Source organism: Allobosea sp. P2_B12 (assembly GCF_056404835.1).
In genome coordinates this window covers 333,086-781,552 of sequence record NZ_JBFUDG010000001.1, presented here as the reverse complement: position 1 = coordinate 781,552, position 448,467 = coordinate 333,086, and the positions used below count along the sequence as shown (strand labels likewise).

Annotated in this window: 413 protein-coding genes, 7 tRNA genes and 6 pseudogenes (1 of these 426 running past the window's edge); 194 read left to right on the top strand and 232 right to left on the bottom strand. The window is 66.4% G+C overall.

Annotated features, from left to right (window positions below; translation table 11 throughout):
• From AC1DYU_RS03780 to AC1DYU_RS03770, 3 genes are all read left to right on the top strand, one after another.
• Positions 1–1,427, top strand: the 3' portion of a protein-coding gene (locus AC1DYU_RS03780; protein ID WP_476790466.1) for a benzoate-CoA ligase family protein. It extends 211 nt beyond the left edge of the window; only the last 1,427 of its 1,638 coding nucleotides appear in the window; its start codon lies beyond the left edge, outside the window; its stop codon occupies positions 1,425–1,427.
• A 173-nt stretch (positions 1,428–1,600) separates the two neighbouring features.
• Positions 1,601–2,008 (top strand): RidA family protein, encoded by a 408-nt coding sequence (locus AC1DYU_RS03775; protein ID WP_476790465.1) that lies wholly within the window; start codon positions 1,601–1,603, stop codon positions 2,006–2,008.
• Positions 2,009–2,178: 170 nt separating this feature from the next.
• On the top strand, positions 2,179–2,829 hold the full coding sequence (locus AC1DYU_RS03770; protein ID WP_476790464.1) for an EF-hand domain-containing protein: 651 nt from the start codon (positions 2,179–2,181) through the stop codon (positions 2,827–2,829).
• Between the two features lie 78 nt (positions 2,830–2,907).
• On the opposite strand, the gene AC1DYU_RS03765 is transcribed toward AC1DYU_RS03770, so the two are convergent.
• Positions 2,908–3,693, bottom strand: a complete 786-nt coding sequence (locus tag AC1DYU_RS03765) for an SDR family oxidoreductase (RefSeq protein WP_158482580.1) — start codon at positions 3,691–3,693, stop codon at positions 2,908–2,910.
• Between the two features lie 210 nt (positions 3,694–3,903).
• Between AC1DYU_RS03765 and AC1DYU_RS03760 the strand changes: the two genes are divergently transcribed.
• The 6 genes from AC1DYU_RS03760 to AC1DYU_RS03735 all read left to right on the top strand — a co-directional run bounded on the left by AC1DYU_RS03760 (position 3,904) and on the right by AC1DYU_RS03735 (position 9,808).
• The gene (locus tag AC1DYU_RS03760; RefSeq protein WP_476790463.1) at positions 3,904–5,091 is read left to right on the top strand and encodes an ABC transporter substrate-binding protein; all 1,188 of its coding nucleotides are present in this window, start codon (positions 3,904–3,906) and stop codon (positions 5,089–5,091) included.
• Positions 5,092–5,259: 168 nt separating this feature from the next.
• Positions 5,260–6,114: a branched-chain amino acid ABC transporter permease gene (locus AC1DYU_RS03755; protein ID WP_476790462.1), complete on the top strand. Its 855-nt coding sequence runs from the start codon at positions 5,260–5,262 to the stop codon at positions 6,112–6,114.
• A gap of 2 nt (positions 6,115–6,116) precedes the next feature.
• Positions 6,117–7,163 carry a branched-chain amino acid ABC transporter permease gene (locus tag AC1DYU_RS03750; RefSeq protein ID WP_476790461.1) on the top strand — a complete coding sequence of 349 codons (1,047 nt, stop codon included), beginning with the start codon at positions 6,117–6,119 and terminating at the stop codon, positions 7,161–7,163.
• Positions 7,160–7,927: an ABC transporter ATP-binding protein gene (locus tag AC1DYU_RS03745; protein WP_476790460.1), complete on the top strand. Its 768-nt coding sequence runs from the start codon at positions 7,160–7,162 to the stop codon at positions 7,925–7,927. Before AC1DYU_RS03750 ends, AC1DYU_RS03745 begins: the two co-directional genes overlap by 4 nt.
• The gene (locus AC1DYU_RS03740; RefSeq protein WP_476790459.1) at positions 7,920–8,705 is read left to right on the top strand and encodes an ABC transporter ATP-binding protein; all 786 of its coding nucleotides are present in this window, start codon (positions 7,920–7,922) and stop codon (positions 8,703–8,705) included. Before AC1DYU_RS03745 ends, AC1DYU_RS03740 begins: the two co-directional genes overlap by 8 nt.
• Positions 8,702–9,808, top strand: coding sequence for a 5-methyltetrahydropteroyltriglutamate--homocysteine S-methyltransferase (locus AC1DYU_RS03735; RefSeq protein ID WP_476790458.1), 1,107 nt, complete (start codon positions 8,702–8,704; stop codon positions 9,806–9,808). The genes AC1DYU_RS03740 and AC1DYU_RS03735 overlap by 4 nt, the downstream gene beginning before the upstream one ends.
• Positions 9,809–9,970: 162 nt before the next feature.
• Here AC1DYU_RS03735 and AC1DYU_RS03730 read toward each other — a convergent pair whose 3' ends face one another.
• From AC1DYU_RS03730 to AC1DYU_RS03690, 9 genes are all read right to left on the bottom strand, one after another.
• Positions 9,971–10,963, bottom strand: a complete 993-nt coding sequence (locus AC1DYU_RS03730; RefSeq protein ID WP_476790457.1) for an ABC transporter ATP-binding protein — start codon at positions 10,961–10,963, stop codon at positions 9,971–9,973.
• On the bottom strand, positions 10,960–11,994 hold the full coding sequence (locus AC1DYU_RS03725) for an ABC transporter ATP-binding protein (protein ID WP_476790456.1): 1,035 nt from the start codon (positions 11,992–11,994) through the stop codon (positions 10,960–10,962). Before AC1DYU_RS03725 ends, AC1DYU_RS03730 begins: the two co-directional genes overlap by 4 nt.
• A gap of 1 nt (position 11,995) precedes the next feature.
• A complete protein-coding gene (locus tag AC1DYU_RS03720; protein WP_476790455.1) occupies positions 11,996–12,889 on the bottom strand; it encodes an ABC transporter permease in 894 nt (297 codons plus the stop codon).
• Between the two features lies 1 nt (position 12,890).
• On the bottom strand, positions 12,891–13,844 hold the full coding sequence (locus AC1DYU_RS03715; RefSeq protein ID WP_476790454.1) for an ABC transporter permease: 954 nt from the start codon (positions 13,842–13,844) through the stop codon (positions 12,891–12,893).
• A 174-nt stretch (positions 13,845–14,018) separates the two neighbouring features.
• A complete protein-coding gene (locus AC1DYU_RS03710) occupies positions 14,019–15,617 on the bottom strand; it encodes an ABC transporter substrate-binding protein (RefSeq protein WP_476790453.1) in 1,599 nt (532 codons plus the stop codon).
• Between the two features lie 165 nt (positions 15,618–15,782).
• Positions 15,783–17,435, bottom strand: a complete 1,653-nt coding sequence (locus AC1DYU_RS03705) for an ABC transporter substrate-binding protein (protein WP_476790452.1) — start codon at positions 17,433–17,435, stop codon at positions 15,783–15,785.
• 220 nt (positions 17,436–17,655) lie between these two features.
• The gene (locus tag AC1DYU_RS03700; protein WP_476790451.1) at positions 17,656–21,201 is read right to left on the bottom strand and encodes an error-prone DNA polymerase; all 3,546 of its coding nucleotides are present in this window, start codon (positions 21,199–21,201) and stop codon (positions 17,656–17,658) included.
• Positions 21,198–22,745, bottom strand: a complete 1,548-nt coding sequence (locus AC1DYU_RS03695; RefSeq protein ID WP_476790450.1) for a Y-family DNA polymerase — start codon at positions 22,743–22,745, stop codon at positions 21,198–21,200. The genes AC1DYU_RS03700 and AC1DYU_RS03695 overlap by 4 nt, the downstream gene beginning before the upstream one ends.
• Positions 22,651–23,526, bottom strand: a complete 876-nt coding sequence (locus AC1DYU_RS03690; protein WP_476790449.1) for an ImuA family protein — start codon at positions 23,524–23,526, stop codon at positions 22,651–22,653. The genes AC1DYU_RS03695 and AC1DYU_RS03690 overlap by 95 nt, the downstream gene beginning before the upstream one ends.
• 131 nt (positions 23,527–23,657) lie before the next feature.
• Here AC1DYU_RS03690 and AC1DYU_RS03685 point away from each other — a divergent pair, with 131 nt between their 5' ends.
• Positions 23,658–23,936, top strand: a complete 279-nt coding sequence (locus AC1DYU_RS03685) for a type II toxin-antitoxin system TacA family antitoxin (protein WP_476790448.1) — start codon at positions 23,658–23,660, stop codon at positions 23,934–23,936.
• A complete protein-coding gene (locus tag AC1DYU_RS03680) occupies positions 23,936–24,418 on the top strand; it encodes a GNAT family N-acetyltransferase (protein ID WP_158486205.1) in 483 nt (160 codons plus the stop codon). The genes AC1DYU_RS03685 and AC1DYU_RS03680 overlap by 1 nt, the downstream gene beginning before the upstream one ends.
• A gap of 6 nt (positions 24,419–24,424) precedes the next feature.
• Here AC1DYU_RS03680 and AC1DYU_RS03675 read toward each other — a convergent pair whose 3' ends face one another.
• The 3 genes from AC1DYU_RS03675 to AC1DYU_RS03665 are packed head-to-tail and all read right to left on the bottom strand — an operon-like array spanning position 24,425 to position 27,154.
• On the bottom strand, positions 24,425–25,465 hold the full coding sequence (locus tag AC1DYU_RS03675) for an ABC transporter substrate-binding protein (protein ID WP_476790447.1): 1,041 nt from the start codon (positions 25,463–25,465) through the stop codon (positions 24,425–24,427).
• 32 nt (positions 25,466–25,497) lie between these two features.
• A complete protein-coding gene (locus AC1DYU_RS03670; RefSeq protein ID WP_476790446.1) occupies positions 25,498–26,274 on the bottom strand; it encodes an ABC transporter permease in 777 nt (258 codons plus the stop codon).
• Between the two features lies 1 nt (position 26,275).
• Positions 26,276–27,154, bottom strand: a complete 879-nt coding sequence (locus AC1DYU_RS03665) for an ABC transporter ATP-binding protein (RefSeq protein WP_476790445.1) — start codon at positions 27,152–27,154, stop codon at positions 26,276–26,278.
• A gap of 167 nt (positions 27,155–27,321) precedes the next feature.
• On the opposite strand from AC1DYU_RS03665, the gene AC1DYU_RS03660 reads away from it, so the two are divergent.
• Entirely contained in the window at positions 27,322–28,092 is a 771-nt protein-coding gene (locus AC1DYU_RS03660) for a GntR family transcriptional regulator (protein ID WP_476790444.1), read from the top strand.
• A 171-nt stretch (positions 28,093–28,263) separates the two neighbouring features.
• The gene (locus AC1DYU_RS03655) at positions 28,264–29,541 is read left to right on the top strand and encodes an amidohydrolase family protein (protein WP_476790443.1); all 1,278 of its coding nucleotides are present in this window, start codon (positions 28,264–28,266) and stop codon (positions 29,539–29,541) included.
• Positions 29,542–29,720: 179 nt separating this feature from the next.
• Here the strand turns inward: AC1DYU_RS03655 and AC1DYU_RS03650 are convergent, their stop codons facing one another.
• The 3 genes from AC1DYU_RS03650 to AC1DYU_RS03640 all read right to left on the bottom strand — a co-directional run bounded on the left by AC1DYU_RS03650 (position 29,721) and on the right by AC1DYU_RS03640 (position 33,018).
• Positions 29,721–31,466, bottom strand: a complete 1,746-nt coding sequence (locus AC1DYU_RS03650) for an ABC transporter ATP-binding protein (RefSeq protein ID WP_476790442.1) — start codon at positions 31,464–31,466, stop codon at positions 29,721–29,723.
• A 150-nt stretch (positions 31,467–31,616) separates the two neighbouring features.
• The gene (locus AC1DYU_RS03645; RefSeq protein WP_476790441.1) at positions 31,617–32,276 is read right to left on the bottom strand and encodes an aspartate/glutamate racemase family protein; all 660 of its coding nucleotides are present in this window, start codon (positions 32,274–32,276) and stop codon (positions 31,617–31,619) included.
• A gap of 76 nt (positions 32,277–32,352) precedes the next feature.
• A complete protein-coding gene (locus AC1DYU_RS03640) occupies positions 32,353–33,018 on the bottom strand; it encodes a ceramidase domain-containing protein (RefSeq protein WP_476790440.1) in 666 nt (221 codons plus the stop codon).
• Between the two features lie 146 nt (positions 33,019–33,164).
• Here AC1DYU_RS03640 and AC1DYU_RS03635 point away from each other — a divergent pair, with 146 nt between their 5' ends.
• Entirely contained in the window at positions 33,165–33,449 is a 285-nt protein-coding gene (locus AC1DYU_RS03635) for a YARHG domain-containing protein (RefSeq protein WP_476790439.1), read from the top strand.
• 18 nt (positions 33,450–33,467) lie between these two features.
• Here the strand turns inward: AC1DYU_RS03635 and AC1DYU_RS03630 are convergent, their stop codons facing one another.
• On the bottom strand, positions 33,468–34,346 hold the full coding sequence (locus tag AC1DYU_RS03630) for a methyltransferase domain-containing protein (RefSeq protein WP_158486197.1): 879 nt from the start codon (positions 34,344–34,346) through the stop codon (positions 33,468–33,470).
• 273 nt (positions 34,347–34,619) lie between these two features.
• Between AC1DYU_RS03630 and AC1DYU_RS03625 the strand changes: the two genes are divergently transcribed.
• The 7 genes from AC1DYU_RS03625 to lexA all read left to right on the top strand — a co-directional run bounded on the left by AC1DYU_RS03625 (position 34,620) and on the right by lexA (position 41,332).
• Entirely contained in the window at positions 34,620–36,128 is a 1,509-nt protein-coding gene (locus AC1DYU_RS03625; RefSeq protein WP_476790438.1) for a helicase HerA domain-containing protein, read from the top strand.
• Positions 36,129–36,277: 149 nt separating this feature from the next.
• The gene (locus tag AC1DYU_RS03620; protein WP_476790437.1) at positions 36,278–36,907 is read left to right on the top strand and encodes an anthranilate synthase component II; all 630 of its coding nucleotides are present in this window, start codon (positions 36,278–36,280) and stop codon (positions 36,905–36,907) included.
• Positions 36,908–36,940: 33 nt separating this feature from the next.
• Entirely contained in the window at positions 36,941–37,954 is a 1,014-nt protein-coding gene (gene trpD, locus AC1DYU_RS03615; protein WP_476790436.1) for an anthranilate phosphoribosyltransferase, read from the top strand.
• 7 nt (positions 37,955–37,961) lie between these two features.
• The gene (trpC, locus tag AC1DYU_RS03610) at positions 37,962–38,771 is read left to right on the top strand and encodes an indole-3-glycerol phosphate synthase TrpC (RefSeq protein ID WP_476790435.1); all 810 of its coding nucleotides are present in this window, start codon (positions 37,962–37,964) and stop codon (positions 38,769–38,771) included.
• Positions 38,768–39,265: a cyclic pyranopterin monophosphate synthase MoaC gene (gene moaC, locus AC1DYU_RS03605; RefSeq protein ID WP_476790434.1), complete on the top strand. Its 498-nt coding sequence runs from the start codon at positions 38,768–38,770 to the stop codon at positions 39,263–39,265. Before trpC ends, moaC begins: the two co-directional genes overlap by 4 nt.
• Complete coding sequence (locus tag AC1DYU_RS03600) at positions 39,265–40,476, top strand: molybdopterin molybdotransferase MoeA (protein ID WP_476790433.1); 1,212 nt, start codon at positions 39,265–39,267, stop codon at positions 40,474–40,476. The genes moaC and AC1DYU_RS03600 overlap by 1 nt, the downstream gene beginning before the upstream one ends.
• A gap of 112 nt (positions 40,477–40,588) precedes the next feature.
• Positions 40,589–41,332, top strand: a complete 744-nt coding sequence (gene lexA, locus AC1DYU_RS03595) for a transcriptional repressor LexA (protein WP_476790432.1) — start codon at positions 40,589–40,591, stop codon at positions 41,330–41,332.
• A gap of 10 nt (positions 41,333–41,342) precedes the next feature.
• Here the strand turns inward: lexA and AC1DYU_RS03590 are convergent, their stop codons facing one another.
• Positions 41,343–43,613: a ComEC/Rec2 family competence protein gene (locus AC1DYU_RS03590; protein ID WP_476790431.1), complete on the bottom strand. Its 2,271-nt coding sequence runs from the start codon at positions 43,611–43,613 to the stop codon at positions 41,343–41,345.
• A 228-nt stretch (positions 43,614–43,841) separates the two neighbouring features.
• Between AC1DYU_RS03590 and gltX the strand changes: the two genes are divergently transcribed.
• From gltX to AC1DYU_RS03575, 3 genes are all read left to right on the top strand, one after another.
• The gene (gene gltX / locus AC1DYU_RS03585; RefSeq protein WP_476790430.1) at positions 43,842–45,260 is read left to right on the top strand and encodes a glutamate--tRNA ligase; all 1,419 of its coding nucleotides are present in this window, start codon (positions 43,842–43,844) and stop codon (positions 45,258–45,260) included.
• Positions 45,261–45,538: 278 nt separating this feature from the next.
• A complete protein-coding gene (gene gltA, locus AC1DYU_RS03580; RefSeq protein ID WP_158486187.1) occupies positions 45,539–46,828 on the top strand; it encodes a citrate synthase in 1,290 nt (429 codons plus the stop codon).
• A gap of 143 nt (positions 46,829–46,971) precedes the next feature.
• Entirely contained in the window at positions 46,972–47,961 is a 990-nt protein-coding gene (locus AC1DYU_RS03575) for a tripartite tricarboxylate transporter substrate binding protein (protein WP_158486186.1), read from the top strand.
• Positions 47,962–47,986: 25 nt separating this feature from the next.
• Here the strand turns inward: AC1DYU_RS03575 and lpxB are convergent, their stop codons facing one another.
• The 24 genes from lpxB to AC1DYU_RS03455 all read right to left on the bottom strand — a co-directional run bounded on the left by lpxB (position 47,987) and on the right by AC1DYU_RS03455 (position 75,889).
• Entirely contained in the window at positions 47,987–49,159 is a 1,173-nt protein-coding gene (gene lpxB, locus AC1DYU_RS03570; RefSeq protein ID WP_476790429.1) for a lipid-A-disaccharide synthase, read from the bottom strand.
• A complete protein-coding gene (locus AC1DYU_RS03565) occupies positions 49,156–50,007 on the bottom strand; it encodes a UDP-2,3-diacylglucosamine diphosphatase LpxI domain-containing protein (protein WP_158486184.1) in 852 nt (283 codons plus the stop codon). Before AC1DYU_RS03565 ends, lpxB begins: the two co-directional genes overlap by 4 nt.
• A gap of 26 nt (positions 50,008–50,033) precedes the next feature.
• Positions 50,034–50,843, bottom strand: a complete 810-nt coding sequence (gene lpxA, locus AC1DYU_RS03560; protein WP_476790428.1) for an acyl-ACP--UDP-N-acetylglucosamine O-acyltransferase — start codon at positions 50,841–50,843, stop codon at positions 50,034–50,036.
• A 56-nt stretch (positions 50,844–50,899) separates the two neighbouring features.
• Positions 50,900–51,358, bottom strand: a complete 459-nt coding sequence (gene fabZ, locus AC1DYU_RS03555) for a 3-hydroxyacyl-ACP dehydratase FabZ (RefSeq protein ID WP_054207949.1) — start codon at positions 51,356–51,358, stop codon at positions 50,900–50,902.
• A gap of 186 nt (positions 51,359–51,544) precedes the next feature.
• On the bottom strand, positions 51,545–52,600 hold the full coding sequence (gene lpxD / locus AC1DYU_RS03550) for a UDP-3-O-(3-hydroxymyristoyl)glucosamine N-acyltransferase (RefSeq protein ID WP_476790427.1): 1,056 nt from the start codon (positions 52,598–52,600) through the stop codon (positions 51,545–51,547).
• A gap of 41 nt (positions 52,601–52,641) precedes the next feature.
• Complete coding sequence (gene bamA / locus AC1DYU_RS03545; protein WP_476790426.1) at positions 52,642–55,161, bottom strand: outer membrane protein assembly factor BamA; 2,520 nt, start codon at positions 55,159–55,161, stop codon at positions 52,642–52,644.
• A gap of 349 nt (positions 55,162–55,510) precedes the next feature.
• Positions 55,511–56,662: an RIP metalloprotease RseP gene (rseP, locus tag AC1DYU_RS03540; RefSeq protein WP_158486289.1), complete on the bottom strand. Its 1,152-nt coding sequence runs from the start codon at positions 56,660–56,662 to the stop codon at positions 55,511–55,513.
• Between the two features lie 23 nt (positions 56,663–56,685).
• Positions 56,686–57,864: a 1-deoxy-D-xylulose-5-phosphate reductoisomerase gene (gene dxr, locus AC1DYU_RS03535; RefSeq protein WP_476790425.1), complete on the bottom strand. Its 1,179-nt coding sequence runs from the start codon at positions 57,862–57,864 to the stop codon at positions 56,686–56,688.
• A gap of 7 nt (positions 57,865–57,871) precedes the next feature.
• Positions 57,872–58,720 (bottom strand): phosphatidate cytidylyltransferase, encoded by an 849-nt coding sequence (locus AC1DYU_RS03530; protein ID WP_476790424.1) that lies wholly within the window; start codon positions 58,718–58,720, stop codon positions 57,872–57,874.
• Positions 58,717–59,475, bottom strand: coding sequence for an isoprenyl transferase (locus tag AC1DYU_RS03525; RefSeq protein WP_476790423.1), 759 nt, complete (start codon positions 59,473–59,475; stop codon positions 58,717–58,719). Before AC1DYU_RS03525 ends, AC1DYU_RS03530 begins: the two co-directional genes overlap by 4 nt.
• A gap of 64 nt (positions 59,476–59,539) precedes the next feature.
• On the bottom strand, positions 59,540–60,103 hold the full coding sequence (gene frr, locus AC1DYU_RS03520) for a ribosome recycling factor (protein ID WP_158486178.1): 564 nt from the start codon (positions 60,101–60,103) through the stop codon (positions 59,540–59,542).
• Between the two features lie 163 nt (positions 60,104–60,266).
• A complete protein-coding gene (gene pyrH / locus AC1DYU_RS03515) occupies positions 60,267–60,974 on the bottom strand; it encodes a UMP kinase (protein WP_158486177.1) in 708 nt (235 codons plus the stop codon).
• A gap of 107 nt (positions 60,975–61,081) precedes the next feature.
• On the bottom strand, positions 61,082–62,005 hold the full coding sequence (gene tsf / locus AC1DYU_RS03510; RefSeq protein WP_476790422.1) for a translation elongation factor Ts: 924 nt from the start codon (positions 62,003–62,005) through the stop codon (positions 61,082–61,084).
• Positions 62,006–62,193: 188 nt separating this feature from the next.
• A complete protein-coding gene (locus tag AC1DYU_RS03505) occupies positions 62,194–63,228 on the bottom strand; it encodes a 30S ribosomal protein S2 (RefSeq protein WP_158486175.1) in 1,035 nt (344 codons plus the stop codon).
• Positions 63,229–63,528: 300 nt separating this feature from the next.
• On the bottom strand, positions 63,529–63,927 hold the full coding sequence (locus tag AC1DYU_RS03500) for a pore-forming ESAT-6 family protein (RefSeq protein WP_476790421.1): 399 nt from the start codon (positions 63,925–63,927) through the stop codon (positions 63,529–63,531).
• A 108-nt stretch (positions 63,928–64,035) separates the two neighbouring features.
• A complete protein-coding gene (pncA, locus tag AC1DYU_RS03495) occupies positions 64,036–64,764 on the bottom strand; it encodes a bifunctional nicotinamidase/pyrazinamidase (RefSeq protein ID WP_476790420.1) in 729 nt (242 codons plus the stop codon).
• Between the two features lie 99 nt (positions 64,765–64,863).
• On the bottom strand, positions 64,864–65,586 hold the full coding sequence (locus AC1DYU_RS03490) for an FkbM family methyltransferase (protein ID WP_476790419.1): 723 nt from the start codon (positions 65,584–65,586) through the stop codon (positions 64,864–64,866).
• A gap of 106 nt (positions 65,587–65,692) precedes the next feature.
• Positions 65,693–69,166, bottom strand: a complete 3,474-nt coding sequence (gene dnaE / locus AC1DYU_RS03485) for a DNA polymerase III subunit alpha (RefSeq protein ID WP_476790418.1) — start codon at positions 69,164–69,166, stop codon at positions 65,693–65,695.
• A 358-nt stretch (positions 69,167–69,524) separates the two neighbouring features.
• Entirely contained in the window at positions 69,525–70,223 is a 699-nt protein-coding gene (locus tag AC1DYU_RS03480; protein ID WP_476790417.1) for an ABC transporter ATP-binding protein, read from the bottom strand.
• Between the two features lie 5 nt (positions 70,224–70,228).
• A complete protein-coding gene (locus AC1DYU_RS03475; RefSeq protein WP_476790416.1) occupies positions 70,229–71,527 on the bottom strand; it encodes a lipoprotein-releasing ABC transporter permease subunit in 1,299 nt (432 codons plus the stop codon).
• Complete coding sequence (gene proS, locus AC1DYU_RS03470; RefSeq protein ID WP_476790415.1) at positions 71,524–72,855, bottom strand: proline--tRNA ligase; 1,332 nt, start codon at positions 72,853–72,855, stop codon at positions 71,524–71,526. The genes AC1DYU_RS03475 and proS overlap by 4 nt, the downstream gene beginning before the upstream one ends.
• A 132-nt stretch (positions 72,856–72,987) precedes the next feature.
• A complete protein-coding gene (gene coaD, locus AC1DYU_RS03465; protein WP_158486168.1) occupies positions 72,988–73,488 on the bottom strand; it encodes a pantetheine-phosphate adenylyltransferase in 501 nt (166 codons plus the stop codon).
• Between the two features lie 68 nt (positions 73,489–73,556).
• On the bottom strand, positions 73,557–75,683 hold the full coding sequence (locus AC1DYU_RS03460) for a methyl-accepting chemotaxis protein (RefSeq protein WP_476790414.1): 2,127 nt from the start codon (positions 75,681–75,683) through the stop codon (positions 73,557–73,559).
• A gap of 83 nt (positions 75,684–75,766) precedes the next feature.
• Positions 75,767–75,889 carry a hypothetical protein gene (locus AC1DYU_RS03455; protein ID WP_476790413.1) on the bottom strand — a complete coding sequence of 41 codons (123 nt, stop codon included), beginning with the start codon at positions 75,887–75,889 and terminating at the stop codon, positions 75,767–75,769.
• 151 nt (positions 75,890–76,040) lie between these two features.
• Between AC1DYU_RS03455 and AC1DYU_RS03450 the strand changes: the two genes are divergently transcribed.
• Positions 76,041–77,924 (top strand): ABC-F family ATP-binding cassette domain-containing protein, encoded by a 1,884-nt coding sequence (locus tag AC1DYU_RS03450; RefSeq protein ID WP_476790412.1) that lies wholly within the window; start codon positions 76,041–76,043, stop codon positions 77,922–77,924.
• A 6-nt stretch (positions 77,925–77,930) separates the two neighbouring features.
• Here the strand turns inward: AC1DYU_RS03450 and AC1DYU_RS03445 are convergent, their stop codons facing one another.
• From AC1DYU_RS03445 to AC1DYU_RS03420, 6 genes are read right to left on the bottom strand one after another with little or no spacing between them, the layout of a single operon-like run.
• Positions 77,931–78,542: a DUF2314 domain-containing protein gene (locus tag AC1DYU_RS03445; RefSeq protein WP_476790411.1), complete on the bottom strand. Its 612-nt coding sequence runs from the start codon at positions 78,540–78,542 to the stop codon at positions 77,931–77,933.
• A complete protein-coding gene (locus AC1DYU_RS03440) occupies positions 78,520–78,786 on the bottom strand; it encodes a hypothetical protein (protein ID WP_476790410.1) in 267 nt (88 codons plus the stop codon). The genes AC1DYU_RS03445 and AC1DYU_RS03440 overlap by 23 nt, the downstream gene beginning before the upstream one ends.
• Positions 78,783–79,196 carry a hypothetical protein gene (locus AC1DYU_RS03435; RefSeq protein WP_476790409.1) on the bottom strand — a complete coding sequence of 138 codons (414 nt, stop codon included), beginning with the start codon at positions 79,194–79,196 and terminating at the stop codon, positions 78,783–78,785. The genes AC1DYU_RS03440 and AC1DYU_RS03435 overlap by 4 nt, the downstream gene beginning before the upstream one ends.
• Positions 79,193–79,645 carry a DNA polymerase III subunit chi gene (locus AC1DYU_RS03430; RefSeq protein WP_476790408.1) on the bottom strand — a complete coding sequence of 151 codons (453 nt, stop codon included), beginning with the start codon at positions 79,643–79,645 and terminating at the stop codon, positions 79,193–79,195. The genes AC1DYU_RS03435 and AC1DYU_RS03430 overlap by 4 nt, the downstream gene beginning before the upstream one ends.
• Positions 79,638–80,399: a hypothetical protein gene (locus AC1DYU_RS03425; protein WP_476790407.1), complete on the bottom strand. Its 762-nt coding sequence runs from the start codon at positions 80,397–80,399 to the stop codon at positions 79,638–79,640. Before AC1DYU_RS03425 ends, AC1DYU_RS03430 begins: the two co-directional genes overlap by 8 nt.
• Positions 80,400–80,404: 5 nt before the next feature.
• The gene (locus AC1DYU_RS03420) at positions 80,405–81,898 is read right to left on the bottom strand and encodes a leucyl aminopeptidase (RefSeq protein WP_476790406.1); all 1,494 of its coding nucleotides are present in this window, start codon (positions 81,896–81,898) and stop codon (positions 80,405–80,407) included.
• 160 nt (positions 81,899–82,058) lie between these two features.
• Here AC1DYU_RS03420 and lptF point away from each other — a divergent pair, with 160 nt between their 5' ends.
• The 6 genes from lptF (at position 82,059) to AC1DYU_RS03390 (ending at position 89,923) form a co-directional block, all read left to right on the top strand.
• Positions 82,059–83,252, top strand: a complete 1,194-nt coding sequence (gene lptF / locus AC1DYU_RS03415) for an LPS export ABC transporter permease LptF (protein WP_476790405.1) — start codon at positions 82,059–82,061, stop codon at positions 83,250–83,252.
• Entirely contained in the window at positions 83,252–84,340 is a 1,089-nt protein-coding gene (gene lptG / locus AC1DYU_RS03410) for an LPS export ABC transporter permease LptG (protein WP_476790404.1), read from the top strand. Before lptF ends, lptG begins: the two co-directional genes overlap by 1 nt.
• A 57-nt stretch (positions 84,341–84,397) precedes the next feature.
• On the top strand, positions 84,398–86,938 hold the full coding sequence (locus tag AC1DYU_RS03405) for an LPS-assembly protein LptD (protein WP_476790403.1): 2,541 nt from the start codon (positions 84,398–84,400) through the stop codon (positions 86,936–86,938).
• Between the two features lie 61 nt (positions 86,939–86,999).
• The gene (pdxA, locus tag AC1DYU_RS03400; RefSeq protein WP_476790402.1) at positions 87,000–88,031 is read left to right on the top strand and encodes a 4-hydroxythreonine-4-phosphate dehydrogenase PdxA; all 1,032 of its coding nucleotides are present in this window, start codon (positions 87,000–87,002) and stop codon (positions 88,029–88,031) included.
• A complete protein-coding gene (rsmA, locus tag AC1DYU_RS03395) occupies positions 88,028–88,876 on the top strand; it encodes a 16S rRNA (adenine(1518)-N(6)/adenine(1519)-N(6))-dimethyltransferase RsmA (protein WP_476790401.1) in 849 nt (282 codons plus the stop codon). Before pdxA ends, rsmA begins: the two co-directional genes overlap by 4 nt.
• A 57-nt stretch (positions 88,877–88,933) precedes the next feature.
• Positions 88,934–89,923, top strand: coding sequence for a Bug family tripartite tricarboxylate transporter substrate binding protein (locus AC1DYU_RS03390; RefSeq protein WP_476790400.1), 990 nt, complete (start codon positions 88,934–88,936; stop codon positions 89,921–89,923).
• A 14-nt stretch (positions 89,924–89,937) separates the two neighbouring features.
• On the opposite strand, the gene gmk is transcribed toward AC1DYU_RS03390, so the two are convergent.
• The 7 genes from gmk to fabD form a co-directional block, all read right to left on the bottom strand.
• Positions 89,938–90,591, bottom strand: coding sequence for a guanylate kinase (gmk, locus tag AC1DYU_RS03385; protein ID WP_158486156.1), 654 nt, complete (start codon positions 90,589–90,591; stop codon positions 89,938–89,940).
• Between the two features lie 6 nt (positions 90,592–90,597).
• Entirely contained in the window at positions 90,598–91,479 is an 882-nt protein-coding gene (locus AC1DYU_RS03380) for a YicC/YloC family endoribonuclease (protein ID WP_476790399.1), read from the bottom strand.
• A 120-nt stretch (positions 91,480–91,599) separates the two neighbouring features.
• A complete protein-coding gene (gene mltG, locus AC1DYU_RS03375; RefSeq protein WP_476790398.1) occupies positions 91,600–92,982 on the bottom strand; it encodes an endolytic transglycosylase MltG in 1,383 nt (460 codons plus the stop codon).
• 201 nt (positions 92,983–93,183) lie between these two features.
• Positions 93,184–94,455: a beta-ketoacyl-ACP synthase II gene (gene fabF, locus AC1DYU_RS03370; protein ID WP_158486286.1), complete on the bottom strand. Its 1,272-nt coding sequence runs from the start codon at positions 94,453–94,455 to the stop codon at positions 93,184–93,186.
• 57 nt (positions 94,456–94,512) lie between these two features.
• Positions 94,513–94,746 carry an acyl carrier protein gene (locus tag AC1DYU_RS03365; protein ID WP_054207921.1) on the bottom strand — a complete coding sequence of 78 codons (234 nt, stop codon included), beginning with the start codon at positions 94,744–94,746 and terminating at the stop codon, positions 94,513–94,515.
• Positions 94,747–95,003: 257 nt separating this feature from the next.
• On the bottom strand, positions 95,004–95,741 hold the full coding sequence (gene fabG, locus AC1DYU_RS03360; RefSeq protein ID WP_158486153.1) for a 3-oxoacyl-[acyl-carrier-protein] reductase: 738 nt from the start codon (positions 95,739–95,741) through the stop codon (positions 95,004–95,006).
• Positions 95,742–95,787: 46 nt separating this feature from the next.
• Positions 95,788–96,750, bottom strand: a complete 963-nt coding sequence (gene fabD / locus AC1DYU_RS03355; RefSeq protein ID WP_476790397.1) for an ACP S-malonyltransferase — start codon at positions 96,748–96,750, stop codon at positions 95,788–95,790.
• Positions 96,751–97,096: 346 nt separating this feature from the next.
• Between fabD and rpsF the strand changes: the two genes are divergently transcribed.
• From rpsF to rplI, 4 genes are all read left to right on the top strand, one after another.
• Positions 97,097–97,567 carry a 30S ribosomal protein S6 gene (gene rpsF, locus AC1DYU_RS03350; RefSeq protein WP_476790396.1) on the top strand — a complete coding sequence of 157 codons (471 nt, stop codon included), beginning with the start codon at positions 97,097–97,099 and terminating at the stop codon, positions 97,565–97,567.
• Positions 97,568–97,570: 3 nt separating this feature from the next.
• Positions 97,571–97,816, top strand: coding sequence for a 30S ribosomal protein S18 (gene rpsR, locus AC1DYU_RS03345; RefSeq protein ID WP_038367644.1), 246 nt, complete (start codon positions 97,571–97,573; stop codon positions 97,814–97,816).
• Positions 97,817–97,988: 172 nt separating this feature from the next.
• Positions 97,989–98,945, top strand: coding sequence for a DUF2232 domain-containing protein (locus AC1DYU_RS03340; RefSeq protein WP_476790395.1), 957 nt, complete (start codon positions 97,989–97,991; stop codon positions 98,943–98,945).
• A 90-nt stretch (positions 98,946–99,035) separates the two neighbouring features.
• A complete protein-coding gene (gene rplI / locus AC1DYU_RS03335) occupies positions 99,036–99,599 on the top strand; it encodes a 50S ribosomal protein L9 (RefSeq protein ID WP_476790394.1) in 564 nt (187 codons plus the stop codon).
• 65 nt (positions 99,600–99,664) lie between these two features.
• Here the strand turns inward: rplI and AC1DYU_RS03330 are convergent, their stop codons facing one another.
• On the bottom strand, positions 99,665–100,078 hold the full coding sequence (locus AC1DYU_RS03330; protein ID WP_158486148.1) for a type II toxin-antitoxin system VapC family toxin: 414 nt from the start codon (positions 100,076–100,078) through the stop codon (positions 99,665–99,667).
• On the bottom strand, positions 100,075–100,323 hold the full coding sequence (locus AC1DYU_RS03325; RefSeq protein WP_158486147.1) for a plasmid stabilization protein: 249 nt from the start codon (positions 100,321–100,323) through the stop codon (positions 100,075–100,077). The genes AC1DYU_RS03330 and AC1DYU_RS03325 overlap by 4 nt, the downstream gene beginning before the upstream one ends.
• Before the next feature lie 204 nt (positions 100,324–100,527).
• Here AC1DYU_RS03325 and AC1DYU_RS03320 point away from each other — a divergent pair, with 204 nt between their 5' ends.
• The 7 genes from AC1DYU_RS03320 (at position 100,528) to AC1DYU_RS03290 (ending at position 108,077) form a co-directional block, all read left to right on the top strand.
• Complete coding sequence (locus AC1DYU_RS03320) at positions 100,528–102,015, top strand: replicative DNA helicase (protein WP_158486146.1); 1,488 nt, start codon at positions 100,528–100,530, stop codon at positions 102,013–102,015.
• A complete protein-coding gene (gene alr / locus AC1DYU_RS03315) occupies positions 102,012–103,142 on the top strand; it encodes an alanine racemase (RefSeq protein WP_476790393.1) in 1,131 nt (376 codons plus the stop codon). The genes AC1DYU_RS03320 and alr overlap by 4 nt, the downstream gene beginning before the upstream one ends.
• Positions 103,143–103,241: 99 nt before the next feature.
• Positions 103,242–104,636 carry a DNA repair protein RadA gene (gene radA / locus AC1DYU_RS03310; RefSeq protein WP_476790392.1) on the top strand — a complete coding sequence of 465 codons (1,395 nt, stop codon included), beginning with the start codon at positions 103,242–103,244 and terminating at the stop codon, positions 104,634–104,636.
• 106 nt (positions 104,637–104,742) lie between these two features.
• Positions 104,743–105,426, top strand: coding sequence for a CvpA family protein (locus AC1DYU_RS03305; RefSeq protein ID WP_158486143.1), 684 nt, complete (start codon positions 104,743–104,745; stop codon positions 105,424–105,426).
• Positions 105,427–105,505: 79 nt separating this feature from the next.
• Positions 105,506–106,993, top strand: a complete 1,488-nt coding sequence (purF, locus tag AC1DYU_RS03300) for an amidophosphoribosyltransferase (RefSeq protein ID WP_476790391.1) — start codon at positions 105,506–105,508, stop codon at positions 106,991–106,993.
• 15 nt (positions 106,994–107,008) lie between these two features.
• On the top strand, positions 107,009–107,749 hold the full coding sequence (locus AC1DYU_RS03295; RefSeq protein ID WP_476790390.1) for an SDR family NAD(P)-dependent oxidoreductase: 741 nt from the start codon (positions 107,009–107,011) through the stop codon (positions 107,747–107,749).
• Positions 107,750–107,807: 58 nt separating this feature from the next.
• Complete coding sequence (locus tag AC1DYU_RS03290; RefSeq protein WP_476790389.1) at positions 107,808–108,077, top strand: hypothetical protein; 270 nt, start codon at positions 107,808–107,810, stop codon at positions 108,075–108,077.
• A gap of 18 nt (positions 108,078–108,095) precedes the next feature.
• On the opposite strand, the gene der is transcribed toward AC1DYU_RS03290, so the two are convergent.
• The 28 genes from der to AC1DYU_RS03150 all read right to left on the bottom strand — a co-directional run bounded on the left by der (position 108,096) and on the right by AC1DYU_RS03150 (position 134,571).
• A complete protein-coding gene (gene der, locus AC1DYU_RS03285) occupies positions 108,096–109,517 on the bottom strand; it encodes a ribosome biogenesis GTPase Der (RefSeq protein WP_158486139.1) in 1,422 nt (473 codons plus the stop codon).
• 160 nt (positions 109,518–109,677) lie between these two features.
• Entirely contained in the window at positions 109,678–110,343 is a 666-nt protein-coding gene (locus tag AC1DYU_RS03280) for a tetratricopeptide repeat protein (protein ID WP_476790388.1), read from the bottom strand.
• Positions 110,344–110,521: 178 nt separating this feature from the next.
• Positions 110,522–111,619, bottom strand: a complete 1,098-nt coding sequence (gene queA / locus AC1DYU_RS03275; RefSeq protein ID WP_476790387.1) for a tRNA preQ1(34) S-adenosylmethionine ribosyltransferase-isomerase QueA — start codon at positions 111,617–111,619, stop codon at positions 110,522–110,524.
• A 25-nt stretch (positions 111,620–111,644) separates the two neighbouring features.
• Positions 111,645–112,115: a peptidylprolyl isomerase gene (locus tag AC1DYU_RS03270; protein WP_476790386.1), complete on the bottom strand. Its 471-nt coding sequence runs from the start codon at positions 112,113–112,115 to the stop codon at positions 111,645–111,647.
• Positions 112,115–112,612: a hypothetical protein gene (locus AC1DYU_RS03265; RefSeq protein WP_476790385.1), complete on the bottom strand. Its 498-nt coding sequence runs from the start codon at positions 112,610–112,612 to the stop codon at positions 112,115–112,117. The genes AC1DYU_RS03270 and AC1DYU_RS03265 overlap by 1 nt, the downstream gene beginning before the upstream one ends.
• Positions 112,613–112,796: 184 nt before the next feature.
• Positions 112,797–113,357 (bottom strand): peptidylprolyl isomerase, encoded by a 561-nt coding sequence (locus AC1DYU_RS03260; RefSeq protein WP_476790384.1) that lies wholly within the window; start codon positions 113,355–113,357, stop codon positions 112,797–112,799.
• Between the two features lie 426 nt (positions 113,358–113,783).
• The gene (locus AC1DYU_RS03255; RefSeq protein WP_158486134.1) at positions 113,784–114,014 is read right to left on the bottom strand and encodes a DUF1467 family protein; all 231 of its coding nucleotides are present in this window, start codon (positions 114,012–114,014) and stop codon (positions 113,784–113,786) included.
• Positions 114,011–114,421 (bottom strand): RidA family protein, encoded by a 411-nt coding sequence (locus tag AC1DYU_RS03250; RefSeq protein WP_158486133.1) that lies wholly within the window; start codon positions 114,419–114,421, stop codon positions 114,011–114,013. The genes AC1DYU_RS03255 and AC1DYU_RS03250 overlap by 4 nt, the downstream gene beginning before the upstream one ends.
• A gap of 5 nt (positions 114,422–114,426) precedes the next feature.
• Complete coding sequence (mce, locus tag AC1DYU_RS03245; RefSeq protein WP_476790383.1) at positions 114,427–114,831, bottom strand: methylmalonyl-CoA epimerase; 405 nt, start codon at positions 114,829–114,831, stop codon at positions 114,427–114,429.
• Between the two features lie 31 nt (positions 114,832–114,862).
• Positions 114,863–116,533, bottom strand: a complete 1,671-nt coding sequence (locus tag AC1DYU_RS03240) for a ribonuclease J (RefSeq protein WP_476790382.1) — start codon at positions 116,531–116,533, stop codon at positions 114,863–114,865.
• Between the two features lie 116 nt (positions 116,534–116,649).
• Positions 116,650–117,405, bottom strand: a complete 756-nt coding sequence (locus AC1DYU_RS03235) for a biotin--[acetyl-CoA-carboxylase] ligase (protein WP_476790381.1) — start codon at positions 117,403–117,405, stop codon at positions 116,650–116,652.
• Between the two features lie 171 nt (positions 117,406–117,576).
• On the bottom strand, positions 117,577–119,004 hold the full coding sequence (nuoN, locus tag AC1DYU_RS03230) for an NADH-quinone oxidoreductase subunit NuoN (RefSeq protein WP_476790380.1): 1,428 nt from the start codon (positions 119,002–119,004) through the stop codon (positions 117,577–117,579).
• Positions 119,005–119,015: 11 nt separating this feature from the next.
• Positions 119,016–120,533: an NADH-quinone oxidoreductase subunit M gene (locus tag AC1DYU_RS03225; RefSeq protein WP_476790379.1), complete on the bottom strand. Its 1,518-nt coding sequence runs from the start codon at positions 120,531–120,533 to the stop codon at positions 119,016–119,018.
• Between the two features lies 1 nt (position 120,534).
• Positions 120,535–122,556: an NADH-quinone oxidoreductase subunit L gene (gene nuoL / locus AC1DYU_RS03220; protein WP_476790378.1), complete on the bottom strand. Its 2,022-nt coding sequence runs from the start codon at positions 122,554–122,556 to the stop codon at positions 120,535–120,537.
• Positions 122,557–122,582: 26 nt separating this feature from the next.
• On the bottom strand, positions 122,583–122,891 hold the full coding sequence (gene nuoK, locus AC1DYU_RS03215; RefSeq protein ID WP_054208012.1) for an NADH-quinone oxidoreductase subunit NuoK: 309 nt from the start codon (positions 122,889–122,891) through the stop codon (positions 122,583–122,585).
• On the bottom strand, positions 122,888–123,511 hold the full coding sequence (locus tag AC1DYU_RS03210) for an NADH-quinone oxidoreductase subunit J (RefSeq protein WP_476790377.1): 624 nt from the start codon (positions 123,509–123,511) through the stop codon (positions 122,888–122,890). Before AC1DYU_RS03210 ends, nuoK begins: the two co-directional genes overlap by 4 nt.
• Before the next feature lie 134 nt (positions 123,512–123,645).
• Positions 123,646–124,134, bottom strand: coding sequence for an NADH-quinone oxidoreductase subunit NuoI (gene nuoI, locus AC1DYU_RS03205; protein WP_476790376.1), 489 nt, complete (start codon positions 124,132–124,134; stop codon positions 123,646–123,648).
• 19 nt (positions 124,135–124,153) lie between these two features.
• A complete protein-coding gene (locus tag AC1DYU_RS03200) occupies positions 124,154–124,393 on the bottom strand; it encodes a hypothetical protein (RefSeq protein ID WP_476790375.1) in 240 nt (79 codons plus the stop codon).
• Positions 124,393–125,412, bottom strand: coding sequence for an NADH-quinone oxidoreductase subunit NuoH (nuoH, locus tag AC1DYU_RS03195; protein WP_476790374.1), 1,020 nt, complete (start codon positions 125,410–125,412; stop codon positions 124,393–124,395). Before nuoH ends, AC1DYU_RS03200 begins: the two co-directional genes overlap by 1 nt.
• Before the next feature lie 6 nt (positions 125,413–125,418).
• The gene (gene nuoG, locus AC1DYU_RS03190; RefSeq protein ID WP_476790373.1) at positions 125,419–127,482 is read right to left on the bottom strand and encodes an NADH-quinone oxidoreductase subunit NuoG; all 2,064 of its coding nucleotides are present in this window, start codon (positions 127,480–127,482) and stop codon (positions 125,419–125,421) included.
• Positions 127,483–127,511: 29 nt separating this feature from the next.
• Positions 127,512–128,276, bottom strand: a complete 765-nt coding sequence (locus AC1DYU_RS03185; RefSeq protein WP_476790372.1) for a hypothetical protein — start codon at positions 128,274–128,276, stop codon at positions 127,512–127,514.
• Between the two features lie 5 nt (positions 128,277–128,281).
• On the bottom strand, positions 128,282–129,586 hold the full coding sequence (gene nuoF / locus AC1DYU_RS03180) for an NADH-quinone oxidoreductase subunit NuoF (protein WP_476790371.1): 1,305 nt from the start codon (positions 129,584–129,586) through the stop codon (positions 128,282–128,284).
• 10 nt (positions 129,587–129,596) lie between these two features.
• Positions 129,597–130,832: an NADH-quinone oxidoreductase subunit NuoE gene (nuoE, locus tag AC1DYU_RS03175; protein WP_476790370.1), complete on the bottom strand. Its 1,236-nt coding sequence runs from the start codon at positions 130,830–130,832 to the stop codon at positions 129,597–129,599.
• A gap of 314 nt (positions 130,833–131,146) precedes the next feature.
• Positions 131,147–132,337 carry an NADH-quinone oxidoreductase subunit D gene (locus AC1DYU_RS03170; RefSeq protein ID WP_476790369.1) on the bottom strand — a complete coding sequence of 397 codons (1,191 nt, stop codon included), beginning with the start codon at positions 132,335–132,337 and terminating at the stop codon, positions 131,147–131,149.
• On the bottom strand, positions 132,330–132,791 hold the full coding sequence (locus tag AC1DYU_RS03165; RefSeq protein WP_476790368.1) for a GFA family protein: 462 nt from the start codon (positions 132,789–132,791) through the stop codon (positions 132,330–132,332). The genes AC1DYU_RS03170 and AC1DYU_RS03165 overlap by 8 nt, the downstream gene beginning before the upstream one ends.
• Before the next feature lie 5 nt (positions 132,792–132,796).
• Positions 132,797–133,402 carry an NADH-quinone oxidoreductase subunit C gene (locus AC1DYU_RS03160; RefSeq protein WP_476790367.1) on the bottom strand — a complete coding sequence of 202 codons (606 nt, stop codon included), beginning with the start codon at positions 133,400–133,402 and terminating at the stop codon, positions 132,797–132,799.
• Positions 133,403–133,539: 137 nt separating this feature from the next.
• The gene (locus tag AC1DYU_RS03155) at positions 133,540–134,124 is read right to left on the bottom strand and encodes a NuoB/complex I 20 kDa subunit family protein (RefSeq protein ID WP_158486119.1); all 585 of its coding nucleotides are present in this window, start codon (positions 134,122–134,124) and stop codon (positions 133,540–133,542) included.
• Between the two features lie 66 nt (positions 134,125–134,190).
• Positions 134,191–134,571, bottom strand: a complete 381-nt coding sequence (locus tag AC1DYU_RS03150) for an NADH-quinone oxidoreductase subunit A (RefSeq protein WP_476790366.1) — start codon at positions 134,569–134,571, stop codon at positions 134,191–134,193.
• A gap of 283 nt (positions 134,572–134,854) precedes the next feature.
• Here AC1DYU_RS03150 and AC1DYU_RS03145 point away from each other — a divergent pair, with 283 nt between their 5' ends.
• Both AC1DYU_RS03145 and AC1DYU_RS03140 read left to right on the top strand, forming a co-directional pair.
• Positions 134,855–135,199 carry an HdeA/HdeB family chaperone gene (locus tag AC1DYU_RS03145; RefSeq protein WP_476790365.1) on the top strand — a complete coding sequence of 115 codons (345 nt, stop codon included), beginning with the start codon at positions 134,855–134,857 and terminating at the stop codon, positions 135,197–135,199.
• Between the two features lie 89 nt (positions 135,200–135,288).
• Positions 135,289–135,843, top strand: a complete 555-nt coding sequence (locus AC1DYU_RS03140; protein WP_476790364.1) for a YcbK family protein — start codon at positions 135,289–135,291, stop codon at positions 135,841–135,843.
• Positions 135,844–135,862: 19 nt separating this feature from the next.
• Here AC1DYU_RS03140 and AC1DYU_RS03135 read toward each other — a convergent pair whose 3' ends face one another.
• The 9 genes from AC1DYU_RS03135 to AC1DYU_RS03095 form a co-directional block, all read right to left on the bottom strand.
• Complete coding sequence (locus AC1DYU_RS03135; RefSeq protein ID WP_158486116.1) at positions 135,863–136,633, bottom strand: substrate-binding domain-containing protein; 771 nt, start codon at positions 136,631–136,633, stop codon at positions 135,863–135,865.
• 148 nt (positions 136,634–136,781) lie between these two features.
• Positions 136,782–136,858 (bottom strand) — tRNA-Asp (locus AC1DYU_RS03130).
• A 140-nt stretch (positions 136,859–136,998) separates the two neighbouring features.
• A complete protein-coding gene (locus tag AC1DYU_RS03125; protein WP_476790363.1) occupies positions 136,999–137,433 on the bottom strand; it encodes a hypothetical protein in 435 nt (144 codons plus the stop codon).
• A gap of 125 nt (positions 137,434–137,558) precedes the next feature.
• A tRNA-Val gene (locus AC1DYU_RS03120) sits at positions 137,559–137,634 on the bottom strand.
• A 147-nt stretch (positions 137,635–137,781) separates the two neighbouring features.
• Positions 137,782–140,208, bottom strand: coding sequence for an endopeptidase La (lon, locus tag AC1DYU_RS03115; RefSeq protein ID WP_158486114.1), 2,427 nt, complete (start codon positions 140,206–140,208; stop codon positions 137,782–137,784).
• A gap of 405 nt (positions 140,209–140,613) precedes the next feature.
• The gene (gene clpX / locus AC1DYU_RS03110) at positions 140,614–141,882 is read right to left on the bottom strand and encodes an ATP-dependent Clp protease ATP-binding subunit ClpX (protein ID WP_158486113.1); all 1,269 of its coding nucleotides are present in this window, start codon (positions 141,880–141,882) and stop codon (positions 140,614–140,616) included.
• Positions 141,883–142,167: 285 nt separating this feature from the next.
• Positions 142,168–142,794 carry an ATP-dependent Clp protease proteolytic subunit gene (locus AC1DYU_RS03105; protein WP_476790362.1) on the bottom strand — a complete coding sequence of 209 codons (627 nt, stop codon included), beginning with the start codon at positions 142,792–142,794 and terminating at the stop codon, positions 142,168–142,170.
• A 161-nt stretch (positions 142,795–142,955) separates the two neighbouring features.
• A complete protein-coding gene (tig, locus tag AC1DYU_RS03100; RefSeq protein ID WP_476790361.1) occupies positions 142,956–144,398 on the bottom strand; it encodes a trigger factor in 1,443 nt (480 codons plus the stop codon).
• A gap of 142 nt (positions 144,399–144,540) precedes the next feature.
• Positions 144,541–144,625: transfer RNA gene (locus AC1DYU_RS03095), tRNA-Leu, on the bottom strand.
• Between the two features lie 190 nt (positions 144,626–144,815).
• Here AC1DYU_RS03095 and AC1DYU_RS03090 point away from each other — a divergent pair.
• Both AC1DYU_RS03090 and AC1DYU_RS03085 read left to right on the top strand, forming a co-directional pair.
• Positions 144,816–146,270, top strand: a complete 1,455-nt coding sequence (locus AC1DYU_RS03090) for a multicopper oxidase family protein (protein WP_476790360.1) — start codon at positions 144,816–144,818, stop codon at positions 146,268–146,270.
• Positions 146,271–146,296: 26 nt separating this feature from the next.
• A complete protein-coding gene (locus AC1DYU_RS03085; RefSeq protein WP_476790701.1) occupies positions 146,297–146,668 on the top strand; it encodes a DoxX family protein in 372 nt (123 codons plus the stop codon).
• Between the two features lie 5 nt (positions 146,669–146,673).
• Here AC1DYU_RS03085 and AC1DYU_RS03080 read toward each other — a convergent pair whose 3' ends face one another.
• The 3 genes from AC1DYU_RS03080 to AC1DYU_RS03070 all read right to left on the bottom strand — a co-directional run bounded on the left by AC1DYU_RS03080 (position 146,674) and on the right by AC1DYU_RS03070 (position 149,193).
• Positions 146,674–147,201, bottom strand: coding sequence for a gluconokinase (locus AC1DYU_RS03080; protein ID WP_476790359.1), 528 nt, complete (start codon positions 147,199–147,201; stop codon positions 146,674–146,676).
• Between the two features lie 6 nt (positions 147,202–147,207).
• Positions 147,208–148,194, bottom strand: a complete 987-nt coding sequence (gene gnd, locus AC1DYU_RS03075) for a phosphogluconate dehydrogenase (NAD(+)-dependent, decarboxylating) (protein WP_158486110.1) — start codon at positions 148,192–148,194, stop codon at positions 147,208–147,210.
• Between the two features lie 132 nt (positions 148,195–148,326).
• On the bottom strand, positions 148,327–149,193 hold the full coding sequence (locus AC1DYU_RS03070) for a helix-turn-helix domain-containing protein (protein WP_476790358.1): 867 nt from the start codon (positions 149,191–149,193) through the stop codon (positions 148,327–148,329).
• On the opposite strand from AC1DYU_RS03070, the gene AC1DYU_RS03065 reads away from it, so the two are divergent.
• Complete coding sequence (locus AC1DYU_RS03065; RefSeq protein ID WP_476790357.1) at positions 149,192–149,602, top strand: DUF2000 family protein; 411 nt, start codon at positions 149,192–149,194, stop codon at positions 149,600–149,602. The two genes, AC1DYU_RS03070 and AC1DYU_RS03065, sit on opposite strands and share 2 nt — an antisense overlap.
• Before the next feature lie 22 nt (positions 149,603–149,624).
• Here the strand turns inward: AC1DYU_RS03065 and AC1DYU_RS03060 are convergent, their stop codons facing one another.
• Together AC1DYU_RS03060 and AC1DYU_RS03055 are read right to left on the bottom strand one after the other, a co-directional pair.
• Positions 149,625–149,930, bottom strand: a complete 306-nt coding sequence (locus AC1DYU_RS03060) for a hypothetical protein (protein WP_476790356.1) — start codon at positions 149,928–149,930, stop codon at positions 149,625–149,627.
• Positions 149,931–149,935: 5 nt separating this feature from the next.
• Positions 149,936–150,946, bottom strand: a complete 1,011-nt coding sequence (locus tag AC1DYU_RS03055; protein WP_158486106.1) for a 1-aminocyclopropane-1-carboxylate deaminase — start codon at positions 150,944–150,946, stop codon at positions 149,936–149,938.
• Positions 150,947–151,106: 160 nt separating this feature from the next.
• Between AC1DYU_RS03055 and AC1DYU_RS03050 the strand changes: the two genes are divergently transcribed.
• The gene (locus tag AC1DYU_RS03050) at positions 151,107–151,571 is read left to right on the top strand and encodes an Lrp/AsnC family transcriptional regulator (protein WP_476790355.1); all 465 of its coding nucleotides are present in this window, start codon (positions 151,107–151,109) and stop codon (positions 151,569–151,571) included.
• Positions 151,572–151,680: 109 nt separating this feature from the next.
• On the opposite strand, the gene urtE is transcribed toward AC1DYU_RS03050, so the two are convergent.
• The 5 genes from urtE to urtA form a co-directional block, all read right to left on the bottom strand.
• The gene (gene urtE, locus AC1DYU_RS03045; protein ID WP_476790354.1) at positions 151,681–152,376 is read right to left on the bottom strand and encodes an urea ABC transporter ATP-binding subunit UrtE; all 696 of its coding nucleotides are present in this window, start codon (positions 152,374–152,376) and stop codon (positions 151,681–151,683) included.
• Between the two features lie 2 nt (positions 152,377–152,378).
• Positions 152,379–153,143, bottom strand: a complete 765-nt coding sequence (gene urtD, locus AC1DYU_RS03040; protein WP_476790353.1) for an urea ABC transporter ATP-binding protein UrtD — start codon at positions 153,141–153,143, stop codon at positions 152,379–152,381.
• A gap of 5 nt (positions 153,144–153,148) precedes the next feature.
• Complete coding sequence (gene urtC / locus AC1DYU_RS03035) at positions 153,149–154,288, bottom strand: urea ABC transporter permease subunit UrtC (protein WP_476790352.1); 1,140 nt, start codon at positions 154,286–154,288, stop codon at positions 153,149–153,151.
• A complete protein-coding gene (gene urtB / locus AC1DYU_RS03030; RefSeq protein ID WP_476790351.1) occupies positions 154,285–155,886 on the bottom strand; it encodes an urea ABC transporter permease subunit UrtB in 1,602 nt (533 codons plus the stop codon). The genes urtC and urtB overlap by 4 nt, the downstream gene beginning before the upstream one ends.
• A 139-nt stretch (positions 155,887–156,025) precedes the next feature.
• The gene (urtA, locus tag AC1DYU_RS03025; protein ID WP_476790700.1) at positions 156,026–157,282 is read right to left on the bottom strand and encodes an urea ABC transporter substrate-binding protein; all 1,257 of its coding nucleotides are present in this window, start codon (positions 157,280–157,282) and stop codon (positions 156,026–156,028) included.
• A gap of 681 nt (positions 157,283–157,963) precedes the next feature.
• Between urtA and rnr the strand changes: the two genes are divergently transcribed.
• The 5 genes from rnr (at position 157,964) to AC1DYU_RS03000 (ending at position 162,189) form a co-directional block, all read left to right on the top strand.
• The gene (gene rnr, locus AC1DYU_RS03020) at positions 157,964–160,351 is read left to right on the top strand and encodes a ribonuclease R (RefSeq protein WP_476790350.1); all 2,388 of its coding nucleotides are present in this window, start codon (positions 157,964–157,966) and stop codon (positions 160,349–160,351) included.
• Positions 160,351–160,797 (top strand): DUF983 domain-containing protein, encoded by a 447-nt coding sequence (locus AC1DYU_RS03015; protein ID WP_476790349.1) that lies wholly within the window; start codon positions 160,351–160,353, stop codon positions 160,795–160,797. Before rnr ends, AC1DYU_RS03015 begins: the two co-directional genes overlap by 1 nt.
• Positions 160,794–161,528 (top strand): NUDIX hydrolase, encoded by a 735-nt coding sequence (locus AC1DYU_RS03010; protein ID WP_476790348.1) that lies wholly within the window; start codon positions 160,794–160,796, stop codon positions 161,526–161,528. Before AC1DYU_RS03015 ends, AC1DYU_RS03010 begins: the two co-directional genes overlap by 4 nt.
• Positions 161,529–161,696: 168 nt before the next feature.
• Complete coding sequence (gene rpmG, locus AC1DYU_RS03005; RefSeq protein ID WP_054141277.1) at positions 161,697–161,864, top strand: 50S ribosomal protein L33; 168 nt, start codon at positions 161,697–161,699, stop codon at positions 161,862–161,864.
• A 91-nt stretch (positions 161,865–161,955) separates the two neighbouring features.
• Positions 161,956–162,189, top strand: a complete 234-nt coding sequence (locus AC1DYU_RS03000; protein ID WP_158486096.1) for a BrnA antitoxin family protein — start codon at positions 161,956–161,958, stop codon at positions 162,187–162,189.
• A 38-nt stretch (positions 162,190–162,227) separates the two neighbouring features.
• On the opposite strand, the gene AC1DYU_RS02995 is transcribed toward AC1DYU_RS03000, so the two are convergent.
• Positions 162,228–162,554: a hypothetical protein gene (locus AC1DYU_RS02995; protein ID WP_476790347.1), complete on the bottom strand. Its 327-nt coding sequence runs from the start codon at positions 162,552–162,554 to the stop codon at positions 162,228–162,230.
• A gap of 428 nt (positions 162,555–162,982) precedes the next feature.
• On the opposite strand from AC1DYU_RS02995, the gene AC1DYU_RS02990 reads away from it, so the two are divergent.
• A complete protein-coding gene (locus AC1DYU_RS02990) occupies positions 162,983–163,129 on the top strand; it encodes a hypothetical protein (RefSeq protein ID WP_476790346.1) in 147 nt (48 codons plus the stop codon).
• Positions 163,130–163,433: 304 nt separating this feature from the next.
• Here the strand turns inward: AC1DYU_RS02990 and AC1DYU_RS02985 are convergent, their stop codons facing one another.
• Positions 163,434–164,810, bottom strand: a complete 1,377-nt coding sequence (locus AC1DYU_RS02985) for a PleD family two-component system response regulator (protein ID WP_158486094.1) — start codon at positions 164,808–164,810, stop codon at positions 163,434–163,436.
• 18 nt (positions 164,811–164,828) lie between these two features.
• Positions 164,829–165,200 carry a response regulator gene (locus tag AC1DYU_RS02980; protein ID WP_054208871.1) on the bottom strand — a complete coding sequence of 124 codons (372 nt, stop codon included), beginning with the start codon at positions 165,198–165,200 and terminating at the stop codon, positions 164,829–164,831.
• Between the two features lie 154 nt (positions 165,201–165,354).
• On the opposite strand from AC1DYU_RS02980, the gene AC1DYU_RS02975 reads away from it, so the two are divergent.
• A complete protein-coding gene (locus AC1DYU_RS02975) occupies positions 165,355–165,645 on the top strand; it encodes a DUF3572 domain-containing protein (RefSeq protein ID WP_158486093.1) in 291 nt (96 codons plus the stop codon).
• On the top strand, positions 165,642–167,015 hold the full coding sequence (locus AC1DYU_RS02970) for a DNA polymerase IV (RefSeq protein WP_476790345.1): 1,374 nt from the start codon (positions 165,642–165,644) through the stop codon (positions 167,013–167,015). The genes AC1DYU_RS02975 and AC1DYU_RS02970 overlap by 4 nt, the downstream gene beginning before the upstream one ends.
• Here AC1DYU_RS02970 and AC1DYU_RS02965 read toward each other — a convergent pair.
• The gene (locus AC1DYU_RS02965; protein ID WP_476790344.1) at positions 166,972–167,826 is read right to left on the bottom strand and encodes a cell envelope integrity EipB family protein; all 855 of its coding nucleotides are present in this window, start codon (positions 167,824–167,826) and stop codon (positions 166,972–166,974) included. The two genes, AC1DYU_RS02970 and AC1DYU_RS02965, sit on opposite strands and share 44 nt — an antisense overlap.
• Positions 167,827–168,047: 221 nt before the next feature.
• Between AC1DYU_RS02965 and AC1DYU_RS02960 the strand changes: the two genes are divergently transcribed.
• From AC1DYU_RS02960 to AC1DYU_RS02940, 5 genes are all read left to right on the top strand, one after another.
• Positions 168,048–168,521 (top strand): RidA family protein, encoded by a 474-nt coding sequence (locus tag AC1DYU_RS02960; protein ID WP_476790343.1) that lies wholly within the window; start codon positions 168,048–168,050, stop codon positions 168,519–168,521.
• 14 nt (positions 168,522–168,535) lie between these two features.
• The gene (locus tag AC1DYU_RS02955; protein WP_476790342.1) at positions 168,536–169,303 is read left to right on the top strand and encodes a glycerophosphodiester phosphodiesterase family protein; all 768 of its coding nucleotides are present in this window, start codon (positions 168,536–168,538) and stop codon (positions 169,301–169,303) included.
• Complete coding sequence (locus tag AC1DYU_RS02950) at positions 169,300–170,535, top strand: GNAT family N-acetyltransferase (RefSeq protein ID WP_476790341.1); 1,236 nt, start codon at positions 169,300–169,302, stop codon at positions 170,533–170,535. The genes AC1DYU_RS02955 and AC1DYU_RS02950 overlap by 4 nt, the downstream gene beginning before the upstream one ends.
• On the top strand, positions 170,528–171,343 hold the full coding sequence (locus tag AC1DYU_RS02945) for a hypothetical protein (protein WP_476790340.1): 816 nt from the start codon (positions 170,528–170,530) through the stop codon (positions 171,341–171,343). Before AC1DYU_RS02950 ends, AC1DYU_RS02945 begins: the two co-directional genes overlap by 8 nt.
• Positions 171,344–171,421: 78 nt before the next feature.
• Entirely contained in the window at positions 171,422–171,850 is a 429-nt protein-coding gene (locus tag AC1DYU_RS02940) for an HIT family protein (protein ID WP_476790339.1), read from the top strand.
• Positions 171,851–171,859: 9 nt separating this feature from the next.
• Here AC1DYU_RS02940 and AC1DYU_RS02935 read toward each other — a convergent pair whose 3' ends face one another.
• Together AC1DYU_RS02935 and AC1DYU_RS02930 are read right to left on the bottom strand one after the other, a co-directional pair.
• The gene (locus AC1DYU_RS02935) at positions 171,860–172,222 is read right to left on the bottom strand and encodes an AzlD domain-containing protein (protein ID WP_476790338.1); all 363 of its coding nucleotides are present in this window, start codon (positions 172,220–172,222) and stop codon (positions 171,860–171,862) included.
• Positions 172,219–172,953 (bottom strand): AzlC family ABC transporter permease, encoded by a 735-nt coding sequence (locus AC1DYU_RS02930; RefSeq protein WP_476790337.1) that lies wholly within the window; start codon positions 172,951–172,953, stop codon positions 172,219–172,221. The genes AC1DYU_RS02935 and AC1DYU_RS02930 overlap by 4 nt, the downstream gene beginning before the upstream one ends.
• Before the next feature lie 350 nt (positions 172,954–173,303).
• Between AC1DYU_RS02930 and AC1DYU_RS02925 the strand changes: the two genes are divergently transcribed.
• Positions 173,304–174,293, top strand: a complete 990-nt coding sequence (locus tag AC1DYU_RS02925) for a dienelactone hydrolase family protein (protein WP_476790336.1) — start codon at positions 173,304–173,306, stop codon at positions 174,291–174,293.
• A 51-nt stretch (positions 174,294–174,344) separates the two neighbouring features.
• Here the strand turns inward: AC1DYU_RS02925 and AC1DYU_RS02920 are convergent, their stop codons facing one another.
• The 3 genes from AC1DYU_RS02920 to clpS are packed head-to-tail and all read right to left on the bottom strand — an operon-like array spanning position 174,345 to position 177,567.
• Positions 174,345–174,623, bottom strand: a complete 279-nt coding sequence (locus AC1DYU_RS02920; RefSeq protein WP_476790335.1) for a hypothetical protein — start codon at positions 174,621–174,623, stop codon at positions 174,345–174,347.
• Between the two features lie 4 nt (positions 174,624–174,627).
• The gene (gene clpA / locus AC1DYU_RS02915) at positions 174,628–177,177 is read right to left on the bottom strand and encodes an ATP-dependent Clp protease ATP-binding subunit ClpA (protein ID WP_476790334.1); all 2,550 of its coding nucleotides are present in this window, start codon (positions 177,175–177,177) and stop codon (positions 174,628–174,630) included.
• Positions 177,178–177,225: 48 nt separating this feature from the next.
• A complete protein-coding gene (clpS, locus tag AC1DYU_RS02910) occupies positions 177,226–177,567 on the bottom strand; it encodes an ATP-dependent Clp protease adapter ClpS (protein WP_158486274.1) in 342 nt (113 codons plus the stop codon).
• Between the two features lie 281 nt (positions 177,568–177,848).
• On the opposite strand from clpS, the gene kdsA reads away from it, so the two are divergent.
• Together kdsA and AC1DYU_RS02900 are read left to right on the top strand one after the other, a co-directional pair.
• A complete protein-coding gene (kdsA, locus tag AC1DYU_RS02905; RefSeq protein ID WP_476790333.1) occupies positions 177,849–178,721 on the top strand; it encodes a 3-deoxy-8-phosphooctulonate synthase in 873 nt (290 codons plus the stop codon).
• A complete protein-coding gene (locus AC1DYU_RS02900; protein ID WP_476790332.1) occupies positions 178,714–179,928 on the top strand; it encodes an MFS transporter in 1,215 nt (404 codons plus the stop codon). Before kdsA ends, AC1DYU_RS02900 begins: the two co-directional genes overlap by 8 nt.
• Before the next feature lie 164 nt (positions 179,929–180,092).
• On the opposite strand, the gene queF is transcribed toward AC1DYU_RS02900, so the two are convergent.
• Positions 180,093–180,548 carry a preQ(1) synthase gene (gene queF, locus AC1DYU_RS02895; protein WP_476790331.1) on the bottom strand — a complete coding sequence of 152 codons (456 nt, stop codon included), beginning with the start codon at positions 180,546–180,548 and terminating at the stop codon, positions 180,093–180,095.
• 276 nt (positions 180,549–180,824) lie between these two features.
• On the opposite strand from queF, the gene AC1DYU_RS02890 reads away from it, so the two are divergent.
• Both AC1DYU_RS02890 and eno read left to right on the top strand, forming a co-directional pair.
• Positions 180,825–181,034: a hypothetical protein gene (locus AC1DYU_RS02890; protein ID WP_476790330.1), complete on the top strand. Its 210-nt coding sequence runs from the start codon at positions 180,825–180,827 to the stop codon at positions 181,032–181,034.
• Positions 181,035–181,382: 348 nt separating this feature from the next.
• The gene (eno, locus tag AC1DYU_RS02885) at positions 181,383–182,666 is read left to right on the top strand and encodes a phosphopyruvate hydratase (protein WP_476790329.1); all 1,284 of its coding nucleotides are present in this window, start codon (positions 181,383–181,385) and stop codon (positions 182,664–182,666) included.
• Between the two features lie 63 nt (positions 182,667–182,729).
• Here eno and AC1DYU_RS02880 read toward each other — a convergent pair whose 3' ends face one another.
• Complete coding sequence (locus tag AC1DYU_RS02880) at positions 182,730–183,416, bottom strand: hypothetical protein (protein WP_476790328.1); 687 nt, start codon at positions 183,414–183,416, stop codon at positions 182,730–182,732.
• Between the two features lie 221 nt (positions 183,417–183,637).
• On the opposite strand from AC1DYU_RS02880, the gene AC1DYU_RS02875 reads away from it, so the two are divergent.
• Complete coding sequence (locus AC1DYU_RS02875) at positions 183,638–184,552, top strand: DMT family transporter (RefSeq protein ID WP_476790327.1); 915 nt, start codon at positions 183,638–183,640, stop codon at positions 184,550–184,552.
• Here AC1DYU_RS02875 and AC1DYU_RS02870 read toward each other — a convergent pair.
• The 3 genes from AC1DYU_RS02870 to AC1DYU_RS02860 form a co-directional block, all read right to left on the bottom strand.
• On the bottom strand, positions 184,532–185,317 hold the full coding sequence (locus AC1DYU_RS02870) for a hypothetical protein (RefSeq protein WP_476790326.1): 786 nt from the start codon (positions 185,315–185,317) through the stop codon (positions 184,532–184,534). The two genes, AC1DYU_RS02875 and AC1DYU_RS02870, sit on opposite strands and share 21 nt — an antisense overlap.
• On the bottom strand, positions 185,314–186,495 hold the full coding sequence (tgt, locus tag AC1DYU_RS02865; protein WP_476790325.1) for a tRNA guanosine(34) transglycosylase Tgt: 1,182 nt from the start codon (positions 186,493–186,495) through the stop codon (positions 185,314–185,316). Before tgt ends, AC1DYU_RS02870 begins: the two co-directional genes overlap by 4 nt.
• Before the next feature lie 75 nt (positions 186,496–186,570).
• Positions 186,571–187,428 (bottom strand): LysR family transcriptional regulator, encoded by an 858-nt coding sequence (locus AC1DYU_RS02860; RefSeq protein WP_476790324.1) that lies wholly within the window; start codon positions 187,426–187,428, stop codon positions 186,571–186,573.
• Positions 187,429–187,521: 93 nt separating this feature from the next.
• Here AC1DYU_RS02860 and AC1DYU_RS02855 point away from each other — a divergent pair, with 93 nt between their 5' ends.
• The gene (locus tag AC1DYU_RS02855) at positions 187,522–188,403 is read left to right on the top strand and encodes a DMT family transporter (RefSeq protein ID WP_476790323.1); all 882 of its coding nucleotides are present in this window, start codon (positions 187,522–187,524) and stop codon (positions 188,401–188,403) included.
• A gap of 143 nt (positions 188,404–188,546) precedes the next feature.
• On the top strand, positions 188,547–189,590 hold the full coding sequence (pstS, locus tag AC1DYU_RS02850; protein ID WP_476790322.1) for a phosphate ABC transporter substrate-binding protein PstS: 1,044 nt from the start codon (positions 188,547–188,549) through the stop codon (positions 189,588–189,590).
• Here pstS and AC1DYU_RS02845 read toward each other — a convergent pair.
• The 4 genes from AC1DYU_RS02845 to AC1DYU_RS02830 form a co-directional block, all read right to left on the bottom strand.
• Positions 189,574–189,930, bottom strand: coding sequence for an ArsC family reductase (locus tag AC1DYU_RS02845; protein ID WP_476790321.1), 357 nt, complete (start codon positions 189,928–189,930; stop codon positions 189,574–189,576). The genes pstS and AC1DYU_RS02845 overlap by 17 nt on opposite strands.
• An 11-nt stretch (positions 189,931–189,941) precedes the next feature.
• On the bottom strand, positions 189,942–190,649 hold the full coding sequence (locus AC1DYU_RS02840; RefSeq protein ID WP_476790320.1) for a glutathione S-transferase N-terminal domain-containing protein: 708 nt from the start codon (positions 190,647–190,649) through the stop codon (positions 189,942–189,944).
• Positions 190,650–190,769: 120 nt separating this feature from the next.
• Positions 190,770–191,363, bottom strand: coding sequence for a hypothetical protein (locus AC1DYU_RS02835; protein WP_476790319.1), 594 nt, complete (start codon positions 191,361–191,363; stop codon positions 190,770–190,772).
• Between the two features lie 84 nt (positions 191,364–191,447).
• Positions 191,448–192,182 carry a GntR family transcriptional regulator gene (locus AC1DYU_RS02830; protein WP_476790318.1) on the bottom strand — a complete coding sequence of 245 codons (735 nt, stop codon included), beginning with the start codon at positions 192,180–192,182 and terminating at the stop codon, positions 191,448–191,450.
• A 319-nt stretch (positions 192,183–192,501) separates the two neighbouring features.
• On the opposite strand from AC1DYU_RS02830, the gene AC1DYU_RS02825 reads away from it, so the two are divergent.
• The 7 genes from AC1DYU_RS02825 to AC1DYU_RS02795 are packed head-to-tail and all read left to right on the top strand — an operon-like array spanning position 192,502 to position 198,769.
• Positions 192,502–193,551, top strand: coding sequence for an ABC transporter substrate-binding protein (locus tag AC1DYU_RS02825; RefSeq protein WP_476790317.1), 1,050 nt, complete (start codon positions 192,502–192,504; stop codon positions 193,549–193,551).
• Positions 193,552–193,553: 2 nt separating this feature from the next.
• Positions 193,554–194,621, top strand: a complete 1,068-nt coding sequence (locus tag AC1DYU_RS02820) for an ABC transporter ATP-binding protein (RefSeq protein ID WP_476790316.1) — start codon at positions 193,554–193,556, stop codon at positions 194,619–194,621.
• On the top strand, positions 194,621–195,457 hold the full coding sequence (locus tag AC1DYU_RS02815) for an ABC transporter permease (protein ID WP_476790315.1): 837 nt from the start codon (positions 194,621–194,623) through the stop codon (positions 195,455–195,457). The genes AC1DYU_RS02820 and AC1DYU_RS02815 overlap by 1 nt, the downstream gene beginning before the upstream one ends.
• Positions 195,454–196,254 (top strand): ABC transporter permease, encoded by an 801-nt coding sequence (locus AC1DYU_RS02810; RefSeq protein WP_476790314.1) that lies wholly within the window; start codon positions 195,454–195,456, stop codon positions 196,252–196,254. Before AC1DYU_RS02815 ends, AC1DYU_RS02810 begins: the two co-directional genes overlap by 4 nt.
• Positions 196,254–197,162 carry a polysaccharide deacetylase family protein gene (locus AC1DYU_RS02805; protein ID WP_476790313.1) on the top strand — a complete coding sequence of 303 codons (909 nt, stop codon included), beginning with the start codon at positions 196,254–196,256 and terminating at the stop codon, positions 197,160–197,162. Before AC1DYU_RS02810 ends, AC1DYU_RS02805 begins: the two co-directional genes overlap by 1 nt.
• Positions 197,163–197,204: 42 nt before the next feature.
• A complete protein-coding gene (locus tag AC1DYU_RS02800; RefSeq protein ID WP_476790312.1) occupies positions 197,205–198,113 on the top strand; it encodes a polysaccharide deacetylase family protein in 909 nt (302 codons plus the stop codon).
• A complete protein-coding gene (locus AC1DYU_RS02795) occupies positions 198,113–198,769 on the top strand; it encodes an aspartate/glutamate racemase family protein (protein ID WP_476790311.1) in 657 nt (218 codons plus the stop codon). The genes AC1DYU_RS02800 and AC1DYU_RS02795 overlap by 1 nt, the downstream gene beginning before the upstream one ends.
• 13 nt (positions 198,770–198,782) lie before the next feature.
• Here the strand turns inward: AC1DYU_RS02795 and AC1DYU_RS02790 are convergent, their stop codons facing one another.
• The 7 genes from AC1DYU_RS02790 to AC1DYU_RS02760 form a co-directional block, all read right to left on the bottom strand.
• Positions 198,783–200,321: an amidohydrolase family protein gene (locus AC1DYU_RS02790; RefSeq protein ID WP_476790310.1), complete on the bottom strand. Its 1,539-nt coding sequence runs from the start codon at positions 200,319–200,321 to the stop codon at positions 198,783–198,785.
• Positions 200,322–200,481: 160 nt separating this feature from the next.
• A complete protein-coding gene (locus AC1DYU_RS02785) occupies positions 200,482–201,336 on the bottom strand; it encodes an NHL repeat-containing protein (protein ID WP_476790309.1) in 855 nt (284 codons plus the stop codon).
• Between the two features lie 152 nt (positions 201,337–201,488).
• On the bottom strand, positions 201,489–202,403 hold the full coding sequence (locus AC1DYU_RS02780; protein WP_476790308.1) for an allantoinase PuuE: 915 nt from the start codon (positions 202,401–202,403) through the stop codon (positions 201,489–201,491).
• Between the two features lie 156 nt (positions 202,404–202,559).
• Positions 202,560–203,378 (bottom strand): ABC transporter permease, encoded by an 819-nt coding sequence (locus AC1DYU_RS02775; protein WP_476790307.1) that lies wholly within the window; start codon positions 203,376–203,378, stop codon positions 202,560–202,562.
• A 9-nt stretch (positions 203,379–203,387) separates the two neighbouring features.
• Positions 203,388–204,254: an ABC transporter permease gene (locus tag AC1DYU_RS02770; protein ID WP_476790306.1), complete on the bottom strand. Its 867-nt coding sequence runs from the start codon at positions 204,252–204,254 to the stop codon at positions 203,388–203,390.
• A gap of 25 nt (positions 204,255–204,279) precedes the next feature.
• A complete protein-coding gene (locus AC1DYU_RS02765; RefSeq protein ID WP_476790305.1) occupies positions 204,280–205,308 on the bottom strand; it encodes an extracellular solute-binding protein in 1,029 nt (342 codons plus the stop codon).
• Positions 205,305–206,432: an ABC transporter ATP-binding protein gene (locus tag AC1DYU_RS02760; protein ID WP_476790304.1), complete on the bottom strand. Its 1,128-nt coding sequence runs from the start codon at positions 206,430–206,432 to the stop codon at positions 205,305–205,307. The genes AC1DYU_RS02765 and AC1DYU_RS02760 overlap by 4 nt, the downstream gene beginning before the upstream one ends.
• Positions 206,433–206,689: 257 nt before the next feature.
• Between AC1DYU_RS02760 and AC1DYU_RS02755 the strand changes: the two genes are divergently transcribed.
• The 10 genes from AC1DYU_RS02755 (at position 206,690) to AC1DYU_RS02710 (ending at position 217,258) form a co-directional block, all read left to right on the top strand.
• A complete protein-coding gene (locus tag AC1DYU_RS02755) occupies positions 206,690–207,721 on the top strand; it encodes an LLM class flavin-dependent oxidoreductase (protein ID WP_476790303.1) in 1,032 nt (343 codons plus the stop codon).
• A 153-nt stretch (positions 207,722–207,874) separates the two neighbouring features.
• On the top strand, positions 207,875–208,663 hold the full coding sequence (locus AC1DYU_RS02750; protein ID WP_476790302.1) for an IclR family transcriptional regulator: 789 nt from the start codon (positions 207,875–207,877) through the stop codon (positions 208,661–208,663).
• A 4-nt stretch (positions 208,664–208,667) separates the two neighbouring features.
• Positions 208,668–210,731 carry a hydantoinase/oxoprolinase family protein gene (locus AC1DYU_RS02745; protein ID WP_476790301.1) on the top strand — a complete coding sequence of 688 codons (2,064 nt, stop codon included), beginning with the start codon at positions 208,668–208,670 and terminating at the stop codon, positions 210,729–210,731.
• A 6-nt stretch (positions 210,732–210,737) separates the two neighbouring features.
• The gene (locus tag AC1DYU_RS02740) at positions 210,738–212,306 is read left to right on the top strand and encodes a hydantoinase B/oxoprolinase family protein (protein ID WP_476790300.1); all 1,569 of its coding nucleotides are present in this window, start codon (positions 210,738–210,740) and stop codon (positions 212,304–212,306) included.
• 78 nt (positions 212,307–212,384) lie between these two features.
• On the top strand, positions 212,385–213,527 hold the full coding sequence (locus AC1DYU_RS02735) for an ABC transporter substrate-binding protein (RefSeq protein WP_476790299.1): 1,143 nt from the start codon (positions 212,385–212,387) through the stop codon (positions 213,525–213,527).
• Entirely contained in the window at positions 213,524–214,270 is a 747-nt protein-coding gene (locus tag AC1DYU_RS02730) for an ABC transporter ATP-binding protein (RefSeq protein WP_476790298.1), read from the top strand. The genes AC1DYU_RS02735 and AC1DYU_RS02730 overlap by 4 nt, the downstream gene beginning before the upstream one ends.
• Positions 214,239–215,210 carry a branched-chain amino acid ABC transporter permease gene (locus AC1DYU_RS02725; protein WP_476790297.1) on the top strand — a complete coding sequence of 324 codons (972 nt, stop codon included), beginning with the start codon at positions 214,239–214,241 and terminating at the stop codon, positions 215,208–215,210. The genes AC1DYU_RS02730 and AC1DYU_RS02725 overlap by 32 nt, the downstream gene beginning before the upstream one ends.
• Positions 215,207–216,010 (top strand): ABC transporter ATP-binding protein, encoded by an 804-nt coding sequence (locus AC1DYU_RS02720; RefSeq protein WP_476790296.1) that lies wholly within the window; start codon positions 215,207–215,209, stop codon positions 216,008–216,010. Before AC1DYU_RS02725 ends, AC1DYU_RS02720 begins: the two co-directional genes overlap by 4 nt.
• Positions 216,003–216,881, top strand: a complete 879-nt coding sequence (locus AC1DYU_RS02715; RefSeq protein WP_158486050.1) for a branched-chain amino acid ABC transporter permease — start codon at positions 216,003–216,005, stop codon at positions 216,879–216,881. The genes AC1DYU_RS02720 and AC1DYU_RS02715 overlap by 8 nt, the downstream gene beginning before the upstream one ends.
• Before the next feature lie 44 nt (positions 216,882–216,925).
• Positions 216,926–217,258 carry a cupin domain-containing protein gene (locus AC1DYU_RS02710; RefSeq protein WP_476790295.1) on the top strand — a complete coding sequence of 111 codons (333 nt, stop codon included), beginning with the start codon at positions 216,926–216,928 and terminating at the stop codon, positions 217,256–217,258.
• Positions 217,259–217,321: 63 nt separating this feature from the next.
• Here AC1DYU_RS02710 and AC1DYU_RS02705 read toward each other — a convergent pair whose 3' ends face one another.
• Positions 217,322–218,305, bottom strand: coding sequence for a GlxA family transcriptional regulator (locus AC1DYU_RS02705; protein WP_476790294.1), 984 nt, complete (start codon positions 218,303–218,305; stop codon positions 217,322–217,324).
• A gap of 122 nt (positions 218,306–218,427) precedes the next feature.
• Here AC1DYU_RS02705 and AC1DYU_RS02700 point away from each other — a divergent pair, with 122 nt between their 5' ends.
• The 12 genes from AC1DYU_RS02700 (at position 218,428) to AC1DYU_RS02645 (ending at position 233,342) form a co-directional block, all read left to right on the top strand.
• A complete protein-coding gene (locus tag AC1DYU_RS02700; protein ID WP_476790293.1) occupies positions 218,428–219,258 on the top strand; it encodes an alpha/beta fold hydrolase in 831 nt (276 codons plus the stop codon).
• A gap of 174 nt (positions 219,259–219,432) precedes the next feature.
• Positions 219,433–220,308: a polysaccharide deacetylase family protein gene (locus tag AC1DYU_RS02695; RefSeq protein WP_476790292.1), complete on the top strand. Its 876-nt coding sequence runs from the start codon at positions 219,433–219,435 to the stop codon at positions 220,306–220,308.
• 47 nt (positions 220,309–220,355) lie between these two features.
• Entirely contained in the window at positions 220,356–221,750 is a 1,395-nt protein-coding gene (locus tag AC1DYU_RS02690) for an amidohydrolase family protein (RefSeq protein WP_476790291.1), read from the top strand.
• 116 nt (positions 221,751–221,866) lie between these two features.
• On the top strand, positions 221,867–222,760 hold the full coding sequence (locus AC1DYU_RS02685) for a LysR family transcriptional regulator (protein ID WP_476790290.1): 894 nt from the start codon (positions 221,867–221,869) through the stop codon (positions 222,758–222,760).
• Between the two features lie 138 nt (positions 222,761–222,898).
• Positions 222,899–224,476 (top strand): ABC transporter substrate-binding protein, encoded by a 1,578-nt coding sequence (locus tag AC1DYU_RS02680; RefSeq protein ID WP_476790289.1) that lies wholly within the window; start codon positions 222,899–222,901, stop codon positions 224,474–224,476.
• A 99-nt stretch (positions 224,477–224,575) separates the two neighbouring features.
• Positions 224,576–225,916 carry a hydantoinase/carbamoylase family amidase gene (locus AC1DYU_RS02675; protein WP_476790288.1) on the top strand — a complete coding sequence of 447 codons (1,341 nt, stop codon included), beginning with the start codon at positions 224,576–224,578 and terminating at the stop codon, positions 225,914–225,916.
• Between the two features lie 226 nt (positions 225,917–226,142).
• Entirely contained in the window at positions 226,143–227,378 is a 1,236-nt protein-coding gene (locus AC1DYU_RS02670; RefSeq protein WP_476790287.1) for a RidA family protein, read from the top strand.
• Positions 227,375–228,046: a DUF1028 domain-containing protein gene (locus AC1DYU_RS02665; protein WP_476790286.1), complete on the top strand. Its 672-nt coding sequence runs from the start codon at positions 227,375–227,377 to the stop codon at positions 228,044–228,046. Before AC1DYU_RS02670 ends, AC1DYU_RS02665 begins: the two co-directional genes overlap by 4 nt.
• A gap of 25 nt (positions 228,047–228,071) precedes the next feature.
• Positions 228,072–229,574, top strand: coding sequence for an ABC transporter substrate-binding protein (locus AC1DYU_RS02660; RefSeq protein WP_476790285.1), 1,503 nt, complete (start codon positions 228,072–228,074; stop codon positions 229,572–229,574).
• 78 nt (positions 229,575–229,652) lie between these two features.
• A complete protein-coding gene (locus tag AC1DYU_RS02655; protein ID WP_476790284.1) occupies positions 229,653–230,609 on the top strand; it encodes an ABC transporter permease in 957 nt (318 codons plus the stop codon).
• Entirely contained in the window at positions 230,599–231,465 is an 867-nt protein-coding gene (locus AC1DYU_RS02650) for an ABC transporter permease (RefSeq protein ID WP_476790283.1), read from the top strand. Before AC1DYU_RS02655 ends, AC1DYU_RS02650 begins: the two co-directional genes overlap by 11 nt.
• A gap of 5 nt (positions 231,466–231,470) precedes the next feature.
• The gene (locus AC1DYU_RS02645; protein ID WP_476790282.1) at positions 231,471–233,342 is read left to right on the top strand and encodes a dipeptide ABC transporter ATP-binding protein; all 1,872 of its coding nucleotides are present in this window, start codon (positions 231,471–231,473) and stop codon (positions 233,340–233,342) included.
• A 162-nt stretch (positions 233,343–233,504) separates the two neighbouring features.
• Here AC1DYU_RS02645 and AC1DYU_RS02640 read toward each other — a convergent pair whose 3' ends face one another.
• Both AC1DYU_RS02640 and AC1DYU_RS02635 read right to left on the bottom strand, forming a co-directional pair.
• Positions 233,505–234,281 carry an SDR family oxidoreductase gene (locus AC1DYU_RS02640; RefSeq protein WP_476790281.1) on the bottom strand — a complete coding sequence of 259 codons (777 nt, stop codon included), beginning with the start codon at positions 234,279–234,281 and terminating at the stop codon, positions 233,505–233,507.
• Between the two features lie 27 nt (positions 234,282–234,308).
• Positions 234,309–235,064, bottom strand: a complete 756-nt coding sequence (locus tag AC1DYU_RS02635; RefSeq protein WP_158486035.1) for a GntR family transcriptional regulator — start codon at positions 235,062–235,064, stop codon at positions 234,309–234,311.
• Positions 235,065–235,171: 107 nt separating this feature from the next.
• Here AC1DYU_RS02635 and AC1DYU_RS02630 point away from each other — a divergent pair, with 107 nt between their 5' ends.
• The 5 genes from AC1DYU_RS02630 to kce all read left to right on the top strand — a co-directional run bounded on the left by AC1DYU_RS02630 (position 235,172) and on the right by kce (position 242,108).
• A complete protein-coding gene (locus AC1DYU_RS02630) occupies positions 235,172–236,434 on the top strand; it encodes an ABC transporter substrate-binding protein (protein ID WP_476790280.1) in 1,263 nt (420 codons plus the stop codon).
• Between the two features lie 164 nt (positions 236,435–236,598).
• Entirely contained in the window at positions 236,599–237,474 is an 876-nt protein-coding gene (locus tag AC1DYU_RS02625) for a branched-chain amino acid ABC transporter permease (protein ID WP_476790279.1), read from the top strand.
• A 7-nt stretch (positions 237,475–237,481) separates the two neighbouring features.
• Positions 237,482–240,007, top strand: coding sequence for a branched-chain amino acid ABC transporter ATP-binding protein/permease (locus tag AC1DYU_RS02620; protein ID WP_476790278.1), 2,526 nt, complete (start codon positions 237,482–237,484; stop codon positions 240,005–240,007).
• A gap of 184 nt (positions 240,008–240,191) precedes the next feature.
• Positions 240,192–241,130 carry a 3-hydroxyacyl-CoA dehydrogenase gene (locus AC1DYU_RS02615; RefSeq protein WP_476790277.1) on the top strand — a complete coding sequence of 313 codons (939 nt, stop codon included), beginning with the start codon at positions 240,192–240,194 and terminating at the stop codon, positions 241,128–241,130.
• A gap of 45 nt (positions 241,131–241,175) precedes the next feature.
• Entirely contained in the window at positions 241,176–242,108 is a 933-nt protein-coding gene (gene kce / locus AC1DYU_RS02610; RefSeq protein ID WP_476790276.1) for a 3,5-dioxohexanoate:acetyl-CoA acetone transferase, read from the top strand.
• Here the strand turns inward: kce and AC1DYU_RS02605 are convergent.
• The 11 genes from AC1DYU_RS02605 to AC1DYU_RS02555 form a co-directional block, all read right to left on the bottom strand.
• Positions 242,105–243,424, bottom strand: a complete 1,320-nt coding sequence (locus AC1DYU_RS02605; protein WP_476790275.1) for a peptidoglycan DD-metalloendopeptidase family protein — start codon at positions 243,422–243,424, stop codon at positions 242,105–242,107. The two genes, kce and AC1DYU_RS02605, sit on opposite strands and share 4 nt — an antisense overlap.
• 147 nt (positions 243,425–243,571) lie before the next feature.
• Positions 243,572–244,465 (bottom strand): peptidoglycan-binding domain-containing protein, encoded by an 894-nt coding sequence (locus AC1DYU_RS02600; protein ID WP_158486027.1) that lies wholly within the window; start codon positions 244,463–244,465, stop codon positions 243,572–243,574.
• An 84-nt stretch (positions 244,466–244,549) separates the two neighbouring features.
• Positions 244,550–247,297 carry a type VI secretion system ATPase TssH gene (gene tssH, locus AC1DYU_RS02595; protein WP_476790274.1) on the bottom strand — a complete coding sequence of 916 codons (2,748 nt, stop codon included), beginning with the start codon at positions 247,295–247,297 and terminating at the stop codon, positions 244,550–244,552.
• A 40-nt stretch (positions 247,298–247,337) separates the two neighbouring features.
• On the bottom strand, positions 247,338–248,402 hold the full coding sequence (tssG, locus tag AC1DYU_RS02590; protein WP_476790273.1) for a type VI secretion system baseplate subunit TssG: 1,065 nt from the start codon (positions 248,400–248,402) through the stop codon (positions 247,338–247,340).
• The gene (gene tssF / locus AC1DYU_RS02585) at positions 248,399–250,360 is read right to left on the bottom strand and encodes a type VI secretion system baseplate subunit TssF (protein ID WP_476790272.1); all 1,962 of its coding nucleotides are present in this window, start codon (positions 250,358–250,360) and stop codon (positions 248,399–248,401) included. The genes tssG and tssF overlap by 4 nt, the downstream gene beginning before the upstream one ends.
• Positions 250,361–250,365: 5 nt before the next feature.
• Positions 250,366–250,872 carry a GPW/gp25 family protein gene (locus AC1DYU_RS02580; protein WP_158486022.1) on the bottom strand — a complete coding sequence of 169 codons (507 nt, stop codon included), beginning with the start codon at positions 250,870–250,872 and terminating at the stop codon, positions 250,366–250,368.
• A gap of 204 nt (positions 250,873–251,076) precedes the next feature.
• Entirely contained in the window at positions 251,077–251,559 is a 483-nt protein-coding gene (locus tag AC1DYU_RS02575; RefSeq protein ID WP_158486020.1) for an Hcp family type VI secretion system effector, read from the bottom strand.
• A 142-nt stretch (positions 251,560–251,701) separates the two neighbouring features.
• A complete protein-coding gene (tssC, locus tag AC1DYU_RS02570) occupies positions 251,702–253,207 on the bottom strand; it encodes a type VI secretion system contractile sheath large subunit (protein WP_158486019.1) in 1,506 nt (501 codons plus the stop codon).
• A gap of 15 nt (positions 253,208–253,222) precedes the next feature.
• Positions 253,223–253,756 (bottom strand): type VI secretion system contractile sheath small subunit, encoded by a 534-nt coding sequence (tssB, locus tag AC1DYU_RS02565; protein WP_476790271.1) that lies wholly within the window; start codon positions 253,754–253,756, stop codon positions 253,223–253,225.
• Between the two features lie 122 nt (positions 253,757–253,878).
• Positions 253,879–255,312: a type VI secretion system protein TssA gene (locus tag AC1DYU_RS02560; RefSeq protein ID WP_476790270.1), complete on the bottom strand. Its 1,434-nt coding sequence runs from the start codon at positions 255,310–255,312 to the stop codon at positions 253,879–253,881.
• 76 nt (positions 255,313–255,388) lie between these two features.
• Positions 255,389–255,946: an OmpA family protein gene (locus AC1DYU_RS02555; protein ID WP_158486016.1), complete on the bottom strand. Its 558-nt coding sequence runs from the start codon at positions 255,944–255,946 to the stop codon at positions 255,389–255,391.
• 116 nt (positions 255,947–256,062) lie between these two features.
• On the opposite strand from AC1DYU_RS02555, the gene AC1DYU_RS02550 reads away from it, so the two are divergent.
• The 3 genes from AC1DYU_RS02550 (at position 256,063) to tagH (ending at position 259,976) form a co-directional block, all read left to right on the top strand.
• On the top strand, positions 256,063–257,916 hold the full coding sequence (locus AC1DYU_RS02550) for a type VI secretion system Vgr family protein (RefSeq protein WP_476790269.1): 1,854 nt from the start codon (positions 256,063–256,065) through the stop codon (positions 257,914–257,916).
• A gap of 8 nt (positions 257,917–257,924) precedes the next feature.
• Entirely contained in the window at positions 257,925–258,482 is a 558-nt protein-coding gene (locus AC1DYU_RS02545) for a DUF6931 family protein (RefSeq protein WP_476790268.1), read from the top strand.
• Between the two features lie 81 nt (positions 258,483–258,563).
• Positions 258,564–259,976 (top strand): type VI secretion system-associated FHA domain protein TagH, encoded by a 1,413-nt coding sequence (gene tagH / locus AC1DYU_RS02540; protein ID WP_476790267.1) that lies wholly within the window; start codon positions 258,564–258,566, stop codon positions 259,974–259,976.
• A 136-nt stretch (positions 259,977–260,112) separates the two neighbouring features.
• Here the strand turns inward: tagH and AC1DYU_RS02535 are convergent, their stop codons facing one another.
• Entirely contained in the window at positions 260,113–260,472 is a 360-nt protein-coding gene (locus tag AC1DYU_RS02535; RefSeq protein ID WP_476790266.1) for a RidA family protein, read from the bottom strand.
• Positions 260,473–260,549: 77 nt separating this feature from the next.
• Positions 260,550–261,092: a PAAR domain-containing protein gene (locus AC1DYU_RS02530; protein WP_476790265.1), complete on the bottom strand. Its 543-nt coding sequence runs from the start codon at positions 261,090–261,092 to the stop codon at positions 260,550–260,552.
• 153 nt (positions 261,093–261,245) lie between these two features.
• On the opposite strand from AC1DYU_RS02530, the gene tssK reads away from it, so the two are divergent.
• The 6 genes from tssK to AC1DYU_RS02500 are packed head-to-tail and all read left to right on the top strand — an operon-like array spanning position 261,246 to position 271,056.
• Positions 261,246–262,583, top strand: a complete 1,338-nt coding sequence (gene tssK / locus AC1DYU_RS02525) for a type VI secretion system baseplate subunit TssK (RefSeq protein ID WP_158486009.1) — start codon at positions 261,246–261,248, stop codon at positions 262,581–262,583.
• The gene (tssL, locus tag AC1DYU_RS02520) at positions 262,580–264,004 is read left to right on the top strand and encodes a type VI secretion system protein TssL, long form (RefSeq protein ID WP_476790264.1); all 1,425 of its coding nucleotides are present in this window, start codon (positions 262,580–262,582) and stop codon (positions 264,002–264,004) included. Before tssK ends, tssL begins: the two co-directional genes overlap by 4 nt.
• Positions 264,005–264,019: 15 nt before the next feature.
• Positions 264,020–267,631 carry a type VI secretion system membrane subunit TssM gene (tssM, locus tag AC1DYU_RS02515; protein WP_476790263.1) on the top strand — a complete coding sequence of 1,204 codons (3,612 nt, stop codon included), beginning with the start codon at positions 264,020–264,022 and terminating at the stop codon, positions 267,629–267,631.
• Positions 267,632–267,635: 4 nt separating this feature from the next.
• Positions 267,636–268,343, top strand: a complete 708-nt coding sequence (gene tagF / locus AC1DYU_RS02510) for a type VI secretion system-associated protein TagF (RefSeq protein ID WP_476790262.1) — start codon at positions 267,636–267,638, stop codon at positions 268,341–268,343.
• Positions 268,340–269,137, top strand: a complete 798-nt coding sequence (locus tag AC1DYU_RS02505) for a PP2C family protein-serine/threonine phosphatase (protein ID WP_158486005.1) — start codon at positions 268,340–268,342, stop codon at positions 269,135–269,137. Before tagF ends, AC1DYU_RS02505 begins: the two co-directional genes overlap by 4 nt.
• Positions 269,134–271,056 (top strand): serine/threonine-protein kinase, encoded by a 1,923-nt coding sequence (locus AC1DYU_RS02500; RefSeq protein ID WP_476790261.1) that lies wholly within the window; start codon positions 269,134–269,136, stop codon positions 271,054–271,056. The genes AC1DYU_RS02505 and AC1DYU_RS02500 overlap by 4 nt, the downstream gene beginning before the upstream one ends.
• Before the next feature lie 25 nt (positions 271,057–271,081).
• Here the strand turns inward: AC1DYU_RS02500 and AC1DYU_RS02495 are convergent, their stop codons facing one another.
• The 5 genes from AC1DYU_RS02495 to AC1DYU_RS02475 form a co-directional block, all read right to left on the bottom strand.
• Positions 271,082–271,363, bottom strand: coding sequence for a hypothetical protein (locus tag AC1DYU_RS02495; protein ID WP_476790260.1), 282 nt, complete (start codon positions 271,361–271,363; stop codon positions 271,082–271,084).
• Between the two features lie 77 nt (positions 271,364–271,440).
• The gene (locus tag AC1DYU_RS02490) at positions 271,441–273,096 is read right to left on the bottom strand and encodes a transglycosylase SLT domain-containing protein (protein ID WP_476790259.1); all 1,656 of its coding nucleotides are present in this window, start codon (positions 273,094–273,096) and stop codon (positions 271,441–271,443) included.
• Between the two features lie 127 nt (positions 273,097–273,223).
• Positions 273,224–274,780, bottom strand: coding sequence for a class I SAM-dependent methyltransferase (locus tag AC1DYU_RS02485; protein ID WP_158486003.1), 1,557 nt, complete (start codon positions 274,778–274,780; stop codon positions 273,224–273,226).
• A 134-nt stretch (positions 274,781–274,914) separates the two neighbouring features.
• Positions 274,915–276,057, bottom strand: coding sequence for an OmpA family protein (locus AC1DYU_RS02480; protein WP_476790258.1), 1,143 nt, complete (start codon positions 276,055–276,057; stop codon positions 274,915–274,917).
• Positions 276,058–276,194: 137 nt separating this feature from the next.
• Positions 276,195–277,736 carry a caspase family protein gene (locus tag AC1DYU_RS02475; protein ID WP_476790257.1) on the bottom strand — a complete coding sequence of 514 codons (1,542 nt, stop codon included), beginning with the start codon at positions 277,734–277,736 and terminating at the stop codon, positions 276,195–276,197.
• A 166-nt stretch (positions 277,737–277,902) separates the two neighbouring features.
• Between AC1DYU_RS02475 and AC1DYU_RS02470 the strand changes: the two genes are divergently transcribed.
• Genes AC1DYU_RS02470 through AC1DYU_RS02460 form a run of 3 tightly spaced genes read left to right on the top strand, consistent with a single transcriptional unit; the run spans position 277,903 to position 281,594 of the window.
• Positions 277,903–279,189: a DUF4399 domain-containing protein gene (locus tag AC1DYU_RS02470; RefSeq protein WP_476790256.1), complete on the top strand. Its 1,287-nt coding sequence runs from the start codon at positions 277,903–277,905 to the stop codon at positions 279,187–279,189.
• Positions 279,186–279,674 carry a DUF4399 domain-containing protein gene (locus AC1DYU_RS02465; RefSeq protein WP_476790255.1) on the top strand — a complete coding sequence of 163 codons (489 nt, stop codon included), beginning with the start codon at positions 279,186–279,188 and terminating at the stop codon, positions 279,672–279,674. The genes AC1DYU_RS02470 and AC1DYU_RS02465 overlap by 4 nt, the downstream gene beginning before the upstream one ends.
• A 36-nt stretch (positions 279,675–279,710) precedes the next feature.
• Complete coding sequence (locus AC1DYU_RS02460; protein ID WP_476790254.1) at positions 279,711–281,594, top strand: SUMF1/EgtB/PvdO family nonheme iron enzyme; 1,884 nt, start codon at positions 279,711–279,713, stop codon at positions 281,592–281,594.
• A 30-nt stretch (positions 281,595–281,624) separates the two neighbouring features.
• On the opposite strand, the gene AC1DYU_RS02455 is transcribed toward AC1DYU_RS02460, so the two are convergent.
• The 5 genes from AC1DYU_RS02455 to AC1DYU_RS02435 all read right to left on the bottom strand — a co-directional run bounded on the left by AC1DYU_RS02455 (position 281,625) and on the right by AC1DYU_RS02435 (position 288,504).
• Complete coding sequence (locus AC1DYU_RS02455) at positions 281,625–282,005, bottom strand: hypothetical protein (RefSeq protein WP_158486000.1); 381 nt, start codon at positions 282,003–282,005, stop codon at positions 281,625–281,627.
• 82 nt (positions 282,006–282,087) lie between these two features.
• Positions 282,088–284,637: an autotransporter outer membrane beta-barrel domain-containing protein gene (locus AC1DYU_RS02450; RefSeq protein WP_476790253.1), complete on the bottom strand. Its 2,550-nt coding sequence runs from the start codon at positions 284,635–284,637 to the stop codon at positions 282,088–282,090.
• Positions 284,638–284,905: 268 nt separating this feature from the next.
• A tRNA-Gly gene (locus AC1DYU_RS02445) sits at positions 284,906–284,979 on the bottom strand.
• 79 nt (positions 284,980–285,058) lie between these two features.
• Complete coding sequence (locus AC1DYU_RS02440) at positions 285,059–287,590, bottom strand: heavy metal translocating P-type ATPase (protein ID WP_476790252.1); 2,532 nt, start codon at positions 287,588–287,590, stop codon at positions 285,059–285,061.
• 86 nt (positions 287,591–287,676) lie between these two features.
• Entirely contained in the window at positions 287,677–288,504 is an 828-nt protein-coding gene (locus AC1DYU_RS02435; RefSeq protein ID WP_476790251.1) for a phosphogluconate dehydrogenase C-terminal domain-containing protein, read from the bottom strand.
• An 81-nt stretch (positions 288,505–288,585) separates the two neighbouring features.
• On the opposite strand from AC1DYU_RS02435, the gene AC1DYU_RS02430 reads away from it, so the two are divergent.
• The 3 genes from AC1DYU_RS02430 to nanR are packed head-to-tail and all read left to right on the top strand — an operon-like array spanning position 288,586 to position 291,990.
• Entirely contained in the window at positions 288,586–289,872 is a 1,287-nt protein-coding gene (locus AC1DYU_RS02430) for a ribulose-bisphosphate carboxylase large subunit family protein (RefSeq protein WP_476790250.1), read from the top strand.
• On the top strand, positions 289,869–291,245 hold the full coding sequence (locus AC1DYU_RS02425; protein ID WP_476790249.1) for a four-carbon acid sugar kinase family protein: 1,377 nt from the start codon (positions 289,869–289,871) through the stop codon (positions 291,243–291,245). The genes AC1DYU_RS02430 and AC1DYU_RS02425 overlap by 4 nt, the downstream gene beginning before the upstream one ends.
• 19 nt (positions 291,246–291,264) lie before the next feature.
• Positions 291,265–291,990 carry a transcriptional regulator NanR gene (gene nanR, locus AC1DYU_RS02420; protein ID WP_476790248.1) on the top strand — a complete coding sequence of 242 codons (726 nt, stop codon included), beginning with the start codon at positions 291,265–291,267 and terminating at the stop codon, positions 291,988–291,990.
• Positions 291,991–292,207: 217 nt separating this feature from the next.
• Here the strand turns inward: nanR and AC1DYU_RS02415 are convergent, their stop codons facing one another.
• The 5 genes from AC1DYU_RS02415 to AC1DYU_RS02395 all read right to left on the bottom strand — a co-directional run bounded on the left by AC1DYU_RS02415 (position 292,208) and on the right by AC1DYU_RS02395 (position 299,982).
• Entirely contained in the window at positions 292,208–295,369 is a 3,162-nt protein-coding gene (locus AC1DYU_RS02415; RefSeq protein ID WP_476790247.1) for an efflux RND transporter permease subunit, read from the bottom strand.
• Positions 295,366–296,517 (bottom strand): efflux RND transporter periplasmic adaptor subunit, encoded by a 1,152-nt coding sequence (locus AC1DYU_RS02410; protein WP_476790246.1) that lies wholly within the window; start codon positions 296,515–296,517, stop codon positions 295,366–295,368. The genes AC1DYU_RS02415 and AC1DYU_RS02410 overlap by 4 nt, the downstream gene beginning before the upstream one ends.
• The gene (locus tag AC1DYU_RS02405) at positions 296,517–297,647 is read right to left on the bottom strand and encodes an alpha/beta hydrolase (RefSeq protein ID WP_476790245.1); all 1,131 of its coding nucleotides are present in this window, start codon (positions 297,645–297,647) and stop codon (positions 296,517–296,519) included. The genes AC1DYU_RS02410 and AC1DYU_RS02405 overlap by 1 nt, the downstream gene beginning before the upstream one ends.
• 44 nt (positions 297,648–297,691) lie before the next feature.
• Entirely contained in the window at positions 297,692–297,919 is a 228-nt protein-coding gene (locus AC1DYU_RS02400; protein ID WP_476790244.1) for a hypothetical protein, read from the bottom strand.
• Between the two features lie 95 nt (positions 297,920–298,014).
• A complete protein-coding gene (locus tag AC1DYU_RS02395; protein WP_476790243.1) occupies positions 298,015–299,982 on the bottom strand; it encodes a mechanosensitive ion channel family protein in 1,968 nt (655 codons plus the stop codon).
• A 195-nt stretch (positions 299,983–300,177) separates the two neighbouring features.
• Here AC1DYU_RS02395 and AC1DYU_RS02390 point away from each other — a divergent pair, with 195 nt between their 5' ends.
• A complete protein-coding gene (locus AC1DYU_RS02390) occupies positions 300,178–300,492 on the top strand; it encodes a hypothetical protein (RefSeq protein WP_476790242.1) in 315 nt (104 codons plus the stop codon).
• Between the two features lie 9 nt (positions 300,493–300,501).
• Here the strand turns inward: AC1DYU_RS02390 and AC1DYU_RS02385 are convergent, their stop codons facing one another.
• From AC1DYU_RS02385 to AC1DYU_RS02375, 3 genes are all read right to left on the bottom strand, one after another.
• The gene (locus AC1DYU_RS02385) at positions 300,502–302,463 is read right to left on the bottom strand and encodes a sensor histidine kinase (protein ID WP_476790241.1); all 1,962 of its coding nucleotides are present in this window, start codon (positions 302,461–302,463) and stop codon (positions 300,502–300,504) included.
• Complete coding sequence (locus AC1DYU_RS02380; protein ID WP_476790240.1) at positions 302,460–303,107, bottom strand: response regulator; 648 nt, start codon at positions 303,105–303,107, stop codon at positions 302,460–302,462. Before AC1DYU_RS02380 ends, AC1DYU_RS02385 begins: the two co-directional genes overlap by 4 nt.
• Positions 303,108–303,458: 351 nt before the next feature.
• Positions 303,459–303,543 (bottom strand) — tRNA-Tyr (locus AC1DYU_RS02375).
• Positions 303,544–303,771: 228 nt separating this feature from the next.
• Between AC1DYU_RS02375 and rlmB the strand changes: the two genes are divergently transcribed.
• Entirely contained in the window at positions 303,772–304,575 is an 804-nt protein-coding gene (gene rlmB, locus AC1DYU_RS02370) for a 23S rRNA (guanosine(2251)-2'-O)-methyltransferase RlmB (RefSeq protein WP_476790239.1), read from the top strand.
• A gap of 21 nt (positions 304,576–304,596) precedes the next feature.
• On the opposite strand, the gene AC1DYU_RS02365 is transcribed toward rlmB, so the two are convergent.
• Positions 304,597–305,178: a hypothetical protein gene (locus tag AC1DYU_RS02365; protein WP_476790238.1), complete on the bottom strand. Its 582-nt coding sequence runs from the start codon at positions 305,176–305,178 to the stop codon at positions 304,597–304,599.
• Between the two features lie 390 nt (positions 305,179–305,568).
• Here AC1DYU_RS02365 and AC1DYU_RS02360 point away from each other — a divergent pair, with 390 nt between their 5' ends.
• Both AC1DYU_RS02360 and AC1DYU_RS02355 read left to right on the top strand, forming a co-directional pair.
• Complete coding sequence (locus AC1DYU_RS02360; protein ID WP_476790237.1) at positions 305,569–307,242, top strand: MFS transporter; 1,674 nt, start codon at positions 305,569–305,571, stop codon at positions 307,240–307,242.
• Between the two features lie 203 nt (positions 307,243–307,445).
• Positions 307,446–307,520 (top strand) — tRNA-Thr (locus AC1DYU_RS02355).
• Between the two features lie 184 nt (positions 307,521–307,704).
• Here the strand turns inward: AC1DYU_RS02355 and AC1DYU_RS02350 are convergent.
• The gene (locus AC1DYU_RS02350) at positions 307,705–308,397 is read right to left on the bottom strand and encodes a hypothetical protein (RefSeq protein WP_476790236.1); all 693 of its coding nucleotides are present in this window, start codon (positions 308,395–308,397) and stop codon (positions 307,705–307,707) included.
• Positions 308,398–308,647: 250 nt separating this feature from the next.
• Here AC1DYU_RS02350 and AC1DYU_RS02345 point away from each other — a divergent pair, with 250 nt between their 5' ends.
• The 4 genes from AC1DYU_RS02345 (at position 308,648) to AC1DYU_RS02330 (ending at position 312,094) form a co-directional block, all read left to right on the top strand.
• Positions 308,648–309,076: a hypothetical protein gene (locus AC1DYU_RS02345; protein ID WP_158485802.1), complete on the top strand. Its 429-nt coding sequence runs from the start codon at positions 308,648–308,650 to the stop codon at positions 309,074–309,076.
• 135 nt (positions 309,077–309,211) lie between these two features.
• Positions 309,212–310,195, top strand: coding sequence for an MBL fold metallo-hydrolase (locus tag AC1DYU_RS02340; RefSeq protein WP_158485803.1), 984 nt, complete (start codon positions 309,212–309,214; stop codon positions 310,193–310,195).
• Between the two features lie 147 nt (positions 310,196–310,342).
• Positions 310,343–311,116: an NAD kinase gene (locus tag AC1DYU_RS02335; protein ID WP_158485804.1), complete on the top strand. Its 774-nt coding sequence runs from the start codon at positions 310,343–310,345 to the stop codon at positions 311,114–311,116.
• 396 nt (positions 311,117–311,512) lie between these two features.
• Positions 311,513–312,094 (top strand): hypothetical protein, encoded by a 582-nt coding sequence (locus AC1DYU_RS02330; protein WP_476790235.1) that lies wholly within the window; start codon positions 311,513–311,515, stop codon positions 312,092–312,094.
• Between the two features lie 203 nt (positions 312,095–312,297).
• On the opposite strand, the gene AC1DYU_RS02325 is transcribed toward AC1DYU_RS02330, so the two are convergent.
• Both AC1DYU_RS02325 and AC1DYU_RS02320 read right to left on the bottom strand, forming a co-directional pair.
• Positions 312,298–313,512, bottom strand: coding sequence for a DUF2336 domain-containing protein (locus tag AC1DYU_RS02325; RefSeq protein WP_476790234.1), 1,215 nt, complete (start codon positions 313,510–313,512; stop codon positions 312,298–312,300).
• A complete protein-coding gene (locus tag AC1DYU_RS02320; protein WP_476790233.1) occupies positions 313,509–314,591 on the bottom strand; it encodes a lytic transglycosylase domain-containing protein in 1,083 nt (360 codons plus the stop codon). Before AC1DYU_RS02320 ends, AC1DYU_RS02325 begins: the two co-directional genes overlap by 4 nt.
• A 149-nt stretch (positions 314,592–314,740) precedes the next feature.
• On the opposite strand from AC1DYU_RS02320, the gene AC1DYU_RS02315 reads away from it, so the two are divergent.
• The 5 genes from AC1DYU_RS02315 (at position 314,741) to AC1DYU_RS02295 (ending at position 317,146) form a co-directional block, all read left to right on the top strand.
• Positions 314,741–315,238: a MaoC family dehydratase gene (locus AC1DYU_RS02315; protein ID WP_158485809.1), complete on the top strand. Its 498-nt coding sequence runs from the start codon at positions 314,741–314,743 to the stop codon at positions 315,236–315,238.
• A 5-nt stretch (positions 315,239–315,243) separates the two neighbouring features.
• Positions 315,244–316,122 (top strand): HpcH/HpaI aldolase/citrate lyase family protein, encoded by an 879-nt coding sequence (locus tag AC1DYU_RS02310; protein WP_476790232.1) that lies wholly within the window; start codon positions 315,244–315,246, stop codon positions 316,120–316,122.
• 72 nt (positions 316,123–316,194) lie between these two features.
• Positions 316,195–316,446, top strand: a complete 252-nt coding sequence (locus AC1DYU_RS02305) for an AbrB/MazE/SpoVT family DNA-binding domain-containing protein (protein ID WP_476790231.1) — start codon at positions 316,195–316,197, stop codon at positions 316,444–316,446.
• On the top strand, positions 316,443–316,841 hold the full coding sequence (locus AC1DYU_RS02300) for a type II toxin-antitoxin system VapC family toxin (protein WP_476790230.1): 399 nt from the start codon (positions 316,443–316,445) through the stop codon (positions 316,839–316,841). Before AC1DYU_RS02305 ends, AC1DYU_RS02300 begins: the two co-directional genes overlap by 4 nt.
• A 95-nt stretch (positions 316,842–316,936) precedes the next feature.
• A complete protein-coding gene (locus tag AC1DYU_RS02295; protein ID WP_476790229.1) occupies positions 316,937–317,146 on the top strand; it encodes a heavy-metal-associated domain-containing protein in 210 nt (69 codons plus the stop codon).
• A 15-nt stretch (positions 317,147–317,161) separates the two neighbouring features.
• Here the strand turns inward: AC1DYU_RS02295 and AC1DYU_RS02290 are convergent, their stop codons facing one another.
• Positions 317,162–317,767 (bottom strand): flavin reductase family protein, encoded by a 606-nt coding sequence (locus AC1DYU_RS02290; RefSeq protein ID WP_476790228.1) that lies wholly within the window; start codon positions 317,765–317,767, stop codon positions 317,162–317,164.
• Between the two features lie 3 nt (positions 317,768–317,770).
• Positions 317,771–318,340, bottom strand: coding sequence for a nitroreductase family protein (locus AC1DYU_RS02285; RefSeq protein ID WP_476790227.1), 570 nt, complete (start codon positions 318,338–318,340; stop codon positions 317,771–317,773).
• 104 nt (positions 318,341–318,444) lie between these two features.
• Between AC1DYU_RS02285 and AC1DYU_RS02280 the strand changes: the two genes are divergently transcribed.
• Positions 318,445–319,371 (top strand): hypothetical protein, encoded by a 927-nt coding sequence (locus AC1DYU_RS02280; protein WP_158485816.1) that lies wholly within the window; start codon positions 318,445–318,447, stop codon positions 319,369–319,371.
• Between the two features lie 203 nt (positions 319,372–319,574).
• Here the strand turns inward: AC1DYU_RS02280 and AC1DYU_RS02275 are convergent, their stop codons facing one another.
• The 5 genes from AC1DYU_RS02275 to AC1DYU_RS02255 all read right to left on the bottom strand — a co-directional run bounded on the left by AC1DYU_RS02275 (position 319,575) and on the right by AC1DYU_RS02255 (position 324,777).
• Positions 319,575–320,303 carry an SGNH/GDSL hydrolase family protein gene (locus AC1DYU_RS02275; protein WP_476790226.1) on the bottom strand — a complete coding sequence of 243 codons (729 nt, stop codon included), beginning with the start codon at positions 320,301–320,303 and terminating at the stop codon, positions 319,575–319,577.
• Positions 320,304–320,341: 38 nt separating this feature from the next.
• The gene (locus AC1DYU_RS02270; RefSeq protein WP_476790225.1) at positions 320,342–321,490 is read right to left on the bottom strand and encodes an OpgC family protein; all 1,149 of its coding nucleotides are present in this window, start codon (positions 321,488–321,490) and stop codon (positions 320,342–320,344) included.
• A 303-nt stretch (positions 321,491–321,793) separates the two neighbouring features.
• Positions 321,794–322,399, bottom strand: a complete 606-nt coding sequence (locus tag AC1DYU_RS02265) for a GDYXXLXY domain-containing protein (protein ID WP_476790224.1) — start codon at positions 322,397–322,399, stop codon at positions 321,794–321,796.
• Positions 322,399–323,685, bottom strand: coding sequence for a DUF2157 domain-containing protein (locus tag AC1DYU_RS02260; protein WP_476790223.1), 1,287 nt, complete (start codon positions 323,683–323,685; stop codon positions 322,399–322,401). The genes AC1DYU_RS02265 and AC1DYU_RS02260 overlap by 1 nt, the downstream gene beginning before the upstream one ends.
• 69 nt (positions 323,686–323,754) lie before the next feature.
• Complete coding sequence (locus AC1DYU_RS02255; protein WP_476790222.1) at positions 323,755–324,777, bottom strand: saccharopine dehydrogenase family protein; 1,023 nt, start codon at positions 324,775–324,777, stop codon at positions 323,755–323,757.
• A gap of 148 nt (positions 324,778–324,925) precedes the next feature.
• Here AC1DYU_RS02255 and AC1DYU_RS02250 point away from each other — a divergent pair, with 148 nt between their 5' ends.
• Positions 324,926–325,519, top strand: coding sequence for a TetR/AcrR family transcriptional regulator (locus AC1DYU_RS02250; RefSeq protein WP_476790221.1), 594 nt, complete (start codon positions 324,926–324,928; stop codon positions 325,517–325,519).
• Between the two features lie 57 nt (positions 325,520–325,576).
• Here the strand turns inward: AC1DYU_RS02250 and thrS are convergent, their stop codons facing one another.
• A complete protein-coding gene (gene thrS, locus AC1DYU_RS02245) occupies positions 325,577–327,577 on the bottom strand; it encodes a threonine--tRNA ligase (protein WP_476790220.1) in 2,001 nt (666 codons plus the stop codon).
• A gap of 277 nt (positions 327,578–327,854) precedes the next feature.
• On the opposite strand from thrS, the gene AC1DYU_RS02240 reads away from it, so the two are divergent.
• Positions 327,855–328,091 carry a cysteine rich repeat-containing protein gene (locus tag AC1DYU_RS02240; RefSeq protein WP_476790219.1) on the top strand — a complete coding sequence of 79 codons (237 nt, stop codon included), beginning with the start codon at positions 327,855–327,857 and terminating at the stop codon, positions 328,089–328,091.
• Here AC1DYU_RS02240 and yidD read toward each other — a convergent pair.
• The gene (yidD, locus tag AC1DYU_RS02235; protein WP_476790699.1) at positions 328,088–328,438 is read right to left on the bottom strand and encodes a membrane protein insertion efficiency factor YidD; all 351 of its coding nucleotides are present in this window, start codon (positions 328,436–328,438) and stop codon (positions 328,088–328,090) included. The two genes, AC1DYU_RS02240 and yidD, sit on opposite strands and share 4 nt — an antisense overlap.
• 34 nt (positions 328,439–328,472) lie before the next feature.
• Between yidD and AC1DYU_RS02230 the strand changes: the two genes are divergently transcribed.
• Positions 328,473–329,219: a phosphatase PAP2 family protein gene (locus tag AC1DYU_RS02230; protein ID WP_476790218.1), complete on the top strand. Its 747-nt coding sequence runs from the start codon at positions 328,473–328,475 to the stop codon at positions 329,217–329,219.
• Between the two features lie 31 nt (positions 329,220–329,250).
• On the opposite strand, the gene AC1DYU_RS02225 is transcribed toward AC1DYU_RS02230, so the two are convergent.
• Positions 329,251–329,700 (bottom strand): iron-sulfur cluster assembly scaffold protein, encoded by a 450-nt coding sequence (locus AC1DYU_RS02225; RefSeq protein WP_476790217.1) that lies wholly within the window; start codon positions 329,698–329,700, stop codon positions 329,251–329,253.
• A 172-nt stretch (positions 329,701–329,872) separates the two neighbouring features.
• Between AC1DYU_RS02225 and folE the strand changes: the two genes are divergently transcribed.
• The 3 genes from folE to AC1DYU_RS02210 all read left to right on the top strand — a co-directional run bounded on the left by folE (position 329,873) and on the right by AC1DYU_RS02210 (position 332,182).
• Entirely contained in the window at positions 329,873–330,514 is a 642-nt protein-coding gene (gene folE, locus AC1DYU_RS02220; RefSeq protein ID WP_476790216.1) for a GTP cyclohydrolase I FolE, read from the top strand.
• An 88-nt stretch (positions 330,515–330,602) separates the two neighbouring features.
• Positions 330,603–331,007 carry a phosphoribosyl-AMP cyclohydrolase gene (gene hisI / locus AC1DYU_RS02215; protein ID WP_158485826.1) on the top strand — a complete coding sequence of 135 codons (405 nt, stop codon included), beginning with the start codon at positions 330,603–330,605 and terminating at the stop codon, positions 331,005–331,007.
• Between the two features lie 203 nt (positions 331,008–331,210).
• Complete coding sequence (locus AC1DYU_RS02210) at positions 331,211–332,182, top strand: patatin-like phospholipase family protein (protein ID WP_158485827.1); 972 nt, start codon at positions 331,211–331,213, stop codon at positions 332,180–332,182.
• A gap of 27 nt (positions 332,183–332,209) precedes the next feature.
• On the opposite strand, the gene AC1DYU_RS02205 is transcribed toward AC1DYU_RS02210, so the two are convergent.
• Both AC1DYU_RS02205 and AC1DYU_RS02200 read right to left on the bottom strand, forming a co-directional pair.
• Positions 332,210–332,641, bottom strand: a complete 432-nt coding sequence (locus AC1DYU_RS02205) for a CBS domain-containing protein (RefSeq protein ID WP_158485828.1) — start codon at positions 332,639–332,641, stop codon at positions 332,210–332,212.
• 191 nt (positions 332,642–332,832) lie between these two features.
• Positions 332,833–333,654: a rhomboid family intramembrane serine protease gene (locus tag AC1DYU_RS02200; RefSeq protein ID WP_476790215.1), complete on the bottom strand. Its 822-nt coding sequence runs from the start codon at positions 333,652–333,654 to the stop codon at positions 332,833–332,835.
• Positions 333,655–334,070: 416 nt separating this feature from the next.
• Between AC1DYU_RS02200 and AC1DYU_RS02195 the strand changes: the two genes are divergently transcribed.
• From AC1DYU_RS02195 to AC1DYU_RS02180, 4 genes are all read left to right on the top strand, one after another.
• A complete protein-coding gene (locus AC1DYU_RS02195) occupies positions 334,071–334,643 on the top strand; it encodes a PAS domain-containing protein (protein WP_476790214.1) in 573 nt (190 codons plus the stop codon).
• Between the two features lie 62 nt (positions 334,644–334,705).
• Complete coding sequence (locus AC1DYU_RS02190; RefSeq protein ID WP_158485830.1) at positions 334,706–335,320, top strand: PilZ domain-containing protein; 615 nt, start codon at positions 334,706–334,708, stop codon at positions 335,318–335,320.
• A gap of 72 nt (positions 335,321–335,392) precedes the next feature.
• Positions 335,393–336,073 carry an HAD-IA family hydrolase gene (locus AC1DYU_RS02185; RefSeq protein ID WP_476790698.1) on the top strand — a complete coding sequence of 227 codons (681 nt, stop codon included), beginning with the start codon at positions 335,393–335,395 and terminating at the stop codon, positions 336,071–336,073.
• Between the two features lie 260 nt (positions 336,074–336,333).
• The gene (locus tag AC1DYU_RS02180; RefSeq protein ID WP_158485832.1) at positions 336,334–336,969 is read left to right on the top strand and encodes a transglutaminase-like cysteine peptidase; all 636 of its coding nucleotides are present in this window, start codon (positions 336,334–336,336) and stop codon (positions 336,967–336,969) included.
• A gap of 179 nt (positions 336,970–337,148) precedes the next feature.
• Here the strand turns inward: AC1DYU_RS02180 and AC1DYU_RS02175 are convergent, their stop codons facing one another.
• Both AC1DYU_RS02175 and AC1DYU_RS02170 read right to left on the bottom strand, forming a co-directional pair.
• Entirely contained in the window at positions 337,149–337,679 is a 531-nt protein-coding gene (locus AC1DYU_RS02175) for a gamma carbonic anhydrase family protein (RefSeq protein ID WP_476790213.1), read from the bottom strand.
• A 57-nt stretch (positions 337,680–337,736) separates the two neighbouring features.
• The gene (locus tag AC1DYU_RS02170) at positions 337,737–338,063 is read right to left on the bottom strand and encodes a DUF6949 family protein (RefSeq protein WP_158487128.1); all 327 of its coding nucleotides are present in this window, start codon (positions 338,061–338,063) and stop codon (positions 337,737–337,739) included.
• A gap of 181 nt (positions 338,064–338,244) precedes the next feature.
• Between AC1DYU_RS02170 and AC1DYU_RS02165 the strand changes: the two genes are divergently transcribed.
• Positions 338,245–339,030, top strand: coding sequence for a hypothetical protein (locus AC1DYU_RS02165; RefSeq protein ID WP_476790212.1), 786 nt, complete (start codon positions 338,245–338,247; stop codon positions 339,028–339,030).
• A 183-nt stretch (positions 339,031–339,213) separates the two neighbouring features.
• On the opposite strand, the gene AC1DYU_RS02160 is transcribed toward AC1DYU_RS02165, so the two are convergent.
• Positions 339,214–339,426 carry a DUF3126 family protein gene (locus tag AC1DYU_RS02160; RefSeq protein ID WP_054141925.1) on the bottom strand — a complete coding sequence of 71 codons (213 nt, stop codon included), beginning with the start codon at positions 339,424–339,426 and terminating at the stop codon, positions 339,214–339,216.
• A 1,060-nt stretch (positions 339,427–340,486) separates the two neighbouring features.
• On the opposite strand from AC1DYU_RS02160, the gene AC1DYU_RS02155 reads away from it, so the two are divergent.
• Both AC1DYU_RS02155 and AC1DYU_RS02150 read left to right on the top strand, forming a co-directional pair.
• A complete protein-coding gene (locus AC1DYU_RS02155; protein ID WP_476790211.1) occupies positions 340,487–341,680 on the top strand; it encodes a methyl-accepting chemotaxis protein in 1,194 nt (397 codons plus the stop codon).
• Between the two features lie 676 nt (positions 341,681–342,356).
• Positions 342,357–342,818 (top strand): GNAT family N-acetyltransferase, encoded by a 462-nt coding sequence (locus AC1DYU_RS02150; RefSeq protein WP_158487131.1) that lies wholly within the window; start codon positions 342,357–342,359, stop codon positions 342,816–342,818.
• 295 nt (positions 342,819–343,113) lie between these two features.
• Here the strand turns inward: AC1DYU_RS02150 and AC1DYU_RS02145 are convergent.
• Positions 343,114–343,314: pseudogene (locus AC1DYU_RS02145) on the bottom strand (ATP-binding protein); the annotation flags it as partial.
• Between the two features lie 8 nt (positions 343,315–343,322).
• A complete protein-coding gene (locus AC1DYU_RS02140; protein WP_476790210.1) occupies positions 343,323–344,645 on the bottom strand; it encodes an aminotransferase class I/II-fold pyridoxal phosphate-dependent enzyme in 1,323 nt (440 codons plus the stop codon).
• Between the two features lie 127 nt (positions 344,646–344,772).
• Here AC1DYU_RS02140 and AC1DYU_RS02135 point away from each other — a divergent pair, with 127 nt between their 5' ends.
• Entirely contained in the window at positions 344,773–345,675 is a 903-nt protein-coding gene (locus AC1DYU_RS02135) for a LysR substrate-binding domain-containing protein (protein ID WP_476790209.1), read from the top strand.
• On the opposite strand, the gene cysE is transcribed toward AC1DYU_RS02135, so the two are convergent.
• A complete protein-coding gene (gene cysE, locus AC1DYU_RS02130) occupies positions 345,666–346,514 on the bottom strand; it encodes a serine O-acetyltransferase (protein WP_476790208.1) in 849 nt (282 codons plus the stop codon). The genes AC1DYU_RS02135 and cysE overlap by 10 nt on opposite strands.
• A gap of 188 nt (positions 346,515–346,702) precedes the next feature.
• Positions 346,703–347,470 (bottom strand): alpha/beta fold hydrolase, encoded by a 768-nt coding sequence (locus AC1DYU_RS02125; RefSeq protein WP_476790207.1) that lies wholly within the window; start codon positions 347,468–347,470, stop codon positions 346,703–346,705.
• 97 nt (positions 347,471–347,567) lie between these two features.
• Between AC1DYU_RS02125 and AC1DYU_RS02120 the strand changes: the two genes are divergently transcribed.
• The 4 genes from AC1DYU_RS02120 to AC1DYU_RS02105 all read left to right on the top strand — a co-directional run bounded on the left by AC1DYU_RS02120 (position 347,568) and on the right by AC1DYU_RS02105 (position 350,583).
• A complete protein-coding gene (locus AC1DYU_RS02120) occupies positions 347,568–348,566 on the top strand; it encodes a heparan-alpha-glucosaminide N-acetyltransferase (RefSeq protein WP_476790206.1) in 999 nt (332 codons plus the stop codon).
• Positions 348,567–348,649: 83 nt separating this feature from the next.
• The gene (locus AC1DYU_RS02115) at positions 348,650–348,901 is read left to right on the top strand and encodes a zinc-finger domain-containing protein (protein ID WP_476790205.1); all 252 of its coding nucleotides are present in this window, start codon (positions 348,650–348,652) and stop codon (positions 348,899–348,901) included.
• A 101-nt stretch (positions 348,902–349,002) separates the two neighbouring features.
• Positions 349,003–350,181: an FAD-dependent monooxygenase gene (locus AC1DYU_RS02110; protein ID WP_476790204.1), complete on the top strand. Its 1,179-nt coding sequence runs from the start codon at positions 349,003–349,005 to the stop codon at positions 350,179–350,181.
• Between the two features lie 84 nt (positions 350,182–350,265).
• Positions 350,266–350,583 (top strand): hypothetical protein, encoded by a 318-nt coding sequence (locus tag AC1DYU_RS02105; protein ID WP_476790203.1) that lies wholly within the window; start codon positions 350,266–350,268, stop codon positions 350,581–350,583.
• 9 nt (positions 350,584–350,592) lie between these two features.
• Here AC1DYU_RS02105 and chrA read toward each other — a convergent pair whose 3' ends face one another.
• The 3 genes from chrA to AC1DYU_RS02090 form a co-directional block, all read right to left on the bottom strand.
• Positions 350,593–351,984 (bottom strand): chromate efflux transporter, encoded by a 1,392-nt coding sequence (chrA, locus tag AC1DYU_RS02100; RefSeq protein ID WP_476790202.1) that lies wholly within the window; start codon positions 351,982–351,984, stop codon positions 350,593–350,595.
• Positions 351,985–351,994: 10 nt separating this feature from the next.
• Positions 351,995–352,813: a chromate resistance protein ChrB domain-containing protein gene (locus tag AC1DYU_RS02095; RefSeq protein ID WP_476790201.1), complete on the bottom strand. Its 819-nt coding sequence runs from the start codon at positions 352,811–352,813 to the stop codon at positions 351,995–351,997.
• Positions 352,814–352,938: 125 nt separating this feature from the next.
• Positions 352,939–354,201 carry a hemolysin family protein gene (locus AC1DYU_RS02090; protein WP_476790200.1) on the bottom strand — a complete coding sequence of 421 codons (1,263 nt, stop codon included), beginning with the start codon at positions 354,199–354,201 and terminating at the stop codon, positions 352,939–352,941.
• A gap of 180 nt (positions 354,202–354,381) precedes the next feature.
• On the opposite strand from AC1DYU_RS02090, the gene AC1DYU_RS02085 reads away from it, so the two are divergent.
• The 3 genes from AC1DYU_RS02085 to AC1DYU_RS02075 all read left to right on the top strand — a co-directional run bounded on the left by AC1DYU_RS02085 (position 354,382) and on the right by AC1DYU_RS02075 (position 355,994).
• Positions 354,382–355,044: a DUF938 domain-containing protein gene (locus AC1DYU_RS02085; RefSeq protein WP_476790199.1), complete on the top strand. Its 663-nt coding sequence runs from the start codon at positions 354,382–354,384 to the stop codon at positions 355,042–355,044.
• A 111-nt stretch (positions 355,045–355,155) separates the two neighbouring features.
• Entirely contained in the window at positions 355,156–355,641 is a 486-nt protein-coding gene (locus tag AC1DYU_RS02080) for a type VI secretion system amidase effector protein Tae4 (RefSeq protein WP_476790198.1), read from the top strand.
• A complete protein-coding gene (locus tag AC1DYU_RS02075) occupies positions 355,626–355,994 on the top strand; it encodes a T6SS amidase immunity protein Tai4 family protein (protein ID WP_476790197.1) in 369 nt (122 codons plus the stop codon). The genes AC1DYU_RS02080 and AC1DYU_RS02075 overlap by 16 nt, the downstream gene beginning before the upstream one ends.
• A gap of 1 nt (position 355,995) precedes the next feature.
• Here the strand turns inward: AC1DYU_RS02075 and AC1DYU_RS02070 are convergent.
• The 3 genes from AC1DYU_RS02070 to AC1DYU_RS02060 all read right to left on the bottom strand — a co-directional run bounded on the left by AC1DYU_RS02070 (position 355,996) and on the right by AC1DYU_RS02060 (position 358,445).
• A tRNA-Leu gene (locus AC1DYU_RS02070) sits at positions 355,996–356,082 on the bottom strand.
• Positions 356,083–356,179: 97 nt separating this feature from the next.
• The gene (locus AC1DYU_RS02065; protein WP_476790196.1) at positions 356,180–356,836 is read right to left on the bottom strand and encodes a DUF1190 domain-containing protein; all 657 of its coding nucleotides are present in this window, start codon (positions 356,834–356,836) and stop codon (positions 356,180–356,182) included.
• A 28-nt stretch (positions 356,837–356,864) separates the two neighbouring features.
• Positions 356,865–358,445: an AMP-binding protein gene (locus AC1DYU_RS02060; protein ID WP_476790195.1), complete on the bottom strand. Its 1,581-nt coding sequence runs from the start codon at positions 358,443–358,445 to the stop codon at positions 356,865–356,867.
• A gap of 212 nt (positions 358,446–358,657) precedes the next feature.
• Here AC1DYU_RS02060 and AC1DYU_RS02055 point away from each other — a divergent pair, with 212 nt between their 5' ends.
• Positions 358,658–359,842, top strand: a complete 1,185-nt coding sequence (locus AC1DYU_RS02055) for an MFS transporter (RefSeq protein WP_476790194.1) — start codon at positions 358,658–358,660, stop codon at positions 359,840–359,842.
• Positions 359,843–359,989: 147 nt separating this feature from the next.
• Here AC1DYU_RS02055 and AC1DYU_RS02050 read toward each other — a convergent pair whose 3' ends face one another.
• On the bottom strand, positions 359,990–362,821 hold the full coding sequence (locus tag AC1DYU_RS02050; RefSeq protein ID WP_476790193.1) for a phosphoenolpyruvate carboxylase: 2,832 nt from the start codon (positions 362,819–362,821) through the stop codon (positions 359,990–359,992).
• A 193-nt stretch (positions 362,822–363,014) separates the two neighbouring features.
• Here AC1DYU_RS02050 and AC1DYU_RS02045 point away from each other — a divergent pair, with 193 nt between their 5' ends.
• A complete protein-coding gene (locus tag AC1DYU_RS02045; protein WP_476790192.1) occupies positions 363,015–364,217 on the top strand; it encodes a hydantoinase/carbamoylase family amidase in 1,203 nt (400 codons plus the stop codon).
• Between the two features lie 182 nt (positions 364,218–364,399).
• Here the strand turns inward: AC1DYU_RS02045 and AC1DYU_RS02040 are convergent, their stop codons facing one another.
• Complete coding sequence (locus AC1DYU_RS02040; protein WP_476790191.1) at positions 364,400–364,588, bottom strand: hypothetical protein; 189 nt, start codon at positions 364,586–364,588, stop codon at positions 364,400–364,402.
• 68 nt (positions 364,589–364,656) lie between these two features.
• On the opposite strand from AC1DYU_RS02040, the gene AC1DYU_RS02035 reads away from it, so the two are divergent.
• The 4 genes from AC1DYU_RS02035 (at position 364,657) to AC1DYU_RS02020 (ending at position 367,938) form a co-directional block, all read left to right on the top strand.
• Positions 364,657–365,721, top strand: a complete 1,065-nt coding sequence (locus AC1DYU_RS02035; RefSeq protein WP_476790190.1) for an HWE histidine kinase domain-containing protein — start codon at positions 364,657–364,659, stop codon at positions 365,719–365,721.
• Positions 365,714–366,076 carry a response regulator gene (locus AC1DYU_RS02030; RefSeq protein WP_476790189.1) on the top strand — a complete coding sequence of 121 codons (363 nt, stop codon included), beginning with the start codon at positions 365,714–365,716 and terminating at the stop codon, positions 366,074–366,076. Before AC1DYU_RS02035 ends, AC1DYU_RS02030 begins: the two co-directional genes overlap by 8 nt.
• A 263-nt stretch (positions 366,077–366,339) precedes the next feature.
• Complete coding sequence (locus AC1DYU_RS02025) at positions 366,340–366,750, top strand: hypothetical protein (protein WP_476790188.1); 411 nt, start codon at positions 366,340–366,342, stop codon at positions 366,748–366,750.
• Between the two features lie 228 nt (positions 366,751–366,978).
• Positions 366,979–367,938 (top strand): DMT family transporter, encoded by a 960-nt coding sequence (locus tag AC1DYU_RS02020; protein ID WP_476790187.1) that lies wholly within the window; start codon positions 366,979–366,981, stop codon positions 367,936–367,938.
• A gap of 32 nt (positions 367,939–367,970) precedes the next feature.
• On the opposite strand, the gene gpt is transcribed toward AC1DYU_RS02020, so the two are convergent.
• The 3 genes from gpt to AC1DYU_RS02005 all read right to left on the bottom strand — a co-directional run bounded on the left by gpt (position 367,971) and on the right by AC1DYU_RS02005 (position 370,393).
• A complete protein-coding gene (gene gpt / locus AC1DYU_RS02015) occupies positions 367,971–368,480 on the bottom strand; it encodes a xanthine phosphoribosyltransferase (RefSeq protein ID WP_158487152.1) in 510 nt (169 codons plus the stop codon).
• A gap of 153 nt (positions 368,481–368,633) precedes the next feature.
• Positions 368,634–369,398: a competence/damage-inducible protein A gene (locus tag AC1DYU_RS02010; protein WP_476790186.1), complete on the bottom strand. Its 765-nt coding sequence runs from the start codon at positions 369,396–369,398 to the stop codon at positions 368,634–368,636.
• Positions 369,399–369,544: 146 nt separating this feature from the next.
• The gene (locus AC1DYU_RS02005; protein ID WP_476790185.1) at positions 369,545–370,393 is read right to left on the bottom strand and encodes an FkbM family methyltransferase; all 849 of its coding nucleotides are present in this window, start codon (positions 370,391–370,393) and stop codon (positions 369,545–369,547) included.
• A gap of 182 nt (positions 370,394–370,575) precedes the next feature.
• On the opposite strand from AC1DYU_RS02005, the gene map reads away from it, so the two are divergent.
• Positions 370,576–371,400 (top strand): type I methionyl aminopeptidase, encoded by an 825-nt coding sequence (gene map / locus AC1DYU_RS02000; protein WP_158487156.1) that lies wholly within the window; start codon positions 370,576–370,578, stop codon positions 371,398–371,400.
• The gene (gene radC, locus AC1DYU_RS01995) at positions 371,397–372,146 is read left to right on the top strand and encodes a RadC family protein (protein ID WP_158487157.1); all 750 of its coding nucleotides are present in this window, start codon (positions 371,397–371,399) and stop codon (positions 372,144–372,146) included. Before map ends, radC begins: the two co-directional genes overlap by 4 nt.
• A gap of 392 nt (positions 372,147–372,538) precedes the next feature.
• On the opposite strand, the gene AC1DYU_RS01990 is transcribed toward radC, so the two are convergent.
• The 3 genes from AC1DYU_RS01990 to AC1DYU_RS01980 form a co-directional block, all read right to left on the bottom strand.
• Positions 372,539–373,360: an ATP-binding cassette domain-containing protein gene (locus AC1DYU_RS01990; protein WP_476790184.1), complete on the bottom strand. Its 822-nt coding sequence runs from the start codon at positions 373,358–373,360 to the stop codon at positions 372,539–372,541.
• Positions 373,336–374,418: an ABC transporter permease gene (locus AC1DYU_RS01985; protein ID WP_158487165.1), complete on the bottom strand. Its 1,083-nt coding sequence runs from the start codon at positions 374,416–374,418 to the stop codon at positions 373,336–373,338. Before AC1DYU_RS01985 ends, AC1DYU_RS01990 begins: the two co-directional genes overlap by 25 nt.
• A 127-nt stretch (positions 374,419–374,545) precedes the next feature.
• The gene (locus AC1DYU_RS01980) at positions 374,546–375,571 is read right to left on the bottom strand and encodes a substrate-binding domain-containing protein (RefSeq protein WP_476790183.1); all 1,026 of its coding nucleotides are present in this window, start codon (positions 375,569–375,571) and stop codon (positions 374,546–374,548) included.
• Positions 375,572–375,833: 262 nt separating this feature from the next.
• Here AC1DYU_RS01980 and AC1DYU_RS01975 point away from each other — a divergent pair, with 262 nt between their 5' ends.
• The 4 genes from AC1DYU_RS01975 to edd all read left to right on the top strand — a co-directional run bounded on the left by AC1DYU_RS01975 (position 375,834) and on the right by edd (position 380,406).
• On the top strand, positions 375,834–377,039 hold the full coding sequence (locus AC1DYU_RS01975) for an ROK family transcriptional regulator (RefSeq protein WP_476790182.1): 1,206 nt from the start codon (positions 375,834–375,836) through the stop codon (positions 377,037–377,039).
• 3 nt (positions 377,040–377,042) lie between these two features.
• Positions 377,043–377,486, top strand: coding sequence for an RbsD/FucU family protein (locus AC1DYU_RS01970; RefSeq protein WP_476790181.1), 444 nt, complete (start codon positions 377,043–377,045; stop codon positions 377,484–377,486).
• Entirely contained in the window at positions 377,483–378,442 is a 960-nt protein-coding gene (locus AC1DYU_RS01965; protein WP_476790180.1) for a carbohydrate kinase family protein, read from the top strand. The genes AC1DYU_RS01970 and AC1DYU_RS01965 overlap by 4 nt, the downstream gene beginning before the upstream one ends.
• A 119-nt stretch (positions 378,443–378,561) precedes the next feature.
• Complete coding sequence (gene edd / locus AC1DYU_RS01960; protein WP_476790179.1) at positions 378,562–380,406, top strand: phosphogluconate dehydratase; 1,845 nt, start codon at positions 378,562–378,564, stop codon at positions 380,404–380,406.
• Positions 380,407–380,658: 252 nt separating this feature from the next.
• Here edd and AC1DYU_RS01955 read toward each other — a convergent pair whose 3' ends face one another.
• The 18 genes from AC1DYU_RS01955 to AC1DYU_RS01870 form a co-directional block, all read right to left on the bottom strand.
• Positions 380,659–381,075, bottom strand: coding sequence for a Rieske (2Fe-2S) protein (locus AC1DYU_RS01955; protein WP_476790178.1), 417 nt, complete (start codon positions 381,073–381,075; stop codon positions 380,659–380,661).
• Positions 381,075–382,181: an amidohydrolase family protein gene (locus tag AC1DYU_RS01950; protein ID WP_476790177.1), complete on the bottom strand. Its 1,107-nt coding sequence runs from the start codon at positions 382,179–382,181 to the stop codon at positions 381,075–381,077. Before AC1DYU_RS01950 ends, AC1DYU_RS01955 begins: the two co-directional genes overlap by 1 nt.
• Positions 382,178–383,248 carry an amidohydrolase family protein gene (locus AC1DYU_RS01945; protein ID WP_476790176.1) on the bottom strand — a complete coding sequence of 357 codons (1,071 nt, stop codon included), beginning with the start codon at positions 383,246–383,248 and terminating at the stop codon, positions 382,178–382,180. The genes AC1DYU_RS01950 and AC1DYU_RS01945 overlap by 4 nt, the downstream gene beginning before the upstream one ends.
• Positions 383,245–384,501: an MGH1-like glycoside hydrolase domain-containing protein gene (locus tag AC1DYU_RS01940; protein ID WP_476790175.1), complete on the bottom strand. Its 1,257-nt coding sequence runs from the start codon at positions 384,499–384,501 to the stop codon at positions 383,245–383,247. The genes AC1DYU_RS01945 and AC1DYU_RS01940 overlap by 4 nt, the downstream gene beginning before the upstream one ends.
• Positions 384,498–385,565 (bottom strand): ABC transporter ATP-binding protein, encoded by a 1,068-nt coding sequence (locus AC1DYU_RS01935; protein ID WP_476790174.1) that lies wholly within the window; start codon positions 385,563–385,565, stop codon positions 384,498–384,500. The genes AC1DYU_RS01940 and AC1DYU_RS01935 overlap by 4 nt, the downstream gene beginning before the upstream one ends.
• Before the next feature lie 6 nt (positions 385,566–385,571).
• The gene (locus AC1DYU_RS01930; protein WP_158483028.1) at positions 385,572–386,390 is read right to left on the bottom strand and encodes a carbohydrate ABC transporter permease; all 819 of its coding nucleotides are present in this window, start codon (positions 386,388–386,390) and stop codon (positions 385,572–385,574) included.
• Entirely contained in the window at positions 386,387–387,235 is an 849-nt protein-coding gene (locus AC1DYU_RS01925) for a carbohydrate ABC transporter permease (protein ID WP_476790173.1), read from the bottom strand. Before AC1DYU_RS01925 ends, AC1DYU_RS01930 begins: the two co-directional genes overlap by 4 nt.
• Before the next feature lie 9 nt (positions 387,236–387,244).
• On the bottom strand, positions 387,245–388,534 hold the full coding sequence (locus AC1DYU_RS01920; RefSeq protein WP_158483030.1) for an ABC transporter substrate-binding protein: 1,290 nt from the start codon (positions 388,532–388,534) through the stop codon (positions 387,245–387,247).
• Positions 388,509–389,585 carry a substrate-binding domain-containing protein gene (locus AC1DYU_RS01915; RefSeq protein WP_158483031.1) on the bottom strand — a complete coding sequence of 359 codons (1,077 nt, stop codon included), beginning with the start codon at positions 389,583–389,585 and terminating at the stop codon, positions 388,509–388,511. The genes AC1DYU_RS01920 and AC1DYU_RS01915 overlap by 26 nt, the downstream gene beginning before the upstream one ends.
• 266 nt (positions 389,586–389,851) lie before the next feature.
• Positions 389,852–390,829 carry an ABC transporter ATP-binding protein gene (locus AC1DYU_RS01910; protein ID WP_476790172.1) on the bottom strand — a complete coding sequence of 326 codons (978 nt, stop codon included), beginning with the start codon at positions 390,827–390,829 and terminating at the stop codon, positions 389,852–389,854.
• Positions 390,826–391,806 carry an ABC transporter ATP-binding protein gene (locus tag AC1DYU_RS01905; protein WP_476790171.1) on the bottom strand — a complete coding sequence of 327 codons (981 nt, stop codon included), beginning with the start codon at positions 391,804–391,806 and terminating at the stop codon, positions 390,826–390,828. The genes AC1DYU_RS01910 and AC1DYU_RS01905 overlap by 4 nt, the downstream gene beginning before the upstream one ends.
• Entirely contained in the window at positions 391,803–393,317 is a 1,515-nt protein-coding gene (locus AC1DYU_RS01900; RefSeq protein WP_476790170.1) for a gamma-glutamyltransferase, read from the bottom strand. Before AC1DYU_RS01900 ends, AC1DYU_RS01905 begins: the two co-directional genes overlap by 4 nt.
• A gap of 29 nt (positions 393,318–393,346) precedes the next feature.
• A complete protein-coding gene (locus AC1DYU_RS01895; RefSeq protein WP_476790169.1) occupies positions 393,347–394,258 on the bottom strand; it encodes a polysaccharide deacetylase family protein in 912 nt (303 codons plus the stop codon).
• 10 nt (positions 394,259–394,268) lie between these two features.
• Positions 394,269–395,054 carry an SDR family NAD(P)-dependent oxidoreductase gene (locus AC1DYU_RS01890; RefSeq protein ID WP_476790168.1) on the bottom strand — a complete coding sequence of 262 codons (786 nt, stop codon included), beginning with the start codon at positions 395,052–395,054 and terminating at the stop codon, positions 394,269–394,271.
• Positions 395,055–395,065: 11 nt separating this feature from the next.
• Positions 395,066–395,917, bottom strand: coding sequence for an ABC transporter permease (locus tag AC1DYU_RS01885; protein WP_476790167.1), 852 nt, complete (start codon positions 395,915–395,917; stop codon positions 395,066–395,068).
• Entirely contained in the window at positions 395,914–396,840 is a 927-nt protein-coding gene (locus AC1DYU_RS01880; RefSeq protein WP_476790166.1) for an ABC transporter permease, read from the bottom strand. Before AC1DYU_RS01880 ends, AC1DYU_RS01885 begins: the two co-directional genes overlap by 4 nt.
• A gap of 7 nt (positions 396,841–396,847) precedes the next feature.
• Positions 396,848–398,359 carry an ABC transporter substrate-binding protein gene (locus AC1DYU_RS01875; RefSeq protein ID WP_476790165.1) on the bottom strand — a complete coding sequence of 504 codons (1,512 nt, stop codon included), beginning with the start codon at positions 398,357–398,359 and terminating at the stop codon, positions 396,848–396,850.
• Positions 398,356–399,144 (bottom strand): GntR family transcriptional regulator, encoded by a 789-nt coding sequence (locus AC1DYU_RS01870; protein ID WP_476790164.1) that lies wholly within the window; start codon positions 399,142–399,144, stop codon positions 398,356–398,358. The genes AC1DYU_RS01875 and AC1DYU_RS01870 overlap by 4 nt, the downstream gene beginning before the upstream one ends.
• Positions 399,145–399,521: 377 nt before the next feature.
• Here AC1DYU_RS01870 and AC1DYU_RS01865 point away from each other — a divergent pair, with 377 nt between their 5' ends.
• The 4 genes from AC1DYU_RS01865 (at position 399,522) to AC1DYU_RS01850 (ending at position 404,331) form a co-directional block, all read left to right on the top strand.
• Complete coding sequence (locus tag AC1DYU_RS01865; protein WP_476790163.1) at positions 399,522–399,938, top strand: DUF1236 domain-containing protein; 417 nt, start codon at positions 399,522–399,524, stop codon at positions 399,936–399,938.
• Positions 399,939–400,164: 226 nt separating this feature from the next.
• Positions 400,165–402,450 carry a glycosyltransferase family 4 protein gene (locus AC1DYU_RS01860; protein WP_476790162.1) on the top strand — a complete coding sequence of 762 codons (2,286 nt, stop codon included), beginning with the start codon at positions 400,165–400,167 and terminating at the stop codon, positions 402,448–402,450.
• A gap of 37 nt (positions 402,451–402,487) precedes the next feature.
• Positions 402,488–403,810 (top strand): glycoside hydrolase family 130 protein, encoded by a 1,323-nt coding sequence (locus AC1DYU_RS01855; protein WP_476790161.1) that lies wholly within the window; start codon positions 402,488–402,490, stop codon positions 403,808–403,810.
• Between the two features lie 311 nt (positions 403,811–404,121).
• Positions 404,122–404,331 carry a cold-shock protein gene (locus AC1DYU_RS01850; protein ID WP_476790160.1) on the top strand — a complete coding sequence of 70 codons (210 nt, stop codon included), beginning with the start codon at positions 404,122–404,124 and terminating at the stop codon, positions 404,329–404,331.
• 371 nt (positions 404,332–404,702) lie between these two features.
• Here AC1DYU_RS01850 and AC1DYU_RS01845 read toward each other — a convergent pair whose 3' ends face one another.
• On the bottom strand, positions 404,703–404,999 hold the full coding sequence (locus AC1DYU_RS01845; protein WP_476790159.1) for a hypothetical protein: 297 nt from the start codon (positions 404,997–404,999) through the stop codon (positions 404,703–404,705).
• A gap of 233 nt (positions 405,000–405,232) precedes the next feature.
• Here AC1DYU_RS01845 and AC1DYU_RS01840 point away from each other — a divergent pair, with 233 nt between their 5' ends.
• Together AC1DYU_RS01840 and AC1DYU_RS01835 are read left to right on the top strand one after the other, a co-directional pair.
• Positions 405,233–406,831: an alpha-amylase family glycosyl hydrolase gene (locus AC1DYU_RS01840; RefSeq protein ID WP_476790158.1), complete on the top strand. Its 1,599-nt coding sequence runs from the start codon at positions 405,233–405,235 to the stop codon at positions 406,829–406,831.
• Between the two features lie 25 nt (positions 406,832–406,856).
• Positions 406,857–407,864 (top strand): glycosyltransferase family 4 protein, encoded by a 1,008-nt coding sequence (locus tag AC1DYU_RS01835; RefSeq protein WP_476790157.1) that lies wholly within the window; start codon positions 406,857–406,859, stop codon positions 407,862–407,864.
• A 438-nt stretch (positions 407,865–408,302) separates the two neighbouring features.
• Here AC1DYU_RS01835 and AC1DYU_RS01830 read toward each other — a convergent pair.
• Positions 408,303–409,017, bottom strand: a pseudogene (locus tag AC1DYU_RS01830) (IS5 family transposase).
• A 498-nt stretch (positions 409,018–409,515) separates the two neighbouring features.
• Between AC1DYU_RS01830 and AC1DYU_RS01825 the strand changes: the two are divergent.
• The 5 genes from AC1DYU_RS01825 to AC1DYU_RS01805 all read left to right on the top strand — a co-directional run bounded on the left by AC1DYU_RS01825 (position 409,516) and on the right by AC1DYU_RS01805 (position 414,638).
• Complete coding sequence (locus AC1DYU_RS01825) at positions 409,516–410,919, top strand: FAD-binding oxidoreductase (protein WP_476790156.1); 1,404 nt, start codon at positions 409,516–409,518, stop codon at positions 410,917–410,919.
• The gene (locus AC1DYU_RS01820; RefSeq protein ID WP_476790155.1) at positions 410,919–411,452 is read left to right on the top strand and encodes a TRAP transporter small permease; all 534 of its coding nucleotides are present in this window, start codon (positions 410,919–410,921) and stop codon (positions 411,450–411,452) included. Before AC1DYU_RS01825 ends, AC1DYU_RS01820 begins: the two co-directional genes overlap by 1 nt.
• Positions 411,449–412,732, top strand: a complete 1,284-nt coding sequence (locus tag AC1DYU_RS01815; protein ID WP_476790154.1) for a TRAP transporter large permease — start codon at positions 411,449–411,451, stop codon at positions 412,730–412,732. Before AC1DYU_RS01820 ends, AC1DYU_RS01815 begins: the two co-directional genes overlap by 4 nt.
• A 53-nt stretch (positions 412,733–412,785) precedes the next feature.
• The gene (locus AC1DYU_RS01810) at positions 412,786–413,826 is read left to right on the top strand and encodes a TRAP transporter substrate-binding protein (protein WP_476790153.1); all 1,041 of its coding nucleotides are present in this window, start codon (positions 412,786–412,788) and stop codon (positions 413,824–413,826) included.
• A gap of 149 nt (positions 413,827–413,975) precedes the next feature.
• Complete coding sequence (locus tag AC1DYU_RS01805) at positions 413,976–414,638, top strand: GntR family transcriptional regulator (RefSeq protein ID WP_476790152.1); 663 nt, start codon at positions 413,976–413,978, stop codon at positions 414,636–414,638.
• A 276-nt stretch (positions 414,639–414,914) separates the two neighbouring features.
• On the opposite strand, the pseudogene AC1DYU_RS01800 reads toward AC1DYU_RS01805, so the two are convergent.
• The 4 genes and pseudogenes from AC1DYU_RS01800 to aroQ all read right to left on the bottom strand — a co-directional run.
• Positions 414,915–415,277 (bottom strand): annotated as a pseudogene (locus tag AC1DYU_RS01800) (shikimate dehydrogenase family protein); the annotation flags it as partial.
• Positions 415,278–415,317: 40 nt separating this feature from the next.
• The gene (locus AC1DYU_RS01795) at positions 415,318–416,340 is read right to left on the bottom strand and encodes a Gfo/Idh/MocA family protein (RefSeq protein ID WP_476790151.1); all 1,023 of its coding nucleotides are present in this window, start codon (positions 416,338–416,340) and stop codon (positions 415,318–415,320) included.
• A 12-nt stretch (positions 416,341–416,352) separates the two neighbouring features.
• Positions 416,353–417,387, bottom strand: a complete 1,035-nt coding sequence (locus AC1DYU_RS01790) for a Gfo/Idh/MocA family protein (protein WP_476790150.1) — start codon at positions 417,385–417,387, stop codon at positions 416,353–416,355.
• Between the two features lie 44 nt (positions 417,388–417,431).
• Entirely contained in the window at positions 417,432–417,881 is a 450-nt protein-coding gene (gene aroQ, locus AC1DYU_RS01785; protein ID WP_476790697.1) for a type II 3-dehydroquinate dehydratase, read from the bottom strand.
• Between the two features lie 85 nt (positions 417,882–417,966).
• Here aroQ and AC1DYU_RS01780 point away from each other — a divergent pair.
• Positions 417,967–418,380 (top strand): annotated as a pseudogene (locus AC1DYU_RS01780) (aldolase/citrate lyase family protein); the annotation flags it as partial.
• A 32-nt stretch (positions 418,381–418,412) separates the two neighbouring features.
• Here the strand turns inward: AC1DYU_RS01780 and AC1DYU_RS01775 are convergent.
• A pseudogene (locus AC1DYU_RS01775) lies at positions 418,413–418,850 on the bottom strand (aldo/keto reductase).
• Positions 418,851–419,360: 510 nt separating this feature from the next.
• On the opposite strand from AC1DYU_RS01775, the gene AC1DYU_RS01770 reads away from it, so the two are divergent.
• From AC1DYU_RS01770 to AC1DYU_RS01740, 7 genes are all read left to right on the top strand, one after another.
• Positions 419,361–421,262: an ABC transporter substrate-binding protein gene (locus AC1DYU_RS01770; protein WP_476790149.1), complete on the top strand. Its 1,902-nt coding sequence runs from the start codon at positions 419,361–419,363 to the stop codon at positions 421,260–421,262.
• Between the two features lie 100 nt (positions 421,263–421,362).
• The gene (locus AC1DYU_RS01765) at positions 421,363–422,367 is read left to right on the top strand and encodes an ABC transporter permease (protein WP_476790148.1); all 1,005 of its coding nucleotides are present in this window, start codon (positions 421,363–421,365) and stop codon (positions 422,365–422,367) included.
• The gene (locus tag AC1DYU_RS01760) at positions 422,367–423,230 is read left to right on the top strand and encodes an ABC transporter permease (protein WP_158483047.1); all 864 of its coding nucleotides are present in this window, start codon (positions 422,367–422,369) and stop codon (positions 423,228–423,230) included. Before AC1DYU_RS01765 ends, AC1DYU_RS01760 begins: the two co-directional genes overlap by 1 nt.
• Positions 423,227–424,237: an ABC transporter ATP-binding protein gene (locus tag AC1DYU_RS01755; RefSeq protein ID WP_476790147.1), complete on the top strand. Its 1,011-nt coding sequence runs from the start codon at positions 423,227–423,229 to the stop codon at positions 424,235–424,237. The genes AC1DYU_RS01760 and AC1DYU_RS01755 overlap by 4 nt, the downstream gene beginning before the upstream one ends.
• Entirely contained in the window at positions 424,234–425,079 is an 846-nt protein-coding gene (locus tag AC1DYU_RS01750; RefSeq protein WP_476790146.1) for an ABC transporter ATP-binding protein, read from the top strand. Before AC1DYU_RS01755 ends, AC1DYU_RS01750 begins: the two co-directional genes overlap by 4 nt.
• Positions 425,076–426,611, top strand: a complete 1,536-nt coding sequence (arfA, locus tag AC1DYU_RS01745; RefSeq protein ID WP_476790145.1) for an arabinosylfuranosidase ArfA — start codon at positions 425,076–425,078, stop codon at positions 426,609–426,611. The genes AC1DYU_RS01750 and arfA overlap by 4 nt, the downstream gene beginning before the upstream one ends.
• 19 nt (positions 426,612–426,630) lie before the next feature.
• Entirely contained in the window at positions 426,631–427,662 is a 1,032-nt protein-coding gene (locus AC1DYU_RS01740) for a helix-turn-helix domain-containing protein (protein ID WP_158483051.1), read from the top strand.
• Positions 427,663–428,115: 453 nt separating this feature from the next.
• On the opposite strand, the gene AC1DYU_RS01735 is transcribed toward AC1DYU_RS01740, so the two are convergent.
• Positions 428,116–428,811: a FadR/GntR family transcriptional regulator gene (locus AC1DYU_RS01735; protein ID WP_158483053.1), complete on the bottom strand. Its 696-nt coding sequence runs from the start codon at positions 428,809–428,811 to the stop codon at positions 428,116–428,118.
• A gap of 212 nt (positions 428,812–429,023) precedes the next feature.
• Here AC1DYU_RS01735 and AC1DYU_RS01730 point away from each other — a divergent pair, with 212 nt between their 5' ends.
• The 6 genes and pseudogenes from AC1DYU_RS01730 to AC1DYU_RS01705 all read left to right on the top strand — a co-directional run.
• Positions 429,024–430,583, top strand: coding sequence for a sugar ABC transporter ATP-binding protein (locus AC1DYU_RS01730; protein WP_476790144.1), 1,560 nt, complete (start codon positions 429,024–429,026; stop codon positions 430,581–430,583).
• A gap of 7 nt (positions 430,584–430,590) precedes the next feature.
• Complete coding sequence (locus AC1DYU_RS01725) at positions 430,591–431,616, top strand: ABC transporter permease (protein ID WP_476790143.1); 1,026 nt, start codon at positions 430,591–430,593, stop codon at positions 431,614–431,616.
• Positions 431,617–431,710: 94 nt separating this feature from the next.
• On the top strand, positions 431,711–432,652 hold the full coding sequence (locus AC1DYU_RS01720; protein ID WP_476790142.1) for a substrate-binding domain-containing protein: 942 nt from the start codon (positions 431,711–431,713) through the stop codon (positions 432,650–432,652).
• 108 nt (positions 432,653–432,760) lie between these two features.
• Positions 432,761–433,771: a zinc-binding alcohol dehydrogenase family protein gene (locus tag AC1DYU_RS01715; protein WP_476790141.1), complete on the top strand. Its 1,011-nt coding sequence runs from the start codon at positions 432,761–432,763 to the stop codon at positions 433,769–433,771.
• Positions 433,772–434,292: 521 nt separating this feature from the next.
• Positions 434,293–434,526 (top strand): helix-turn-helix transcriptional regulator, encoded by a 234-nt coding sequence (locus AC1DYU_RS01710; RefSeq protein WP_476790140.1) that lies wholly within the window; start codon positions 434,293–434,295, stop codon positions 434,524–434,526.
• A gap of 216 nt (positions 434,527–434,742) precedes the next feature.
• A pseudogene (locus AC1DYU_RS01705) lies at positions 434,743–434,919 on the top strand (JAB domain-containing protein); the annotation flags it as partial.
• 8 nt (positions 434,920–434,927) lie between these two features.
• On the opposite strand, the gene AC1DYU_RS01700 reads toward AC1DYU_RS01705, so the two are convergent.
• The 6 genes from AC1DYU_RS01700 to AC1DYU_RS01675 all read right to left on the bottom strand — a co-directional run bounded on the left by AC1DYU_RS01700 (position 434,928) and on the right by AC1DYU_RS01675 (position 443,357).
• Positions 434,928–436,262, bottom strand: a complete 1,335-nt coding sequence (locus tag AC1DYU_RS01700) for a beta-propeller fold lactonase family protein (RefSeq protein ID WP_476790139.1) — start codon at positions 436,260–436,262, stop codon at positions 434,928–434,930.
• A gap of 69 nt (positions 436,263–436,331) precedes the next feature.
• Positions 436,332–439,265, bottom strand: coding sequence for an FAD-binding and (Fe-S)-binding domain-containing protein (locus AC1DYU_RS01695; protein WP_476790138.1), 2,934 nt, complete (start codon positions 439,263–439,265; stop codon positions 436,332–436,334).
• 4 nt (positions 439,266–439,269) lie between these two features.
• Positions 439,270–440,796, bottom strand: coding sequence for a tripartite tricarboxylate transporter permease (locus tag AC1DYU_RS01690; protein WP_476790137.1), 1,527 nt, complete (start codon positions 440,794–440,796; stop codon positions 439,270–439,272).
• A gap of 9 nt (positions 440,797–440,805) precedes the next feature.
• Complete coding sequence (locus AC1DYU_RS01685) at positions 440,806–441,312, bottom strand: tripartite tricarboxylate transporter TctB family protein (RefSeq protein WP_476790136.1); 507 nt, start codon at positions 441,310–441,312, stop codon at positions 440,806–440,808.
• Between the two features lie 164 nt (positions 441,313–441,476).
• On the bottom strand, positions 441,477–442,460 hold the full coding sequence (locus tag AC1DYU_RS01680; RefSeq protein WP_476790135.1) for a Bug family tripartite tricarboxylate transporter substrate binding protein: 984 nt from the start codon (positions 442,458–442,460) through the stop codon (positions 441,477–441,479).
• 225 nt (positions 442,461–442,685) lie between these two features.
• Positions 442,686–443,357, bottom strand: a complete 672-nt coding sequence (locus AC1DYU_RS01675; protein ID WP_476790696.1) for a GntR family transcriptional regulator — start codon at positions 443,355–443,357, stop codon at positions 442,686–442,688.
• A 222-nt stretch (positions 443,358–443,579) separates the two neighbouring features.
• On the opposite strand from AC1DYU_RS01675, the gene AC1DYU_RS01670 reads away from it, so the two are divergent.
• The 4 genes from AC1DYU_RS01670 to AC1DYU_RS01655 all read left to right on the top strand — a co-directional run bounded on the left by AC1DYU_RS01670 (position 443,580) and on the right by AC1DYU_RS01655 (position 448,376).
• Positions 443,580–444,779, top strand: a complete 1,200-nt coding sequence (locus AC1DYU_RS01670) for a pyridoxal-phosphate-dependent aminotransferase family protein (protein WP_476790134.1) — start codon at positions 443,580–443,582, stop codon at positions 444,777–444,779.
• A gap of 235 nt (positions 444,780–445,014) precedes the next feature.
• Entirely contained in the window at positions 445,015–446,430 is a 1,416-nt protein-coding gene (locus AC1DYU_RS01665) for a circularly permuted type 2 ATP-grasp protein (protein WP_476790133.1), read from the top strand.
• A gap of 73 nt (positions 446,431–446,503) precedes the next feature.
• Complete coding sequence (locus tag AC1DYU_RS01660; protein WP_476790132.1) at positions 446,504–447,445, top strand: alpha-E domain-containing protein; 942 nt, start codon at positions 446,504–446,506, stop codon at positions 447,443–447,445.
• 88 nt (positions 447,446–447,533) lie between these two features.
• Positions 447,534–448,376: a transglutaminase family protein gene (locus tag AC1DYU_RS01655; protein ID WP_476790131.1), complete on the top strand. Its 843-nt coding sequence runs from the start codon at positions 447,534–447,536 to the stop codon at positions 448,374–448,376.
• Positions 448,377–448,467 lie beyond the last annotated feature (91 nt).

The following is a 448,467-nucleotide window of genomic DNA, read 5'->3' as shown; positions in this document are numbered from 1 at the left end:
ACCTCGCCGAGCGCATCAACCGCATCGCCAATGTGCTGACGCGCGATCTCGGCATGGTGGCCGGCAACCGCGTGCTGCTGCGCGCTGCCAACACGCCGATGATGGTCGCGGCCTATCTGGCTGTGATCAAGGCCGGCGGCGTCGTGGTCGCGACCATGCCGATGCTGCGCGCGGTCGAGCTGGTCTATCCGATCCGCAAGGCCAGGATCGCGCTGGCGTTGTGCGATCATCGCCTGCTGGCAGAGCTCGAGACGGCGCAGGTGCAGGCGCCCGAGCTGGCACGGATCGTCGGCTTCGGCGAGGCCGATTGCGAGCTCGAGGCGCTGATGGCGCAGCCGGGCTACGAACATTTCGAGCCGGCCGATACGGCCAGCGACGATGTCTGCCTGATCGGCTTCACCTCGGGCACCACCGGCGAGCCCAAAGGCACGATGCATTTCCAGCGCGACCTGCTGGTGATCTGCGACGCCTATGGCGCCAAGGTGCTGAAGGCCGCGCCCGAGGATCGCTTCATCGGCTCGGCGCCGCTCGCCTTCACCTTCGGGCTCGGCGGCATGGTGCTGTTCCCGTTCCGGATCGGCGCGGCGGCCGTGCTGCCGGACAGGACCGGCCCCCTCGACCTGATCGAGGCCATCGAGCGGCATAAGGCCAGCGTGATCTTCACCGCACCGACCGCCTATCGCGCCATGCTCGACAAGCTGGAGGGGCGCGACATCTCCTCGCTGCGCATCTGCGTCTCGGCTGGCGAGACACTGCCGAAGCCGGTCTTCGACGCCTGGCTGGCGAAGACCGGCCTGCCGCTGATGGACGGCATCGGCGCGACCGAATTGCTGCACATCTTCATCGCGGCGCCACGCGAGGCGATCCGCCCCGGTTCGACCGGCCTTCCGGTGCCGGGCTACGAGGCGAAGATCGTCGATGACGAGGGAGCCGACGTTCCCGACGGAACGCCCGGGCGGCTCGCCGTGCGCGGGCCGATCGGCTGCCGCTATCTCGCCGACCCCCGCCAGTTCAACTACGTCCAGAATGGCTGGAACGTCACCGGCGATACCTATATCCGCGATACCGACGGCTATTTCTGGTACCAGGCCCGCTCGGACGACATGATCATCTCGTCGGGCTACAACATCGCCGGTCCCGAGGTCGAAGCCTGCCTGCTGGCGCATCCCGACGTGCTGGAATGCGGCGTGGTCGGCGCCCCCTGCCCCGAGCGCGGCAGCATCGTGAAGGCCTATGTCGTGCTGCGCGAGGGCGTATCGGGCGATGCCGCGATGCTCAAGGCCTTGCAGGACCATGTGAAGGCCGGTATCGCGCCCTATAAATACCCCCGCGCGATCGACTTCGTCGGCGCGCTGCCCAAGACCGCGAGCGGCAAGCTGCAACGCTTCACCCTGCGCAAGATGGCGCAAGAGGGCTCCGCATCGTGATCCGTCATGGATAGAAGCCAAAACGCGCCGTCATCCCGGGCGACCGCAGGGAGACCCGGGATCCATTCCGGAACGGTTCAGGCATGGATCCCGGATCTCCGCTTCACTGCGTCCGGGATGACGATGCGCCCCTTTTTAAAGAGCCGGAACGGCCCCGAACCGAGGCGACGCCCATGTCGAACGAGACCCTGACCCGCGCCATCCTGCCCGAAGGCTGGCCGGTTCCGCGCGGCTATGCCAACGGCATGGTGGCGGAAGGCCGCGTGCTGGTGACCGGCGGCCTGGTCGGCTGGGACAGCGCCGGCGTCTTCGCCACAGGCTTCCTGCCGCAACTCCGCCAGACGCTGGCCAACGTCAAGGCCGTGGTCGAGGCCGGCGGCGGGCGCATCGAGGACATCGTCCGGCTGACCTGGTACGTCACCGACATCGCGGCTTACCGCGCCAGCCTGAAGGAGATGGGCCCGGTCTACCGCGAGGTTCTCGGCCGGCATTTCCCGGCGATGGCGGTGGTGCAGGTCGTCGCGCTGGTCGAGCCCGAGGCGATGATCGAGATCGAGGCGACGGCGGTGATCGGCGGCTGACGCCACATCGGCGTGACGATTGTGTTTCCGGCTGTTTCCAGGCCTGAAACACGAAACCTGCCGTAACCAAGATGTTGGCACTCGGGGCGGCCATTTTATCCTTCGGGCATGGACTCAAGGTCGAAACTCTCCACGCCGCCATCCGGCGGTGACGCGATGGAGACGTGACCATGTCCAGCATCAGCGGCGTCGGCGGCGGACACCGCCCGCCACCGCCCAAACCACCGAGCTTCGACACGCTCGACAGCGACGCCAGCGGTGCGCTCAGCCTCGACGAGTTCAAGGCCGGCGCCCCGAAGGGCACCGATAGCGCCAAGGCCAGCACCAGGAACGAGGAGCTCTTCAAGGCGATCGATTCCGACAGCGACGGCTCGGTCACCAAGGAGGAGTCGGACGCCTTCAAGGCCAAGGCCGAAAAGGCCCAGCAGACGCTGCAATCCTTCCTGTTCGGGCTGCAGAGCGAAGGCACCAGCCAGACCGAAAAAGCGAGCGACAGCAGCGACAGCGAAGACGCCTTCGCCCAGCTCGATGCCAACTCCGACGGCAGCATCGCCAAGGACGAGTTCCTCTCGGCGCTCTCCTCGGGCACGCAAAGCTCGAGCGACATGCTGAGCAAGCTGTTCGAGGCGATCGATTCCGACAAGGACGGCTCGGTCTCGAAGCAAGAGCAGAGCACGTTCCAGCAGACGCTCGAAAAACGCGGCCGGCCGCCCGGTCCGCCGCCTGGCCCACCGCCGTCCAGCGCCTCGCAGGCCTATGACAGCACCTACCAGCTCGGCGCGTCGAACGCGTCCGGCACGGCCTATTCGCAGGCGGCCTGAGCCAGCCCGCCCTATGAACGCCGGTCAGCAGAAGGCTGGCCGGCGCTCCCTAGACCTTGCCTGGCTTCGAAGTTTTCGTCAGATGCCGCGCGTCGCGCCGCCGTCGATGCGGATCTTGGCGCCCGTGACATAGCTCGCCTTCTCGCTGGCGAGGAAGGTCACGACATCGGCGAATTCCTGCGCGGTGCCGTAGCGGCCGGCCGGAATCGTCGCCTGCGAGGTCTTGGCTGCCTGCTCGGGCGTGGTGCCGGCACGATCGGCGGCGGCTTTGTCGAGCTGGTCGACCCGCTCGGTGTGGATGCGGCCGGGAAGTACGACATTGACCGTGACGCCCTGACCGGCAACCTCTGCGGCCAGCGTCTTGGACCAGCCGACCACGGCGGCACGGATGCCGTTCGACAGTGCGAGCCGCGGGATCGGCTGCTCGACGCCCGACGAGGCGATGGTGATGATCCGGCCGAAGCCGCGTTCGACCATGCCCGGCAGCACGCCCTGCGCCAGATGGAAGAGATTGGCGGCCATCGCCTCGAAATGTTTCAGCCAGTCGTCGCGGCCGGCCTCGCGTGCCTCGGCCGGCGGTGGGCCGCCCGAATTGCCGATCAGGATATCGACGCCACCGGCATCCCTGAGCACGCCGACCAGAGAATCGACCGAGGCCAGATCGGAGAGATCGAGGCTGGCTGCGAAGATGCGGCCGCGCACCTCCTCGGGGCACTGGCTGACCCAGGCGTCGGTCGCGGCGACATTGCGCGCGGCGGCGATCACCGAGGCGCCCTCGGCTGCGAGCGTGCGGGCGATGGCTGCACCGAGACCGCGGCTCGCACCCAGCACCAGGGCGCGCTTGTCGTGAAGGCCGAGATCCATGGTTTTCTCCGTCGCATTGGCGCAGCGCGATCGCAGCGCATCATGCCACGCTGATAGCCGTTGAAACTCCGCGAGGGAATGCCCGCCCAAAGGGAATGCCCGCTCGCCTTCGATGTGGTCTATCGTCCGATTGACAGCGACGTGTCGGCCGTCGAAAGTTGTGCGAAATCAGAATAATAGTGCGATAATCGCACATATTGGGAGGTTAAGATGATACTATCATCCCGGTTCTCGCGCCGCGCCTTGATCGCGCTGGGTAGCGCTGCGGCCTTGCTGGCGCCTGCGCTGGTGCAGGCCCAGGCTCAGACCGTCAAGATCGGGCTGATCCTGCCGATGACCGGGCCCTTCGCCTCGACGGGACGGCAGATCGAGGCCGCCGCCAAACTCTACATGGCCCAGAAGGGCGCGACCGTCGCCGGCAAGACGATCGAGTTGATCGTCAAGGACGACACCGGCACGCCCGACGTGACGCGCCGCATCGCGCAGGAGCTTCTGGTCAACGACAAGGTCAGCTTTCTCGCCGGTTTCGGGCTGACTCCGCTCGCCTTTGCCGTCGCGCCGCTCGCGACGCAGTCGAAGACGCCGCTGATCGTGATGGCGGCGGCGACCTCCTCGATCACCGAGCAGTCGCCCTTCGTGGTGCGCACCTCCTTCACCCTGCCGCAGGTGACGATCGGCATCGCCGACTGGGCCGCGAAGAACGGCGTCAAGAAGGCGATGACGCTGGTTTCCGACTATGGCCCCGGCATCGATGCCGAGAAGGCCTTCAAGGACCGGCTTACCGCCGCTGGCGGCGAGGTCGTCGGCGAAGTTCGCATCCCCCTGCGCAATCCCGATTTCTCGCCCTTCCTGCAGCGCGTCGCCGACACCAAGCCTGACGCACTCTTCGTCTTCGTGCCCTCGGGCGCGGGCTCGCAGTTCATGAAGCAGTTCGTCGAGCGCGGGCTCGATAAGTCGGGCGTGCGGCTGATCGCAACCGGCGACGTCACCGATGACGATATCGTCGACAGCATGGGCGACGTCGCGCTCGGCACCATCACCACACATCACTATTCGGCGGCGCATCCGTCCGCGGAGAACAAGGCCTTCGTCGAGGCCTTCCGCAAGGCGGCCAATACGCGGCCGAACTTCATGGCGGTGGGCGGCTGGGACGGCATGCACCTGATCTACGAGGCGCTGAAGAAGACCAATGGCGCGACCGACGGCACCGCTCTCGTCGAGGCGATGAAGGGCATGGCCTGGGTGAGCCCGCGCGGGCCGATCTCGATCGACGCCAAGACCCGCGACATCGTCCAGAACGTCTATGTCCGCAAGGTCGAGAAGGTCGATGGGCAGCTCTACAATGTCGAGTTTTCGACCTTTGACGCCGTGCCGGACCCGGTGAAGGCCGCGAAGTGACGACCTGACGGCGTTTCCCAAAATGCCGTCATCCCGGACAAGCCGCGTCAGCGGCGCCGATCCGGGATCCATGCCTGAACCGTTCAGGAATGGATCCCGGGTCTCCGCTTCGCTGCGCCCGGGATGACGGCGCCATGATTTAAGTCCGCAGTTCCGGAGCCCCTGCCTTTGCTGACCATCCTGTTCGACGGCGTCGCCTATGGCATGCTGCTCTTCGTGCTGGCGGCGGGGCTTGCGGTCACGCTGGGGCTGATGAACTTCGTCAACCTGGCGCATGGCGCCTTCGCCATGGCCGGCGGCTATGCCACCGTCGTGCTGATGAACCGGTTCGGGCTGCCCTTCCTCGCCTGCCTGCCGCTGGCCTTTCTGTTCAGCGCAGCGCTCGGGCTCGTCGCCGAACGCCTGCTCTACCGCCACATGTATGAGCGCAGCCATCTCGACCAGGTGCTGTTCTCGATCGGTCTCGTCTTCATGGCGATCGCGGCGACGGACTGGCTGATGGGCTCGCAGCAGCAGAGCGTGCGCCTGCCGGCCTGGCTGCAGGGCCGCATCATGGTCGGCGAACTCGGCATCGGCATCTACCGGCTCTTCATCGTGGTGATCTGCGGGTTGATGGCGCTGGGCCTGCAATGGGTGCTGGCGAAGACGCGCTTCGGCAGCCAGTTGCGCGCCGCCGTCGACGACCGGCGCGTCGCGCGCGGCCTGGGCATTCCGGTCGGCAAGGTCTTCGCGATCACCTTCGCCTTCGGCTCGGGGCTGGCGGGGCTCGGCGGCGCGCTCGGGGCCGAGATCGTCGGGCTCGACCCCACCTTCCCGCTCAAATTCATGCTCTACTTCCTGATCGTCGTCACGGTCGGCGGCACGTCGAGCCTGACCGGGCCGCTGCTGGCGGCCCTGCTGCTCGGCGTCGCCGACGTAATGGGCAAATATCTCGTGCCGCAGCTCGGCGCCTTCATCATCTATGCGATGATGCTCGCCGTGCTGATGATCAGGCCGCAGGGCCTGTTCGCGCGGGGACGCTAACGATGGAGAAGATGCTTCCCGCAACGACGCTCTCCGCTACCCAGGCGACGGCGGTCGAGCCACTTTCGCCGGCCGCCTTCCTGGCTGCGAAATCCGCCTGGCGCTGGCCCGAAATCCTGTTCTGGCTCAGCGCCTTCGGGCTCATTCTTGCGCTGCCCAGTCGCCATCTGCTGCTGAACGAGATCGCGATCCTCGGACTGTTTGCGCTCTCGCTCGACCTGATCCTCGGCTACGCCGGCATCGTCTCACTCGGCCATGCCGCCTTCTTCGGCGTCGGCGCCTATGCGGCGGGTCTGCTCGCCAAGCACGGTATTTCGGAGCCGGTGACCGGGCTCGTGCTGTCGGGCACGATCGCAGGCGTCGTCGGGCTTCTGGCGAGTTTCATGATCCTGCGCGGCACGGACCTGACCCGGCTGATGGTGACGCTCGGCGTTGCCCTCATCCTGCACGAACTCGCCAACCGGCTCGACTGGATCACCGGCGGCGCCGACGGCCTGCTCGGGGTCTCGGTCGGGCGGATCCTGGGGCGTTTCGACTTCGATTTCACCGGAACCACGGCCTATGTCTACAGCCTGACGACGGCCTTCCTGCTGTTCCTGCTGGCGCGGCGGATCGTGCATTCGCCCTTCGGCTTGTCGCTCAAAGCGCTGAAGGACAACCGCCTGCGCGCCGCGACGATCGGCATCGCGCCCAACCGTCGGATCATCGCGGTGTATACGCTGGCGGCGGTCTATGCCGGGATGGCCGGGGCGCTGCTCACCCAGACGACGCAATTCGTCTCGCTGGAGGTGCTCGATTTTGCCCGCTCGGCGGATGCGCTGCTCGTGCTGGTCATCGGCGGCTCGGGCTATCTCTATGGCGGGCTGATCGGCGCGATCGCCTTCAAGCTGATGAAGGACACGCTGTCGGCGATGACACCGGCCTACTGGATCTTCTGGATGGGCTTCATCCTGGTGATCCTCGTGCTGATCGGCCGCGACCGGCTGATGGCCGCGCTGGCGCGTCCCTTCGCGCCGCTGCTGCGCCGGCTCGGAGCGCGCCGATCATGATCGCCCTAGCAAGCGTACCCGCTTTGCAGACGCTCGGCCTGAGCAAATCCTTCGGCGGCTTCAAGGCCAATTCCGACATCTCGCTCAGCGTCGCGCGCGGCGCCCGCCATGCGCTGATCGGCCCCAACGGCGCCGGCAAGACCACCTTCATCAACCTGCTGACCGGCGTGCTGCCGGTCAGCGCCGGGACGATCGCGCTGATGGGCGAGGACGTCACCGGCGTCAGCCAGCAGGGCCGGGTCAGGCGCGGCATGGCGCGGACCTATCAGATCAACCAGCTCTTTTCCGACCTCTCGCCCATCGAGACGGTCGGCCTCGCCATCGCCGAGCGGCAGGGTGCCGGTGCGCGCTGGTGGAGCCGTGTCGGCCAGAACAGCGCCGTGATCGACGAGGCCGAGGCCCTGCTCCTGCGCATGAAGCTCGGCGGCCTGATGACGCGGCGGACCGCGACCTTGCCCTATGGCAAGCAGCGCCTGCTCGAAATCGCGCTCGCCATGGCCTGCAGGCCGTCGCTGCTGCTGCTCGACGAGCCGGCCGCCGGCGTGCCCGAGGATGAGCGCCACGACGTGCTCGACAGCGTCGAGGCGCTGCCCGAGGACGTCACCGTGCTCTTGATCGAGCACGACATGGAGCTGGTGTTCTCATTCGCCGACCGCATCTCGGTGCTGGTTCAGGGGCAGCTTTTCGCGGAGGGCAGCGTGGCGGAGATTTCGACCGATCCAAGGGTCAGGTCCGTCTATCTCGGGGAGGACACGCATGTCTGATCTCCCCACATCCGCTCCCCTGCTCGAGATCGATGGGCTGGTCGCCGGCTATCGCGACGCGATCGTGATCAACGGCCTGTCGCTGGCGCTGGCCGAGGGCGCGGCGCTGGCGCTGCTCGGCCGCAACGGCACCGGCAAGACCACGCTGATCGACACCATCATGGGGCTGACGCGCCATGTCGCGGGCAGCATCCGCTTCAACGGCGAGGATATCACGCGCCTGCCGCCGGAGAAGCGTGCCGCGATTGGCGTCGGCTGGGTGCCGCAGGAGCGCAACATCTTCCGCTCGCTGAGCGTCGAGGAGAACCTGACCGCCGTGCAGCGCGGCAGCGGCTGGAGCGTGGCACGCGCCTATAGCCTGTTCCCGCGCCTCGAGGAGCGCAGGCGCAATCTCGGCAACCAGCTTTCGGGCGGCGAGCAGCAGATGCTGGCGGTCGCGCGGGCGCTGATGCTCGACCCGAAGCTGCTCCTGCTCGACGAGCCGCTGGAGGGTCTGGCGCCGATCATCGTCGACGAGCTGCTGGCGACGATCGCAAGGCTGAACCGCGAGGACGGGCTGACCACGATCCTGGTCGAGCAGAAGGCGCGCAAGATCCTGCCCTTCACCGATGAGGCGATCATTCTTGACCGGGGCGCGATCGTTTACGCCGCTCGCTCCGACGTACTGCTGGCAGACGAAGCGGCGATGGCCGCGCATCTCTCCGTTGCCGAAAAACCCGCCCGCATCAAACGCGTGATGCGCGCCGAGACCACGATCGAACCGAGGACAAATCCATGACCAGAACCACCCCTCCCTTCCGCGCCGACATGGTCGGCAGCCTGCTGCGCAGCGCACCGCTCAAGGATGCCCGCGAGAAGCATGCAGCTGGTACCCTCGACGATGCCGCCTTCAAGGCGATCGAGGATGCCGAGATCGTCAAGCTGATCGGAAAGCAGGAGGCGATCGGCCTGCAGGGCATCACCGATGGCGAGTTCCGCCGGGCCTACTGGCATTTCGACTTCATGGAGGAGCTCGACGGCGTCGAGGCCATCACCGCCGATTCCGGCATGAACTTCAAGGGCGGTGTCGGCATCGCCAAGTCGCTGCGGATCGTCGGCAAGGTCGGCTTCAGCGGCCATCCGATGATCGAGCACTTCAAATTCCTGAAGGACAATGTCGCGGCGGGCTCGACCCCCAAAATGACGATTCCCGGCCCCAGCATGCTGCACTACCGGGGCGGGCGGAAGATGATCAACATGGGCGTCTATCCGCAGATGGAGGTGTTCTATGCCGATGTCGGCGCGGCGTATAACGGCGCGGTGCATGCCTTCTACGATGCCGGCTGCCGCTACCTGCAGCTCGACGACATCTCATTCGCCTATCTTTGCGACCCGGCCCAGCGCGAGATGCTGCGCGAGCGCGGCGACGATCCGGAACATCAGCCCGAGATCTATGCCGGCATGGTCCAGGCCGCTTTGAAGGACAAGCCGGCCGATCTTTCCATCACCATGCATCTCTGCCGCGGCAATTTCCGCTCGACCTTCATCGCCTCGGGCGGTTACGAGCCGATCGCCGATGTGCTGTTCAACACCATGCCGGTCGACGGCTATTTCATGGAATGGGACAATGACCGCTCGGGCGGCTTCGAGCCGCTGCGCTTCCTGCCCAAGGGCAAGCATGTCGTGCTCGGGCTCGTCACCTCGAAGACCGGTGTGCTGGAGAGCAAGGATGATCTCAAGCGGCGCATCGACGAGGCGTCGAAATTCGTCTCGCTCGACCAGCTCTGCCTGTCGCCGCAATGCGGCTTCGCCTCGACCGAGGAAGGCAACACGCTGGCCGAGGACGAGCAGTGGCGCAAGCTCGAACTGATCGTCGAGACGGCCAGGGAGGTCTGGGGCTGATCATCGTCCATCCCGCCTGGAACCACTGCGTCATCCTGGGCGACCGCAGGTCGTCCCGGGATCCATCATAGCGCGCGATGGTGCCCTATGATGGATCCCGGAGCTGCGCGGCTTCGCCGCTTGTCCAGGATGACGCCGTGGGTGATTTGAACGGATTTGGCCTCACGCCGCCGCCAGCGCGTCCTCGGCGAGCACGCAGCGTACCACCCTGCCCTCGCCGAGCTGAACCGCCGGTGGCAGCGCCGCCCGGCAGCGCTCCTGAACGAATTTGCAGCGCGGCGCGAAGGAGCAGGCGTTGGGCGGCTCGTTCAGCGCCGGCGGCGCGCCGGGGATCGCCTCCAGCCGCTCGCCTTTCCTGGCGCCGTGCAGGTTCGCGGCGAGCAGGCCCTTGGTGTAGGGGTGCTGCGGATCGCGGATCAGTTCGCGCACCGTGCCGGTCTCGACGATCTGGCCGGCATACATCACCGCCAGCCGGTCCGAGACCTCGACCGAGACGCCGATGTCGTGGGTGACGAAGAGCATGCCCATGTTGAGGTCGCGCTGAAGCTGGCGCAGCAGCAGCAGGATCTGGATCTGCACGGTGGCGTCGAGCGCCGTCGTCGGCTCGTCGGCGAGCAGCAGCTTGGGCCGGGCGGCGAGCGCGAGCGCGATCATGGCACGCTGGCGCATGCCGCCCGACATCTCGTGGGGATAAGCCTTGAGCCGGCGCGCAGGCGAGGGAATGCGAACGAGTTCGAGCAGTTCGAGCGCGCGCGCCATCGCCGCCTTCCGCGACAGCTTCTCGTGCCGGACGATCGCCTCGGCGATCTGCTCGCCGACGGTGTAGACCGGGTCGAGCGCCAGTGCCGGGTCCTGGAAGATCATCGAGGTGACGGCGCCGCGATAATCCGAGAGATCCTGCGGGTTCAGCGCCAGCACGTCGCGGCCATCGACGCGGACCGAACCGCCGATATCGGTGCGGCTCTCGGGCAGAAGGCGCAGCAGCGTCTTCAGCGTGACGCTCTTGCCCGAGCCGGATTCGCCGAGGATGCCGAGCACCTTGCCCGGCTCCAGCGCCAGCGAGACGCCGTTGACGGCATGGACCGTCTGGGCGCCGCGAAAGCGCACGGTCAGGTTCTCGATCGCGACGAGAGGCTGGGCGACGAGAGTGCTCACGCGGCGGCCTCCAGGCTGGGCGCGCGGCTATGGCCGGAGCCGGGAATCTCCATATGGCAGGCGGCGCGGCGCGTGCCGTCCTCGCTGGCGGTCACGACGAGCGCCGGCTTCACCTTGGAGCAGACGGTCTGGGCCTGCGGGCAGCGCGGATGGAAGCGGCAGCCCTCGGGCGGGTTGATCGGGTTGGGCGGATCGCCGGTGAGCGGCGCCTCCATGGTGCGGTTGTCCGGGTCCATCGACGGCATCGCCGAGAGCAGCGCCTTGGTATAGGGGTGGCGCGGATCGTTGTAGAGCTCCTCGACCGGGCCGATCTCCACGACCTCGCCGAGATACATCACCATGACGCGGTCGCTGATGAAGCGGACGACGTTGAGATCGTGGCTGATGAAGATGTAGGTCAGGCCGAACTCCTCGCGCAGATCGGCGAGGAGATTCAGCACCTGCGCCTCGACCGATTTGTCGAGAGCCGAGACCGCCTCGTCGAGGATGACGAGGCGTGGACCCAAAGCGAGCGCGCGGGCGATGTTGACGCGCTGGCGCTGGCCGCCGGACAGCTCATGCGGGTAGCGCGCGGCGAAACGCGCCGGATCGAGGCCGACGCGCTGGAGCAGGTCGCGCGCCTTGAGGATCGCGGCCGCCTTCGAGACGCCATGGACGGTCGGGCCGAAGGCGATCGAATCCTCGATGGTCAGGCGCGGATTGAGCGAGGCGTATGAGTCCTGGAAGACCATCTGCGCCTGGCGGCGGTATTCCTTCAGCGTCAAGGCCTGGCCGCCGACGATCTCGCCGTCGAACAGCATCTCGCCCTTGTCCTGCGGAATGAGCTGCATGACGACACGCGCCGTGGTCGACTTGCCGCAGCCGGATTCGCCGACGACGCCGAGCGTCTCGCCCTTCATCACCGCGAAATCGACACCATCGACGGCGCGCACCACCGCGCCGCCGCCGAGCGGGAAATGCTTGGTCAGGGTTTTCGCCTGCAGCAGCGGCGTCCCGGGGCCGCCGCGATCGGGATGAGTTTCGAGTGCCATGTCAGCCCTTCACGTCCATCGCCGAGCGCAGACCGTCGGAGAGCAGGTTGAACGAGATCGAGGTGATGAAGATCGCAGCGCCCGGCAGCGCCGCGACCCAGGGCTGCACATAGATGGCGGTGCGCAGCGTGTTCAGCATCAGGCCCCATTCCGGCGTCGGCGGCTTGGTGCCGAGACCGAGAAAGGAGAGGCCCGAGGCCAGGATCATCGAGACCGAGATCAGGCTGGTCGCATAGACGAAGATCGGCCCGAGCACATTGCCGAGCACATGCACGCGGATGATCGTCAGGGCGTTGGCGCCGCTGGCGCGGGCGGCCTCGACATAGTCCATGCCGCGTACCTGCGTCGTCACGCTTTCGGCGATGCGGGCGATCGGCGGGATGAAGACGATGGTCAGCGAAAGCAAGGAGTTGGCGATGCCGGCGCCCATCGCGCCCGACAGCGCGATCGCGAGCAAGACCGAGGGGAAGGCGTAGAAGACATCGACCGTGCGCATGGTGATGGTGTTGAACTTGCCGCCGAAGAAGCCGGCCGCGACGCCGATCACCGAGCCGAAGACGAAGGCGATGAAGACCGGCACCACACCCATGAACAGCGACAGCCTGGCGCCATGGATCAGGCGCGAGAGCATGTCGCGACCGAGTTCGTCGGCGCCCAGCGGATAGCCCGGCGTACCGATCGGACGCAGGCGCCGCAGCATCGAGGAGCGGGTCGGGTCGGCCGGCGCGACATAATCGGCGAAGACAGCCATCAGGATGATCGCCAGCACGACGAGACCGGCGAAGACCGCGACCTTGTCTTTCTTGAAGCGCCTGAAGACGCCGGCCCAGTAGCCCGGCGACTTCGCCAGCGGCGGCACGACGATCGGGGCGGCGGCTTCGGTGATCGCGGTCATCTCAGCGCCTCCTGACGCGCGGGTCGAGCAGACCCTGCAGGATGTCCACGAGGACGTTCAGGCCGACGAAGAACATCGCCAGGACCAGGATCGTGCCCTGCAGCAGCGGCAAGTCGCGCTGGAAGATGGCGTTGCCGAGCAGGAAGCCGGTGCCGGGCCAGGAGAACACCGTCTCGATCAGGATCGAGCCGCCAAGCAGATAGCCGAGCTGGAGGCCCATCACGGCGAGCGCTGTCGGTGCGGCATTCTTGACGACATGCTTGAACACGCCGAAATCCATCAGGCCCTTGGCCCGCAGCGCCGGCACGAACTCCTGGTTGAGGATGTCGGCGACCAGCGCCCGCACCGTGCGGGCGATGATGCCCATCGGGATCACCGACATCGTGATCGCCGGCAGGATCATGTAGCTGACATGCTCCCAGTTCCAGATCCAGGCAGCCGAGCCGCCCGGCCCCGCGCCGCCCGGCGGCAGCCAGCCGAGCTGCACCGAGAACACGATCACCATCACCATGCCGAGCCAGTAATGCGGCACGGAGACGCCGAGCACCGCCAGCATCGAGGCGAATTTGTCGAGGTAGGAGCCGCGGAAATAGCCGGCCACGAAGCCGAAGAACGAGCCGAGCAGGAAGCCGATCACCGTCGCCAGCAGCGCGATCAGCAGCGTATTGCCCACGGCCCGCCAGACCTCGGCCGCGACGGGACGCCCCGTGGCGATCGAGGTGCCGAGATCGCCCTGCAGCGCCTTCAGGAGCCAGAGGCCGAACTGCACCGGCAGCGGCCGGTCGAAGCCGTAGATCTTGCGCAATTCATCCTGCATCGCCTGCGAGGCATCGGGCGGCAGCACCGAGGTCAGCGGGTCGCCCGGCGCGATGTGGACGAGCAGGAAGCAAAACACGCTCACGCCGAAGGCGACCGGCAGGACGTAGAGGATGCGCTTGGCGAGATAGCTCAGCATGGAAGATCCCGCCTGTCATTCCGGGGCGCGGCGCAGCCGCGAACCCGGAACCCACGACCAGGCGCTCCGTTCGAGCGAGGCAACGGAAGCAGGGCTCGCCCGGTCGTGGGTTCCGGGTTCATCGCTGCGCGATGCCCCGGAATGACAGCGTAGCGTCGCCCGCGCATCATCCCCTCACTTCGCCATGGTGATCGACGAGAAGTCCTGGAACCAGTTCTGCGCCTGGACGAAGCCCTGCACCTTCGGGCTCATCGCGCGGGGATTGACGTCATGCGTCACCATCAGGAACAGCGCCTCGTCGACATATTTCTCGTGGATCTTCTGAAGCACCTTGGTCTGCGCCGCAGGGTCGAAGGTGTTGCGGACCTGCTCGAACAGCTTGTCCATCTCGGGATCGCAATACATGCCCCAATTGGTGCCGGCCGGCGGCTGGAGGTTGCACTGGAGGTGGCGAATCAGGCCGGTGAAGGGATCCTGGATGAAATATGTGTAGTTCATCCCTGTCGCCTTGCGCGACGATTCATGGTTGGCGCCGGCCCGCCAGATGTTGATCAGCGTGTTCCACTCGACGACCTCGAAGTCGATCTTGATTCCGACCTCGGCGAGGTTCTGCTGGACAAACTCGTTCATCGGCAGCGGCTGCATCTGGCCCGAGCCCGACGGCGCGATCAGGATCTTGGTCGTCACGGGCTTGGCGGGCGAGAAGCCGGCCTCGGCGAGGAGCTTCTTGGCCCCGGCCGGATCGTATTTCAGCTTGAAGCCCGGATTGCCGAACCACTGGTGGCCAGGTGGATAGAAGCCCTCGGCCGGGATCATCAGGCCGCTGAGCAGTTCCTTCAGGCCCTGGCGGTCGACGGCGAGGTTGGCGGCCTTGCGGACGCGAATGTCGTTCCAGGGCGAGCCCTCGGCCCGCGAGAGGTGCCAGGTCCAGTTATGCGGATAGGCGTTGGTGACGATCTTGAAGCCGGCGCTGGTCAGCGAGGGCACCATGTCGGGCGACGGCGCCTCGATCCAGTCGACCTGCCCGGCCCGCAGCGCGGCGGCGCGGGCATTGGCTTCGGGCAACGGCAGCAGCACCATCTTGTCGAGCTTGGGCACGCGCGCCTTGTCCCAATAGCCGGGGAACGGCGAAAGTTCGGCGCGCTCGCGCGGCTGGAAGGCGGTGAGCTGCCAGGGCCCAGTGCCCGACGGCGTCTTGGCGAAGGCCTCCCAGCTCTTGCCGAGCTTCTCCCACTGCGCCGGCGAGGACATCATCACCCAGGCGAGCTGGTAGGGCAGCGTCGCATCGGGCGTCTTGGTGGTGATCTCGACCTTGTACTTGTCGATGACCTTGTAGCTGCCGACCGCCGGGATGCGGGAGCGGCCCTGCGCCGCCTGGCGCTGATCGAACTGCGGGGCATCGTTCTTCAAGAGCTTGTCAAGGTTCCAGACCACGGCATCGGCGGTGAACTCCGAACCGTCATGGAACTTCGCGCCCTCGCGCAGGACGAAGGTCCATTTGGTCTTGTCGGTCGCATCGATCGACCAGCTCGTCGCGAGGCCGGGCACGAGATCGGAGGCCTTGTCGGCCTTGCTGAGGTCCCAGTTGATGAGCCCGTCATAGACCGTATAGCCCATGAAGCGCATGCCCTCGCCGCCCTGGTCGGTCTGGCCGGTGGTCAGCGGGATATCGGAGGCCGTCATGCCGATGCGCAGCGTGCCCTGGGCCGATGCCGACGCCGCAAACAGAGAGACGCCGGCAGCAAGCGTCAGGGCGAGAACGGAACGGATCATCGACGAACTCCGGAATTGGACGGTTTCAAAGCTGGCTCGCAAGGGCTGTGCCAGCAGATGGCGCCGCCGCGAGCGCAGACGTCATGCTCGGGCTTGACCCGAGCATCTTCGGCAGGAGCTTCTCGGGTCGGTGCTTCGCACCGCCCGAGAATGACGCCCGGCTCGTCACTCCATCGACATCGGAGCCAGGTCGATGAACCAGCTCTTCGGTTGGACCACGCCCTTGACCTTGGTGCTCATCGCACGCGGGCCGACGTCATGGGCAACCCAGACGAAGGGCGCTTCCTCGACGATGCGGGCATGGAGCTTGGCCAGCGCCGCGTCGCGGGCCGTGCCCTCGAAGGTGGTGCGGGCGTCGGCGATCAGCTTGTCGAACTCGTCATTGCCGAAATAACCCCAGTTGTTGGAGACCGGCGGAAACGTCTTGGTCGAGGTGAAGCGGACCATGGCGAAGAACGGGTCCATCGCCGCGAAGGTGACGTTGGTGGCGTTGGCGCCGCGCGCATTGGCGTGCTTGGCGCCTTCGCGCCAGTTGGTGAAGACGGCGTTCCACTCGCCGACCTCGAGCGCGACGTCGAAGAAGCAGTCCTTCAGCGCCTGCTGCATGAACTCGTTCATCGGCAAGGGCTGCATCTGGCCGGAGCCCGAGGCCGAGGTCAGCACCTTCACCTTTGCCGGCTTGGATGCCGAATAGCCGGCTTCCGTCATCAGCTTCTTGGCCGCGGCGAGATCATATTTGATGTCGAACTTCGGATTGCCCCACCAGGGATGGCCGGGCGGCACGGTGCCCTTGGGGATCTCCATCAGCCCTCCGAGCAGCGTCTTCAGCTCCTCGCGATTGACGCAGAGATTGGCGGCGTGACGCACCTTGATGTCGACCCAGGGCGAGCCCTCGGCGAAGGAGAGCTGCCAGGGCCAGACATGCGGCTGGGCGTTGGTGTAGACGGTGAAGCCGCGCTGCTTGATCTGCGGCACGGCATCCGGCGAAGGCGACTCGATCCAGTCGACCTGGCCCGATAGCAGGGCTGCGGTGCGGGCATTGGCCTCCGGCAGCGGCACCAGCACGACGCGGTCGATCTTCGGCACGCGCTTGGGGTCCCAATAGGTCTTGTTGGCGACCATCTCGAAGCGCTCGCGCGGCGACAGCTTGACGCCCTTGAACGGGCCGGTGCCGGACGGATCGGCCGAGAAGGCGGCCCAGGCCTGCTTGGCGCGCTCGGCCGGATCGGTGACCGAGGCCGGCACCGCGGCAAGCTTGGCGGCCCAATGCGTCGGGGAGACGATGAAGAGGTTGGTCAGGTTGATCGGCAGGAAGGCGTCGGGCTCGCTCGTCGTCAGCTCGACCGTCAGCGGATCGATGGCCTTGGCGGTCTTCAGCGTCGGCATGCGCGAGACGGTGACGCCGATCTGATCGGGCGCGAAATGGGCGGCTTCCTTGTTCAGGACCTTGTCGACGTTCCAGACGACGGCGGCGGCATCGAAGGCCGAACCGTCCTGGAACTTGACGCCCGGACGCAGCTTGAAGGTCCATTTGGTCTTGTCTGTCGCATCGACCGCCCATTCCGTGGCGAGGCCGGGAATGACGACGCTGGCCTTCTCCGCCGAGGACAGGTCCCAATGGGTGAGCGCGTCATACATCGGGATGCCGGTGAAGCGATTGCCCTCGAAGCCCTGGTCCGGCTGGCCATGGGTGCGCGGAATGTCCGCCGCCGTCATGCCGATGCGCAGGACCTTCTCCTGGGCGAGCGCAGCCGTCGCGAGCGCGGTCGAAAGGCCCAGGCCGAGAAGGACGGAGCGGGTGAAATGGGATGCGGACACGGTTGTTCTCCCTATGATTGGCCGGCGGCCTCTGCTTGGAGGTTTGGCCGCGGCAGCGCGGAGGTTAGCAACGCGCATGCCAGACCAAGGTCGTACGACTAGCACTTTGGGATGACGCAACGCCGCCTGCTGCCCGGCATATGGCCGCACAGGCGCGCTGCGTATGCGACGCGCCTCTTTGTGCTTATAATTCAGGCAAACTGACTACGTGCACGGCAGATCAGTGGAAATCGCGCGACTTCGGCAGGATACGGACATTGCGGGGATGCCGTCCGCGCGGCGGCGGCGGGTTGCGGATCTCGTCGGCCCGCGCCAGCGCGATCTCTGTGCGATGCGTGTCGGAGAGACCGGCAAGATCGGCCGTGCGATCGACGACGCGCTGCCCCATCAAATGCACCACGCCTTCCGGGCTCTTCTGCACGCGGCCTTCGATCTGCAGCAGCCGCCCGCTCATCACCTCGCGCCGGAAGCGCTCGAACAGCCGCGCCCAGAGCAGGATGTTGGCGATGCCGGTCTCGTCCTCCAGCGTGATGAAGATCGCCTTGCCGTTGCCCGGCCGCTGGCGCACCAGCACGACGCCGGCCGTCCGGGCCCAGCTCGCATCGGGCCGGCCGTCGAGCTCGGCGCAGCTCAGCACGCCGTCGCGTCGGAAGATCGGCCGCAGCATGCCCATCGGGTGCCCCTTCAGGGAGAGCCGCACCGTCTGGTAGTCGGCGACGATCTGCTGCGGCAGCGGCATGACGGGCAACGCCATGGCCGGCTCCTCGCCGAGCTCGCGCGCCTGCGCAGCGGAAAACAACGGCAGCGCCTCGTCATCCGGCAGCCGGCGCACCGCCCAGAGCGCCTCGCGGCGGTCGAGCCCCATCGAACGGAAGGCGTCGGCATCGGCCAGCAGCCGCATGGCGCGGCCCGGAAGTGCGGCACGGCGCATCAGCTCCTCGACATCGCGGTACCCCGCGCCACGGGCGGCTTCGAGTCGCTTGCCCCACTCCTCCTGGAAGCCGTCGATCTGGCGGAAGCCGAGACGAAGCGCGAAGGGGGAGGTTTCCTTGCTCCCCCCTCCGCTTCTAATGGCAGCATCAAAAACCGCGCGGTCATCCCGGGCGACCGAAGGGAGACCCGGGATCCATTCCGGAACCTCACCTGCAAATGCTCCGGAATGGATCCCGGATCTCCGCTTCGCTGCGTCCGGGATGACGGCGCCTTTTCTTTCAAAGTCGTCGACTCTCTCCAACGCATTGTCCCACCCACTGAAATTCACATCGACCACGCGCGGCTCAACGCCACCGTTCTCCTGCGCCTCACGGACGATCTGGGCCGGGGCGTAGAAACCCATCGGCTGCGAATTTAGCAGCGCGCAGGCGAACGCAGCCGGATGGTGCTTCTTCAGATACGAAGAGACATAGACCAGCTTGGCGAAGGAGGCGGCGTGGCTTTCGGGGAAGCCGTAGCTGCCGAAGCCCTTGATCTGGTCGAAGCAGCGCTGGGCGAAATCGCGCTCATAGCCGCGCGCCACCATCCTCTCGACCATCTTCGTCTCGAACAGGCCGATGGTGCCGACATTGCGGAAGGTCGCCATGGCGCGGCGCAGGCCATTCGCCTCGATGTCGGAGAATTTCGCCGCGACCATGGCGAGGCGCATAGCCTGCTCCTGGAAAAGCGGCACCCCTTCCGTCTTGTTCAGAACCTCAAAGAGTTCGTTCTCGTCTCCATGCTCCGGTGAGGGAGCCGGATAGGTCACCTCCTCCAGCCCGGCCCGGCGCTTCAGATAGGGATGGACCATGTTGCCCTGGATCGGACCGGGTCTGACGATGGCGACCTGAATGACGAGGTCGTAAAGCTTTCTCGGTTTTAGGCGCGGCAGCATATTCATCTGCGCGCGGCTCTCCACCTGGAAGACGCCGAGCGACTTGCCCTCGCAGAGCATATCGTAGGTCGCGGCATCATCCTTGGGCACATCGGCAAGGCCGAGATCCTTGCCCTCGTGCTCGCGCAGCAGATCGAAGGCCTTGCGGATGCAGGTCAGCATGCCGAGCGCGAGCACGTCGACCTTCATCAGCTTGAGCTCGTCGATGTCGTCCTTGTCCCATTCGATGAAGGTGCGGTCGGCCATCGCGGCATTGCCGATCGGCACCATCTCGTCGAGGCGTCCGCGTGCCAGCACGAAGCCGCCGACATGCTGCGAGAGATGGCGGGGGAAGCCGAGCAGGCGAATGGCGAAATCGACGGCGCGGCGCACTGTCGGATTGGTCGGATCGAGCCCGGCCTGACGCACCCGGTCGTCGCCGATCTCGGTGCCCCAACTGCCCCATTGCGTATCGGCGATGCGGGCGGTGACGTCCTCGGTCAAACCCAGCGCCTTGCCGACATCGCGGATGGCGCTGCGCGGCCGGTAGCGGATCACGGTCGCGGCGATGCCGGCGCGGTGGCGACCATATTTCTCATAGATCCACTGGATCACCTCCTCGCGCCGCTCATGCTCGAAATCGACGTCGATATCGGGCGGCTCCTTGCGCTCGGTGGAGAGGAAGCGCTCGAACAGCACGTCACTCTCGGCCGGATCGACGGCGGTGATGCCGAGCACATAGCAGACGGCGGAATTGGCGGCCGAGCCCCGACCCTGGCAAAGGATGCCTTCCTTCTGGGCGAATTCGACGATCTGGCGGATGGTGAGGAAATAGCGGGCGTAGTTCAGTTTCGCGATCAACTCGAACTCCTTCCGCAGCAGATCGCGCACCTTCGGCGGCACACCGTCTGGATAACGGATCTCGCTGCAGCGGCGGACCAGTTCCTCGAGCCAGGCCTGATCGTTCCAGCCGGGCGGGACAGGCTCGTCGGGATATTCGTATTCGAGCTGTTCGAGATCGAACTCGATGCGACTCATCAAATGCTGCGTCTCGGCGATGGCTTCGGGCGCATCGCGGAACAGTCGCGCCATCTCCTGCGCCATTTTGAGATGGCGCTCGGCATTGGCCTCGAGCAGGCGCCCTGCCCGCTCGATCGAGACGCCCTCGCGAATGCAGGTCAGCACATCCTGCAGGTCGCGCTGCTCGGGTGCGTCGTAGAGGACGTCATTGGTCGCCAGCAGCGGCGTGCGGGTCGCAGCCGCGATCGCCTTCAGGCGCGCAAGGCGGCGGCGGTCGTCGCCGCGGCGATGCATGCTGGCGCCCAGCCAGATCGCGCCCGGCGCGGCATCGTCGAGCCGGGCGAGCAGCGCCGGCAGGGCGTCGAGGCTGCGCCCCGGCATCAGGATCAGCAGGAGGTCGCGCGCATCGGCGAGCAGATCGTCGAGGACAAGGCGGCATTCGCCCTTCTTCACCCCTTCCTTGAGATTGCCATGGCTGAGCAGCCGGCAAAGCCTGCCCCAGCCGTCACGGTTAGCCGGATAGGCGACGATGTCGGGCGTGCCGTCGGCGAAGACGAGGCGGCTGCCGACCGCGAGCTTGAAGGCCTTCGCCATGCCCTGCACATGCTCACGCGTCAGAGACAGTTCGGCAAAAGCCGGGTTCTCGATCCAGATATATTCGCCGGGGCTGCCGCCTTCCCTGATCCTCTCGGGAGTTGGCTGGCCGTCCTCACGCAGACTTCTCAAAGCGCTCCAGGCCCGCACGACGCCGGCCACCGTGTTGCGGTCGGCAATGCCGAGGCCGGCATGGCCGAGCAGCAGCGCCGTCAGCACCAGATTGGGGCCGGGCGAAGCGCCGCGCAGGAATGAAAAATTCGTCGCGGCAACAAGTTCGGAAAAGGGGCTCTGATTCTGGATCATGCGAAGAGCCCGTGCAGGAACCAGCGCGGCGGGGCCTGTTCCGGCTCGTGGAAGCCGATGCGGAAGAGCCAGAAGCGGCGCCCTTGCGCATCTTCGACGCGGTAATAGTCGCGCATCGGCTCGGGCGAACCGTCGCGCCACCATTCCGGCGCGATGCGTTCGGGCCCCTCGGCACGGGCGACGTCATGGATCAGGCGCCGCCAGCGGAAGCGGATCGGCGGGCCGTCCGGCACTTCGGCGATCGCTTCCACCGGCTGGGGCGGCTCGAACAGCTGGAGCGGCCGTGTCGGCGGTTCATGCGGCTCCGGTGCCGGCCAGGCGATCGTCGAAGCCGGGAGCGCCGCCGATATCGCCTTCGCCGCGCGCACGGGGTGGTGCGTATCCTGCGCCACGAAACGCAACACCCGGTCGCGACCGAAGCGGGCGACCAGCCGGTCGACGAGATCGGCCACCGCCTCGTCCTCGACGGCGCGCCTGTCGAGGCTTGGCTGATGGGTGTCGAGCGGCTCGCAGACCGGCACGGCGAGCCTGACCGCATCGAAGCCGAAGCCAGGATCGAGCGGATCGGCCAGCGTATCGACGCGCTCGCGCCAGAGCCGCAGGATCGCCTTCGCATCGCGCGAGGGCCGCCCGGTCTCGACAATCAATCGCCGGACCGCGCCGTCACTGCGAAAGAAGCTGACCTCGAAGGCCCGCCCGCCCTCGCCGCGCTGTTCGAGCACGCGTCCGGCCTCGGCGATCAGCCGCGCGATCACATCCTCAAGACCCTCCTTGTCGAGCATGGGTTCGGCGAAATGGCGCTCGACGACGCAGGCCGGCGGCGGGCGCAAGGGTGTGATGCGCGCATCCTCCCGCCCCAGCGTGCGCCGCAGCTTGACAGTCAGTTCAGCGCCGAAACGCGCGGACAGGGCGACGGATGGGCGATCGTCAAGGTCGGCCAGCGTCTTCAGCCCGGCCCGCGACAGCGCGATCACCGTCTCGGCCGTCAGTTCCAGCGCCGCGACCGGCAGCGGGCGCAGCATGGCCTCGTCCTGCCCCACCGGGACGATGCCGCCGGCTCCGAAGCGCGACAGCGCATGGGCCGCTTCGGGCGTCCCCGCGATGGCGGCGCGGATCGCGAGCCCCCCTACCCGCATCCATCTGGCAATGACGCCATGCAGCGCCGCCTCGCCGCCGAAGAGATGGGCGCAGCCGGTGATGTCGAGCATCAGCCCGCAGGGCCAATCGAGCGCGACCAGCGGCGTGAAGCGGTCGCAAAAGGCCGCGAGCCGATCCAGCAGCGCCGCGTCGGCCTCGGGCTGCGCCTCGATCGCGATCAGCGACGGAATCCGGGCGCGCGCATCGGCCAGCGTCAGGTCCCGCGTCAGGCCGAGCGCCAGCGCGCGCTGGTCGCAATCGACAAGACGGAGCGCATTGCGCTGTATTCCGAAGACGACGACCGGCGGGGCGTCAGCCGGTGCGCCGGATGTCGGTATCCTCCCCTCCCGCCGCAGCCGGTCTGTCGGCAGGAAAGGAAACCACATTGCGAGATAGCGGCGCGGCATCGGGGCTGGCCCTGTCCTGATTTGCGCTGGGTGGACGGCCTGTTGCGGCCTCTTCCTCTCGGAACTCGCTGTCCTGGAAAGATTGTCGGTCACGGCACCACTCCACACGCCACTCACGTTCGCCCAGGCCGCCGCGATGGCGCAGCAGCGTGATCCTGAAAGCCGGGTCGCCCGGCGCATTCGCCTCCTGTGCCCGCGACGGCAGGGCCGCGACCTGCCAGCGGGTCGAAGCGGCGCTGGGTTGCGGGGACACGGCGGTCCGAAGCAGCAGCGTCGTCGCGCCCGAGCCCTCGGCTGCCAGCGACAGGCGACGGCTCGCGGTCAGATCAAGCCGACGCGGCTGCCCCCAGGGCTCGATCAGCACCGCCCCCAGCGCCGAACAACGCGCGGCTTCCGAACCGGCTCGAAGCACCCCTTCGGCATCGCGCGCCCGCACGAGCAGGATGCGTCCGGGATCGAGCCCGAGTTCGGTCAGACCCGGCGGATACAAACGGCCGGTCTCGGCATCGACGACATCCTGCCGCACCCAGAGAATCGGACGCAGGCCGGCCGCCCGGATAGCCAGCCCCACGGCAAAGCCCGTCGCCGCAGCGAGGTCGGCGGTCGCGGGCGCATAGACCTCATGCAGCGCCGCCCGCGCGATGCCGCCGCCCAGCGCCCCGTCGAGACCGGGCGCGCCGAAGCTGACCTGCCCGACCGCCGCCGGCGCGGAGCGCAGGGCCGCCTCCGCCAGATGGCGGCGCAGATCGGCCAGGGCGAAAGGGTCCGGTTGGGGCTGCATGGAAGCTCGTGTTCCGTATTTGTTCTTTTATAGAACGAGCCTTGGCGGAAGGCGAGTCGGCATCTTGGGAAGCAGGAGATTTGGAGATTCAGATACACATCGTGTATGCTGACGACAAAGGAGATTGTCCCATGCAGCCTGCCTCCAAATCCGTGACTCGCGCCGTGAACCTGCGGATCAGGGAAGATGTTCGGGACCTCATCGACCATGCAGCCCGCGCTCACAGCAAGACGCGATCAGAATTCATGATCGACGCGGCCCGGCGAGCAGCTGAGGACACGATTCTCGATCAGGCGCTCATTCGCGTCGACCCGGCAACCTACGCTCACTTTCTGACGATGCTGGATCAGCCACCCGGCGGCGATGGTTTCGAGCGCCTCATGGCCGCACACAAGCCCTGGAAAGGCTGATGCTGCGAGCGCCTGCACCCCTGGCAGACGCCCATCTGCTCGACGCCTTCAACTCAGGCGTTCCCCTCCTCGACGATTGGCTCAAGCGTCGTGCTCGCACCAATCAGGCCAGCGGCGCTTCGCGAACCTATGTCGTCGCTGACGAGAAAAGCCAGGTTTTTGCCTATTATGCGCTCGCTTCCGGCGCTCTCGCCTCGATCGAGGCACCGGGACCGCTGAAACGCAATATGCCCGATCCCATTCCCATGGCGATCATCGGACGGCTTGCCGTCGATCTCAGCGTCCAGGGACGCGGCCTCGGTGTGGCCATCCTCCAGGACGCGGTGCTGCGAACCCATCAGGCCGCCGCGATCCTCGGCATCAGGGGCATTCTCGTCCATGCGCTCTCCGACGATGCCAAGCGCTTCTACGAGCGCTACGGCTTCACGGCGGGATCGGCGAACCCGATGACACTGGTCATGAGTATCGCCGGCCGGGCGTGAGCGTCGTCAATTCGCCGTATAGACCAGCTCGCGCTCGGCCTTGGGCGGCAGGAAGGCGCGCGAGAAGATTTCGGCCGGCGCAGGCGTACGAGCGAGCTGGTAGCCCTCGACGATGATGCCGATGGCGCGGGCCATGCGGTCGTCCTTGGTGTCGCCGACGCCGATCTCCTTCATCTCCGGCGAGACCATCAGCTCGGTGAAGGAGTATTGCAGGCGGCGCTTCTCCACGCCTTCGTTGACGAGATTGTCGAAAGCCATCACCGCCTTCATGCCGAGCGCCTGGTCCCTGGCGATCTCGATCATCGCCTTGTTGGTGGCGCGCACCAGCCCGGCGACGGCCTTCGGATTCTCCTTGATCAGCTTCTGCGAGACCATTAGGCCGTTGGAATAGAGATCCAGCCCGTAATCGCCGAACGTCAGCCAGTTGAAGTCCTTGTCGGGATCCTGGCGGTTGAGCACGAGGTTGAAATAGCTGGTGATATTGAAGACCAGCGCGCCGTCGATATCGCCCTTGATCAGCAGCGGCTCCTGCAGGTTGGGCGCCATGTTCGAGAGCTTGATCTTGGCCATGTCGAGCCCGTTCTTGCGGGCGAAGACCTCGAGCAGGCGGGTCGTCGGCGTGCCCTGCGCACCGCCCAGCGTCTTGCCCTCGAGATCCCCGGGCTTGGTGATGCCGGTCGCCTTCTTGCTGGAGATCGCGAAGGGCGGGCGGTTCCAGATCATATAGACCATCACCGGCGCCTCGCCCGGCTTGGCGGCAGCGTTCTGGATGATGGCGTTGACGTCGCCGAAGCCGGCGTCATAGGCGCCGCCCATGATGCGGGTGACCGTCGCGCCCGAGCCCTCGCCCTGGTCGATGACGACGTTGAGGCCTTCGGCCTTGTAGTAGCCCTTGTCCCTGGCGACAAAGAAGGCCGCGTCCGAGCCTTGCGTCTTCCAGCCCAAGGTGAACTTGACCGTGGTCTCCTGCGACTGGGCGAGGCCGGTGAAGGCGAGTCCTGTGAAGGTCATGCCGGCAATGAGCGTGACTGCGAGTCTTTTCAGCATCTTGGTCCCTCTGGTGAGATGATGGTTCAGCTTCAGGCGGCGATGAGATCGTTCTTGCGTGTGGCCCAGCCGGTGACGCGGCCCTCGATCAGCGAGAAGGCGGCATAGAGCGCGACGCCAAGCCCCGCGAGAATGAACAGCCCTGCGAAGACCAGCGGTACATTGAAGTTGGACGAGGCCGACATCATCACATTGCCGATGCCGCGATTGGAGGCGACGGTCTCGGCCAGCACCGTGCCGACGAAGGCATAGGTGATCGCGACCTTCAGCGAGGCGAAGAAGAACGGCATCGTGCGCGGCAGGCCGACATTCCAGAGGATGTCGAACTTGCTGGCCCCGAGCGCCTTCAGCACGTCCTCCATCTCCGGCTCGGTGGTGGCGAGCCCCGTCGCGATGTTCACGACGATCGGGAAGAAGCAGATCGAGAGCGAGGTCAGCACGGCCGGCACCGTGCCGGAGCCGAACCAGAGCACGAAGATCGGCACGACCGCGACCTTGGGGATCGAGGAAAAGCCGATCAGCAGCGGGTAGACCGTGTCATAGGCCGTGCGCGAGACGCCGATGACGGCGCCCAGCACGACACCGAGCCCGACCCCGAGCACGAAGCCCGTCATCGTCGTGCCCAGCGTCTGCAGGATATGCGGCCAGAGGATCGGCATGCGCTGCCAGAGTGTAACGAAGACCTGGCTCGGGCGCGGCAGAATCAAATCCGACATGCCGGAGATGAGACAGAAGGCCTCCCAGCCGGCGAAAAACAGGACGATCAGCCCGGCCGACCAGAGCTTCTGCCTCAAGGCGAGATTGGTCATCTCAGGCGCTCTCCTCTGCGGGCGGGATGGCGCGGGCGTCGACGATGAGTTCGCGCAGGCGCTGGTTCAGCGCGACGAAATCCGGCTCGAAGGTCATGGCGATGCTGCGCGGGCGGGCGAAATCCACCGCCGCGTCATCGATGATGCGGCCGGGCCGCGCGCTCATCACGCAGATGCGGCTCGCCAGGAAGCCGGCCTCACGCAGATCGTGGGTCACCAGCAGCACGGTCGGCCGATGCGCCAGCCAGAGCTCCTGCATGATCGCCCAGAGCTCCTCGCGGGTGAACTGGTCGAGCGCGCCGAAGGGCTCGTCGAGCAGCAGCAGGCTCGGCTCATGGATCAAGGCGCGGCAGAGATTGGCGCGCTGGAGCATGCCGCCCGAGAGCTGCCAGGGGTATTTGCCCGCGAAGCCCTTGAGGCCGACCTGCGCCAGCAAAGCATGCGCCTTGTCGCGGAAGGCGCCCTTCTTCTCCCGCGCGTACTGCGAGCGAAATGGCTGCACGATCTTCAGCGGCAGCATGATGTTCCGCTCGACCGTCAACCAGGGCAGCATGGTCGGATTCTGGAAGGCCATGCCGATTCTCAGCGCCTTGGCTGCAACCTCGCGGCCACCGACGACGACGACGCCGGCAGTCGGCTTCACCAGCCCGCTGGCGAGGCGCAGGATGGTCGACTTGCCGCAGCCCGAGGGGCCGACGAGCGCCACGAACTCGCCCTCGGCGATGCGCAGGCTCGTCTGCGCCAGGGCCGGTACCGAATTTGCTCCACGTCCGAAGGTGACGCAGGCCTGCGACAGCTCCACCGCCGGCGCAAACGGCTCGCCCCTCGCGGGCGGGGTGGCACCCGGCGCAGCATCGGAGAAAGCGTGTTGCTGGTGCATGCTCATCATCATAAAAGTGCATGCAAAGCTGATGCCAGATTGCATTCGATCCGGCATAGACGCTGCCCCGCCCCCGATGTCGTCCGATTGCGCCTCCAGCGACCGCCGGATTGCCGCGGCACCTGTGAAAGCGCTAAGACGAGGCGTCAGCAGTTCGGATTTCAACAATGGCGCGTGAGGAGAACCGGGGCCGCGTTGCGACGGACCGGGTCGGAACGATCTGCCGGGCGCTGCGCCGCGCGATCATCGAGCAGGCGCTGGAGCCGGGCGCCAAGCTGCCCGAGGATGCGCTGGGCGAGCGTTTCGGCGTCAGCCGCACGATCGCGCGCCACGCGCTCGGGCAACTCGCCGCCGAGGGGCTGGTCGAGCTTCGCCGCAACCGCATCGCCGTCGTCGCCACGCCGAGCTGGCAGGAAGCGCGCGACGCCTTCGACATCCGCATCGAGCTGGAGCGGCTGGTGGTGCGGCAGCTCGCCGGACGCCTGACAAAGGCGCAGATCGCGCAGCTCCATGCCCATGTCGATGCCGAGGATGAGGCCCGCAACGGCCTCGATGCGATCTCGATCCGGCTTGCGACCGAGTTCCACATCCTGCTCGCGAGCATGACGCAGAGCCCGATCCTGATCCGCTATGTCAGCGAGATCGCCTATCGCTGCTGCCTGACGCTGTCGCTGTTCAGCAGGCCGCACTCGTCGGAATGCGCCATCAACGAGCATCGTTTGCTGATTGACGCGCTGGCGAGCGGCGATGCGGAGACGGTGATGTCGCTGATGCATCATCACCTCGATTCCGTCGCGAGCCGGGCGCTGGTGGCGCAATCCAAGCCGCGCGGGCGGGACATCATGGATATCCTGGCGCCCTATGCCGATGCGCCGCGGGCGTTGTCGCCGACAAAGCCGAAGACGCCCGCATTGAGCCGGCAGAAAGCCGCCGAGTAACGATCCTCGCCGACCGTTTCGGTTCGAAGGCCTGAGCCTGCACCGCGCGACCGCACCGGCGGCACGCAAAGTGCATGCACATTTTTCGCTCGATTGCCCTCTGGCGTGCACGCAACCACGCGCCATTCCTGGGCGAACCCACCTTGCCCAACCCATGACTGCCTCACGCCGATGCCAAGCGACACCGCCTTCGACCTGATCTTCCGCCAGGCCCATCTCCCGGGCCATGAGCGTCCGGTCGATATCGGCGTCCGGCGTGGCCGCTTCGCGGCGATCGCGCCGGCCCTCGTGGCCGATGCGCCCGAGATCGTCATCGGGGGCCGCGCCGTGCTGCCCGGCTTCGTCGACAGCCATGTCCATCTCGACAAGGCCTGCCTGCTCGGGCGCTGCGGCCATCTGCATGGCGGGCTGAAAGAAGCCATCACCGCCGTCTCAGCCATGAAGCACGATTTCACCGTGGCGGATGTGTATGAGCGCGGCGCGCAGGTGCTGGAGCGGGCAATCGGCAAGGGCACGACACGGATGCGCAGCCACGTCGAAGTCGATCCGCGCGCTGGCTCGCGCAGCTACGAGGCGTTGAAGACCCTGAAGCGCGATTACGCCTGGGGCATCGACTTGTCGATCTGCGTCTTTCCGCAGGAGGGGCTGACCAACGATCCCGGCACCGAGGAGCTGCTGGTTCGCGCGCTGCGCGACGGCGCCAACGCACTCGGCGGCTGTCCTTATACTGACACCGATCCGCATGGGCAGATCGAGCGGCTGTTCGCACTGGCTACACGTTTCGACGTCGATCTCGACTTCCATCTGGATTTCGATCTCGACGCGAGCTGGATGCATCTCGACGAGGTCTGCAGGCAGACGAAGGTTCATGGCTTCGGCGGGCGCGTCGCGATCGGCCATGTCACCAAGCTGTCGGCGCTGCCGCCCGACGCCTTCGCGCGTGCCGCCGAACGGCTGGCGCAGGCCGGCGTCGCTGTGACGGTGCTGCCCGCGACCGATCTCTATCTGATGGGGCGCGAGGCGACGCATGACGTGCCGCGCGGGCTGACCCCGGCGCATCGGCTGCTGAAGCATGGCGTGGTCTGCTCGGTCGCGACCAACAATGTGCTGAACCCGTTCACGCCCTTTGGCGATGCCTCGCTGCTGCGGATGGCGAATTTCTACGCCAATGTCGCGCAGGTCGGCTCGGAGGGCTTTTCGGCCTGCATCGATCTGGTGACGACGCTGCCGGCGCGGTTGATGAACCTGACCGATTACGGCATCGTGATCGGCAACCCGGCCGACCTGATCTTGCTGGATGCGCCGACGCCGGCCGAGGCGCTGGCCGGCATCGCCGAACCGGTGTTGGGCTTCAAGCGGGGGCGGCAGAGCTTCTCGCGGCCGGCGGCGCAACTTCATGCGCCGGCGCGCGAGGTCGCTCAGCCTCGGACCGTTTCGTTTCGGGCGTAGTCTTTGCAGAGAATGACGCGGTCATCCCGGACAAGCCGCGAAGCGGTGCCGATCCGGGATCCATGCAGGAACCCTGATCGGAGATGTTCCGGAATGGATCCCGGGTCTCCGCTACGCTCCGCCCGGGACGACCCGGCGGTCTTCGCAGCAAGACCGTACCTCACGGAGAACCCGCCGGATCACTCGGCCGCGTCACCCATCGCCAGCCGCAGCGGCGCGACCTGCGCTTCGTGGAGCGCCTGATAGGGCCCGCCGGCCCGCACCAGATCATCATGCCGGCCCTGCTCGGCGATGCCGGCCTGGGTCACCACGACGATGCGGTCGGCGTGCCGGATGGTGGCTAGGCGATGGGCGATGACGAGCGTTGTGCGGCCTTGCGCCAGTTCGGTCAGGGATTGCTGGATCGCGGCCTCGGTCTCGGTGTCGAGCGCCGAGGTCGCCTCGTCGAGGATCAGGATCGGCGGGTTCTTCAGAAAGATGCGGGCGATGGCGAGGCGCTGCTTCTGGCCACCGGAGAGCTTGACGCCGCGCTCGCCGATCAGCGTGTCGAGACCGGCCGGGAGGTCGGCGATCATCGTCTCCAGCCGGGCGCGCCTCGCGGCTTCCGTGATCTCGTCCTCGCTCGCGTCGAGACGGCCATAAGCGATGTTCTCGCGGATCGTGCCGGCGAAAAGGAAGACATCCTGCTGGACGATCCCGATCTGGCGGCGCAGCGAGGCCAGCGTCAGCCTGCGGATGTCGTGGCCGTCGACGCTGATGCGGCCCGCATCGATCTCGTAGAAGCGCGGCAGCAGCGAGAGCAGCGTCGTCTTGCCGGCGCCCGAGGGACCGACAAAGGCCACCGTCTCCCCGGCGGCCATGGCGAGGTCGATGCCGGCCAGCACCGGCCTGCCCGGGGCATAGCCGAAATCGACCCTCTCGAAGCGGATGTCGCCTTTCAGCGCAGGTGCCTCGATGGCGTCCGGCGCGTCCGCAATGTCGGGCTCCGTCGCCAGCAGCTCTTGATAGCGGCGGAAGCCGACGATGCCTTTGGGATAGGTCTCGATGACGTTGGAGATCTTGTCGAGCGGGCGGTAGAACACGCCGACCAGCAAGAGGAAGCCGACGAAGCCACCCACGCTCAGGCTGCCCTGCACGACATACCAGGTCCCCGCCAGCATCACCGCGAGCTGGACCATCCGCATGCCGAGATAGTTCACCGCCTGGCTCGCGGCCATGATGCGGTAGGCTTCGAGCTTGGTCGTGCGGTAGCGCTGGTTGTCGCCGGCGAAGAGCGCGCGCTCATGGGCCTCGTTGGCGAAGGCCTGGACCACACGCATGCCGCCGATGTTCTCCTCCAGCCGGGCGTTGAAGGCGCCGACCCGGCCGAATTGGGTGCGCCAGTTGTTCGCCATGCGAGCGCCGTAACGCGCCACGATGAAGCCGGCGAGCGGCACGATCAGCGCGGTCATCAGAGCAAGCTGAGGATGCACGCTCAGCATCAGCAGGAAGGCGCCGATGAAGGTCATGATCGCGATGAACAGGTCTTCGGGGCCGTGATGGGCGACCTCGCCGATCTCTTCCAGATCCTTGGTGACGCGGGCGACGAGATGGCCGGTCTTCTGCTCGTCATAGAAGCGGAAGGAGAGCTTCTGGAGATGATCGAAGGCGCGCCTGCGCATCTCCGTCTCGATGTTGATGCCGAGCCGGTGACCCCAATAAGTCACCACCGCCATCAGGCCGGAGTTGACCGCGTAGACCACCAGCAGCGCCGTGCCCGCCATCAGGATCAGCGGCCAGTCGCCGCGCGGCAGCAAGAGGTCGACGAAGGCCTTCACCGCCATCGGGAAGCCGAGTTCGAGCAGCCCCGAGACGACGGCGCAGCCGAAATCGACCAGGAACAGCGTCCGGTGCGGGCGATAATAGGCGAAGAAGTCTTTCAGCATGGCGGCTTCTTAGAGCATGCATAGCTCGCACGGAACCACTGCGTCATTCCGGACAAGCCGCGTCAGCGGCGCCGATCCGGGATCCATCGTAGGGCTCCGGAGCTTTACGATGGATCCCGGGGCAAGCCCGGGATGACGTCGTGGTATGCTTTACCTGACGGCGATGGTGCCGATCGCCATCGCGACCGCGGCCTGCGTCGGGTCGATGACGGGGATGCCGAGCTCCTGCTCCAGCGGCCGGCGATGACGGGCCATGCCAGCGCAGCCCATGACGATGGCGCCGGCGCCGTCGATCTCCTTGAGCTCGCGCCCGATCGCGATCATGCGCTCCAGCGTGCGGTCGCCCGAGGCGGTCTCGGCGACCGACATTTCCAGCGGCCGCTCGCCGGCAAGCCGGTCCATCAGCCCCATCTGGCGGAGATAGCGGATATGGCGCGGGATCGAGCGGGTCTTGATCGCGATGACGCCGAAGCGGTCGGCCCGGGCCAGCGCCGTCAGCACGCCGCTCTCGGCGATGCCGAAGACCGGGCTCGAGGTGCCCTCGCGCGCGACGTGGAGGCCGGGATCGGAATAGCAGGCGATGACGAAGGCATCGACGTCGTTGGCTGCCTCGACCTTGCGGCGCAGGGGGATCGTGACGCTCTCGGCATGCTCCTGCGTCTCGACGCCGAACGGGCCTTCGGTCAGCGTCTCGCAGATGATCTCGGGCCCCTCCGCATAGGAGAGCGGCAGCACCGCCTGACGCAGCCCTTCCGTCACCGCCTCGTTGGAATTGGGATTGATCACGAGGATGCGGGCGCGGCGGGTCATGAGATCTGGTCCGTTGTGGCAGTGCGCGGTTGTTTCGGTGGTCATCGTAGTCCCGCCCGATCGTGGCCGCTACCGTCTAGCGATCGGCCGCCCTGCCCGGTCCATGCATGATCGCGGCCCTGAGCAGCAGATACAGAACGGTCGCGTTCAGCAGATGCCAGAGCCAGTGCGTTCCCAGCGGGACGCTTGCACAGAGCGGGCCGTCGAGCGTCCGGAATGTCAGGGACAGGGCGAAGACGAGCCCGGCCAGGCCGATAAGCTGCGCCGTCCCAGCCTGGCATGGCCGCCGCCGCAGCGCTGCGGCCATGCCGACGAGCCCGAGCAGGAAGGCACCATACCCTGCCGAACCGCGTAGCTCCGGTGCGAGCAAGGGCGCGAGCCCCCATGACAGCGACAAGGCAAAAGCGACGAAGGCCAGCGTGCCGAGCCCCGTCGCCACGGGTCGCAGGCCGACGAAACGCGCCAGTGCCAGACCGAAATAGGAGAAGGCGAAGAGCTGGATCGGCACGACATCGGCAGCCAGCGTCCAGGGCTGCGGCATGGTGTGGAACAGGAAGGAGCCGATGCCGATGGCGAAGACGAGCAGCAGCATGACCAGCGCCGGCCGGTCTTGACCGCCGGCGCGGCGCCACAACAGCAGGGCGGCGCATGCGGCCAGAAGAAAGGCGCCGTTGGTCAGCGCATTCCAGGGCTCGGCCCAGAGTTCGGCGCCGAGCCGTTCGCAATAGCCATATGCGCGCATGATCCGCTCCTCCCGCGCCAGCCTAGCGGCCCCAGACGACGTCCGCGCGACGCGCTCTGGAGCAATCGGGAAAGCGGGCGGGTTGCCGCGTTCCGCCGCTTCGCGCAGATTGCCGCGCATCTGTGCGCGGAGACGGAGAATCGGCCATGCGGCGAACGTTGACGACGAGCATGGCAGCGCTCGGGCTTCTGCTCGGCCTTGCAGTGCTGCCCGCTCCTGCCCGCGCCGAGACATGTGACGATCTCTGGTATGCGCGCAACGAGATCTACAAGGCGCAGGGCTACTGCTTCCGCACGCGTCGCGGCATCGAGGCTTTCGGCAATGCCGGCTGCCAGTACGACAACGCCGAGGAATTGCCGCTGTCGAATAGCCAGCGCCGCAGCATCGCCGAGATCCAGCGCGAGGAACGCACGCGCCGCTGCCCGCGCTGACGGGGACGTCGAGTGGGTTTAAAGCCCAACGCGGCGGCGCACGCCGGCGGTTGCCCGCCGCAGCCAGAGCGCGCTGAGGTCGCGGAACGGCAGCCCTTCGGCGCCCGCGCCATAGGCGACGAGAAAGCCCGGCGCCATCATCACGGCATCGTCGGCCTGGACATCGCTCAAGCCGGGATCGACCGAGAGCGAGGTGCTGATCTCCATCGGCACCTTGAAGACCTCGGCGCTGGTGCGCCGCAGGATCGCCTCGATGCCGATATCGATCACGGTCGCGTCCGGATAGCCCATGGTGCGGACATCGAGGGGAACCGGCTTCTCGGCGCCCTTGGTGATTTCCTGCAGCAGGACCTCATAGCTGTTCGCCTTGACGATCTCGCGGAAAAACAGCGGATCGTAGCGGAACAGGGCATGATCGAAATAACCGGCGAACGGGAGGTCGTGATAGACGACGCCGCCCGGCTTCGTCAGCTCATGAATGGTCTGGAAGGCTCGAAGCTGGCTGAAAACATGCTCGGTCGTGCCGAGATTCATCACCAGGTCGAACTTGCCATAGAGCCTGGGCCCCGGCGCATGGACGTTGAGATCGAACAGGATGGTGTTGCGGGCGTGGAAGATATCGAGCGCGGTGTATTCGAAGCCTGCCAGGGCCAACAGATCGCCGAGAAAGCCGCCATGTCCGAGCTTGGCGAGCACGCCCTCGGCAAGCTCGGAGGGCTTCTTGGCCGCGGGCGTCAGCGACGCATAGAATTCGAGGAATTGACGCGCGCCGTCGGAAGCCAGATCGCCGCCGAAAAGCTGGGTCGCGCCGATGTCGCAGATCGCCCCGCCCGGCGGCAAATCTCCCGCGCGCGTCAACGTCATCAAGCGCTGCAGCGTCTTCAGACTCGAGCCCATGATCCGCCCCCCGGCATGTATCTGGATTTGGCGGAATGTCACCAAATGTTTCTGTGGCGTACCCGGCACAAGCCTCGACTTCAAGTCCTTGACCACCGTGATTCCCGAAGAGTTCGATCCCCGAAGAACTTCCGGTCCGAAATACTTCCTCGCCATAGCCGCACGCGCCCCCGTGCTCGCATCTTGCTGTGGAAGGGGTGACGGGAGAACGGCATCGGGCTCGCGCGCGTGCTAGAGAGGCCACCCGAATTTCTGGAGCAATGCGATCACGGCATGACGACAGCCATCGACATGGGCTTGGGCCAGGGCGGTCAACCCGCCTTGCTCGATCTCGCGGAATTGCTGGCGACGCGGCTTCTGGTCCAGGGTAACTCCGGCTCCGGCAAATCGCATCTGCTGCGGCGCCTGCTCGAACAGAGCGCGCCGCTGGTGCAGCAGGCCGTGATCGACCCGGAAGGCGACTTCGTCTCGCTCGCCGACCAGTTCGGCCATGTCGTCGTTGACGCGCAATGCGGCGAGGCCGAGCTGCAGCGCGTCGCGCTGCGGGTGCGCCAGCACCGCGTCTCGGTCGTGCTCAACCTCGAAAACCTCGAAGCCGACGAGCAGTTGCGCGCGGTCGCGGCCTTTCTCGGAGGGTTGTTCGACGTCGATCGTTCGCTGTGGTTCCCGATGCTGATCGTCGTCGACGAGGCGCAGCTCTTCGCGCCGGTGATGGCGGGCGAGGTTTCGGACGAAGCGCGGCGGCTTTCGCTTGGCGCGATGACCAATCTGATGTGCCGGGGCCGCAAGCGCGGGCTGGCGGGCGTGATCGCGACGCAGCGCCTGGCTAAGCTCGCCAAGAATGTCGCCGCCGAGGCCTCGAACTTCCTGATGGGGCGCACCTTCCTCGACATCGACATGGCCCGTGCCGCCGATCTCCTCGGCATGGACCGCAAGCAGGCCGAGATGTTCCGCGACCTCGAGCGCGGCCAGTTCGTCGCGCTGGGACCGGCTTTATCGAAGCGGCCGCTGCCTTTGCGGATCGGCCCTGCGACCTCCGTCGATCGCGGCGGCGCGCCGGGACTGATGCCGCTGCCAGAACAGGCTCCGGAAGAAGCCGGCAAGCTGATCTTCACGGCCGGCGCCGACGAGGTGATCCCCCTGGCCCGGCCGCCGCGTCCGGCTCCTCGGCCGCGCCCGGCAGTGCATGAAACGATGCGCCAGATCGAGAGCTATCGCCCGGCCGTGCCCGAACCCGAGCCGGAGGTTCCGATGGAGCCGGCCGAGCGCGAGGCAATCATGGCCGAGATCCTGCGCGAGCTGATGGCCGATCCCGAGGCGCGCTCGCGCCAGGTCGCCGTGCTCTACCAGGATTTCACCGTGCGCTGCCGGATGCGCCGGCTCGGCCGCAGCCATCTCAGCCTCGACGAGTTCCGCCGGCGGCTGGCCGTGGCCAAGGCCGGTGCCAGCGACGAGATCGTCGAGTCGCATGGCTGGCGGGCTGCCGTCGCGGCCTCGTTGGCCTTGCCCGACGATCTGCACGGGCTGTTCCTGTTCATCGCGCGCGCCGCGCTGGAAGGCGCCCCCTGCCCCAGCGATGCGGAGCTGGCGAGCGTCTATGGCAGCCATTCGCCCAGCCGGGCGCGGCGGTTGATCGCCTATATCGAGGAGCGCGGGCTGCTGGTCTGCCATGTCGATTTTCGCGGCCAGCGCACGCTCGCCTTGCCGACCCTCGGCATCGAGACCGCGCCGGGCCAGGGCACGATCCGCACGGCGGGCATGCCGCGCGGGGCGCGGGGCTGATCAGGCTCGGGCTCGACCCGAGCATCTCGTCGAGGAGATTCTCGGGTCTGCGCTGCGCTCCGCCCGAGAATGACGGTCGAGAGCCGCGTTCGCGGGCCCCGAACTTGACCTCCCCGCCCTCGACCGTGCATGACCGGAACCCAAAATCCATGGGCGGGCCGATGCGCATCCTGCTGATCGACAATTACGACAGCTTCACCTGGAACCTGGTCCACCTGATCGGCGGACTGGGCGCGCAGGTCGATGTGCGCCGGAACGACGCGCTGAGCGTTGCCGAAGCGCTCAGTGACGAGCATGACGCGATCGTGCTGTCGCCGGGCCCCTGCACCCCCAACGAAGCCGGCATCTGCCTCGATCTCGTGCGCGAGGGCGCCAGCGCCAAGCCGATCTTCGGCGTCTGCCTTGGGCTTCAGGCGATCGGCCAGGCTTTCGGCGGCGACGTCGTGCGCGCGCCGCTGCCGATGCACGGCAAGGTCTCAGTGATCGAGCACAAGGCGCGCGGCCTGTTTCGCGGCATCAACGGGCCGCTGCAGGCGACGCGCTATCATTCGCTGGTGGTGGCGCGCGAGACCTGTCCGACCAATCTCGAAATCGAGGCCACGAGCGGCGACGGGCTGATCATGGCGCTGTCGCATCGCAGCCTGCCGGTGCATGGCGTGCAGTTCCATCCTGAAAGCATCGCCTCCGAGCACGGCGCCACGATCCTGCGGAATTTCCTCGATCTCGCCGAGCGATGGCAGCGCGAACACGCGACTGCCGCGCTTGCCGGCACTGCCTGACCCGATCCTAGCCGACTGCTTCACAGAGTTCCCATGGACGATTTCAAGCCCTTCATCGCCAAGGTCGCGACCGGCGCCTCGCTGTCGCGCGACGAGGCGCGCGATGCCTTCGACACGATCCTCTCGGGCGGTGTGACAAATGCCCAGGCGGCCGCTTTCCTGATGGCGCTGCGCGTGCGCGGCGAAACCGTCGAGGAGATCACCGGCGCGGTCGGCGCGATGCGCGGCAAGATGCTGACGGTTAAGGCGCCGGCCGACGCGATGGACATCGTCGGCACCGGCGGCGATTCGTCAGGCTCCTACAACGTCTCGACGCTGGCCTCGATCATCACCGCCGCCTGCGGCGTGCCGATCGCCAAGCACGGAAACCGGGCGGCCTCCTCCAAGACCGGCACAGCCGACGTCCTGATGGCGCTGGGCGTCAAGGTCGGGCTCGATCCGGAGGCGACCGAACGCTGCATCGCACAGGCCGGCGTCGGCTTCATGTTCGCGCCGACGCATCATGCCTCGATGCGCCATGTCGCGCCGGTGCGCGTCGAGCTCGGTACGCGCACGATCTTCAACCTGCTCGGGCCGCTCTCCAACCCGGCCGGCGTCAGGAAGCAGCTCATCGGCGCCTTCTCCGAGACCTGGCTGGAGCCGATGGTCAAGGTGCTGGCGACCCTCGGCTCGACGCGGATCTGGGCCGTGCACGGCTCCGATGGGCTCGACGAGATCACCACCACCGGGCCGACCCGCGTCGTCTCCCTCCAGGACGGCAAGGTCGAGAGCTTCACGATCAGCCCCGACGATGTCGGTCTGCCGCGCGCCAGGCCCGAAGATCTGCGCGGCGGCGAGCCGGCCCAGAACGCGGCTGCGCTGCGGGCGGTTCTCGACGGCGAGAAGACGGCATTCCGCGATATCGCGGCCTTCAACGCCGCGGCAGCGCTCGTGGTCGCGGGCAAGGCCGCCGATCTCAGCGACGGGCTGGCGCAGGCGCAGGCCGCGCTCGATTCCGGCAAGGCCAAGGCGACGCTGGCTTCGCTCGTCGCCTCCTCGAACGCGTGAGGCGGCCATGACCGACATCCTCGCGAAGATCGAGGCCTATAAGCGCCGGGAAATCGCAGCCGCCAAGCAGGCCGTGCCCATCGGCCAGATCGAAAGCCGGGCGCGCTCCGCCCCCAAGCCACGCGGTTTCGCCAAAGCGCTCTCGGCGAAGCTCGCGGAGGGGCGCCCGGCACTGATCGCGGAGATCAAGAAGGCCAGCCCGTCCAAGGGCCTAATCCGCGCCGATTTCGACCCGCCGGCGTTGGGGCGAGCCTATGCGGCGGGCGGGGCAGCCTGCATTTCCGTGCTGACCGACGGCCCCTCCTTCCAGGGCCAGCCGGAGTTCCTGATGCAGGCGCGCTCGGCCTCGGGCCTGCCGGCGCTGCGCAAGGATTTCCTCTACGATCCCTACCAGGTCTTCGAGGCGCGGGCCTGGGGCGCCGACTGCATCCTGATCATCATGGCCGGCGTCGACGACGCCACCGCGCGCGATCTCGAGGCTACGGCCTTCGAGCTCGGCATGGACGTTCTGGTCGAGGTCCATGACGAAGCCGAGCTCGACCGCGCGCTTGCCCTGAAGAGCCCGTTGCTCGGCATCAACAACCGCGATCTGCGCGATTTCAAGGTCGATCTTGCGGTCACCGAAAGGCTGGCGCCGCGCGTGCCGGTGGACCGCATCGTCGTCAGCGAGAGCGGCATCTTTAGCCATGCAGACATCCTCAGGCTGAACCGGATCGGCGTCGGCACCTTTCTCGTCGGCGAAAGCCTGATGCGGCAGGCCGATGTCGCGGCTGCGACGCGCGAACTCCTCACCGGGATGCAGGACAGCGCAGCGTGAGCCAGCTCAGCCATCTCGATGCGCGCGGACAGGCCCATATGGTCGATGTCGGCGAAAAGGCGGAGACCTCGCGGACCGCCATCGCGGAAGGCTGCGTCGTGATGCAGCCGCAGACTCTGGCGATCGTGCGCGACGGCGATGCCAAGAAGGGCGACGTGCTGGGTACCGCCCGGCTCGCCGGCATCATGGCCGCCAAGAAGACGCATGAGCTGATCCCGCTCTGCCACCCGCTGCTGATCAGTAAGGTTACGGTCGATCTGGAGCTGGACGAGGCGCTGCCGGGCGTGCGCGTGCGCGCCGAGGTCAGGATGAAGGGCCAGACCGGCGTCGAGATGGAGGCGCTGACCGCCGTCAGCGTCGCCTGCCTGACGGTCTACGACATGGTCAAGGCGGCCGACCGGGCCATGCGGATCGAGGGCATCCGGCTCCTGCACAAATCGGGCGGCAAGTCCGGCACCTTCGAGGCCGGCGGCGCCGAGGCGGAGACCATCTGATGGCCCTGACCCCGGTCCCGGTCGCGCTGAAGGCGCTGCTCGACAGCGTGCCGGCAGCGACCCCGGCCGAGACCCTGCCGCTGGTGCAATGCGCCTGGCGCGTGCTGGCCGCGGACGTTGTCGCGCTGCGGACGCAACCGCCCTTCGCCAATTCGGCGATGGATGGCTATGCCGTGCGGGCGGACGATCTGGCGCTGGGCAGTACCTTGCGCGTCATCGGCGAATCCGCTGCCGGTCGCTCCTTTGCGGGCTCACTTGCGGCCGGCGAGGCCGTGCGCATCTTCACCGGCGCGCCGATCCCTGAAGGTGCCGATACCATCCTGATCCAGGAGAATGCCGACGGCGTCGGCACCGATACGATCCGCATTCGGGAGGGCGCGGCCAAGGGCAAGTTCATCCGAGCAGCCGGGCTCGACTTCACCACGGGCGACGTGCTGCTCAAGGCAGGGCGCAGGCTCGACAGCGCCGCGTTGGGCCTCGCTGCCGCGGCAGGACATCCGGCCCTGCCGGTGCGCGCTAAGCCGCTGGTCGCGATCCTCGCCACCGGCGACGAACTCGTCTCGCCCGGAGAAATCGTCGGACCCGACCAGATCGTCGCCTCGAACAGCTTCTCGCTGGCTGCGCTGGTCGAGCAGGCCGGCGCGACCGCGCTCGATCTCGGCATCGCGCGCGACAATTATCCCGATCTCGCCGCTCGGATCGAGCGCGCCCGCTCGGCCGGCGCCGATGTGCTGATCACGCTGGGCGGCGCCTCGGTCGGCGCGCACGACCTCGTGCAGGAGGCGCTGACGCGGGGCGGCATGGCTCTCGGCTTCTGGAAGATCGCGATGCGCCCGGGCAAGCCGATGATGACCGGCCGGCTCGGCGAGATGGTCGCGGTCGGCCTGCCCGGCAACCCGGTCTCCTCGATCGTCTGTGGCCATCTCTTCGTCGTGCCGCTGATCGAGGCGCTGCTGGGCATGCCCGATCCCGAGCGCGATCGCAGCGAACCCGGCATCCTCGGCCGCGACATGCCGGCCAATGACGAGCGCGAGGATTACCTGCGCTCCGACCTCGCTTTGACAGAAGCCGGCTGGGAAGCGACGCCGTTCGACCGGCAGGATTCCTCGATGCTCGGCCTGCTGGCACGCGCGCAGGCGCTGGCAATCCGCCCCGCCTTTGCAGCGCCCGCCAGAAAAGGCGATCCCTGCCGCATCATCAGGCTGCGCTGAACGCTGGTCCCGCGCGCGTTTTGCTTGCAGAACACAACACGAACGAGTATGGTGTTCGTGATTTGTTTCGAATCCGAACCCAGATTCAATCATCATCGCGCCGGCGGGGACCATGCTGACACGCAAACAGTTCGAACTGCTTCGCTTCATCCAGGAACGCCTGCGCGAAAGCGGCGTGCCGCCCTCCTTCGACGAGATGAAGGACGCGCTCGATCTGAAGTCCAAATCCGGCATCCACCGCCTGATCATGGCGCTGGAGGAGCGCGGCTTCATCCGCCGCCTGCCGAACCGGGCCCGGGCGCTCGAGATCATCAAGCTGCCCGAGGGCGTCGGTGCCGGCGGCCAGCCAGCCGCACGCGGCCGTTTCAATCCGTCGATCGTCCAGGGCGGACTCGGCAAGGATGGCGGGCTCGGCCGGGATGGCGGGCTCGGCAAGGTCAGGCCGGTCGAGACCGTGCCCGAGGATGCGCGGGGAACCATCTCGATCCCGGTGATGGGTCGCATCGCGGCCGGCACGCCGATCTCCGCGATCCAGAGCCGCAGCCATAGCGTCGCCCTGCCGGCCGACATGCTCGGCACGGGCGAGCATTACGCGCTCGAGGTTCGCGGCGATTCCATGGTCGATGCCGGCATCCTCGACGGCGACACGGTGGTGATCCGGCGCCAGGACAGCGCCAATACCGGCGACATCATCGTCGCCCTGATCGACGACGAGGAAGCAACGCTGAAGCGGCTGCGCAAGCGCGGCTCCTCGATCGCGCTCGAAGCCGCCAATCCGGCCTATGAAACGCGCGTGCTCGGCCCGGACCGGGTCAAGATCCAGGGCCGGCTGGTCAATCTGATGCGGCGCTACTGAAGCCGCGGCCTTACGGAAGCCGCTCGGGCTCGGCGTCGTCCACGGGCGGCGCTGCGGCTTGCGCTGCCGGTGCGGTCTGCCGTGCCTGCGCTGACGGCGGGGTCTCGGCCTTGCGGCTCCAGGGGCGGTCGCCGCCCTGCTCGGAAGCGTGGCTGCGCCAGCCGCCGAGCCGGCGCACCAGCGCGGTCGCGCCATCACGGTTCAAGGCCGTGCGGTCGACGAGTTTCGCGGCGCAGGGCGCGGTCCAGGGGATTGGTGTGACGACGAGGTCGGCGCGCCGGCAATCCTCGATGATAGCGAGCCGGTCGCGGGCATAGGCGATGCTGCGACCATCCTTCGTCGCGATCACGCAGCCGAGCGCATCGCAGGCCGCGCCCTGGCGCAAGGCGAAGTCATCGGGGTTGCGGCCGTCGCCATCGGCGGTGAGCCATTGCTGCAGGACGAAGCGGCTCGGCTTGCCGGCCAGGATCAACCGGTCGTCCTTGCCGCGCACGGCGATGCCGGAGCCGTCGCGCTCGATCAGGATGTCGGGCCGCTCGGGCTTCGCGGCGACGGCGACGCCTCCAATCAGCGGCAGGATGGCGAGCAGGCGCAGCTTCGTCGTCCAGAGCGTGATCCAGAGCAGCGATGCGGCGAAGCAGGCGAGCGCCGCCGGACCGAAGGCAGCGATGACGAGCGTCGAATGGTCGATGGTCGCGACCCAATGCGCCAGCTTCAGCACGACGTCCGAGGCAAAGCCCATCAGCCACCAGGCCGGTGCATCGAGCCCGAAGGGATAGGCCAGCACGCCGAAGACCGCCGCCGGCATGACGCAGAGAGACACGAAAGGCAGCGCCAGCGCGTTGCCGAGCAGGCCGAAGGGATTGAAGGTCTGGAAGTGATAGGCGCCGAAGGGCGCGGTCGCGGCCGTCGCCAGCAGCGTCGTGATCACGATGCCGGTCGCCGCGATCCAGAGCGGCCGGATTGGCCAGGGCAGGACAGAGGGCGGCTGAGGGCGGCCGCGGTTCTCCCAGCGCTCGGCGAAGGCGATGAGCGCCGCGACCGCGCCGAAGGACATCTGGAAGCTCGGCCCCAGCAGGGCCTCGGGTTCGCGCAGCAGCACGATCATCGCCGCCAGCGCGAGATTGCGCATGCTCAGCGCCGGACGGTCGACCAGGATCGCGCCGAGCATGACGAGCGTCATGATCAGCGAGCGCACCGTCGCGACCTCGGCGCCCGAAAAGACGCAGTAGCCGATCGCGCCGATCATGGCCGCGACGGCGGCGAACTTCTTGACCGGCCATCGCAGCGCCAGCGTCTGCGACAAAGCGAGCAGCGCCCGCACCAGCCAGAAGATCGTGCCAGCGGCCAGCACCATATGCAGGCCCGAGATCGAAACGATGTGGTAGATGCCGGCCGCGCGCAGATCGGTATTGGTGGTCTCGGTGATCAGGCCGCGCTTGCCGGTGACGAGAGCGGCCGCCATGGCGCCGGCCTGGCCGCCGCCGATCTCGGCGATGCGACGGGTCAGGGCGTTGCGCGCACGGTCGATTCCCGCCGCCAGCATCAACTCGCTCGGCGGCGGACGCGGTGGCGGCGTCAGACTGATCTTGCCAGGAATGCTGCCAACGGCGCCAAGCCCGCGAAAGAAGGCATCGCGGCCGAAATCATAGCCGCCCGGCCGTGCCGGACCCGGCGGCGGCAGCAGGCGCGCCACGGCCGCGATATGATCGCCCGGCGAGACCGTGCCGGCGCGGACATTGACGCGGACACGCCTGGGCCAGCGCTCGGGCTCCACGCCGGCAAGCCCGGTCACCAGGATGACGAGGCGGGCGCCGGCATCGCGCGCCTCGACCGATTCCACGAAACCCGTGACCTGGCCGATGCGCGGACGATCCAGCATCGGCGCGGCGACCGTCGCAGTTCGCCAGGCCGCCGCTGCAAAGCCCGCGAAGGCGGCAGCGCAGCCAAGGCAGATGAACGGTGCGAGACGGCGCTGCCTGAGCACAAGCGCTCCGGCACAGGCCCCGGAGAAGCCGGTCAGCGGTGCCCAGAGCGCCGGCTCGCGGTCGGCGGCGAAGTAGAGCAGGATGCCTGCTCCCATCATCACCGGCAGCCAGAGGAAGAGCCGGCGGCGCTCGGCCTCCTGCGACAACGCGGCGACAAGACCATCCCGCCATGCGGACAGCGTCAGATGAAGGCCGGGTCCGCCGAGCACGAAGGCGGGCGGGCGCAGCGACAGCACGCCGACCCGCGCACCGCGCGGTCCCGCTGAACGCCCCTGCCCCGGCGCCGGCTGCATCGGCCGCTCCCCGCCTTATGCCAATACGATCCTGCCGCTTGCGATTTTGCCAGCTGCGATGTTGCGCTTAACGCAGGCGGCCGGAGCATGTTACAGGGGCGGCGCCGGTTGTCATCATACGCCCGGCACGATCCTGCGTCGGGATCACCTGCGTTCGTCTTCTCCCCGTTTGGCCGTGTTTTTTCGATCGCTGGGCCATCCCTCTTTGCCCAGCCGGAGCTTGTCTTCATGAGCGATGCCGTCGTCACCCGCTTTGCGCCCTCGCCCACCGGCTTCCTGCATATCGGCGGCGGGCGCACGGCGCTGTTCAACTGGCTCTATGCCCGCCGGCATGGCGGCAAGATGCTGCTGCGCATCGAGGACACCGACCGCGAACGTTCGACCGATGCGGCGATCACCGCGATCCTCGACGGGCTGAAATGGCTCGGTCTCGATTGGGATGGCGACACCGTCTACCAGTTCCAGCGCGCGGCGCGGCATCGCGAGGTCGCCGAGCAGATGCTCGCCAGCGGCAACGCCTATCGCTGCTATGCGACGCCGGCCGAACTGGACGAGATGCGCGAGCAGGCCAAGGCCGCCGGCAAGCCGATGCGCTATGACGGGCGCTGGCGCGACCGCGATCCCGCGACTGCGCCTGAGGGCGTCAAGCCGGTCATCCGCCTGCGTGCGCCCCAGACCGGCGAGACCGTGGTCGAGGACGAGGTCCAGGGCCGTGTCGTCTGGCAAAACGAGAACCTCGACGATCTCGTGCTGCTGCGCTCGGACGGCAACCCGACCTATATGCTGGCCGTGGTGGTCGACGACCATGACATGGGCGTGACCCATGTCATCCGCGGCGACGACCACCTGACCAATGCCGCGCGCCAGACCCAGATCTACCAGGCGATGGGCTGGACCGTGCCGAGTATGTCGCACATCCCGCTGATCCACGGCGCCGACGGCGCCAAACTGTCGAAGCGCCATGGCGCACTCGGCGTCGATGCCTATCGCGCCATGGGCTATCTGCCGGCAGCCCTGCGCAACTACCTGCTGCGCCTCGGCTGGAGCCATGGCGACCAGGAGGTCTTCTCGACGCAGGAGATGATCAAACTGTTCAACCTGAACGCGATCGGGCGCTCGGCAGCCCGCTTCGACTTCGCCAAGCTGGAGAGCCTGAACGGCCTCTACATGCGCCAGTCCGACGATCGCGACCTGCTCGACGCGCTGAAGGTGATCCTGCCCGAGATCGGGCCGGCGCGCGGCGTGCCTGCGACCCTGTCGCCGGAGCTTGAGGCGCGCTTCCTCGCGGCCATGCCGGGCCTGAAGGACCGCGCCAAAACGCTGATCGAACTGCTCGACAGCGCCTATTATCTCTATGCGACGCGCCCGCTCCAGCTCGACGCCAAGGCCACGGCCCTGCTCGACGATGCGGCCAGGCAGCGCCTGCCCGGCTTGGCGGCGAAGCTTTCCGCCGTGAACGACTGGTCGGTCGCGGCCCTGGAGGCGGCCGTGCGCGGCTATGCGGAAGAGCAAGGCCTCAAGCTCGGCCAGGCGGCACAGCCACTGCGTGCGGCTCTGACTGGCCGGGCCATGTCGCCCGGGCTGTTCGACGTGATGGCCGTGCTCGGACGCGAAGAGACGCTGGCACGGCTCTCCGACCAGACATGAGCGGCGGTCTTTGCAGACCGTCTTTCAGCTCGGTTGAACAGCCTCTGCAAATGGTCTAGTGACGCGACGTGTGGCCTGCTCCGGCACCTGCCGTATCGGGCACAAATATTGCTTGAAAATCAGTCGGATGAACCGCTCCTTCGACCTGCCCGCCTCAGCCCCGACACGCCCCTGTCATGTCGGGCATGTCTGACGACGGACTGGTCTCCATGGACAACCCGGGACGAAATCGAGCGGGACGGCGACTGACAGCAGCGAGCCTGAAAGGATCGGTATCGATGAGCGGAACCACCAGCCAGCTTCAGGTCGACGGCAAGACCGTCGACATGGCGATCAAGACGGGCTCGATCGGCCCGTCCGTCATCGACATCGGCAAGCTCTACGCCCAGACGGGCATGTTCACCTATGATCCGGGCTTCACCTCGACGGCGAGCTGCGAGTCGCAGATCACCTATATCGACGGCGACGAGGGCGTCCTGCTCTATCGCGGCTACCCGATCGAACAGCTCGCCGAGCATGGCGACTTCCTCGAGACCTGCTACCTGCTGCTGGAAGGCGAACTGCCGACGGCCTCGCAGAAGGCCGATTTCGACTATCGCGTGACGCGCCACACCATGGTGCACGAGCAGATGGCCCGCTTCTTCCAGGGCTTCCGCCGCGACGCGCATCCGATGGCGGTCATGGTCGGCTCGATCGGCGCGATGTCGGCCTTCTACCACGACTCGACCGACATCTCGGATCCGCATCAGCGCATGGTCGCCTCGATGCGCATGATCGCGAAGATGCCGACGCTGGCGGCGATGGCCTACAAGTACACGGTCGGCCAGCCCTTCGTGTATCCGCTGAACTCGCTCGACTACACCTCGAACTTCCTGCGCATGTGCTTCGCGGTGCCCGCCGAGGAGTACAAGGTCAACCCGGTGCTGTCGCGCGCGCTCGACCGGATCTTCATCCTGCACGCCGACCATGAGCAGAATGCCTCGACCTCGACGGTCAGGCTCGCGGGCTCGTCGGGCGCCAACCCCTTCGCCTGCATCGCGGCCGGTGCGGCCTGCCTCTGGGGCCCGGCCCATGGCGGCGCCAACGAGGCGGCACTGAAGATGCTCGAGGAGATAGGCTCCGTCGAGAACATTCCGAAATACATTGCCAAGGCGAAGGACAAGAACGATCCCTTCCGCCTGATGGGCTTCGGCCACCGCGTCTACAAGAACTACGATCCGCGCGCCAAGATCATGCAGAAGACCACGCATGAGGTGCTGAACGAACTCGGGATCAAGGACGACCCGCTGCTCGACGTGGCGATCGAGCTCGAGCGCATCGCGCTCTCGGACAGCTACTTCATCGAGAAGAAGCTCTATCCGAACATCGACTTCTATTCGGGCATCACCCTGAAGGCGATGGGCTTCCCGACCTCGATGTTCACTGCGCTGTTCGCGCTGGCGCGCACCGTCGGCTGGATCGCGCAGTGGAAGGAGATGATCGAGGATCCGTCCCAGCGCATCGGCCGCCCGCGCCAGCTCTACACCGGCGCACCGCTGCGCGAGTACAATCCGATCGGCCGCCGCTGAGCGACAGCCGCAGATTTTCCGGATGTCGGGGCGCGACGGCTTGCCGTCGCGCCCCGATCGTTTGGAGCGATCGATACGAAGTGGGATGGTGACGCTTGGTTCGATCCCGCTACAGTCCTGAAAACAGTTTGGAGGATGAACGCATGTCCCAGTCCCATGATCTCAACCGACGCGGCTTTCTGACGGGCGCATCGGCCCTGACCCTGGCGGGGGGACAAGCGTCGGCCCAGGTCCCCTTCCCGACCCGACCGATCAACCTGATCGTTCCGTTCGCCGCTGGCGGCTCGACCGACATCGTGGCCCGCCTCGTCGGCCAGAAGATGACCGAGCTGCTCGGCCAGTCGATCGTGATCGAGAACCGCGCCGGCGCCGGCGGCAATGTCGGCTCGACCGCGGTGGCCCGGGCCACGCCCGACGGCTACACCATCCTGATGGGCACGATCTCGACCCATGCGCTGAATCCGGCGATCCTCAAGACCGTGACCTTCGATCCGGTCAAGGACTTCACGCCGATCTCGCTGCTGGCGCTCGTGCCCAACGTCATGGTGGTGCATCCGAGCTTCCCGGCCAAGACGGTTCAGGAGGTCATCGCGGTGCTGAAGGCCGATCCCGGCAAATACTCATACGCCTCGTCGGGCGTCGGCACGCCGCTGCATCTCTCGGGCGAGCTGTTCAAGTCGATCGGCGGCGTCAGCATGAACCATGTGCCCTATCGCGGCGCCGGTCCGGCCTTGAACGACGTCGTCGCCGGCGCGGTGCCGATCATGTTCGACAACCTGCCCTCGTCCGCGCAGTTCATTCGCGGCGGCCAGCTGCGCGCCATTGGCGTCACCACGAAGGAGCGCGTCTCGTCCTTCCCGGAGCTGCCGACGATCGCCGAGGGCGGCCTTGCCGGCTACGAGACCTATACCTGGAATGCGCTGTTCGGACCGGCCAAGATGCCGGCGGACATCGTCGCCAGGCTCAACAAGGCGGCCAACGACGCGCTCAAGGACGAGGGCGTGAAGAAGCGCCTCGAAGACGTCAGCGCAGTGATTGTCGGCTCGACGCCGGAAGCGCTCGGCGAGCACGTCAAGATCGAAGTGGCAAAGTGGTTCCCGATCGCCAAGGCTTCCGGCGCCGCGCTGGAGTGAGCCAGCCTGCTTTCAGTCCAACAGGCTAGACCGGTCTGGCCTGGACCAGCGCCAGCGCGGCCTCGACTGCGTTGGCGGCCGGGCTCGCCCCCGCCGATTTCATGATGGTTTCGACCTCGACGAAGCCGTCGAGCTGCTGCTGGCGCTCCGGCCCATCCACCAGGGCCGCGAGAACATGCCGGCTCAGCGCTTCGGGGGTCGCATCGTCCTGGATGAACTCCGGCACGACGCTGCGGCCCAGGATCAGATTGGGCAGGATCACGCTCGGCAGCTTGATCAGGCGCCGCGCAATGGCGGCCTCCCAGCCGGCGCCGCGATAGGCCGCGACCGTCGGCACCTGCGCCAGCGCCAGTTCGAGCGTCACCGTGCCTGACGCCGCCAACGCGGCCCGGGCGACGCGGAAGGCGGCGAGCTTTTCGGCCTCGCCGACAACGATCTCCGGCTGGACAGCCCAGGCCGCGGCCGCCTGCGCGATCTCGTCGCGCAGATGCGGGACCGCCGGCAGCAGAAAGCGCGCGGCCGGATTGGCAGCGGCGATCCGCGCCACGGCCTCGCCGAAAACCGGCATCAGGTGGCGGATCTCCGAACGGCGGCTGCCGGGCAGGATCAACACCACGGGAGCCGTAGCATCGGCCCGGATCGCCGCCTCACGCTCGTCAGGCCGAAGGGTTGCCAGGCGCTCGATCAGGGGATGGCCGACATAGATCGTCCTGGGACCGTGCAGGCGCTCCAGCGCCTCCGGCTCGAAGGGCAGCAGCGCCAGGATGCGATCGACATGCGGCGCCATCCGGCGCGCCCGGCCGGAGCGCCAGGCCCAAACGCTCGGGCAGACCCAGTGAGCGATCGGGACCGACGGCGCACGCGCGCGAACCTTCTTGGCCACGCGCAGGCAGAAATCCGGCGCGTCAATCGTCAGCAGCAGGTCGGGCGCGAAGGCGACGATGCCACGGGCGGCATCCTCCATGCGGCGCAGCAACAGCGGCAGGCGCGCGACCACGGGGCCGAAGCCCATCACCGCGATATCGGCCTGCGGAAACAGCGGGACCATGCCGGCAGCAATCAGCTCCTCGCCGCCGATACCTGTGATGATCAGTTCGCGGTCTCCGAGCCGTTCCCGGAGGCTTGCGAGAAAGCGCAGCCCCAGCGCATCGCCCGAGGCCTCGCCCGCCACGACGGCGAGGCGGAAGGGCGGGCTCACGCCTTGCCCCCAGCCATGGCGACGCCTTCGATGAACAGCCCGGCCTTGTCGGCCAGCTTGGCGAGCACCGCAGCATCGCCGACCAGCACCCGCCCTGCCCGCAATCCGATGCCGGACAGGCCGGCCGCAGCGACATGGCGCAAGGTCTCGGGGCCGATCGCCGGCATGTCGACCCGCAGATCCTGGCCGTCCTTGGGCGCCTTCACCAGCACGCCGTCACCCTTGGCAATGCGAAGACGCCCCGAGGCGACGAGGTCGCCGACGCGTCGGATCATGGCATCCGTCCCCTCGGCGGCCTCGATCGCGATGACGCGATGGTCAGCCAAGATCGCGGCCTGCCCGACATCGAAGGGCGAGAGGGCAGCCAGAAGCTCGAAGCCCCGTGCCACGAGCTCCTTTTGCGCGGGCGAGGCCGCCTTGCGGCCAAGTGGGCCGAGCGGCGCCGTCATCTCCGGCCCGATATCGGCAGGACCATGGACGGTGAAGCCCTGCCCCTCGAAGAACTCCACGACGCCGCGCAGCAGATGATCGTCCCCGCCGCGGAAGGCGCGGGCGAAATGCGGCAGGTATTTCAGCGTCGACGCTTCGGGACGCAAGCCGGCGAAACTCGGTCGTGGCAGGCTGCCGATGAGGACGAGGTCGACGATCTGCCGCCGGCGCAGTTCCTCCAGCAGACGGCCGAGCTGTCCCAGCCGATAGCTGCACAGATCGGCCTGGCCGAAGGCCGACGGATCGGCAGCGCCGTCAAGCGCCGCGATGAAGACCGGCCGGCCGCTCGCAGCGGCCAGGCCTGCAAGGCGCGGCGGAAAATCCCCGGCGCCCGCGACGATCGCGAGAGGACCACGCATGGTGGCCGCCGCTGCCGGATCAGTGCTCACCGATCCGGCGCATTGACGTCATGCGGCACGCAGATCGCGCGCTCGCCGCCGACGCGGATGAAGTCGAGGATCTCATGGATCAGCGGATGCGACGCGAATTCGCTGGCGACGTCCTCGACGCGCTCCGACAAAGTGCCCTCATCGGCAAAGAGCAGCCGATAGGCACGGCGCAGCTCATGGATCTGCTCGCGCGAAAACTCCCGGCGCCGCAGGCCGACGAGATTGAGCCCGGCCAGATGGGCCGGGTTGTCGCGAACAAGGCCGAACGGGATCACGTCGTTCAGCACGCCGGCCCCGCCGCCGATGAAGGCATGGTCGCCAACGCGGATGAATTGCTGCAGGCCCGTGCCACCGCCGACGATCACGAAATTGCCGACCGTGACATGGCCCGCACACATGACGTTGTTTGAGAAAATGACGTTGTTGCCGATATGGCTGTCATGCCCGACATGCGAATTCGCCAGAAAAAAGCAGCGATCACCGATGGTGGTTTTCATGCCCCCGCCTTCGGTGCCGGGGTTCATCGTCACGCCTTCGCGGATTTTGCAGTCGACGCCGATCGTCAGGGTCGAGGGCTCGCCCTTGTACTTCACGTCCTGCGGCGGATGGCCGATTGAGGCGAACGGGTAGATGCTCGTCCTGGCACCGATCGTGGTGCGCCCCGCAACCGCGACATGGCTGATGAGTTCGACGCCATCGGCCAGCACGACGTCAGGACCGACGGTGCAGAACGGGCCGATCGTCACGCCGTCGCCGATGCGCGCAGCCGGATCGACGACCGACATCGGGTGAATGCTGGAACTCATAGAAGTGAACTCATGGCAATAAACTCATGGAATCATGAAACATTTGGGTCGTCAGCTCAGACGACCATGGCCGAGAGATCGGCCTCGGCGACGAGCACGCCCTCGACGCGGGCTTCACCCCGGTAGAACCAGATGTTGCGCTTGCGCGCGACCTTGGTGAGGTGGAAGCGCAGCGTGTCGCCCGGCACGACCGGCTTGCGGAACTTGGCCTTGTCGATGGTCGTGAACAGCACAGTGCTGACCGCAGGATCGGCCTCGCCGCGCGAGCTGACGACGAGGACGCCAGCCGTCTGCGCCATCGCCTCGATCATCAGCACCCCCGGAAACACCGGCCGTCCCGGAAAATGGCCGGTGAATTGCGGCTCGTTGACCGTAACGTTCTTGATGCCGATACCGGATTCATCGCCGTTCATCTCGACGACGCGATCGACGAGGAGAAAGGGATAGCGGTGCGGAATACAGGCCATGATCTTCTGGATGTCGGCCACACCCAGTGCCGTCGTCGCCTCGGTCATCGTGTCTTCTCTCCCGTGCGAACCGTCCGAGCGGCTGCATCATTGATCCGTTCTAGCCGCGTCACCGCGGGACGCCAACACTCCAGGCCGGCCGATTGACGCGCTCCTCGCATCGGTACGACCGCAGACGCAATCGAAGCGATGAGCGGGTCATCGGACCGCGCCAGTAGCAGGCAGGCTGAGGGTTCAACCTTCGGTCCGGCCCTTGCCGCGATTTGCCACCAGCGACTTCAGCAGCGCCGTCTCGCGCGCCCAGGTCAGTGCCGGCTGAGCCGGCGTGCCACCATAGCGTGCGCCGCGGGGAATATCGCCGGCCACGCCGCTCTGGGCCGCGACCTGCGCGCCCATGCCGACCGTCAAATGGCCGGCCAGGCCGACCTGGCCGCCGAGCACGACGAAATCCTCCAGCGTCGTCGAGCCGGCGATGCCGACCTGCGAGACGATGACGCAATGGCGTCCGATGACGACATTGTGGCCGATCTGGACCAGGTTATCGATCTTGGTACCCTCGCCGATCACGGTATCGCGGCTGGCGCCCCGGTCGATGCAGGTGTTGGCGCCGATCTCGACATCGTCCTGGATGATGACGCGCCCGATCTGCGGCACCTTCATATGGCCGCGAGGGCTCATGGCAAAACCGAAGCCATCCTGCCCGATGCGAACGCCAGGGTGGATGATGACGCGGTTGCCCACCAACGCGGCCTGCAGCGTGGAGCCTGAGCCGATCGAACAGTCGCGGCCGATACGGACCTGCGGGCCGATGACGGCATGCGATGCGATGACGGTCCCGGAGCCGATCTCGGCGCCCGGCCCGATGACGGCGCCCGGATCAACCGTGACGCCGGCCTCCAGAACGGCCGTGGCATGAACGAAGGCGCCCGGCGCCACACCCTGCGAGCCGAAGACCGAACCGGGCTTCAGAGCAGAGGGGAAGAAGCGGGCCAGCACCTTGGCGAAGGCGTGATAGGGCGTGGGCGACACCAGCGCCGTCGTGCCGGCCGGGACCCGCTCAGCAAAGCGGGCTGAGACCAGGCACAGCCCCGCCGAGGTCGCGGCGAGCGCCTCGGTGTATTTCGGGTTGTCCATATAGGCGATGTCGCCGGGGCCGGCGTTCTCAAGCGCCGCGGCGCCAGTGATCGCGCGCGCCGGATCCACGCCTTCAGGCAACGTCGCGCCCGAAATGGCAGCGACCTCGCCGAAGTCGAGCGAGGTCGCGATAGGGAAGAAGTGCGGTTCTGACATCGAGAAGGTCCGGAGCGGGACGCTGACAGCGCCCCGCCTCGTCAGAAGCGGGTGCCGCCGGAGAAGCGGAAGGCCTGGGTCCGGTCGCCGCCGTACTTGCCGGCGATGCCGTTGAACGTGCCGTACTGGCCGTCATCCTTCGACAAGGCATACGCATAGTCGAAGCGGATCGGGCCGAGCGGCGACTGCCAGAGCAGGCTGACGCCGACCGAGGAGCGGATGATGTTCTTGTCACGCACGCAGGCCACGTTGGACTGGGCAAGCTGTCCGTTACCATTCAAACCGCTCGTCGCGACATTGAACTGCCGGGCGGACGCGCCAGCCGGGCAACCGCCAAACGCAGACGCATTGCCGCCGTCATAGTTGAACAGCGTACCGGCATCGGCGAAGATCGCGCCGCGCAGGCCGAGATCACGCGGCAGGCCCCAGATCGGGAACTGCACCTCGAGCGAGCCACCGAAATAAGTGGTGCCGCCGAGTGCGTTGGCCGTCGGATCGTTCGACACATCGCGCGGGCCGATGCCCGACGGCGCGAAACCGCGCACCAGGGTCGGTCCGAGGAAGTAGTGGTCGATCATGCGCAGGTCGCCGCTGGTGGCCTGGACGTGACCACCCTGGATACGCGCGAAACCAACGACGTCGTCGAAGATTTCCTTGTAATAGCGCGCATCGGCCGAGACGCGCAGGAACTTCGAATCGCCACCCAGACCAGCGAATTCCGGCTTGATCTCGGCAATGAAGCCGTTGCGCGGGCTCTGGAAGTTGTCGAGCGAGTTATAGTTGAAGCCGAGGCCGACCAGCGAGGTCAGCGTCGTGCCGGCCGCTTCCTTGACCGCGATTGTCGCTTCGCCGTTACTCAAGCAGTTAAAGACATTCGTGGGAGCGGGCGTACCAAAACCAGGAGTGACTCCCGGGACCGGCACCGAGCAATCGTTATACGGGCGCTCGGCATCGTTCCGGATCTCGATCTCCGTGCTGTAGATCGAGTAGCGCGGCGTGATCGAGAACTCTTCGGTGATCGGGAAGGTCAGGCGGACCGTGCCGCCATTGACGCGGCTTTCGAAGCGGCCGGTGTTGTAGTTGTCGCTGAACTTCGAGAACAGGTCGAAGCCCGCCGCGATGCGGCGACCGAGGAAATAGGGCTCGGTGAAGGAGAAATCGACGCCCTGGGTACGCTGGCCGAGCGTGCCCGCGATACGGACGAACTGGCCGCGGCCGAGGAAGTTCGATTCCGACAGCGAGACCTCGCCGATGATGCCGTCGGAGGTCGAATAGCCGCCGGCGATCGAGAACGAGCCCGTTGCCTTGTCCTCGACATCGATGTTGACCACGACGCGATCAGGCGCGGAGCCCGGCTCGTTGGTGATGCGGACCTTGTTGAAGAAGCCGAGATTGTTCAGGCGGCGTTCGGCGCGATCGACGAAGACCTTGTTGTAGGCATCGCCTTCGCCGAGATCGAGCTCGCGACGCACGACATAGTCGCGGGTGCGGGTGTTGCCACGCACATTGATGCGCTCGACATAGACCCGCGGGCCTTCGTCGACGACATAGGTGATGCCGATCAGGCGGCCGGCAGAATCCCGATCGCCGCGCGGGCGGACCTGGGCAAAGGCATGACCGCGACGCGACACTTCAGTCGTCAGATTGACGAGCGACTTCTCGACGGCTTCGGCATTATAGGTGTCGCCAGCCGAGGTCACGACGTAGCTCTGAAGCAGCGCAGGATCGATGTCGCGCAAGGTCGTATCGACCGCGACATTGCCGACCCGGTATTGCGGACCCTCGTCGACGGTGACGTCGATGACCCAGCCGCCGGCGGCCTCGTCGAAGCGGGCGGTGTTGCCGACGATCTGGAAGTCGGCGTAGCCGTTCTTGAGGTAGAAGCGGCGGACCAGCTCGAGATCAGCAGTGATGCGATCGGGGTCGTAGACGTCGGAGGTCTTGATCCAGCTCAGGAAATTCGATTCGGTCGAGCTCATCAGCCCGCGCAGGCGGCCCGACGAATAGACGCCGTTGCCGGCAAAATTGATCGACTTGATGCCGGTCTTGCCGCTCTCGTTGACCGTGAAGACCACGTCCGAACGGCCGTTCGGGAGCGGCGCAATGCGGCCGCTGACCGAGGACAGGCCATAGCCGGCCCGGCGATAAACTTCCTTCAGGCGGGCAACGTCGGCATCGATCAGCGCCTGGCTCATCGGGCCGCCGGCCTTGGACTGAACCTGCTGCAGCAGGACGTCGCTCTTCAGGCGGCGATTGCCCTCGAAGGCGACACGATTGATGGAGTCGTTCTCCTGAACGGAGATGACGGTCTGCGCGCCACGGCGGCTGACCTGCACATTGGTGAACAGGCCGGTCGCGAGAAGATTCTGACGAATCTCCTGCGGCGCGTTCTGCCCTGCGGCGTAGGAGCGGATCGTCTCCGCATCGACGCGCCTGTTGCCCTGGACAATCACGGCCTGCGCGAACGCTACGCCACCGCTAACGGCCAGCATGAAGGCCGAAAGTCCGACTGATCGAGAGAGCCGCATTCTGAAGGACCGGCTCTTTTGGGTCGACGTCATCGGGTCGCCTATTCCATTTTCTCAGGTCACCACCCCAAAAAGGGGGCCACCACCTGGAGGCGGAGGCACGGAGACATTGCAGTCCATTCGCTTCTACAAAGTTTCCCGCAGGGTGCAAACCGGCATTGTCGTTAACAAAATATTTTTAGCCCCTTCGTTGCCATGAGGCCACGCGTCATGCCGCGATTTTGCCGCAAAGTGGCACGGATTCCCCGTGAAAAAGATGTTGGCCGCTCACGCGCGCAAACTCCGCCACATTCGCCCGCGTCGGCAGCTTCGCTAAAATTGCGCGCAATCCGTTAATGCCGCGCTCTGTCGGGCGGCCGCCCAGAAGCCGTCTGGAAGGCTCTTAGAGCAGCGAGCGGACGTGAATGATGTCGTTCCAGGTAACGAACAGCATCAGCATCAGCACGAGGCCGAGGCCGACACGGAAGCCGATTTCCTGCGCGCGCTCGCTCAGAGGCCGGCCGCGGACCGCCTCGACGGCATAAAACATCAGATGTCCGCCATCGAGCATCGGAACCGGGAACAGATTCATCAGCCCGATCGAGACCGAGAGGATCGCAGCAAGATTGATCAGGCCGAGGAGGCCGGAATTCGTCGCGACCAGACCAGAGACCTGTGCAATCCGAATCGGACCGGAGAGCTGATCGACCGATTCCCGGCCGCTGACCAGCTTCGCGATGTAATCATAGGTGCGCTCAACGACGTACCAAGTCTCGCTGACGCCGACCTTCGCCGATTCGAGCAGGCCGAACTGCTGGGTCTTCCAGTCGCTGGCCTGGCGCGACGCATGGATGCCAAGCACGCCGATGCGCTGCTTGCCCAGGGGGGAGCTCTGCTCGACGAGGGCTGGCGTGACCGGCAGCGTCACCGTGCCGGTCGCCCGCTCGACCACCATCGACAGCGTCTCATTGGGTCGCACCGAGATCGCCCGCTGCATGTCGGCGAAGCTGCCGATCGGATGGCCGTCGATCGACAGCACGAGATCGCCCGCGAGGAGCCCGCCACGTTCGGCGGCGCTGCCGGCCACGACCTGATCGACGCGCGGGGCCAGGACCGGCTTGCCGAAGACATAGACCGTGGCGGCGAAGATGAGGATCGCGAGCAGGAAATTGGCGATCGGGCCGGCGGCGACGATGGCGGCGCGCTCGCCGATCGATTGCGCCGGAAAGGAACGCTCGCGCTGGCGCGCGGTCATGGCCTGGAGTTCGTCGGAGTCGGGTACGGCAGAGGAGGCATCGGAATCGCCGGAGAACTTCACGTAGCCGCCAAGCGGAATCGCCGCGAATCTCCAGCGGGTTCCGTGCCTGTCGTTGAAGCCGAAGAGTTCACGGCCGAAGCCGATCGAGAACACCTTCACATCGACGCCGCACCAGCGGGCGACGAGGAAATGCCCGAGCTCGTGGACGAAGACCACGACGGTCAGGACGAAGAGAAAGGGCACGAGGTAGCCAAGCAGGAACGAGCCGGCGTTCCAGAGTGTCGCCACGAAATCCATCATCGTCTCCCGATCCGTCTGCCTTAGGTGACAGCGAAGGGCGCCCGCGACAAGAGCGCCCGCGCGCGGTTTCTCGCCTCATGGTCAATGGCGAGCGCCGCAGCGACATCGGCGGGCGCCGCAAGGTCCCGCCCGGTGCTGGCGCAGACAGCCTCGACCAGCGCCGCGATGCCGGGAAAGGCGATGGCCCCTTCGAGATAGGCCGCGACCGCGACCTCATTGGCTGCATTCAGGATGGCGGGCATGGCGCCGCCAGCCGCGAGTGCCGCGATCGCGAGGCCGAGCGCCGGGAAGCGGACGAGGTCGGGACGCTCGAAGGTCAGCGGGGCGGTCAGCGCCAGATCGAGGAAGCGCGCCGCCGGCGCATCCAGCCTGCCATCGACGCCGAGGCAATGGGCGGCGGCGACGCGCATGTCGGGCAAGGCCATGCCAGCGCTGACCGAGCCGTCGCGGAAGGTGACGAGGCCATGGACCAGCTGCTGCGGATGTACCAGCACCTCGAGCTGACCATGCTCCAGCCCGAACAGGAAGCAGGCCTCGATCAGTTCCAGCCCCTTGTTCATCATGCTGGCCGAGTCGATCGAGATCTTGGCGCCCATCGCGTAATTCGGATGGGCCAGAGCCTGTTCCGGCCGGGCCGCGGCGATCTGCGCTACGCTCCAGGTCCTGAATGGCCCGCCCGACGCCGTCAGCGTCATGCTGCGGATCGCGGAGATCGGCTCGGCACCAAGAACCTGGAACAGCGCATTATGCTCGGAATCGAGCGGCAGGATGCGTGCGCCGACCGCCTTCGCCCGCGCCATCACGGCTGCGCCGGCGCAGACGAGGCTCTCCTTGTTGGCGAGCGCGACGACCCGGCCGGGCGTCAGCGCCGCAAATGTCGCCTCCAGCCCGGCAGCGCCCGCGATCGCGCTGACGACGATGTCGCTGTCCATCGCGACCGCGTCGAGCACGGCCTGGCGCCCTGCCCCCGATGCGATGCCCGTACCTGCCAGAGCCTGCGCCAGCGCCGGCCCCGAACCGGCATCGGCAAGGGCTGCGAAGGAGGCGCCGGTCTCGATCGCGACCCGCGCCAGCGCGAACGCATTGCGACCGGCGACGACCGCACCGATCCGCAGCCGCTCCGGATTCTCGGCCACGACCTCGCGCGTCGATTTGCCGATGGAGCCGGTCGCTCCCAGAATCGTGACGGTGCGCAGCATGGGCGGTTCAGAGTTCGAGACGGGTCAGAAACAGCACCGCGCCGGCGAAGACGAGCACTGCCCAGTAGCCGTCGAGCCGATCGAGAAAGCCGCCATGGCCCGGAATGAGCCTGCTCGAATCCTTGACGCCGAAGCGGCGCTTCAGGCTCGACTCGAACAGATCGCCCATCTGGCTGAAGACGGAAGCTGCCAGCGACCCGGCAACGACGAGCGCCGGACCGACAATCGACGCCGCCGCCGGCGTCAGCGCCCAGACGGCATAGCCGCCGAGCGTGCCTGCAATCGTTCCACCGACCGCGCCTGACCAGGTCTTGCCCGGGCTGACGCTCGGCATGAGCTTGGGGCCGCCGAGGCGGCGACCGGTGAAATAGGCCGCGATGTCCGTGAACCAGACGACCGCGAAGCTCCAGATGATGATGGCCAGACCAAGCTCGGGAAGCGAGCGCAGCGCGGGCGCGATCAGCGCGAAAGCCAGCGCGTAGGCCATGCCACACGCTTCGAGGGCGAGCCGGCCCCTGACGAAGGGCGTGACGACGGCGCCGGCCAACGCGGCGGCCGCCGCGACGCCAGCCAGCGCCGCCTGGCTCACCGGCGAGACGCCGAGGAGGAAACCCGCCACGACCACGCCGATCCCGGCGGCGACGGCGCTGCCGCGATGGACCATCGTCAGCCATTCATAGGCGACGAACCCGGCGACCAGCACCCAGACGATCCGGAACGGCCAGCCACCCCAGGCGGTCGCGAGCAGAATCGCGACAGCGAGCACAAGTGCCGAGATGATCCTGAGCCGCAGTTCGCTCGCCGGCCCCGCCTTGTCCGGATCGGCATCGGGCCCGCCGGGGGCCTGTTCGGTCACGCCGCGCCTGCTGCGCGATCGACCGGCTCCGACAGGCCGCCGAAGCGCCGTTCGCGGCGGCCATACTCGGCCAGCGCCTCCTCGAAGGCGGCGCGGTCGAAATCGGGCCAGAGCACGGGTGTGAAGACGAATTCGGCATAGGCCGCCTGCCAGAGCAGGAAATTCGAGATGCGGGTCTCGCCGGAGGTGCGGATCACCAGCTCGGGATCGGGCAAATCGGCGGTATCGAGACGCGACGCCAACATCGCTTCGTCGATCGCGGCGGCATCGATCCGGCCGGCGGCGGCGTCGGTCGCAAGCTGCCGCGCCGCCCGGACGATCTCGTCGCGCGAGCCGTAATTGAAGGCGACCACCAGCGTCATGCGAGTGTTGTCGCGCGTCACCGTCTCGGCATGCTCGACCAACCGGCGAATATCTGCGGCAAGATCATCGCGCCCGCCGATGACGCGCACACGCACACCCGCGGCATGAAGTTGGCTGAGATCTTTCTCGACGAAACGCTTCAGCAGGCCGAGCAGGAACGAGACCTCGGTCGCCGGCCGGCGCCAGTTCTCGGTCGAGAATGAGTACAGCGTCAAGATGCTGACGCCGAGTTCGCCGGCATTCCTGACCGCGCCACGCAGCGCTTCGAGCCCGCGCCGGTGGCCTTCCTGGCGCGGCAGGCCGCGCATCTGCGCCCAGCGACCATTGCCGTCCATGATGATGGCGACATGGCCGGGATGAGCGGCTTGTCCCGGGCGCTGGCCTGCTGACATTCTCTGTATGCCTTGTTCGGCCTGGTGCCGGATCATCCTTGCGCGGAGGACCGCGCCGACGACGTCAGACGCTCAGGATTTCCTTTTCCTTGGTCGCCAGCGCCTGGTCGATGTCGGAGATATGCTGGTCGGTGGCCTTCTGGACGAGATCGGACTGGCGCGTCACGTCATCCTTGGTGAAGGCCCCCTCCTTCTCGACCTTCTTGATGATGTCGATGGCGTCGCGGCGAACATGGCGCACCGCGATCTTGGATTCCTCGGCATATTTATGCGCGACCTTGACCATCTCCTTGCGGCGCTGCTCGTTCAGCTCGGGGATGCGGATGCGCAGGACCTGACCTTCTGTCTGCGGGTTCAGGCCGAGATCGGATTCGCGGATCGCCTTCTCGACGGGTCCGACCATGCTGCGGTCCCAGACCTGCACGCTGAGCAGGCGGGCTTCAGGCACGCTGACGGTGGCGAGCTGGGCGAGCGGCTGACGCGCGCCATAAGCCTCGACCTGGATCGGATCGAGCATATTGGCCGAGGCGCGACCCGAGCGCAGGGAGGCCAAATCGCCCTTGAAGGACTGGAGAGCGCCCTGCATGCGGCGCTTCACGTCGTCGAGATCGAATGTCGTCTGGGCCATCGTCTTCAAGACCTTGAACTGGTGCATCGCGCGAAAAGCGGAAACCCGGCTTTCCGCCTGCAACGATGCGACTTCGGTGTTGCATAACCGGGGTGTTTGCGTAACCGGGCGCGACCATGGCGGGGGGGCAAGCCAGGGTCAAGAACATCATAACGCGAAGGCCTTACGGCGTCACATAGGTCGCCCTGCCCTCGCCGCGCAGCACGGCCGCGAGCATGCCGGCTTCGGCGATCGAGAACACCACGATCGTCAGCCCGGCGTCGCGCGCCAGAGCGAAGGCGGCGGTGTCCATGACCTTGAGGTCGCGCTTGATGGCGTCCTCATGGGTGAGCGTGTCGTAGCGGGTGGCGGCCGGGTCCTTCTTGGGATCGGCGGAATAGACGCCGTCGACCTGCGTCGCCTTGAGCAGATGGCTGCAGCCGAGCTCAGCGGCGCGCAGGGCCGCGCCCGTATCGGTGGTGAAATAGGGGTTGCCGGTGCCGCCGCCGAGCACCACGACCTTGCCGTTGGTGAGATGGTCGAGCGCGCGCTTGCGGGCATAGCTTTCGCAGAGCGAAGGCATCGGCACGGCCGACATGGCGCGTGCCGGGGCGCCGGCGCTCTCGATCGCATGCTCCAGCGCCAACGCGTTCATCACCGTGCCGAGCATGCCGATCGAATCGGCGCTGGTGCGGTCGAGCCCCTTGGTCAGGCCCTGGACGCCACGGAAGAAATTGCCGCCACCAACGACGATGGCGATCTCGACGCCCTCGCGCGAGGCATTCGAAATATCGGCGGCGAGCGCGGTCAGCGTGCCGCCGTCGAGGCCCGATCCTGCTTGTCCCGCAAGGGCTTCGCCGGAGAGCTTCACAAGGACGCGTTTGGGTCTCACCGGCTTTTCTCCATGCTTGTAACAGGCACGATTCGACACCCGCACCGCCTTCTTACAAAAAAGGCCGCGCACGGCGCGGCCTTTTTCTTAGTTGCGTCGCTTCAGGCTCAGCCCGTGGTGCCGCCGGCAGCGGCGACCTCGGCGGCGAAATCGGTCTCTTCCTTCTCGATGCCCTCGCCGAGCGCATAGCGGGCGAAGCCGGTGAGCTTCACGGGAGCGCCGACCTTGCCCTCGATGTCCTTGAGCACCTGACCGACCGACTTCGAGCCGTCATGGATATAGGACTGCTCAAGCAGGCAGTATTCCTTGGCGTAGCTCTTCAGGCCGCTCTCGGTGATCTTTTCGAGCACATGGGCGGGCTTGCCGGCGTTCTTCTCAGCCAGGATCGCCTTTTCGCGAGCCAGAACCTCGGGGTCCATGGACGCCAGGTCGAGCGCAACCGGGTTGGTCGCGGCGACATGCATGGCGAGCTGGCGGCCAAGCGTGGCGAGCTCATCGGTGTTGCCGGTCGATTCCAGCGCGACGATGACGCCGATCTTGCCGAGGCCGTCGGCGACAGCGCCATGGACATAAGAACCGATCAGGCCGGCCGAGACCTTGAGCGAGGCGACGCGACGCAGCGTCATGTTCTCGCCGATCGTCGAGATCGCATTGGCGATCGCGTCCTGCACGGTGCCGCCGCCCGGATAGTGATGGGCGAGGACGGCCTCCGCGTCGCCGCCACGCTCCAGCGCGACATTGGCGATGCCATGGGCCAGGCCCTGGAATTCGAGGTTGCGGGCGACGAAGTCGGTCTCGGAGTTGAGCTCGATCACGACCCCGCTATGGCCCTTGATCGCGACCGCGACGAGGCCCTCGGCAGCGACGCGGCCGGCCTTCTTGGCGGCCTTGGCGAGGCCCTTGGTGCGCAGCCAGTCGATCGCCGCCTCGATGTCGCCGTCGACGGCCGTGAGCGCGGTCTTGCAGTCCATCATGCCCGCGCCGGTCTTGTCGCGGAGTTCCTTCACCATCGCGGCGGTGATCGCAGCCATCTTTATCGTCCTTGTCTGTCGTGCGGCGCCAGGCCCGGGGCCGGCCGCGTCATCCCGTCGACCGATCCCCTATCGGGAAACGCCGACGTTCCGTTTCCGGCCGTCGGCGCTGGTCGCATTCATAGAAGTCGAATTCCAGCAGCCGGATTGCGACGCGCCGATGACGCGCCGCGCTCCGTCTGAAATCGTCAGGCGTCGGCGAGTTCGCGCGACTGGGCAACCCAGCCGTCACGCTCGATGCGGCCGGCGAGCTTCAGGTCCTGATCGACCTTGGCGATGTCGGCCGGGGTCATCGAGGCGAACTGCCAGAAGTGGAACAGGCCGCCATCATTGAGCTTCTGCACGAGCTCGGGGCCCATGCCCTGAAGCTTCATCAGGTCGTCCGGCGCGCCGCGCGGCGCAGTCAGCAACTCGAAGGCAGGGCCGGCATCGGCAGCGGCCTGCTCGGCAGGCGCATCCGCGACCGGCGGGAGAAGAGCTTCCTCGATGATCACCGGGGCCTCGGCGGCGCCGAGATCGACGCCATGGTCGCCCGAGGCACGCGAGATGCCGTCGATGGCCGAGCGCGCGACGAGGTCGCAATAGAGCTGGATGGCGCGGCCGGCGTCGTCATTGGCCGGGACCGGGAAGGTGATGCCATCCGGATCCGAGTTCGAGTCGATGATCGCGGCGACCGGGATGCCGAGGCGCTGGGCCTCCTTGATCGCAAGCGCTTCCTTGTTGGTGTCGATCACGAAGATCATGTCGGGCGTGCCGCCCATGTCCTTGATGCCGCCGAGCGCCTTTTCGAGCTTGTCGCGCTCGCGGGCGAGCATCAGGCGCTCCTTCTTGGTCAGACCGGAGCCGCCGCCGGCAAGCAACTCATCGACCTTGCGCAGGCGCTGGATCGAGGCGGAGATGGTCTTCCAGTTGGTCAGCATGCCGCCGAGCCAACGCGAATTCACATAATACTGGGCCGAGCGCTTGGCCGCATCGGCGATGGCGTCCTGCGCCTGGCGCTTGGTGCCGACGAAGAGGACGCGGCCGCCGCGGGCGACGGTGTCCGACACGGCCTGCAGGGCGCGCGAGAGCATCGGCACCGACTGCGACAGGTCGAGGATGTGGATGTTGTTGCGCGTGCCGAAGATGTAGGGCGACATCTTCGGGTTCCAGCGATGCGACTGGTGGCCGAAATGCGCACCCGCTTCGAGGAGCTGGCGCATGGAGAAATCTGGCAGTGCCATCGTCTTTTAGTCCTTACCGGTTGAGCCTCTGGGGTGCGAATAACCGAGCATGAGCTGCAAGGTCACCGGAACGCCTCAGGATATGAGACGGTGCTCCCCATGTGGGATGGGCTGCGCCATACAGGGGATGGCGGGGGAATGCAAGGCGTTCGGCCGGGTGATCCGGTGCCGTCCCACCGTTTGGCGCGAATTATCTCACAGACTCTTATAAGACAGGCGTGCTTATAGACAGGCGTGCAGGCCCTGGCCGGACGGCGACCGCTCCCGACCAGGACCTTCGAATATCGTCTCGTGGTGGCGCTACTTCGGCAGCGCCGCGCCGGCCTGCTTCAAGGCATCGCCGATCTGCTTGCAGAACGCGGCAGGCGTGCCGTTTTGCATCTTGGCAAGCGCCTCGATGTCCTGAGTCATGCCCATCGCCGAGATCACGCCCTTTTTGCCCTGGGCTTCGGCTTCGTCGCCGCCGCTCTTGTCGGCAGGCGCTGGAATCAGGCCGAGCATCTTCTTCTGAATCTCGACGACCTCACCACCGACATACCCCTTGTCGCTGCAATAGGTCATGACGCCGAGCTGGTTGCGGCCGGCCTGATAGGCGACCTTGAGCTGGTCGGCCTGGCTTTGCGCCAGGGACGCCGAGCCCGATGCCAGGAACGTCGTGAACGCCGCAGCAACGCAAAGCGATTTCGTGGAGAAAACCATGTCAGCTCATCCTTCGTTGGCAATTCAGGCATGATGCTCATGCCTGCCCGTCCCCAAGGCGACTGACTAGCTTTGCGGGTCCCGCATGACAACTCTTCGGCGCAGTGCTCAACCCGCCAACTCGGTCGCCTTCACCCGCTTCACGCCAAGTGCCGTTATGTCCGTCCAGGCCTTCGCCAGCGATCCGTTCAAGTCGATGGCGCGGCAGGCTTCCTCGACGACGAGCGTCTCCAGCCCGGCCTTCGCCGCGTCCTGCGCCGTCCAGCTCACGCAGAAATCGGTGGCCAGCCCGACGACAACGGCGCGGGTCACACCGCGCTCCCTGAAATAGCCGCCGAGGCCTGTCGGCGTCTTGCGGTCGGCCTCGGTGAAGCCGGAATAGCTGTCGATCTGTGGGCGGTAGCCCTTGCGGATGATGGTCTGGGCCGTGGGGAGATCGAGATCGGCGCGGAACTCGGCGCCTCTGGTGCCCTGGATGCAGTGGTCGGGCCAGAGCACCTGCGGGCCATAGGGCATCTGGACCAGCTCGAAGGGCTTCTTGCCGGGGTGGCTGCTGGCGAAGGACGAATGCCCGGCCGGATGCCAGTCCTGCGTCAGGACGATGCTGGCAAAGCGCTTGCCCAGCGCATTGATCACCGCGACCACCTCGTCGCCCTTGTTCACGGCAAGACTGCCGCCGGGGCAGAAATCATTCTGCACGTCGACGACGATGAGCGCGGTCCTTGCGTCGATCATCGGTTTTTCCTGTGCTTGAAGCGGCCGGAGCGCTGCCACGACGCTCAGCACCGTAGCGCCCGCAATCAGGCTGCGGCGATCGACAACAATCGTGTTCGACATCGATATGCTTCCTCTGCTTGTCACCGTCGCTGCGTGATCAGTCTCCCGTCGATAGAAACGAGCCCTGCGATCGGCGCCCGGCCGGCCACCCTCCGTCTCTCACCTCTCGGCCGCGCGGGTCATCCGCGTCGTGCCCTTGCGGGCCGCGAACATGCGGCCATAGACGTCGCCGGCGAGATCGGGACGGTAGCAGCGCTGTTCGAGCAGCGGATCCCAGATATGCTCGACGGTGTCGATCAGGTCGAAATCGGCCAAAAGGCGCGCGGCGAGTTGATCGCGATTTCTGCGGTTCTGATATTCCAGCAGCACCAGCGAGGTCTTCGACAGGTCGATTGAGTCGAGCACGTCGCCCTCGCCGCCTTCGATGTCGATCTTGACGATGTCGGCCGATGGCAGGCTCGCCGGATCCACGACCGCGACCTCGTAGCGCTCGACCATGGCACCATCCACAAAGGTATCGCCAGCGTAGGATGCAAGGCCGGATTCGCCATCACCGGCGAAGCGGCTGACGAAGCTCGCGGTCTTCGCGCCGCCGGGGAACAGCGCGGCATTGACCGCGACGATGTCGCGGCGCTGATGCGTATTCCGTTTCAGAAGTTCGAAGGTGCCGGGATGCGGCTCATAGGAGGTGACCAGGCTGCCCGGCCAGCGCGCCGTCGCCCAGAGCGCGAAGGAGCCGACATTGGCGCCGATGTCGAGGATGTCGAGGCCGACGCCATCGAAGCCGGTCTCGTACTCGCCCTCCAGCACGTCCTTGATGGCCCAATACATGGCCTCGGGCACGGCGAGGCTCATCGGGATATGCGCGACATAGTGCTTCACGGCTGCCCCCCGGCATGGACGTTGCGGCCCGCCATTGTGGAGGCGCGGTCGTCTCTTCGCCAGAATGCATTGCCGGCTGGCCTGCACAAGGCCGCAGAGCACGATTTCAGCGCAACTCGACGCTGACCACGCCTGGCGCCGCCCTGACCGCATTGGCGATCTGCTGGTTGACGGGATAGCGCCCCGGCAGTTCGATCTCGACCTCCTGGGCGCCGTCGTTCAGGATCATCACCAGCGCGATCTTGCCGTCGGCCTTGAGGCCGTCGCCGCGCGGGCGGACGCGCTCGGCGATCGAAGCCAGCGCCTTGTCGTCCCGCAGATAGACCAGAAGGTCCTGCTTCTGCCGCGCCGCGAGATCGTCGAGCACCTCGACATCCTCAATGCGCGGGCGAACATCGTCGCCGTCGAGCACGGCCGAGAGACGAAGCACCAGCGCCCTGCCCGGCTCCAGCAGGTCGCGATAGCGCTGCAAGCCTTCCGAGAACAGGATCGCCTCGAACTGGCCGCTGGGATCGGACAGGTTGACGATGCCCATCTTGGAGCCGGATTTGGTCCGGCGCTCCGATTTATCGATAACGGAGACCGCGACCTTGGCGACGCCGGTACCGTTGGCGCGCACCATCTGGGCGAAATCGGCGAAGCGCTGCACGCGCAGCCGCTTCAGCACATGCTCGTAATCGTCGAGCGGATGGCCCGAGAGGAAAAAGCCGACGGCGTCATGCTCGCGCCTGAGCCGCTCGGCCGGCGCCCAGGGCTCGACGGGCGGAATGCGGAAGGCCTCCTGCACCGAACCGCCACCGAACAGCTCCGACTGGCCGCCCAGGGCAGCATCGCGAGTGCGGTTCGAGAGCGCCAGCATGCCGTCGATCGCGGCCATGGCGCGCGCGCGCTCGGGCTCCAGCACATCCATTGCACCGGCCGCGATCAGCGCCTCGATGGTGCGGCGGTTGACCAGCTTCGTGTCGATCCGACGGGCGAAATCGGCGAGGTCGCGGAAATCGCCGCCCGCGCGCCGCGCGGCGACGATCGATTCGACCGCCGCGGTACCGACGCCCTTGATCGCGCCCAGCGCGTAGTGGATCGCGCCCTCATGCACGTCGAACTCGACGCCGGAGCGGTTGATCGCGGGGGGAAGCACCTTGATGCCGATGCGCTCGGCATCGCGGCGGAATTCCGAGAGCTTGTCGGTGTTGCCCATGTCGAGCGTCATCGAGGCTGCGAGGAACTCGACCGGGAAGTTCGCCTTGAGATAGGCCGTCTGGAAGGCGACGACGGCATAGGCGGCCGCATGGCTCTTGTTGAAGCCGTAATCGGCGAATTTCGCCAGCAGGTCGAAGATCTCGGAGGCGATGTCCTTGGTCATGCCGCCGGCAATGGCGCCCTTCACGAAGCGGTCGCGCTGGGCGTCCATCTCGGACTTGATCTTCTTGCCCATGGCGCGGCGCAGCAAATCCGCCTCGCCGAGCGAATAGCCCGAGAGCGCCTGGGCCACCTGCATCACCTGCTCCTGGTAGACGATGATGCCATGCGTCTCCGACAGGATCGGTTCCATCTTGGGATGGAGATAGGTCGGCGCTTCCTGGCCGAGCTTGCGGCGGCAATAGCTCGGGATGTTGTCCATCGGGCCTGGCCGATAGAGCGCGACGAGCGCGATCAGATCCTCGATCCGGTCGGCCTTCATTTCGACCAGTGCCCGGCGCATGCCGGCGCTTTCCACCTGGAACACGCCGACGACCTCGCCGCGCGCCAGCATCTCGTAGCTCTTGGGATCGTCGAAGGGCAGACTCGCCAGATCGATCGCGATGCCGCGCTGCGCGATCAGCTTCACCGCGGTCGCCAGCGTCGTCAGGGTCTTGAGGCCGAGGAAGTCGAACTTCACCAGCCCCGCCTGCTCGACCCATTTCATGTTGAACTGGGTGACGCGCATGCCGGTGCGCGGATCGACCGAGAGCGCTACGAGCTCTTCCAGCGGCCTGTCGCCGATGACCACGCCCGCCGCATGGGTCGAGGCGTGGCGGTGCAGCCCTTCGAGCTTCTGGCCGATCTCGAGCAGGCGCGCGACGACGGGCTCCTCCTCGGCCGCCGCCTGCAGCTTGGGCTCGCCCTCGATAGCATCCTTCAGCGAGATCGGCTTGGCCGGGTTCTGCGGCACGAGCTTGGTCAGCCGGTCGACCTGGCCATAGGGCATTTCGAGCACGCGGCCGACGTCACGCAGCACGCCGCGCGCGAGCAGCGTGCCGAAGGTGATGATTTGCGCCACCCGCTCCTTGCCATAGCGCTGCTGGACGTAGTCGATCACCTCTTCACGCCGGTTCTGGCAGAAGTCGATGTCGAAGTCCGGCATCGAGACGCGGTCAGGATTGAGGAAGCGCTCGAACAGCAGGCCGAAACGCAGCGGATCGACGTCGGTGATCGTCAGCGCATAGGCGACGAGCGAGCCCGCGCCCGAACCGCGACCCGGACCGACCGGGATGTCGTGGTCCTTGGCCCATTTGATGAAGTCCGCGACAATCAGGAAGTAGCCCGGGAACTTCATCCGGGTGATGATCGAGAGCTCGAAATCGAGGCGTTTCTCGTAGACATCGACCGTGTAGCCATCCGCCGGACCGTGCTTGGCGAGCCGCGCCGCGAGACCGGCCTTCGCCTGCGTCTCCAGCTCCTCCGCCTCGTCGCGGCCCTCCTCGCCGAAGCGCGGCAGGATCGGTTTGCGCAGGCCCACGCGCCAGGTGCAGCGCATCGCAATCTCGACCGTGGCGGCGAGCGCCTCCGGGAGATCGGCGAAGCGTCGCTTCATCTCGGCCCGGCTGGCGAAATAATGCTCCGGAGTCACCCGGCGGCGCTCTCCATCCGAGACCAGACGTCCCGCCGCGACCGCCAGCAGCGCGTCATGGGCGTCGTAATCGGCCGGCTTGGCGAAGAAGGGCTCGTTGGTCGCGACGATGGCGAGGTCGGCCTCATAGGCCAAACCCAGCAGATGCGCCTCGACGGCTGCATCGCCGTCGCCGCCATGGCGCTGGATTTCGACATAGAGCCGGTCGCCGAAGATGCGCGACAGCGTCGCCAGCCGGCTGCGCGCCTGCGGCAACTGGCCGTTGCGCAAGGCCAGATCGACCGGGCCGCCATGGCCGCCGGTGAGTGCGATCAGTCCCTCGTGATGCGAGGCGAGCCGATCCAGATTGGAGATCGGCTGGCCCGAGCCGCCGCTGGCGAGCGCAGCCTCGGTGACGAGCTTCATCAGATTGACGTAGCCGGCCTCGTTCATCGCGAGCAGGACGAGATGCGGCGGCACCTGCTGCAGCGACTTGCGGCTGCCCTCGGCCTCGTCGGCGAAATCGACCGAGAGCTGGACGCCGACGATCGGCTGGACGCCGACGCCGACCAGCTTCTCCGAGAATTCGAGCGCGCCGAACAGGTTGTTGGTGTCGGTCAGCGCCAGGGCCGGCTGGCCGTCGGCCGCCGCCATCTTGGCGAGCGTCCCGATCATCAGCGCGCCTTCGAGCAGCGAATAGCTCGAATGGACATGGAGATGGACGAAGCCGACCTCGGCGAGGATGCGCGTGTCGTCCGATTGCCGTGCCATCATCCGCCCTGCGCTGCGCATCGCGACTCAAGCGTCGCCTCCACAGCCTTTATGGCGCCACGTTCGCATCGGCGTCCACGGCGCCGATCGCGACGCTGTGGATGGTCAGACGTTGGGCGCAGAGAGCAGCGCCGCCCAGACCCAGATCATGCCGAGGAACATCCCGAGCGATGCAATCTCCGCGATTCCGGCGGCCAATTTACGCGCTACGATCATGGCTAACTCCCGTGTTTTTGATATGTTCACGTTAGTTTATGTTTTGTTCTCGTCAATGCCTTTGCGTCAATTGCATGGGAGACATGTCGAAAGTGGTTAACAGCTGGTAAATCGCGATGGCAGCAGCGGTAGATGGCCGCCTTTAGAGCGGCACGACCAGCCCGTCGCGGATCGTCACCTGGCGGTCCATCCGGCGCGCCAGTTCGAGGTTGTGGGTCGCGATCAGCGCAGCCAGCCCCGACGCCCGCGCCAGCGCGACCAAGGTCGAGAAGACGTGCAGCGAGGTGTGCGGATCGAGGTTCCCGGTCGGCTCGTCGGCCAGCAGCAGGCGCGGCGTGTTGGCCACAGCGCGGCCGATGGCGACACGCTGCTGTTCGCCGCCTGACAATTCGCCCGGCAGATGATCGAGCCGCTCGCCCAGGCCGAGGAAGGTCAGGAGTTCGGCGGCCCGCTCCTCAGCCAGCCCCTTGGCGAGGCCGCGGATGCGTTGCGGCAGGACGACGTTCTCCAGCGCGGTGAATTCCGGCAGCAGATGATGGGCCTGGTAGACGAAGCCGATCTCGGTCCGGCGCAGACGCGTGCGGCCCTTGTCGTCGAGCCTGGCCGTCGGCAGGCCGCCGATGAAGACTTCGCCGGCATCGGGCTTCTCGAGCAGGCCGGCGACATGCAGAAGAGTCGACTTGCCGGTGCCTGATGGCGCGACGAGCGCGACGAGTTCTCCCGGCCACAGGGCGAAATCCGCCTTGCGCAGGATTTCCAGCGGCGCGTCGGTCTGGGGGTAATAGCGCTCGACCTGGGAGAGGAAGAGCGCCGGCGTCTCGCGGGGCGCGGCATCCGACATGAACCTCACCCCATCCTCAGAGCCTGGACGGGGTCGAGCCGCGCCGCCTTCCAGGCCGGGTAGAGAGTTGCCAGCAGCGACAGGATCAGCGCCATCATGACGACGGTTACGACCTCGCTCCAGTCGATGACGGAGGGGATGTCGCTGAGGAAGCGCACCGTCGGGTCCCAGAGATTGGCGCCGGTGACCCAGTTCAGCGCGGCCATGATCACCTTGATGTTCTTGGCGAAGACGACGCCGAGCCCCAGCCCGGCAAGCGTCCCGAAGACGCCGATCGCCGCGCCCGTGATCAGGAAGACGCGCAGCACCGTGCCGCTGGTCGCGCCCATGGTGCGCATGATCGCGATGTCGGCGGTCTTGTCCTTCACCAGCATGATCAGCCCGGAGACGATGTTCAACGCCGCCACCAGCACGATCAGGGTCAGGATGATGAACATGACGTTGCGCTCGACCTCCAGCGCATTGAAGAAGCTGCGATTGCGCTGGCGCCAGTCGGAGAGCACCAGCGGACGCGGCGCATCGGCCTCGATCGAGTCGCGCACGGTTTGGGTCTTGTCGGGATCGTCGACGAAAATCTCGATGACGTTCACATCGCCGTCACGGTTGAAATAGGCCTGGGCCTCGACCAGCGGCATGTAGACGAAGCTACCGTCGAACTCGGTCATGCCGATCTCGAAGATCGCCTTGACCGGATAGGCCTTGATGCGCGGCGCCGTGCCGAACGGGGTCGCGGCGCCCTGCGGCGACACCAGCGTCATCGAATCGCCGGCCTGGATGCCCAGCGAGTTGGCAAGCCTGCGACCGATGGCGACGCCGGGCGTTCCGTCGAAGCCGTCGAGCGTGCCGGACTTGATGTTGCCGCCGATGAAGGGGATCGCCTTGATGTCGGCCTCGCGGATGCCACGCACCAGCACGCCGCCATTGCCGGTCTGCGAGGAGGCCAGCGCCTGCCCTTCCACCAGCGGAATGGCGAGCCTGATGCCGGGGATCGAGCGCAGCCGCTGCGAGACGACATCGTAATCGTCGAGCGGACGATCGATCGGGGTCGCGAAGATGTGGCCGTTCACGCCGACGATCTTCTCCAGCAGTTCTTTGCGGAAGCCGTTCATCACCGACATCACGATGATCAGCGTAGCAACGCCGAGCAGGATGCCGAGGAAGGAAAAGCCGGCGATGACCGAGACGAAGCCCTCGCGCCGGCGGGTGCGCAAATAGCGCCCCGCGAGCAGCCATTCGAAGCCTGCGAAGGGGCGCGTCCCCGTCGGGGCCTTGCTCTGCGGCTCCGTACCGGTTGCGACGCTCACGCCGCCTTGCCCTTGAAGCGGTCCAGCGCAGCCTCGAGCGAGACCAGCTCGCGCTCGCCACCGGCCCGGCGCTTGATCTCGACCTTGCCCTCACCCAGCCCCTTGGGGCCGACGATGATCTGCCAGGGCACGCCGATCAGGTCGGCGGTGGCGAACTTGCCGCCCGGCCGTGCGTCGGTGTCGTCGTAGAGCGCGTCATAGCCCTTCGCCAGTAGCGAGGCGTAGAGCTGTTCGCAGGCGCCGTCGGTGGCGGCGTCGCCGGCCTTGAGGTTGAGCACCGCGACGTCGAAGGGCGCGATCTCGTCGGGCCAGACGATGCCGGCGTCGTCATGGCCGGCCTCGATCAGAGCGGCGACGAGGCGGCTCGGACCGATGCCGTAGGAGCCCATATGCACGGGTGCATTCTGGCCGTCGGGGCCCTGCACGGTCGCGCCCATCGGCTCGGAGTATTTGGTGCCGAAATAGAAGATGTGGCCGACCTCGATGCCGCGCGCCGACAACTGCTTGCCTTCGGGAATGGCCTCATAAGCGGCCTTGTCGTGCATCTCCTCGGTGGCGGCATAGAGGCTCGTCCACTTGTCGACGATCCCCTTCAGCCCCTCGACGCTGTCGAAATCGGTGTCGATCGCGGGCGTCTCGAAATCGAGATAGTCCTTGTGGCAGAAGACCTCGCTCTCGCCGGTGGAAGCCAGCACGATGAATTCATGGCTGAGGTCGCCGCCGATCGGGCCGGTGTCGGCGCGCATCGGAATCGCCTTCAGGCCAAGCCTGGCGAAAGTGCGCAGATAGGCCGTGAACATGCGATTATAGGCATGGCGGGCCGCGTCCTGATCGATGTCAAAGGAATAGGCGTCCTTCATCAGGAATTCGCGGCCGCGCATCACGCCGAAGCGGGGTCGGACCTCGTCGCGGAACTTCCACTGGATGTGATAGAGATTGAGCGGCAAGTCCTTGTAGGACTTCACATAGGAGCGGAAGATGTCGGTGACCATCTCCTCATTGGTCGGGCCGTACAGCATCTCGCGGTCATGCCGGTCCTTGATGCGCAGCATCTCCTTGCCATAGGCGTCGTAGCGCCCGCTCTCGCGCCAGAGATCGGCTGACTGGACCGTCGGCATCAGAATCTCGATCGCGCCCGAGCGGTTCTGCTCCTCGCGCACGACATTGCTGATCTTGTTGAGCACCCGCAGGCCCAGCGGCAGCCAGGAATAGATGCCGGCCGATTGCTGGCGGATCATGCCGGCGCGCAACATCAGCCGGTGCGAGACGATCTCGGCTTCCTTGGGCGTGTCGCGCAGGATCGGCAGGAAATAGCGGGAGAGGCGCATCGGACAAACTCAATGGGGGGCGATACGCAGCGGATGGCGCACCGAGTCACTTCGTCCCAGAGACACCATCGCTCCGGATAAAATGCAAACCAAAATCCGTAAGGCGTGAACGAGGCCGGGGCAGAAGTGGCCTCAGCGCTGCGCGAATCGGGCCTTCAGCGCCGGGAGCACGGCCGCGGGGACGAAGGGCGCGACATCGCCGCCCATCGCGGCGATCTGGCGCACCAGCGTTGCGGTGATGTGGCGGACAGCCGGGGATGCCGGCAGGAACACCGTCTGGAGTTCCGGCGCCATCACCGCATTCATGCCGGCCATCTGCATCTCGTAGTCGAGATCGGAGCCGTCGCGCAGACCGCGGACGATGATGGTGGCGCCCGCCCGGCGCGCCGCATCGACGGCGAGATCGTCGAAGGTCACGACGTCGAGCGTGGCGCCCGTGGCCGCCAGCAACGGCGTGGCGACCTCGCGCAGGAGCGCCGCGCGCTGCTCCGCGCCGAGCAGCGGCGCCTTGCCAGGATGGACCCCGATCGCGAGCACGAGCCGGTCGCAGAGCCTCGCGGCACCGGCGATGACGTCGGCATGGCCGTTCGTGACGGGGTCGAAGGAGCCGGTGTAGAAAGCGGTGCGTGTCATCGTTCCAGCGTTAAACGCTGGCCCGGCGCCCGACAAGCGAGCAAGCGCCTAGGCTGCATGCACTCAGCCTAGGCTGCGCGTACCTGCACGATGAAATCCGCGACGCGCGATTTGAGCGAGTGGGCGAGTTCGGTGAGTTCGCCGGACGCTCGCGATACGGCGGCCGCGGCATCCGAGGTCTGCCGCGACGCTGCGGACACGAGGCTCGTCGCTTCGCCGATGCGGCTGAACTCGCTCGTCGCCATGCCGACATCGGCGACGATGGCGTGGGTCACGCCGTGCTGGCGCCGCATCGTCTCGGCCGAGCGCCGGACCGCCTCGCTCAGGCCGCCGATCATGTCGCGGATGCCGGTGATCGCCTCGACGGTCGCCGTGGTCGCCTGGTTCATCGTGGCGATCTGGCGCGAGATGTCGTCGATCGCGCGGGCGGTCTGGCCGGACAGGCCCTTCACCTCGGAGGCGACCACGGCGAAGCCGCGCCCGGCCTCGCCGGCGCGAGCCGCCTCGATCGTGGCGTTCAGGGCAAGCAGATTGGTCTGGGCGGCGATGTCGGAGATCAGTCCGATGACATCCGACACGCGCGCCGCCCCCGCGCCAAGCTGATCGACCACGGCGCCCATCTGGTCGGCATGGTCCTTGGCGGAGCGGGCCGAACGATCGGAGGACTGGACGTCGTCGTCGAGCTGATCGATGGCAAGCCGCAGTTCCTGCGCCGCATTCTCGATCGACCGGATGCTCGCGACTGCGCGTGAGGTCGAGCTGTGAACCGTATCGGCATTGGACTGGGTCTGGTTTGCGCCACCCGAAAGCTCCTTTGCCGTGACGCTGAGCTGCTCGGCGGCGGCCGAGACCGCTGCGGTGACACCCAGCACGGATCGTTCAAGGTCGACGGCGAGATCCGCAAGCAGTGTCCCGCGCTGGATGCCGGCCTCCCTCTCGCGTTCCTCCCGCTCGTGTAGGCGCGAGGCCTCGTCCCGCAGCAGGTTCTCCCGGATGCGGCGCACCGCGGCGGCGATCGCGCCGATCTCGTCGCGCCTCTTCTCGCCCGGGATGCGCTGATCGGTACGGCCGGCCGCAATGCCGGCAAGCGCTTCGGCAAGACCCGCAATCGGCCTTGCCACCGACAGCCCCAGGAACAGGGCCACCAGAAGCATCGGACCAAGCACGCTGAGCCCGCCAATGAGGATGGCCCTGTCGAGCTTGTCGACGACCGCGAAAGCAGAGCGCTCCGGTTCGGACAGCCAGAGTAGCCAGCTGCCGTCGCCGACCTTGATCTCACGGCCGGCTGCAACCAGCGGCTCGCCGTCGCGGCTGGTCAATTTCAGCAGCGCACCGCCGGACTCCGCCAACCGGTTCCGGTCGAGCGTTACGCCGGGTGCGGTTCCCGCGCGGCGAGCGGCAGCGTCGGAGCGCATGAACCCGTCCACACCCACAACATAGGTCATGATGCCGTGGGAGGTGCCTGCGATTGAGGCCAGGGTGTTGTCGATGAAAGCGGTGCTGACCGAGATCACCATCGTGCCGACGGGCTCGCGCGAGGCCGGATTATAGAAGCGCTGCGCCAGGAAGGCACGCGGCTCGCCGCCGACCACGTCATAGGGCGCAAAATCAAGGATGGCGGGCTCGTCGTCATCCATCATGCTGGCCGCGGCGACGACCTTGGCGAGCGCGGTTCCCACCAGATCCGGCTCGCTCAGCAGATGGCCGAACTCCGGGCCCTTGGTGACGCTGTAGACCACCCGCCCCTTCGGCGAGATCAGGTAGATGTCGGCATAGTCGAACTGCTGCAGCGCGGCGAGATAGGTATCGTGGACCGCCTCGTGGCGCTGTAGATAGCCATGGCGCTCCCCTGCGCCGGTGCGCTGCATGCGCTCGGCACGATCGGATACGCCATCCCCCTGGAAATGCTTCAAGATCAGGTTGCGCTCGTCCGGCAACTCCATCCAGCCCCTGATCTCGTCGAGCGAGGATACGAGATAGGCGCTGCGGGCCTGCACAGACAGTTCGGCGCCGAGCCGCTGCCAGCGACGCTCCAGCGCCCTGGCCCGCCCGTCCGCGAGGACGTCGAGACGCTCCCGGACGGCCTCCTCGGCCCAGATCGTCACCGCCCGATACCCCGACAGCCCGACCGCGAACACGGCCAGGCAGGCCAGCAAAAGCATGGCGGCGGGAAGTCTGACTCTCAGACTGAACAAGGTCCGGAACTCCGGATGCGGCGGCGGATCAGACGAGAGCCGAATAGAACGCACCAGAGTTAAATTTGATTGAAGCTCTCAGATCAGGACAAGGGCACCACGACAGCCAGCGCGGCGACACTTGCGACGGCGACCGAGAGCAGGACCAGCATCGAAGCCGCCATCGAGCGGCGGCGCCGGCCAGATGCATTCAGATCAAACAGCATGACGTCCCCGTCGAATCAGGAAGTTCTTGTCTTACTCTGCGTGAGCGCGCCTCCCGGCCGCGAAAAGGCGGGATCGTGTCCAAAACATGGCCCGTGTTTCCAGCGGTTTTCGCGATTGCGTTCGGCCCGGCTTCAAGCCAAAACCCCGGCCATGCTCACGATCAACGATATCACCTACCGTCTCGGCGACCGATTGCTGCTCGACCACGCCAGCGCCTCGCTGCCGGACGGGTCGCGCGTCGGCCTCGTCGGCCGCAACGGCACCGGCAAGACGACGCTGTTCCGGATGATCACCGGCGATCTCTCGCCCGAGGGCGGCACGATCAGCCTGCCCAAGGGGCGGCGCATCGGCGGCGTGGCGCAGGAGGCTCCGGGCGGGCCGGAGACGCTGATCGAGGTCGTGCTCGCTGCCGATACCGAGCGCGCCGCGCTGATCGCGGAATCGGAGACCGCGACCGACCCGCACCGCATCGCCGAGATCGAGACAAGGCTCGCCGACATCAACGCCCATTCCGCCCCGGCGCGGGCCGCAACGGTGCTGCATGGGCTCGGCTTCGACGAGGCGGCGCAGCAGCGCCCCTGCTCGGACTTCTCCGGCGGCTGGCGCATGCGCGTCGCGCTGGCAGCCGTGCTGTTCTCCGAGCCCGACCTGCTGCTGCTCGACGAGCCGACCAACTATCTCGATCTCGAAGGCACGCTCTGGCTCTACGATTATCTCGAGCGCTATCCGCATACCGTGCTTGTGGTCAGCCATGATCGCGAACTGCTCGACACCTGCGTCGACCACATCCTGCATCTGGATGGCGGCAAGCTGACGATCTATCGCGGCGGCTACACCTCCTTCGCCCGGCAGCGCGCCGAGAAGCAGATGCAGCTCTCCAAGGCGAAGGAAAAGCAGGACGCCGAGCGCAAGCACCTCCAGGCCTTCGTCGACCGCTTCAAGGCCAAGGCCTCGAAGGCGCGCCAGGCGCAGTCGCGCGTCAAGCGGCTGGAGAAGATGGAATCGATCGCGAGCATCGTCGACCGCGACGTGCAGCCCTTCAGCCTACCCGGCCCCGAGCGGCCGCTGGCACCACCGATGATCGTGCTCGACAACGCCAGCGCCGGCTATGGCGACCGCACGGTTTTGTCGAAGCTGAACCTGACGCTTCTGCCCGACGACCGGATCGCCCTGCTCGGCTCGAACGGCAACGGCAAATCGACCTTCTGCAAGCTGATCGGCGGGCGCATGGCGCCGCTGACGGGGACGATGCGGAAATCCTCGAAGCTGGAGACCGCCTATTTTGCCCAGCACCAGCTCGACGAATTGCGGCTGGAGGATACGCCGGTGGCGCATCTGCGCGACCTGATGCCCGACGCGCCCGAGGCCAAGGTGCGCTCCAAGGCGGCGCAGATCGGCTTCCCCGCGGCCAAGGCCGAGACGCCGGTCAAGAACCTCTCGGGCGGCGAAAAGGCCCGGCTCATGCTAGGGCTGGCCGCGTTCGGCGGGCCGCATCTGCTGATCCTCGACGAACCGACGAACCATCTCGACATCGACAGCCGCACGGCGCTGGTTAACGCGATCAACGATTATCCCGGCGCCGTCATCCTGGTCAGCCATGACCGCTTCCTGATCGAATCCTGCGCCGACCGGCTCTGGATCGTCGGCGACGGCACGGTGAAGAACTTCGACGGCGACATGGAAGATTATCGCAGCCTCGTGCTCGGCGGTGCCAAGGCAGCCAGGCGCGAGAAGGCAGCGGCTGCGGCTGAAACGGCTGCCCCTGCGGGCAAGGCGGAAGAGCGCAAGGGCGCCGCAGTCAAGCGCAGCGCGCAGGGCCCGCTACGTCAGAAGCTCAACCTGGCGGAGGCCAAGATCGCCAAGCTGACCGGGTTGATCGAGAAGGTCGATGGCGTGCTCGGCAACGGCTCGGCCTTCGCCCGCGATCCCAACAAGGCGCGCGAGTTGTCGAAGCAGCGCGCCGTGCTGGCGAAGACGCTGGAGGCGGCGGAGGAGGAGTGGCTGGAGCTGAGTTCGGAGCTGGAGAGCGCTTGACGCCCTTCAGGGCAGCGGCGCCAGCGCGGCCCGGAGAATATCGGCTTGGTCTTGGGGTAGATATTTCAGCCCCACGCGCGTCGTATAGCTGCCATGGATCGTCTGTCCGATGTTATAGGACCAGTCGTTCACGATGCCGCGTTTCGCCCGATATGGGCTGCCGAGACGCAGATGCGGCAGGTTAGCGGGCGTGTTACCGATCGTGCCGGTGAAGGTGTCGCCCTCGATGGTATCGACATCCATCCAGATGTTTTCGACCAAACCCCGCGAATCCCGTATCGGAATCCTGACGCCGTAGCTGCTGCCCCGCCGGTTGCGGTACGCCGCCAGAAAGACGGGCAGTGTGCGCCGTGCAGCCGCGACGGCAGCCTTCATGTCAGGATCGGAAGCCCGCAGCGTGACGACCTGTGCCTGCGCCGGCATCGGCGCCAGCGGCGACGCGAGACCTAGCAGCACGATAAAGGCAAACGATCTGCCGCAAACCATCCATCGTCTCCGCTCCAGCTGAACGATCAGCCTCGGCTGCTCGTCCTTCAACACGTGGATAGCGCAGCCGCTCAGCCACGAGAAGCCGGCGCGAACATGAACGCGCCGACTACCGCGGCCATTGCCCGCCATTCTTGGCACGAAGTCTGCCGCGCGCAGCCTCAAGGAGCGGGACGTAGCTGCTTTCGAACGGCGCCGCGAGAAGCCGCTCAAGTTCGCCGTTCAAGGTATTGAGCGCCCATAACTCGGCGTCGTCGATGATGGCGGCACGGATCGACGCGCCGCGTTCCTCACCAATCCAACGCTGCAGCAACTCGAACAGGACGAGTTGTTCGTCGGGCTCGAGCAGTGCTTCCGAATGCGGCTCGACGCTCACCCCTGCCCCGGCTTCACGATCCGGCTCAGCCGGTTGTCGGTGAACATGTAGATCTCGCGGCCGCCGGGCTCGGCGTAGAGCACCTGCGTCTCGCGCTGGCCCTTGCCGCTCTCGCCGATCAGCACATCGGTGGGCTTAGCTCCCTTGAGCTTCACCAGTTCGCATTCGGTGATGCCCTCCGCGATCGAGGGCGGCAGCGGGCGGCCAGCGGGCGCTTCCGCGCTGCATTCGCCCTCGGCCGTCAGGCTTTCCTGCGGCGCGGCGCGGGCGACGATGGTCCCTGTCGTGACCGCTGCCGTCGACGAGGCCGGCTTGTCGTCGCGGCGGTCGGAGGTGAAGGAGAATCCGCCCATATCGACGGCGCACCCGCCGAGCGTGGCGGCGCAGAGCAGCAAAACAGACAATCTCACGCTTTTTTCTCCCAGCGGCCGGTCTCGTCCTGCTGCCAATAGCTGGCGGCAAGGCCCGAGGCCCTGGCCTTCTTCCAATCCTCGCGCGCGGCGGTCAGCGCGTCGGGGTCGTCACCGTCGAATATCAGAACGACGCGCTCGTAATCGGCCATTGCGTCGGGAATGCGGACACCCTCGGCGCAGATGCGGACCTGCGCTGCGTTGGGGTTATGGGCATGCGTCGTCAGAACCACAGGATTGGTCGCCGCATCGGCTTCCATCGCCGTGACATGGGGCAGGAAGCTCTCGTCCGAATAGCTCCAGAGATGGTCGTCGACAGCGCTCAGCCGCTCCTGGCTCGACACCTCCACCACGACCTTCTGGCCGCGCGACAGGGCGCGGTCGAGGATCGTCGGCAGCACCTGTTCGAGCGGGCGCGACTGGAGGTGGAAGAAGAGGATTTCAGTCATAGTTAAGAAATTTAACTTTAAGAGTCATACCCGATTTTATTCCGATTTCCGACAGTATTCGACTATCACCTGATGGGGCACCCTTCGAAAGCAACTTTCTCTCTAGAGGGAAAATTCGCTTTTCATTCGAAGCATCACATAGAATCCAATCAATTCCATAGGTGTATGCTTGAATTGGCCGATGATTGGCGACAGCATAATAAATCTCATCAAGAAAATATTGAAACTGACCGCTATCCTTATAAATAATCACTTCCTCTGCCAAAGATCCGTCCGCCAAGGGAATCTGAAGATTAAATCCATTATCCGAAATTGAATCTTTGATAATACTTCCCATCAAAATCTTCAATGAAGCGACATCTAAATTTTTATTACCATCTGCATTGTTGATTTTATCGTCGATCTTACGTTCGACATCAACTTTGATTCGATTAAAAGCCTCGGTAACAGTGCCGCGCCGCGTTGTCATAAGCTCGTGAAACGCTCTCATAGTATCCGCATCTCGGTATTCGCTCGGCCCATAAAATGCAGTCGGCTTAAATACCAAAATAGAGAAGAATGCCAATGCTATCAAACAGGGGAATAATACAATAAAACGCGATAAATTTAACTGAACGTCACCGCTAGTTCCAATAAGACCAACGGTTACAACAACCTCAACGAGAACGATAAAACCTAACACCACAACTAATGGCGTAACCGCTGCCGTGGGTTTAACAAGCGATGATACCTTTGATCGGAAATCTTCGCTCATTTGATTCAACCCTCGTAATGTTCCGCGACCAGCCGGTCGAGCAGGCGCACGCCCCAGCCCGAGCCCCAGGACCGATTGGTCTCGGAATTCGGCGAGCCCATGCCGGTTCCGGCGATGTCGAGATGCACCCAGGGCGTGTCGTTGACATGGCGCTGCAGGAACTGGGCCGCGGTGATCGAGCCGCCATGGCGGCCGGCGGCGTTCTTCATGTCGGCGAACTTCGAATCGATCATCTTGTCGTAGGCCTTGCCGAGCGGCATGCGCCAGACGGTCTCGCCGGTCGCCTTACCGGCAGCCGACAGCCGTTCGGCGAGTTCGTCGCTGTTGGAGAACAGGCCGGCATGTTCCTGCGCCAGCGCGACCAAGATCGCGCCGGTCAGCGTCGCCAGGTTGATCATGAACTGCGGCTTGAACTGCTCCTGCGTGTACCAGAGCACGTCGGCCAGAACGAGCCGCCCTTCCGCGTCGGTGTTGATGATCTCGATGGTCTGGCCCGATAGCGAGGTGACGATGTCGCCCGGTCGCTGGGCGTTGCCGTCGGGCATGTTCTCGACGAGGCCGATGATGCCGATGGCGTTGACCTTGGCCTTGCGGGCCGCGAGCGCATGCATCAGGCCGACGACGCAGGCCGCGCCCGCCATGTCGCCCTTCATGTCCTCCATGCCGCCGCCGGGCTTCAGCGAGATGCCGCCCGAGTCGAAGGTCACGCCCTTACCGACGAAAGCGACCGGCTGGACGCTGCCCTTGGCACCGTTCCAGCGCATGATCGCGACGCGGCTTTCGCGACGCGAGCCCTGGCCGACGGCGAGAAGCGCGCGCATGCCGATCTTCCTAAGCTGCTTCTCGTCGAGAATCTCGACCTCGACGCCGAGCTTCTCGAGCTTTGCGGCCCGGTCGGCGAACTCCTCCGGAAAGAGGACGTTGGGCGGTTCGTTGACGAGGTTGCGCGCGAGTTCGACGCCGGCCGCCACCGCGTCGCGCGCCTTCAGCGCCTTCTTGACGAGCGAAGGATCGCCAGCGCGCAGCGTCACCGTGATCGGCTCGGCCTCCTCCGGCTTTTTGCTCTTGGTCTTGTACTGGTCGAAGACATAGGCCCGCAGCCGCATGCCGAGCGCGATCTCGGCGGCATGGTCGGCACTGAGCGGTCCCTCCGGCAACGCCAGGATCACATCGACGCTGCGGCCATGACCAAGGCGGCCCGCGATGGCGCCGCCGAGCTTGGCGAAATCGAGCGTGCCGCGCTCGTCCTCGGGACCGACGCCGACAGCGATCAGGCGCTCATAGCCGGCGCCGTCAGGCGCCAGCAGCGCCAGACCCGACAGCGCCTTGCCCTTGAAGCGCTCGGCCGCAGCCGCGCGTGCGAGCAGGCCGTGAGCGCCCTCGCCGAGCCAGTCCTCGGCGGCCTTGGGCGGCGCCAGCGTATCGGACACCAGGATCACGAGATCCTGCCCCCCTATGGCGTTGAGGGCTTTGATCTCGAGCTTCAGGCGCTGCGACATGATCGGCTCACGATGTTGCGAAATGGGCTTTGGACGGGGCGAAACGAGACGGCCGCAAACGATTCCCGTTTGCGCCTTGATTGCGCCTATACCATAGGGTCATTTCCGCGAACCACCAGCGCAGGGCCTATCCTCCGCTGCCCATACGGAAGCCTCTAGCGTGCTGCTGCAGCGTCTCGACCGCTATATCCTGAAGATGGCGACGATCGCGTCGATCGTCCTGCTGATCGGACTGACGAGCGTGATCTGGGTCACGCAGGCGCTGCGCGAGGTCGATCTGATCACCGGCAAGGGCCAGACGGTGGCGATCTTCTTCACCGTGACGCTGCTCTCTTTGCCGGCGCTGATTGCCGGCATCGCGCCGGTCGCGCTGTTCATGGCGACGCTCTACACGCTGAATCGCCTGAACGGCGATTCCGAGCTGATCGTGATGAACGCGGCCGGCGTGGCGCCGCATCGCATCACCAGGCCGTTCATCGTGCTGACGATCGCGGTCTCGCTCCTGGTGGGCTGGATGTCGCTGTCGGTGATGCCGAGCGGATTCCGGATGCTGCGCGACCTGATCACGCTGATCCGTGCCGACTTCGTCGCCAATGTCGTCAAGGAGGGCCAGTTCGTCTCACTCGATTCCGGCATCACCTTCCATTACCGGGAGCGTTCCGGCGATGCGCTGGTTGGCATCTTCATGCAGGACCGGCGCGACCCGAACCAGCCCTCGATCTACATCGCCGAACGCGGCCGCACCGTCGACGTCGACGGCAACAGCTTCCTGATGCTGGAGAAGGGTACGATCCAGCGCGAAACCAAGAACACGGAGACGACCTCGATCATCTCGTTCGAGCGCTATGCGCTGAACCTCTCGGCGCTGTCGGGCGACCCGACAGGCGGGGCTGGAGAAGGCGATGGCGACAAGGTCGTCTACAAGCCTCGGGAACGCTCGACCTGGCAGCTTCTCAACCAGGATCCGAACGAAAACTACTACAAATATCAGGAAGGCCGGTTCCGGGCGGAGCTGCACAACCGCCTCTCGGCGCCGCTCTATCCGATGGCCTTCATGCTGATCGCGTTTGCCTGCATCGGCGAGGCGCGCACCACCCGCCAGGGCCGTGCCTTCGCGATCCAGGCTGCGATCCTGATCGTCGCCACGACCCGAATCGGCGCCTATATGGCCTGGACGGCGAGCGTCCGGTCGCCCTTTGCCGCGGTGCTGCTCTATATCCTGCCGGTCGTCGCCATCTTCTGCGCCACCGCTGTCATCCTGTACGGCCAGCGCCTGAGGCCGTTCCTGTCGCGGATCACGGCGCCGCTGCTCGTGCCCTTCGCCGGGCTCACGGCGCGGTTCAGGCGCGCCTGATGCTGCTGACCTCGACCTTCGGACGCTATCTGACGAAGCAGTTCGCGCGCTCGATCCTGGGCGTGTTCGGCACCTTCTTCTTCCTGATCGGGACGCTCGATTTCGTCGAGCTGATGCGGCGGGCTGGCGATTCGCCGGCGGCGACGACACCGCTGATCGTGCAGCTCGCGCTGTTTCGCGTGCCAAGCGTGGCCGAGCAGATCTTCCCCTTCGCCGTGCTGTTTGGCGGCATGTTCGCTTTGCTGACGCTGAGCCGGAAGCTCGAACTGGTCGTCGCCCGCTCCGTCGGCGTCTCGGCCTGGCAGTTTCTGCAGCCGGCGGCGTTGGTCGCCGGCGTGATCGGCCTGATCTCGATCCTGGTCTACAACCCCGTCGCAGCCGAGCTGAAGCGCAAGGCGACCGCGCTCGAGACAAGGCTGTTCGTGCGCGCCGCCCAGTCGAGCGCAGCCCCCGACATCTGGCTGCGGCAGCGCAGCGTCGACGGGCAGGCGATCATCCGGGCGGCCGGATCGCTGCCCGACGGCAACGGTCTGTCGCAGGTCGCGATCTTCAGCTTCTCGGCGGGCGGCGGCTTCAGCGAACGAATCGATGCCAGGCAGGCCGTGCTCCATCGCGGCTACTGGGAGCTGGCGGATGCCCGTGTCGTCTCCGCCATGGAAGAGCCACAGACCTACAAGAGCTATCTGTTCGCAACGACGCTGGAGCCCGAACAGGTGCGGCAGAGCTTCACACCGCCCGAGGCCGTCGGGTTCTGGGCGATGCCGGCCGTGATCGACCGGACCCAGCGCGCCGGCCTCGATACCACCCGATACGAATTGCGCTACCAGTCGCTCATGGCGCGGCCGCTTCTGCTCGTCGCCATGGTGCTCGTGGCAGCATCCGTTTCCTTAAGATTTTTCAGGTTTGGTGGGGTGACCAAACTGGTGATAGGTGGTGTCGCTGCAGGCTTCATGCTCTATGTTGCGACGCAGCTGTCGGAGGAGCTCGGCTCATCTGGCATCGTTAATCCAATGATCGCGGCGTGGCTGCCGGCAACCATTGGAGCGATGCTGGGTGCTCTGGCCCTCCTCCATCAGGAAGACGGGTAATCGTACTGTGCCTATGGTTAATTTAGGATTGAGCGTATGCTTCCGGGCGTGACACGCATGGCTCGTTTTGCCGCGGCGACCGCCCTCGCCTCGAGCCTTGCCTATGTCCTGGCTTTCGCCGGGACCGCTTCCGCACAGACGCCTTCCGCAACTCCCGCCGCCAAGCCGCAGGAGCGGATGGTCGTCGATGCCCGCGAACTCGTCTACGACAACGACAAGAAGACCGTGTCGGCGGTCGGCGACGTGCAGATTCTCTATCAGGGCCGCACGATCGAGGCCGACAAGGTCACCTACGACCAGGCCGGCAAGCGCGTCGTCGCCACCGGCAATGCCCGCATCACCGAGTCGAACGGCACCGTCATCACCGGCGACCGCTTCAACCTGACCGATGATTTCCGCGACGGCTTCATCGATTCGCTGCGCGTCGTGAACCCGGACAAGACGCGCTTCAGCGCACCGCGCGCCGAGCGCACGGATGGCGAGACCTTCATCTTCGAGAAGGGCATCTACACGGCCTGCGAGCCCTGCAAGGATAACCCCGAGAGGCCGCCGCTCTGGCAGGTCCGCTCGGCGCGGATCATCCACAAGAAGGCCGAGCAGACGATCTATTACGAGGAGGCGCGCCTCGAATTCCTGGGCGTGCCGATGGCCTATATCCCCTACATGTCCGGGCCGGATTCGACGGTGAAGCGGAAGTCTGGCTTCCTGTCGCCGAAGTTCATCAATACCGGGCCGCTCGGCTTCGGCGTCGGCGTGCCCTATTTCATCAATCTGGCGCCGAACTACGACGTGACGGTCACGCCGACCTATCTGACCCGGCAGGGCGTGCTCGGCCAGGTCGAATGGCGCCACCGCCTGATGAACGGCTCCTACACGGTCCGCGCCTCGGGCATCTTCCAGCAGGAGAAGGAAGCGTTCCTGGCGGCACCGCTCGGCGCCGGAGACGATGACTTCCGCGGCTCGCTGGAGACCAACGGCAAGTTCTTCATCAATCCGCGCTGGTCGTTCGGCTGGAACGCGTCGATGTCGACGGATCGCTGGTTCTACAAGAACTACCGCATCCTCAACGAGAGCCTGAGCGCGACGACCTATCTTCAGGAGTCGATCTCGACCGCCTATCTGAACGGCCAGAGCGCGACCGCCTGGTTCGACATGCGCGGTTACTACTTCCAGCCGCTGACGTCGGTGGACTGGCAGAAGCAGCAGCCGGTCGTTCTGCCGGTGATCGACTACAACAAGCGCATTCACAAGCCGAGCTTCCTCGGCGGCGAACTGACCTTCAACGCCAACGTCACCTATCTGACGCGCGACGCGGCGGCGTTCCAGCAACTGCCGCAGCAATCCGCCTATCTGATCAACAACCTGAGCACGACGCCGACCTATCAGCTCTATGACGGCTGCGCGGTCTACCAGAAGAGCACCTGCCTGATCCGCGGGCTTGCCGGCAATGTCGCGCGAGCCACTGCCGAGGTCTCCTGGCGGCGCAACTTCATCGATCCGATCGGCCAGGTCTGGACGCCTTACGCCTCGGTGCGTGCCGACATCTTCTCGGTCAATCCGGACACGACGGGCTATCCGAACGCCAATGTCCGGACGATCGCGGACACCTCCGACGAGGTCTTCGGCCGCGCGATGCCGGCGATCGGCCTGATGTATCGCTACCCCTTCGTCGCCAAGACATCATGGGGCACGCATATCATCGAGCCGGTGGCGCAGATCGTGGCGCGCCCCAACGAGACCAACAGCCTTCGCGTTGCCAACGAGGATGCGCAAAGCCTTGTCTTCGACGCCAACAACCTGTTCGAGTGGAGCGGCAAGTTCTCCGGCTATGACCGCGTGGAAGGCGGCACGCGTGCCAATGTCGGCGCGCTCTATACCGGGCGTTTCGGCGCAAATGCCTTCGCCAACATGCTGCTCGGCCAGTCCTATCAACTCGGCGGACGCAATTCGTTCGCAACCGGCGATCTCGTCAACACCGGGCTCGATTCGGGGCTGGAGACGGACAAGTCGGACATCGTCGCCCGGGCGCAGATTTCGCCTTTCACAGGGCTGTTCTTCACCGGCGCTACACGGCTGAACTCGACCACCTTCGAGACGCAGCGCATCGATGCGGCTGCGACCTATGCGACGAGCGTCCTGACGACCTCGATTGGCTATGGGCGCTATGAGCCTCAGCCCAACCTCGGAATCTTCCGCCGCCGTGAAGGTCTTTCGCTGAACGGCTCGGTCGGCGTGACCAGCAACTGGCGCCTGCGCGCGGGCGTGCTGTTCGACCTCGACAAGTACAAATATGATCGCGAGGTGTTCCGTACCCAGTACACCGCCTGGATGGCATCGCCATCGACGATCGCGATGCCGAAATACGCCAATGGCGGCCTGTTCCAGACGGCTTCGACCTCGTTTGGAATCAACTACACGGATGAGTGCACGGTCTTCGACGTCAGCTACTCGCAGAGCTACGCTGACCGGCAGTCGGGCACGACCAAGGACACGCGCACGGTGATGCTACGCCTTGAATTGCGGACGCTTGGCGAGCTCAGCTATTCGCAGAATCTCGACACCTCGTCCGTTGGCGACGGCGTGACCTCCAGCCGCTGATCCGAAGAACGGCAGCCGCGCGATGGGTGACAGGAACAGCCCCATGCGCGCGGAGGCGGGAATGCCCTTAGCTCCAAAGGCTCTAGCGCCGCTCGCCCTGACGCAGGGCGATCCGGCCGGCATCGGGCCCGAACTCGCGCTGCTCGCCTGGCAGCGCCGGCAGGCGCTCGATCTGCCCATATTCGCCTGCATCGCCGATATCGACCATCTGGCAAGGCTGTCACAGCGGCTTGGTCTCAACGTGCCGCTGGTCGCCTGCGACTGGGACGAGGTCGGCAGCCACTTCCCCGGTGCCCTGCCGGTGATCCCACTCGATGAGGCGGTCGCCACCGAGCCCGGACGGCCCGACCCGGCCACGGCGGCCGGGACCATCGCGTCGATTTCGCGCGCTGTTACCGCTGTGCGACAGGGCAAGGCGGGCGCTGTCGTTACCAATCCGATCGCAAAGTCCGTGCTCTATGCGGCGGGCTTTGCCCATCCCGGCCACACCGAATATCTCGCTTATCTCGCCGCCGATGGCGGCACGCCGCCGCTCCCGGTGATGATGCTGTGGTGTGCCGAACTCGCCGTCGTGCCGGTGACGATCCATGTGCCGCTGCGCAGCGTACCGGATTTGCTGACGACGGAACTGATCGTCGAGACCGGCGCGATCGTGGCCCGGGCACTGACGCGCAGCTTCGGCATCGCGGCGCCGCGCCTCGCGCTCAGCGGGCTCAATCCGCATGCCGGCGAGAGCGGCGCGCTGGGACAAGAGGATGCAGACGTGGTTGCACCCGCGGTCGAGGCTTTGCGTGCACTCGGCATCGATGCCAGCGGGCCCTATCCGGCCGATACGATGTTTCACGCGCGGGCAAGGTCCGGCTATGACGCGGCACTCGCGATGTATCACGACCAGGCGCTGATCCCGATCAAGACGATCGCCTTCGACGAGGGCGTCAACGTCACGCTGGGCCTGCCCTTCATCCGCACCTCGCCGGACCACGGCACAGCCTTCGATATTGCAGGCAAGGGCATCGCTAGGCCAGACAGCCTGATCGCCGCCCTGAAGCTCGCGGCGCGGATGGTGGCGCAGCACGAACAGACAGCCTCATGAGCCAGATCGATTCGCTCCCGCCTCTGCGCGAGGTCGTCGAGCATCATGGGCTGATGGCGCAGAAGTCGCTGGGCCAGAACTTCCTCTACGACCTCAACCTGACCTCCCGGATCGCGCGCTCCGCTGGGGCGCTTGAAGGCGAGACCGTCGTCGAGATCGGTCCTGGACCGGGCGGACTGACGCGAGCGCTGCTGGCGAATGGCGCCGCCCGTGTCATCGCGATCGAGCGCGACCGGCGCTGCCTGCCGGCGCTGGAGGAGATCGCGGCGCATTATCCCGGCCGTCTCGATATCGTCGATGGCGACGCGTTGGCGGTCGATCTGTCGAGCCGTCTCGACGGCGGCAAGGCCCGGATCATCGCCAACCTGCCCTATAATATTGGGACGCCGCTGCTGGTCGGCTGGCTCAACCTCGATCCCTGGCCGCCGTGGTGGACGTCGCTAACCCTGATGTTCCAGCGCGAGGTCGCCGAGCGGATCGTGGCGACGCCGGAGCAGCGGGCCGATTACGGCCGGCTCGCGGTTCTCTGCAACTGGCGCTGCGAGACGAAGATCCTGTTCGACGTTCCCCGCACCGCCTTCGTGCCGCCGCCCAAGATCACCTCGGCTGTGGTACAGCTCCTGCCGCGCCAGAACCCCGAGCCTTGCGACCGGCGCCTGCTCGAACGCATTACGCTCGCGGCCTTCGGCCAGCGCCGCAAGATGCTGCGGCAGAGCTTGAAGGCCGTGCTGGCGGAGCCTGGCGCATGGATCGAGGCTGCCGGGCTGGTGCCGACCGCACGCGCGGAAGAGATCCCCGTGGCAGGCTTTGTGCGTCTGGCGAACACCCTGTCGGAACATACCTGAGCGGCTCGCGATTGCGCCCGCGCGGGCGCGCCGCCGACATTCGAAGAGAGCTGCCCCATGCTGCGCATCACGACGCTGCTGCTGAATGCCTGCCTCTGCATCGCCGTAGCGGCAATGGTCTCGCCTGCCACAGGGCAGAACGCCGATTTCCCGAGCAAGCCGATCAGGATCATCGTCGGTTTCGCGGCTGGCGGCGCTCCCGACGCGCTCGCCCGGATCGTGGCGGAAAAGCTCACGCAGCGCTGGGGCCAGGGCGTGACCGTCGAAAACCGCGTTGGAGCGCAGGGCAATACGGCGATGGCAGCCGTCGCCAGGGCCGAGCCCGACGGCCATACGCTGGCGCTGATGCCGGTCGGCAATGCCGCCGTGAACCCGGCGCTCTTTGCCAACCTGCCCTATGATCCGGTCAAGGACTTCGCGCCGGTGACACAGATCGCGAGCGTCGAGAACGTGCTCGTCGTCTCGGCCTCGTCGCCGATCTCCTCGCTGCAGGACCTCGTCGCACGCGGGCGCGCCGGCAAGGACACGCTGACCTATGCGTCGCCGGGGGCCGGCAGCCTCGCCCATCTCGCGGCGGAACTGCTCGCGCGCTCGGCCGGCTTCGGCATGACGCATGTGCCCTATCGGGGCGTGGCGCCGGCGCTGACCGATGTCATGCGTGGCGATGTCGATCTGATCGTGGCGCAGCTCTCGACCGCCAAGCCCCTGATCGACGGAGGGCAGCTGCGCGCGCTGGGCTTGGCCAGCAGCGAGCGCAGCGCGGTGATGCCGGATCTGCCCACAATTGCGGAGGCGCTCGCCCTGCCCGGTTTCGAGGCGGTATCCTGGTATGCGCTGATGGCGCCTGCAGGGACGCCCGCGCCGATCGTCGCCCGGCTCAACGAGGCCGTGGCGCAGGCTGTCCGAGCGTACGACGTCGCGGCGGCGATGGCAGCGCAGGGAGCCACACCGATCGGCAATTCACCATCCGAACTGGCCGCCGTCATTGCGACCGATACGGCACGCTGGTCGAAGCTCGTGCGGGATGCCGGTATCCAGCCGAACTGAGGCGCGATACGCCGTTACGGGAGCGTCTCGGTCAGCAGCCGCTCGACGAATTCGTTGAGGCCGACCGCACGGCTGCGCTTGAGCCGCTCCGCCGCCAGAATCGAGCGGACGGCCTCATAGGCCTTCTCCAGATCGTCATTGACGATGACGTAGTCATAGACCGTCCAGCGCGCGATCTCCTCGCGGGCATTGGCGAGGCGCTTGGCGATGACATCGGGCGCATCCTCGGCGCGGCGCACCAGACGCGAGCGCAGCTCCGCCATCGAGGGCGGCAGGATGAAGATCGTGACCACGTCCTCGCGGGCACGCTCCAGAATCTGCTGCGTGCCCTGCCAGTCGATGTCGAAGAGCACGTCGCGGCCCGCCTTCAACGACGCCTCGACGGGCTTGCGCGGCGTGCCGTAACCATTGCCATGGACCTCAGCCCATTCGAGCAGTTCGTCGCGCTCGCGCATCTCGTCGAAGCTGGCGCGATCGATGAAATGGTAATGCACGCCCTCGATTTCGGAGGGGCGCTTGGCGCGCGTCGTCACGGAAATCGACAGGTCGAGATTGGTCTCGCTCGCCGACTTCGACAGCGTCCGCGTCAGCGTCGATTTCCCCGCGCCCGAGGGCGAGGACATGATCATGATCAGCCCGCGACGGGCCGGGCGCAGGACATCGGCCATCAGCACTCACTCCACATTCTGGACCTGTTCGCGCATCTGGTCGACGACGGTCCGCAATTCGAGCCCGATCCGGGACAGGCCGGCATCGCCGGCCTTGGCACAGAGCGTCGAGGCCTCGCGGCCGAATTCCTGCGACAGGAAATCGAGTTTGCGACCGATCGGCCCGCCCTGCTCCAGCAGCAGGCGCAGCGCAGCGACATGAGCGTGCAGCCGGTCGATCTCCTCGCGGATGTCGGCCTTCACCGCCAGTAGCGCCGCCTCCTGATGCAGGCGCTGCGGATCCAGCGCCTGGCTTGCCTCCAGCAGCGCTCCGACCTGTGCGGCGATGCGCTCGCGGATGGCATCGACGCTGCGGGCCGGATGCTGCTCGGCCTGCGTCGTCAGCCGGGCGATGGCCTCCAGATGGCCGGAGAGGACAGTCTCGAGCGCACGACCCTCGCTGCCGCGGGCCTCTTTCAATCCAAGCACGACCGCCTCGAGCCCGGCCAGCACCGGCGCCTCGATTACGGTCAGGGCGTCCTCGCTTTCCTCGGCGAGTTCGATCACGCCGCGAATGCCGAGCAGCCCGTCATAGGAGGGCGGACGCACGCTGTCGGAGGCCGGCAGGCGGGCGATCGCCTGCAGCAGCCCCGCCAGCGCGGTCTCGTTGATGCGCGGGCGCGGGGGCCCGGCGTCGCTGGTGATCTGGAGATTGACGTGGAGCGTGCCGCGCGCGAAGGCGCCGGTCAGGCGCTTGCGCGCGGCCTCGGCCAGGACCTCGAAACCCGGCGGCACGCGCACGCGGATATCGAGCCCGCGGCCGTTGACGCTACGAATCTCCCAAGCCCAGGCGTGGATGCCCACGGTCCCGGCCGCACGGGCGAAGCCCGTCATGCTCTCGATGGCCATGGTGTCCTAGTCTCCGCCTCAACGCGGCGGGACCGTAGTGGCGGGGGCATCGGGGAGCAAGCGCACGAGCCCGCGCTGCCGCAGGAAGATGGGGATGGCAGACCGCCAGCGTCAGGATCGTCAGGGCCGAAGCGCGGGAATCTGCTTGGGGGAGTTCAAATCGAAGGTCTTGTTCAGCAGCGGGTCGCGCGCCGTCCCCTCCGAGGCATCGAAGGCGCGCGCGCGGGTGCCGGCGCCGCCGGCCAGACTTGCTCCCTGCTGGGTTGCGGGCGCGCCGGCACGGCGATTGCCCGGAGTCGGCCAGGTCTCGATGGCCTCGCCCTCAGCAGGCTGCTGGGCCGGAGCCTCGCTGCGCGTGTCGGGAGCCGGCGGCGGCTCGACCTTGTCAACGGAGGCTTCCGACGGCGGCTTGCCAGGCTCGCGCCGAACCGCCTCGATCTGGCGCCAGCGGCCGACATTGCGGTTGTGCTGTTCAAGCGTCTCGGCGAAGGCATGGCCGCCGCTGCCGTCGGCGACGAAATAGAGGTCCTTCGTGCGCGAATGGTTGACCACCGCCTCCATGGCCGCGCGGCCTGGATTGGCGATCGGGCCCGGCGGCAGGCCGTCGATGACATAGGTGTTGTAGGGCGTCGCCTGGGTGATCTCGGTGCGCTGGATCGAGCGGCCAAGCGTGCCCTTGCCGCCAACGATGCCGTAGACGATCGTCGGATCGGACTGGAGCTTCATCTTGCGATTCAGCCGGTTGATGAAGACACCCGCGACACGCGGCCGCTCGTCGGCGCGGCCGGTCTCCTTCTCGACGATGGAAGCCAGCACGACCAGTTCCTGGGGTGTCTTGATCGGCAGGTCGGCGGGCTTGCGCTCCCAGACACGGGCCAGCACGGCGCGCTGGTCCCGCGCCATGCGATCGATGATCGCCTGCCGGCTGAAGCCACGCGGGATGCGATAGGTGTCCGGCAGGATCGAGCCCTCACGCGGCACCTGGATAATATCGCCGGTCAGCAGTTCGTTCTCGCGCAGACGCGCCACGATCTGTTCGCTGGTCAGCCCCTCGGGCACCGTGATCGAATGCTCGACCACCTTGCCGTCTGCGATGATGTCGAGGATGTCGGCCTGGCTGACGCGCGCCTTGAACAAATATTCGCCGGCCTTGAGCTTGGTCCAGTTGCCGCTGACCAGAGCCGAAATCCGGAACGCCCAGGGATGCTCGATCATGCCCTCGCGCTGCAGCAGATCGGCGATCTCGGTCAGTCCGCTGTCCTTGGGAATGATCAGGACGCGATCGGCCGTCAGCGGGCCAGGCGCGCGGCTCTGGCTGCCGACCATGGCGATGCCCGCGCCGGCCAGCCCTGCGACAACCAGCACGGCCGTGAACAACCCGCTCATCATCGCGATGAAAGGACTGCGCCTGCGGCGGCGCGCCTTGGGCGGCGGCGCCGGCGGCGCGACCGGCTTCAACGCCTCGCTGGGGCTTTTGGGGGCGACGCGGGGCGAATGGTTCACAGCTATAGCGCTCGCACTTCGGACATCATCACGGCACGCAACGACGGGGCCAGACGGACAGAACCGTGAACCGGGGGCACTCGGCAGATGGTCGAGGCATTAGAACCGGATTCACGCCGCCTGTGAAAGCGAAATTCGCGCTGCCGCAGGAGCAGCGCACTCTAATGAACATTATGGCGAAAGCGCGCTGCCTTGAGCTGTTTAGGCGCCGTCGGCATAGCGCCGCATCACCAGCGAGGCGTTCGTGCCGCCGAAGCCGAAGGAGTTCGACAGGACGACGTCGATCTTCCGCTTGCGCGCGACATGCGGCACGAGATCGAGATCGGTCTCGACAGAGGGGTTGTCGAGATTGATCGTCGGCGGCGCGATCTGGTCGCGCATCGCGAGAATCGCGAAGATCGCCTCGACCGCACCGGCGGCTCCGAGCAGATGGCCGGTCGCCGATTTGGTCGACGACATCGCAGGCTTTCTCGGTGCATTGGCGAGCAGCCGCTCGGCGGCACGCAGTTCGATCTCGTCGCCGAGCTGCGTCGAGGTGCCGTGCGCGTTGATGTAATCGAGCTCGGACGCAGCGATGCCGGCCCGGTTCAGAGCCATCGACATGCAGCGATAGGCGCCGTCGCCATCCTCGGCCGGCGAGGTGATGTGATAGGCATCGCCCGACATGCCATAGCCGACGACCTCGGCATAGATGCGTGCTCCGCGCGCCAGAGCGTGTTCGAGCTCCTCGAGAACGACGACGCCGGCGCCCTCGCCCATGACGAAGCCGTCGCGGTCCTTGTCATAGGGGCGCGAGGCCTTCTCGGGCGTGTCGTTGAAATCCGTGGACAAGGCGCGGCAGGCGCAGAAGCCGGCGATGCCGAGCCGGTTGATCGCCGATTCGGCGCCGCCTGCCAGCATGACGTCGGCATCGCCCAGCGCGATCATGCGCGAGGCGTCGCCTATCGCGTGCGCGCCGGTCGAGCAGGCTGTCACCACCGAATGATTGGGGCCCTTCAGGCCATGCTCGATCGAGACATAACCCGCCGCGAGGTTGCTCAGCCGGCCCGGAATGAAGAAGGGCGAGAGGCGGCGCGGGCCGCGTTCCTTCAGCAGGATCGAGGCCTCGTAGATACCGCCGAGGCCGCCGATGCCGGAACCGATGGCGACACCGGTCGCGATCTGGTCCTCGTAGCTTTCGGGTTTCCAGTTGGCGTCAGTCAGAGCCTGCCGGGCGGCGGCCATCGCGAAGACGATGAAGTCATCGACCTTGCGCTGCTCCTTCGGCTCCATCCAGTCGTCCGGATTGAAGGTGCCGTCGCTGCCGTCACCACGCGCGATGTTGCAGGCGATGCGCGCCGGCAGATCACTGCAGTCGAAGCTGGTGATGGGGCCGGCGCCACTGGCGCCGGCAAGAATACGCGACCAGGTCTGTTCGACGCCGCAGGCGAGCGGAGTCACCATGCCCAGACCGGTCACGACGACGCGTCGCATCGGGAGACTATGTGAAGCCATGGCGCTCTGCTGCGGCCAACCGACCCAAAAGGTCGATCAGGCGGTCTTCGACAGGAACTTGACGGCGTCGCCGACGGTCACGATCGTCTCAGCGGCGTCGTCGGGGATCTCGACGCCGAACTCTTCCTCGAACGCCATCACGAGCTCGACCGTATCGAGGCTGTCCGCCCCGAGATCCTCGATGAAATTGGCGCCATCCACGACCTTCTCAGGCTCGACGCCGAGATGCTCGACCACGATCTTCTTCACGCGCTCGGCGACATCGCTCATGGGTCTTTTCCTTGCAGATTGAAAACACGCAACGCTGGATCGCGTCGCATATGGGGACGTTCACTCCTGAATCCCACCTCACCGAAACGGTGTCGACGGGTCGGAACTCGAAGCCTGCACAAACGCAACAACCGGGTTCGCGTCAAGTCCCCCGAACCCTGCATCGCTGCGCGACGGCGCTAGTTAACACACCCGATGGTGGCTGGCGAGAGCGTCGCGCGGTCGATAAACTTTGTTTAGAAACGCTCTCAACTCCTTCAGATCATTGTCATTCCGCCGTTGACGTGAAGGGTCTGCCCCGTCACATAAGCGGCCTCCGTGCTGGCGAGGTAGGCAACCGCGGCCGCAACGTCGGCGCCGACGCCGAGACGCCCCATCGGCACGTCGGAGAGAATGCCCTCGCGCTGCTTGTCGTTCAGCGCCTGAGTCATCGGTGACTCGATGAAGCCCGGCGCAACCACATTCACCGTGATGTTGCGGCTGGCGACTTCGGCGGCGAGCGCCTTCGACATGCCGATCAGCCCGGCTTTCGAGGCGGCATAGTTGCCCTGCCCGGGATTGCCGGTGGTGCCGACCACGGAGCCGATCGAGATGATGCGGCCATAGCGCCGGCGCATCATCGACTTCACCGCAGCACGCGACAGCCGGAAGGCCGCCGTCAAATTGACCGCGATGACGGCGTCCCAGTCCTCGTCCTTCAGACGCAGGAAGAGATTGTCCTTGGTCACACCGGCATTGTTCACAAGAATATCGAGACCGCCGAGCTTCTCCTCGGCTGCGGGCACGAGCGCTTCGACCGAATCCTTGTCTGCGAGATTGCAGGGCGCGATCACCACCCGTTCGCCGAGTTCAGCAGCCAATGCCTCCAGGGCCTCGGCACGGGTACCGGAGAGAGCGACGGTTGCGCCCTGCCCGTGGAGCATGCGCGCGATCGCGCCGCCGAGGCCGCCGGTCGCACCGGTGACCAGGGCCTTCTTGCCCGTCAAATCAAGCATCGTCTCTCCCTTTCGGCATTCGCCGTCTTTGACCCGTTCCGGGTTCTTACCTGTCCAAGGCCGTGTAACCTGCCGAGGCTTTGTAACCCGCAATGTCGTCGGCCGTTCCGACCGAGATCGGCGTGGCGCCAGCCGCGATGCGCTTGACCAGTCCGGCCAGCACCTTGCCGCTGCCGGCCTCGACGAAGCGGGTCACGCCGGCCGCAGCCATCGCCTCGACGCATTCGCGCCAGCGCACCGTGCCCGTCACCTGCGCCACCAGCGAGGCGCGGATGGCGTCGGGATCGCTAAGCGGGGCTGCGCCGACATTGGCCATCACCGCCACGACGGGCGCCCGCATCGCGACCTGCGCCAGCGCGGCCTGCATGGCCTCCGCCGCCGGCTGCATCAGCGTGCAATGGAAAGGCGCCGAAACCGGCAGAAGCATGGCGCGCCTGACGCCGCGCTCGCCCGCTAGTAAGATGGCGCGGTCGATAGCGGCCTTGGCGCCCGACAGCACCACCTGCCCGCCGCCATTGTCGTTGGCCACCTCGCAGACCTGGCCCTGCGCCGCGTCGGCCGCGATCGCGCGCGCCAGATCGAGTTCCGCCCCGAGCAGGGCCGCCATGGCGCCCTCGCCTGCCGGCACAGCCTTCTGCATGGCGTCGCCGCGGATGCGCAGCAGCCGAGCGGCGTCCGTGATGCTGAAGGTGCCGGCAGCGGCGAGCGCCGAATATTCGCCGAGCGAATGCCCGGCAACAAAGGCCACATCACGCTTCAGGTCGAGCCCGGCTTCCGATTCGAGCACGCGGATCACCGCGAGACTGACCGCCATCAGGGCCGGCTGGGCATTGCTGGTCAGCGTCAGCTCCTCGCCCGGCCCCTGCCACATCACGGTGGAGAGCTTCTGCGACAGCGCCGCATCGACCTCGTCGAAGACGGCCTTGGCGGCCGGGAAGCTCTCGGCCAGGGCCTTGCCCATGCCGACGGCCTGGGAGCCCTGGCCGGGAAAGAGGAACGCGGTCGTCATTCGGCAAGCCTCGAATTCAAACGTTTTGAGCGAATTCACGGGGCTGTCACACTGCCTTGGACATCAAGTCAAGCGTCGAGGCGAGATTTCAGCGGCCGAAACGGCGCGCCTTTACGGATTTTGGTTGCATGGCCGACCCTTAGCCTGTAACGACCGGCTCCTGTTTGTTCGGCCGGAGGCTGAACGGATGGCAGTGCGTCCTCACCCTCTTCGAGATCGCTCCGCAGGCTCCTTTACATGGAGCCGTCATCCCGTGTCTCCGCCTTCGATGAAATCCTGTCGGGCCTATCCAGGGCTCGGAGGGCTCCGCGCCGAGCGAAACAGGGTGAAACAAGGAAGGCCAACCATGGCATTGTACGAGCATGTTCTGCTCGCGCGACAAGACGTCAGCGCGCAGCAGGTCGAGACTCTTGTCGAGACGTTCAAGGGCATCATCGAGGCGAATGGCGGCTCGGTCCCCAAGGTCGAGTACTGGGGCGTCAAGTCGCTGGGCTATCGCATCAAGAAGAACCGCAAGGCGCATTATTCGCTGCTGAACATCAACGCCCCCTCCGCCGCCGTGCTGGAGATGGAGCGCCAGATGCGCATCAACGAGGACGTGCTGCGCTTCCTCACCATCCGCGTCGAAGAGCTTGAGGAAGGCCAGTCGGCCATGCTCCAGAAGCGCGACCGCGATGATCGTGGCGATCGGGGCGACCGCTTCGACCGGCCCGGCGGCGGTGACCGCTTCGACCGTGGCGGCGATCGTGGCCCGCGCCGCGACCGCCCGCGTCGCGACGACGAAGGCACCGAAACCACAACCGGCGCGGAGGCCTGATCCATGTCGACTGCATCTGCTGGCGCACGCCGCCCCTTCTTCCGCCGCCGCAAGTCCTGCCCCTTCTCGGGTGAGGGCGCTCCGAAGATCGACTACAAGGATGTGCGCCTGCTCTCGCGCTACATCTCCGAGCGCGGCAAGATCGTGCCGTCGCGCATCACGGCGGTCTCCGCCAAGAAGCAGCGCGAGCTCGCCCAGGCGATCAAGCGCGCCCGCTTCCTCGGCCTGCTGCCCTACGTCATCCGCTGAGCGGATTCGAAAGTCCCCGGCGGCGAGCGATCGCCGCCGGGGACTTGCCTAAATTCTACCGCCTGAATTCCACCAGTCGCCCTGTGGTGAAACTCCATCGGGTTCGTTGAGGCCCAAGCCTCTCACCCTGCCCGGCCATCAGGCCCGGGAGCAGCGGGACAGCAGGACGAAGATGATACCGATTGTCGGCATCGGCGCGGGCCTCGTTGCGGCCCTGCTCTTCTCAGTGGTGATCACCGGATCGCCGCTGGCCGTGCTGTTGTATTCAGCCGCTCCCCTGCCGATCTTCATCGCCGCGCTGGGCTGGAACCACCGCGCCGGGCTGTTTGCCGTGGGTGCCGGCGCGATCGCCGTGGCCATCGCGCTCAGCCTGCCGGCCGGGATCGCCTTTGCCCTCATCATCGCGCTGCCGGCTTGGTGGATCGCCTATCTCGCACTGCTGGCGCGGACCGACGGCACGGGAAATGCCGAGTGGTATCCGCTCGGCAACCTGATGGTCTGGATCGCCGCGACCGCTGCGATGGCGACAGTCGCCAGCGCGCTGGTGATGACCACCGATTACGAGGCCTATCGCTCGGTCATCGCCCGGATCGTCGAGAACCTGCTGGCCGAAATGGTCCGCAGCAGGATGATCAGCTTGCCCCCGGGCACGACGCAGGCCGAACTCGCGGCGAATGTGACACCGTTGCTGGTGCGGGCCGTTCCGCTTGGCATCGGGGCATCGATCGTCACCACCATCACCGCCAATCTCTGGCTCGCCGCGAAGACCGTGCGGTTGTCGGGCCGCCTGCCGCGCCCCTGGCCTTTCATCCCGTCGACGGCATTGCCACGCCAGGCGGTTGTGCTGCTGGTGGCGGGCCTCGCGACCGCCGCGCTCGACGGTTTCGTCGGGCTGGCAGGCGTCGCCCTGGTCGGCGCCCTGCTCGCCACCTTCATGTTCACCGGTCTTGCCATGCTGCACGACCTCTCGCGCGGCCAGGCCTGGCGCACGCCGATGCTGGTCAGCGTCTATGTCGCGCTCGTCGTGATGCAGGCCGTGCTGACGCCGCTGCTGGCGCTCGCCGGCATCCTCGACAGCCTTTTCGGCCTGCGCAAGCGGGCCGGGCCGCCGCCACCGCCTTCCACCTGATTTCGAACACCCACCGACTTCGACCACCAAGACCTTTCGACCACCAAGACCTGAAGACACACCAACCGATCTCAAAAGGAGAAGAAGACCATGGAAGTGATCCTGCTTGAACGCGTCGCCAAGCTCGGCCAGATGGGCGAAGTTGTCCGCGTCCGCGACGGTTTCGGCCGCAACTACCTGCTCGCCCGCGGCAAGGCGCTGCGCGCCACCGAGGAAAACAAGAAGCGCTTCGAGGGCCAGAAGATCGAGCTCGAGACCCGCAATCTTGAGCTGAGGTCCGAGGCCGAGTCGGTCGCCGAGACGCTCAACGGCCACTCGATCGTGATCCTGCGCCAGTCGGGCGAATCCGGTGTGCTCTACGGCTCGGTCTCGACCCGTGACATCGCCGAATCCCTGACCACAGACGGCTTCAACGTCGCCCGCAGCCAGGTCACGCTGAACGCCCCGATCAAGACCCTCGGCCTGCACACCGTTCCGGTCGTGCTGCATCCGGAAGTCTCGGTCACGGTGACGGTCAACGTCGCCCGCTCGGCCCAGGAAGCCGAGCGCCAGGTGCGCGGCGAGAACGTCACGGCCCGCGAGGAGTTCGACCTCGACGATCTCGGCCTCGAGATCGGCGCGGCGCTGGCGGACGCCGGCGAGGACGATCGCTGAGACCAGGCTTAAGCCCGTCACAGCCAAAGGCGTCGCGAGCGATCGCGGCGCCTTTTTTCATGGGCTCAAATGGCCCAAGGATCGATCAGTTCGAGGCCAGTCGATCTAAAATCCTTGATGTTTCGCGTGGCGAGACGCCCGCCATTGACCCGCGCAATCGCCGCGATCATGCCGTCGGCGATCGAGATGACGATGCCCTCACGCATCGCTCGCCCCATGAGTTCGCCATAGGCAAGCGCCGCGTCGTCGTTCAGCGTGAAGAAGCGACCAGCGAACCGCCGCCTCAACTCCTGCAATTTCTGTTCGAAGCGGTTTGCGCGCTGTTCCGGGCGTATGCGTTCGATGCCAAACGCGATCTCGGCCAAGACGACGGTCGAAAGGGCGAGTTCGCGATCATGCCGTTGGAGCCAAGCATTCACATGCGGATTCGGCTCGCTGCGCATGGTCTCCGACACGACATTGGTGTCGATGAAAATCACAGATCGATACCGGTGTGCGGTTTGCGCGCCTCGTTGATGACTTCCATCAGATCGATGTCGTCGCCGGGATCCGCCCGCATCCGCGCATAGAATTCAGCCGCTGGCTCCCGCGCGGCCTCGCTCGCCTCATAACGCTCAAGCGCCCGCTCGACGATCTGGGCGACCGTACGCTTCTCGCGTTGGGCAAGTCGATGCGCAATGTCGCGGGCTCGCGCGCTGCGGACGGATAATTGCGGTTCGGCCATGCGCGGTACCTCCAGAGGCATTCAAAATACGCCTTCGAACTGCTGCCATCAAGATGGCTGCTGATGGCAAGCTGGCAGCAAATCCAGTCAACCCAAATCGCCTTCGCAGGAGAGTCTGTGGACAGCGGGCAGAGTTCGGTCTAATTGTTGTGTTCACCGTCTGTTCGGGTTCCGCCCACGGCCGGTTTTGACCTATCGAGAGCTATGGCCACAGCAACCGCCCTCGTCACCCGCCTCGAAACCCGTGAGGCCGAATACCGCGTTCAGCCTCACAACATCGAGGCCGAGCAGGCCCTGCTGGGCGCGATCCTGGTCAACAACGATGCGTTCTACCGCGTCTCCGACTTCCTGCTGCCGGACCATTTCTTCGAGCCGATCCACCAGCGCGTCTTCGAGCTGACCTCGAGCCTGATCCGGGCCGGCAAGATCGCGACGCCGATCACGCTGAAGACCTTCGTCGGTGAGATGGATCTCGGCGGCATCACCGCCTCGCAATATCTCGCCCGCCTCGCTGCCGAGGCGACGACCGTGATCAATGCCGGCGATTACGGCCGCACCGTCTACGACCTCGCGATCCGCCGCCAGCTGATCGGAGTCGGCGAGGATCTCGTCAACGTCGCTTATGACGCGCCCGTCGAAATGGCTCCGCGAGAGCAGATCGAGGAGGCCGAACGCAAGCTCTACGAACTTGCCGAAAAGGGCCGCTACGAGGGCGGTTTCCAGAAGTTCGACGGGGCGCTGTTCACCGCGATCGAAATGGCCGCCAACGCCTATCAGCGCGCCGGCGGCCTGTCGGGCCTGTCGACGGGCCTGCGCGACCTCGACCAGCGCATGGGCGGCCTGCAGTCTTCTGACCTGATCGTGCTCGCCGGCCGCCCGGCCATGGGCAAGACGTCGCTCGCCACCAACATCGCCTTCAACATCGCCAAGGCCTGGCGCGGCGAACGCCAGACCGACGGCACGATCAAGACGGTCGATGGCGGCATCGTCGCCTTCTTCTCGCTCGAAATGTCGGCCGACCAGCTGGCGACGCGTATCGTCGCCGAACAATCGGGCATCTCCTCCTACAAGATCAGGCAGGGCCGCATCACCGAGGGCGATTTCGCCAAGCTGACCGATGTCGCCGCGCAGATCGAGAAGCTGCCGCTCTATATCGACCAAACCGGCGGTATCTCGATTGCCCAGCTCGTCGCCCGCGCCCGCCGGCTGAAACGCCAGAAGGGCCTCGACGTCCTGTTCATCGACTACCTGCAGCTGCTCTCGGGCTCGGCCAAGAATAATCAGAACCGCGTGCAGGAACTGACCGAGATCACGACCAGCCTGAAAGCCCTGGCCAAGGAACTGGCCGTGCCGATCGTCGCGCTCTCGCAGCTCTCGCGTCAGGTCGAAAGCCGCGACGACAAGCGTCCGCAGCTTTCGGATCTGCGTGAATCGGGTTCGATCGAGCAGGACGCCGACGTCGTGATGTTCGTCTACCGCGAGGAATACTACCTCAAGGGCAAGGAGCCGCGCCCCGGCACCGAAGACCACAACAAATGGCAGATCGAGATGGAGGCCGCCCATGGCGTGGCCGAGCTCATCATCGGCAAGCAGCGCCATGGCCCCACCGGCGCGATCGCCCTGCAGTTTGATGCCGAGGTGACGCGCTTCTCCGACCGTGCCGACGAAATGCGACTTCCGGACCGCGAATGAACGCCTTCGACACACCAGACGCCGAAACCTGCGGCACCACGCTGACGATCGATCTCGGCGCGCTGATCGCCAACTGGCGGGCGCTCGGCGAACGCGCCGGAACCGAAGCCGCCGCCGTCGTCAAGGCCAATGCCTATGGCATCGGCATCGAGCCAGCGGTGACGGCGCTGTCGCGGGCCGGCTGCCGGAGTTTCTTCGTCGCCCATGTCTCCGAAGGCATCCGCGCCCGCGGTGTCGATCGCGAGGCGGCGATCTACGTCCTGAACGGACTCTTGCCCGGCCAATGCGATGTGTATGCCCAGCATGAGCTTTCACCCGTTCTGGGCTCGCACCAAGAGCTGCTCGAATGGGCGGCGTTCCGGCAAGGCGGAGCCAATGCGCGGCCGGCAGCGCTGCATGTCGATACGGCGATGAACCGGCTTGGCCTGTGGCCCGGCGAAGGGCTGAATCTGGCGCGCGAGAAGGCCGGCGCCATCACCGCCGCCGGGATCGGGCTGGTGATGAGCCATTTCGCCTCCTCCGAGGACGAGGCCGATCCGGCCAATGACCGCCAGATCGCAGCCTTCGCCGAGATCGCGGCCGCCTTTCCCGGACTGCCGGCCTCGCTCAAGAACTCCTCGGGGCATTTCCTCAAGGACTGCCCGTCCTATCAGCTCACCCGGCCGGGCTACGGCCTCTATGGCGGCAATCCGACACCCGGCAAGCCCAACCCGATGCGTCCCGTCATCAGGCTGGAGGCGCGCATTCTTCAGCTCCGCGACGTCGATGCCGGCACACAAGTCGGCTATAATGGCCGCTGGACCGCCAAGCGCCGCAGCCGGTTGGCCACGATCTGCCTCGGCTATGCCGACGGCTATCCGCGCAATGCGAGCTGGACGGACACCAGCACCGGCGGCTCGGCGGTCGTCGGCGGCATTATCTGCCCCTTCGTCGGCACGGTCTCGATGGATCTGACCATCGTCGATGTCACGGATGTGCCGGCCGCGGAGGTCCAGCGCGGCGCGTCCGTCACGCTGATCGGTGGGCCGCTCGACCTCGAGACGGTCGGCGCAGGGGCCAAGACGATCGGCTACGAGATCCTGACCAGCCTGGGCCGGCGCCATGCGCGCCGCTATGTCGGGCTGTGAGATGAGCGGCCACGCGCGCGTCATGCTCGGGATTGACCCGAGCATCTCCTGCAAGAGATTCTCGGGTCTGCGCTTCGCTTCGCCCGAGAATGACGGCTGATGGCCAAGCGTGGTCCGACCTATACCTGCCAGGCCTGCGGCGCGGTCTATCATCGCTGGCAGGGCAAATGCGACGCCTGCGGGACCTGGTCCTCGCTCTCCGAGGAGGCGCAGGCTGCACCCGTGCCCGGCGCGCGCAGCTCCGGCGGCAAGCCGAGAGGCCGCGTCTTCGCGCTGGAGAGCCTCAAGGGCGACACGCAGGACGCGCCGCGCATCGTCTCAGGGATCGGCGAGCTCGACCGCGTCACCGGCGGCGGCTTCGTGCCGGGCTCGGTGCTGCTGATCGGCGGCAATCCGGGCATCGGCAAGTCGACCCTGCTGATGCAGGCCTGCGCCGCGCTGGCGCTCTCAGGACGGCGCGTCGTCTATGTCTCGGGCGAGGAATCGACCGGGCAGGTGCGGCTGCGGGCCGAGCGCATGGGGCTGGCGGATGCGCCCGTCGATCTCGCGGCGGAAACCAATGTCGAGGACATCATCGCGACTTTGGGCCAAGGCACCCGCCCTGCCCTCGTGGTGATCGATTCGATCCAGACGATGTGGTCGGGCGAGGTCGAGAGCGCGCCCGGCACCGTGACGCAGGTGCGCGGTTCGGCGCAGGCGTTGATCCGCTACGCCAAGACCAGCGGCGCCTGCATGATCCTGGTCGGCCATGTCACCAAGGACGGCCAGATCGCAGGCCCGCGCGTGGTCGAGCACATGGTCGACGCCGTGCTCTCCTTCGAGGGCGAAGGCGCCCATGCGTTCCGTATCCTGCGCGGCCAGAAGAACCGCTTCGGCGCGACCGACGAGATCGGCGTCTTCGAGATGACCGGCATGGGTCTGTCCGAAGTCACCAATCCGTCGGCGCTCTTTCTTGCGGGGCGCGACCAGGCGGCGCCGGGGGCGGCCGTCTTCGCCGGCATCGAGGGCACGCGGCCGGTTCTGGTCGAGATCCAGGCGCTGGTCGCGCCGACCTCGCTGGGCACGCCGCGCCGCGCCGTCGTCGGCTGGGAGAACAGCCGGCTCGCCATGGTGCTCGCCGTGCTGGAAACGCATGGCGGCTTGAGACTGGGGCAACACGACGTCTATCTCAACGTCGCCGGCGGCTTGCGCGTCAACGAGCCAGCCGCCGACCTCGCCGTGGCGGCCGCGCTGGTGTCCTCGCTGACGGGCGCAATCCTGCCGCCCGAATCGGTCTATTTCGGCGAAATCGCCCTATCAGGGGCGATCCGGCCGGTTTCGGTCGCCGGAGCGCGGCTGCGCGAGGCCTCCAAACTCGGCTTCGAGGCAGCCCTGATGCCGTCAGGTGGTGCCGATGCCGGGGACGGCGGCGGGTTGGAGTTGAGGCGTTTCGGCCATGTCACGGAACTCGTTGCGGATATCGCGTCCCGGGCACCTCGCAGAGATGTGAAATGACGGTTTCGCAATAGTGACGCAGAGGCCCTGAACGCGTATAGCAAAGCCGATACGGCCAACCCATCTCCGGCTGGCCATTCCGAGACCATAAAGAAGCGGCTCATCCATGCCCGTCACCATTCTCGATCTCGTCGTCGTCGGCGTGGTTCTGATCTCGGCATTGCTGGCCGCCGTGCGCGGATTGACGCGCGAGGTGCTCGCGATTGCCTCCTGGGCGGCGGCGGCGGCGGTCGCCTGGGTGTTCCACCCGCAGATGCTGCCGATCCTGAAGCAGTACATCCCCAACGACACGATCGCCCTGATCGCCGCGATTGCCTCGCTCTTCCTGGTGACGCTGATCGTGGTTTCGCTGGTGACGGCGCGGATCTCGGACTTCGTGCTCGATTCGCGCATCGGCGCACTCGACCGCACGCTCGGCTTCGTCTTCGGCGCCGCCCGCGGCGTCCTTCTCGCAGTGATCGGCTATCTCTTCTTCGCGGCGCTGATGGGCGACAAGAACATGCCGACCTGGGCCAGGGATGCCAAGGCCAAGCCGATGCTCGAAGAGACGGGCCGATCGCTGATCACAATGCTCCCGCAGGACGTCAACGCCGACTTCATCAAGAATTTGCTGAAGCCCAAGACCGGTACAGAGCCGACAGAGGCGCCCGCCGAAGAACCTCGCGCGCCGGCAAACCCGACCGCCGACCCGCAGCGCCGCACCCAGGTGCCCAACGCCGCCGACCGCCAGGCGCTGCAGCGCGCCATCGACGCCACCCGCCCGACGACGCCCGCCCCGACGCGCCCATAATCTTCGCCTAACCACCTGTTCTTCGAGCCGCTTTATCCTTCGAGCCGCGGTCTTCTTTCGAGCCGCATGGAGCCTTGAGATGATCTCGCAATTCGAGACGAGGGCCGCCGAGACCGAGACCCCTTTCGATCCCAATGCCGATCGGCTGCGGGAGGAATGCGGCGTGTTCGGCATCTTCGGCCATGCCGATGCCGCGGCGCTGACAGCGCTCGGCCTGCATGCGCTCCAGCATCGCGGCCAGGAGGCGGCGGGTATCGTCACCTTCGACGGCACGCGCTTCCATTCCGAGCGCCGGCTCGGCCTCGTCGGCGACGCCTTCTCGGAAGTCTCCGTGATCGAGAAGCTCAAGGGCAAGCAGGCTATCGGCCATGTCCGCTACTCGACCACCGGCGAGACCATCCTGCGCAACGTCCAGCCGCTGTTCGCCGAACTGCATGGTGGCGGCTTCGCGGTCGCCCATAACGGCAATTTGACGAACGGGTTGACGCTGCGGCGCAACCTCGTGCGCGACGGCGCGATCTATCAGTCGACCTCGGACACCGAGGTGCTGTTGCATCTCGTCGCGCGCAGCCGCAAGCCGCATTTCATCGAACGCTTCGTCGAGGCGATCCGCCAGATCGAGGGCGCCTATGCCTTCGTCGGCATCACCAACAAGAAGCTGATCGGCGCCCGCGACCCGCTCGGCATCCGTCCGCTGGTGCTGGGCGAACTCGACGGCTGCCCGATCCTGACCTCGGAGACCTGTGCGCTCGACATCATCGGCGCAAAGTTCGTCCGCGAGGTCGAGAACGGCGAGGTCGTCGTGATCTCCGAGAGCGGCATCGAGAGTCACAAGCCCTTCCCGCCGGTCGCCGAGCGGCCCTGCATCTTCGAGTACATCTATTTCGCCCGTCCCGATTCGATCGTGAAGGGCCAGAGCATCTATGAGCGCCGCAAGCGCATGGGCGCGCAGCTCTCGCTGGAGGCTCCGGCCAACGCCGACGTCATCGTGCCCGTGCCGGATTCCGGCGTGCCGGCCGCGCTCGGCTTCTCGCAGGCCAGCGGCATCCCCTTCGAGCTCGGCATCATCCGCAACCATTATGTCGGCCGCACCTTCATCGAGCCGACGCAGAAGGTCCGCGAACTCGGCGTGCGCCTGAAGCATTCGGCCAACCGCTCGGTCGTCGAGGGCAAGAGCATCGTGCTGGTCGACGATTCGATCGTGCGCGGCACGACCTCGTTCAAGATCGTCAAGATGATGCGCGAGGCCGGCGCCAAGGAGGTGCATTTCCGCATCTCCTCGCCGCCGATCACCCATCCCGACTATTACGGCATCGATACGCCCGACCGGGAGAAGCTGCTCGCCGCGACCCATACGCTGGAGGAGATGCGCCAGTTCGTCGGTGCCGATTCGCTGGCCTTCCTTTCGGTAGAAGGGCTCTATCGCGCCATGGGCCATGAGCGGCGCGATCCCGTCCGGCCGCAGTTCACCGACCACTGCTTCACCGGCGATTATCCGACCTCGCTGACCGACGTCGTCGGCGAGAGCGCCAAGCAGCGGATTTCGCTCTTGGCCGAAGCCGGCTGAGCTGCAAGGGTTTTCATGTCCAAGCCTCTGGAAGGGCGCGTCGCGCTGGTTACTGGCGCCTCGCGCGGCATCGGCCGTGCGGCGGCGCTCGCTTTCGCGCAGGCCGGCGCACATGTCGTCGCGCTTGCACGCACCAGCGGTGCGCTCGAGGAACTCGACGATGAAATCCGTGCCATCGGTGGTACCGCGACACTGGCCCCGCTCGATCTCAGCGATGCGCCGGCGATCGAGAAGCTCGGGCCTGCGCTCATGCAGCGCTGGGGCAAGCTGGATGTCCTGCTGGCCAATGCCGGCATCCTCGGCCCGCTCTCGCCGCTGACCCATGCCTCGCCAAAGGAATGGGCGAATGTCTTCGACACCAACGTCACCGCGAACTGGCGGCTGCTGAAGTCGGTCGAGCCGGCGCTGCAGGCGTCGGACGCTGCCCGCGTGATCCTGATGTCTTCCGGCGCGGCGCATAAATGCCTGGCCTATTGGGGGCCGTATTCGATCTCCAAGGCCGCCGTCGAGGCGATGGGGCGCACCTACGCCGCCGAGACCGCAACGACCCCGCTCAAGCTGATGATGGTCAATCCCGGACCGCTGCGCACACGCATGCGCGCCGAGGCGATGCCGGGCGAGGACCCGCTGACGCTGAAGACGCCGGAGGATCTGGCGCCGCATCTGGTCGCGATCGCCTCGCCGGACTGGGCGCAGAGCGGCAAGATCTTCGACTTCCCGCAGGGCAAGGTGCTCAGCCCGCAGATGCCGGCCTAGCCATCCCGGACAGCGAACCAATTTCCTCCTGCCTCGTTTCCGCAGGCAGGAGGCGAGCATGGACGATGATCTCCCGCAGCTCTCGCGAAACCAGCTTCTCGATGAGGTGAAGCGGCTGCGGGCTGGCATCAGGGCACATCGCGACGCGACCGGCCATGACCTGTGCTGGCACCATCCCCAGCTCTGGGACCTGCTGCCGGAGGCGGTCGATCCCGAGATCGCCGTGCCGCCCTGGCCCAAATTCCTGCGCGGCTGCCTGCGCTATCGCGAAAGCCTCGATCGACAGCGCCCGGACGCGCCGGTCATGGACCGCGAGTTCGAGGGCTGACGATCGCGCGCGGGATCGTCAGCCCGCGCGCTTGTTCTTGTCGTAGGGGTTCTCGCCGCCGCGCGTGTGCAGGCGGATCGGCGTTCCCGGCAGCTCGAAGGCCTCGCGCAGATTGTTGACCAGATAGCGGGTGTAGGACACCGGCAGATGGTCAAGCTGGTTGCCGAACAGCGCGAAGGTCGGCGGGCGGGCCTTGGCCTGCGTCATGTAGCGGATCTTGATGCGCCGGCCGGCGACAGCTGGCGGCGGATGGGCCGAGAGCACGCCTTCGAGCCAGCGGTTGATCTTGGCCGTCGAAATGCGACGGTTCCAGACATCGTAGCTCTGGAACACCGCCTGCATCAGCCGGTCGATGCCCTCACCAGCGAGACCCGACAGCGGCACGATCGGCACGCCGCGCACCTGCGCCAGAAGATGCGTCGCCTTCTCCTTGAGCTCGGCCAGCAGGCCGTTCTTGTCGGCGACGAGATCCCATTTGTTCAGGCCGATGACGACGGTGCGGCCCTCGCGCTCGGTGAAGTCGACCAGCGTGAGGTCCTGCTTCTCGAAGGGGATGGTGGCGTCCAGCAGGACGACGACGACCTCGGCGAAGCGGATGGCGCGCAGCGCATCCTGCACCGACATCTTCTCGAGCTTCTCCTCGATGCGGGCGCGCTTGCGCATGCCGGCGGTGTCGAACAGCTTCACCGGCCGGCCGCGCCACTCATAGTCGACCGAGATGGTGTCGCGCGTGATGCCGGCCTCGGGGCCGGTCAGCAGCCGCTCCTCGCCGATCATGCGGTTGACCAGGGTCGACTTGCCCGCATTGGGACGGCCGATGATGGTGACGCGCAGCGGCTTGTTGGGGTCGTTGTACTCCGCCTCCTCGTCGACGAAGGCGGCGGGGGCCTCGACCCAGCGCTTGTCGCCATAGCTTTCGTCGAAGGGCTCCTCTTCCTCCGGCTCGACATCGACATAGGGCGCGAGGGCCTCGAGCAGGTCGGAGGTGCCCTCGCCGTGCTCGGCCGAGAACGGCACGGGGTCGCCGAGGCCCAGCGCATAGGATTCGAAGATGCCGTCGAGCCCCTTCTTCCCCTCGGCCTTGTTGGCGAGCAGGATGACGGGCTTGCCAGATTTGCGCACGAGATCGGCGAAGGGCTGGTCCATCGGCGTCAGGCCGAGCCTGGCGTCGATCATGAACAGGATCACGTCGGCCTGGTCGATGGCGGTTTGGGTCTGTGCCCGCATGCGGCCGGCGAGCGAGCCCGGATCGGCGTCTTCCAACCCGGCCGTATCGACGATGTTGAAGCGCAGATGGCCGAGCGAGGCTTCGCCCTCACGCCGGTCGCGCGTCACGCCCGGCAGGTCGTCGACCAGCGCGAGCTTCTTGCCGACGAGCCGGTTGAACAGCGTCGACTTGCCGACATTGGGGCGGCCGATGATGGCGACGGTGGCGGTCATGGCAGTTCAGATAATCCTGTTTCGCCTGCGGTCCAACGGCGTTGGAATGCTCGCAGCCGACAAAAAACGCACGGTCATCCCGGACAAGCCGCAAAAGCGGCGCTGATCCGGGATGACCAGCGCTACAAATGAAATTCCAGCAAACCTGGTCCGTAGGAACTCAGTTCTTGGTCTCGACCGGCCCACCGCGCACCAGTGCGAGGTAGAGTTCGGTGCGCTGGCGCAGCACCGACGGCGATTGCGGGTCAGTAATGATGGCGTCGAACCAGCGGCCGGCATCCTCGAAAAGATTGGCCTTGAGCGCGGCGATGCCGAGGAATTCGCGGGCCGAATGGCGCCAGATCCCCTGCGGCGTCGCCAGCGGCTCCAGCGCTGCCTTAAGTTCGGCATAGGGCACGAGATCGACACGCAGCATGCCGGCACGCAGGCGGGCAAGGTCGCGGTAGAGCTGCGCCAAGGAGCCGTCATTGGCGAGCGCGTCGAACGCGGTGGCTCCCTCGGCCGCGTCGCGCTTGGCCGTCTCGGCGGCAAGGCGGAAGCGCGCGATCTGGCGATAGCCGGCGGGCGTGCTGCTGGCGGCCAGTTCGCCCAGGATCGTCTCGGCTTCCGTGCCGTTGCCGTCGCGCGACGCCTTCAGGGCCGCTTCCAGCCGGGCGCCGACGACCTGCGAGGCCTGCTGCTCGCGATGGAGCCAGAACTGCCAGGCGGCCACGGCCAGGACGGCCGCGACCGCGAGCCCGATGAAGACAATGCCGTATTTGTTCCAGAGCGCTGCCGCCTTGTCGCGGCGCACCTCCTCGTCGATTTCGCGGAAAATATCGGCCATGGTCGCTCAGAATTCCTGTGTGGTGGTGCCGGGTAGCATTTTCGCCGGGCCATGGCGAGCCGGAACACGATTTTACCGAGCCCTCATCCTGAGGAGCCGCGAAGCGGCGTCTCGAAGGATGCTTCAAGAGGTGCCGGAGATCGCTGGAGCATCCTTCGAGACGCGCCTGTCGCGCTCCTCAGGATGAGGGCCGAGAAGCGCGATGCAGCAGGCTGGCATCGCCATAGGAGTAGAAGCGATAGCCCTGCGCGATGGCGTGCGCGTAGGCGCGCTGCATCAGCTCAAGGCCGCAGAAGGCCGAGACCAGCATGAACAGCGTCGAGCGCGGCAGGTGGAAGTTCGTCAGCAGCAGATCCACGGCGCGAAAGCGGTAGCCCGGCGTGATGAAGATTGCGGTATCTCCCGAGAACGGGGCGATGACGCCATCCTCGCCCGTGGCGCTTTCGAGCAGGCGCAGCGAGGTCGTGCCGACCGCGACGATGCGCCCGCCCCGCTGCTTCACGGCATTGAGCACGGACGCTGTTTCGGCGGACACACTGCCCCATTCGGCATGCATGCGATGTTCGTCGGTATCGTCGGCCTTGACCGGTAGGAAGGTGCCGGCGCCGACATGCAGCGTGACGAAATGGCGTGAGACGCCACGCGCCTCCAGCGCGGCGACGAGTTCGGGCGTGAAGTGCAGCCCTGCCGTGGGTGCTGCGACCGCGCCGTCTTCCCGCGCATGCATGGTCTGGTAGTCGCTGGCGTCCGCCTGATCGGTCGGGCGCTTGCCGGCGATATAGGGCGGCAGCGGCAATTCTCCCAGCCGGGCAATAGCTTCGTCGAGATAGCTGCCGGCCAGCGTGAAGCGCAGCTCGACCTCGCCGGCCTCGCCCTTCTCGACGATTTCAGCCTGAAGCCGACCGAGTTCGCAGGCGCTGCCCTCGGCATCGTCGCCGAAGGTGACGGTCTCGCCGAGCGCCAGCTTCTTGGCCGGGCGGGCGAAGGCGCGCCAGCGATCGGCGGCTTCGCGCTTGTGCAGCATGATCTCGACACGGGCGACGGCGTCGCCGCGCCGGCGGCGGCCGCGAAGCCGCGAGGGAATGACGCGCGTGTCGTTGAGCACGAGCGCATCGCCGGGCCGCAGGAGCGAGACGAGGTCGCGAATGCCGCGATCCTCAAGAGGTGGATCCGCCTCGGGCCTGACGACGAGCAGACGCGCCGCATCGCGCGGGCTGGCTGGCCTCAGCGCGATGCGGTCTTCGGGGAGGTCGAAATCGAAAAGCCCGATTTTCATTTGCAATCAGGCCGCACGATGTCGCTCAGGCGACGTCGGCCATCACCTTCATCGAGACGATCGAGTCGGGGTCGCGCACGGGCTCGCCGCGCTTGATGGTGTCGACCACCTCCATGCCTTCGACCACCTGGCCCCAGGCAGTGTACTGCTTGTCGAGGAAGCGGGCATCCTCGAAGACGATGAAGAACTGGCTGTTGGCCGAGTTCGGGTTCTGCGAGCGGGCCATCGAGCAGACGCCACGGACATGCGGTTCGGCGTTGAACTCCTGCGCCAGGTCCGGATGCTTCGAGCCGCCGGTGCCGGTGCCATGCGGGCAGCCGACCTGGGCCATGAAGCCGTCGATGACGCGGTGGAAGACGATGCCGTCATAGAAGCCCTCGCGGGCGAGCAGCTTGAGGCGCTCGACATGGTTCGGGGCGAGATCGGGACGCAGCTTGATCACCACCTTGCCCTTGGTGGTTTCCATGACGAGGGTGTTCTCGGGATCGAGGGACATCAGATCGGCCTTTCTTGGGTCGGCGCGCGGCCGTGGAAGCGAATGGACAAAGGTCGCCCCGCGATAGCCGCTCCGAGCGGCCGGGACAACCTCATAGGTGTGCAGGTGCGAACGGCGGCGACGACCGAGTCGGTGAAGCGCCGGCGCAGATCGGGGTCGGTTCTCCTGGTTTCCCAGGTCACGCGGGGCTGGCCAAAGAGCGAGCCGTCGCGGCGCAGGCTGAACCGGACGGTCGCCATCACGCCCGTGTCGGCGCCGTCGATCGCGGGTGGCGTCCAGCAGCGTCGCAACGCCGGCGCGATCTCGGCAAGCGTATTGAGCGCCCCGTCGTCGAACGCCTTCGTGTCAGGCTCGATCGTGCCGATGACGCCGATCTCGCCGCTGCCGGAGCGCGGCGGCGCAGGAAGTCTGCGTTCGCCGCTGCCGGGCAGGTCGCTGCCGCCGAAGCGCCCGCCGACGCCCGGGAGATATCGCTGCCCCGAAGGCGGCGGCAGCACCGGGTTCTGCGAGCCCGAGGGCGGCGGCAGGACAGGGTTCTGCGAACCGGAAGCCGGCGGCAGGCCGAAATCGGTCGTCCCCTGAGCCTGAGCGCCGGCAAGGGTCGCAAGGAGCAAGGCCAACACGATCGGAGGCACCAACGCCTGCATGATCCGGCCCTGCCTTGGCGCCCTACACGGAGGCTTACTTCGCGTCGGCCTGCAGGCGCAGACGGACGATCTTGTCGGGGCCGGAGACCTGGCCGCTGCCGGCAGCGCCCTTCTTGATCTTGCGCACGGCGTCCATGCCCGAGACGACCTCGCCGAAGAGCGTGTACTGGCCGGTCAGCGAGCTGCAGCCCTCATAGCAGATGAAGAACTGCGAATTGGCGGAATCGGGCGATTGCGAGCGCGCCATGCCGACCGAACCGACCTTGTAGGGCGTCGGGGTGAACTCGGCCTTGATATTGGGCAGGTCGGAGCCGCCGGTGCCGGTGCCGGTCGGATCGCCGGTCTGCGCCATGAAGCCGTCGATGACGCGGTGGAAGACGATGCCGTCGTAGAAGCCGCGTTTGGTCAGCGCCTTGATCTGCTCGACATGCTTGGGGGCCAGATCGGGCCGCAGCCGGATCGTCACCGGGCCGTCTTTGGTTTCCAGGATCAGCGTGTTGTTCGGGTCCGGCGCCTGGGCCTGGGCAGGCATCTGGGCGAAGCCGAGCGACGCCAGGACGGCGAGGGTAGCAAGCGAGCTGCGCAGCATTGTCATCTCCATGTCCACCGACGATCCGGCGGGAGTCCTATCTAGGCGGGTCGTAGCGGCATCCTTTGGCCGGAACAAGGCGCCAAAGCTACGCGAATCGCACGATGTTGCACTGCACAAGTGCAGCGGAGAATAATTTTGCAAAAAGATCAGGCTTCGCATGCCTAAAGTGATGACAGAGCTGTCACGATCGGTTATCAAACTCTTGCTGGACACGCTTTGTTGATCGAAGCGCCGCGGACCAGGTCTCGGGAGGACAAACGCCCGCCTAGTATACGAGTCGCACGCGAACAGACGCGCGCCGTTACTGCGGTAAAAACAGACTAGAGAAGGCAAGGCATCGGCCTTGCCTTTTTCTTTGTCTGCTGTCCGGATTGCCGCGATTGCCTTCTGTGCCGTCAGCCAGACTGGCCGATAGCCGGATCGCCTGTCCTACAGGTCGAAATTCGCCCAGACATACCAGACGATGACGAAGACGACTGCGGCGATGATCGAGGTGATCACCGCCTTTCGCAGCAGGCCCGGCAGCGCCGGCGCTCCGGGCTCTGTGCCTTGCGTGACCTCTCCCGTCTCCGCCTGGCTGCGGACGCCGAAGGGCAGCACGGCGAAGAGCACCGTCCACCAGATGACGAAATAGACGGCAAGTGCGCTGGCGATGGTCATGGCTGCTTCCCCGCGGCGTCGCCCGCCAGCGCAATGCAGGAGAAGGCGACGCGCGCCTGCGTCGGCACGCCGAAGCGCGCGGTGTGCCGCGCCGGGAGACCGCCGTGGAAATGCTTCACATATTCGGCGTTGCAGGCGGCGTAGTCGGCCGGGTCGGTGATCAGCATCGTCATCTGCACGACTCGCTCCAGCGAGGAGCCCGCCTCCGCGAGAATGCTCGCGATATGGGCCAGCGCGTTGCGGACCTCATCGGCCGGTGTCTCGCCACGATGGATGCCGCGCGCGGGATCATGCGGCGCCGAATGGCCGGACACGAAGACGAGGCCGCCGGCGCGCGTCGCGGCGCTGAAGGGGCGGGTCGAGCCTGGCTCGGGCTCGCCGAAGAACGTGATCGGGGATGCGTCCATCGGCTTCAGGCCTGCTCGAGTTCGACCAGCGTGCCGGTGAAGTCCTTCGGATGCAGGAAGATCACCGGCTTGCCATGGGCGCCGATGCGCGGCTCGCCGGTGCCGAGCACGCGGGCACCTGTCGCTTTCAGGCGATCGCGGGCGGCGATGATGTCGTCGACCTCGTAGCAGATGTGGTGGATGCCGCCGTCGGGATTGCGCTCGATGAACTTGCCGACCGGCGAATCGGCGCCCAGCGGCTCAAGCAGCTCGACCTTCGTGTTGGGCAGTTCGACGAAGACGACAGTGACGCCATGCTCCGGCTGCGGCAGAGGCTGCGAGACCTGAGCGCCCAGCGTGTCGCGATAGAGCGCGGTCGCCGCCGCGAGATCCTTCACGGCGATGGCGACGTGGTTCAGGCGTCCGATCATGCTTGCGCTCCCCTGCGGCTGCCGGCTGATCCTAGACCTCGATGACCAGCGCGTGCACCAGCGGCTTCTTGCCCCACTCCTCGTTGACGGCGCTGCGCAGGCCGCGCTCCAGCGCGTTGCGAAGCGCCTCGGGGTCGCGCCGGCGCGCCTTGGGGATGCCGTCGATCAGCTCGGAGACCGCCTCGGCGACATATTCGTCGAAGCCGGTGCCGTCGCGGGTATAGGGCGGCAGGCCGAGCACCGCGATCTCGGGATCGCCGGCAAGCCCGCCCTTCTCGTCGATCGCGACCGCGACCGAGATCATCCCGACGAAGGACAGGCGGCGGCGCTCGGGGATCGTCTTCTCGAGCGCATTCACCAGCAGGTTGCCGTCCTGATAGAGCCGGCCATGCGTGACCTCGTCGACCTTGCTGGCGCCCTCGGCCGTGATCGCGACGACGTCGCCATTGCCGGCCTTCACCACGATCTTGACGCCGAGGCTGCGCGCGAAGATCGCGTGCTCGGAGAGATGCAGATCCTCGCCATGGGCGGGAATGACGATCTTCGGCTTCAGCCAGCCGTAGAGCCTGGCCATCTCCTCTCGGCGCGGATGGCCCGAGACATGGACGAGGTGCGTGCGGTCGGTGATGATCTCGATATTGTCGCGGGCGAGCGCGTTCTGGATCGCGCCGACCGCCTTCTCGTTGCCCGGAATGGTGCGCGAGGAAAAGATCACGCGGTCGCCCGCCGTCAGGGTGATCTCGGGGTGGTCGTCCGAGGCGATGCGCGACAGCGCTGCGCGCGGCTCGCCCTGGCTGCCGGTCAGCAGGCAGACGACCTTGTCGCGCGGCAGGTAGCCATAGGTGTCGGCCGAGCGGAAGGCCGGGATGCCGTCGAGATAGCCGCATTCGCGCGCGACATCGATGACGCGATCCATGGCACGGCCGACGACGACGACCTCGCGCTGGTCGGCCATCGCCGCCTCGGCGACGGCGCGCAGGCGCGCGACATTCGAGGCGAAGGTGGTGACGGCGACACGACCCGTCGCCGAATGGACCAGTTCCTTGATCTTGGCGGCGACGTCGGCCTCGCTCGGCGAGGTACCGTCGCGCATGACGTTGGTGGAGTCGCAGACCAGCGCCAGCACGCCCTCGTCGCCGAGTTCGCGCAGGCGCGCCTCATCGGTGGGCAGGCCGACCTGCGGGGTGGGGTCGATCTTCCAGTCGCCGGTATGGACGACGAGGCCGACCGGCGTGCGGATGGCGAGCGCATTCGATTCGGGGATCGAATGGGCGACCGGCACGAATTCGATATCAAAGGGGCCGAGCTTGAAGCTGCCGCCCTGCGCGATGATGTGCATCGGCACCTTGGGCGCGCCCGGCTCCGAGAGACGGCGCGTCGCCAGCAGGCCGGCGGCGAACTTGGTGCAATAGACCGGCGCACGCAGGGACGGCCAGAGCGCGGCAAGCGCGCCGATATGGTCCTCATGGGCGTGGGTGATGACGATGCCCAGAAGGTTAGCACGTTCCTCGATGATGTAGCGCAGATCGGGGAAGACGATATCGACGCCGGGTACTTCCGGCCCCGCGAAGGACAGGCCGCAATCGACCAGGATCCATTTCCGCCGTCCCTCGGGCCCGAAGCCGTAGAGAGCGGCATTCATGCCGATCTCGCCGAGGCCGCCGAGAGGAACGAAAACGAGCTGATCTTGGGAACGGGTCACGGGTCATCCTGACTGGGTCGATGGGCGGCGCTCACGGGCGCAGCACGATGTTGAGGAGCCCTAGCACGCTCGCCACGCGGTCTCCAGACCGGCGCGAACGCTATTGTCGCTCGCGCTCAGGTTGGCGTTCCGAAATAAAGGTCGCCGGCATCGATGACGCGCAAGCCGGCGCTGGTCTCGAGTTCGAGGCGCCCGCTCGGGTCGAGGCCGGCGAAGCGGCCGGTCAGCGGCCCTTCCGTCAGCCGGATCGTGATCTCCTCGCCGAGAAAGGCGGCCCGCTCCAGCCAGGCGGCCCGGATCGGACCGAAGCCGCCGGGGCGCGACCAGGTCTCGAAGCGGGTAAGCCAAGCATCGCTCAGGGCGGCCAGAACGGACTCAACCGTCACTTGAGGCTGGTGCTGCTTGAGGAAGGTCGCGGGATAGGGCGTGTCGGTCGGACAGGAGGCGATGTTGACGCCGAGCCCGATGACGACATCGAGCCGCCCTGCCCGGCTCTCGCCTTCCAGCAGCAGGCCCGAGACCTTGGCGCGGTCGATCAGCAAGTCGTTGGGCCATTTCAACTTCAGCCCCGGCAGGCCGCCGCTGACGCGCGTCGCGGCATCATGCAAGGCAAGCCCGGCGACAAAACCGAGCTGCGGCGCCAGCGCCGGCTCGCAAGGTGCGACGAGCAGCAGGCTCGCATAGAGATTGCCCGGCGGCGAACCCCATTGCCGGCCATGGCGGCCTCGCCCGGCATTCTGGCTGCGCGCGACGATCCAGAGCAGGCCGGGATCGCCTTGGGCCAAGGCGCGCCGCGCCTCCTCCATGGTCGAGCCGACATCGTCGCGGACGATCAGCCGGTAGCCGGCGGCGCGGGCAGCTTCACCGAGCATGAGACGGATCCGGCCACCTCGCCGTCATCCCGGGCGTAGCGAAACGGAGACCCGGGATCCATTCCGGAACCTGTCCGATCGGCGCTCCGGAATGGATCCCGGATCGGCGCGGCTTCGCCGCTTGTCCGGGATGACGGTGGTGGTTCAGGAAGCAGTGTAAAAGCGCCAAGCTCAGAACAGCGACTTCGCCGCAGCGGCCGCCGAGTTGAGCAGCGGGGCCGGCAGCAGCGAGAGCGCCAGCACGAAGATCGCCGAGACCAGCAGCACGGCGCGCACGCCGAGGTCGCCCTTTTCGAAGGCGGGTTTGGCGTCGTCGAAATACATTACCTTGACCAGGCGCAGATAGTAGTAGGCGCCCACCACGCTGGTGACGACGCCGATGACGGCGAGCACATAGAGCTTGGCGTCGATGGCGGCGAGGAAGACGTAGAACTTCGCCCAGAAGCCGGCGAGCGGCGGAATGCCGGCCAGCGAGAACATCATCATCGACAGCGCAAACGCCATCCAGGGATTGGTGCGCGAGAGGCCCGCGAGCTCCGAGATGTCCTCGACCGCCTTGCCGTCGCGGCGCATCAGCAGCACGCAGGCGAAGGCCCCCAGCGTCGTGGCGAGATAGATCGCCATATAGACCATCACGCCCTGGACACCGGCCGCAGTGCCGGCGGCGAGGCCGACCAGCGCGTAGCCCATGTTGGCGATCGATGAGTACGCAAGCAGGCGCTTGATGTTGCTCTGGCCGATCGCGGCGAAGGCGCCGAGCGCCATCGACGCGATCGAGATGAAGATGATGATCTGCTGCCATTCATGCAGCGCGCCCGGGAAGGCGCCGATGAAGATGCGCACCACCATCGCCATCGCCGCCATCTTGGGCGCTGATGCGAAGAAGGCAGCGACCGGGGTCGGGGCGCCCTCATAGACGTCGGGCGTCCACATGTGGAACGGCACGGCCGAGATCTTGAAGGCGACACCGGCGGCGATGAAGACGATGCCGAAGATCAGGCCGATACCGGGATGGCCGTGCTGCACGGCCGCCGCGATGCCGGGATACGTCACCGTGCCGGTGAAGCCGTAGGTCAGCGAGGCGCCGTAGAGCAGCATGCCCGAGGAGAGCGCGCCGAGGACGAAGTATTTCAGGCCGGCCTCGGTCGACTTGGCGTTGTCGCGGTCGAAGGCAGCGACGACGTAGAGCGCCAGCGACTGCAATTCGAGGCCGACATAGAGGCTGATCAGATCATTGGCCGAGATCATCATCATCATGCCGATGGTCGACAGCACGATCAGGATCGGGAACTCGAAGCGCATCGAACCGTCGCGGCGAAGCGAGTCCGAGGAAAGCAGGATCGCGGCTGCGGCGCCGAACAGCGTCAGGACCTTGAAGAAGCGGGCAAAGCCATCGGCGATGAAGCCGTCATTGAAGGTCAGCACCTTGCCCTCGGCGGAGAGCACCAGCACCAGCGTCAGGGCAAACAGCGCGATCGCGATGCCTTCGAGCAGGCGCGTGGCGCGCTCGCCCTGGATCGCGCCGATCAGCACCATCGCGATGGCGCCGATGGCGAGGATGATTTCCGGAAGCGCCGGGCCGAGAGCGGGCAGAGCCATCCTGCGAGACCTTACTGAACAGCCAGCATCGCCGTTTTCGCGGCGGTGAGTGCGGCCTGATAGTTCTTGATGAGCGCTTCCGTCGGCGCGGCGAAGGCGTCGAGGATCGTGCCCGGACGGATGCCGTACCAGATCGTCAGCAGCACCAGCGGGGCAAGGATGACCATCTCGCGGCGGTCGAGATCCATGATGTCCTTGAGCTCGGGCTTGACCAGTTCGCCGAATACGACGCGGCGATAGAGCCAGAGCGCATAGGCAGCCGAGAGGATGACGCCGGAGGAGGCGATGAAGGCGACCCAGGGGTTGGCCTTGAAGGCGCCCATCAGCGTCAGGAATTCGCCGACGAAGCCGGCCGTACCCGGCAGGCCGACATTGGCCATGGTGAAGATCATGAACACCACGGCGTAGATCGGCATTCGGTTGACCAGCCCGCCATAGGCCGCGATCTCGCGGGTGTGCATCCGGTCATAGATCACGCCGACGCAGAGGAAGAGCGCGCCCGAGACCAGCCCGTGGCTGACCATCTGGAACATGGCGCCCTGGATGCCCTGCGTCGTCAGCGTGAACAGGCCCATCGTGACGAAGCCCATATGGGCGACCGACGAGTAGGCGATGAGCTTCTTGATGTCCTCCTGCATCAGCGCCACCAGCGAGGTGTAGACGATGGCGATGACGGAGAGCGCGAAGACGAAGGAGGCGAAGTAAGCGGACGCCTCGGGGAACATCGGGATCGAGAAGCGGATGAAGCCATAGCCGCCCATCTTCAGCATGATCGCGGCGAGCACGACCGAGCCGGCGGTCGGCGCCTCGACATGGGCGTCGGGCAGCCAGGTGTGGACCGGCCACATCGGCATCTTCACCGCGAAGGAGGCGAAGAAGGCGAGCCAGAGCCAGGTCTGCATGCCGGCCGGGAATTTATGCGCCAGCAGCGTCGGAATGTCGGTGGTGCCGGCGTTCCAGTACATCGCCATCAACGCCAGCAGCAGCAGGACCGAGCCGAGCAGCGTGTAGAGGAAGAACTTGTAGGAGGCGTAGACGCGACGCTTGCCGCCCCAGATGCCGATGATCAGGAACATCGGGATCAGGCCGCCCTCGAAGAAGAGGTAGAACAGCACGAGGTCGAGCGCCACGAAGACGCCGATCATCAGCGTCTCCAGGATCAGGAACGCGACCATGTATTCGCGCACCCGCTTCGTGATCGAGTGCCAGGACGCCAGGATGCAGAACGGCATCAGGAAGGCGGTCAGCACCACGAAGGGGAAGGAGAAGCCGTCGACGCCGAGCTTGAACTTGATGGCATCGGAAACCCAGGCGTGGGTTTCGACCATCTGGAAGCCGGGATTGGCCGGGTCGAACTGGCTCCAAGCATAGCAGGCGAGCACGAAGGTCGCGACGGTGGCCGCGAGCGCCGCATAGCGCGCATTGGAGTCGACCGCGGCCTGATCACCGCGCTGCGTCAGGATGAAGGCTGCGCCGACCAGCGGCAGGACGAGAAGACCGGTGAGAATGCCGAAGCCGAAATCCATCATCTCACCCGCGCGCCAAGAGATACCAGGTCACGAAGCCTGCGACGCCGATCAGCATGGCAAAGGCGTAGTGATAGACATAGCCGGTCTGGAGCCGGACGACCCGGTTGGTCACGTCCACGACCCGGGCCGAGATGCCATCGGGACCCATGCCGTCGATGACGAAGCCATCGCCCTTCTTCCAGAGAAATTTTCCCATCCACATCGCCGGCTTCACGAACAGGAAGTCGTAGATCTCGTCGAAATACCACTTGTTCAGCAGGAACTTGTAGAGGACCGGGTTGGCCGCGGCGAGCTTGCCCGGCACGTCCGGCCGCAGCACATACATGTAGAGCGAGATCAGGAAGCCCAGCACCATCGCGATGAAGGGCGAGGCCACGACCCAGCCGGGAACCTCGTGCATCTCGTGCAGGATGTGGTTGTCCTTGCCCATGAAGAGCGCGCTCTTCCAGAAATGCTCGAACTCGTGGCCGACGAAGGCCTCCTTGAAGGCAAAGCCGGCCGCGACCGCGCCGAGCGAGAGCACGGCGAGCGGGATCAGCATCACGAGCGGGCTCTCATGGGGCGTGTGATCATGGCCGTGGCCGTGATCGTCATGGGCGTGCGAGGCATGCGCGTGGACGTCATGGCCGTGCGCATCGTGGCCGTGCGCGGCGTGAGCGTCCGCACCCCAGCGCGGCTTGCCCTCGAAGGTCATGAAGTAGAGGCGCCAGGAGTAGAACGAGGTCATCAGCGCGGCGACCACCAGCAGCACGAAGGCATAGGAGGCGGCAAAGCCCTTATGCGCCACGGCGGCATAGGCGCTCTCGATGATCGCGTCCTTGGAGAAGTAGCCGGCGAAGAGCGGGAAACCGGTCAGCGCCAGCGTGCCGATCGTCATGGCGGCTGCGGTCATGGGGATGTGCTTGCGCAGGCCACCCATGTTCCGCATGTCCTGCTCATGGTGCATCGCATGGATGACCGAGCCGGCACCGAGGAACAGCAGCGCCTTGAAGAAGGCATGGGTGAAGAGGTGGAAGATGCCGGCGCCGTAATTGCCGACGCCGAGCGCCACGAACATGTAGCCGAGCTGCGAGCAGGTCGAATAGGCGATGACGCGTTTGATGTCGTTCTGGACGAGACCGACGGTGGCGGCGAAGAAGGCCGTCGTCGCACCGATGACGATCACCACCGTCAGTGCGTTCGGCGCGTATTCGAAGATCGGCGAAAGCCGCGCGACCATGAAGACGCCGGCGGTGACCATGGTCGCGGCATGGATCAGCGCCGAGACCGGGGTCGGCCCCTCCATCGCGTCCGGCAGCCAGGTGTGGAGCAGGAACTGCGCCGATTTGCCCATCGCGCCCATGAACAGCAGCAGCGCGGTCAGCGTCAGCGCGTTCCAGTCATAGCCGAGGAAGCGGAAGCTGCGCTCGGTCAGCCCGGCGATCTGCGGGAAGATGCTCTCGAACGCGACCGAACCCGTCAGCACGAAGACCATGAAGATGCCGAGCAGGAAGCCGAAATCGCCGACGCGGTTGACGATGAAGGCCTTCATCGCGGCGGCGCAGGCCGAGGGCTTCTGGTACCAGAAGCCGATCAGGAGGTAGGAGGCAAGACCGACGCCCTCCCAGCCGAAGAACATCTGCACCAGGTTGTCGGCGGTCACCAGCATCAGCATGGCGAAGGTGAACAGCGACAGATAGGCGAAGAAGCGCGGCCGGTGCGGATCCTCGTGCATGTAGCCGATCGAGTAGACATGCACGAGCGAGGAGACGGTGTTGACGACGACGAGCATCACCACGGTCAGCGTGTCGATGCGGAAGGCCCAGTCTACCTGAAGGCCACCCGACGCCATCCAGGTTGCTACCTGGATACGGGTCGTGCCCGAGCCGAACCCGACATTGAAGAAGGCGATCCAGGACAGGACGGCCGAGACGACCAGCAGCGAGGTGGTGACGATCTCCGAGCCGCGCGCGCCGATCAGACGGCCGAAGAGGCCGGCGATCAGGAAGCCGATCAGGGGGAGGAAGACGATCGCGTGATACATGGGGCGGTTCCGGGCGTTGCTACGCCTCAGCCTTTCATCATGTTGATGTCTTCCACCGCGATCGTGCCGCGGTTGCGGAAGTAGACGACGAGAATGGCGAGCCCGATGGCGGCTTCGGCGGCCGCGACCGTCAGCACCAGCAGGGCAAAGACCTGCCCGACGATGTCGCCCAGGAAGCTCGAGAAGGCGACGAAGTTCAGGTTGACGGCGAGCAGGATGAGCTCAACCGACATCAGGATGACGATGACGTTCTTGCGGTTCAGGAAGATGCCAAGCACGCCGAGCGTGAACAGGATCGCGCCGACGGCGAGGTAATGGCCAAGTCCGATCATCAGACCGTCTCCTCCGGCAGCGCGGCGCCGGACGGCACCTTCTTCACGTCCATCGCGGTCGCCTTGGTGCGGGCGTTCTGCACCACGACGTCCTGGCGCTTGATGCCGACGCGCTCGCGCAAAGTCAGCACGATGGCGCCGATCATGGCGACCAGCAGCACGAGTCCGGCCGCCTGGAAGTAGTAGACATATTGGGTGTAGAGCACCCGCCCGAGCGCCTCGGTGTTGGTGATGCCGGCGGGGATCGCCGCGACCGGCGCCTTGACGATCTGCGGATCGATGACCCAGCCGCCGACGACCAGCAACAATTCGACCGCGAAGATCAGCCCGATCAGCGCCCCGATCGGCAGGTAGTTCAGGAAGCCCTGGCGGAACTCGGCGAAATCGACGTCGAGCATCATCACCACGAAGAGGAAGAGCACCGCGACCGCGCCGACATAGACGACGATCAGCAGCATCGCCAGGAACTCGGCCCCGAGCAGCATGAACAGCCCCGCCGCATTGACGAAGGCCAGGATCAGGAAGAGCACCGAGTGAACGGGGTTGCGCGAGGTCACCACCATGAACGCCGAAGCGACGGTGACGCCTGCGAACAGATAGAAGAAAGCCGCTGCGGCATTCATCTCGGTCAGCCTTTCCGCCCTTCGGGCGGCTCTCGTTTTCAATCACGCCCGACTCTCGTCGAGGCGCAGTTTGGAGCGTCTATAGTCAGGCCCACCGGCTGCGACAACCGCACGACGGGCCTGCCCGAGCCGTCCTAGCGATACGGCGCATCCATCGCGATGTTGCGCGCGATCTCGCGCTCCCAGCGAGCGCCGTTCTCGAGCAGCTTGTCCTTGTCGTAGAACAGTTCCTCGCGGGTCTCGGTGGCGAATTCGAAATTCGGCCCCTCGACGATGGCATCGACTGGGCAGGCCTCCTGGCAGAAGCCGCAATAGATGCATTTGGTCATGTCGATGTCGTAGCGCGTCGTGCGGCGGGTGCCGTCGTTGCGGCGCGGGCCGGCCTCGATGGTGATGGCCTGGGCGGGGCAGATCGCCTCGCAGAGCTTGCAGGCGATGCAGCGTTCCTCGCCATTGGGATAGCGACGCAGCGCGTGCTCGCCGCGGAAGCGCGGCGAGAGCATGCCCTTCTCGAAGGGGTAGTTCAGCGTCGCCTTCGGCTTGAAGAAATAGCGCATCGACAGCACGAAAGCGCCGACGAACTCCTTCAGCAGCAGGCCCTTGGCGGCTTGTGCGAGCGACATGCCTTCTCGTCCTTCCAACTCAGCCAAACACCGTCTGGCCGATCACATAACCCAGCACGGGCGTGACGCCGATCATCAAGACGACCAGCGCGACCCTGACGTAAGTGATGCGACGTTCGTAATCGTCGCGCTCGGCTTGCGTCTTCGACGGATCGGTCCGGCGCAAGGCCCCGATGACCAGCCCCGACACGATCCTGTATTCAACCAGCCCCACCACGAACCCGATCAGCGCACCGATCAGGCCAGGCGAGACACCCATCAGCGCACCGGCCCCCAGCCGGTGACCTGCAGCACGAAGGCGACAACCACCACGGAGACCAGCGACAGCGGCAGGAAGACCTTCCAGCCCAGCCGCATCAACTGGTCGTAGCGGTAGCGCGGCACGAAGGCCTTCACCATCGCGAACATGAAGAAGACCATGCAGACCTTGAGCGCGAACCAGAACACGCCCGGCAGCCAGGTGAAGGGCGCGATCGGGAACGGCGGCAGCCAGCCACCCATGAACAGGATCACGGTCAGCGCGCACATGGTCATGATCGCCACGTATTCGCCGAGCATGAACAGCAGGTAGGGCGTCGAGGAATATTCGACCATGAAGCCGGCGACGAGCTCGGACTCGGCTTCGGGAAGGTCGAAGGGCGGCCGGTTCGTCTCGGCCAGCGCCGAGATGAAGAAGACCACGAACATCGGGAACAGCGGCAGCCAGTACCAGCCGAACAGGCCGAAGCGGCCGTTCTGTGCCTCGACGATGGCGGTGAGGTTGAGCGAGCCGACGCAAAGCAGCACGGTGATGATGACGAAGCCGATCGAGACCTCATAGGAGACCATCTGCGCCGCCGAGCGCAGCGCGCCCATGAAGGGGTATTTCGAGTTGGAGGCCCAGCCGGCCATGATCACGCCGTAGACGCCCAGCGACGAGATCGCGAGGATGTAGAGCACGCCGACATTGATGTTGGCGATCGCCCAGCCTTCCGCCACCGGAATCACCGCCCAGGCGCCCAGCGAGAGCAGGCAGGAGATGAAGGGCGCCAGCAGGAAGACGCCCTTGTTGGCGCCTGACGGGATGATCGGCTCCTTGAAGGCGAATTTCAGCAGGTCGGCGAAGCTCTGGAACAGGCCGAAGGGCCCGACCACGTTGGGGCCGCGGCGAAGCTGCACCGCCGCCCAGATCTTGCGGTCGGCGAGCAGGATATAGGCGATGAAGACCAGAAGGCAGACCAGCAGCAGCAGGCTCTTGCCGAGCATGATCGCGAGGGTGAGGACGAGGTCCCAGTTCATGGCCGCTTACTCCGCCGCCTGCTGCAGCCGGCCCGAGGCCAGCGCCGAACATTCGGCCATCACGGCGGAAGCGCGCGCGATCGGGTTGGTCTGGTAGAAATCCGCCACGGGCGAGACGAAGCCCGCCTTGTCGGCGCTGCCGCCGAGATCGGCGAGCGGGCCGAGCCCGGCCGGGTCGGCGGCCTGCAGCACATCGAGCGCAGCGAAATGCGGATGCGCCTCGTAGAGCGCCTTGCGCAGGCCGGCCAGCGAGTCGAAGGGCAGCGTCTTGCCGAGCGCGGCAGAGAGCGCCCGCATGATCGCCCAATCCTCGCGGGCGTCGCCCGGCGGGAAGGTGGCGCGGTCGGTCATCTGCACGCGGCCTTCGGTGTTGACGTAGGTGCCGGACTTCTCGGTATAGGCCGAGCCCGGCAGGATGACGTCGGCGCGATGGGCGCCCTTGTCGCCATGCGTGCCCTGATAGACCACGAAGGCGCCCGCCGGCACGTCGATCTCGTCGGCGCCGAGCAGGAAGAGCACGTCGAGCGCGCCCGGCGCGATCATGCCGGCGACATCGAGACCGCCCTCACTTGGCACGAAGCCGAGATCGAGACCGCCGACGCGGGCGGCAGCGGTGTGCAGCACGCCGAAGCCGTTCCAGCCATCCTTGACGACACCGAGCGAGCGCGCCGCCTTGGCGGCCATCGCCAGGATGGCCTCGCCATCGGGACGGGCCAGAGCGCCCTGCCCGATCAGCAGCATCGGCTTTTGCCTGTTGGCCGGGGCATGGTCGACGAAGCCAGCGAGCGTGTCGGGACCGGCGCCGAGATAGGCGTAGTCATAGGTCAGATCGGCCTTCTCGCCGATCAGGCCGAGCGTGAAATCGCCGCGCAGCCAGCGCTTGCGGATGCGCGCGTTCAGGATCGGCGCTTCCTTGCGGGGATTGGCGCCGATGACCATCAGCGCATCGGCCTCCTCGATCCCGGCGATGCCGGCATTGAGGATGTAGCTGGCGCGGCCGAACTTCGGATGCAGCTTGCTGCCATCCTGCCGGCAATCGAGATTGGCCGATCCGAGCGAGGCGATCAGGCTTTTCAGCGCGAACATCTCCTCGACAGCGGCGAGATCGCCGGCGATGGCGCCGATCTTCGCAGGGCTGGCCGCCTTCACCTTCTCGGCGATGACAGCGAAGGCCTCGGCCCATGAGGCCGGGCGCAGCGCGCCGTTCTGGCGGATATAGGGCCGATCGAGACGCTGCGTGCGCAGGCCATCGACGATGTGGCGGGTCTTGTCGGAGATCCACTCCTCGTTCACCGCCTCGTTGAGGCGGGGCAGGATGCGCATCACTTCCTTGCCACGGGAATCGACGCGGATGGCCGAGCCGACCGCGTCCATCACGTCGATGGACTGGGTCTTGGTCAGTTCCCAGGGGCGCGCCTTGTTCTGGTAGGGCTTCGAGGTCAGCGCGCCGACCGGGCAGAGATCGACGACATTGCCCTGCAGCTCCGAGGTCATCGCCTGCTCGAGATAGGTGGTGATCTCCATGTCCTCGCCGCGGCCGATGGCGCCGAGATCCTGGCCGCCGGCGACTTCGGTGGTGAAGCGGACACAGCGCGTGCACTGGATGCAGCGCGTCATCGAGGTCTTGACCAGCGGGCCGATATACTTGTCCTCGACCGCGCGCTTGTTCTCGGCATAGCGGGAGTTGTCCACGCCATAGGCCATGGCCTGGTCCTGCAGGTCGCACTCGCCGCCCTGGTCGCAGATCGGGCAATCCAGCGGGTGGTTGATCAGGAGGAACTCCATCACCCCCTCGCGCGCCTTCTTGACCATAGGCGACTTGGTCGAGACGACAGGCGGCTCGCCATTGGGGCCGGGGCGCAGATCGCGCACGCCGATGGCACACGACGCCTGCGGCTTCGGGGGGCCCCCCTTCACCTCGACGAGGCACATGCGGCAATTGCCGGCGATCGAGAGGCGCTCATGGAAGCAGAAGCGCGGCACCTCGGCGCCCGCGGCCTCGCAGGCCTGGAGCACGGTGTACTCCGGGGGAACGTCGACCTCGATGCCGTCAATGATGAGTTTGGTCATCGCTCAGTAGGCCCTAATCGATTCAAAGGTCATGCGGCGAGCCTTCCTGCGTTCAAAGCTTCGATTCCACGCAAGCGCGCCAAATTCCTCGCCAACGTCGACAGCCGCCAAAACCCCGTGCCGCCGATCAAAGCGAGGAAGGGGAAGATCACAAACATCGCGCCATCCCCCATGCGCATTCCCGGAACGAATCGGCCGGCCAACACCGCGGCGAACAAGCCCACGGGCAGGGCAACCGAAACGACGATCCAGTATTCATGGCCAATCGCACGCACCATCCGATGAACAGACCAGACAATCAGCACACACCCCGCGACAGCAAGTCCAACAAGAACATAATGGGCAAGAGCAATCACAGAACTCGGAAGAGCGACCAGCGTGTTGCTCGCCGCCACCATCACGAGTCCTAATGCAGCAAGCGCATAGCCATAAATCGAAGGATTCAGTTCATCGCCGGACAAGGGCTCTTGCATTGCCCAGCCCGCAATGCCGCACGCGATGACCGCCACGGATCCGACCACCGCCATGTAGCGCATTATCGCCCATTCGCCCCGCAGAGTGCCAAGCAAACCGATCAGCCAAGCAGCACAGATCAAGGTAATGATGACGGCCGGCCAAATCGTTGCGCCGGAGGACAAGACAATACGCCACGCTGCAGCTGTAACCAAGAGAGCGCCGACGATCCTAAACACCCAATAGATCAAGAAGATCGAATAGCCCATCGTCACGGCCATTGACGCGATAGCGCCGCCGATAGCAACCACAATCCAGAGTATGTAGCTGGCGGGCGGCATCAATCTCACTCCGCCGCCATCAGCCGCACGGGCTCTGAATGCGGGTTGGCGGCATAGTCGTCGATGCGCTTCTCGATCTCGTGACGGAAATGCGCGATCAGGCCCTGGATCGGCCAGGCGGCGGCATCGCCGAGCGCGCAGATGGTGTGGCCCTCGATCTGCTTGGTGACGTCGAGCAGCATGTCGATCTCGCGCTTCTGCGCCCTGCCCTCGGCCATGCGGTTGAGCACGCGCCACATCCAGCCCGTGCCCTCGCGGCAGGGCGTGCACTGGCCACAGCTCTCATGCTTGTAGAAATAGCTGATGCGGGCGATGGCGCGGACGATGTCGGTCGACTTGTCCATGACGATCACGGCGGCCGTACCGAGGCCCGACTTCAGTTTCGAGAGCGAGTCGAAATCCATCGGCGTGTCGATGATCTGCTCGGCCGGCACCATGCGCACCGACGAACCGCCTGGGATGACCGCCATCAGGTTGTCCCAGCCGCCGCGCACGCCGCCGCAATGGCGGTCGATCAGCTCGCGGAAGGGGATGCCCATCACCTCTTCGACATTGCAGGGCTTGTTCACATGGCCCGAGACGCAGAAGAGCTTGGTGCCGACATTGTTGGGGTTGCCGAGCGACGAAAACCAGCTCGCGCCGCGACGCAGGATGGTCGGCGCCACCGCGATCGATTCGACGTTGTTGACGGTGGTCGGGCAGCCATACAGGCCGACATTGGCCGGGAATGGCGGCTTCATCCGCGGCATGCCCTTCTTGCCCTCGAGGCTTTCGAGCAGGGCCGTCTCCTCGCCGCAGATATAGGCGCCGGCGCCGTGATGCACATAAAGATCAAACGGATAGCCGTGGATGTTGTCCTTGCCGATAAGACGGGCCTCATAGGCTTCGTCGACGGCCCGCTGCAGCGCCTCGCGCTCACGGATGTATTCGCCGCGAATGTAGATGTAGGCGGCGTTGGCGTTCATCGCGAAGGAGGCGATCAGGCAGCCCTCGACCAGCGTATGCGGGTCGTTGCGCATGATCTCGCGATCCTTGCAGGTGCCCGGCTCCGACTCGTCGGCATTGACGACGAGATAGGAGGGGCGCCCGTCGCTCTTCTTGGGCATGAACGACCATTTCAGCCCGGTCGGAAAGCCGGCGCCGCCGCGCCCGCGCAGGCCGGACTTCTTCATCTCGTCGATGATCCAGTCCTGGCCCTGCTCGAGTAGAAACCTGGTGCCGTCCCAGGCGCCGCGCGCCATGGCGCCCTTCAGCGACAGGTCGTGAAGGCCGTAGAGATTGGTGAAAATCCGGTCGCGATCAGCAAGCATCGTTTTCGCCTCACTTCACCGGCTTGTCGCCGACGGCCGAATCCGGCCGCCAGCCTGTCGCGAGCTTCTTGGCCTGCGAGACCCAGTCGTCGCGCGTGGCCCGGCCCTTGAAGCCGGTCAGCCGCGCATCGACCCAGGCCAGTTCCTCGGCCTTCCAGCTCGCGACCTGGTCGAAATGCCAGACGCCCATCTCGTTGAGCATCTTTGCAAGCTTGGGGCCGACGCCCCAGATCAGGCCGAGATCATCACCCTTGCCATCGCGCGCGGCGGTCAGAAGCTCGGGCTTGCTCTCCGGCCCAGCGGGCGCGCCGGTAGCCTCAGGCGCCTTGGCCGCAACCGGCTCGGCAGGCTTGTTGTCGGCAGGTTTGGCGGATTCCTTGACGGCCTCGGGGCTCGGCTTGCCGCCGGCGGCGGGCGTATCGTTGGCCGCGCCCGAAGGCTGTGCCGTTCCGGAGGGTTTGGGCCTGCCGGCAGCGGCGGTCTCGCTCGCCGGCTTCTCGGCCACCGCGGCGGGAGTTGCCTCGGCCTTCTTGGCCTCGGCTTCCGCGGCAGCCTTTGCAGCGGCGGCTTCAGCCGCAACCTTGCGCTGCTCGGCGACGCGCTTCTGCCAGTCGCCGGCGCCGATCACCGTGCCGTCATAGAGCGCTGGATCCTTCAGCGTCTCGCCGCCGCCCAGCGGCTCCGAGCCGGAGCGGCCGATCTGCGAGCCGGTCTTGACCGGGCGGCCATGGCGCAGATCGTCGAGCAGCGCCGTGAAATTCTCGGGCGTCAGATCCTCGTAATAGTCGAAATTGATCTGCACCATCGGAGCGTTGCAGCAGGCGCCCAAGCACTCGACCTCGAGCCAGGAGAGCTTGCCGTCGGCGCTCACCGTCGATTGCGGCCCGATGACGTCCTCGCAGACCTTCCTGATCGCCTCGGCGCCGCGCAGCGCGCAGGGCGTCGTGCCGCAGAGCTGGATGAAGTGCTCCCCGACCGGCTGCAGGTTGAACATCGTGTAGAAGGTCGCGATCTCCATGACGCGCATCGGCGCCATGCCGAGCTTGCGCGCGACCGCCTCGATCGCGGCGCGCGGCACCCAGCCGTCATGCTGCTCCTGCGCCTTCCACAGGAGCGGGATCACGGCCGAGGCCTGGCGGCCTTCCGGATACTTGGCGATCTGCTGGTCAGCCCAGTTCTCATTCGACGCATCGAAGGCGAAGGAGGCGGGCTGGACGTGATCGGGGGCGAGACGACGGACGGACATCTACTTAGCCCCTACAGAATACCGGAAAACGGCGAGTGAAGAAGTCCACACAACACTGGTTATCGCTAAGAGAACACTAAATAATGCGCCAGCCTTCATGCAAGGAAAGATCGCAAAATAATAGTATATCCAAATTTCTTGCGCCTGATTTTTGAATACATCCGCCGCCCAGAGCGCCCCTGGAAGGAAAATCCACATACTTAGCGAAAAAAAAGCCGCCCCATAGATGTATGCCCAAAGAATTCGCCGCCACAATCGGGCCTCAATCCAACCCACAGCCGTCGCGGGCAAGAATCCGGTTTCGAAACGCAACGTCACCGATCGACCTCCCCGAACACGATATCCAGCGAGCCCAGGATCGCGGAAACGTCCGCCAGCATGTGCTTGCGGCACATGAAATCCATGGCCTGGAGATGGGCGAAACCCGGCGCCTTGATCTTGCAGCGATAGGGCTTGTTGGTGCCGTCGGAGACGAGATAGACGCCGAATTCGCCCTTGGGCGCCTCGACGGCCGCATAGACCTCGCCCTCGGGCACTTTGTAGCCCTCGGTGTAGAGCTTGAAGTGATGGATCAGCGCTTCCATCGAGCGCTTCATCTCGCCGCGCTTGGGCGGCACCATCTTGCCGTCGAGCGAGGAGATCGGCCCGCCGCCTTCCGGCGCCAGCAGCTTCTCGCAGCACTGCTTCATGATGCGCACGGACTGGCGCATCTCCTCCATGCGGATGTGATAGCGGTCGTAGCAATCGCCGTTCCGGCCGATAGGGATGTCGAAATCCATCTCCTCGTAGCACTCATAGGGCTGCGACTTGCGCAGGTCCCAGGCAGCGCCCGAGCCGCGCACCATCACGCCCGAAAAACCCCATTTCCAGCAGGTTTCGAGATCGACCACGCCGATATCGACATTGCGCTGCTTGAAGATGCGGTTGTCGGTCAGCAGCGTCTCGAGATCGTCGCAGACCTTCAGGAACGGATCGCACCACTCGGCGATGTCGTGGATCAGCGAGGTCGGCAGGTCCTGATGCACGCCGCCGGGCCGGATATAAGCCGCATGCATGCGCGACCCGCTGGCCCGCTCGTAGAAGATCATCAGCTTCTCGCGTTCCTCGAAGCCCCAGAGCGGAGGCGTCAGCGCGCCAACGTCCATCGCCTGCGTGGTAACGTTGAGGATGTGCGAGAGGATGCGGCCGATCTCGGAATAGAGCACGCGGATGAGCTGGCCGCGGCGCGGAACCGTGACGCCCATCAGCTTCTCGACCGCCAGCGAATAGGCATGCTCCTGGTTCATCGGCGCGACATAGTCGAGCCGGTCGAAATAGGGCAGCGCCTGCAGATAGGTCTTGGCCTCGATCAGCTTCTCGGTGCCGCGATGCAGCAGGCCGATATGCGGATCGACCCGCTCGACGATCTCGCCGTCAAGCTCCAGCACGAGGCGCAGCACGCCATGGGCCGCCGGGTGCTGCGGGCCGAAATTGATCGAGAAGTTCCGGATGTTGTGTTCACTCATGTCCGGATTCCTGCTGTGCCTCGAACCGCTCCATCACCTCTTTGCCGGTCAGGCGCGGGCGCTCGCCGGCGAAGTCGTAAAGCGGCGGCTTTTCGTCGATGAAGATTTCCGCGACGAAGGTGAAGGAACTGGTGTCGTCGAAGCTCTGGAACGAGACAGCGACGTGGCCGCTCTTGTCATTCGGCATACGCCAGAACAGGCTGCTGCCACAGTTCTTGCAGAACAGGCGCTCGGCCCAATCGGACGAAGCGTAGCGGCCAAGCACGGTCTCGTTCTCGACATCGAGTTCGTTGCACGGCACCGACATGAAGACACCACCGCTCCAGCGCCGGCACATGCCGCAATGGCAGACATCCATTTCGGGCTTGTCCGGCACGGCCGTGTAACGAACCGCGCCGCACAGACATCCGCCCGACAACCGCTTACTCTCGGCCATGCGCTTGCTCTCAGCCATGGCGATCAGCTCGCTTTCGCCTTCTCGTCGCCCGGCAGCACGTAGTCCGTGCCTTCCCAGGGCGAGAGGAAGTCGAAGTTGCGGAATTCCTGGTTCAGTTTCACCGGCTCGTAGACGACACGCTTCTGCTCATCGTCGTAGCGGACCTCGACGAAGCCCGTCAGCGGGAAGTCCTTGCGCAGCGGATAGCCCTCGAAACCGTAATCGGTGAGGATGCGGCGCAGATCGGGATGGCCCGAGAACAGGATGCCGTAGAAGTCGTAGGCCTCGCGCTCATACCAGTTCGCCGCCGGGAAGACCTCGATGATGGAGGGAACGGGCGTCGCCTCGTCGGTCTGGACCTTCACGCGGATGCGACGGTTCGAATAGGGCGCGAGCAGGTGGTAGACGACGTCGAAACGCTTCTCGCGGCCGGGATAATCGGCGCCGGCGATATCGGTGAAATTGACGAAGCGAAAGCGCGGATCGGCATAGAGCGTCCGCATGACGTCGACGATCGATGCCGCCTCGGCATGGACCGTCAGCTCGCCGAAGGTGATGACGGCATCCGTCACGGCGCCGGGCAGCGCCGCCTTGATCTCTTCGCCGAGTGCTACGAGCGCTTCGCTCATCGTCTAAACCTTCGTTGCTCAACCGCGTCATGCTCGGGCTTGCCCCGAGCATCTCATGCAGGATTGAGCCCAATCCCGTCTTAATCCCACGCCTCTCCGTCAGGAGATGCTCGGGTCAAGCCCGAGCATGACGCAAACTAGCGCTCGATCGTGCCCGTACGCCGGATCTTCTTCTGCAGCAGCAGCACGCCGTAGAGCAGAGCCTCCGCCGTGGGCGGGCAGCCCGGCACATAGATGTCGATCGGCACGATGCGGTCGCAGCCGCGCACCACCGAATAGCTGTAGTGGTAATAGCCGCCGCCATTGGCGCAGGAGCCCATCGAGATGACATAGCGCGGCTCGGGCATCTGATCGTAGACCTTGCGCAGCGCCGGGGCCATCTTGTTGGTCAGCGTGCCCGCGACGATCATCACGTCGGACTGACGCGGCGAGGCGCGCGGCGCGAAACCGAAACGCTCGACGTCGTAGCGCGGCATCGAAAGCTGCATCATCTCGACGGCGCAGCAGGCGAGCCCGAAGGTCATCCACATCAGCGAGCCGGTGCGCGACCAGTTGATCAGGTCGTCAGTGGCGGTGACGAGGAAGCCCTTGTCGGCCAGTTCGCTGTTGATCGAGGTGAAGAAGGGGTCGCGCTGGCCCACCGGCAGGCCGTCGGGCCCAAGCAGGCCTTTCGGCGCGGGCGCGACGAGCGGATCGCCGCGGTCGATCGCTGTTGTTGCCATGAAACGAACCCTTGTGAACCCGTAACCGTCAGATAAGTCGCGACACTCGTGCTTGCGATGAGACGATCAGTCCCACTCCAGCGCGCCCTTGCGCCACTCATAGACGAAGCCGACCGTCAGCACGCCGAGGAAGATCATCATCGAGACGAAACCATACCAGCCGAGCCCCCCGAACGCGACCGCCCAGGGAAACAGGAAGGCGACCTCGAGATCGAAGATGATGAACAGGATCGCCACCAGGTAGAACCGGACGTCGAACTTCATGCGGGCATCGTCGAAGGCGTTGAAGCCGCACTCATAGGCCGAAAGCTTCTCGGGATCGGGCTTGGAATAGGCGATCGCGAAGGGCGCTATCAGCAGGGCCAGGCCAATGACCGCGGCGACGCCGATGAAAATGACCAGCGGCAGATAGTCGTTCAGCAGCGATGGAACTGGGAGAGCTTGCATGGACGATCCCGCTTCAAACGGCCGAGAACGGCGCGCCGTTTCTGTCGATTAGCCCTTGCATTAGAATGAAGCAAGACTTCGCCGCGCCGCAGCATCGCACAGGCGGGTTGAATTGGGCGCAGGCGCGGCCATTTTCGACCCCTGCCCCGGCCCGGTTGTCGAACGCACCGGATTTTTGCCGCATAGCGCCGGCTTCCAGCTAGCGGATGCCGGCTTGACGCGACACACTCGCGGCGAATCGATTTCCTCGCGGCGCCGGCCGTGTCTTCGAGAAAGGCGCCCCATGCGCGCGCGTTCCAGGCTCCTCCAGACGGCGGCAACGCCGGTCCTCGCAGCCGCGACCCTGTTCCTGGCGTCCGTGTCCGCCCCGTCCCGCGTCCGGGCCGAGGGCGTCGATCTGACTCGCGCGAGCTGCGCCGATTTCACCGCGATGAGCGAGAACGACCAGACCCAGCTCTCGCTGTGGCTGGCGGGCTACTTTGCCGGAAGCGCGATGCGCCCGCTGCTCGACCTCGAGAAGATCACGGCCGCTCCGGCGGGGCTCGCGGCGCTCTGCTCCAAATCCCCTCAGCTGCCTCTCGTCGGCCCTGAAGCGCGGGGCGTCTTCATTCCGGCCCCGGCTCCCTGAACGCCGTGAGGCCGTCGCTTCGAGTCGCATTGGGGCTGGCGCTCATCAGCGCCCTGCCATCTGCCGTCGCGTCCGCGCAGGACGGGCAGATGATGCGCGCGCCGCTGCCGCCGCAACGCCCCTTCGATCTCGAATTGCTGAGCAACCCGACACTGCCCTTGATCGTCGTGCCGCCGCCGGCGCCCGAGGCGCAGGCGGCCTCCTCCAACTCAACCCCGCCCGACCCGACCTCGCCGATGACCGCCGAGCCCGATGAAGGCGAGGGCCCGGAATGGCCGCAGTTGACGCCCGGCCAGAAGGCCGGCGCCGAGCCGGACTTCGATCCGAACGAGAAGCCAGACAGGCCGGGCATCTCGACCGATCCGGGGACCTCCACGGTCTGCCTGCCGCAACGGCTGAAGCTCATCCTGGCCAAGATTTCCGACAGGTACGGTGCGGTGAAGGTGACCTCGACCTGGCGGCCGCCCTGGCGGGCGCGGCGCGGTTCCTATCACAAGCGCTGCGAGGCGATGGATTTCCGCGTGCCGGGCGTGCGCCCGCGCAGCGTCATCGAATGGGTGCGTGCCCTGCCCGAGGTCGGCGGGCACAAGGTCTACTGGAACGGCATTCTCCACGTCGACACCGGACCGCGCCGGCCCTGGTGAAAGAGCCGGAGGAGCGCGCTCACTCGGGCGCCGGCTCCATGCCCTTCTCGGCGAGGATGCGCCGGGCGACATCGCCGGCGAGGAACGCCAGGAACGCTTTGGCGGCCTCCGGTCGCGTGCCTGCCGCAGCCAGCCCACCCGTGTAGACCGTATAGCTCTGGATCTCCGCCGGCAGCGGCCCGACCAGCGTCGCCCCCTTCACCGCAAGGATCTCGCTGATCTGGTGGATGGCGAGATCGGCCTCGCCCGTGACCAGCCGCTGCGCGACGAGCCCGCCCGGAACCAGCACCGCCTTGGCCTTGACCTGATCGGCGATTCCCATCGTCTCGAGCAGCTTGGCGAAATAGATGCCGCTTGAGCCGCCGGCGGCAGGGTCAATATAGGCGACCTTGGTCGCGGCCAGCAGCGCCGCCTTGAAGGCAGCCGTTGTCGAGATATCGGGGCGCGGAGCGCCATCCTTGACCGCGACGCCAACCGAGGTGCGCGCCAGGTTGACCGGCGTGCCGGCTACGATCTTGCCGGCAGTGACAAGGTCCTTCACGGCTGCCGGCGTCAGCACCGCAACATCGAAGGCCTCGCCGCTGCCAATGCGGCGCAGCAACGCGCCGGCAGTATCGTTGTCGATGACGAGCTTGTGGCCGCTGCCCTTCTCGAACTCGGCCGCCACCGCCAGCACGATCGGCTTGAAGGCGCCCGCGGTCAGGACCTTGACCTCGTCGGCAAAGGCCGTGGCAGAGGTCCAGGAAAACAGACTGGCGATCGCCAGGAGAGCGACTGACCTGCGGTGCATCGATATCTCCGGGGCAAAGCCGATCCAAGGCGGATCGCGACCGCAGCAGACTAGACAGGACTTCCGCAAGGGCAAGGGAACGACGCCCCAATCGGGGCGGATCACGTTTCACACAACTGTGAGCAGGAGCACACTGTGAGGAGGGACGTGGCGCGGGCGACGGGGCTCGAACCCGCGACCTCCGGCGTGACAGGCCGGCACTCTAACCAACTGAGCTACGCCCGCGCAGGGCGGCTGCGACGCGGTGGCCGTCAGCGAGGTGTGGATTATGGCGATGGGCCGGAAGTGTCAAGCGCGTGACGGCAGCAAAGCCGATCGGTGGAAAAATATCTCGGGACCCTGCGCGATATCGCGTTGGCGCAGGCCTATTCCGCCGACACCAGACACGGGTCGAGCATCACATGACGGCTGCCTTGGCGGCTGTAGCCGCCGCGCAGCACGACTCGGTCGCCAAGCTTCAGATCGTTGGCGCTGTAGGTGACGCAGAGCACACGCACGCCGGGATCGGAGCAAACCGCGACATACCAGAGCGCGCCATCGGTCTGGATCAGCGTGACGGCGCCAATGATGGCCATGTCGACGCGCGAATCGCGCGGAACGGAATCGGGAAGCTGGGAGGCGATATCGCCGCAACTCGCCGGGCTGGCAGGTTGCTCGGCGTGGGAGAAGGCTGGCCGGCCGGCGAAGAAGGAATCGGGCAGGACCGTTTGGCCAGCCGCATTCGTCGCGGCGACCATGCTCGCGACGGCTGCTGCCAGAATTTGCGCTGTCGGCAACGTCGGTCGGGCTCGATTCGTCATGACCGCAGCCTCGCGCCGAAACGGGCGAAAATTGCGGCCGCGCGTTCGGGCTCGTAAGGCCGGGATCATGCGGAAGATCCAGGGCTCGCGCGGATCGCAGCGAGGCTTCCGTCCGACGTGACGGCTGGTGGGCGGTGACGGGCTCGAACCGCCGACCCTCTCCGTGTAAAGGAGACGCTCTACCAACTGAGCTAACCGCCCCTGCCGCGCCCGTTTAAGGCCTGCGGGCCGCCTCTTCAAGCGGACAAAGGCCGGCCATGGCCGGCGCTCCGCCAAAACTGCTCTATCGCAAAAGAAAGCCGCCGGCGACGAGCGCCGGCGGCCATGGATTTCCCGCTGTGACGCGGCTCAGTGGGCGACGAGACCCGAAGCGTCGTCCTCGACCGGCTTGGCGGGGATCGCCTTCAGATCCTCTTCCCAGACGATCGGCAGCGGCACGCGCGTCAGAGCGTGCTGGAGCACCTGCTCCATGCGCGAGACCGGGATGATCTCCATGCCCTCGCGGACCGACTTGGGCAGGTCGATCAGATCCTTGGCGTTGTCCTCGGGGATCAGCACCTTCTTGATGCCACCGCGAAGCGCCGCCAGGAGCTTTTCCTTGAGCCCGCCGATGGGCAGCACCCTGCCCCGCAGCGTGACCTCGCCGGTCATGGCGACGTCGCGGTTGGTCGGGATGCCGGTCAGCACCGAGATGATCGACGTCGCCATCGCGATGCCGGCAGACGGCCCGTCCTTCGGGGTTGCCCCCTCGGGAACGTGGACGTGGATGTCGCGCCGGTCGAACAAGGGCGGCTCGATGCCGAAATCGAGGGCGCGGGAGCGGACATAGGATGCCGCCGCCGAGATCGATTCCTTCATGACCTCCTTGAGGTTGCCCGTGACGGTCATCTTACCCTTGCCGGGCATCATGACGCCTTCGATCGTCAGCAACTCGCCGCCGACCTCGGTCCAGGCCAGGCCGGTGACGATACCGACCTGATCCTCGGTCTCGGCCATGCCATAGCGATAGCGCGGCGGGCCGAGATACTCCTCAAGCAGTTCGTTGTTGACCGTGACCTTCTTCTTCTTGGTCAGCACGATGTCCTTCACCGCCTTGCGGACGGTGTTGGAGAGCTCGCGCTCGAGATTTCGGACGCCCGCCTCCCGCGTATAGCGGCGGACCAGCGTCTGCAGCGCATCGTTCTCGATCGACCATTCCTTGGATTCGAGGCCGTGCTTCTTGATCGCGTTCGGGATCAGGTGACGCCGGGCGATCTCGGTCTTCTCATCCTCGGTGTAGCCGGCGATGCGGATCACCTCCATGCGGTCCAGAAGGGCCGGCGGGATGTTCAGCGTGTTGGCCGTGGTCACGAACATCACGTTCGAGAGGTCGTAGTCGACCTCCAGGTAATGGTCGTTGAAGGTGCCGTTCTGCTCGGGATCGAGCACCTCCAGCAGGGCCGCCGACGGATCGCCACGGAAGTCCTGTCCCATCTTGTCGATCTCGTCGAGCAGGATGAGCGGGTTGGCGGTCTTGGCCTTCTTCATCGACTGGATGATCTTGCCGGGCATCGAACCGATATAGGTGCGGCGGTGACCGCGGATCTCGGCCTCGTCACGCACGCCGCCGAGCGACATGCGCACGAACTCACGGCCGGTCGCCTTGGCGATCGACTTGCCGAGCGAGGTCTTGCCGACGCCCGGAGGGCCGACGAGGCACAGGATCGGGCCGGCGAGCCGGTTGGTCCGCTGCTGCACCGCAAGGTACTCGACGATTCGGTCCTTGACCTTGTCGAGGCCGAAGTGATCGTCGTCCAGTACCGCCTGCGCGGCCGCCAGATCCTTCTTGATCTTCGACTTCTTGCCCCAGGGTATGCCGAGCATCCAGTCGAGGTAGTTGCGCACCACCGTCGCCTCGGCCGACATCGGCGACATCTGCCGCAGCTTCTTCATCTCCGCGACAGCCTTGTCACGGGCTTCCTTGGAGAGCTTGGTGCGGGCGATGCGCTCTTCCAGTTCGGCCAGCTCGTCGCGGCCTTCCTCGCCGTCGCCGAGCTCCTTCTGGATCGCCTTCATCTGCTCGTTGAGGTAGTACTCGCGCTGGGTCTTCTCCATCTGGCGCTTGACGCGCGAGCGGATGCGCTTCTCGACCTGGAGCACCGACATCTCGCTTTCCATCAGCGAGAGGACCTTCTCCAGCCGATGCGCGACATGGGTGATCTCGAGCACGGCCTGCCGGTCGGCGATCTTGACCGCCAGATGCGACGCCACGGTGTCGGCGAGCTTGGAGGGCTCGTCGAGCTGCGAGACAGCGGCGACGATCTCGGGCGAGATCTTCTTGTTCAGCTTCACATAGCTCTCGAACTCGCTGACGACCGAACGGCCCAGCGCCTCGACCTCGACCTTCTTGCCCTCTTCCTCGGCCAGGCCGATGGCCTCGGCCTGATAGAAGGCCTCGTCGGCGACATAGGCCGTGGCCTTGGCACGGCCGACACCCTCGACCAGCACCTTCACGGTGGAATCGGGCAGCTTCAGCAGTTGCAGCACGCGGGCGAGCGTGCCGATCTCATAGATGTCCTTGGTCTCCGGATCGTCGTCTCCGGCGTTCTTCTGCGTCGCGAGCAGGATCAGCCCATCGGTCTTGACGACCTCCTCGAGGGCACGGATCGACTTCTCGCGGCCGACGAAGAGCGGCACGATCATATGGGGGAAAACGACGATGTCGCGCAGGGGGAGAACCGGATAGGTGCCGGTCTCACCGGAAACGAAAGGAGCGCGGGGCGCCGAGCCAGTCATGACTTTTCCTTTGTGGTTGCGCCCGGCGCATCCCCGAGATGGGCGATGCGATCGAACGTAAGCGTGCGGAGCGACCATTCACTCCGTCCGCCCCCGCGCATCGCACCCTCAACAGGCATGCGACTCTCGCGAGTGATGCTAAAGTGGAGACTTCCTCGCCGGCTTTCAAGCGAGCCTGCGTACCCTGCCCCCAGAAGTTTCGTCTGCGTCGATTTGCTCCGACCCAGTTGAGGCCATGATGTCGCACCATAGCCGTGCGCTGGATCGAGATTCTGTCCGAATCCGATGGCTGAACGGTTAAGCAAAACCCAAGCCGTCCTGCCCGGATACGCAAAACGCGCGCCAATCGGCGCGCGCTTGCTGTTTCGAACACTGCCGGCACGCGAATCGGCCAAGGCCCGATTCTCACGCGGAGGCAGATTTGGCCTCGTCCTCGCGCTCCGAATAGATGAAGAGCGGGCGCGATTTGGACTCGACGGCTTCGGGGCCAATCACGACCTGCTCGACACCTTCGAGGCCAGGCAGCTCGTACATCGTCTCGAGCAGGATGCTCTCCATGATCGAGCGCAGGCCGCGCGCACCGGTCTTGCGGTCGATCGCCTTGCGGGCGATCAGGGCGACCGCCTCGTCGGTGAAGGTCAGCTCGGTGTCCTCCATCTCGAAGAGGCGCTGATACTGCTTGACCAGGGCGTTCTTCGGCTCGGTCAGGATGGTCTTCAGCGCCGCCTCGTCGAGATCCTCGAGCGTCGCCAGGACCGGCAGACGGCCGACGAATTCCGGGATCAGGCCGAACTTGAGCAGATCCTCGGGCTCGACCTCGCGGAAGATCGCGCCTGCGCGGCGATCGTCGGGACCCTTGACGGTCGCGCCGAAACCGATCGAGGTGCCCTTGCCGCGACCCGAGATGATCTTGTCGAGGCCGGCGAAGGCGCCGCCGCAGATGAAGAGGATGTTGGTGGTGTCGACCTGCAGGAATTCCTGCTGCGGATGCTTACGCCCGCCCTGGGGCGGCACGGAGGCGACCGTGCCTTCCATGATCTTCAGCAGCGCCTGCTGCACGCCCTCGCCCGAGACATCCCGCGTGATCGACGGGTTGTCGGATTTACGGCTGATCTTGTCGATCTCGTCGATATAGACGATGCCGCGCTGCGCCCGCTCGACATTGTAGTCGGAGGCCTGGAGCAGCTTGAGGATGATGTTCTCGACGTCCTCGCCGACATAGCCGGCCTCGGTCAGCGTCGTCGCATCCGCCATGGTGAACGGCACGTCGAGGATGCGGGCGAGCGTCTGCGCGAGCAGCGTCTTGCCCGAGCCGGTCGGCCCGATCAGCAGGATGTTCGACTTCGCCAGCTCGACGTCGTTGTGCTTCGTCGCATGCGACAGCCGCTTGTAGTGGTTGTGGACCGCGACGGAGAGGACCTTCTTCGCATGCTCCTGGCCGATGACGTAGTCATCCAGGACCTTGCGAATCTCCTTCGGGGTCGGCACGCCGTCCTTGGACTTGACCAGCGCGGATTTGGATTCCTCGCGGATGATGTCCATGCAGAGCTCGACGCACTCGTCGCAGATGAACACGGTCGGGCCCGCAATCAGCTTGCGAACCTCGTGCTGGCTCTTGCCGCAGAAGGAGCAGTAGAGCGTGCTCTTCGAATCGCCGCCGCTGACCTTACTCATCGTCCATCTCCATTCTCGGAGCCGGAGACCACATCAGCCTTAGCGGATGCAACCGTCGTCTCTCCGTCATAATAGGCGCCCAGTTCACGCTCATCTGGTTAACGCGCCGTTCCGGCACGCCCGAATTCGCGGTTGATCCACAACAGGATCAGGCTGGAACACCTTCGGGATCATCCCGGGGCTTGTCCGATTCCCCATGCAAACACGGGGCCGGTTCCCATGCAATATGGGCTCGGGACGCAGCCGCGCCAACCCACAGGCGGCGCGCCCGCTGGTCGCAGTCAATCAGGCCGTGGCCTCCTCGGGCCGCTTGTCGATAACCTTGTCGATCAGGCCGAAGTCGCGGGCCTGCTCGGCGGTCATGAAATTATCGCGCTCCAGCGCCGCCTCGATCTCGGCATAGGAGCGGCCAGTGTGCTTCTCGTAGATCTCGTTGAGCCGGCGCTTGAGGCTCTCGACCTCACGGGCGTGGATCAGGATGTCGGTGACTTGGCCCTGGAAACCGCCCGAGGGCTGGTGGACCATGATGCGGGCGTTGGGCAGCGCGAAGCGCATGTCCTTGGCGCCAGCGGTCAGCAGGAGCGAACCCATCGAGGCGGCCTGTCCGACGCACAAGGTCGTGACCGGGCAGCGGATGAACTGCATCGTGTCGTAGATCGACATGCCCGAGGTCACCACGCCGCCGGGCGAGTTGATGTAGAAGGAGATTTCCTTCTTCGGGTTCTCCGCCTCGAGGAAGAGGAGCTGCGCCACGATCAGCGACGCCGAATAATCCTCGACCGGACCGGTCAGGAAGATGATGCGCTCGCGCAGCAGGCGCGAATAGATGTCGAAGGCGCGCTCGCCGCGGCTCGACTGCTCGACCACCATCGGGACGAGATTGTTGTAGGTCTCGATCGGATCGCGCAGCATTGACATGTCCTTGGATGGTGAGGCCGGAAACCGGCATTCGGTCGAATCGCGGCTGTCTTGAGAAGACACCACATAAGCACGGCAAAGGCGGCTGAAAAGAGAAGCGCCGCCCGGCACGGGGCCGAGCGGCGGAATGTTCGGAATTAAGGTTTCCGGCCCGCTCAGGCGGAAGCGTCGTCGGCCGCCGTCGCCTCGGCCTTGTCGGCCTTCTTCGCCTTCTTGGCGGCAGCCTTCTTCGGCTTGGCGTCGGTCGCCTCATCAGCGTCCTCGTCGGCATAGAGCGCCTCGCGGGACACGGTCTGGTCCTCGACCTTCACCTGGCCCAGCAGATGATCGACGACCTTCTCCTCGAAGATCGGGGCGCGGATCTCGGCCAGCGCCTGCGGGTTCTTGCGGTAGAACTCCCAGACCTGCTTCTCCTGGCCGGGGAACTGGCGGGCGCGCTCGACCAGAGCCTGGGTGACCTCGTCATCCGAGATCTCGACCTTGGCCTGCTCGCCGATCTCGGCCAGCACGAGACCCAGACGGACGCGGCGCTCGGCGATCTTGCGGTAATCGGCCTTGGCCGTCTCCTCGGTCGTGCCCTCGTCCGCGAACGACTTCTTGGCTTCCTTCATGTCCGCCTCGACCTGGCTCCAGACGCTGGCGAACTCCTGTTCGACCAGGGTCGGGGGCAGCTCGAAGGTGTACTTGCCGTCGAGCGCATCGAGCAGGCTCTTCTTGAGCTTGCGGCGCGACTGGGCGCCGAAATCGCGGCCGATCTGCTCGCGGATGGCGGACTTCAGCGCATCGAGCGACTCCATGCCGAAAGCCTTGGCGAGCTCGTCGTCGATCTTGACGGCTTCCGGGGCCTGGACCTCGGTCACGGTGACCTCGAACTCGGCCGGCTTACCGGCGAGCTGCTCGGCGGTGTAGTTCTCCGGGAAGGTGACCTTGACCGTGCGGGTCTCGCCGGCCTTGGCGCCTTCAAGCTGCTCCTCGAAGCCGGGAATGAACTGGCCGGCGCCGAGATCGAGCGGAATGCCCTCGCCCGTGCCGCCGTCGAAGGGCTTGCCCTCGAGCGTGCCGACGAAGGAGATCAACAGGCGATCGCCATTCGCGGCCTTGGCCTTCTCGCCCTTGTTGGCGAAGGTGCGGTTCGACGAGGCCATGCGCTCCAGCGAGGAATCGACATCGGCATCGGGAACCTCGGCGACCGGCTTGACCAGCGCGACGTCCGACAGATCAGCAAGCTCGATCTTCGGCAGAACCTCGAGCGCGACCGTGAAGGCGAGATCGCCCTTGGCCTCCATCGCGGCCTCGATCTCGTCCTTGTTCTCGGGGAACTTGATCTGCGGCTCGAAGGCGAGCTTCAGGCCGTTATCGGCGACGATCTTCTGGTTGGCCTCGTTGACCGCGTTCTGCAGCACATCGGCCATGACCGAGCGGCCATAGAGCCGGCGCAGATGGCCGACCGGCACCTTGCCGGGACGGAAGCCGTTGATCTTGGCCTTGCCCTGAAGGCCCTGAAGGCCGTCATCGAGCCGCGTCTTGAGGTCGGCGGCGTTCAGCACCACCTGAAATTCGCGCTTGAGGCCCTGCGAGAGGGTTTCGGTCACGTTCATCTTTTTCGATCCGCCAACAGCTCTAACTTCAATGTCCAAAGCGCGACGTCGGAGACCGCCGCCGCGCTCGCGAAAATCCATATCCCGGCAGCGAACGATTCACGCATCATCGCCATAAAGCACGATGCGATCGCACGCTTGATGGTGCGGGCGGAGGGACTCGAACCCCCACGACTTTCGCCGCTGGTACCTAAAACCAGTGCGTCTACCAGTTCCGCCACGCCCGCCGGCCCGATGGCGCCAGCGCGCGAGAAAACGCAGCGCGGCCATCGTTGGGCGCCGGTGCTATACGCATTTCAGCCGCGCCATGCAGCAAAAAAATGACGGTTCTGCAAAACACGCCGAGCCATGCCGGCCCTGGCGTTCCGCGCTGCGACCCTCTCGCCATCCGCCGCGGCGGCAATTATGCCGGTGGCCATGAACAAAGCGCACGAACGGAACGAAGCACACGAGCGCCCTGCCCGCCCGACGCGCCGTGTGGCACTCGCCGGCCTTGGCGCCGCGACGACGCTGGCGTTGACTGGGCAGGCACCGGCACAGACGCCGCCCGCAGCACCGCCGGCCGCGCCCGAAGCTGCGCCACGCATTCTGACTGCCGCGCCGGCCAGGGTCCGGCTGAGGCCGTCGCCCCCCACCGAAACCGAGATCTGGGCCTTCGATGGCGTCACACCGGGTCCGCCCTTGCGAATCAAGCTGGGTGAGACGCTGCGGCTGACGCTGGCGAACAAGACGGCAAGCCCGCTGTCGCTGCATTGGCAGGGCCTGCGCGGCGATGCGGCGATGGACGGCGTCGGGGGCTTCAGCCAGCCGCCGATCGCGCCCGGCGAAAGCTTCGAATACCGGCTGAAGCCGCCCGACTCCGGCACGATCCTGTATCGTCCGCTCGTCATCGGCGGTTCCTCCGAGCCGGCCGGGCGCGGCCTGAGCGGCCTGCTGGTGGTCGAGGAGTCGGAGCCGCCGCCGGTCGATCTCGATCTGCCGGTGCTCGTGACCGACTGGCTGCTCGGAGACGACCAGGCGCTGCAGGCCTTCTCCGGCAGCAGCCCCGACGGGGCCGCCGCCGGGCGGCTGGGAAGCTGGATTACGGTCAATGGCGGCTCGCCGCCGCAGCGTGTCGCGGTCGCGCCCGGTGCGCGGGTGCGGCTGCGCCTCGCCAATGCCTGCAATGCCCGGATCATGCGGTTGCGCTTCGACGGCATCAAGGCGGTCGTCGTCGCCGTCGACGGCCAGCCGACCGAATCCTTCGAACCTGTGCGCGCGCAACTGCCCTTCGCACCGGGCACGCGCTACGACCTGCTGGTCGACATGCCCGGTGAGACCGGCGCCACCGCGATGGTGACGGCCCTCGTCGGCTCAGGCGTGCCCCTCGTCCGGCTCGTGACGGAAGGCACCGCCAAGCCGCCCTCGACGGCCCCAATGGCCTTGAAGGCCAACCCGACCCTGCCGGCGGCCGTCCGCCTCCAGGACGCGGTTCGACCCGCCATCGTGATCGAGGGCGGGGCCAGGGTCTCAGCCGACTTCAAGCTCGACCTTGCCGGTATCGACCCGGCCCGGCCCTGGCGCATCAATGGCGGCGTCGGCGATGCCGGCGCCAAGCCGCTGTTCAGCGTCAAGCGCGGCACGCCGATCGTGCTCGCCATCGAGAACAGGACGGCGTTCTTCCAGCCGATCCACGTCCATGGCCATACGTTCCGCCTGCTGCATCCGCTCGACGATGGCTGGGAGCCCTATTTCCTCGACACGGTCCAGATCCCAGAGGGCAAGCGGCTGCACATCGCCTTCATCGCCGAAAATCCCGGCCGCTGGCTGATCTCCTCGACCGTACTCGAACGCTTCGACCGGGGCCTCTGGAGCTGGTTCGAGGTGACGTGACGCTTCTGCCGCACCATCGCGTCGCGATGCTCTGGCTGATGGCGGCGTTTTATCTCGGCGCCGGGCTGCTGCATCTCCGCTCGCCCGAGGCGTTCTTGCCGATCGTGCCGGACTGGGTGCCGGCGCCGCGAACCGTCGTGCTGCTGACGGGCATCGCGGAAATCCTCGGCGCTATCGGCCTGTTCGTGCCGCGTTTGCGCCGGGCGGCCGGGATCGGCCTGGCGCTCTACGCGTTCTGCGTCTTCCCGGCCAACATCAAGCATGCCGTCGAAGGCATTGTGCTGGCAGGCCTTCCCTCGACATGGTGGTATCACGCGCCGCGTCTGGCGCTGCAGCCGGTGCTGATCTGGTGGGCGCTCTGTGTCGGCGGCGTCATTGACTGGCCATGGCGACGCTGAGCGCCTCAGGCCAACCCGAGCCGCGTCAGCACCTCCGATTCGATCGCATCCTTCGACAGCTCGACCGAGACGACCAGCGGCCGCTCGTCGTCTCCCGGCTCCTCCAGCGCCGCGAACTGGCTGTCCAGCAGTGCCGGCGGCATGAAGTGATGCTGGCGCTGCGTCATGCGGGCGCCGATCAGTTCGCGCGAGCCCCTGAGATAGACCAGCGCGACATCGGGCCGGTCGCCGATGATGACGCGCCGATAGGCCCGCTTCAGCGCCGAACATGTGACGATGCCATTGCGTCCCGAAGCGCGCAGATCGTCGATCCAGGCCGCGATCGCCGCCAGCCAGGGCTTGCGATCCTCGTCGTTCAGCGGCGTTCCGCCCGCCATCTTGGCAACGTTCTCGGGCGGATGGAACGAATCGGCGTCGCGGAAGGGCCAGCCGAGTTGCCCGGCCAGGCGCTCGCCGAGCGAGGTCTTGCCCGAGCTTGCGACGCCCATGACGACGATGACGGCCGGCTTCACGACCGTTTGCGAGGAAGCCATTCTGCGTCAGCCCTGCTTCTTGGCTTCGACATGGCCGCCGAAGCCAGCGCGCATGGCGGAGAGGATCTTCTCGCCGAAGGTGTGGTCGACGCGCGAGCGGAAGCGGGCAAACAGCGCCGAGGTTAGCACCTCAGCCGGCGTCGCGGTCTCGACGGCGGCATCGACCGTCCAGCGGCCTTCGCCCGAATCCGAGACGTTGCCGGAATAGGCCGAGAGATCCGCGTCGGCGGCCAGCGCCTCGGCGGTGAGATCGAGCAGCCAGGAGGTCACGACCGAGCCCCGGCGCCAGACCTCGGAGATTTCGGCGGTGTCGAAATCGAAGCCGTATTCGGGCGGCAGGCCGTCCTTGGCGGAGGCATTGCGCAGCAGGTCGAAGCCCTCGGCGAAGGCCTGCATCATGCCGTATTCGATGCCGTTATGGACCATCTTGACGAAGTGGCCGGCCCCGACCGGGCCGCAATGCAGATAGCCCTGTTCGCTCGTCGGATTGCGGCCTTCGCGATGCCTGGTCGGCTCGATCTCGCCCTTGCCGGGCGCCAGCGTGCTGAAGATCGGCTCCAGCCTGTCGAAGGCTTCCTTGTCGCCGCCGATCATCAGGCAATAGCCGCGATCGAGCCCATGGACGCCGCCAGACGTGCCGACATCCATGTAGTGGATGCCCTTGGCCGCCATCTCCTGGCCGCGCCGGACGTCGTCCTTCCAGAAGGCATTGCCGCCGTCGATCAGCGTGTCGCCGGGCGACATCAATCCCGCCAACTCGGCAATGGTCGCCTCGGTGATCTTGCCGGCCGGCAGCATGACCCAGATCGCGCGCGGCGCCTTGAGCTTCGCGACCATGTCCTTCAGGTCGCTGGCGACGACAGCGCCATCGGCGGCAAGCGCCGCGCCGGGCTTCGGATCGCGGTCATAGACCACGCTGTCATGCCCCGCGCGCATCAGACGGCGCACGATGTTGCCACCCATCCGGCCGAGGCCGATCACTCCAAGCTGCATCGTCTCAATCCTTCAGGACCGGCGGCATGGTCAGCCTTGCCGGCTTCATCTCAGCGCTTCTTGCATCCCTGCCGCCTTGGCGACAAGCCGGTCGCACGGGAACGTCAGAGCCGGATCGGGCGTCTCGGGCCATCACCGGGCGCGCTGCAAGGCGCGCCAGCGGCCGGGCGTGACGCCGAACGCCTTACGGAATTGCCGGGTCAGATGGCTCTGATCGGCAAAGCCGCAGGCAAAGGCGATGTCCGCGAGCGCTCCCTCGCCGCGCAGCAGCGTCCGGGCCCGGTCAAGCCGGCGCATCACAAGGTAATTGTAGGGGCTGGTGCCGAAATTCCTGCGGAAATGGCGCGCCAGCGTGAAGCGATCGAGGCCGGAGACCGCCTCCAGCTCGCAGGACGAGACGCTGCGGCCGATATGCGCGTCGAGAAACTGCCGGACACGCTCGGACGCGGCGAGCGCCGTCGCGCCGCCGGCCTTGCGGGCGATGGCGGGGTCGAGCGCCAGCATGGCGTTGGCGAGGTCGAGCACACGCTCATCGGCCTCGATTTGCGCCAGCGGGCGCTCAAGGTCGGACAAGGCGCGCGCGACAGCATCGACAAGCGCCGGATCCGAGGAGACCGCCGCCGAAACGAAGGGCAGCGTCGCCGCCCGCTCGCCGAGCGCAGCGCGCACCAGCTTCGGCTCGAGATAGAGCATGCGATAGCGGAAACCGGTTTCCATCCCTGAGCGGCCGTTATGGATCTCGTCGGGATGCAGCACGATGGCGTTCCCGGCGGCGCTGTCCTGCCGCGCGCCGCGATAGTCGAAGCATTGCATGCCGCTCAGCGTCAGGCCGAGCGCATAGGTGTCGTGGCGGTGGGGATCATAGGCATGGCCGCTGAAGAAGGCCTCGATCCGCTCGATGCCGGGGGCGCCGGCGCCGGCACGCACCCAATCGCCATGCGAGGGGCCGCACGATCGTTCAAGACGGCCTTCGTCCGGCCCGGCTAGCGACAGCGCCATGCGTTACGACACCAAGATCGCCATCGTGGTCGACGAGCAACTCGCGACCTGGCAGAAACTCAACGCCGCCAGCTTTCTCGCCGGCGGACTCGTGGCAGCCTATCCCGAACTCGGGGGCGAACACTACAGCGACGCGTCGGGGCGGTTCTACGGCCCGCTGATCCGCCAGCCGATCCTGATCTTCCAGGCGACGCCGGAGCAGTTGCGGCTCACCCTCAGTCGAGCGCAGGAGCGCGGCGTCAGGCCCTCGCTTTACACCCGCGCGCTGTTTTCAACCGGCAACGACACGGACAACCGCGCCGCCGTCGCCGCTGTCGCAACTGCCGACCTCGACCTCGTCGGGCTTGCGCTCCACGCCGACCGCAAGCAGATCGACAAGATCGTCAAGGGCCTGCCGCTTCACGGCTGAGGCGGCCGAGGCGGCTGCTGGTTCAGGGAAACATCATGGCCAGGGGCTCGATCGACCAGATCGGCTCGATCCGCATCAGTCGCGTCGCTACCGCTGTCGGAAAGGTCGGGTCGCCGCGCCAGCGCAGCATGACCGCGTCGGCCACTTGTTCCCTGGCGAAAGCGACCGCGACGATCTCGGTCGCCGGCTTGTCCTCATCACCGCTCCCGGTCGCCACAAAACTGAGGCGACCTTCGCCCGAGAGTGAAAGCGGCGCGATGCGGTCGAGAAGCCCCGCACGCACGCCGATCTCTCCCGAAGCGAACTCGCAGAGAATGACCGCTTTCATCGCGATCAGCCGTTGCGGAAGGTGTAGCTGTAGCCGTTGATCGCCGGCACGCCGCCGAGATGGGCGTAGAGCACCTTCGAGCCCGCCGGGAAGAAGCCCTTCTTCACCAGGTCGATCATGCCCTGCATCGATTTCCCCTCATAGACGGGGTCGGTCATCATGCCCTCGAGCCGGGCGGAAAGGCGGATCGCCTCGATCGTCTCCTGCGAGGGCACGCCATAGACCGGATAGGCATAGTCCTCGTTCAGGACGATGTCGTCGTTGGTGATGTCCTTGCCGCCGACCAGCGCTGAGGTTTTCTGCGCGATATCGAGCACCTGGGCGCGCGTCTGGGCGGGCGTGAACGAGGCGTCGATGCCGATGACGTTGCGCTGGCGGCCGTCCTTGGCGAAGCCGACGACCATGCCGGCATGGGTCGAGCCAGTGACGGTGCAGACGATGATGTAGTCGAACTTGAAGCCGAGTTCGGCCTCCTGCGCCCGAACCTCCTCGGCGAAGCCGACATAACCGAGACCGCCGAATTTGTGGACCGAGGCGCCGGCCGGAATCGCATAGGGCTTGCCGCCCTTGGCCTTTACATCGGCCAGCGCCTTTTCCCAGCTCTCGCGGATGCCGATGTCAAAGCCTTCATCGACGAGCTGCACCTCGGCGCCCATGACGCGCGACATCAGGATGTTGCCGACGCGGTCATAGACGGCGTCCTCATGCGGCACCCAGCTTTCCTGGATTAGCCGGCATTTCATGCCGATCTTGGCGGCAGTCGCCGCGACCATGCGGGTGTGGTTCGACTGCACGCCGCCGATCGAGACCAGCGTGTCGGCATTGCTCGCGATCGCGTCGGGCACGATGTATTCGAGCTTGCGCAGCTTGTTGCCACCGAAGGCCAGGCCCGAATTGCAGTCCTCGCGCTTGGCGAAGATCTCGACGGCGCCACCGAGATGGGCCGACAGGCGCGGTAGTGGCTCGATCGGCGTGGGGCCGAAAGTCAGGGGATAACGCTCGAATTTGCTCAGCATGGCGACCGGTTCTCCATCGGGTGCGATGGCCGGAAATCTACTGAAAACGAGCTGGAACGTCCTTCCGAAGTGAGGCATCATTCTGCGTGATGAACGCCACAATATACGCGATATTGCGGCTACTACGGCATAATTCAGGTCAGATCTGGAAGATCCTTTCATGGCGTCGAATCTCGACCGGACCGACCTTAAAATCCTGCGCCTGCTGCAGTCCGACGGGCGCCTCGGCAATGCCGAAATCGCCAAGCGCGTGAACACCAGCGCCGCAACCTGCCACCGCCGCATCCAGCGCCTGTTCGCCGAGGGCTACGTTACCTCGGTTCGGGCGCAGGTCTCGCCGAGACATGTCGAGATGGGCACGCTCGCCTTCGTCGGCGTGGTGCTCGACCGCTCGACGCCCGAGAGCTTCGGCGACTTCGAGGCCGCCATCCGGAACATGCCCGCGGTGCTCGATTGCCACATCGTCGCCGGCGATTTCGATTACATCCTCAAGATCCGGGTCCGCGACATGGCGGATTTCAACAAGCTCCACGCCGACAAGCTGATCGCGCTGCCCGGCGTGCGGCAGACGCGGACCTTCTTCGTGATGAAGGAGGTCGTCGACAACGCGCCGCTGGCGTTTTGAGCGATACCCTCCCCGTCATGGCCGGGCTTGTCCCGACCATCCACGTCTTCCTTGTCGAGTGCCCGTGTTCGAGACGTGGATGGTCGCCACAAGGGCGAGCATGACGCTGCTACACTTGGATCAGACGCTGCACCTGGCCAGCGTCGAGGTCCTTCATCGGGCCCGACAGCACGACCTCGCCGCGGTCCATCACGAACATCGTGTCGGCAAGGTCGCGGGCGAAGTCGAAATACTGCTCGACCAGCACGATCGCCATGTCGCCCTTCGAGCGCAGATAATCGATCGCGCGGCCGATATCCTTGATGATCGAGGGCTGGATGCCCTCGGTCGGCTCGTCCAGCACCAGCAGTTTGGGCCGGGTGACCAGCGCCCGCGCAATGGCGAGTTGCTGCTGCTGGCCACCCGAGAGGTCTCCGCCGCGTCGGCCCAGCATGGACTTGAGCACGGGGAAAAGGTCGAAGAGTTCATCGGGAACGTAGCGCTCCTTGCGCGCTAAAGGCGCGAAGCCGGTCTCGAGGTTTTCCTTCACGCTCAGCAGCGGGAAGACCTCGCGGCCCTGCGGCACGAAGCCGATGCCGGCACGCGCGCGATCCTCGGTGCGCAAGGTCGAGATGTCTTGCCCACCGAAGGAGATCCTGCCGGCGCTGATCGCCTGCTGGCCAACGATGGCGCGCATCAGCGTAGTCTTGCCGACCCCGTTGCGACCCATCACGCAGGTGACCTTACCGGCCTCAGCGGTGACCGAGACGCGGCGCAGCGCCTGGGCTGCGCCGTAGTGGAGATCGATGGCGTCGACGGTCAGCATGCTCATCGCCCCAGATAGACTTCGACGACGCGCTCATTGGCGCTGACGACATCGAGCGGGCCTTCGGCCAACACCGAGCCCTCATGCAGCACCGTGACCTTCACGCCGAGTTCGCGGATGAAGCCCATATCGTGCTCGACGACGATCACGGAATGATCCTTGGCGATCGCCTTCAGGAGCACCGCCGTCTCGGCCGTCTCGCCATCGGTCATGCCGGCAGCGGGCTCGTCGACGAGCAGGAGCTTCGGATCCTGCGCCAGCAGCATGCCGATCTCGAGCCACTGCTTTTGGCCGTGCGAGAGCGAGCCGGCGAGCCGGTCGCGGGCATCGCCGAGCTTGATGATGCCGAGGATGTCGTCGATGCGCTTCGCTTGGGCGGCGGCTGTTTGCCAGAACAGCGTGCGGGCGACGGAGCGCGGCGCCTTCAGCGCCAGCAGGATGTTGTCCTCGATGGTGTGGAAATCGAACACCGTCGGCTTCTGGAACTTGCGGCCGATGCCGAGATTGGCGATCGCGGCCTCGTCGAGCTTGGTGAGATCGACAGAGCCACCGAACATCACCGTGCCGACATCCGGCTTGGTCTTGCCGGTGATGATGTCCATCATCGTGGTCTTGCCGGCGCCGTTGGGGCCGATGATGGCGCGCATCTCGCCGGGCTCGATCGTCAGCGACAGCCCGCGAATGGCCTTGAAGCCGTCAAAGGAGACGCTGACGCCGTCGAGATAGAGCAATGAGGATGTCAGCGCGCCGGGGTTGGAAGCGTTCATCACAGTCACTCCGCCGGGGCCGGTTCGGGGGGCGCTGCCGGAGCGGGCTTGCGGCGCTTCTCCCAAAGCTCCCGCGCGGTGCCGATGATGCCCTTGGGCATGAAGATCGTGACGAAGACGAAAAGCGCGCCGAGCGCGAACAGCCAGTACGGCGCCATGAAGCCAGAGGTGAACACCGTCTTGGCGTAGTTGACGACGACGGCGCCGAGCGCAGCCCCAACCAGCGTGCCGCGTCCGCCAACAGCAACCCAGATCACCGTCTCGATCGAGTTGGCCGGGGCGAATTCGCTGGGATTGATGATGCCGACCTGCGGGACATAGAGCGCGCCGGCAACGCCGGCCATGCAGGCCGAAACCGTGAAGACGAAAAGCTTGAAGCGATCGACCCGGTAGCCGAGGAAGCGCGTCCGCGACTCCGCGTCGCGGATCGCGATCACCACCTTGCCGAGCTTCGAGACGACGATGCCGCGCGCGATCAGGAAGCCGGTGATCAGCATGACGCAGGTCATCGAAAACAGAGCAGCGCGAGTCGTCTGCGCCTGGACGTTGAAGCCAAGGATGTCCTTGAAATCGGTCAGGCCGTTATTGCCGCCGAAACCCATGTCGTTGCGGAAAAAGGCGAGCAGCAGCGCATAGGTCAGTGCCTGGGTGATAATCGACAGATAGACGCCGGTGACTCTGCTGCGGAAGGCGAACCAGCCGAAGACGAAGGCGAGCAGGCCGGGCGCGAGCAGCACCATCAGCATGGCGAAGGGGAAGGAGGAGAAGCCGTACCAGTACCAGGGCAATTCCTGCCAGTTCAGGAAGACCATGAAGTCCGGCAGGATCGGGTTGCCATAGGTGCCGCGCGAGCCGATCTGGCGCATCAGATACATGCCCATCGCGTAGCCGCCGAGCGCGAAGAAGGCGCCGTGGCCGAGCGAGAGGATGCCGCAATAGCCCCAGACCAGATCGAGCGAGATCGCCAGCAGCGCGTAGCAGAGATATTTGCCCCAGAGCGACATGGTCGAGGTCGGGATGTGGAACAGCGAGCCTGCCGGCATCAGCAGGTTGAGCAGCGGCACCATGATGCCGATGCCTGCGACGATGGCGAGGAAGACATATCCCCGCTTGTCCATGTTCTGGAGGAGGAAGCGAGAGATCATGCTTCCACCGCCCTGCCCTTGAGCGCGAACAGGCCGCGCGGGCGCTTCTGGATGAACAGGATGATGAAGACGAGCAGCGCGATCTTGCCCAGCACCGCCCCGGCATAGGGTTCGAGCAGCTTGTTGGCGACGCCCAGCGTCATCGCGCTGATCAGCGTGCCCCAGAGATTGCCGACGCCGCCGAAGACCACGACCATGAAGCTGTCGATGATGTAGCTCTGACCGAGATTGGGGCTGACATTGTCGATCTGTGAGAGCGCGACGCCAGCCAACCCCGCAACACCGGAGCCGAGCCCGAAGGTCAGGGCATCGACGCGGCCGGTGCGGATGCCCATGGCCGAGGCCATGCGGCGGTTCTGGGTGACGGCGCGCATCTGCAGGCCGATCGGCGTCAACTTCAGGATCGCCAGCAGCGCCGCGAAGACGAGACCGGCGAAGACGATGATCCAGAGCCGGTTCCAGGTGATGGCGAGCTGGCCGATCTCGAAGGCGCCGGACATGAAGTTCGGCGCGCCGACCTCGCGGTTGGTGGGCCCGAATGCCGTGCGCACCGCCTGCTGCAGGATCAGGCTGATGCCCCAGGTGGCGAGCAGCGTCTCCAGCGGCCGGCCATAGAGGAAGCGGATGACGCCGCGCTCGATGGCGATGCCGACGAGGCCGGCCACGATGAAGGCGAGCGGCACGGCGATCAGCAGAGAATAATCGAACAGGCCGGGGAACCTCGTGCGGATGACCTCCTGCACGATGAAGGTGGTGTAGGCCCCAAGCATCACCATCTCGCCATGGGCCATGTTGATCACGCCCATCACGCCGAAGGTGATCGCCAGCCCGATCGCCGCCAGCAGCAGCACGGAGCCGAGCGAGAGGCCGTACCAGAGGTTCTGGCCGGCCCGCCAGACGGCGAGCTTGCCCTCGATGGCCGAGACGGCGCGGGACTGGGCCTCCTTCAACGCGGGGGAGGAGTCGGCGGGCAGCGAGCGCAGGGTGGCGAGCGCATCCTGGTCGCCGCGCTCGCGCAGCACGTCGATGGCGGCGATCCGGTCGAAGGGCGGGGCGTCGGGTTTGGCGACGAGGATCGCAGCCTGGGCCTGGCGCAGCGCAGCCTTGGCCTTGGCGTCGGTCTCCTTGGCGATCGCGCCTTCCAGCACCGGCAGCAGCGCAACGTCGCGCGACTTGAAGACGGCCTCGGCCGCGGCGATGCGCTTGCCGGCGTCGGGATTGAGCAGGCCGAGACCGCCGAGCGCGGCCTGAATGTTGCGGCGGACACCGTTGTTCAGGCGAACCGGAGCGAGCCCAGGGGACTCGGCGGGCAGGGCAGCGCCTGTCCTGGCGTCGAGAAATTTGCCGTCTGTCGTCTTGATGACGACCGCGCCGCCGCCCGCCAGCAGCCGGCCAGCGGCCAGGGCTTCGATGATCGGTGCGGCCTGCGGATGAGCGTTCGCGATCAGCAGTTCGATCGCCCGGTTGGTATCGGAGAAACTGTCGGCACCGAGCCTGGTGAAGGCTTCATCGGCACTCTGGGCGGCTGCCGCGCCCGGCTGGAGCGCAAGCAGCGTCGCGAGCGCAATCATGCGCAGAAGGCAGGACACAATCCGCATGGGCTCGTTTCGGGTTTGCAGGTCGGCGGCTTCGTAGATCGGCGGTGTCGAACGCCCCCGGCACAGGGCCGGGGGCGTCGTCGGAATTCGAGGGACGGCCGGGTTTTATGAGCCCGTGTCGTCCCTCCCCCTCAAATCCTCACGCGCCGCCGCACTTACCGGTCTTGATGTTGAAGTTGCCGCACTTCTTCTCGACCCAATCGCCGATCAGGTCCTTGGAACCGTCGAGCTCCTTGGACCAGGCGTCGCCGGCGACGAGACCGGTCTTGGAGACCACGTCGAACTGGCCGTCGGCCTTGATCTCGCCGATCAGGACGGGCTTGGTGATGTGGTGGTTCGGAAGCATCTTCGAGATGCCGCCGGTCAGGTTCGGCGCCTCGATGCCCGGCAGGGCGTCGATGACCTTGTCGGGATCGAAGCTCTTGGCCTTCTCGACGGCCTTCACCCACATGGCGAAGCCGATGACATGGGCCTCCATCGGGTCGTTGGTGACGGCCTTGTCGTTCTTCTTGTAGGCCTTCCACTGCTTGATGAAGGCCTCGTTCTCGGGCGTCTTGACCGACTGGAAGTAGTTCCACGCGGCGAGATGGCCGAGCAGCGGCTTTGTGTCGATGCCGGCGAGCTCTTCCTCGCCGACCGAGAACGCCACGACCGGGATGTCGGTCGCCTTGACGCCCTGGTTGCCGAGTTCCTTGTAGAACGGCACGTTGGCGTCACCGTTGATGGTCGAGACCACGGCGGTCTTCTTGCCGGCGGTGCCGAACTTCTTGATGTCGGAGACGATCGTCTGCCAGTCGGAATGACCGAACGGCGTGTAGTTGATCATGATGTCCTCGGACTTGACGCCCTTGGACTTCAGATAGGCCTCGAGGACCTTGTTGGTCGTGCGCGGATAGACGTAGTCGGTGCCGGCGAGGACCCAGCGCTGGACCTTCTCCTCCTTGGCGAGATAGTCGACCGCGGGAATGGCCTGCTGGTTCGGGGCTGCGCCGGTGTAGAACACGTTGCGCTCGCTCTCCTCGCCCTCGTACTGGACGGGGTAGAACAGGATCGAGTTCAGCTCCTTGAAGACCGGCAGGACCGACTTGCGCGAGACCGATGTCCAGCAGCCGAACACGGCCGAGACCTTGTCCTTGGTGATCAGCTCGCGGGCCTTCTCGGCGAAGAGCGGCCAGTTGGAAGCGGGATCGACCACGACGGCCTCGAGCTTCTTGCCGAGCACGCCGCCCTTCTTGTTCTGCTCGTCGATGAGCATGAGCATGACGTCCTTCAACGTCGTCTCGGAAATCGCCATCGTGCCCGAGAGCGAGTGGAGGATGCCGACCTTGATGGTCTCCTGCGCCGCTGCCGGCAGGTAGGAGCCCAGAACAGTGGCGCCCGCGAGAGCGGCGCCCAAAATAACGCGACGTGTGGTGTTCACGGACATATCCCCCGAACCATCCCTGGTTTGCCGCGCCCTTGAGTGGGCGGCGGCGGGCCTCCCCGGCCCGAGGCAGGCGGCTCGCAAGCGACGTGCCAACGGCACAACCAGACGTTACGGAACGACAAGTCTGTGCCGGATGACGCTTTCTAACGGCATTTCCTGCGGCGAGAGACCGGGGACACGCAAAAATCATGCGACGCACTGAGATATGATGAAATTATAGGCAGTCATGCCGGCGTTAAAATGAGCAGTGCCGCGCAATGTACCGTTTCCGGCGTTCCCGCCGCCTGTTGCAGCCTAGCCGGCAGCGCGTTTTTTGACATTTACGCGGGGCCGAGAATCGCCCTAGCCTGATCTTGTCGGTAACAACTGAAAGGAGGTGATCCAGTGTCTCATTGTCATCAGCCGCTGGTTCAAAGCGGGTGGACCTGGACTCTTTCCAAGTGGGGGTCTTGTTCCGCGTGAGCTTTTGAATCTTCAGGCCCGGTTACCGGGGCTGCGGTTCGACAATGGAAGGGCTGCCCGAAAGGGCGGCCCTTCTTTCTTTTCCGATGCTGCAGGGGAGCCATTCGACGCAGCTTCTGGTATCGCGGCGATGCGCATGCCACATCAGGAGCATGATCATGACTCCAAGCATTATCGAGAGCCGCAGCGTTGTCCGCGCCTGAACCAAGCCGCGAGGCGATCCTCGACTTCATCGAATCCGAGCGGCAGGCCGGGCGCGAGGTCGGCCGCCGCGAGATCGCCAAGGCTTTCGGTCTGTCGGGCGGCGGCAAGATCTGGCTGAAGCGCCTCCTCAAGGAACTCGAGGAAGAAGGCGAGACCGGCGGCGACGGCGTCGAACGGCCGGTGCATCCGCGCGGCGTGCTGCCGCCCGTGCTGCTCTGCGAGATCAAGGGCAAGGACCGCGACGGCGACCTTTATGCCGCGCCGCTGGAGTGGAACGAGGCCGATCAGGGCACGCCGCCGAAGATATTGATCGAGCGGCAGCGCGAGTTCCGGGCCAAGCGCCACGCCGCACCGGCGCCGGGCGTGGGTGACCAGGTCCTGCTCAAGCTGACGCGCCTTAAGGGCGTCGACGGTTATTCCTATTCCGGCCGCGTGCTGAAGGTGATGGGCAAGGGCAAGGCGCAGGTGCTCGGTATCTTTCGCGCCCTGCCCGACGGCTCCGGTCGGCTGATCCCGATCGACAAGAAGGCGCAGGGGCGCGAAGCGCTGATCCCCAAGGGCCAGACCGGCGATGCTGAGGATGGCGACCTCGTCTCGGTGGCGCTGCGCAGCGAGAGCCGCTTCGGCCCGCCCGAGGCGCAGGTGCGCGAGCGGCTGGGCTCGATCAAGTCGGAGCGCGCCGTCAGCCTGATCGCGATCCATGCCCATGGCATCCCGAACATCTTCCAGCCGGCGACGATTGCCGAGGCGGAGGCCGTCAAGCCCGCCGGCACGGCTGGACGCGATGACTGGCGCGACCTGGCCTTGATCACGATCGACCCGGCCGACGCCAAGGACCATGACGACGCGGTCCATGCCGCGCCCGACGCCGATCCGGACAACGCCGGCGGCCATGTCGTCACCGTGGCGATCGCCGATGTCGCGGCCTATGTCCTGCCGGGGTCATCGCTGGACAGGGAAGCGCTGGAGCGCGGCAACTCGGTCTATTTCCCCGATCGCGTCGTGCCGATGCTGCCCGAGCGCATCTCCAACGATCTCTGTTCGCTGCGCGAGGGCGAGGACCGGCCGGCGCTGGCGGTCAGGCTCGTGCTGAAGGCCGACGGCTCGAAGAAGAGCCACTCTTTCCACCGCATCCTGATGCGCTCGGCCGCGAAGTTGTCCTACCAGCAGGCGCAGGCCGCGATCGATGGCCAGGGCGACGAGAAGGCGATGGCGGTTCGCGAGACCATCCTGATGCCACTCTGGGCGGCCTATGGCGTCGCGTCGCGGGCCCGCGATGCGCGCCAGCCGCTTGATCTCGACCTGCCGGAGCGCAAGCTGATCCTCAAAGCCGACGGTTCGGTCGATCGCGTCATCGTTCCCGAGCGGCTGGCAGCCCACAAGCTGATCGAGGAGTTCATGATCCTCGCCAACGTCGCCGCTGCCGAGACGCTGGAGAAAGCCGGCAGCCAGCTGATCTACCGCTGCCATGACGAGCCCTCTGTCGAGAAGATGCGGGCGCTCGGCGAGGTGCTGGCCTCGATCGGCATCAAACTGCCGAAGGATGGCGCGCTGCGGCCGGTGCTGTTCAACCGCATCCTGGGGATGATCAAGGGCTCGGAGAACGAGACCTTCATCAATGAGGTCGTGCTGCGAACTCAGGCCCAGGCCGAATATGTCGCCGAAAATTACGGCCATTTCGGCCTGAACCTGCGCCGCTACGCCCATTTCACCTCGCCGATCCGGCGCTATGCTGATCTCATCGTCCATCGCGCCCTGATCTCGTCCCAGAAATTCGGCGATGACGGCCTACCCAAAGGCACGACGCTCGAGGCGCTTCGCGAGGTCTCGACCCGGATCTCGGCGGCCGAGCGCCGCGCCATGGCCGCCGAGCGCGAGACCACCGACCGGCTGATCGCGCATTTCCTCGCCGACCAGATCGGCTCCTCCTTCGACGGGCGCATCGGCGGCGTCCATCGCGCCGGGCTCTTCATCAAGCTCGATGGCACCGGCGCCGACGGCTTCATTCCGGCCTCGACGCTGGGCGCCGACTATTACCGCTATGACGAGGCCGTCCATGCCCTGATCGGCGAGCGCACCGGCGAGAGCTTTCGGCTCGGCGACCGGGTCCATATCAAGCTGGTCGAGGCAGCACCGGTCGCGGGAGCGCTGCGCTTCGAGCTGCTCTCGGAGGGGCGCCAGGGCGCTGTGCGCTCCGCTGTCCGGGCCAGCCGCGGTGCCTTGTCGGGAGCAGGCCGGCCGGCCTCGCCCTTCGGGCCGGGCAGGACTGGCGCAGGGAAAAGTGGTGCGGGGAAAAGCGGACCCGGCCGGCCCGGCGCCGGCAAGCCGGGACGCGGCAAATCCGGCAAACCGAAGACGGGCAAGAGGCGCTGATGGCGGTCCAGATCCATACCTCCGCCGGCGCTCCACCAGAGCGGGACTGGCGCAGCGCAATCGGCAACGGCCTGAAGGGTCGATGCCCAGCTTGCGGCCAGGGCCGCCTGTTCAGGGGCTTCCTGAAGCCGGTCGATACCTGCGCCGCCTGCGGCGAACCGATGCACTATCAACGCGCCGACGATTTGCCGCCCTATGTCGTGATCACCATCGTCGGCCACATCATCGTGGGCGGCATCCTGCTCGCCGAGAAATATGCCGACTGGTCGATGGGACTGCATATGGCGATCTGGCCCGCGCTGACCGTGGTGCTGTCGCTGCTGCTGATGCAGCCGGTCAAGGGCGGCGTCATCGGCCTGCAATGGGCGATGCGGATGCATGGCTTCGGCGGTGTATCCGACGCGGCCGAGCGCCAGCCCCTTCCTCCAACGGTCCGTCCATCATGAACGATCACGCCGTCACCCTGACCCAGGCCGAACGCGTCCGTGTCGCCAGCAACATCCGCCCCAGGGATGCCGCGACGATGATGATCCTGGATCGCAGCGCCGCCAAGCCGCGCATCCTGATGGGTAAGCGCCATCCCGGCCACAAGTTCATGCCGGGCAAATACGTCTTCCCCGGCGGCCGCGTCGATCCGGGCGACCGCCGGATGATGGCGACCGGCGCACTCGCGCAGATCTGCGAGGACAGGCTCTGCGCGCGCACCGTGCGACCGACCTCTTCCAAGGCGCGGGCGCTGGCCTTGGCCGCGATCCGCGAGACCTTCGAGGAGACCGGTCTGCTCTTCGGTTCGCCCGACTATGGGGCGCCGGAGAGGCCCCCTGCCGGAAGCTGGAGCGAGTTTGCCGGCCACGGCATCTACCCGGATCTCTCCGCCGTCTCCTTCGTGGCCCGCGCCATCACGCCTCCGCGCCGGCCGAAGCGCTTCGACACGCGCTTCTTCACGGTCGACGCCTCTGCCAGCACCAAGCGAATCGAGAATGTCGTCGGCCCCGATTCGGAGCTGATCGATCTGGTCTGGGTGGATTTCGAGGAAGCCAAGCTGCTCGACCTGCCGACCATCACCAAGGTGATCATCCAGGAGGTCGAGGTCCGCATCGCCGGGGGCTTCGCGCCCTACCTGCCGGTCCCCTTCTTCTGGGAGAAGAAGGGGAGCTTCGTGCGCGAGGAACTCTGACGGCGGGCTGTACTGCGCCAAGCTGCGAAACCGCAGCGCGCCGCGCCATTCTTTCTTGACTTCGACGGGCCTTTGCGGCATTCCGACGCCCGACGGTTTGCCGGGCTCGCCCGGCCTTTATCATTTCCCGTGGGCCTCACCAGCCCCACATGGTTCGAGGATATCCCCATGGCCAAGGCCGTGACCATCAAGATCAAGCTGCTTTCGACCGCCGACACCGGCTACTTCTACGTGACGAAGAAGAACTCGCGCACGATGACGGAGAAGATGTCGATGAAGAAGTACGACCCCGTCGCGCGCAAGCACGTCGAGTTCAAGGAAACCAAGATCAAGTAAGGCGATTTCGCCTGTTGATTTGGCTCGCCATTCAAAACCGCCCTCTCCCGGGCGGTTTTTTGTTGTCCATCCTCGGAAAGACCGCGACGACATGAGCATCGACCGGACCCGCCGCCCCGTCAGCGCCCGCGACAAGGCCGAAGCGCTGTTCTCCGCAGCCACGCCGAAGGTGGCGCCTCCCGCCGTGAAGCGGCCGGCGGTGCCCGGCGCGCGGGAACTCGTGTCGCTGCGCATCGACAGCGACGTTCTCGAACACTTCCAGAGCGAAGGCCCCGGCTGGCAGGATCGCGTCAACGATGCCCTTCGGCGCGCGGCCGGTCTCTAGGCCCGCCTCGCGCTTCCGACAGCCTTTGGCCGGCGGCCTTAGTAGGACGGCTTCGGCACGAACAGGCAGAACGGTCTCTGCGACGGCGCGATCACCGTGCCGGTCAGCGTTCCCCCGCTGCGGCAGATGTGAAAACGCCCGTCCCTGGAGACGCGCGTCGCCTTTTCGGGGACGAAATGTCCGTCATGGGTCAGGTAGCCGCCGGGCACGATGCGCGGATCAGGCTCTCTTGCGTCGACGTCCAGCCCCATGGGCCAGCAATCGCGGTCGCTGCAGCAGTCATAGGGGTACCAACTATGCGCGTAGACAAGCCCTCCACCCCACGGTGATGCCGTGAGGCAGAGCGCCAATGCGAAAATACGCATGGGTCGCTCCAGTGATTGAGGATGTCAGGCCAGCATCTTCGCATCCACAAGGAGGGTGCGAATCGTCATCAGGATATCATGCAATACCGGGGGGCGGGGATAGACATGCTGCATCGCAACATGGAACGACGCCGCCGGCTCGTGCCAGGCCGGCGGATTTTCCGGCGAATGCGGCGAATATGTCACTCTCGCGCGCGGATATCGATGCCAAACTTGAATTACGAGCCGGTCCTGACCAGTTGTGACCAGTTGCGCGGAAGTATGGTCGCCTCGTTGCATTGCCAGAACGCTCGCGCGCCGGCCCATGCCTTGACCTACCCCTCGTCTTAACCGCCCTCCTCGGCCCAACACCTTCGGAACCCATCGCAGTGACCATCGGCGACCGGAAGCCCACCCATCATAGCGGCTCACATGGGCCGCTGAGGCGCATGCTGAAGCTGATCGTCGAGATCGACTCGTCGCGCTTCCTGGGCAATCGCGTCGGCGCTGCCCTGCTGCTGGTTGGAATTCTGGCGGTCTTCGGCGCCATCGGTTACGGGCTGCCGGCCCTGCTCTCGCGCTATTTCCAAGGCTGAGAAGTGGGCACGTGACACGTAGCATGTGAGAGGTGGCCGGCCGGCGGCGGTTCTGAGGAGGCCAGACTATCCGCAACCGACCGGCCGAGCCCTCCGGTTTCCCAGGAGATGCGGCGGACCTGAGCACCCGAGGGGCGTCGCGAGGCAGCGGAAATATCGCTGCGTCACAAAGACCCTTGCAGCCGGGCGCAGCCGAATCAATCGAATACCATCGATTCACCAATGTTCATCGATGCTTAACCTTACCGCGTAACCAGTCGATGCTTGCGCGCGAGCAGAACTCGGGTTTGAGCAGCGTTCGGCGTCAGGCCGCGTTGGCAGCGATGACGCGGTTGCGGCCGCTCGCCTTGGCCCGGTACAGCGCGTCATCGGCACGCTTCATGATCTCGGCGGGCGAGACGTCGCCGGCGCGGCGGCTCGAGACGCCGATGGAAACCGTCACGGGGATCGTGCGCGCATTGCCCTGGATGCCGAAGGGATCGGCCTCGACGCGTTCGCGGATGCGTTCGGCGACGGCATAGGCGGCATCGAGCGCCGTATCGGGCAGCACCACGACGATCTCCTCGCCGCCCATCCGGGCGACGAGATCGATGCCGCGCGTGCAGGCGCGGACCCGGTCGGCGAATTCGCGCAGGACCTCGTCGCCGGCATCGTGGCCCCAGCTGTCGTTGACGGATTTGAAGCGGTCGATGTCGAGGACGAGCAAGGCCAGAGACCGCGCCCGCAGCGCCGATTCATCGAACATCGACGCCATGCGGGTATCCATGTAGCGGCGATTATGCAGACCGGTGAGCTGGTCCATCACGGCCATCTCCATCGAGGACTGCACGCTGTCGCGCAGCTTCTCGGTAAAGCGCTTGCGGCGGACCTGCGTGCGGACGCGGGCCACCAGTTCGTTGCGATCGATCGGCCGGATCAGGAAATCATGCGCGCCGATCTCGAGACCGCGCAGGATGCGGGTGCGATCCTCGGCCTCGCCCATCATCAGGACGGAGACATTGCGGGTGCGCTCCAGCGAGCGGAGCTGGCTGCACAGGCGCAGCCCGTCGTATCCGTTGAGATCGAGGCTCACGACGACGCTGTCGAATTCGCCCTCGACGGCGCGCAAAAGCGCCTGCTGCGGGTCAGGCTCGATCTCGACCACATGGAAGGCCGACAGCGCGGTTTCCAGGCGTTCGCTCACCCTCGGCCGGTCCTCGACCAGCAGGATGCGGCCGTTCAGCCCGGTTTCCAGGGCCGCAGCGGCCAGCGGATCGGCGATGCCGAGCCGACGCGAGGCCAGCGCGCGGTTGCGCAGCTCGTCGGTCATCGATTTCAGCCGGACCAGGCTGCGCACGCGGGCAAACAGCGCAGTGTCGTCGAGCGGCTTGGTCAGGAAATCGTCGGCGCCGGCGTCGAGCCCTTTCAGCCGGTCGCCCGGCTGGTCGAGCGCGGTCACCATCACGACCGGAATATGTGCGGTCGTCGCCGCGTTCTTGAGGCGGCGGCAGACCTCGAAGCCGTTCATGCCAGGCATCATCACGTCGAGCAGGACGATGTCGGTCTCGCCGCGCTCGCAGATCGCCAGGGCATCGGGCCCGTTGAGCGCGGTCTCGACGTCGAAATACTCAGCCGAAAGCTTCGCTTCCAGAAGCTTTACGTTGGTGACGATGTCGTCGACGACAAGAACGCGCGCTGACATGGGTTTACTTTCAGAGGCTCAGGCTGTGCCGGCATAGGCGCGGACGGTCTCCAGGAACTTCGCGACCGAGATCGGCTTCGAGAGATAGGCCTCGCAGCCGCCCTCGCGAATCCGCTCCTCGTCGCCCTTCATCGCGAAGGCCGTGACCGCGATGACGGGAATCGACTTGAGCGTATCGTCCTCCTTGATCCATTTGGTGACCTCGAGCCCCGAAACCTCGGGCAACTGGATGTCCATCAGGATCAGATCGGGATGATGCGCGCGCGCCAGCTCGATCGCCTCGATGCCGTCGGCAGTCTTCAGCGTGGCGTAGCCATGCGCTTCGAGCAGGTCGTTGAAGAGCTTCATGTTGAGCTCGTTATCCTCGACGATCAGAACCGTCTTCATGATGCCGCCCTTCATTTGCGCCACGGACATCCCGGATCGATCCGGATTGTCCAAGCTGGCGGCCTCGTTCAATGATGCTCTAGCATGCGAGCCGTTGACGAAACGCAAACCTGATACGCGACTCGCCCAATACGCGAACGATGGAGCACCCGACGCCATGGCTCGACCGCCCAGCATGGAGGACGCCGAAACGCTGGCTTTGCGGGCGCTGGGCTTCCTCGCGGCTGAGCCGGAGCGGCTCGAGCCGTTCCTGGCGACGACAGGGCTCGGCCCCGCGACGCTGCGGGCCGCAGCGAGCGACCCGGGCTTCCTCGCCGCAGTTCTCGACCATATCAGCGGCAGCGATTCGCTTCTGCTGGAGTTTGCCGGAAATCTGGGCGTGAGTCCGGAGGCGGTGGCGCAGGCCCGCGAGCGGCTCAGCGGGCAGCCCCCCGGCGAGCCGTCTTGAGCGACCTTGTCCCCGCGACAGCTCTACCCGCCGTGGTGCGGCGGGTCCTGTGCCGCGACTGCCTGAGCGACCATGACGGCAGCGCCTCCGAACCACGGCGTTGCCCGGCCTGCGGCTCGCCACGCCTGCTGCGCCACTCCGAGCGCGACGCGTTGAGCCTGGCCCATATCGATTGCGACGCCTTCTATGCGGCGATCGAGAAGCGGGACGATCCGTCCCTGCTCGACAAGCCGGTGATCATCGGCGGCGGCAAGCGCGGCGTCGTCTCGACCGCCTGCTACATCGCCCGGACCTATGGCGTGCGCTCGGCCATGCCGATGTTCAAGGCGCTCAAGGCCTGCCCGGAGGCGATCGTGGTCAAGCCCGACATGGCGAAATATGTCGCGGTCGGCCGGCAGGTGCGCCGATTGATGCAGGAGCTGACGCCGCTGGTCGAGCCGATCTCGATCGACGAGGCCTTCCTCGACCTCGCCGGCACGGAATTGCTGCACCATGCCAGCCCGGCCGTGACGCTGGCGCGCTTCGCCAGGCGGATCGAGACGGAAATCGGAATCACGGTGTCAGTGGGCCTGTCCTATGCCAAGTTTCTGGCGAAGGTCGCGTCCGACATGGACAAGCCGCGCGGCTTCTCCGTCATCGGCCGGGCGGAGGCCGTGGCGTTTCTGGCGGGAAAGCCGGTCGGGCTGATTCCCGGCATCGGACAGGCGAGCGCCGCGAAGCTCGCCGAGGCCGGCTTCCGGCTGATCGGCGACCTGCGCGAGGCTGATGTCGACAAGCTGTTCCGGCTGGCCGGCAAGGATGGTCCGCGGCTGAAGAACCTCGCCAACGGCATCGACACGCGTCGGGTCACTCCCGACCGTGAGACCAAGAGCGTATCCAGCGAGACCACGCTCGACGTCGATCTGTCGCGCTTCGACGAACTCGAACCAGTACTCTGGCGACTCTGCGAGAAGACCTCGAAACGGCTGAAACACCAGGAGCTTGCGGGGCGAACCATCACCCTGAAGCTGAAGACAGCGGATTTCCACTCGATCACCCGCGCCAGCCGCCTGCCGGAGCCGACGCAGCTTGCAGCGCGCCTGTTCGCGGCCGGGCGCGAATTGCTCAAGCGCGAATGCAACGGGCCGCGCTACCGGCTGATCGGCATCGGCGCGAGCGACCTCACCGGACCCGAGGACGCCGACCATGGCGACCTTGCCGATGTCGCGACGCCGCGGCTCAAGGCGATGGAGGGCGCGCTCGACAGCTTGCGCGCCCGCTTCGGCGATGCCGCGATCGGCAAGGGGCTCAGCTTGCGCCTGCCCCAGCGGGCCGGCAGCGGCTCGGCTACTTCCCGCACTCGGCCTGAGGCAGAAGATCCAGACGCGTGAGCGTGCCGAGCAGGGCGAAGCTGCCATAGTCAAGCCTGACGGCGCCGGTGACGCCATTCTCGTAGAGCTCGAAGGAGATGGTGTAGGACGGCGTCGACTCACCCGATCCGACCTTGAAATACGACATCGTCACCGGCCAGCGCGCCAGATTCTCGAATTCGGGCCGCTGCAGGGGGGACTCGGCCGGCTTGGCCTCGACCTTCCGGCCGATCACGGAGAGCGTCTCGTAGAGGTCCTTGCCGCCATTGGCGCCGTCATAGAGCCTGACGTTCAGCGTGTTCTGGCCGGCGCGGGCGGCCTGGATCACCGCCTTCATCTGGGCGTTGGGAAACAGCGCCGCGAGCGGTTCGCGATGGGTCTCGGCCTTCGGCGTGCTCAACTTGACCTCGTAGCCATCGCCGCTCTTGCTGGCGAGGCCATCGACCGTCTCGGTCGGTGCGCCGCTGGCCGAGCTTTCGGTCTTGAAGCGGTAGCTCGCGCCATCGCCGGCCTCGAAGCTGGTCGTGCGCGCATCGATGGTACGCGGCCCGCTCTCGCCGCTCTGGAGCTGCGTGACCTGCCGGAACGACAGGGCGTAGCCCTCGCAGGCATCGCCGGTGAAGTCATAGGCGATGCGGCCGCGGGCCGACTCGACATTCTTGGCGGCCTTGCCGCCGTCGAGCACCAGGTCATAGACGGCGCGGTGCGGCACAAGCACGACGCGGCCCGTGGCTTGCGGCTGGGCCATGGCCGGGCCGATCGCCGACACCGCCGCAACGGCAAGGAGTCCCGCAAGGCCAAATCCTGTCACGCCCAGCCCGTTCATGTTCATGACGACCGCCGCTTTCGTTTCCTGAGGCACCTGAATCTAGGTGCAATGCCGCAATGGCGCAAACAAGGCAGTCCGACACAGCACGGCCCGGCAACCGTCCCTGCCTTGCAAGCATGGCGCCGGTGCTTGCGGCCCGGCCGGGCATCGGCCATGAAAGACATGCGCCTTTGGGCCTGGCTTCGCGCCTCCGAAAGGCTCCTGCCCCCGGTGGAGTTCCCCTGATGAATGCCGTCGACGCCAAGCTTGCCGAACTCGGCATCACCCTGCCCTCGCCCGCCGCTCCGGTGGCGAACTACGTGCCCTATGTCATCACCGGCAATCTGCTGGTGATCTCGGGCCAGATCTGCTTCGGGCTCGACGGCAAGCTCTCCGATGTCCACAAGGGCAAGCTCGGCGCGGAGATCTTCAACGAGGCTGGCCTGGAGGCCGCGCGGCTCTGCGCGATCAACGTGCTCGCCCAGGCCAAGGCCGCGCTCGGCGGCGATCTCAGCCGGATCACGCGTTGCGTCCGCCTCGGCGGCTTCATCAACGCCGCGCCACATTTCGCCGCCCTGCCCGCGATCATGAACGGCGCCTCGGACCTGATGGTCGAGGTGCTCGGCGACAAGGGACGCCATGCCCGCTCGACCATCGGCGTCGCCGAACTTCCGGCCGACGCGGCCGTCGAGGTCGAGGCGATGTTCGAGATCGCCTGATGCGCGACCGGTCCATGAGCGAACATTCGCAGTCCGGGCTGGGCTGGCTGATCGCCCGGCCGATCGCCCATCGCGGCCTGCATGACGCGGCCGCCGGCGTGATCGAGAACAGCATTCCGGCCGCCGAGGCTGCCATCGCCGGGCGCTTCGGTATCGAATGCGACGTTCAGCTCAGCGCCGATGGCGAGGCCATGGTGTTCCATGATTTCGTGCTCGACCGGCTGACGGCGCAGACCGGCAAGGTCGCGTCGCTGAAGGCGGACGCGCTGGCTGCGATGACGCTGAAAGGTAGCGAGGCCAAAATCCCGACGCTGGCGGGTTTTCTCGACCTCATCGCCGGGCGGGTGCCGCTGGTGATCGAGATCAAGAGCCGCTTCGATGGCGACCTCGCGCTGACGCGGCGGGCCGCCGAGATCGTCTCGGGCCGCGCCGGTCAGCCGATCGTCTTCAAGTCGTTCGATCCCGATATCGTGACGGCATTGCGCGATCTGGCGCCTGCGATCCCGCGCGGCATCGTCGCGATGAACGACTATTCCATCTATGACGACTACGCCCATCTCGACGATGCCAAGCGCCACGCCATGGCCAATCTGCTGCATTTCGGCGAGAGCCGGCCGGACTTCCTGTCCTGGAAGGTCGTCGATCTCGAAAGCGCGGCGCCCTATCTCTGCCGCAACGCGCTAGGTATGCCGCTGATGACCTGGACGGTACGCACGCCAGCCGATCGCGAGAAGGCGGCCCGCCACGCCGACCAGATGGTGTTCGAGGGCTTCACGCCTTGAGCACCGGCGAGGGAGGCGACCTTCGGGTCCGCGTCACGACCTCGCTGAAGACCGTGCCGGCCGGGGCCTGGAACGCCTGCGCCAATCCGGGCGCGCTGGGCGAAGCGCTGGGCCTGTCCTGCCAGCCAGTCGCGGCAGGGCTCGACCGCGACAATCCCTTCGTGTCGCATGAATTCCTGCGCGCGCTGGAGGACAGCAAATGCGTCGGCGGGCGCTCGGGCTGGTCGCCGGCCTATCTCCTGGTCGAGGATGGCTCGGGCACGTTGCTGGCCGCCGCGCCGAGCTTTCTCAAGAGCCACAGCCAGGGCGAATACGTCTTCGACCATAGCTGGGCCGACGCCTATGAGCGCGCCGGCGGGCGCTATTATCCCAAGCTACAGGTCGCAGCCCCCTTCACGCCGGCGACGGGGCCGCGCCTGCTGGTCGCCGACGGCCCCAGGTCGGAAGAGGCCCGGGCCGGGCTGATCGCGGGGCTGGAGGCGCTGCGCGACCAGGCCGAAGCCTCGTCGGTCCATGTCACCTTCGCGCAGGAGCCCGACATCGCGGCGCTGCGCGAGGCCGGCTATCTCGAACGGCACGATCTGCAATTCCACTGGAGCAATGAGGGCTTCGCCACTTACGACGATTTCCTCGCGACGCTGGCCTCGCGCAAGCGCAAGGCGCTCAAGCGCGAGCGTCGCGAGGCGCTGTCGGCCGGGATCACGGTGGAGGCCCTGTCGGGCAGCGACCTGACCGAGGCCGTCTGGGACGATTTCCACTCCTTCTACGAGGATACAGGCGCGCGCAAATGGGGCCGCCCCTATCTCAACCGTGCCTTCTTTTCGGCAGTCGGGGCGGCGATGAGCGAGCGCATCGTGCTGGTGATGGCGCGGCGCGCCGGACGTTACATTGCCGGCGCGATCAATTTCCGTGGCGCCAATACGCTCTATGGCCGGAACTGGGGCTGCATCGAGGATCATCCCTTTCTGCATTTCGAGCTCTGCTACCATCAGGCGATCGACTATGCGATCGCGCACAAGCTCGCCCGCGTCGAAGCCGGCGCGCAGGGCGAGCACAAGCTGGCGCGCGGCTACCGGCCCGTGGTGACCCGCTCCTTCCATCATCTTGCCGATCCGGGACTTCGGCGCGCGGTGGCGCATTATCTCGGCGGGGAACGCCAGCAGATCGCGCAAGCACAAGACGCGCTCGCGGCCGAGAGTCCGTTTCGCAAGACGGGGGACACGCATGACTAATGGAACGGCAGCCGCATCACAGGGCAACCCGGCCTCGTTCTGCGGCGATGCGGAACTCGGCTATCTACGCAGCCGCACCGTTTTTGTGCCCGGTGAGGGCCTGAAGCTCGACGAGCCCTATCGTCTCGCCCATCTGCCGCTGGTCGCCCCCCAGCACCCCGGCGTGATCGCCCGGCAGGAGGGCCGCTCCTACGAGATGGGCCGGCATCCGAGGGTGTTTTCAGCCGTTCTGCCGATCGACGAGGCCGCGCTGGCCGCGTCCGAGCCGCTCGCGCGGCTCGATGATGAGATGCGGCGCGCGCCGTTCGCGCGGAAGATTGCCTGGGACATTGTGCCACGACGAGCCGACCGGCTGCATGCGACGCTGTGCGGCACGCTCTCGACCGGGGACGCTCCGGCGATCGACCGGGCCGTGCGCGAGGCGCTTTTCCGTACGGGTCCGTTCCGGGTCGAGCTGCGCGGATTGTTCTCGGGCAACGTCAACCGGGGCCGGCTTTATCTGCGGGCTTATCCCGAGATGCGCGGCGGGGCCAATCCGTTCCAGTCCATCCAGTCGGCATTCGGGCGACAGCCCGGCGATCTCTATCTGGTCGGGCTCTACAACCTGACCGACGACCTCGACGTCGCGGAGACCGAGGCCCTTGCGGCCTTGATCGAGCGCTGGTGGGACGTATCGGTGCTGCGCTTCGGGGCGACAGCGCTCTGGGTGCTCGGCGCCTGCGACGATCTCGTGCTGGATGCCGAATTGGCCGAGGTTCTGCCGCTGCATGGAAGGCCGGCAGGCCCACTGCCGACGCTGCGGCGCTGATACGAGACCTTGACGCGACCGGCCCGGCCGCGACAGGCTGGTGTGCGCCACCACCCCCTCGCCTGCCCCGGATCTCGCATGACCGCCTATGATGACGCCAATGTCTTCGCCAAGATCCTGCGCGGTGAGTTGCCGTCGCACACCGTCTATGAGGACGCCGAGACGCTGGCGATCATGGACATCATGCCGCGCGCCAACGGCCATGTGCTGGTGATCCCGAAGGTCGCCTGCCGGAATGTTTTCGATGCGCCGCCGGATGCGCTGAAGGCGGTCGCGCTGACGACGCAAAAGCTCGCTCGCGCGGTAAAGGCCGCCTTCGATGCCGATGGCGTCACCATCCAGCAGTTCAACGAGGCAGCCGGCGGACAGGTGGTGTTTCACATGCATGTGCATGTCATGCCGCGCCATGAGGGCGTGGCGCTGAGGCCCCATACGGGGTCGATGGAGAAGCTGCATGTGCTGATGGCGAATGCCGACAAGATCAGGGATGCGCTCGACAATCTCTGATCGCTGAAGTCAGCCCGGCAGGAGCCACCACGCCCCGCCGATCAGCGTCGCCTCGCCGGCCAGCACGGCGAGCATCACCCGCCTTCGATCGAACAGCATGACGCCGAGCGTGACCGCCAGTGCCGCGATCCGCAGCGGCAGCGGCACGGCCGCGAGCGCGCCTGGCGGCGTCACGATCAGCTTGGCGACGATGCCGGCCAGCAAGGCGGTCGCCACCGCCCTGACCCAATCGAGCGCCGGTGAATCGGCGTCGATGCGCCGCGAGAAGATGACCGCGAGCCAGCGCCAGATTTCGGTCGGCAACACCGCGAAGAGCAGCAAGGCGAGATAGGGCCAAAGCGGCCCATCAAGCCAGGGAATCGGCTGGGTCATGATTGCTCGGGCCTTGCCCGCTTTCGCGGCCGCAGCGCGAAGGCGACGCTGCCAGCGATCAGGCCGGCCACGATCAGGTCGAAGCCGCCGCCGATGAAGCGGTCGCAGATCGGCGCGAGCGCAAGCCCGAGCACTATCGCCGCGGCATCGCCGCGATGGCGCAGGCCGGCCGAGAGCGAGGCCAAAAAGAAGATCGGCGTCAGGCACATCAGGCCGGCGGCGAACGGAATCGGCAAGGCGCCGATTAGATAGTAGCCGAGAAAGGTTCCGATCGAACTCGTCGCCATGCAGGTGTTGGCGAAGCCCAGGAAGTACACCACCCGCTGCTGCGGCGGCACGTCCGGCAGGCGCCGAAGCCCCTCCGTCCAGGACGTCACGGCGACGTAATGCGCCAGGAGGAGTTGCACCCCGATACCTTGTCCCGGCCGCCGCAGCAGCGGCAGGATCGCGACCGTCATCGGCAGGAAGCGCAGCGAGGCGAAGCCGACCGCGATTGCGATCGCGCTCCAGGCAGCCCCGGCCGCGATCGAGGCGAAGAAGATCACTTGCGACGGGCCGGCCCAGACCAGCATGGTCGACAGCACCGCGACCTCGACGGGATAGCCGACATCGCTGGCGAGCGAGCCGACCCCGATCAGCCCGAAGCCGACGACCCAGGCCGGCAGGGACAGCGCATCGCGCATGCCGGCCAGCGCAACGCGCTTCCAGTCCCGGTCTGGCGGTGGATTCATCATGACTTTCGCGCGGCTGGGGTGTGGGGGCGGTTCGAGGTCCGGTCGGACGAATGGACGACGGTCACCGTTCTAGCTCAGCCCAACGGCATCGCGGGCGCGCCGGTAGCCGAGCGGCCCCGCGCTCCATGCAGGGCATGATTGGTGAAACCTGGCGCTGCAAGCCGGGCCCGAGCGGCAGATCGCGATGCGCGAAGCTCCTTCCTCCCCCACCCTTCGAACAGGAGACGAGATGGGAAGCCTCGATAATCACCGCCTTGACGCGTGAACCAACCGGTACAATTCTTCGCCTGCCATGGGCGTGAACTCGATTCACCGAATAAAGCCCAGGTACCAGTCGGGAGGACATTATGGGATCGTATTCGCGTATCAGCGCCATGGCCCTCGCGACCTTTGTGTCAGCAGGGGCGGTGTCCGCGCAGGAGGCCGCTCCGAAGGACCTGCCGGCCAGGGTCGAGCTCTTTTCCATCCCCACGCTGACTTTGAGCGATAGCCAATTTCTATCTGGTGACCAGAATGCGAAGGCTGCCGTCGTCACGGGCGAGCTGGCCATCGCCCAAGGCAACGGGCGACTGCCCGTCGCCGTCCTGATGCATGGCTCCGGCGGCATCGGAGGGAATGTTCAGTACTGGAAGAGGCTCTTCAACGCGGCCGGCATCTCGACATTCGTCATCGATGGCGTCACGGGACGCGGCTTCACCGGCGTCGGCGACAAGCAGGCGTCGCTCGGGCGTCTGAACTTCATTCTCGATATCTACAAATCCCTTGAAATTCTCGGCAAACATCCACGCGTCGCCCCCGACAAGATCGTCATGGTGGGCTTCTCGCGCGGCGGGCAAGCGGCGCTCTACTCCAGCGTCGAACGCTTCCAGAAACTCTGGAACAAGAGCGGCGTGAATTTCGCGTCCTATGTGGTCTTCTATCCCGACTGCGGAACGACGTACCGGGACGACGACAAGGTCTCAGGCAAGCCGATCCGGATCTTTCACGGCTCACCCGACAACTACAACCCGGTTTCCGCCTGCAAAACCTACATCGCACGCCTGAAACAGGCCGGCGCGGATGTGCAGTTGACGGAGTATCCGAACGCCGAACACGGGTTCGACAATCCCCTGGGCGCCAATCCGCCTGTGCCGACCAAAGCCGATCAGTCGGTGCGGGCGTGCAAAATCCGGGAAAACGAAGGCGCCGTCCTGATCAACGAGGCGACGCAGAAGCCGTTCGCCTATACCGACGACTGCGTCAGCATCGGGCCGACCGTCGGCTTCGATCCCGAGGCGACCAAAGCGGCGACCGCTGCAGTGGCTGAATTCGTGCGCTCGACGGTCAGTACGAAGTAGAGAGCCCGCAAGCCCTCCCCCCGACATCGTCTCGTCAGGCCAAGGCGCCCTCTAGCGCCCGCCCTTGAAGAGGATGCCGATCAGCTCGTTGCCGAAATCGACGAGCTCCTTGGGGATGCCGCCAACGGCCTTCACCGCGAGGTAGATCCCATAGATGAAGGCGGGGACGAGGATCCAGCCGAGGACCTCCTCGAACGCCTTGCGCCGCCGGCGTCGCCGGTCGCGCTTTTCGAACCAGCTCAGCTTTTCCTTGCGCACCGGAGCGGTCCGCTCCGGTGCGGGCTCCGCCGCCTGAGCGAGCAGAGTGTCGGTCTTGCGCCTGAAGAACACGCTCTCAAGCCTTCGTCAGGGGGACCTTGGGGACGGTGCGGACCGAACGCTGCGCCTTGGGCGCCTCGACGGGCGGCTTGCCGCCGCCATCCCCCTTCCCGGCCTTGCCTCCCGCCCCGCCATCGCCTCGGCGGGGACCGGTCGAGGCCGGTTTTGACGTCGATGACGCCTTGGCGCGCGGCTTGCGGGCACGCTGCTCGGCGGCTGCGGCGACATCCTTCTCCGGCTTGGGCTTGACCGGGCCATCGGGGAATTCGAGACCCAGCACCTTGATGCCGGTCTCCGACTGCACCACCACGACCTTGACCGCGCCGCCGTTCTTGAGGCGCCCGAACAGGACCTCGTCGGCCAGCGGCGTCTTGATCGTCTGCTGGATCAAGCGGGCCATCGGCCTTGCGCCCATTGCTTCGTCATAGCCGTTCTCGACCAGCCATTCGCGCGCCTCGTCCGAAAGCTCGATCGTGACGTTGCGATCGGCGAGCTGCGCCTCGAGCTGCAGCACGAACTTGTCGACGACGCGGGCGACGACCGTCTTCGGCAGATGGCCGAAGGAGATCACTGAATCGAGCCGGTTGCGGAATTCCGGCGCGAACAGCTTGTTGATCGCGTCGGTGTCGTCACCCTCGCGCTTCTGGCGCGTGAAGCCATAAGCGTTGCGGGCCATGTCGGCGGCGCCGGCATTGGTGGTCATGATCAGGATGACGTTCCTGAAATCGACCTGCTTGCCGTTGTTGTCGGTCAGCTTGCCATGGTCCATCACCTGCAACAGGATGTTGAACAGGTCCGGATGGGCCTTCTCGATCTCGTCGAGCAGCAGCACGCAATGCGGGTGCTGGTCGATCTGGTCGGTCAGAAGGCCGCCCTGATCGAAGCCGACATAGCCCGGAGGCGCGCCGATCAGCCGCGAAACCGTGTGCCGCTCCATGTATTCGGACATGTCGAAGCGCACCGTCTCGACACCGAGCGACGCCGCGAGCTGGCGGGCGACCTCGGTCTTGCCGACGCCGGTGGGACCCGCGAAGAGATAGCAGCCGATCGGCTTCTCGCCGTCGCGCAGGCCGGCCCGCGCCAGCTTGATCGACGAGGACAACGCCTCGATCGCCTTTTCCTGGCCGTAGACCGTGCGCTTCAGCGTAGTTTCGAGGTTGCGGAGAACCTCGGCGTCATCCTTCGAGACCGTCTTGGCCGGGATGCGCGCCATGGTCGCGATCGCGGCCTCGATCTCCTTCACGCCGATGACCTTCTTGCGCTTGCTCTCGGTCACCAGCATCTGCGAGGCGCCGGTCTCGTCGATCACGTCGATCGCCTTGTCCGGCAACTTGCGGTCATGGATGTAGCGCGCCGAGAGTTCCACCGCTGCCTTGATGGCGTCGTTGGTGTAGCGCAGCTTGTGGAACTCCTCGAAATAGGGCTTCAGCCCCTTGAGGATCTCGATCGCGTCGGGGATCGACGGCTCATTGACGTCGATCTTCTGGAAGCGGCGGACAAGCGCGCGGTCCTTCTCGAAATACTGGCGGTATTCCTTGTAGGTGGTCGAGCCGATGCAGCGCAGCCCGCCGGAGGCGAGCGCGGGCTTGAGCAGGTTGGAGGCATCCATCGCCCCGCCCGAGGTCGCGCCAGCGCCGATCACCGTGTGGATCTCGTCGATGAACATGATCGCCTTGGGATGGGCCTCGATCTCCTTCATCACCTGCTTGAGGCGTTCCTCGAAATCGCCGCGATAGCGCGTGCCGGCCAGCAGTGTGCCCATGTCCAGCGAGAACACGGTCGCGTCCTCCAGCACCTCGGGCACCTCGCCGCGGATGATCTTGAGGGCGAGGCCTTCGGCGATTGCGGTCTTGCCGACGCCGGGCTCGCCGACCAGCAGCGGGTTGTTCTTCTGCCGGCGGCAGAGGATCTGGATGGTGCGCTGAACCTCGGCCTCGCGGCCGATCAGTGGGTCGATGCGGCCGTCGCGCGCCTTGCGGTTGAGGTTGACGCAATAGGCGTCGAGCGCGCTCTCCTTCTTCTTCTTGTCCTTGTCGGCGTCGTTGCCCTGATCGGCGGCACGCGAATCGCGCTGCTGCTCGGGCTCCTCCTCGACGCCGCGGATCGGCCGCGGCTCGCTGGCGCCCGGGCGTTTGGCGATGCCGTGGCTGATGTAGTTGACCGCGTCGTAGCGGGTCATGTCCTGCTCCTGCAGGAAATAGGCGGCGTGGCTCTCGCGCTCGGCGAACATGGCGACGAGCACGTTGGCGCCGGTCACCTCTTCGCGACCCGACGACTGGACATGGATGACGGCGCGCTGGATCACGCGCTGGAAGCCGGCGGTCGGCTTCGAATCGTCGCGCCCGTCGGTAACGAGATTGGCCAGTTCCGCGTCGATGTAATCGACGAGGTTGCGCCTGAGCGTATCGAGATCGACGCTGCAGGCCCGCATCACTGCGGCTGCGTCCTGGTCATCGACCAAGGCGAGCAGCAGATGCTCCAGCGTGGCGTATTCGTGGTGACGTTCGTTGGCGAGCGCCAGGGCGCGGTGAAGCGCCTGTTCGAGACTGCGCGAGAAACTCGGCACGGATTGCGCTCCTATTCCGATTTCGATTGGGTGAGCGAACTCAAAACTCTACTTCTTCTCCATCACGCATTGGAGCGGATGCATGTGCTTGCGCGCAAGATCCATGACGAGCGTGACCTTCGTCTCGGCGACCTCATAGGTAAAGACACCACATTCGCCGACGCCGTTTTGATGCACATGCATCATGATCTGGGTGGCAGCGGCACGGTCCTTCTGGAAGAAGCGTTCGAGAACGTGAACGACGAATTCCATCGGGGTGTAGTCGTCGTTCAGCAGCAGGACACGATAGAGGTTCGGCTTGCGGGTTCGGGTCCGGGTCAGGACAGCCGTGCCGGTCCCGTCACGGCCGCCATCGGTCGGTGGCGGCGGCCGCTTGGGGCGATCGGCCATTCCCCTCGGTTCGACCAGGGCAGCCGGCGGCGGCACCACGGCATCGCCCGACGCCCCGGTGTTCCCTGCCTGCCTGGTCATGGCTGCCATTGTTCTCAAGATCGGTCCCTGGCGTTCCCACCCGACATAATGCCTCGCCGATGAATTTACAGACCTCGCCGCTGCTTCGCCAGTCCGTTCGACGCAATGTCGCAGCTTATCCGCATTGCAGGCGGTTTGGCTTGACCCACCGGCCCCGCCGGACATAAGCCCGGCGCCTGACCGCAAAGGGGACGCCGCCCATGACCGCCAACGCCATCGTCTCCATCGGCGCCGATCTGCCGTCTCCGGTTCGCTTCGGCAACAGCCTGCCGCTCTCCGTGATCGCCGGCCCGTGCCAGATGGAAAGCCGGGACCATGCGCTCGAGATGGCCTTCGCGCTGAAGGAGATCGCCGATCGGCTCGGCATCGGCCTCGTGTTCAAGACCTCCTTCGACAAGGCCAACCGGACCAGCGTGCGGGCCGAGCGCGGCATGGGGCTCAAGGCCGCCCTGCCCGTCTTCGCCGAAATCCGCGAAGCGACCGGACTGCCCGTCCTGACCGATGTGCACGAAGCAGGCCAATGCGCCGCCGTGGCGGAATGCGTCGATGTGCTGCAGATCCCGGCCTATCTCTGCCGGCAGACCGACCTGCTGGTCGCGGCGGCGCAGACCGGGCGTGTCGTGAATGTGAAGAAGGGTCAGTTCCTGGCGCCCTGGGACATGGTCAATGTCGCCGCGAAAATCACCGAGAGCGGCAACCCCAACGTCATGCTGACCGAACGGGGCGCGTCCTTCGGCTACAACACGCTGGTCTCCGACATGCGCGCGCTCCCGATCATGGCGCAGACGATCGGCGCGCCGGTGATCTTCGATGCCACGCATTCGGTGCAGCAGCCGGGCGGCAAGGGCTCGTCCTCCGGCGGCCAGCGCGAATTCGTGGGTGTTCTGGCGCGGGCTGCAGTCGCGGTCGGCGTCGCGGGCGTGTTCATCGAGACGCATGAAGACCCCGACAACGCACCCAGCGACGGCCCCAACATGGTGCCGCTGAGCGCCTTCCCTGCGCTGATCGCAGAGCTGCAAAGCTTTGATCGACTTGCCAAGGCCAAGGCCAAGCCTACGCTGGCTTATGTCTGACACGCCCGCACCGGCGCCGCCCTCCGCGCCGGCGCCCATCTCCCTGACCCCGCTCATCCTGGTCCTCGGCGCCTGTGGCTTCGCCTCGACCTTCACCATGCGGATCATCGATCCGCTGATCCCGACGCTCGCCGGTGAGTTCGGCCGCAGCGTCCCTCACATCGTCATGATGGTGACGGCCTTCTCGCTGTCCTATGCGCTGGGCCAGCCGTTCCTAGGCCCGCTCGCCGACGCGATTGGCAAGGTCCGCACGATCCTGATCTGCCTGCTGGCCCTGGCGCTGTTCTCGTCGGTCGCCGCCCTGTCCGGCAGCTTCGAAGTGATGGCCGTGGTGCGGGCCGTCACCGGCGTCGCGTCGGGCGGGATCATCCCGATCGCAATGGCAGCGATCGGAGATCGGGCGCCGATGCAGGAGCGCCAGATCGCGCTCGGCCGGTTCACCGTGCTGATGATCATCGGGCAGATGTCGGGCTCGGCCTGCTCAGGGCTGATCGCGACGCATATCGGCTGGCGCGCCGCCTTCCTCTCGGCGGCGCTCATCGCGACGCTGGCGGCCATCCTCGTTGCGGTGGTGCTGAAACCCCGCCGCAACGTCACGCGCCAGAAACTCAGCCTCTCCGGCGCGCTCGCCAATTATCGCACCGTCTTCTCCAACCCGAGGACCAAGCTGCTCTACGGCCTGGTGATCATCGAGGGAATCCTGCTGTTCGGCATCCCGGCCTATGTCGCTGCGATCCTGTTCGAGCGCTCGGACGTCGGCCCGGCACAGGCGGGTCTCGTCATCGCCGGCATGGGATTCGGCTGCCTGGTGTACGGCCTGTCGACCCGCATCCTCGTCGAGCGGCTCGGGCCGAAGCTGATGACCCGCACCGGCGGCGTGATCTGCGCCATCGGGCTCGCCCTCTTCGCCTTCGACTGGCCCTGGTGGAGCGCGATCCCGCTCTTCGGTCTGCAGGGCTTCGGCTTCTTCCTGCTGCACGGCACCTTCCAGGCACAGGCGACCGAGCTTGCGCCAAGCGCGCGCGGCTCGGCGATGGCGCTGTTCGCCTGCTGTTTCTTCCTCGGTCAGGCGACGGGCCCGCTGGTGATGGGATCGGCGATGCACCTGATCGGGACCGGTGCGGCGATCCTGCTGTTCTCCGTTGCGATCGTGGTGTTCGGCTACGTCACGCCGCGCATCATGCCGCTGGCCGGCAGCCGCACCTGAGCCGTATCGGCTTTCGCGCCCGGACATCGTCACATTTCGGCAGCAGCCGGAACGGAATCTCGTCTCCGCGTATAGGCATGCTCTCATGAGCAATGCGCCTGCCGAGCAAAGGACACTGCGCCGGTGGCAATGATCGCGGCAAACGGCTCGCTCGGGCCGGACGCCTAGCGCCCGCGATAGGGCGCGACGCCCTGGTCGGGAAGCCAGAGGCCCTTCGGCGGCTCGCCCGTCTGCCAGAACACGTCGATTGGGATGCCGCCACGCGGATACCAGTAGCCGCCGATCCGGAACCACTCCGGCTCGAGCAGTTCGACGAGGCGCTTGCCGATCCCCACGGTGCAGTCCTCGTGGAAGGCGCCATGGTTGCGGAAGGCGCCGAGATAGAGCTTCAGCGACTTCGATTCGACCAGCCACTGATCCGGCAGGTAGTCGATGACGAGGATGCCGAAATCGGGCTGACCGGTGACGGGACAGATCGAGGTGAATTCGGGACAGGTGAAGCGCGCGAGATAGGACGTGCCCTGGTGCGGATTGGGCACGCGGTCGAGGCGCGCCTGGTCGGGCGAAGCAGGCAGCTCGGCATGCTGCCCGAGTTGCAGGGTCGAGGCGTCGATCGACATCGGAGGCTCCTGAGGTTTGCCGCCTTCTAGAGCATTGCGCGAGGCCGTGGGAACCGGTTTTCGCAGTCAGGGTTCCGCCGGCGGGACGTCGACGCAGCGCTTCGGCCGGATGCAACGGGTACGAACCCGCTACGTGCCATCAATTTGATTCAAATCGCGCCGCGGCCGTAAACAGGATCGGAGCGGTCACCCCGCTACGACGCTTCTCCAGCCGGCAGATGTCACTGCGGCCTCCTGGACAAGCGATTCAGCCGACCGATGATTATTGCCGGTATCTTGTTTCTCATCGGGATTTTGATCGGCCTGTCCTATAATTACCTCGCGATCATCGCCGCGAGCCTGGCCATGACGCTCGTCATGATCCCGCTCTGGCTGGTGCGCGACGAATTCGGCTTCTTCAGCATCCTGGTCTGGGTCGGCTATCTCTTCGCGCTCCAGAGCGGGTTCCTCGTCGGCGGCTATGTCCGCACCGAGGATGATTCCTGATCACCAGAACCAGACGGCCCGGCCAGCGAACGCACACAGTCCCGCCCACCACGCCAGGGTGACGGCGACCGAGGCGAGGACGACCGCCAGGGACGGGCGGGGGCTATTGGGCATGATCCGGAACATTCTCGTCTCCCGATGAAACAGTCGGCTGTCAACATCGGCAGAACCGCAAGACGCGGGCCGGAGCCTGGCGAGAACAAGGCGAACGTCCTAGCTGTCGCGCGGCAGGTCTCGCTGGATTCCGCCGCCGTGGCCTGCTGGCGCGCGGATTGAGGCTTCCCGAGCGCCGGGACGTTGGCTAGAAGCGCGGCAGACACCCCTTCCCGCGCCCGCCACGGAGCTCCCATGACCGCGATCATCGACATCATCGGCCGTCAGATTCTCGACTCGCGCGGCAACCCCACCGTCGAGGTCGATGTGGTGCTGGAAGACGGCTCGATGGGCCGCGCCGCCGTCCCGTCAGGTGCCTCGACCGGCGCACATGAGGCGGTCGAGCTGCGTGACGGCGATAAGAGCCGCTATCTCGGCAAGGGCGTCCTGAAGGCGGTCGAGGCGGTCAATGTCGCCATCGCCGAGCAGCTCGTCGCCATGGACGCCGAGGATCAGGTCGCGATCGACCAGGCGATGATCGAGCTCGACGGCACGCCCAACAAGAGCAAGCTCGGCGCCAACGCGATCCTCGGCGTCTCACTCGCCGTCGCCAAGGCCGCTGCAGAAGCTGCCGGCCTGCCGCTCTACCGCTATGTCGGCGGCACGCAGGCGCGCGTCCTGCCCGTGCCGATGATGAACATCGTCAATGGCGGCGCGCATGCCGACAACCCGATCGACTTCCAGGAATTCATGATCATGCCGATCGGCGCACCGTCCTTCTTGGAGGGGCTGCGCATGGGCTCGGAGATCTTCCACACGCTCAAGAAGAAGCTCCACGACGCCGGCCACAACACCAATGTCGGCGACGAGGGCGGCTTCGCGCCCAACATCAAGTCGGCTGAAGCGGCGCTGGACTTCGTCATGCAGGCGATCGAGGCAGCCGGCTACAAGCCCGGCGAGGACATTGCGCTCGCGCTGGACTGCGCCGCGACCGAGTTCTTCAAGGACGGTGCTTACGTCTATGAGGGCGAGCGCAAGACGCGCGATCCCAAGGCGCAGGCGAAATACCTCGCCAAGCTCGTCGGCAGCTATCCGATCGTCTCGATCGAGGACGGCATGTCCGAGGACGACTGGGAGGGCTGGAAGGCGCTGACCGATCTCGTCGGAGCCAAGTGCCAGCTCGTCGGCGACGACCTGTTCGTCACAAACGTCACCCGCCTGTCGCGCGGCATCAAGGAGAAGACGGCGAACTCGATCCTGGTGAAGGTCAACCAGATCGGCTCGCTGACCGAGACGCTCGCCGCCGTCGAGATGGCGCAGCGTGCCGGCTACACCGCCGTGATGTCGCATCGCTCGGGCGAGACCGAGGATTCCACCATCGCCGACCTCTCGGTCGCGACGAATTGCGGACAGATCAAGACCGGCTCGCTCGCCCGTTCCGACCGGACGGCGAAGTACAACCAGCTCCTGCGCATCGAGGAAGAGCTCGGCGCGCAGGCGGTCTATGCCGGTCGCGCCGCGCTGAAGGCGCTGGCCTAGGGCCAGAGCATAGCTGACGCGTTTTCTTCATGCGAACCGGTATCCACTTCGCTTGAAAACGCTCTAGAGACGCGGCAGCAGGTCCGACGCGCGCGACAGCGTCCAGGTCCCCGCCGCGCCGACCAGGCCGACCGCGCCGGAGACCGCATCGCCGACGCGGGACACCGGTGCGGGCATGGTCACGCCCAGCACGCTGCGCTGCGGTGGTCTTGCCACCTCACTCGTCGCGGGAGCATTCGCCGCGACCTGCACTGAGGCCGGTGCGATCTGAAGCGGCGCCGTATCGGATACCGCCACGGCGCGTTCGATCGCGGGCCGGCGGGGCGGAAGCGCCTGCGCCTGCGCCTGGACGAGACGGGCGCGTGGTTCGGTTGCGGCAGTGGACCGGGCTTGCGGCAGGGCTGCGATCTCGACGACCGGCTGAGTCCATTCGAGCATCATCGGCATCACGATCGCGGCCGGGCTGAGCAGGCCCGGCAGATCCGATGCCCGCAGCGGCGCATCGCCGCCCGCCGCGTCCTGATGGCGCGCACGGATCTTGCCGTCGGACGCAACCGGCGAGACCCAGCCATCGGAGCTGCCCCGGCCGATATCGCTCTGCTCGGCAGCCGAGCCCGTGAACGGCAGCGAAATCCCGCCCGGAAGCGCAAGAAGCACCGCGGCAAGGGCGGACGCCGCGACAGAGATCGCCGCCTGGTTGCCGACGCCGCGCAGGAATCCCGCCGCTCCCGTGAAGATCGAACCCGACATGTCGATAAATCCCTCCATGAACCTGCACAGGAAGCACGGGAGGCCCGGCGCGAGAGCGGCCGAAGCGGGGAGCAATTGCGGTGCTTCGTCTCCAATTGTTTCTGCCGCAGCGCCATAGTCATGCTGCGCCCGCGAAGATGGCGCGCAGGCGCCATGCACCCGCAGCGCTAACGCCGCGCCGGCATTCGCGCGATACCGGCGGGATGGATCAGACGGCGCCGTTGTCCGAAGCGAACCAGAGCCGCGAGAAGCGGCGCTGGCGGCTGGCCTTTGCCGGCATGATGCTGGCCATGCTGATCTTCGGCTCCAATTTCGTCATCAGTCGCCATGCCGTCCTCAACGGCCTGACGTCGCATGATCTTCTCGCTCTGCGCTTCGGCGTCGCCGGCCTGCTGCTGCTGCCGGGCTTTCTCGCGCGCGGCGTCACGACATGCGGCGGCGTCGGCTGGGGACGCGGCATCACGCTGGCGCTGATGAGCGGCTTCCCGATGAGCTTCCTGCTGCTGACCGGCGTCACCTATGCACCGGCGGCCCACGGCGCGACGATCGGACCGGGCCTGGTGACGGTGATCAGCATCATCGGCAGCGTCGCGCTGTTCGGGGCCCTGATCACGCGACAGCTGGTACTCGGCATCATCGGTGTTCTGCTCGGCCTGGTCTGCCTCGGTATCGCCGGCACGACCCATACGAATCCGTCGATCCTGTTCGGTGATCTCTGCTTCGTCGGCGTCGGCCTGATCTGGGGCATGTATCCGCTGCTGGTCCAGCTCTGGCGGCTCGATGCGCTGAAGGTGACGAGCGTCGTCGCGGTGCTGTCGATGGCCTATCTGCCGTTCTACGCGCTGTTCTTCTTCCGCGGCTTCGATGTCGCGCCATGGTGGGTCATCGTGTTGCATGGGCTGAACCAGGGCGTGCTCAATGTCGTGCTCGGCCTGTGGCTGTGGAGCTTGGCGGCCCGCGCGCTCGGGCCGTCCGTGGCAGGGCGTTTCCCGCCGATGATCCCCGTCATCGGCACGCTCCTGGGCATCCCGGTCCTCGGCGAGATCCCGACCGGGCTGCAGGTCGCCGGCATCGGGCTGATCATCGGTGGGCTGTTCATCGCGTCCTGGCGGCGCTCAGCGCCCGCCTCGGCTTAGGCGCATCAGCCCGAGATTCCAGGCTACGCTGATGGCGAGCCCGAGCGTCAGCGCCAGGGCTGAGCCGAGCGGCACGGCGGCCAGGTAAACCGAGCCGATCGCCATGCCGAAGCCGATCAGGGGGAGCGCGCTGTTGGCGAGGACGGCGGCCATCGCCGGCCCGCCGATCCGGGGCTGAAGCATCGCGATCATGCTGGTCAGCACCACCGGCAGCGCCGCCAGCACGCCGGACCAGGCCGGGCCAACCTGCGCGCTGAGCGTCGTCACCACGGCGGCGAGCGTCGCGACGAAGCCGGCCCGCATCGGAATCAAATACCAGGGCCGGCTCTCCTGATGGTTCGGCCTGGCCGCGCGATAGCGCCGGAAGTGCCCGTGCAGGCTGCCATAGACCAGGGTCGTCGTGATCAGCAGAACCGGGAAGGACGGCTCCAAAGCACGCAGCAGGAGCAGCGCCGCGAGCCAGGCCAGCACGGCCGCGCTCAGGCAGACGAGCGTGCCAAAACGCTGCGCAAGGGGGACATAGACGAAACAGAGAGCCGCATTGGCGAGGTTTGCGCTCATGCTGCCGAGCGCGCCCTGCGCAATGAAGGCTGCGTCGTGGTCGAGGGCTAGGAAGATGTAGACCGGGCCGATCGAGATCGGCAGGGTCGCGATCATCGCGGCGATCATCGGGCCGCTGCGCTCGGCCAGCAGCGAGCAACCGACGACGACCGCCGCCGCGGTCGCCATCTTCAGGGCCAGCAGCAGAAACCAGGGGTCGATCACGCCGGCTCGCCGGCGGTGTCGCCCTTCGCCCAGTCTTCCTTCGTCTGCGCCACGAAATCCGCCAGCCGTCCGGCTGCGATCGCCGCGCGAAGCCCCGCCATCAACTCCTGATAATAGGCCAGGTTGACCCAGGTCAGCAGCATCTTGCCGAGCATTTCCTCGGATTTGACGAGATGGTGGAGATAGGCGCGCGACCAGCTGTTCGCGGCCGGGCAGGACGAGGCCGCGTCGATGGGGCGCGGATCGTCGGCATGTTTGGCGTTCTTGAGGTTCATCCGCCCGAAGCGGGTGAAGATCTGGCCGTGACGGCCGGCCCGCGTCGGCATCACGCAGTCGAACATGTCGATGCCGCGGCAGACCGCCTGGACGATGTCGTCGGGCGTGCCGACGCCCATCAGGTAGCGCGGCTTTTCCTGCGGCAGATGCGGCTCGACCGTCTCGATCATCGCCAGCATGATGTCCTGCGGCTCGCCGACCGCGAGCCCGCCGATGGCGTAGCCCTTGAGGTCCATGGCGACGAGTTCGCGGGCGCTCTCGACGCGCAGCGCCGGCACCGAACCGCCCTGGACGATGCCGAAGAGCGCCCTGCCCGCCGGATTGCCGAAAGCCTCCTTGCAGCGTTCCGCCCAACGCAACGACAGCCGCATCGCCTTCTCCGCGACCTTGTCCTCGCAGGGCAGCGAGACGCATTCGTCCAGCTGCATGACGATGTCGGACCCGAGCAGGTTCTGGATCTCGACGGAGCGCTCCGGGCTGAGCATGTGCTTGGAGCCGTCGATATGCGACTGGAAGGTGACGCCCTCCTCCGTCAGCTTGCGCAGATTGGCCAGCGACATCACCTGGAAGCCGCCGGAATCGGTCAGGATCGGGTGCGGCCAGTTCATGAAGCGGTGCAGGCCGCCGAGCTTGGCGACCCGCTCGGCACCGGGGCGCAGCATCAGATGGTAGGTGTTGCCGAGCACGACATCGGCGCCAAGCGCCCTGACCTGGTCGGGGTACATGCCCTTGACCGTCGCGGCCGTACCGACAGGCATGAAGGCCGGCGTCCGGATCACGCCACGCGGCATGCGGATCTCGCCGGTGCGGGCCGCGCCATCACGCGCGTGCAGATGGAAGGTGAAGTCGGCCGCGCTGGCTTCGGCTGCCGTGGTGTCAGTTGTGCTGGCGTCGGTTGTCATGATGTCAGTCTTCATGGACTGCGCGTTAAAGCAGTGCGGTCCGCGAAGGAAGTGCCGCCCGCGCTCGTCACCCGTTCACGGCACGCGAGCCAGGTCCGCGACGAGGTGCGCGGCGAGAAGCGTCGTCGCCTGCGGCGGGCTGGTGGCGCAGTGCAGCCGGATGTCGGCCTTCGGTAAGGGCGGCAGACCGTCTTCCGGCTTCAGCATGCGCAGGGTTGGCGGACAGGTCCCTGCCTTGACCACGGTGACGGCCAAGCCCTGGGCCGCCACGGCCTCGACCGCGCCGAGGCTGTGGCTTACGAAGGCAAGCCGCCAGCGCAAACCGGCGCGATCGAGTTCGGTCGTCGCCCATTGCCTGAACAGGCAGCCTTGCGGATAGAGCGCGACCGGCAGCGGCTGCTGCGCCAGCGCCGAGCGCGTCGCGCCAACGGCCCAGACCGCCTGCTCGTGCCGAAGGAAGGTCCCGCCGCCCTGCCCCTGCGGGTGCATCGCGATGACGAGATCGAACGCTTCGCCCAAGCGCTCCGTCATGGTCCCGGTCAGGCCGGTCTGCATCTCGACCTGGATGCAGGGATAGAGCGCGGCAAAACTCGCCAGCAATGGCGGTATGACGAGCGTACCGTAGTCATCCATCACGCCGAGCCGGACCTGGCCTTCCAGCCGATGCTCGGTCAGCCGCGCCACGGCTTCCGCATTGATGGCCAGGATCTGCCGGGCATAGCCGATCAGCGCTTCGCCGGGAGGGCTCAGTTCGACATGGACCGTGCTGCGGACGAGGAGTTCCGACCCGAGCCGATCCTCCAGCCGCCTGACCTGCATGCTGACCGCCGACTGGGTGCGGTTGAGCTGGGCTGCGGCACGCGTGAACGAACGCAGTTCGGCGACCGCGACGAAGGCCTGCAGCAGATCGGGGTCGAGCCTTGCGACGCTCATCACGTTTCCTGATCAGGCTTATGTCAGAAATTCCATTCCCTGATTGATCTCTTGTCCCGCAGAACCGGCGCAACGACAATGCGGAGACGGGCGATGAGCGAGTTTCTGGGTGTTCTGGCGGCGATGCTGTCGAGTGCGATCGGGGGCACGTCGATCGCGGCGACGCGCTTCGTCGTCGGCCGGACCGACCCGATGACGCTCGGCGCGCTTCGCTTCGGCATCGGCTTCCTCGGGCTTCTGCCGCTGGCACTGCTTCAAGCCGAAGCCTGGCCCGCCCGTCGCGACTGGCTGCTGGTTGCCGGATTGGGGGCGCTGTTCTTCGGGGTGTTTCCAATCCTGTTCAACGCCTCGCTGATCTTCACGACCGCCGCGCGCGGCGCGCTGGCGCTCTCGACCCTGCCGCTGCTGACGATGGTCGTCGCTGCGGCGCTTCGGGTCGAGCCGCTGACCTGGCGGAAAAGCATCGGCGTCCTGATCGCGATGGCCGGCGTGGCGCTGGCGCTGGCGACCGGTCTTTCCAGCTCGCCGGCGCAGGCCTGGCAGGGCGACCTGCTGATGATGGCGGCGGCGCTGTGCATGGCGTTCCACAGCGTCTGGTCGAAGCCGCTGATCGCGCGGTCAGGTCCGACGACCTTCACGACCATGGCGATGGGCGTCGGGGCGATCGGCCTGATCGGACTTTCCGCTGTGACCGGCGGCCTGCATCGGCTGGCCGACACCGGACCGGTGCAGTGGCTCGCCTTCGGCTATGTCGGGCTGGTCGGCAGCGCGCTCGCCTTCTTCCTCTGGTCCTTCGCGCTCGGGCGCACCACGCCGACGCGCGTCGCGGTCTCCGTCACGGTCAATCCGGTCAGCGCCGCCATCACCGGTGCCTTGCTTCTCGGCGAACCGGTCGGCTGGCACGTCATCATCGGACTGATAGCGGTGCTGTCGGGCATTGCGATCGCATCAGGGGCACAGCGAAAGAAGGCCTGATTCCGGAACGGCCAGTCTTGCGCGCCGATCCCCTCACGCATGCCGGCGGCGTCACGGCTCCGTCATCGCCGCGGCCTAGCAATGGCATCGTGGGCTGGGCCGGGATCGGCCTTTCGCCCGCGTTCGGTCGCAGGGAGTTCGCGATGAAGCCTCTGGTCCTTCTTGCTTTCGCTGGCGCGCTGCTGGCGTCCTCGGTCTCGCCCGGCCAGGCGGAGCCCCTGACCGGCGCGGGCTCGACCTTCGCCTTCCCGGTCATCGGGAAATGGGCGCAGAACTACCGGATCGCCAAATCGGACGGAGCCGAGATGGTGCCGCTCGACATCGGCGTCGATTACGAGCCGGTCGGCTCGCTCGGCGGCGAGGTCCGCGTGACGCAGCGCGCTACCGATTTCGGCACGAGCGACCGGCCTCTCTCGCCCGAGGAATTGATCCGGACGGCCCTGGTCCAGTTCCCGATCGTGATGGGCGGCATCGTCCCCGTCGTGAACATCGACGGCGTCGCCCCCGGCCAGATGAAATTCACCGGAGCGCTACTCGCTGACATCTATCTCGGCAAGATCAAGCGCTGGTCCGATCCCGCGATCGCCGCGGTCAATCCCGAGCTCAAGCTGCCCGACGCCGCGATCAACGTGATCTACCGCTCGGACGGCTCGGGCACGACCTTCAACTGGACCGATTATCTCGCCAAGGTCAGCCCCGAATGGCGCGACCGGATCGGCGCCAACACGCAGGTCGCATGGCCGACCGGCGCTGGTGCGGAACGGACGCAGGGCGTCGCGGGCGCCATCGGGCGGATCAAGAATTCGATCGGCTATATCGAGCTCGGCCAGGTCCTGCGCGCCGGCCTGACCTACGGGCTGGTGCAGAACAAGTCCGGCAACTTCATCAAGGCCGATGCCGCGAGCCTGCAGGCAGCTGCCGCCAGCGCCGAATGGGGCTCGACCCGGGATTTCGCGCTGATGCTGACCGACGCGCCCGGCGCCCAAGCCTACCCGATCGTCGCGACCACCTTCGCGCTCGTTCCCAAGCCGCTAACGAGGCGCACCCGCGACGTTCTGAACTTCTTCCGGCTCTCGCTCGATACCGGCGGCGCTGATGCGACCGCTCTCGGCTATGTGCCCTTGCCAGACGCGCTGGTGAACCAGGTCAAGGACTACTGGGCGGCAAACCTCAAGCCCGCGAGCTGAGCGCCGCCTCATAGATCGCGGGCTTGAAGCCGACGAGGGTCCGGCCACCGAGATCGAGCATCGGGCGCTTGATCATCGACGGCTGCGCCAGCATCAGGGCGATGGCCTTGCCCGCATCGAGCCCCTGCTTGTCCGCATCCGGCAAGGCCCGGAAGGTGGTGCCGGCGCGGTTCAGCACGGTCTCCCAGCCATGCTCGGCGACCCAGCGCTCCAAGGAGGCGCGGTCGATGCCTTCCGCCTTGTAGTCGTGGAAGGCATGGCTGATCCCCTGCGTCTCCAGCCAGGAGCGCGCCTTCTTCATCGTGTCGCAGTTCTTGATGCCGTAAATCGTCATCGCCATGCCGACGGTCCTCAACCCGGCCGCTTGGGGCTGTCCAGCCCGCGCTGCACGGCCGGCCTCGCCAAGCCGCGCTCCAGCCAGGCCGGCACGGCTTTCAGGCTGGCATAGTCGACCAGCTCGCCCGCACCATAGAAGCCGATGAGGTTGCGGACCCAGCCGAGCAGCGCGATGTCGGCGATGCTGTAGTCGGCACCCATGATCCAGTCGCGGCCCGTGAGCCTGGTTTCGAGCACGCCGAGCAGGCGCTTGCTCTCGGCGGCGTAGCGATCGCGCGGGCGCTTGTCCTCATAGTCCTTGCCGGCGAATTTGTGGAAGAAGCCGAGCTGGCCGAACATCGGCCCGACCGCCGCCATCTGGAACATCACCCACTGGATCGTCTCGTAGCGCGTCGCCGGATCGGCCGAGAGCAGCTTGCCGGTCTTCTCGGCGAGATAGATCAGGATCGCGCCCGACTCGAACAGGCCGAAAGGCTTTCCGCCCGGTCCGTGGGGATCGATGATCGCAGGAATCTTGCCATTGGGATTGAGCGAGAGGAATTCCGGCCCCCAGGTCTCGTTCTTGCCGATGTCGATGGTGTGGGGCTCGTAGGGAAGGCCCAGTTCCTCCAGCGCGATCGAGACCTTCACGCCATTGGGCGTCGGCAGCGAGTAGAGCTGGATGCGGTCGGGGTGTTCAGCCGGCCAGCGCGCCGTGATCGGAAAAGCGGACAGATCGGTCATCGAGGGCTCCACGGAATCGGATGATGTCGCGCCGGACGATAACCGCGCCGCAGCGACCTGTAACGTCGCGTCCGCGTGATGGCGGCTGCCCGCGGGAGGACTGGCGCAAGGCTTCCGACCTCAGTCCGCGATCGGCGCGAGCAGGCGCTGGGCCCATTCGGTTGCGGTTCCCGCAACAGCAGGGCGATCCTTGCCGCAGGTGAAGGCCGGGGCGCGATCGGCCATGGCCCGCGCCAGTTCATAGGCGTTCCGGTTCGCCCGGATGTCGACCGCGCCGACCAGGCAGGCCTCGCCACGGGCGACACGCATCACGGCGAGCACCTGCTGGCCGACCTGCGGGCTGTCCTCCTTGGGGAACAGCATCCGCACCGTCGCCGCATAGGGCGCAAAGCCGGCCGCGGGGCCAGTGCCACGCCATTCGACTTTGCTTCCGGCACTCCAGGCCTCGACCACGGCCGGAACCGGCTTCACCGCCGGGGCGCCCCGCCAGGCGAAGCCGATCCCGACGCGGGTGCCGAAGGCGCGCACCAGGACCTGCGCCTCGCCGAGGCCGGGGCAGGTCTTCGACTGATCGTCGTCGTCGCCGACCTGCTTGCCGATCGGCTGGAACTTGCAGGCCTTGTTCTCGATCGAGCTGTAGCGGCTTAGGGGTTCAGCGGCGAAGGCCGCCTGGCAGCACAGAGCCAGGCCAAGGGAGAGCAGGAAGGCACGCATCGGACGGCTCCTTGACCAGGCAGCCGACCATCGGACGCCTTGACGCAAGGTGCAACGACAATCCCGCCGGATGCGCCGGGACGCTCAGGCGACGGCGCCGGCGTCCGGGCCGATCCGCGGCTGGGGCAGGTGCGGTTCTGCGCCATATGCTGCGATCTCCTGGGCCAGCATCGCCTCGATTGGCGGGCTAGCATCGTCGCAGACGATCGGCCGCAGCCGCGTCTCGACCAGCGACAGGTGGCTGCTCATCGCCTTGACGGCCTTGTTGCGCTCGCCCGCCGCCAGCGCCTTGAAGATGTCGCGATGCTCCTCGCAGCCGCAGGCCGAGCCGGCCGTCGTCTCATAACGCCTCACCAGCATCATCGTCCGGCTGATCAGTTCATTGGCCTGGCGCTGGACGATCGGGTTGCCGATCATGTCCGCCAGCAGAAAATGGAAATCGCCCGAAAGCCTGAGCCAGGTCGGCTGGTCGCCGCGTCGCATCGCATCGGCTTCCGCCTCGACATGCTCGCGCAAGCGGGCGATCTGCGCCTCGGTCAGATTGTCAGCGAGATGAGCGACCATGCCGCTCTCCAGAATGCGCCGTGCCTCGTAGACGACGCGCCCCTCGCGTAGATCCGGCTCGATGGTGAAGGCGCCCCGGTTTTTGACGATCTCCAGCAGGCGCTCATGGCCGAGCCGGTGAAGCACCTTGCGGATGCGCTCGCGGCTGACGCCGAAGATCTCGGCCAGACGATGCTCGCCGAGCTTCATCCCGCCCGGCAGGCTGCCGGCGAGGAGGAATCGGGACAGGATCGCGTGAATCGTCGCTTCGTTCATGTCATCCGTCATAACGCACATTCGTGCCCGCAGACGATTTGGGCTTTCCCAAGAGCGGGGCCAGGGCAGCCGCCATCATATCATCGGGGCGCCGATCTTTATGCACATTTCGTTAGCGATTGTGCACAAAACTGACGCGTTGGCCTGTCACTTGCCTGTTCATTCGCCGAGATACGGAATGCGGATCGTGGCCTAAGCGCCTGATCCAAAATCCACTTTCCTGATTCTCTTTGAATGGCACCCGCTTGGCACGGCGGTTGCTGAAGCATTTCGGATGTCCGCGCCGCCTGGGAGCGCGTCGAAGCTGAAAGGCCAGACCATGATGAAGCTTTTCGAGGGCCAGCCGACCCGCCGCGGACTGCTCAAGGCCGCAACCGGCGCCGCGACGCTGATCGCCGCTCCGTCCGTGCTGCGGGCACAAACAAAGGAGCTGGTCGTCGGCGGCGCGGCCGGCCACAAGCCCTGGGTTGAGCAGATCGTCGTTCCCGCCTTCGAGAAAAAGTACAACTGCAAAATCCTGTTCGAGGGCACGCGCTCGCTCGTCAATCTCGAAAAGATGCAGAAGAACAAGGGCAGCCAGTACATGTCCGTCGTCCAGATGGACGATCCGGTGATGATCCTTGCCGTAAAGGAAGGCTTGCTCGACCCGCTCACACCGGCCAAGGCGCCCAACCTCGCAGATCTCCTGCCCGGCTCCACCCATATGGACGGAATGTGGGCGAACTACCTGCAGCCCTGGCTCGGCGTCGCCTACAGCAAAAGCGCGATGAAGACCCCGCCCTCCTCCTGGTCCGAGATGTTCGACCCGAAATACAAGGGCAGGATCGTCATCCCCTCGCTCCAGAACACCGAAGGCCTGCCGTCGCTGTTCGTGGCCGGGCTGCTCACTGGCGGCACGATGGAGAGCGTGCAGAAGGACACCGATGCCGGCTTCAAGAAGCTGGCTACGCTGAAGTCCAACCTGCTGACGATCTACACGCAGCAACCGCAGGCCTTCAATCTGCTCGAACAAAGCGAGGCCTGGATGATCGGGCCGGCAATGTCGTCCTATGTACTGGAGCGCAAGACGGCGGGCGCGCCGATCGACCTCGCAGCGCCCAAGGAAGGCGTCTTCGCCATGCCGTCGGGCATCGCGGTGATCAAGGGCGCCCCGCAATCCGAACTCGCCTTCGCCTATGTCAACGAGTTGCTCGGCGCCGAGCTGCAGAACAAGCTTGCCGGCCCGACGTTCTCGCTCGCCACCAACAAGGCGGTGCCGAAGCCCGAGGGCCTGGGCGCCGACGTCAAGATCCATCAAATCGACTGGGCCAATGTCGCCGCCCAGCGCAATGACTGGGTCAAGCGCTGGGACCGCGAGATGGCGATCTGAGCATGGCGGACGGGTTCCTCTCCGTCGCCGGGGCGGCGAAGACGTTCGGCGCGGCAACGGTGCTGGACGGCGTCGATCTCTCGATGAGCCGGGGCGAGTTCATCTCGCTGCTCGGTCCCTCGGGCTGCGGCAAGACCACGTTGCTGCGCATCGTGGCCGGGCTGATGCGACCCGACCAGGGCAAGGTCGCCCTCGATGGAGAGGACATCACGCGTCGCCCGCCGCATAAGCGCGACGTCAGCGTGGTGTTCCAAAGCTATGCGCTGTTCCCGCATCTCACAGTGGCGGAGAACGTCGCCTTCGGTTTGAATGCGCGCGGGGCGCCCGCCGCCGAGATCGCGCCGGCGGTCGGGCGCTTCCTCGCGCTCGTCCAGATGAGCGCCTATGCCGACCGCTCGATCAAGGCGCTCTCGGGCGGGCAGCAGCAGCGCGTCGCTGTGGCGCGAGCACTCGTCGTCGGGCCGAAGCTGCTGCTGCTCGACGAGCCCTTCTCGGCGCTCGACCGCAAGCTGCGCGAGACCATGCAGATCGATCTCAAGCGCCTGCTGCGCGAGGTCGGCACGACCGCGATCTTCGTCACGCACGACCAGGACGAGGCGTTGACGATGTCGGACCGGATCGCGGTGATGTACAAGGGCCGCATCGAGCAGCTCGATACGCCGGCCGAGATCTACCGGCAGCCGGCCACGCCCTTCGCGCTCGAATTCGTCGGCCTATCGACGCGCCTGCCGGGCAAGGTCACGGAGGCGGCGGACGGGTTCGTCACGGTCGCGACCGAATCCGGGCCGGTCCGCGCCAAAGGCAATTTCCTGCCGGGCAGCCCGGTGCTGATCGGCGTCAGGCCTGAGCGCATCGTGCTCGACCACAGCCATGCCAACCGGATCGAGGCGCGCCTAGTCGACGCGGCTTTCCAGGGCGCGCGGGTGCAACTGCACTTCCAGTCGCCACAAGGCGGGCAGATCCTCGTCGAGGCGCCGGTCCTGCCGGCGGCGGCCGGACCCGGCACGCCGCTCAAGATGTCCTGGGCCGTCGAGGACACGCTGCTTTATCCGGCGCCGGAGGCAGCGTGATGAATTCGGCTCGCCGCATCGACCCGGTCATCCTGCTCGCACTGCCCGCCGTGATCTATCTCACGGTCGTCTATGGCGTACCGCTGATCGTCCTGCTCGGGCGCAGCGTCATGGTCGGCGGCATGCCGTCGCTCGCGCCTTTCGTCAGCTTCCTGTCTGATCCGTTCAGTTGGACGGTGATCTGGAACACGGTTCGCATCGCCGTGCTGGTGACGCTGGTCTGCCTCTTCATCGGCTATCCCACGGCGCTGGCGCTGGCGCGCGCCGGCGGCCTGGCGCAGGCGCTCATCCTGGTCGCGATCATCCTGCCGCTGTCGGTCGGCGTCGTGGTCAAGGCCTTCGCCTGGCAGATCGTGCTGCGGCGCGATGGCGTCGTCTCGCAGTTCATGACGGGCCTGGGCCTGTGGAGCGAGCCGCAGCGACTGCTCTTCACCGAAGCCGGGCTGGTGATCGGCGCCGCCAATGTCTTCGTGCCCTTCATGATCCTGCCGATCTATTCGGTGCTGAAGCTGGTCGATCCGCGCCTCGGCGAGGCGGCCGCAACGCTGGGCGCCTCGCCGCTCTATCGCTTCTTCAAGGTGGCGCTGCCTTTGTCGCTGCCGGGCATCGTCACGGGCATCGCCTTCGTCTTTTCGATGGCGGCCTCGATGTATGTGATCCCCAACCTGCTGATCGGCGACCGTTTCCAGACGCTGGCGACGCTGACCGGCCGCTCCTTCCTGTTCATGCGCAACGAGCAACTGGGCTCGACGACCGCCGTGGTGCTGCTGGTGCTGACGCTGGCCGTGGTGATCGGCAGCGCGGCATTGTCGAAGCGGCTGGGAGGCGCCTCATGACCGCGATCGAACGCATCGCCTCGGCCGTCGTCTGGGCGCTGGCTGCCTTCACGGTCGTCTTCCTGCTGACGCCGCTGGTCGTGACCGTGCTGGTCTCGTTCGGGTCGAGCGCCGTCTTCACCCTGCCGGCGCCGAGCTGGTCGCTGCGCTGGTATCAGGCGCTCGGCCGCTCGCGCGAGCTCTGGCCGGTGGTCTGGGCCTCGGTCCAGCTCGCGGCGCTCTCGACGGCGGTTGCGCTGGTGCTGGGCACGCTCTGCGCCATCGGCCTGCTGCGCAGCCAGTTCAAGGCGCGCGATGCGATCGTCACCTTCCTGGTCTCGCCGCTGATGCTGCCGGGCCTCGTCATCGGCATCGCCATGCTGGAGACCTTCCGCGCCGCCGGCTTGCGCGATGTGTGGGCGAGCCTGATCCTGGCCCATGTCGTGATCACGCTGCCCTATGTGGTGCGCACCGTCTATGCGGCCTTGTCGCTGTTCGACTTCACCCTGATCGATGCTGCCCGCACGCTCGGCCTGCCCTACCCCAAGGCGGTGATGAAGGTGCTGGTGCCAGCACTGGCGCCGGCCTTCCTGACCTCGGGCATGTTCGCCTTCCTCGCCTCGATGGACAATTATCCGATCTCGATTTTCTTCACCAACGCCTGGACCAAGACCTTGCCGATCCAGATGCTGCAATATGTCGAGGAAAGCCCCGATCCGACGATCGCGGCGATCTCGGCCCTGCTGATCCTGCTCGCCGCCGCCGTGCTCGTCATCGGCGACCGTTTGGTGGGCCTGCGCCGCATGGCCGATCTCTGATGCTGCCTGCCCCCACGACCGACCGCGATTTCCGCGGCTATAGCGGCCAGCCGCCGGCGATCCGCTGGCCTGGCGACGCGCGTCTCGCCGTCTCCGTCGTCGTCAATGTCGAAGAGGGAGCGGAGCTCTCGATCGGCCAGGGCGACGAGCGCAATGAGGGCGTCTACGAGGTCGTCGAGGAGATCACCGGCGTCCGCGACCTCTGCATGGAGTCGCATTTTGAGTACGGCCCGCGCGCCGGCTGGCCCCGCATTCGCGCCTTGCTGAAGCAATACGGCGTCAGCGCGACGCTCAACGCCAATGGCCGGTGCCTGGCCCTTTCGCCGTGGCTGGCGCGCGAGGGCGTCGAGGACGGGCATGAGGTCGCCGCCCATGGCTGGCGCTGGGAGCGCCATGCCGACATGAGCGAGGCCCAGGAACGCGAGGCAATCGCGCGCACGGTCGCTGCGATCACCGAGGCCGCTGGGACCCCCCCAGTCGGCTGGCACACGCGCTCGGCCACCTCGGTCAACACCCGCCGGCTCTTGCGCGAGCATGGCGGATTCCTCTACGATTCCAACGCCTACAATGACGACCTTCCCTATCTGGTAGATGTCGAGGGCGCCGAGCACCTCGTCCTTCCCTATGCCTTCGACACCAACGACATGCGCTTCCAGCGCGGCGGCGGCTTCGTCTTCGGCGATGATTTCGCGCGCTACTGCATCGACGCCTTCGACCGGCTCTATGAGGAAGGCGGCGAGGCGCCACGGATGCTGTCGGTGGGGCTGCACTTACGCATCATCGGTCGGCCGGGGCGCATCGGCGGGCTCGAACGTTTCCTGGCGCATGCGGCGAGCAAGCCCGGCGTCTGGTTCGCGCGCCGCGATGCCATCGCGCGTCATTGGCTAGCGGCGCTCGGCAAGGGCTGAGCCGGTTCCCAACCCTGCCGCACCTGATCTAGAGTTCCCGGCATGACCCTGCGCGACCTCGAAGGCTATGCCGGCGCCTGGCCCGACATCACCTGGCCCAATGGCGGCAAGCTCGCCGTCTCCGTCGTGATCAATTTCGAGGAGGGCGCCGAGCTTCAGGTCGGCGACGGCGATCCGCGTTCGGAGAGCATGGGCGAGGTCATCAGCGTCGTGCCGGCCGGCAAGCGCGACCAGGGCCAGGAGCAGATCTTCGGCTATGGCATGCGCGCCGGGCTCTGGCGGATGCTCGACGCGCTCGACGAGACCGGCATCACCGCGACGATCTTCTTCTGCGGACGCGCCGTCGAGCGGGTGCCTGCGCTGGCGCGCACGGTCGTGGCGCGGGGTCACGAGCCCGCGGTGCATGGCTGGCGCTGGCGGCCGCATGCCGATTACGAAACGATCGAGGCCGAAGCCGCCGATATCGACACTTGCGTCGCGACCATCACGAACGCGACCGGCGTCGCCCCGGTCGGCTTTTTCTGCCGCGGCGGCGAAAGCCCGTGGACGCGGTCGCTGCTGGCACAGCGCGGCTTCCTCTACACCTCGAATGGCTTCGACGACGACCTGCCCTATTGGGACCGGACTTTGCCGGGGCAGCCGCTGCTGGTTGTGCCCTATTCGCTCGACAGCAACGACATGAAATTCTTCCACCCCAACGGCTTCGTGCGGGCAAGCGAGATGGTGGAGTACGTCACCGACGCGCTCGACGTGCTGGAGGCGGAGGCCGCGCGTGGCATGCCCCGCCTGCTCAATCTCGGCTTCCACCTGCGCATCGTCGGGCGGCCCGCGCGCTTCGCGGCCTTCCGCGATATCCTGAACCTGCTGGCGGCGCGGCGCGACAGACTCTGGATCGCGGGCCGTGCAGAGATCGCGCGCGCCTTCATCGCCGCCGTGCCGGAGAGCCCCTGATGCGCCTGCTCCTGGTCAACCCGAACACCAACGCCGCCACGACCGGCATGATGCGCGCCATCGCCCAGGCTGCGGCGCCGCGCAGCACGCTGATCGACGCGATGAGCGCGCCCTATGGCGTGCCGCTGATCACCAACGAGGAGGCCCTGGTGCAGGCGGCGAAGGCCGTGCAGGCGCTGGCCGGCGCAATCGCATCTGTCCCCCCGGACGGCGTCATCATCTCGGCCTTCGGCGACCCCGGACTGGCGGGACTGCGGCATCGGCTGTCATGCCCCGTCACGGGCATTGCCGAGGCCGGCATGGCGGAGGCCGGCTCCGGCAAGCGGCCCTTCGCCGTGGTGACCACGACGCCCGACCTCGTTGATTCGATCACGGCGCTGGCGCAGGCTTACGGCCATGGCGCCGCGATGCGCGGCGTCGCGCTGACCGAAGGCGACGTCCATGCCGTCATGGCCGATCACGAAACGCTGGTCGAAGCCCTCGCCAAGGCCTGCGCCCATGCCATCGAAACGATGGGCGCCGAGGCGATCGTCATCGGCGGCGGCCCACTGGGACAGGCGGCGCAATCGCTCAATCTGCGCTTTCCCGTGCCGATCATCGCGCCGATCCCCGCTGCCGTTCGGCTGGCGCAGAAGCGCTTCATGCGGGGGTTCTGAGGGATCGGCGAAGCTAGAAGCGCCCACTCGGGCGGTAGTGCGGCTCGTCGCCGAGCCCGTCGAGATAGCCGTCATAGAAGCGGCGGACATGCGGCAGCAGCGCCTGCGAGAGCGCCATGCGGTCGGTCTCGGCCAAAGTCTTCGGCCTAGCCAACGCCTCGGCGAGGCCGGCCAGTACGGCGTCGCGGTCGAGCTTCGTGAAGCGGCGTTCGCGATAGACCCACTCGCCTGAAATCATGACGCTGTGCACTGCCTTGATCTTGGCGCGCTGGACCAGCACCTCCACGAAGCCGAGCGCCTCATCCTGATAGGGCCAGGTCACGGCCGGCCAGTCGAACATCACGAGATCGGCGGCCATGCCGGGCTCGAGCCGGCCGATCCTGCCGGCAAAAGGCGTGGTGCCGGCACCGCCCTCGGTCGCCATCTTCAGCACCTGCGCCGGCGACGGATGGGGCGCATCGATGCCGGGCTCACGATGAGCGCGGAGCACCAGCCGCATCTCCTGCAGCATGTCGCGGTCGTCGTTGATGCCGGCCTCGTCGATGCCGATGGCGACGGGGATGCCGCGCGCCAGGAAGCGGTTGACCGGCGCGACGCCGCTCTTCAGGCGAAAATTGGACGAGCAGTTGTGGCAGACGCAGACCCCGCGCTCGGCCGCCAGCTCGATATCCGCCTCGCTCATCCAGACGCCATGTCCGATGGTGAAATGCGGCCCGAGCAGGCCGAGCCTGTCGAGATGGGCCAGCGCCGAGCCGCCTGTTCGCTTGCGGGCATAGGCCTTCTGGTAAGGCGTCTCCAGCACATGCATATGCACCGGCAGGCCCGTGCGTCGTTGCAACTCGCCGGTCGTCTCGAGTGCTTTTTCCGACAGCCAGTGCAGATTGGCCGGGGCGATCTGGACGCGGATGCGCTTGCCTTCGCCGTGGCGAGCGACGAGTTCGTCGAAGACCGCGACCTGATCTGAAAGCGGCACGGTGAAGCGCTGGAAGAAGGCGCTCGCGGCGGGCCGAAGTTCCTCCGGCAGGCGCGCGACGAAATCCTGGTCGGCCTCGTAGACCAGCCGGTTCTGGTCGCGCAGCGCCATCGAATAGGAGGCGCGCATGCCGATATCGCGATAGGCGGCGATGACCTTCTCGGCCGCGGCGAGGATGTCGGTCGGCGTGCCCGGCGCGCGGCTGTGCAGGTGCTGCACAGTGGTGATGCCGCTCTCGATCATCTCGAAGGCCGAGAACAGTGTGTCGGCATAAAGATCGACATCGCGCAGCGCGATCCGGCTGGCGAACCAGAGCTCCAGCGGATGATCGGGCGAGCCGAGCTGCAGCGGCGTCAGCCCGACATGATGGTGGGAATTGACGAACCCCGGCGTGATCGCGAAATCGCGCCCGCCGGTCACCTCGGCGTCCGGGTAGCGCGTCTTCAGCTCCGCCACCGGGCCGGTCGCGACGACGATTCCGGCTTCGCAGACCACGCCGGCATCGCCCAGGATGATGGGTTCGCCCGCAGGATCGAAGCCGGTGAGAAGCGTGGAGCCCCAGATGATCTGCGTGGTCATTGCGCTCCCAAAACCATCATCGCATATCCTCATCGTCATTCCGGGCAAGCGAAGCGCAGACCCGGAATCCATGCCAGAACGCTGGTCCGAAAGGTTCAGGCATGGATTCCGGATCGGCGCCGCTTCGCGGCTTGTCCGGAATGACGTCGCGGTTCCATCGCTATTGGTCCAGCAGCCGCAGCCGCGTCAGCCGGCTCGGGTTGGTCTCCGCCAGCAGGATGTCGCCGCCCGGCATACCGAAGATGCCGTGGGCGCCATTCAGGAAGGGGCGGCAGCGGCCGAGCTTTTCGCCGGCCGGGCCGATCTTCTGCAGGCTCGGGATCATGTCGGTCACGTAGGTGTTGCCGTCGGCGTCACCCCAGATCGCGACGGGCTGGTAGAAATGGGTCCAGCTCGCGAGATGGCCGCCATTATGGTCGAAGACCTGGACGCGGTTATGGGTGCGGTCGACGACGACGACGCGGCCATCGGCATGGGTCCAGATCGCATGCGGCCAGCCGAACTGGCCGTCGCCGCTGCCCTGCGAGCCCCAGCTCTGGATGTGCACGCCATAGGCCGAGAAGCGGTGGACGCGGCTCGCGGCATAGCCATCGGCGACGTAGATGTCGCCCCAGGACGAGACATGCACGTCGGTGGGATGATTGAATGGGGCCGCGGGCTCGCCGCGCTGGCCAAGCGCGCCGAGCTTCTCGCCCTTCACCGAGCAGATGATGACCTCGTGCATGTCGCGATCGACACAGAGGATGCGGTCCTGTGCATCGGCGGTCAGCATATGCGAATCCGCGATCAAGTCGCCGCCCCAGCCGCCGATATACTCGCCATCGGGCGAGAGCTCGATCACGCGCGGATCGTTCGGCTGGGTGAGCGGATCGTGGCGCAGCATGACGAAGACATGCCCGCGGGAATCGACCGTGACATCGGTGACGAAGCCGGCATTCTGCGGCCAGGAACCGAAGGGCCGCTCGACGAGGTAGCGCGTGTCGCCGAGGGCGACGATGAGTTCGGGTTTGGGCAAAGGGAGTCCTCGTTCGATCGATCAGGATGCGCCGTCATTCCGGGCCAGCGAAGCGCAGACCCGGAATTCCTCATAGGGCAGCACCTTACGATGGATTCCGGATCGGCGCCGCTTTCCCGGCTTGTCCGGAATGACGGTGGACGTGGGAGAGCTTAGGCGCGTTCTCCCGCAAACGGATGCGTCTTCGCCCAATGCCTGGCGATGTCGAGCCGGCCCGTCACCCAGACGCCCTGATGACCTTGCACGTAGTCGAGGAAGCGGGCGAGGCCCGCCGCGCGGGCCGGATGGCCGATCAGGCGCATGTGGAGGCCGACCGACATCATCTTGGGCTGGGTGGCACCTTCCGCATAGAGCATGTCGAAGGCGTCCTTGTGCCAGTCGAAATAATCGTTCGAGGTGCCAAAGAAACCCGAGCCGAACTTGCCGTCATTGTTGACCAGCGAATACGGCACGACCAGATGCGGCTTGCCGTCCACGACCTTCCAATAGGGCAATTCGTCGTCGTAAGCGTCTGAATCATAGAGAAAACCGCCCTCCTCCACGATCAGCTTGCGGGTGTTGACGCTGGGCCCATAGCGGCAATACCAGCCGAGCGGGCGCTCGCCGACGGTGGCCTTGAGCGAGACGATCGCCTTGGCGATGTGCTCGCGCTCCTCCGCTTCGGTGAGGTCGTAATGCTTGATCCAGCGCCAGCCATGGCAGCAGACGTCGAAGCCCGACGCCTTGATCGCGGCCGCGGCTTGCGGATTGCGCTCGATCGCCAGCGCGCAGCCGAACACCGTCAGCGGCAGGCCGCGCTCCTGGAACAGCCGCATCAGCCGCCAGAAACCGACGCGGCTGCCATAGGCGAACATGCCCTCGCCCGCGAGATCGCGACCCTTGACACCGGTCGGCAGGCCGTTCGCCTCGGTCAGGCCAAGTTCGGTATAACCCTCGCCGTCCTGGATCGAGGGCTCGGAGCCCTCCTCGTAGTTCATCACGAAATTGATCGCGATGCGGGCACCATTCGGCCATTGCGGGTCTGGCGGATTGGCGCCGTAGCCGATCAGGTCGCGGTCGTAGGTCATAAAGGTCTCCATCGTACATTCTCATCCGAGGTCGTCCCGGGCGACCGCAGGGGAGACCCGGGACCCATTCCGGAACGCTTCAGGAATGGATCCCGGATCTCCGCTTCGCTGCGTCCGGGATGACGGCGAGGCTGAATCAAACGAGCGGCTCGGCAATCACCCGCTCACCCGCCTGGTCAGGCCGGTCAGGCGGTCCATCACGATCATCAGCACGAGCGTCGCCAGGATCAGCACGCCGGCGATGGCGGCGATGCGGACGTCGAGCGTCGATTCCATCATGCCCCACATCCGAATCGGCAGCATCGAGGTGCGCGCGTTGGAGAGGAAGAGCGAGACCGGGACATTGTCCATCGAGGAGATGAAGGCGAGGAAGCAGCCGGCCGCGATGCTGGGCGCGATCAGCGGCAAGGTGATGCGGCGAAAGCCATAGACGCGGCTGGCACCGAGATTGGCGGAGGCCTCCAGCAGCACGGGGTCAAGCTGCGTCAGGCTCGCCAGCGTCGTGCGGAAGATGAAGGGCGCGATCACCACGAGATGGCCGGCGATCAGCAGGTTGAGCGAGGGTCTGATGCCGAGGACGGAAAAGAACATCAGCGCGGCCAGCCCGTAGGAAAGCGTCGGCAGGATCAGTGGCGACAGGAAGCTCGCCTCCAGGAAGCGGGCCGAGGGCTGTGCAACCCGCGTGATCGCAAGCGCCGCCAGCACCGAGAGAACGGCACCGATCAGCGTGGCAAGGCCCGCAACCCAGACGCTGTTCAGCGCCGCTATGTGGATCTGGGCCGAGCGGACGGGGTCGAAGAGTTCGCCGTACCAGCGCAGCGACAATTCCGGCGGCGGGAAGCGCAGGGTCTGGGAGGTGGTGAAAGAGGTCGCAATCACGATCAGGACCGGCCCGATCAGGATCAGGACGGCGAGGCCTGCAAGACAGCCGATGACCCAGTTATAGGTGACGTCGCCGAGGGTTGAGCGCTGCATGGTCTGACCTCAGCTCGTCCTGGCGAAGCGGCCGAGCCAGCCCAGCGCCATGATGCCGGCCAGCACGGTGAAGAGCAGCGTCAGCGAGGCCACCGCCGCGAAGGGCCAGTTATAGACCACCGTGACCTGCTGGTAGATCAGCGCCGGGAGATAAACGAGGCGCGCGCCGCCGATCACCGATTGCGAGATGAAGGCCGTCGTCGCCGAGGCGAAGACCAGCGTGGCGCCGGCGATCCAGCCCGGCAGGGTCAGCGGCAGCACGACCCGAAAGAAGGTCCGCCATTTCGAGGCGCCGAGCGCGCGCGAGGCGTCGATCAGGTTCTGGTCCATCTGGTTCATGATCGTCAGCAAGGGCAGCAGCATCAGCGGCATCTCGATCTGCGTCAGCGCGATGACGAGGCCGAGTTCGGTCTGCAGCAGGTTGAGCGGCGTCGCGGTGACGCCGAGCCCGATCAGCGTCTGGTTGATCACGCCCTCGCGCGCCAGGATGACGATCCAGGCGAAGGTGCGGATCACCACCGAGGTCAGCAGCGGCATCAGGATGATGAAGATCAACACGCGCTGGGCGCGGGCGCTCGCAGCGCGGAACACCAGCGCCAGCGGATAGGCCAGCAGCGTCGTCGCGACGACGGCGAAGACGCCGAGCTTGAGCGTGTCGAGGATGACCTTGCGATAGAAGGCGTCGCCGTAGAACTTCGTCCAGGACTCGAACCCCAGCCGCGTCTGCTCGGAATCGGCATAGAAGCTGACACCGAGCAGGATCGCGAAGGGCGCGGCGAAGAAGACGAGATAGGTCAGGCCGAGCGGCGCCGCGAGGCGCCAGTCGACCTTTTCGCCATCGGCCGGCGGCGATGCTATCGCGGCAGCACCCGCCATCGATTTAGCCCCTCGATCCGCCGCCTTACTTCGTGATCTCCTTGTTGAAGCGCTCGATCCAGGCGGCCCGCTGCGGATTGATCTTGGTCCAGTCGTGAGTGACCATCTTCGAGAGCTCGTCGAGCGAGGTGATGCCGAGGGAAGGGTCGAGCGGCGTCTCGGTGTTGATCGGCACCATGTTGTAGGGCGCCTTTTGCAGCGCGTTCTGGATGTCCGGCGAGATCGCGGTGTCGATGTATTTATAGGCCGCGTCGACGTTCTCGGCGCCCTTCACGATGTGCAGCGTGGTCTGGAAGGTGATCGAGCCCGATTCCGGCGCGATATAGGCGATGTCGACACCGCGGCCCTTGAGGATCGCGACCGTGTTGGTGTTGCCGTACATGATGTCGACCTGGCCCTGCTGGAACAGGCCGGGGAGCGCAGCCGGCGTCGCGATGGCGGCGACCTTCGGCACTGCCTCCTTCAGCACCTTGAAGACCGGGTCCATATTCGCCTCCGAGCCGCCGAAGGCCTTGGCGATCTCGATCAGCGACACGGTGCCGAAGGTGGTCTGGAAGCCGGTCAGGCCGAGCCGCTCGACATAAGGCGACTTGAACAGGTCGGCCCAGGTCTTGGGCGGGTTGGGAAACTTCTTCGGGTTGTAGGCGATGCCGACGACCTGAGCATTGCAGGTCACGGCATGCGAGGTGATCAGGCCCTTGGGCACCTTGTCGGCGTTGCTCAGCTTCTTGACGTCGATCGGCTCGAACAGGCCGGCCTGCATCGCCGCCGCCGCAGGGCCGGGATCGAGCACGAAGCAGTCGAAGGGCGGCACGCCGCGCGCGGCACGGACCTTGGCGACCTGATCGACGGCGAAGAGCGCGTCGAAGGCGACGTCGACAGCGTATTTCTTCTTGAGCTCGGGCGCGACGACGCCGCGATAGGCCTCTTCCCAGGTGCCGGGATAGATCGCGGCGGTGAGGCTGCCGGCGGCGCTGGCGCGGCCCGGCAGCATGCCAGCCAGGCCCAGCGCGGCAGCGCCAGCCATCAGGTCTCGGCGGGTCATGACGGTCATGAAAGGTCTCCGGGTAAGGGGTTGGAAGCGGGGAAAAGCGCGGGGCGGGCGTGGCCGGCGAGGCCGACATGAGCCGTTCCGGTGCCGCCAGAGGCCATCCCCGGCCGGCGCGCGATGGCGACCTTGAGCGACTCGCGGGCGTCGCTGACGACGTCGTGGATCAGTTCGCCGCCGATCGGCAGGCTGAGCTTCAGCGTGACCGGAATGCGATCGGGCGCCGACTCGTCGGCGAGCAGCATCTGCTCCGGCCGGACCGAGACGACGACCGGCTGGCCGGCCTCGAAACGGGTTTTCGAGCCGACGGTCCAGATCGCACCATTGGCGAGCGCGACACGATAGCCACCCTCGACGATCGCCTCGACCGTGCCGTTCAGAAGGTTGCTGGAGCCGATGAAGTTGTTGACGAACAGCGTCGCCGGCTCGTCATAGACCTGCACCGGCGTGCCGAGCTGCTCGATGCGGCCCTGGCTCATCACCGCAATGCGGTCGGCGATCGCCATGGCCTCGTCCTGGTCATGGGTGACCATGATCGCGGTCAGCGCGAACTGGCGCTGCAGACGCTTAATCTCGATCTGCATGTCGAGCCGCAAATTCTTGTCGAGCGCGGCGAAAGGCTCGTCGAGCAGCAGGATGCGCGGCCGCATCGCGAGCGCACGCGCCAGCGCGACGCGCTGCTGCTGCCCGCCGGAGAGCTGCTTGGGCTTGCGGTCAGCGAATTTCGCCATCTGGACGGTGGCCAGCATCTCCTCGACGCGCTGCGCCTGGACGTCCCTGCTCTCGCCTCGCGCGGCGAGCCCATAGGCGATATTCTGCGCCACGGTCATATGCGGGAACAGCGCGTAATTCTGGAAAACGATGCCGATCTCACGGCGGTTGGGCGGCAGCGTGTCGATCGGCCGGCCGTCGATCGTGACCTTGCCGTTGCCCTGCTGGATGAAGCCGGCGACGATGCGCAGCAGCGTGGTCTTGCCGCAGCCGGAGGGACCGAGCAGCGCGACGAGCTCGCCGCCCTTGACCTCGAGCGTGACGTTGTCGACCGCGAGCCCGCCGCCATAGCTGTGCGTGATGCCGTCCAGCGTCAGCGGCTGGGCGGTCATCGCGGCGGGTGCGGCAAGCGTAGGCATCGGACTGGCGACGATCCTGGGAGGAGTCTGCAGCGAAGAAGCCAGCAACTGCCGTGCCAACGCTGGCTGCATGGCCCTGCCGCCACCGCGCGCCTGACGGTCGCGCCTCCGCCCTGCTATGAGTGTCGGCCCAGGCGCCGTCGCGAAATCGGGTTGGCGGAGTCGCGAGTTCTGCCTGCTTCATCATCAGCCGCATAAGCACGCGGCAGGATCGCCCGGCCGCGACGGCGATCACCCCTCCCTCTTCCGGACATGCCATGGCTGACACTCTCGAACTCGGGCTCGACACCTTCGGCGACGTCACCGCAGGGGCGGATGGCGCGCTGCTGCCGCATGCGCAGGTGATCCGCAACCTGATCGACGAGGCGGTGCTCGCCGACGAACTCGGCATCGATTTCTTCGGCCTCGGCGAGCATCACCGCGCCGATTTCGCGATCTCGACACCGGAGACCGTGCTGGCGGCCATCGCGGCACGGACGAGTCGCATCCGGCTGGGCTCGGCGGTCACGGTGCTGAGTTCTGATGATCCGATCCGGGTGTTCCAGCGCTTCTCGACGGTCGATGCGATCTCGAACGGGCGGGCCGAGGTCATTCTCGGCCGCGGCTCCTTCACCGAATCCTTCCCGCTGTTCGGTTATGATCTCAGCCAGTACGAGACGCTGTTTGCCGAGAAGCTCGATCTGTTTGCCGCGCTGATCAGCCAGCAGGCCGTGACCTGGCAGGGCACGATCCGCCCAGCCCTGACGAACCAGCGGGTCTTCCCACCGATCGAGACCGGCCGGCTCAAGACCTGGATCGGCGTTGGCGGCAGCCCGGAATCCGTCGTCCGCGCGGCGCGTTACGGCCTGCCATTGATGCTTGCCATCATCGGCGGCGATCCCGCCCGCTTCACGCCTTACGCCGATCTTTACCGCCGCGCCTTCTCGCAGCTTGGCGAGCCCGTGCAGCCGATCGGCGTACATTCGCCAGGCCATGTCGGCGAGACCGACGCCCAGGCGCGCGAGGAGATGTTTGCCGACTACAAGCGCATGCGCGACCGCATCGGCGCCGAGCGTGGCTGGCCGCCGATGGGCCGGGACGAGTTCGAGCGCGAGGTCGATCACGGCTCGCTTTATGTGGGCTCGCCCGAAACCGTCGCGCGCAAGATCGCCGCCACCGTCAAAACGCTGGGGCTCACGCGCTTTCAGATGAAATACAGCGCCGGCCCGCTGCCGCATGAGAAAATGATGCGCAGCATCGCTCTCTATGGCGAAAAGGTCGTCCCGCTAGTCCGCGACATGCTCGCCTAAAGCGCGCTGACGCGCACCCTCCCCTAGCCCCAATACAATAGCTCTTGCCCGCCCTCACAAGGCGGTTGACGAGCCATGCCTTTGTGCTAGCGTATCAAATAACAAAATGATGTTTCATTATATGAAATGAAACACAGAGGAACGCTCTCGTTGATGGATCCTGACAAAGCTCCGGGGAAACCTGCGCCTGCCGGCACCAGCACGCTCGATCTCGCGCTTCGCGCGGTCGAGTATCTGGTGCAGCAGAGCCGTCCGGCTGCGCTCGCGCAGATCGCGGACGCCCTCGGCGCCTCCAAAGCAACAATCTACCGGCATCTGGTCACGCTGCAGAAGCACGGCTTCGTGCGGCAGGACGCCGAGACCGGCCGCTACGATGCCGGCATCAAGCTGATGGTGCTGGGCGAGTCGCTGCGGCAGCGCTTCGATATCGTCGCCGCGGCGCGCGAGGAGCTGATGACCCTGCGCGACCACACCGGGCAGGCGGTGACGCTCTGCTCCGTGATCGACGACGAGGTGATCGTCCTCGAACTGATCCAGGGCCGGACGCTGGTCGAATTCGCGACACGGCGTGGCACCCCGATGGCCTATCACGCCAGCGCCCATGGCAAGATCTGGCTCGCCTTCGGACCACAGGAGCGCCTGCGCCGGATCGCGGCCGGCCCGCTCAAGGCGTGGACGCCGACAAGCATCGTCTCCGGCGAAACGCTGCTGACAGAGATCGCGACCGTGCACGAGCGCGGCTGGGCGACCGCTCCCGATCAGGTCATCACCGGCGTCAACGCGCTGGCCGCACCCGTCTTCGACCACCGCAAGATTCTCGTCGGCTCGATCGCCATCGTCGGCTCGACCCAGTTCATTCCTGCCATTCCCGACCCCGAACAGATCCGTGAGGTCGTCGGCAGCGCCGCACGCATCTCGCGCGGCCTGAATTGGAAAGACTGAAGCCATGACCTATTCGCTGGCCGTCGATATCGGCGGGACCTTCACCGACATCGTGCTGCGCGACTCGCGTGGCGGCCTGAGCGTCGACAAGACGCTGACGACCCATCACGACCTGCTGGAAGGCTTCTTCCGGGGCGTCGATTCCGTGATGGGCAAGGCCGGGATCGACGCCGACGCCATCGACGGCGTCGTCGTCCACGCCACCACGGTCGTCACCAACGCGCTGATCGAGCGCAAGGGGCTGCCCACCGCACTCGTTGTCACCGAAGGCTTCCGCGACGTGCTCTCGATCCGCAACGAGCACCGCTACGACATGTACGACCCGCAGATCGAGTTCCCCGAGCCGTTGGTGACGCGCGATCTGACTTTCGGCATCAGGGAGCGCGTGCTGGCGGACGGGACCGTCGCTCTTGCGCCCAGCCCTGCGGACATCACGAAGCTCGCCGCCGATCTGCGCGCCAGCGGCGCGCGCGCCATCGCGATCTGCTTCCTCAACAGCTTCGCCAATCCCCAAAACGAGGCGATCGTCGCAGCGGCGCTCTCGCGCGAACTGAACGACGTCTTCATCTGCACCTCGGCGGAGGTCGCGCCGCAGATCCGCGAATACCAACGGGCCTCGACCGCGACGGTCAACGCCTATGCGATGCCGATCTCGCAACCCTATCTCAAGCGCCTGAGCGACCGGCTGCGCGTCGAGGGCTTCGCCAACACGCCCCTGATCATGCTGTCCTCGGGCGGCGTCGTCGGGGCGGAGACTGCCGGAAAGAACCCCGTGCGGATGATCGAAAGCGGCCCCGCGGCCGGCGCGCTCGCCGCCTGCCATTATGCGGAGCTGCTCGGCATCGACCGGCTGATGTCCTTCGACATGGGCGGCACCACCGCCAAGGCCTGCCTGATCGAGAACCGCACCCCGCTGATCACCGGGCTGTTCGAGGTCGACCGGCGCTACCGTTTCCGCGAAGGCAGCGGCCTGCCCGTCACCGTGCCCTCGATCGACCTGATCGAGATCGGCGCCGGTGGCGGCAGCATCGCCCATGTCGACGATCTCGGCCTGCTCAAGGTCGGGCCCGAAAGCGCCGGCTCCAATCCGGGCCCGGCCTGCTACGGCCGCGGCGGCCAAAGTGCGACCGTCACCGATGCCGACCTCGTGCTCGGGCTGATCGATGCCGAGAACTTCCTCGGCGGCGACATGTCGCTCGACAAGGCCGCCTGCGACGCTGCGCTCGCACGACTCGGCGAGGCGCTTGGCCTCAACCCCGTGCAGGCGGCGCGCGGCATCTACCGCATCGTGACGGAGGCGATGGCCTCGGCGGCGCGCACCCATGCCACCGATCGCGGCGTCGATTATCGCGGCCTGCCGCTCTTCGCCTTCGGCGGCGCCGGCCCCTTGCATGCCTGCGGCGTCGCCGACCTCTTGCAGAGCACTTCGGTGATCGTGCCGCCGCAGTCGAGCGTGCTGTCGGCCTTCGGCACGCTGGTGACGCCGGTCCGGCTCGATCTCGTCCGCAGCGACCTGACACGCGTCGATCATCTCGACTGGGAGCGTGTCGATCGCGTTCTCGGCGATCTCGAAAGCGAGGGCCTGACGGCGCTGGGCGAATCCGGCTGCGCAGCCTCCGACGTCACCATCCTGGTCGGTGCCGACATGCGCTATGTCGGCCAGCAGCACGAGGTCACGATCATCTTCGAGACCGATCCGCGCAAGACCCGCGACACGGCCGCGCTGACGGGGCAGTTCGAAGCCGCCTATCGCACGCTTTACGGCGTCAATCCCTCGCATGTTCCGATCGAGCTGGTGACCTGGCGCGTCGTCGCGCGCGGCCCGCTGCCGCATTTCGACGGGCAAGAGCGGCCGCAGATCGCAGCCGGCGCCCCCAAGCGCCATCGCCCGGTCCACGCCTGGGAGGACGGCCAGTCCGTGCCCGTCTACGAGCGCGCGTCGCTCGCAACCGGCCAGACCATCGCCGGGCCCGCCATCATCGAGGAGCGCGAGACCACGACCGCGCTGCCCCCCGGCTGGAGCGCGACGATCGACGCGCTCGGCTGCATCGTCGCCACGAAAGGCTGAACCCCGATGGCAAAGACACTTCCGATGGACGGCGTCGAGCTCGAAATCCTCTGGTCGAACCTGATCGGCATCGTCAACGAGCGCGCCAAGGCCCTGCAGCGCATCGCCTTCAGCCCGATCGTGCGCGAAGCCGGCGACCTCGCCTGCGCGCTGTTCGACAAGCGCGGGCGCATGGTGGCGCAGGCCAATACCGGCACGCCCGGCCATATCAACTCGCTCGCCATCGCCGGCGCGCATCTGGTGCGCCTGTTCGAAGGGCGCTGTGAGCCCGGCGACGTGCTGATTACCAACGACCCCTGGCTCTCGGCCGGACACTTCTTCGACATCACCATCCTGACGCCGATCTATGACGGGGAGAAGCTGCTCGCCTATATCGGCTCGACCATCCACCACACCGATATCGGCGGCTACGGCATCGGAGCCGGTGCCCGCGACGTGCATGAGGAGGGTCTCTGGATCCCGCCGCTCAAGCTCTATGAGCGCGGCAAGCCCAGCGAGATGCTGCACGACATCATCCGCCGCAACGTCCGCACGCCCGACGCCGTCTTCGGCGATCTGTCGGCGCAGGTCTCGTCCGGCGAGGCCGCCGCCGAGCATCTGATCACCCTGTGCGAGCGCTACGGCATCGACGACATCGAGGCCTTGTCGGATGAGATCATCAACCGTTCCGAGGAGGCGACGCGCAACGCCATCCGCAAGCTCAAGCCCGGCACCTATCACGGCGAGAGCAGCTTCGACGTGCCGGGCGGCGAGGTCATCACGCTGAAGACCGCCGTCACGGTCGATGTCGAGGCCGGCGCGATCATCATCGATTTCGAAGGCTCGTCGCCGCAGACGACGACCGGCATCAACGTCGTGCTGAACTATACCCACGCCTATTCGACATTCGCCGTGCGCTCCTGCCTTAACCCGGACCTGCCCAACAACACCGGGTCGCTGGCGCCGATCGAGGTGCGCGCTCCCGTGGGCTCGATCATCAACTGCGCCTATCCGGCGCCCGTGAATGCGCGCCATGTCGTGGGCATGTATGTGCCGATGCCGATCCTGAAGGCGCTGCATCAGGTCATGCCGGAGCGCGTGCTGGCCGAGGGGTCAGGGGCGGTCTGGACGATCCAGATTCAGGGCCGCAAGCCCAATGGCGAGCCTTTCACCTCGTCGATGTTCAACTATTCCGGCGGCATGGGCGCGCGCGCCGGCAAGCCGGGCCCGAGCGCGACCTGCTATCCGACCGGCGTCGCGGCTGTACCGATCGAAATCCTGGAAGCGGCGATGCCGATCGTCTTCGACCGCAAGGAATTGCGGACGGGTTCGGGCGGCAAGGGCCGGATGCAGGGCGGCGACGGCCAGATCATCCAGTTCCATATGCGCACCGACCATGCCTGGCTGCTCAACGCCGTGCCGAGCCGGCTCGAGCGCGGCCCCGACGGCATCGATGGCGGTCTCCCCGGCATGCCCGGCCGCTTCCTCGTCAACGGGAAGTCGGTGAGCGAGGCGAAGAAGCTGACCATGCAGGCCGGCGACGTCGTCCTGCTCGAAACGCCGGGTGGCGGCGGCTACGGCAAGCCGGCGGCCTGACGACTGCGCAACAAGACCAAAAAAAAGGCGGGGCCCCGACGGGGCCACCAGCCACACCAGAGGAAACCGGGAGGACAGATGATGAAGCAGACATTCTTTGCGGCCGGACTTGCCGCCAGTATCGCGATCGCCGGCGGACAGACCGCCAGCGCGCAGGAGCCCTACAAGATCGGTGTCTCGGCCGGCCTGACCGGCTACGCCGCGACCGTCGACCGCGCCTGGCGCGACGGCGTCGAGCTCGCGGCCGCGGCGGTCAACGCCAAGGGTGGGGTGATGGGCCGCAAGATCCAGGTCGTGGTCGAGGACAACCGCTCCGAGCCGCAAGAAGCCGTGACCGTCTACCGGAAGATGCTGAGCTCGGACAAGGTCGATGTCTTCGTCAGCGGCTGCGTCTCGGCAGGCAATTTCGCTGCCGCCGGCCTGCTGCTGCGCGCCAAGGTGCCGATGATGCTGTGCTCGATCCTGCCACAGCAGGCCGAGCATCTGCCCTGGGCCTTCACCACGCTGCCGCCCGCCGGCTTCGAGGTCGACAAGCGGCTGGAATACCTCAAGGAGAAGACCCAAATCCGCAAGATCGCGGTGCTGCACGACCCGACGCCTTACGCGAACCTCCAGAAGGGCGTGGCCGAGCGAAACGCCGCCAAATACGGCCTCGAGGTTGTCTCGGTCGACCAGTACAAGCAGGACGATGCCGATCTCAGCGTCCAGATCAGCAAGGCCCGCTCGGCCGGCGCGGGCGCGATCCTGAAGATCGGGCTGGGCGGCACGACGCTCACCGCCGCCAAGAACATCAAGCAGCTCGGCGCCGACATGCTGCTGCTCACCAGTCTCGAGGATCTGGCCGTGTTCGGCCCCGTCTCCGAGGTGCTGGGCGACAAGTTCTTCTTCGTCGCCTCGCCATCGCAGGTCTACGAGGCACTGCCGGAGGGCGCACTCAAGACTGGCATCAAGGCCTTCCTTGATCCCTGGCGCGAAAAGTTTAGGGATCGCGACCCGAACTGGGCCTCGCGCGGCTGGGACGGCGTCATGCTCACCGTCGCGGCGATCGAGAAGGCCAAGTCCTTCGAGGGCGAGAAGGTCCGCGCCGCCTATGAGGAGGTGACCGGCTTCCAGGGCACGACCGGCATCTACAACTTCAGGCCCGACCTGCATCAGGGCATCACCGAGAACCCGTTTGTGCTGGCGACGATCGCGGCCGGCAAGGTCAAGGTGGTGCAATGAGCCTTCCGGTCGCGGCGCAGACCAACGCGAGCGCTGCTGCGCCGATCCTGGCCGCGACCGGGCTGTCCGCTCGCTATGGCCATATCCACGCGTTGCATGGCGTGGATATCCGGATCGGCGAAGGCGAGCTCGTCGCCGTGCTCGGCCCCAACGGCGCCGGCAAATCGACCCTGCTGCGCGCGATCATGGGGCTCTCGGCCAATAGCGGCGAGGTCCGGTTCCGTGGCGATGTCCTGCCACGCAGCGACGCCGTCGCGGTCGCCTCACGCGGCATCGTGCTGGTGCCGGAGGGGCGCGGTCTCTTCGCCCCGATGAGCGTCGCCGACAATCTCGAACTCGGCGCCTATCGCCTGCACGACAAGGCCGAGTTCAACCGCAGGCGCGAGCGTGTGCTGACGCTGTTCCCACGCCTGAAGGAACGGCTCGGCCAAGCCGCCGGCTCGATGTCGGGCGGCGAGCAGCAGATGCTCGCGCTCGGGCGGGCGCTGATGGCAGGGCCAAAGCTCCTGCTGCTGGACGAGCCCTCGCTCGGCCTCGCGCCGCGCGTCACCGGAGAAATCCTGGAGACGCTCGGCCTCCTGAACCGCGAAGGCCTGGCGATCGTGCTGATCGAGCAGAAGGCGCCGCTGGCGCTGGAACTCGCCAATCGCGTCTACCTGCTTTCGCTCGGGCGCATCGTCGCCGAACTCGATCCGCGTGACATCACATCCCATGACGATCTCGCCCAGCATTACTTCGCCTGAACGGCGCCCGATCGGGCTGCGACTTGCGGGGCTGCTGCCCTGGCTCTTCGCCGCGGTCGTCGTCGGTTACGCCATGGTCGTCGGCGGCTATGCCGCAACGGTCGTCTCCTTCGCGCTGATCTATGCGGTCTTCGTGACGGGCCTGAACCTGTTCATGGGCTTCGCCGCGCAGGTCTCCTTCGGCCAGAACGCCTTCGCCGCGATCGGCGGCTACGGCTCGGCCGTGCTGACCGCGACCTATGGCTGGGCGCCTGTGCCCGCCATGGCGCTCGGCATCGCCGCCGCCGTCCTCGCCGCGGCAATCATCGGTTTTCCGACGCTGCGGCTGAAGGGCCACTACCTCGCCATGGGCACGCTGGCGATCGGCCTGATCACCTATGAGATCACCGTCGAATGGCAGTCGGTGACGCAGGGCTATATGGGCATTTCCGGCATCCCGCCCTTCGGCATCGGCCCCTATGAGGTCACCTCCGATCGCGGCCAGCTCATCATGCTTTCGCTGGTCGTCGCGGCTTGCGCCTTTGCCGCCGCGCGCATCCGTCGCTCGCGCTTCGGCCGCGCACTTTCGGCGGTGGCCGGCAGCGAGGAGGCCGCGACCGCGCTCGGCATCGACGTCTCCCGCTACAAGCTGATGGCCTTCCTGCTCTCGGCCGGCTTCGCGGCGCTCGCCGGCTCGCTCTTCGTGCATGTCGTCGGCTATGTCAGCCCCGAAGTCTTCGGGCTGCACATGGTCATCGTCACCTTCACGATGCTCTATGTCGGCGGCATCGGCACGGTCGCGGGGCCGCTCGTTGGGGCGCTGATCGTCAGCCTGCTGCCGGAGACCTTCCGCGCCTTCAAGGACTATCAGGACCTGGCTTATGGCGCCGCGCTGATCCTGCTGCTGATCTACGCGCCGCGTGGTCTTGCCAGCCTGTTTGCCCCGCGAGGCCGCTCATGAGCCGGCTCAAACTGGAAGGCGTGACGCGCCGCTTCGGCGGGCTGGTCGCCGTCGACGACGTCTCTTTCGAGGTGCCCGCCGAAGGCGTCACCGCCGTGATCGGCCCCAACGGCGCCGGCAAGACGACGCTGTTCAACCTGATCTCGGGTGCGCTGCCCCCGAGCGCGGGCCGCATCCTGTTCGAAGGGCAGGACATCACAGGCTTGCCCGCCCATAAGGTCGCCACTGCCGGGCTGGTTCGGACCTTCCAGCTCGTCAAGCTGTTCGAGGATCTGAGCGTGCTCGACAACGTCAAGGTCGGCTGCCACCTGCAGGGCAGGGCCGGGCTGTTCGCCGCGCTGCTGCGGCCGGCCTCGGCGCGGCGCGAGGAGGCCGCCGTCGATGCGAGGGCCCGCGAACTGCTCGACTTCGCGGGGCTCTCGGCCTTCGCGGACGAGCCGGCATCGGGCCTGCCCTATGGCCGTCAGCGCATGCTCGAACTGGCGCGCGCCATGGCGGCCGGTCCCCGGCTCATCCTGCTCGACGAGCCGGCGGCCGGCCTCAACACCGAGGAATCGGCGGCCTTGTCTCGCATCATCCGCCGCATCGCCGATGACGGGACGAGCGTGCTCCTCATCGAGCACGACATGACGCTGGTGATGAACACGGCCGACCGGGTCGTCGTGGTCGATTTCGGCCGCAAGATCGCACAAGGCACACCCGCCGAGGTCCGTGCCGACCCGGCCGTGATCGCGGCCTATCTCGGCACCGGCAAGCCGTCGCCGGACCCCGCAGCCACGCAGGAGGCGGCCCATGGCTGACTGGTCCTATATTCCGCAGGTTCTGGTCAGCGGGCTCGGCATCGGCTGCGTCTACGGGCTGATCGGCATCGGCTTCTGCGTGATCTACAACGCCAGCGGCATCGTGAACTTCGCGCAAGGCGCGTTCGTGATGCTCGGCGGCATGATCACCCAGGTGCTGTTTTCGCGGAGCGGCGTGCCGCTGCCTGTGGCAGCGCTGATCGCGATCGCGGCGGTCGCCGTGCTCGGCGTCGCGATCGAGCGCGTCGTCGTCCGGCCCTTGTGGAATCGCAAGGCGACGATGTTCGTGATGATCCTGGCGACGCTCGCCGCCCAGATCGTGATCGAGCGGCTGACCCTGATCGCGGTCGGCGACCAGCCCAAGACCCTGCCGGTCTTCACCGACCGGCCGCCGCTGATGTTCGGCTCCGTCGCCGTCGGCTACCAGCTGATCTGGATCGTCGGCGGCTCGCTGGCGATCGTCGGACTGCTCGCCGCTTTCTTCGGCCTCACCAGGACCGGCAAGGCGATGCGGGCCTGCTCGATCAACCGCGAGGCGGCTGCGCTGCAGGGCATTCCGGTCTCGCGCATGCTGGCGCTGGCCTTCGCTCTGAGCGCGGCCTTGGGCGCGATCGCCGGCATCCTGATCACGCCCACCCAGTACACCGCCTTCAATGTCGGCGTGCCCTTCGCGATCAGCGGCTTCATCGCCGCGATCGTCGGCGGTTTCGGCCGACCCTTCGGCGCCTTTCTCGGCGGGCTTCTGCTCGGGCTGCTGCAGGCGCTCGCCATCGTCGGCTTCGGCGCAGGCCTCAAGAACGTCGCGGCACTTTCGGTGCTGCTGCTGTTCCTGTTCATCAGGCCGTCGGGCATCCTCGGCGCGGCCAAGTAAGCGACCGCCCGGACGGCCGCCATTCCTGAATCGGGAGATCCGCCATGGACATTCACAAGATCGACTGGAGCAGCATTCCGTGGACGCCGGTGCGTCCGGGCGTCGATCGCAAGGGCTTCTCCGGCAATGCTGCGACGGTGGCGCTGCACCGGCTGATGCCGGGCCATGAGCCCAAGCCCCACAGCCATCCCCATGAACAGATCGCCTATATCATCAGCGGCACGATCCGCTTCTTCATCGGCGGCGAGGAGCATCTGATCGGCCCCGGCGGGCTCGTGCTGATCCCGTCCGGTGTCGAGCATTGGGGCGAGGTCGTCGGCGACGAGCCGGTGATCAATCTCGACGTGTTCACGCCGTGCCGGCCGGAATACTCCTGATCAAAGCTAAGATCGCGTCAGCCTTCCCGAAAACCGGATTCCACTTTTCGGGCCGACGCTTTGTCAGGCCGCGACGCCGAAGCGATTGCGATACTCGGCCGGCGACAGGCCGGTGACGCGCTGGAACAGCTTGCGAAAGGCGGCGGCGTCGCCATAGCCGACCTCCCAGGCGATCTGCGCAACCGGGCGCCGGCTCAGTTCCAGCGCCTCGCGCGCCTTGGCGATGCGGATCTGTTGGGCGTACTCGGTCGGGCGCAAGCTCGTCGCCTTGCGGAAGCGGCGCAGGAAGGTGCGCTCCTCCAGCCCTGCCCGCTTCGCCAGCGCCGGCACCGCATGATCCTTCGCGCCCGTCGCCTGGAGCCAGTGCTGCACCTTCAGGATCGCGGCGTCGCCATGGTCGAGGCGCGGCACGAAGCCACCATAGGGGCGCTGCGTCCGCCCGGGCGGATCGACGAGCAGGAAGCGCGCCGTCGCCAGCATGACGCTGGGCCCCAAGAGCCGCTCGACCAGCGTCAGGCCGAGATCGGCCCAGGCCAGGATGCCGCCCGCCGTGATGATGTCGCCATCGTCGATGACCATGCGGTCGGTCTCGACCCGGATGGTCGGAAAGCGCTCGGCCAGCGCCTCGGCGAAGGCCCAATGCGTCGTGGCGGGGCGGCCTCCGAGCAGGCCGGTTTCGCCGAGCACGAACGCCCCGGCACAGACCGAGCAGAGCGTCGCCCCCTCCGCATGGCGGGCCGACAGCCACGCAGCGAAGCCGTCCATCGGCTGCATTTTCCCGGGCAGGACGAGGCTTGGCGGCGCGATCAGATGGCCCGGATTGTGCAATGATCCCGGATGGCTGTCGAAGGCGCATTCGATGTTGGCGCCTTTATCGGCCTGCCGCCAGTGGCTGACCCGGATCGCCGGCGCGGCAGGACCGCCCCGGGCCAGACTCATCTCGCCGGCGATCCGGAACAGGTCCGTCAGCCCGTAGACCGCTGCTAGCTGAACGTCGGGGTACAGGATGATGCCGATTTCGGCGATGATGGTCGGGCCTGTCGTCATCTTGTCAGTTTTACCGCTGCACATTGTCGGTTCCGCCAAGCGGCACCATGCAGCCGGAAGCCTATAACGTCCACATCGAAGGGCGGCGCTCCTGCCGCCCGGACAAGCCGAGGACCGCGACGATGAGCACGATCACAACCAAGGACGGCACCGAGATCTTCTACAAGGATTGGGGTTCCAAGACCGCGCAGCCGATCGTCTTCCATCACGGCTGGCCGCTGAGCGCCGACGACTGGGACAACCAGATGCTCTATTTCCTCGACAAGGGATTCCGGGTGATCGCCCATGACCGCCGCGGCCATGGCCGCTCGTCGCAGACCGCGACCGGCAACGAGATGGACACCTACGCCGCCGACGTCGCCGAACTCGCCGCCGCGCTCGACCTGAAGAATGCCGTCCATATCGGCCACTCCACCGGCGGCGGCGAGGTCGCTCACTATGTCGCCCGCGCCGAGAAGGGCCGCGTCGCCAAGGCCGTGCTGATCGGCGCCGTGCCGCCGGTCATGGTCAAGTCGGACAAGAACCCCGGCGGCCTGCCGATCGAGGTGTTCGACGGCTTCCGTTCGGCGCTCGTCGCCAACCGGGCGCAGTTCTACATCGATGTGCCGGCCGGGCCGTTCTATGGCTTCAACCGCGACGGCGCCAAGGTCTCGCAGGGCCTCATCGACAACTGGTGGCGGCAGGGCATGATGGGCGGCGCCAAGGCGCATTACGACTGCATCAAGGCCTTCTCGGAGACGGACTTCACCGAAGACCTGAAGGCGATCGAGGTGCCGGTTCTGGTCATGCATGGCACGGACGACCAGATTGTCCCGATCGCCGACTCGGCGCCGCTGGCCGCCAGGCTTCTGAAGAATGGCACGCTGAAGACCTATGAGGGCCTGCCGCACGGCATGTGCTCCACCCATCCCGAGGTCGTGAACCCGGACCTGCTCGCCTTCATCCAGGCCTGACACGCAGCCTCCGGCCTCCCTCGCCCACTATAAACGCGGCGAATAGACCGGCGGAATAAATGATAGCGCTGCCCCGGCCGGCCACCTCGTGGCCGGCCGTTTGTTTGCTATCGTTGAGCCCGCGGGCGGGCCCAATTCTTCGAAGCCGCTTCCGCTCCGAAGCGAGAACACGCGATGATCCCCGTCTTTCCGCTGCGCATCGCCAACCCCGCCGATCCGGCGCCCGAATTTCCCTGGCCCGCCGGCAAGCGCTGCGCGCTCTTCCCGGCCTTCGACGTCGATGCCGAGACCGCCTGGCTGCAGCACGACGCCGCCAATACCGACCGGCTGGTGACGCTCTCCTTCGGCGGCTACGAGGAGCGTGTCGGCGTGCCCAAGATCCTCGAATATCTCCGCTCGGTCGAGGTCAAGGCGACCTTCTTCATTCCCGGCTGGGTCGTCGACGTGCATCCGAAGATGTGCGAGGCGATCGTCAAGGACGGCCACGAGGTCGGCCATCACGGCTACCAGCACAAGCGGCCCGACCCTGCCGAATTCGCCGATGACAAGGAGGAGATCGACAAGGGGCTGGACTCGCTCAAGCGCGTGCTCGGCGTCGTGCCCGTCGGCTATCGCGCACCGTCGGGCGAAAATTACGACCAGTTGCTCGGCTATCTCAGCGAGCGCGGCATCGTTTATTCCTCGTCCTTCCGCGACGACATCCGGCCCTATCGCCACAAGCTGCGCGACGGCTCGAAGGGGCTGGTCGAGCTGCCGGTCAACATGTCGTTCGACGACTGGCTCTACGGGCTCTCGCAGCGCTACAGCTCGCGCCCGATGTTCCCCAAGGAGCATGTGCTCTCGATCTGGAACGGCGAGCTCGACCAGACCCGCGAATGGGGCGGCCTCGTCACCATGGTGATGCACCCCCAGGTCACCGGCCGGCCGATGCGGATCGGCATCCTGCGCGACTTCCTGGCGCGGGCGCGCGGCTTCGGCGATGTCTGGGTCGCGACCGGCAAGGAGATCGCCGAGCACTACCTCGCCCATGAGAAGGCTGCAGGTCTTTAGACCGCGGCAGGCGCCGTCATCCCGGAACCGAGCGAGCGACGAGAACCATGGACCTGCTGATCACCGGCGCGACGATCGTCACCTGCGACGACGAGCGCCGCATCCTGGATGACACCACCATCGCCATCTCGGGCAACCGGATCGCCGCCATCGGCGGCGCCGCGACGCTGGAGCAGGACTATCCCGGCCATGAGCGCATTGACGGGCGCGGCGTTGCCGTCCTGCCCGGCTTCATCAACGCCCATACCCATACCGTCCTGACGGCGCTGCGCGGCACGGTCGAGGACTGGGATGGCGAGATCATCTATCGCTACATGTCGCCGGTCTCCTACACGATGAGCGACCATGAGCGCGCGGTGATGGCCGCGCTCGGCTGCCTGGAGGCGATCCGCAGCGGCACGACGACGCTGGTCGACCCCTTCCGTCATGTTCCCTCCTATGCCGGCGCGATGGCCGATACCGGCGTGCGACTATGGCTCTCGGAAAGCTGCGCCGACATTGACACGCGCAAGATCCGCTTCGGCGAATACGGCATCGACGAGGCCTTCGGGCGCATCTTCCTCGAGCGCACGCAGGAGCTGATCGAGACCTGGCATGGCGCGCGCGACGGCCGGGTCAGCTGCCAGGTCGCGGCGCATGCTCCCGACAATTGCTCGCCTTCGATGCTCGGAAAGATCATGGAACTGGCGCAGCGCCATGGCCTGACCCGGACCTGCCATCTCGCCCAGAGCACCGGCGAGATCGCGGCGGTGAAGGCCGCCCATGGCCTGACGCCGGCCGGCTATCTCGACCGCGAAGGCTTCCTCGGTCCCGACCTGACCTGCGCGCATTGGACCTTCTGCACGAAGGACGACATCGCGCTGCTGGCCGAGCGCGGCGTCCACATGGCGCACAATCCGGCGCCCTCCTCGCGCAAGGGGCCACATCGTGTTCTGATCGGCCCGATCCGGGATGCCGGCGTCAATATCGCGCTCGGCACCGACAACATGACCGAGGACATGTTCCAGGCGATGAAGATCGGTATGATCGTGCATCGCGCCGGATATGGACGCGCACAGGAGGGCGGGCTCGATCCGCAGCCGCAGGGCGTGCTCGACATGGTCACCCGCAACGGCGCGCTGACCGTCGGGGCGCAATCCGAGATCGGCACGATCGAGGTCGGCAAGAAGGCCGACATCACCCTGCTCGACCTCAACCAGCCGGCGATGCGCCCGATCCTGCGGCTGACCTCTAACATCGTGAACTATGCCCATCCCGGCATCGTCCAGTCCGTCATCGTCGACGGCGAGTTCGTGATGCGCGACCGCAAGGTGCTGACGATCGACGAACCGGCTTTGCTGGCCGAGGCGCAGGCGGTGACGGAAGCGGTCTGGCGCCGGATGCTCGCGGCCAATGGCGACATCGCCCCGCCGAAGGGCGAGATGCCGTTCCTCGATGCCTGACCGGCACAGCTTCTCGCCGGGCGGCGCCCTTCCATAGTCTGCTTGCGCCCGGCGTGGCGCTGGCACATGATTTGCTGGCGAAATAGAGTTGAGCCAACTCTATTCAGAGCCAGAATATGAACCTGCGTCAGATCGAGCTTCTGCGAGCAGTCGTCCGCTGCGAGACCACGGTGCGGGCGGCCCATGAGCTGGGCCTGTCACAACCCGCCGTCAGCAATGCGATCAAGCATCTCGAGAGCCAGATCGGCTTCCCGCTGTTCGAGCGGGTCAACAACCGGCTGTTCCCAACGGCGGAGGCGCGTGAGCTCTGCCTCGACTCCGATCCGATCTTCAACATGCACGCGGCTTTCGAGGCCAAGGTGCAGGATCTGAAGGAAAACCGCACCGGGCATGTCCGCATCATCGCGACGCCGCCACTCGGCTACAGCGTCATTCCGATCGCCCTGCGGAATTTCCTGGCCAAGAGCCCCAACACCCGGGTCTCCTTCGACATCCGCCGCTTCGAGAACGTCATCGAAAGCGTCGACAACGGCCTAGCCGAACTCGGCTTCGTGCTCGGCCTGAACGACTATCGCGGGCTGGAAGGCGAGTCCTTCTTCACCGAGCGGATGGTCTGCGTGATGCAGCCGGATCATCCCCTCGCCGCCAGGGAGACGATCACCCCCGACGACCTGCGATCGACCGCCTTCATCGCGCTGGAGCGCGGCACCAAGATGGGCACGATTGTACGGCAGGCCTTCGCCGAGGTCGGCGTGCCGTTCCGCTCGGCGGTCGAGGTGCGCTACTGCAACACCGCCTGCATCCTCGCCGAGACCGGCGTCGGCGTCGCGGTGGTCGACCCGCTCTCGCCGCTCTCGGCGAAGAACCTCGCGATCAGGCGGTTCGAGCCGGCCTCGCCGGTGTCGGCCTCCGTGGTGCGCTCGCGCAAGCGGCCCTTGTCGCGCGCCGCCGAGGCGTTCCTGCGCGAGGTCCGGATTATCGCCAGCGAAACAGTGTCCCGCCTGTCCTGATACCCTGAGTATTCGCTGCGCGAATGCCACCCCCGGATTCTTCATAAGGCAGTGCATTGCCTTGTGCCCCAGGGCTGACCCAGTGTCGGCGGCGTCGAAACCTGACGATGCGGCCGCTGGCGCCGCCGGGGCCCCATCATGCTGAATCGTCGCCATCTGCTCGCTGGAACCGCCGCTGCGCTGATCTCGCGCCCAGCACTGGTGCGTGCCGCCACGGCTACGACGCTGCGCTTCGTGCCGGTGATCGACCTCGCCTTCCCCGACCCGATCTACGCCACCGCGCAGGTCTCTCGCACCCATGGCTTCATGGTATTCGACACGCTCTACGGCATGAACACGAAGCTCGAGATCTCGCCCCAGATGGTCGAGGGCCACAGCGTCGAGAACGACGGCAAGCTCTGGAACCTGACCCTGCGCGACGGTCTGCTGTGGCATGACGGCGAGAAGGTCACGGCGCGCGACTGCGTCGCCAGCATCCGGCGCTGGGCCAAGCGGGATGCTGCCGGCGATGCCCTGATGCAGGCGACCGACGAGCTTTCGGCGCCCGACGACCGTACCATTCGTTTTCGCCTGAAGGCGCCCTTCCCTTACCTGCCCTACGCGCTCGGCAAGGTCTCGGCCCCGGTCGCCTTCATGATGCCGGAGCGGCTCGCCAACACCGATCCCTTCAAGGTCATCCCCGAGGTGATCGGCTCGGGCCCGTTCCGCTACAAGGCCGATGAGCGGGTGCCGGGCGCCCGCAATGTCTATGAGCGCTTCGAGCGCTATAAGCCGCGCGATGGCGGCACGCCGGACTGGACCTCGGGGCCCAAGATCGTGAATTTCGACCGCGTCGAGTGGACGACGATGCCGGACGCTGCCACCGGCACCTCCGCCGTGCAGGCCGGCGAGCAGGACTGGCAGGAGGCGATGCCGCATGACCTGCTGCCGCTGATCGCGCGCAACACATCGGTGAAGACGGCGGTGCTCGATCCGCTCGGCTTTACCTGCCAGATGCGGGTCAACCATCTGCTGCCGCCGTTCAACAATCCGGCGATCCGCCGCGCCATGCTCGGCGCGATCGACCAGGAGGCCTTCATGATCGCGGTGGCCGGCGATGATCCGGCCTTCCGCCACAGCCCGCTCGGCTATTTCACGCCGGGCACGCCGATGGGCAGCGAGGCCGGGCTCGACATCTTCCGCGGCCCGCGTGACTACGACAAGGTCAAGCGCGAGCTGAAGGCCGCCGGCTATGCCGGCGAGAAGGTCGTGCTGCTCGTGCCGGCGGATTCGCTCGCCCAGAAGCCGCTCGGCGACATCGCGGCCGACGTGATGAAGCTCGCGGGCATGAATGTCGAATACACCGCGCTGGATTTCGGCTCCGTCCTCAAGCGCCGGACCAACAAGGGCCCGGCCGACCAGGGCGGCTGGAACGCCTTTGTCGGCAACTGGCAGGGCATCGACTGGCTCAACCCGCTGGTGCATTCGACGCTGCGCGGCGACGGCACCTTCCCTGGCTGGGTGCAGAGCCCGAAGATCGAGGCGCTGCGCACGCAATGGCTGGCGACAGGCGATCTCGCGACGCAGAAGCGCCTCTGCGACGAGATCCAGGCGACCGCCTTCGACGAGGTGCCCTACTACCCGATCGGCCAGTACAAGCAGCCGACGCTGTTCCGCAGCGATCTCTCCGGCATGATGAGCGGCACGCCGGTGTTCTGGAACCTGAAGCGCGGCTGATCGAGGCAACGACAACGACGAGAGACCGATGAGGAACGGCCCCCGCATGACGCCGACGACCCATTCCCGCAGGGCTCGCGACAGCGAGACGTGCGCCTCATGAGCGCCGCTTCGAGCCGACCGCATAATGTCGCGGATGTCATCCCGACGCCCGAGGCGATCCGCGCCGCCGTGGCCGCCCAGCGCGGCATGGTCGAGCGGCTGTTTTCGACGCTGGCGGCGGGCAGCCAGGGCAACCCCGGCATCATGCGCGACACCTATGGTGCCGGCGAAAATTTCGGCCACGCCGTGATGGTGGAAGCGGCCACCGCCGCAGGCCTCGCGGTCAGGACGGATGCCGCTGCGAACACCTATGCGACCTGGCGCGGGGCGGATGCCGCCGCGCCGGCGATCCTGATGGGCTCGCATCTCGACAGTGTGCCCCATGGCGGCAATTTCGACGGCGCGGCCGGCGTGATCGCCGGCCTCGTGACGATCGCGGCCTTGCGCGAACTCGGCTTGCAGCCGCGTTGCGACGTCACCGTGATGGGCGTTCGGGCCGAGGAGAGCGTCTGGTTCCAGGTCTCCTATATCGGCAGCCGCTCGGCGCTCGGCACGCTTCCCGAGGGAGCGCTGGAGGCGACCCGCATCGACACCGGGCGCAGCCTGGCCGACCATATGCGCGATTGCGGCGGCGATCCCGAAGCCTTGCGCCGGGGCGTTCGCGCGCTCGACCCCAGGCAGGTCCGCGCCTTTCTCGAGGTCCATATCGAGCAGGCGCCGAGCCTGTTCGAGGCCGGCTTTCCGATCGCCATCTGCACCGGCATTCCCGGTAATTTCCGCTACCCGGACGCCCGCATCGTCGGGCGGCACGACCATGTCGGCACGCCGCGCCGCTTCCGCCGCGATGCGGCGATGGCCGGCATGGCGCTCGCCCACGCCATGGACGAGATCTGGGCCGCGCAGGAGGCGGCAGGCACGCAGATCGCCATCACCTTCGGCCGGTTCCATACCGACGCCGAGATGCATGGGCTGACGACGGTGCCGGGCGAGTTCCATTTCAGCCTGGACGTACGCGCTTATGACGAGGCGGTGCTGGCCGGGCTGGAGGCGCAGATGCACCAGGCGATCGGCAGGATCGAGGCGCAGCGCAATGTCAGGTTCGAACTCGGTCAGCGCGCCTCTGCCGCCGTTGGGCCGGTCGATGCCGGCATCAAGACCGCGCTGACGGACGCCTCCGATCGCCTCGGCATCCGCTCCATGCCGCTCGGCAGCCCGGCCTCGCATGATTCCGCCGCTTTCGCGGCCGCCGGCGTACCCGTCGCCATGCTGTTCGTGCGCAACGAGCATGGCAGCCACAACCCGAAGGAAGCGATGGAGATCGACGACTTCATGGATGCCGCTGCCGTCATGGCAGTTTGGGTCGCAGACAACATCGGAGTCGCTGACGGGACGCGCTGAGCGCGGCCCCGCTCATTCGAAACCGGAAGCCTATAAGCCGCCTGAATAATGGCGGCTGGATTTTAATTCGATCACCGGCCGGGTTCTGGCCTAGCCTTTCGATCGTATCGTCGATGCTCCCCGCCCATGGCCACTCTTTCGGCCGGCAGGTGCCGTTCTTGCATCGGAGACCTGGCCTGAAGCGCCTCCTCGCCTGACGTCCGAGGCGCGACCTGCGGAGACTGAGTTGAAACGCCTTGCCGTCGCCTCTTCCGCCCTTCCGGGCATCGCCGACATGCCGATCGCGGGCGCCGTTCGCGCCGGCGAGCGCGTCTTCCTCAGCGGTGCATCCGCACTGAAGCCCGACGGCAGCATCGCGGGCGTCGGCGACGCCACGGCCCAGACCCATGCCGCGCTCGACCAGTTCGAAGCCGCGCTGACCGCAGCCGGCGGTTCGCTTGCCAGCCTGACCAAGCTCACCACCTGCATCGTCGACCGCGACTACCGCGCCGCCGTCTATGCCGTGATCGCTCAGCGCCTGCCCGAGGTTCGTGCCGTGAGCACCGGCCTCGTGGTGGCGGGGCTGGCGCTGCCGGAACTGATCGTCCAGATCGATGCCGAGGCCGCGATCCCCAGCGCACCGCCGCGCCATACCCGGCCCTACACTTTCGAGAGCTGGCACGGTCAGGGCTTTCCCTGGCAGGGCGCGATGGTGCTTGCCACCGACGAGGAGTTCTTCCTGCGTGGCCAGACCGGCGCCGGCCTCGATCATACCGGCATCAAGGCCAAAGGACGCGGCGTCGCGGACGCCGCCGCCCAGGCCGATCTCGGCATGGCCAATCTGAAGACGCTACTTGAGGAGGCCGGCGCATCGGTCGAGGATATCTGCAAGATCACGGTCTACATCTCCGACCGCGCCTATCGGCCGGCGGTCTATCCGATGATCGGCAAGCACCTCGCCGGCATCCGCCCGGTCTCGACGGGCATCGTCACCACCGGCTTTGCGCGCGGCGACATCCTGTTCGAGATCGACGTCACGGTCGTGCGCAAGCAGGACGGCAAGCCGCATCAGCGCCTGCGAACCTATCATTCCAGCGCGGCGCGCTACGGCACGGAGCAGCAGCCGCTCGATTGCGAGTTCTGCATGGCCGTGGTCTCGGGCGATCGCATCACCCTGCGCGGCCAGACCGGTATGGGGCTCGACGAGGTGCTCTATGGCCTCAGTGACGCCCGGGTGCAGGCCGAGCAGGCGATGGAGAATGTCGAGACCTTGCTGGCGGAAGCCGGCGCGGCGCTGTCCGATGTCGCCAAGGCGACCGTCTATGTCACCGACCGGGCCTATCTGGCCGAGGTCAACGCGGTCGTTCGTCAGCGTCTGGGCGACAACGCCTGCGCCTTCACCACCGTCATCATGAAGGGCCTCGCCAGCCCCGAATTGCTGATGGAAGTCGACATCGTCGCGATCAAGGCAGGCTCTCGATGACGTTTTCTCTGGCAGGGCGCTGCGCCCGAACCGGCATGCTGGGCGCCGTGGTGACGACCTCGTCGATCGCAGTCGGCTCGCGCTGCCAGCATGCCGCAGCCGGCGTCGGCGCCGCGCTGACCCAGCACATGACTGACCCTCGGCTCGGCCCGCTGATGCTGGACCTGCTCCGGCGCGGCTACAGCGCCCAGCAGGCACTGGACGCAGCGGCGGCCACGACGCCGCGCAGCGACTGGCGCCAGCTTGGCGTGATCGACAAGGCCGGGCGCACCGCCAGCTTCGGCGGCGCCAGCATCAAGCCGGAATTCGCCGAGGTTCACGGCCGCGACTGCGTGGCGCTGGCCAACATCGTGCGTTCCAAAGAGGTGCCGGCCGCGATGGCGCGGGCCTTCGAGGCCGATCCTGCGGCACCTTTGGCGGCGCGCCTGATCGCGGCGCTCAAGGCCGGCGACGAGGCGGGCGGCGAGTTCAAGCCGCTGGTCTCGACCGCGCTCATCGTCGCCCATGAGCAGGCCTTCCCTTATGTCGATCTGCGCGTCGACAGCGATCCAGACCCGATCGCCACGCTCGCCCGGCTCTGGCGCGAATACGAGCCGGTGGCGGAGCCCTATGTCACACGGGCGATAGACCCGGACACGGCGATTGCGAACCGGCAGGCCGACTACTGATCAACCAAAAAACGAGGGGATATCCATGCGACGACTTTTATCCACACTGGCCGTCACAATCGGCCTCTCGACCGCAATTTCGGTCTCGCCCGCCGCCGCACAAGGCACCGTCCGCGTCGCGCTCGGCACGACGCTGAGCCAGCTCGACCCGGCCAAGACCACGATCGGCGACGAGTACGTCTACGTCCACCTCGTCTTCAACGGCCTGTCGCGCATCGACGCCGACATGACGGTGAAGCCCGACCTCGCCGAGAGCTGGACGGCCTCCGCCGACCTCAAGACCTGGACCTTCAAACTGCGCTCCGGCGTCAAGTTCCACCATGGCCGGGTGATGGACGCCGACGACGTCGTCGCCACCATGAAGCGCATTCTCGACCCGGCCACGGGCTCGCGCTCCCGCACCAGCCTGTCGATGGTCGAGGGCGTCGCCGCGACCGACCCGATGACGGTCAAGTTCGACCTCAACATCCCTTATGCCGGCTTCGCCGACATCTTCGCCGACCGCAATCTGCGCATCGTGCCCAAGGACAAGCTCGCCGAACTCTCGACGCAGCCGATCGGCACGGGGCCGTTCATGTTCAAATCCTGGTCGCCCGGCGACCGGCTCGAGCTGGTCAAGAACCCCGATTATTTCGAGGCCGGCTTGCCCAAGCTCGACGGCGTGACGCTGCGCATCGTGCCGGAATCATCGGCGCGCATCGCCGCGCTCGAATCCGGCGCGATCGATATCGTCTGGAGCATGCCCTACGAGTCGGTCGACAAGCTCAAGACCAGCGCCACCGCGCGCGCCGACAGCGTCTCGACCCCGACCTGGGACGGCGTCATCCTGAACAACGACCGGCCGCCCTTCAATGATGTGCGCGTGCGCAAGGCGCTGGCCCTCACGATCGACAAGGAAGCGATCGTCGAGCTGGCGCTGTTTGGCCAGGGCGACCCGACCTTCAGTCCGATCCCTCCCAGCCACCCCTATTTCAACAAGGCGCTGAAATTCGCCCCGCCTGACATCGCGCAGGCCAAGAAGCTGCTGGCCGAGGCCGGCTTCCCCAACGGCTTCGACGTGCCGATGCAGGTTCCCCAGGAGCGCGAGCAGCGCGTGCGCGTCGGCGTCGCGATCCGCGACATGGCCAAGGCCGCTGGCATCCGCATCAATGTCGAGCGGGTGCCCTTCGCCTCCTATTCGGCGAATGTCGCAGGCAAGGCGCAGATGTATGTCGACGGCTACTTCGCCCGGCCGACGATCGATACGGCGATCTACCCATTTTACCATTCGAGCGGCAGCTGGAACAAGCAGCTCTGGCTCTACAAGGACGCCCGCGTCGACCAGCTTCTCGACGACGCCCGCAAGACCAACGACGAGGCCGCCCGCAAGGCGATCTTCGAGAAGTTCCAGGCACTGGTCGAGGAGACCGTGCCGGGAATCATCGCCTACTCGGCCGCCCATGTGAACGGCGTCAGCAAGAAGGTCGAGGGCTTCAAGTCGACCCCGATGCAGTGGCTCGAACTGAAGAGCGTCTCGCTCAAGCCCTGATGCCACGCGTCCGCCCTGCTCGCGTAGCAGGGCGGACACAGGCGGCACACGCTCTCTCGACAGGGGAACCCGGCACCGATGGCCGCTTATATCGCAAGGCGCCTCGTCTTCGTCGTGCTCGTCCTCGTGGCGGTGTCGATGCTGGTCTTCGGCGTCACCACGCTTCTGCCTGCCAACGTCGCCTATCTGATCCTGGGGTCGTTCGCGACGCCCGAGCAGGTGCATGCGCTTGAGCTCAAGCTCGGCCTGACCGACCCGGTCTGGCAGCAATATCTGCGCTGGGCCGGCGGTTTCATCACCGGCAATCTCGGTGAATCCACCCTGATGAACCGCCCCGTCGGGCCGATGCTGCTGGAGGCGATCCAGCGCTCGCTGATGCTGACCGGCGTCTCCTTCGTGCTGATCGCGCTGATCGGCGTGGGCTTAGGGATCGCCGCCGCGCTGCGCCATGGCCGGCCGCTCGACCACAGCATTTCGGTCGCGACCTATCTCGGCATCGCCGTGCCCGAGTTCTTCTGGGCGATCGTCGTCATCATCGTCTTCGCCGCCTGGCTCGGCTGGCTGCCAGCCTCGGGCTATGAGCCGATCTCGGCCGGCGTCTGGGAATGGGCCAAGCACCTGATCGCGCCGACGCTGACGCTGGTCTTCGGCCATCTCGCCCATGTCTCGCGCCTGACGCGCTCCAGCATGATCGAGGTGATGCAGAGCCCCTACATCACCGCCGCCCGCGCCAAGGGCCTGCCCGAGCGCGTCATCGTCCTGCACCACGCCCTGCGCAACGCGCTGCTGCCGACGATCACGGTGCTGGCGCTGGATTTCGGCCGGCTGATGGGCGGCATCGTCGTGATCGAGACCGTCTTCGCCTATCCGGGGCTGGGGCGCCTCGTCGTGTTCTCGATCCAGAACCGCGACCTGCCGACGTTGCAGGCGGCGATCCTCGTGGTGGCGGCGATCTACGCGCTCGCCAACCTGCTGGCAGATTTGCTCTATGCCCGCTTCAACCCCAAGATCAGGTTCGGTCGCAATGTCGCCTGAGCCCACCTCCGCTCCCGCAAGGCCGCCGCGCAAGCCGATGCCGCTCCAGCTCAAGGCGGGGCTCGCCATCACCGGCACCATCCTGCTGCTCGGCCTGCTCGCGCCCTGGATCGCGCCGCATCCCTGGGACACGATCTCGATGCGCACCCGCTTCCTGGCGCCCAACGCGACCTACTGGCTCGGCACCGACGAATATGGCCGCGACGTGCTCAGCCGGCTGCTGATGGGCGCGCGGCTCTCGATCGGCATGGGCGTCGCCGCGACGCTGTTCAGCCTCGCCATCGGCGTGCCGATGGGGCTGGCCGCCGGCTATTTCCGCGGCTGGATCGACGAGGCGCTGATGCGGCTGGCCGATGTGCTGATGGCGATCCCGCCGATCATGCTCGGCCTGCTGGTGCTGGCCGTGACGCCGCCGGCGCTGTGGAAGACGGCACTCGCCGTCGGCTTCGTCTACATCCCGCCGATCGCCCGTCTGGCGCGCAGCGTCACGCTGACGCTCGCCAATGAGGAGTTCATCCAGGCGGCGAAGGCGCGCGCCGAAAGCACCTCCTACATTCTGTTCCGCGAGATCCTGCCCAATGCCTGGCCGCCGCTGATCGTCGAGGCCAGCCTGCGCGTCACCTATGCCATCCTGCTCGGCTCGGCTTTGTCCTTCCTCGGCCTCGGCGCGCAGCCGCCGAGCTCCGACTGGGGGCTGATGATCTCCGAGGCGCGCTCCTTCCTCGACCGCGCGCCCTGGATCGCGCTCGCGCCGGGCTTTGCCATGTGCCTGCTCGTCATCGGCATCAACCTGCTGGGCGACGGCGCCCGCGAACGGCTCGATCCGCGCCTCAAGGCGCGGCTGGGAAAGGCTTGAAAGCCATGCTCGCGATCGACGACCTCACGGTCCGCTACCGAACCGCCGGCGGCGAGATCGAGGCCCTGTCCTCGGTCAGCTTGAAGGCGCGCAAGGGCTCGACGCTGGCGCTCGTCGGCGAATCCGGTTCCGGCAAGAGCACGATCGCGCTCGCCGCCATGGGGCTGCTGCCGGCCGAGGCGATGGTGCCGTCGGGGCGCATCCTGTTCGACGGCGCCGACATCCTGACCATGAACGCCGAGGCGCGCCGGCAATTGCGCGGCTCGCGCATCGGCCTCGTCTTCCAGGACCCGTTCTCGGTGCTGAACCCGTCGTTGCGGATCGGCGACCAGGTCGGCGAGGGTCTTGTCCATCATCGCGGATATACGCCGGAGCGCGCCTTCACGCGGGCGATCGAACTGCTCGACGAGGTCGGCATCGTCAAGCCGGAGGCCGTCGCCAAGGCCTATCCGCATGAATTGTCGGGCGGCATGCGCCAGCGCGCGCTGATCGCGGGTGCGCTCGCCTCCGAGCCCGAACTCCTGATCCTCGATGAGCCGACGACGGCGCTCGACGTCACCATCGAGGCGCAGATCCTCGATTTGCTCGAGGATCTCAGGGTCCGGCGCGGGCTGACGATGGTGTTCATCAGCCATAATCTCGGCGTGGTCCGGCGGATCGCCGACGAGGTCGCGGTGCTCTACGCCGGGCAGATCGTCGAACAGGGTGCGACGGAGGAGGTGCTGCAGCGCCCGGTGCACCCCTATACCAAGGGGCTGCTGGCCGCGATTCCGCGCATCGGCCGCAGGATGGGCCGGCTCGCCGCGATCTCCGGGCGCCTGCCCGATCTGCGCAATCCGCCCACCGGCTGCCGCTTCGCGCCGCGCTGCCCGTTCGCAACTGATGACAGCGTCAATCCGCAGAGCCTGCTTGCGGTGGGCGATCGGATGGTCCGCTGCAGTTCGGCGGCGGCGCTGCGCGACACGTCATGGCCTGTGCAGGAGGAGGCGGTCGTCGCCGCGACGGCCGACCGCTCCGCGTCTGAACCCGTCGTCGAAGTCGAGGACCTGACCAAGAGCTTCGTGCTCAGCCGGGGTGCACTGCGCTGGGAGGGCTGGCGTCCGGTGCGGGACGCGGTCAGCATCACGCCGGTCGACGCGATCTCGCTGACGGTCGCGCCAGGAGAGGTCGTCGGTCTGGTTGGGGAATCCGGCTCGGGCAAAACCACGCTCGGGCGGACCATCCTGCGGCTAATCGAGGCCGATTCCGGCTTGATCCGCATCGCCGGTGAGACCGTCTCGGACAAGCCGCAAAGCGCGCTGGAGGCGATGCGGCGCACGGCGCAGATCGTCTTCCAGAACCCGGATTCTTCGCTCAACCCGCGCAAGACCATCCGCGAGCTGCTCGGACGGCCGATCGCGCGCTTCGGGCTGTCGCCCAAGGCCGAGATCCCCGCGCAGGTCGATGCCCTGCTCGACCTGGTCCGCCTGCCAGCCCATTACGCCGACCGCTACGCTCACCAGATGAGCGGCGGCGAGAAGCAGCGCGTCGGCATCGCCCGCGCGCTGGCGACGCAGCCGAAATTCATCGTCTGCGACGAGCCGGTCTCGGCGCTCGACGTCTCCGTGCAGGCGGCGATCGTCAACCTGCTCGCCGATCTGCGCGACCGGCTCGGCGTCGCCTATCTCTTCATCTCGCACGATATCTCGGTGGTCGCGCATCTCGCCGACCGGGTCGCCGTGATGCATCACGGCAAGATGGTCGAGATCGGCCCGGCCGAGCAGATCATGAACGCGCCCAGCCATCCCTATACGATCAAGCTGCTTTCGGCCGTGCCAAGGGTCGATGGCCCGGCGCTGGCACGGCGCGAGGTTGTCGCCGCCGATGGTCTGGCCTGAGCCGGATTGACTGATGGACTTCGGACATTCCCTTGAGCCCTCATCCTGAGGAGCGATCCGCTAGGATCGCGTCTCGAAGGATGGTCCAGTGGTCTCCAGAGCCTCCTGAAGCATCCTTCGAGACGCCGCTGCGCGGCTCCTCAGGATGAGGGCTGAATTATCTCACGCCAGCATGCGCGTGTCGCCGCAGACCGAGATCTCCTGGCCCGAGATCGTCTTGGCGAAGGGCGAGGCGAGGAAGACGATCTGCCTGGCGATGTCGGCTGGATCGACGAACTGCTTGATCGAGACGCCGGCGAACAGGCGCGCCGTCATCTCCTCATGCGAGACGTTGAAGCTGCGCGCCTTGTTGGCGATGACGCTCTGGATGCGCGGCCCCTCGACGAGGCCGGGGCAGATCGCGTTGGCACGGATGCCAAATTCGCCGAGTTCGGCCGAAAGCGCCTTGGTGAAGCCGATCACGCCCCATTTTGCTGCCGCATAGGGCGAGCGCAGCGGAAAGCCGTGCTTGCCGGCCTGGCTCGACAGATTGATGATCGAGGCGTTCTGCGACTGCTTGAGATGCTGCACGGCAAGCCGCGCGCAGTTGAACTGCCCGGTCAGGTCGATGGCGACGCAGGAATCCCAGTCGGCCGGATCGATCTCGTCGACGCGTCCGGTCGGGCCGGCGATGCCGGCATTGTTGACCAGGCAATCGAGCCCGCCAAGGGCGGCTAGCGCTTCGTCTATCAAGCGGCCGACCGCGGCACGATCGGAGACGTCGCAGACCGACTGAGTCATCGCCGGATCGCTTTGCGCCATCTCCGCCAGCGCGGCGCGGTCGACGTCGCAGATATGGACCTTCGCCCCCTCCGCCGCGAAGGCGCGCGCCGTGGCGCGGCCGATGCCGTTGGCGCCGGCCGTCACCAGCACGCGCAAGCCCTTGATCTGCAAATCCATCCTGACGTCTCCCTGTCGCGATTATCTTCAGGCGCTGAGCTGGCCCGTATCCTCGATATGCGCGGCCGCTGCCGTGATGTCGTCTTCGAGCGCGGCGCGCGCGGCGGCGGCGTCCTGTCGTCGCAAGGCTTCCAGCAGGCGTCCATGCGCCTGCATGGCACTGCCGCCCTCTAGGCGGCGCGGCTCGTGACGCATGTCGAGATTGAGAATTGGACCGGCCTTGAGCCAAAGCCGCTCGATCATCTCGATCAGGCTCGGCATGCCGGCGGCCTCATAAAGCGCAAAATGCAGGTCGCGATTAGCCGCCACCGCCCCGGCGCTGTCAGGCGGATCGGCACTCGCCGCCTTGCGGAAGGCCGCGTCATGGGCGGCGATCCGCGCGACATCCTGAGGCGTCGCCTTGCGCGCTGCCTCTTCGGCGGCAAAGCCCTCGACGACCAGCCGCAGCCGGGTCAACTCGCGGAACTGCTCCAGCGAGAGCACGGGGACGCGCACCGCCCTGCCCGGCAGCACCTCGAGCGCACGGTCGGCGGCGAGTCGGCTGACGGCCTCCCGCACCGGCATCATCGAGACGCCCAGCGCCTCGGCCACGCGGCGCAGCGAGAGCTTCTCGCCCGGCGCGAGACGGCCCGCCACCAGCAGGGCCCGCAGCTCGCCGGTAACCCGTTCGCCGAGCGTCTCGCGCTGAAGCGCACCAATCTCGTCGAGGGCCGAGCCGTCATGGTCCGCTGCGACGGCGGGCTTCTCGAAGGCTGCCGGCAAGGGCTGGACAGGGGCGATCATGTCTGCCAACCTAACTGTGATCACAGATCACGACAAGCGGCTTCAGACCGCAGACCACAATCAGCCGACGCGGAAACGGCGCGGCACTCGTTCTGGGAGGAACGTCCATGTCAGACCTGTTGAAGACGACCCGACTCTCGCGCCGGCAGGCGCTCGTCGGGCTCGGTGCCGGTGCCACGACCGGGCTCATCGCAAGTCCCTCGCTGATCCTGGCGCAGACGCAAGACGCGATCCGCTTCGGCCATTTGACGCCGCGGACCGGCTTCCTCGGCCCGCTGGGCGAATATGGCGTGATGGCAGTCGATCTCGCGGTCGAGGAGATCAATACGGCCGGCGGGGTCAACGGCCGCAAGCTCGAAGCGCTGAAGGAGGATTCGGTCAATCCGCAGACCGCCTCGACCAAGGCCGAGCGTATGATCGAGCGCGACAAGGTCGCCTGCATCCTCGGCGAGATTTCCTCGGCCTCCTGCCTGACGATCTCGCAGGTCGCGGCGCGCAACAAGACGCTGTTCGTCAACACCGGCGGCAATTCGGACGCTCTGCGCGGTGAGAGTTGCAACCGCTACATGTTCCATGTCGAGCACCAGAACTCGATGTATGTGAAAAGCACCGGCCGTTCGCTGATGGCGCAGGGCTTGGTCAAGGGCAAGAAGTGGTTCTCGCTGACGGCCGACTACGCCTTCGGGCATGATTTGAGCAAGGTCGCGAAGCGCTTCATGGAAGCCAATGGCGGCCAGTTTGCCGCCGACAAGCTGGTGCCGACCGACGCGACCGATTTCTCGGCGCTGCTGCTCGAAATCCGCGCCGCCAAGCCCGACCTCGTGATCTCGAACCTCGCCGGCAACCAGATCACCAACTTCCTCAAGCAGTATTCGGAGTTCGGCCTGACCTTCCCGGTCGCAGGCTTCGGCTTCGACACGGCACTGGCCTGGGCCGCCGGCAAGGACAATTTCGGCGGCATCTGGCCCTGCGTCTGGCACCACCTGATCGACACCCCCGGCACCAAGGCCTTCGTGGCAGCCTTCACCAAGAAATACGGCAAGCCCCCCGAAAACCAGGCCTGGGGCGACTACATGGCCGTGAAGATCATGGCGCAGTCGATGAACGAGCTGAAATCGACCGAGACCGCCAAGATCCTGGCGCATTGGGAGAAGGGCGCGAAGTTCGACGTGCTCAAGGGCCGCGAGGGCTATTTCCGCGCTTCCGACCACCAGCTCATCAGCGAGATGTACACGATCACCGCCCTGCCCGCAGCGCAGGTCAAGAACCAGTGGGACCTGTTCACCTCGTCGCCGCCGGTGCCTGGCCCGAGCGAGGACATGGAGGTCATCGCCACCAGCGGCGACGAGGCGGTCTGCAAGATGAGTTGAGGCCTATCCGTCATTCTCGGGCGGCGCGCAGCGCCGACCCGAGAATCTCAGGACAAGAAGACGCCGCCCGGCGCTCTCCTTCGGCCTGAGATGCTCGGGTCAAGCCCGAGCATGACGGCGCTGCCTGTCCCGCCATCCCCCGCGCATCCACAAAGGCTCCCCCTTTGCTCACCCTTTTCATCCAGCAGGTGCTGAACGGACTGCTCGACGGGGTCTATTACCTCCTGATCGCGCTCGGCCTGTCGCTGATCTTTTCGCTGGGCGGCATCGTCAACCTGGCGCATGGCGCCTTCTATGCGATCGGCGCCTATCTCACGATCGTGCTGGCGCCCCATATCGGCTTCGGCGGGGCGATGGTGGCCTCGCCCCTGCTGGTCGCGCTGATCGGCATCATCATCGAGCGCGGGCTCTTTCAGCGGTTCTATAGATCCGATCCAATTCTGTCGCTGCTGCTGACCTTCGGGCTCGCCATGGTGGCGGAGCAGTCGCTGCGGATGATTTTCGGGGCGCCGCCACTCTCCTTCTCGATCCCGCCGGCGCTTCGCGGCCAGATCTTCATCGGCGACTTCATCTATTCGCGCTACCGGGCGATGCTGTTGCTGATTGCCGCGGGATGCGTGCTTGGCCTGTGGTTCCTGCTCCAGCGCACCGCCTTTGGCCGCGTCGTGCGGGCGGGCGTGCAGAACCCCGACATGGTCGGCGCGCTCGGCATCTCCCTGCAGCCCTACATGGTCGCGGTAGCCGGTATCGGCATTGGGCTGGCAGGGCTGGCCGGCGTGCTGCTGGCGCCGATCTATTCGATCCATCCGGCCATGGGCCAGGAGATCATCACACCCGCCTTCGTCGTGGTCGTCATCGGCGGCCTCGGCTCGTTCTGGGGCGTGGTGGTGGCGGCGTTGATGGTCGGGTTGGTCAAGGGCATCACCATCGGGCTCGGCTACACGCAGTGGTCGACCGCCGTGATCTACCTGATGATGCTTCTCGTCCTGCTGTTCAGGCCGCGCGGCCTGTTCGGCGAACGCATCCAGCGCTTCGAGTGAGGATGCGATGACAGCCACCCAGCGCGACCACGCGCCTCTCCTCATCGCAGCCGCCGGGCTCCTGGCCCTGCCCTTCCTGATGCATCTCATCGGGCTCGGCACGACCTCGGCGACCGAGATCGTCGTCTTCGCCATCGCCTGCATGGCGCTGAACATCCTCGTCGGCACGACGGGACTGGTGTCCTTCGGCCATGGCGCCTGGTTCGGACTCGCGGCCTATGCGGCCGGCCTGATCCAGCGCAACTGGCTGCCCGGCCAGTTCGCCCTGCCGATCCTGCTCGCGATGCTGTTCGTCGGCCTGATCGCCTTTGCGTTTGGGGCGCTGATCCTGCGCCGCAAGGGCGTCTATTTCTCGCTGCTGACGCTGGCGCTGGCGGCGATGACCTATTCCGTCGCCTTCCGCTGGACGGCCCTGACCGGCGGCGAGGACGGGCTCGGCGGCATCAAGCGGCCGCTGTTCCTCGGCATCGATTTCGAGCAGGCCTCGAATTTCTACGTTCTCGTCGCCGTCCTCGGCATGGCGGTCGTCTACGGGCTCTGGCGCTTCCATCGCTCGCCGGTCGGCACGGTGCTGGTCGCGATCCGCGAGAACGAGCAGCGCGCCCGCTTCCTCGGTTACGCCACCGACCGCTACAAGCTGATCGCCTTCACGCTCTCGGCTGCGCTGACCGGGCTTGCCGGCTCGCTCCTGCTGTTCAACAACCGCATGACCTCGGCCGAGCCCATCTCGGTCGCCTTCTCCGGCGAATTGCTGGCGATGGTCGTGATCGGCGGGATGCGCTCCTTCCTGGGGCCGGCGCTGGGCGCGCTCTTCTTCGTGATCTTCCGCGACTATCTCTCCAGCATCACGCCGAACTGGCTGTTCTGGTTCGGCCTGCTCTTCGTCAGCTTCATCGTGTTCTCGCCGACCGGCCTCGTCGGCTTCGGCGAACGCATGCTGCGACCTTTCCGCAAGCAGGCGGCCGGCGATGCCGCGATGTCCGAACGCAAGGCGGGAAGCGTCACCCTGCCCGCCTTCATGAAGCCCAGCGACGCGGGAGACGGCCCGATCCTGACGGCAAAGGGGCTCGCCAAGAGCTTCGGCGGCATCAAGGCGGTCGAGGGCGTCGACATCACGATCGCCGACCGAAAGCTGCATGCGCTGATCGGCCCCAACGGCGCCGGCAAGACCACGGCGTTCAACCTGATCTCCGGGCTGTTCCCGCCCGATCGAGGTACGGTGCATCTGCGCGACCGCCAGATCGGCGGGATGTCACCGGAGGCGATCACCCAGGCCGGCATTGGGCGCGCCTTCCAGATCACCAATCTGTTCCCGACGCTCACGGTCGAGGAGAATGTGCGACTGGCGGTCCAGGCCCGCGCCGACGCACGCTTCGATTTCTGGCGCCCGGCCGGCGCGCTGGCCGAGGTCAACGCGCAGACCACCACCGTGATCGACACGATGGGCCTGCGCGGCATCGAGACGGCGGAAGCCGGCTCGCTCAGCTATGGCGGCCAGCGCCTGCTCGACATGAGCCTCGCGCTTGCGACCAAGCCGCGCGTTCTGCTGCTCGACGAGCCGCTGGCCGGCCTTGCAGCGGCCGAGCGCGAGCGCGTCGGCAACCTGATCAAGTCGATCTCGACAGACCTGCCGGTGCTGCTGGTCGAGCACGACATCGACCGCGTCTTCGCCATCGCCGACCATGTCACGGTGATGAACGAGGGCTCTGTTCTGGTCGACGGCACCGTCGAGGATGCGCGCTCGTCGCCGCGCGTGCAGGAGATCTATATCGGCTCGGGCGCCCATGCGCTGGCTGAGAAGCCGCGCCAAAGCGCAGCCAAAGAGAGCGTTCTGCTCGGCCTCGACAAGGTCGATACCTTCTACGGCAAGAGCCACATCCTGCGGCAGGTGACGCTCGACGTCCACGACAACGAGATCGTCGCGCTGCTCGGCCGCAACGGCGCGGGCAAATCGACCCTGCTCAAGACGATCACCGGCATCGCCCCGCCCGCCAGCGGCAGCGTCACACTCGCCGGCAGCGACATTGCGGGCCAGCCGCCCGCCGCGATCGCCCGCGCCGGCATCGCCTATGTGCCGCAGGGCCGCGGTCTCTTCGCCGGCATGAGCGTCAAGGACAACATGGAACTCGGCCGGCTCAAGCGCGTCACCGGCAACGGCACGCATTGGGAGGACGACAAGATCTTCGCCTTCTTCCCGCGCATCAAGCAGCGCTGGCATTCGCCCGCCGACTACCTGTCGGGCGGCGAGCAGCAGATGGTGGCGGTGGCGCGCGCGCTTTCCGGCGACACCCGCGTGTTGCTGCTGGACGAACCGTTCGAGGGTCTCGCGCCCGCCGTCGTCGAGGAATTGTTCGAGGCCTTCGACAAGCTGCGGCAGGAAATCGCCATCGTGATCGTCGACCACCATCTCGACCTGGCTCTGGCGCTGTCGGACCGGACCGTCGTGCTGGAGCGCGGCAGCGTCGTCCATACCGGCCCGTCGCGCGCGCTGAGCCAGGATCTGGCGCTCAGGCGGCAAGTGTTGTGGCTGTGATCGTCGAATCTGCTCCAATCCGGCGCTTTTTGCGCCGTCATCCCGGACAAGCCGCGCAGCGGCGCCGATCCGGGATCCATTCCGGAGCGCGGCCGAGAGAGGTTCCGGCATGGATCCCGGGTCTCCGCTTCGCTCCGCCCGGAATGACGGCGCGTTCGTGTCCACTGTTTCAGGATCTCCCCGCATGACCACAATCGCCATCGTCGGCTCTGGCTTGATCGGCCGCGCCTGGGCCACCGTCTTCGCCAGCCATGGCTTCGCGGTCGCTCTGCATGACGTCGCGCCCGGCGCAGCCGAAGCAGCGCGCGTCCATATCGGAACCAATCTCGATGAACTTGCCGGGCATGGCCTCGTCGATGACCCCAAGGGCTCGCTCGCCCGCATCCGTGTCGCCGCCGATCTCGCCGATGTGCTGAAAGGCGCGGACCTCGTCCAGGAGAACGGGCCGGAGACCGTCGAGGCCAAGCAGAAGCTGTTTACGGAGATGGATGCGCTGGCTGCGCCCTCCACCATCCTGGCCTCCTCGACCTCCTTCATCATGGCCTCCGTCTTCAGCGAGGCGCTGGCGGGGCGGGCCCGCTGCCTCGTCGCGCATCCCGTGAACCCGCCGCATCTCGTGCCGATCGTTGAGCTCGCGCCCGCGCCCTGGACCGATCCGGCCGTAGTCGAGCGGGCGACGGCGATCTACGAGCAGGCCGGACAGGTCGCGATCACACTACGCAAGGAGAAGCCGGGCTTCGTGCTGAACCGGCTGCAGGCCGTGCTGCTGGCCGAGGCCTTCCGGCTCGTCGGCGAGGGCGTCGCCAGCGCGGAGGACGTCGACAAGACGATCCGCGACGGGCTCGGCCTGCGCTGGTCCTTCATGGGGCCGTTCGAGACGATCGAGCTCAACGCGCCCGGCGGCATTCCAGACTACTGCGCCCGCTACGGCGCCTCGCTCACCCGCATGGTGGCCGACAGCGCCGGCGGGGATCCCTTCGGCCCGGAGACGGTCGCGACCGTGATGAGCGAGTGGCCGGGCACGCAATCGGCCGATCGCGTCAAGCGCCTCAGCGACTGGCGCGACACGCGGCTTGCGGCTCTGCAGGCGCATAAGCGCAGCTCGCAACGCAAACCCGGCTGAGACCGGTCGTTCGATTCAAAATCAAGCCTGAAAGGACACCACGCCATGGCGAAGAACCGCAAAGTCATCATTACCTGCGCGGTCACCGGCGCGATCCACACGCCGTCGATGTCGCCGCATCTGCCGGTGACGGCCGACGAGATCATCGACGCGGCGGTCGGCGCGGCCGAAGCAGGCGCGGCGCTGGTCCATGTCCATGCCCGCAACCCGAAGACCGGCCAGCCCGACCAGTCGCCCGAGGCCTTCGAGCCTTTCCTGAAGGTGATCAAGCAGCGCAGCAACTGCGTCATCAACATCACCACCGGCGGCGCGCCGACCATGGGCGTCGCGGAGCGGCTCGGTCCCTGCGCGCATTTCAAGCCGGAGGTCGCCTCGCTCAACATGGGCTCGATGAATTTCGGGCTCTACCCGATGCTCGCCCGGTTCAAGGACTTCAAGCACGATTGGGAGCGGCCCTATCTCGAAGGCTCGAAGGACCGGATTTTCAAGAACACCTTCCAGGACATCGAGAACATCCTGACCACCTGTGCCGAGAACAACACGCGCTTCGAGATCGAGTGCTACGACATCGGCCATCTCTACACGCTCGCCCATTTCGTCGATCGCGGGCTGGTGAAGCCGCCGTTCTTCGTCCAGTCGGTCTTCGGCATCCTCGGCGGCATCGGGCCGCATCCTGAGGACGTCATCCACATGAAGCGCACGGCCGACCGGCTCTTCGGCGACCAGTATCAGTGGTCGGTGCTCGGGGCCGGCCGCCACCAGTTGCCGATCGCCGCCATGGCTGTCTCGATGGGCGGCAATCTGCGCGTCGGACTGGAAGACTCGCTCTGGCTCGGGCCGGGACAGTTCGCCAAGTCGAACGCCGATCAGGTCAGGGCCGCGCGGATGATCATCGAAGGGCTGGGGCTCGAGGTCGCGACACCTGACGACGCCCGCGAGGTCCTGCAGCTCAAGGGCGCCGACAAGGTGAATTTCTAGCGCACACCCGCCGGCAACGACGGCTGCGACAGCCGATTGCCGATCTCGATGAATTTCAGCGGGTTGCTCGCCTCGCCCGCCAGCCGCGTCTCGTAATGCAGATGCGGGCCCGTCGAGCGCCCTGTCGAGCCGAGCCGGCCGACGACGGCGCCGGGCGGTACGATCTGGTCGGCTTTCACATCGAAGGCGCTGAGATGGGCGTAGCGGCTGGTGACGCCATTGCCATGGTCGATCTCGACCATATTGCCATAGCCGCCGGCGACCTCGGCGCGTAGCACCTTGCCGGCACCCGCGGCGCGCACCGGCGTGCCGGTCTCGCCACGGAAATCCATGCCGGCATGCATGGTGGCGGCGCCGGTGAACGGGTCAGTGCGCATGCCGTAATTGCTGGTCGTATTGTCGTCGCTGTCGAGCGGACGCCGCAGCGGCACGATGTTGGCGAGATCGCGCCAGCGGCCGAAAGTGGCCTGCCCGTCGCCCAGCTGCACGATCCTGTGCTCGAAGCTGCCCGGCCGCATCGTGACCGACAGCGGCACCAGCGCGCCGCCCATGGCCTGGCGCGCCGGCGGCAGCCTGACCTTGGCGATGTCGAGCCCGAGATCGGTCAGCGAGGCCTTGATCTCCTGCACCCGGCCGACGAGCCGCAGGCCCAGTGCCGAAACCTGCTGGCCCTGCGCGAGATCGACGCGATCGAGCGAGCGTTGCAGCACCGCGACGCGCTGCGCCAGTGGCAGGGGGTCCTCGGCCTGCAGTGCGGCGGCGATCTGGCGCTTCTGCGGGGCGACCACCGCCGGGTTAATACGTTCGAGGATGTTGCCCTGGAACGGGTCGTTGGCGGCAAAGCCCGTCGCTCCGCCCGGAGCCTGCGCGCCATTGCCCGGCAGAACCGGCGCGACCGCCTGGCCGGTCAGGGTGCCGAGCAGGTTCTGGCGGGCTTCGAGCTCGATCTGGCGCGCGATCAGGTCAGCGAGCTGATCGTCCCCACCGCCCTCCTTGGCAACTGCACCCGGCGCGCGCTGGGTCGCGATCGAGGAGACGAGGCGGCGCGTCAACGCCCGCATCTTCTCGTCATAGCTCGCCTGCAGAACCTGCTGCTCCTGCTGCAGCGTCGCGACGGTCGCCTTTTCCTGGAACAGCAGCCAAGTTGCCGTCGCGCCCCAGGCAAGGCCCAGGAACACCAGAAGGATGAGGGCGCCCTGAACAAGGCGCGGCAGACCACCCCGGCGCGGCCTGCGCCTTGGTCTGTCGCCAAACTGTGGCGCATCCGGTTCGCTCGGCCCGGCACCACCGCGATTCTTAAGGCGAACGGGTTGCATGGCCTGGCCCTCCTTCCGCCGCGAACCCGCCAGCGCATTCCGCCTTTAGAGCGTTTTCGAGCGAAATGAATACCGGTTCGCGTGAAGACAACGCGTTGAAACAAAACCTTGGAGCCATTGAACGATCCACCTGGATCGGACATTGCTCTAGGGAAGCTTGTGGACCAGCTTGCTGGCGAAGACGCGGTTCAGTTGCGCGACGCTCAGAAACGCCGGGTTGCCGGTGCAGACCGGCGCGCTGCACATCAGGTTGGCGTCTTCGTCGACATGGACCGGTGCGAAGCTGGAGCCCAGCAGCACATGACAGACCTCATGCGCCATGGTCGTCTTGTCGATGGCGCTGGCGGCGATCATCACGGCCGGGCGCGTCGGCTCATGCCCGGCGCAGCCCTGCAGCGTCGTATTCTTTTTCGTGTTCGTCCGCAGCACCGTGGCAAAATAAACCGTGACGTCATTGGGGCCGACGCCCTGCTTGCTGCCGGCATTCTGCAGCAGCTTCTGCTCGTCGGAGACCTGGTCCCACTTGCAGGCGCCGTCTATGATTTCCAGCGTCAAGGTCTCGCCGGGCGTCAGCCCGACGCTCTGGCCGGTCAGCACGTCGATGCGAATGAAGTACTGCGCGAAGACGTCCTCCATCACCTTGAGCTGGGTGAATTCGGGCACCGTCGGGTTGTCGATCGAACGCATATGGACATTGATCTTGTGCGTCATCTTCGCAGGCGGTAGCGGCTTCGGCGGCGGCCCGTTCGTCGGCAGCAGCTCGTCGAGCTTCTCCAACGTCTCGCGCCCGATCACGCCGTCGCGCGACAGCCCGGTTCGCGCCTGGAACTGCCAGACCCGGCTTTCGGTCTCGCCGCCGAAGACGCCGTCCGCCTTGCCGCTCTTCTTGGTGCTGACCGCCATGCCGAGGCCGAGATCGATGAAGGCCTGCTGGACGAGGGCCACATGCTGGCCGCTGGAGCCGCGCTGGATCGGCGGTGAATTTTTGGCGGCCTGCTGCAGCCGCTGATTGGAGGCGAAACGCGTCGATTTCAGTGCCATGTCAGGCCCTCCTGCCCTGTGGGTTGCGCGGTGATATCGGTAGCTGCGGCCACTCCATGCAGTCTTCGTCGGCGAAATCGGCGCTCACGCGCAGTGATACCGGAACTCCCCGTCCGCGACCGAGACCGTCGCCTCGGTAAGCGGCTTCTTCTCCAGCTGCAGCTTCAGGATCGCGCGCGACAGCGCCGGCAGCATCGAGTTGGTGACGATGTTGTCGATCATGCGGCCGCCGGAATCCGGGTCGTTGCATTGGGCCACGATGTGCTCGACGACCGCGTCGTCATAGACGAAGGCCGCAGCATGATTGTCGCGGATGCGCTTGCCGATGCGGCCGAGCTGGAGCCTGACGATCCCGCCCAGCATGTCGGGCGAGAGCGGATAGTAGGGAATCGTGACCAGGCGGCCGATCAGCGCCGGAGGGAAGACCTTGAGCAGCGCCGGCCGCAGCGCCACCGCCATCGCCTCGGGGTCGGCGCGCTCGGCGGGGTTGGCCGCCATCCGCATGATCTCGTCGGTCCCGACATTCGAGGTCAGGATGATCAGCGTGTTCTTGAAGTCGATGCGCCGGCCGGTGCCGTCCTCCATCACGCCCTTGTCGAAGACCTGGAAGAACAGCTCGTGGACGTCGGGATGGGCCTTCTCGACCTCGTCGAGCAGCACGACCGAATAGGGCTTGCGCCGCACCGCCTCGGTCAGCCGCCCGCCCTCGCCATAGCCGACATAGCCGGGAGGCGCGCCCTTCAGCGTCGAGACGGTATGCGCCTCCTGGAACTCGCTCATATTGATGGTGATGACGTTCTGCTCGCCGCCATAGAGCTGCTCGGCGAGCGCCAGCGCCGTCTCGGTCTTGCCGACGCCGGACGGGCCGCAGAGCATGAACACGCCGATCGGCTTGTTGGGGTTGTCGAGCTTGGCGCGGTTGGTCTCGATTCGCTTGGCGATCATCTGGAGCCCGTGATCCTGGCCGACGACGCGCTTGTTCAGCGTCTCGGCGAGCTTGAGCACGGTCTCGATCTCGTCGGCGACCATGCGGCCGACCGGGATGCCGGTCCAGTCCGACACGACCGAGGCGACCGACTGCTCGTCGACATGGGCGTAGATCATGCGCTGCGCCGGATCGATCCCGCCGAGCGTCGCGAATTTCTCGGCAAGCGTGATACGTGCGGCAGCGGGATCGACCGTCGGCGCCGGCTCGGCCACCGGTGTCGCGATCTCGGGGGCAGCCTCCCCGGCATCGCCGGCCGCGACCTCGCGGGCGACATCCGCCTTGGGATCGGCGACAGGCTCCGGCGGCTTCTCGCCGAGCTGCACGCGCAGCGCCTTGATCTCCTCGACGATCGCGAGTTCGCTCGCCCAGGCGTTTTCGAGATCGGACAGCTTGTCCATGCGCTCGGCGATCTCGACATCGATCTCAGCCAGCCGCTTGGAGGTCTCGCCGCCGAGATCCTGGTCTGAGGTCAGTGCCGCCTTCTCCTGCTCCAGCGCCGAAATGCCGACACGGGCATCCTCGATAGCCGCGGGCGTGGCGGTCTGGCTGATCGCGACGCGAGCGCAGGCCGTGTCGAGCAGGCTCACTGCCTTGTCGGGAAGCTGGCGAGCGGGGATGTAGCGATGCGAGAGGTGCACGGCGGCCACGATCGCGGCATCGGAGATGCGGACCTTGTGGTGCTTCTCCATCGGGCCGATAAGACCGCGCAGCATGGTGCAGCAGCGCGCCACATCGGGCTCGTCGACCTGAACCGGCTGGAAGCGCCGGGTCAGGGCGGGATCCTTCTCGAAATACTGGCGGTATTCCGACCATGTCGTCGCCGCGATCGTGCGTAGCGTGCCGCGCGCCAAGGCGGGCTTCAGCAGGTTGGCGGCATCGCCCGTGCCGGCGGCACCGCCGGCGCCGATCAGCGTATGCGCCTCGTCGATGAACAGGATCACCGGGGTCGGCGAGGACTGGACCTCGTCGATGACCGAGCGCAGGCGCTGCTCGAACTCGCCCTTCATCGAGGCGCCGGCCTGCATCAGGCCGATGTCGAGAGCGACGACCCGGACGCCCTTCAGCGGCGGCGGCACGTCGCCGGCCGCGACGCGCTGGGCAAAACCCTCGGCGATGGCGGTCTTGCCGACGCCGGCCTCGCCGGTCAGGATCGGGTTATTCTGGCGCCGCCGCATCAGCACGTCGATGACCTGGCGAATCTCGTCGTCGCGGCCCAGGATCGGGTCCATCGTGCCCGAGCGCGCCTTGACGGTCAGATCCTGCGAGAAACGGTCGAGCGCGGTGGTGCCTTTGGCCCCCTCGGCCTGCTCGGCGCCCGGCGTGCCCGCGGCGCGCAGCCCCGAACCGTCCATCGGCCGCAGGTTCTCTTCTTCCGACCCTTCCCAGATCTTGGCATGGCCGGCGGCAAGCTCCTCGACCGGGATCTTGCCGAACTCCTTCGAGATCCCCGTCAGCGCCCGGCGCAGCTCCAGCGATTTCAGCGCCGCGACCAGGACATGGCCGGTCCTGATCTGCGTCTCCCCGAAGAACAGCGTCGCGTAATGCCAGCCGCGATCGAGCAGATCGACGATGTTGTTGGCGACGCCGGGCATCTCCGTCTCGTTCTTGCGGAAGCCTTCGATCACCCCGCCGATGTCGGTGGCGAGCCGCGCCATGTCGAGACCGTAATGCTGCGCCGTTAGGCCGATATCGGTCGAGCGCCGCTGCAGGATCTGGGCGAGCCAGTGTGCGAGCTCGACATTGCGGTTGCCGGCGCCCTTGGCCTGGCGCAGCGACTGGATGAAGGCCTCATAGCCGACCCGGTTGAGCTTGCCTGTGACGGCTTCGAGACTGATGTCGGCCATGATGGTCCCCCTTGGTCTTCGCTGTCTGGGTCGTCAGGATTCAGTTCGCCCGGCTGCGCTTCAGGCGCATGCGCTCGGCAGGGTGGAAACGGGCATCGCGGCGTAAGGCCCCGGCGGAGGCATCCCAGTTCGGCGACATCCAGCTCGTCCAGCCGAGCTGGCCGAACTGGCCAAGCCGCGCGGGCTTGACCTCGCCGACCGGCAGCGCCAGCTCGACATCCCATTCGAATTGCTCGCCGAGATGGAAGAAGACCGCGTCCGCCAGCGGCTCGCAGCGATCGCCATTGGGCAGGAAGCGCGAGAACTCTTCGAGATTCTTCGCAACGATGCAGATGCGGAACTTATCCTCGACGCTGTAGACGCTGGCCCCCAGCAGCGCGTCGCCGCCGAGCGTGCAATGGGCACCGCCCAGCCGCGTGCGATCGGCGGGGTCGAAGACCAGCCGCATGCCGACGAACTGCTCGATCTCGACTTCGGCCTTGAACAGCCCCGAAAGCAGGCCGCGCAGGCGCGAAGCCGATTTCGCCTGCGCGCCGATCAGGCCGGCATGGGCCAGCTTCTCGGCGTCCGGCACCGCGTCGCGGTTGAGGAAGGGTCCCGAGCCCAGCCCGATCTGGCTGCCGACATAAGCCGCGAAGCGGTCATACTCCGGGCGGTCATGCTGCGCGATCGGCCGGGAATCCGCCCAGGCGCGGAAGAAAAGCTGCAGGAAGCGATGGTTCAGGACGTCGAGGAAGCGTGGAAACGCGTCGTCCCGCACAAGTTGCCAGTGGTAGGTCTCCTCGGTCGTGGCCAGCGGCAGCGCGCCCTGCGGCCCGAGCAGACCGAGAAATTTGACGAAGACCCGCAGCCGTCCCTGCAGATCGCGGTCGGCATCCGAGATCGTCGAGGCCGGGAAATCGAGATAGGCCTGCTCGCCCAGCGCGACATATTCGTCGCGCCGCGCCGCGACATCGCCGATCCGCGCCCGCTCCGGAAAGCTGCGTTCGAGCCGACGCATGACCGCGTAGAAGTCGAAGCGCCAGGGCTCGTCCTGGAGCTGCTCGGCGTAGCTTGGCTCGCGCTGGAGGCTTTCACCTGCACTGGGGCTTGCGCTGTCGCTCACAGGATGCGCCTCGATCCGGCGCGCGGCGGCCAGCGCATGACCTCGCCGCGCTCGACGGTACGGATCACCGTCTGGGTGAAATGGTTCATCGCGGCGTATTCGGCGAAGAAGCGATCGAGTACCGCACCGAGCAGGAAGACGCCCGAGCCCTCGAAGGCCTTCTCGTCGAGAACGACCGTGATCTCCAGACCGCGCGCCGCCCCCGTCCCGGCCCGCTGAGGAAACCGCCGCACGACAGGCCGGCTGTCGACGCTCTTGATGCCGCGGATGCGGCGCTCGGTGGCGCTGTCGGCGAGATCGGCGAAGAGCGAAAGCAGCTCGCGCAGGGCCTCGCCATTATGCCCGGCACCGCGCTGGACAAGGCCGAGATGGTTCAGGCTGAGCAGGTTGATCAGCCGCCAGGTCACGACGCCGGTGCTCGCCGTCTCCGAGCGCAAACGCAGTTGCGAGACGATCGGCTCTCGCGGCGGCGTCGGGCCCGACATGCAGGCGACATCAAGCGCGACATTGTCGATCAGCCGGAAATCGGCGCCGCCCTCGCCTGTCGGCAGATGCTCCGGCAGATGCCGGTTCGAGCACAGCGCGCGCACGCTGAGCTCGGCCACGGAGATCGTGTCGGCGACGCCGGCCGGCTCGACCAGCGAGATGAACATGTCGGTGCCGGTATAGTCCGAGGACCGGCCGGTGCGCCGCTCGGCGACGGAGCGCCGGCGCGGCAGCCTGCGCTGGGTGTAGAGCAGACCATGCGTCGGCGAGGCACCCTCCGGTGAGGAATAGAGCGGATGCACCGGCTGCTTCTCGCGCCCGCCGACATAATGGGCGTTGACCGAGAGGATGCTGTGCGGCTCGTAATCGAGCTGCCGGCTGCGGTCCGGCACGATATGGAATTCGTGCTGATTGCTCTTCACCGGAATGCGGTCGGCCGTCTTCTCGAACAGGTTGATCGCGGGCGCGGCGTAGAGCCCGAACATCTGCTTCTGCACCGCCGCGGCAAGCCTGGTATTGACCTCGTCGAAGACGAAGATGACGTCGACCGCCTTGGCGGTCAGGCGCGGCATGATCCGGGCGAGTCCTTCGAGCTTGAAGCCGAGGAACTTGCGCGGGAACCAGAACATCTCGCGCAGCAGGTCGAAGCCGCGGAAGATTCGGGTATCGGCCGGCAGCAGCGCCTCGTCCTCGGCAAAACCGAGCTGCTCCAACGAGCAGCCATCGGCCGGCATGATGACCGGGTCGCCGAACTCGTCGAGATGGCGGAAATAGATGCCGACGCAGTCCGAGAAGAGCTGCTCGTAGAGCGCAACCGCATCGGCCTCGGCGCCGAGCAGATGAAAGGTCAGGTCCTTGCAGCGGCAGCCGGAGAACCAGCTCGTCGGCGTCTTCAGCGCCTCCGCCGCCGAAGGTTCCTGCTCGGGATCGGCCATGGTCCGGTGCGTCAGCGACAACCGCAATCCCGAGAGAACCCGGTGGTCGGTGCGCAGGCCCAGCGCCTGCAACGGCCCCGGCGCGGGAATGTATTCGGCCGCCGCAACGTCGAACGGCCACATCGTGACATCCGCGCCGAGCCGGTAGCGGCAGGCGACGCGGCGCTCGCGTTCGAGATAGGTCGCGTCGATATAGGAGCCGCGCGGGATCCGCACGCCCTCGCGCAAGCCCGGATCGGCAAAAGGCGGCCGGATGCCGGCGAGCAAGGCAGAAGGCGTCGGCGCCAGATAGTTCGGGATCAGCTGTTCGAGCAGGTTATTGGTGAATTCGGGGAATTCGTGCTTGAGCTTGAGCTGAACGCGCGCCGCCAGGAAGGCCGCGCCCTCCAGAAGCCCGCCGACCATCGGGTCCATGCGTTCACCCACGAGCCCGCCCAGCCTTTCGGCAATGCCCGGATACTCTTCGGCAAATTCCTTCGTGTGCTCCATGAACAGGCGGAGCTCTTGGTTGTAGAAGTCGAGGAACTCCTGGTTCATCGCCCCTATCGGCTCCTGATCGCCATCTTGCCGGTGTCGAGTTCGAGATCGGCGACGAACTGGACGGGCACGTTGAGCGGCTCGCAATTGAGGTCCGCCCGGACGAGAAAGCGCACCTTGAGCTCGGCCGCGTCGAGCCCGTCGTCGCGCTCGACGGCGATCGACTCCTTGATCAGGCGCGGCTCGTAGGCCAGCAGCACGGCCGCCATGTCCTCGCGGATCAGATCGACGCGATGCTCGTCGATCGACAGCCGCGTCAGGTCCGGAAAGCCGTGATTCAGGATCGACTTCCGGACATGCTCGAAGCCGGACAGATCGAGCGACGAGCCGAGGTTGATGGTGTTGACCAGCGCCTCGAGATCGATCGCGATCTCGCGCCTGAGCTTGGGCTCCGTGATCGCGGCGCGCGGCGCGGCGCGGCGGTTGGCGATGACGCGCTCGCCCCCGGCATCGCGCAGGTCGAGCGAGACCTTCGCATCCTTTTCGAGATGCGCCTCGCGGAACGCGAACATCAAGGGCGGCCGCAGCCGCTTCCTGGAGATCGGGCCGTTCATCGCTTCGGGCCGTTCATGACGCCTCGGATCGCATCTCGGTCACGGAGCTGCCGGTCATGGCAGCCAGGCAAGCACGATGGCCGCCGCGGCGCTTCTCCGCAACGGCCACCATGAAAAACGGCGGGCCGGCACCGCTTTCGCGACACCGACCCGCCTTCGGGCTTACTTCTTGTTGGCCTTGATATCCCAGGTCATGGTGACCGGCGCATCGAGCGAGCCGTCGGGCTTCTGGGGCTTGTACTCGTACTTGATCTTGGCGTAGTTCAGCGAGAACTGGTCGGTCGGGACGCTCGAGCCGCCGGCGGCGTCGCCGGACTGGTAGCTCGACACCAGCAGATCCTCGAGCGTGACCACATAGTAGTCCTGCTGGGTCTCGCCCTGCTTGCGGACGAAGAGCACGGCCTTCTTGATGTGCTTGCCGCTGGCGCAGGACATCGCCAGGTTCGCCGAAGCCTTGCCGACCGACGAGGTGAAATGGATGTCCTGGAAGCTCGCCTTGCCGGCGCCGCCACCATGGCCGGCCGAATGCGAGCCGGCGTTGCTGACACCCCAGGAAAACGAATCGACCTCGATCGTATCCTTGTGCTTGTCGTCCTTGCTTTCGCCCTTGATGCCGTCGATTTCGAGAAGGAAGTCGGTAGCCATGATCATCTCCAATGGTTGTGACTGATGAGGGATTTGGTTTGTAGAACCCGAATACTGGACGCAGTTCTCCTGCGCGCCCGGTCTCGATCGACCGAAGCGCCGAAGTCTTACTTGCTAACGTCACATGCTGGTCAGGTGACGGTCACGTCTTGGGAGCTGGCAGGCGTGAGACCAGGCTCAGACCGATATCCATGCCCTCGAGCTGGAAGTGCGGCCGGAGATAGAACTTGGCCGAGTAGTAGCCAGGGTTCTCCTCGTCCTCGAAGACATCGATGCGCGCATCGGAAAGCGGGCGCCGGGCCTTCGTATCTTCGCTGGAATTGATCGGATCGCCGTCGACATAATCGGTGATCCATTCCTGCAGCCAGCGCCGCAGCGGCTCCTTTTCCTTGTAGGAACCGACCTTGTCGCGCACCATGCACTTCAGATAGTGCGCGAAACGCGACACTGCGAACATGTAGGGCAGGCGCGAAGACAGATTGTCCGAAGCCGTCGCCGCCACCCCGTCGGGGCCCGAGAACGCCTTGGGCTTGTAGAGCGACTGGGCGCCGATGAAGGCGGCCTTGTCGGTGTTCTTGCGATGGATCAGCGGGATCAGGCCGGCCTTGGCCAGTTCCGCCTCGCGCCGGTCGCTGATCGCGATCTCGGTCGGGCATTTCAGGTCGATGCCGCCATCGTCCGTCGGGAAGGTGTGGGTCGGCAGGTTCAGCACCTCGCCGCCCGATTGCACCCCGCGGATGCGCGTGCACCAGCCATACTCCTTGTAGGCGCGGTTGATGTTCACGGCCATCGCATAGGCCGCGTTCATCCAAGCGTAGTTCTCGCCCTTGTGCCCGTCGGTGTCCTCCTCGAAGGCGAACTCCTCGACCGGCTCCGATTTCGCGCCGTAAGGCACCCGTGACAGCACCCGCGGCAGGCACAGGCCGACATAGCGGGAGTCGGCCGCGTCGCGCAGGCCCTTCCAGGCCGCATAGTCGGGCGTGTCGAAGACCTTGCTGAGATCGCGCGGATTGGACAGCTCGGTCCAGGAGTCCATGCTCATCAGCGTCGGCTCGGCGCCGGCGAAGAAGGGCGCATGGGCGGCGGCGGCAACCTTGGAGAGGTCGCGCAGCAGCTGCACGTCCGTCGGCACATGGCTGAAGTGGTAGTCGCCGATCAGGCAGCCGAAGGGCTGTCCGCCGAGCTGACCGAACTCCTGCTCATAGACCTGCTTGAACAGGGGGCTCTGGTCCCAGCGTGCGCCGGGATAGGTCTTCAGATTGCGATAAAGCTCGTTCTTCGAGACATTCATCACCTTGATCTTGAGCTGCGCGTCGGTCTCCGAGTTGAAGACCAGGTAGTTCAGCCCGCGCCAGGCACTCTCGATCTGCTGGAACTCCGGCGCGTGCAGCACCTCGTTCATCTGCTCGGTCAGCTTGGCGTCGAGCCTGGCGATCATCTCCTCGATCGTGTCGAGCACGTCGTTCTTGATGAGCGTCGAGTCCGAGAGCGCCTGGTTGACCAGGGTCGCGATACCGGCCTCGACCTCGGTCGCGGCCCGCTCGGTCTTGGGTTTGAAGCTCTGCTTCAGGACCGACGCGAACTCGTCGAGATCACGGGTCTCGGCGACTGCGCCGCCGGGCTGCTGGGTCTGTGCTTCCGCTGCCATTGCCGCCTCGCTTGTTTACTTGGTGTCTTCGGCGGGAGCGCCGTCGGAAGGCTTGTCGCCAAGCTTGTCCTTGAGCGCCGCCATGAGCTGGGGATCGGCAAGGAGCGCCTTGATCTGGTCGCTCGCCGCCATCTTGCCGTCCATGAAGCGGACGAGGTTGGCGAGCTGTTCGCGCGCCTCCAGCAGCTTGGCCATCGCCGGGATCTGGCGGGCAACCGCGGCCGGGTTGAAATCGTCGAACTTCGAGAACTTCAGCGCCACCGAGAGCTTGTCGCCGCCATCACCGAGCTTGTTGGGGACGTTGAAGGCGACGCCGGGCTCGATCGCGGCCATGCGCTGGTCGAAATTGTCCATGTCGAAGTCAAGAAACTTGCGCTGGGAAATCTCCGCCTTCTCGATCCCCGAGGCATTGCCCGAGAGGTCGGCCATGACGCCCATGACGAAGGGCAGCTCGACCTTCTGCTCTGCGTTGTACGGGTCCTCGTAGGTGATATGGACCCGCGGCGGCCTGTTGCGGCGGATGAACTTCTGCCCTGAATCTCCGGCCATTGTACCAGCCCCTCTGCAATGGCGTCACGCCGACGTAACGTGACATCCTAACCGTTCTTGGTCTCTACCGATATAGTCGCGCCAACTTGGTGCGCGGTTCAACCGGAATACAAAAAAATGACCTAGCTGTCGGCTTCCGGCATCTGGGCGACATCGGGCAGGATGTTGCCCAGAAGCGCCATGAAATCATGTTGCGCAAGCGCGCAGGCCTTGTCCATCAGCAGCGGCGTCGGATGCGAGGGCTCGATCTGGCGATAGAATGCCGAGACCGCCCTCATCCCCGCGACCGCAGCCGACCGGCTCTCGATCTTCAGGCCGGCCTTCTCCAGCGCCGCAGCACGCGGCTGCTCGGCAGGCTCCGAACCGTCCTCGCTCGCGCCATCCTCATCGGAAACGTCGGCATCGTCATCCGCTTCGGCGTCAGCCTCTTCGGAAGCATCGTCATACGATGTCTCTTCATACGAGGTTTCCTCCTCATAGGAGGACTCGTCCGACACGCTGAGACGCTCCAGCGGCAGCCGGAACCGCGGACGATCGCCGATCTCGAGGACCGCCTTGTCCAGGTGTTCCGGGAACATGATCTGAATGACCTCGATCAAGGACTTGCCGATCAGTTGCTGGGCCTGGCCGATCAGGAGGACCGCCGGGCTGGAAGGTTCCATGCGACGAAAATAGCCGAGGCAGGCGGCCAGCGTATCCTTCACTTGAAGGATGCTGTTGCAGGCCCCCGGCGCATAGCTGTTGGAGACCGCCGGAGCGGCGGCGCCGGGTGTGGACTCTGCCCCCGGTGCCGCCTGATGGCCGGGCACGCGCCGCGCGACCGCCGCGTCGACGAAGGCCACGATCTGACCTACCAGCGCCGACAGGCGCGGAAAGCTGAGCGCATGACCGGCCCCGACCTTCTCGAGCCATATCGCGCTGATCGCGCCGAGTGCCTCGCTGATCGCGCGAATTCGGGCGAGCGTCGCCGTCAGGTCGTCGATATCCGCCTCGGTGAGCGCAGCCTGGATCACGCCCTGATCGGGATGCTGCTCGCCCTCGACCAACCGGGTCTCGCCCGTGGCCACGAGTTGGCTCCGGAAGGCGAACGGCCCGATCCGCCGGCTCACGAACAGCGGCGCATGCTGCAGCGGCAGCACGACGGTCGGCAATTCGTCGAGGCTCTGCAGCGCAACCTCGCGCATGACGAAATCGCCGTCCATGGCGCGCGGATGCACCTCCTCCCAATGTTCGGACAGGAGCGTGGCCATGGCCGTTAGGCAAGCGGCGAAAGCCGCCACATCGCGGTTGAGGATCGACAGCTTGCCCGCCAGAACGAAGACCCGCAGGTCGCGGGAGCGCCCGAGCAGCTTGGCGATGTCGGAGAAGGCTGCCGGGAACTCGATGCCGCTGCGGTCGAACGCGACCTGCCGTCCGTCATCGTCACGCCGGAAATACTGCGCCGGCAGCACGACCTCGAGCCGCGCCATCGTGTTCATGAAATCCGTATCGTCCTCGAGGTCCGGCCCGCAAGGATCGTCGTCGGAAATCGCGTTCGCAAATTCAGCGAAGTTCAAGGCCGCCATCGCACTCACCGGTCACGCGTTCGGCGGCTCGTCGGCGGGGCACTCCGCCTCCGAGGCGCCTTGCCGCTCATTCGCTTTTAAGACGGGTCTCGACACGGCGGTTGTCGCCGGAGAACGGGTCGGGGACGACCGGCTTGCTCTGGCCGTAGCCGCGTGCGGCAAGCTTGCTGGTATCGACACCACGCTCGCTGAGATAGCGCACCACCGCCCGGGCCCGCCGCTCGGACAGGTCGAGATTGTAGCCCGGCCGGCCGGCGGCATCGGTATGCCCCTCGACCATGAAGCTGCTCGATGCGAGCTGCGGCGTCTTCAGCGCCTTGGCGAACTCGTCGAGATTGACCCGCGCATCGGGCTCGAGCACGTCGGAATTGTACTTGAAGCGCACGACCAGGTCGAAAGCGGCCACGGCGGCCGGCTTCACGACATGGCCGGCCTTGTTGCAGTCGGCCTCCGTGCCGATGCACAGCCCGCGCGTCGCGCTCGGGCCCGGCTGCGGCGTCGCCGGCTGGAAATGCTTGACGATATCGTCCGCCTTGTAGGTCTGCGCCTGCGCAGGCAGCGCCTGGAGCACATAAAAACCAGCGGAAAGGATGGCGATGGCTGTCATAGTGGGCTGCTTGCGCATGGTCCCCCTCCGTTTTAACTTCGCACGGGCGGATGAAGATTGAATGCGCAAATTATGACTCGCGCCATCCGCTACGTCAATATCAAAATAGCATCTAGAACCGTGAGGTTTCGTTGATGGCCGCTGATCTTCGACAGTCCCAAAGAACTGCTTCGTTTACGACGCCTTTGGGTCCAGATGAATTTTCACTTATGCAGTTTCAAGCTCATGAAGCATTGAGCGAATTGTTTATCTATGAGATCGAAGCCAGCAGCAAGACTGAGAATGCTGATCTTCAGAGCATCATGAGCCAGAAATGCTCGGTGAAGATGATCCTGAAGAATGGCAGCGAGCGGGTGTTCAACGGCACGCTTGTCGATGCCCAGTGGGTCGGCAAGGAGAACGACCTTTATATTTACCGCTTCACGCTGCGGCCCTGGCTCTGGCTGCTCTCGCAGCGCGCCGACTGCCGGATCTTCAAGAACAAGACCGCGATCGACATCATCAAGCAGATCTTTGGCAAGGAGGAGACCGCGAGCTTCGACGACCGCACGAGTGATAGCCTGGCGAAGATCGACTACTGCGTGCAGTATCGCGAGACCGATCTCGACTTCGTCCTGCGGCTGATGGAGCAGTACGGCGTCTATTACTATTTCAAGCACAGCGACGGCGACCACAAGCTGATCCTCTCGGATTCGCGGACCTCGCATGATCCCGTCAAGGCCGCCGCACAGCCGACCTATCTCGGTGCCCCAACGACCTATCCGCTGATGCCGCTGTCGAGCCGGATGCCGCGCCATATCGAGCACATGTCGCATTGGTCGACGATGCGGCGGCTGCGGACCGGCAAGGTCGCCCTCAAGGATTACGATTTCCAGCAGTCGGGCTCGGACCTGACGGCACGGGCGGAGGCGGGCTTCGACAAGGCGAAATCCTACGAGGCCTATGATTACCCGCGCACCTACATCAAGCGCGACGAAGGCGAGCATTTCGCCCGGGTCCGCGCCCAGGCCACGCAGGCCCAGGACGATCGCCGCCATGCTGCCGGCGACGCGCCCAGCCTCTATCCAGGCGCATTGATGACGCTGTCCTCCCATCAGCTCACCTCGGAGAACATCGAATATCTCGTCGTCCGGGCAAGCCATGGCTTTAGCGGGCAAAGCTACCGCTCCGGCAACACCGACGATTCCGTCTATAGCGGGTCCTACGAGCTACAGAAGAGCGACCGGCGCTTCCGCGCCCCGCTCACGACGCCCCGACCGACCGTCTACGGTCCCCACACCGCCAAGGTCGTCGGCGACAAGAACAAGGGTGAGGAAGGCGATATCGACGTCGACGAGTTCGGCCGCATCTATCTGCGCTTCCACTGGGATCGCGAGGACGACTCGACCTCCTGCCGAACGCGCGTCGCGCAGATGTGGTCCGGCAAGGGCTGGGGCGGACAGGTCATCCCACGCATCGGCCAGGAGGTCGTGGTCGAGTTCCTCGAGGGCAATCCGGATCTGCCGCTGGTCACCGGCACGGTCGTCAACGACCAGCACAAGCCGCCCTACTCGCTGCCCGACAACAAGACCCAGTCCGGCCTGAAATCGGAATCGACCGACGGAAAGGGATTTTCCGAGCTCTACAACGAGATCAAGTTCGAGGACCGCAAGGGCCAGGAAGTCTTCAGCATGCAGGCCCAGAAGGACCACAAGGTCCTGATCAAGAGCAAGGAAACGCGCGAGATCGGGCCGGAATACAAGGATGGAGGCTACTCCCGCGAGACCACGCTGAAGCAGGGCAACGACAAGCTCAAGATCGACCAGGGCAAGCTCGACGTCGAGGCCCTGACCGAGATCAACCTCAAGGTCGGAGAGAGCACCATCAAGATGCTGCCGGCGAGCATCGAGATCTCCTCGCCGACGATCACGATCAAGAGCATCGCCAAGACGGAGGTGCTCAGCGATGCGCTCGTGATCATCAATGGTGCCATGGTGAAGATCAACTGAGAGCTTCCATGTCGCGTCTTCGCTTCAATACCGCCCAAGAGGTGTTCGAGACCTATCCCGCGGCCGGCAAGGTGATCAGGACGCCGCCGACGCGGGAGCACCCCCTCGCCTTCCTCAAGCGTCTCGCACAGGGGCCTGCCCCCACCGAGGCGATCGGGTTCTGTGCCTTCGTCCTGCCGCGCCGCGAGGCGGTCTGGTGGGCCACGCAGGCGCTGCGCGCGATGCAAGCCCCCGGAGCGCCGCCCGACGATGCCATCGCCGCGGCCGAGGCCTGGGTCCGCGATCCGCGCGACGAAACGCGCCGGGCGGCGCTTACGCTCGCCGAAGTGGGCGATACGGCCCTGCCCGGCACCTGGGCTGCCTTCGCCGCCGGCTACTCGGGCGGCAGCATGGTGACGACGCATAATGTCCCCTGCCCGCCCGACCTGACGGCAAAGACCGCCCGCATCGCCGTCATGACCGCGCTCGGACGCCTGTCGGGCCGCGACCACGACGCCGCATTGCGCAACTGCGTCGAAGCATGCATTCGATTGGCTGATGACGACGGCAGCAAGACCAGATCCTGAGCGCGGGCCGGCAGAGCCGGGCGCCCGCAGCGTCCCCCTGCAAGGGATGGCCGCAACGCCGCTATGCGCGGCGTTGCGGCCATGCCCGAGAGTGTCGCGATGCCCCTGACGCTGACGATCGAGAACGAGACCGCGCTGCCCGATGGCGGGCCGCTCAGCGTCACGCTCAGCGGCGGACGCGGGCTCGATATCGGCCGCGACCAGCATCTCGACTGGGCCCTGCCCGATCCGACGCGGGCGATCTCGGGGCGCCACTGCGAGATCCGCTTCCGCGACGGCGGCTACTGGCTCCGCGACGTCTCGACCAATGGCACCTATGTCAACGGCAACAGCAATCGCGTGCAGTCGCCCTACCAACTCCAGAATGGTGACCGGCTCGAGATCGGCCATTACATCATCGCCGTCGCGATCGATGATGCAGCCCAGCAGGAACCCGCCGCAGCGGCCGCTCCCCTCTTCGCCGCACAGCCCGAATCGCTCTGGTCGTCGAGCGGCGACGAAGCCCCGCCGATCCCGCGCCGCGATCTGCTGCCACCCAGCAAGCATCGCCCCGTCCATGACGGCTTCATCGACTGGGCCGCCGACCTGCCGACACCGACCTCGCAGCCGGTCGCGCCGCCTCCCGCACAGGCCTTCACGCCGCCGGCGAGCGGCGACGACCTTGCTTGGGCGCCTTATCAGGCCCCGCCCGCGCCCGTCGTCGAACCTGTCGCGCCGATCCCGACGCCGCGCCGGCCGATCACGGCCGATGTGCCTGCCGGAGATCCCTGGGGCGAGGCGTCCGCCCCGGCCCCGTTACCGTCGATCGCGCCGCTGCCCTTCGCGGAACCGCCCCCGATCGACCGTTCGCCGCCTTTTGAGACGCCACCGCAGCCCTTTGCGCCGCCGCCGATGCCGGCCGGCATGCCCGCCATCTCCGCCGGCGAATTCGTCCAGCGCTTCGCCAAGGGCGCCGGCGTCTCGACCAGCGATCTCGGCTGGCAGGATCCGGGCGCCTTCGCCGAGCAGCTCGGCGGGCTGATGCGACTGGTCGCGATAGAGCTGAAGCAGTTGCTCGCCGCGCGCGCCGAGAGCAAGCGCATCGCCCGCAGCGCCAACCAGACGATGATCCAGGCGCAGGACAACAACCCGCTGAAATTCTCGCCGACGGTCGACGACGCGCTGCAGCTCATCTTCGGCAAGCCCAAGAGCGGCTATCTCAGTGCGCATAAGGCCTTCGACGAGAGCTTCCGCGACCTCAAGGCCCATCAGATCAAGACCTACTCGGCGATGCAGCATGCGCTGCGCATGCTGGTCGAGGATCTCGACCCCCAGGCGATCGCCGAAAGCACCGCGCAGGAGCGCGGCCTCGATTCGCTGCTCGGCTCGCGAAAGGCCAAGATGTGGGACGCCTATGTCGCCCGCTGGGACGCCAAGACCGCCCCCTATGAGGACGGGCTGGTCGATGCCTTCATGCTGTATTTCGCGGAGTGCTACGATCGCGGCGGAAAGTAGCGGCGGTCGGTAGCTCGCCCTCCGTCATGGTCGGGCTTGTCCCGACCATCCACGTCTTCCGTCGTCGAGCCCTATGCCCAAGACGTGGATGCTCGCCACAAAGGCGAGCATGACGGACAGGTCCTATCGTAACGCCTTACAGGCCGAGCTTCGCCGCCACGGCCGTGATCTCGATGTCGTGGCCCGCCGTCGCCAGCTTCGCCTCGACGGTGGCGCGGGCGGGCGCCGTGCCGGCCGGCACCCAAGCGTCCCAGACCGCGTTCATCTCGGCGATCTTCGAGATATCGGTGAGGAAGATCTGGACGCTGAGAATGCGCGTCTTGTCGCAGCCGGCGCTTTCCAGCGTCTCCTCAAGCAGCGCCAGCACCTCCGCGGTCTGCTCGGCGAGCGGGCGCCCCTCGGTCTTCTCGGCGACATGACCGGCCAGGAAGACGATGCCGTTGAAGATCGCGGCATCACACCAGCGCTGCGTCACTCCGATGCGTTCGATGGTCATGGCCTTGATCCTTCGGTGATGTCGGGTCGGCCGCATCCTGCGTGCCGGCCCCGTCCTAGCCGAGGATGACTGGCCCGTCAGCCGCCGATGATGACGTTGACCATGCCCATCACGATCTTGTTCGGCGGTCCGACCGCCTCGATGATGGTGTCGGTGACGCGGCAGGCCGGCAGATCGTTGATCAGCACGGTCTGCGAGCCGTCGATGACGACGCCTGGGCCATGCGTCGGCAGTGGCAGCGGACCTAACGGCGTCAGGCAGAGATGGATGTCGGCGCCACCGGACGCGCTGCTGATCATCGAGCTCATATTCGCGGCCGCCGTAGCCTTGGCGGTTTCTTCGGCGGTGACCGCAGCCGGCGCTCCGGGCGTGCCGGCGGCCGCGACGGTGGCGGCCTTCGCCACGTCGAGTGCTGCGTCGGATACGGCCTTAGCGGTTTGGATCGCGGCTGCAGCGGCGGCAGGCACGCCGCGCCATGCCTGCAACCCGCCGATGAGCACGGTGGGACTGCCCGGCCCCGGCTGAAGCACCCCTGGAAGCGGGTGGGCCGTCATATCGAAAACGCGCGCGGCTGGACCTTTACCCATGACTCCGCTCCTGCTGCCATCGAGCACTTGCATCGATGGCGGTTCGATCCTGCCCGCAATCGCGCAACGGCGCATCATTCAAGTCAATGACGGCAGCCGCTTTCCGTGAGTCTAGCATTCGCTTGGTGACGCTTGTTGGCGACCTGTATAAGGTTGCCTGCATGCCCTTGAGTGAGCGAGACCCGGATGTCGTGGTACAGCAAGGTCGTTTGGTCGGAAGGGCTTTTTCTAAGGCCGCATCACTTCCAGCAGAACGATCGGTATCTTGAGAACCTGCTGGAAAACCGTGTCCGGCACGTTACCCCTTACCCATGGGGATTCTCGGTGTTGGAGATCGACCGCGACCTCGCCCAGCAAAGCAGGATAGGCCTGCGCCGCGCCGTCGGCGTGATGCCGGACGGCACGCCCTTCGCCATGCCCGACAACAGCCCGCTGCCGCTGGCGATCGAGGTTCCCGAGAACGCGGCCGGCCAGATCGTCTGGCTCTCGCTGCCGCTCGCCTCGGCCAATACCCGCGAGGTTGAGGACGCGCTGAACGGCAGCGCCAGCCGCTACCTGCCCTCGACCGAGATGCTGATCGATTCGACCGCCTCGCTGCGCATCGAGGAGGAGATTGACATCGCCCATCCGCGCCTGACGCTGGAACTGCGCAAGACCGCCAAGGCCGGCTATGTCGGCCTGGCGCTCGGCCGCATCCTCGAGGTCCGCGACCGGGCGATCCTGTTCGACGAGAAATTCGCCCCGCCCGTGCTGGTCTGCTCGGCCTATCCGGTAATCGAGGGCTGGCTCGACCGTGCGATCGGCTGGATCGACAACAAGCTGGAAGAGCTTGCCCGCTACGCCGCCGACCCGACGGCAGGTGGCGGCCTGCAGAGCGCCGACTACTTCATGCTGCAACTCCTCAACCGGCAGATCCCGGTGCTGAAGCATCTGCGCCAGTCGCGCTACGTCCATCCCGAGCGGCTGTTCGTGACCTTCGTCGCGCTGGCCGGCGAACTCGCCACCTTCACCACGGCCGAGCGTCGCGCCCGCGACTATCCCGCCTATGACCATGACGACCTGGAAAACTGTTTCTCGCCCGTCGTGCGCGATATCCAGGACTTCCTCTCGGCCAATCTCGGCCGCCGGGCGATTCGGCTGGAGATCACCGAGCGCGCGCCCAACGCCTTCATGTCGACGATCCGGGACCGCAGCCTGGTGCGCAACGCGACGCTGATCCTGGAGGTCGCGGCGCGGCGACCGCTGACCGAGATACAGGCCCAGTTCCCGCAGCTCTTCAAGATCGGCCCCAACACCAAGATGAACGAGATCGTTCATGCCCATCTGCCGGGCATCAACCTCGTCCATCTGCCGACCCCGCCGCCGCAGATCCGCGCGCTGACCGACCACGTCTATTTCTATCTCGACCGGACCTCGCCGCTCTGGCCCGAATTCTCGACCGCAAGCTCGATCGGCATGCATTTTTCCGGTGACTGGCCCGATCTCGAAATGGAGCTCTGGGCCGTGCTTGAGGGCAGGCGATGAGCGAACCCTCCGATCCGTTCGGCCGGTCGGACCGGACCATCATCAAGCCGAACCCGGCCGGCCGGCGCGCGCCGCCGCCCTCGCGCCCGGTGCAGCCGGCGCCATCGGCGCCCACCCCCTATGCCGCCCCTGCCGTTGCCTCGCCCGGCGTACCCGGCACCGGTGACGAATGGCTCTCGACGCCGCAGCCGGTGGCGCCGCGCCCGGCTCCGCAGTCCGCCCCAGCCGGTGGGCCGCTGCCACGGCGCGACCAGCTCCTGACGCCCAACACCAACCCGCTGCTGCGCGCCGCCGGGCCGCTCCTGCTCCTGCTCGGGCGGCTGCGCTCCTCGCTGAGCAGTGCCCCTCCGGCACAGCTCCTGGGCCAGGTCACCGAGACCATCGAAGCCTACGAGCATGAGGTCCGCGGCGCGGGCGCCTCCGCCGAGACGACCCGCATCGCGAAATACATCCTCTGCGCGGCAGCCGACGACATCGTCCAGAACATCCCCGGTGAGGACCGGCACGTCTGGACCCAGTACAGCATGCTCTCGAAGTTCTTCGGCGAGCGCGTCGGCGGCGTCCGCTTCTTCGAGGAGCTCGACCGCGCCAAGGCCGACCCGTCGGTGAATTACGACCTGCTCGAGATGATGCATGCCTGCCTGGCGCTGGGCTTCCAGGGCATCCACCGCACCTCCTCGGGCGGCGCCGCCAATCTCCAGATGATCCAGCGCAATCTGTTCGAGACGCTGCGGCGGGTGAAGCAACCCGATCCGGAACTCTCGCCGCGCTGGCGCGGCCAGGCCGTGGCCTCGCAGATCGCCCGCTTCAAAATTCCGGTCTGGTCGGTCGCCGCGCTCGCCGCCGTCGCCGTACTCGGGCTCTTTTTCGTCTTCCGCGCTTTGCTCGGCGGCAATGCCGAGGCTGCGGCCACCGCACTGCTGACCGTCAATCCCAAGGGCGAGATCGGCCTCGTGCGGCCCCGCTTCTCGGCTCCGCCGCCGCCGATCCCGCCGCCGGTGGTTCCGCCTAAGGTCTGCGGCGCCGTGCAGCCGCCGATCGTCTGCCAGGTGACGCCCAACGTCATCATCGTCAGGCTGGTCGGCATCACCCTGTTCGAACCCGGACAGGCCGCCGTGCGCGACGAGTTCAGGCCATTGATCGAGCGCATCGCCGGCGTGCTGGAGACCGAGGGCGGCACGGTCAAGGTGCTCGGCCATACCGACAACGTGCCGATCCGCACGGCCCGCTTCCCTTCCAATCTTGAACTCTCGCAGGCCCGGGCCAAGGCGGTGGGCGAGCTCCTGCAGACCAAGCTGACCAAGGCCGACCGGATCAGCTTCGAGGGCAAGGGCGCCGATGTCCCCATCGAGCCCAACGCCACCCGCGAGGGACGCGCCAAGAACCGGCGCGTCGAAATCGTGATCCAGCGCAACGTCTGAGGGAGGCTCAAACAGATGAACCTCGCGACCTGGCTCAGGATCGGCGCGATCTTTATCGGAACGCTTGCGCTGTGCCTGCTGATCTGGTTCGGCACGCCGTTCCTGGCCGTTGGCGACGTCAGGCCGTTCGACTCCATCTGGGTGCGCCTGCCGATCGTGCTGCTGCTGGCAATCGGCGGCATCGCCTGGATGGCCGTGATCGTCATCCGTCGCCGCAAGGCGACGGCGGCGCTGAGCGACGCGCTCGAAAAGCAGGAGCCGACCGGCGACGGCGCCGCTCTCTCCGGCGCGATGCGCGATGCGCTCGCGACCCTGCGCCGCGCCCGCGGCAAGGACGGCGGCGACTATCTCTACGACCTGCCCTGGTACGTCATCATCGGCCCGCCCGGCGCCGGCAAGACCACGGCGCTGGTCAATTCCGGGCTTAAATTCCCGCTCGCGCGCGGCGGCGCGGCACCTGCCGCCGTCGCCGGTGTCGGCGGCACCCGTTACTGCGACTGGTGGTTCGCCGAAGAGGCCGTGCTGATCGACACGGCCGGCCGCTACACCACGCAGGACACCGACATCAAGGCGGAGAAGGCGAGCTGGTTTGCCTTCCTCGACCTGCTCAAGACCAACCGCCCGCGCCAGCCGATCAACGGCGTCATGGTCGCGATCAGCGTCGAGGATTTGCTGACCTCCTCGCCGGAGGAGATCGCCGCCCATGCCGACGCCATCCGCAACCGCCTGCTCGAACTGAACGAGCGGCTGAAGGTCGATTTCCCGGTCTATGCGGTCTTCACCAAGTCGGACCTGATCGCCGGCTTCAACGAATTCTTCGGCGCGCTCTCGGAGCCGCAGCGCCGCATGGTCTGGGGCCACTCCTTCCAAACCACCGACAAGACCCGCAACATGATCGGCGACGTCGCGCCCGAATACGACGCGCTGATCGAGCGCCTGAACGAACGCCTGCCCGACCGGCTCCAGGACGAGGCCAATCCGACGGCGCGCGCCCAGATCTTCGGCTTCCCGAGCCAGATGGCGACGCTGAAGCGTTCCGTCGTCGATTTCCTCGACCGTGTCTTCGAGCCGACGCGCTACCACGCCAACGCCACGCTGCGCGGCTTCTACTTCACCTCCGGCACGCAGGAGGGAACGCCGATCGACCAGCTGATCGGCGCGCTCTCGCGCAATTTCGGCAGCGAGCATGCCAGCGCCGGCTCCTATTCCGGCCGCGGCAAGAGCTACTTCCTCACCGACCTGATCCAGAAGGTCATCATCGGCGAGGCCGGCTGGGTCTCGACCGATCTCGGCGCAACACGCCGCACCACCATGTGGCGGGTCGCCGGCTTCGCCACCGTCGCGCTCCTCTCGCTGGCGGCGCTCGGCCTGTGGTGGACCAGCTTCTCGCGCAACAGCGATCTCATCACCGCGACCAATTACGGCCTCTCCGATTATCGCAGCAGTGCAGCCCCGGTGCTGCAGGAGACGACGATCTCGGAGCGCAATTTCAGCCGCGTGCTGCCGCTGCTGCACAAGCTGCGCAACCTGCCGGCTGGCTATGCCACCCGCTCCGACCCGACTCCGATCCCCGCCACCTTCGGCCTGAGCCAGCGCGACCGGCTCCAGAACGCCGGCGAGATCACCTATCAGCAGGCGCTGGAGCGGATGCTGCGCTCGCGCATCATCTTCCGGCTCGAGGAGCAGCTCGAGGCCAACGCCAACAATCCCGGCTTCGTCTATGAGGGGCTCAAGGTCTACATGATGGTTGGCGGCCAGGCGAAGCTCGACCGCGACCTCGTAATCTCCTGGATGCGGCTCGACTGGGCCGAGAACCTCTTCCCCGGCGCAGCCAATGCCAAGGGCCGCGAGGCGCTGGAAGAGCACCTTGTCGCCATGCTCGATCTGGACGATGGCGCGAACGAGCCCATCGTCCGGCTCAACCAATCCCTGATCGAGAACAGCCAGCGCACGCTGCGCCGCCTCAGCATCGCCGAGCGCGCCTATGAGCTGCTGCGTACCCAGGCCCGCTCGCAGAGCCAGAAGGACTGGGTCGCGGCAAGACGCGGCGGCTCCGATGTCAGGCTCGCCTTCGAGGGCGTCGGCGGCGAGGATCTCGACGCGATCCGCGTGCCCTATTTCTACACCTATGACGGCTTCCAGAACGCCTTCGTCGATCGCCTCGGTGACATCGGCGACCGCATCGAGAAGGAACGCTGGGTGCTGGGCGAGAACACCGACCAGCAGGCGATCATCGCGCAGTATGCGACGCTGTTTCAGGATCTGTTGAAGCTCTACAGCCGCGACTATGTCGCCTCTTGGCAGCGTACCTTGCGCCGCCTCAAGCTGCGCCCACTCAATGCCGACAAGCCGCAATATGTCGCGCTGAGCGCCATGGCCGCCGCGACGTCGCCCTTTAAGCAGATCCTCGAATCGGTCAGGGACGAGACGCAGCTGACCAAGGAGCGCCCCTCGACCCGGAAGGCGGCAGCCGCCGCCGCGACCGATGTCCTCGAGAAGCGGGCCACAGACGCGTTGAGCCGGCTGGGAGCGAACCTGCCGCTCAGCGCGCCGGGCGTCGAGCGCGTCCTCGGCGGTGGCGGCAACGAGGCGCTCGGCGCCAATATCGAGAGCCAATTCAAGCCGTTCCATGTTCTGGTCGAGGGCGATCTCGGGCGCCGGCCGGTCGACCAGCTTCTGCAGATCCTGGCCGAGATCAACCAGAACCTCGCCATCGCCGCGACCAATCCGGCCCAGTCGGCAGCGGCCAATGCGGCGCTGGTTCCGTTGATCGCGTCGCTGCGGGCCAACTCCTCGCGCTATCCGGCGCCCTTCGACGGCATGGTGGTCTCCGCCGTCAACGACTTCGAGGGCGACGCCACGGGCGCCACCGTCGCGCTGCTGCGGCAGGCCCTGGGCGACCAGGTCAGCCGCGTCTGCACCGAGGTCATGGCCAACCGCTACCCCTTCGTGAAGGCGAGCGCGCGCGAGGTGCCGCTGGCGGATTTCGCCCGCCTCTTCGCGCCGGGCGGCATCATGGACAAGTTCTACAAGGAGCGGCTCGAACCCTATGTCGACAGCTCCAAGGCGCAATGGACCTGGCGCGTCGAAAGCCGCGTCGCCCGCTCGCTCTCGCCGACGACGTTGCGCGAGTTCCAGCGCGCCAGCGAGATCAAGGAGGCCTTCTTCCCGACCGGCGGCAACCTGCCCTCTTTCCAGATGATCGTGGTGCCGACCGCGCTCTCGGCCGATGCGGCGAGCGCCAAGCTCGAGATCAACGGCTTCACCGTGGCGAGCCAGCAGGGCGTCAACACGCCGGTGCCGGTGATGTGGCCCGGCGCGGGCATCGCCCGCACGGCGGTGACGCTGACGCTGGGCGGCGCGAGCGGAGGCGGCGCCTTCGGCGGCGGCTTCTTCTCCAACACGCCGAGCGCCCCTTCGGGCGAGGCCAAGCTGTTCGAGGCCAACGGCGTCTGGTCGTTCTTCCGCATGCTCGACGCGGGCTCGATGCTCAAGCAGGGCGACAATGTCGGTCTGACGCTGTCGGGCGGCGGCCGCCAGGTCGGCTACCAGTTCGGCGTCGGCTCGCTGAAGAACCCGCTCGTCCTGCCTGCCCTGCGGGACATCCGCTGCCCGGCCGGGATCTGAGGCGATGGCGTGTGGATTGTTCGGGAAGCTTCCGGGCAAGCGCGACTTCATCGCCGTGAATGCTCCGGCCGCCTTTCTCAAGGTCTACGAGGCCTGGCTCCAGGGCGGGCTGACCGCGAGCCGGCTGGAGATGGGCGCGGCCTGGCAGCAGGCCTTCCTCAACGCGCCGATCTGGCGCTTCTGGATCGGCCAGGCCTTCTGCGGCCAGACGGTGGCCGGCGCCTTCATGCCCTCGGTTGACGGCATCGGCCGCTATTTCCCGCTGACGGCTTTCGCGGTGGCGGAACCCGGCGGCGCCATCCCGCATCCGGAGCTCGATCCGCAGGATGCCTGGTACGGCGAGATCGAGGATTTCCTGCTGCAGGCGCTCGATGCCGAGGCGAGTTTCGAGGCCGTCTCGCTGCGCCTCTCGCAATTGCCCGTGCCCAATGACGCGCTGCTCGCGGCGCCGCCCGCCGATATGGTGCGCCTGTCTGACGGCACGATCGTCACCGCCCGCTCCGCCCAGGGCTTTCCCGAGCGGCTGGCGGCGCTGCGCGTTGAGGACCATGCCCGCGCCTATGCGCATTCGACCTGCTTCTGGACCGTGGGCGGCGACAATTTCGAGCCGCTCGCCTTGGTCGGCCACGGCCTGCCGGACCCCTATCTGTTCGCCGGCCTGCTGACCGGCCGTTTCGATGCGTTCCTCCAACAGGGGCGAGCCGGACCATGACCGACCTCAGCCGTGCGACCGCCCCGTTTGAGACCGGCGCGATCAGCCATGTCGGCCGCGTCCGCAGTGCCAACGAGGACAACCTGGTCGTCCGGCCGGAATTCGGCGTCTGGGCCGTGGCTGACGGCATGGGCGGCCATGAGAATGGGGCGCTGGCGAGCGCGACGGTCGCCGCCGCCATCGAGCGCATCGGCGCGGCCCAGTCGGCGCCAGACCTGCTGGCGCGGCTGGAAGACGGCGTGCTCCAGGCCAATGCCGAGCTGCGCCAGCACATCAGCGACAATGGCGGCGCGCCGATGGGCTCGACGCTGGCTGTGCTGCTCGTCCATGAGCGGCATTTCGCATGCGTCTGGTCCGGCGACAGCCGCATCTATCTCGTCCGCGCGGGCCAGATCACGCAGATGTCGCGCGACCATACCGAGGTCCAGGACATGGTCGAACGGGGCGTGCTGACACCTGAGGAGGCGAAGCTCTCGCCGCGGCGGCATGTCATCACCCGTGCCATCGGCGTGCACGACATGCCCGAGCTTGATCTCGACTCAGGCGAGATCGCGGGCGACGACGTCTTCGTGCTCTGTTCGGACGGCTTGACCGAGCATGTCCAGGACGACGAGATTCTGCATGCCGTCGGCGATGCCGGCGCGCAGGAGGCCTGCGACGCCCTGCTGGCGCTGACGCTCCAGCGCGGTGCGCGCGACAACGTCACGGTCATCATCGTCCGCTATCATGCGGACGACACCGGGAGTACGCAGTGGATGCCCAATATGCGCATGCAGGGGAGCGACGCACCATGAGCGATGCCGATCGCACCGTCTTTGCCCCGCGTGCAGGAGCCGTTTCCGCCGGAACGACGCTGAACGGCATCTACGAGGTCGAGCGCCTGATCGCGGTCGGCGGCATGGGCGAGGTCTACAAGGGCCGCGCCATCCAGACCGGCGACGCCGTCGCGATCAAGATGATCCGCCCGGAAATGGCGCGCGACGAAGCTGCGCTCGCCCTGTTCCGGCGCGAAGCGGCTGCGCTCCACAACCTCTATAACGAGGCGATCGTCCGCTATTACGTCTTCACCATCGATCCGGTGACGCAGTCGCCCTATCTTGCGATGGAATTCGTCGACGGCCAGCCTCTCTCCGAGCGCATCAAGCAGGGCCCGCTCAGCCTCGACGAGGTCGACGTGCTGCGCCGGCGCATTGCGCCCGGCCTCCACGCCGCCCATCTGCTCGGGATTGTCCACCGCGATGTCTCGCCCGACAACATCATCCTGCCGGGCGGCAATATGGCGCGGGCCAAGATCATCGATTTCGGCATCGCCCGCTCGAGCGTCCTGGGCGAAGGCACGGTCATCGGTTCCGGCTTCGCCGGCAAATACAACTATGTCTCACCCGAGCAGCTCGGCCTCTATGGCGGCGACGTCACCGGCCGCTCCGACATGTACTCCTTCGGGCTGGTGCTCGCCGAGGCGCTTGCCGGCAAGGCGCTCGACATGGGCGGCACGCAGGTCCAGATCCTCGACAAGCGCCGCCGCGTGCCCGATCTCTCGGCGGTCGATGCCCGGATCAAGCCGCTGCTGACGCGCATGCTCGCAGCCGACCCCGCCGACCGCCTGGGCGACATGTCCGAGGTGGCGGCCTGGGAGCCCAAGACGGCGTTCAACCGCAAGCCGAAACCGGCCGCTGCTGCCGGCCCGAAGTCCGGAGGCGCCAACCGGACGATCGCCGCCCTGGCCGCGCTCGTGCTGCTGGGCGGCGGTGGCTATCTTGGCTGGACCATGCTGCAGTCGCAGGTCGGTACCGCCCCGCCGGTCAATCCGGGCCCGGAGTTGATCGAACCGACTCCGACGCCCCCCCCTGTACCGGTGCCTGACCTGACACCCGTTCCCGTGCCAGCTCCCACTCCCGCTCCGACGCCAACCCCGGCTCCGGTCCCAGCCCCGACGCCCGCGCCGACTCCCATACCGCAGCCCATTCCGACTCCGACCCCGCCGCCGATACCGACACCCCCGCCGATCCCTGCTCCGGCTCCAACGCCAATCCCTGCCCCGACGCCCACCCCCGCTCCGACGCCGGCTCCGCCGGCGCCGGACTCTCAGCCACGCACGCAGGTCGAGCGCATCCAGAACTACATCGCCAATTATGACGGTGGTCCCTGCTTCTTCCTCTGGCCGACGGAACTGACCGAGAAGCGGGCCGTGCTCGAAGGCTTCGGCAATGCGACCGAGCCTTTCGTCGCCTTCGACACCGCGTTCAAGGGCGCGCACGGCTTCGAGGCCCAGATCCATCTGCGCCCGGTCACGGCGGCGCAATGTCCGATGGCCGATTTCCTGCGCCAGCTCGGCGACAATGTCGATCGCACGCCACGGCTGCAGATCAACGCCTTCAACATGAAGAGCGGCGATGTGCTGAGCGGCACTGTCGAGAATGACGGCGGCCGCAATGTCGCCGTCGTGCTGATCGGCGATGACGGTCTGGTCTATAATCTGGCGAGCTATCTCAGGCGCGATGGCCGCCGGGCGAGCTTCAACCTCAAGCTCGAATCGGCCGGCGGCGGCACGCGCCCGCAGACCGTCCTGACCTTCGTCAGCCAGGCGCCGCTGCCCGCGCTGTCAGGTCCAAACCCGACGCCGTCGAGCGACTTCTTCGCCAGCCTGAGGCAGGATGTCGCCCGTCAGGGCGGCAGGATCGGCATCGGCGTCAGGTATTTCCGGATCGACTGACGGCCGGCGGCTCCCGCCTTCGCCGCTAATCCTCCTCGCGATAGAGCACGCCCCAGTCGTCCTGCCACAGCCCTTCCGCATCCTCGACGACGATCGGCGCCTGGATTTCGTTGGCGAGCCTGACCGCCGAGCGAAAGGCCTCTTTCGGCTCCATCTCGTCGCTGACGAAGTCGTTGACCAGATGGCCGCCGGCCAGCTCCGCCGGGCAGGCGATGCGGCCGAGCGTCTCGCCGTCCTTCTGGATCAGCGTCAATGTGATCGCGTCGGCCTGTGCCTCGTCGACCTGCTCGAAACGGTTGGCTGCCATCGTCTGTCTCTCCCTGTTGGTCGGCCTTCGGCGATCACCGAAGGCATCCGTTGCTGCAATTTACCGACGCCGCTCGCTCACTTCTTGACGGGCGGGCGGGCGATGGCCTGTGCCGCACCCGGCCGCACCGTGCTGTAGCGGTCGAGGCGGATCTTGATCATGTCGTTGAACTTCTTGTGGACCTCGGAGACCGAGAGCGTCTTGGTTTCGCCCCCGGCCTCGGCATAGAAGATCGGCCGGTTGGCTTGCGCCGGACGCGGCAGCAGGTCGGCCGCCTTGATGTCGGGCTTCTCCTCCATCGTCTCGATGAAGGTCTGGGCGGCATCCGGCCCGAGGAAATGGATCAGGTAGATCTCGCCACCGGTCAGATGGCGCCCCATCGCCTTCTCCAGCCGGAGCGTGTCGCGCTTCAGCATTTCGCCGGCGAGCAGCGCCGAGAGATAGGGTTCGCGCCTGAGGTCGAGGATGCGTTGCCGTTCCGTCGCATCCGAAACGAAGAACTGCCGGCCGTTGCGTCCGATCAGCTTCACGTCTGCGGCGAGCCCGTGCTTGACGCCGAACTCGCTGACGACGCCGAGCCAGGTCTGCTCGATAAACTGATAGAGCCCGGTCGCCGACGAGGTCTTGGCCTGGACCGAGGTCGAGAACGAGGATTCCTTGTCGGCGACCGCCATCAGCAGCGTCGGGTCGGCTCCGACGACCTTGCCGGCCCGCACGATCGTATCGACGAGATGGCGGCGGATCTTGATCGGGCCGAAGGTCAGCAATTGTTCGGGATCGCCGCTGCTGGTGATCGGCGCCTTCGGAATCTGCGACCTTGGTCCCGACATCGCCTGCCCCGGCGACAGTTTCGGCGGCACCAGCAGGATGTTCGACGGCGGCAGCGCCAGCGGCACGCTGGGTTGCTCCACCGGCGCGGCGGCCTGCTCCTTGATCGCCGCCAGCGTCGGATCGTTGTTGAGCGCGAACTCCGTCGCCTGCCGCGCCGCCTCCAGATCGCTTTCGACGGAGGACAGGATCAGCGACGGCCGCGCCGCGGTCTGGAGTGCCGGCGCGGCCAGGATCGCGACCATCTCCGGGTCCGGTGGCGCCTCCTCCTGCTTCAGCTTCGCCATTGCGATGCCGAGCACGGCCGCGACGACGCAGACGGTGCCGGCGGCAAGCCCGATCAGCATCATCCGCCCGGACGCCTGCCGCGTGCCGGCAGGCGCCTGTCCGAAGGCGGATGGCGGCGGCTTGGCACCCGCCTCCTTCGCCTTCGACGGCTCGGCTTTCGCATTTTTGTCCGCGGTCTTGCCCGCCACAGGCGCAGCAGGCACGGCCTTTTCGCCCGCGACGAGCCGGCGCAGCGCATCGAACCAGCCGAGCCCCTGCCCCTCGAGGGCCACAAGATCGTCGACCAGCCGCCGCGCCGTGATCCCCGGCACCTTCGCCTCGCGCTCGATCAGGCCCGTCGCCGCCTTGGCCCCCTGCTCGGAGATCAGCTTGAGCGCAAAGAACCAGAGCTGCAGCGGGGTGCGGCGGTTGTCCAGGGCCGTGCCGGCGCCCGGCTGGATCATGTAGTTGCAGTGGCCACAGGAAAAGGCGCGCAGCTTCGGTCGAGGCTCGAAAGTCGAGGGCCGGCTGCAGGCCGGGCAGGTCATGCCGCTGCCGCCGTGACGCGCGCGCATCAGCGCATTGAGGCAGGCCTCTTCGGGAAACACGGCCTGGAACTGCTTGAAGCGTTCGCTCATCGGCCATCACCAACCGGGCCGGCGCAGCCCGCGGCACCGGCACTCCCGCGACACGGTATCGCCAGCGCGTGCCGCTGCGTCAGGATACGCCCGTGGGATGGCTGGCACAATCTGAAGCCCCTACCCGTCAAGCATGGAGCAAGCCGAGCCGCGCGACGTCCTTCAGATGCATCGCGACCTCCTCGGCCGTGGCCCGCCTGGGCAGGTCGCCGACATTGGCCCCCGAGCCATGGGCCTCGTCGAGGAAGGCGTTGAGATCGGTCAGCAGCATCTCCGGCGTGCGCGAGCCGTCGAGCAGGCAGACGAACTTGCGCACGATGACGCCGTCGAGCGCCACCATCCGATGGCGCAGATCGGTGACCTCCCGCGTCGTCGTCGCCTGCCAGCGCGCCACCTCGCTCGCCCTGGGTCGCTCGGCGACGACGGTCGTCAAAGGCGGCGCCTCCAGCGTGATGTCGAGCAGGCCCGCCTTGAAGATCGCGATCAGCGCCTCGTCGAGCCGCTCGATCTGAGCCTCGACATCGGGCCCGAGTTCATCCCCCACCTCCGCCACCGCCCGCGCCACGAGATCCTCAAAAGCGATGCTGGCCGGCCAGGCCGCGCTGAGCTGGCGCAGCGCCGATTTGCACAGATGCAGATCGACCGACAGCCGCACGCCCTGGTCGAACTCGAACCGGTCGACGCCCGGCTTCTGCTCCTCGCCCTCCGTCTCCATCACCAGACGGGAGTTCGCTGCGAGGTGGTAGGGCTTGAGCGCGCCGGGCTTGATGCCGCGCCGCAGCGGGATGTCGGCCCGGCAGAGCAGCGTCTCGCGGAAGGCGCGGCCGATCAGCAGGTCGAGCGACTGCTCCCTGTGCGCCGCCTCTTCGGTTGGGATTTCCGCCAGCATCGCCTGCGCCGGCCCCTTGGCAGCGCCATACATGTTGGGGAAGGAGGCCTCGGCCAGGAACTGCAGGCCATGTCGCTGCGCCGAGCCGAGAACATCGTGCAGGGCGAAGGCCCGCGCTCCCGGATTCAGGTCGTCGTGATAGAGCACGTTGTCGGGCAGGTCGGTGAGCTGCTCCAGCCGTTGCCGCAGCGCCGCCCCATGGAAGCTGGCGGGGTCGCTCGCCTCGGCGAAGGCCTTGAGCGAGGCACGCGCCACGCGGACGCGCTCTTGCGGATCGGAAATGTCACGCGTCGCGTACAGCATGACGTCGCGCGCCAGATCGCGCAGCCGGCAGCCGGGCAGCGCGTTGTAGCTGACATAGGCCAGGCCCTGCGGCGCGAGCAACTCGCCGAAAACCGCGATGATCTTCTCGCGCACGAAATCCGGCACCCAAGAATAGACGCCATGGACGAGGATGTAGTCGAACTGCCCGAGCTCTGCCGCGACATCCATGATGTCGCGATGGTGGAAGACGAGATTGCCGAGCTCGATCTCCGCAGCCGCGATCCTGGCATGCGCGATCGCGCTGCCGCTCAGATCGATGCCGACGAAGCGGCTGTCGGGATATTGCGCCGCCATCGGGATCAAATTGCCGCCCCGCCCGCAGCCCAGTTCGAGCACGCGCATGGCCGATGGACGCGCTGCTTCCATGCCGTGGAAATGCGCGATCGTCGAAAGCCTGGCCGGATGCGTCTGCGAGAAGGAATGCCCTGGATAGGCGACGGCATCATAGGGGTTCGTGGCCGTGTCGTTCATCGTCGCTGCCTTGTCATCCGCTCGATCGCACCGGCGCCATCCGAGCGCGACACCGGCCGCCGCGCTTCCTTCATTTGAAGGACCGCCCGCATTTGAAGCGCCTTCCTCGCAGGAGTGCCGAGGCCGGGCTCCGCTCAGCAGCCGATGACCTTGAACTCGACGCGGCGGTCGAGCGCGTCGCTGGCGTCGTCCTTGCCGGTGCCGACGACGTTCTCCTTGAAGCCCCGGCCGGTGGCGATCATCCGGCTGCGCCCGTCCGGCATGCCGGTCAGCAGCAGGTCCATGACGAACTGGGCCCGCATCACCGAAAGACGCTCGTTCAGATGCGGCATGCCGGTGCGCGAGGTGTGGCCGACGATCTCGAGGCAGGCGCCCTTCTGCCGCGCGCGGGTCGCGATCTGGCTGAGCCACATCGGATAGGGCTCGGTCGTCTGCGGATTGTCGATGAACTGGGTCGTGCCGGGCCGGAACAGCAGCTTCACCATGAGCTGGTCGCTGCTCAGCCCGTAATCGACCATGTCGCCGAAGGCCTCGACGGAATCGTCGCGACGCCCCAGCTTCGCATTGGCGAGATAGGTGCCGATGCGGACGCGGTGCTGGTCGCCGCCGGGAAGCCGCCGCGCCGTCCGGTAGAAGGCCAGTGCCTCGCGAAAATGCTGGGCCTCGTATTCGACGATGCCGTCATTGATCAGCGCGTTCGCGGTCAGGCGGTCGACATAGGCCGGGTCGATCGTGCCGCCGAGCGGCGTGCCCTGGCAGGTCTTCACATAAGCGTCGGTCGCCTGGTCCTTCGCCCAGACCGGCGAGTCGCGGTAATACTGCGTCGGGGTGACATCGACATTGTCGAGCGTCGAGCGCGCCACCCCCTTCGAGACGACGGTGCGCGATTTGAGATCGGCGAGCGTCAGGCAGATCCGGTAGGCATCGCGCGGGCCGTCGCCGCCCTGGTTGGTGATCGCCGTCAGCGTACCGACCAATACAATCGGATCGCGCGCCAGAACCTCGGCGCTGAAAGGCTGCACGACGAAGCGCGGAAAGGAGGCCTGGACCATCTCGGTCAGCGTCTTCTGCATCGCGCGTGTCGCCGCCGACTGCGCACCAGACGCCCCGTCGATCAGCGGATCAATCACCAGCTCGACCCGGTCCGCACGGAGATTGGCCTTGCCGAAGAGGTCGCTCGCGGCCCGCTGCAGGGCTTCCGTATAGGGCACGGGCGTCGGCGGCACCGGCGCCTGCGCGCTTGCGGATCCGGCGATCGCAATCAAGGCCATCGCCATCAGGGCAATCTCCCTGACCGGCTGGCGGGCATCACGGCGACGGAGCATCGACCACATGGATTTGTCTGCCAGTCAGTTCAGCGGGCGGGGCGCCGGACGAGCCGGCCCGGCACGGTCAGTCCGCGGCGATCGCAAGCTCAGCGGCACAGCTGCAACTGCTCCTTCGCCTGGGGCGTCAATTCGCCGAGCTGCGCCCGCAGCAGGATCTCGCTGCAGGTCGCCGCGCTCGGGGCCCTCGGGTTCTGCGTCCGCACGGTCTGCGCCCGCGGAGGCGCAGCGGGCGGCGCGATGATGGCAGGCTCGCCCACGGGGCGATCGATCAGGGAGCGCTCGGTCGGCGGCGGCAGAGCATTCAGCGAAAGGTTCGGCTGAAGCGGCGACGACATCGTCAGCGTGCCCATCCGCGCCGCCATCGCCTGCTCCAACAAAGCGCGCTCATCGGCCAGGCGGCGCTTCTCGGTTTCGAGCGACGCCAGCTCGCGTTCGCGCCGCGTGACCTCTTGCGCCAGGCGCTCGCGCTCGGCCTTGTCCTGAGCCGCGCGTGCCGCGACATCGACCGGCCTGACGGTGCCAGAGGCCGGCGCCTGGAGTCGCGTCGCCGGGTTGGGTTGGGCCACCGTCGGCGCCGGCGAGGCGGCCTCGGTCTGGCGCTTGGCGAGATCGGTCGCAGCCTGCTGACGGATCGCCTCGGCGCGCTCGACGCGCTCCAGCAGCGCCTTCTCGCGTTCGGCGAATTCACGCGCCAGGAGGTCGCGTTCCTTGGTTTCGGTCGCGCGCCGCTCGATCAGGTCGAGCCGGGTGCGTGCATCGATCGCAAAGAAGCTCGTCGGATAGCGCTGCACGAAATCCTTGTAGACCTCGGGATCGTCGCTCGACCGGATGCGGCGCCAGACGTCGCTGTCGGTCTCCTCCCGGTTGAGATAGAAATCGCCGAGCAGCGACAGCGACAGTTCAGGCGTCTGGCGCCCGCTGGTCGCGTCATAGACGCTCTTCTGAACGCGGCGGAACATCGTCGCGACCTCGAGACCGGGCTGCTCGATTTCACGCACCAGCGCGGCGGTGAAGGGGCTGTTGCGGCCGATGCCGTCCGCGGCGACATCATTGGCCTGCGTGGCATAGGCGATCACCATGCCCTGCGCCCGGGCCACGGGAGCAAGACCGCTGCCGACGGCGAAGCCGCGCGTCGCCTGGCGCTTGGCGAGCTGGCTCACGAACGGATTGTTGCGGCAGGCGTCGAGCACCATGATCTTGACGCCCTTGGAGAAGTTCAGGGCGGTCAGGACGTCGTTCAGCCGCGTCGTCTCGTACTGGACGCTGATCTCGTCCTCGACCCGCGCCTCGACCGGCACGAGATAGTTCTCGCCGTTGAACTGGAAGCCGTGGCCCGCATAGTAGAACATCACTGCGTCGGCATCCTGTGCCAGACGTGCGAACCGCGTCACCGCCTGGTCCATGCCGCGCTTGTCGAGATTGACGCCGTCGACCACCTCGAACCCGACCTTGCGCAGCGAGGCGGCCATGTCGCGGGCGTCGTTGACGGTGTTGGGCAGGACCGGGGCATTGCTATAGCCGGAATTGCCGATCACGAGCGCGACACGGCGCTCCGTCGCCAGCGCCGGCACCGCCAGCAACTGCAGCGCGAGGCCGATCAAAGCGCAAAATCTGGCAACGAGGATCATGGGGCCCTTCCTAAGGGAAACCTACCGCAGCACCTTGCAAAAATCCAGACCGAACAAGCTGTTCCGCAAGGGACAGGCAACAGCGCAAGCTCCGGTTATCAGCTTGCCCCTACGGCACTGCGCTGGTAGCTTTCGGCATAGTGGAGCACGCGAAAGGGACAAGCCGATGCGAAAAATTCGGCTCTGCCTCGTGCCGGCCGTTCTGGCGTTGGGTCTCGGGGCTCTCGCCAGCGCATTGCCGGGCCCCTCCTTCGCCCAGGAAAGGGCGAGAGCGCGCAGCACGGCTCCTGCGACTGTGAAGCTCGGCTTTATTGATCTGCCCAACAATGCCCGCGTGCCGGGCAAGCTGATGGTGCGTTTCTTCCTGACGGGCATGGACGTCGCTCCCGCCGGCCCGCCGCAGCGCAACGCCGGCCATCACCATCTCCTGATCGATACCGAGCTGCCGCCGCTCGACCAGCCGATCCCGAGCGATTTCAACCATGTCCATTTCGGCGGCGGCCAGACCGAGGCGGAGATCGCGCTCACCCCGGGCAAGCACACGCTGCAGCTCCTCTTCGCCGATCACGACCACGTCCCGCACAACCCGCCGGTGATGTCGGAGAAGATCACCGTCGAGGTCACGGCCGAGGCCGAGGAGAAGCCGCGCTCCGCCGCCGCGCCCGGCGCCAGGGTCTTCTTCGTCGATCTGGCCGACGGCGCCACGATCCCGCCCCGCTCCCGCATCCGTTTCGGAGCGCAGGGCATCACGCTGACGCCGGCCGGGACCAAGAGCGACAATGGCGGCCATCACCACCTCCTCGTCGACACCGAGCTGCCGCCGCTCGACCGCGAAATCCCCAGCGACTTCAACCATCTGCATTTCGGCCGCGCCCAGACGGAGGCCGAACTGACGCTGCCGCCCGGCGAGCACACACTGCAATTGCTGATGGGCGACCATGATCATGTCCCACATGATCCGCCGCTGATGTCGCCGCGCATCCGCGTGCGCGTGGTCGAGGGCGGGCAGGTCGCCTCCGCCGTCCAGCCCGCCGCGCCCGCAGCCGCGCCTGCGAGCGGCAAGCCCGCGCTGACGCCGGCCCCCAACGACGCGGTGGTCTATTTCGTCTATCCGCGCAACGGCGAGGCGATCTTCCCGAACTCGACCATCCGCTTCGGCCTGCGCAATATGGGCGTGGCGCCCGCCGGCATCGCCAAGCCGAACACCGGTCACCACCACCTCATCATCGACGCACCGACCCCGCCGCTCGACCAGGCCATTCCCGCCGATCTGAACCACATCCATTTCGGTGGCGGCCAGACGGAGCGGAAGGTCACGCTTCCGATGGGCCAGCACACGCTCCAGCTCATCCTCGCCGACGAGAACCACGTCCCGCATGATCCGCCGATCATGTCGGAGCGCATCACGGTGCTGGTCGCGCCGAATGGCAGGAAACCGGTGAGGCGTCGATGAAGCACGACACTCCGATCGCAAGCTCGCTCGCCCGGTCGCGCATCGCGTCGCTGCGCTATTGGCGCGCCATTGTCTTGCTGGCAGCTGCATTGATGCCGCTGGCCGGCACCGCCTTTGGCCAGTCAGCCCTGCGCCAGTCCGCTCCCAAGGGTGCGCTGGTCTATTTCCACTATCCGCTCGACGGCCTGCGCGTGCCCGAGCGCTTCACAGTCCGCATCGGGCTGAAGGAAATGGGCGTGGCCCCGGCGGGAATCGACAAACCGCTGACCGGGCACCATCACCTGCTGATCGACACCGAGCCTGGCCCGGCCGACCAGCCGATCCCCTCCGACTACAACAACATCCATCTCGGCAACGGCCAGACCGAGGTGGTGGTGACGCTGCCCAAGGGCACGCACACCCTGCAGCTGGTTCTCGGCGATTACACGCACACGCCCCATAATCCTCCGGTGATGTCACGCAAGATTACGGTGTATGTTCGGTGATATGATGCAGGTCGGTTGAGGGGACCTCCGGTTGGAATGAAGAACACGATGTCCTGGTTGCGCTGCCTGCCGTTCGTCCTGTGCGCCATGCTGGCCACCTCGCTACTGGCGACGCCGGGCCTTGCCCAGGTCGCTGACGCGAATGCCGGCCGGGTCGCGCTCGTTATCGGCAACTCCGCCTATCCGCTGGCTCCGGTCAGTGATGCCGCCTCGGACGCGCGCGCCGTGGCGATTGCGCTGCGCGAGGGCGCCTTCGACGTCGTCACCGCCGAGGAGGCGAGCGGCCCGGCCCTGCAGGACGCGATCGCGACCTTCGCCAGCAAGCTCAGGCACGGCGTCCAGGCGGTGGTGTTCTATTCCGGCCACGCCGTTCAGCTGCGCAACCGCAACTTCCTCGTGCCCGTCGATGCTCGGGTGCGGACCGCCCCCGAGGTCGCCCAGGCGGCTATCGATCTGGACATGCTGCTCGACGCGCTGATCGTAGCCAGGCCGGCCAGCGCGCTCGTCGTGCTCGATGCCAGCCGCGACAACCCCTGGCAGGCCGAGCTGGCCGGGAACGCCAACGCCAAGGGCCTGCTGCCGATCGAGCGCATGGAAACCATCAGCGTGATGTTCACCGCCGCGCCCGGCCGCACGGTCGCCGACACCGGCGCGCGCAGCAATCCGGCGATCGACGAGTGGCTGAAGGCGATCAGGACGCCGGGGCTCGACATGACCGCCGCGCTCGCCCGAACCCGCGAGGCGGTGGCCCGTCTGACGCGGCGCAGCCAGCAGATCTGGACGTCGTCGGAGCCGCCCGCCGGCCTGGTTGTCACGCCGATGGCGCGGCCGACCCAGGTCGCGCAGACCAGCCGCGCGGTGATCCCGCTGCCGCCGATGGAATCGCCTGCGGCCCGGCAGGACGCCTATGAACTGGCCTTCTGGGAATCGATCCGCGCGAGCGAGAACCCGGCCGAGTATCGCGCCTATCTCAACGCCTATCCGAACGGGCTCTTCGCGCCGCTGGCGCGCACGCGCGAGCAGCAATACGCACCGCGCCCGCCCGCCGTCACGGCTGCCGTTCCGCCGGCTGCGGCACCGCCGCGCCAGCCGCCACAACCGCCCGCCCCGGCCGGCACCGTCGCATCCGCGCGACCGCCGGCCGCGACGCCGCCGCTCCCCGCCCCTGCCCCTCCTGTGGCGGCACCCGTTCCTGCCGCGTCCACCGCCCGCACGACGCGCGATTGCGAGAATTGCCCGGAACTGGCCCTGATCCCGCCGGGCAGCTTCGAGATGGGCGCCAACGAACTCTACGAATTCGAGAAGCCGGTCCACGGCGTCACGATCCGCAGCGGCTTCTATATCGGCCTGCGCGAGGTCACCTTCGAGGAATGGGACGCCTGCGTCGATCAGGGCGGCTGCACGCATCGCCCCAACGACCGCAATCTCGGCCGCGGCAAGCGACCGGTCACCGATGTCCACTGGAACGACGCCAACGCCTATCTCGCCTGGCTCTCGACCAGGACCGGCCGTAAATACCGGCTGCCGAGCGAAGCCGAATGGGAATATGCGGCGCGCGGCGGCGCGGCGACGATCTATCCCTGGGGCGCCACCATGGTGAAGGAGCGCGCCAACTGCGTTGGCTGCAACGATCCGACACGCCGGCAGGCGATCGAGGTCGGGCAATACCCCGCCAATGGCTTTGGCCTTTTCGACATGGCCGGCAATGCTGCCGAATGGGTCGCCGATTGCTGGAGCGACAGCTACCGCACCACGCCGCGCGACGGCAGCGCCTTCACCGCACCGGGCTGCCGCGAGCGTGTGCTGCGCGGCGGCTCCTTCAACAATGACCCGCGCTATCTGCGCTCGGCCGCCCGCTTCAAATACGAGGCGGATGTGCGCTTCTACACCAACGGCTTCAGGGTCGTGCGCGAGCCGTAAAGCAGCGCGCACCGCGGCTTCCGGCCGGTCCTACTTGAACCAGAGCCGCAGCGGGATCTGGCCCTCGCCGCCGCAGGTCACGAAGATATGCGCGGTCTCCGAGAGCGTGCCAGAGAAGGCGCATGAGGAGCCGGCCAGCGTCATCTGCGCGGAGTAGCGCATGCCCCGCACGCTCATCCGGATATGGCCGGACTTCTCGGGCGTCTCACCCGGCCCGCACACCGCATTATGCTTCATCAGCAGCGATCCGGCCAAAGCGGGAGTGGAGCTGACAGCCGCCTTCTCTTCGGTCAGCGTCGCCGTGACATCCCATTCGCCGAGATAGCCGAAGCGTCCCGCGAGTTCGCGCGCCTCGCCCGCGCCGGACAGGACGATCAGAGACAGGATCGTGATCGCCCGGACCATCCGCATGCCGCCCTCCCTGCTGCCGGCGCACAGCCTATCACCGCGCCTGGGGGCGGCAAGACCGCGCCGGACTGTTAGGGAGATGTCCTCAGAACCTGACCGCGAGCACGCCCTTGAAGGCGTGGTCCTGGGTGTCCTCGGCGAGCTGCCCGGTATAGGCCACGCCCAGCGAGGCGCTCTGGCCGATGGCGAGGTCGAGCCCGGCCTCGACGACGGCGGCGTCCCGCGCGATCGGAAGGCCCGCGACCGTGAACGTCCGGCTGCCGGCGAAGGCGAGCGTCTTGGTCGGGTCGACATCGCCGAAGGCGTGGCGCCAGGCCAGCCCGCCGCGCAAGGTCAGGTCCGCGCCGTTAAGACTGAGGCTGGTCGAGGCGCGCAGCCCCAGCGTCGAGTAGCCCAGGCTGGTGTCGTCGCCCTGGCTGGCCAGCGCGGTTGCTCCGCCGGTCTCGCTGAAGCCGTCCGTGCGCAGGTTGACATAGGCGAGACCGGCGAAGGGCTCGAAGGCTACCCGTCCGAGCGCGATGCGGTAGCCGACTTCGCCGAAGACCTGCGCGGTCGCGGCGTCGTAATCGGCGCGCGGATTGCTGCCGATGAAGGCGGAGGTGACGGCCCGGCGCGTCTCGATGGCGTGCCAGGTGTAGCTCGCGCCGCTGCGCAGGCTGAGCGCCCCCCATTGCCCGCCGCCATAGAGGCCGAGATGGTAGTTGTCGCTCTCGCCCGAGGAGAGCCGCCCCGTGACGTCGAACTCGCTGCGGCTGTAGCCGGCGAGCACGCCGAAGCGCATCGTGTCGAACACCGCCGCATCGGCGCCGAGCAGGACGCCGCCGCTGGAGCGCGTCAGCTTGCTGGCGTTGCCGTCGCTGTCGGTCCTGCCCCAATAGCCGTAGCCCTGGCCCCAGACCGCGAAGCGGTCGGATTTCAGCGTCGGCATCGGCCCCTTGACGCTCGGGGCGAGGTCGGCGGTGAAGCCGTAGTTCAGTGTCGCCATCGGCTGCGCGCCGACGCCGCCGAAGGCCGCGCGCAGCCGGTCATTGACGGCGGCCCGCAGCAACCAGCTCTCGTCGATCAGCGCCGTCTTGGCCGAGGCGTGGATCTCGCCGGAGATCTGGTCGAGCGCATTGCGCGCGGCATCGATGCTCGTCTGGTTCAGCAGGCCCGACTGGACCGGATTGTTGGCCGGCAGGCTGTCGACGCTGTTGCCGACCTCGATCTGGTTCGGCGTCGTGCCGACCTCGCCCACGGTCCTTGTCTGGATCACCGTCAGATAGGCGTTGTTGACGTCATAGGCGTCGCGCAGGCTCAGGAAGGGCGTCATCACCTGCTCGCCGAAGCCGTAATTGCCGGTCAGCCCGGTCGAGCTCAGGATGGTGAAGCGCTGGCCGGCGACATAGGTCGCGCCTGTGTAATTCACGACGGAGATCGCGGCGCCGCTCGCCAGCGTCGCCGTGCCGTTGACCCGGATCAGGTCGGAGGTCGTCGTCGCCGGATCGAGCTCGACCTGATAGGTCGAGCCCGCCGCCTGCGCATAGGCGCCGTTGACGGTGAGCGTGCCGATCGAGTTGCCCGGCGTGATCCGGCTTCCCGCGAGCAGCGAGGTCGCGCCCACTGTGCCGCTGCCGCCGAGCGTCGCGCCGGACTGCACCGTCACCGCCGAACCGGCAAGCGAGCCGTTCACCACCAGCGTGCCGCCGGCAACATCGGTCGGGCCGGCGAAATCGCCGCTGCCGGTCAGGGTCCAGGTGCTGGTGCCGGTCTTCTCCAGACTGTCGAAGTTGCGATACTGGCTCGCACTGCCGAGGCCGCCATCGAGCGTCCAGTTGGTTGAGCCGGCGAGGCGCAGGACGTCGTTCGCGCCGGCGCCGTTCGCGACGACATTACCTTCGATGACCGAGCCAGCCTGCAGCTCCAGCGTGAGCGAGCCTGTCGTCGGAGTGACGCCGGCGATCCAGCCGATCGCATCGCTGCCGGCGCCGGCCCGAATCGTGCCGCTGTTGATGATATTGAGTGCCAAAGTGGCGGAGGTGGCGCCTATCGCGAAGTTGCCTGTGCCGCCCTCAATCGTGCCGGTGTTGATGATCTGGCCGGCGCCATTGCGCGCGGATATGCCACGGCCGCCAGTTGTTCCTGTCCCGCCGCGAATAACACCATGGTTCGTCAGCGTCGCAGTGGCTCCAGGACCGCCAAAATCGACGCCGGGGGCCCCGGTCCCCAAAATGGTGGTTCCACCTTGGACGAGCCCCATATTCGTTACCGACGCCCCGGCGCGAATGGCAAGAGCCGCTGCCGAAGTTCCGCCGTCGGTGCCCTGGAACGTGCCTACCAACGTTCTGACGGCACCGACTCCACTGATTGAGGTACCGCTGTTGGGGGTGCCGAAGAGAGTGAACCCTTGGCTGTCGATTGTGATGGGCTTCGTCGCAGTTGGTAAATTGCCGATAGCCGTAGTGAAATCAGCGGTCATGACGATCGTCGAGCTCGGATCGCCGTCGCCGTTCGCCGCAGTGATGGCAGAGCGCAGCTGGCCGTCATTGCTGACGTAATAGGTCGCGGCCAAGGCCGGCGCCGGCATCAGGCAGGCGATGGCCAGCGCAGCGCCGCTGACGCCCGCGAGCAGCGCTGTCTTGCCGATATATCTCATGCCTGCATCACGTCCGCCCACGCGCGCATCCATCAGTCGTCTCCTTAGGCATAGGCCAATGCAGATCGGCACCATGCCGGGATTCGGCCAATTCCGACAATGGTGCTCGCGCAACAATGCGAAACAGAAAGAACGGAAGGTTACGAAGGGCGGGCGATATATGACGACGCCGTGACGGCGTGCCGGATTCGACGCGCGCGATGCCGGCGCCACGGGCCATCGCCCGAGCGACCTGCCGAAAGCATCTGCGATGGGGCGGAAAGGGAGTTGGAGCGGGTACCGGGAATCGAACCCGGGTATTCAGCTTGGAAGGCTGCTGCTCTACCATTGAGCTACACCCGCGCACCCCCGAAATTCCCCAGCGGGCGGCGGAAGTCAACCCGTCCCATGCGCAGCGCCGTGTGGCGCAGTGTCCGGGCCGCTACTGCGCCGGCACGGGGCGCATGCGCTGCTCCCGGCTGGCATGAGCCGCCAGTGGCGGGCGGAAGCGCTTCAGACGCAGCGCGTTGGTCACGACGCTGACGCTCGACAGCGCCATGGCGAGGCCGGCAAACATCGGCGACATCAGGATGCCGAAGGCCGGATAGAGCACGCCCGCCGCGACCGGGATCAGCACGGCATTGTAGCCGAAGGCCCAGAACAGGTTTTCCGTGATGTTGCGGATCGTCGCCCGCGACAGGGCGACCGCATTGGCCACATTGCGCAGATCGCCCGACATCAGCACGACATCGGCGCTCTCGATGGCGATGTCCGTGCCAGTGCCGATGGCAAGCCCGACATCGGCCTGCGCCAGCGCCGGCGCATCGTTGATGCCGTCGCCGACGAAGGCGACCCTGGCGCCGCCCGCCTGCAGGCGCTTGATCACCTCGACCTTGCCGGCCGGCAGGACCTCGGCGACGACCTCGTCGATCGGTAGGTCGCGCGCGATGGCCTCAGCCGTGCGGCGGTTGTCACCGGTGATCATCACGATCCGGACTCCAAGCGCGCGCAGCGCCTCCAGCGCTTCGAGACTCGTCGCCTTGAGCGGGTCCGCCACGGCCAGAACCGCCGCAAGCCTGCCGTCCACCGCGGCATAGAGCGGCGAACGGCCCTGCCCGCCTAGCCGCGCGGCAACCTCCGCGAAGGGCGAGACATCGATGCCCCGCGCAATCAACAGCCTGTCGGCACCCACGAGCAGCGCGCGACCCTCGACTGTGGCGGAGACGCCAAAGCCGGGCTCGGCCACGAAGGCTTCCGGTTCCGCGATGACAAGGCCGCGCCGCCGTACCTCCGTGACGATCGCCTCCGCGATCGGATGCTCTGAACGCGTCTCCACCGCCGCGACGAGGCGCAGCACCTCATCCTCGGCAAAGCCGTCGGCCACGGCGATGTCGGTCAGTTCCGGCCGGCCCTCGGTGATCGTCCCGGTCTTGTCGAGCGCGATCACGCTGACATCGCGCAGCATCTGCAGCGCCTCGCCGCGCCGGAACAGCACGCCCATCTGCGCGGCCTTAGCCGTGCCGACCATGATCGAGGTCGGCGTCGCCAGCCCCATCGCGCAGGGACAGGCGATGATCAGTACCGCGACCGCATTGACGATGGCCAGCGACAGCGCCGGGCTCGGTCCGAACACCATCCAGACGATGAAGGTGACGAGAGCCGCCGCGATCACGGCGGGCACGAACCACATCGTCACCTTATCGACGAGGGCCTGGATCGGCAGCTTCGAGCCCTGCGCCGCCTCCATTGTCCGCACGATCTGCGCCAGCAATGTATCGGCGCCGACCTTGGTCGCGCGGAAGCGGAACGCGCCGGTCTTGTTGACGGTGCCGCCCACGACCGCGTCGCCCGCCCCCTTCTGGACGGGGATCGGCTCGCCGGTGATCATCGATTCATCGATGAAGGACGAACCCGCGACCACCTCGCCATCGACCGGCAGCCGCTCGCCCGGCCTGACCACGACGATGTCGCCGGGCCTGACCTCCTCGACGGGAACATCCTGCTCGCGCTCGTCGCGCTGGATCCGGGCGGTCCTGGCCTGCAGCGTCAGCAGCTGCCGGATCGCATCGCCGGTCCGGCCCTTGGCCCGCGCCTCGGCATAGCGCCCGAACAGGACCAGCGTGACGATCACCGCGCCGGCCTCGAAATAGGTGTAGTCCAGCCCCGCCGGCAACAGCGACGGCAGGACAGTCGAGACGACCGAATAGAGATAGGCCGTCGTCGTCCCCAGCATGACCAGCGAGTTCATGTCCGGCGCGCCACGCAGCAGCGCCGGCCCGCCCTTACGGTAGAATTGCAGCCCCGGCCCGAACTGCACGAGGCTCGCCAGCACGAACGACAGGTAGCGGACAGTGTCCTCGCCGACCGAGGTGGCGAGCAAATGATGCAGCCCATCGAACAGATGCCCGCCCATCTCGACCACGACGATGGGAAGCGTCGCGACAGCGGCGATGATCAACGAACGCCGCAAGCCCGACAGCTCGGCCTCGCGCGCTTCGCGGTCGCGGTCGGTCTGGGCGGCGGCATCGACGATCGGCGCGGCGGGATAGCCGGTCTGCGCCAGCGCTGCCGTCATCGCGGCAAGCGTCTGCGGCCCGCCGAGATAGCGCGCATGGGCCCGGCCGGTGGCGAGATTGACCGTGCCATCGAGAACACCCGGCACCGCCTTCAGCGCCCGCTCGACCCGGCCGACGCAGGAAGCGCAGCTCATGCCCTCGACCGCGAGGTCGATGGCATCCTCGCGCGGCTCGTAGCCCGCTTTGCGGATCGCTTCGAGTACAGCTTCCGCCGCCCCGCCCTCGCCGAGATCGACGCTGGCGCGACTGGTCGCGAGATTGACGGAGGCGGCCTCGACGCCGGGCACCGCCAGAACCGCCTTCTCCACCCGCCCGACGCAGGACGCGCAGCTCATTCCGTCGACCGGAATCACGATCCGGGCCGTCCGCGCCGGCGTCCTCGCTTCGGTGATGCTCATCTTGCCTCAAGCCCTGCATTCCAGACAGGACAGCAAGATGGGGCTTCCCACCATGGGAAGGTCAAGGGGCGGGAGGCGGATTTCGTTCAGGTGATGCGGCGCACGCTGGCGGCGATTTCGTCGGGCTCGAACAGCCGCTTCCAGTCCGGCTTCAGGATCGTGTCCTTGCCGAAGACGATGGCCTTGTTGCAGGCGTCCGAGAACACGCCCTGGACCTGCTCGAAGGTGACGGCGGCGAGGATGTTCATATGGCCGAGCAGGAAGTCGCGGGCCGCCTCGCGCGGCACGCCGCGCGCGATCGCCTCCTCCATCGCCTCGCGCATCGCGTCGAGCAGCGTGGCGCAGACGGTCTCCGACAGGCCGGGCTCGAGGATCGCCATCTGCTCAACCGTGACGCGATGCGAGCGCATCACCGGCGCCCAGATCGCCCGCGCGACCTCCTCGCCGAGCGCGTAATGCTCTTCCGGCCCCTGCATCAGTGCGTTGACGATGTGCTGCTTGGCTGCGATGCCGCCGAAATGATCGGCCTTGGCGGCCAGATCGGTCTCGTCGTTGAAGATCGGCGGATGGCAGGGATGCGTCACGAAATAGGTGATGTCGGCGCGCTCCGGCAGATGGCCCGCATGCGGCGCAGCTGCATCGAGGATGACGACGATGGTACCGGAGGCCAGCGTCGGCAGCAGCGTCTTCGCGACCGCCCCGACATGGGTGTCCGGCACGGCCAGCACGACGACCTCGGCGCCCTGGATCGCCGCATCGGCCGCGATGCAATCCACGCCGAAGGCCTCGCGCACCCGCTCCTGGCCCGCCGGGCTGACCTCGACATGGCGCGTGGTGAAGCGCGACTTCGCAAGGTTGCGGCCCAGCCGCATGCCCATCTTCCCGCCGGCACCGAACAGGGCGACCACCGTCATGCTGCATCTCCATCGCGACAAACTGGTATGATGAGTTGATCTCATGGGCGTTTCATGCTGTCAATCTGGTATGATGACCTAATGAGTTTAGTAGGAGCGGCCGTGGATACGGGTCAGCGCGTCGAGGCGGATTACTGGCTGGAGACGCCCGGCGACCCGCGCCGCACCGCCGAGGCGATGGCCGGCGAGCAGTCGAGCGGGACCTTCATCGCCGTGCCCGGCGAAACGCCGGAGCTGACGGCGCGCGCCGCCGCCCGCGTCGAACGGCTGGAATTGCTCGACGCAGCGGACAGCCCTGCCCTGCCCGGCGCGACCCCTGATATGCCGGCCCCGAAGGAGGGCTATCGGCGTGCCCGCGTCACCCTGTCCTGGCCGATCGGGACCATCGGTGCCTCGCTGCCGAATCTCGTCGCCACGGTCGCTGGAAACCTCTTCGAACTGCGGCAGGTCAGCGGGCTGAAGCTCCTGGACATCCGCATGCCCCAAGCCTTCGCACAGGCCTATGCCGGCCCGCGCTTCGGCATTGCTGGCACGCGCCGTCTGGCCGGCGTCGCCAGCGGCCCGCTGATCGGCACCATCATCAAGCCGAGCGTCGGCTTCGGCCCGGAGGAGACGGCAGCGCTGGTCGACACGCTCTGCCGAGCCGGCATCGACTTCATCAAGGATGATGAGCTGCAGTCGGACGGCGCGCTCTGCCCGTTCGAGGCGCGGGTCGATGCGGTGATGCGCGTGGTCGAGGCCCAGGCCGACCGCAGCGGCCGCAAGACGATGGTCGCCTTCAACCTGACCGGCGATCTCGACCAGATGAAGCGTCGCCACGACCATGTCCTGAAGGCGGGCGGAACCTGCGTCATGGCGAGCCTGAACTCCGTCGGCCTTGTCGGCATGATCGAGCTCGGCCGCTTCTCGCAACTGCCGATCCACGCACACCGCAATGGTTGGGGCTATCTCTCGCGCAGCCCAGCGCTGGGCTGGGACTACACCGCCTGGCACAAGCTCTGGCGGCTGGCGGGGGCCGACCACATGCATGTCAACGGTCTCGCCAACAAGTTCAGCGAGCCGGACGAGAGCGTCATCGCCTCGGCGAAGGCCTGCCTCGCACCGCTTTTCCCCGACCGCGCGGACGCGATCATGCCGGTGTTCTCGTCGGGCCAGACCATTCGGCAGGCGGAAGGCACCTTTCGCGCGCTTCGCACGACCGACCTGATCTTCGCGGCCGGCGGCGGCATACTCGCGCATCCCGACGGCCCGGCGGCGGGCGTGGCAGCGCTGCGGGATGCATGGGCGGCCGCCGTCGAGGGCGTGACGCTGGAGGACAAGGCACGCGCCAGCCCGGCGCTGGCCGCGGCGCTGGGCCACTACGCATGACAGAAGCGCTGCCACCCGGCCCGCTGCTCGCCTATTATGGCGACGACTTCACCGGCTCGGCCGCCGTGATGGAGGTGATGAGCTTCGCCGGACTCGACTCGGTGATGTTCCTCAGGTCGCCCTCGCCCGAGCGGCTGGCCGCCTTCGCCGATAGACGCTGCATCGGCATCGCCGGCATCGCGCGCTCCAAGCCGCCGGCCTGGATGGACGAGTACCTGCCGCCGATCTTCGCGGCGCTCGCCGGAATCGGCGCGCCCGTGATCCACTACAAGGTCTGCTCGACCTTCGATTCCGCACCCGGGATCGGCTCGATCGGCCGGGCGATCGATCTTGGCGTCGCGACGCTCGCACCCGCCTTCGTGCCGCTCGTCGTCGCAGCGCCCGCCATCGGCCGCTACCAGCTCTTCGGCAACCTGTTCGCGGCGGTCGCAGGGGTGGGGCATCGTCTCGACCGGCACCCGGTCATGGCGCGCCATCCGGTGACACCGATGGACGAGGCCGATCTCGCCCGCCATCTCGCGCGCCAGACTGCACGGCGGATCGGGCTGATCGACCTCCCCGCGCTCCAACAGGGCAAGGCGCAAGCCGCGCTGGATGCCCTGCAGGGCGAGGATGCGCCCGTCGTCGTGATCGACGGCGTCGATGAAGCAAGCCTTGCCGCCGCCGGCGCCCTGATCTGGCAGAACCGGCAAGCCTGCCGCCTCGTTGCCGGCTCGCAGGGCATCGAATACGCCCTCGTCGCGCATTGGCGCGCGGCCGGGCTGATCCCGCACTCGCCACCAGCCATGCGCGTGGCGCCCGTCGAGCGCATCGCGGTCGTCTCCGGCTCCTGCTCGCCCGTCACGGCCGGCCAGATCGCCCACGCGCAACAGCACGGTTTTGCAGCCATCAGGCTCGACGCGGCCCGTGCGGTCGATCCCGCCACATGGGAGGCCGAATGCGGGCGGGCGACAACCGCCGCCCTCGCTGCGCTCGGCCAGGGCGCCTCGCCTTTGGTCTTCACCGCCGATGGGCCTGATGACCCCGCCGTTCCGGCTCTCACGGAGGCCTGCCGCAGCGCCGGCGCGGAGATGGCGGAGGTCAATGACCGCATCGGCGCCGGGCTCGGCACGATCCTCGGCGCCATCCTCGATACATCCGGCCTCGGTCGCGCCCTGATCGCGGGCGGCGACACCTCCGGCCATGCCACGCTGGCACTCGGCGTCGATGCGCTGTCAGCCATCGCGGAGATCGCGCCGGGCTCGCCCCTGTGCCGCGCCCATGCCGACGACATCAGCCGCGACGGGCTTGAACTTGCCTTGAAAGGCGGGCAGATCGGCGGCGGCGACTACTTCAGCGCCGTCCGCGCGGGCGGCCCGATCGCGCCGCGCTGATGGTCGGGACGAGCACACCGTGACGACAGAGCCGATCCCGCGCCGCAAGCTTCACCAGGAGGTTCTGGACCGCCTGATGGCCCGCATCCAGGCGGGCGAATTCGCTCCTGGCGAGCAGTTGCCCTCCGAACGCGAGCTGATGGAGGCCTATGGCGTCGGCCGGCCATCGATCCGCGAGGCCCTGCAGCAACTGGAGCGCTCGGGCATCGTCGGCATCAGCCATGGCGAGCGGGCGCGCGTGCTGCTGCCGACGGCCCACGCGATGGTCGAGCAGATGACCGGCACCGCGCGCTATCTCCTCAGCGTCGAGCCGCGCACGCTCGACCATCTCAAGGAGGCTCGTGTCCTGCTCGAGGCCGGGGTCGCCCGGCTGGCGGCGGAGCGGGCGGATGCGGAGGGCCTCGCCTTGCTGCGCCAGCGGCTCGACGAGCATCGCCAGGCCAGCCTCGACGACTTCCTTCAGCGCGACATCGCCTTCCATCGCCAGATCGCGGCGATGAGCGGCAATCCGGTCTTCCCGGCGGCGGTCGAGGGCATGCTGGCCTGGCTCGGCGCCTATTATCACTCGCTGGTGCGGGCGCCCGGCGCCGAAAGCCTGACCTTGCAGGAGCACCGGCGCATCTACGACGCGATCGCGGCCGGCCAAGCCGACGCGGCGGCGCAGGCGATGTCGGACCATCTCAACCGCGCCAATGCGCTGTACCGGCGATTTTCGGAGGGCGACGAACAACCCGGTGGCGGCTAAGCGGACCGGGGCTCGCAGAACCGGTGCGATGCCGAGCCGGAAGAGGAGGTGGTGGGCCGTACCGGACAAATCTGCGAACACATATACAGTTGAAATAGCTTTCTAAATTCTGCGACCGCTAATCCATGAGACCGATCATACCCGAGGAACCAACAGGGCGACACTGTCGGATAGACCCTGGTCGATCTGGGGTAACAGGCCGCATCGTCTATATCGTTCAAGAGGTCGGTCGTACCTCGCCGTGATGGGCGCGCGCAGCGGTAACGGGAGCGGCCCGCCGATGGTTCTCCAGCCGCTGCAGCACGACGAAGAGCGAGGGGACCACCGCGACCGTCAGCAGCGTCGAGCCGATCATGCCGGTGAGCGTGGCGAAGCCGATCGATTTCTGCGCGTTGGCGCCGGCGCCGCTCGCCAGTACCAGCGGCACCAGCCCGAGGATGAAGGCGAGCGAGGTCATCACGATCGGCCGCAGCCGCAACCGTGCCGCCTCGATCGCCGCCTCCGCCAGCGGCATCGCCTGGCTGAGATGCAGGTCACGGGCGAAGCCGACGATCAGGATCGCGTTCTTGGCCGAGAGCGCGATCAGCAGCACCAGCCCGATCTGGGTGTAGAGATTGCTGGAGAGCCCGAGCGCGAGCATCGCGCCAGCCGTGCCCAGCAGCGCCAACGGCACCGACAGGATGATCGCCAGCGGCGCAATCCAGCTCTCATACTGGCCGGCCAGCACGAGGTGGACCAGGAGCAGGCTCAAGGCGTAGACGATGTAGACTTGGCCGCCGAGTTCCTTCTCCTGATAGGACAGGGCCGACCATTCGAAACCCGTGCCCGGCGGCAGGATCTTGCGGACGATCCCCTCCAGCACCGCGAGGCCCTCGCCCGAGCTGACGTCGCGGTTGGGCGCGCCGATCAGCGTCGCCGCCGGGTAGAGATTGTGGAAGCTGATCAGCGAGGGGCCGATGCCGGGCCTGATGTCGGCGATGGCGCCGAGCGGCACCATCTCGCCGGTCTTGGACCGCAGCTTGAGCGTCCGCAGACCCTCAGGCTCCATCCGCGCATCGGCCTGCGCCTGGACATAGACCTGGAACACCCGCCCCGCCTTGGCGAATTGGCCGACATAGGCCGAACCGACATAGGCGCCCAGCGCATCGGTGGCGGTGCCGAACGAGACGCCCAGCGCCTCGGCCTTGGTGCGGTCGATCGCGAGCTCCACCTGGGGCGCCTGGGCGCTGAAGGTGTTGCGCGCGGCCTGGAACAGGTTCTGCGCGCGGGCCCGCTCGGCGATCGCATCGGCCAGGCGCTGCAGCTTGGCGTAGTCGAAGCTGCCGTCGCGCAGTTCCACCTTCATGGTGAACCCGGAGGCGTTGCCGATGCCCTGGATCGGCGGCGGCGGCAGAACCAGCGCGGCGCCGTCCTCCAGACCCGCCATGGCCGCATTGAGCGCGCCGTAGAGTCCGAGCAGGTCCTCGCCCGTCTTGCGCAGCTTCCAGTCGGTCAGCATCACATAGGCGACGCCGGCATTGGCGAGGCTGGCATTATCGTTGAGCGCCGACAGGCCCGCGATGGCGATGACCTTGTCGACGCCCGGCACGGCGCGGGCCCGCTTCGTGACCTCGTCGAGCGCCGCCGTCGTGCGCGCCAGCGAGGCGCCGTCGGGCAGTTGCACCGAGACCAGCATGTAGCCCTGGTCCTCGACCGGCAGGAAGGAGGTCGGGATCCGGCTGAGCGCGAACACCGATCCGCCGACGAGCAGCAGCGTCACGGCGAAGACCACCCCGCTTCTGGCGACCAGCCGGCGGACGAGCCCGACATAGGCCCGCTCACAGGCGCCATAGCCGCGCTCGAACATCCGGTAGGGCCAGGCGCGCTGCGCCACCGGCTTCGGGCGCCGCAGCCAGAGCGCGCATTGCGCAGGCTTGAGCGTGACCGCGTTGACCGCGCTGATCAGGGCTGTCGCGGCGATGACGAGCGCAAACTGCTGGTAGATCTCTCCACTCAGCCCAGGCAGGAAGGCCGCGGGCAGGAACACCGCCATCAGCACGAGCGTGATGCCCATGATGGGCCCGATCAGCTCCTCCATCGCCAGTATGGTGGCATCATGCGGGCTCAGGCCCCGCTCCATATGGTGGGTGGCGCCCTCGACCACGACGATCGCGTCATCGACGACGATTCCGATGGCGAGCACGACCGCCAGCAGCGTCGAGATGTTGACGGTGAAGCCCAGTGCCGCCATCGCCGCGAAGGCGCCGATGATGGTTACCGGCACGGTGGTCGCCGGCACCAGCGTGGCGCGCCAGTCCTGCAGGAAGATCAGGATGACCAGCAGCACGAGAACCGCCGCCTCGATCAACGTCTTGTAGACGGCCCCGAGCGAGGCCTCGACGAAGCGGGTGGTGTCGAAGGGCGCGCTCCAGCCCATGCCCGGCGGGAAGCGCGTGGACAGCGCGGTCATCCTGGCCCCGACCTCGCGGGCGACCTCGAGCGCGTTGGCCTCGGGCAGCTGGAAGATCGCAAGCCCCGCCGCCTGCTGGCCATTCAACCGGAAATCCTGGCCATAGGCCTGCGCTCCGAGCTCGACGCGGGCGACGTCGCGCAGGCGCGTGATGCGGTTGCCGTCGGCCTTGACGATGATGGCCTCGAAAGCCTCGACCTCGTCGAGCCGGCCCGGCGCCAGCAGCGTGTACTGGAACGCCTGGTCGCCTGCTGTGGGCGCCATGCCGAGCTGGCCCGACGCGACAGAGCGGTTCTGCTGGTTGACCGCGTTGACGATGTCGGTCGGAAGCAAGCCGCGCATCTGCATCTTCTGCGGATCGAGCCAGAGCCGCATCGCATATTGCCCGGCGCCGAAGACGTTGACGGCGCCGACGCCCGGCAGTCGCGCGATCTCGTCGAGCAGGTTCAGCGTCGCGAAATTGGACAGGAACAGGCTGTCATGCCCCGCCCGGTCGGAGGTCAGCGCGACGATCTGCAGGATCGCGGTCGAGCGCTTGTTGGTCTGCACGCCTTGCGTCTGCACCACCGAGGGCAATTGCGGCAGGGCGGCGGCGACGCGGTTCTGCACCAGGATCTGCGCCTTGTCGGCGTCCGTGCCGATCCGGAATGTTACAGTCAGCGTGTAGAGGCCGTCGCTCGTGCTGGTCGAGGACATGTAGATCATGTCCTCGACACCGTTGACCTTCTGCTCAAGCGGCAACGCAACCTCGCGCGCGATAACCGCCGCGCTCGCACCGGGATAGCGTGCCGTGACCTGCACGGTCGGCGGCACGACATTGGGATACTGCGAGACCGGCAGGCGCAGCAGCGCCACCAGCCCGAGAATCACCGTCAGCACGGCGATGACATTGGCCAGAACCGGCCGCTCGATGAAGAAGCGGGCCATCAACGCCAGGCCCTGGCAACATCGGCGACAGGACGCACCCGGCTGCCGGGGATGGCGTTCTGCAGCAGCCCGACAACGACGCGGTCGCCCGCGCTGAGGCCGGTGCGGATGACGCGCAAGCCGCCCTCGCTTGTCTCCCCGGTCTCGACCGCCCGCTGCTCGACGACGTCGTCGGCGCCGACGACCAGAAGGTAGCGGCCGGTCTGGCTGGCACCCAGCGCCGCCTCGGGCACGAGCAGCGAGGGGACGTCCTTCTGCAGCGGCAGCCTGACCCGCACGAACAGCCCCGGCAGCAGCACTCCTTGCCGGTTAGGCACCGCCGCTCGCACCGACAGCGTGCCGCTGGCCATGTCGAGTTCGGGGGCGACATAGTCGAGCTGGCCGACATGCGGATAGCCGACATCGGTATCGAGGCCGATCTCGACGGGGAAGGCGTCGAGCCCCGCCAGCGTCAGCCCGCGCTGGCGCATCGCCTCGCGGATGCGAAGAACCGTCTGCTCGTCGAGCGAAAACCGCACCTTGATCGGGTCGCTCGCGACGATCGAGGCCAGCAGCGTCGGCCCGCCGACGCCCACCAGCGCGCCCTGATCGACGAGATGGGCCGAGACGATGCCGTCGAAGGGCGCCTTCACCTCGGTATAGGCGAAGTTCAGGCGCGCCTGCGCCACCTGCGCGGCGGTCTGCTCACGGACGGCTGCGGTCGCGTCGCGCTTGCCCAGGGCGCTGTCGAGCGCGGCTTCAGACGCGGCCTGCCGGCTGGCGAGCTGCTTCTGGCGCGCGAGATCGGCCTCCGCCTGGATCAGCAGCGCCTTCTGCTGCGTCTCGGCGGCTTCCGCCAGCTCCAGGCTGAGGCGATAATTGTCCTGCTCGATGACGAAGAGCACGTCGCCCTGCTTCACCGATGCGCCATCGCGATAGCGGATCTGCGTGAGCGTGCCCTGGACGCGGGCGACGAGATCGACCCGCTTGGCCGCCGCGGTCTGGCCCGTCAGCTCGAGATAGCGAGTCACCGGACGGGCGAGCGGTGGCGCGACCCGGACTTCCGCAGGTTGAAGCGATGGCGGCGTCGCCTTCTCGTTGCAGCCGAGCAAAGCCAAAGCGAGCACCAGTGGCGTGACGCGCGGGCCGACGCGGAAACATCCCCGTACCATCACGGCGCTCCTCCTGCCGCCCCGCCCGGAACCAGCGCGCTGCCCAGGAGCGTCACCGAGCGCCCCAGCGTCTCGATGCCCTCGCTCAGGCTCTGGCCGCCCTGGCGCGAGGGCGCCCCGCTGGAGATCGCCCGGCCGATGGCGGCGATCGTCGAGCCGTCCCCGAACGCCTTGTTGTGGTTGCGCCCGATGCCGCCCGCGACCGCCGACAGATCATGGGCTTCGATGCCGAGACCGCGGAACTGGTCGAGATCGGTGTTTTCGCCGGCGCGGATCTTGCCGCCGAACAGCCGGCGCGACAGGCCCAGCGCGTAATCGTCCTTGGAGGCGTACAGCACGATGCGCGAGGTCAGCGGTCGCAGCCGCGCGATCTGGGTGCGGAACACGTCCATGTCGACATCGGGCGCGGCCAGCACGATCGTCCCCAGCCGCGCCAGAGTCCTGTCGTCCCTGGCGATGGCGAGCTGGCGCAGCGTCTCCATCGTCAGCCAGTTGCCCATCGAATGGGCGAAGATGTCGACGCCTGCGATGTTCGGGTCGCGGGCGAGCCTCGCCAGCAGATCCGCCAGTGCATCGCGGCTGAAATTGGCCGAGTCCTTGTCGTAGCCGTAATCGGCAAGCCCGCCCCGCGACGGCCAGCTGAACAGGATCGGCAGGCCCTGGTAACCGGTGTCATCGACGATCTGGCCGAGACGCATCACCGCCTCGTCGAACTGCGTGTTGTAGCCATGGGTAAAGACCAGCGCCCGGCGCTTGGCGTCGCCTGCCGCCTTGGTGGCGGCCGCAAACCCCGAGGCGTCGAGTTCGCGCGCCGAGACCAGCGCGATGTGTTTGGCGGGGTCGGGCCGCTTGGCGTCGGTGGGCACCGCGCCGGGTTCGCGACCCGGCGGCAGCGACAGCGTCAGGCTGGCGTAGCGGACGGCATCGCCGCGCTCGCCCGAGAAGAGATGTCCCGGCGGCTCGGCAGCCGGCCCGCGCGTGGTCACTGCCAGGAGCGTAAGCGTCGGCGTGCCCAAGACGGGTTCCGCCACGGGCACCAGCAGCCCGCGGCTCGGGCCCGCGCAGCCGCCCGCAGCCAGGGCGACGAGCCCCACTGCGAGTAGCGCCCTGCAGCCGGTTGGACAACGCATCGAAACGACCTCTCTTGGAGTTTCAGCGGCGGCGAGGCTGCCGCTCAGCCCCCGCGCGCCTCGACGACCTTGCGGCAATCGGCCGAGAGCTTGCCCTTGTTGTCGCGCAGGCAGGCGTTCATCGGCTGCGGCTGGCCGATGAAGGAAGCGCAGTGCTTCTGCGCATCCGAGCGGCAGGCCATCTGTTCGGCGCGCGTCGGTCCCGACTGCGCCGAGGCGAGGGAGGCGCCAGCGAGCAGCAGCGCACAGGCGAGCAAGAACGACGTCTTCATGGGTCGGGCCTTTCGGTTGGGATGGCGCCCTGCGATCACAGGGCCGGCGAGCCTTTCGACCATGGCCGCGACTGCGCCCCGCGCCCATGCCATGTTCATGGGATCACCCTGGGGATCGGCGCCGGACTCATCTCCGGCACCCTGTCCGCGGTCGTCGCGGAGGCTTGGCCGGCGGTCGCGGCGGCTGCGTTGGCGGGAGGCGGAGCGGCGCTCGACAGATCATCGGTTGCAATGGCGACGCTGCGCAGCATTCCCGCGACGTCGCCATCGTCGATCGCCTCCTCGATCAACCGGCGGATGAGCGGTTGGGCCCGATCGGCGCTGGCCGCGCCGATGTTGAACGCAAACACCAGCGAGCCGGGAATCTCCTCCTCCGGCTCATTCAGCTTCACCGCGATGTCGCCGACGATCGCCTGCCGGAGCAGCGGCTCGCTGCGCAGCGCGGCGGCGGCGCGGCGGGTGAACAGCACGATGTCGTCCCGGTCGGGCGTCGCGTCGAGGGCAACGGACACGCTCATCCGCATCAGCTTGCGGCTGTGGTTGGTCACCGCGCCGAGTTCGCCGAGCGGAATCGTGTGGAGCCGGCCGTCCTCCTCGCGCAGCCGGACACTGCGCAGGTTGATCTGCTCCACCAGCCCGCGCCGCGCCCCGACCTCGACCGACTCCCCGATGCGGAAGACGTCATCGACGATGTGGAACACGCCCGAGACAACGTCCTTCACCAGCGCCTGCGACCCGAAGCTGATGGCGAGACCGACGATGCCCGCGCCCGCCATCAGCGGCGTGATGTCGACGCCGAGCGCCGAGAGCCCGACCAGCGAGAACACCGCGATGATCAGCGTGATCGTGGTCGCGCGGATGATCGGCAGCACCGTCGAGAGCCGGGCGAGCCGCGCATCCCGTTCCTGCAGCGACCCGGGGGTTTCGCCCGGCGTCAGCGCGGCCTCGGTCCAGACATGAACCAGGGCCACGCAGGCCGCGCCCAGCACGAAGACGAGGGAGGCGAAGGTGAGCCGGTAGCCGAAGGCCTGCCCGCTGGCCGCCGGCAGCCAGCCAAAGGCGTCCACCAGCCAGAATTCGACGCCGATGCGCGAGATCAGCGCCGCCGCCAGACTGTCGATCAGGACCCGCAGCACAAACAGCCGCCGCATCTCGGCCGGCTGGCGCGAGTCGCGGATGCTGACAGCCACCGCCCGGTCGAGCGCGACCGCCACCAGCAGCACCACGATCGTGCCGACAGCGCCGTGATAGAGCGCGAACGTCTCGCCGATCCAGCCCCAGACCCAGAACACGAAGGCCAGGACGCACAGCGCCATCGCCAGAAAGCGCGGACCCATGCGCATGCCATGGCGCCCGAGCGACGCGAAAACCTGGATCGCCGCCAGAGTCAGCCCGAGCGCGACGAGGCAGGACATCAGCTTGGCCGAGGTCGGCGACAGGCCGCCGCGCAGCGCCGCGGCAAGCAGGACGGCGTGCAGATGCGCGATCGCAAACAGCGGGGCAAAGCGCCAGACCGCCTTGCGCGCCCCGACATCGTCCACCCCGGCTAGCCGGAACCGCCTGAGCTGCGGCTGGAACAGGGTGACCACCAGGGTCAGAGCCATCAGCCAGCGGATCAGCGCAATCACCGCCTCGCGCGGCAGGATTTCGAGGCCCGGCGCGACACCAAGCCCACGCACCAGCAGGACACGCCCGACCAGCGCCGCCGCCAGCAGCGCCAGCGCCTCAAGCCCGGCGAGCCCCGCCATGCCCGCCAATGCGCTGCGCGCCTGGCCGGCCAGGCGCCGTTTGCCGGCCAGAAGCGAGCGGGTCGCGACATAGGCCACCGCCACAGCGGCGCAGAGCGCGAGCGTCTGCGGCAGCGTTACCCCCGCCTCGGGGACGGTGCGACCGATCACGGCCGCCAGCTCATGGGGAAGCCGCGGCCCTACGCTCAGCGCCGTGACGAACTCCTGATCGACGCGTTCCACCACCTGCCGCAGCGCATCGAGCGGGGCGATGCCACTGCGGGCGCTGTCCGCCGCCGCCCCGGTCAAGGCCGGTATCGCCTGTGCCTCCGCCATGCGTCCCCCCGGCGACCGCCGCGCCGATCACCCGATCGCTTTCGCTCGCAGCCCATCACGCCCGAGGATGGCTGGCCCCGCCACCCCATCTTCATGGGATACCGCGCGACCTTGCGAAGGATCAGGGTGCACCGGCGTCGCAGCACCATGGCCGACCGGCCGTGACAGGGACGCATGACGTAGGGAGCCGAGACAATGGGTCGAATTCGAGCAATCACACGCGCTGGCCTGGGTCTGGCCGCACTTTCCGCACTGGCCGCCGTCACGCTGGACGCCACACCGGCGCAGGCGGTCGTCTATTGCAAGACGGTGGGCATTCCCCAGGGCTGCGTCGCACGCCCCGGCGCCCCGGTCGTGGTCGGCGCACCCGTTGCCCGCGCCGCCGTCGCCACGCCGGCTTACAGGGGTGCGGCATACAGGGGTGTCGGCGCCGGCGCTCGTGGCGTTGGCGTTCGCCCGGGCACGCCTGCCAATCGCGGCGGCCCGGTCAACCGCGTTGGTCGCCGCTGACCCGGTCGATCAGCCTCCGATCCCGTCGAGATCGGCGAAGCGTTCGGGCAGGTCGAGCGTGATGCGCGTTCCGTCCTGGCCAGAGCGGATCTCCAGGGTCGCGCCGCAGCGTTCGGCGCGACGCTTCATGTTGTCGAGCCCGCGCCCCGTGCCAAGCGCCGGGGCCGAGCCCAACGACCGATCGAAGCCGCGGCCGTCATCGGCGATGACGATGCGGCCGAGGGGGAAGCCTTGTCCGACCGGCACCGTCTCGATGGTGACCGTGATCTGCCGGGCACGGGCGTGTTTGACGGCATTGGTGACGGCCTCGTCGAGCAGGCGCACGATCTGGATGACATGGCCCGGCCGCAGCTCGGGATAGACTGGCAGGCCCTGCGGCGTCAGGACCCGCCAGTCGAGCTTCAACCCATGCGCTCGCACTTGCACCGCGATCCGCTCGCGCCAGGCGCCGAGCGCGAGCATCAGGTCGCCGCCGATATCGTCCATCGCATCGATAACGAGGCGCAGATCCCGCAGCGCCGCCCGGGCCGCCTCGCCGATCGGCGCGCCGCCACTGCGCTGGCGTTCGCTGAGCGCGACGATGCTGACGAGCTGGCCGCCCAGGCCGTCATGCAGATCCCGCATCAGCCGGCTGCGCTCGCTGGACAGCGCAATGGCCCGCGCGCGCTCCTCGTCACGCGCTAGACCGGCCCGCAGCTTGTCCTCGGCCTCGCGCACGAGCGTCACCATCGAGCCGGCGAAGCTATCGACCTGGTTCAGCGCCCTGGCAAACCGCCAGGTCAGACCGATGCCGATCGCGATCACCATCGCCGAATAGGACAGGCGCGAGAAAAAAATCCGCCGGTCCTTGGCGATGTCGAGGACCGAAAGAATGTCGTGCAGGCAGAAGAACAAGACCACCGTCACGGCGCTTCCCAGCACGAGACTGATGGCATCCCGCCGTCGCACAAACACGATCGCGATCAGGACCGCGATCAGGACGAGGCAGAAGGCGACCGTCGGCGGCCCGAGCAGGAGGTAGGTGGTGCGGACCTGCGACAGATCTCCAATCAGCCCAGTCACGGTGATGATGACGCCCGGCACGAACAGCACCACCGCATGGCGCGGGAGCCGCAACCCCAGGAAGACGACAAAGAACAGGACGCAGAAGGCGCTCTCCAGCGGCGCCGATGCGATCAGCACCGCATTGAGACCGGCATAGACCGACTGGCCGCTCGGGGCCGAGACGAAGGTCTGTGCCACGCCGATCGCCATCGAGGCCGCGAGCGCCCCGTATTCGGGCTCGTGGCGGCGCATCAGCCACATCAGTCCGAGGATCACCGCCAGGACCGCCTGCCAGGCAGCGAGAACCACCGGCAGGGTGACGAACATCAGGATGCGCCGGTCGTAGGCCGGCCGCAGCGCGTCGTCAGGGCCGACATAGATGCGGTCGAGGAAACCCGTCAGCGGACCCCAGACGAACAGCCGGACCGTGAGTTCGTTGGTCCCCTCCCGCAGCAGCGTCGAGGGGATCACCGCGATCTCCGGCGTGCTGCGATCGGGCCGGTTGGCGGACGGGGTGCGGCGGCTGTCGAGAATCTCGACCCCGTTGACGGCGACCGTGACCCCATTGGTGAAACGCGGCAGCAGCACCGACCAGGAAGGCTCGGGCGGAACCGGCCCGGACGATGGCGACGCGGACGAAGCCCGCTGCCAGTCGAACGCGATGCGATAGCGCGGCGGATCATCGAGCGTGAAGCGGGCCGGCAGATGATGCGGCAGGGAAACGGTCACGGCATCGCCTGTCCCGAGCCGGGCTTCCATCAGCCGGTAGCGCTCGGGCGGTTCGGGCGCCGGCAACGCCGCGAGAGCGAGACAGCCCATCACCACCAGCACTTGCAACGCGAGATACAGCGCCAGCCGCAATCCTTGTTGCGATGCGCCCGCAGACGCCCCGGCCGGCAGCCGTAACCCGGTCGCGGCCTCGCTCACAGCCGGATCAGACCCTGCTGCAGCGCCTCGAACACCGCCTCGCCGCGCGTGTTGACCTCGAGCTTGCGGTAGATGTTCTTGATGTGCCCCGGCACCGTCTGCCGCGACAGGCCGAGATGACCGGCGATGTCGGCATAGCTGAAGCCCTTGGCGATGCCCCACAGGATGTCGATCTCGCGCGGCGTCAGCCGCGCGGTGTTGAGCGCCGGCTGCACTGCCGGCGCAGGCTGGGCCTGCGTCCGCCGCACGATGAAGCGCGCGATCGACGCCGAGATCGGCGAATGCCCGGCGACGAGATCACGCACGGTCGCGGCGATGTCGGTGGGAAACGCGTCCTTGAGCAGATAGCCCGTGGCGCCCTGCCGGATCGCGGCGATCACGCTTTCCTCGTCCCCCAGGATCGAGATCACCATGATCTCGGTCTCGGGATGCCGCTGCCGCGTCTCCCGGATCAGCTCGAGTCCATGCCCGTCCGGCAGCCGCAGGTCGGTTAGCAGCACCCGCGGCGGCGTCGAGGCAAGGCTGAGACGGGCCTCGGCCAGCGTCGCGGCAGCCGTCACAGCGAACTCGATCGAGGCACCAAGCGCGTCCTGGAGGCGCCAGCGGGTCGGCGCATCATCCTCGACGAGCAGAACCTCGATCATGCGCCGGGTTGCCCCTGTGTCGGCGGGTCTTCGAGCAACCCCACCTGAATCCCATACCGCGAACAGTCTAGCGGGGCGACATCGGTTGCGACAGCCCATGTTCATGGGAGGCCACCGCCCCGCGCGAGCGGCCAACAACCGTGCCAGATAGTCGGAAGGGGAGACGATCCTTGTCTGGCGCGGGGGCGGCATGGCCTCGCTCTACACGCGCTAAGCCAACCGCGAGACGCGCGCGCAAGCCGACAAGCCTGCTGATACCGGAACGAAACCGAACGTCTATTCTCGCACCCAAGCACCAGGCGCGGGAACTGGAGCTAAAACAGACCATAATTCAGATACTTAAAAAGAAGGTGGTGGGGGAAGCAGGACTCGAACCTGCGAAGGCATAGCCAGCGGATTTACAGTCCGCCCCCTTTGCCGCTCGGGACATTCCCCCGCCCGCGCCTCGTCGGCCTGAGCCGTCGGGCGCCGCCCATCTCACTTGCGTGATGTCACTTGCGTGACGGGCAACTGGCGCGGCCGGACTTATGGTGACCGGGCCGCGCCCTGTCAACGCCAAAAAGCCAGTTGCCCCATGGGCATCGCGCCGCGTCCCGGCAATTCCAGACTGGTCAAGCCCGGTTTGTCATGTCAGGGCATGCATCAGCGACCGAGGAGAAGCCCGATGCCTGCACCGTTTCGCCCCAAGCCGGACCGAAGCGATCGGCCGCGCCAGACCAGCCCGCGACGCGCCGACGGCACGCTCCACCATCGCCCCGGCGATATCGACGAGGCGGTGCTCTACGGCGTGCATCCCGTCATCGAAGCGCTGCGCAATCCCAAGCGGCGCCATCGCCGCCTGCTCGCAACGGAAAACGCGTTGAAGCGTCTGCAGGACGAGGTCGGTGAGCTGCCGCTCCAGGCCGAACTCGTGCGCCCCTCCGAGATCGACCGACTGCTGACGCCCGATTCGGTGCATCAGGGCCTCTATCTCGTCTGCGACCCGCTGGATTCGCCCGATCTCGACAGCCTGCCCGACGACGCTATCGTGCTGGCGCTCGACCAGATCACCGATCCGCACAATGTCGGGGCGATCCTGCGTTCGGCCGCTGCCTTCGCCGCCGCCGCCGTCATCGTCACGATCCGCCATTCTCCGGCAGCGACCGGCGTACTGGCGAAATCGGCCTCGGGTGCGCTGGAGCATGTGCCGCTGATCGCGGTGCGCAATCTCGGCGATGCGCTCGACGAGCTCGGCAAGCGCGGCTTCCAGCGCATAGGTTTCGATTCGGACGGCGAGATCGCCTTCGACGACGTCACACTGAAACGTCCGCTCGTCATGGTGATGGGCGCCGAGGGCAAGGGTCTGCGCCAGCGCACGCGCGATCTCTGCGACCAGGTCGCGAGGCTGGAGGTGCCGGGCACCATCACCAGCCTCAACGTCTCCAACGCGACCGCGATCGCGCTCTATGCGGCGAGCCGGCGGCGCTAAGCGTCTGCCGATGAGCGCGGCTCAGCGCCTTGGCACGGTCAGCAGCAGCGCTCCGGTCTCGGCATGGGCGAAGCGGCTGCGGCGGCCCTGCGGCTCGGGGTCGGTGATGCGGATGACGCGCGTCGCCGGCCGGTCGCGCCGGCCCTCGAGCCGGTAGATCGTCGGCTCCGGCGTCGGCGAGCGCACAATCCCCATCCGAATCGGCATGTTCTCGAACGAATTGCGGTCGACCCAGCCCTGCGAGGCATCGCCATCGCTCGCAACCGCCTGCCCTGCACCGGAGCCGGCAGGATAGCTCCAGGGGCCGAGATAGCCGGCCGAGGTGAACAGACCGCGCCCGCTGCGGCGCCAGTGCCGCGCGCCATGGTCGCGAGAGCCGGCAAAACGCAGATCGGAATGGCGCAGACCGGGATGCCGCATCCCGGCATGGCGCGTCTCCGCGGCCGGCATGGTCCGATGGTGAGTGCTGAAGCCAGTCGGGCTGAGGGCCCTTGGCGCCTCAGTGAATGAGCCGCCCCGCCGCCCAGCGGCTTCGGCTCCAGCGACGGGCAACAGCAGTGCCGTCAGCAGCAGGCCGAGGCGAATCGTCGTGGCGCGCGACATGGGCGCTCCTCCCTCATCCGCATCATAGGCCTCCGGAAGGCGAGTATAGGCAGATCGCTGCCCTTGGGAAGCCGCGCGACAGGCTCATTTCCAGCCGCATCGTTCCCACGTCCTGATCGCGATCGCACTCGAAAACAGTCCGCCACGCTCGGAAATGACCCATTTATGCCGCTCGCGGCCGCTAATCTCGCGGCGTCGGCTCCCAGGACGTTAGACGAAGTGCTTGATTGCCGAGCCATGCTCTCGCGAGCATTGCTTTACGCCAGACCGGAACGCTGGGCCCAAGGCTTTGCAACCGGCACGCTGGCATCGCGTCGTCAGAAAGCGAGCCAGGCAAACAGGCAGCGTGGATTGTCCCGCTGCCGGGGAAATCGCAGGGGAGACTACGCCATGAGCATGGCAGCAAACGCACCGGGGGCGAAGATCGCGCCGCGCCCCATGACGGCGGAAGAAAAGCGCGTCATTCTCGCATCCTCGCTCGGCACCGTCTTCGAGTGGTACGACTTCTATCTCTACGGCTCACTTGCCGTGATGATCGGCGCGCATTTCTTCTCGGCCTTCGATCCCAACACCCGCGCCATCTTCGCGCTGCTCGCCTTCGCTGCCGGCTTCCTGGTGCGCCCCTTTGGCGCGCTGTTCTTCGGGCGGCTGGGTGATCTGATCGGCCGCAAATACACCTTCCTGATCACGATCGTGATCATGGGCGCCTCGACCTTCCTGGTCGGCCTGCTGCCCAGCTACAACACGATCGGCTGGGCCGCTCCGGTCATCCTGATCGCGCTGCGCATGCTGCAGGGCCTGGCGCTCGGCGGCGAATATGGCGGCGCGGCGGTCTATGTCGCCGAGCACGCGCCTCCCGGCCGCCGCGGCTTCTACACCTCCTGGATCCAGACCACGGCGACGCTGGGTCTGCTGCTCTCGCTCATCGTGATCCTGGGCATCCGCGTCAACATGGGCGAGGCCGATTTCGCCGCCTGGGGCTGGCGCATTCCGTTCCTGCTCTCGATCTTCCTGCTCGCCATCTCGGTCTGGATCCGCCTCCAGATGCAGGAGTCCCCGGCCTTCAAGAAGATGAAGGAAGAGGGCACCGGCTCCAAGGCGCCGCTCTCCGAGGCCTTCGGCCAGTGGAAGAACGCCAAGATCGCGCTGCTGGCGCTGTTTGGCCTCACCGCCGGCCAGGCCGTCGTCTGGTACACCGGCCAGTTCTACGCCCTGTTCTTCATCCAGAGCATTCTGAAGGTCGATCTCTACTCGGCGAACGTGTTGATCGCCTGGTCGCTCATCCTCGGCACCGGCGGCTTCATCTTCTTCGGCTCGCTGTCGGACCGGATCGGCCGCAAGCCCGTCATCCTGGCCGGCTGCCTGATTGCGGCGCTGACCTATTTCCCGCTGTTCGGCGCCCTCACCAAGGCTGCAAACCCCGGCCTCGCCGCGGCGCATGAGAACGTCAAGGTTCAGGTCATCGCCGATCCCGCATCCTGCGGCTCGGTCTTCGATCCGGTCGGCGTGCGCACCTTCACCGCGCCTTGCGACATCGCCCGTCGCACGCTCGCGACCCAGGCGATCGTCTATACCCAGGCCCCGGCGCCTGCCGGCACACCGGCCAAGGTCACCGTCAACGGCAAGGACCTCGCCATCGACGCAACCTTTGCCGCGACCCTTGCCAAGGAAGCGATTGCCGCCGGCTACCCGGCCCCAGGCGATGCCCGCATCGTCAAGGTCGGCTTCTTCAGCGCACTGGCGAGCGCCCAGTCGCTGACCATCATCGCAATCCTGACGGTCCTCGTCATCTATGTGACGATGGTCTACGGCCCGATCGCCGCAGCCCTGGTCGAACTCTTCCCGACCCGGATCCGCTATACCGGCATGTCGCTGCCCTACCACATCGGCAACGGCTGGTTCGGCGGTCTGCTGCCCGCCACCTCGTTTGCGATGGTCGCCGGCACCGGCGACATCTTCTACGGCCTCTGGTACCCGATCGTGATCGCGCTCATGACCTTCGTCATCGGCATGCTCTTCGTGCCCGAGACCAAGGATCGCGACATCATGACCCACGAGAACTGAGCCTAGGCTCAGTCCGTATCGACGACCGAGCCCCGCCTTCTCGAAGGCGGGGCTTTTTCTTTGGCGGGAGCAGACAACTGCCGTCCTGCGAGCCTTCCGAACGATCACGTCCGTGTCGATCGTGCCCCGAGTGATCTTGCTCTGGCCGCGCCCTGCTGGTAACCGCTGGGGCAGATGCCGGAGACAAGAGCCGGTATTCAGGGGCCGGCGTAGCACAGCGGTAGTGCAGCGGTTTTGTAAACCGAAGGTCGGGAGTTCAATCCTCTCCGCCGGCACCATTTTTTACGAACTGTCCCGAGCGCCATCCCGGGGGCCACGCCGCGACCTCGGCGGATAGACGGCTACTGAAACAGGAAGTAGCTATCGTCGAGCGCGGCAGCGGTGACGTTCTTCAGGATGAAGAGCGTCACGCCCTGGACGACGACATGAGCGTCGGCGCCATTCTGGAACACACCCAGCACGTCATCGGCGCGCGGATTCGTCCCGCCATAGCCGATGGCATCGAAATAGCCGCGCAGGTCGAAGCCGTCCTTGTCGCCTCCCTCGTTCAGATCGAGGAGCGTGTCGGTGCCCTCGCCCCAACCGACGACGAAGAGGTCGGAACCCGCCCCGCCCGCGAGGATGTCGGCGCCGGTGCCGCCGCAGAGTAGTCCGAGCCGGCCCGGCCGAACAGGATATCGCCGCCGCCCCGCCGTTGCGCGACGCAGCGATCGCCGGCCTGCTCTGTTCGCCAGCGATCTCGCCCGTCACGGTAAAACCCGTAACCGACGAAAAATCGTCGGGGAAGCGTTCGCCAAGGATGTTGCGGCCGGTCTGGAACTGCACCGGATGGGCATCTGCGCGCACCGACATCACGCCGGTGCTCACGGCCACGGCATCGAACTGCAGCGCTCCGAAGCGCGAGGAATAGTTGACCTGAGAGCCCCCCGCCTCGACCGTGCCGAAGGCCGATACCGGCTGGGTTCCGAACAAGGCGATCGGGCCGGAGGCCAGGTTGAAGCTCGAAGCGGCGTTGTGGATCAGCAGATCGCCATTGGCCGTTGGCGTGAGATCGTAAAGCGATGCGACGGAGACGGACGTGCCGAAAGCGCCAGGCAGGCGGAACGCGACAGTCGTGGCGACGATCTGGTCGATTCCGAAACGGACAAGGTCCATGACAGGCCTCGGGGAACGGGGTAGCCGCTTGAAGGTCTTATGATGCGGCGCTGCCAGCCGTCTATGCGCAGTGCAACAGGCTTCCGCGGCAGCCTTGCCTCTGGCGCGTCCCAGATTCTCCGATTCCCTCTCGGGCGGGATGACGCCACACCACGAGACAGCGGATAGCAACGCCAAGATCACCGGCTTGCATCTTGCGAGACGTGCCCAAAAGGCGGATCGTCGCCCTGCCTTGCAAGATGAAGCGACCATGGACAAACCCGACAACCTCCTTGCCCTCGCGGACCGCTGCGAAGCCACCGCCAAGCCCGACCGGGCGCTCGACGCAGACATCTACGAAGCGCTGGGCTTCACCGTCCGGCGCAAACCCAGGCATCTCCTCAACCGGCGGACGCCTGCGGGCGGCATCTACCAGCAGGGCGCGCTCTGGAAGGCGCTTGGCTCCGTCAGCGCCAACATCGACGTGGCGGTCGGCCTGCTCAAGCAGAAGGCCCCCGGCTGGAGCTGGAGCGTGCAATGCGTGGTCGGCGAGGACGCTGCCGCCTTCCAGGCGCTCGTCGCCGAATGCTCGGGCAACGGCACGGTCGGCGCGCTCGCGCTTTGCGCGGCGATGCTGCGCGCCTTCGCCGGCACGGACACCGGCCGCGAGCGTGGCAACCCGGCGCTGCAGCAAGATTGACGCTGAAGCCGGACGGGTAGCCGCTCACGAAAACTTGACCTCGTCATGACCTTGCGACAGCGGCGGGCAATTGCACCCTGCGCGCCGCTCGCTAGGGTCCAGCGCAGGCTCCACCCGAGCCGAGGGAGACAAGCAATGACTGATTTCAACCCGTCACGCCGTGGCGTGATTGCCGGCGCCGGCGCGCTTGCCGTTGCCGCCACATTGGACCTGCCCGGGCTCGGCCCGGCCTATGCGCAAGGAGCTCCCGTGAATCAGGCCCCCGGTTTCTACCGCTACAAGATCGGTGACATCACCATCACCGCGATCAATGACGGCTTCGCCAGGCGCCCCCTCGAGGGCTTTGTCCGCAACGCCGAGCTCACCGATGTCAAGAAGGCGATGGAGCAGGCCTTCCTGCCTGCCGACGCGCTGAACATCAGCTTCACCACGCTGGCGATCCAGCAGGGTGGCAAGCTGACCTTGATCGACACCGGCAACGGCGATTCCGGTGCGCCGACCTCGGGCACCTGGGCAGCCAATTTCAAGGCTGCCGGCTTCGACGCCAAGGACGTCTCGACCGTCGTGTTCAGCCATTTCCATGGCGATCACATTAACGGCTTCCGCCTTAAGGACGGCACCGCAATGTTCCCCAATGCCGAGGTGATGGTGCCGTCGGCGGAATGGGCCTTCTGGATGGACGACGCCAAGATGGGCGCCGCTCCCGAGGGTATGAAGGGTGCCTTCGCCGGCGTCCGCCGCGTCTTCGGCCCCGTCGCCAAGGATGTGAAGCAGTATGAGGGCGGCAAGGAGATCCTGCCCGGCATCACCGCAATTGCGGCGCCCGGTCATACGCCGGGCCACACCGTCTTCGCGGTGACCTCGGGCGCCGGCAAGATGATGATCATGTCGGACACCACGAACCACCCTGCCCTGTTCGTGCGCAACCCCGACTGGTCGGCCGTCTTCGACATGGACGGCGCGCAAGCCGCCGCGACGCGGCGCAAGCTCCTCGACATGGTCTCGGCCGACAAGATGCAGGTCGCCTTCTACCATGCGCCCTTCCCGGCAACCGGCTACATCGCCAAGTCCGGCAACGGCTTCGAAATGGTGCCGGTGCAGTGGAGCACCGCGATCTGACGATCGGCTAACCGACACAGACGAGAGGCCGGGGGCGACCTCGGCCTTTTTCATGGCCAATTTTCTGGCCTGCCCGCTCGCGATCCTCCTGTCGCCCATGCTAAGGCACGGCCTGCGCCGCCAAGGCGCGCCGCTTCAGGACCCGCGATGACCGAGCGCTTCCAGGCCATCTCATTCGTCGCCAGCGAAACCCCGGAGGCGCAGGCCGCGCTGGTCAAGCTGACCGAGCGCTACGGCAATGCCGATACCGCGACGGCAGACGTCATCGTGGCGCTCGGCGGCGACGGGCTGATGCTGCAGACGCTGCATCGCTTCATCGGCACGGGCACGCCGATCTACGGCATGAATCGCGGCTCCGTCGGCTTCCTGATGAACGAATTCCGCGAACGCGGCCTGCGCAAGAAGCTCTCCGAGGCGCAGCGCAGCGTCGTCCACCCGCTCTCGATGCGGGCCATCGACCAGGACGGCACCGAGGTCAGGGCCGAAGCGATCAACGAGGTCTCGCTGCTGCGCCGATCCTACCAGGCGGCCAAGCTCAGGATCTCGATCGACGGGCAGGTCCGGCTGACCGAGCTCGTTGCCGACGGCGTGCTGCTGGCGACGCCGGCCGGCTCGACCGCCTACAACCTCTCGGCCAACGGCCCGATCCTGCCGCTCGATGCCCCCCTGCTGGCGCTGACGCCGATCTCCGCTTTCCGGCCGCGGCGCTGGCGCGGCGCCCTCCTGCCCGACCATGCCAAGGTGACGATCGAGGTGCTGGAGGCGCAGAAGCGCCCCGTCAGCGCGGTCGCCGACCACGTCCAGATCGACAATGTCCTGCGCGTCGAGATCGAGATCGACCGCACGATCGACCTCGTCATGCTCCACGACCCCGGCCACAGCCTCGACGAGCGGATTCTGCGCGAGCAGTTCGGATATTGAGGGGAGCGGATGCATAGCCGGGCCGGGCGCCAAGAGAGTTTTCGCTCCTGCCGTAGGGACAGGCGCGTCGATTGCGTGTAGCCTCCGTGTAACGGCCGATATCAGAATGGCCGACAGGGAGAGAGCTATGAAGAACGTGCTGTTGGCGATCTGCCTGGTCGGCAGTTCAGTGGCTCTCATTCCGACGGAGGCGGGTGCTGTCGTCTGCGCTCGCGGCGTGGTTCGTGCGGGCTGCGTTTCCGCTGGTGGCGCAGCCGCCGTCCGCCGCCCAGTCGTTGTCGCGCCGAGAGCGGTGGTCGTCACGCCGCGAGCCGTGGTCGTTGCACCCCGTCGCGCCGTGGTCAGGCGGCCCGTTCGCTACTGAGATAACTGCTTTTGGAAACCAGGAGAATTCCGATGCTGAAGCGGATGAGCATGATCCTCGCGATCGCCCTTGCGGCCGGGACGGCTGGCTGTGCGACCTCCCCGACGGTGACCCGTCAGACCGTCATCGTCGCGGGCGTCGGCCCGGTTGAAGTCGAGCAGCTGAATGTGGAGGTCGTCGATGTGGAACCAGCCGATCGCATCGTGCGCGTCCGTCAAGGCCGCAACATTTGGCAGGTTGCGGTGCCGGAGGTGTTCGGCACGCTGCAAAACATCAACGCAGGCGACCGCGTCGAGATCCGGCGCGTCGAAGGGGTGATCCTCGGGGCCAGACGTGCCCGCAAGGGCGCCCAGCCCAGCGTCATCTATACAGAAGCCGCCAGCGATCCATCCTTCCAGGGCCTGCCGGAGAAATTCGTCGTGCGATCGCTGACGTTGACGGCGCGGTTCGAGAATTTCGATCCGGCGACCCGCGTCGTGAACTATGTCGGGCCGGCTGGGCCGCGGACCCATACGGTGTCCGATCCTGTCATCCAGAACGATCTCAGGCGCCTCAAGCGCGGCGACATGGTCGAGCTGACCTTCGCCGAAGCCTTTCACTTCCAGAAATACTGAGACGAGGCCTGCAGCCCATTTCGTGACACCGAAATGGAGCGCTTCATAAAGCCGGGGCGCGCAAACGCGCCCCTTGCCTGACCGAACCTACTGACTGGCTGTCCAATCGCCGTCGGTCGGAGTCCGTTCAGGACCAAATCGAACCATGACCATGCGGGAATGCCGGCCATCGGGAGGCCGACTGCAGGTTGGAGCCCAACCCCTCAAGCCGCCTGCCTGATATCCCCGATCTCCAGCTCGACCAGCAGCGCCGGATCGGCCTCGACCAGATAGGCCAGCGCCGCATCGTCGGCGAGCGAGTCGGCCATCGCCCTGGCTTCCTCGCGCGCCGCTTCGGCATCCATGCGGCGCAGCAGCCCCATCAGCGCACCGCCATCCAGATCGTCCCGCATTTCGCAGGCGATCAGAACCTCGCGCAGCAAAGCGCGGTCGATGCCGCGCCCGGTCCCGCCGGCATCGAAACCGCGCGCATTGAGCGTCGCGATGGCGGCCGTGAAGGCGGGCTGGAGCGAGACCGGCAGGCCCGCCTTGCGATAGAGAGCCTTGAGGCCGGCGCCGCGACGATCGCGCAATAGCGCCGCCACGCGCGCCGCCGGTAGATCGGACAGCGCCACGAAGGCGGCCTCCGCCAATGCGGGCTCGCCTGAGAGCAGCGAGCGCAGCATCAAGCCCGGCGTCAGCCGCCCGTTGAGCCGCAGCACGTCGACGATGGCCGGGGCATCGCTGTCCTCGCCGCCAGCCGCCAGCGCCACGGCAACGCGCTCGGTCGATTCGCGCGCCAGCCTGGCGCTGCGCTCGGGCGTCAGCCAGCCGCAGCCGGTGACGAAGCTCGCCAGCGCATCCGAGACCTTGGCGGCGATCGCCTGCCTCAAGCCGGCGGGCAGATCGGCGCGCGCCAGCAGCGCCTCGCGCAGCGCGCCGCTCTCGCCGGCACGCTCGACCATCCGCTCCAGCGAGAAATCCGGGATATCGGCGGTGCGGTTGCCGGCCAGCGTGACCAGCGCCTCCTCGCCGCCGACCTCGGCCAGCGCGGCACAGACGCTCGCCGGCAGAGCGGGGCGCATCGCCACGGCGCGCTGGGCCAGCGTGTCGCCGATCGCGGCGGCATCGACCAGATCGGCTTCGGTCAGGACAGGCGAATGGGCCAGCACCAGGGCTGCGACATCGCTCTGCTCGGCGATCAGTCCGAGCACCAGGTTGCGCGGCGCGCGCGGGGACGAGGCCATCTCCTCGGCGATCGCCCGGCGCACCCGTGGCGAAGGATCGTCGATCAGCGACATCAGCGCCGTCTCGGCCTCGGCGCGGTCTTCCTCGGCCATGCCGGAGCGGAGATAGGCCCCCGCCAGCGCGGCCGCGCCATTGGCCCGCGCCTCGGCATTGGCCGTGCGGGCCCAGAGCAGGAAGCGGCGAACGATCATCGACCGCTCCGCTGGATCATGAAGGAGGACAGGTCGAGCGGCGCGCGGCGCGCCCGTGTGGTGGGACGCTCCTGGGCAACAGCGGCAGGCTGGGTCAACTCGACCGGGCGCGAGGGCGGCAGCGGCGCACCTATGGCCTTGGCAACGGATGCGTTCGCGGCAGCGGCGTCCGACGCCGTCGGCGCCACGGCGGTCGCGTCGGTTTTCGTCTGGCGTGGGAAATAGCGCTCGGCCGCGTCGAGCGATGCCGTACGCGTCCCGCCTGGGCGCGGCGTAGTCCAGAGATTGGCAACGGCCTGCGAGACCGGCGCGCGCGAGCCTTCGGTTGAGAACAGGCCGATCAACCCCTTGGCCCGACCGGGAGCCAGGGCGGCGGCGATTTCGGCGGGCTTGTCGCCGCCTTGCACGGTCGCGCCGCCGATGGCTGCAGGCGTGGTTGCGGCGGCCAGCTGGGTGTTGGCGTGGCTCGCCGCAAGCACGCCATAGACCTCCTGAGCGCTGCGCGCCCGGCCGGTCTTGTCAAAGAAGATGCCGCGATTGGCGGCCGCAGCGTCGGGAAAATCTTTGGCCGCGCTGCGGGTCGGGTCGTTTGCTGCCGCGCGGATGAGCTCGGAGGCGCCGCGCGCACCGAGCACATGTGCCATGTAGAGCTCGCCGGCATGCGGCTGACGGCCGAGCGCGCCGGCAAGCTGCTCGCGGTTCTTCTGGGTAAAGGCACCCGCCATCACGGCGGCGACCTGCGGATCCTTGCGGAGCTCCAAGATTTTCTCGCGGGCGGCCGGATCTGCGACCGTGAGGCGACCGCCGGTCTCACTGATCGCGTCGGCATAGCTGGACAGCCCCTGCTTGGGCCCCTCCTGCTTCACCATCGACAGCCAGGTCTGCTCGATGAACTGGAACAGGCCTGTCGCGCTCGAGGTCTTGGCCTTGGCGTCGGGCTCGAGCGACGATTCCCGCTGCGCCGTCTTCAGCAGATAATCGAAGCCGGCGCCGGTCTTCGCCGCGCCATCGCGGATGGCGCTGACGACCGGATTGGCCGGCTGGGCTTCTCGCGTCTGCGGGGTGGTAAACAGGAACATCGAGCTACTCGGGCGACTCCGCCGCCGGCGGCCGCCGCATGACGTTGCGGCGCTGTGTGGAGAGTGGCCCGGTTATGGTAAGCGAACGGTTAATCGCGAGGAATCGCCAGGGCTGCTGCATCGCCCTGACAGCATCAGGGAGAATGTCGATGCCAGAGCTGAAGCGCCACAAACGCGGCGGAATCTATTTCGAGGATTTCGAGATCGGCGCCATCATCGAGCACAGGCTGACCCGCACGGTGACGCAGATGGACAACATGCTGTTCTCGAACATGACCCTCAACCCGCAACCCCTTCATATCGATGCGCATTTCTGCGCGACCGAGACCGAATGGGGCCAACCGCTGATGAACTCGCTGTTCACGCTGGGGCTGATGATCGGTATCTCCGTCAACGACACGACGGTCGGCACAACGATCGGCAATCTCGGCATGACCGACGTCATCTTCCCGGCGCCGCTTTTCGAGGGCGACACGATCAACTGCACCACCGAGATCGTCGCCAAGCGCGAATCGCGCTCGCGGCCCGATGCCGGCATCGTCGAGTTCGAGCACAAGGCCTACAAGCAGGACGGCACGCTGGTGGCGCAATGCCGACGTCAGGCCTTCATGCGCCGGCATCCCACGCCCGCCACCGTCTCGGTCTGACGCGCATGCGCTCGCTCCTCTTCGTTCCCGGCGACAGCCCCCGCAAGCAGCAGAAGGGCCTCGACAGCGGCGCCGACGCGCTGATTCTCGATCTCGAGGATTCCGTGGCGCTCGACGCCAAGCCCCACGCCCGCGAGGTCACCCGTGCCTTCCTGGAAGCCGCCCGCGCCCTGCCCCGGCGGCCGCGCCTGATCGTGCGCGTCAACGCGCTCTCGACCGGGCTGACGGATGCCGATCTCGATGCGGTCATGCCGGGCGCGCCCGATGCGATCATGCTGCCCAAATCGGAGGGGGGCATCGACGTCAGCCATCTCGGCGCCAAGATCGCCGTGCGCGAGGCGGAGTGCGACCTGCCGGACGGCCAGACCAGGATCATCCCGATCGCCACCGAGACCGGCAAGGGCATCTTCGGCCTGGGCAGCTATGCGGGTGCGACGCACCGGCTGGCGGGCCTAACCTGGGGCGCGGAGGATCTCTCCGCCGATCTCGGCGCCGAGACCAACCGGTTGGAGAACGGCACCTACACCGATCCCTACCGCCTCGCCCGCTCGCTGACGCTGTTTGCTGCGGCCGCAGCCCAGGTCGACGCGATCGACACCGTTTTCACCGCCTTTCGCGATGCGGAGGGCTTCCGCGCCGAGTGCCTCGCGGCACGGCGCGACGGCTTCACCGGCAAGATGGCGATCCATCCCGATCAGGTCGCCCCGATCAACAAGATCTTCACCCCCTCGCCCGAGACGCTGGCCCGGGCCGAGGCGATCATCGCGCTGTTTGCAGCCAATCCCGGCGTCGGCGTGATCGGGCTCGATGGCGAAATGCTGGATCGTCCCCATCTGATCAGGGCACAGCGCATCAAGGCACGCGCCGGGAAGCTGGCCGGCTGAAAAGCGCTGGCCCGATTTTGACTGTAAGGCATTTTCGCCTTACGTTGAGTTCTCCATCGTGAGGCTCGCGCCATGGCAACGCTCACCGTTACCGCGAAGGGCCAGGTCACCCTGCGCAAGGAGCTGCTCGATCATCTCGGCGTCCGCCCAGGAGACAAGCTCTCGCTGGACAAGCTTCCGGATGGGCGCGTCGAGATCAAAGCCTCACGTCCGTCTGGCGCCATCACGGATGCCTTCGGCTTGCTGAAGCGCCCAGGCGGCCCGATCCTGACGATCGAGGAGATGAACACCATCGCAGCACGCGGCTGGGCCGGGCGGCGATGAAGATCACGGCTGATACGAATGTTCTTGTGCGGGCGCTGGTGGAGGATGACGAACGGCAGAGCCGGATCGCGCAGGCCGAACTCGCCAAGGCGGAGATGGTGGCGATCCCGCTGCCCGCGCTTTGCGAACTGGTCTGGGTGCTGTCCCAAGGCTACCGCGTGCCCTCCTTGGAGATTGCGGAAGCGATCCGCCGGCTCGCGAATGGCGCCAACGTTGCCATAGACCGGCCGGCCATGGAGGCAGGTCTCGCTCAGCTCGACGCCGGCGGAGACTTCGCTGACGGCGTCATCGCCTATGAAGGCCGTTGGCTGGGCGCCGAGACCTTCGTCTCCTTCGACCGGAAAGCGGTGCGGCTGCTGACCGAGCGCGGGGAGCCCAGCCGGCTTCTGTCCTGAGAACTGGCACGAGCAGATCGCCGTTCCCATATCGGAAGCAACACGAGGTCGCCACGTTCAGACATTGGCCGAACAAATCGCTGGAGACGATTCCAATGACTCAGGTTTTCGAGGTTTCTGGCATGCATTGCGGCGGCTGCCTGTCGCGGGTGCAGCAAGCCGCGACCAAACTGGCGCCCGGCACGAAGGTCACGCTCGATCCGCCGCGAATGACCCTGCCCGAGGGCGCGGCGCTCGATGCGGCCGCGATCAACGCGGCACTCGCCCCGCTCGGCGACTACCGTGTGAAGGCCGCGGCAGACTGAGGGTTTGCGGCTGCCTCAGCCACCCGGCGGACGCTGGATCGAGAACAAGTGGTCGACCTCGGCATAGTCGGCATAGCCGCAGCGCGCGATCGGATGGGCAGCCGCCGTATCGAAGCGGCCGTCTTTGATGAAGGCGTCGTCCATGAAGATTCCGACGACCTGGCCCAGCACCATCCAGCGCTCAACCGCCTGACCATCAAGATCGACGAGTTGCTGCACCGAGAGCAGCTTGCATTCGAGCGCGGCCGGACTCGCGGCGACGCGCGGCGGCCTGACGAATTGCGACGCAGCCATCTCGAGCCCGGCATGGCCGTATTCGCTGGTGCCGCGCGGCAGCGGCGCCGAGGTCTGGTTCATCTGATGCGCCAGCGCCTTGGTCACCAGCGAGCAGGTGAACTCACCGGTCTCCTCGACGAAGGCGATCGCGTCCTTCTTCCCCTCGGACGAGAACATCACGATATGTGGCCGCGTCGAGACGGCGTTGAAGAAGCTGTACGGCGAGAGGTTGATCTCGCCCTCGGCACTCATCGCCGTGATCCAGCCGATCGGGCGTGGCGTCACGATCGCCTTGAACGGATCATGCGGCAGGCCGTGGTCTTGGAGCGCGGATGAATAGATCATGGTTCAGGCCCCGTAGGTGCTGACGATATCGGCAAGAACCGGCCGGTCGCGGTCGGGCGGAACCGAGGTCGGCGTGCCCAGATGAATGAAGCCGGCCATGCGCTCGCTGCCGGAGAGCCCGAAGGCATCGAGCACATCGCGGTCAAAGGAGAACCAGTTCGTCAGCCAGGAGCCGCCGAAGCCCATCGCCTGCGCCGCGACGAGCAGATTCATGCAGACGGCGCCGGCCGAAAGCTCCTGCTCCCATTCCGGGATTTTCACATGCGATGCGGCGCGCGAGACCACGGCGACGATCACCGGCGCCTGCAGCAGGCGGTTGCGCTCGAATTCGACCTGTTCGGGCCGGGCGTCGGGATTGCGCTTCGAAAAGGCCTGCGCCACCACGTCGGCGGCCTTGGTGCGGCCCTCCCCGGAGAACACGATGAAGCGCCAGGGCACCAGCTTGCCGTGGTCGGGCACGCGCGCCGCGATCGTCAGCAACTCGTCGAGTTGTCCGGCATCGGGGCCGGGCGCGGCCAGGAATTGCGGCGGCACGGACCGGCGCAGCTTGAGCAGAGAGAGCGTATCGGTCATGAAGCATCCGGATGCGAGGAACCGGCTCAGACCTAGTGCCTCGCCATGATGAGGACAAGCGAAGCTGCTGAGACGTGAACGCACGGGTGGCGAGGGCTGTGAGCATGCTTGAATTCGACCGGTTCCAGGGAGGGCGCCGCCTCGCCGCTGGCCTGCTGGCGGCCGCGCTCGTCCTGGTGCCCGCACTGGCCTTCGCACAGCAGGCGCAGCCGGCGATGCAGGCGCCGGCCGCCGGTGTCGGAGCGATGCCGATCCAGCCCGTCCAGTCGCAGACCGCGCCGCTCGCCTCGCTGGCACTGGCGGCGCAATTCGCCGGCGACCGCAGGCCGATCCGCTCCGGCCTGGTCTGGCGCGTTCTCAGCGAAACCGCCGACGGCTCGCCGCCGCGCATCGTGGCGCGCTCGACCGATGCCGAACCGATCTTCTCGCTGGAGCCCGGCACCTATCTGCTGCACGCCGCTTATGGCTTCGCCAGCGGCACAAAGCGCGTCACGCTCAGTGCGCAGGGCCTGCGCGACCAGGTCTCGATCAGCGCCGGCGGGCTTTCGCTGGCGGGCTCGATCGGCGATGCGCCGATCGCCCCGGCCCAGCTCAGCTTCTCGGTCTTCGTGCCGCTGCAGGGCAATTCCGAAGGCCGCCTCGTCGTCGACAAGGCCAGGGCCGGCGAACTCATCCGCCTGCCCGAGGGCACCTATCACGTCGTTTCGACCTATGGCGATTCCAACGCGATCCAGCGCGCCGATGTGAAGGTCGAATCCGGCAAGGTCACGGATGCGACGCTGCATCACCGCGCCGCCCGCGTCACCCTGAAGCTCGTCGCGTCACCCGGCGGCGAGGCCTTTGCCGGAACCGCCTTCAGCGTGCTGACACCGGGCGGCGACGTCATCCGCGAGGCGATCGGCGCCTTCCCGCAGGTGATCCTGGCGGAGGGCGACTACGTCCTGATCGCCCGGCAGGAGGGACAGGTCCATTCGCGCGACTTCAAGGTCGAATCCGGCCTCGACCGCGACATCGAGGTGCTGGCGAAGTGAACCTTACAAAGGCGCATTCAAGCCCCTCTGCCTGAAAAACGAGATTTATGCGCGGGAACACCGCGTCATCCTGGGCGACCGAAGGTCGTCCCGGGATCCATCATAGAGCGCGACGGAGCCCTATGATGGATCCCGGAGCTGCGCCGCTGCGCGGCTTGTCCAGGATGACGGCGGAGGATGATGTATCGCCATCATGCTCTGACTCAGTTGGTCGATTTCGGGCCTTCGACCAGGTCCGGCCTGGTCCCGGTCAGGGCACCGGCGATGCCGTCGGCGATGCGGATGGCGAGGCAGCGATAGCCGGCGTCGACCATGTGCACCCCGTCCATCCCGACGAGCTCCTCGGGCGTGAAGCGCTTCGAACGCGACCAGTCCCGCATCATGCCGTAGCGCGGGAAGACGGAGGCGCCATGCTCGTCGGCGGTCTTCTTGAGGACGGCGCGGTAGTCCTCATAGCGCGGATAGCGCCCTTCCCGCGGAAGCCAGGGCAGGTCCATCATCACCATGTCGATGCCGGCCGCCTGGACCTTCTGGATGCCCTTGCGCAGGATCTTGGCGAGCTTGTCCTCGCCGACATGGCTGATCGCATCGTTGACCACCGTCTGCCAGATCACGATCGAGGGCTTCTGCTCGATGACATCAGTGTCCATGCGCAGCAGCATCTCATAGGCCGACCGGCCGCCGACACCCTTGTTGACGACGCTCACTTCGGCATTGGGCAGGCGCCGGCGCAATTCGTCCTGCAGCACGGCGGGATAGCTCTTGTCCTCGGCACTGGCGCCGGAGCCCGCCGTGGTCGATGAACCGATGGCGACGATGGTGAGCTTGCCGGTCTCGCGCAGCGCGGTGGTCGCGGCAGGCAGGACCGGCTGGAAGGGATGCTGGGCCGAGCCGAAGCGGCAGCGCATATCGGCTTTGGCGGCCAGCGCCATCGGGCCAGCCGCGGCCACACCCGTCCAGGCAAAAAAGCTCAGTGCGGCTGCACTGAGCCCCGCCGCGACGGCTCGGCGGAAACCCGTCCGCCGGAAAGCGTGACCGACTGATACCACGTCAGGAATATCCCTAGCCCCGTCAGCAGGATAACGCCGGTGAGGCAAACCATCAACTGCGGCCCCAGCGCGAAGCCGGTCTCGGCCAGGACGATCTGCCCGCTGATCGCCAGAACCGTCCCGGTGCAGAACACCGCAAGCGAGTGACGCCCGATGACGGCGAGCGTGCGGCTGATGACATGGCGCAGCAGCCCCGCCCCCGACGGCAGCCAGCGTATCGCCAGCCAGGTCAGCGCTCCGACATGCAGCAGCCGGATCCAGGCCAGGTTGGTCTTGTCGGAGCCAAGCTGCACCGAGTCGAACCAGTCGTTCAGCAGCACGATCCCGAACGGATTCCCCGACGAGGTCTTGGCAATGAACGCAAAGACGAGAAAGCCGACAGCCGCCACATCGAGCCATGGCAGGCGCGGTGCCGCCACGCCGCGCTGCGCGGCGCGCCCCAGGATCACGCCCAGCACGAACACGACCTGCCAGGCGAAGGGATTGAAGAACCAGCCGGTGGCGTGAACATTCGGCAGGTTGAGGCCGAACCAGAGCGCGGCCTGCCAGATCGACAGCGACACCAGCAGCGCTCCGACAGGGCTGATCCGCACCGCGAGATAGATCAGCGGGAACAGCGCCAGCAGCACGATGTAGAGCGGCAGGATGTCGAGATAGGACGGCTGGTAACGCAGCGTCAGCGCATCGACGAGCGCCTCGAAGGTGTCGCTGAACACGGGCTGGATATTAATCGCCTCGACATAAAGCGGGTTCTGCGTCCGCGTCACCGCGGCCGCGACCACGCCGCAGACGATGATGAACAGCGCGATATGGGCGATATAGAGCGTCCAGAGCCGAGCGCCGATCTTGAGCGCGCCGACCGTCAGCCCGCGCCGCTCGATCAGGCCGCCATAGGCGAGGGTCGCCGAGACGCCCGCGAGCAGCACGAAGGCATCCGCCCCGTCCGAGAAGCCGAAATTATGCGGCATGTAGCCGGCGACGACGTTGCCGGGCATGTGGTTGATGAAGATGACGAGCAGTGCAAGGCCGCGGATCACGTCGATGCGCGCATCCCGCTGGGCAACAGGCATGTCGCCTTCCGGGCCACGGCCCAGCAGCAGAAAACGGGAAAAGGAACGTGCCTGCGTCACCAGCGGCGTCCGGCAATGAGGAAACGGGACAATCAACGGAACGTGCCGTAAGAGCGGCGGGTTCCCTCGAACATGAACGATTGCCAACGCATCCGTTCATCTGCCGTTCATAAAGAGGACGGGGTTAACCGTCACCTAACTTCGCTTCACAAGCCCGTGTAGCGCTCGTGCGAACGCGACCACCCGCTCGCGGCAAGCTGGAGCGACGATATCGAGAGAAAGAATGCGCCGGAAACGGGGCCCCTAATAGGGCGGCTCGGCATAGACGAGCTTGCCGTCGATCAGCAGGCGCTTGATCGCGGCCTCACCTCCGGCCGACACGGCAGCCACCACTTCAATCCGCGAACGCGCGGTGGTCTCGATCGCCTTCCCTTCGCCCTGCGGGACGAAATAGCTCTCCAGCCCATAGGCGATGCGCAGGCGCCGGGTCCCCACGGAGCAATCGGCCTCGCCCGCATCGTTCAGCGCGCAGGCGCCCGTCGACACCACGCGTCCTGCTATCACGGCACCAGTGCCGGAGGGGCGTGCCTTGGCGACACCGGTCGCCAGCGCGAAGCCGTCCGCATCGGGCGCCAGCGTCACGTAAACCTGGTCGCCGCGGCGGTAGCTGACGCCGGGACCGCCATCGACGGTGCTGATCGGATAGGCCAGCACGACATAATCGCCGCGAAACAGGTCGCGCGGATCGACCGGAACGGTCTTCAGCCGCACCTCCGTACCGCTGCGCAGAATGCTGGCGCGGCTTTGAACCAAGGCGAGCAGCCCCACGCTCAGCAACAGCATCGCTGCGAGCGCGCGCCAGAGCAGCGGCACGCGAGCGATCAGGACGTCGGCCGACGGCATCCTCATCACGCGACCTCCCCTGCCGGCCGCGACAACCGCGCGAAGAGTCGGCGCGCCCCGCCCGCCATCGCGAGCAGCGCGGCGCCGGCCACGAGGAAGAACAGCGACTGGTCGAGCAGCGTGCCGATCGTCTGCCAGAGCAGGATCAGGATCGCGATACCGAACAGGCCGGAGCCCGCGAGCGTCAGACGCCGCACACCTCCGGTCACGCCGGCCACGACAAGCGCGATCGCCACAGACAGGATCAGGCTGGCAACGACGACCTTGCCGGGTAGCCCGACCACGCCCCCGCTCCAGAACACCGGCGGCACAAGCAGAGCCAGCATCAGCCCGACCGCCAGCGGCCAGGCGAAACGCTTCTCGCGCGCCAATGCGGCGAAGCCAACGATGACGGCGACAGCGACGGCATAAGCGACGTAGTTCAGCCAGATCGCCGTGCCGGCCCGCGATTCACGCGCGTCGAGAATCCGGATCAGCTCGACATCGAGCACGATCAGCAGACCGAGCAGGCCCCAGGGCAGGCAGCAGGTCAGCAGGGCCGGCCCGCCGCGATCGAGCGCCCAGCTGCCGAGCGCGACATAGGTCGCCGATACCGCAAGCGCATAGGCGAGGAGGCCATAATCGAAGCGCCCGTTGATCCAGTCGCCGGGCACCAAAGCGAGCCAGAGCCCGAGTGCGAGCACGGCGAGGTGATGAACCAGCCGGTTGCTGCGCGACAAGGCGAGCCACAGCGCCGGCAGATAGAGCACGAGGAAGGCCAGATGGAGTCGGCCCTGCCCCTCTTCCCAGCGCCCGCCGCTCCAGGCGCAGAGCGCCACCAGGGCGACGGCAAGCGCCCCGTTCGAGCGCAGCAGGACGGCGACGACGAGCGCCCCGAGCGCAACCAGAAGCGCTCCGGCCGGCCAGTCGGCCGGCAGATGGTACATCTGGCCGATCAGCGCGATGCCGGCCCCGAAGATCAGGACGCCGCAGGTCGCCGCCGCATCGGCGCCCGATGGCGAGCCCTTGCGCTCCAGCCGCGCGGCGATGCCCAGCGCCGCGACCACGCTGATCAGGATCATCACGAGCTTGACCAGCCGCGGGATCGCCTCCCAGTTCGCGGCGACGAAGGCGGCGACACTGGAGGCGATCAGCAGACCGCCGAACAGCCCGAGCAGCGCCGGCAGCCGGAAGCCGCCGTCAGCCGCGACCGAGCGGCGGATCGCGCTGGCGGAATCGGCATTGAGCAGCCCCTCCCCGACCCAGCGTGTGAGATCGGCATCGAGCCGCTTGCGATAGGACCCCGTCAGCATGGACGGCAATCTGGCACGAGGACGGGGCGATTGGCGAGAGCCTCCGCGCAAGCCCGCTTGTCGGGCGGCTTAGCCGAACTCGTACTCCAGATGCTCAGGAGCGAGAGCGGCCAGGACGCTCGCCGCATCGAAGATCGCTCCGGGCGGATGGGCGCCGGCCATGGCGAAGCGGCCATCGAGCAGGCGCTGCACGGCCTCGCAGACGAGCGGTGCCGAAACGGCGTAGATGTCTCGTCCGCGCGCCGAGGCATGCCGTCTTTCACCGCCGCGCGTAACGACGATGTCGACCTGGAAGCGCTGCTCCGAGCGCCCTGCCTCGTCGGCGGCCTGCGGCGCCGGCGTCTCCGGGTCGCGCAGATCGGTCAGCGCCACGCTGCTCAACCATGTCCGGAGTTCGGTTGTTTGGATGTGGCCTGCGATCAGGACGATCTCAGAGAACGGCAGTTCGACCAGGGGCTGGCGCCCGAGCGCGCCGCCGAAGTCCCAACTCGTCTCGCGTGCCGGCCGCGGCAACGGCGCGAACTGCCCCCCTGAGACGACGATGCGCTGCGCCGTATTGCGATCGCCCGTGATCCGCGTGCCGCGGGTCGGATGCCAGCTGTCGAGGCCGATCATGATCTCGATCGTGTCCGCCTTCCCGTCGCCGGTCGCAGCCGTGGCCAGGAGATCGGCCAGACCGCCATAGAAGCCCATGGCGGGAATCACGGCGACGCCGGCCGCGCGAGCCGGCGCATCGAAACGGTCGAGCGTGTCGCTCGCGCTGGGCTGCTCAGCGGTCACGTCGAGATAGTGGATGCCCGCGCGCAGGGCTGCCGCCGCAACCGGTTCCGCCGTATCGAGGAACGGACCGGCGCAATTGATCACGGCCTTCGCCCCCTGGAGCGCGCGGTCGAGCGAGGAGGCATCGTCGAGCGTCGCCTGGCGGCGCCGGATTCCCTCCCCCGGAAGCTTCTCTTCGAGTGTCGCCGCGTCACGGCCGATCGCGATCGGCGTGAGCCCGCGCCGAAGCAGTTCCGCCACGACGAAGCGACCCGTATGCCCTGCCGCGCCGAACACGGCGACCTCGATCCCTGTCGTAGAATTCCGATGCATGATCCCCTCCGTTGCGCTACAGACCTGTATGTTTTGTACATACAGGTCTGTAGCGTGTCAAGCGAGGATGTGCTACGTTGTCCCCACATCATGCGGAGCGCTTCAGCCCAAGGTGAGCGGGCTCCGGCAATCGCTGCAGGAGGAAGACATGGTCGGAACAGATTTGCGTTCCCACGCCGAAAACCCAGCCGAGGTCAGGGAGAAAATCCTGTCGACCGCCTGCAAGCTCTTCTACGAGCGCGGCGTGCGCGCCGTGGGGGTCGATCTGGTGGTGGCGGAGGCTGGCGTGGCCAAGACGAGCCTCTATCGCCATTTCGGCACGAAGGACGACCTCATCGCGGCGTTCCTCGCCCGCGAGGATGAGGATTTCTGGGGCACCTGGGACCGTGTGGCGCAGGAGCATGGCGATGCCGCAGCCGAGCTCGATGCTCATCTCGGCTGGATCGGCGAGCGCGTCGGGCGCCCGAACTATCGCGGCTGCCCGCAGATCAACGTCGCAGCGGAGTTCCCGGAGGCCGACCATCCGGCGCGCAGGGTCGCGACCGCCCATAAGCGCGAGATGCGCCGCCGTCTCGCCGGGATCGCCGCGCGGCTCGGCGTCGCCCGCGCGGACGAACTGGCGGGCCAGCTCGCGGTCCTGATCAACGGCGCCTTCGTGAGTTCGCCGATCTTCGAGCCGGGCGAAGCCACCGCCCTGCTCCGGCGCGCGGCGCAGGCGCTCGTCGCGGCGAGCCGCGATTAGGGCATGCCGAGCCTCGCGGTCATCGCGGGGCTCGCAACGGCAGTCCGTACCGGGCCGTCAGCGCGCCGACCGCACCGCCTTGATCCGCTTCAGGTCCGGAGGCGTCGCCTCGTCGACCATCGCGGCCAGCATCTCGTCGAGGCTCATCACCGTCTGCGCCTGGCTGCCGAGCCGGCGCACCGTCACGGTGCGTTCCTCGGCCTCGCGCTTGCCGACGGCCAGGATCACCGGGACCTTGGCCAGCGAATGCTCGCGCACCTTGTAGCTGATCTTCTCGTTGCGAAGATCGGCCCGCGCCCGCAGGCCGGCATTCATGCAGGCGATGGTGACGGCTTCCGCATAGGCGTCGGCCTCGGAGGTGATCGGCGACACGACGATCTGCTCGGGCGCGAGCCAGAGAGGGAAATGCCCGGCGAAGTTCTCGATCAGGATGCCGGTGAAGCGCTCGAGCGAGCCGCAGATCGCGCGGTGGACCATGACCGGCTGCTTCTTCTCGCCATCCGAGCCGATATAGAAGGCCCCGAAGCGCTCGGGCAGGTTGAAGTCGACCTGCGTCGTGCCGCACTGCCAGTCGCGGCCGATGGCGTCGCGCAGCACATATTCGAACTTCGGCCCGTAGAAGGCGCCCTCGCCCGGATTGATCTCGGTCTTGATGCGGTTGCCGGATTGCGTCGCGATCGTCGTCAAGACGTTCTGCATCACATCCTCGGCATGGTCCCACAGCGCGTCCGAGCCGACGCGCTTCTCGGGCCGTGTCGAGAGCTTGATGACGAGTTCCTCGGTGAAGCCGAAATCCTCATAGACCGACAGGATCAGGTCGTTGATCATCAGGCACTCGGCCGCAAGCTGCTCCTCCGTGCAGAAGATATGCGCGTCGTCTTGCGTGAAGCCGCGCACGCGCATCAGCCCGTGCAGCGCGCCGGACGGCTCGTAGCGATGGACGTTACCGAATTCCGCAAGCCGGATCGGCAGATCGCGATAGCTCTTCAGGCCGTGCTTGAAGATCTGGACATGGCCGGGGCAGTTCATCGGCTTGAGCGCGAAGACCTTCTGGTCGCGCGTCGGGTCGTTGGGATTCTCGAAGGCCGAGGCCGACTTCACCGCGAACATGTTGTCCTGGTACCAGCCCCAGTGGCCGGACGTCTCCCAGAGCGACTTGTCGAGGATCTGCGGCGCGTTGACCTCCTCATAGTCCGCCGCGAGACGGCGCCGCATATAGGTCAGGATCTCCTGGAACAGCCGCCAGCCCTTGGAGTGCCAGAACACGACGCCCGGCCCCTCCTCCTGGAAGTGGAACAGGTTCATTTCGCGGCCGATCTTGCGGTGGTCGCGCTTCTCGGCCTCCTCGATCTGCTTGAGATGGGCGTCGAGCTGGGCCTGGTTGGCGAAGGCCGTGCCGTAGAGGCGCGTCAGCATGGCGTTGTCGCTGTTGCCGCGCCAATAGGCGCCCGCCACCTTCATCAGCTTGAAGGCCGTGCCGACCTTGCCGACCGAGGTCATGTGCGGGCCGCGGCAGAGGTCGATCCAATCACCCTGCGCATACATCTTCAGCGTCTGGTCGGCGGGAATCGCATCGACGAGCTCGACCTTGTAGGCCTCGCCCTTGCTGGCGAAGAAATCCTTGGCCTTGTCGCGGCTCCACTCTTCCTTGGTGAAGGGTGCGTCCCTGGCGATGATCTCGCGCATCTTCGCTTCGATCGGCGCGAAGTCATCCGGCGTGAACGGCTCGTTGCGCGCGAAATCGTAGAAGAACCCGCCCTCGATCACCGGTCCGATCGTCACCTGTGTCCCCGGATAGAGCGCCTGCACGGCTTCCGCGAGGACATGGGCGCAGTCGTGCCGGATCAACTCCAGCGCGCGCGGATCCTCGCGGGTCAGGAACTCGATCTTCGAGTCCTTGCCAATCGGATCGCCGAGATCGACGACGACGCCGTCCAGCGCCATCGCGACAGTGCGCTTCAGGAGAGAGGGCGAGATGCCGGCGGCGATCTCCTTTCCGGTGATGCCGGAGGGAAATTCGCGCTGCGCGCCATCGGGAAATGTCAGGGAGATCGTCATCGATCGCACTCCTGCTCACTCGGGGATACGAACCCCGTAAGCCAAGGCCGGATACATGGTTGGGCAAATACTCGGCTGAGCTTGCGCGGGGATGTCCGTATCCGGGTGAGGACACCACCGAGACGCCCCGCCTATATGAGCGAACGCCCGCAGGCAATCGCCTCACGACACGTCACAACGAAACCTGTCGGTTTCGTCATGTTTTCCTCATCGCCCGGCAAGCTGTTGCCGGCATGATGCAGGTTGCCGCCACGATCCAATCACAGGAATCCCGTGCATGATCCGTATTCTTGCCAAGACCCTGGCCGTTTCCGTTGCGCTCGCCGGCGCCGCCCAGCCGGTGATCGCACAGGATCGCGCCGCCGCCGTGCGTGAGACCTGCGCCAAGGACATCGCGACCCACTGCCCCGGCGTGCAGCCCGGCGGCGGCCGGATCGCGGCCTGCTTCAAGGAAAACCTGACCAAGCTCTCCGAGGGCTGCCGCACGGCGTTGAAGACCAACGCGGCGGACTAAAGCGGTTCCGGCGCGTTGACGCCGCGCCAGCGCCCGTAGCGCCATGGCCGATACCACGCCGAGCCGGGCGGCAATTCCTCGCAGACGAGGTCGATCCCGCTCGTGCCCAGCGGCGTGCAGCGGCAGATCCGCGCGACGCCGATCCAGCCGCCGCGCCACAGGCCGAAGCGCTGAATCGCCTCGTCGGTATAGCTCGAGCAACTCGGCCAATGCCGGCAGTGTCGGCCCACCAGCATCGACAGGCTGAGCTGGTAGCCGCGGATCGCAAAGTGCGCGCCGCGCCGCGGTGCTCGCTTTAAACGCGCGGCCTGTGTGAAAAGACGTGACAAGCCCCGCAGCGATGCCATTTCATCGCGCTCGTCATCAGAGCCGAGATTCGCCATGCTGCGTTCCGTTATGCGTCCCGTTCCGTTCCGCGCGACAGCCGCCGCCATCTGCGTTGCGGCGGGCCTTCTGATATCTGCTGCGCCCGTTCAGGCCCAGCAGCGCGCCAACCTGCTCTGGCTCGAGCCCGGCAAGGTCGATGTCGCCCGCCTCATCGGCCTGCCGCCTGCGATGACCTCGCCCGAACAGAAGCGCGAATTCGACGAGGTGCTGCAAATCACGCTCAATCGCACCCCCGAGCGCGAGAAGGCGGCGATTGCCGACCAGTACCAGACGCTCGCCCGCTTCCTCGAAGGCGCCGGCATTCCCTTCGCGGGCAACGAGCATCGCGAGGTGCGCCTGATCTTCCGCGAGGCGCAAGTCGAACTCAACATCGTGCTGCTCGGCGTGCGTCGCCTCACCAGCCGGCAGCGCCCTTTCACGGTCTGGAACAAGGTCCGCGTCAAGCCCTGCCCGGGCGGGCGCCCCGAAGGCACCTCCTTCCCGGCCGGCCACGCCGCGACGGCTGCGCTCTATGCCGAACTCCTGACTCAGGCCGCGCCGGAACTCGCCGCGAAGTTCGAGGAACGGGTGACCGATTACAGCGAGAGCCGCCTGGTCTGCGGCTTCCATTATCGCAGCGATCTCACGGCCGGCGACAAGGCCGGGCGCGCCGTCGCCAAGGCGCTCCTCGCCGAACGCGCCTTCCGGTCGCGGTTCGACGAGACAAAGGCCGAAATCCGGCTGGCGCTCGGGCTGAAATAGCCCGCGCCGAGATCGCTCACGCGAACAACGGTCACGCCACCGCCTGCTGGCCGCGCTTCTGCTCGATCTGGCCAATCGCATCGACAACCGCGTCGAATGTCAGCATCGTCGAGGCGTGGCGCGCCTTGTAGTCGCGCACCGGCACGAGCACGGACAGATCGGCCCATTTGCCTTCGGGCGGCTCGGCGTTCTCCTTCAGGATGGCGCGCGCCTGCTCACGCACGCTGCGCAGCTCCTCGGCGGTCGAGCCGACCACATGCCGCGCCATGATCGAGGACGAGGCTTGGCCAAGCGCGCAGGCCTTCACGTCATGGCCGAAGCCGGTGACGACATCGCCATCCATGGTGACATCGACTGTCACGGTCGAGCCACATAGTCGCGAATGGGCCCTGGCCGTGGCGTCGGGTGTGCTTAGCCGTTCCAGCAGCGGAATATTGGCCGCCAGTTCGAGAATGCGCTTGTTGTAGACGTCGCTCAGCATGTCAGTTTCTCCACCGGGCCTTGGCGTGACCGGCGCTCGACACCAATATAGGATGGAAGGCCGCCTGGCGGGAGAGCGTTCGACGCGGCTCCGCTCGCCGGGAGGAACTTGTCGCATGGCCGGGCCATCCCTGTGATTGTCCGGTCGGTTTCATCTTAACGGGAGGCACCACATGATCCCTGTGGTTAAGTCCTTGTCCGTCGAGCGGGCCCTGAGCCCCTCCGCAGACAAGTTTCTGGTCAGGCAGCCGACGCAGGAGCAGGCCGAGGAGGCCGTTCGCACGCTGATCCTCTGGGCCGGCGACGATCCGTCGCGGGAGGGTCTCGTCGAGACGCCGGCCCGCGTCGCCCGGGCCTACAAGGAATTCTACAAGGGCTATGAGGAAGACGCCGACGAGATCCTCGACCGCGTCTTCGAGGAGGTCGAGGGCTATCAGGACATGGTCCTGGTCCGCGACATCCCGTTCTATTCGCATTGCGAGCACCACATGGTGCCCTTCGTCGGCAAGGCCCATATCGGCTACTACCCCTCGAAGGGCGTCGTCGGGCTCTCCAAGCTCGCCCGCATCGTCGATCTCTTTGCGCGACGCCTGCAGACGCAGGAGACGATGACCGCACAGATCGCCCAGGCGATCGAGAAGGCGCTGAAACCGCGCGGCGTCGCCGTGCTGATCGAGGCCGAGCATATGTGCATGTCGATGCGCGGCGTGCAGAAGCAGGGCTCGTCGACGATGACCACGCAATATACCGGCCTGTTCAGGGAGCCCGCCGAGCAGGTGCGCTTCTTCACCATGGTGAAGTCGCCGGGGCTCTGACGCCTTCGTTTGCGACGGCCTGCCCGGCCCGTCCCCTCTTAGAAGGGCGCATCCTCGTGATGCGCCCTTGGCCATTCCGGAGACCTTGATGTCGCCCTTCCCCACGGCCCCCGACAAGCAGGCCCTCGAGGAGGGCACGCAGTTCGCGCCGCGCTTCGACGCAAGCGGCCTGATCACCTGCGTCACCACCGATGCCGGCACCGGCGAACTGCTGATGGTCGCCCATATGAACGCCGAGGCGCTGGCGCGCTCGATCGAGACCGGCGAGGCCTGGTACTGGTCGCGCTCGCGGGCCGAGCTCTGGCACAAGGGCGCGACCTCGGGCCAGATCCAGACCATCGTCGAGATGCGGGTCGACTGCGACCAGGACGCACTCTGGCTGAAGGTCAATGTCGCCGGCGACGGCGGCTGCTGCCACACCGGCCGCCACTCCTGCTTCTACAGGGTCAAGCCGTTGGTGCGGGATGCTGCCGAACCGCTCGTTTGCGCCTGAGTGACGGCCGGCGCCGCGAGCGATGTTTTCCCCGGGGCTTTCATCTTTCCGTCAAAGGCCACCGATATGCGCAGGCTTTGCTCCGGCGGTGACGGTTTGATCACCGATTCTTGCGACGCTGCGACTTCACCCGGAGGGGCGAGCCCAGGTTACGGGACGAGGTCGCGCCGCGAGCCTTTGGACTTAACGGAGGTGGGACGCGGATGAACGATATGAGCGTGGAGGCGCCCGCTCGAAACGGCCGGCCGAAGCTCGGGCTGGCGCTGGGTGGCGGTGCCGCGCGCGGCTGGGCCCATATCGGCGTGCTCGAAGTGCTGACTGAAGCCGGCTTCGAGCCCGATGTCATCGCCGGAACCTCGATCGGTGCCGTCGTCGGCGGCTGCTACGCCGCCGGCAAGCTCGACCAGCTCGCGGAATTCGCCACCAGCCTGACCAAGCGCCGCGTCGTCGGCCTGATGGATTTCCACATCGGCGGAGCCGGCCTGATCGGCGGCAACCGCCTGAAGCGGTTGCTGGACCGCGACCTGGCCGGCCTGCGCATCGAGGAGTTGCCGAAGCGCTTCGTCGCGATCGCCACCGAACTGGGGACCGGTCACGAGATCTGGCTGACGCGTGGCCCGCTGGTCGAGGCGCTCAGCGCCTCCTATGCGCTGCCCGGCGTGTTCGATCCGGTTAAGCTCGGCGGGCGCTGGCTGATGGACGGAGCGTTGGTCAATCCCGTGCCGGTCACGGCCGCCCGGGCGCTCGGCGCCGATGTCGTGATCTGCGTCAACCTGAACAGCGACCTCGCCGGCCGCGGCACCACGATCCAGAACCACGCCGCCGATCCCGATCCCGAAATCCTGCCCGAACTCGACGTGCGGCCGACCTCGCGCTGGCTCGGCGGCATCACCGGCGCGGCGCGCCGCGTCCGCGGCCTCGTCGGCCGGCAGAACGAGGACCGGCCGGGCCTTGCGGGCGTCATGATCGACGCCTTCAACATCACCCAGGACCGGATCTCGCGCTCGCGCCTCGCCGGCGATCCACCCGACGTCATGATCGGCCCCAAGCTCGGCCGCATGGGGCTGTTCGACTTCCACCGCGCCGAAGAGACGATCGAATTCGGCCGCCAGGCGACGCGACGCGCGCTCGACGACATCGAGGCGGCCATCGCCGGCAGCCGTATCTCCGTCTGAAGTCGCCTACGGGGGCAGCCTACGGCCTCAGGCCATCGCGATGTAGTCGCGCATCGCGCGGCTTTCGGCCTCGATCGCCGCGACGCGATACTTCACCACGTCGCCGATCGAGATGATGCCGATGACACGGCCGCTCTCGACGACCGGGACATGGCGAAAACGTCCCGACGTCATGATCTCCATCAACTCGTCGACGCTCGTCTGGGAGCGGCAGGTCACGACCTTGGCCGTCATCACCCGCGAAACCGGGCTTTCCAGCGCCGCCGCCCCACTTTCGCCAAGCGCCCGGATGATGTCGCGCTCAGACAGGATACCGACCAGAGCGCCATCCGCGCCCATCACCACCACGGCTCCGATGCGCCGCTCGCTGAGCGTACGGACGGCCTCACCCAGCGTGCGATGCGGCTGCACCGAGATGACCTCGCGGCCCTTGCCGCCCAGTAGCTGCTCGACGTTCATGGCTTCTTCCTCCTGACGGTGGCGCCGTTGTCCGGCGCGCGGGATCGCCCTGGTCCCTGCGGCCGTCGACGGAACTCACGCGCCGGGAGAGGCCTCGGGAACGCTGCGAATGGACGGAGTGTGGGCGAAGAGCGAGGCACAGGCAAGGCGAACAGGCCAAGCACGCAGGCGAACTGCGTTGCAAGCGACCCTCAGCGGCGCAGCGCACCCTTGTCGAGCAGCGGAAACATCATCAGGCCGACCAGGAACCCGCCGATATGGGCCTCCCAGGCGATGCTGGTCTCCTCGCCGAGGATCGGAACCAGACCGGCTCCGAACAGGATATTGGTCGCAAACCAGATCCCGATGAACAGCAGGGCGCGCGAATTGCGCCAGAGCTGCCCCATCGGCTCGGCCGGGATCGCGCGGACGACGGCATCGTCGGCAAGCGAGCCGAAACGCAGGCCCGGCGCGAAGACGAAGCGAATCGCTGCCGCCGTAGCGCCCGACACCGCCGCCGACGCGCCGACCAGTGGCAGCACGTCGAGTTCACGCGAGAACCAGTGCAGCAGCGCGCCGCCGATGGTCGAAAGTCCCATCAGGCTGAGGAAGCGGCCGGTGCCGAGCCGGCGCGCGACAGGGCTGCCGAAAGCGGCAAGCCAGACCAGATTCGTGACCAGATGCAGCCAGGAACCATGCAGCAGCCCGTAGGTCAGCAGCGTCCAGAGCCTGGGGCCGCCATCGGCCAGCAGCAACCGGACGAGCTGCAGCCGGTCCACCAGATCCTGTCCCGTAGCGGACGTCGCCATGGCGCTCACCACCTCGTCGACGCGGTCGGGCCCGAACCAGAGGCTGAGGCGCGCCGGCACGAAGGCGAACCAGGACATCAGGACATAGTCGTCATAGGCCGAGAGCAGCGACCGGCCGCCCTGAATCAGCCCCAGCACCACGATCAGCCAGACGACCGCCGTCGGCAGGTTGACGGCGGGCTCGCGCGCAGGCGGCGGGAGATGGCTGGGAGGGGTATCGGACATGGGCTTCAACCCTTGCCGAAGCCGCCGTCGCTGGCAAGCGACGCAGCCGGGCCGCGGCGGACAAAAAAGGGGAGCGGCCTTGCGGCGCTCCCCTTTTTTCCGACTGTGCGGACGCTCGATACGCAACCCGAGCGCCACGGTCACATCCCCGCCGGCCCCTCCGAATGCGGGCCCGCAGACCCGCGAAATTCCGTCAATTTGATAAGCATTTTAACCGGTTATCCACAATCTCAAGGTTTCATTAACCTTAACGCACCGTTCACCCGAACAGCCGCCCGCGAGCATGGCAAGACGGCATGCCGCCTGCGTCCTTCGCTGCAAGAAGGACCGCATCGTCCCTTCTCCAGACGTTTCTGCACCATAGCGGGACGTATGGCGGGACGGAGGGGCCGCGGCTGGCAGCATCGGGTACCGGAATGAAGAATACGAGCACGCGCCTGGTTTTCGAGTACTGGGACTCTCTTCGCGGCGAGCGGGCTGCGCCCGAGCGCGGCGAGATCGAACCCGGGGCTCTGCGCCACGCACTAGCCGACACGTTCGTCCTGGAGAATGAACCAATCGGACCTGTCTTCAGGCTTGCGGGTACACGCCTGTGTGCCCTGCTCGGCCACGAACTGCGCGGCCGCGCCTTCACGGCGCTGTGGCCCGATGTCGAATCGCAAGGCGACATGCGCCGCCTGGCGCAGACCGTGATGGATGAAACCGCAGGCGCGGTCGCTGGCCTTGCGGGCGAAACGCGCACGGGCGCGCCGATCTATCTTGAACTGCTGCTGCTGCCGCTGCGCTATCGTGGCCGGACCCATGCGCGCATGCTCGGCGCGCTGTCGGCCGCGACCGCGCCCGAATGGCTCGGCCTCGACACGCTGGATTCGATGCGGATGATCTCGCTGCGCATGCTTTGGCCCGGCGCGGCCCACCGTCAGCACCCCGCGCCGCCCATGCGGTCGAGCCCGCCACGATTTATGGTGCTGCCGGGAGGTCGGGCCTGAAAGGCTAACCGAGCGTTAACCGACGCACCTATAGGATCGGCCCGCAATCAGGCTGACCCTCGATGTTGAGCGCTCTACAACCGCCCCGGACGGCCGCACGCATTGTTGAGCGCAGGCGGCACCATCGTATGAAGGTCGTCCTGTTGGGCCGTTACATGCTGCCCAACCGCATGGAATACCCCTGCCAAACCATCGATATTTCGCCTGGCGGCCTGCATGTCGCGGCCCCTGCCCGCGCCAATCCGGGCGATCGCGTCATCGTCTATCTCGAACATCTCGGCCGCATCGAAGGCACCTGCGTGCGCACGACGATGGAAGGCTTCGCGATGACCATCACCGCGACCAGCCGCAAGCGCGAGAAATTCACCGCCCAGTTGACCTGGCTCGCCAACCGCGAGGAACTCGGCCTCCCCGAGGATCGCCGTCACGAGCGCATCATCCCGCGCAACCCGCGCGCTGTCGTGACGATGGAAGACGGCACCGAGCATGTCGTGCGCGTCATCGACATCTCGCTCTCCGGCACGGCCTTCACCACCGATCTCGACCTGCCGATGAACACGCCGGTCCGCATCGGCTCGACACCGGCCAAGATCGTCCGCCGCTTCGACGGCGGCTTTGCCGCGGAATTCCGCTTCCCGCTTTCGGCCGACCTGCTCGACGAGAACCTGGAACTCTGAGGCTCGGGTGACCAGGCCGCCATGCTTGCGCGATGCGGCCGCGCCCGCCATAGCTGACGGCGTTCCACGGCGCTGCGAGCCTCTGTCATTCCTTACCGACTGATCATCTTCGACTTTGACGGCACGCTGGCCGATACCTTTGCCTGGTTCGCCGACGTGCTGAACAGCGTCGCCGACCGCTACCACTTCCGGCGCGTCGCCGAGGACGAGGTCGAGGCCCTGCGTGGCCAAAGCGCGCGACACCTCATCGCGCATCTTCGCGTATCGCGCTGGAAACTGCCCTTCATCGCCAGGCATATGCGCCGGCTGGCGGCGCGCGACAGCAGCCGCATCGCCCTCTTCCCCGGCATTGAGGCCATGCTGCGCGAGCTCCGGCAGGAAGGCTTCGTGCTGGCGATCGTCAGTTCCAACTCGGAAAGCAATGTGCGGCAGGCTCTCGGCAGCGAGATCGCGGCACAGTTCACGCATTTCGCCTGCGGCGCCGGCCTGTTCGGCAAGGCGACGAAGTTCCGGCAGCTGGCCAAGCGCGCCGGCATCGAGCACGGGCAATGCCTCTGCATCGGCGATGAGATCAGGGACTTCGAGGCCGCAAGCGAGGCCGGCATGGCCTTCGGGGCCGTCGCCTGGGGCTTCACCAGCGCGGATGCACTGCGGACGCTTCGACCGACCTTCATGTTTTCGCAACCCTCCGACATCAGCGCCCATGTCCGGGGCGCCCATGCCCTGCCCCTGATCGGAGCGCGCGCTCGCTGAACGGGTGCCATGCGCTGGCTGCGTGAGCAACCGGCGCCGCCAGAAACCATTGGTCGATTCGGTCGCGGCAGACAGCAAGCTCATGGTTAAGAGACCCTGACGCCAGCGCTCCCATTTGTTACTACCGTGTTTCCCGGCGATTTATACTAAGTTCCGTTCCCAGTATTGTCTGGCGAATTCAATCAAATTGTTCGTTTTCATTTCAACCCAAATCCATGCGCCGGCTGCATCGTCCACCCCAGGGACAGGAAGGGGACGACATGCTTCAACACCACCGCAATTTCATGGCTCCGGCGCTGGCGCTTCTGCTGCTCGCTGGCGGCGCATCCGCCGCGCAGGCCCAGCAGGGCATCGCCGGGGTTCCGGTTGCGAGCGCACCGGCCAACGCCTCGGGCGACGCGCGCGCTCCTTATGCCTGGAGCGATCTGTGCAAGCGCAGCCCGGCGGAATGCCGCGTCGATGTCAGCGAGGCCGAGCGCGTCGAGATGACGCCGAAGCTCTGGAAGGCCATCGTCGCGATCAACGGGCGCATCAATCGCGAGATCGAGGCCGTCACCGATGAGGATCACTGGGGCGTCGTCGACCGCTGGGATCTGCCGGAAGACGGCAAGGGCGATTGCGAGGACTTCGCGCTTTTGAAGCGCAAGCGCCTGGCGGAAACCGGCGTGCCGCGCCGCGCCATGCTGATGACGGTCGTCATCGACGAGGAGAATGCCGGCCACGCCGTGCTGATGGTCCGCACTGATCGCGGCGACTTCATCCTCGACAACAAGCGCAACGCGGTCCTGCCGTGGAGCCAGACCGGTTACGTCTACGTCAAGCGCGAGTCGCAGACCCGGACCGGCTGGACCTCGCTCGGCGGCGCCCAGACTTCGACGGTCGCCTCGGTTCGCTGAGGCAGTGGATCGCGATCGCTTCGGCGATCGCCGACAAGATCAGGAGTGGGCGGTGCCCTCTCCGGATGGACGGCGAGACTTGGTCACGTCCCCACCCACCCGTCCCCAGGCCGGGTTTCGCCACAGGGCCGGCTCCCTTCCCCGGGGGGCCGGCCCGCTGGTTTTCTGGGGGGCGCTCTTCAATCCAGCCTGACCAGGCCGGCGGAAAACTGCTTCCAGCGCGCGACATAGCCCCGCGCCGTACCGGCGATTCCGGCCGCAGCCGCCTCGTCGAGCGTACGGATCGCCCGTGCCGGCGAGCCGACGATCAGCGAATTATCGGGAAACTCCTTGCCTTCGGTCACCAGCGCATTGGCGCCGACGAGGCTGTTGCGACCGATCTTCGCGCCGTTCAGCACGGTCGCGCCCATGCCGATCAGGCTGTTCTCGCCAATGGTGCAGCCATGCAGGATCGCCCGGTGGCCGATCGTGCAGCCCTCCCCGACCACCATCGGGAAGCCCATGTCCGTGTGCAGCACGCAGCCTTCCTGGATGTTGCTGCCGGCGCGAATCTCGATCCACTCATTGTCGCCGCGCAGCACGCTGCCGAACCAGATTCCGACATCCGCCCCAATGCGGATCCTGCCGATCAGATGGGCATCGGGCGCCAGCCACCATTGCCCCGCAGGCGGGGTCTCGGGCTTCAGTCCGTCGAGCGAATAGAGCGGCATGCCGGGTATCCTTAAGGCGCGTGACGCCTCAGGAGTGACCGCCTCGTAGCCGTGGCGTCAAGAGCCGAGCATCTGCAGCAGGTCGAGCACCACCCGGCCGCAGGCCATGCTCCAGACCGAGGCGATCATGCTGGCGAGCATCACGAAGACGAACGGCCTGCCCTCGATGCGGCGGCCACGCACGGTGTTGCGCACGATCAGGAAGGGCGCGCTGAAGACGACGACGGGGACGCTTGCCACCGCAAACAGGCCGCCCGCCTGCAGCAACTGGAAATCGGCACGCTGCGCCGTGAACAGCTCGAAGGCGCTGGCGAGCAGCCCCGCAAAGGCGAAGCCGATGAACAGCGATTGAAGCGCTTCGAGCGCGGCAGGTTCGATCGACAAGGGCGCGGGCTCCCACGGACGCTACCGCGCGACCCTGCCGCATGGTTTACGAAGTGTGAAGGAAAGCCTTAAGCGATGGTTAATGCCCGCTGGCGTGGCAATGACGCCCGGCCAGCATGGTTTACGCGGCGTTAACGCCCGGATGCTTGAGTGAGGACGCAATCTCCGCAAGGCGCCGCCCGTGACCGCATATCATCCCCAGGACGTGGCCGCCGAGCAGGCCGTTTACGCACAGCACGGACTGGCCGCTCATTCGAGCGCCGGCCTGACGAGCATGGTGCGCTCGCGGCTGAAGCGCCCGCCGCCGCCCTTGCCCCGCGCCGATGGCGCCCTGCTCAAGGCCGCCTTCGCGATCATGCTGGCTGGTGCGCTCGCGACAGGCCTCGCGCTCCATCTGACGCATCGCGACGAGGAGCGCGAGGCCATCGTTCAGCCCGCCCGGATCGGCTCGATCGCGCTGATGGTGCCGCAGAACCTGACCGGCTCGGAGCCCGGCGATTCGAGCAGGCTGGTCGGCATGGTCCGGCTCCGGCTCGATTGGCCGAGCCTCGGGCCTGCGCAAACAGGCCCGGCCGCCATGCAGAACCGCCAGCGCCTGCTGATCACGCTGACCCCGCAGGACAAGGTCAACGAGCCGCAGACGCAGCTCTCGGTTTATGCGCGCTTCCTGACGCCGACCGTCTGGTCCAACCCCGGCGGCCTCGTGGTGCGCGGCTTCCGCAAGGGCTCGCCCTATGAGGGCGACGAACTCTATGTCTCGGTGCCCGATGGGCGCGGCTTCGCGGCGCGCTGCCCGCTCGACTCCAGCAGAGCGGAGCCGGGCCGCCCGGATCTCGACGAGCCCTGCCGGGTCACCTTCAAGCATCGCGGCATGGATGTGAACATCCGCTTCCCGCGCAGCATCATCGCCGATTGGGAAGTGATGCTCGGCGGCGTCCGCCACACCATCGACGGCATGATGCGCTGACGCAGCGCCTGGCCGCAGCCGGATTTGCAAGAGCGCCAGACCGGCGCTCCTGGAATGCGCTCCGGTGAGTCGGCTGGCGTGGCGTTCGAGAACCGGAGCGCAGCGGACTGATGTCCGTGAGCACCGGAAGCGCAGAAGGCCGCGTCGGGCGGCCTCCGGAGTAGCAGTCCAGGCGCGCCGGGCTCAGTCTTCGAGATCGACGTCCAGGATCGCCATCGTAAAATTGAACGAGCGGTCGCCGTCCTCGTCGTCGACATGGATGATGCCGATGAACTCGTCGGCGAGATAGACCTCGGCCGAATCGTTCTTCTTCATCCGTGCGCGAACGCTGATGCCGTGATTGTTGAAGGTGCGCCGCAGATAGCCTTCGAGCTTGGCGAGTTCGGTCTTGTCCATGATGTCGGTCCTTATCGGTTGGCGGGACCGATGCCATGACGGGGCCGGGAGGGCAAGCCGCGAAGCCGATCCCTCCCCTTTTGCCGGACGAAACGCGGGCACCGCGGGGAACCTCTCTCATGCCGAATGAGGCACGGTCACCGCGGGGAACCCTCTCCTGTAAGGAGAGGGCAGGGTGAGGTGACGGCCGTTGGACGCTTTGGCCGTGGCCTCACCGCAGCGGCGGTCAGTGCTGCATTCCACTGGTCGAGGGGCCGACCCCTCACCCCTGCCCCTCTCCCTACGGGAGAGGGGTTCCCCGCGTTTCGCCTCAAAGACGCACAGCAAATCCCCGCCTGCGCTTTCGCGAGGCGGCTGTTGATGAGGGGCAGCGGAGCGCCGCGAGGCGCGGGGGTAGAGATCCGCAACCATTGAGCCAGGCTGCGGCGCGGGCAGATTGAGCCACTGCCCGCACGCCCCGTGGCGCTCCGCTCATCGGCGATTTCAGTCTCCGGGCCGCGCTTATAGGGAGAGGCTTGGCCTGCCTTGCCGTCCTGCAGCCTCAACGCCCCATAGGGTGCGCCACACCGCGGTGTCGGACCCGGCCGCTTCCGCCGTCCCGTCCAGCGAGCTCCTCGCACAGGGGCCGTAGTACCCCCAGGGCGGTGCCCCGAAGCCTCCCGGGACCGGGGTGCAAACCCGGCCGCAGGCGCCGCCCCCATCCCCACCAACGGCATACCTCCGGATGGCTGCCCCTCGGGGATGAGGTGGGGCGATTATGGATGTGATGTGGGAGGCGGGGATTAGTTTCGTCGTGGCGAACGCGCCAAGAGCGGAACTTCGAGCACCGCCCAGAAGCGGACGCTCACTACCGGGGCGCCTCGAATGGAAGAACCGGTAACTGCGCAGCCGCCCGAAGGCCTCGTGTCTGGAACTGGAAGATCGGGGAGCGCCGGGCCACCAGCTCGACGGTGCCACCCTGACCGGGGGATAGCGAAAACTTAACGCTCTCGCGACAAGCTGATGTTGCCCGTAGAACACGAGCGCCAGACCGCACATGCTCCAGTTTTCTAGACGTTTAATGGCCGCGTTCGGCGGCCCCGGCCTGTCCAGCTCTGCGGCTGCTGAGCTTGCTGCGCTGAAGGCGGAACGGGACATGCTCGTAGCCACACTTGAAGCGGCTCCGACGGCGATTGCGGTATATGACCGCGATGACGTGCTGGTCTATCATAATAGCAAATACATCGACTATTATCCCACCGCGCTGGCCCAACTGAAGCCGCCGATCCGCTATAATGACCTCGTGCGCAAAAACCTTGAGGTCATTGGCTTCACGGGAGATCTTGAGGCGGAGACGGCAGTGCGCGTGCGTCAGCAGCACGAAGCCTCGGGCGAGGCGGTCGAGCGCCGTTATGCTGAGGACTCCTGGCGGCGCGTGAGCAAGACTCGTATCGTTGGCGGCGCTGTCGCGGGTTTCGCGTCGGACATCACCGACCTGAAACTTCGAGAATCCGAGCTGGAGGCCAATCGCGCCCAATTGGCCCACATTGCCACGCAGGTGATCCCCCAAGCGGTCGCGGAATTCGGCAGGGTTGCGACTGAGCTCGCCGCCACGAGCAGCGCGGCGCGGGCTCTGGTGAACACGTCCTCCGCACAAGCTGTGGACACTGGAGCCGTCGCCGAGCAGCTGGCTCTCAGCGTGCAGGATGTCGCCAGGGACACGCGCATGAGCGCCGATTACGCGCGCGCCAGCTTTGATAACGCTCAGATCATGCGCAGCCATATGCATGCGCTGGGCCAGGCGCTGACCAAGGTCACGGGATTCGCCGAGATGATCGGCGGGATCGCGACAAAGACCAACCTTCTCGCTCTCAACGCTACCATCGAGGCTGCCCGGGCCGGAGAAGCCGGCCGCGGGTTCGCGGTGGTGGCAGCCGAGGTGAAGGCGCTGGCGTCTCAGACTGCGGAGGCCACCGCTCAAATCACCGGGTTGGTCGGTGCGACCGAAAGCCTGATGGACGAGACCGATATTACCACAGGCCGGATCCTCGAGGCCATGGACGGCATTTCGATGAAAGCAAACGATATCGCAAGCGCAGTGGAACGGCAGACTATGTCCGCACGCGAGGTCTCGCGCCATATGTCGGACATGATTACGCGTTGCTCAGAAACCGAAGCTGCCGCAACCGCCGCTGTCGCGATCAGCGGCATGGTCAGCGCAACCTCGGGCCAGCTCGAGCATACTGTTTCCCAGGCCGTCAGCGCCATCGCGTGATCCGCTGGCCATCACCGCATGGCCCAGCATTGTTCACGGACCCGCGGGCGCGCATCACGCTAATAGCTAACGATCGGGCCGGTCCCGTGCGACAAGATGGTTGGGGAGCGCACCGCGTAGACAGAGGCTGGACACGTCCCGCGTGGAATTGCTGACTTTCATTATTCCATGGAGCGCCATCGCCGTTGCGGCGCCAAATATAGCCGCTCCCTCGTTCGAAGACGTGATGCGGCCGTGCAGGACGTTCGAGGCGCTTGAGCCGGCCACTCTCCCGAACCAAGGTGAAGCAAGCCCCCTAATTGACCGGACACGGCCTCCCACTTCCGTAAGGGGTAGGAGTACTGTCGGTATGGGTTGAACGCCTCTCTGATCGCAGATCAGTCTCGGTTGGGCGGATTGCGCTTTTAAGGGAGGTTTCGATGCATGCTAACGTTCTCACGATGGGCTTGGATTGGGCCAAGCACATCTTTCAGGCTCACGGAGCCGATGAAACAGGAAAGGTCATCTTCAGAAGGAAGCTTCGGCAGAGCGAGCTTTTGTCGTTTTTGTTTTCGGCGAGAACGGCACTGGAACATTGCCCGAGGCCGGGAGTAGCCGGTCGGCGACCTTGTCATAGGTCGCCTGGCAAAGGTCAGACCAACCACCCAGGAGTGGTTGTCTTTGGAGCGTGCTGATAATGGACGATGCTGGTGAATTGGTTGTTCGGCCGCTCGAGGCCGCTGATCGCTCGGACTGGGAGCAACTCTGGAACGGTTACCACGGCCATGGCCCCTTCGGCGGATCGCCGCCTCCTTGCGCGGTGACAGAGGCGACCTTCAAGAACTTCCTGGCAGACGGCCCCATGCTGGCCCTGGTGGCAGTTCAGGACGGTGGGCTCGTCGGAATCGTCCACGCCGTCCTTCATCCAGTGACATCGTCGGACAAGCCAGTCTGCTTCCTCAACGACCTGTTCGTGGCGGAGCGGGCCCGTCGTGCCGGCGTAGGCCGGCGGCTGGTCGAATCCCTTTACGATCTGGCCCGAGCCAAGGCAGCCTTTCGAGTCTATTGGCACATGCAAGTCGATAATGAGACGGCTGCGAAACTCTATGACAGTGTCGCCAGCCGTTCGGGGCACACGGTCTTCAGAAGGACCCTCTAAACGAGCGGTCTAGCGCACCGCCCCTGTCCACCGCGGATCCCTGCCGCCTTATTCCCGCCGCGCGCGTAAGCCGTCACCCCGCAGGAACGCGCCGAAGTGCTCACCCCACCCGGCTCTATGGAGCTTTGCCTCGATCCTGGCCTGTCAGTTCGCATTGAAGCGCAGCCCCCCTATCGCGTTGAAGGCTAGCCCCCTGGGACCTGCGCTGACGTGCCGGGGTCGCCCCGGCTGAGCTGGTCGGGGTTGCTCGGTCGGGGCGATTTCGGCGTCCAGTGCGCGACGGAGGATGAAGTGGTCAGGCACAGTTTTTAAAGCACCAGCTTTCGTTTCCGGTCTCGATGATGTCGCAGTGATGCGTTAGCCGATCGAGCATCGCGGTCGTCATTTTGGCGTCAGTGAACACCTGGGGCCAATCGGCAAAGGCGAGATTGGTGGCGATGATGACCGAGATGTTCTCACAGCGCTTCCTGATCAGGTGGAAGCCAATGGGCCAACCCTCCCCCCTCACCGCATGAAACACAGCTCCCGGAACCTCCCCCGGAACGCCGTCACATCCCGCGCGATGGCCTCCGCCGGCCGCGAGCCGTTCAGCCCTTCGGCGATGTAGCCGGCGAGTTCGGGCATGTCGGCCGGCGTCATGCCGAAGCGCACGATCTCCGGCGTTCCCAGCCGCAGGCCGTTGATGTCGCCCGCCACCTCCGGCAGCGGCAGGCCGATGCCGCAACTCAGGATGTTGATCGCGCGCAGCTTTTTTGCCGCCGCCTGGCCGCCGCCATAGCTGGCCGCCTCGATCGCGAACTGATGCGAGGTGGTGATGCCGCGATCCCTGGCGAAGACCGGCACCTGCCGCTCCAGCAGCGCCTCGCCCAGAGCCTTGGCGGTCGCGGCCATCATCTGCGCGTAAGCGCGGCCATGCTCCTTCCAGTCCAGCAGCGTGATCGCCAAAGAGGCCGACTTCGCCGCGTCGAAATTCGCCGTCAGGCCGGGATAGGCGATCTCGTCGAGGCGCCTGGCGATGGCGGCGTCATTGGTGACGATCAGCCCCGAGGGCGGGCCGCCGAGGCTCTTATAGGTGCTCATCGTCATCAGATGGGCGCCCTCCTCCAAGGGCTGCTGCCAGCCATGGCCGGCGATCATCCCAGACATATGCGCCGCGTCGAACAGCACCAGCGCGCCGATTTCGTCGGCGATCGCGCGGATTTCGCGGATCGGATGGGCGAAGAGATTCAGGCTTGCGCCGATCGTGATCATCTTGGGATTCAGCCGCAGCGCATCCTCGCGCAGCTTCATCACATCGACCGTGTAGTGGACCGGATCGACCGGCGCGGGATGGGTGACGATGCCGTAGAGCCCGGCCGCACCGGCGCCGTGATGCGTGACATGGCCGCCGATCGCAGGCGGCGGCGCGATGATGCAGTCGCCCGGCTTGGCCGCGAGCATGAAGGCGTAGAGATTGGCGATGGCGCCCGAGGGCACGCGGATTTCGGCATATTTCGCGCCGAAGACCTGCGCCGCGAGTTCGGCGGCGATGATCTCGATCTGCTCGATCGCCTCCAGCCCCATCTCGTATTTGTCACCGGGATAGCCCAGCGAGGGCCGCGCACCGAGGCCCGAGGCCAGCGCGGCTTCCGCCCGCGGGTTCATCACATTGGTCGCGGGGTTGAGGTTGAAGCAGTCGCGCTCGTGGATGATCCGGTTTTCCTGCGTCAGTTCGGCGATGCGCGCCTCGACCGCATCGAGCGACTTGGCACCGACGGTCGCGGCGACCTCCAGCACATAATCCTCGCTCGCCGCGGGAACCCAGTCGCGCCTGCCCAATGCCGTCATCGCCATCTCTCCCGCCTGCCGATCCGAAGGAAACTCTCGGCATAAGACCGGTTTGCGCAGCCGCTCGCAAACGAGTTATCGTCGCCGCAAGGCAGAGGAAATCTCAGCCTCCGCCGGATCCGTTACCATGCCCGTCAAGCCGCCCCGGCCGCGCCTGCCCTCGCTCAATGCGCTGCGCGCTTTCGAGGCGGCGACGCGCTGCGGCAGCTTCATCAAGGCCGCTGAGGAGCTTGGCGTCACCGCCGGCGCGGTGACCCAGCGGATCCGCCAGCTCGAAGCCTGGCTCGGCTTTCCCGTCTTCCGCCGGCTGGCCCAGGGCGTCGAGCCGACCGACGCGGCGCGCGAGGCCCTGCCGAAACTGACGCGCGGCTTCGATACGCTCGCACAAGCCGTGCAGGGCCTGCGCGACAGCCACGGCAACCGCGTGCTGACGATCGCCGCCCTGCCCTGCATCGCGCAGCTCTGGCTGTCGCCGCGGCTGGCAGAGATGCGGCGGGCCTGGCCGGAGCTGCAGGTCTCCATTTCAGCGATGGAGCAGCCGCCCGATCCGCGTCGCGAGCCGCACGACCTCGCGATCTTCTATCGCGACGCCGAGGCCGCAGCGGACACGCTAATGGCACCGGACGCGGACGAAATCCTGCCGGTCTGCTCGCCCGCACTGGCGGAGAGGATCGGCAGCCTCGCCGATCTCGCGTGCCAGACGCTGCTGCACGACGCGGTCTGGCGCGGCGACTGGGCGCGTTGGCTCGCCTTCGCCGGTGGATCGGCCGGAATCGACGCAACGCGCGGGCCGAGCTTCTCGCTCTACAGCCTGGCGCTGGACGCGGCACTCTCAGGGTCCGGCGTGCTGATGGGCCGCGCCAGCCTGATCGGCCGCCATCTCGCGGATGGACGGCTGGTCGCGCCGTTTCCGATCGCCATGCCGTTGCGCGACCGGCTGACGCTCATCCTGGCACCGGCCGAGCGCACTCATCCGATGCAGGCCGAAATCGCGGCCTGGCTGCTGGGCTCCGCCAAGCCTCAGATATAGGACCCGCAATCGCCGCCGAGTATCTGGTCCATCGAGCGCGAGGGCTCGGCGCAGCCGGCCTCGCCGACGACCTTGGCCGGCACGCCCGCCACGGTCTTGTTGCGCGGCACGGCCGCAAGCACGACCGAGCCCGCCGCGACGCGGCTGCATTGCCCGACCTCGATATTGCCGAGGATCTTGGCGCCGGCGCCGATCAGCACGCCCTTGCGAATCTTGGGATGGCGGTCGCCGCCCTGCTTGCCGGTGCCGCCCAGCGTGACGCTGTGAAGCATCGAGACATCGTCCTCGATCACCGCCGTCTCGCCGACGACGAGGCCGGTGGCATGGTCGAGGAAGATGCCCTTGCCGATGACGGCGGCCGGGTTGATGTCGGTCTGGAACACCTCCGACGACCGGCTCTGCAGATAGAGCGCGAAGTCGCGCCGCTCCTGCTGCCACAGCCAATGCGCCAGCCGGTGCGACTGCAAGGCGTGGAAGCCCTTGAAGAACAGCACGGGCTCCAGAACCCGATAGCAGGCGGGATCGCGGTCGAGCACGGCCAGCACGTCGGCGCGCATGCCCTGGCCGATCGTCTCGTCGGCCGCCAGCGCCTCGGTAAAGGCCTGTTCGATCAGGTCGGCGGCGACTGCCGGGTGGCCGAGCCTGGCCGCGACGCGATGACCGACGGCAGCCTCGAAGCTCGATTGGTTCAGGACGGAGGCGACGATCAGGCTACCCAGCGCCGGCTCGGCTGCGACCGCAGCCTCCGCCTCGCGCCGGAGCCTGGACCAGACCGGATCGAGCCGATCGAGCCCTGTGGCAAGATCACGGACTTCCGCGACGGAGCGCCCTGACGACATGGTTGTTCTCCGGAAAAGCGCGTTCGGCGATGCAAATACTAGCACCTGTTGGGACAAACGCACCAAAGGTGATTGCAGGGCCGACATGAATCAGCGTGGCAGGCGGTGGATTCAGTCTCTGAACTGCCGTCGACAACACATTGGCGTCGCCCGCTTTTCCGTCACGCTTCCGAACGGCGGGTTCATTCTCACAAACGCGACAGAAAGTCGAGCACCGCCTGTTTGTGGCTCTTGTCGCCGACCGCGAGATTGTGGTCGCGACCCTCGACATCGAAGGCTTCCGCGCCCGGAATCAGCCTCGCCAGCTCGGGCCCGGAGCCCGCGACATCGTCCTTGGTCCCGACGGTGACGAGCGTCGGCACCGTGATGCGCCCGACCTCGGCCGCACTCAATGTCTGGCGCGAACCCCTGATGCAGGCCGCCAGCGCCTTGCGATCGCTCTTGGTCGCATCGGCGAAGGCGCGGAACATCCGCTGCATCGGATCGGTCAGGACGTCGAGCGAGGGCGCTTCCATCGCATCCGCGATGCCGAGCGGCAGGCCGACGCCCTCGACCAGATGAATGCCGAGCCCGCCGAGCAAGAGCGCGGTCAGCCGCTGCGGGTGCGCCAATGCCAGATGCGCCGAGATCCGCGCGCCCATCGAATACCCCATGACGGCCGCGCGCGGGATATCGAGATGGTCCATCAGCCGGCGCACATCCTCGGCCATGATCTGGGAGGAATAGGCCGCCGGGTCGTAGAGCTTCTCGCTCTCGCCATGGCCGCGATTGTCGAGCGCAACGACGCGGTAGCCGGCATGGGTCAGAGTCTTGGTCCACTGGGTATTGACCCAGTTGACCATGTGGCTGGAGCCGAAGCCGTGGACCAGCATGATCGTCTCGTGTTTGGGCGTATCGCCCGTCGGAGCGAGATCGATGAAGGCGAGTTCGACGCCGTCGGATGAAAAGCTCTGCATGGCGAACCGTCGTGATGGGCGATAGCGAGGCCTTTCCTTGGCATGCCAGCCGCGCTTTGGGTAGCGGCCCCGATGCAAGCTGCCTATGAAGGCCGCCATGATCGACGCCAAGCCCTCCGAGGCCAAGCCTTCCAATGACAGACCCTCCGCCGGCCTGTCCTCCTCGCGCTCGCGCTTCGACATCGTCGATCTCGCGCGCGGCCTCGCGCTGCTGGCAATGTTCGTCTTCCACTTCGCCTATGATCTGTCGTTTCTGAGGCTGATTGCCGTCGATGTGCCAGGCGAACTCGGCTGGCGCCTGTTCGCACGGCTGATCGCCGGCTCCTTCCTGACGCTGGTCGGCGTCAGCCTCGTTCTCGCGACGCGCCACGGCCTGAACCGCCGAGCCTATCTCAAGCGTCTCGCCATGGTCGCGGGCGCGGCTGCGCTGGTGACGCTGGGCACTTATCTCGCCATGCCGGAGAGCTTCATCTTCTTCGGCATCCTGCATCAGGTCGCGCTGGCCAGCGTGCTCGCCCTGCCCTTCCTGCGCCTGCCAGTCTTCGTCGTCGCCGGCGCAGCCATCGTCGTCTTCGCCCTGCCCTTTCTCGTCGCCCATCCGCTGCTCGACGAGCCCCTGCTCGCCTGGCTCGGCTTCTCGCAGGCGCCAATAGCGACGGCCGACTTCGTGCCGGTCTTCCCCTGGTTCGGCTGCGTGCTCGGCGGCATCGTGCTGGCGCGTCTGGCGCCGCCGTCACTGGAAGCCTCCCGCCTGGGCTGCTGGCGCGCCGGTACCCTGCCAACACGGATCGTCGTCTGGGGCGGCCGGCACAGCCTCCTGATCTATCTGGTCCACCAGCCCGTCTTCATTGGTCTGCTCTCGCTGGTCGCGCTCGCCGTGCCGATGCCGGTCAAGCAGGGCAATACCTTCGGGATGATGTGCCAGCGCAGTTGCGGCGAATATGCCTCGTCGGCGATCTGCACGAAGGCCTGTGCCTGCACGGTCGAGGCGTTGAAGCGCGAGGATCTGATCGGCCGCGCCGTCAGCAACACACTCGCTCCAGCCGAGACCAAGCGGCTGAACGAGATCGCCAGAACCTGCTCGCCTGCCGACTGAGCGCGAGGCGCGACAAGCCTGCGCTGGCATCCTGCCGCGGGACGGGATAAGTCTCGGGCAGAGTCACGCTGCAGGGCACGATCATGGCCGACCACGGCATTCCGCATTTCCACAACGATTCCGGCGTCGCCGTCATCTATGTCGGCGCGCATGAGTTCATGTGCATCGGCGCCAAGCCGCCCTTCGACCACCCGCATGTCTATCTCGACATGGGCTCGGACCACGAGATCGTCTGCCCCTATTGCTCGACTTTGTTCAAATACGACGCCTCGCTGAAGGCCGGCGCCTGTTCGCCGCCGGACTGCGCGCATCACGAGGCGGCCAAGGCTGCCTGACAAGCAAGGCAGCCTGAGCCGAGCGTTCAGATTCTGAGACTGCTTCCCGCGGGTTCTGAGGGGCGCCCGCGCCTGACCTGATTCGACGAAGGCCCTCTGCTGTGTCTGCTCCTCATTTTCTGATCGCCGGCGCCGGTATCGGCGGGCTGACCATGGCCCTGTCCCTGGCCCGCCGCGGCATCTCCGCCACCGTCATCGAGAAGCGCACCGGCTTCGGCGAATCCGGCGCCGGCCTGCAGGTCACCCCGAATTCGGGGCGCGTTCTGGACGGCCTCGACCTGACCCTGCCGCTGAAGCGCGTCAGCGTCAGCTCGCACGGCCTGATGATCCGGCGCTGGGCCGACGGCCGGGAACTGCTGGAGATGCCGTCGGACCCGGCCCGGCTGCCGACGCCATTCCGGATGCTGAAGCGCAACGACCTCCACACGGTGCTGCTCGATGCCGCGCGCTCCATGCCCAATATCCGCCTCGTGGTCGGGCGCGGCGTGCAGGAGATCACCCAGGAGGATGATGGCGTCTCGACCACCCTCACCGGCCAGAACGGCCAATGGGAGAGCTTCCACGGGCTCGGCCTGATCGGCGCCGACGGGCTGTGGTCGCGGGTGCGCGATCTGAATGGCGACACCTCGCGCCCGCTCTTCACCGGCTACGAGGCCTGGCGGGCGTTGGCACCCGGCACGAAGACCGACAAGCCCCGCGTCAACCTCCATCTCGGCCCCGGACGTCATACCGTGCATTATCCGGTCGCAGGCGGCCGCGAGACCAACGTCGTCGTGGTCAGGCAAACCAAAGAAGCCCGCGAGGGCTGGTCGCGCGACGGCGACGGCGACGTCCTCACCGACCATGTCGCGGGCGGCTCGCAGGCCCTGCGCGAACTGGTGGCCTCGGCCCAGGGTTGGCAGGTCTGGTCGCTGTTCGACCGCAAACCCGCAGTGATGGCGAAGGGCCGGATCGCACTTCTGGGCGATGCCGCCCATCCCGTGCTGCCCTTCCTCGCGCAGGGCGCCTCGCTGGCGATCGAGGATGCAGCCGTGCTCGCCCGACTGCTGGCGGAAACCTTGCAAGCCGACGGCGGACGCGGCGTGCCGGCGGCGATGGCGGCTTACGCGGCCGCGCGATCGGCCCGCGCGGCGCGCGTCCAGGATGCCAGCCGGAGCAATGGCCGGACCTATCATCTCGGCTGGCCCTGGAGCATCGGGCGCGACATCGCGCTGCGGCGCCTGGGACCTGACGGGCTGCGCGCGCGCTATGGCTGGCTTTACGACTGGCGCGACGAATGAGCGCGCGCGCCTGACGTTTGGTGATCTCGCCTTCGCCGCATTTCGTACCTAGCTTCTGGTTTCCTTTAATCGGACGAAAGCGACATGATCCGCGTCAATCTCCACGAGCAGCTCGGCGGCCGCACCGCCCGCATGCCACGCTGGGCCGCCTGGCTCGCGATGGCAGCGAGCCTCGTCGTCGGCGTGGTGCTGTTTCTGGTCGCCGCCAGCCTCGCCCTGATCCTGATCCCCATCGTCGCGATCGTCGGCACGATCGCGGTCTGGCGTCTGCGCAGCCGCTTGAAGGCTGCCGGTTTCGGCCAGCCCGGCCCGTTCCCGCAGCAGGGACGGCAGGCCGGCCCGGCCGAGATCATCGATGCCGAGTACCGGGTTATCGAACCCGGAGAACCGCCGCGCCGCTGATCGCGCAGCTCAGGGCGCCAGCCGCGTCAGGACGACCCCGGCGACCGCGCAGGCTGCGAGCGTCGGGATCATCCCCGTCTTGAAGCGCAGCATCGCGATCATCGCGGCGGCGGCCAGGACGGCCGCCCGCCAGTCGAGCGAGGCCAGCACCGGCCAGTCGGGCGATAGGCCGAGAAATTCGACCGGCCGCACCTGCCTGAACAGCACATGCAGGCCGAACCAGAGTGCCAGGTTCATGATCACGCCGACGACCGCCGCAGTGATGGCACCGAGCGCCGCCGAAAGCGCCTTGTTGCCGCGCAGCGCCTCGACGTAAGGCGCGCCGAGGAATATCCACAGGAAGCACGGCGCGAAGGTCACCCAGAGCGTCAGCAGCGCCCCGAGACCGCCCGCGACCAGCGGCGGCAGGTCCCCGGGCGCGCGAAATCCGGCCAGGAAGCCGACGAACTGCAGCACCAGGATCAGCGGCCCCGGCGTCGTCTCGGCGAGGCCCAGCCCGTCGATCATCTCGCCCGCCAGCAGCCAGCGATGGGTCTCGACGGCTGCCTGCGCGACATAGGCCAGCACCGCATAGGCGCCGCCGAAGGTCACCACCGCCATGGCGCTGAAGAAGCTGCCGAGCTGCGTCCAGACACTGCCGCTGCCAGTCCAAAGCCAGAGCAGCAGCACGGGTCCGAGCCAGAGCGGCAGCCAGATCGCCAGCGTCCGCAGCGCCTTTCCGGTCGAGGGCCGGACATGGCCGAGTTCACCGCGCGCAAACAGGCCATCGACGATCCCCGTCACCGGCGGCCCCGCCTTGCCATGACCGGCTTGGGGTCCAAACAGCGCAGGCCACAGGCGGTGGCCGGCCCAGCCGATCAGGCCGGCCACCAGGATGATCGCCGGAAACGGCGCCTTGAACAGGAAGATCGCCACGAAGGCGGCGATCGCGACCGCCACCATCGCGCCGTTCTTCAGCGCGCGCCGGCTGATCCGCAGGCCCGCCTCGATCACAACGGCGAGCACCGCCGCCTTCACGCCGAAGAACAGGCCATCGACAACAGGCACATGGCGGTAGAGCACATAGAGGACGCTGAGGCCGAGCATCACGGCCGCGCCGGGCAGGATGAAGAGCAGCCCCGCAATCAGCCCGCCGATCGTGCGGTGCATCAGCCAGCCGATATAGACGGCCAGCTGCTGCGCCTCGGGGCCGGGCAGTAGCATGCAGTAGTTCAGCGCATGCAGGAAACGCTCCTCGCCGATCCAGCGTCGCTCCTCGACCAGCTCCTTGTGCATCAGCGCGATCTGTCCGGCCGGCCCGCCAAAGGAGAGCAGGCCGATGCGCGCCCAGACGCGCGTCGCTTCCGATAGCGTCGGCATGGCGGCGGGCAGCACGGGAGTATCCGTGGTCGCGATGGTCATGGCAGCAGCCTTACGACGTCGCCGGCCCGGCGGGCCAGTTATGGGTTTCCTCGCTGGCATCACGGCACCAGCGATAGAACGCGTCATAAAGCAGCATGCCGGCGTTCAACTGCTCGAGATCGTCCCTGAACATGCGCGACAACCCCAGCGACGCCGCCAGCAATCCCGCAGCCTGCGGGGCACTGTCGAGCGTCGCGGTATCGGCGGCCCGCACGATCGCAGCCAGCCGGTCGAGCGCCGGGCTTGAAAGCCCAAACTCCTCGATCATGACGTCGAAGGTGCAACGCTCGCCGCGATGGCTCCAGAACACCCCGTCGATGTCGAACGGGGTAGCGCCAAACCGGTCGGCCACATCCGCGACCTCCGACGGAGACACGAACAGGAAGACCGCCTCGCGGTCGACGAAGCGCCGTATCAGCCAGGGACAGGCGATGCGGTCGACCTTCGGCCGCGTCCGCGTGACCCAGAGCGTGCGGCCTTTGGCATCGCGCGGCGGCAGCTGCTCGCTGCGCAGCAGCAGGCCGCCCGCCTCGCGCCAGGCCTCGAAGCCGCCCGTGAGGTTCTCGGCCGCGACGCCCTGATGGCGCAGCCAGGCGGCGACGCCTTCGCTGAGCTTCAGGCCGCGCTGGCAGGACACGACGACGCGCCGGACGGCATAGCCGCCGGCCCAATCGGCGACATCCTTGTGCGAGCGCCTTTCCGAGCCCGGCAGGATGCGCGGATCGGCGGCGACATCGTCGGGAATCCGGACATCGATGATGACAGGCGCATCGGGCAGGCCGACGAGCCGGGACAATTGGGCAGCGCTGATCGAGATGTTGGAAGACATGGGCGTCCATCCTGAAACCGAGGAATATGGACGCGAGCCTTGGGCCGGAGCCTCACGGGGTCGTCGCGATGGAACCCCTTGCCGACATCAGATCACGATGACGCTGTCCGCGTCAACGCACCTGATCAGTCGGCGCGACTGACCAGGATCTTGTCGATGCGGCGGCCGTCGAGATCGACCACCTCGAAGCGCCAATGGCCCTTCTCGAAGACCTCGCCGACATTGGGCAGATGGTTGAGCTCGGCCAGGACGAAGCCGGCGACCGTCTGGAAGTCGGCATCGCGCGGAATGTGGATGCCGAGCTCATGCGAGAACTCGTCGACCTGCATCCAACCAGCGACGAGCCAGGAGCCGTCGGCGCGCGTCACGATCGGCGGCTCGTCCTCCTCTTCTTCCTGGAAGGCGCCGATGATCGCCGAGAGCACGTCGCCCGGCGTGATGATGCCCTCGAAATGGCCGTACTCGTCGAAGACCAGCGCCATATGGACCCGCGACGAGCGGATCTCGCGCAGAACCTGCAGCGCACCGGCCGTGTCCATCACCACCGGCGCCTCGTTGACCAGCCCGCGCAGGTCATGAGTGCCGCCATCCGAGAGGAAGTCGATCAGGTCCTTGACCACGACGACGCCGACGATCGAATCCGCCTCGCCATCCTGCACCGGCAGGCGCGAGCGCCGTGTCGCACGAAGCTGGGCGCGGATTTCGTCGGCGCTGTCGGTCAGGTCGATGACCTCGACCTCGCGGCGCGGCGTCATCAATGCGCGCGCCGAACGGTCGGCGAGCCGCATCACGCCCGAGATCATCTCGCGCTCGTCGCGCTCCAGCACGCCGGCGGTCTCGGCCTCGGCGATGATGGTGCGGACCTCCTCTTCCGTGACCCTCTCCTCCGACTCGCCCTTCTGGCCGAGCAGGCTCAGCACGGCGCGGCCGGAGAGATCGAGCAGAAAGACCAGCGGCGCGCCGACCTTCGAGAGCAGCAGCATCGCCGGTGCGACGCGCGCCGCGACCCGCTCGGGATCCCGCAGCGCGATCTGCTTGGGCACGAGTTCGCCCACGATCAGCGAGAGATAGGTGATGGCGACCACGACGATGCCGACGCCGAAACCGTCGGACATCGCTGGCGTCAGCCCCTGCGTCATCAGCCATTCGGAGAGGCGCGCGCCGAGCGTGGCGCCCGAGAAGGCGCCCGACAGCACGCCGACCAGGGTGATGCCAATCTGGACCGTGGACAGGAAGCGTCCGGGATTGTCGGCAAGGCGCAGCGCGGTGGTCGCGCCTTTGTTGCCTTGGTCGCTGAGAACCTTGAGTCGGGCCGGGCGGGACGAGACGACGGCGAGTTCAGACATGGCGAGGAGACCGTTGATCACGGTCAGGGCCACGACGATCAATATCTCGGTTAACAAAACCAGTCCGTGCCATGCGATACCGCGCTTGTCGGCGGCCCGCTTCGGATTTCCTTATAGCGTATCGTCGTCGCGTGGCGATGGGGCGGGCGAAGATTCCTTGACGGGACGGCAAGAGCCGGGCTGCAAGAGCCGGGCTGCAAGAACGGGACGGCGAGAGCAGCGATGACGAACGCGACGAGCAAGCCCTGGACGCCAGGCCCCGAATGGAAGCAGGTGGACGATCCGCGCCTGTTTGCGCCCGCGACCCAGCGCAATCGCGACGCGATCCTGGATGTACTGCGCGGGGCCTTGCCCCGGCAGGGGCTGGTCCTGGAGATCGCCAGCGGCTCTGGCGAGCATGCGATCCACTTCGCGCAAGCGCTGCCGCACCTCGTCTTCCAGCCGAGCGATCCGTCGGCGGAAGCGCTGACCAGCATCAAAGCCTGGACGGAAAGCTCCGGCACCATCAACGTCCAGCCGCCGCTGCTGCTCGATGCGATGGCCGAGACCTGGCCGCTGCAGACCGCCGACGCGATCCTCTGCATCAACATGATCCACATCGCGCCCTGGGCCGCGACACAGGGACTAATGCGGCAAGCGGGCCGGCTGCTGCCGCCGGGAGGGCCGCTGATCCTCTACGGCCCATTCAAGCGCGCAGAGCACTCGCTGGAGCCGAGCAACGCCGCCTTCGATGCCAGCCTGCGCCAGCGCAACCCGGAATGGGGCCTGCGCAAGCTTGATGAGGTCGCGGCACTGGCGGCAGCGGCCGGGTTTGGAGCGCCGGAGGTGATCGAGATGCCCGCAAACAACGTCAGCGTCATCTTCACGAAGCACGCGGAACGCTGAGCGTCCTCCTGCAACGGCGTCGGTTCGGATTTCGCTTTCCGCAACGGCAGTCCGCGACTAACCTCGGTCGTCCCAACGCGAGATCATGGCCATGTCGGGCGGCGGCATCCAATGACGAAACGACCCGCATTTCAGGTGATGTGGAAGAAATTCATCGAGATTTATGGCGACGGCACCGTCATCGCCGTGGGCAAGAAAATCGGCGGCAGGGTCAACGACAATATCGAGCTCGGCGTCACCAATCCGAAGGACGGATTCACCAATGGCTGCGCCATCCGCCTGAGCTACAGTCTCAATTACTCCGGCTTCAAGGTCGGGCGCGGTGTCTGGAAGACGGTCTCGGGCGCCGACAAGCTCTGGTACATGTACCGTGTCAGGGATTTGCGGACCTATCTCCGCAAGCATTTCGGCAAGCCCGACAAATCCGTGACAAATCCCAAGCCCGAGAACTTCGCCAACATGAAGGGCATCATCGCCTTCGAGGTCAACGGCTGGTCCGACGCCAGCGGCCATGCCACGATGTGGAACGGCAAGACCTGCTCCGATCATTGCTATTTCGCTGAGGCGTCAGAGGCTTCCCTATGGGTCTTAAAGTAGCGCTCGTCTTCGCCGTGGTCTGCCAATGCCTGACGCCGGTGGCGTTGCAGGCTCAGACGGCGCGCAAGCCCTATTCCGGTTCGGACTATCTCAGGAACTACGCGCTCAGCACCTGCATCGCAGACGGCTATCAGGACGAAGCGGTGGTCAAAGACAGCTCCGCCGCCGCGCGCGGATATCTCGAACTCGGCAGTTTTCCGATCGAGGCCCACACGGAGGCAACGAAACTCGCCCGCGAATTCCTGAAGCGCGAATACAAGAGCGTGTCGGGCGAGCGACTGACGCTGATGAAATGCATCGACCTCTATCACAGCCGCGAATTGCGCCAGATCATCAAGAAATACGGCAGATAGGTGGTGCGGACGGCGGGGATCGAACCCGCATAGCCTTGCGGCTGAGAGATTTTAAGTCTCTTGCGTCTACCAGTTTCGCCACGTCCGCCTGGATGAGAGCGGTAGCGGGCATGCCGCCGGCGCGCAAGCGCGGCGGGACCTTTGCCGTGATGGCTGTGCGGCTACCAGCTACGCTCGAAAGCCCGTCAGCGCCGGGCCGGCTTGTACCATTCGACGCCGTCGGGATCGACATAGAGGCCCGGCGCCACGTCCGAGCCGATCGGCTTCTGCTGCATCGGCACGCGCACGGTGTCGTCGCGGTCGCCGCGCTTCACATAGGGGCCGCTGCTCTGTTGCGCGGCGTGGCCATGCCCGCCGCGCGAGGCGGCAAGCCCGACCGTGGCCTGGCGTCCGGCGACCTTGTCCTGCAGCTCCGTCACCGGGCGGCCGGCGAAGGGGATGCGGCCGCTGCCCTCGAGCACCGGCCAGGCGCGGCGGGCGGCGCCCTCGCCGCTGACACGGACGCCGGTGAAGCGCGGCACATAGGTCGCGCCGCCCTTGCCGAACGAATCCCAGCCCGCGTTCGAGACCATCTGCGCGCCGCAGCGCTTGTGGCTGCGCTCGCACAGCGCGCGCGAGGCATAGCGCGGCGCCTTCTGCTCGAATTCGGCGCGGGCGTTGCGATAGGCGAACTCGCATTGCTCCGGCGTCAGCAGCGCCGCCTGGATGCATTCGTCGCGCCGCTCATAGACCGCGCCTTGCGTCTGCGCCGCGAGATCGGCCGGCGCCGTGAGCGACAGCATCGGCGCGAGCGCGGCCAGGCGCAGCGTCGACAGGAAGGAAGAGGCCGAGGCGATGATCATGCGGTGCAACATCATCACAAATGTGGCTTTACAGCAGCGAGCGCCGCGACGCGGCGAGTTCCAGTGTCGCAGCATAGTCGATCTTGCCGTTGCCGAGCACCGGAATCGAGTTCGTCACCAGGATGGCGCGCGGCACCCACAATTCCGGGAAGCCCTGCGCCTTGGCGGTTTCCTGCAGCGCGCCGCGCTCGGCATTGGGCTTTTCGGTGACGAGCACGAGCTGCTCGCCCTTGCGGGCATCCGGCAGCGCCACGACGACATGGTTCTGGTCGGGCCACAGCCCTGAGATCATCGATTCGACGGCCGCCAGCGAGACCATCTCGCCGCCGAGCTTGGCGAAGCGCTTGGCCCGGCCCTTGATCACGACGAAGCCGTCATCGAGCGTCACGATGTCGCCGGTGTCGTGCCAGCCGCCCTGCGGCGGCAGCACCTTGCCGGGTTCGTCGGCGCTGAGATAGCCGGCCATGATGTTGGGCCCGCGCACGCGGAGCTTGCCGCCCTCGGTGATGCCCTCGACGGGTTCCAGCCGCGCCTCGATGCCGGGCAGGAGCCGCCCGACGCTGCCCTCGCGCATCGCGACGGGCGTGTTGCAGGCCAGCACCGGCGAGCATTCCGTGCAGCCATAGCCCTCCAGGATCGTGGTGCCGTAGGGCTCCCACATCCGGCGCGTATCGGGCTTGACCCGTTCGGCCCCGGCCACGACATAGCGCACGCTCTTGAGGTCGTCCGGGTCCGCGGCGCGGGCATAGCCTTGCAGAAACGTGTCGGTGGCGAACAGGAAGGTGCAGCCCATCTCGCCAATCAGCTTGGGCACCTGCTTGTAGTGCAGCGGGCTCGGATAGAGCACGACCTTCATGCCAGAGAGCAGCGGCATCAGCAGCCCCGCCGTCAGGCCGAAGGAATGGAACGCCGGCAGCGGGTTCATGACGATGTCGCGCTCGGACAGGAAGCCGGCGGCGAGCGCGAAGATCTGCCGGGCATTCGAGACGAGGTTGGCGTGACTCAGCACCACCCCCTTGGGCTTGCCCTCGGTGCCCGAGGTGAACAGCACGACCGCCGGATCGTCCGGCGCGGCCTCGTAGGGACGATGCGTCAGGCCGGGCATGAAGCTCGCCAGCACGCCGATGGCCTTGTCGAGGCTGGTGATCTCTTTGCGGAGATCCTCCAGATAGACGATCCGCCGGCCCTCCCCCAGCACCGCCAGCTCGTCGTCGAGCTTGGCCTGGTCGACGAAGCGGCGCGATGTGATGATCGTCCTGAGTTCGGCGAGTTCGCCGGCGGCGCGCAGGTTCTTGACCCCGGCGGTGAAGTTCAACAGCGCTGGCACGCGCCCATAGGCCGACAGCCCCATCAGCGTCACCGCCATGGCCTGCACATTCGGCAGCAGCATGCCGACCTGCTCCTTGGGCTGTGTCAGGCCGGCGAGCTTGCGGCCGAGCACCAGCGCGCCCAGCACGAGATTGCCATAGCTCAGGGGCTTGCGCTCGGGGTCCTCGAGCGCGATCCGCGCCTTGCCATGGCGCGAGACCGCCTGCAGCAGGGCCTTGAACAGGGTGATGCGTGCGCCCGCTTCATCGAAGACGGGCAGGTTTCGATCGGCGTCGGCCATGCTTGGCTCGGCTCCCGGTTGGCGTTCCTCTTAGGCCCTGACTTAAGCCGATCGGGCGACGTTGCAATGAAGTCGTGCGGCAGCGTGCCCATTCCGAAGGGTGCGGAGTTGCCGATCGTCGCCGGGAAGCGTCGCGGCGCTTGCCGATGGCCTTGCCAATTCCCCTGGGTTAGGCGACCACGGAGAGCCCGTCCCGTCAGGTCGCATCAGCCATGCCGCAAGCTGCCCGCTCCCAGGAAATCGGCCTGCTTTATGTCATCGGCGTCGTGCAGGGCCTGGCGCTGGTCTCCTTTCCGGCCGCCAGCGCGATCCTCGTCAGCCCGGCCGGCTTTGCCCTCTCCAGCACGCAATACGGCGCGATGTTCATTCCGCAGGTCGTGCTGGCGATCCTGGCATCCGCCTTCGGATCGACTCTGTCGCGCCGGCTCGGCCTGCGCCGCGTGCTCCAGCTCGGGCTCTGCGCCAATCTCGGCTCGATGGCGCTTTTGACGGTGGCATCGCTGCTGATGGGCTCGCCGCCGGCCTTCGTCGTCCTGCTCTGTGCGACGGCCCTGCTCGGCCTCGGCTTCGGTGCCACGGCCATGACGATCAACACCCTCGTCCAGCGCCTGTCGGAGCCGGGGCGTCAGGATGGCAATGTGCTCGCCCTGAATGCGCTGATCGGGCTCGGCACCGCGCTGGCGCCGCTGCTGATCGCCCTGTTCACCCGGATCGCGGCCTGGTGGGCGCTGCCGGCGCTGATGACCCTGAGCTTGGCTGCGCTCCTGTTCGCGACGCTGCGCACCCCTCTCGACGCCGCCATCGACGATGCCCCCCGCGACCAGGCTTGGCCGGCGCGCTTCTGGGTTTATGCCGCGCTGGTCCTGCTCTACGGCGTGGTCGAAAGCCTCAGCGGCAACTGGGCCTCGCTCTACCTCACCAACCAGCGCCAGGTCTCGGCGGAGAACGCCTCTTTCGCCCTGACCGCCTTCTGGATCATGCTGACGCTGGGCCGCATCGGCTTTGCCGTGCTGGCGCGCCGGCTGCCGGTCACGCTCGTTCTCGTCGGCTTGCCGATCCTGCTGGCGGTGGCCTTCCAGCTCGTCGCGCAGGCACAGGCCGCGGGGTTCGGCATCGCCGCCTTCGCGCTCGTCGGCCTGGCCTGTTCCGCCATCCTGCCGCTGGCGCTGAGCTTCGCCGGCAAGGAACTGCCCGGCGACCCGGCCGCGACGCTGGGCGCCCTGATCGCCTTCTACCAGATCGGCTACGGCATGGCGGCGTTCGGCGGCGGCCCGCTGCTAGACCGCGCCGGTATCGCCTATTCCTCGCTGTTCTCGCTCGGTAGCCTGGTCGCGCTGGCGCTGGCAGCCGTCGCGTTCATGGTTATCCGGCAGATCCCAGAGAGCCGCCACCGTTAGCGTCGAAGACGCCGTCATCCTGGGCGACCGCAGGTCGTCCCGGGATCCATCAAAGCGCGCAACATTGCCCTAGAATGGATCCCGGAGCTGCGCGGCTTCGCCGCTTGTCCAGGATGACGGTGCGTTTCAAATCCTGACGATGACGCGCTACCCGAACGCCCCGATCTCGTGCTGGATCGCGCCCGAAATCTCGCGCAGCAGCTCAAACAGGCCCTGCATCGGCGCGATCACGTCGCGATGCAGGGCTTCGTAGGTTCCCCTCTCGCGCGGACCGGGGGGCTCGCCGAAATCGAGCCCGATCGTCGGGTCGGGCTTGAGCGGGAAGATTTCCGCCAGCAGCGACAGCGAGGCCGGCACGTCGAGCCGCAGCAGCCGCTCCATCAGGGTCTCGCGCGTCATCCCGGCATGCGGCCGGAAATCCGGGATATGGCTGGCGAACAGCCAGATGCTGTGCATTGCCGCCAGCCGCAGCGCATGCAGCGCCACCAGCCTGACCGGCATCTCCGGCGTGGCTTGCGTCGCGCCCCTGAGCTTCAGCGCATCCGAAGACAGCCGCCAGAACAGCCGCCTGAGCGCTGGCGCCAGTTCCAGCCGCGACAGCGCATCGCCGACCGCCAGCAGTTCGGCACGGCGGCCGTCCCGGGAGGTCCGTCGCGCCCGGTCGAACCAGCTGCCGGGGTCGAGCGTGTCGAGATAGGCCCGCAGCACGTCGAGGTCGCTCGCCGCCATCGCATGCTCGGCCAGCCGATAGGCCCGGTCGAAGCGGTCGGAGCGCTCGCGCATCGCGTTGAACAGATCAGGCGCGCGCGAGGCCGCCTGGCCGATGCCGTGGACGCTGTTGGCGAGCCAGCCGAGCTGCTGCAGGATCGCGTTGTTGGGGATGGCGCGCAGCTCGCGCGGATGGCGGATGCGCGTCGGCCCGCCGGCATCGCTCTGGCGCGCGGCAGGCCGCGAGCCCGTCTTGTCGAGCAGCGACGGCCCGAAAGTGCCGATCAGCGCGGCATAGCCGGGGTCGTCGACCAGCGTCGTCATTTCCTCACGCACCGTCTGGAAGAACTCGGTCGCGAAATCCGGCTCGTCATAGATCGGGTCCGCCACCGGCCTGTCGGCCGGGGTCAGCACAGCCTCGGCGATACGGCCCATCGTCGCCGCCGCCAGCTTCGGCGTGCCGAACAGCATATAGCCGTCGCTGCCCTGGAAGCTGGTCTCGCGCACTGTCTTGACGCCGGCCTTGGCAAAGGCAGCCCGCGCCCAGGCGGGTTCGAGATAGGCCAGCCGGTCGGCGAGGCTGCCGGGATGGGCGCCGCGGCCGGCCGATTCGCCATGGGTGTCGAAGATCACCAGCTCGACATCGGCGAGGTCGTAGCGGACCAGAAGCTCGCAGATGCGGATGCGCAGCCGCTCGATCCAGAAGGTCGCCGCGACCTGTCCGATATAGCGCCCGGAATCGGAATAGCCGAACTGGACGCTGAAACGGCCTTGGCGCTTGAGATAGGCGCGGAAATGCGGGCTGCGCAGCGCCTCGTCGATGATGCGCGGCCCTTGCTCGAGGGCGTCGGCAGTCTCGAACAGCGGCGAGATCTCGACCCTGTCGGCGATCCCGAAGCGGCTGGCGAGCCAGAGCGCACACAGCAGCGTGTAGCCCGTCTCCGTCTCGGCGACGAGGAAGCGCACTGCCTTTGTGCCGTCGACATGCTTCACGATCTGCGCGATCGTCATCAGCATGCGCGTCGCCGAGGCGCGCTCGGCCGCCAGCGCCCCGAAATCGATCGCGATCGGCTCGACCTTGGCGAGCGCCGCATTCACCGCCGTCAGGAAGGCGCGCCGCTGCGCCGGCTGGGTCGGTTCCTCGTCGAGCGGAATGACCGCGCGCATCGCATTGTGAAGCTGCGAGGCGTTGAGCCGGAAATGCGGCAGCGCGATCGAGACACCATGCGCCGCGCAGCCGGCCTTGACGAGGCAGAGCGCCATCGTCGTCTCGTCGTCGTCTGATATCGCGAGCGCCTCGTCGAGCGCCGCGATCAGGCGCGAGGCCTCGGGCAGCGCCGTCTCGCGCTCGTTGACCAGCGCCAGGGCGAAGGCCTGCAAGGCCGGCAGCGTCGGCTGCGAGGTGATCGGCGGTGCCAGCGCGAGTTGCCGATCGACCGCCGCCAGCGCCTGCTCCACCAGATCGCGCACGCCTGTGGTCGCCGCCGTTGCTGGCAGTTTCTCCAGGATGCGGGCGAATTGTCCCTGCTTCGATTCCAGCCGGTAGCGCAACGTGTCCCACCAGCCGATATCGGTGCGCCCATCGGTGTCGCAGCCGACCCAGGAGCCCAGGATCACCGGACGCGGCGCAAGCTCCGCCCAGCGCTCCGGCCAGCGGTCGCGGGCGACGCGCAGCACGGCGGCGTTGAGCGCGTCGATCGCGTTGCGGGCATGGCGCACGGCGTAGCGGGCCTGTTCGAACTCGTCCTGCAGGGTGATCTTGCCGTCGGGCCGGAAGGACAGCGCGGGATCGTCGATCACGCCGTCTCCGGCAATGCCGCCAGAGGCGAGATCGGCCAGCGCATGCGCCAGCTTGCGGCTCATGCCGAAGGTTGGATGGGCGGTGAAGACGGCGGCGAAGCGCACGCGCTCGACATCGGCCTTGAAGCTCTCGAAGGGCTGGGCATGCGATGCCGCCGCATCCGCCAGCCCTTCGGCCAGTGTTGCGAAAGCCTGCCCGCCATCGCCATCCATGCCGACATAACGCGCGACGCGACGGGCACGCTGCCGCAAGGCCTCACGGCCCAGCAGCCTGACGAGGTCCTGCGCCGCCTCGACCGGGAGTTCGCCGCGATCCATCCGGCGCGTCAGCCACAGCGTCACCCGCAGCACCGGATTGCCGAAGGGGTCCTCCCGCGAATCGCTGCGTGCCTGCGCGATCTCGGCCTGGAGTTGGGCGGCCAGCCCTACCGCCACATCGCCCGACATCGGAACCTCAGCCCTATCGTTCATCGCGTTGCCCTCCCGCCCAACACTAGGCAAGTTTCGGACCGATAGGCGAGGTTGCTCGCTGGATGCAGTGCCTTGCCGCGATGGCATGTGTCGTCCCGACGCGGCATGTGTCTTGCTGCACCCAAAACCGAACGGACGCCCGTCGCCACAGCGCGACGAAGCCCACTCCTTTCAGCTTGAAAGCGCGCCAGCCATGCTTCCCGTCGATACCGTTGCCTTCCTGCAGGATCTCCACGAACTGCGCCGGATCGGCGCCTTCCGGACCGGGGTGCATCGTCCGACCTATTCTCCTGATGACATGGTGGCCCGCCGCTGGCTCATCGCGAAGCTGACCGAGTGCCGACTTGAGGCCTCGATCGACGGCATCGGCAATGTCTATGGGCGCCATCGCGGCGAAGGCCCGCATCTTCTCGTGGGCAGCCATATCGAATCGCAGAATGAGGCCGGCTGGCTCGACGGCGCTCTCGGCGTGGTTGCCGGCCTGGCGCTGGCCCGGGCCGGCCTGCCGGTCGATGTCTGCGCCTTTGCCGACGAGGAAGGCCATTTCAGCATCGGCTTTCCCGGCAGTCGCTCCATCATCGGCGAGCTCACCGAGGACGCCATCGACCGCGCCACCAACCGCACCGACGGCACACCGATGCGCGAGGCCCTGCGCGCGGCGGGTCTCGAAGGCCTGCCGCGCCGGCAGCTCGAAGCCGGCCGCCACAAGGGCTATTTCGAGATGCATATCGAACAGGGCACGCAGCTCGAAACCGCAGGCCTGCAGATCGGCGTCGTCACCGGCATCGTCGCGATCTGGCAATGGCGGATCGTCGTCGAGGGCCAGCAGGACCATGCCGGCGGCACGACCATGGCCGAGCGCAAGGATGCCGGCCTGAGCGCGGTTCGCCTGCTCGCGGCGATCGACGCCGAATTCCCGCGCATCTGCGGGCCGCGCAGCACCTGGACGACGGGAAAGATCCTGCTCGAGCCGGGTGCGCCCAACATTATTCCGGGGCGTGCGGAGATCCTCTTCCAGTTCCGCGACGTCTCGGCGCCGGTGCTCGAAAGGCTGGAGGCTGGCTTGCGGGCGCTGGTCCAGGAGGCCAACCGGCGCGAGCGCTGCACCATCACGCTGGAGCCGGTGTCGAAGGCCATTCCGGCGCTTTGCGATCCCGCGATGATGCAGGCGCTGTCGGAGGCCGCCGCCGAGTTCGCCCCATCAAGCTGGCAGGAGATGCCTTCCGGCGCTGGTCACGACGCGCAGGTCATCGCGCGGCGCATGCCGGCCGCGATGCTCTTCGTCCCCTCGATCGGCGGTATCTCGCATCACTGGTCCGAGGACACCCGGGACGAGGATCTGGCACTGGGCATGCAGGTGCTGCACCGCGCCGCCGAGCGCTTTCTCGCAAGCTAGGTTGGGGACCCAACCCGCGTCCATCATGAGAGGGTCGGCAGGTACACGGCTGCCTGTCCGATTATGTCTCATAACATGACCGGCGCGGAACTTTTTTGCTTCTGAAGTGTTAATTTCATTGAGTTGGACCAGCCACTCGCGCTATCCTTGTGGCCGGCTCAAATAGCACGCAATTCGATCGATCATGGGATCGAAACCGTGCTGCTTGCGGATTTGCGAAAGGCGTCCGCTCCGAGCAACCCGTCGATATGGCTCAGCATGCCTTCGGTTTCATCGCTCCAGCGACCGGCCGGATTGCCCAATCTCAGAAACAGCTTGCCGTCAGGGTCGGCGTTTCCGCTTCGAAATCCTGCTTCCCATAGAGCAGCCATCGCCGTCATCAGCGGAAGCGGCAGCAGCTTCGGCAGGGATGCCGTCGAACACAGAAGAGAGCTGCGGCATGTCCAGAATCGCGCCCAAGAGCGACGAGCAAAAAGGTGCCGAAGCCGAGGTCGAGAGCTTCCGAAAAGATCTGGGCCCCTTCGTGGTCGCGGCCGAAACGACACGCATGGCGATGGTGTTCACCGACGCGAAGGCGCATGGCAACCCGCTGATTTTTGCCAATGACAGCTTCCTCCTGCTCACCGGCTACCAGCGCGAGGAGGTGCTCGGCCAGAGCTTCGATTTCCTGTTGGCGCCGGGCACGGACGCCACGACGCTGGCGATGCTCGAAGGCGAGTTCGAAAGCCAGGGCCAGAGCGGCACGGAGAATGCCTATAGCCGCAAGGACGGCAGCGAGTTCTGGGCGGCAACTTTCATCAGCCCCGTCCTGGATGAGACCGGCGCCGTGGTGATGCATTTCGCTTCGTTCGTGGACATGACCAAGCACAGGGATCAGCGCGCGCAATCCAGGATGCTGATCGACGAGTTGAACCATCGGGTGAAGAATACCCTGTCGACCGTGCAGTCGATCGTCTGGCAGGCCTTGCGCAATGCCGACCCGGTCACGGTGCGCGACACGATCGAAGCGCGCCTCTTTGCCCTGTCCCGGTCGCATGATCTCCTGACCCTCGAGCATTGGGAGAGCGCGAAACTGGCCGATGTGGTCAAGACGGCCATGGCGCCTTTCGGGATCGCCAACGGCAGATCGGAGCGTTTTTCGATCCGGGGCAGCAGTGTTCGCATTCCCCCTAAGGCGACACTGGCGCTTGGGATCGCACTCCACGAACTGGCGACGAATGCCGTCAAATACGGTGCTTTATCCAATGAGACGGGCTCTATCTCGATCTCATGGGCAGCGGAGCCATCGCGAGCGGGCAAACGGCTGGTGCTGCATTGGCGCGAGAAGGATGGGCCGCCGGTCTCGCCGCCATCCAGAAAGGGCTTCGGTTCGCAGGTGATCGAGCGCGGGCTGGCGCATGAACTGGACGGCTTGGTCGAACTCGAATTCCGGCCCGACGGTCTGACCTGCATGATCTCCATTCCGGCGCCGCAGGCTGACATTCAAGCAAACGTCGATGAGTAAGCCGCTCGCCGGCCGCAACATCCTGCTCGTCGAGGATGAGATGATGCTGGTCGATCTGATCGAGAGCATGCTGGACGATCTTGGCAGCCGGTCCGTCAGCGCTGCCGCCAATGTCCGGCAGGGCCTCGAACTGATCGACGGGCAAGTCTTCGACGCCGCCATGCTGGATGTGAACCTGAATGGCGAGACGAGCTTTCCCGTTGCCGATGCCCTCGCCGCACGCGGCATTCCTTTCGTCTTCTCCACGGGCTACGGCATTGACGGCCTGACAGAGCGTTATCGCGACAGGCCTGTTCTGAAGAAGCCGTTTCAGTACGAGGAACTCGCCGGGATGTTCGAACGTCTGTTCGCATAATGGGCCCGGCCTGGTCGTCGAGCCTCGCTCAACACCTCCGAGTACTGACAATGACGCTGCGTCGGATATGGTCCGTAAAATAGAGTATCCAACTCGGACGGAAGTTGCCCCTGCGTTCACTATCGAAATATCGAACATAAGCAGCAAAGGATGCAGATTTCATTCACCGCAATCACAATGTTAACGATTTGTTAACCATTCGGCGCCGCAATGAAACCGTTAAGATTCATTAACGTTTCGCCAGTTGAGATCACGGGTGCCCCATGGCCACGACCGTCGACAAAGCGACCCGCCAGAATCCGATCACGACACGATACCGTCAAAGGGGGCAGCGGACGCATTCCGGCTGGGACACGATGGCCCTGGACGATCTGGCGGGTCATATCGGCACCGAGAAAGTCACGCATTCCCTGCAGATGTTCACGATGTCACTGGCGCAAAGCCTCCTCGTCCTGAAAGACTACAGCATCGATTTTCAACGCCAGCGGCATGAAGTGCATGATCTTGCTTCGCTCAGTGGCTTCCTCGGCTTCAGCGATCTTTTCCAGGCCTGCCTGACCCTGCTCGCGCAAAGCCGCTCCTCGGTCGAACGCCGCGAGACGGTGATCGCCGCCATCGAGCATGCACTGACGGACGCCCGAGTTTATCTGGCCGCCGCGGCACGCCCGCATTGAACCGACCGGGTTCGAGGTCGGGTATTGCGATCCGCGACCTGCCTGATCCCGGCCCCGGACCTGAAGCGGAGGCGGAGGCGGTCCACGCGGTTCGTGCAGCCTCGGCGCCAGCCCGCGCCATGCGTCGAGGGGCGGGCTGTTGCACGCCGCTGGCGCTTGTCATGCCACGGCACCGTCCTGCATAGGACGCGCCCGACGCATCGCCGTCCCCGTCCCGAAAGCGTCCGCGTGAACCGCGCAGTCCGACCGCCGGATACGGCGCCCGCCGCCCTCGTCGACAAGCACGGCGAAACCGATCATGCGGCCGCGCGTCATCGGCTCTGGCTTGGCCTCGGCTGCGGATTGCTGACGAGCCTGATCTGGGGGGTGCAGGCAGTCGTCTCGCGCCAGTCCGTGGCCGATGGCCTGAGCGCGGCCGACGTCACGATCCTGCGTTTCGCGGTCGCCTCGCTCCTGTTGCTGCCGCTCGCGCTGCGGCGGATGCGGCCCTTCCCGGTCGGCAGGCTCGGCTGGCGGCGCGCGCTGGTCCTGACGGCGCTTGCCGGCGCGCCTTATGCGCTGGTCCTGGTCGCCGGGGCCGCCTTTGCCCCTGCCCTGCATGCCTCGGTGATCGTGCCGGGGCTGATTCCCGTCATGACCGTGGCGCTGGCCTTCGCCGTGATGGGCGAGCGTCCGGGCATCCTGCGCCTGCTCGGGCTCGCCCTCGTGCTCGCCGGCATCTGCGCCTTCGGCTGGCAGGCCTTCGGCCCGATCGGAACCCAGGAAAGCGCCTGGATCGGCGATCTCTTCTTCGTCGCCAACGCGGTGCTGTGGTCGGTCTTCGGCCTGCTGGCGCGGCGCTGGGGCACTGAGGCCATCGACGTCACGATCGCGACCTGCCTGCTTTCGCTGCTTCTGCTGCCGGTCTTCGCGCTGATCATGCCGATCCGGCTCGGCGAGGTCGCCTGGCCGGCGATTGCGCTGCAGGCGGTCTATCAGGGCGCGCTGGTCGGTGTCGGCGCGCTGTTTCTCTATACCAAAACGGTCGAACTGCTCGGCGCCGCGCGCGCGACCCTGTTCCTGCCGCTGAACCCGGTCGTCACCGCGCTCGCTGGCGCGGTGCTGCTGGGCGAGTATCCGTCCGCAATCGAGGTCGCGGGCATGCTGCTGGTCATCGCTGGGATGAGCGTGGCGCTGAGGGCGCGGTAGGCGCTGGCTCGCAAGCAGCCACGGAACGCCTCTCAGCCCTTGTGATCCTTGGCGATCGGCTCGACATAGGACAGCCCCATATCCCAGGGGAAATAGATCCAGGTGTCCTGGCTGACCTCGGTGACGAAGGTGTCGACGGTCGGCACGCCGGCGGGCTTGGCATAGACCGTGGCGAAATGGGCGTTGGGCAGCATTTCGCGCACGACGCGCGCGGTCTTGCCGGTATCAGTCAGGTCGTCAACGACGAGCACGCCCTTGCCCTTCCCGTCCCCGATCGCCTTGATCGAAGGCGCGACATCCTTCAGCACCTGGAGCTCCGACTGGTTCTTGTAGTCGTGATAGCTCGCGACGCAGACCGTCTCGATCAGGCGCAAGCCAAGCTCCCGGCAGATGATCGCGGCCGGAACCAGCCCGCCGCGGGTGATGCAGACGATCGCCTCGAACGGCCCCTTCTCGGCCAGACGCCAGGCAAGCGCACGGGCATCGCGGTGGAACTGGTCCCAGGAGACGGGGAAGGCCTTGTTGGAGGTCGGTTCGGCCATGGCACGCGGCTCCGGGCTGATCACGGCGCCAAGCGCGCCCTTCCTGTCCGAAACCCTATCGGCGGCCCGCTGGCAAGAGGCGATGCCGCCGCCATCCCCAGATGCGGGAACGCTGTGGCATCCGGGCGTCGAAGCCGTGCCCGGCGACGGGTCTCAGGCGCCGAGCCGCGCCTGTTCGGCCGCAAGCATCATTTTCACAGCCGCCATCGCCTCGGCCAGCTTCTCCGCATCCCGCGAACGCACCACGACATTCGTGTCCGGCCCCTCGTCCGAAAAGAACGGGTAGGAGCCGATCGAGACGTCCGGATGGGCCTTGGCGACCTCGGCCAGCGCCGTGCCGATATCGCCCTCGCGCAGGCCGGCGCGGACGGTGTCGGACAGGATTTTGACCCCGGTCTTCAGCGTCGGCGCGACGACATCGAGCATCGCCTGCATGATCGACGGCACGCCCGCCATCACATAGACATTGCCGATGTTGAAGCCCGGCGCCTTCGAGACCGAATTGGCGATCAGGTCAGCGCCCGCCGGGATGCGCGCCATGCGCAGCCGGGCCTCGTTGAGCTGATCGGCGGGAAAGCGCTCGGACAGCATCGCGATGGCGCGCGGATCGTGGTCGATCGAGACGCCGAAGGCCGCTGCGACGGCATCGGCGGTGATATCGTCATGGGTCGGGCCGATGCCGCCCGTCGTGAAGACGTAGGAATAGCGCGCGCGCAGCGCATTCAGCGCCGCCACGATCTCCTCCTGCACGTCGGGCACGACGCGCACCTCGCGCAGTTCGATGCCGATATTGGTCAGGTATTCGGCGATATAGCCGATGTTCTTGTCCTTGGTCCGCCCGGACAGGATCTCGTCGCCGATGACAAGGATTGCGGCCGTGACGAGCGCCGGGGACGATGGGGTGTCGCTCGCAGTCATGGCCGTCTCCTGGCTCCGGCGGCGCACCCTTCATGCCGGGCGCCGCGTTATCCCTAGAGCTAGGGGTTTGCCAGCGCGGGCTCAAGCGTCGCGACGAGCGCCCCCGTCATGCACCCCGACGGATGCGACGACGCCGGCGGCGGCCGTTACGCCTTGCGCTCATAGACCAGGTTGAGGCGCGTCTGGGCCAGCAGGCTGTAGCCGCTTTGCGCGAGCAGCCCCGCAAGGTCGCTCTGCCAGCGCTCGCGCGAATCCTCGATGATGATGAAGCCCGGCCACAGGCTTTCCGGCGCATCGCGCAGGAAGGGCTCGAGGATCAGATCCTCGGCGCCCTCGACATCGAGCTTGATCGCGTCCAGCCGGTCATAGCCCTCGTTCTGGACCAGCGCGAGCAGCGTCATCGCCGGCACCCGGACCGTGCTGCCGGCGCTGGAGCGCAGGATCCGGACGCTCGATTCGCCGCGATTGGTCGGATCGATGAAGAGCGTCAGTTCGCCCGGCTTGTCGGCCAGCGCGCAGGCGACGGCCTTGACGGTGCCGAACGGGTTCTGGGCGATGTTGAAGGCCAGCCGCGCGAACACTTCGGGCTGCGGCTCGACCGCCAGGATGCGCGCGCTGGGCCCGGCCTTGGCGGCGACGAACAGCGAATAGGCCCCGATATTGGCGCCGATATCGATGAAGCGGAAACCGTCGCGCAGGCGCTCGGCGAGCAGGCCGCGCTCCAGCGGATCGAAATATTGCGGCGTGAAGAGCACGCGCTTCTCGCAGACATTGCCGTCCGGATAGAGCCGCATCTTCGCACCCAGCGCCTCGATGTCGACGGGGCGTCCGTGAAGCGAGCGCAGGCCGAGCCGGCGCAGCGCATAGGCGACCTTGCGCCCGAGAAAGCTGTCGGACGCGCAGCGCGTCCAAGCGATGATGCGCGAGAGACCGCGCCGCGGCGCGAAGGCGCCGTAAGGCTGGTCCTCGGCCTGAGACTGTTCGATGATGGCCATTGCGGCAGCCTGATACACCCCAAGCGGGGTCTGCGCCAGCCGGACGAACAGATCGCATCAGCTGCAGTTTTCGCGGCTCGCGGCGGGGCTGCGGCGGCAGTGCGCCTTGCACCTCCCGCCAAACCCAATAGATATGGTCTGTAAGGCGTTGCGCGGCCCATCTGAACATTCGACGAAACCCGATGACATTCGATGAAACGATTGGCCGATCGCGCATGCGCGAACCCGCCATCAAGCTCCACGGCCCCGAGGCCTTCGCGGCCATGCAAAAGGCCGGCCGCCTGACGGCCGAGGGCCTCGACATGCTCGGCGGCTATGTCAAGCCGGGCGTCACCACGCAGCGTCTCGACGATCTCGCCTTCCAGTTCGCCATGGACAACGGCGCCTATCCGGCGACCCTGTTCTACCGCGGCTACACCAAGTCGATCTGCACCTCGATCAACCATGTCGTCTGCCACGGTATCCCCGATGACAAGCCCCTGCGCGAGGGCGACGTCATGAACATCGACTATACGCTGATCGTGAATGGCTGGCATGGCGATTCGAGCCGGATGTACGGCGTCGGCGACATCGCGCGCAAAGCCGAGCGGCTGATCGAGATCACCTATGAAAGCCTGCTGCGCGGCATCAGGGCCGTGCGGCCGGGCGGCACCACCGGCGATATCGGCTTCGCCATCCAGCGCTATGCCGAAAGCGAGCGCTGCTCGGTGGTGCGCGATTTCTGCGGCCACGGCGTCGGCCAGCTGTTCCACGACGCACCGAACATCCTGCATTACGGCTCGCCCGGCGAAGGCCCGCAGCTGAAGCCCGGCATGATCTTCACGATCGAGCCGATGATCAATCTCGGCAAGCCCGGCGTGAAGGTGCTCTCCGACGGCTGGACGGCCGTGACGCGGGACCGCTCGCTCTCGGCCCAGTTCGAGCACACGATCGGCGTCACCGATACCGGCTGCGAGGTCTTCACGCTGTCGCCCACCGGACGCGACAACCCCCTCGCCCATCAATGACGACAGGCGCGGGCAACGGTTCGGGCCGCTCCGCGCCGCCCGCCCTGCCCGCTGCGACCGCCGTTCCGGTCGAGCCGCCGCATTACCATGGCCATCGCGACCGCCTGCGCAGCCGCTTCCAGGAGGTCGGCGCCGATGCGCTGCCGGATTACGAATTGCTGGAACTGCTGCTGTTCCGCTCGATTCCGCAGCGCGACGTCAAGCCGCTTGCCAAGGCCCTGATCGCGCGCTTCGGCTCCTTTGCCGAGGTGCTCGGCGCGCCCGCCTCGCGGCTGACCGAGGTCAAGGGCGTCGGCGAGGGCGTGGCGCTCGACCTCAAGATCGTCGAGGCTTCGCTGCGGCGCATGGCCAAGGGCGCGGTCGCCAAGCGCACCGTGCTCTCCTCATGGTCGGCCGTGCTCGACTATTGCCGCATGGCGATGGCCTTTGCCGAGCGCGAGCAGTTCCGCATCCTCTTCCTCGACAAGAAGAATGCCGTCATTGCCGACGAGGTCCAGCAGACCGGCACCGTCGATCACACGCCGGTCTACCCTCGCGAGGTGATGCGGCGGGCCCTCGAGCTCTCCGCCTCGGCCGTCATCCTCGTGCACAACCATCCCTCCGGCGACCCGACGCCGTCGGGAGCCGACGTGAAGATGACGCGCGAACTCGTTGATATCGCAAAGCCCCTGGGCATCGCGATCCACGATCACGTCATCGTCGGCCGCGACGGACATGCGAGCTTCAGGGGGCTCGGTCTGCTCTGACTGTCCGGCATCTCCCCAACGCGGCGACCGCTTCGCTGCGGTGGAAGATGGCCCTTGTCGGCGCGTCAGATCAATAGAGAAACGCCGGGCGTCGTATCCCAGCATAGAAAAACAGGGAATAGCGCAACCGCATGGCTCGACAGACCACCTCCGTCGTCGTGGCGCTCCCATGGAGAACCTGGCCCATAGTGCTTCTTCCCACTCCTGCGAAAAGACTGCGCCATCAAAGCCCGGGATCCAACACCTGGGGGTCGATCATCTAAATTCCCGCTGAAATGAGCGACTTATGAATTCATGCCGACCTACCCGACCGCTGTCCGACGGGCGGTAGAACGCGAATGGACCCCGTCGGCCTGCGGGCACCATTCTCGCGGGCAAAAAAGCCCCCTTGCTTAAGCGGCCATCTCGACCGGCGCCCTCGCCCCGGTCATGAAGGAGACCGCGTCCGACATCGAATGGGCTTTGGGATCGATCACGGTCAGGCGACGCCCCAGCCGGTGAACATGGATGCGGTCGGCGATCTCGAAGACTTGCGGCATGTTGTGGCTGATCAGCACGACCGCCACGCCGCGCCGGCGCACGTCGAGGATCAGCTCGAGCACCCGCCGCGATTCCTTGACGCCCAGCGCCGCGGTGGGTTCGTCCATGATCACCACGCGCGAGCCGAAGGCGGTCGCCCGCGCCACAGCCACGCCTTGCCGCTGGCCGCCGGAAAGGGTCTCGACGCGCTGGTTGATGTTCTGCACCGTCAGCAGGCCGAGCTCCGTCAGCCTGTCGCGGGCGATGCGCTGCATCGCCTTGCGGTCCAGCATGCGGCAGACCGAGCCGAGCATGCCCGGCCGGCGCAACTCGCGGCCGAGGAACATGTTGTCGGCGATCGACAGGCTCGGCGAGAGGGCCAGCGTCTGATGCACGGTCTCGATCCCGGCGGCCTGGGCCTCGATCGGCGAGCGGAACGCGACCATCTTGCCGTCGAGCCGGATTTCGCCCGCATCCGGCACCAGCGCCCCGGACAGCGCGCGGATCAGCGAGGATTTGCCGGCGCCGTTGTCGCCGATCACCGCGAGGATCTCGCCGTGATGGAGATCGAAATCGGCGTGATCCAGCGCGGTCACGCGGCCGTAGCGCTTGACGAGGCCGCGGGCCTGCAGGAGCGGCTCGGCGGGTTGGAATGATTCGAGTTCGATGGTCATGCCGAGACCTTCCGAATCCATTGATCGAGGGCGACCGCGAAGATGATCAGGCAACCGACGGTGAATTCCTGCCAGAGCACGTCGACGCCCGAAAGCGCCAAGCCGTTGCGGAATACGCCGACGATCAGCGCGCCGATCAGGGTGCCGATGATCGAGCCGCGCCCGCCGAACAGGCTGGCGCCGCCGACCACCACCGCCGTGATGCTGTCGAGATTGGCCGTCTGGCCGGCCTGCGGGCTGATCGAGCCGATCCGGCCGATCAGGGTCCAGGCGCCGAGCGCGCAGATGATGCCGGCCACGACATAGACGGTGAACAGGACGCGGTCCGTGCGGATGCCGGCGAGCCGCGCCGCATCGGGATCGTCGCCCACGGCATAGAGATGGCGGCCGAAGGCGGTGCGGTTGAGCACGAACCAGACCAGCCCGACCAGCGCCAGCAGGAAGAAGGAGCCATAGGTGAAGCGGGCCCCATAGACGTCCACGGGCGTGCCGAGCCATTGCAGGAACGGAGCGGCTCCCGCCACCTCCTGCGAGCGGATGGTCTCGGAGGCCGAATACCAGAGATTGAGTGCGAAGAAGATCGACCAGGTGCCCAGCGTGACGATGAAGGGCGGCAGCTTGAAGCGCGTCACCAGCATGCCATTGACGGCGCCGCAGCCCGCCCCCGCGGCGATACCGGCCATCAACGCGACCGGCGCCGGCAAGCCCATCGTGATGGCGAGCTTGCCCATGATCACCGAACTCAGCACCATGATGGCGCCAACCGAGAGATCGATTCCGGCGGTGATCACGATCAGCGTCTGGGCGATGCCGATCACGCCGATGATCGTGACCTGCTGGATGATCAAGGACAGGTTGAAGGCCGACAGGAAGCGCGAGCCGACGATCAGGCTGAACGCCGCGACGCCGATCAGCAGCACGATGGCGGGCACGGCGGTGGGGTTGGCGTGCAGAAAATGCTGGATCCTCCGCAGCGGCGAGTTCGCCAGCACCTCGAATTCGGCCACCCGGGTGTCCCGCTTCTCCAGAGCGGCCTCGAAGGCCTGGACGCCGGGGCGGCTGTTGCCAATATCGGTCATCATGGTTTCCTCGCACAGGGGATTGCCTTCGCGCCTGCCGGCGCGGTGTCCCGCTTTTTTCAGGCGCTCCGCATCAGGGGCGCCAGTTCTTGCAAGGGCGGAAGAGCGCCCGTATCAGGCAACGCGACTAGCCCCAGCACTTCTTCATGGCAGCAGCGCTATCGATCGAGGGCAAGCCTTCAACCGGCTTGTCGGTCACCAGCTCGACGCCGGTATTGACGAAATCGAGCCCCGGCGAGGCCTGCGGCCTGGTGCCGTCGGTAGCGAATTTCTTCACCGCCTCGACGCCCTTGGCCGCCATCAGCAGCGGAAACTGCATCGAGGTCGCGCCAATCACGCCATCCTTTACATTCCGCACGCCGGGGCAGCCACCATCGACAGAGATGATCAGCACGCCTTTTTCGCGGCCGACCGACCGCAAAGCCTCATAGGCCCCGGCCGCGGCCGGTTCGTTGATGGTGTAGACCACAGAGACGCCGGGGTCCTTCTGCAGCAGGTTCTCCATCGCCTTGCGGCCGCCCTCCTCGCTGCCGAGCGTGACGTCATGTCCGACGATGCGGGCATCCTTCTCGTCGCCGATCCTGGCGGGATTGCCGATATTGATGCCGAAGCCCTTGAGGAAGCCCTGATCGCGAGCGACATCGACCGAGACCTGATTCACGTTGAGATCGAGCAGGGCGATCTTGGCCGATGCCGCTTTCGCGCCGAGCGTCTTGGCTGCCCATTGCCCGATCATCTCGCCCGCCAGGAAATTATCGGTGGCGAAGGTGGCGTCCGCCGCGGTCGGCGGATCGAGCGGCGTGTCGAGCGCGATCACCAGGATGCCGGCGGCGCGGGCCTTTTCGATGGCCGGCACGATGGCGCGGGAATCGTTCGCAGTGATCAGGATGCCCTTGGCGCCGGAGGCGATCAGGTTTTCCACGGCAGCGACTTGGCCGTCATTGTCGCCATCCACCTTGCCGGCGAAGGATCGCAGTTCCACGCCACTGGCCTTTGCGGCCTCTTCGGCGCCCGCCTTCATCTTGACGAAAAACGGATTGGTGTTGGTCTTGGTGATGAGGCCGACGATGGGCCTGTCGGCGGCACAGACGCCTTGAACGCCCAGTGCAAGCGCAAGCGCGGATGCGGCGAATAGCCCTGCTGACTGACGCATGGTTTCCCTCCCTTGGGACAGTTGTCGATCGGCGCGGTTCGACCGCACGCATGTTGTTTCTGCCCCTATCAGGCACGGAGCCCGACAACCTGTCAATTAATAAATCATTCCGATTTATTAATTGACAGTCTCGCTCTGCCCGGATCATTCTGATGGGCGCGATGCGCATTGCGAAACGAACCGTAGCGAAAACAAGAAGAACACGTTTGTCAGGGAGTCGAGGATGGGAGAGCACGCGCCATTCTTGGAGGCCGACGAGCCCGTGGCAATAGCTTCGGCAGGAAGTCGCGGCACCAGTCAGACGGGCGCCCGGCTCTATAACGAGCGTCTGATCCTGTCGCTCATCCGCCGTCATCGCAGCCTCGCCAAGGTCGAGATCGCCCGCCTCACCGGCCTCTCGACCCAGACGACAACGGTGATCATCAACCGGCTGGATGCTGACGGGCTGCTCAGCGCCGGCGAGCCGCAGCGCGGCCGCGTCGGCCAGCCATCGGTCCCCTACTCGCTCGATCCGGACGGCGCGTTCGGGCTTGGCCTGATGATCGGCCGGCGCAGCTCCGACCTCGTCCTGATGGATTTCACCGCTGGCATCCGCGCCAGGCAGCGCATGATCTATCCGTTCCCGGTGCCGCACGACATCCTGGCCTTTGCCGAACGCGAGATGCCGAACCTGCTTGCCGCCCTTCCCGACGCGCATCGGAAGCGGATCAGCGGGCTTGGCGTCGCGATGCCCTTCGAGCTGTGGAACTGGGAGGCCGATATCGGCGCGCCGCCGGGAGCGCTCGGCGCATGGCGCGATTTCGACGTGGCCGGCGAGCTTGCGCGCCGCTTCGCGCCATGGCCGATCCGGCTTTGCAATGACGCGACCTCGGCCTGCGCCGCCGAGCTCACCTTCGGTGCAGGGCGCGCCTACAGGGACTTCGCCTATTTCTATGTCGGCGCCTTCATCGGCGGCGGCGTCGTGCTCAATGGCAGCCTGTTTCCCGGCCGCAGCGGCAATGCCGGGGCGCTGGGCTCGATGCCGATCATGCGGCGCGAGGAGAATGGCGAGGCGAGCCTGCAGCAATTGATCCGCACCGCCTCGATCTATCGATTGGAGCGCCGGCTGATCGCCGCGGGCCGGCGCGGCGCCGATATCTGGCTGTCTCCCGATGACTGGTCGAACTTCGAGGAGCCGCTGGATGCCTGGATCGCGGAGGCGGCCGAGGCGCTGGCGCAGGCCATAGCCGCCGCGCTCGCGGTGATCGATTTCGAGGCGATCATCATCGATGGCGCCTTTCCGGCCGAGGTGCGCCGCCGCCTCGTCGAGCGCATCCGCGAGCGCCTCGCCCGCATCGACCGCCAGGGCCTGACGGAGGCTGCGGTGCTGGAAGGCTCGATCGGGCGCGATGCGCGCGCGATCGGCGGCGCGGCGCTGCCTTTGCTCGCCGCCTTCGCCCGCGACCACGACGTGCTGTTCAAGGACTGACGCATGCTCAAGGGTATCACGCCCCTGCTCGGCCCCGGGCTGCTCGCCATCCTGCGGGCGATGGGCCATGGCGACGAGATCGCCATCGTCGATGCCAACTACCCTGCCGACGCCCATGCAAGGCGGCTGGTGCGCATGGACGGCCATGACGCGCCGGCGATCCTCGATGCCGTGCTCTCGCTCATGCCGCTCGACTCGGCCGTGCCGGAAGCCGCATTCCGTCCCTGCGCCTTCGGGGATTGCGGGCGGCTAGAGCCGGTCTTCGCCGCGTTCGAGGCCGCCATCGCGCACCGCGAGCCCGGCTTCCGGCTTGTGCCGATCGCTGGCGAGGCCTTCTACGATCGCGTCCGGGCCGCCTATGCCATCGTCGCCAGCGGCGAGCGGCGCCTCCATGGCAATATCATCCTGCGCAAGGGCGTGATCGCGCATGAGGGAGCCCGGCCGTGATCCTCGTCTGCGGCGAAGCGCTGATCGACCTGTTCGTCGGGCCGCCCGAAGGCGCCGAGATGCCGGCCCGCGCGGTCGCCGGCGGCTCGCCCTTCAACGTCGCCATCGGCCTTGCCCGGCTCGGGGTCGAGACCGCCTTCCTCGGCGGCATTTCGCGTGACCGCTTCGGCACGCTGCTCGCCGAAATCCTGGCCCAGGAAGGCGTCGACGACCGCTTCCTGGTGCGCACCGACCGGCTCTCGACCATCTCGGCCATCGCGACCGCCCGCGACGGCCAGCCGAGCTACAGCTTCCATGGCGAGTCGGCGGCGGACCGCTCACTTGAGCTCGCCGACCTGCCGGCGGCGCTACCGGCGGAGATCCAGGCCCTCACCTTCGGCTCCTACACGATGGTGGTCGAACCCGTCGGTTCCGCCTTCGCGGCACTCGCCGAGCGCGAGAAGGGCCGGCGCGTCATCAGCGTCGACCCCAATCTGCGCCCGACCGTGGTCGGCGACATGGCGCGCTGGGCCGGCGCGGCCGAGCGCTTCTACCGGACGGCGACGCTGATCAAGGCCAGCGACGAGGATGTGCGCATCGCCTGGAACGGCCGGGTCTCGATCGCCGAGGCCGCAGCCTACTGGCTCGGCTGCGGCGCAAGGCTGGTGGTGATTACCGAGGGCGTCCAGGGCGCGGTCGCTTTCTCCCCCACCGGCAGCATCACCGTGCCCGGCCGTCCGGTCGTCGTCCGCGATACGGTGGGGGCCGGCGACACCTTCCACGCCGCCCTGCTCGCGCAGTTGGCAAAGACCGGCCGGCTACATCCCGACGCGATCGCGGCCCTCGACCTGCCGGCGATCGGCGACCTGCTCGCCTATGCGACGGCCGCCGCCGCCATCACCGTCGGCCGCCGCGGCGCCGACCTGCCGAGCGCGGCCGAAGTCGAGGCGAGCCTGCATCCGCGCCTCACCGGCTGAACGCCCAGAGCAGGGTGCGAAGGTGGGAACCGGATTTTTCGCGAGAACCGTGCCCATGATCACGCCATGCCGATGGCGTATTCAAACCGAGTCAGTTCTAACCGAGCCAGGAGGTCCCCATGAGCGCCCAAGCCAACGGCCCCGCCCTCGACGCCCGCCTCGGCGAGGTGACAGAGCGCATCGCCGGACGCTCCCGCGACACGCGCCGGCGCTATCTCGACCGGCTTGCCGCCGCTGCCGACGCCGGCCCACGCCGGCAGCGGCTCGGCTGCGCCAACCAGGCGCATGGCTTCGCCGCCTGCGCGCCCGGCGACAAGGCGATGCTGCGCGCCGGCACGGGCGTAAATCTCGCCATCGTCAGCGCCTATAACGACATGCTCTCGGCCCATCAGCCTTATGAGAACTTCCCCGAGCTGATCCGTGCCACGGCGCGGGCCGCGGGCGGCGTCGCCCAGGTGGCGGGCGGCGTGCCCGCCATGTGCGACGGCATCACCCAGGGCGAGGCCGGCATGGAGCTGTCCCTGTTCTCGCGCGACGTCATCGCGCTTTCGACCGCGGTCGCGCTGTCGCATCAGACCTTCGACGCGGCGGTCTTCCTCGGCATCTGCGACAAGATCGTGCCAGGCCTCATCATCGGTGCGCTCTCCTTCGGCCATCTGCCGGCGGTGTTCATCCCGGCGGGGCCGATGACCTCGGGCCTGTCCAATGACGAGAAGTCCAAGACCCGCCAGCTCTTCGCCGAGGGCAAGCTCGGCCGCGAGGCGCTGCTGGAAGCCGAAGCGCAATCCTATCACGGCCCCGGCACCTGCACCTTCTACGGCACCGCCAACACCAACCAGATGGTGATGGAGATCATGGGCCTGCACCTGCCCGGCGCCTCCTTCGTCAATCCCAACACGCCGCTCCGCGAGGCGCTCACCAAAGCGGCGACCGAGCGGGCGATGGCGATCACCGCCCTCGGCAACGACTACATCCCCATAGGGCGCATGCTGGACGAGCGCGCCTTCGTCAACGGCGTGGTCGGCCTGCACGCCACCGGCGGCTCGACCAATCATACGCTGCATCTCGTCGCCATGGCCGCTGCGGCGGGCATCCGGCTGACCTGGGACGATTTCTCCGACCTCGCCAAGGTGACGCCGCTGCTCACCCGCATCTATCCCAACGGCAAGGCCGACGTGAACCATTTCCATGCCGCCGGCGGCATGGGCTTCATCATCCGCGAACTGCTCGGCGCGGGGCTTCTGCACCGCGATGTCGAGACGATCCTGGGCAAGGGGCTCGACGCCTATGTCCAGGAGCCGATGCTCGGGCCGAACGGCGCGCTCGCCTGGCGTGACGGCGCGAGCCATAGCGGCGACGAGGCGGTGCTGCGCGGCGCCAGGGCGCCGTTCCAGCCGACCGGCGGCCTGACCCTGCTCACCGGCGATCTCGGCCGGGCGGTGATCAAGACCTCGGCCATCGCCAGCGAACGCCATGTCATCGAAGCCCCGGCCCGCATCTTCCACAGCCAGGAAGCTCTGCAGGCCGCCTTCAAGGCCGGCGAGCTCGAGCGCGATTTCGTCGCGGTGGTGCGCTTCCAGGGGCCGAGGGCGAACGGCATGCCCGAGTTGCACAAGCTGATGCCGCCGCTCGGCGTGCTGCAGGATCGCGGCTTCAAGGTGGCGCTGGTCACCGACGGGCGGCTGTCGGGCGCCTCGGGAAAGGTGCCGGCCGCAATCCATGTCACGCCCGAAGCCGTCGATGGCGGGCCGATCGCGCGCATCCGCGACGGCGACCTGATCCGGGTCGATGCCGTGGCCGGCACGCTGACCGTGTTGGTGGAGGAAGACGAATGGGCGGCGCGCTCCCCTGCTAACGCTGATCTCGAAGCCTCGCATTGGGGCGTCGGCCGCGAGCTGTTCGGCTCCTTTCGGGCCGCCGTCGGCACGGCCGATACCGGCGCGACAATCTTTTCCGCTGCCTGAGGCGGGCAGCCCGCGCCTTCGCTACGTGTCGACCCCTGCCTACCTCACGCTCCAGGAAGTCGTTGCGCGCTACCGTGGCCAGGTCGGCGAAAGGACGCTGCGGAACTGGAGAGCGATCCAGGACGAAGCCCTGCTGGTGCGAGCCGCCAATGCCGCTTCAACCGGTCGGCTCTGATCGCTTGCCGTCGGTGGATCTCATCTCTTCGCAAGGTGGTCCATCAACGTCGCGACCACGAACTTGAATTCAGAACATCACACCTCAACCACGATATAGTCTTGCTCCACCTTCACCTGAACGGTCTCGGCCTGATAAGGCCCATCAAACAACTCGGCGCCGCGCTTCACCTCGACCTCATAGGTCTTGGCGCGGATGCGGCCGGGCTCGGCACGGGATTTTCCGGTGCGGATATCGAACTCCCAGCCATGCCAGGGGCAGCGCAGGATCTCGCCCCGGCGCGTATAGCTGTACTCGCCGGGCTCAGAGCCGGCTTCGACCAAGCCAGTGGTGCGGCCAAGGCAAAGATCGCCGCCCTGATGCGGACAGCGATTGAACAGGCCGAAGAATTCGCCGTCTAGATTGAAGATCACGACCTTGCGGCCGGCGACCTCGGCGACGTGCCTCTCTCCCGACGCAACAGCGCTGGCCAGGCCGACGACATGCCTTGCCATCAGCGTGCCCCGTAAAGCGACCTGGCATTGTCGAGGAAGAGCGCCTGCCGCGCCGCATCGTCGAGCTTGACCGGGACGGCCCAGAGCGGGTCGTCGAAATCCCAATGTGGGTAGTCGGTGGCGAAGAGCAGCCGGTCGATGCCGATCCATTCGACGATGTCGTGGAAATGTTTGCGCTTCTCCGGCTCCTCCATCGGCTGCGTCGTCATCCAGACATGCTCTTTGATGTAGTCGGTGGGCTTGCGTTTGAGATGGGGGGTCTCATCGCGCATCCGGGCCCAGTGTTTGTCGAGCCTCCAGCCCAGCGACGGCAGCCAGGCCAACCCTGCCTCGATCAGCACCATGCGGGTGCCGGGAAAGCGCTCGAACACCCCTTCCAGCACCATGCTCGTCAGCAGCGACTGGCAGCATTGCGCATGCCCGACCATCTCTTCGATATAATAGGAGGGCCAGCCGCCGGCCGTGACGGGATAACCGCCATAGCCGAAGGCGTGAACGCCGATGGGCAGTTTCACGCGCTGCGCGGCCTCGTAGATCGGCCAGTAGCGGCGCTGGCCGAGCGGCTCGGCGGTCCGGCTCAGCACCAGCACCTGGGCGAAATCCTTGTGCCCGGCCCAGTGGTCGATCTCCGCCGCGGCAGCCTTGCCATCCTCATAGGGCACCACGATCGAGGCCTTCAGCCTGGAATCTTTGCTGGTCCACTCGGCAACCTGCCACTCGTTGAGCGCGCGCGCCAACGCCGCGCTGTAGTCCAGGTTCTGCGCCGCGCCGGCGGCAGGCGCGATCACCGTCATGATGCCTAGTTCGACCTTGTTGGTGTCGAGATGCTGCTTCTGCATGAAGGAGAGATCGCTGCCGGGCCGTCCGTCCGGAGGCCAGGAATCGAGGCGCGCGGCATCGGGCTGCCCCTTGGGATAGGCGGGCCCGCTCTGGTAGCCGTGCCGGGGCAGCATCCCATAGGTCATCGCATGCTCCTGCCAGCGCTTGGACAGGTAGGGCAAGATATCGGATGGCTTGGCGAGACAGGGATGAATGTCGCAATCGGCAATGACGGGCCGGACGATCGTGGATTCGGGCACCGGGCGTGTCGGAAGCTCCCTGTTCATGCGAAATCCTCCTTGATGCGGGGATAGGTCATCAGCGGATTGTCGATCAGGATCTTGCGCCTGAGGCTATCGGGCAAAAGCGGCGGCAGCGCGTCCTGGCCTTCGAACTGCCAGTGCGGATAGTCGCTGGAATACAGCAGCAGATCGTCCGAGCCCATCTGGTCGAGCACGCGCTGGAGGGCGTCGCCATCGACCGGCGCATCGACCGGCTGCAGGGTGAAGCGGATCTGGTCCCGGATAATGTCGGGCGGCGGTCGGTCGACCCAGGGGATCTCCATGCGCAGGCCGCGCCAGTATTTGTGCAGCCGCCAGAGATAGGCCGGCAGCCAGGTGAAGCCGGATTCGATCAGGACGATCTTGAGGTTTGGAAATTTGCTGAGCACGCCCTCGCAGACGAGGCTTGTGAGCTGGGTCTGGAAGCCCTGCGCTTGATTGACGTAGTCTTCGGTGACATAGGACGGCCAACCGACGGGCGTGACCGGATGGCGGTAGGTCGAGCCGGCATGGATGCCGATGGGCAGACCGTGCCGGGCCGCAGCCTCGTAGATCGGCCACAGGCTGCGACGACCGAGAGGCTGGTCGGACAGGCAAGGCAGCAGCACCTGCACGAAACGCCTGTCGCCGGCGCAGCGCTCGATCTCGGCGGCGGCGAGCATGGGGCTCTGGATCGGCACGACGATCGAGGCACGCAGGCGTGGGTCGCGGTCGAGCCATTCGGCGGCCAGCCAATCGTTGACCGCGCGCGCAAAGGCCGCGGCCATATCCTCGCTGAACAGCGTCGTCACGGCATAGAGGCAGTTCAGGATGCCGGCCCGAGCGCCAAAACCGTCGAGTGCCTGCTTGCCAAGCTGCGCGACGTCGGAACCGGCCTTGGCGCCCTGAATGCGCCAGTCCGGCCGGGACGACAGCGGCGCGCGCAAGGGATAGCTGGTCGATTCCAGATCATGGACCCCGCGCTGCGAGACCGCATCGGCCCATTGCGGATCGAGATAGGGCACGAGCGAGGCGATGCCCGGCACGGCCGGGTGCAGGTCGCAATCGATCGCGCCCTGGGCTGGCAGGCTCATGCGGCCTCTCCTTCACCGAGCAGAAGATCGATCGCCGCCGTCCAGGAGAAGGTGCCGCCGCCGATGCCGGCGCGGCTGGTCGGGTCGAAATACTCGCTGAAGCCGGCCTCGCCGATCAGGCGCCGCGTATCGGCCTCGACGAGCCGCGCGGTCTCGCCCTCCCCGCCCGCCCGCAGCCCCTGCGCGATCATCCAGTTGACGACGACCCAGACAGGGCCGCGCCAGTAGCGCTGCGGCTCGAAGGCGGGCTCGGCGGGATCGGTCGAGGGCACCAGCGCGATGCCCCGGCCGTGCCAGTCGCTCAGCCGTGCGGCGAGCACCGCGGCATGGTCGTGAAGGCCGGCGAAGAGCGGAAGGAACCCCGCCGATGTGCGCAAGGCGATCGGCGTGTCAGACACGAGATCGCGCGACGTGTAGATGCCGAGCGCCTCGTTCCACATCCCCGCGATCGCGGCCTGCTTGCGCGCGATCCGCTGCTCGATGCCGGCGCGCTCGGCGCTCGAGCCGAACCGGTTGGCGAGCCCGAGCAGATCGTGCTCGGCCCGCAGCAGGATCGCGTTGGTGCCTATATCGGCGACCCTGAAAGGTGAGACGGCCAGCATCCGCGACGGATCCCAATCGGCCTCGCGGAAGAGATCGACCAGATGGATGAAGCGCTGATACTCGATGCCGCGCGGACGAAAGGCCGCATCGACATGGCCGGTATCGCGCCGCCGGATTTCCGTTTTGGTCTGGGTCGGTACGCGCTCGAGCGCGACGTCCCAGGCGGGGCTGTTGTCCATGCCGGTTTCCCAGGGATGCAGCGTCGTGACGAGGCCGGTCCGGCCGGGATCGCGCGCGCGCTCCCACCAATCATGGTTCAGCACGAGATGGGGATAGACCGCCGCCGCACGCGCAGCCCCGTCTGGACCCTGGCGTTCCAGGACGAAGCGCACGGCGCTGGCGAGCACGGGAGGCTGGGTGATGCCGGAGGTCGCAGGGGTTCGCGCCGTCCCCCACACCTCCGGACCGGGGAAATAGTCGTCCGACGGCGCGTGGAAGACGATTTGCGGCACCAGCCCGTCGTCCCACTGCCCTTCGAGCAGGCGTTCGATCTCGCGCCAGGCCCGTTCAGCGTCGAAGGTGACCCAGCCCATCGCCACGAAAGCGGAATCCCAGTTCCACTGGAACGGATAGAGCCGGTCGGTCGGCACGGTGTAGCCGCCGCGGTCATTGGCGGCGAGGATGGCGCGAGCCTGTTCGACGCGGGTCATGATCGCCGCTCCAATGCAATGCCGTCGCCGCCGATCCAGCTCAGCCGCGCCACGTCCGGCTTGAGGCGCAGGTCCGTACCCGGCGTCAGCGGCGGCAGCGTTCCGCCGGCCGGCAGGACGACCCGCATCGGCTGTCCGCCGGCGGCGCTGCCGGTGAGTAGAAATTGCGGGCCGAGCAGTTCGGCCACCCTGAGCGTGAAGACAAAGCCCGGCTCGCCCTCGCTCGCCGGCACGATGTCCTCGCCGCGCAGGCCGAGCAGGACCTGGCTGCCGCTACCGGCAGGGACCGGAAAGGTCATGCCGCCGAGGTCGGCCTTGCCGTCCCTGACGGGCAGATCGAGGAAGTTCATCGGCGGATTGCCGACGAAACCGCCGACGAAGCGGGTGCGCGGCCGGTCGTAGATATCCGACGGCGTGCCGACCTGCTCGATCCGGCCGCCATGCATCACGGCGATGCGGTCGGCCAAGCCCATCGCTTCGGTCTGGTCATGGGTGACGTAGAGCGTCGTGGTCCCGGCCTGCGCCAGCACGCCCTTGAGCTCGGCGCGCATTTCAAGCCTCAGCAGCGCGTCGAGATTGGAGAGCGGCTCGTCCATCAGCAAGACCGCGGGCTCAACCGCCAGCGCCCGTGCCACGGCGACGCGCTGACGCTGGCCGCCCGACAGCTGCGCCGGGTAGCGCTTCAGCAGGCCCTCGATGTGAAGCAGCGACGCCGCCTTCTCGACCTGGGCCAGGACCCGCGCCTTGTCGGCCTTGGCCATGCGCAGGCCGAAGGCGACATTCTCGAACACAGTAAGATGGGGGAACACCGCATAGTTCTGGAACACCATGGCGAGCCCGCGCTTGCGCGGTGGCAGGTCGGAGACGTCGCGCTCGCCGATCAGCACCCTGCCCCGGCTCTGCGCCTCCAGCCCTGCGATGATGCGCAACAGCGTGGTCTTGCCGCAGCCCGATGGGCCTAGCAGCGCCACGAACTCGCCGTCCGCGACCGTCAGGTTCACTTCGGCAAGGGCTTGCACCTCGCCGAAGGATTTTGCCACGCGTTCGATGGTGATGCTGGCCATGCCGCCTTACCGGTTGCCGATGCCCCACATCGCAAACAGGCGACGGCGCACGAGGAAAATGAACAGAACGGAGGGCACGATCAGGATCAGCCCACCCGCGAATTGCAGGTGCAGCGGCGATTCCGACAGCACCGAGAGCAGAAAGGCCGTGAGTGGGCGCTGCCTGACAGTCAGGACGGAAGCGGCGAAAACCTCATTCCAGGACAGGACGAAGGCGAAGATGGAGGCCGCGGCGATCCCCGGCAGCGCCAGCGGCAGCACGACCTTGATGAAGCCGGTGAAGCGCGAGCAGCCGAACACCCAGGCCGCCTCCTCGAACTCCCGGGGGATTCCCATGAACAGGCTGGCGCAGACCAGCGTCGCAAAGGGCGTCGCCAGCACCGCGTGGACCAGCGCCACGCCGAACGGCGTGTCGTAGACGCCGAGCCGGATGAAGGAGACCGTCAGCGGCAGCGCCAGGATCGCGACGGGAAATGCACGCGTCATCAGGATCAGGATGCGGTAGGCGCCGGAGCCCCGGAAGCGGAAGCGCGCCAGCGCGTAACCGGCCGGCACCCCCATGGCGAGCGCCATCACCATCGTCATCGCCGCGGCCTTGACGCTGACCCAGGTCGCGCGCCAGACGCCGTCGATGGCGAGAAAGGTCCGCAGCGTGTCGAGCGCTACGCTGAAGGGAGCGAAGGGTTTGGGCCATTGCGAGACGATGTCGCGGCCGCCCAGCGCGCCGAGCGCCAGCAGATAGATCGGCAGCAGCGTCCAGACGCAGAGCACGGCGAGGCCGGTGAAAAACAGGGCGCGGTCGAAGCGGGAGGGACGCGGGTTCATGCCCGCTGCTCCGCCGGTACCCGCAACGCGACCAGATAGACCAGCGTCGCTGCGATCGAGATCGCCATGACGAGCACGGCATAGGCTGCCGCAACGCCGTAATCCTGGCTCTGGTACTGCCAGTTGAAGGCCTCGCTGACGAGGACGGGGAAGTTCCGGCCGCCGAGCGCCAGCGCCATCGCGAACATCTCAAAGGCGAGCACGGTGCGCAGGATCAGCGCGGTCTGGATGCTTGGCTTGAGCAGCGGCAGGGTGATGCGCATGAAGCGTTGCCAGGCCGTGGCGCCGAAGACCTCGGCCGCCTCCTCATACTCCTTCGGCAGCAGCTGGACGCCGGCCAGCAGGATGACGAAGACGATCGCGGTCGCGCGCCAGATCTCGGCGACGACGATCGCCGCCAGCAGCGCCAGCGGCGTCTCGTATGTGAGCCAGGCCTGCGGCGACGAAATCAGCCCGAGCTGGAACAGAGCGGAATTGAACCACCCCTGGTCGGTCAGGATCGCGAGCCAGACGAGACCCGCGGCAAGGTCGGAGATGCCGAGCGGGATCGACCAGATCCAGACCAGGATGTCGCGCCCGCGCTTCACCTGCCGCAGCATCATCGTCATGGCGAGCGCCAAAGCGAGCTGCAGTGGAACCGCCAGCAGCACGACCTTGAAGGTATTGGCCATGGCATCGCCGAAGTTGAGGTCGTCGGCCATGCGGTGGAAGTTGCCGAGGCCCCAGCTGCCGCCCTGCTGGAACGCAAGCAAGGCCGTCTGCCCAAGCGGGAACAGGAACAGCCCGGTCAGGAACAGCACCGAAGGCGCGATCAGCAGATAGGGCAGCAGACGACCCTCACGCATGGCGTGTGCTCACTCGACCGGACAAGGGCCTTGGCTCGGCCTGTCGGGCAGCCAGCACGGCGCCTTGGTCTCCGTGATGATGCGCTTCAGGGCTTCGCCCTGGCGCTCCAGTGCGGCCTTGGGGTCTTCGCCGCGCAGCACGATGCGCTGGAAGGTGTCGACATAGACCTTGTCGAACTCGCCACCGCGCTGGTCGAGGCCGACCGGCAGCAGGCTGACGATTGCATTTCTGGCGCTGGTCATCCTCTGAACCGCGTCGATCTGCAGCTTCAGGCCCGGATCGATGTCGGCGGGCATGTCGACCTTGGCGACGGGGAAGAATGCCACCGCCTTGGCCGTCTTCACCTGCACGTCGGGCTGGGTCAGATAGGCGATCAGCTTCTTGGCGGCGTCGGCCTGCGGCGCGCCCTTGGCGATGGCCAGCCCCGCGACCACGGGCATGTAGCCCAGACCCTTGGGACCGGAGGGAGCCGGGAAGGCGACGAACTCGTCGGGCTTGCGCGAAAGCGCGTCGATCAGGCGTGCGACATGGTCGAAGGCGATCCAGACATCGCCCGAGAGCAGCGGCTCCTGCATGAAGGCGTAATTGGTCGAGTTCGGGTTGACGGTCTTCCAGAGTTCGCGGAATTTCGTCCACATCTCCACGGCAGCCGGCGACTTGAAGGTCGTGACCACGCCGCCGGTATAGGAGGGGTAGAGATAGCCCTCGAAAAAGCGGTGCATCAGCCCGGTCGGACCGGCCGGGAAGCCGATCATGCGCTTGCCGGTCTTGGCCTGGATGTTGGCGCCCCATTGCGCCAGCTGGTCATAGGTCAGCGCATTGATGTCGGCGCCCTCGGGCAGGAAGGGCAGCGCCTGTTTGCTAGCGACCATGATGTAGGTGGCCTGCATCCAGGGGATGAACATCTGCTTGTCAGTGCCGAGCTTGCCGGCCTCGACCATGCCCGCGTTGAGCCCGCGGTCCTTCAATGTGGCCAGTACGTCGTCGAGCGGCATCAGCGAATCGGCCGCCAGCGGCTGCAATTCGCCATGCAGTGCGCCGATCAGGCTGGAAACGGGCTTGCCGCCCTGCTGCTCGGCCCGGATGTGGACGCCGAGTTGCGGTGGTTGCTCGGTGACGAACTCCACCCCGCCGGGAAAATCCTTGAGGATCTCGGAGCGCAGCTTCTGTGCCGCCTCGATCGGCCGCAGCTGCGTCGACAGAAAGACGACCTGAGCTGAGGCTGGGGCAGCAGCGAGACCGAGCACGAGGGCGGCGATGGCGCCTGTAAGCTTAGGGGTCGCGAAGGCCTTGATCATTGGTTGTGTCCTCCCTGGAAGCAATCCGGCTCTTGATCTGGCCGTTGTCGATCGGTGCCGGTCCGTCGGACCGGCGGGCTATCAGGCTGGCGCCGCGCAGTTCGCTCATCGGCGCATCGCTGCGGCCGGCGAGTTGGGCGAGCAGCATGTCGAGCATACTTTGCGCCGCGCCCTCGATATCGGGATCGAAGCTCGTCAGCGGCGTCGCGACGTAATTGCCGACCGGCGAATTGTCGTAACCGATCACCGAGACGTCGCGGCCGGCCTTCAGTCCGGCATGGCCCAGCGCATGCAGCGCGCCGACCGCAAGGCGATCGGTGGCGCAGAGCAGCGCCGTCGGCAGCTCGCGTCCGGCAAGAAGTTCGGCAGCAAGGCGATAGCCATTCTCCTCGCTCGGTTCGGCAAAGCGGGCCGGTCCCGGTTCGACGCCGGCCTCAGCGAGGGCCAGGCGCCATCCGGCCTCGCGGAAGAAGCCGAAGCCGTAGTCGAGCGGCGCGCCGATCAGGGCGATCCGGCGGTGGCCGAACCCGAGCAGGCGCTGTGTCGCGGCGCGGAAGGCCGCGGTGCCGTCGATGTCGACCCAAGGATGGCCGCCTGCTCCGGTGCGTCCATGGGCGACGAAGGGCAGGCCGGCCTCGCGCAGATAGGTGATGCGGGCATCGTCGAGCCGGGTACGGGCGACGATCATCGCATCGACACGGCGGTTGCCAACAAACTGACGGTAGAGCGCGAGTTCCTCGGCGCCACCGCGCGCGCTGGACACGATGAGGTCGAGCCCCGCCTCGGCCAAGCGCGGACCGATCGCGCCGATCAGCCGCAGGAAGAACGGCTCGCCGAGCTGGCCCGGGCCTGTTGGCAGCACGATGCCGACCGCGTCGCTGCGCCCGCCGCGCAGGCGTCGCGCGGTGGCGTTGGGACGATGGCCGATGCGCTCGGCCTCCGCCTGGATACGCCGGCGCGTCGCTTCCGCCACGTCGCCATGTCCGCCGAGCGCGCGCGAGACGGTCGTGACGGACAGATTCAGGGCTGTGGCGATACGAATGAGCGACATGAAACCTCGGACCAAAACGCTATTCCGAAACGTTTCGGAGTGTCAATCACGCGATTTCAGCGCGCAGAACGCTCCTCATCTCTCAGGAGAAATTGTCTTTCGCGGCCATCTACGTTTCACTTCAGGGAGATCGAGCGCGGCATTTTGAGAGCAGACGCCGACTGAGCCAACGACGAGCGCGCATCGCCTCGCTTGGAAATGGACACGCCGCAGCGCGGTCGCCTGTTTGATCGCCGACGGCGCTGCTGCGCCGATTACCCGTCGCGCTACCGTGTCAGGAAGCAGGCGGCCTCGGTTCCCGAGACTGTCGTGCGCAGCTCGGGTCGCGCCGTCGGGCAGATCTCGACGCGGATCGGGCAGCGGCTGACGAAGGGACAGCCCGGCGGCGGCGAAAGCGGGCTCGGCAGGTCGCCCGTCAGGATGATCTTTTCGCGTTTGCGCTGGAGCACCGGGTCCGGCAGCGGGATCGCGGAAAGCAGCGCCTTGGTATAGGGGTGCTGCGGCGCCTCGAACATCAGGTCGATCGGCCCGCGCTCCATCACCGTGCCGAGATAGAGCACCATGGCCTCGTCGGCCAGGTGGCGCACCACCGATAGGTCGTGCGAGATGAAGAGATAGGCCAGATCGAGGTCGCGCTGCAGCTCCAGCAGCAAGTTGAGCACCTGCGAGCGGATGGAGACATCCAGCGCCGAGACCGGTTCGTCGAGGATCAGCAGGCGCGGCGACAAGGCGAGCGCGCGTGCGATCACGACGCGCTGGCGCTGCCCGCCCGAAAGCGCGCTCGGCAGGCGCTCGGAGAAAGCGGCAGGCAGGCCGACGCGGTCGAGCAGTTCTGAGATGCGACTGCGTCGGTCATTACGCGTCCAGCCCGCGATGGCGAGCGGCTCACTGACGCTGTCGGCGATGCTCATCTTGGGATTGAGGGCGGCGCTCGGGTCCTGGAAGACGATCTGAATATCGCGGGCAAGGTTCGCGCGCTCGCTACCGCGCAGATGCGTGATGTCGCGGCCGTCGAACAGCACCTTGCCTGATGTCGGCTGTTCCAACCCGATCACAGCATAGGCCGTCGTCGACTTGCCGCAGCCGGATTCGCCGACGAGCGCGACCGTGCGGCCGGCGGCGACGTCGAAGGAGACGCCATCGACCGCCTTGACCACGCCGCCGGGCGTGCCGACGCCCCGGCGCAGCTTGAAATGGACTTTGAGGTCGCGGACCTGAAGGAGCGGTTGCGCGGTCGCGGTCATGCCAGCGCCTCGACGTCAGCCGAATGCCAGCAGGCGGCGGCATGGCCCGGCCCGACATCCGCCAAAGGGGGCGTCGCGACGCAAGCCTCGTCGGCAAGCGGACAGCGGGTGCGGAAGCGGCAGCCATCGGGCCAGGATTCGGCGCTTGGGACCATGCCCTCGATGGTGCGCAGCGTCATCTTGCGCTGTCCTTGCAGCGTCGGGATCGTCGCCAGCAGCAGCTTGGTATAGGGGTGGCGCGGCGCGGCGAAGATCGGTTCGACCGGGCCGCTCTCGACGATCCGGCCGCCATACATCACGCAGACATCGTCCGCGAGATCGGCGACCACGCCCATGTCATGGGTGATCAGCACGATCGCGCTGCCGACCTCGCCGCGCAGGTCTCGCATCAGTTCGAGGATCTGGGCCTGAATCGTCACGTCGAGCGCCGTCGTCGGCTCATCGGCGATCAGCAGGGCCGGCCGGCAGATCAGGGCTGCCGCGATCATGATGCGCTGGCACATGCCGCCCGACAATTCGAACGGATACTGGCGCGCGCGCCGGCTCGCATCGGGAATGCCGACGCGGGTCATCATCGCGATGGCCTCGTCGCCTGCAGCGCTGGCCGAAAGGCCGCGATGCAGGCGCAGCGCCTCCTCGACCTGCTCGCCGACGCGCATCAGCGGGTTGAGCGAGGCGACCGGCTCCTGGAAGATGATCGTCGCCTCGTTGCCCCTGACCTCCGACAGCGCATCCTCGTCGAGAGGCAGGAGATCGCGCCCGTTCAGGCGGATCTCACCCCCGGCGATACGCGCCGCCTTCGGCAACAGGCCCAGCACCGACAGCGCGGTCAGGCTCTTGCCGCAGCCGGATTCACCGACGATGGCGAGGATGCGGCCCGAACCGAGGCTCAGCGAGACATGATCGACGATGCGGTTTCCGCCGATATCGATGACGAGGTCGTCGATCGCCAGGACGGGGACATCTGTGACGCTCATGCCGTGGCCGCCACCACGGCCGCCCAGGGGCTGGTCGGATGGGCCATGCCGGCGAAGCCCCCGCCGTCGGCAGCCATCACGGCCGAGGGAATCGAGAAATTCACGGGATAGAGCGTGTCCTCAACGATCTCGACCGGAAAGGCGCTGGCGACGGTGGCTGCGACATCGGCCTCGGCGCGTGCATCGATCTTGATGCGCGGCGTCGAGGCGTCGATGCGCGGGCGGTGAAAGACCTCCTCCAGCGACAAGCCGAAATCAGCCATGCCCGAGATCAATTGCAGCACCGTCGGGAAGATGGTGCGCCCGCCCGCCGCGCCAATCGCAAGCACCGGGCGGCCGCCCTGGCTCAGCACCAACGGGCACATATTGGCGAGCGGCTTCTTGCCCGCCGCGATGCTGTTGGGTTGGTCAGGGCGCGGATCGAACCACATCATGCCGTTGTTCATGATGATACCGGCTTGCGGCAGCGCGACCTTGGCGCCAAAGCGCGAAAGCAGCGTGTTGGTCAGCGAGACCATCGTCCCAGAGCGATCGACCACGCTGACATGCGAGGTGCAGCCAACCTGAGGCGTGGCGGCATGACCGAGCGTCGTCAGCCGCTTTTCATAGGCCCCGCGGATGGCCGCGGCGTAGAGCAAGGCGGCCTGGGCCGGCGAGGTTTCGCGAGACAGTGGCCCGTTGGCGAGGCGTTCCGCCGCGTCGAAGAAGGTCGGGCCGCCGCTGAGGCCCGGCACGGCGGCGATGTCATAGTCGCGATAGCGCCCTGTCAGAGCCGGCGCCCAGACCACCTCGTAGCCGGCAAGATCACTGGCGCGGATCGCCGAGCCGCCGGCTTCGAGATCGGCTGCGATCGTTGCTGCGCTCTCGCCCTCGTAGAAGTCGCGCGCGCCCGCTTTGGCCAGCCGCCGCAGCAACTTGGCCTTGAGAGTCATCGGCTTGAAGCGCTGCGTATCGGCGCCCGCCCTGGGGCCGTGACCATCGTCGAGCAGGATTGCCGAAAGCGCAGGATCCCGCGCCAGACCCGGCGCTTCGATCGCGATGCAGAGTGCCGCGAACCAGTCGATTTCCAACCCGCGCTCGGCATGCTCGATCGCGGGCTGGAGCGCGTCGCTCCACGAGATCGAGCCATGCCGCTCCAACGCGGCGGCGAGCCCTGCGATCGCGCCCGGCACGCAGATCGCGCCGTAGCCGGAGACGTTGCGATCCCCGACGACCGAAGGCCAACTGAACCAGTTGCCGGCCTGCGCGCCGGCAAGTGGATAATCCGCCGGGTCGAGCCCGATTGCGGCGCGCACATTGAAGTCGAGGGTCTCGGTCGCGCCGGTAGTGCCATCGGCATGGACCAGGAAGCCGCCGCCGCCGACGCCCGACAGCCAAGGCTCGACCGTGCTGAGCACCAGAGCGGCGACGACGGCCGCGTCCATCGCATTGCCGCCGCGCGACAGCACATCTGCGCCCGCTTGCGCGGCATGACGGTTCTGGGCCGCGACGAGGCCGTGGGCCGAATGCACGGCGGGCCTCTGGATGGTAAAAGTCTGCATCAGCGCGAGGCCTTGAAACGCTGCGGACCACTCGGCTCGGGCAGGCGCAACGGCACGCTGAAACGCTCGCGATTGGCGCTTGCGGCGTGATGGGCGGCGAGTTCGCCGACCGTCGCGATCCAGGTTCCCGGCGAGGCGGTGACGACGTCGAGCAGCTTTTCCAGCATGCGGACGCGGCCGGCCCGGCCGGAGATCCAGTCATGGATCGTCAGCATCATCATGCGGCCTTCACGGTGGAGCACATGCCATTCGTCAAGCCAGGCCTCGAGAATGCCGCCTTGGGCCGAGGGCGGCGCCTTGTCGGTCGGGCTGCCGGTGAAGCGGAAATAGATGGCATCGTCGACAGCCCAGAGCACCGGCACCTGCGTGACACCGTCGATCGTGTAGGGATGGTCGAAACCCATCAGCGAGGAGTCATAGAGCCCGCGCCGCTTGACCTCCGCCAGCATGAACGGCGTCATCTCCCAGGCCGGCGATCGAAAACCCTTCGGAACGATGCCGGCCTGGCTCTTGAACAAGGCGAGCGATTCATCGAGCGCGCGGGCGAACTCCTCCGGCCCGGCTTCGGTGGCGAGCTCGTGGAAATAGCCGTGCAGGCCGATCTCGTGGCCCCGCGCGATGAAGGCCGGCAGCAATTCGGGATGGTTCCTGGCGACCAGCCCAGGCACGAATAAGGTCGCCTTGATGCCGTAGCGATCGAGCAGGTCGAGGATGCGCCAGATCCCGATGCGCGGCCCGAACAGGCGCTGCTCGATCTGGCCGAGCGTGGCGGCTGCGTCCGTCGGTAGGCTCCATTGATAGGGGCTCTCGGCATCGACATCGACGCTGAAGCAGAAGGCGCTGCTCTTGCCCTGCGGCCATTCATAGGCCGAGACGGGGAAGCTCGCAGGGGACATGCCGGCCTGGCTCATGACGTGGCCCTCACAGCGCGCTCTTCTTGTCCTGATGGACGGCAAGCGAGCCGATCGAATTGCCGCCATCGACCGTCAGCGTCGCGCCGGTGACGTAAGAAGACGCATCGCTGGCGAGGTACAGCAGGGCGTTGCCGACATCCTCGCGCGACGACGGCCGCCCCAAAGGGATTTGCGCGATCGTGCTCTGGATATGTGCTTCGGTCAGGCCGCTGACGGTACTGCCGGCGGCGAAGCCGGGCTCGAGCGCGTTCACGCGGATGCCGTACTCGGCCAGCTCCACGCCGAAGCCCTTGGTCAGGCGGTCCAGCGCCGTCTTGGAGGTGGAGTAGACGGTGGCGGTGCGCCGCATCTTGCGCGAAGCGCCCGATGAAATGTTGATGATCGAGCCTTTGACGCCCTTACGCACCATCTGCGTCGCGAGTTCGCGGCTCAGGATGAAGGGCGCGCGCAGGTTGACCGAGAAGATACGGTCGAACTCCTCGGTGGAGGTGTCGAGCAGGAAACCGCTGGGATAGATCCCGGCATTGTTGACGAGGATATCGACCGCGCCCCAGCGCGTGCCGATCTCCGCCGTCAGCTCTTTGATCGAGGCCTCGTCGGTGAGGTCGGCCGCCTTGCAGAAGCTGTCGCCGCCCAGGCCGAGCGTCCTAGCGAAAGCCTCGAGCTCATCGCTTTTCGCGTCGGTCAGCGCCAGCGTCACGCCGGACGCGTGCAGTGTTTCCGCGATCCAGCGCCCAATCACGCCGCAGGCGCCGGTGATGAGTGCGCGCTTGCCCTTGATGTCGTCGAACATGGTCATGGTCCTCAACGGAAACGGGGATCGAGGCGGTCGCGCACGGCGTCGCCGGTCAGGTTGACGGCGAGTACGAGCACGAAGAGGCACAGTCCCGGCAGCGTCGCGACCCACCAGGCGGTGGCGACATAATTGCGGCCGGTGGAGAGCATCGAGCCCCAGCTCGCGGTCGGCGGCTGCACACCCAGGCCCAGGAAGGACAGGCCCGCCTCGAACAGCACCATCAGTCCGAATTCGAGCGTCGCGACGACGCTGACGGCGCCGATGATGTTGGGCAGGACATGGCGGAACAGGACCCGCGTCGCACCCGCCCCCATCAGGGCCGCGAGCCGGACATAGGGCATCGTCGCAACCGAAAGCGTCTGGCTGTAGGCGATGCGGGCGTAGCGCGGCCAACGCGTCAGCGCGAGCACCAGGATGACGTTGACCAGGCTCGGCCCGAGCACCGCAACCGTGATGATCGCCAGCAGCACGGCCGGAATCGAGAGGAAGACATCGACGACGCGCATCACCACGGTCTCGGTCCAGCCGCGCCGGTAGGCCGCGATCATGCCCAGCGTCGTGCCGACCGTACCCGAGAGGATCACCGAGGCGAAGGCGACCACAAGTGAGACGCGCGAGCCGTAGATGATGCGGCTGAGCACGTCCCGGCCGAGCTCGTCGCTGCCGAGCCAGTAATGGAAGGCCCGCGAGACCGTGCCCGGCGGCTTCAACCGGCCGATCAGGTTTTGCGTACTGGGGTCGTAGGGCGCCAGCCACGGCGCGAAAATCGCGGCAAGCACCACCAGCGCAACGATTACAAGCGGCCACCAGCGGCGCAAGCCGAGCCCCCGGCGCGGGCGCGAGGCTGCGACCGCGCTCATCGGGCGCCATCCAGGACGATGCGGGGATCGACGACGCTGTAGAGCACGTCCGAGAGCAGGTTCAGCGCCACCGTGACGAAGGCGCCCATCAGGACGACGCCCTGCACGATCATGAAATCACGCGCCAGGATCGCCTGCACGGTGACCTGGCCGAGACCGGGCCAGGCGAAGACGGTCTCGACGATGACCGCGCCGGCGAGCAGGTTCGAGATTTCCAGCGCCGCGACGGTGATGAGCGGGATCGAGGCGTTGCGCGCGATATGGCGCAGCAACAGGCGAGGCGTGCGGACGCCGCGCGAGCGGGCGGTGCGGGCGTAATCCTTCGAGAGTTCGTCGAGCAGCGCCGAGCGGGTGATGCGCGCGAAGGTCGCCATGCTGAGCAGGCCGAGCGCGAAGGACGGCATCACGAGATTCCAGATGTCACCGGTCGACGAGGGCGGCAGCCAGCCGAGCAGCACCGAGAACACCATGATCATCAGGATGCCGCTCCAGAAGGTCGGCATGCTCTGGGCTGCGAGCACTAAGCCCGCCGCGACTTTGGCGACAGCACGGTCGCGAAACACCGCGAGCAGGATGCCGATCGGCACGCCGATGCCGCAGGCGACGGTCAGCGCGCCTGCCGCCAGCATCAGCGTATAGGGCAGGCGCGAGGCGATGATCGTCGTCACCGGCACGCGCTGCACGACCGATTGCCCGAGATCGAAGCGGGCGAGATCGGCAAGGAAGTCGAGATACTGGATGAAGAGCGGCCGATCGAAGCCGAGCGCATGGCGCAGGGCGTCGATGTCGGCCCTGGTCGCGGTCTCCGGCACCAGGAGATAGGTCGGATCCCCCGTCAGCCGCTGGACGAAGAAGATCAGTGTCGCCACGCCCAGGATCGTGACGAGCGCCTGTCCGGCGCGCTGGAGGAGGAAGCCGGGCACGGGGCCGTCAGTCGCTCCAGCTCATGCGGTTCAGGAACAGGCTCTCATTCGGGGTCGGCTGCCATTTCAGGCTCTTGGTGGCCCCATAGATGACCGCCGCCTGGTAGAGCGGCACAAGCGGCGCTTCCGCCGCGATGATCTCCTGGACCTGCTTGTAGGCCGCCAGCCGCTTGTCCTTGTCCAGGGTCTGGCGGGCTTCCTCGAGCAGCGCATCGGCCTTCGGGTTGCGATAGGCCGACCAGCCGCTGCTCTTGTGGATCAACGGGAAGAGTGTGCCGTCGGCATCCTGGCAGGCGCAGGACCAGCGCCCGAAGCTCAGCGTCGAGGTCGCCTCCGGGCCGGCCTGCGAGCGCTTGAGATAGCTCGCCATATCCGACATCGCGATCTTGACGCTCAAGCCGGCATCGCCGAGCTGCTGCTGGATCGCCTGGACGATGCGCTGGTCGAAGACCGGCGCGGTTGCAAGCTCGATCTCGGCCTTGGCCGCCGGACCCGCTTCCGCGACGAGCGCCTTGGCCTTGGCCAGGTCGTAGGTCGGACCTTTCAGGCCCTCGATCCAGCCGAAGCTGGCAGGCGTGCCCAGTTGCGACACGGGCTTGTCGAAGCCGCCGAGCAGGCCGTCGACCAGCCCGTCCTTGTCAATCGCATAGGCGGCGGCCAGGCGCAGCTTGACGTTGTCGAAGGGTGGCTTGGTGGTATTGAGCCTGAGATAGGCAACGCGCTCGGTCAGGCCGATCAGGGCTTGGGCCCTGGCCGCAGATTTGAGCTGGCCAGCCTGGTCGGCGTCGAGCGTTACGCCGAGATCGCTCGTGCCGGCCTGGAGATTGGCGAGCCGGGTCGCGCCATCAGGCACGGCGCGAAAGATCACGCTCGGGAACGGAGCCTTGGTGCCCCAGTAGGCATCGTTGCGTACAAGCGCCACGGCAACGCCGCGCTGCCAGCTCTCGAACCTGTAGGGCCCGCTGCCGACCGGCTTCAGATTGAAGGCATCCTTGCCGACGGCCTCGACGATCGCCTTGGGCACGATCGAGAGCTTGACGAGTTGTGCCAGCAAGGCCGGATAGGCGCCGTCGGTGGTCAGCTTGACCTTGGTGGCTGAGAGCGCTGTCGCATTGGTGATCTTGTCGAACTGGCCGAGCTGCGGGCTGCCGAATTTTGGATCGGTGATACGCTTGACGCTGAAGACGACGTCGTTGGCCGTCAGTTTCGAGCCGTCATGGAAAATGATGTCGGGGCGAAGCTCGAACTCGATCTCGGTGTCGGACAGGTATTTCCATGAGATCGCGACCTGCGGGACGATCTCGCCCTTGTCGTCGCGGGTGACGAGGTTGTCGAAGATGTTGCGGTAGACGTAATAGCTGTCGGGGTTCCATTGGAGCTGCGGATCGAGCGAGGACGGCTCGTTCACGAGGTCGACCACGAAGCGCTCCTTCGAGGCGTGCGCCGGCGAGGCAGCGCCGAGAGCAAGCACCGCGGCACATGCAACCGCGAGAGGATAGGTCCGCCAGGCAATGGTCATGACTGCTGTTCCTTCGTCAGAGGGATCGGCTGATCGGCCGCGGTGGCTGCAGTACGGGGGGCGCTGCGCCGGCGGGCCGAACGGGCCGGCGGACGCGACGGCTGCGCGGAAATCGCCAGGAAGCCATGGGCGAGCGCGTCGGCGAAGCGTTGGTTGTCCCGCGCGATCGCCCGCGTGCCTGCCTCGGCATCGCCGGCAATGAGTGCTGCGACGAGTTCGCCGAGATCCGCCGGCAGGATGGGATGGCCGTTGAGATCGAGCATCCGCACGATGCGGTCGGCATGGTCCCAGATCTCGCCGAGCCAGTTGCGGGCGAAGGCCCCTGCCCCAGCCGCGAGCAGATTGCGCAGCTGACGCTCGGCGGCGCGGGCGGTCGCGAGCGCTGCGGGCTCGGTCCGCCCAGAGACGGACCGCACCATGCCGAGCAGCGTCATCGCGCTCGCGCTTGCGGGCTCAGTCAGCACTTGCGTCGCCAGTGAGGCCTCCAGCCGACGACGCCCGTCCAGAACGGCTGCGATCAGCGCGCCGTCGATGGGCGCGATCCGCCAGCCCTGGCGCGCATGCCGGCTGACGAAGCGGGCTGCAGCAAGCTCGGTGAGCGCAACGCGGACGCTGGCGCGGCCAAGCCCGAAGCGCTCGGCGATCGCCGCCTCATGGATGAACTCGCCTGGCGTGAGCTCGCAGGTGACGATCGCCTTGCGCAGCCGCCGCGTCGCGACATCGAGCCGGGCTTCGGCGATCGGGGCGGTCGTCGCGGGAGCGAACGGAGAAGACGTGTCGAGCATGCGACGAAGTCTGGAACGCCCCGTGAGATTTCACAAGAGCATTGTGAGGCTTCAAGCACAGTTGGGAAAATCGCGCTACGCTGTGAGGACCAATGCCGCGTCATACGCCCGGCGATGCGATTTGCGCTGCGGAAAGGCATTCGGCATTCGGCATTCGATGTAAAGGGCTTGATCGAGGCATAATTCCGAACGAAGAAATCCTGATTTTGTTGGATATGATTTATTTATTACGCCAATAATTTTTCAGAATTCATCCAACAATCCAACGCCTTTGCGAAATAAAAGAGCGGAACATTCCTGTTGTCTGCTCGTTTTGAAGCCACCTGACCAATTCGCGGGATATCCCTTCCGACTGGTTCATGCGAAGGATTACTTCCATGCTGAAAACATTTGCACTGATTTCCGCCATCGCCATCGTGCCTGCAACGGCCTTCGCCCAGAACGCACCGGCAGCCCAGGGTGGGGCAGTTGGTGGCGCAGCGACCGGAGCGGTTGGCGGCGCGATCGTGGGCGGTCCGATCGGCGCCGTCGTCGGCGGTGTTGGCGGGGCGGTGGTCGGTGCGATCATCGGCGACCAGACGCCGCGCTTCCAGACCTATGTCGTGGAGCAGCGCCGCCCGTCCTACACCTATGCCGAGCCGGTCGTCGTCGGCACGACGCTGCCGAATGAAGGCGTCGTCTATTACGACGTGCCGCGCGAATATGGCGAGACGAGCTATCGCTACACGGTGGTCAACAACCGCACCGTGCTGGTCGATCCCAGGACGGGTCGCATCGTTCAGGTCATCCAGTAAACCGGATCGACTGCCCCGAAGGTGATGGCGCGCTACGCGCCGTCACCGGCCTATCCGGGTCGGAGGCCCGCTCCAGCGATGGGGCGGGCCTTGGTCCGTTCGATGCGCGCGACCTCGCGCAACGATGCCGCTCTCAACGGGCTTTGCCCCTCGACATCGGCGCCATTGAAAACCGTCGCCGCTCCCCGCGTTGGCGGGTTCGCCAATCCCCTTCGGAGGCACGACCATGAGCCCGCTCCACCGCATCGCCTTCATCGGCAATTCGCTCCCGCGCCGCTGCGGGATTGCGACCTTCACCACCGATCTGCAGCAGGCGGTTGCGTCGTCGGGTGCAGGTGTGGAGACTTCCGTCATAGCCATGAACGACCATGGTCATGGCTATGACTACCCGCCCTCGGTCCATTGCCAGGTTCGCGACGAGCGCCTGGAGGATTACGCACGCGCCGCCGACTTCCTGAATGAGGGCCGCTTCGACGTCGTCTCGCTCCAGCATGAATTCGGCATCTTCGGCGGAGAAGCCGGAGGTCACATCATGGCTCTGCTGTCGCGACTGACGATGCCGGTCGTCACCACGCTGCATACCGTTCTGGCCGAGCCGACGCATCTTCAGCGCAATGTCATGGAGCGGATCGTCGATGCTTCCGCGCGGGTCGTGGTCATGGCCGAGAAGGCGCGCGATTTGCTGCGGAGCGTCTACCGGCTCCCCGCGGACAAGATCGAGGTCATCGCGCACGGCATTCCCGCATTCGCCTTTCTCGAGCCCGACGAGGCCAAGGCCGGGCTCGGATTCAGCGGCCGCTCCGTCATCCTGACCTTCGGGCTATTGTCGCCCAACAAGGGCATCGAGGTGATGATCGACGCGATGCCCTCGATCCTGCGTCGCCGCCCTGACGCGGTCTATGTGGTTCTGGGCGCGACGCATCCCAATCTCGTCCGCGAGCAGGGCGAAGCCTATCGCGAAAGCCTGATGAACCGCGTTCGCGAACTCGGCGTCGAGAATCACGTGGTTTTTCTCGATCAATTCGTCGACCAGGCGACGCTGCTCGGCTTCATCTCGATGTGCGATGTCTATGTCACGCCCTATCTCAACGAGGCTCAGATGACGTCCGGGACGCTCGCTTACAGCTTCGGGCTCGGCAAAGCGGTCGTATCGACGCCATATTGGCACGCGCAGGAACTGCTCGCCGACGGGCGCGGCATCCTGGTGCCGTTCGGCGATGCCGTCGCCATCGGTGACGAGATCGCCGGCTTGCTGACCGATGACGATCGGCGCGAGGCCATGCGTGCGCGCGCCTATGCGAGCAGCCGGTCGATGACATGGGAGCGAACCGCCAAGCGCTATCTCGCAGCCTTCGAGACGGCACGCCGCGGTCGCGTGCTGAGCGTGGTTGCTAGTGCGGCCCAGGCCAGGCCCTCGCCGCAAATGCCGGCGCCGCCCGAGATGCAGACGGGCCATTTCCTCAGCATGTGCGACGACACCGGCTTGTTCCAGCACGCCGTTCATTCCGTGCCCGATCGCACGCATGGCTACTGCGTCGATGACAATGCCCGGGCGCTGCTCCTTGCCTGTGTGCTGAACAGCACCAGTGAGCCACGCCTGCCGGAAGCACTGACGGCGCGTTTCGCCTCCTTCGTCCAGCATGCCTGGAACTCCGATACGCGCCGTTTCCGCAACTTCATGAGCTTCGACCGGCGCTGGCTCGAGGATGCCGGCTCGGAAGATAGCCACGGACGGACGCTATGGGCCTTGGGGGAATGCGCGCGCAGCGATGTCAGCCCGTCGCGCCGGCAATGGGCCGCAGCCCTTTTTGCGGAATCACTGCCGATCGTCGAGGACTTTACCTCGCCCCGCGCCTGGGCCTTCGCCCTGCTTGGCCTCGACGCCTATTGCGCTATCGCCGGCGCGCCTGCGACGGCCATCTGGCTGCGCACGCTGCTGGCCGACAGGCTGCTCGGCCTGATGTCTGTGGTCGAGACGCCGGACTGGGTCTGGTTCGAGGACGGATTGTCCTATGACAATGCGCGCCTGCCCCAGGCACTGATCGCGACCGGGGTTTCGATGAAAGTCCCGGCCTATGTCGAGGCTGGCTTACGATCGCTGCGCTGGCTTACAGGCTTGCAGACAACGCCAGCGGGATTGTTCAGGCCAGTCGGCTCTGACAGTTTCGGCGACAAGCGCTGTGCGCCCAAGGCGTTCGATCAGCAGCCGCTGGAAGCGACCGCGACGGTCTCTGCCTCCCTTGCTGCCTGGCGCGCGGACGGCGATCCGCAATGGCGATCCGAAGCCGCACGCGCCTTCGCCTGGTTCCTGGGCCACAACGATCTCTCGTCGCCATTGGTCGATCTGGATACGGGCGCCTGTCGCGACGGCCTGCATCGCGACCGGCCGAACGAAAACCGCGGCGGCGAATCCGTGGTATCCTATCTCATCAGCCTCGCCGAGATTCGCCAGCTAGCCCGCATCAGCGGGGATCGCCCGAAACTGGCGCCGCTTCGGGTCTTGCACGCCTGAGCCTCCGGCGAACGCGCACAAACAGACTGGGGTCGCCTTGTCCCAATCCACCTTCCTGAACCGGCAGGCCCTGTATTTGCGCCCCGATCCGGCCAGGGTCGTCGTGCGTCGGTTCGGCCCCCAGGCCGAGCCCAGCGATCTCAGCCACACGGACAAGATCCGGGCGAACCATATCGTCGAGCGGGTCCTGTCGCTCGATGCCGTGACCGCGGAAAGCCTGCTCGCCGAGGTGCTGGAAAATTTCAAGGGCCGGCACCGCAACCTGCTGGAGAGGTTCGAGGCGCGCGCCGGCGAGATGGAGGAGGCCTTCGCGACGCATCGCGAATTCACCCAGGTCCAGCGCCGGCTGGTCGGGTCCTATTTCCTGCATGAGTATTCGTTCGAGGCGGCGGCGCTCTTCAATCCGAGTATCGTTTCGCATCCCGATCAATCCGGCGCTCCGCCGGGCGGGCGCCGCTTCATCCTGAGCGTTCGCGCGGTCGGAGAGGGGCATATCTCGTCGCTGACGTTCCGCTCCGGATCGATCGCCGCCGACGGCAGCGTCAGCGTCGACCCGACATCGCGTCTGGCCTCGATCGCGACCTTGAGGAACCGGATGGCGCGCCTCGACGGCGAGGATGTCGAGGTCACCTTCTCCACCGACGGCGACATCAGCGAGCGGGTAATCTTCCCCGTGACCGCAGCCCAGTCGAACGGCATCGAGGATGCGCGCTTCGTCGCCTTCGAGGAGGACGGGAAGACCGTGTTCCGCGCGACCTATACGGCCTATAACGGCAGGGGCATCCGCTCCGAATTGATCGAGACCAGCGACTTCCTGTCATTCCGGATGTCGCCGCTGCGCGGCTCGGCGGCCGTCAACAAGGGCATGGCGCTGTTTCCGCGCAAGATCAATGGCCGCTACGCCATGATCGCGCGGCAGGACAGCGAGAACCTTTACCTCATCTACTCCGACGACCTCCTCACCTGGGAGAGCGGCGGCGTCGCGCTGCTGAAGCCGCAATTCCCGTGGGAATTCATCCAGATCGGCACCTGCGGCTCACCCATCGAGCTGGACGAGGGCTGGCTGCTTTTGACCCATGGCGTCGGGCCGGTTCGGAAGTATGCGATCGGCGCGGTTCTTCTCGACAAGGCCGACCCGTCGAAAGTCCTGGCGCGCTCGCGCGAGCCCTTCGTCCGGCCCGAACCCTCCGAGCGCGAAGGCTATGTTCCCAACGTCGTCTATACCTGCGGCGCGATACGCCATAACGACCAGATCATCCTGCCTTATGCCGTCTCCGACACCTTCTGCAATTTCGCGACGGTCAGGATCGCCGCGCTCCTGCAGGCCATGGAGCGCTGTGATGCGGAAACGGACGGGTGATGGAGACGGGTTGCTTCCAGCAGAGCGGTCAGGAATGCGCTTCTCCTATCGAGAAGAACGCTGGATCGCTGAGGTTTCGAATACAATTTATCTAGTTTTGATGGCTAATTTCGGAATTAGTCTAAAACCTGAAAGCATTGAAATTTGACTTTCTGAAATTATTCGCTTACGTTCGCTTTGCCGATATTTGGTTGGTTGACTGTTTTTCTCGCGCTTCGGCGCGTCTCTGACGAACTCCCTTTCGAAATCGTGCTGAATCCGCCGCGCATTCGCGCGGCGGCCGACGAATATTATCAAAAGGAGAGTTCGCTATGGCCACTGGCACAGTGAAATGGTTCAATTCCACCAAGGGCTTCGGCTTCATTCAGCCGGATGACGGCAGCCAGGACGTGTTCGTCCATATTTCTGCCGTCGAACGCGCTGGAATGCGCGAGATCGTCGAAGGCCAGAAGCTTGGCTACGAGATGGCCAAGGACAACAAATCCGGCAAGATGTCCGCCGAGCAACTGCAGGCGGCGTAGCCAATATTCAACCTTTCCGATGACCACGGATGTACTGGCATCGCGGCGAGGACGAATAACACGGGAAGGCCAGGTTCACGCCTGGCCTTTTTCATGGCGGTGGCCTTTGATCGCCGGTGCCAACCGCTTTGTCTCTACGCATTTTCTCCACGCGAAACGGACGTCGCTTCGATCGAAAATGCTCCAGTCAGGAGAAAGCATCTGGCTGAGAACTCGAAATCCCGCGCCCAGGCGGAGGTCGCATTCCTCAATATCCAAGCCCATGTCTTACCGAGCGCTCGGATCATGTCCGAGGCCGAGATCGAACTCTTTACGTGGGGCACCGGCCGACGTGTGTCGAGCGGTGATCCGCCAAATGGGGAGGCGGCCTCCTAAACAGGACGTCGCTTGGGCGGAGTGCCGGACGGCAGATCGATGAGCTTTGCCTTTCGCGAAGCCTTGGCCTCGTCCGATGCCGGTATCGTGGACAGCGCCTGGTCGATATGGCGGCCTGCAACGGCCCTTGCTTTCAACTGCTGGCGCTTCCGGGTGACATTCTCCGGCGCATCTGCCGGGAGCGCTGGGTCCATGTCGTGATGGACGGCCAGCTTGCCCAGTTTCGGTGCCTGATCGACGGCACCGGAACCGCGAGCGGGGCGGATTATTTTTAGCGAGATAGAATTGGTCATTTGCAATCAACAATCAGCGGGTTAATTTGTTCCAAATCGATATGAATTTCTCGATTCATCGAATTGATGCAAGATCAAACGTGAGAACTGCTAATATTCATGGTAAGTCAATGTGGGTTGCGAACGAGAAGCGGTAGCGCCTTGTCGGTGTCCCCGCCGAGGTTTTCGCCTCGCAATCCTCGGATTTCGAAGGCCTCGACTATGATTGTCGGCAAGCCCAAAGCCCTGTTCACATGACTGTCCCGTGGTGGCAGGCGGGCGTGATCTATCAGATCTATCCGCGCTCTTTCCAGGACACGAATGGCGATGGCATTGGCGATCTCAAGGGAATCGCGCGGCGGCTCGACTATCTGGTCGACCTCGGCATCGACGCGATCTGGATCTCGCCGATCTATCCTTCTCCGATGGCCGATTTCGGCTACGACGTCGCCGATTATTGTGGGATCGATCAACGTTTCGGCACGCTTGCCGATTTCGACGACCTGCTGGCCCAGACCCATGCGTGTGGGCTCAAGCTCGTGCTCGACTTCGTGCCCAACCACAGCTCCGACCAACATCCATGGTTCGTCGAGAGCCGCTCCTCGCGCCACAATCCGAAACGGGACTGGTATCTTTGGCGTGATCCCGCGCCCGGCGGCGGACCGCCCAACAACTGGATCAGCGATTTTGGCGGCTCGGCCTGGGAGTGGGACGAAGCCACCGGCCAGTATTACTACCACGCCTTCCTGAAGGAGCAGCCGGATCTCAATTGGCGCAATTCGGCTGTGCGCACGGCGATGTATGACGCGATGCGCTTCTGGTTCGATCGCGGCGTCGACGGTTTCCGCATCGACGTGCTCTGGCACATGATCAAGGCGGCGGACTTCCCCGACAATCCGCCAAACCCGGCCTATCGGCCCGCCATGGGCGATATGCACCGCCTGCTCCAGCTCCATTCGACCGACCAGCCCGAAATCCATGCGATCGCCGCCGAGATGCGCGCCGTCGCTGACGGCTATGGAACGAGAGGACAAGGCGAGCGCCTGCTGATCGGCGAGATCTACCTGCCGGTCGAACGGCTGATGGACTATTACGGCGGGGCGCGGGCGGAGGTGCAACTGCCTTTCAACTTCCAGCTCATCGACGCGCCATGGCGGGCGCGTGCGCTTGCAGCCCTGATCGCCAATTATGAGGCGGTTCTACCGCCGGGCGGCTGGCCAAACTGGGTGCTTGGCAATCACGACCGCCCGCGCATCGCCAGCAAGCGTGGAGAGGCTCAGGCTCGTGTTGCCGCGATGCTCCTGCTGACGCTGCGAGGCACGCCCACTCTCTATTACGGCGACGAATTGGGCCTGAGCGATGTCGTGGTTCCGCCCGAGCAGCTTCAGGACCCGCGCGAATTGCGCGAGCCCGGGCTCGGTCTGGGCCGCGATCCGGTTCGGACGCCGATGCCGTGGGATGCGAGCGCGAATGCCGGCTTCAGCCAGGTCTCGCCATGGCTGCCGCTCAATGCCGACTGGCCGATGCGCAATGCTGTGGGGATGGCGGACGAACCGGCGTCGATCCTGACGCTCTATCGCCACTTGCTGGCGCTCCGGCGTGAGCATCCGGCATTGGCAATCGGTGAGTTCACATTGCTGGACTCCGCGGGCGATGTGCTCGCCTATGAGCGCCGATACGAGGCGCAACGAGTGATCGTGGCGCTCAATCTTGGGACAAGCGCACAGCACCTGGAATTGCCGAGCTGGACAAGCGCCCCCCGGCCGATCCTGTCGGCGAGCGGCGAGGCGGCGCTATTTGAAAATAATGTGCTGCTGCTGCGGGCGGATGAGGGCGTGATCCTCGCAGCCTGATCGCGAGCCAAGAAAGGACGACCGTTTGCGTATCGCCATGCTGGCGCCGATCTCCTGGCGCACCCCGCCACGCCATTACGGTCCATGGGAGCTGGTGACGAGCCTGTTGACCGAGGCGCTGGTCGCGCGGGGCGTCGACGTCACCCTGTTCGCCACCAGGGACAGCCTGACGGCGGGTACGCTGGCTGGTGTCTGCCCGGCGCCCTATTCCGAAGACCCTAGCATCGACGCCAAGGTCTGGGAGATGCTCCACGTCGCGCATGTCTTCGAGCGCGCTGGCGAGTTCGATCTGATTCACAATCACGCCGATTTCGTGCCGTTGGCGTTCTCGCGACTGGTGGAAACGCCGGTCGTGACGACGATCCACGGCTTCTCCTCGGACCGCATCCTGCCGGCATTCAAGGCCTATGAGGATCGCGTCCACTATGTCGCGATCAGCGATGCCGATAGGCACCCGAATCTGCGCTATGCGGCGACGATCCATCACGGGATCGGGCTGGAGGGCTTTCCGTTCGATCCGGATGGGGGCGAAGACCTGCTCTTCTTTGGCCGCATCCATCCTGACAAGGGCGCAGCTGAAGCGATCGCAGCCGCACGCCGCGCAGGCCGGCGGCTCGTCATGGCCGGCATCATCCAGGATCAGGACTATCACGCCGAGCATGTTGCGCCTGCGCTCGACGGTCGTTCCGTGGATTATCTTGGCCCGATCGGCGGAGCCGTCCGCACGAAAACCCTGGGCTCGGCGCGGGCGCTACTCCACCTCGTCAATTTCGAGGAGCCGTTCGGGTTGTCGGTTGTGGAGGCGCTGGCTTGCGGCACCCCGGTCATCGCCTCCAAGCGCGGCTCGATGCCGGAATTGATCGAGCATGGCGTGACCGGCTTCCTGGTTGACAGCGTCGATGAAGCCGTCGAGGCGATCGGCCGCGTTGGCGAGATCGATCGTGCCGCTTGCCGGGCATCGGTCGCCGCGCGCTTCACGGTGGATCGCATGGCAGATCGATACTGGGAGCTCTACCGATCCCTCCTGGTATGATGGCTCGGCTCACGAACGAGGCGACACGCTCGGAGAGCTGCTTTCTGGCTGGTGATCGGGGTCATCTGAGCGATGCGATATGACGAAATTCACGATGCGGAATCCATGATAAGGCGGGATTGTGGTGTATCGTACAAGCTTAAGCATGCTTGATGATTATTTATCACGAGTAGTCACGCCCTACATATACCACTTAGCGATCCCTCTTGATTTCGAATTTAAAGCATTTCGTTGAAAAATAACAGGAATTCAGCTTAGAGTAGACCGGTCCACAAAGATCCCGCTCGGTACCCCGCGGGCATTTTGAAACACGATGGATCACGCTTCGATCTGAATTACCTCTGAAATGACGGGTTTACGAATTTGCTCCGCCCTGTCCGACCGCTGTCCGACGGGTGGTAAAAAGCAAATGCACGTCGTCGGCACTAGGGTCGAGACTCATAACCAGTAGCTGACGGTTGCGGCGATGCAGACGGCTGCGAGGAAGTTGACGGCGTTGCGGTCGTATCGGGTTGCGACGCGGCGGAAATCCTTGAGGCGGCAGAACATGCGCTCGATGGCGTTTCGGTCGCGGTAGAGGACCGGCGAGAAGCAGTTCTTCCAGCGCCGGTTGGCCTTGGGCGGGATATTAGGCCTCGTGCCGCTCTCCTCGACCTGCCGGCGGATGGCGTTGCTGTCGTAGCCCTTGTCACCATGGATGAGGCGGGCGGGCGGCATCTGCTTCAGCAGAGCCGATCCCGCCGTGCAATCAGCGACTTGGCCTCCGGTGAGCAGGAAGGCGATGGGCCGGCAGTCGCGATCGGCCAGCGCGTGGATCTTGGTCGTGCGCCCGCCGCGCGAGCGGCCGATGGCTTGGTTGCGCTCCCCCCTTTTCCACCCGAGGCCGAGCGGTGCGCCTTCACGGCAGAGGAGTCGATGAGCACCTGGGCCGGGGGACCGCCAGCGCTTGCCAGAGCATGGAAGAGATCGATCCAGACGCCCTTGGCGGCCCAGCGGACGTAGCGGTTGTGAGATGCGTCTTGCGTGGCCCATAGTCAGGCGGCGCATCGATCCACCGCCCGCCAGACTTCAAGACATGGACGATGCCGCTGATCACACGGCGGTCGTCAACACGCGGCTTGCCACGCGTATCCGTCGGCAGATGCGGCTCCATCCGCGCAAATTACGCGTCCGTGAGCCAGAAACGATCCCGATTCATCCGTGCTTCCTCCTGGAAGCCGTGAATCACGCCGAGCCGGCGATGCCAACCACTTTATGGGTCCGAGCCCTAGCTCTCGCTCACCATCGCCTTCTCGCAGGGCCGGCCGAGTGCTCGAAGGCGTCTCGCGGCAGATCGCTGTCGAAGGGGTCAGCCGACGACGAACTCGGCCGGCCGGGGGTGGACAGCGCCATCGTCAGTTGTCACGCGCTTCGGGCAGCTCGATCCGCCGTGGCGGCCTCGGCAGCGTAACGGTCTTGCCGAGCATGTCGACGATGGCAAGGACCGCCGATAGCCGAACCGGCGGCGTTCGTTGGTAAGCCCCTTGAGGCGCGTCCTGACGTCGTATCAGCGCCGGAACAGGTCCTGGCGGAGCGCCTCCTTGACGGCATGCAGCTTGTCCGTTTACATGATGTGCCTTACATACAAGAGAATGATCGCGCGATGCATGCGATGAATCAATCCCGGCGTGCGGAGGATGTGCTCAAGGACCTGAAGGCCGGACTCGGGGCGCAAGCCGTCTTGATCGGAGCCGATGTCCCTGCGCGCAACTACAACGACTGGAGCGTTCAGCTCCCCTGCCGGCCTTTGGCCGTCGTGCGGCCCGTGGATGCGGCAGGAGTTTCCCAGGCGATCGCCGCATGTCGGGCGGCGGGCCTGCCCTTCGTGCCGCAGGGCGGCATGACCGGGCTGTGCGGCGGCGCGACGCCCGAAGCGGGTTGGGTCGCGATCTCGCTTGAGCGCATGACCGGCATCGAGGAGATCGACGCGGCCAGCGCCACGATGACGGTGAGAGCCGGCACACCGCTGGAGGCGATCCAGAACGCGGCCGATGCGGCCGGCTTCCTGTTCCCGCTTGATCTCGGCTCGCGCGGCTCCTGCGCGATCGGCGGCAATCTCTCGACCAATGCCGGCGGCAACCGGGTCATCCGCTACGGCATGACGCGCGAGCTCGTGCTCGGGCTCGAGGTCGTGCTGGCCGACGGCACGGTCGTCACCAATCTGAATAAGCTGCTGAAGAACAATGCCGGCTATGATCTGAAGCACCTCTTCATCGGCTCGGAGGGCACGCTCGGCATCATCACCCGCGTCGTGCTGCGGCTGTTCCCGAAGCCGCGCTCGACCATGGCCGCGCTTTGCACGCTCGCCGACTACGATGCCGTCGTGACGCTGCTTAGCGGGGCGCGAGAGGGGCTGGGGCCGATCTTGTCGGCCTTCGAGGTGATGTGGCCGGATTATTGGCAAGTCGTAACGGAGCGCGTTGGCGTGCGGGCTCCGGTCGGCGCCGGGCATGGCTTTTATGTGCTAGTCGAGACGCATGGCTCCGACGAGGCAGCCGATAGCACTCGCTTCGAGGCTTGGCTCGAGGGCATGATGGAGCGCGGCGTTCTTGCCGACGCGGCCATCGCCCAGTCACATGCGCAGACGCTAGCCTTCTGGCAGGTGCGCGACGCTTGCGCCGAATTCGGCCAGGCGCTCGGCCCGCATGTCTCCTACGACATCGGCCTCGTCGTGGCGCGCATGGACGCTTTCGTGACGCGCTGCAAGGCGGCGCTGAGTGCGGGCATTCCCGGCTGCGACAGCGTCTATTACGGGCATATCGGCGACGGCAACCTGCATCTGGTCGCCTGGGTGCCGGGGCTCTCCATCGAGCAGCAGCCCAAGGCTGCGATGGATGCGATCATCTACGGCCTCGTCCGCGAGATGGGCGGCAGCGTTTCGGCCGAGCACGGCATCGGAACGATGAAGAAACAATGGCTCGGCCATGCCCGCAGCGAGCCGGAAATCGCGCTGATGCGGACGCTGAAAGCAGCGCTCGATCCCGACAACCTGCTCAACCCCGGCAAGGTGATCTGATGCTGGCGCGCGGCTACAAACTCGTCGAGGCGCTGCTGGCTCTGCTGCTGCTGGCGATGGTGCTGATGGTCTTCGGCAATGTCGTGCTGCGCTATGTCTTCAATTCCGGCATCGTTGTCTCGGAAGAGCTGTCGCGCTTCTGTTTTGTCTGGTTGACCTTCATCGGTGCGGTCGTCGCCATGCGCGACGGCACGCATCTGGGCATGGACGCTGTGCTGCGGGCCCTGTCGCGGCGCGGCCAGCTGATCTGCTTTGCGCTCAGCCAATGCCTGATCCTGGCCTGCTGCATCATGCTGTTCTGGGGCACCTGGCGCCAGCACGAGATCAACGCCACGACGGCGGCGCCCGTGACCGGACTGCCGATGATCTGGGTCTTCGGCGTCGCCTATGTCTCCGCGCTCGGCATCGGCCTGCATACGCTCGCCAAGCTCTGGCGGGTCGCGATCGGCAAGATCCGGGACGATGAGCTGATCGACATCAGCGAGAGCGAAGAAATCCCGCACGCGCCAGGCCACAAGGAGGCGCGTCCATGACCGTCGTCGTCTTTACGGCCTCGCTGCTGGGCGCCATGGCGCTCGGTATGCCGATCGCGTTCGCGCTGCTGGTCTGCGCGGTGGCGCTGATGCTGATGCAGGGCAATGTCGACACCACGATCCTGTCGCAGAAGCTGATCGAGGGCGCCGACAGCTTTCCCCTGCTCGCCATCCCCTTCTTCATGCTGGCCGGCGAATTGATGAATGCGGGCGGTATCTCCAAGCGCATCGTCACCTTCGCGCTCGCCTTCGTCGGTCATGTCCGCGGCGGGCTCGGCTTCGTTGCGATCTTCGCCTCGGTGGTGATGGCGGCGATCTCGGGCAGCGCGGCGGCCGATGCAGCCGCAATCGGCGCGCTGTTGATCCCGATGATGCGCAAGGCCGGCTACGACGTGCCTCGCTCGGCCGGGCTGATCGCGGCCGGCGGCGTGATCGCCCCGGTCATCCCACCCTCGATCGGCCTGATTGTCTTCGGCGTCATCGCCAATGTCTCGATCGGCAAGCTCTTCCTCGCCGGCATCGTGCCCGGGCTGATGATGGGCCTCTCGCTGGTCGTCGCCTGGGCCTGGGTGGCGCGGCGCGACAAGGTTGCGATGCTGCCGCGCCAGGGCTGGGGTTTGCGCCTGCGCGCCGGCCTCGACGGGATCTGGGCGCTGCTGATGCCGCTCGGCATCATCGGCGGCATGAAGTTCGGCATCTTCACGCCGACCGAGGCGGGCGTCGCGGCCTGCGTCTACGCTTTCGTCATCGGCGCTTTCGTCTATCGCGAATTGCCGCTGCGCCAGCTCTATCCGATCCTGGTCCAGGCGGCGAAGAGCACCTCGGTCGTGGTCTTCCTGATTGCGACCGCGCTGATCTCGGCCTGGCTGATCACCATGTCGGAGTTGCCCGCCCAGGTCTCGGCGATGCTGAGCCCGTTCATGCACAACAAGATCCTGTTGATGTTCGTCATCATGGCGATCGTGGTGGTCGTCGGCACGGCGCTCGATTTCGCGCCGACGCTGATGATCCTGACGCCGGTGCTGATGCCGGTGATCAAGCAGGCCGGCATCGACCCGGTCTATTTCGGCGTCCTCTTCATCATGAACAACGCCATCGGACTGATCACGCCGCCGGTCGGCATCGTGCTGAACGTGATGTGCGGCGTCGCCAACATCTCGATGAACGACCTGATGAAAGGGCTGTGGCCGTTTCTGTGGGCGGAGCTGATCGTGCTGTTCCTGCTCGTGCTGTTCCCGGAACTGGTGATGGTTCCGCTCGCCTGGCTGACGAGCCGCTGATCGAGGCACCCGCAAGAACAAGACGCCTGCACAACAAAGGGAGGAAACAAGAAATGTCCAAGCCTGTCGAAACGTCCAATACCATCATCAAGACTCTGCTGCCCGCCACGCTGATCGCGGCAGCGCTGTTTGCCGGCGCGCAGCCGGCGAGCGCCCAGTTCCAGGATCGCAATTTCCGCGTCTCGAACGGCGTCAGCAAGGAACACCCCATGGGCAACGGCCTTGCCGCCATGGGCGCCTGCACGCTGGCGAAATCCGGCGGCAAGATGAAGATCCAGCCCTTCTGGGATGGCGCGCTCGGCAACGACCTGACAGCGACGCAGAGCGTGCGAACCGGCTCGCTCGACATGGTGCTGACCTCGACCGCGCCGCTGACCTCGATCATTCCCGCGCTTGGCGTGTTCGACCTGCCGTTCCTGTTCAACGACGAGAAGGAGGCCGACCAACTGCTCGACGGCAAGACCGGCGCCTGGTTCTCCGACAAGCTGCCGGCCGTGGGCGTCGTCAACCTCTCCTGGTGGGAAAACGGCTTCCGGCACACCACCAATTCGCGCCGGCCGATCACCAAGGCCGAGGATTTCCAGGGCGTGAAGATGCGGGTGATGCAGAACACCATCTTCATCGACACCTTCAAGGAGCTCGGCAGCAACGCCGTGCCGTTGGCGTTCTCGGAGGTCTATTCGGCGCTGGAGACCAAGACCGTCGACGGACAGGAAAACCCCTACAACAACATCGAGAACATGAAATTCTACGAGGTGCAGAAGTATCTGACCCTGACCAAGCACGCCTACAGCCCGACGCTGGTGCTGTTCTCCAAGAAAATCTGGGACGGGCTCTCGCCGGCAGAGCAAAGCGTGCTGAAGGAATGCGCGGCGGTCGGCCAGGCCGAGCAGCGCAAGGTCAACCGGGTGAAGTCAGACGAAAGCCTCGCCAACCTCAAGGCGAGCGGCATGCAGGTCAACGAGATCTCGCCGGCCGAGACCCTGCGCGTGCGCGACAAGCTCAAGGTTATTTATGAGCGTCATTCCGCCTCGATCGGCCGCGAGGCGCTCGATCTCGTGCTCGGCGACCTGAAGCGGATCAGGGGCAGCTGAGCCCGCGCGAAGGGCGTCGCCTGCTACTTTCCGGCGTGACCGGGCTGGCCTAAGAGGTCTTGGACGGAACCGTGGCTGTGCCGTTGCAGCCACGGACCGCCCGAGGCATTTCAGACGACGCTTTCCGTCGCAGCGTCCGGAACAAAGGCATGCAGTCGTTCAAGCTCGATCCACGCAAGTCGCTGGCCCAGAAGGTCGTCGGGCGGCTGCGCCAGGCGATCATCGAGGGCGAGCTGCCGCTCGGTGCAATCATCGCTGAGGAGACGCTGGCGCAGTCCTTCGGCGTCAGCCGGACGCCGGTGCGCGAAGCGCTGAACCAGCTGCAATTGCAGGGGCTGGTGGTGATCAGGCCTCAGGTCGGCAGCTTCGTCTTCAGCCCCGACGCCGAGGACATCGCCACGATCTGCCAGTTCCGGATCATCCTCGAACCGAAGGCGGCCGAACTCGCCCATCATCATGACCCGGACGCCGCCGTCGCCGAGATCGGAGCGGCCATCGCCGACATGGAGCGAGCCCTGAAAGCCAGGGACAATGTCGCCTATGGCCATGCCGACACGGCCTTCCACGAGGCCTTCTTCAACCATTGCGGCAATCGCTATCTGCAGGAATCCTATCGGCTCGTGGGCGGCCGGATCGCGGCGCTGCGGACCAACCTCAGTGCGCCGATCGACGTGCAGACACCGCGGTCCTTCGAGGAGCATCGATCGCTGCTGCGCTTCTTCGAGGCCGGCGACTTCGCTGGGCTCGAAACGTTGATGACCTCGCATATCAACGGTTCGGGCCAGACCTATGCGAACGCACTCCTCGGCTGAACGCGCGAACTGCGATGCCGGTCGCGATAGGCACGCAGCGCCTGCTCGGCCGAGGCAGCACCAAGCTTCAGCCTGAGATATCCGAGAGTTCTGCGAACCGGTCGATGGCTCGCGCCCAATGATCAGCCGGGACGTGACGCTCCAGGCTGAACTCGTAGAACAGCGCCTCTTGCGCCACTTGCCGCTCGCCCATTATCGCGCCGCCCTCTGCCCAAAGACGACTGAATCAGAACTTCGTACCCGAGGCAACGACGACTTTATCAACGGTATCCGCCAGCGTCCCTTGCGCACGGCACCGCGGACGAACCCCTCACCGTCGAACATATCGCCGACGAGCGTTCCGTTTGGCCCCAGGCGGATCGCATTGCACGAACCGGCGATCTTCGCCGTCGTCAGCACCTCGTCGAGCAGCGCGATCGTCGTGATCTTGTGCGGCATGGTGACGAGCGCGCCATGGATGTTGGAGAGCCTGAACAGAAGCTTGAGAAAGGCCGGATAATCCCGCGCCTTGCATCCCATCGGGACCACGACGGCATCAATGCCGTGTTTTTCGAAATAGGGATTGTAGATCATCGGCGCCCGAAAGGATTCGGTCGGGTGGCCGAGATGAGCGATGAGCTTCGTGGTGCCGCGGATCATGGGAACGGTGCTTTCAGGGGATGGGAATGCGCGCTCCGGATCAGACTTCGATCCTGATGGCCGTGCCAGAGCGAGCGCTCAGCGCGATCGCGTCGAGCGTCAGCGCGATATCTATGGACTGGGCCGGCGTCGCGCCCGTCCAATGCGCTTCGCCTTGAGTGACGAGGCGCTGAAACGACTCGACTTCGGCCAGGAAGCCGTTGCCGGGCGGGACCTCGATGATCTCGGGCACGGCAGCGACTGTTGTGCCGCGCCTGATCGTCAGGATCGGTGGCCCGCCGGCAGGCGGATGGTTGAGATATGTTGTCTCGATCGTGCCTCGATCGCCCGCAATCAGGGCGTGGCGGTGATAGGCCGTGGCGAAGCTGCTGGAGACCTGGGCGAGAGCGCCGCCGGGAAATTCGAGCGTCGCCGCGACGCTCATGTCGACGCCAGTCTCGCTCCACCGCGCGACTGCGCTGACCCGATCAGGACGCTCACCGGCGACGAGCAGAGCGAGGCTGACGGCGTAGCTGCCTACGTCGAGCAGGGAGCCCCCGCCAACCTCTGGCTTCAGGCGGATGTTGGCCGGGTCCGAGAAGGCAACACCGAAGCTCGACCGGATCAGCTGGACCTTGCCGATGGCGCCTTCCTTCAGCAATGCGCTGAGCTTCAGCGTTTGCGCCTGGGCCCGGTAGGGATAGGCCTCCACGAGATGGCGCCCAGCCTGGCGCGCCGCGGCGAACATGGCCCGCGCCTCGGCGGCATTCATCGCCAGCGGCTTCTCGCAGAGTACATGCTTGCCGGCCTCTAAGGCCCGGATCGACCATTCGGCATGGAGTGAATTCGGCAGCGGATTGTAGATCGCGTCGATCTCCGGATCAGCGAGCAAGGCATCATAGGAGCCGTGGAACCTGGGAATGCCGCATTCCTGCGCGAAGCGCTCGGCCTTCCCCGCGTCTCGGCTGGCGACGGCTACCACTGTCACAGCTTGTGAGGAGGCGACGCCGCTGGTGAACGCGCGGGCGATGTTGGCAGCCCCCAGCACGCCGAGGCGCAGTGGCCGAGAGATCGGGTCATTCATGATACATGTCCTTCAATCGATCGTGACCATCGTGCCACTGGCGGCCGATCGCTTGACGGCGTCGATGACCTTCAGCGTGTTGAGACCCTCACGGCCCGAGACGATCGGCGTCGCGGAGCCTCGTATGACTTCGCAGAAGTGCCGGATCTGGACCTTGAGCGGATCGTCTGGAGCGTAGGGTACGCGCTCGCTGACCAACGGTTCCCACCAACTGCGTTTCCCCGAGTTGGACCAGAGCTCGAGTTGCGGGATCGTCAGGGAGCCGTGCGGCCCACCGATATGGTAGCAGGACTGGTCCTGCTCCGGATAAGCGGGATTCTCGCCCGTCGTCATCTCCCAACTCCACGGCGCCACGACGGAATCCGACACGTTGACCGTGCCGAGCGCGCCGCTCGCGAACCGCAGCAGGATGACCGCCGTCTCCTCGACGGCGTTGCCGCGAACGGCGTTGGATTCATGGGCCTGGACCGAGACGATCTCGCCGCACAAATAGCGGAACAGGTCGATGTCGTGGATCAGGTTCAGGAATACCGGGCCGGCGCCAGCTTCCCGCCGCCAGCCGATGTCGAAGTAGTCGTCCGGTTTCATCAGCCAGAATTGGCCAGCGAGCGCGAGAATGGTGCCAAGCCGCCCGGAGTCGACGATCTCCTTCGCCTTCCGGATCAACGGGTTATAGCGACGGTGATGACCTACGAGCAGGGGAACGCCTGCCTTCTCCGCAGCCTCGACCAAGGCAGTCGCGCCTGCGACGTCGTCTGCGATCGGCTTCTCGACGATGACGGGCACCCCGGCGGCGACCACCTCCAGGCCGTTTTGGACGTGAAGCTGATTGGGCGTCGCGATGATGATGCCGTCAGGCTTGCTGGTCGCCGCGAGCTCGTCAAAGCTCGCATACCAGCGCGTGCCGAGCCTCTCGGCGAGATCGCGCCCGATTGTCGAGGGGTCGATGATCGCCGAGAGGTTGATGCCTGGTTCCACCGCGACGTGTTCGGCATGGCGTTTGCCAATCAGACCGGCGCCCATCACCGCGAGGTTCACGAGGGTCATGCCATCGCCCTTTGTCCGATCGCCTCATCCGATCCCATCGGCGGTCAGGCCGCCTTGCCATCAATGATCTGTCCGGCCCGTCGCAGCCCCAGCGCGTAGCCCTGGGTGCCGCAGCCGGCGATGACCCCATCGGCGCGCAGCGATACGTAGGAGTGGTGGCGGAAGGCCTCGCGCTTGTGGACGTTCGAGATGTGCACCTCGATGACGGCCCCTTCGAACGTGTTGAGCGCGTCGAGGATGGCAAGCGATGTGTGCGTGAAGGCGGCGGGGTTGATGACGATGCCGGCCGCCTCTTCGCGGGCGGCATGGATCCAGTCGATGACCTCGTACTCCCGGTTGCTCTGGTAGAACTTGATCTCAAGCTTCAGTTCGCTCGCTAGTGCTCGGCATTCCGCCTCGACATCAGCAAGTGTGACGTGGCCGTAGATCTCCGGCTGGCGCTTGCCGAGCAGGTTCAGGTTGGGTCCGTTGAGGATGTATACGAGGCGGCTCATCATGGGCTCCGGACTGGATGTAGTGGATCAGTGTTGACGCAGGATTTCGCCGAGGAACTTCTTGGTCCGGGCGTGCGTGGGGGTGGTTCGCGGCGTCTCCGGCGTGACGCGGGCGACACGGTTCGGCCGCGTCGCAAACTACGGCAAGCGCGCGGAGGAAGAGCTCTGCCTGCTGGTCCAGGTCGAGACGCAGGAAGCGCTCGACAATCTTGAAGCCATCGCCTCGGTCGATGGGGTGGACGGCGTCTTCATTGGCCCCGCCGATCTTGCCGCCAGCCTCGGCCATATCGGCCAGCCCGGCCATCCCGACGTGGCAGCGCTGATCGAGAGCGCCATCGCCCGGATCAAGGCCACGGGGAAACCCGCCGGCATTCTGACGCCCGACAACGCTTTCGCCGCGCGCTGCATCGAACTCGGGACGCTCTTCACCGCCGTCGGCGTCGATGCCGCGATGCTGGTCAAGGCGACCGAAGCACTGGCGAAGCAATTCAAGGCATGAGACGAAGCGCAGCCTTTCGACCCGCGCATCTCTCACTCGTATCCCGACAGGAGATGGGGCGTGTAGAGTTCCTCGAGAGAATGGACCTCGCTGGTGCTGAGCGTCACATCCATGGCCGCCAGTGCATCGTCAAGCTGGCTCATCTTCGTCGCGCCAACGACAGGAGCCGTGACCCCCTTCTTGTGGAGCAGCCAAGCCAGCGCGATCTGCGCGCGTGAAATGCCGCGCGCTTCCGCGATCTCGCCAACGCGGCCGACGACCATGCGGTCCGCCTCCTGGGCCTTCGCGTAGAAGACCTTCCCGACCTCATCGGCCGCGGCGCGGGCCGTGGACGGCGTATCCTCCCAGGGGCGGGTCAACCGCCCTCATGCAAGCGGTGACCAAGGGACGACGCCTATCCCTTCCGAGATGCAGAGCGGGAACATCTCCCCCTCCTCCTCGCGGTAGAGAAGGTTCAGATGGTTCTGCATCGAGACGAAGCGCGCCCAGCCGTGCTGGCGCTGCAGCCCAGCGCCTTCATGAACTGCCACGCGTACATCGAGGATGCGCCGATATAGCGAGCCTTGCCTGCACGAACGATCCTGGCTTTAGATTCGTCCAAACGACACCGGCCAATGTTCGTCGCGGGGACATCACGAATGCATCGGTCGCGGTGAGCCTTCTGAAGCCTTATAGGTAGGCAGAAGAAGTCTTGGCTACGTAGGAGCGAGCGAGATCGGCGCGCGCCTTTTTTAGGGAAGACGGTCTCGAAGCTCCTGAAAGAGGAGAGGTGTACAGGCCTGAAGCCACACTGTTCCCGCGCTGTGCCGACCCGATTCGTTCACTAGCAGTCGCACAGATTTTCTCGTGAAATCAATTGCTTACCATATCAATATCTAACCTTCTGATATAGATCACATCTGTCGTTGCCCTGTTATTGGGCACCACATAAGCTCCCGGATACGAAGGGCGATAAACGCCCCGTTTTCAGGGAGGTGACGATGACGCGTTTACGCGCCTGGCTGCTTGCGGCTGCGCTGCTTGCGCTCGCAATACCGTTCTCGCCGACGCCTGCAACAGCCCAGGGCATTCCGCAGAACATTCCGCGGAAGGAACTCCTGATCCTCGAGAACCCGGAAGGGACGATCAAGAACGCCGGCTGGTTCAACATCTGGGCGATCAACGCCGGCAGCCAGTCCAACGGGCTGCAACAGGCGGCGCTCGACACCCTCTGGTACATCGACCCCGAGAAAGGCCTCGACGGCCCCTGGTACAATTCGCTCGCCGCCGACAAGCCTGTTTACAATGCCGACTTCACGGAGATGCGGGTCAAGCTCCGGCGCGGTCTGTTCTGGAGCGACGGCGTGGAGTTCAGTTCCGCCGACGTCAAGGCCACGGTCGACATCCAGGTCAAGAACGCAAACATGCGCTTCTCCGCCGTGCTGGCGAACAACGTCGCCTCTGTCGAGGCGCCCGACGCCGAAACGGTGATCTTCAAGCTGAAGAAGCCGAATTCCCGCTTCCACACCAATTTCACGGTGCGTTGGGGGGCGGTCTGGATCCTGCCGAAACACGTCTTCGACAAGGTCGAGGACCCCGCGAAGTTCGACTTCAACAAGCCGGTCACGCTCGGCGCCTATACGCTGCACTCCTTCGACCCCGACGGAAAATGGTACATCTGGCAATTGCGCGAGGATTGGCAGCGCACCTCGCTCGGCAGCCTCGGCAAGCCCGGGCCGAAATACCTCGCCTATGTCGATCCCGGCCCACCCGACAAGCGCGTCATCGCCCAGCTCAACCATGAGCTCGACGTCATCCATGACATCGCACCCGAGGGCATGTTCACGCTGGCGAAGCAGGACAAGGGCACGCGCGCCTGGTTCAAGGGCTTTCCCTATGGCCATCCGGACCCGACCCTGCCGGCAGTCATCTTCAATACCCAGAACGAGAACCTCAAGAACCGCGACGTGCGCTGGGCGCTGGCGCTGATGATCGACGTCAAAGCGGTGTCGATGGCGGCCTATCGCGGCGCCGCGACCATCTCGGCGATCGCCGTGCCGCCGACCGGCATCCATCCGGAGGCCTATCACAAGCCGATGGAGGCCTGGCTCAAGGATTTCGAGATCGATACCGGCAAGAGCAAGGTCAAGCCTTACGACCCGACGGTCGGCAAGCAGATCGCCGAGATGCTGCGTCCGTCGATGGGTGATCAGATTCCTTCCGATCCGGCGGTGATCGGCAATTCCTTCGGCCTCGGCTGGTGGAAGACCAATGTCGCGGCGGCCGGCGAATTGCTGACGCGCGCCGGTTTCCGCAAACAAGGCAACCAGTGGATGACACCGGACGGCAAGCCCTTCGTGGTCCGGCTGATGGTCGAGGGCGATCTGCGGCCGGTGATGACGCGCGCCGGCACGATGATCGTGCAGCAATGGAAGCAGGCCGGCATCGATGCGCGCATCGACGTCGCGCAGGGCACGCTGGTAACGCGGCGCGCAGCCGGCGATTTCGACAGCTTCATCGGCTGGAGCGTCGAGACCTGGGGCGGACATCAGGACTTGTCCTATTTCATGGACAGCTGGCATTCCCAGTTCGTCGCCGAGCCCGGCAAGCCGCAGCCGTTGCGCAACTGGCAGCGCTGGACGCATCCGGAACTCGACAAGATCATCGAAGATATCCGCAAGATCGACTTCGACGATCCCAAGGGTGTCGAGCTCGGCCGCGACTACGTCAAGCTGATGACGCGCGAAATGCCGATTATCCCGCTGATGGCCTACAATGTCTTCACCGCGATGGATCAGACCTACTGGACCGGCTACCCGACCTCCGATGATCCCTACGCGAACCCGGTCACGAACTGGGGCAACTCCCGCTACATGTTCATACGGCTGAAGCCGGCGAACTGAACGGGCCCGGGCCGCTTCTCGGAGGCGGCCCGACCTTCCTTGCGAGGATAATCACCAGCCGGCGGCGCACTGCCCGGGCCGGTCGAGCTTTCGGGATCGCATGAACGCTTATCTTGCCTATTTCGCGAAACGGCTGGTCCAGTTCGTCGTGGTCGTCTTCATCGGCGTCAACCTCGCCTTCGTGATCACCCATGCCTCGCCGATCGACCCGGTCGAGCAGTCGATCGCGGCTGTGACGTCCTTCGGCAGCACCGCTCCCGAGGCGATCGCGGCGATGCGCTCCTCGCTACAGGAACTCTACGGGCTCAAGGGGACGCTGGCCGAACAGTACGTCACCTTCTGGAGCCGGGTCCTGCGCGGCGATTTCGGCCCCTCCCTCTCCGCCTTCCCGACGCCGGTCTCGAGCCTGATCGGCCGGGCGCTGCCCTGGACGGCCGGTCTGCTGATCGTCTCGACGCTGATCACCTGGGTTCTGGGCAATCTGCTCGGCGGGCTCGCCGGCTACTACCAGCGCAACCGCACGCTCAAACTCATGGGTGTGGTGGCCATGGGCGTCCACCCGATCCCCTACTACATCGTCGCGCTGATGCTGCTCATCATCTTCGGCTTCCTCTGGCCGGTGCTGCCGATCACCGGCGGCTCGGCGATGAACCTGCAGCAGGGCTGGAACTGGCCCTTCGTCTCGAGCGTCGCCCGGCATTCGATCCTGCCGGCGCTCTCTCTCATCCTGATCGGGCTCGGCAGCTGGTTTCTCGGCATGCGCTCGCTGGTCTCGAACATCGTGACCGAGGACTACGTCGTCTATGCCGAGACCGCCGGCCTCGACAGCCGCCGGGTGCTCGGCTCCTACGTCATGCGCAATGCGCTGGCGCCGCAGGTGACCGGGCTCGCCATGTCGCTCGGCGGCATCTTCAACGGAGCTGTGATCACCGAGAAAGTCTTCGGCTATCCCGGCGTCGGCACCCTCCTCGTCGACGCGGTCTATGCCGGCGACTACGGGCTCGTGCTCGGTGTCACCACCGTCTCGATCATCGCCGTCTCGGTCGGGGTGCTGGTCATCGACCTGCTCTACCCGCTGATCGACCCGCGCGTGGAGCTGCGCTGATGCTGGCCATTCTGCGCGACCTGATCCGCTACAATCTGGAGTTCCGGATCGGGCTGTTTCTTGTCTCCATCGTGGTGGTGATGGCGGCGCTCTCCGTCGTCTCGCCCTATCCGGCAGGCGACGTCTATGTCGTGCCGCCCGACCTGCCGCCGTCCACCGCCCATTGGTTAGGGACGACCTCGCGCGGACAGGACGTGTTCTGGCAACTCACGGCGGCGATCCGCAACACGCTCTTCTTTGGCATCATGGTCGCGGCGCTGTCGCGGGTGATCGCGCTCGTCGTCGGGCTGCTCGCCGGCTACAGCGGCGGCTGGATCGACCGGGTGCTGATGTCGATCAACGACACCTTCATCATCATCCCGCTCTTCCCGATTCTGATCCTGTTCTATTTCGTGCTGCGCGATTCGATGTCGACGCCGCTGCTCGCCACCATCATGGCTTGCCTCGGCTGGGCCTATGACGCCCGCCTGATCCGCTCGGTCGCGCTCAGCCTCAAGACGCGCGAATTCACCCAGACGAGCATCTTCTCGGGCATGAAGACGCACGAGATCCTGGCGCGCGAGCATCTGCCCTATGTGCTGCCGATCGTGTTCTCGACCACGATGAACAACATGAACTGGTCGATCGGCATCGAGGTCACCCTCGCGGTCCTCGGCTTCACCGACATCAACACGCCGACCATCGGCGGGATGATCTACTGGGCCAACCAGCACACGGCGCTGGTCGCCGGCATCTGGTGGTGGATCGCTTTTCCGATCGGGCTCGTGGTGATGACCTTCGTCGGCCTCTTCCTGCTCGCCGTCTCGATGAACGAGTACATCGACCCGCGCAGCCGTCTGGCCCGGATGGGAGGCGGGCGATGAGCGGCGCGGCCGAGCAGGCGCCGGTGCTGCAGGTCCGCGACCTGCAGGCGCATTTCCGCACCCATTATTTTGGCGTCAACCGCGAGGTCAGGGCGGTGGACGGCGTCAGCTTCGACGTAAACCGCAACGAGATCTATGGCCTTGCGGGAGAGTCCAGTTCCGGCAAGACGACGCTGATCAAGACGATCGCCGGGCTGCTGAAGCCGCCGCTCGAAATGGTCGGCGGCTCGGCCCGCTTCTCCTTTTTGCCTGACTGGGACGCGGTTGGGCGGGCGCCGCCGGAAGTCGTGCGCGCCATCCGCTGGCGGCACCTCTCCTACATCATGCAAGGCTCGATGAACGTGCTGAACCCGCTCAGGCGGATCAAGCACAGCTTCCGCGATTTCGCCTGGCGCCATCTCGGTGGCAGCAAGGCCGAGTTCGACTTGAGGGCGGCGGCGCATCTCGAGCGCGTCAAGCTCGATCCTTCCGTGCTCGCCGCCTATCCGCACGAGCTTTCCGGCGGCATGCGCCAGCGCGTCACCATCGCGCTCGCGACGATCTGCAAGCCGGAGTTCATCATCGCCGACGAGCCGACGACGGCGCTCGACGTCGTCGTGCAGAAGGACGTGCTGGGGATGATCCGCACGATCCAGCAGGAGATGGGATCGAGCGTGCTGTTCATCACGCACGACATGGGCGTGCACGCGGCCCTGACCGACAAGCTCGGCATCATGTATGCGGGGCGGCTGGTCGAGGATGGCGAGACGCCCGAGATTTTCGCGCGCCCGCTGCATCCCTATACGCGCCACCTGATCGGGAGCCTGCCGCGCATCGGCGATACCGAGCAGCGCGAGGGCCTGGAAGGCACGCCGCCCAACCTCGCCGCCCCGCCACCGGGCTGCCGCTTCCACCCGCGCTGCCCGCTCGCCATGTCAGTCTGCACGACGACCGTGCCGGCCATGATCGAGACGCTGTCCGGCCATCGCGTCGCCTGTCACGCGGTCAATCCGGGGATGGCGGCATGAGCGCGCTCCTCGATCTTGACCGGGTCAGCAAGAGCTTCTCGCGCGGCGGGCTGTTCTCGACGCAACGCGTCGATGCGGTGAAGGAGGTGAGCTTCGCCCTCGAAGCGGACAAGCCCGAGATCTTCACCGTGATCGGCGAGTCGGGGTCGGGCAAGTCGACCCTGGCGCGGATGATTCTCGGCATCCATACGCCGAGCTCCGGCCAAGTCAGGCTCGGGGGACGCGATGTCACAACCTACGACCGCCGCGCCTTCATGGCCGAGATCCAGCCCATCTTCCAGAATCCATTCGAGGCGTTCAACCCGCTCAAGCAGCTCGACCGATATCTGTTCATGACCGCCGAACGCTTCGGCGGCACCTCGGGCAAGACCGCGGCCGAGGAGCAGGCCGACGTGGCGCTCAGACAGGTCGGACTGTCGCTCGCCGAAATCAGGGGGCGGTTCCCGCATGAGCTTTCCGGTGGTCAACTCCAGCGCGTCGCCATCGCCCGCGCTCTTGTCGCCAAGCCTCGCCTGATCATCGCCGACGAGCCAGTCTCGATGGTCGATGCCTCGCTGCGCATGTCGATCGTCAACCTGTTCGGCCGGCTGCGCGACGAGCTCGGCCTGTCGATCGTCTACATCACCCACGACCTCGCCACCGCCTACTACATCAGCGACCGGCTGATCATCATGCAGAAGGGCGTGGTGGTCGAGCAGGGGCCGGCGCGCGCCGTGCTCTCGGCGCCCACGCATCCCTATTCCCGCCAACTCCGCGACGCCGTGCTCACGCCCGACAGCGCCGGAGCCTTCCGCGCCATCCATTCACGCCAAGCGGTTGCAACACCCGGAGTCTCCTCATGAGAAAAGCCAGCATCACCTTCGACCGCGCCTTCGCCATCGGCGACACCGATCCGCGGCTCTTCGGCGCCTTCGTCGAGCATCTGGGCCGCTGCGTCTATGGCGGCATCTACGAGCCCGGACATCCCACCGCCGACAAGCGCGGCTTCCGCAAGGACGTGCTCGAGCTCGTCAAGGAGCTCGGCCCGACGATCATGCGCTATCCCGGCGGCAATTTCGTCTCCGGCTACAATTGGGAGGACGGGGTCGGTCCGGTCAAGGATCGGCCGGCCCGGCTCGATCTCGCCTGGTTCACCACCGAGCCCAACAGCTTCGGCACCAACGAGTTCATGGACTGGTGCCGGGCGGCGAAGACCGAGCCCATGCTCGCCGTCAATCTCGGCACCCGCAACGGCGACGCAGCGCGCAATCTCGTCGAATACTGCAACCACCCCGGCGGCACGGCCTGGTCGGATCTGCGCATCAAGCACGGCTGGAAGAAGCCGCATGACGTGAAGTTCTGGTGCCTCGGCAACGAGGTCGATGGCCCCTGGCAGATGGAGCACAAGACGGCCACGGAATACGGGCGCGTCGCGCATGAAGCGGCGAAGATGATGCGCTGGATCGATCCGTCGATCGAGCTCGCCGCCTGCGGATCCTCGGGTCGCAACATGCCGACCTATGGCCGCTGGGAAGACGAGGTGCTGGAGCACACCTTCGATCAGGTCGAATTCATCTCGCTGCACACCTATTTCAACAACTATGCCGGCGATACCAAGGCCTTCCTCGCCAGCCCCGACCTGATGGACCAGTTCATCGAGGAAGTCGTCGCGATCTCGGACGCTGTCGCGGCGCGGCGACGCTCCGACAAGCGCATCATGCTGAGCTTCGACGAATGGAACGTCTGGTACCGCACCCGTCGCGTCAGAGCGGATCGCGTCAAGGAGGGCTGGCCGGTAGCGCCGCCGATCCTCGAGGAGATCTATTCGATGGAGGACGCGCTTGTCTTCGGCGGAGCCTGCATCTCACTTCTCAACCATGCCGACCGGGTAAAGGCCGCCTGCCTCGCGCAGCTCGTCAACGTCATCGCGCCGATCATGACCGAGACCGGCGGCCCGGCCTGGCGGCAGACGATCTTCTGGCCCTTCGCCCAGATGAGCCGGCTCGGCCGCGGCAGCGTGCTCAAGGCCATCGTCAAATCCGAAAGCTACCAGGCCTCCTATTTCGATCCGCGCGGCAAGCAGGACCTCTACTATCCGATTGAAGCGCCCTATCTGAAGGCGTCGGTGGTCAGCGACGACAAAGGCGTCTCGCTCTTCCTGCTCAACCGCGATCTGGAAGGCGGCCTTGACGTCACGGTCAATGCGCGCGGCTTCGGCAAGCTCAAGGTCACCGAGGCGACCGAGTTGCGCCACAGCGATCTGAAGGCGGCCAACAGCAAGAAGGAGCCGCTCAAGGTCAAACCGGCGACATTGAAGGGTATCTCGACCAAATCGGATGAGATCACCTTGGAATTGCAACCGGCGTCGTGGAATGTGATCAGGCTCGAAAGCTGACAGAACGGCGCCCGCAGAGATGGACCAGAGCCCGACAGCGTCTACTCGCGGGCGTCGCCGCAACGGCAGCGCTGTGCCACGGGCCGAGGGTCGGCACGGTCAGGGGTTTCTCGTCGTCGATGCCGGGCGGCAATATCAGGTACTGCGCGGCCTGGCCTCCCCGGTCAGGTTGCGCATCCTGAAGCTGCTCAACCGGCACGGCCCCAAGAACATCAACCAGATCGCCGAGGCGCTAGGGCTACCGCAGTCGACGATCGCGACCAATGTCCAGGTTCTCGAAGAGGCCGAGCTGATCTCGACATCGCTTGGCAAGGCCACCAAGGGCCAGCAGAAGGTCTGCACGGCGCGCTATTCCGAAATCGTCGTCAATCTCGACCCCGACGACCCGAGCCGCGAGAACAACATCGTCGAGGTCGAAATGCCGCTCGGGCTCTATACGAGTTCGAACGTCTCGGCGCCCTGCGGGTTCTGCTCGACCGAGCGTATTCTCGGCGTGCTCGACGTACCAGAACTGTTCCTCGATCCGCGCCGGGTGCAAGCGGCGCTGATCTGGTTCGGCCGCGGCTATGTCGAATACAAGTTCCCGAACAACGCTAAGGTGCTGAACCGGACGATCGCGGCGCTGGAATTCGAGATGGAAATGTCGTCGGAGGTGCCGGGCACGAATGCCGACTGGCCCTCCGATATCAGCCTCTGGGTCAACGAGCGCAAGGTCGGCACCTGGACCTGCCCCGGCGACTATGGAGACCGCCGCGGGACCTACACGCCGCCCTGGTGGAAGCTCGAAGGCTCCCAATACGGCATCCTGACGACCTGGCGCATCACAGCCGAAGGTACCTTCCTCGGCGAGCGCAAGCTCAGCGATATCGCCACGACGGATATCGACCTCGATCGCCACCATTCGATCCGGCTGCGTATCGGCATCGATGACAAGGAGGGCCGGCCGGGAGGGGTCAATATTTTCGGCCGCGGCTTCGGCAACCACAACCAGGACATCAAGATGCGGCTGCACCTGCACGCCATGAACGCGCTGCCTCACGTCGCCCCGTGACGGCCCGCCGGGGACGAGTTTAAATCGACGGCAAGGGTATGCAGCATGTTCGCGGCGCGCCCTATCATCCCCGGATGCAGGGCGCAACAAGCCGTCGCACCATCGCTCGATGACAGGAGAAGGTCGTGACTATCCCGCTTACCTCACCCTGGCAGAAGCCGTCGAACGCTACCGTGGCCAGATCAGCGAAGGCATCCTTCGCAACTGGCGATCGATGAGGATCGGCCCGTCATTCCTTAAGGGGCTGCGTCGAGGAGCAAGGCGACCCGCACGACATGTTCACGAGGCCGCAATCGGACCGTTTCAGACCGTTTCTGTCGGGAAATCGGAGCGCGGCTTGACCGCCGGTCGGGTATCCCGCCTCCAGCCAGCCTCCCTGCCCCGCCGTGCCGATCCTCGACAATTCGGCAGCATGGCTAGGTCGAGCGCGACCGGCCCCGGGGCTCGCACCGATCAGCGCGGGTCGCTTTCCAGCCAGCGGCGCTTCGATTGCTCCAGATGCGCGTGCATCATCGCCTGCGCCAGCAGCGCATCGCGCATTTCGAGAGCCCCCAGAATCGCCTCGTGCTCGGCGACCGCGAGACGCCAGGTCTCGCGCGTCTCGAAGCGGTTGCGGAACTGCGAGGAGATCGGGCTGTGCCGCTCATCGAACAGATCGCCGACGATGCGGGACAGCACATGGTTGCCGGTCTGTTCGGCGATGGTTATGTGGAACTGGCGGTCGCGATCGGTCGGCGTGCGTCCCTCCTCGATCTCGGCGCGCATGCTCTCCAGCGTCCCGCGCAGCGAAACCAGCACCTCCGGCGTGATCTGCGGCGCCGCCAGCAGCGTGACCGCTCCCTCCACCACGGCCCGCGCCTGCATCAGCTCGACCGGGCTCTCGCCGATCGCGGCCAGGCGGGATGAGCGCGTCTTCGCCGCCGACACGACATAAATCCCCGAGCCCATCCGGATCTCGACCGCGCCTTCGATCTCCAACGCGATCAGCGCCTCCCGTAAGGAAGGGCGCGAGACGCCCAGCTGCAGCGCGAGCTCCCGCTCGGCCGGCAAGCGATCGCCGCAGGCAAAGGCGCCGCTCTGGACCAGGGCCCGGATCTGCTCGGCAACCTGCTGATAGAGCCGGCGCTCGGCCGGGCGAACGGACGTCATTCCACACCTCTGATATTGGCCTTACCAGATTAGCCAAAACGATGCCACGAATGTCTTAAATGTCGAAAATCTGCCGGTTAAGGCACATCGTTCGATTCTTACCGCATTTTTCTCTAATAATTGGCTTTACCAATTTTCCGTCGGTGCTATCGTCGGCCGCCAGAATAAACCCGCAGGGAGGGCTGCCGTCGCAAGCGATGGCAGAGAAAAGCATGCAGGACGGCCAGATTGCCGATGCGCGTGCGCTCGGCTCGCATCAGCTGCTGGCAAGCGAACCCCTGCTGGTCCTGGCTGGCATCTCCAAGGAATTTCCCGGCGTGAAGGCGCTCAGCGGCGTCAGCTTCGATCTGCGCCGCGGCGAGGTGCACGCGGTCTGCGGCGAGAACGGCGCCGGCAAGTCGACACTGATGAAGATCATCAGCGGCATCTATGCCGCCAATGACGGCCGGATGACTTACAAGGGCCTCGAACGCCGCTTTTCCTCACCACTCGAGGCGGAAGCCGCGGGGATCGCGATCATCCACCAGGAACTCAACCTGGTGCCGCATCTGTCGGTGGCGGAAAACATCTATCTCGCCCGCGAGCCGCGCCGCGGCTTCCTCGTCGACCGCAAGAAGCTCAAGGCCGATGCGAAGCGCTGCCTCGACCGCCTTGGCGTCGCGATCGATCCCGACCGCCTGGTGCGCGGGCTCTCCGTGGCCCAGTGCCAGATGGTCGAGATCGCCAAGGCATTGTCGCTCGAGGCCGAAGTGCTGATCATGGACGAGCCGACCTCCTCGCTCACCGAGCAGGAGACGCAGCTCCTGTTCGCGGTGATCCGCGATTTGAAGGCCGCCGGCGTCGGCATCGTCTACATCTCGCATCGCCTCGACGAGATGGCCGAGATCGTCGATCGCGTCACGATTCTGCGCGACGGCCGCCATGTCTCGACCGGTGATTTCGCCGCCACCAGCATTGACGAGATCGTGGCACGCATGGTCGGCCGCTCGCTCGACGAGAAATTCCCCGAGCGGACCTCGCGGCCGAGCGACGAAGTGATCCTCTCGGTCAGAGGGCTCGCCCGGAAGGGCGTGTTCTCGGATGTGAGCTTCGACTTGCGCCGCGGGGAAATCCTCGGCTTCGCCGGGCTGATGGGAGCCGGCCGCACGGAGGTCGCGCGCGCCATCTTCGGGGCCGAGACGCCGGACACCGGTCAGATCATCCTGGAGGGCCGCGAGCTTGCGATCAGTTCGCCGCGTGACGCCATCGCGGCCGGCATCGCCTACCTTTCCGAGGACCGTAAGGGGCAAGGCCTGGCGCTCAAAATGCCGGTCGACGCCAATCTGACGCTCGCCAATATGGAGGCGGTGTCGAACCGGTTCGGCCTCATCGACTTTGCGAGACAGGACGAGGTCGCCCGGCGCTATGTCGACCTGCTCAACGTCAGGACGCCGTCTATCAGGCAGCCGGTCCGGCTGCTGTCCGGTGGCAACCAGCAAAAAATCATCATCGGCAAATGGCTTTTCCGTGAATCGCGGCTGCTGTTCTTCGACGAGCCGACGCGCGGCATCGATGTGGGCGCCAAGTTCGCGATCTACCGGATCATGGACGAACTCGCCGCCCAGGGCATCGGGGTGATCCTGATCAGCTCGGAGCTGCCCGAAATCCTCGGCATGACCGATCGCGTCGCCGTGTTCCACCAGGGTCGGATCACGGGCGTGCTCGAAACCGCCGGCACCGACCAGGAAGAAATCATGCGCTACGCGTCCGGCTACGGACGGACAGGCAGTTGAGGTGAGCATGAGCGTGACGACGATCCCCGGCGGGAAGAGCGGCCGGCTGAGCGACCGGCAGAAGGACGTCATCCAGAAATTCGCGGCGCTTGGCAGCCTCTTCGCACTCGTCGCCATCTTCTCGCTGACGAGCAACGCGTTCTTCACCGTCGGCAACGGCATGACGGTCGCACTGCAGGTAACCTCGATCGCGCTGCTGGGCATCGGCGCCACCTGCGTCATCATCACCGGCGGCATCGACCTCTCGGTCGGCTCGGTGCTAGCGCTGGCCGGTGTGGTGGCGGCGCTCTGCGTCAAGGAACTCGGCCTGCCAGTCTGGGGCGGCATGCTGATCGGCATCCTGACCGGATCGGCCTGCGGCCTCGTCAACGGCATTCTCGTCACCAGGATGAGGCTGCCGCCTTTCATCGCGACCTTGGGGATGATGCTGATCGCGCGCGGTGTCGCGCTGCAGATCACCGGCGCGCGCGCGATCTCGGGGCTCGGCGAATCCTTCGGCGTCCTCGGCAACGGCGCGCTCTTTCGCGTGGTGAGGATCGGCGAGGACGGCTTTCCGACCGTGGTCTTCCCGGGCATCCCCTACCCGGTGATCCTGATGATCGCGATCGCGCTCGCCGTCTCCTTCATGCTGAACCGCTCGGTCCTCGGCCGGCATATCTATGCGGTCGGCTCGAATGTCGATGCCGCCCGGCTCTCGGGCGTCGACGTCGCCCGCACCATCAACTTCACCTATGTCCTGTCCGGCACGCTCGCGGGGCTCACCGGCTGCGTGTTGATGTCGCGCCTGGTCACCGCCCAGCCCAATGAGGGCGTGATGTACGAGCTCGACGCGATCGCCAGCGCGGTCATCGGTGGCACATCGCTGATCGGCGGCGTCGGCAGCATCTCCGGCACAGCCATCGGCGCCTTCGTCATCGGCATCCTGCGCAACGGCCTCAACATGAACGGCGTCTCCGCCTTCACCCAGCAGATTATCATCGGCCTGGTCATCCTGCTCACCGTCTGGATCGACCAGCTGCGCAATCGCCGATGAAGACGGGCGCGGACCCTTTTCCGCGAAGACGGGAAGCTAGAGCTTCCGCGACGGGCGACCGGAAACCCGGCGCCGCATCTGGAGGAAACGAGCGATGAACAAGCTTGCAGCTGCACTACTGGCTTCGGCGATGGCGCTCTCCGCGGTCCCTGCCAGGGCCGGCGAGATCGCCGTGATCGTCAAGACCGTCAATTCCACCTTCTGGCAGAACGTCCAGAAAGGCGCCGATGCGGCGATGAAGGACGTCGGCGCCGGCAACACCATGACCTTCCAGGGCCCGGCCGCCGAATCCGCCATCGCCGACCAGGTGAACATGGTCGAGAACGCCGTCAATCGCGGCGTCTCCGCCATCGTCCTGGCCCCGTCCGACCCGGACGCGCTCGTCCCGGCGGTCAAGAAGGCCTGGGAGGCTCGCATTCCGGTCGTGATCATCGACTCCCTGCTCGGCAAGGGCGCCGAGCAGTATTACCAGTCCTTCCTCTCCACCGATAACCGCAAGGCCGGCGAGCTCGCCGCCAGGGCACTGATCGACAAGGTCGGCAGCGACGGCAAGATCGCGGTCATGTCCTATGTCGCTGGCGCCGGCTCGGAGATCGGCCGCGTCGGCGGCTTCACCGACTACATCAAGGCTCATTCCAAGCTGCAGATCGTCGGCCCGTTTTATTCGCAGTCGCAGATGGCGACGGCGCTCAACCAGACCACCGACGTCCTGGCCGCCAATGCTGACCTCAAGGGCATCTTCGGCGCCAACGAGCCGACGGCGATCGGCATGGGCCGCGCCATCAAGCAGGCCGGCAAGTCGGGCAAGGTCGTCGCCGTCGGCTTCGACGGTAATCAGGACCTGCAGGAATTCGTCAAGGACGGCACGCTGACGGCGATCGCCGTGCAGGGCTCGTTCCAGATGGGCGAGCTCGGCGTGAAGACGGTCTCGAAGCTCCTCAAGAAGGACAAGGTCGACAAGCTCGTCGACACCGGCGTCGTCCTGGTCACGAAGGACAATATCGACAAGCCCGAAGCCAAGAACGTGCTCTACTGACCCGGCCAGCATCCTCCGGGCGTGGGCGAGTCCCACGTCCGTCCCGGGCGGATCACCGCAGCCTGCAGGCCGCCCACACCTGCATTCTCCCTCCTGACCAGGCCCACCATGCTGACCATCATCTGCGACAAGCCCGGCACGCTCTCCGCCATCGAACGTGACAGGCCGGTCCGCGGCGAGAACGAGGTGCTGCTGCGCCTGCGCCGCATCGGCATCTGCGGCACCGACCTGCACATCTTCACCGGTGACCAGCCCTTTCTCTCCTATCCGCGCGTGATGGGGCACGAGCTCGCCGCCACGGTCGAGGAGGCGCCGGCGGGCAGCCGCCTGAAGCCCGGCGATCTCGTCTCCGTCATCCCCTACATCTCCTGCGGGAGCTGCAACGCCTGCCGCAAGGGCAAGACCAATTGCTGCCGCAGGATCGGCGTGCTCGGCGTGCACCGTGACGGCGGTATGGCCGAATATCTGACCGTTCCGGAGGCGTTCGTGCTGAAGGCCGAAGGGCTGAGCGTCGACCAGGCGGCCATGGTCGAATTCCTCGCGATCGGCGCCCATGCCGTGGCGCGGGCCGGCACCGGAACGGGCGACCGGGTGCTGATCGCCGGCGCCGGCCCGATCGGGCTCGCGGTCGCGATCTTCGCTCAGATTGAAGGAGCAGAGGTGACTCTGATCGACGGCCGCGCCGACCGACTCGCTTTCGCTCGCGCGCATCTCGGCATCGAGTCCACCGTCCCGCTCGGCGAGGGCGACGTCGACGCGCTTTCGGCTCTCACCGATGGCGACTTCTTCGACACCGTCTTCGACGCCACCGGCAATCCCAGGGCCATCGAGCGCGGCTTCGGCTTCGTCGGCCATGGCGGCAATTACGTGCTGGTCTCGATCGTGGCGGGCGAGATCAGCTTCTCCGATCCCGAATTCCACAAGCGCGAGACCACGCTGCTGGGCAGCCGCAACGCCACGATCGCGGATTTCGAACGCGTGATGACGGCATTGCGCGCCGGCAAGGTGCCCGACGCCCTGATCACCCATCGTATGCGGCTATCCGAGGTGCCCCAGGCATTCGCGGGCCTGACCGATCCCGCCGCCGGCGTCATCAAAGCGCTCGTCGAGGTTGCCTGAACGCGCAGCTCTATGTTTACCGCGCTTGTCTCTCTCACAATATGTCGTCGCCGAGGGCCACAAGGAAGGCCTGATCGGCTGCGAGCCCAACATCAATGCCCGCTAGAACACCTGGAACATGACAAAACTCGAATGTTCAGGGCTAGCTTCACGGCCCCATTCGGAGAGCTGAGAAGTCCCCTTCCCTCCTTGGCAGTTGCGACGGCTCTCCGCCTCCCTAGGTGCGACAGCTCGCTGGGCCTCTTGCCGACGCGCGCCCCTTTCCTTTGGGCGGATTGCGCAAGAGCGGCTCTCTCCCGGCTGGGATCCGCCAGGATTGGCTGCTGCTCCGCGTGCGGTGAACCCGGCCATGGCTCGCAACGAGAATTCGGCGAGGCGTCGAGCTGCGCGGCCTGCCCTGCCCTCCTGCGCATCTTGCGGGAGGCATCCCGCGTGGGTTCGCTATGCTACTCGGCGCTCTCCCAAGGCGCATCCAATCGTGCAACAGGCTGCTGCACCATGGCTCGGCCTCAGGAGATATCGTGTCGACCCGTGCGTACCTTACGCTCGAGGACGTTGTTGCCCGCTACCGTGGCCAGGTCAGCGAAGGCACGCTGCGGAACCGGAGAACGATGCGCATCGGTCCGTCCTTCATCAAGATCGGCAAGGCGGTTCTCTATCCCGTCAGCGAGCTCGATCGTTGGGACAAATCCAATCTCGTGGTTTGCAGACCCTCCCGGTCGTTGCCGTTGGAGGAGCACGCTCCGGCAGGGTGAGCTCGATCACTATGGCTGGCTGTTCAAGCCATCGGGGATGCGGCATGACGAAATTCGCGTTGCGAATCCGTGACCATGCAGAACTATGAAGTATCGCGAAAGTTTGACTATGATCGAAAGGCATTCATCCCGAGCAATCATGCAATACATACACCAATTAACGACCCCAGTCGATCTCGATATTTAAGCAAAATATTGAAAAACCACAAGAAATAAACTATGAGCATACTGATCCACAATAACCTCTCCGACGACCCCACACCGTCGGAAGCCAATGTGGAGATGACGCGCTAACTCGTTGATATCGCAAAGCCTCTGGGCATCGCGATCCATGATCACGTCATCGTCGGCCGCAACGGTCATGCCAGCTTCAAGGGCCTCGGCCTGATCTGACGGTCCGGCTACGGAGCCTGGAATGATCCGATCATGTAGCTCTCATTGCCGATCTCGGTCACCCGGCCTTTGACCTCGTAGCTGGCGAGATCGACGATCCAGACCACGCTCGAATTCGACTTGCCTTTTGGCGCGCCGGTGATCGCGGCGTATTTGCCGTCGGGCGTGATCGCGATGCCGCGTGGGCGTGAGGGCTCGCCGCCCGGCGTCTTCAGCTCGACCCGCCTGATCGTCGCGGGCTGGCCGGCGATGGCCTTCTCGACATCGATGATGTCGATGTTGTTCGAGCGGAAATGCGTCGAGAGGATACGCTTGCCGTCGGGCAGGAAGGCCGCCACGAACGGGCGCGTCGGGATCGACTTGTCATCCGTGCCGACCAGGATGCGGGCGATCTCGGCCCTGGCCGGGTCGGACAGCGCCTTTTCGACGTCGATGATCGAGACTGTGTTGCCGGGCGTGTCGGTCTGAGCATTTTCGCGCGAGGCATGCGCGACCAGCTTGCCGTCGGGACTGGTCGAGATGCCGAACCCGCCCACCTGCACCGGAATGCGCGCGATCTCAGCGCCGGCCGCGCCGGCAATCGCCTTCTGCAGGCTGATCACCGAAATGTCGTCGGTGCCGCCATTGGCGCCGAAGATGGTGCCGCCGCCGAGCGGGCTGATCGTGACGCCGTTGGTGTCGGGGAAGCAGCCGAATTTCGGGTCCGGCGCCCGGTGCGGCACCGGATCGGGCGGGCATGGGAAGCCGGGCTTGCCATAGGCCTGCTCGATCCTCTGGATCACCTTGTTCGTCGCGAGATCGACGATGCTGATATGGCGGCCGCCATCCTCGTCGCCCTCGCGCTCGGCATGGGCCAGCGCCGCGTGCTTGCCATCGGGCGTGATGGCAAAGCCGGTCGGCCCGAAGCCACCGGTCTCGATATAACCCTCGACCGCGGCGAGCGTGTTGTTGCTGGCAGGATCGAGCGCCTTCTTCAGGTCGATCACGGTCACGGTACCGGCATGGCCATGCTGGAAGGCCGCGGCGGCTTCCGGCCTGGTGCGGCCGGAATGGTTGATCGCATAGGCCCGCTTCTGGTCGGGCGCGATGGCGATGGTAATCGGCTGGCCGCTCGATATGACCGTCTTGCCGTCGACCTCGATGTCGGGCGTGACGCGGAGCCGGTTCACCACGGCCTTGGCAGTGCCGTCATTGGCCGGGTCGAGCGCCTTTTCGAGGTCGATCACCAGGACGACATTGTCCCAGCGACCGCTTGCGAGGAAATAGTCCTTCGCCATCGCGCCTTGTACCCCTCCGGAAAAGCCGAGCGCCGTCACGCCCGTCAAAAACAGCGTCCGTAGCATGGTCAGTCCTCCCTGGTTCGCCCGTTTGCCGGGCCGTCTCGTTCGGATGCGGGCGCTCGTTGGCTCCGGTCAGCTCTCCAGCGCCGTGTCCTTCAGCGCCATGTCGAGCACGCGCGCGACGTGCAGCGCCTCGCGGGCCGCACCGTCATGGATCTGGTGACGGCAGCTCGTGCCGTCGGCCACGATGAGATCGCCTGTCCCCGCCTGGCGCACGGCCGGCAGCAGCGACAGCTCCGCCATCGCGAACGACACGTCGATCGTCGCCGCGCCATAGCCGAACGCGCCCGACATGCCGCAGCAGCTCGACTCGATGGGCCGGACATCGAGGCCCGGAATGGCGCGCAGGGTCGCCTCGACCGCGCCCATCGCCGCGAAGGCCTTCTGGTGGCAATGGCCGTGCAGATGCGCGATGCGCCCGCCTTGGTCCCGCATCGGCAAGCTGATCGTGCCCGCCTTGAGATCGGCCGCCAGCAACTCCTCGAGCAGGAAGGCCGCCTTCGCGGTCGGCTCGACCTCGTGCTTCGGCAGGATGGCGCCGAACTCGTCGCGGAAGGTCAGCAGGCAGGAGGGTTCGAGCCCGACGATTCGCGCGCCCCTGGCAACGAAGGGAGCCAGCGCACCGAGCGTCCGTCTGGCTTCCACGCGGGCCTCATCGACGAGCCCGGCCGAAAGGAAAGTGCGCCCGCAGCACAATGGTCGCCCACCATCCTTGGACTCGACCTTGTGGACGCGGTATCCGCCCGCCGCGAGCACCCGCTCAGTGGCTTCCAGATTCTCGCGCTCGAAATAGCGGTTGAAGGTGTCGCCGAAGAGCACGATGTCACGCCCGTCACCCTGCACATCAGCCGACACCGCCACCTTGCCGTTTTGCGACCAGGGCTTGCGCCAGAGCGGCAGGCTCCGGCGGGCGCTGAAGCCGAGCCAGTTTTCGCTCAGCCGCGCCAGCAGCGGGATGCGGTCGCGCAGGTTCATCAGCGGGGCGAGTTTGGATGCCCAGGGCGCATAGCGCGGCAACCAGGCGATCAACCGCTCCTTCAGCGGCAAGCCGTGCCTGCCATGGTAATGGCTCAGGAACTCGATCTTCATCCGGGCCATGTCGACGCCAGTCGGGCAGTCGCGCTTGCAGCCCTTGCAGGAGACACAGAGATCGAGTGTCTGCTTCATCTCCGGCGAGGTGAACGCGTCCGGCCCCAGTTGCCCGGAAATGGCGAGCCGCAGCGTATTGGCCCGGCCGCGCGTGACATGGGTCTCGTCCTTGGTGGCGCGATAGGACGGGCACATCGTGCCCCCGGACATCTTCCGGCAGGTGCCATTGTTGTTACACATCTCGACAGCACCGCCGAGGCCGCCCCAATCGGACCAGTCGAGGGCGGCCTTCGCCGGGATCGGCGTGGCGTAGCCGGGCGGAAAGCGCATCAGGGAACGGTCGTCCATGCGCAGCGGCCGGACGATCTTGCCCGGATTCAGCCGGTTGTCGGGATCGAAGCCATCCTTGACCGCTTCGAAGGCGCGCGTCAGCGGACCGCCGAACATCGGCTCGACGAATTCCGAGCGTGAGATGCCGTCGCCATGCTCGCCGGAATAGGAGCCCTTGAAGCGGCGCACCAGTTCGCAGGCCTCCTCGGCGATGCCGCGCATCGCCTTGACCCCGGCCTCGTCCTTCATGTTGAGGATCGGACGGACATGCAGGCAGCCGACCGAGGCATGGGCATACCAGGTGCCGCGGGTGCCATGGCGCGCAAACAGCCCGGTGATCGCGTCGGTATAATCGGCGAGATGGTCGAGCGGGACGGCGCAATCCTCGATGAAGGAGACCGGCTTCCCGTCACCCTTCATCGACATCATGATGTTGAGGCAGGCCTCGCGCACATCCCAGACCGGCTTCTGGCGCGCTGGCTCGACCACCTCGACGACGGCGTCGGGAAAGCCGTGATCGGCCATGCACTGGTCGAGGCGTCTGAGGTCGCGTTTCAACTCGCCCAGGTCGTCGCCGGCGAACTCGACCAGCAGCAGGCAGTTGGGCTGTCCCCGGGTGATGTCGGCGAGCGTGCGCACGAAGAGCGGAATATCGGCGCCGAGCACCAGCACATTGTTGTCGACCAGTTCGACCGCGACCGGGCCGAGCGCCACGATATGCCGGGTCGTCTCCATCGCCGCGCGAAAGCTCGGGAAATGACAGACGCCCATGACGCGATGCGTCGGCAGGGGTGAGAGCTTGAGCGTGGCCTCGGTGGTGATGGCGAGCGTGCCTTCCGAGCCGACCAGCAGATGCGAGAGGTTCGGGTTGGCCGGCAGCAACTCATCGAGATTGTAGCCGCCGACGCGGCGCTGCACTTTCGGGAAGATCGCCTCGATCTCGGCGCGATGACCATCCGCCAGCGCGAGCATCCGCGTCATCAGATCGCGCGCTCGCACAGAGCTGTTGTCGCCGATCGCGGCCTCGCCGAGCGCGAAGGCCTCGCCGTCATGGAACATCGCCTTCATGGCGATGACGTTGTCGACGGTCTTGCCGTAACGCAGCGAGCGCGCGCCTGACGAGTTGTTGCCGGTCATGCCGCCGATGGTGCAGCGGCTCGCCGTCGAGGGCTCGACCGGGAAGAACAGCCCGTCCTTCCTGAGATGCGCATTGAGCTGTTCGAGCACGAGGCCCGGTGCGACCGAGATCGTCTTCGCCGCCGGATCGTAGTCGCGGATCGCATTGAAATGCCGGCTCATGTCGAGGATCAGCGCAGCGCCGATCGGCTGGCCGTTCTGCGAGGTGCCGCCGCCGCGCGCGATCACCGGCACGCCATGCTCGGCGGCGATCTGGAGGCTGGCCGCGATGTCGGCCTCGTGTTTCGGGAAGACCACGCCCTGCGGGACGATCTGGTAGATCGAGGCATCGGTGGCATAGCGCCCGCGCGTGAAGGCGTCGAAGCGCACCTCGCCCTCCAGCGCCTGTTCGAGACGGCGTTCCAGCCCGAGATTGCGGGCATGGGATTTTGAAAGCGAAGCCTGGTTCATCGCTTCAGCCGACCTCGGCCGGCTTCTCGGGCTGCCGCCCCTTGCCCCGCGCAGCGCCGATCAGGTCCGTCACCGGCCCCCACAGCAACAGCAGCATGGCAAGCACGACCAGCGTGCCGACGAGGCCGTTGGCGGCAAAGACGTTGAGGCTGCCGCCCGAACCGAGCAGCGCCTGCCGGAACGAGTCCTCCGCCCGGTCGCCGAGCACCAGCGCCAGAACGAGCGGGGCAAGCGGATAGTCGAGCTTCTTGAAGACATAGCCGATGATGCCGAAGCCCAGCATCAGCCAGATGTCGAAGATCGAGTTCGAGATCGTATAGGCTCCGATGGCGCAGACGATCAGGATCACCGGGGCGACATAGGAGAACGGCACCCGCATGATCGCCGCGAACAGGGGAACCGTGGCGAGCACGATGATGAGCCCGGCAAGGTTGCCGAGATACATCGAGGCAATGAGGCCCCAGACGAACTCCTTCTGCTCGATGAAGAGCAGCGGCCCGGGCTGCAGGCCCCAGACCAGCAGCCCCCCTAGCAGGACCGCAGCCGTGGCAGAACCGGGAATGCCGAGCGCCAGCATCGGCAGGAGCGCGCTGGTGCCGGCCGCGTGCGCGGCAGTCTCAGGCGCCAGCACGCCCTCGATATTGCCCTTGCCGAAGCTTCCGGGATTCCGCGAGAAGCGCTTGGCGATGCCGTAGCCCATGAAGGAGGCGGCGATGGCGCCGCCCGGCGTCACGCCCATCCACATGCCCACGACCGCCGAGCGCAGCAGCGTCGCCCAGTAGCGCGGCAGGCTGGCCCAGGTCCGAAAGACCACCTTGAGGTCGATCTTGGCCTGCTTGCCCTTGAAGACCAGGCCTTCCTCGACCGTCAGCAGGATCTCGCTAACGCCAAACAAACCGATGACCACGACGAGGAAATCGAAGCCGCGCATCAACTCGGTCGAGCCGAAGGTCATGCGCAGATCGCCCGAGATCGAATCGAGGCCCACCGCCGCAAGCAGGAAGCCAATGCAGAGCGATGCCAGAATCTTCGCGCGGTTCTCGCGGCCCATGCCGATGAAGGAGCAGAAGGTCAGCAGGAACACGGCGAAGAATTCGGCCGGACCGAAGCGCAGCGCAAAGGACGCTACCAGCGGAGCGACGAAGGTGATGAGGATCACGCCCGAGAGCGCGCCGATGAAGGACGCCGTGAAGGCGGCCGTCAGGGCTTCCGCCGCCTTGCCCTGCACCGCCATCGGGTAGCCGTCGAAGGTCGTTGCCACCGACCAGGCTTCGCCGGGAATATTGAACAGGATCGAGGTGATCGCACCGCCGAACAGAGCGCCCCAGTAGATCGAGGAGAGCAGGATGATCGCCGAGGTCGGGTCCATGCCGAAGGTCAGCGGCAGCAGGATCGCGACGCCATTGGGGCCGCCGAGGCCAGGCAGAACGCCGACGACGATGCCGAGCACCACCCCGACCGCCATGAAGCCGATATTGTGCCAGGACAGCGCGACCTGGAAACCCGCCATCAGCGAGGCGAAATCATCCATTGTCAGACCTCAGTAGCCGAGAGCGGTTTCGAGGGGGCCCTTGGGCAGCGGCACGCGGAACTGCAGCTCGAACACCCAGAAGCAGACCAGCGGCACCAGGATCGCCGTCAGCACGATCGACCACCAGCGCGAGGTCGCGACGATGCTCATGAAGACGAGGATGAAGACGCTCGATGCCACATAGAGCCCGAGCGGCTGGATCAGCGCCACGAACAGGATCAGCGGCCCAAGCACGCGGGTCACCTGCCCGAGCTGCTCATAGCTGACGAAGACCCCATCCACAGGCGAGCGGAACGACTGCACCAGGATGAAGACCGAGGCGGCCAGGAAAATCCAGCCGACGCGGGCCGGGAAGAAGCCGTTCTCCGGCCCGTTGTCCCAGCCGGCGCCACGGCCATAGGAATCGTAGAGCACGATGGCCGCGAGTGCGATCAGGACCAGCGCCACGATCCGTTCGACGGGGCGGCGAGAGAGGCCGCGTGGGGCCTCCGTTCCGGTTTCGGTCTGTATCGACATCAATCACCTCTGACGCCGTCATCCTGGACAAGCGGCAAGGCCGCGCAATTCCGGGATCCATCCTAAGGCTGGACGGTGCTCCACGATGGATCCCGGGACGCCCTCCGGGCGCCCAGGATGACATGGTGTTTTGACCGCGGGCCGACGCCCGCAAGCCATCAGTCTTACTTCGCCATGAAACCGGCGTCGCTCATCAGCTTGGCGTGCTTCTCCTCGTCGGCCTTGAGGAACTGCACGAAGGCGTCGCCGTCGCGATAGTCGGGCACCAGCGCGCTGCGCGCGAGGTAGTCCTTCCATTCGGCGGTGTCGGCGACCTTCTTGAACAGCTCGACATAATAGGCCTGCTGGTCCTTGGTGACCTTGCCGGGCATGAACATGCCGCGCAGCATCTGATAGGTGACGTTGAGCCCCTGCGACGGGCAGGTCGGGATGTCGGCCCAGGATTTGCCGTCCGCGACCGGCGTCGTATAGGCCATCTTCTGGTCCGAGAAGACGCAGAGCGGCCTGGTCGCGCCGCCGCGCCAATTAGCGACGTCCTCGGCCGGATTATTGGTGCTGGCCTCGATATGGCCGCCCGAAAGCTGGGTCGAGGCCTGGCCGCCGCTGGCATGGGGGATGTAGGCGAATTTGACGCCGCCGGCCTTTTCCATCGCGAAGACGATCAGATTGTCCTCGCGCTTGGACGAGGTGCCGCCGAGCTTCAACGGCAGCGACGCCGCCTTGGCCGCCGCCATGAAATCGCCGGCGGTCTGATAGGGCGACTTGGCATTGACCCAGAGCACGAACGAGTCCTGCGCCATCATCGCGACGGGAGTGTACTCGGTCCAGTTGAGCGGCAGCTTGGTCGCCATCGGCGTCATGAAGACGCCGCTCGAGGTGGTGATGAGCTTATGCGGATCGCCGGCCGATTTCTGGATGTCGAGCATGCCTTCGGCGCCACCGGCTGCCGGCTTGTTGACGACGATGACCGGCTGGCTGCTGAAAGTGTTCTTCTGGATGATGCCCTGGATGGTTCGGGCCATCTGGTCCGACGCCCCGCCGGCGGCAAAGGGCACCACGATCTCGATCGCCTTGGTCGGCTCCCAGGCGAAAGCAGGCGTCACGCCTGCGAGAAGACAGGCGGATGCGGCAAGCCAATGCTGCTTCATGGTGTCCAATCTCCCTTGGTCGCGCTCTGATGGCGTCGTGGGAGGGAGCCTAGAACCAATAATTTTTGCATTCAATCTGAAAATTGCAATGGCGGCATTTGACTGCGAAATGATCGGCGTAAAGATCTCCACCGCTATCAATATGTCGACAAATGATTGCCTCGATGGCTCCGCAGCTCAAACGGCGCCTTCGCGCTCGGGATGGCCGCTCGTCAGCGCGGCGCTTTACGCCGAAGCCTCGGCCTGCGCCGCCCTGCGCTTGTTGCGCAGATGCAGGAATAGGATATCGCTGAGCTCGCTCCCGGCGCGCCGGCGCAGCGCGTCCAGGATCATCTCATGTTCCCGCATCGCCTCGCCCCAGCGATCGCGCTCCTTGGCGAGGTTGGCGGAGTAGCGAACGCGGCGGATGCGTCCGGCGAAGCTGGCATAAGTCGCGCTGAGCGCCGCATTGCCCGCCGCCTCGACGATCATGCGGTGGATCGCCTGGTTGCACTGGAAATAGCCATGCATCTCGCGGCGCAGGTAAAACCGGTACATATCGTGGTGGACGCGCTCGATTTCGGCCACTTCGGCGTCCGATATATGCTCGCAGGCAAGCCGCCCCGCCAGCGCCTCGAGGCCGCCCATCACGTCGAACAGCTCGCGCAGCTCCTCGGCACCGAGCTCGCGAACCCGGGCGCCGCGATTGGGCAGCAGGTCGATCAAGCCCTCAGCGGCGAGCACCTTAAGCGCTTCACGCAAGGGCGTGCGCGAGATGCCGAAGCGCTCGCAGAGCTGGCGCTCGGGGATGCGCGCGCCATCGGCAAGGTGGCCCTCGACGATGTAGTCGCGCAGCGCGACCAGCAATTCATCATGCAGGGAGCCGCCCGGCCGCACCGTCTCGCCATGAGCAGGCATGGCTGACGTGGGGGCCGGCGCGTCGATCTCCTGCAGGTCCGGGCTCATGCTTGTCATCATCATTCGCTACGTGAACAGGCGCGCGCTGTCGAGATCGGCAGCGCCATATCTGCATTCCTCTATACAGTTGCATTCCTAAAAAATGAATGCAAAAAGATCGACACCACGCGACCGGCCGGAACACCACGAAACACAATGCGTCGCGCCCAGGGAGACACCGCCATGGCAACGCAGCAGGGCCGCCATTTTCTGCACATCCCCGGCCCGAGCCCGATTCCGGACCGCATCCTGCGCGCCATCGCGATGCCCATCATCGATCACCGCAGCGCCGAATTCGCGACGCTGGGCAAGGAGGTGCTCGAAGGCTGCAAGACGATCTTCAAGACCAGCCAGCCGGTCGTGATCTACCCCGCCTCCGGCACCGGCGCGTGGGAGGCGGCCATCGTCAACACGCTGTCTCCCGGCGACACCGTGCTGATGGCGGAAACCGGCCATTTCGCCACGCTCTGGCGCCAGATCGCGGCGCGCTTCGGCATCACCGTCGATTTCATCCCCGGTGACTGGCGTCGCGGCGCCGATCCGGCCGCGATCGAGGCCAGGCTGGCCGAGGATAAGGCGCGCATCATCAAGGCGGTGATGGTCGTCCATAACGAGACTTCGACCGGCTCGACCAGCCGCATCGCCGAGATCCGCAAGGCGATCGACGGTGCCGGCCACCCTGCCCTGTTCATGGTCGACACCATCTCCTCGCTCGCCTCGGTCGACTACCGGCACGACGAATGGCAGGTCGACGTCACCGTCTCGGGCTCCCAGAAGGGACTGATGCTGCCGCCGGGTCTGAGCTTCAACGCCGTCTCCGAAAAGGCCATGGCCGCGTCCCGGAGCAACACCCTGCCGCGCTCCTATTGGGACTGGCAGGAGATGGTGAAGATCAATGCGAGCGGCTTCTTCCCCTACACCCCGGCCACGAACCTGCTCTACGGCCTGAAAGAGGCCATCGCGATGCTGCATGAGGAAGGCCTGCCGGCCGTCTTCGCGCGTCACCAGCGCCTGGCCTCCGCGACCCGCGCAGCCGTGAAGGCCTGGGGGCTGGAGGTGCTCTGCGAGAACCCGGCCGAGCAGTCGCCGGTGCTGACCGCCGTGATGATGCCGCCGACCTATGACGCCGACAGATATCGCAAGATCGCGCTCGAGAAGTACAACATCTCGCTCGGCTCGGGGCTGGGCAAGGTTGCCGGCAAGGTCTTCCGCATCGGGCATCTCGGCGAGTGCAACGAACTGATGCTCCTCGGCGCCCTGTCGGGCGTCGAAATGGGCCTCGCGGCCGCAGGCGTGCCGCATCGCAGCGGCGGCGTCATGGCGGCGATGACAGATCTGTCGGAGTCCGGCCAGCCCGTGGGCAATATCGCCGCGGTAGCCTGAGCGCGCGCACCGCCATATCGGCTCGCAAGTCCGAGCGGCGAGCCAGGCTCGCGCTCGGCTGGCTTGATCGTGCGGCGACGACCGGCGCGCCTGACGCGCATGAGACTATAAGCCAAGCCTGAGGAGCGACATTGCCCGCGTATTAGGCAGATCACGGCGCGACCCTGACCATCGGCCCCCTTTCCGAACGCCTGCGAATGCGCATAGGCTGCTGAAAATGGGGAAAGAAGCCTGCATGGTCGCGTTCGATGAGATGACCGGCTCGGGAGCCGAACTGAGGCCAGCCTACGACGCGCTCGATCGCTGGCTGAAGGAAGCGCCGCCCGAGATGCTGGCTCTCAGGCGCAGCCAGGCGGAACTGTTCTTCCGGCGCATCGGCATCACCTTCGCCGTCTATGGCGACGAGGAATCGACCGAGCGCCTGATCCCCTTCGACATCATCCCGCGCGTCCTGACCAAGCCGGAATGGACCAAGCTCGAAGCCGGGCTGCGCCAGCGCGTCACCGCGATCAACATGTTCCTGGCCGATGTCTACGGCCCCAAGGAATGCATCAAGGCCGGCATCGTCCCGGCCGATCTGGTCTATCGCAACGCCTGCTACCAGCTCGAGATGGTCGATTTCCAGGTGCCGCACGGCATCTACTGCCATATTGCCGGCATCGACATCGTGCGCGTCGACGCCGACACCTTCTATGTGCTGGAGGACAATGCCCGCACCCCGTCCGGCGTCTCCTACATGATGGAGAACCGCGAGGTGATGCTGCGGCTCTTCCCGGAGCTGTTCGCCACCCATCGCGTCGCGCCGGTCGACAACTACCCCGACCAGCTTCTGGCGACACTGCGCTCGGTCGCGCCGCGCAGCGCACCGTCCGATCCCAATATCTGCCTGCTGACACCCGGCCAGTTCAACTCGGCCTTCTATGAGCACTCGTTCCTGGCCGACAAGCTCGGCGTCGAGCTGGTCGAGGGCTCCGACCTGCTGGTCAAGGACGACGTCGTCTACATGCGCACGACGCAAGGCCCCAAGCGCGTCGACGTGATCTACCGGCGCATCGACGACGAGTTCATCGACCCGCTGGTCTTCCGCGGCGATTCGGTGCTCGGCGTTCCCGGCCTGATCGGCGCCTACAAGGCCGGCAACGTCACGCTCGCCAACGCGGTCGGCACCGGCGTCGCCGACGACAAGGCGGTCTACAGCTACATGCCCGAGATCGTGAAGTTCTTCACCGGCGAGGAGCCGATCCTGAAGAACGTGCCGACCTATCGCTGCCGCGAGCCCGAGGCCAACGCCTATGTGCTCGACAATCTCGAGAAACTGGTCGTCAAGGAGGTCAACGGCTCGGGCGGCTACGGCATGCTGGTCGGCCCCCACGCCAACAAGGCGCAGATCGAGACCTTCCGCCGCAAGCTCAAGGCGAGCCCTGAGGGCTTCATCGCCCAGCCGACGCTGGCGCTCTCGACCTGCCCGACTTTCGTCGCCTCGGGCGTGGCGCCGCGCCATGTCGACCTGCGGCCCTATGTGCTTTCGGGCGCCAACGGCATCTCCTGCGTGCCCGGCGGCCTGACCCGCGTCGCCCTCAAGGAAGGCTCCCTCGTCGTCAATTCCAGCCAGGGCGGCGGCACCAAGGACACCTGGGTGCTCGATGCCTGACATCAGCACCGGCATACAGTTGCAGCGTTCACCGGATACGTCCCGCCTCGTCGCGAAAAGGCCCGATCTGACTATGCTCTCGCGCACCGCCGACAGCCTCTACTGGGTCTCCCGCTATGTCGAGCGGGCGGAATACCTGGCCCGGATCCTCGACGCCACCATGCGGCTCAGCAACCTGCCCCACGCCTATGGCGGCGCCGGCACCGAATGGCAGAGCGCCGTCGCCACGGCCGGCTGCGACGAGACCTTCGCCAAGGCCTATGGCGAGGCCAATGAGCGCAATGTCTGCGATTTCCTGACCTTCAACCCGGACAATCCCTCCTCGATCCGCAACTGCCTGGCGCTGGCCCGCTCGAACGCGCGCGGCGTGCGCACCGCACTGACCTCGGAGATGTGGGACGCGCTCAACGGCGCCTGGCTCGAACTGCAGCGCTTCGAGAAGAAGCGCATGGACCGCGAGGAGTTCGCCCGCTTCCTCGACTGGGTGAAGAACGTCTCGCTGGTCTTCGACGGCTCGGCCTATCGCACCATGCTGCGCGACGACGGCTACTGGTTCTCAAGGCTCGGCGTCTACATCGAGCGTGCCGACAACACCGCCCGCATCCTCGACGTGAAATACCATGTCCTGCTGCCGGCCAACGAGCAGGTCGGCGGCTCGCTGGATTACTTCCAGTGGACGACCGTGCTGCGCGAGGTCTCGGCCCTGACGGCCTATCACTGGGTCTATCGCGAGGCGGTGAAGCCGCTGCTGATCGCCGACCTGCTGATCCTGAACCGGCGCATGCCGCGTTCTCTCGCCGCCTGCTACGAGAACATCTCGCGTTTCCTCGATCTGCTCGGCGATTCCTATGGCCGCCAGGGCCCCGCCCAGCGCCAGGCACGCAAGACGCTCGCCAACCTGTCGAGCACCGGCATCGAGGACATCTTCCAGCACGGGCTGCACGAGTTCATCGAGGACTTCATCACCGAGAACAACCGGCTCGGCGGCACGATCATCGAGCAGTATCTGCAATGACACGGTGCCGCAGGCTCGCTTCGCGCGGCGGCGGCGTTTAAAGAGACACCCCGAACAGAAAACCTCGCTGCCCTCATTTGCGATTGCCATGCGGATCAAGATTTCCCACTCGATCGCTTATGCCTATGCCGAGCCCGCCCGGCATATCACGCAGATCCTGCGGCTGACCCCGCGCGACCATGACGGCCAGCACGTCATGTCCTGGCGCATCGAGCCCAATATCGACGGCCGCCTGCGCGCGACGCAGGATCCTTTCGGCAACATCGTCCACACCTTCTCGGCCGACGGCCCGATCGCGGGGATGGCGATCCGGATCGACGGGCTGATCGAAACCACCGATCTCGCCGGCGTCGTTCGCGGCATGATCGAGCGGGTGCCCGTCGAGGTCTTCCGCCGCGACACTCTGCTGACGACCCCCGACGAGGCGCTGCGCAGCTTCGCCAGTGACACGACGCGCGACGCCGCCACGCCGCTGTCCAAGATGCATGCGCTGATGGATACGCTGCACGAGCAGACAACCTGCGTCGAAACCGGGCAGCGCACCGGCCTCGGCGCGGCGGCGGCGTTTGCGGCACGCGAGGGCATCCCCCAGGACATCGCCCATATCTTCATGGCCTGCGCCCGTCATCTCGGCATGCCGGCGCGCTATGTCTCGGGCTATGTCGCGGAGTCCGACGCCCTCCCGCAGACCACCCTGCCCCATGCCAGCGGCGCCCATGCCTGGGCCGAGGTGCATCTCGACGATTACGGCTGGATCGGCTTCGACGCCGCCAACGGCCTGTGCCCGATCGACACCCATGTCCGCATCGCGGCGGGGCTCGACTACGCCGACGCGGCACCGGTGCGCGGCGCGCGCAAGGGCGGCGATGGCGAGGCTCTGGCCGTGACCGTCAGCGCCCGCGAAGCGGGCGGGCGCTTGTCCAACCAGTGAGGCTGGTGGCCCGCAGAGCGCGGGTCATGCCGAATGGCTGCCGGCAACACGACCGGTGGCAAGACGACTGGCGGCAAGACGGGCGATATGC

What these genes read in the sequence shown, in the direction of transcription:
- AC1DYU_RS03775 (WP_476790465.1), top strand. Translation starts at nt 1,601, where the DNA reads ATGTCGAACGAGACCCTGACCCGCGCCATCCTGCCCGAAGGCTGGCCG.
- AC1DYU_RS03770 (WP_476790464.1), top strand. Translation starts at nt 2,179, where the DNA reads ATGTCCAGCATCAGCGGCGTCGGCGGCGGACACCGCCCGCCACCGCCC.
- AC1DYU_RS03765 (WP_158482580.1), bottom strand. Translation starts at nt 3,693, where the DNA reads ATGGATCTCGGCCTTCACGACAAGCGCGCCCTGGTGCTGGGTGCGAGC.
- AC1DYU_RS03760 (WP_476790463.1), top strand. Translation starts at nt 3,904, where the DNA reads ATGATACTATCATCCCGGTTCTCGCGCCGCGCCTTGATCGCGCTGGGT.
- AC1DYU_RS03750 (WP_476790461.1), top strand. Translation starts at nt 6,117, where the DNA reads ATGGAGAAGATGCTTCCCGCAACGACGCTCTCCGCTACCCAGGCGACG.
- AC1DYU_RS03745 (WP_476790460.1), top strand. Translation starts at nt 7,160, where the DNA reads ATGATCGCCCTAGCAAGCGTACCCGCTTTGCAGACGCTCGGCCTGAGC.
- AC1DYU_RS03740 (WP_476790459.1), top strand. Translation starts at nt 7,920, where the DNA reads ATGTCTGATCTCCCCACATCCGCTCCCCTGCTCGAGATCGATGGGCTG.
- AC1DYU_RS03735 (WP_476790458.1), top strand. Translation starts at nt 8,702, where the DNA reads ATGACCAGAACCACCCCTCCCTTCCGCGCCGACATGGTCGGCAGCCTG.
- AC1DYU_RS03725 (WP_476790456.1), bottom strand. Translation starts at nt 11,994, where the DNA reads ATGGCACTCGAAACTCATCCCGATCGCGGCGGCCCCGGGACGCCGCTG.
- AC1DYU_RS03720 (WP_476790455.1), bottom strand. Translation starts at nt 12,889, where the DNA reads ATGACCGCGATCACCGAAGCCGCCGCCCCGATCGTCGTGCCGCCGCTG.
- AC1DYU_RS03715 (WP_476790454.1), bottom strand. Translation starts at nt 13,844, where the DNA reads ATGCTGAGCTATCTCGCCAAGCGCATCCTCTACGTCCTGCCGGTCGCC.
- AC1DYU_RS03710 (WP_476790453.1), bottom strand. Translation starts at nt 15,617, where the DNA reads ATGATCCGTTCCGTTCTCGCCCTGACGCTTGCTGCCGGCGTCTCTCTG.
- AC1DYU_RS03700 (WP_476790451.1), bottom strand. Translation starts at nt 21,201, where the DNA reads ATGATCCAGAATCAGAGCCCCTTTTCCGAACTTGTTGCCGCGACGAAT.
- AC1DYU_RS03695 (WP_476790450.1), bottom strand. Translation starts at nt 22,745, where the DNA reads ATGCCGCGCCGCTATCTCGCAATGTGGTTTCCTTTCCTGCCGACAGAC.
- AC1DYU_RS03690 (WP_476790449.1), bottom strand. Translation starts at nt 23,526, where the DNA reads ATGCAGCCCCAACCGGACCCTTTCGCCCTGGCCGATCTGCGCCGCCAT.
- AC1DYU_RS03685 (WP_476790448.1), top strand. Translation starts at nt 23,658, where the DNA reads ATGCAGCCTGCCTCCAAATCCGTGACTCGCGCCGTGAACCTGCGGATC.
- AC1DYU_RS03680 (WP_158486205.1), top strand. Translation starts at nt 23,936, where the DNA reads ATGCTGCGAGCGCCTGCACCCCTGGCAGACGCCCATCTGCTCGACGCC.
- AC1DYU_RS03675 (WP_476790447.1), bottom strand. Translation starts at nt 25,465, where the DNA reads ATGCTGAAAAGACTCGCAGTCACGCTCATTGCCGGCATGACCTTCACA.
- AC1DYU_RS03670 (WP_476790446.1), bottom strand. Translation starts at nt 26,274, where the DNA reads ATGACCAATCTCGCCTTGAGGCAGAAGCTCTGGTCGGCCGGGCTGATC.
- AC1DYU_RS03665 (WP_476790445.1), bottom strand. Translation starts at nt 27,154, where the DNA reads ATGCACCAGCAACACGCTTTCTCCGATGCTGCGCCGGGTGCCACCCCG.
- AC1DYU_RS03660 (WP_476790444.1), top strand. Translation starts at nt 27,322, where the DNA reads ATGGCGCGTGAGGAGAACCGGGGCCGCGTTGCGACGGACCGGGTCGGA.
- AC1DYU_RS03655 (WP_476790443.1), top strand. Translation starts at nt 28,264, where the DNA reads ATGCCAAGCGACACCGCCTTCGACCTGATCTTCCGCCAGGCCCATCTC.
- AC1DYU_RS03650 (WP_476790442.1), bottom strand. Translation starts at nt 31,466, where the DNA reads ATGCTGAAAGACTTCTTCGCCTATTATCGCCCGCACCGGACGCTGTTC.
- AC1DYU_RS03645 (WP_476790441.1), bottom strand. Translation starts at nt 32,276, where the DNA reads ATGACCCGCCGCGCCCGCATCCTCGTGATCAATCCCAATTCCAACGAG.
- AC1DYU_RS03640 (WP_476790440.1), bottom strand. Translation starts at nt 33,018, where the DNA reads ATGCGCGCATATGGCTATTGCGAACGGCTCGGCGCCGAACTCTGGGCC.
- AC1DYU_RS03635 (WP_476790439.1), top strand. Translation starts at nt 33,165, where the DNA reads ATGCGGCGAACGTTGACGACGAGCATGGCAGCGCTCGGGCTTCTGCTC.
- AC1DYU_RS03630 (WP_158486197.1), bottom strand. Translation starts at nt 34,346, where the DNA reads ATGGGCTCGAGTCTGAAGACGCTGCAGCGCTTGATGACGTTGACGCGC.
- AC1DYU_RS03625 (WP_476790438.1), top strand. Translation starts at nt 34,620, where the DNA reads ATGACGACAGCCATCGACATGGGCTTGGGCCAGGGCGGTCAACCCGCC.
- AC1DYU_RS03620 (WP_476790437.1), top strand. Translation starts at nt 36,278, where the DNA reads ATGGGCGGGCCGATGCGCATCCTGCTGATCGACAATTACGACAGCTTC.
- trpD (WP_476790436.1), top strand. Translation starts at nt 36,941, where the DNA reads ATGGACGATTTCAAGCCCTTCATCGCCAAGGTCGCGACCGGCGCCTCG.
- trpC (WP_476790435.1), top strand. Translation starts at nt 37,962, where the DNA reads ATGACCGACATCCTCGCGAAGATCGAGGCCTATAAGCGCCGGGAAATC.
- AC1DYU_RS03600 (WP_476790433.1), top strand. Translation starts at nt 39,265, where the DNA reads ATGGCCCTGACCCCGGTCCCGGTCGCGCTGAAGGCGCTGCTCGACAGC.
- lexA (WP_476790432.1), top strand. Translation starts at nt 40,589, where the DNA reads ATGCTGACACGCAAACAGTTCGAACTGCTTCGCTTCATCCAGGAACGC.
- AC1DYU_RS03590 (WP_476790431.1), bottom strand. Translation starts at nt 43,613, where the DNA reads ATGCAGCCGGCGCCGGGGCAGGGGCGTTCAGCGGGACCGCGCGGTGCG.
- gltX (WP_476790430.1), top strand. Translation starts at nt 43,842, where the DNA reads ATGAGCGATGCCGTCGTCACCCGCTTTGCGCCCTCGCCCACCGGCTTC.
- gltA (WP_158486187.1), top strand. Translation starts at nt 45,539, where the DNA reads ATGAGCGGAACCACCAGCCAGCTTCAGGTCGACGGCAAGACCGTCGAC.
- AC1DYU_RS03575 (WP_158486186.1), top strand. Translation starts at nt 46,972, where the DNA reads ATGTCCCAGTCCCATGATCTCAACCGACGCGGCTTTCTGACGGGCGCA.
- AC1DYU_RS03565 (WP_158486184.1), bottom strand. Translation starts at nt 50,007, where the DNA reads ATGCGTGGTCCTCTCGCGATCGTCGCGGGCGCCGGGGATTTTCCGCCG.
- lpxA (WP_476790428.1), bottom strand. Translation starts at nt 50,843, where the DNA reads ATGAGTTCCAGCATTCACCCGATGTCGGTCGTCGATCCGGCTGCGCGC.
- fabZ (WP_054207949.1), bottom strand. Translation starts at nt 51,358, where the DNA reads ATGACCGAGGCGACGACGGCACTGGGTGTGGCCGACATCCAGAAGATC.
- lpxD (WP_476790427.1), bottom strand. Translation starts at nt 52,600, where the DNA reads ATGTCAGAACCGCACTTCTTCCCTATCGCGACCTCGCTCGACTTCGGC.
- bamA (WP_476790426.1), bottom strand. Translation starts at nt 55,161, where the DNA reads ATGACGTCGACCCAAAAGAGCCGGTCCTTCAGAATGCGGCTCTCTCGA.
- rseP (WP_158486289.1), bottom strand. Translation starts at nt 56,662, where the DNA reads ATGGATTTCGTGGCGACACTCTGGAACGCCGGCTCGTTCCTGCTTGGC.
- dxr (WP_476790425.1), bottom strand. Translation starts at nt 57,864, where the DNA reads ATGCTGCGCACCGTCACGATTCTGGGAGCGACCGGCTCCATCGGCAAA.
- AC1DYU_RS03525 (WP_476790423.1), bottom strand. Translation starts at nt 59,475, where the DNA reads ATGTCAGCAGGCCAGCGCCCGGGACAAGCCGCTCATCCCGGCCATGTC.
- frr (WP_158486178.1), bottom strand. Translation starts at nt 60,103, where the DNA reads ATGGCCCAGACGACATTCGATCTCGACGACGTGAAGCGCCGCATGCAG.
- tsf (WP_476790422.1), bottom strand. Translation starts at nt 62,005, where the DNA reads ATGGCTGCGATCACCGCCGCGATGGTGAAGGAACTCCGCGACAAGACC.
- AC1DYU_RS03505 (WP_158486175.1), bottom strand. Translation starts at nt 63,228, where the DNA reads ATGGCACTGCCAGATTTCTCCATGCGCCAGCTCCTCGAAGCGGGTGCG.
- AC1DYU_RS03500 (WP_476790421.1), bottom strand. Translation starts at nt 63,927, where the DNA reads ATGGTTTTCTCCACGAAATCGCTTTGCGTTGCTGCGGCGTTCACGACG.
- pncA (WP_476790420.1), bottom strand. Translation starts at nt 64,764, where the DNA reads ATGTCGAACACGATTGTTGTCGATCGCCGCAGCCTGATTGCGGGCGCT.
- dnaE (WP_476790418.1), bottom strand. Translation starts at nt 69,166, where the DNA reads ATGGCACGGCAATCGGACGACACGCGCATCCTCGCCGAGGTCGGCTTC.
- AC1DYU_RS03480 (WP_476790417.1), bottom strand. Translation starts at nt 70,223, where the DNA reads ATGTCGGATGCCGCGCCCCGCGAGACGCCGGCGCTCTTCCTCTCCCAG.
- proS (WP_476790415.1), bottom strand. Translation starts at nt 72,855, where the DNA reads ATGCGCCTCTCCCGCTATTTCCTGCCGATCCTGCGCGACACGCCCAAG.
- coaD (WP_158486168.1), bottom strand. Translation starts at nt 73,488, where the DNA reads ATGACACGCACCGCTTTCTACACCGGCTCCTTCGACCCCGTCACGAAC.
- AC1DYU_RS03455 (WP_476790413.1), bottom strand. Translation starts at nt 75,889, where the DNA reads ATGCTGTTTGATCTGAATGCATCTGGCCGGCGCCGCCGCTCGATGGCG.
- AC1DYU_RS03450 (WP_476790412.1), top strand. Translation starts at nt 76,041, where the DNA reads ATGCTCACGATCAACGATATCACCTACCGTCTCGGCGACCGATTGCTG.
- AC1DYU_RS03445 (WP_476790411.1), bottom strand. Translation starts at nt 78,542, where the DNA reads ATGGCGGGCAATGGCCGCGGTAGTCGGCGCGTTCATGTTCGCGCCGGC.
- AC1DYU_RS03430 (WP_476790408.1), bottom strand. Translation starts at nt 79,645, where the DNA reads ATGACTGAAATCCTCTTCTTCCACCTCCAGTCGCGCCCGCTCGAACAG.
- AC1DYU_RS03425 (WP_476790407.1), bottom strand. Translation starts at nt 80,399, where the DNA reads ATGAGCGAAGATTTCCGATCAAAGGTATCATCGCTTGTTAAACCCACG.
- AC1DYU_RS03420 (WP_476790406.1), bottom strand. Translation starts at nt 81,898, where the DNA reads ATGTCGCAGCGCCTGAAGCTCGAGATCAAAGCCCTCAACGCCATAGGG.
- lptG (WP_476790404.1), top strand. Translation starts at nt 83,252, where the DNA reads ATGCTGCTGACCTCGACCTTCGGACGCTATCTGACGAAGCAGTTCGCG.
- AC1DYU_RS03405 (WP_476790403.1), top strand. Translation starts at nt 84,398, where the DNA reads ATGGCTCGTTTTGCCGCGGCGACCGCCCTCGCCTCGAGCCTTGCCTAT.
- pdxA (WP_476790402.1), top strand. Translation starts at nt 87,000, where the DNA reads ATGCCCTTAGCTCCAAAGGCTCTAGCGCCGCTCGCCCTGACGCAGGGC.
- rsmA (WP_476790401.1), top strand. Translation starts at nt 88,028, where the DNA reads ATGAGCCAGATCGATTCGCTCCCGCCTCTGCGCGAGGTCGTCGAGCAT.
- AC1DYU_RS03390 (WP_476790400.1), top strand. Translation starts at nt 88,934, where the DNA reads ATGCTGCGCATCACGACGCTGCTGCTGAATGCCTGCCTCTGCATCGCC.
- gmk (WP_158486156.1), bottom strand. Translation starts at nt 90,591, where the DNA reads ATGGCCGATGTCCTGCGCCCGGCCCGTCGCGGGCTGATCATGATCATG.
- AC1DYU_RS03380 (WP_476790399.1), bottom strand. Translation starts at nt 91,479, where the DNA reads ATGGCCATCGAGAGCATGACGGGCTTCGCCCGTGCGGCCGGGACCGTG.
- fabF (WP_158486286.1), bottom strand. Translation starts at nt 94,455, where the DNA reads ATGCGACGCGTCGTCGTGACCGGTCTGGGCATGGTGACTCCGCTCGCC.
- AC1DYU_RS03365 (WP_054207921.1), bottom strand. Translation starts at nt 94,746, where the DNA reads ATGAGCGATGTCGCCGAGCGCGTGAAGAAGATCGTGGTCGAGCATCTC.
- fabG (WP_158486153.1), bottom strand. Translation starts at nt 95,741, where the DNA reads ATGCTTGATTTGACGGGCAAGAAGGCCCTGGTCACCGGTGCGACCGGC.
- fabD (WP_476790397.1), bottom strand. Translation starts at nt 96,750, where the DNA reads ATGACGACCGCGTTCCTCTTTCCCGGCCAGGGCTCCCAGGCCGTCGGC.
- rpsF (WP_476790396.1), top strand. Translation starts at nt 97,097, where the DNA reads ATGGCATTGTACGAGCATGTTCTGCTCGCGCGACAAGACGTCAGCGCG.
- rpsR (WP_038367644.1), top strand. Translation starts at nt 97,571, where the DNA reads ATGTCGACTGCATCTGCTGGCGCACGCCGCCCCTTCTTCCGCCGCCGC.
- AC1DYU_RS03340 (WP_476790395.1), top strand. Translation starts at nt 97,989, where the DNA reads ATGATACCGATTGTCGGCATCGGCGCGGGCCTCGTTGCGGCCCTGCTC.
- rplI (WP_476790394.1), top strand. Translation starts at nt 99,036, where the DNA reads ATGGAAGTGATCCTGCTTGAACGCGTCGCCAAGCTCGGCCAGATGGGC.
- AC1DYU_RS03325 (WP_158486147.1), bottom strand. Translation starts at nt 100,323, where the DNA reads ATGGCCGAACCGCAATTATCCGTCCGCAGCGCGCGAGCCCGCGACATT.
- AC1DYU_RS03320 (WP_158486146.1), top strand. Translation starts at nt 100,528, where the DNA reads ATGGCCACAGCAACCGCCCTCGTCACCCGCCTCGAAACCCGTGAGGCC.
- alr (WP_476790393.1), top strand. Translation starts at nt 102,012, where the DNA reads ATGAACGCCTTCGACACACCAGACGCCGAAACCTGCGGCACCACGCTG.
- radA (WP_476790392.1), top strand. Translation starts at nt 103,242, where the DNA reads ATGGCCAAGCGTGGTCCGACCTATACCTGCCAGGCCTGCGGCGCGGTC.
- AC1DYU_RS03305 (WP_158486143.1), top strand. Translation starts at nt 104,743, where the DNA reads ATGCCCGTCACCATTCTCGATCTCGTCGTCGTCGGCGTGGTTCTGATC.
- purF (WP_476790391.1), top strand. Translation starts at nt 105,506, where the DNA reads ATGATCTCGCAATTCGAGACGAGGGCCGCCGAGACCGAGACCCCTTTC.
- AC1DYU_RS03295 (WP_476790390.1), top strand. Translation starts at nt 107,009, where the DNA reads ATGTCCAAGCCTCTGGAAGGGCGCGTCGCGCTGGTTACTGGCGCCTCG.
- AC1DYU_RS03290 (WP_476790389.1), top strand. Translation starts at nt 107,808, where the DNA reads ATGGACGATGATCTCCCGCAGCTCTCGCGAAACCAGCTTCTCGATGAG.
- der (WP_158486139.1), bottom strand. Translation starts at nt 109,517, where the DNA reads ATGACCGCCACCGTCGCCATCATCGGCCGCCCCAATGTCGGCAAGTCG.
- AC1DYU_RS03280 (WP_476790388.1), bottom strand. Translation starts at nt 110,343, where the DNA reads ATGGCCGATATTTTCCGCGAAATCGACGAGGAGGTGCGCCGCGACAAG.
- queA (WP_476790387.1), bottom strand. Translation starts at nt 111,619, where the DNA reads ATGAAAATCGGGCTTTTCGATTTCGACCTCCCCGAAGACCGCATCGCG.
- AC1DYU_RS03270 (WP_476790386.1), bottom strand. Translation starts at nt 112,115, where the DNA reads ATGTCCCTCGATCCCGAGAACACCCTCGTCATGGAAACCACCAAGGGC.
- AC1DYU_RS03260 (WP_476790384.1), bottom strand. Translation starts at nt 113,357, where the DNA reads ATGACAATGCTGCGCAGCTCGCTTGCTACCCTCGCCGTCCTGGCGTCG.
- AC1DYU_RS03255 (WP_158486134.1), bottom strand. Translation starts at nt 114,014, where the DNA reads ATGACCATCGCCAGCGCACTTGCCGTCTATTTCGTCATCTGGTGGACG.
- AC1DYU_RS03250 (WP_158486133.1), bottom strand. Translation starts at nt 114,421, where the DNA reads ATGGACGCATCCCCGATCACGTTCTTCGGCGAGCCCGAGCCAGGCTCG.
- mce (WP_476790383.1), bottom strand. Translation starts at nt 114,831, where the DNA reads ATGATCGGACGCCTGAACCACGTCGCCATCGCCGTGAAGGATCTCGCG.
- AC1DYU_RS03235 (WP_476790381.1), bottom strand. Translation starts at nt 117,405, where the DNA reads ATGCTCGGTGAAGCTGCCCGCGCCGCCGGCTACCGGCTGATCGTCCGC.
- nuoN (WP_476790380.1), bottom strand. Translation starts at nt 119,004, where the DNA reads ATGGCTCTGCCCGCTCTCGGCCCGGCGCTTCCGGAAATCATCCTCGCC.
- AC1DYU_RS03225 (WP_476790379.1), bottom strand. Translation starts at nt 120,533, where the DNA reads ATGATGGATTTCGGCTTCGGCATTCTCACCGGTCTTCTCGTCCTGCCG.
- nuoL (WP_476790378.1), bottom strand. Translation starts at nt 122,556, where the DNA reads ATGTATCACGCGATCGTCTTCCTCCCCCTGATCGGCTTCCTGATCGCC.
- AC1DYU_RS03210 (WP_476790377.1), bottom strand. Translation starts at nt 123,511, where the DNA reads ATGAATGCCGCAGCGGCTTTCTTCTATCTGTTCGCAGGCGTCACCGTC.
- nuoI (WP_476790376.1), bottom strand. Translation starts at nt 124,134, where the DNA reads ATGTCGCTCGCACAAGCCGCCAAGGGCCTGCTGCTGAAGGAGTTCGTC.
- AC1DYU_RS03200 (WP_476790375.1), bottom strand. Translation starts at nt 124,393, where the DNA reads ATGGGTGTCTCGCCTGGCCTGATCGGTGCGCTGATCGGGTTCGTGGTG.
- nuoH (WP_476790374.1), bottom strand. Translation starts at nt 125,412, where the DNA reads ATGAACTGGGACCTCGTCCTCACCCTCGCGATCATGCTCGGCAAGAGC.
- nuoG (WP_476790373.1), bottom strand. Translation starts at nt 127,482, where the DNA reads ATGACCAAACTCATCATTGACGGCATCGAGGTCGACGTTCCCCCGGAG.
- AC1DYU_RS03185 (WP_476790372.1), bottom strand. Translation starts at nt 128,276, where the DNA reads ATGCCGCCCGCCAGCTACATACTCTGGATTGTGGTTGCTATCGGCGGC.
- nuoF (WP_476790371.1), bottom strand. Translation starts at nt 129,586, where the DNA reads ATGCTTGCTGATCGCGACCGGATTTTCACCAATCTCTACGGCCTTCAC.
- nuoE (WP_476790370.1), bottom strand. Translation starts at nt 130,832, where the DNA reads ATGTCCGTCCGTCGTCTCGCCCCCGATCACGTCCAGCCCGCCTCCTTC.
- AC1DYU_RS03170 (WP_476790369.1), bottom strand. Translation starts at nt 132,337, where the DNA reads ATGAGTGAACACAACATCCGGAACTTCTCGATCAATTTCGGCCCGCAG.
- AC1DYU_RS03165 (WP_476790368.1), bottom strand. Translation starts at nt 132,791, where the DNA reads ATGGCTGAGAGCAAGCGCATGGCCGAGAGTAAGCGGTTGTCGGGCGGA.
- AC1DYU_RS03160 (WP_476790367.1), bottom strand. Translation starts at nt 133,402, where the DNA reads ATGAGCGAAGCGCTCGTAGCACTCGGCGAAGAGATCAAGGCGGCGCTG.
- AC1DYU_RS03155 (WP_158486119.1), bottom strand. Translation starts at nt 134,124, where the DNA reads ATGGCAACAACAGCGATCGACCGCGGCGATCCGCTCGTCGCGCCCGCG.
- AC1DYU_RS03150 (WP_476790366.1), bottom strand. Translation starts at nt 134,571, where the DNA reads ATGCAAGCTCTCCCAGTTCCATCGCTGCTGAACGACTATCTGCCGCTG.
- AC1DYU_RS03145 (WP_476790365.1), top strand. Translation starts at nt 134,855, where the DNA reads ATGCGCGCGCGTTCCAGGCTCCTCCAGACGGCGGCAACGCCGGTCCTC.
- AC1DYU_RS03140 (WP_476790364.1), top strand. Translation starts at nt 135,289, where the DNA reads ATGATGCGCGCGCCGCTGCCGCCGCAACGCCCCTTCGATCTCGAATTG.
- AC1DYU_RS03135 (WP_158486116.1), bottom strand. Translation starts at nt 136,633, where the DNA reads ATGCACCGCAGGTCAGTCGCTCTCCTGGCGATCGCCAGTCTGTTTTCC.
- AC1DYU_RS03125 (WP_476790363.1), bottom strand. Translation starts at nt 137,433, where the DNA reads ATGACGAATCGAGCCCGACCGACGTTGCCGACAGCGCAAATTCTGGCA.
- lon (WP_158486114.1), bottom strand. Translation starts at nt 140,208, where the DNA reads ATGACTGGCTCGGCGCCCCGCGCTCCTTTCGTTTCCGGTGAGACCGGC.
- clpX (WP_158486113.1), bottom strand. Translation starts at nt 141,882, where the DNA reads ATGAGTAAGGTCAGCGGCGGCGATTCGAAGAGCACGCTCTACTGCTCC.
- AC1DYU_RS03105 (WP_476790362.1), bottom strand. Translation starts at nt 142,794, where the DNA reads ATGCTGCGCGATCCGATCGAGACCTACAACAATCTCGTCCCGATGGTG.
- tig (WP_476790361.1), bottom strand. Translation starts at nt 144,398, where the DNA reads ATGAACGTGACCGAAACCCTCTCGCAGGGCCTCAAGCGCGAATTTCAG.
- AC1DYU_RS03090 (WP_476790360.1), top strand. Translation starts at nt 144,816, where the DNA reads ATGAACAAAGCGCACGAACGGAACGAAGCACACGAGCGCCCTGCCCGC.
- AC1DYU_RS03085 (WP_476790701.1), top strand. Translation starts at nt 146,297, where the DNA reads ATGCTCTGGCTGATGGCGGCGTTTTATCTCGGCGCCGGGCTGCTGCAT.
- AC1DYU_RS03080 (WP_476790359.1), bottom strand. Translation starts at nt 147,201, where the DNA reads ATGGCTTCCTCGCAAACGGTCGTGAAGCCGGCCGTCATCGTCGTCATG.
- gnd (WP_158486110.1), bottom strand. Translation starts at nt 148,194, where the DNA reads ATGCAGCTTGGAGTGATCGGCCTCGGCCGGATGGGTGGCAACATCGTG.
- AC1DYU_RS03065 (WP_476790357.1), top strand. Translation starts at nt 149,192, where the DNA reads ATGCGTTACGACACCAAGATCGCCATCGTGGTCGACGAGCAACTCGCG.
- AC1DYU_RS03070 (WP_476790358.1), bottom strand. Translation starts at nt 149,193, where the DNA reads ATGGCGCTGTCGCTAGCCGGGCCGGACGAAGGCCGTCTTGAACGATCG.
- AC1DYU_RS03060 (WP_476790356.1), bottom strand. Translation starts at nt 149,930, where the DNA reads ATGAAAGCGGTCATTCTCTGCGAGTTCGCTTCGGGAGAGATCGGCGTG.
- AC1DYU_RS03055 (WP_158486106.1), bottom strand. Translation starts at nt 150,946, where the DNA reads ATGCTGAGCAAATTCGAGCGTTATCCCCTGACTTTCGGCCCCACGCCG.
- AC1DYU_RS03050 (WP_476790355.1), top strand. Translation starts at nt 151,107, where the DNA reads ATGGCGTCGAATCTCGACCGGACCGACCTTAAAATCCTGCGCCTGCTG.
- urtE (WP_476790354.1), bottom strand. Translation starts at nt 152,376, where the DNA reads ATGCTGACCGTCGACGCCATCGATCTCCACTACGGCGCAGCCCAGGCG.
- urtD (WP_476790353.1), bottom strand. Translation starts at nt 153,143, where the DNA reads ATGAACGCTTCCAACCCCGGCGCGCTGACATCCTCATTGCTCTATCTC.
- urtC (WP_476790352.1), bottom strand. Translation starts at nt 154,288, where the DNA reads ATGATCTCTCGCTTCCTCCTCCAGAACATGGACAAGCGGGGATATGTC.
- urtB (WP_476790351.1), bottom strand. Translation starts at nt 155,886, where the DNA reads ATGCGGATTGTGTCCTGCCTTCTGCGCATGATTGCGCTCGCGACGCTG.
- AC1DYU_RS03015 (WP_476790349.1), top strand. Translation starts at nt 160,351, where the DNA reads ATGGCGGTCCAGATCCATACCTCCGCCGGCGCTCCACCAGAGCGGGAC.
- AC1DYU_RS03010 (WP_476790348.1), top strand. Translation starts at nt 160,794, where the DNA reads ATGAACGATCACGCCGTCACCCTGACCCAGGCCGAACGCGTCCGTGTC.
- rpmG (WP_054141277.1), top strand. Translation starts at nt 161,697, where the DNA reads ATGGCCAAGGCCGTGACCATCAAGATCAAGCTGCTTTCGACCGCCGAC.
- AC1DYU_RS03000 (WP_158486096.1), top strand. Translation starts at nt 161,956, where the DNA reads ATGAGCATCGACCGGACCCGCCGCCCCGTCAGCGCCCGCGACAAGGCC.
- AC1DYU_RS02995 (WP_476790347.1), bottom strand. Translation starts at nt 162,554, where the DNA reads ATGCGTATTTTCGCATTGGCGCTCTGCCTCACGGCATCACCGTGGGGT.
- AC1DYU_RS02990 (WP_476790346.1), top strand. Translation starts at nt 162,983, where the DNA reads ATGCTGAAGCTGATCGTCGAGATCGACTCGTCGCGCTTCCTGGGCAAT.
- AC1DYU_RS02985 (WP_158486094.1), bottom strand. Translation starts at nt 164,810, where the DNA reads ATGTCAGCGCGCGTTCTTGTCGTCGACGACATCGTCACCAACGTAAAG.
- AC1DYU_RS02975 (WP_158486093.1), top strand. Translation starts at nt 165,355, where the DNA reads ATGGCTCGACCGCCCAGCATGGAGGACGCCGAAACGCTGGCTTTGCGG.
- AC1DYU_RS02965 (WP_476790344.1), bottom strand. Translation starts at nt 167,826, where the DNA reads ATGAACATGAACGGGCTGGGCGTGACAGGATTTGGCCTTGCGGGACTC.
- AC1DYU_RS02960 (WP_476790343.1), top strand. Translation starts at nt 168,048, where the DNA reads ATGAATGCCGTCGACGCCAAGCTTGCCGAACTCGGCATCACCCTGCCC.
- AC1DYU_RS02955 (WP_476790342.1), top strand. Translation starts at nt 168,536, where the DNA reads ATGAGCGAACATTCGCAGTCCGGGCTGGGCTGGCTGATCGCCCGGCCG.
- AC1DYU_RS02945 (WP_476790340.1), top strand. Translation starts at nt 170,528, where the DNA reads ATGACTAATGGAACGGCAGCCGCATCACAGGGCAACCCGGCCTCGTTC.
- AC1DYU_RS02940 (WP_476790339.1), top strand. Translation starts at nt 171,422, where the DNA reads ATGACCGCCTATGATGACGCCAATGTCTTCGCCAAGATCCTGCGCGGT.
- AC1DYU_RS02935 (WP_476790338.1), bottom strand. Translation starts at nt 172,222, where the DNA reads ATGACCCAGCCGATTCCCTGGCTTGATGGGCCGCTTTGGCCCTATCTC.
- AC1DYU_RS02930 (WP_476790337.1), bottom strand. Translation starts at nt 172,953, where the DNA reads ATGAATCCACCGCCAGACCGGGACTGGAAGCGCGTTGCGCTGGCCGGC.
- AC1DYU_RS02925 (WP_476790336.1), top strand. Translation starts at nt 173,304, where the DNA reads ATGGGATCGTATTCGCGTATCAGCGCCATGGCCCTCGCGACCTTTGTG.
- clpS (WP_158486274.1), bottom strand. Translation starts at nt 177,567, where the DNA reads ATGGCCGATCGCCCCAAGCGGCCGCCGCCACCGACCGATGGCGGCCGT.
- kdsA (WP_476790333.1), top strand. Translation starts at nt 177,849, where the DNA reads ATGACCGCCAACGCCATCGTCTCCATCGGCGCCGATCTGCCGTCTCCG.
- AC1DYU_RS02900 (WP_476790332.1), top strand. Translation starts at nt 178,714, where the DNA reads ATGTCTGACACGCCCGCACCGGCGCCGCCCTCCGCGCCGGCGCCCATC.
- queF (WP_476790331.1), bottom strand. Translation starts at nt 180,548, where the DNA reads ATGTCGATCGACGCCTCGACCCTGCAACTCGGGCAGCATGCCGAGCTG.
- eno (WP_476790329.1), top strand. Translation starts at nt 181,383, where the DNA reads ATGACCGCGATCATCGACATCATCGGCCGTCAGATTCTCGACTCGCGC.
- AC1DYU_RS02880 (WP_476790328.1), bottom strand. Translation starts at nt 183,416, where the DNA reads ATGTCGGGTTCGATCTTCACGGGAGCGGCGGGATTCCTGCGCGGCGTC.
- tgt (WP_476790325.1), bottom strand. Translation starts at nt 186,495, where the DNA reads ATGACAACCGACGCCAGCACAACTGACACCACGGCAGCCGAAGCCAGC.
- AC1DYU_RS02860 (WP_476790324.1), bottom strand. Translation starts at nt 187,428, where the DNA reads ATGAGCGTCGCAAGGCTCGACCCCGATCTGCTGCAGGCCTTCGTCGCG.
- AC1DYU_RS02855 (WP_476790323.1), top strand. Translation starts at nt 187,522, where the DNA reads ATGAGCGAGTTTCTGGGTGTTCTGGCGGCGATGCTGTCGAGTGCGATC.
- pstS (WP_476790322.1), top strand. Translation starts at nt 188,547, where the DNA reads ATGAAGCCTCTGGTCCTTCTTGCTTTCGCTGGCGCGCTGCTGGCGTCC.
- AC1DYU_RS02845 (WP_476790321.1), bottom strand. Translation starts at nt 189,930, where the DNA reads ATGGCGATGACGATTTACGGCATCAAGAACTGCGACACGATGAAGAAG.
- AC1DYU_RS02840 (WP_476790320.1), bottom strand. Translation starts at nt 190,649, where the DNA reads ATGACCGATCTGTCCGCTTTTCCGATCACGGCGCGCTGGCCGGCTGAA.
- AC1DYU_RS02835 (WP_476790319.1), bottom strand. Translation starts at nt 191,363, where the DNA reads ATGCGTGCCTTCCTGCTCTCCCTTGGCCTGGCTCTGTGCTGCCAGGCG.
- AC1DYU_RS02830 (WP_476790318.1), bottom strand. Translation starts at nt 192,182, where the DNA reads ATGAACGAAGCGACGATTCACGCGATCCTGTCCCGATTCCTCCTCGCC.
- AC1DYU_RS02825 (WP_476790317.1), top strand. Translation starts at nt 192,502, where the DNA reads ATGATGAAGCTTTTCGAGGGCCAGCCGACCCGCCGCGGACTGCTCAAG.
- AC1DYU_RS02820 (WP_476790316.1), top strand. Translation starts at nt 193,554, where the DNA reads ATGGCGGACGGGTTCCTCTCCGTCGCCGGGGCGGCGAAGACGTTCGGC.
- AC1DYU_RS02815 (WP_476790315.1), top strand. Translation starts at nt 194,621, where the DNA reads ATGAATTCGGCTCGCCGCATCGACCCGGTCATCCTGCTCGCACTGCCC.
- AC1DYU_RS02810 (WP_476790314.1), top strand. Translation starts at nt 195,454, where the DNA reads ATGACCGCGATCGAACGCATCGCCTCGGCCGTCGTCTGGGCGCTGGCT.
- AC1DYU_RS02805 (WP_476790313.1), top strand. Translation starts at nt 196,254, where the DNA reads ATGCTGCCTGCCCCCACGACCGACCGCGATTTCCGCGGCTATAGCGGC.
- AC1DYU_RS02800 (WP_476790312.1), top strand. Translation starts at nt 197,205, where the DNA reads ATGACCCTGCGCGACCTCGAAGGCTATGCCGGCGCCTGGCCCGACATC.
- AC1DYU_RS02795 (WP_476790311.1), top strand. Translation starts at nt 198,113, where the DNA reads ATGCGCCTGCTCCTGGTCAACCCGAACACCAACGCCGCCACGACCGGC.
- AC1DYU_RS02790 (WP_476790310.1), bottom strand. Translation starts at nt 200,321, where the DNA reads ATGACCACGCAGATCATCTGGGGCTCCACGCTTCTCACCGGCTTCGAT.
- AC1DYU_RS02780 (WP_476790308.1), bottom strand. Translation starts at nt 202,403, where the DNA reads ATGACCTACGACCGCGACCTGATCGGCTACGGCGCCAATCCGCCAGAC.
- AC1DYU_RS02775 (WP_476790307.1), bottom strand. Translation starts at nt 203,378, where the DNA reads ATGCAGCGCTCAACCCTCGGCGACGTCACCTATAACTGGGTCATCGGC.
- AC1DYU_RS02770 (WP_476790306.1), bottom strand. Translation starts at nt 204,254, where the DNA reads ATGGCGGGTGCTGCCGCGATAGCATCGCCGCCGGCCGATGGCGAAAAG.
- AC1DYU_RS02765 (WP_476790305.1), bottom strand. Translation starts at nt 205,308, where the DNA reads ATGACCGTCATGACCCGCCGAGACCTGATGGCTGGCGCTGCCGCGCTG.
- AC1DYU_RS02760 (WP_476790304.1), bottom strand. Translation starts at nt 206,432, where the DNA reads ATGCCTACGCTTGCCGCACCCGCCGCGATGACCGCCCAGCCGCTGACG.
- AC1DYU_RS02755 (WP_476790303.1), top strand. Translation starts at nt 206,690, where the DNA reads ATGGCTGACACTCTCGAACTCGGGCTCGACACCTTCGGCGACGTCACC.
- AC1DYU_RS02750 (WP_476790302.1), top strand. Translation starts at nt 207,875, where the DNA reads ATGGATCCTGACAAAGCTCCGGGGAAACCTGCGCCTGCCGGCACCAGC.
- AC1DYU_RS02745 (WP_476790301.1), top strand. Translation starts at nt 208,668, where the DNA reads ATGACCTATTCGCTGGCCGTCGATATCGGCGGGACCTTCACCGACATC.
- AC1DYU_RS02740 (WP_476790300.1), top strand. Translation starts at nt 210,738, where the DNA reads ATGGCAAAGACACTTCCGATGGACGGCGTCGAGCTCGAAATCCTCTGG.
- AC1DYU_RS02735 (WP_476790299.1), top strand. Translation starts at nt 212,385, where the DNA reads ATGATGAAGCAGACATTCTTTGCGGCCGGACTTGCCGCCAGTATCGCG.
- AC1DYU_RS02730 (WP_476790298.1), top strand. Translation starts at nt 213,524, where the DNA reads ATGAGCCTTCCGGTCGCGGCGCAGACCAACGCGAGCGCTGCTGCGCCG.
- AC1DYU_RS02725 (WP_476790297.1), top strand. Translation starts at nt 214,239, where the DNA reads ATGACGATCTCGCCCAGCATTACTTCGCCTGAACGGCGCCCGATCGGG.
- AC1DYU_RS02720 (WP_476790296.1), top strand. Translation starts at nt 215,207, where the DNA reads ATGAGCCGGCTCAAACTGGAAGGCGTGACGCGCCGCTTCGGCGGGCTG.
- AC1DYU_RS02715 (WP_158486050.1), top strand. Translation starts at nt 216,003, where the DNA reads ATGGCTGACTGGTCCTATATTCCGCAGGTTCTGGTCAGCGGGCTCGGC.
- AC1DYU_RS02710 (WP_476790295.1), top strand. Translation starts at nt 216,926, where the DNA reads ATGGACATTCACAAGATCGACTGGAGCAGCATTCCGTGGACGCCGGTG.
- AC1DYU_RS02705 (WP_476790294.1), bottom strand. Translation starts at nt 218,305, where the DNA reads ATGACGACAGGCCCGACCATCATCGCCGAAATCGGCATCATCCTGTAC.
- AC1DYU_RS02700 (WP_476790293.1), top strand. Translation starts at nt 218,428, where the DNA reads ATGAGCACGATCACAACCAAGGACGGCACCGAGATCTTCTACAAGGAT.
- AC1DYU_RS02695 (WP_476790292.1), top strand. Translation starts at nt 219,433, where the DNA reads ATGATCCCCGTCTTTCCGCTGCGCATCGCCAACCCCGCCGATCCGGCG.
- AC1DYU_RS02690 (WP_476790291.1), top strand. Translation starts at nt 220,356, where the DNA reads ATGGACCTGCTGATCACCGGCGCGACGATCGTCACCTGCGACGACGAG.
- AC1DYU_RS02685 (WP_476790290.1), top strand. Translation starts at nt 221,867, where the DNA reads ATGAACCTGCGTCAGATCGAGCTTCTGCGAGCAGTCGTCCGCTGCGAG.
- AC1DYU_RS02680 (WP_476790289.1), top strand. Translation starts at nt 222,899, where the DNA reads ATGCTGAATCGTCGCCATCTGCTCGCTGGAACCGCCGCTGCGCTGATC.
- AC1DYU_RS02675 (WP_476790288.1), top strand. Translation starts at nt 224,576, where the DNA reads ATGAGCGCCGCTTCGAGCCGACCGCATAATGTCGCGGATGTCATCCCG.
- AC1DYU_RS02665 (WP_476790286.1), top strand. Translation starts at nt 227,375, where the DNA reads ATGACGTTTTCTCTGGCAGGGCGCTGCGCCCGAACCGGCATGCTGGGC.
- AC1DYU_RS02660 (WP_476790285.1), top strand. Translation starts at nt 228,072, where the DNA reads ATGCGACGACTTTTATCCACACTGGCCGTCACAATCGGCCTCTCGACC.
- AC1DYU_RS02655 (WP_476790284.1), top strand. Translation starts at nt 229,653, where the DNA reads ATGGCCGCTTATATCGCAAGGCGCCTCGTCTTCGTCGTGCTCGTCCTC.
- AC1DYU_RS02650 (WP_476790283.1), top strand. Translation starts at nt 230,599, where the DNA reads ATGTCGCCTGAGCCCACCTCCGCTCCCGCAAGGCCGCCGCGCAAGCCG.
- AC1DYU_RS02645 (WP_476790282.1), top strand. Translation starts at nt 231,471, where the DNA reads ATGCTCGCGATCGACGACCTCACGGTCCGCTACCGAACCGCCGGCGGC.
- AC1DYU_RS02640 (WP_476790281.1), bottom strand. Translation starts at nt 234,281, where the DNA reads ATGGATTTGCAGATCAAGGGCTTGCGCGTGCTGGTGACGGCCGGCGCC.
- AC1DYU_RS02635 (WP_158486035.1), bottom strand. Translation starts at nt 235,064, where the DNA reads ATGATCGCCCCTGTCCAGCCCTTGCCGGCAGCCTTCGAGAAGCCCGCC.
- AC1DYU_RS02630 (WP_476790280.1), top strand. Translation starts at nt 235,172, where the DNA reads ATGTCAGACCTGTTGAAGACGACCCGACTCTCGCGCCGGCAGGCGCTC.
- AC1DYU_RS02620 (WP_476790278.1), top strand. Translation starts at nt 237,482, where the DNA reads ATGACAGCCACCCAGCGCGACCACGCGCCTCTCCTCATCGCAGCCGCC.
- AC1DYU_RS02615 (WP_476790277.1), top strand. Translation starts at nt 240,192, where the DNA reads ATGACCACAATCGCCATCGTCGGCTCTGGCTTGATCGGCCGCGCCTGG.
- kce (WP_476790276.1), top strand. Translation starts at nt 241,176, where the DNA reads ATGGCGAAGAACCGCAAAGTCATCATTACCTGCGCGGTCACCGGCGCG.
- AC1DYU_RS02605 (WP_476790275.1), bottom strand. Translation starts at nt 243,424, where the DNA reads ATGCAACCCGTTCGCCTTAAGAATCGCGGTGGTGCCGGGCCGAGCGAA.
- AC1DYU_RS02600 (WP_158486027.1), bottom strand. Translation starts at nt 244,465, where the DNA reads ATGGCACTGAAATCGACGCGTTTCGCCTCCAATCAGCGGCTGCAGCAG.
- tssH (WP_476790274.1), bottom strand. Translation starts at nt 247,297, where the DNA reads ATGGCCGACATCAGTCTCGAAGCCGTCACAGGCAAGCTCAACCGGGTC.
- tssF (WP_476790272.1), bottom strand. Translation starts at nt 250,360, where the DNA reads ATGAACCAGGAGTTCCTCGACTTCTACAACCAAGAGCTCCGCCTGTTC.
- AC1DYU_RS02580 (WP_158486022.1), bottom strand. Translation starts at nt 250,872, where the DNA reads ATGTTCGCGTTCCGCGAGGCGCATCTCGAAAAGGATGCGAAGGTCTCG.
- AC1DYU_RS02575 (WP_158486020.1), bottom strand. Translation starts at nt 251,559, where the DNA reads ATGGCTACCGACTTCCTTCTCGAAATCGACGGCATCAAGGGCGAAAGC.
- tssC (WP_158486019.1), bottom strand. Translation starts at nt 253,207, where the DNA reads ATGGCAGCGGAAGCACAGACCCAGCAGCCCGGCGGCGCAGTCGCCGAG.
- tssB (WP_476790271.1), bottom strand. Translation starts at nt 253,756, where the DNA reads ATGGCCGGAGATTCAGGGCAGAAGTTCATCCGCCGCAACAGGCCGCCG.
- AC1DYU_RS02555 (WP_158486016.1), bottom strand. Translation starts at nt 255,946, where the DNA reads ATGCGCAAGCAGCCCACTATGACAGCCATCGCCATCCTTTCCGCTGGT.
- AC1DYU_RS02550 (WP_476790269.1), top strand. Translation starts at nt 256,063, where the DNA reads ATGGCCGCTGATCTTCGACAGTCCCAAAGAACTGCTTCGTTTACGACG.
- AC1DYU_RS02545 (WP_476790268.1), top strand. Translation starts at nt 257,925, where the DNA reads ATGTCGCGTCTTCGCTTCAATACCGCCCAAGAGGTGTTCGAGACCTAT.
- tagH (WP_476790267.1), top strand. Translation starts at nt 258,564, where the DNA reads ATGCCCGAGAGTGTCGCGATGCCCCTGACGCTGACGATCGAGAACGAG.
- AC1DYU_RS02535 (WP_476790266.1), bottom strand. Translation starts at nt 260,472, where the DNA reads ATGACCATCGAACGCATCGGAGTGACGCAGCGCTGGTGTGATGCCGCG.
- AC1DYU_RS02530 (WP_476790265.1), bottom strand. Translation starts at nt 261,092, where the DNA reads ATGCAAGTGCTCGATGGCAGCAGGAGCGGAGTCATGGGTAAAGGTCCA.
- tssK (WP_158486009.1), top strand. Translation starts at nt 261,246, where the DNA reads ATGTCGTGGTACAGCAAGGTCGTTTGGTCGGAAGGGCTTTTTCTAAGG.
- tssL (WP_476790264.1), top strand. Translation starts at nt 262,580, where the DNA reads ATGAGCGAACCCTCCGATCCGTTCGGCCGGTCGGACCGGACCATCATC.
- tssM (WP_476790263.1), top strand. Translation starts at nt 264,020, where the DNA reads ATGAACCTCGCGACCTGGCTCAGGATCGGCGCGATCTTTATCGGAACG.
- tagF (WP_476790262.1), top strand. Translation starts at nt 267,636, where the DNA reads ATGGCGTGTGGATTGTTCGGGAAGCTTCCGGGCAAGCGCGACTTCATC.
- AC1DYU_RS02505 (WP_158486005.1), top strand. Translation starts at nt 268,340, where the DNA reads ATGACCGACCTCAGCCGTGCGACCGCCCCGTTTGAGACCGGCGCGATC.
- AC1DYU_RS02500 (WP_476790261.1), top strand. Translation starts at nt 269,134, where the DNA reads ATGAGCGATGCCGATCGCACCGTCTTTGCCCCGCGTGCAGGAGCCGTT.
- AC1DYU_RS02495 (WP_476790260.1), bottom strand. Translation starts at nt 271,363, where the DNA reads ATGGCAGCCAACCGTTTCGAGCAGGTCGACGAGGCACAGGCCGACGCG.
- AC1DYU_RS02490 (WP_476790259.1), bottom strand. Translation starts at nt 273,096, where the DNA reads ATGAGCGAACGCTTCAAGCAGTTCCAGGCCGTGTTTCCCGAAGAGGCC.
- AC1DYU_RS02485 (WP_158486003.1), bottom strand. Translation starts at nt 274,780, where the DNA reads ATGAACGACACGGCCACGAACCCCTATGATGCCGTCGCCTATCCAGGG.
- AC1DYU_RS02480 (WP_476790258.1), bottom strand. Translation starts at nt 276,057, where the DNA reads ATGGCGATGGCCTTGATTGCGATCGCCGGATCCGCAAGCGCGCAGGCG.
- AC1DYU_RS02475 (WP_476790257.1), bottom strand. Translation starts at nt 277,736, where the DNA reads ATGATCCTCGTTGCCAGATTTTGCGCTTTGATCGGCCTCGCGCTGCAG.
- AC1DYU_RS02470 (WP_476790256.1), top strand. Translation starts at nt 277,903, where the DNA reads ATGCGAAAAATTCGGCTCTGCCTCGTGCCGGCCGTTCTGGCGTTGGGT.
- AC1DYU_RS02465 (WP_476790255.1), top strand. Translation starts at nt 279,186, where the DNA reads ATGAAGCACGACACTCCGATCGCAAGCTCGCTCGCCCGGTCGCGCATC.
- AC1DYU_RS02460 (WP_476790254.1), top strand. Translation starts at nt 279,711, where the DNA reads ATGAAGAACACGATGTCCTGGTTGCGCTGCCTGCCGTTCGTCCTGTGC.
- AC1DYU_RS02455 (WP_158486000.1), bottom strand. Translation starts at nt 282,005, where the DNA reads ATGCGGATGGTCCGGGCGATCACGATCCTGTCTCTGATCGTCCTGTCC.
- AC1DYU_RS02450 (WP_476790253.1), bottom strand. Translation starts at nt 284,637, where the DNA reads ATGAGATATATCGGCAAGACAGCGCTGCTCGCGGGCGTCAGCGGCGCT.
- AC1DYU_RS02440 (WP_476790252.1), bottom strand. Translation starts at nt 287,590, where the DNA reads ATGAGCATCACCGAAGCGAGGACGCCGGCGCGGACGGCCCGGATCGTG.
- AC1DYU_RS02435 (WP_476790251.1), bottom strand. Translation starts at nt 288,504, where the DNA reads ATGACGGTGGTCGCCCTGTTCGGTGCCGGCGGGAAGATGGGCATGCGG.
- AC1DYU_RS02430 (WP_476790250.1), top strand. Translation starts at nt 288,586, where the DNA reads ATGAGTTTAGTAGGAGCGGCCGTGGATACGGGTCAGCGCGTCGAGGCG.
- AC1DYU_RS02425 (WP_476790249.1), top strand. Translation starts at nt 289,869, where the DNA reads ATGACAGAAGCGCTGCCACCCGGCCCGCTGCTCGCCTATTATGGCGAC.
- AC1DYU_RS02410 (WP_476790246.1), bottom strand. Translation starts at nt 296,517, where the DNA reads ATGGTACGGGGATGTTTCCGCGTCGGCCCGCGCGTCACGCCACTGGTG.
- AC1DYU_RS02405 (WP_476790245.1), bottom strand. Translation starts at nt 297,647, where the DNA reads ATGCGTTGTCCAACCGGCTGCAGGGCGCTACTCGCAGTGGGGCTCGTC.
- AC1DYU_RS02400 (WP_476790244.1), bottom strand. Translation starts at nt 297,919, where the DNA reads ATGAAGACGTCGTTCTTGCTCGCCTGTGCGCTGCTGCTCGCTGGCGCC.
- AC1DYU_RS02395 (WP_476790243.1), bottom strand. Translation starts at nt 299,982, where the DNA reads ATGGCGGAGGCACAGGCGATACCGGCCTTGACCGGGGCGGCGGCGGAC.
- AC1DYU_RS02390 (WP_476790242.1), top strand. Translation starts at nt 300,178, where the DNA reads ATGGGTCGAATTCGAGCAATCACACGCGCTGGCCTGGGTCTGGCCGCA.
- AC1DYU_RS02380 (WP_476790240.1), bottom strand. Translation starts at nt 303,107, where the DNA reads ATGATCGAGGTTCTGCTCGTCGAGGATGATGCGCCGACCCGCTGGCGC.
- rlmB (WP_476790239.1), top strand. Translation starts at nt 303,772, where the DNA reads ATGCCTGCACCGTTTCGCCCCAAGCCGGACCGAAGCGATCGGCCGCGC.
- AC1DYU_RS02365 (WP_476790238.1), bottom strand. Translation starts at nt 305,178, where the DNA reads ATGTCGCGCGCCACGACGATTCGCCTCGGCCTGCTGCTGACGGCACTG.
- AC1DYU_RS02360 (WP_476790237.1), top strand. Translation starts at nt 305,569, where the DNA reads ATGAGCATGGCAGCAAACGCACCGGGGGCGAAGATCGCGCCGCGCCCC.
- AC1DYU_RS02350 (WP_476790236.1), bottom strand. Translation starts at nt 308,397, where the DNA reads ATGGACCTTGTCCGTTTCGGAATCGACCAGATCGTCGCCACGACTGTC.
- AC1DYU_RS02345 (WP_158485802.1), top strand. Translation starts at nt 308,648, where the DNA reads ATGGACAAACCCGACAACCTCCTTGCCCTCGCGGACCGCTGCGAAGCC.
- AC1DYU_RS02340 (WP_158485803.1), top strand. Translation starts at nt 309,212, where the DNA reads ATGACTGATTTCAACCCGTCACGCCGTGGCGTGATTGCCGGCGCCGGC.
- AC1DYU_RS02335 (WP_158485804.1), top strand. Translation starts at nt 310,343, where the DNA reads ATGACCGAGCGCTTCCAGGCCATCTCATTCGTCGCCAGCGAAACCCCG.
- AC1DYU_RS02330 (WP_476790235.1), top strand. Translation starts at nt 311,513, where the DNA reads ATGCTGAAGCGGATGAGCATGATCCTCGCGATCGCCCTTGCGGCCGGG.
- AC1DYU_RS02325 (WP_476790234.1), bottom strand. Translation starts at nt 313,512, where the DNA reads ATGATCGTTCGCCGCTTCCTGCTCTGGGCCCGCACGGCCAATGCCGAG.
- AC1DYU_RS02320 (WP_476790233.1), bottom strand. Translation starts at nt 314,591, where the DNA reads ATGTTCCTGTTTACCACCCCGCAGACGCGAGAAGCCCAGCCGGCCAAT.
- AC1DYU_RS02315 (WP_158485809.1), top strand. Translation starts at nt 314,741, where the DNA reads ATGCCAGAGCTGAAGCGCCACAAACGCGGCGGAATCTATTTCGAGGAT.
- AC1DYU_RS02310 (WP_476790232.1), top strand. Translation starts at nt 315,244, where the DNA reads ATGCGCTCGCTCCTCTTCGTTCCCGGCGACAGCCCCCGCAAGCAGCAG.
- AC1DYU_RS02305 (WP_476790231.1), top strand. Translation starts at nt 316,195, where the DNA reads ATGGCAACGCTCACCGTTACCGCGAAGGGCCAGGTCACCCTGCGCAAG.
- AC1DYU_RS02300 (WP_476790230.1), top strand. Translation starts at nt 316,443, where the DNA reads ATGAAGATCACGGCTGATACGAATGTTCTTGTGCGGGCGCTGGTGGAG.
- AC1DYU_RS02295 (WP_476790229.1), top strand. Translation starts at nt 316,937, where the DNA reads ATGACTCAGGTTTTCGAGGTTTCTGGCATGCATTGCGGCGGCTGCCTG.
- AC1DYU_RS02290 (WP_476790228.1), bottom strand. Translation starts at nt 317,767, where the DNA reads ATGATCTATTCATCCGCGCTCCAAGACCACGGCCTGCCGCATGATCCG.
- AC1DYU_RS02285 (WP_476790227.1), bottom strand. Translation starts at nt 318,340, where the DNA reads ATGACCGATACGCTCTCTCTGCTCAAGCTGCGCCGGTCCGTGCCGCCG.
- AC1DYU_RS02280 (WP_158485816.1), top strand. Translation starts at nt 318,445, where the DNA reads ATGCTTGAATTCGACCGGTTCCAGGGAGGGCGCCGCCTCGCCGCTGGC.
- AC1DYU_RS02275 (WP_476790226.1), bottom strand. Translation starts at nt 320,303, where the DNA reads ATGGCGCTGGCCGCCAAAGCCGATATGCGCTGCCGCTTCGGCTCGGCC.
- AC1DYU_RS02270 (WP_476790225.1), bottom strand. Translation starts at nt 321,490, where the DNA reads ATGCCTGTTGCCCAGCGGGATGCGCGCATCGACGTGATCCGCGGCCTT.
- AC1DYU_RS02265 (WP_476790224.1), bottom strand. Translation starts at nt 322,399, where the DNA reads ATGAGGATGCCGTCGGCCGACGTCCTGATCGCTCGCGTGCCGCTGCTC.
- AC1DYU_RS02260 (WP_476790223.1), bottom strand. Translation starts at nt 323,685, where the DNA reads ATGCTGACGGGGTCCTATCGCAAGCGGCTCGATGCCGATCTCACACGC.
- AC1DYU_RS02255 (WP_476790222.1), bottom strand. Translation starts at nt 324,777, where the DNA reads ATGCATCGGAATTCTACGACAGGGATCGAGGTCGCCGTGTTCGGCGCG.
- AC1DYU_RS02250 (WP_476790221.1), top strand. Translation starts at nt 324,926, where the DNA reads ATGGTCGGAACAGATTTGCGTTCCCACGCCGAAAACCCAGCCGAGGTC.
- thrS (WP_476790220.1), bottom strand. Translation starts at nt 327,577, where the DNA reads ATGACGATCTCCCTGACATTTCCCGATGGCGCGCAGCGCGAATTTCCC.
- AC1DYU_RS02240 (WP_476790219.1), top strand. Translation starts at nt 327,855, where the DNA reads ATGATCCGTATTCTTGCCAAGACCCTGGCCGTTTCCGTTGCGCTCGCC.
- yidD (WP_476790699.1), bottom strand. Translation starts at nt 328,438, where the DNA reads ATGGCATCGCTGCGGGGCTTGTCACGTCTTTTCACACAGGCCGCGCGT.
- AC1DYU_RS02230 (WP_476790218.1), top strand. Translation starts at nt 328,473, where the DNA reads ATGCTGCGTTCCGTTATGCGTCCCGTTCCGTTCCGCGCGACAGCCGCC.
- AC1DYU_RS02225 (WP_476790217.1), bottom strand. Translation starts at nt 329,700, where the DNA reads ATGCTGAGCGACGTCTACAACAAGCGCATTCTCGAACTGGCGGCCAAT.
- folE (WP_476790216.1), top strand. Translation starts at nt 329,873, where the DNA reads ATGATCCCTGTGGTTAAGTCCTTGTCCGTCGAGCGGGCCCTGAGCCCC.
- hisI (WP_158485826.1), top strand. Translation starts at nt 330,603, where the DNA reads ATGTCGCCCTTCCCCACGGCCCCCGACAAGCAGGCCCTCGAGGAGGGC.
- AC1DYU_RS02210 (WP_158485827.1), top strand. Translation starts at nt 331,211, where the DNA reads ATGAACGATATGAGCGTGGAGGCGCCCGCTCGAAACGGCCGGCCGAAG.
- AC1DYU_RS02205 (WP_158485828.1), bottom strand. Translation starts at nt 332,641, where the DNA reads ATGAACGTCGAGCAGCTACTGGGCGGCAAGGGCCGCGAGGTCATCTCG.
- AC1DYU_RS02200 (WP_476790215.1), bottom strand. Translation starts at nt 333,654, where the DNA reads ATGTCCGATACCCCTCCCAGCCATCTCCCGCCGCCTGCGCGCGAGCCC.
- AC1DYU_RS02195 (WP_476790214.1), top strand. Translation starts at nt 334,071, where the DNA reads ATGAAGAATACGAGCACGCGCCTGGTTTTCGAGTACTGGGACTCTCTT.
- AC1DYU_RS02190 (WP_158485830.1), top strand. Translation starts at nt 334,706, where the DNA reads ATGTTGAGCGCTCTACAACCGCCCCGGACGGCCGCACGCATTGTTGAG.
- AC1DYU_RS02180 (WP_158485832.1), top strand. Translation starts at nt 336,334, where the DNA reads ATGCTTCAACACCACCGCAATTTCATGGCTCCGGCGCTGGCGCTTCTG.
- AC1DYU_RS02175 (WP_476790213.1), bottom strand. Translation starts at nt 337,679, where the DNA reads ATGCCGCTCTATTCGCTCGACGGACTGAAGCCCGAGACCCCGCCTGCG.
- AC1DYU_RS02160 (WP_054141925.1), bottom strand. Translation starts at nt 339,426, where the DNA reads ATGGACAAGACCGAACTCGCCAAGCTCGAAGGCTATCTGCGGCGCACC.
- AC1DYU_RS02155 (WP_476790211.1), top strand. Translation starts at nt 340,487, where the DNA reads ATGGCCGCGTTCGGCGGCCCCGGCCTGTCCAGCTCTGCGGCTGCTGAG.
- AC1DYU_RS02150 (WP_158487131.1), top strand. Translation starts at nt 342,357, where the DNA reads ATGGACGATGCTGGTGAATTGGTTGTTCGGCCGCTCGAGGCCGCTGAT.
- AC1DYU_RS02140 (WP_476790210.1), bottom strand. Translation starts at nt 344,645, where the DNA reads ATGACGGCATTGGGCAGGCGCGACTGGGTTCCCGCGGCGAGCGAGGAT.
- AC1DYU_RS02135 (WP_476790209.1), top strand. Translation starts at nt 344,773, where the DNA reads ATGCCCGTCAAGCCGCCCCGGCCGCGCCTGCCCTCGCTCAATGCGCTG.
- cysE (WP_476790208.1), bottom strand. Translation starts at nt 346,514, where the DNA reads ATGTCGTCAGGGCGCTCCGTCGCGGAAGTCCGTGATCTTGCCACAGGG.
- AC1DYU_RS02125 (WP_476790207.1), bottom strand. Translation starts at nt 347,470, where the DNA reads ATGCAGAGCTTTTCATCCGACGGCGTCGAACTCGCCTTCATCGATCTC.
- AC1DYU_RS02120 (WP_476790206.1), top strand. Translation starts at nt 347,568, where the DNA reads ATGATCGACGCCAAGCCCTCCGAGGCCAAGCCTTCCAATGACAGACCC.
- AC1DYU_RS02115 (WP_476790205.1), top strand. Translation starts at nt 348,650, where the DNA reads ATGGCCGACCACGGCATTCCGCATTTCCACAACGATTCCGGCGTCGCC.
- AC1DYU_RS02105 (WP_476790203.1), top strand. Translation starts at nt 350,266, where the DNA reads ATGATCCGCGTCAATCTCCACGAGCAGCTCGGCGGCCGCACCGCCCGC.
- chrA (WP_476790202.1), bottom strand. Translation starts at nt 351,984, where the DNA reads ATGACCATCGCGACCACGGATACTCCCGTGCTGCCCGCCGCCATGCCG.
- AC1DYU_RS02095 (WP_476790201.1), bottom strand. Translation starts at nt 352,813, where the DNA reads ATGTCTTCCAACATCTCGATCAGCGCTGCCCAATTGTCCCGGCTCGTC.
- AC1DYU_RS02085 (WP_476790199.1), top strand. Translation starts at nt 354,382, where the DNA reads ATGACGAACGCGACGAGCAAGCCCTGGACGCCAGGCCCCGAATGGAAG.
- AC1DYU_RS02080 (WP_476790198.1), top strand. Translation starts at nt 355,156, where the DNA reads ATGACGAAACGACCCGCATTTCAGGTGATGTGGAAGAAATTCATCGAG.
- AC1DYU_RS02075 (WP_476790197.1), top strand. Translation starts at nt 355,626, where the DNA reads ATGGGTCTTAAAGTAGCGCTCGTCTTCGCCGTGGTCTGCCAATGCCTG.
- AC1DYU_RS02065 (WP_476790196.1), bottom strand. Translation starts at nt 356,836, where the DNA reads ATGATCATCGCCTCGGCCTCTTCCTTCCTGTCGACGCTGCGCCTGGCC.
- AC1DYU_RS02060 (WP_476790195.1), bottom strand. Translation starts at nt 358,445, where the DNA reads ATGGCCGACGCCGATCGAAACCTGCCCGTCTTCGATGAAGCGGGCGCA.
- AC1DYU_RS02055 (WP_476790194.1), top strand. Translation starts at nt 358,658, where the DNA reads ATGCCGCAAGCTGCCCGCTCCCAGGAAATCGGCCTGCTTTATGTCATC.
- AC1DYU_RS02050 (WP_476790193.1), bottom strand. Translation starts at nt 362,821, where the DNA reads ATGAACGATAGGGCTGAGGTTCCGATGTCGGGCGATGTGGCGGTAGGG.
- AC1DYU_RS02045 (WP_476790192.1), top strand. Translation starts at nt 363,015, where the DNA reads ATGCTTCCCGTCGATACCGTTGCCTTCCTGCAGGATCTCCACGAACTG.
- AC1DYU_RS02040 (WP_476790191.1), bottom strand. Translation starts at nt 364,588, where the DNA reads ATGGCTGCTCTATGGGAAGCAGGATTTCGAAGCGGAAACGCCGACCCT.
- AC1DYU_RS02035 (WP_476790190.1), top strand. Translation starts at nt 364,657, where the DNA reads ATGTCCAGAATCGCGCCCAAGAGCGACGAGCAAAAAGGTGCCGAAGCC.
- AC1DYU_RS02030 (WP_476790189.1), top strand. Translation starts at nt 365,714, where the DNA reads ATGAGTAAGCCGCTCGCCGGCCGCAACATCCTGCTCGTCGAGGATGAG.
- AC1DYU_RS02025 (WP_476790188.1), top strand. Translation starts at nt 366,340, where the DNA reads ATGGCCACGACCGTCGACAAAGCGACCCGCCAGAATCCGATCACGACA.
- gpt (WP_158487152.1), bottom strand. Translation starts at nt 368,480, where the DNA reads ATGGCCGAACCGACCTCCAACAAGGCCTTCCCCGTCTCCTGGGACCAG.
- AC1DYU_RS02010 (WP_476790186.1), bottom strand. Translation starts at nt 369,398, where the DNA reads ATGACTGCGAGCGACACCCCATCGTCCCCGGCGCTCGTCACGGCCGCA.
- AC1DYU_RS02005 (WP_476790185.1), bottom strand. Translation starts at nt 370,393, where the DNA reads ATGGCCATCATCGAACAGTCTCAGGCCGAGGACCAGCCTTACGGCGCC.
- map (WP_158487156.1), top strand. Translation starts at nt 370,576, where the DNA reads ATGACATTCGATGAAACGATTGGCCGATCGCGCATGCGCGAACCCGCC.
- radC (WP_158487157.1), top strand. Translation starts at nt 371,397, where the DNA reads ATGACGACAGGCGCGGGCAACGGTTCGGGCCGCTCCGCGCCGCCCGCC.
- AC1DYU_RS01990 (WP_476790184.1), bottom strand. Translation starts at nt 373,360, where the DNA reads ATGGATTCGGAAGGTCTCGGCATGACCATCGAACTCGAATCATTCCAA.
- AC1DYU_RS01985 (WP_158487165.1), bottom strand. Translation starts at nt 374,418, where the DNA reads ATGACCGATATTGGCAACAGCCGCCCCGGCGTCCAGGCCTTCGAGGCC.
- AC1DYU_RS01980 (WP_476790183.1), bottom strand. Translation starts at nt 375,571, where the DNA reads ATGCGTCAGTCAGCAGGGCTATTCGCCGCATCCGCGCTTGCGCTTGCA.
- AC1DYU_RS01970 (WP_476790181.1), top strand. Translation starts at nt 377,043, where the DNA reads ATGCTCAAGGGTATCACGCCCCTGCTCGGCCCCGGGCTGCTCGCCATC.
- edd (WP_476790179.1), top strand. Translation starts at nt 378,562, where the DNA reads ATGAGCGCCCAAGCCAACGGCCCCGCCCTCGACGCCCGCCTCGGCGAG.
- AC1DYU_RS01955 (WP_476790178.1), bottom strand. Translation starts at nt 381,075, where the DNA reads ATGGCAAGGCATGTCGTCGGCCTGGCCAGCGCTGTTGCGTCGGGAGAG.
- AC1DYU_RS01950 (WP_476790177.1), bottom strand. Translation starts at nt 382,181, where the DNA reads ATGAACAGGGAGCTTCCGACACGCCCGGTGCCCGAATCCACGATCGTC.
- AC1DYU_RS01945 (WP_476790176.1), bottom strand. Translation starts at nt 383,248, where the DNA reads ATGAGCCTGCCAGCCCAGGGCGCGATCGATTGCGACCTGCACCCGGCC.
- AC1DYU_RS01940 (WP_476790175.1), bottom strand. Translation starts at nt 384,501, where the DNA reads ATGACCCGCGTCGAACAGGCTCGCGCCATCCTCGCCGCCAATGACCGC.
- AC1DYU_RS01935 (WP_476790174.1), bottom strand. Translation starts at nt 385,565, where the DNA reads ATGGCCAGCATCACCATCGAACGCGTGGCAAAATCCTTCGGCGAGGTG.
- AC1DYU_RS01930 (WP_158483028.1), bottom strand. Translation starts at nt 386,390, where the DNA reads ATGAACCCGCGTCCCTCCCGCTTCGACCGCGCCCTGTTTTTCACCGGC.
- AC1DYU_RS01925 (WP_476790173.1), bottom strand. Translation starts at nt 387,235, where the DNA reads ATGCGTGAGGGTCGTCTGCTGCCCTATCTGCTGATCGCGCCTTCGGTG.
- AC1DYU_RS01920 (WP_158483030.1), bottom strand. Translation starts at nt 388,534, where the DNA reads ATGATCAAGGCCTTCGCGACCCCTAAGCTTACAGGCGCCATCGCCGCC.
- AC1DYU_RS01915 (WP_158483031.1), bottom strand. Translation starts at nt 389,585, where the DNA reads ATGTCGCTCATTCGTATCGCCACAGCCCTGAATCTGTCCGTCACGACC.
- AC1DYU_RS01910 (WP_476790172.1), bottom strand. Translation starts at nt 390,829, where the DNA reads ATGACCGCGACCGCGCAACCGCTCCTTCAGGTCCGCGACCTCAAAGTC.
- AC1DYU_RS01905 (WP_476790171.1), bottom strand. Translation starts at nt 391,806, where the DNA reads ATGAGCGTCACAGATGTCCCCGTCCTGGCGATCGACGACCTCGTCATC.
- AC1DYU_RS01895 (WP_476790169.1), bottom strand. Translation starts at nt 394,258, where the DNA reads ATGAGCCAGGCCGGCATGTCCCCTGCGAGCTTCCCCGTCTCGGCCTAT.
- AC1DYU_RS01890 (WP_476790168.1), bottom strand. Translation starts at nt 395,054, where the DNA reads ATGTTCGACGACATCAAGGGCAAGCGCGCACTCATCACCGGCGCCTGC.
- AC1DYU_RS01885 (WP_476790167.1), bottom strand. Translation starts at nt 395,917, where the DNA reads ATGAGCGCGGTCGCAGCCTCGCGCCCGCGCCGGGGGCTCGGCTTGCGC.
- AC1DYU_RS01875 (WP_476790165.1), bottom strand. Translation starts at nt 398,359, where the DNA reads ATGACCATTGCCTGGCGGACCTATCCTCTCGCGGTTGCATGTGCCGCG.
- AC1DYU_RS01870 (WP_476790164.1), bottom strand. Translation starts at nt 399,144, where the DNA reads ATGCTCGACACGTCTTCTCCGTTCGCTCCCGCGACGACCGCCCCGATC.
- AC1DYU_RS01865 (WP_476790163.1), top strand. Translation starts at nt 399,522, where the DNA reads ATGCTGAAAACATTTGCACTGATTTCCGCCATCGCCATCGTGCCTGCA.
- AC1DYU_RS01860 (WP_476790162.1), top strand. Translation starts at nt 400,165, where the DNA reads ATGAGCCCGCTCCACCGCATCGCCTTCATCGGCAATTCGCTCCCGCGC.
- AC1DYU_RS01850 (WP_476790160.1), top strand. Translation starts at nt 404,122, where the DNA reads ATGGCCACTGGCACAGTGAAATGGTTCAATTCCACCAAGGGCTTCGGC.
- AC1DYU_RS01845 (WP_476790159.1), bottom strand. Translation starts at nt 404,999, where the DNA reads ATGACCAATTCTATCTCGCTAAAAATAATCCGCCCCGCTCGCGGTTCC.
- AC1DYU_RS01840 (WP_476790158.1), top strand. Translation starts at nt 405,233, where the DNA reads ATGACTGTCCCGTGGTGGCAGGCGGGCGTGATCTATCAGATCTATCCG.
- AC1DYU_RS01825 (WP_476790156.1), top strand. Translation starts at nt 409,516, where the DNA reads ATGAATCAATCCCGGCGTGCGGAGGATGTGCTCAAGGACCTGAAGGCC.
- AC1DYU_RS01820 (WP_476790155.1), top strand. Translation starts at nt 410,919, where the DNA reads ATGCTGGCGCGCGGCTACAAACTCGTCGAGGCGCTGCTGGCTCTGCTG.
- AC1DYU_RS01815 (WP_476790154.1), top strand. Translation starts at nt 411,449, where the DNA reads ATGACCGTCGTCGTCTTTACGGCCTCGCTGCTGGGCGCCATGGCGCTC.
- AC1DYU_RS01810 (WP_476790153.1), top strand. Translation starts at nt 412,786, where the DNA reads ATGTCCAAGCCTGTCGAAACGTCCAATACCATCATCAAGACTCTGCTG.
- AC1DYU_RS01805 (WP_476790152.1), top strand. Translation starts at nt 413,976, where the DNA reads ATGCAGTCGTTCAAGCTCGATCCACGCAAGTCGCTGGCCCAGAAGGTC.
- AC1DYU_RS01795 (WP_476790151.1), bottom strand. Translation starts at nt 416,340, where the DNA reads ATGAATGACCCGATCTCTCGGCCACTGCGCCTCGGCGTGCTGGGGGCT.
- AC1DYU_RS01790 (WP_476790150.1), bottom strand. Translation starts at nt 417,387, where the DNA reads ATGACCCTCGTGAACCTCGCGGTGATGGGCGCCGGTCTGATTGGCAAA.
- aroQ (WP_476790697.1), bottom strand. Translation starts at nt 417,881, where the DNA reads ATGAGCCGCCTCGTATACATCCTCAACGGACCCAACCTGAACCTGCTC.
- AC1DYU_RS01770 (WP_476790149.1), top strand. Translation starts at nt 419,361, where the DNA reads ATGACGCGTTTACGCGCCTGGCTGCTTGCGGCTGCGCTGCTTGCGCTC.
- AC1DYU_RS01765 (WP_476790148.1), top strand. Translation starts at nt 421,363, where the DNA reads ATGAACGCTTATCTTGCCTATTTCGCGAAACGGCTGGTCCAGTTCGTC.
- AC1DYU_RS01760 (WP_158483047.1), top strand. Translation starts at nt 422,367, where the DNA reads ATGCTGGCCATTCTGCGCGACCTGATCCGCTACAATCTGGAGTTCCGG.
- AC1DYU_RS01755 (WP_476790147.1), top strand. Translation starts at nt 423,227, where the DNA reads ATGAGCGGCGCGGCCGAGCAGGCGCCGGTGCTGCAGGTCCGCGACCTG.
- AC1DYU_RS01750 (WP_476790146.1), top strand. Translation starts at nt 424,234, where the DNA reads ATGAGCGCGCTCCTCGATCTTGACCGGGTCAGCAAGAGCTTCTCGCGC.
- arfA (WP_476790145.1), top strand. Translation starts at nt 425,076, where the DNA reads ATGAGAAAAGCCAGCATCACCTTCGACCGCGCCTTCGCCATCGGCGAC.
- AC1DYU_RS01740 (WP_158483051.1), top strand. Translation starts at nt 426,631, where the DNA reads ATGGACCAGAGCCCGACAGCGTCTACTCGCGGGCGTCGCCGCAACGGC.
- AC1DYU_RS01735 (WP_158483053.1), bottom strand. Translation starts at nt 428,811, where the DNA reads ATGACGTCCGTTCGCCCGGCCGAGCGCCGGCTCTATCAGCAGGTTGCC.
- AC1DYU_RS01730 (WP_476790144.1), top strand. Translation starts at nt 429,024, where the DNA reads ATGCAGGACGGCCAGATTGCCGATGCGCGTGCGCTCGGCTCGCATCAG.
- AC1DYU_RS01725 (WP_476790143.1), top strand. Translation starts at nt 430,591, where the DNA reads ATGAGCGTGACGACGATCCCCGGCGGGAAGAGCGGCCGGCTGAGCGAC.
- AC1DYU_RS01720 (WP_476790142.1), top strand. Translation starts at nt 431,711, where the DNA reads ATGAACAAGCTTGCAGCTGCACTACTGGCTTCGGCGATGGCGCTCTCC.
- AC1DYU_RS01715 (WP_476790141.1), top strand. Translation starts at nt 432,761, where the DNA reads ATGCTGACCATCATCTGCGACAAGCCCGGCACGCTCTCCGCCATCGAA.
- AC1DYU_RS01700 (WP_476790139.1), bottom strand. Translation starts at nt 436,262, where the DNA reads ATGCTACGGACGCTGTTTTTGACGGGCGTGACGGCGCTCGGCTTTTCC.
- AC1DYU_RS01695 (WP_476790138.1), bottom strand. Translation starts at nt 439,265, where the DNA reads ATGAACCAGGCTTCGCTTTCAAAATCCCATGCCCGCAATCTCGGGCTG.
- AC1DYU_RS01690 (WP_476790137.1), bottom strand. Translation starts at nt 440,796, where the DNA reads ATGGATGATTTCGCCTCGCTGATGGCGGGTTTCCAGGTCGCGCTGTCC.
- AC1DYU_RS01685 (WP_476790136.1), bottom strand. Translation starts at nt 441,312, where the DNA reads ATGTCGATACAGACCGAAACCGGAACGGAGGCCCCACGCGGCCTCTCT.
- AC1DYU_RS01680 (WP_476790135.1), bottom strand. Translation starts at nt 442,460, where the DNA reads ATGAAGCAGCATTGGCTTGCCGCATCCGCCTGTCTTCTCGCAGGCGTG.
- AC1DYU_RS01675 (WP_476790696.1), bottom strand. Translation starts at nt 443,357, where the DNA reads ATGCCTGCTCATGGCGAGACGGTGCGGCCGGGCGGCTCCCTGCATGAT.
- AC1DYU_RS01670 (WP_476790134.1), top strand. Translation starts at nt 443,580, where the DNA reads ATGGCAACGCAGCAGGGCCGCCATTTTCTGCACATCCCCGGCCCGAGC.
- AC1DYU_RS01665 (WP_476790133.1), top strand. Translation starts at nt 445,015, where the DNA reads ATGGTCGCGTTCGATGAGATGACCGGCTCGGGAGCCGAACTGAGGCCA.
- AC1DYU_RS01660 (WP_476790132.1), top strand. Translation starts at nt 446,504, where the DNA reads ATGCTCTCGCGCACCGCCGACAGCCTCTACTGGGTCTCCCGCTATGTC.
- AC1DYU_RS01655 (WP_476790131.1), top strand. Translation starts at nt 447,534, where the DNA reads ATGCGGATCAAGATTTCCCACTCGATCGCTTATGCCTATGCCGAGCCC.